Origin of the sequence: Bosea vaviloviae, assembly GCF_001741865.1 — a bacterium.
Lineage (GTDB): Bacteria > Pseudomonadota > Alphaproteobacteria > Rhizobiales > Beijerinckiaceae > Allobosea > Allobosea vaviloviae.
The window spans coordinates 3,744,695-4,206,067 of the sequence record NZ_CP017147.1 but is presented as its reverse complement, the minus strand read 5'-3'; the positions used below and the strand labels follow the sequence as shown (position 1 = coordinate 4,206,067).

Annotated in this window: 388 protein-coding genes, 3 tRNA genes, 9 pseudogenes and 1 riboswitch (2 of these 401 only partly in view); of the genes and pseudogenes, 208 read left to right on the top strand and 192 right to left on the bottom strand. The window is 64.5% G+C overall.

The features are described 5' to 3' along the window. Both BHK69_RS19240 and BHK69_RS19235 read right to left on the bottom strand, forming a co-directional pair. A protein-coding gene (locus tag BHK69_RS19240) for a mechanosensitive ion channel family protein (protein ID WP_069691503.1) crosses the window boundary here: on the bottom strand, window positions 1–805 show its beginning. Its footprint begins 1,502 nt before the window's first position; only the first 805 of its 2,307 coding nucleotides appear in the window; it begins with the start codon at window positions 803–805; its stop codon lies beyond the left edge, outside the window. Window positions 806–894: 89 nt separating this feature from the next. Next, window positions 895–2,085 (bottom strand): pyridoxal phosphate-dependent aminotransferase, encoded by a 1,191-nt coding sequence (locus tag BHK69_RS19235; RefSeq protein WP_244548248.1) that lies wholly within the window; start codon window positions 2,083–2,085, stop codon window positions 895–897. 112 nt (window positions 2,086–2,197) lie between these two features. Here BHK69_RS19235 and BHK69_RS19230 point away from each other — a divergent pair, with 112 nt between their 5' ends. The 7 genes from BHK69_RS19230 to aat all read left to right on the top strand — a co-directional run bounded on the left by BHK69_RS19230 (window position 2,198) and on the right by aat (window position 7,898). Further along, complete coding sequence (locus BHK69_RS19230) at window positions 2,198–3,067, top strand: DsbA family protein (protein WP_244548247.1); 870 nt, start codon at window positions 2,198–2,200, stop codon at window positions 3,065–3,067. 123 nt (window positions 3,068–3,190) lie between these two features. After that, on the top strand, window positions 3,191–3,583 hold the full coding sequence (locus BHK69_RS19225; protein ID WP_069691502.1) for a peptidoglycan-binding domain-containing protein: 393 nt from the start codon (window positions 3,191–3,193) through the stop codon (window positions 3,581–3,583). A 21-nt stretch (window positions 3,584–3,604) separates the two neighbouring features. Next, on the top strand, window positions 3,605–4,519 hold the full coding sequence (locus BHK69_RS19220) for a hypothetical protein (RefSeq protein ID WP_069691501.1): 915 nt from the start codon (window positions 3,605–3,607) through the stop codon (window positions 4,517–4,519). A 139-nt stretch (window positions 4,520–4,658) separates the two neighbouring features. Beyond that, complete coding sequence (gene aroQ, locus BHK69_RS19215) at window positions 4,659–5,117, top strand: type II 3-dehydroquinate dehydratase (protein ID WP_069691500.1); 459 nt, start codon at window positions 4,659–4,661, stop codon at window positions 5,115–5,117. Window positions 5,118–5,195: 78 nt separating this feature from the next. Then, window positions 5,196–5,654: an acetyl-CoA carboxylase biotin carboxyl carrier protein gene (gene accB / locus BHK69_RS19210; RefSeq protein ID WP_069691499.1), complete on the top strand. Its 459-nt coding sequence runs from the start codon at window positions 5,196–5,198 to the stop codon at window positions 5,652–5,654. Between the two features lie 44 nt (window positions 5,655–5,698). Then, complete coding sequence (accC, locus tag BHK69_RS19205) at window positions 5,699–7,063, top strand: acetyl-CoA carboxylase biotin carboxylase subunit (RefSeq protein WP_069691498.1); 1,365 nt, start codon at window positions 5,699–5,701, stop codon at window positions 7,061–7,063. A 154-nt stretch (window positions 7,064–7,217) separates the two neighbouring features. Beyond that, the gene (gene aat, locus BHK69_RS19200; RefSeq protein ID WP_069691497.1) at window positions 7,218–7,898 is read left to right on the top strand and encodes a leucyl/phenylalanyl-tRNA--protein transferase; all 681 of its coding nucleotides are present in this window, start codon (window positions 7,218–7,220) and stop codon (window positions 7,896–7,898) included. A gap of 63 nt (window positions 7,899–7,961) precedes the next feature. Here the strand turns inward: aat and BHK69_RS19195 are convergent, their stop codons facing one another. Next, complete coding sequence (locus BHK69_RS19195; protein WP_069691496.1) at window positions 7,962–8,582, bottom strand: DUF2155 domain-containing protein; 621 nt, start codon at window positions 8,580–8,582, stop codon at window positions 7,962–7,964. A 216-nt stretch (window positions 8,583–8,798) separates the two neighbouring features. Between BHK69_RS19195 and BHK69_RS19190 the strand changes: the two genes are divergently transcribed. Beyond that, window positions 8,799–10,142 carry an Nramp family divalent metal transporter gene (locus BHK69_RS19190; protein WP_069691495.1) on the top strand — a complete coding sequence of 448 codons (1,344 nt, stop codon included), beginning with the start codon at window positions 8,799–8,801 and terminating at the stop codon, window positions 10,140–10,142. 89 nt (window positions 10,143–10,231) lie between these two features. Then, entirely contained in the window at window positions 10,232–10,900 is a 669-nt protein-coding gene (locus tag BHK69_RS19185; protein ID WP_069691494.1) for a cysteine hydrolase family protein, read from the top strand. Window positions 10,901–10,922: 22 nt separating this feature from the next. Here the strand turns inward: BHK69_RS19185 and BHK69_RS19180 are convergent, their stop codons facing one another. Together BHK69_RS19180 and BHK69_RS19175 are read right to left on the bottom strand one after the other, a co-directional pair. Beyond that, entirely contained in the window at window positions 10,923–11,333 is a 411-nt protein-coding gene (locus BHK69_RS19180; RefSeq protein WP_069691493.1) for an NADH:ubiquinone oxidoreductase subunit NDUFA12, read from the bottom strand. A gap of 70 nt (window positions 11,334–11,403) precedes the next feature. Continuing rightward, window positions 11,404–11,907, bottom strand: a complete 504-nt coding sequence (locus BHK69_RS19175; protein WP_069691492.1) for a hypothetical protein — start codon at window positions 11,905–11,907, stop codon at window positions 11,404–11,406. 926 nt (window positions 11,908–12,833) lie between these two features. Here BHK69_RS19175 and BHK69_RS19170 point away from each other — a divergent pair. From BHK69_RS19170 to BHK69_RS19135, 9 genes are all read left to right on the top strand, one after another. After that, complete coding sequence (locus tag BHK69_RS19170) at window positions 12,834–16,553, top strand: vitamin B12-dependent ribonucleotide reductase (RefSeq protein WP_069691491.1); 3,720 nt, start codon at window positions 12,834–12,836, stop codon at window positions 16,551–16,553. 349 nt (window positions 16,554–16,902) lie between these two features. Continuing rightward, the gene (locus BHK69_RS19165; protein ID WP_083269551.1) at window positions 16,903–18,003 is read left to right on the top strand and encodes a patatin-like phospholipase family protein; all 1,101 of its coding nucleotides are present in this window, start codon (window positions 16,903–16,905) and stop codon (window positions 18,001–18,003) included. A 3-nt stretch (window positions 18,004–18,006) separates the two neighbouring features. Beyond that, window positions 18,007–19,035 carry a cyclic GMP-AMP synthase DncV-like nucleotidyltransferase gene (locus BHK69_RS19160; RefSeq protein WP_069691490.1) on the top strand — a complete coding sequence of 343 codons (1,029 nt, stop codon included), beginning with the start codon at window positions 18,007–18,009 and terminating at the stop codon, window positions 19,033–19,035. Then, window positions 19,032–20,729 carry a ThiF family adenylyltransferase gene (locus BHK69_RS19155; RefSeq protein WP_069691489.1) on the top strand — a complete coding sequence of 566 codons (1,698 nt, stop codon included), beginning with the start codon at window positions 19,032–19,034 and terminating at the stop codon, window positions 20,727–20,729. Before BHK69_RS19160 ends, BHK69_RS19155 begins: the two co-directional genes overlap by 4 nt. Further along, on the top strand, window positions 20,726–21,262 hold the full coding sequence (locus BHK69_RS19150) for a Mov34/MPN/PAD-1 family protein (RefSeq protein WP_069691488.1): 537 nt from the start codon (window positions 20,726–20,728) through the stop codon (window positions 21,260–21,262). Before BHK69_RS19155 ends, BHK69_RS19150 begins: the two co-directional genes overlap by 4 nt. A gap of 524 nt (window positions 21,263–21,786) precedes the next feature. Continuing rightward, entirely contained in the window at window positions 21,787–21,918 is a 132-nt protein-coding gene (locus BHK69_RS33510; RefSeq protein ID WP_342029733.1) for an antitoxin MazE-like protein, read from the top strand. Beyond that, on the top strand, window positions 21,896–22,012 hold the full coding sequence (locus BHK69_RS33505) for an antitoxin MazE-like protein (RefSeq protein ID WP_342029732.1): 117 nt from the start codon (window positions 21,896–21,898) through the stop codon (window positions 22,010–22,012). The genes BHK69_RS33510 and BHK69_RS33505 overlap by 23 nt, the downstream gene beginning before the upstream one ends. After that, entirely contained in the window at window positions 22,009–22,290 is a 282-nt protein-coding gene (locus BHK69_RS19140) for a type II toxin-antitoxin system PemK/MazF family toxin (RefSeq protein WP_069691487.1), read from the top strand. The genes BHK69_RS33505 and BHK69_RS19140 overlap by 4 nt, the downstream gene beginning before the upstream one ends. Before the next feature lie 398 nt (window positions 22,291–22,688). Next, window positions 22,689–23,108, top strand: coding sequence for a hypothetical protein (locus BHK69_RS19135; RefSeq protein WP_069691486.1), 420 nt, complete (start codon window positions 22,689–22,691; stop codon window positions 23,106–23,108). A 134-nt stretch (window positions 23,109–23,242) separates the two neighbouring features. Here the strand turns inward: BHK69_RS19135 and BHK69_RS19130 are convergent, their stop codons facing one another. Further along, window positions 23,243–23,599, bottom strand: coding sequence for a hypothetical protein (locus tag BHK69_RS19130; protein ID WP_069691485.1), 357 nt, complete (start codon window positions 23,597–23,599; stop codon window positions 23,243–23,245). A gap of 527 nt (window positions 23,600–24,126) precedes the next feature. On the opposite strand from BHK69_RS19130, the gene BHK69_RS19125 reads away from it, so the two are divergent. Both BHK69_RS19125 and BHK69_RS31570 read left to right on the top strand, forming a co-directional pair. Beyond that, window positions 24,127–24,477: a hypothetical protein gene (locus BHK69_RS19125; protein WP_069691484.1), complete on the top strand. Its 351-nt coding sequence runs from the start codon at window positions 24,127–24,129 to the stop codon at window positions 24,475–24,477. A gap of 1,027 nt (window positions 24,478–25,504) precedes the next feature. Next, a protein-coding gene (locus BHK69_RS31570) for an IS5 family transposase (protein ID WP_148663691.1) occupies window positions 25,505–26,262 on the top strand; the annotation gives its coding sequence in 2 pieces (ribosomal slippage) (window positions 25,505–25,838 and window positions 25,838–26,262; 759 coding nt in all). A 9-nt stretch (window positions 26,263–26,271) separates the two neighbouring features. Here the strand turns inward: BHK69_RS31570 and BHK69_RS32685 are convergent. Further along, a complete protein-coding gene (locus BHK69_RS32685) occupies window positions 26,272–26,421 on the bottom strand; it encodes a hypothetical protein (protein WP_158516243.1) in 150 nt (49 codons plus the stop codon). 111 nt (window positions 26,422–26,532) lie between these two features. Here BHK69_RS32685 and BHK69_RS19110 point away from each other — a divergent pair, with 111 nt between their 5' ends. Further along, window positions 26,533–26,721, top strand: a complete 189-nt coding sequence (locus tag BHK69_RS19110; RefSeq protein WP_069691481.1) for a DUF1289 domain-containing protein — start codon at window positions 26,533–26,535, stop codon at window positions 26,719–26,721. A gap of 100 nt (window positions 26,722–26,821) precedes the next feature. On the opposite strand, the gene BHK69_RS19105 is transcribed toward BHK69_RS19110, so the two are convergent. Together BHK69_RS19105 and BHK69_RS19100 are read right to left on the bottom strand one after the other, a co-directional pair. Beyond that, on the bottom strand, window positions 26,822–28,192 hold the full coding sequence (locus BHK69_RS19105) for an MFS transporter (protein ID WP_069691480.1): 1,371 nt from the start codon (window positions 28,190–28,192) through the stop codon (window positions 26,822–26,824). Between the two features lie 42 nt (window positions 28,193–28,234). Beyond that, window positions 28,235–28,513 (bottom strand): metal-sensing transcriptional repressor, encoded by a 279-nt coding sequence (locus BHK69_RS19100; RefSeq protein WP_069691479.1) that lies wholly within the window; start codon window positions 28,511–28,513, stop codon window positions 28,235–28,237. 106 nt (window positions 28,514–28,619) lie between these two features. Between BHK69_RS19100 and BHK69_RS19095 the strand changes: the two genes are divergently transcribed. From BHK69_RS19095 to BHK69_RS19080, 4 genes are all read left to right on the top strand, one after another. Beyond that, a complete protein-coding gene (locus tag BHK69_RS19095) occupies window positions 28,620–29,006 on the top strand; it encodes a hypothetical protein (protein ID WP_148663504.1) in 387 nt (128 codons plus the stop codon). A gap of 48 nt (window positions 29,007–29,054) precedes the next feature. After that, window positions 29,055–29,795 (top strand): HupE/UreJ family protein, encoded by a 741-nt coding sequence (locus BHK69_RS19090; RefSeq protein WP_069691477.1) that lies wholly within the window; start codon window positions 29,055–29,057, stop codon window positions 29,793–29,795. Window positions 29,796–29,808: 13 nt separating this feature from the next. Continuing rightward, complete coding sequence (locus tag BHK69_RS19085; protein ID WP_069691476.1) at window positions 29,809–30,495, top strand: transmembrane anchor protein; 687 nt, start codon at window positions 29,809–29,811, stop codon at window positions 30,493–30,495. Window positions 30,496–31,164: 669 nt separating this feature from the next. Beyond that, window positions 31,165–32,040, top strand: coding sequence for a methyltransferase, TIGR04325 family (locus tag BHK69_RS19080; RefSeq protein WP_069691475.1), 876 nt, complete (start codon window positions 31,165–31,167; stop codon window positions 32,038–32,040). A gap of 129 nt (window positions 32,041–32,169) precedes the next feature. On the opposite strand, the pseudogene BHK69_RS33205 reads toward BHK69_RS19080, so the two are convergent. Together BHK69_RS33205 and BHK69_RS19075 are read right to left on the bottom strand one after the other, a co-directional pair. Further along, window positions 32,170–32,301 (bottom strand): annotated as a pseudogene (locus BHK69_RS33205) (thiol-disulfide oxidoreductase); the annotation flags it as partial. A gap of 175 nt (window positions 32,302–32,476) precedes the next feature. Next, entirely contained in the window at window positions 32,477–32,923 is a 447-nt protein-coding gene (locus tag BHK69_RS19075) for a hypothetical protein (protein ID WP_069691474.1), read from the bottom strand. A gap of 621 nt (window positions 32,924–33,544) precedes the next feature. Here BHK69_RS19075 and BHK69_RS19065 point away from each other — a divergent pair. Next, entirely contained in the window at window positions 33,545–34,012 is a 468-nt protein-coding gene (locus BHK69_RS19065; protein WP_069691472.1) for a DUF305 domain-containing protein, read from the top strand. Window positions 34,013–34,018: 6 nt separating this feature from the next. Here the strand turns inward: BHK69_RS19065 and BHK69_RS19060 are convergent, their stop codons facing one another. From BHK69_RS19060 to BHK69_RS19040, 5 genes are all read right to left on the bottom strand, one after another. Further along, complete coding sequence (locus BHK69_RS19060; RefSeq protein WP_069691471.1) at window positions 34,019–34,801, bottom strand: amino acid ABC transporter ATP-binding protein; 783 nt, start codon at window positions 34,799–34,801, stop codon at window positions 34,019–34,021. Further along, window positions 34,801–35,907: an amino acid ABC transporter permease gene (locus BHK69_RS19055; RefSeq protein ID WP_083269548.1), complete on the bottom strand. Its 1,107-nt coding sequence runs from the start codon at window positions 35,905–35,907 to the stop codon at window positions 34,801–34,803. The genes BHK69_RS19060 and BHK69_RS19055 overlap by 1 nt, the downstream gene beginning before the upstream one ends. After that, window positions 35,904–36,995, bottom strand: coding sequence for an amino acid ABC transporter permease (locus tag BHK69_RS19050; protein WP_199578950.1), 1,092 nt, complete (start codon window positions 36,993–36,995; stop codon window positions 35,904–35,906). Before BHK69_RS19050 ends, BHK69_RS19055 begins: the two co-directional genes overlap by 4 nt. A 163-nt stretch (window positions 36,996–37,158) precedes the next feature. Further along, window positions 37,159–38,190, bottom strand: a complete 1,032-nt coding sequence (locus BHK69_RS19045) for an amino acid ABC transporter substrate-binding protein (RefSeq protein ID WP_069691470.1) — start codon at window positions 38,188–38,190, stop codon at window positions 37,159–37,161. An 86-nt stretch (window positions 38,191–38,276) separates the two neighbouring features. Further along, the gene (locus BHK69_RS19040) at window positions 38,277–38,483 is read right to left on the bottom strand and encodes a heavy-metal-associated domain-containing protein (protein ID WP_244548246.1); all 207 of its coding nucleotides are present in this window, start codon (window positions 38,481–38,483) and stop codon (window positions 38,277–38,279) included. A gap of 499 nt (window positions 38,484–38,982) precedes the next feature. Between BHK69_RS19040 and BHK69_RS31560 the strand changes: the two are divergent. Then, window positions 38,983–39,724: pseudogene (locus BHK69_RS31560) on the top strand (IS5 family transposase). A 53-nt stretch (window positions 39,725–39,777) separates the two neighbouring features. Here BHK69_RS31560 and BHK69_RS19025 read toward each other — a convergent pair. From BHK69_RS19025 to BHK69_RS19000, 6 genes are all read right to left on the bottom strand, one after another. Further along, window positions 39,778–41,280: an ABC transporter substrate-binding protein gene (locus tag BHK69_RS19025; RefSeq protein WP_069691466.1), complete on the bottom strand. Its 1,503-nt coding sequence runs from the start codon at window positions 41,278–41,280 to the stop codon at window positions 39,778–39,780. A 174-nt stretch (window positions 41,281–41,454) separates the two neighbouring features. After that, window positions 41,455–42,525: an ABC transporter ATP-binding protein gene (locus BHK69_RS19020; protein WP_069691465.1), complete on the bottom strand. Its 1,071-nt coding sequence runs from the start codon at window positions 42,523–42,525 to the stop codon at window positions 41,455–41,457. Next, window positions 42,522–43,586: an ABC transporter ATP-binding protein gene (locus BHK69_RS19015; RefSeq protein WP_069691464.1), complete on the bottom strand. Its 1,065-nt coding sequence runs from the start codon at window positions 43,584–43,586 to the stop codon at window positions 42,522–42,524. The genes BHK69_RS19020 and BHK69_RS19015 overlap by 4 nt, the downstream gene beginning before the upstream one ends. 114 nt (window positions 43,587–43,700) lie before the next feature. Then, window positions 43,701–44,591, bottom strand: coding sequence for an ABC transporter permease (locus BHK69_RS19010; RefSeq protein WP_069691463.1), 891 nt, complete (start codon window positions 44,589–44,591; stop codon window positions 43,701–43,703). Continuing rightward, window positions 44,581–45,525 carry an ABC transporter permease gene (locus tag BHK69_RS19005; protein WP_069691462.1) on the bottom strand — a complete coding sequence of 315 codons (945 nt, stop codon included), beginning with the start codon at window positions 45,523–45,525 and terminating at the stop codon, window positions 44,581–44,583. The genes BHK69_RS19010 and BHK69_RS19005 overlap by 11 nt, the downstream gene beginning before the upstream one ends. Window positions 45,526–45,700: 175 nt before the next feature. Continuing rightward, window positions 45,701–45,961, bottom strand: coding sequence for a heavy-metal-associated domain-containing protein (locus BHK69_RS19000; protein ID WP_069691461.1), 261 nt, complete (start codon window positions 45,959–45,961; stop codon window positions 45,701–45,703). Between the two features lie 319 nt (window positions 45,962–46,280). Between BHK69_RS19000 and BHK69_RS18995 the strand changes: the two genes are divergently transcribed. From BHK69_RS18995 to BHK69_RS18980, 4 genes are all read left to right on the top strand, one after another. Next, complete coding sequence (locus BHK69_RS18995; protein ID WP_069691460.1) at window positions 46,281–47,297, top strand: 2Fe-2S iron-sulfur cluster-binding protein; 1,017 nt, start codon at window positions 46,281–46,283, stop codon at window positions 47,295–47,297. A gap of 94 nt (window positions 47,298–47,391) precedes the next feature. Continuing rightward, window positions 47,392–49,917, top strand: coding sequence for a heavy metal translocating P-type ATPase (locus BHK69_RS18990; RefSeq protein WP_069691459.1), 2,526 nt, complete (start codon window positions 47,392–47,394; stop codon window positions 49,915–49,917). Window positions 49,918–49,947: 30 nt separating this feature from the next. Beyond that, the gene (gene cueR, locus BHK69_RS18985; protein WP_069691458.1) at window positions 49,948–50,442 is read left to right on the top strand and encodes a Cu(I)-responsive transcriptional regulator; all 495 of its coding nucleotides are present in this window, start codon (window positions 49,948–49,950) and stop codon (window positions 50,440–50,442) included. A 12-nt stretch (window positions 50,443–50,454) separates the two neighbouring features. Continuing rightward, window positions 50,455–51,654, top strand: a complete 1,200-nt coding sequence (locus tag BHK69_RS18980) for an aminotransferase class V-fold PLP-dependent enzyme (RefSeq protein WP_069691457.1) — start codon at window positions 50,455–50,457, stop codon at window positions 51,652–51,654. Window positions 51,655–51,762: 108 nt separating this feature from the next. Here the strand turns inward: BHK69_RS18980 and BHK69_RS18975 are convergent, their stop codons facing one another. After that, a complete protein-coding gene (locus BHK69_RS18975) occupies window positions 51,763–52,299 on the bottom strand; it encodes a hypothetical protein (protein ID WP_069691456.1) in 537 nt (178 codons plus the stop codon). A 311-nt stretch (window positions 52,300–52,610) separates the two neighbouring features. Between BHK69_RS18975 and BHK69_RS18970 the strand changes: the two genes are divergently transcribed. Continuing rightward, window positions 52,611–53,180: a TetR/AcrR family transcriptional regulator gene (locus BHK69_RS18970; RefSeq protein ID WP_069693794.1), complete on the top strand. Its 570-nt coding sequence runs from the start codon at window positions 52,611–52,613 to the stop codon at window positions 53,178–53,180. 270 nt (window positions 53,181–53,450) lie between these two features. Here the strand turns inward: BHK69_RS18970 and BHK69_RS18965 are convergent. Together BHK69_RS18965 and BHK69_RS18960 are read right to left on the bottom strand one after the other, a co-directional pair. Continuing rightward, window positions 53,451–53,806, bottom strand: a pseudogene (locus BHK69_RS18965) (thiol-disulfide oxidoreductase DCC family protein). After that, the gene (locus BHK69_RS18960; protein WP_069691455.1) at window positions 53,803–54,423 is read right to left on the bottom strand and encodes a cytochrome b; all 621 of its coding nucleotides are present in this window, start codon (window positions 54,421–54,423) and stop codon (window positions 53,803–53,805) included. The pseudogene BHK69_RS18965 and the gene BHK69_RS18960 overlap by 4 nt, the downstream one beginning before the upstream one ends. A 396-nt stretch (window positions 54,424–54,819) precedes the next feature. Here BHK69_RS18960 and BHK69_RS32220 point away from each other — a divergent pair, with 396 nt between their 5' ends. The 15 genes from BHK69_RS32220 (at window position 54,820) to BHK69_RS18890 (ending at window position 69,363) form a co-directional block, all read left to right on the top strand. Beyond that, entirely contained in the window at window positions 54,820–55,170 is a 351-nt protein-coding gene (locus tag BHK69_RS32220; protein ID WP_148663500.1) for a hypothetical protein, read from the top strand. Between the two features lie 581 nt (window positions 55,171–55,751). Continuing rightward, window positions 55,752–56,516, top strand: a complete 765-nt coding sequence (locus BHK69_RS18955) for a type IV toxin-antitoxin system AbiEi family antitoxin domain-containing protein (protein ID WP_069691454.1) — start codon at window positions 55,752–55,754, stop codon at window positions 56,514–56,516. Beyond that, window positions 56,513–57,481, top strand: a complete 969-nt coding sequence (locus BHK69_RS18950; protein WP_069691453.1) for a nucleotidyl transferase AbiEii/AbiGii toxin family protein — start codon at window positions 56,513–56,515, stop codon at window positions 57,479–57,481. The genes BHK69_RS18955 and BHK69_RS18950 overlap by 4 nt, the downstream gene beginning before the upstream one ends. A 262-nt stretch (window positions 57,482–57,743) precedes the next feature. After that, window positions 57,744–58,502, top strand: a complete 759-nt coding sequence (locus BHK69_RS18945) for a response regulator (RefSeq protein ID WP_425285578.1) — start codon at window positions 57,744–57,746, stop codon at window positions 58,500–58,502. Then, entirely contained in the window at window positions 58,499–59,839 is a 1,341-nt protein-coding gene (locus BHK69_RS18940) for an ATP-binding protein (protein WP_069691452.1), read from the top strand. Before BHK69_RS18945 ends, BHK69_RS18940 begins: the two co-directional genes overlap by 4 nt. Before the next feature lie 99 nt (window positions 59,840–59,938). After that, window positions 59,939–60,241, top strand: coding sequence for a hypothetical protein (locus tag BHK69_RS18935; RefSeq protein WP_069693792.1), 303 nt, complete (start codon window positions 59,939–59,941; stop codon window positions 60,239–60,241). Between the two features lie 380 nt (window positions 60,242–60,621). Continuing rightward, window positions 60,622–62,100 carry a TolC family protein gene (locus BHK69_RS18930; RefSeq protein WP_069691451.1) on the top strand — a complete coding sequence of 493 codons (1,479 nt, stop codon included), beginning with the start codon at window positions 60,622–60,624 and terminating at the stop codon, window positions 62,098–62,100. Between the two features lie 20 nt (window positions 62,101–62,120). Next, window positions 62,121–63,554 (top strand): multicopper oxidase family protein, encoded by a 1,434-nt coding sequence (locus BHK69_RS18925; RefSeq protein WP_069691450.1) that lies wholly within the window; start codon window positions 62,121–62,123, stop codon window positions 63,552–63,554. Window positions 63,555–63,586: 32 nt separating this feature from the next. After that, window positions 63,587–64,078 (top strand): cupredoxin domain-containing protein, encoded by a 492-nt coding sequence (locus BHK69_RS18920; protein ID WP_199579271.1) that lies wholly within the window; start codon window positions 63,587–63,589, stop codon window positions 64,076–64,078. Window positions 64,079–64,113: 35 nt separating this feature from the next. After that, entirely contained in the window at window positions 64,114–64,398 is a 285-nt protein-coding gene (locus BHK69_RS18915; protein ID WP_069691448.1) for a copper-binding protein, read from the top strand. After that, window positions 64,395–64,703: a hypothetical protein gene (locus BHK69_RS18910; protein ID WP_069691447.1), complete on the top strand. Its 309-nt coding sequence runs from the start codon at window positions 64,395–64,397 to the stop codon at window positions 64,701–64,703. The genes BHK69_RS18915 and BHK69_RS18910 overlap by 4 nt, the downstream gene beginning before the upstream one ends. 34 nt (window positions 64,704–64,737) lie before the next feature. After that, window positions 64,738–65,190 carry a DUF411 domain-containing protein gene (locus tag BHK69_RS18905; RefSeq protein WP_199578948.1) on the top strand — a complete coding sequence of 151 codons (453 nt, stop codon included), beginning with the start codon at window positions 64,738–64,740 and terminating at the stop codon, window positions 65,188–65,190. A 309-nt stretch (window positions 65,191–65,499) separates the two neighbouring features. Continuing rightward, the gene (locus BHK69_RS18900) at window positions 65,500–65,832 is read left to right on the top strand and encodes a four-helix bundle copper-binding protein (protein WP_069691446.1); all 333 of its coding nucleotides are present in this window, start codon (window positions 65,500–65,502) and stop codon (window positions 65,830–65,832) included. A gap of 150 nt (window positions 65,833–65,982) precedes the next feature. Beyond that, window positions 65,983–66,285, top strand: coding sequence for a CopM family metallochaperone (gene copM, locus BHK69_RS18895; RefSeq protein ID WP_199578945.1), 303 nt, complete (start codon window positions 65,983–65,985; stop codon window positions 66,283–66,285). 741 nt (window positions 66,286–67,026) lie between these two features. Continuing rightward, window positions 67,027–69,363 (top strand): heavy metal translocating P-type ATPase, encoded by a 2,337-nt coding sequence (locus tag BHK69_RS18890; protein WP_069691444.1) that lies wholly within the window; start codon window positions 67,027–67,029, stop codon window positions 69,361–69,363. Window positions 69,364–69,696: 333 nt separating this feature from the next. Here BHK69_RS18890 and BHK69_RS33200 read toward each other — a convergent pair whose 3' ends face one another. Further along, window positions 69,697–69,954 (bottom strand): GDCCVxC domain-containing (seleno)protein, encoded by a 258-nt coding sequence (locus BHK69_RS33200; RefSeq protein ID WP_148663689.1) that lies wholly within the window; start codon window positions 69,952–69,954, stop codon window positions 69,697–69,699. A 351-nt stretch (window positions 69,955–70,305) separates the two neighbouring features. Here BHK69_RS33200 and BHK69_RS18885 point away from each other — a divergent pair, with 351 nt between their 5' ends. The 6 genes from BHK69_RS18885 to BHK69_RS18865 all read left to right on the top strand — a co-directional run bounded on the left by BHK69_RS18885 (window position 70,306) and on the right by BHK69_RS18865 (window position 76,647). Next, window positions 70,306–70,644 carry a hypothetical protein gene (locus tag BHK69_RS18885; protein ID WP_069691443.1) on the top strand — a complete coding sequence of 113 codons (339 nt, stop codon included), beginning with the start codon at window positions 70,306–70,308 and terminating at the stop codon, window positions 70,642–70,644. Between the two features lie 123 nt (window positions 70,645–70,767). After that, window positions 70,768–71,172 (top strand): FixH family protein, encoded by a 405-nt coding sequence (locus BHK69_RS18880; protein ID WP_069691442.1) that lies wholly within the window; start codon window positions 70,768–70,770, stop codon window positions 71,170–71,172. A 118-nt stretch (window positions 71,173–71,290) separates the two neighbouring features. After that, the gene (locus BHK69_RS18875) at window positions 71,291–72,721 is read left to right on the top strand and encodes an efflux RND transporter periplasmic adaptor subunit (protein WP_083269541.1); all 1,431 of its coding nucleotides are present in this window, start codon (window positions 71,291–71,293) and stop codon (window positions 72,719–72,721) included. Then, window positions 72,718–75,897: an efflux RND transporter permease subunit gene (locus BHK69_RS18870; RefSeq protein ID WP_069691440.1), complete on the top strand. Its 3,180-nt coding sequence runs from the start codon at window positions 72,718–72,720 to the stop codon at window positions 75,895–75,897. Before BHK69_RS18875 ends, BHK69_RS18870 begins: the two co-directional genes overlap by 4 nt. 114 nt (window positions 75,898–76,011) lie before the next feature. Next, window positions 76,012–76,344: a hypothetical protein gene (locus BHK69_RS32210; protein ID WP_148663498.1), complete on the top strand. Its 333-nt coding sequence runs from the start codon at window positions 76,012–76,014 to the stop codon at window positions 76,342–76,344. 78 nt (window positions 76,345–76,422) lie between these two features. Further along, window positions 76,423–76,647: a hypothetical protein gene (locus tag BHK69_RS18865; RefSeq protein ID WP_148663497.1), complete on the top strand. Its 225-nt coding sequence runs from the start codon at window positions 76,423–76,425 to the stop codon at window positions 76,645–76,647. A 136-nt stretch (window positions 76,648–76,783) separates the two neighbouring features. On the opposite strand, the gene BHK69_RS18860 is transcribed toward BHK69_RS18865, so the two are convergent. From BHK69_RS18860 to BHK69_RS18845, 4 genes are all read right to left on the bottom strand, one after another. Beyond that, the gene (locus BHK69_RS18860; RefSeq protein WP_069691438.1) at window positions 76,784–76,984 is read right to left on the bottom strand and encodes a hypothetical protein; all 201 of its coding nucleotides are present in this window, start codon (window positions 76,982–76,984) and stop codon (window positions 76,784–76,786) included. Between the two features lie 403 nt (window positions 76,985–77,387). Then, on the bottom strand, window positions 77,388–77,651 hold the full coding sequence (locus tag BHK69_RS33630) for an HVO_A0114 family putative DNA-binding protein (RefSeq protein WP_069691437.1): 264 nt from the start codon (window positions 77,649–77,651) through the stop codon (window positions 77,388–77,390). Between the two features lie 85 nt (window positions 77,652–77,736). Next, window positions 77,737–78,051, bottom strand: a complete 315-nt coding sequence (locus BHK69_RS18850; protein WP_244548244.1) for a DUF5615 family PIN-like protein — start codon at window positions 78,049–78,051, stop codon at window positions 77,737–77,739. Next, entirely contained in the window at window positions 78,048–78,260 is a 213-nt protein-coding gene (locus BHK69_RS18845; protein WP_069691436.1) for a DUF433 domain-containing protein, read from the bottom strand. The genes BHK69_RS18850 and BHK69_RS18845 overlap by 4 nt, the downstream gene beginning before the upstream one ends. Window positions 78,261–79,117: 857 nt before the next feature. Here BHK69_RS18845 and BHK69_RS32205 point away from each other — a divergent pair. The 10 genes from BHK69_RS32205 (at window position 79,118) to BHK69_RS18790 (ending at window position 90,607) form a co-directional block, all read left to right on the top strand. Next, complete coding sequence (locus BHK69_RS32205; protein WP_158516242.1) at window positions 79,118–79,411, top strand: hypothetical protein; 294 nt, start codon at window positions 79,118–79,120, stop codon at window positions 79,409–79,411. Window positions 79,412–80,069: 658 nt separating this feature from the next. Further along, window positions 80,070–82,211, top strand: coding sequence for an AAA family ATPase (locus tag BHK69_RS18830; RefSeq protein ID WP_083269539.1), 2,142 nt, complete (start codon window positions 80,070–80,072; stop codon window positions 82,209–82,211). Further along, entirely contained in the window at window positions 82,211–82,423 is a 213-nt protein-coding gene (locus BHK69_RS18825; RefSeq protein WP_069691432.1) for a hypothetical protein, read from the top strand. The genes BHK69_RS18830 and BHK69_RS18825 overlap by 1 nt, the downstream gene beginning before the upstream one ends. Window positions 82,424–82,514: 91 nt before the next feature. Continuing rightward, window positions 82,515–83,300 (top strand): metallophosphoesterase, encoded by a 786-nt coding sequence (locus BHK69_RS18820; protein WP_069691431.1) that lies wholly within the window; start codon window positions 82,515–82,517, stop codon window positions 83,298–83,300. A gap of 157 nt (window positions 83,301–83,457) precedes the next feature. Then, a complete protein-coding gene (locus BHK69_RS18815; protein ID WP_069691430.1) occupies window positions 83,458–83,784 on the top strand; it encodes a DUF6634 family protein in 327 nt (108 codons plus the stop codon). A gap of 594 nt (window positions 83,785–84,378) precedes the next feature. After that, a complete protein-coding gene (locus BHK69_RS18810; RefSeq protein WP_148663494.1) occupies window positions 84,379–85,116 on the top strand; it encodes a hypothetical protein in 738 nt (245 codons plus the stop codon). Then, window positions 85,116–87,260 (top strand): TnsB C-terminal domain-containing protein, encoded by a 2,145-nt coding sequence (locus BHK69_RS18805; RefSeq protein ID WP_069691428.1) that lies wholly within the window; start codon window positions 85,116–85,118, stop codon window positions 87,258–87,260. Before BHK69_RS18810 ends, BHK69_RS18805 begins: the two co-directional genes overlap by 1 nt. Further along, complete coding sequence (locus tag BHK69_RS18800; protein WP_069691427.1) at window positions 87,260–88,306, top strand: ATP-binding protein; 1,047 nt, start codon at window positions 87,260–87,262, stop codon at window positions 88,304–88,306. The genes BHK69_RS18805 and BHK69_RS18800 overlap by 1 nt, the downstream gene beginning before the upstream one ends. Further along, the gene (locus BHK69_RS18795) at window positions 88,303–90,174 is read left to right on the top strand and encodes a TniQ family protein (protein WP_069691426.1); all 1,872 of its coding nucleotides are present in this window, start codon (window positions 88,303–88,305) and stop codon (window positions 90,172–90,174) included. The genes BHK69_RS18800 and BHK69_RS18795 overlap by 4 nt, the downstream gene beginning before the upstream one ends. Before the next feature lie 28 nt (window positions 90,175–90,202). Next, on the top strand, window positions 90,203–90,607 hold the full coding sequence (locus BHK69_RS18790) for an antitoxin Xre/MbcA/ParS toxin-binding domain-containing protein (protein ID WP_158516241.1): 405 nt from the start codon (window positions 90,203–90,205) through the stop codon (window positions 90,605–90,607). 158 nt (window positions 90,608–90,765) lie between these two features. Here BHK69_RS18790 and BHK69_RS18785 read toward each other — a convergent pair whose 3' ends face one another. Beyond that, the gene (locus BHK69_RS18785) at window positions 90,766–90,999 is read right to left on the bottom strand and encodes a type II toxin-antitoxin system Phd/YefM family antitoxin (RefSeq protein WP_069691424.1); all 234 of its coding nucleotides are present in this window, start codon (window positions 90,997–90,999) and stop codon (window positions 90,766–90,768) included. Between the two features lie 372 nt (window positions 91,000–91,371). On the opposite strand from BHK69_RS18785, the gene BHK69_RS18780 reads away from it, so the two are divergent. After that, window positions 91,372–92,445 (top strand): DUF3800 domain-containing protein, encoded by a 1,074-nt coding sequence (locus BHK69_RS18780; RefSeq protein ID WP_069691423.1) that lies wholly within the window; start codon window positions 91,372–91,374, stop codon window positions 92,443–92,445. Between the two features lie 229 nt (window positions 92,446–92,674). Here the strand turns inward: BHK69_RS18780 and BHK69_RS31535 are convergent. Then, a pseudogene (locus BHK69_RS31535) lies at window positions 92,675–92,818 on the bottom strand (IS3 family transposase); the annotation flags it as partial. 338 nt (window positions 92,819–93,156) lie between these two features. Here BHK69_RS31535 and pehA point away from each other — a divergent pair. From pehA to BHK69_RS18745, 6 genes are all read left to right on the top strand, one after another. Continuing rightward, on the top strand, window positions 93,157–94,761 hold the full coding sequence (pehA, locus tag BHK69_RS18775) for a phosphoric/sulfuric ester hydrolase PehA (protein ID WP_069691422.1): 1,605 nt from the start codon (window positions 93,157–93,159) through the stop codon (window positions 94,759–94,761). Further along, window positions 94,728–96,368 (top strand): ABC transporter substrate-binding protein, encoded by a 1,641-nt coding sequence (locus BHK69_RS18770; RefSeq protein ID WP_069691421.1) that lies wholly within the window; start codon window positions 94,728–94,730, stop codon window positions 96,366–96,368. The genes pehA and BHK69_RS18770 overlap by 34 nt, the downstream gene beginning before the upstream one ends. 250 nt (window positions 96,369–96,618) lie before the next feature. Continuing rightward, window positions 96,619–97,635, top strand: a complete 1,017-nt coding sequence (locus BHK69_RS18760) for an ABC transporter ATP-binding protein (protein WP_069691419.1) — start codon at window positions 96,619–96,621, stop codon at window positions 97,633–97,635. Beyond that, complete coding sequence (locus BHK69_RS18755; RefSeq protein WP_069691418.1) at window positions 97,632–98,627, top strand: ABC transporter ATP-binding protein; 996 nt, start codon at window positions 97,632–97,634, stop codon at window positions 98,625–98,627. The genes BHK69_RS18760 and BHK69_RS18755 overlap by 4 nt, the downstream gene beginning before the upstream one ends. Next, entirely contained in the window at window positions 98,627–99,562 is a 936-nt protein-coding gene (locus BHK69_RS18750) for an ABC transporter permease (RefSeq protein ID WP_069691417.1), read from the top strand. The genes BHK69_RS18755 and BHK69_RS18750 overlap by 1 nt, the downstream gene beginning before the upstream one ends. A gap of 1 nt (window position 99,563) precedes the next feature. Further along, window positions 99,564–100,442, top strand: a complete 879-nt coding sequence (locus BHK69_RS18745) for an ABC transporter permease (RefSeq protein WP_069691416.1) — start codon at window positions 99,564–99,566, stop codon at window positions 100,440–100,442. A gap of 101 nt (window positions 100,443–100,543) precedes the next feature. Here the strand turns inward: BHK69_RS18745 and BHK69_RS32195 are convergent, their stop codons facing one another. The 5 genes and pseudogenes from BHK69_RS32195 to BHK69_RS18725 all read right to left on the bottom strand — a co-directional run. Continuing rightward, complete coding sequence (locus BHK69_RS32195) at window positions 100,544–100,867, bottom strand: hypothetical protein (RefSeq protein WP_148663492.1); 324 nt, start codon at window positions 100,865–100,867, stop codon at window positions 100,544–100,546. A gap of 15 nt (window positions 100,868–100,882) precedes the next feature. Beyond that, the gene (locus BHK69_RS18740) at window positions 100,883–101,797 is read right to left on the bottom strand and encodes a hypothetical protein (RefSeq protein ID WP_069691415.1); all 915 of its coding nucleotides are present in this window, start codon (window positions 101,795–101,797) and stop codon (window positions 100,883–100,885) included. Between the two features lie 82 nt (window positions 101,798–101,879). Then, window positions 101,880–102,833, bottom strand: coding sequence for a L,D-transpeptidase family protein (locus BHK69_RS18735; protein ID WP_148663491.1), 954 nt, complete (start codon window positions 102,831–102,833; stop codon window positions 101,880–101,882). Between the two features lie 116 nt (window positions 102,834–102,949). Then, window positions 102,950–103,363: a DUF1236 domain-containing protein gene (locus BHK69_RS18730; protein ID WP_069691413.1), complete on the bottom strand. Its 414-nt coding sequence runs from the start codon at window positions 103,361–103,363 to the stop codon at window positions 102,950–102,952. 425 nt (window positions 103,364–103,788) lie between these two features. After that, window positions 103,789–104,180 (bottom strand): annotated as a pseudogene (locus BHK69_RS18725) (transposase); the annotation flags it as partial. A 72-nt stretch (window positions 104,181–104,252) separates the two neighbouring features. Here BHK69_RS18725 and BHK69_RS18720 point away from each other — a divergent pair. Continuing rightward, window positions 104,253–104,780, top strand: coding sequence for a hypothetical protein (locus BHK69_RS18720; RefSeq protein ID WP_069691412.1), 528 nt, complete (start codon window positions 104,253–104,255; stop codon window positions 104,778–104,780). A gap of 189 nt (window positions 104,781–104,969) precedes the next feature. Here BHK69_RS18720 and BHK69_RS18715 read toward each other — a convergent pair whose 3' ends face one another. After that, window positions 104,970–107,042 carry an ATP-dependent helicase gene (locus BHK69_RS18715; RefSeq protein ID WP_069691411.1) on the bottom strand — a complete coding sequence of 691 codons (2,073 nt, stop codon included), beginning with the start codon at window positions 107,040–107,042 and terminating at the stop codon, window positions 104,970–104,972. On the opposite strand from BHK69_RS18715, the gene BHK69_RS32680 reads away from it, so the two are divergent. Continuing rightward, window positions 107,032–107,301 carry a hypothetical protein gene (locus BHK69_RS32680; protein ID WP_158516240.1) on the top strand — a complete coding sequence of 90 codons (270 nt, stop codon included), beginning with the start codon at window positions 107,032–107,034 and terminating at the stop codon, window positions 107,299–107,301. The genes BHK69_RS18715 and BHK69_RS32680 overlap by 11 nt on opposite strands. 762 nt (window positions 107,302–108,063) lie before the next feature. Continuing rightward, entirely contained in the window at window positions 108,064–109,008 is a 945-nt protein-coding gene (locus BHK69_RS18695) for a LysR family transcriptional regulator (protein WP_158516239.1), read from the top strand. Window positions 109,009–109,408: 400 nt separating this feature from the next. On the opposite strand, the gene BHK69_RS32190 is transcribed toward BHK69_RS18695, so the two are convergent. Both BHK69_RS32190 and BHK69_RS32185 read right to left on the bottom strand, forming a co-directional pair. After that, on the bottom strand, window positions 109,409–109,750 hold the full coding sequence (locus BHK69_RS32190) for a hypothetical protein (RefSeq protein WP_148663489.1): 342 nt from the start codon (window positions 109,748–109,750) through the stop codon (window positions 109,409–109,411). A 178-nt stretch (window positions 109,751–109,928) separates the two neighbouring features. After that, entirely contained in the window at window positions 109,929–110,270 is a 342-nt protein-coding gene (locus BHK69_RS32185; RefSeq protein ID WP_069691406.1) for a hypothetical protein, read from the bottom strand. A 38-nt stretch (window positions 110,271–110,308) separates the two neighbouring features. Here BHK69_RS32185 and BHK69_RS18685 point away from each other — a divergent pair, with 38 nt between their 5' ends. The 4 genes from BHK69_RS18685 to BHK69_RS18670 are packed head-to-tail and all read left to right on the top strand — an operon-like array spanning window position 110,309 to window position 116,893. Next, on the top strand, window positions 110,309–115,018 hold the full coding sequence (locus BHK69_RS18685; RefSeq protein WP_069691405.1) for a beta strand repeat-containing protein: 4,710 nt from the start codon (window positions 110,309–110,311) through the stop codon (window positions 115,016–115,018). 58 nt (window positions 115,019–115,076) lie between these two features. Further along, window positions 115,077–115,634, top strand: coding sequence for an invasion associated locus B family protein (locus tag BHK69_RS18680; protein ID WP_069693789.1), 558 nt, complete (start codon window positions 115,077–115,079; stop codon window positions 115,632–115,634). A 13-nt stretch (window positions 115,635–115,647) separates the two neighbouring features. Continuing rightward, complete coding sequence (locus tag BHK69_RS18675; RefSeq protein ID WP_069691404.1) at window positions 115,648–116,316, top strand: hypothetical protein; 669 nt, start codon at window positions 115,648–115,650, stop codon at window positions 116,314–116,316. Between the two features lie 10 nt (window positions 116,317–116,326). After that, window positions 116,327–116,893 carry a DUF4189 domain-containing protein gene (locus tag BHK69_RS18670; RefSeq protein ID WP_069691403.1) on the top strand — a complete coding sequence of 189 codons (567 nt, stop codon included), beginning with the start codon at window positions 116,327–116,329 and terminating at the stop codon, window positions 116,891–116,893. A gap of 195 nt (window positions 116,894–117,088) precedes the next feature. Here BHK69_RS18670 and BHK69_RS32180 read toward each other — a convergent pair. Together BHK69_RS32180 and BHK69_RS18660 are read right to left on the bottom strand one after the other, a co-directional pair. Beyond that, window positions 117,089–117,442 (bottom strand): annotated as a pseudogene (locus tag BHK69_RS32180) (peptide ABC transporter ATP-binding protein); the annotation flags it as partial. A gap of 306 nt (window positions 117,443–117,748) precedes the next feature. Continuing rightward, a complete protein-coding gene (locus tag BHK69_RS18660; protein WP_069693788.1) occupies window positions 117,749–119,095 on the bottom strand; it encodes an Nramp family divalent metal transporter in 1,347 nt (448 codons plus the stop codon). 235 nt (window positions 119,096–119,330) lie between these two features. Here BHK69_RS18660 and BHK69_RS18655 point away from each other — a divergent pair, with 235 nt between their 5' ends. Next, complete coding sequence (locus tag BHK69_RS18655) at window positions 119,331–120,017, top strand: response regulator (protein ID WP_069691401.1); 687 nt, start codon at window positions 119,331–119,333, stop codon at window positions 120,015–120,017. 7 nt (window positions 120,018–120,024) lie between these two features. Here BHK69_RS18655 and BHK69_RS18650 read toward each other — a convergent pair whose 3' ends face one another. Continuing rightward, complete coding sequence (locus BHK69_RS18650) at window positions 120,025–121,515, bottom strand: sensor histidine kinase (protein ID WP_148663488.1); 1,491 nt, start codon at window positions 121,513–121,515, stop codon at window positions 120,025–120,027. 476 nt (window positions 121,516–121,991) lie between these two features. On the opposite strand from BHK69_RS18650, the gene BHK69_RS33435 reads away from it, so the two are divergent. From BHK69_RS33435 to BHK69_RS18625, 6 genes are all read left to right on the top strand, one after another. Next, window positions 121,992–130,736, top strand: coding sequence for a peroxidase family protein (locus BHK69_RS33435; RefSeq protein ID WP_069691399.1), 8,745 nt, complete (start codon window positions 121,992–121,994; stop codon window positions 130,734–130,736). An 85-nt stretch (window positions 130,737–130,821) separates the two neighbouring features. Then, window positions 130,822–132,618, top strand: a complete 1,797-nt coding sequence (locus BHK69_RS18640; protein WP_083269531.1) for a type I secretion system permease/ATPase — start codon at window positions 130,822–130,824, stop codon at window positions 132,616–132,618. Further along, entirely contained in the window at window positions 132,615–135,305 is a 2,691-nt protein-coding gene (locus BHK69_RS18635; protein ID WP_069691398.1) for a calcium-binding protein, read from the top strand. The genes BHK69_RS18640 and BHK69_RS18635 overlap by 4 nt, the downstream gene beginning before the upstream one ends. A 50-nt stretch (window positions 135,306–135,355) precedes the next feature. Further along, complete coding sequence (locus tag BHK69_RS18630) at window positions 135,356–136,705, top strand: HlyD family type I secretion periplasmic adaptor subunit (RefSeq protein ID WP_069691397.1); 1,350 nt, start codon at window positions 135,356–135,358, stop codon at window positions 136,703–136,705. Window positions 136,706–136,889: 184 nt separating this feature from the next. Then, window positions 136,890–137,006 (top strand): SDR family oxidoreductase, encoded by a 117-nt coding sequence (locus tag BHK69_RS33625; protein ID WP_425285522.1) that lies wholly within the window; start codon window positions 136,890–136,892, stop codon window positions 137,004–137,006. Window positions 137,007–137,014: 8 nt separating this feature from the next. Next, window positions 137,015–137,446: a PPC domain-containing DNA-binding protein gene (locus tag BHK69_RS18625; RefSeq protein WP_244548243.1), complete on the top strand. Its 432-nt coding sequence runs from the start codon at window positions 137,015–137,017 to the stop codon at window positions 137,444–137,446. Window positions 137,447–137,464: 18 nt separating this feature from the next. Here the strand turns inward: BHK69_RS18625 and BHK69_RS18620 are convergent, their stop codons facing one another. The 4 genes from BHK69_RS18620 to BHK69_RS18605 form a co-directional block, all read right to left on the bottom strand. Then, the gene (locus BHK69_RS18620) at window positions 137,465–138,748 is read right to left on the bottom strand and encodes an NAD(P)/FAD-dependent oxidoreductase (RefSeq protein ID WP_069691395.1); all 1,284 of its coding nucleotides are present in this window, start codon (window positions 138,746–138,748) and stop codon (window positions 137,465–137,467) included. A 191-nt stretch (window positions 138,749–138,939) separates the two neighbouring features. Further along, the gene (locus BHK69_RS18615; protein WP_069691394.1) at window positions 138,940–139,755 is read right to left on the bottom strand and encodes an NAD-dependent epimerase/dehydratase family protein; all 816 of its coding nucleotides are present in this window, start codon (window positions 139,753–139,755) and stop codon (window positions 138,940–138,942) included. A gap of 215 nt (window positions 139,756–139,970) precedes the next feature. After that, a complete protein-coding gene (locus BHK69_RS18610; protein WP_083269530.1) occupies window positions 139,971–141,740 on the bottom strand; it encodes a hydantoinase B/oxoprolinase family protein in 1,770 nt (589 codons plus the stop codon). Window positions 141,741–141,773: 33 nt separating this feature from the next. Then, window positions 141,774–143,924 carry a hydantoinase/oxoprolinase family protein gene (locus BHK69_RS18605; protein WP_069691393.1) on the bottom strand — a complete coding sequence of 717 codons (2,151 nt, stop codon included), beginning with the start codon at window positions 143,922–143,924 and terminating at the stop codon, window positions 141,774–141,776. A 173-nt stretch (window positions 143,925–144,097) separates the two neighbouring features. Here BHK69_RS18605 and BHK69_RS18600 point away from each other — a divergent pair, with 173 nt between their 5' ends. The 3 genes from BHK69_RS18600 to ppk2 all read left to right on the top strand — a co-directional run bounded on the left by BHK69_RS18600 (window position 144,098) and on the right by ppk2 (window position 146,644). Then, window positions 144,098–144,997 carry a LysR family transcriptional regulator gene (locus tag BHK69_RS18600; protein ID WP_083269529.1) on the top strand — a complete coding sequence of 300 codons (900 nt, stop codon included), beginning with the start codon at window positions 144,098–144,100 and terminating at the stop codon, window positions 144,995–144,997. Window positions 144,998–145,134: 137 nt separating this feature from the next. Continuing rightward, window positions 145,135–145,326, top strand: coding sequence for a hypothetical protein (locus tag BHK69_RS31515; RefSeq protein ID WP_083269528.1), 192 nt, complete (start codon window positions 145,135–145,137; stop codon window positions 145,324–145,326). 418 nt (window positions 145,327–145,744) lie between these two features. After that, the gene (gene ppk2 / locus BHK69_RS18590; RefSeq protein WP_069691391.1) at window positions 145,745–146,644 is read left to right on the top strand and encodes a polyphosphate kinase 2; all 900 of its coding nucleotides are present in this window, start codon (window positions 145,745–145,747) and stop codon (window positions 146,642–146,644) included. Window positions 146,645–146,854: 210 nt separating this feature from the next. On the opposite strand, the gene BHK69_RS18585 is transcribed toward ppk2, so the two are convergent. The 3 genes from BHK69_RS18585 to BHK69_RS18575 form a co-directional block, all read right to left on the bottom strand. Continuing rightward, window positions 146,855–147,175 carry a hypothetical protein gene (locus BHK69_RS18585; RefSeq protein WP_425285521.1) on the bottom strand — a complete coding sequence of 107 codons (321 nt, stop codon included), beginning with the start codon at window positions 147,173–147,175 and terminating at the stop codon, window positions 146,855–146,857. Window positions 147,176–147,264: 89 nt separating this feature from the next. Beyond that, window positions 147,265–147,597 (bottom strand): PepSY domain-containing protein, encoded by a 333-nt coding sequence (locus BHK69_RS18580; protein WP_148663487.1) that lies wholly within the window; start codon window positions 147,595–147,597, stop codon window positions 147,265–147,267. A gap of 107 nt (window positions 147,598–147,704) precedes the next feature. Then, on the bottom strand, window positions 147,705–148,247 hold the full coding sequence (locus BHK69_RS18575; RefSeq protein WP_069693785.1) for a hypothetical protein: 543 nt from the start codon (window positions 148,245–148,247) through the stop codon (window positions 147,705–147,707). Between the two features lie 522 nt (window positions 148,248–148,769). Between BHK69_RS18575 and BHK69_RS18570 the strand changes: the two genes are divergently transcribed. Continuing rightward, entirely contained in the window at window positions 148,770–149,288 is a 519-nt protein-coding gene (locus BHK69_RS18570) for a YciE/YciF ferroxidase family protein (protein ID WP_069691389.1), read from the top strand. Window positions 149,289–149,381: 93 nt separating this feature from the next. Then, the gene (locus tag BHK69_RS18565) at window positions 149,382–149,756 is read left to right on the top strand and encodes a low affinity iron permease family protein (RefSeq protein WP_199578939.1); all 375 of its coding nucleotides are present in this window, start codon (window positions 149,382–149,384) and stop codon (window positions 149,754–149,756) included. A 408-nt stretch (window positions 149,757–150,164) separates the two neighbouring features. Here BHK69_RS18565 and BHK69_RS18560 read toward each other — a convergent pair whose 3' ends face one another. Both BHK69_RS18560 and BHK69_RS18555 read right to left on the bottom strand, forming a co-directional pair. Further along, entirely contained in the window at window positions 150,165–150,380 is a 216-nt protein-coding gene (locus BHK69_RS18560) for a hypothetical protein (protein WP_069691388.1), read from the bottom strand. Between the two features lie 11 nt (window positions 150,381–150,391). Beyond that, on the bottom strand, window positions 150,392–150,574 hold the full coding sequence (locus BHK69_RS18555; protein ID WP_069691387.1) for a hypothetical protein: 183 nt from the start codon (window positions 150,572–150,574) through the stop codon (window positions 150,392–150,394). On the opposite strand from BHK69_RS18555, the gene BHK69_RS18550 reads away from it, so the two are divergent. Beyond that, a complete protein-coding gene (locus BHK69_RS18550) occupies window positions 150,567–150,770 on the top strand; it encodes a hypothetical protein (protein WP_069691386.1) in 204 nt (67 codons plus the stop codon). The genes BHK69_RS18555 and BHK69_RS18550 overlap by 8 nt on opposite strands. A 116-nt stretch (window positions 150,771–150,886) precedes the next feature. On the opposite strand, the gene BHK69_RS33180 is transcribed toward BHK69_RS18550, so the two are convergent. Further along, a complete protein-coding gene (locus tag BHK69_RS33180) occupies window positions 150,887–151,024 on the bottom strand; it encodes a con-10 family general stress protein (protein ID WP_425285577.1) in 138 nt (45 codons plus the stop codon). On the opposite strand from BHK69_RS33180, the pseudogene BHK69_RS31510 reads away from it, so the two are divergent. Beyond that, window positions 150,977–151,411 (top strand): annotated as a pseudogene (locus BHK69_RS31510) (FAD-dependent oxidoreductase); the annotation flags it as partial. The gene BHK69_RS33180 and the pseudogene BHK69_RS31510 sit on opposite strands and share 48 nt — an antisense overlap. A 186-nt stretch (window positions 151,412–151,597) precedes the next feature. On the opposite strand, the gene BHK69_RS18545 reads toward BHK69_RS31510, so the two are convergent. Further along, window positions 151,598–152,161 (bottom strand): GNAT family N-acetyltransferase, encoded by a 564-nt coding sequence (locus tag BHK69_RS18545; RefSeq protein WP_069691385.1) that lies wholly within the window; start codon window positions 152,159–152,161, stop codon window positions 151,598–151,600. A gap of 21 nt (window positions 152,162–152,182) precedes the next feature. Next, window positions 152,183–154,546, bottom strand: coding sequence for an Orn/Lys/Arg family decarboxylase (locus BHK69_RS18540; protein WP_069691384.1), 2,364 nt, complete (start codon window positions 154,544–154,546; stop codon window positions 152,183–152,185). Window positions 154,547–154,878: 332 nt separating this feature from the next. On the opposite strand from BHK69_RS18540, the gene BHK69_RS18535 reads away from it, so the two are divergent. Beyond that, the gene (locus BHK69_RS18535; protein ID WP_069691383.1) at window positions 154,879–155,103 is read left to right on the top strand and encodes a hypothetical protein; all 225 of its coding nucleotides are present in this window, start codon (window positions 154,879–154,881) and stop codon (window positions 155,101–155,103) included. Between the two features lie 124 nt (window positions 155,104–155,227). On the opposite strand, the gene BHK69_RS18530 is transcribed toward BHK69_RS18535, so the two are convergent. From BHK69_RS18530 to BHK69_RS18490, 9 genes are all read right to left on the bottom strand, one after another. Further along, a complete protein-coding gene (locus BHK69_RS18530) occupies window positions 155,228–156,637 on the bottom strand; it encodes a mannose-1-phosphate guanylyltransferase/mannose-6-phosphate isomerase (RefSeq protein WP_069691382.1) in 1,410 nt (469 codons plus the stop codon). A gap of 195 nt (window positions 156,638–156,832) precedes the next feature. Next, a complete protein-coding gene (locus BHK69_RS18525; RefSeq protein WP_083269527.1) occupies window positions 156,833–158,254 on the bottom strand; it encodes an HlyD family type I secretion periplasmic adaptor subunit in 1,422 nt (473 codons plus the stop codon). Next, complete coding sequence (locus BHK69_RS18520) at window positions 158,251–159,990, bottom strand: type I secretion system permease/ATPase (RefSeq protein WP_069691381.1); 1,740 nt, start codon at window positions 159,988–159,990, stop codon at window positions 158,251–158,253. The genes BHK69_RS18525 and BHK69_RS18520 overlap by 4 nt, the downstream gene beginning before the upstream one ends. A 183-nt stretch (window positions 159,991–160,173) precedes the next feature. After that, window positions 160,174–162,390, bottom strand: a complete 2,217-nt coding sequence (locus BHK69_RS18515) for a right-handed parallel beta-helix repeat-containing protein (protein ID WP_083269526.1) — start codon at window positions 162,388–162,390, stop codon at window positions 160,174–160,176. 442 nt (window positions 162,391–162,832) lie between these two features. Beyond that, a complete protein-coding gene (locus BHK69_RS18510; RefSeq protein ID WP_069691379.1) occupies window positions 162,833–165,022 on the bottom strand; it encodes a GumC family protein in 2,190 nt (729 codons plus the stop codon). Between the two features lie 95 nt (window positions 165,023–165,117). Continuing rightward, complete coding sequence (locus BHK69_RS18505; protein WP_069691378.1) at window positions 165,118–166,593, bottom strand: exopolysaccharide biosynthesis polyprenyl glycosylphosphotransferase; 1,476 nt, start codon at window positions 166,591–166,593, stop codon at window positions 165,118–165,120. Between the two features lie 39 nt (window positions 166,594–166,632). Continuing rightward, window positions 166,633–167,646: an NAD-dependent epimerase/dehydratase family protein gene (locus BHK69_RS18500; protein ID WP_069691377.1), complete on the bottom strand. Its 1,014-nt coding sequence runs from the start codon at window positions 167,644–167,646 to the stop codon at window positions 166,633–166,635. A gap of 197 nt (window positions 167,647–167,843) precedes the next feature. Further along, window positions 167,844–168,656 (bottom strand): WecB/TagA/CpsF family glycosyltransferase, encoded by an 813-nt coding sequence (locus tag BHK69_RS18495; RefSeq protein ID WP_069691376.1) that lies wholly within the window; start codon window positions 168,654–168,656, stop codon window positions 167,844–167,846. Beyond that, window positions 168,656–169,639, bottom strand: coding sequence for a UDP-glucuronic acid decarboxylase family protein (locus tag BHK69_RS18490; protein ID WP_069691375.1), 984 nt, complete (start codon window positions 169,637–169,639; stop codon window positions 168,656–168,658). Before BHK69_RS18490 ends, BHK69_RS18495 begins: the two co-directional genes overlap by 1 nt. Window positions 169,640–170,085: 446 nt before the next feature. Here BHK69_RS18490 and BHK69_RS18485 point away from each other — a divergent pair, with 446 nt between their 5' ends. The 7 genes from BHK69_RS18485 (at window position 170,086) to BHK69_RS18455 (ending at window position 186,667) form a co-directional block, all read left to right on the top strand. After that, window positions 170,086–171,291, top strand: coding sequence for a polysaccharide biosynthesis/export family protein (locus tag BHK69_RS18485; protein ID WP_069691374.1), 1,206 nt, complete (start codon window positions 170,086–170,088; stop codon window positions 171,289–171,291). Between the two features lie 31 nt (window positions 171,292–171,322). After that, on the top strand, window positions 171,323–172,732 hold the full coding sequence (locus BHK69_RS18480; RefSeq protein ID WP_069691373.1) for a mannose-1-phosphate guanylyltransferase/mannose-6-phosphate isomerase: 1,410 nt from the start codon (window positions 171,323–171,325) through the stop codon (window positions 172,730–172,732). A gap of 10 nt (window positions 172,733–172,742) precedes the next feature. Then, on the top strand, window positions 172,743–173,402 hold the full coding sequence (locus BHK69_RS32670) for a hypothetical protein (RefSeq protein ID WP_069691372.1): 660 nt from the start codon (window positions 172,743–172,745) through the stop codon (window positions 173,400–173,402). A 3-nt stretch (window positions 173,403–173,405) separates the two neighbouring features. Next, window positions 173,406–174,254 (top strand): methyltransferase, TIGR04325 family, encoded by an 849-nt coding sequence (locus BHK69_RS18470; RefSeq protein ID WP_069691371.1) that lies wholly within the window; start codon window positions 173,406–173,408, stop codon window positions 174,252–174,254. A gap of 166 nt (window positions 174,255–174,420) precedes the next feature. Next, entirely contained in the window at window positions 174,421–176,472 is a 2,052-nt protein-coding gene (locus BHK69_RS18465; RefSeq protein WP_069691370.1) for an amino acid adenylation domain-containing protein, read from the top strand. Then, complete coding sequence (locus tag BHK69_RS18460; RefSeq protein WP_069691369.1) at window positions 176,465–184,405, top strand: hybrid non-ribosomal peptide synthetase/type I polyketide synthase; 7,941 nt, start codon at window positions 176,465–176,467, stop codon at window positions 184,403–184,405. Before BHK69_RS18465 ends, BHK69_RS18460 begins: the two co-directional genes overlap by 8 nt. Before the next feature lie 6 nt (window positions 184,406–184,411). After that, window positions 184,412–186,667, top strand: coding sequence for a condensation domain-containing protein (locus tag BHK69_RS18455; protein WP_069691368.1), 2,256 nt, complete (start codon window positions 184,412–184,414; stop codon window positions 186,665–186,667). A gap of 122 nt (window positions 186,668–186,789) precedes the next feature. On the opposite strand, the gene BHK69_RS18450 is transcribed toward BHK69_RS18455, so the two are convergent. Together BHK69_RS18450 and BHK69_RS18445 are read right to left on the bottom strand one after the other, a co-directional pair. After that, the gene (locus BHK69_RS18450; protein WP_069691367.1) at window positions 186,790–187,512 is read right to left on the bottom strand and encodes a 4'-phosphopantetheinyl transferase family protein; all 723 of its coding nucleotides are present in this window, start codon (window positions 187,510–187,512) and stop codon (window positions 186,790–186,792) included. Next, window positions 187,509–188,921 (bottom strand): lipopolysaccharide biosynthesis protein, encoded by a 1,413-nt coding sequence (locus BHK69_RS18445; protein ID WP_083269870.1) that lies wholly within the window; start codon window positions 188,919–188,921, stop codon window positions 187,509–187,511. The genes BHK69_RS18450 and BHK69_RS18445 overlap by 4 nt, the downstream gene beginning before the upstream one ends. Window positions 188,922–189,144: 223 nt before the next feature. Here BHK69_RS18445 and BHK69_RS18440 point away from each other — a divergent pair, with 223 nt between their 5' ends. The 9 genes from BHK69_RS18440 (at window position 189,145) to BHK69_RS18395 (ending at window position 199,997) form a co-directional block, all read left to right on the top strand. Further along, entirely contained in the window at window positions 189,145–192,009 is a 2,865-nt protein-coding gene (locus BHK69_RS18440) for a right-handed parallel beta-helix repeat-containing protein (protein ID WP_069691365.1), read from the top strand. Between the two features lie 238 nt (window positions 192,010–192,247). Then, a complete protein-coding gene (locus BHK69_RS18435) occupies window positions 192,248–192,904 on the top strand; it encodes a methyltransferase domain-containing protein (RefSeq protein ID WP_069691364.1) in 657 nt (218 codons plus the stop codon). Between the two features lie 203 nt (window positions 192,905–193,107). Then, window positions 193,108–193,794, top strand: a complete 687-nt coding sequence (locus BHK69_RS18430) for a glycosyltransferase family 2 protein (RefSeq protein ID WP_244548242.1) — start codon at window positions 193,108–193,110, stop codon at window positions 193,792–193,794. 871 nt (window positions 193,795–194,665) lie between these two features. Further along, the gene (locus BHK69_RS32665; protein ID WP_158516238.1) at window positions 194,666–195,223 is read left to right on the top strand and encodes a methanogen output domain 1-containing protein; all 558 of its coding nucleotides are present in this window, start codon (window positions 194,666–194,668) and stop codon (window positions 195,221–195,223) included. After that, window positions 195,198–196,379, top strand: a complete 1,182-nt coding sequence (locus BHK69_RS31500) for a sensor histidine kinase (RefSeq protein WP_158516237.1) — start codon at window positions 195,198–195,200, stop codon at window positions 196,377–196,379. The genes BHK69_RS32665 and BHK69_RS31500 overlap by 26 nt, the downstream gene beginning before the upstream one ends. After that, a complete protein-coding gene (locus BHK69_RS18410; protein ID WP_069691360.1) occupies window positions 196,376–197,038 on the top strand; it encodes a response regulator in 663 nt (220 codons plus the stop codon). The genes BHK69_RS31500 and BHK69_RS18410 overlap by 4 nt, the downstream gene beginning before the upstream one ends. A 381-nt stretch (window positions 197,039–197,419) precedes the next feature. Beyond that, window positions 197,420–198,139, top strand: a complete 720-nt coding sequence (locus BHK69_RS18405; protein WP_069691359.1) for a LuxR C-terminal-related transcriptional regulator — start codon at window positions 197,420–197,422, stop codon at window positions 198,137–198,139. Window positions 198,140–198,390: 251 nt separating this feature from the next. Then, the gene (locus tag BHK69_RS18400; protein ID WP_069691358.1) at window positions 198,391–199,155 is read left to right on the top strand and encodes a response regulator transcription factor; all 765 of its coding nucleotides are present in this window, start codon (window positions 198,391–198,393) and stop codon (window positions 199,153–199,155) included. Window positions 199,156–199,184: 29 nt separating this feature from the next. Next, window positions 199,185–199,997 carry a glycosyltransferase family 2 protein gene (locus tag BHK69_RS18395; protein WP_069691357.1) on the top strand — a complete coding sequence of 271 codons (813 nt, stop codon included), beginning with the start codon at window positions 199,185–199,187 and terminating at the stop codon, window positions 199,995–199,997. Between the two features lie 148 nt (window positions 199,998–200,145). Here BHK69_RS18395 and BHK69_RS18390 read toward each other — a convergent pair whose 3' ends face one another. Further along, complete coding sequence (locus BHK69_RS18390) at window positions 200,146–201,042, bottom strand: LysR family transcriptional regulator (RefSeq protein ID WP_069691356.1); 897 nt, start codon at window positions 201,040–201,042, stop codon at window positions 200,146–200,148. 277 nt (window positions 201,043–201,319) lie between these two features. Here BHK69_RS18390 and BHK69_RS18385 point away from each other — a divergent pair, with 277 nt between their 5' ends. Together BHK69_RS18385 and BHK69_RS18380 are read left to right on the top strand one after the other, a co-directional pair. Next, complete coding sequence (locus BHK69_RS18385) at window positions 201,320–202,054, top strand: SDR family NAD(P)-dependent oxidoreductase (RefSeq protein WP_069691355.1); 735 nt, start codon at window positions 201,320–201,322, stop codon at window positions 202,052–202,054. A 204-nt stretch (window positions 202,055–202,258) separates the two neighbouring features. Then, window positions 202,259–202,858, top strand: coding sequence for an NADPH-dependent F420 reductase (locus BHK69_RS18380; RefSeq protein WP_069691354.1), 600 nt, complete (start codon window positions 202,259–202,261; stop codon window positions 202,856–202,858). Between the two features lie 263 nt (window positions 202,859–203,121). Here the strand turns inward: BHK69_RS18380 and guaA are convergent, their stop codons facing one another. Then, window positions 203,122–204,687: a glutamine-hydrolyzing GMP synthase gene (gene guaA, locus BHK69_RS18375; protein ID WP_069691353.1), complete on the bottom strand. Its 1,566-nt coding sequence runs from the start codon at window positions 204,685–204,687 to the stop codon at window positions 203,122–203,124. Window positions 204,688–204,736: 49 nt separating this feature from the next. Further along, window positions 204,737–206,035, bottom strand: coding sequence for an RsmB/NOP family class I SAM-dependent RNA methyltransferase (locus tag BHK69_RS18370; protein ID WP_069691352.1), 1,299 nt, complete (start codon window positions 206,033–206,035; stop codon window positions 204,737–204,739). A gap of 491 nt (window positions 206,036–206,526) precedes the next feature. Here BHK69_RS18370 and BHK69_RS32910 point away from each other — a divergent pair, with 491 nt between their 5' ends. Then, window positions 206,527–206,667 (top strand): hypothetical protein, encoded by a 141-nt coding sequence (locus BHK69_RS32910; RefSeq protein WP_175525400.1) that lies wholly within the window; start codon window positions 206,527–206,529, stop codon window positions 206,665–206,667. Between the two features lie 22 nt (window positions 206,668–206,689). On the opposite strand, the gene BHK69_RS18360 is transcribed toward BHK69_RS32910, so the two are convergent. Next, window positions 206,690–207,169: an Lrp/AsnC family transcriptional regulator gene (locus tag BHK69_RS18360; RefSeq protein WP_069691350.1), complete on the bottom strand. Its 480-nt coding sequence runs from the start codon at window positions 207,167–207,169 to the stop codon at window positions 206,690–206,692. A 116-nt stretch (window positions 207,170–207,285) separates the two neighbouring features. On the opposite strand from BHK69_RS18360, the gene BHK69_RS18355 reads away from it, so the two are divergent. Both BHK69_RS18355 and BHK69_RS18350 read left to right on the top strand, forming a co-directional pair. Further along, entirely contained in the window at window positions 207,286–207,540 is a 255-nt protein-coding gene (locus BHK69_RS18355) for a DUF6356 family protein (RefSeq protein WP_069691349.1), read from the top strand. A gap of 81 nt (window positions 207,541–207,621) precedes the next feature. After that, window positions 207,622–208,794 carry a glycerophosphodiester phosphodiesterase gene (locus tag BHK69_RS18350; RefSeq protein ID WP_199578937.1) on the top strand — a complete coding sequence of 391 codons (1,173 nt, stop codon included), beginning with the start codon at window positions 207,622–207,624 and terminating at the stop codon, window positions 208,792–208,794. A gap of 84 nt (window positions 208,795–208,878) precedes the next feature. Here BHK69_RS18350 and BHK69_RS18345 read toward each other — a convergent pair whose 3' ends face one another. From BHK69_RS18345 to BHK69_RS18310, 8 genes are all read right to left on the bottom strand, one after another. Further along, window positions 208,879–209,181, bottom strand: a complete 303-nt coding sequence (locus BHK69_RS18345) for a hypothetical protein (RefSeq protein WP_069691348.1) — start codon at window positions 209,179–209,181, stop codon at window positions 208,879–208,881. A 170-nt stretch (window positions 209,182–209,351) separates the two neighbouring features. Further along, window positions 209,352–210,143, bottom strand: a complete 792-nt coding sequence (locus tag BHK69_RS18340; RefSeq protein WP_069693781.1) for an amino acid ABC transporter ATP-binding protein — start codon at window positions 210,141–210,143, stop codon at window positions 209,352–209,354. A 20-nt stretch (window positions 210,144–210,163) separates the two neighbouring features. After that, on the bottom strand, window positions 210,164–211,543 hold the full coding sequence (locus tag BHK69_RS18335; protein ID WP_069691347.1) for an amino acid ABC transporter permease: 1,380 nt from the start codon (window positions 211,541–211,543) through the stop codon (window positions 210,164–210,166). A gap of 10 nt (window positions 211,544–211,553) precedes the next feature. Continuing rightward, the gene (locus BHK69_RS18330; RefSeq protein ID WP_425285576.1) at window positions 211,554–212,942 is read right to left on the bottom strand and encodes an amino acid ABC transporter permease; all 1,389 of its coding nucleotides are present in this window, start codon (window positions 212,940–212,942) and stop codon (window positions 211,554–211,556) included. 252 nt (window positions 212,943–213,194) lie between these two features. Next, entirely contained in the window at window positions 213,195–214,217 is a 1,023-nt protein-coding gene (locus BHK69_RS18325) for an amino acid ABC transporter substrate-binding protein (protein ID WP_069691345.1), read from the bottom strand. A 150-nt stretch (window positions 214,218–214,367) separates the two neighbouring features. Further along, complete coding sequence (locus BHK69_RS18320) at window positions 214,368–215,390, bottom strand: amino acid ABC transporter substrate-binding protein (RefSeq protein WP_069691344.1); 1,023 nt, start codon at window positions 215,388–215,390, stop codon at window positions 214,368–214,370. 169 nt (window positions 215,391–215,559) lie between these two features. Beyond that, entirely contained in the window at window positions 215,560–216,582 is a 1,023-nt protein-coding gene (locus BHK69_RS18315) for an amino acid ABC transporter substrate-binding protein (protein WP_069691343.1), read from the bottom strand. A 147-nt stretch (window positions 216,583–216,729) separates the two neighbouring features. Continuing rightward, window positions 216,730–217,755 (bottom strand): amino acid ABC transporter substrate-binding protein, encoded by a 1,026-nt coding sequence (locus BHK69_RS18310; RefSeq protein WP_069691342.1) that lies wholly within the window; start codon window positions 217,753–217,755, stop codon window positions 216,730–216,732. A gap of 257 nt (window positions 217,756–218,012) precedes the next feature. Here BHK69_RS18310 and metC point away from each other — a divergent pair, with 257 nt between their 5' ends. Both metC and BHK69_RS18300 read left to right on the top strand, forming a co-directional pair. Next, window positions 218,013–219,203 carry a cystathionine beta-lyase gene (gene metC / locus BHK69_RS18305; RefSeq protein WP_069691341.1) on the top strand — a complete coding sequence of 397 codons (1,191 nt, stop codon included), beginning with the start codon at window positions 218,013–218,015 and terminating at the stop codon, window positions 219,201–219,203. A gap of 4 nt (window positions 219,204–219,207) precedes the next feature. Continuing rightward, a complete protein-coding gene (locus BHK69_RS18300; RefSeq protein ID WP_244548241.1) occupies window positions 219,208–219,948 on the top strand; it encodes a transporter substrate-binding domain-containing protein in 741 nt (246 codons plus the stop codon). An 83-nt stretch (window positions 219,949–220,031) separates the two neighbouring features. Here the strand turns inward: BHK69_RS18300 and BHK69_RS18295 are convergent, their stop codons facing one another. From BHK69_RS18295 to BHK69_RS18285, 3 genes are all read right to left on the bottom strand, one after another. Further along, entirely contained in the window at window positions 220,032–220,361 is a 330-nt protein-coding gene (locus tag BHK69_RS18295) for a lipid-A-disaccharide synthase N-terminal domain-containing protein (RefSeq protein WP_069691340.1), read from the bottom strand. After that, window positions 220,358–221,110 carry a glycosyltransferase family 2 protein gene (locus BHK69_RS18290; RefSeq protein WP_069691339.1) on the bottom strand — a complete coding sequence of 251 codons (753 nt, stop codon included), beginning with the start codon at window positions 221,108–221,110 and terminating at the stop codon, window positions 220,358–220,360. Before BHK69_RS18290 ends, BHK69_RS18295 begins: the two co-directional genes overlap by 4 nt. A gap of 73 nt (window positions 221,111–221,183) precedes the next feature. Further along, window positions 221,184–222,872, bottom strand: a complete 1,689-nt coding sequence (locus tag BHK69_RS18285; protein WP_069691338.1) for an ArnT family glycosyltransferase — start codon at window positions 222,870–222,872, stop codon at window positions 221,184–221,186. A 352-nt stretch (window positions 222,873–223,224) separates the two neighbouring features. Between BHK69_RS18285 and BHK69_RS18280 the strand changes: the two genes are divergently transcribed. After that, a complete protein-coding gene (locus BHK69_RS18280; protein WP_069691337.1) occupies window positions 223,225–223,512 on the top strand; it encodes a hypothetical protein in 288 nt (95 codons plus the stop codon). Window positions 223,513–223,521: 9 nt separating this feature from the next. On the opposite strand, the gene BHK69_RS18275 is transcribed toward BHK69_RS18280, so the two are convergent. From BHK69_RS18275 to BHK69_RS18255, 5 genes are all read right to left on the bottom strand, one after another. After that, the gene (locus BHK69_RS18275) at window positions 223,522–223,737 is read right to left on the bottom strand and encodes an alkylphosphonate utilization protein (RefSeq protein WP_069691336.1); all 216 of its coding nucleotides are present in this window, start codon (window positions 223,735–223,737) and stop codon (window positions 223,522–223,524) included. A 67-nt stretch (window positions 223,738–223,804) separates the two neighbouring features. Continuing rightward, window positions 223,805–223,881: transfer RNA gene (locus BHK69_RS18270), tRNA-Arg, on the bottom strand. Window positions 223,882–223,948: 67 nt separating this feature from the next. Beyond that, complete coding sequence (locus BHK69_RS18265; protein WP_069691335.1) at window positions 223,949–224,254, bottom strand: ETC complex I subunit; 306 nt, start codon at window positions 224,252–224,254, stop codon at window positions 223,949–223,951. 68 nt (window positions 224,255–224,322) lie between these two features. Then, a tRNA-Pro gene (locus tag BHK69_RS18260) sits at window positions 224,323–224,399 on the bottom strand. Between the two features lie 118 nt (window positions 224,400–224,517). Beyond that, window positions 224,518–224,994 (bottom strand): DUF192 domain-containing protein, encoded by a 477-nt coding sequence (locus tag BHK69_RS18255; protein ID WP_069691334.1) that lies wholly within the window; start codon window positions 224,992–224,994, stop codon window positions 224,518–224,520. Between the two features lie 181 nt (window positions 224,995–225,175). Here BHK69_RS18255 and BHK69_RS18250 point away from each other — a divergent pair, with 181 nt between their 5' ends. Together BHK69_RS18250 and BHK69_RS18245 are read left to right on the top strand one after the other, a co-directional pair. Continuing rightward, window positions 225,176–227,101 (top strand): aq_1923 C-terminal domain, encoded by a 1,926-nt coding sequence (locus BHK69_RS18250; protein WP_069691333.1) that lies wholly within the window; start codon window positions 225,176–225,178, stop codon window positions 227,099–227,101. Between the two features lie 307 nt (window positions 227,102–227,408). Then, window positions 227,409–228,026, top strand: coding sequence for a CatB-related O-acetyltransferase (locus BHK69_RS18245; RefSeq protein WP_083269869.1), 618 nt, complete (start codon window positions 227,409–227,411; stop codon window positions 228,024–228,026). Here BHK69_RS18245 and BHK69_RS18240 read toward each other — a convergent pair. The 5 genes from BHK69_RS18240 to aspS are packed head-to-tail and all read right to left on the bottom strand — an operon-like array spanning window position 228,001 to window position 232,453. Beyond that, window positions 228,001–229,017, bottom strand: a complete 1,017-nt coding sequence (locus BHK69_RS18240; RefSeq protein WP_069691332.1) for an acyltransferase family protein — start codon at window positions 229,015–229,017, stop codon at window positions 228,001–228,003. The genes BHK69_RS18245 and BHK69_RS18240 overlap by 26 nt on opposite strands. A gap of 32 nt (window positions 229,018–229,049) precedes the next feature. Next, window positions 229,050–229,940 carry a glycosyltransferase family 2 protein gene (locus BHK69_RS18235; RefSeq protein WP_069691331.1) on the bottom strand — a complete coding sequence of 297 codons (891 nt, stop codon included), beginning with the start codon at window positions 229,938–229,940 and terminating at the stop codon, window positions 229,050–229,052. 43 nt (window positions 229,941–229,983) lie between these two features. Further along, entirely contained in the window at window positions 229,984–230,286 is a 303-nt protein-coding gene (locus tag BHK69_RS18230) for a hypothetical protein (protein WP_069691330.1), read from the bottom strand. A gap of 13 nt (window positions 230,287–230,299) precedes the next feature. After that, window positions 230,300–230,671 carry a hypothetical protein gene (locus BHK69_RS18225; RefSeq protein WP_069691329.1) on the bottom strand — a complete coding sequence of 124 codons (372 nt, stop codon included), beginning with the start codon at window positions 230,669–230,671 and terminating at the stop codon, window positions 230,300–230,302. 6 nt (window positions 230,672–230,677) lie between these two features. Further along, window positions 230,678–232,453: an aspartate--tRNA ligase gene (gene aspS, locus BHK69_RS18220; RefSeq protein WP_069693778.1), complete on the bottom strand. Its 1,776-nt coding sequence runs from the start codon at window positions 232,451–232,453 to the stop codon at window positions 230,678–230,680. A gap of 141 nt (window positions 232,454–232,594) precedes the next feature. Between aspS and rnd the strand changes: the two genes are divergently transcribed. After that, a complete protein-coding gene (gene rnd / locus BHK69_RS18215) occupies window positions 232,595–233,734 on the top strand; it encodes a ribonuclease D (RefSeq protein ID WP_069691328.1) in 1,140 nt (379 codons plus the stop codon). Window positions 233,735–233,901: 167 nt separating this feature from the next. Here the strand turns inward: rnd and ppx are convergent, their stop codons facing one another. The 3 genes from ppx to BHK69_RS18200 form a co-directional block, all read right to left on the bottom strand. Continuing rightward, window positions 233,902–235,419, bottom strand: coding sequence for an exopolyphosphatase (gene ppx / locus BHK69_RS18210; RefSeq protein ID WP_069691327.1), 1,518 nt, complete (start codon window positions 235,417–235,419; stop codon window positions 233,902–233,904). A 1-nt stretch (window position 235,420) separates the two neighbouring features. Next, window positions 235,421–237,601, bottom strand: coding sequence for an RNA degradosome polyphosphate kinase (locus BHK69_RS18205; RefSeq protein ID WP_425285575.1), 2,181 nt, complete (start codon window positions 237,599–237,601; stop codon window positions 235,421–235,423). Window positions 237,602–237,774: 173 nt separating this feature from the next. Further along, entirely contained in the window at window positions 237,775–238,377 is a 603-nt protein-coding gene (locus BHK69_RS18200; RefSeq protein ID WP_244548239.1) for a TetR/AcrR family transcriptional regulator, read from the bottom strand. A gap of 292 nt (window positions 238,378–238,669) precedes the next feature. On the opposite strand from BHK69_RS18200, the gene BHK69_RS18195 reads away from it, so the two are divergent. Together BHK69_RS18195 and BHK69_RS18190 are read left to right on the top strand one after the other, a co-directional pair. Further along, complete coding sequence (locus tag BHK69_RS18195) at window positions 238,670–239,332, top strand: hypothetical protein (RefSeq protein ID WP_244548238.1); 663 nt, start codon at window positions 238,670–238,672, stop codon at window positions 239,330–239,332. A 117-nt stretch (window positions 239,333–239,449) separates the two neighbouring features. Beyond that, window positions 239,450–240,685 (top strand): acyl-CoA desaturase, encoded by a 1,236-nt coding sequence (locus BHK69_RS18190; RefSeq protein WP_069691324.1) that lies wholly within the window; start codon window positions 239,450–239,452, stop codon window positions 240,683–240,685. Between the two features lie 127 nt (window positions 240,686–240,812). Here the strand turns inward: BHK69_RS18190 and BHK69_RS18185 are convergent, their stop codons facing one another. The 3 genes from BHK69_RS18185 to BHK69_RS18175 all read right to left on the bottom strand — a co-directional run bounded on the left by BHK69_RS18185 (window position 240,813) and on the right by BHK69_RS18175 (window position 243,421). Continuing rightward, window positions 240,813–241,502, bottom strand: coding sequence for a P-loop NTPase family protein (locus tag BHK69_RS18185; RefSeq protein WP_199578935.1), 690 nt, complete (start codon window positions 241,500–241,502; stop codon window positions 240,813–240,815). 5 nt (window positions 241,503–241,507) lie between these two features. Further along, window positions 241,508–242,617 (bottom strand): AI-2E family transporter, encoded by a 1,110-nt coding sequence (locus tag BHK69_RS18180; protein ID WP_069691323.1) that lies wholly within the window; start codon window positions 242,615–242,617, stop codon window positions 241,508–241,510. Window positions 242,618–242,890: 273 nt separating this feature from the next. Further along, window positions 242,891–243,421 (bottom strand): CDP-alcohol phosphatidyltransferase family protein, encoded by a 531-nt coding sequence (locus tag BHK69_RS18175; RefSeq protein ID WP_069691322.1) that lies wholly within the window; start codon window positions 243,419–243,421, stop codon window positions 242,891–242,893. A gap of 138 nt (window positions 243,422–243,559) precedes the next feature. Here BHK69_RS18175 and purM point away from each other — a divergent pair, with 138 nt between their 5' ends. Beyond that, window positions 243,560–244,633 (top strand): phosphoribosylformylglycinamidine cyclo-ligase, encoded by a 1,074-nt coding sequence (purM, locus tag BHK69_RS18170; RefSeq protein WP_069693775.1) that lies wholly within the window; start codon window positions 243,560–243,562, stop codon window positions 244,631–244,633. Window positions 244,634–244,704: 71 nt separating this feature from the next. Beyond that, window positions 244,705–245,268 (top strand): phosphoribosylglycinamide formyltransferase, encoded by a 564-nt coding sequence (purN, locus tag BHK69_RS18165; RefSeq protein WP_069693774.1) that lies wholly within the window; start codon window positions 244,705–244,707, stop codon window positions 245,266–245,268. Here purN and BHK69_RS18160 read toward each other — a convergent pair. Further along, window positions 245,196–245,984 carry a helix-turn-helix transcriptional regulator gene (locus BHK69_RS18160; protein ID WP_069691321.1) on the bottom strand — a complete coding sequence of 263 codons (789 nt, stop codon included), beginning with the start codon at window positions 245,982–245,984 and terminating at the stop codon, window positions 245,196–245,198. The two genes, purN and BHK69_RS18160, sit on opposite strands and share 73 nt — an antisense overlap. 119 nt (window positions 245,985–246,103) lie before the next feature. Here BHK69_RS18160 and BHK69_RS18155 point away from each other — a divergent pair, with 119 nt between their 5' ends. After that, window positions 246,104–246,826: a glutathione S-transferase family protein gene (locus BHK69_RS18155; RefSeq protein ID WP_069691320.1), complete on the top strand. Its 723-nt coding sequence runs from the start codon at window positions 246,104–246,106 to the stop codon at window positions 246,824–246,826. Here BHK69_RS18155 and BHK69_RS18150 read toward each other — a convergent pair. Next, window positions 246,810–247,157, bottom strand: coding sequence for a hypothetical protein (locus BHK69_RS18150; protein ID WP_148663482.1), 348 nt, complete (start codon window positions 247,155–247,157; stop codon window positions 246,810–246,812). The genes BHK69_RS18155 and BHK69_RS18150 overlap by 17 nt on opposite strands. 121 nt (window positions 247,158–247,278) lie before the next feature. Next, complete coding sequence (locus tag BHK69_RS18145) at window positions 247,279–249,366, bottom strand: molybdopterin-containing oxidoreductase family protein (protein ID WP_069691318.1); 2,088 nt, start codon at window positions 249,364–249,366, stop codon at window positions 247,279–247,281. Between the two features lie 176 nt (window positions 249,367–249,542). On the opposite strand from BHK69_RS18145, the gene BHK69_RS18140 reads away from it, so the two are divergent. Both BHK69_RS18140 and BHK69_RS18135 read left to right on the top strand, forming a co-directional pair. Next, window positions 249,543–250,364 (top strand): MipA/OmpV family protein, encoded by an 822-nt coding sequence (locus BHK69_RS18140; RefSeq protein ID WP_148663481.1) that lies wholly within the window; start codon window positions 249,543–249,545, stop codon window positions 250,362–250,364. Between the two features lie 104 nt (window positions 250,365–250,468). Further along, window positions 250,469–250,897, top strand: a complete 429-nt coding sequence (locus tag BHK69_RS18135; protein ID WP_069691316.1) for a MerR family transcriptional regulator — start codon at window positions 250,469–250,471, stop codon at window positions 250,895–250,897. A 108-nt stretch (window positions 250,898–251,005) separates the two neighbouring features. On the opposite strand, the gene ndk is transcribed toward BHK69_RS18135, so the two are convergent. Then, window positions 251,006–251,428, bottom strand: coding sequence for a nucleoside-diphosphate kinase (ndk, locus tag BHK69_RS18130; RefSeq protein WP_069691315.1), 423 nt, complete (start codon window positions 251,426–251,428; stop codon window positions 251,006–251,008). A gap of 92 nt (window positions 251,429–251,520) precedes the next feature. Next, window positions 251,521–251,790, bottom strand: a complete 270-nt coding sequence (locus tag BHK69_RS18125; RefSeq protein WP_069691314.1) for an SEL1-like repeat protein — start codon at window positions 251,788–251,790, stop codon at window positions 251,521–251,523. A 355-nt stretch (window positions 251,791–252,145) separates the two neighbouring features. Between BHK69_RS18125 and BHK69_RS18120 the strand changes: the two genes are divergently transcribed. Next, a complete protein-coding gene (locus tag BHK69_RS18120) occupies window positions 252,146–252,568 on the top strand; it encodes a DUF2147 domain-containing protein (protein WP_083269520.1) in 423 nt (140 codons plus the stop codon). A 154-nt stretch (window positions 252,569–252,722) separates the two neighbouring features. Here the strand turns inward: BHK69_RS18120 and BHK69_RS18115 are convergent, their stop codons facing one another. Next, the gene (locus BHK69_RS18115; RefSeq protein ID WP_069691313.1) at window positions 252,723–253,430 is read right to left on the bottom strand and encodes a glutathione S-transferase N-terminal domain-containing protein; all 708 of its coding nucleotides are present in this window, start codon (window positions 253,428–253,430) and stop codon (window positions 252,723–252,725) included. Between the two features lie 353 nt (window positions 253,431–253,783). Between BHK69_RS18115 and BHK69_RS18110 the strand changes: the two genes are divergently transcribed. Beyond that, window positions 253,784–254,359, top strand: coding sequence for a hypothetical protein (locus BHK69_RS18110; protein WP_069691312.1), 576 nt, complete (start codon window positions 253,784–253,786; stop codon window positions 254,357–254,359). Window positions 254,360–254,395: 36 nt separating this feature from the next. Here BHK69_RS18110 and BHK69_RS18105 read toward each other — a convergent pair whose 3' ends face one another. The 3 genes from BHK69_RS18105 to gatB are packed head-to-tail and all read right to left on the bottom strand — an operon-like array spanning window position 254,396 to window position 256,935. Continuing rightward, complete coding sequence (locus BHK69_RS18105; RefSeq protein ID WP_069693772.1) at window positions 254,396–254,890, bottom strand: GNAT family N-acetyltransferase; 495 nt, start codon at window positions 254,888–254,890, stop codon at window positions 254,396–254,398. A gap of 60 nt (window positions 254,891–254,950) precedes the next feature. Next, a complete protein-coding gene (locus BHK69_RS18100; RefSeq protein ID WP_158516236.1) occupies window positions 254,951–255,457 on the bottom strand; it encodes a GNAT family N-acetyltransferase in 507 nt (168 codons plus the stop codon). Beyond that, window positions 255,454–256,935 (bottom strand): Asp-tRNA(Asn)/Glu-tRNA(Gln) amidotransferase subunit GatB, encoded by a 1,482-nt coding sequence (gene gatB, locus BHK69_RS18095; RefSeq protein WP_069691311.1) that lies wholly within the window; start codon window positions 256,933–256,935, stop codon window positions 255,454–255,456. Before gatB ends, BHK69_RS18100 begins: the two co-directional genes overlap by 4 nt. A gap of 229 nt (window positions 256,936–257,164) precedes the next feature. On the opposite strand from gatB, the gene BHK69_RS18090 reads away from it, so the two are divergent. Then, on the top strand, window positions 257,165–258,322 hold the full coding sequence (locus BHK69_RS18090) for an efflux RND transporter periplasmic adaptor subunit (protein ID WP_069691310.1): 1,158 nt from the start codon (window positions 257,165–257,167) through the stop codon (window positions 258,320–258,322). A gap of 71 nt (window positions 258,323–258,393) precedes the next feature. Then, window positions 258,394–261,582, top strand: coding sequence for an efflux RND transporter permease subunit (locus tag BHK69_RS18085; protein WP_069691309.1), 3,189 nt, complete (start codon window positions 258,394–258,396; stop codon window positions 261,580–261,582). 197 nt (window positions 261,583–261,779) lie between these two features. Here the strand turns inward: BHK69_RS18085 and BHK69_RS18080 are convergent, their stop codons facing one another. The 4 genes from BHK69_RS18080 to BHK69_RS18065 form a co-directional block, all read right to left on the bottom strand. Continuing rightward, on the bottom strand, window positions 261,780–262,082 hold the full coding sequence (locus BHK69_RS18080) for a chorismate mutase (protein ID WP_069691308.1): 303 nt from the start codon (window positions 262,080–262,082) through the stop codon (window positions 261,780–261,782). Beyond that, window positions 262,082–263,596: an Asp-tRNA(Asn)/Glu-tRNA(Gln) amidotransferase subunit GatA gene (gene gatA, locus BHK69_RS18075; RefSeq protein WP_069691307.1), complete on the bottom strand. Its 1,515-nt coding sequence runs from the start codon at window positions 263,594–263,596 to the stop codon at window positions 262,082–262,084. Before gatA ends, BHK69_RS18080 begins: the two co-directional genes overlap by 1 nt. Before the next feature lie 85 nt (window positions 263,597–263,681). Then, entirely contained in the window at window positions 263,682–263,969 is a 288-nt protein-coding gene (gatC, locus tag BHK69_RS18070; protein ID WP_069691306.1) for an Asp-tRNA(Asn)/Glu-tRNA(Gln) amidotransferase subunit GatC, read from the bottom strand. Window positions 263,970–264,046: 77 nt separating this feature from the next. Further along, window positions 264,047–264,745, bottom strand: a complete 699-nt coding sequence (locus BHK69_RS18065) for a metal-dependent hydrolase (RefSeq protein ID WP_069691305.1) — start codon at window positions 264,743–264,745, stop codon at window positions 264,047–264,049. Window positions 264,746–264,867: 122 nt separating this feature from the next. Here BHK69_RS18065 and ade point away from each other — a divergent pair, with 122 nt between their 5' ends. The 3 genes from ade (at window position 264,868) to BHK69_RS18050 (ending at window position 267,203) form a co-directional block, all read left to right on the top strand. Then, complete coding sequence (gene ade / locus BHK69_RS18060; RefSeq protein WP_069691304.1) at window positions 264,868–266,568, top strand: adenine deaminase; 1,701 nt, start codon at window positions 264,868–264,870, stop codon at window positions 266,566–266,568. Window positions 266,569–266,644: 76 nt separating this feature from the next. Beyond that, window positions 266,645–266,902, top strand: a complete 258-nt coding sequence (locus BHK69_RS18055) for a type II toxin-antitoxin system ParD family antitoxin (protein ID WP_244548237.1) — start codon at window positions 266,645–266,647, stop codon at window positions 266,900–266,902. Continuing rightward, window positions 266,889–267,203, top strand: coding sequence for a type II toxin-antitoxin system RelE/ParE family toxin (locus BHK69_RS18050; RefSeq protein WP_069691302.1), 315 nt, complete (start codon window positions 266,889–266,891; stop codon window positions 267,201–267,203). The genes BHK69_RS18055 and BHK69_RS18050 overlap by 14 nt, the downstream gene beginning before the upstream one ends. A gap of 11 nt (window positions 267,204–267,214) precedes the next feature. Here BHK69_RS18050 and BHK69_RS18045 read toward each other — a convergent pair whose 3' ends face one another. The 5 genes from BHK69_RS18045 to BHK69_RS18025 form a co-directional block, all read right to left on the bottom strand. Next, the gene (locus BHK69_RS18045; protein ID WP_069691301.1) at window positions 267,215–268,192 is read right to left on the bottom strand and encodes an Ldh family oxidoreductase; all 978 of its coding nucleotides are present in this window, start codon (window positions 268,190–268,192) and stop codon (window positions 267,215–267,217) included. Next, complete coding sequence (locus BHK69_RS18040) at window positions 268,189–269,118, bottom strand: hydroxyacid dehydrogenase (protein WP_069691300.1); 930 nt, start codon at window positions 269,116–269,118, stop codon at window positions 268,189–268,191. Before BHK69_RS18040 ends, BHK69_RS18045 begins: the two co-directional genes overlap by 4 nt. 79 nt (window positions 269,119–269,197) lie before the next feature. Further along, window positions 269,198–270,247 carry a YeiH family protein gene (locus tag BHK69_RS18035; RefSeq protein ID WP_244548236.1) on the bottom strand — a complete coding sequence of 350 codons (1,050 nt, stop codon included), beginning with the start codon at window positions 270,245–270,247 and terminating at the stop codon, window positions 269,198–269,200. A 120-nt stretch (window positions 270,248–270,367) separates the two neighbouring features. Next, window positions 270,368–271,558, bottom strand: a complete 1,191-nt coding sequence (locus BHK69_RS18030; protein ID WP_069693769.1) for a UxaA family hydrolase — start codon at window positions 271,556–271,558, stop codon at window positions 270,368–270,370. A gap of 221 nt (window positions 271,559–271,779) precedes the next feature. Further along, a complete protein-coding gene (locus BHK69_RS18025; protein WP_069691299.1) occupies window positions 271,780–272,067 on the bottom strand; it encodes a UxaA family hydrolase in 288 nt (95 codons plus the stop codon). Window positions 272,068–272,155: 88 nt separating this feature from the next. On the opposite strand from BHK69_RS18025, the gene BHK69_RS18020 reads away from it, so the two are divergent. The 3 genes from BHK69_RS18020 (at window position 272,156) to ruvX (ending at window position 274,715) form a co-directional block, all read left to right on the top strand. Then, window positions 272,156–272,911: a GntR family transcriptional regulator gene (locus tag BHK69_RS18020; protein ID WP_244548235.1), complete on the top strand. Its 756-nt coding sequence runs from the start codon at window positions 272,156–272,158 to the stop codon at window positions 272,909–272,911. 85 nt (window positions 272,912–272,996) lie between these two features. After that, complete coding sequence (locus BHK69_RS18015; protein ID WP_069691297.1) at window positions 272,997–273,971, top strand: tripartite tricarboxylate transporter substrate-binding protein; 975 nt, start codon at window positions 272,997–272,999, stop codon at window positions 273,969–273,971. Between the two features lie 219 nt (window positions 273,972–274,190). Further along, on the top strand, window positions 274,191–274,715 hold the full coding sequence (ruvX, locus tag BHK69_RS18010; RefSeq protein ID WP_069691296.1) for a Holliday junction resolvase RuvX: 525 nt from the start codon (window positions 274,191–274,193) through the stop codon (window positions 274,713–274,715). A 19-nt stretch (window positions 274,716–274,734) separates the two neighbouring features. Here ruvX and BHK69_RS32135 read toward each other — a convergent pair whose 3' ends face one another. Continuing rightward, entirely contained in the window at window positions 274,735–275,037 is a 303-nt protein-coding gene (locus BHK69_RS32135; RefSeq protein ID WP_148663480.1) for a hypothetical protein, read from the bottom strand. 60 nt (window positions 275,038–275,097) lie between these two features. Then, window positions 275,098–275,544, bottom strand: a complete 447-nt coding sequence (locus BHK69_RS32905; RefSeq protein ID WP_199578933.1) for a hypothetical protein — start codon at window positions 275,542–275,544, stop codon at window positions 275,098–275,100. 268 nt (window positions 275,545–275,812) lie between these two features. Here BHK69_RS32905 and BHK69_RS17995 point away from each other — a divergent pair, with 268 nt between their 5' ends. From BHK69_RS17995 to BHK69_RS17985, 3 genes are all read left to right on the top strand, one after another. Next, window positions 275,813–276,736 carry an AEC family transporter gene (locus BHK69_RS17995; RefSeq protein WP_069691293.1) on the top strand — a complete coding sequence of 308 codons (924 nt, stop codon included), beginning with the start codon at window positions 275,813–275,815 and terminating at the stop codon, window positions 276,734–276,736. A 91-nt stretch (window positions 276,737–276,827) separates the two neighbouring features. Continuing rightward, complete coding sequence (locus BHK69_RS17990) at window positions 276,828–277,145, top strand: hypothetical protein (protein WP_148663479.1); 318 nt, start codon at window positions 276,828–276,830, stop codon at window positions 277,143–277,145. A 163-nt stretch (window positions 277,146–277,308) separates the two neighbouring features. Further along, on the top strand, window positions 277,309–277,515 hold the full coding sequence (locus BHK69_RS17985; protein ID WP_069691291.1) for a hypothetical protein: 207 nt from the start codon (window positions 277,309–277,311) through the stop codon (window positions 277,513–277,515). A 149-nt stretch (window positions 277,516–277,664) separates the two neighbouring features. Here BHK69_RS17985 and dprA read toward each other — a convergent pair whose 3' ends face one another. From dprA to BHK69_RS17960, 5 genes are all read right to left on the bottom strand, one after another. After that, window positions 277,665–278,936 (bottom strand): DNA-processing protein DprA, encoded by a 1,272-nt coding sequence (gene dprA, locus BHK69_RS17980; protein ID WP_069691290.1) that lies wholly within the window; start codon window positions 278,934–278,936, stop codon window positions 277,665–277,667. 6 nt (window positions 278,937–278,942) lie between these two features. Continuing rightward, complete coding sequence (gene plsY / locus BHK69_RS17975; protein ID WP_069691289.1) at window positions 278,943–279,566, bottom strand: glycerol-3-phosphate 1-O-acyltransferase PlsY; 624 nt, start codon at window positions 279,564–279,566, stop codon at window positions 278,943–278,945. A gap of 106 nt (window positions 279,567–279,672) precedes the next feature. Beyond that, window positions 279,673–280,977, bottom strand: a complete 1,305-nt coding sequence (gene pyrC / locus BHK69_RS17970) for a dihydroorotase (RefSeq protein WP_069691288.1) — start codon at window positions 280,975–280,977, stop codon at window positions 279,673–279,675. Continuing rightward, window positions 280,970–281,212 (bottom strand): hypothetical protein, encoded by a 243-nt coding sequence (locus BHK69_RS17965; RefSeq protein ID WP_069691287.1) that lies wholly within the window; start codon window positions 281,210–281,212, stop codon window positions 280,970–280,972. Before BHK69_RS17965 ends, pyrC begins: the two co-directional genes overlap by 8 nt. Window positions 281,213–281,217: 5 nt before the next feature. After that, the gene (locus tag BHK69_RS17960; protein ID WP_069691286.1) at window positions 281,218–282,162 is read right to left on the bottom strand and encodes an aspartate carbamoyltransferase catalytic subunit; all 945 of its coding nucleotides are present in this window, start codon (window positions 282,160–282,162) and stop codon (window positions 281,218–281,220) included. A gap of 112 nt (window positions 282,163–282,274) precedes the next feature. Here BHK69_RS17960 and BHK69_RS17955 point away from each other — a divergent pair, with 112 nt between their 5' ends. Next, a complete protein-coding gene (locus BHK69_RS17955) occupies window positions 282,275–283,399 on the top strand; it encodes a hypothetical protein (RefSeq protein WP_069691285.1) in 1,125 nt (374 codons plus the stop codon). Between the two features lie 106 nt (window positions 283,400–283,505). Here BHK69_RS17955 and panB read toward each other — a convergent pair whose 3' ends face one another. Beyond that, window positions 283,506–284,327, bottom strand: a complete 822-nt coding sequence (gene panB / locus BHK69_RS17950; protein ID WP_069691284.1) for a 3-methyl-2-oxobutanoate hydroxymethyltransferase — start codon at window positions 284,325–284,327, stop codon at window positions 283,506–283,508. Window positions 284,328–284,556: 229 nt separating this feature from the next. Here panB and topA point away from each other — a divergent pair, with 229 nt between their 5' ends. Next, window positions 284,557–287,238, top strand: a complete 2,682-nt coding sequence (gene topA, locus BHK69_RS17945) for a type I DNA topoisomerase (RefSeq protein ID WP_069691283.1) — start codon at window positions 284,557–284,559, stop codon at window positions 287,236–287,238. Window positions 287,239–287,442: 204 nt separating this feature from the next. Here topA and BHK69_RS33620 read toward each other — a convergent pair. Next, a pseudogene (locus tag BHK69_RS33620) lies at window positions 287,443–287,814 on the bottom strand (DUF2778 domain-containing protein); the annotation flags it as partial. Between the two features lie 316 nt (window positions 287,815–288,130). Between BHK69_RS33620 and BHK69_RS33170 the strand changes: the two are divergent. Continuing rightward, the gene (locus BHK69_RS33170; protein ID WP_244548234.1) at window positions 288,131–288,370 is read left to right on the top strand and encodes a hypothetical protein; all 240 of its coding nucleotides are present in this window, start codon (window positions 288,131–288,133) and stop codon (window positions 288,368–288,370) included. Between the two features lie 489 nt (window positions 288,371–288,859). Here BHK69_RS33170 and BHK69_RS17935 read toward each other — a convergent pair whose 3' ends face one another. From BHK69_RS17935 to BHK69_RS17925, 3 genes are all read right to left on the bottom strand, one after another. After that, a complete protein-coding gene (locus BHK69_RS17935; RefSeq protein ID WP_069691281.1) occupies window positions 288,860–289,807 on the bottom strand; it encodes a ring-cleaving dioxygenase in 948 nt (315 codons plus the stop codon). A 169-nt stretch (window positions 289,808–289,976) separates the two neighbouring features. Then, on the bottom strand, window positions 289,977–290,312 hold the full coding sequence (locus tag BHK69_RS17930; RefSeq protein ID WP_069691280.1) for a hypothetical protein: 336 nt from the start codon (window positions 290,310–290,312) through the stop codon (window positions 289,977–289,979). A 182-nt stretch (window positions 290,313–290,494) separates the two neighbouring features. Beyond that, complete coding sequence (locus BHK69_RS17925; protein WP_069693768.1) at window positions 290,495–292,819, bottom strand: bifunctional salicylyl-CoA 5-hydroxylase/oxidoreductase; 2,325 nt, start codon at window positions 292,817–292,819, stop codon at window positions 290,495–290,497. A gap of 229 nt (window positions 292,820–293,048) precedes the next feature. On the opposite strand from BHK69_RS17925, the gene BHK69_RS17920 reads away from it, so the two are divergent. The 7 genes from BHK69_RS17920 (at window position 293,049) to BHK69_RS17890 (ending at window position 299,556) form a co-directional block, all read left to right on the top strand. Continuing rightward, window positions 293,049–293,804, top strand: a complete 756-nt coding sequence (locus BHK69_RS17920; RefSeq protein ID WP_069691279.1) for an SDR family NAD(P)-dependent oxidoreductase — start codon at window positions 293,049–293,051, stop codon at window positions 293,802–293,804. Window positions 293,805–293,807: 3 nt separating this feature from the next. Then, window positions 293,808–294,353 carry a MarR family winged helix-turn-helix transcriptional regulator gene (locus tag BHK69_RS17915; RefSeq protein WP_069691278.1) on the top strand — a complete coding sequence of 182 codons (546 nt, stop codon included), beginning with the start codon at window positions 293,808–293,810 and terminating at the stop codon, window positions 294,351–294,353. Beyond that, window positions 294,350–295,183, top strand: a complete 834-nt coding sequence (locus BHK69_RS17910) for an enoyl-CoA hydratase family protein (RefSeq protein ID WP_069691277.1) — start codon at window positions 294,350–294,352, stop codon at window positions 295,181–295,183. Before BHK69_RS17915 ends, BHK69_RS17910 begins: the two co-directional genes overlap by 4 nt. 1 nt (window position 295,184) lies before the next feature. Then, window positions 295,185–296,396 carry an acyl-CoA dehydrogenase family protein gene (locus tag BHK69_RS17905; RefSeq protein ID WP_244548233.1) on the top strand — a complete coding sequence of 404 codons (1,212 nt, stop codon included), beginning with the start codon at window positions 295,185–295,187 and terminating at the stop codon, window positions 296,394–296,396. Beyond that, a complete protein-coding gene (locus tag BHK69_RS17900; protein WP_069691276.1) occupies window positions 296,393–298,036 on the top strand; it encodes a benzoate-CoA ligase family protein in 1,644 nt (547 codons plus the stop codon). Before BHK69_RS17905 ends, BHK69_RS17900 begins: the two co-directional genes overlap by 4 nt. A gap of 46 nt (window positions 298,037–298,082) precedes the next feature. Beyond that, window positions 298,083–298,490 carry a RidA family protein gene (locus tag BHK69_RS17895; RefSeq protein ID WP_069691275.1) on the top strand — a complete coding sequence of 136 codons (408 nt, stop codon included), beginning with the start codon at window positions 298,083–298,085 and terminating at the stop codon, window positions 298,488–298,490. 187 nt (window positions 298,491–298,677) lie between these two features. Continuing rightward, a complete protein-coding gene (locus BHK69_RS17890) occupies window positions 298,678–299,556 on the top strand; it encodes an EF-hand domain-containing protein (RefSeq protein ID WP_069691274.1) in 879 nt (292 codons plus the stop codon). Window positions 299,557–299,639: 83 nt separating this feature from the next. Here BHK69_RS17890 and cysN read toward each other — a convergent pair whose 3' ends face one another. From cysN to BHK69_RS17870, 4 genes are all read right to left on the bottom strand, one after another. Continuing rightward, a complete protein-coding gene (gene cysN, locus BHK69_RS17885; protein ID WP_069691273.1) occupies window positions 299,640–301,274 on the bottom strand; it encodes a sulfate adenylyltransferase subunit CysN in 1,635 nt (544 codons plus the stop codon). Continuing rightward, a complete protein-coding gene (cysD, locus tag BHK69_RS17880; RefSeq protein WP_069691272.1) occupies window positions 301,274–302,176 on the bottom strand; it encodes a sulfate adenylyltransferase subunit CysD in 903 nt (300 codons plus the stop codon). The genes cysN and cysD overlap by 1 nt, the downstream gene beginning before the upstream one ends. After that, complete coding sequence (locus BHK69_RS17875) at window positions 302,173–303,003, bottom strand: phosphoadenylyl-sulfate reductase (protein WP_083269518.1); 831 nt, start codon at window positions 303,001–303,003, stop codon at window positions 302,173–302,175. The genes cysD and BHK69_RS17875 overlap by 4 nt, the downstream gene beginning before the upstream one ends. Window positions 303,004–303,191: 188 nt before the next feature. After that, entirely contained in the window at window positions 303,192–303,977 is a 786-nt protein-coding gene (locus BHK69_RS17870; protein WP_069691271.1) for an SDR family oxidoreductase, read from the bottom strand. A gap of 330 nt (window positions 303,978–304,307) precedes the next feature. On the opposite strand from BHK69_RS17870, the gene BHK69_RS17865 reads away from it, so the two are divergent. From BHK69_RS17865 to BHK69_RS17825, 9 genes are all read left to right on the top strand, one after another. Then, entirely contained in the window at window positions 304,308–305,441 is a 1,134-nt protein-coding gene (locus BHK69_RS17865; protein WP_148663680.1) for an ABC transporter substrate-binding protein, read from the top strand. A gap of 185 nt (window positions 305,442–305,626) precedes the next feature. After that, window positions 305,627–306,481 carry a branched-chain amino acid ABC transporter permease gene (locus BHK69_RS17860; RefSeq protein ID WP_069691269.1) on the top strand — a complete coding sequence of 285 codons (855 nt, stop codon included), beginning with the start codon at window positions 305,627–305,629 and terminating at the stop codon, window positions 306,479–306,481. Window position 306,482: 1 nt separating this feature from the next. Beyond that, on the top strand, window positions 306,483–307,514 hold the full coding sequence (locus BHK69_RS17855) for a branched-chain amino acid ABC transporter permease (protein ID WP_083269867.1): 1,032 nt from the start codon (window positions 306,483–306,485) through the stop codon (window positions 307,512–307,514). Further along, complete coding sequence (locus tag BHK69_RS17850) at window positions 307,511–308,293, top strand: ABC transporter ATP-binding protein (protein ID WP_069691268.1); 783 nt, start codon at window positions 307,511–307,513, stop codon at window positions 308,291–308,293. The genes BHK69_RS17855 and BHK69_RS17850 overlap by 4 nt, the downstream gene beginning before the upstream one ends. Window positions 308,294–308,324: 31 nt before the next feature. Then, window positions 308,325–309,068 (top strand): ABC transporter ATP-binding protein, encoded by a 744-nt coding sequence (locus BHK69_RS17845; RefSeq protein ID WP_069693764.1) that lies wholly within the window; start codon window positions 308,325–308,327, stop codon window positions 309,066–309,068. 54 nt (window positions 309,069–309,122) lie between these two features. Further along, window positions 309,123–310,232, top strand: a complete 1,110-nt coding sequence (locus BHK69_RS17840; protein WP_069691267.1) for a 5-methyltetrahydropteroyltriglutamate--homocysteine S-methyltransferase — start codon at window positions 309,123–309,125, stop codon at window positions 310,230–310,232. 373 nt (window positions 310,233–310,605) lie between these two features. Next, window positions 310,606–329,520: a leukotoxin LktA family filamentous adhesin gene (locus tag BHK69_RS17835; protein ID WP_158516235.1), complete on the top strand. Its 18,915-nt coding sequence runs from the start codon at window positions 310,606–310,608 to the stop codon at window positions 329,518–329,520. Beyond that, on the top strand, window positions 329,517–331,178 hold the full coding sequence (locus BHK69_RS17830) for a ShlB/FhaC/HecB family hemolysin secretion/activation protein (RefSeq protein ID WP_069691265.1): 1,662 nt from the start codon (window positions 329,517–329,519) through the stop codon (window positions 331,176–331,178). Before BHK69_RS17835 ends, BHK69_RS17830 begins: the two co-directional genes overlap by 4 nt. Before the next feature lie 127 nt (window positions 331,179–331,305). Beyond that, window positions 331,306–332,055: a SapC family protein gene (locus tag BHK69_RS17825; protein WP_069691264.1), complete on the top strand. Its 750-nt coding sequence runs from the start codon at window positions 331,306–331,308 to the stop codon at window positions 332,053–332,055. A 12-nt stretch (window positions 332,056–332,067) separates the two neighbouring features. Here the strand turns inward: BHK69_RS17825 and BHK69_RS17820 are convergent, their stop codons facing one another. The 16 genes from BHK69_RS17820 to BHK69_RS17745 form a co-directional block, all read right to left on the bottom strand. After that, entirely contained in the window at window positions 332,068–333,048 is a 981-nt protein-coding gene (locus BHK69_RS17820) for an ABC transporter ATP-binding protein (RefSeq protein ID WP_069691263.1), read from the bottom strand. Continuing rightward, the gene (locus BHK69_RS17815) at window positions 333,045–334,082 is read right to left on the bottom strand and encodes an ABC transporter ATP-binding protein (protein ID WP_069691262.1); all 1,038 of its coding nucleotides are present in this window, start codon (window positions 334,080–334,082) and stop codon (window positions 333,045–333,047) included. The genes BHK69_RS17820 and BHK69_RS17815 overlap by 4 nt, the downstream gene beginning before the upstream one ends. A gap of 2 nt (window positions 334,083–334,084) precedes the next feature. Continuing rightward, window positions 334,085–334,975, bottom strand: a complete 891-nt coding sequence (locus BHK69_RS17810; protein WP_069691261.1) for an ABC transporter permease — start codon at window positions 334,973–334,975, stop codon at window positions 334,085–334,087. Between the two features lies 1 nt (window position 334,976). Next, window positions 334,977–335,930, bottom strand: coding sequence for an ABC transporter permease (locus BHK69_RS17805; protein ID WP_069691260.1), 954 nt, complete (start codon window positions 335,928–335,930; stop codon window positions 334,977–334,979). A 229-nt stretch (window positions 335,931–336,159) separates the two neighbouring features. Then, window positions 336,160–337,758, bottom strand: coding sequence for an ABC transporter substrate-binding protein (locus BHK69_RS17800; RefSeq protein ID WP_069691259.1), 1,599 nt, complete (start codon window positions 337,756–337,758; stop codon window positions 336,160–336,162). Window positions 337,759–337,931: 173 nt separating this feature from the next. Next, the gene (locus BHK69_RS17795) at window positions 337,932–341,375 is read right to left on the bottom strand and encodes an error-prone DNA polymerase (RefSeq protein WP_083269515.1); all 3,444 of its coding nucleotides are present in this window, start codon (window positions 341,373–341,375) and stop codon (window positions 337,932–337,934) included. 10 nt (window positions 341,376–341,385) lie between these two features. Further along, complete coding sequence (locus BHK69_RS17790; protein ID WP_148663476.1) at window positions 341,386–342,930, bottom strand: Y-family DNA polymerase; 1,545 nt, start codon at window positions 342,928–342,930, stop codon at window positions 341,386–341,388. Further along, window positions 342,836–343,705, bottom strand: a complete 870-nt coding sequence (locus tag BHK69_RS32125) for an ImuA family protein (protein ID WP_199578931.1) — start codon at window positions 343,703–343,705, stop codon at window positions 342,836–342,838. Before BHK69_RS32125 ends, BHK69_RS17790 begins: the two co-directional genes overlap by 95 nt. 435 nt (window positions 343,706–344,140) lie before the next feature. Next, entirely contained in the window at window positions 344,141–345,367 is a 1,227-nt protein-coding gene (locus BHK69_RS17780) for an ABC transporter permease (protein WP_083269512.1), read from the bottom strand. Further along, entirely contained in the window at window positions 345,364–346,284 is a 921-nt protein-coding gene (locus BHK69_RS17775) for an ABC transporter permease (protein ID WP_069691258.1), read from the bottom strand. Before BHK69_RS17775 ends, BHK69_RS17780 begins: the two co-directional genes overlap by 4 nt. 4 nt (window positions 346,285–346,288) lie before the next feature. Further along, a complete protein-coding gene (locus BHK69_RS17770; RefSeq protein ID WP_069691257.1) occupies window positions 346,289–347,386 on the bottom strand; it encodes an ABC transporter ATP-binding protein in 1,098 nt (365 codons plus the stop codon). A gap of 150 nt (window positions 347,387–347,536) precedes the next feature. Further along, window positions 347,537–348,667, bottom strand: a complete 1,131-nt coding sequence (locus BHK69_RS17765; protein WP_069691256.1) for an extracellular solute-binding protein — start codon at window positions 348,665–348,667, stop codon at window positions 347,537–347,539. Window positions 348,668–348,870: 203 nt separating this feature from the next. Beyond that, window positions 348,871–350,391 carry an alkaline phosphatase family protein gene (locus BHK69_RS17760; protein WP_069691255.1) on the bottom strand — a complete coding sequence of 507 codons (1,521 nt, stop codon included), beginning with the start codon at window positions 350,389–350,391 and terminating at the stop codon, window positions 348,871–348,873. A 14-nt stretch (window positions 350,392–350,405) separates the two neighbouring features. Further along, window positions 350,406–351,191, bottom strand: a complete 786-nt coding sequence (phnX, locus tag BHK69_RS17755; protein WP_069693759.1) for a phosphonoacetaldehyde hydrolase — start codon at window positions 351,189–351,191, stop codon at window positions 350,406–350,408. Window positions 351,192–351,198: 7 nt separating this feature from the next. After that, on the bottom strand, window positions 351,199–352,350 hold the full coding sequence (locus BHK69_RS17750; protein WP_069691254.1) for a TIGR03364 family FAD-dependent oxidoreductase: 1,152 nt from the start codon (window positions 352,348–352,350) through the stop codon (window positions 351,199–351,201). Then, complete coding sequence (locus BHK69_RS17745; protein ID WP_069691253.1) at window positions 352,350–353,099, bottom strand: SDR family NAD(P)-dependent oxidoreductase; 750 nt, start codon at window positions 353,097–353,099, stop codon at window positions 352,350–352,352. The genes BHK69_RS17750 and BHK69_RS17745 overlap by 1 nt, the downstream gene beginning before the upstream one ends. Before the next feature lie 183 nt (window positions 353,100–353,282). On the opposite strand from BHK69_RS17745, the gene aptA reads away from it, so the two are divergent. Beyond that, a complete protein-coding gene (gene aptA / locus BHK69_RS17740) occupies window positions 353,283–354,608 on the top strand; it encodes an omega-aminotransferase AptA (protein WP_069691252.1) in 1,326 nt (441 codons plus the stop codon). Window positions 354,609–354,623: 15 nt separating this feature from the next. Here the strand turns inward: aptA and BHK69_RS17735 are convergent, their stop codons facing one another. Then, on the bottom strand, window positions 354,624–356,126 hold the full coding sequence (locus tag BHK69_RS17735) for an aminotransferase-like domain-containing protein (RefSeq protein WP_069691251.1): 1,503 nt from the start codon (window positions 356,124–356,126) through the stop codon (window positions 354,624–354,626). A gap of 138 nt (window positions 356,127–356,264) precedes the next feature. Here BHK69_RS17735 and BHK69_RS17730 point away from each other — a divergent pair, with 138 nt between their 5' ends. Beyond that, a complete protein-coding gene (locus tag BHK69_RS17730; RefSeq protein WP_069691250.1) occupies window positions 356,265–357,872 on the top strand; it encodes a gamma-glutamyltransferase in 1,608 nt (535 codons plus the stop codon). Between the two features lie 90 nt (window positions 357,873–357,962). On the opposite strand, the gene BHK69_RS17725 is transcribed toward BHK69_RS17730, so the two are convergent. The 3 genes from BHK69_RS17725 to BHK69_RS17715 all read right to left on the bottom strand — a co-directional run bounded on the left by BHK69_RS17725 (window position 357,963) and on the right by BHK69_RS17715 (window position 363,251). After that, window positions 357,963–359,549, bottom strand: coding sequence for an ABC transporter substrate-binding protein (locus tag BHK69_RS17725; RefSeq protein WP_069691249.1), 1,587 nt, complete (start codon window positions 359,547–359,549; stop codon window positions 357,963–357,965). A gap of 526 nt (window positions 359,550–360,075) precedes the next feature. Continuing rightward, entirely contained in the window at window positions 360,076–361,656 is a 1,581-nt protein-coding gene (locus BHK69_RS17720) for an ABC transporter substrate-binding protein (RefSeq protein ID WP_069691248.1), read from the bottom strand. Between the two features lie 101 nt (window positions 361,657–361,757). Next, a complete protein-coding gene (locus tag BHK69_RS17715) occupies window positions 361,758–363,251 on the bottom strand; it encodes an amidase (RefSeq protein ID WP_148663474.1) in 1,494 nt (497 codons plus the stop codon). A gap of 217 nt (window positions 363,252–363,468) precedes the next feature. Here BHK69_RS17715 and BHK69_RS17710 point away from each other — a divergent pair, with 217 nt between their 5' ends. From BHK69_RS17710 to BHK69_RS17690, 5 genes are all read left to right on the top strand, one after another. Then, on the top strand, window positions 363,469–365,583 hold the full coding sequence (locus BHK69_RS17710; protein WP_069691246.1) for a hydantoinase/oxoprolinase family protein: 2,115 nt from the start codon (window positions 363,469–363,471) through the stop codon (window positions 365,581–365,583). 11 nt (window positions 365,584–365,594) lie between these two features. Continuing rightward, a complete protein-coding gene (locus tag BHK69_RS17705) occupies window positions 365,595–367,223 on the top strand; it encodes a hydantoinase B/oxoprolinase family protein (RefSeq protein ID WP_069691245.1) in 1,629 nt (542 codons plus the stop codon). Window positions 367,224–367,305: 82 nt separating this feature from the next. Then, window positions 367,306–368,310, top strand: a complete 1,005-nt coding sequence (locus BHK69_RS17700; protein WP_083269511.1) for a TRAP transporter substrate-binding protein — start codon at window positions 367,306–367,308, stop codon at window positions 368,308–368,310. Further along, on the top strand, window positions 368,307–368,915 hold the full coding sequence (locus tag BHK69_RS17695; RefSeq protein ID WP_069691244.1) for a TRAP transporter small permease subunit: 609 nt from the start codon (window positions 368,307–368,309) through the stop codon (window positions 368,913–368,915). Before BHK69_RS17700 ends, BHK69_RS17695 begins: the two co-directional genes overlap by 4 nt. Window positions 368,916–368,979: 64 nt before the next feature. Then, window positions 368,980–370,284: a TRAP transporter large permease gene (locus tag BHK69_RS17690; RefSeq protein WP_069691243.1), complete on the top strand. Its 1,305-nt coding sequence runs from the start codon at window positions 368,980–368,982 to the stop codon at window positions 370,282–370,284. 31 nt (window positions 370,285–370,315) lie between these two features. Here BHK69_RS17690 and BHK69_RS17685 read toward each other — a convergent pair whose 3' ends face one another. Next, on the bottom strand, window positions 370,316–370,522 hold the full coding sequence (locus BHK69_RS17685) for a TOBE domain-containing protein (protein WP_069691242.1): 207 nt from the start codon (window positions 370,520–370,522) through the stop codon (window positions 370,316–370,318). A 145-nt stretch (window positions 370,523–370,667) separates the two neighbouring features. Here BHK69_RS17685 and modA point away from each other — a divergent pair, with 145 nt between their 5' ends. From modA to BHK69_RS17660, 5 genes are all read left to right on the top strand, one after another. After that, complete coding sequence (gene modA / locus BHK69_RS17680; RefSeq protein ID WP_069691241.1) at window positions 370,668–371,474, top strand: molybdate ABC transporter substrate-binding protein; 807 nt, start codon at window positions 370,668–370,670, stop codon at window positions 371,472–371,474. Further along, the gene (modB, locus tag BHK69_RS17675; RefSeq protein ID WP_069691240.1) at window positions 371,471–372,169 is read left to right on the top strand and encodes a molybdate ABC transporter permease subunit; all 699 of its coding nucleotides are present in this window, start codon (window positions 371,471–371,473) and stop codon (window positions 372,167–372,169) included. Before modA ends, modB begins: the two co-directional genes overlap by 4 nt. Further along, window positions 372,166–373,254, top strand: a complete 1,089-nt coding sequence (gene modC / locus BHK69_RS17670; protein ID WP_069691239.1) for a molybdenum ABC transporter ATP-binding protein — start codon at window positions 372,166–372,168, stop codon at window positions 373,252–373,254. The genes modB and modC overlap by 4 nt, the downstream gene beginning before the upstream one ends. A 166-nt stretch (window positions 373,255–373,420) precedes the next feature. Then, complete coding sequence (locus BHK69_RS17665; protein ID WP_069691238.1) at window positions 373,421–373,795, top strand: winged helix-turn-helix domain-containing protein; 375 nt, start codon at window positions 373,421–373,423, stop codon at window positions 373,793–373,795. A 104-nt stretch (window positions 373,796–373,899) separates the two neighbouring features. Then, window positions 373,900–376,251 (top strand): xanthine dehydrogenase family protein molybdopterin-binding subunit, encoded by a 2,352-nt coding sequence (locus BHK69_RS17660; RefSeq protein ID WP_244548232.1) that lies wholly within the window; start codon window positions 373,900–373,902, stop codon window positions 376,249–376,251. Here BHK69_RS17660 and BHK69_RS17655 read toward each other — a convergent pair. From BHK69_RS17655 to BHK69_RS17615, 9 genes are all read right to left on the bottom strand, one after another. After that, a complete protein-coding gene (locus BHK69_RS17655; protein ID WP_069691237.1) occupies window positions 376,248–377,015 on the bottom strand; it encodes an SDR family oxidoreductase in 768 nt (255 codons plus the stop codon). The two genes, BHK69_RS17660 and BHK69_RS17655, sit on opposite strands and share 4 nt — an antisense overlap. 166 nt (window positions 377,016–377,181) lie before the next feature. Beyond that, entirely contained in the window at window positions 377,182–378,165 is a 984-nt protein-coding gene (locus BHK69_RS17650) for an ABC transporter substrate-binding protein (protein ID WP_069691236.1), read from the bottom strand. 3 nt (window positions 378,166–378,168) lie between these two features. Continuing rightward, window positions 378,169–378,918, bottom strand: coding sequence for an ABC transporter permease (locus tag BHK69_RS17645; RefSeq protein WP_069691235.1), 750 nt, complete (start codon window positions 378,916–378,918; stop codon window positions 378,169–378,171). Beyond that, window positions 378,915–379,679 carry an ABC transporter ATP-binding protein gene (locus tag BHK69_RS17640; protein ID WP_069693756.1) on the bottom strand — a complete coding sequence of 255 codons (765 nt, stop codon included), beginning with the start codon at window positions 379,677–379,679 and terminating at the stop codon, window positions 378,915–378,917. Before BHK69_RS17640 ends, BHK69_RS17645 begins: the two co-directional genes overlap by 4 nt. Then, a complete protein-coding gene (locus tag BHK69_RS17635) occupies window positions 379,669–381,117 on the bottom strand; it encodes an acyl-CoA reductase (protein ID WP_069693755.1) in 1,449 nt (482 codons plus the stop codon). Before BHK69_RS17635 ends, BHK69_RS17640 begins: the two co-directional genes overlap by 11 nt. Before the next feature lie 4 nt (window positions 381,118–381,121). Further along, window positions 381,122–382,207: a LuxE/PaaK family acyltransferase gene (locus BHK69_RS17630; RefSeq protein WP_069691234.1), complete on the bottom strand. Its 1,086-nt coding sequence runs from the start codon at window positions 382,205–382,207 to the stop codon at window positions 381,122–381,124. Window positions 382,208–382,300: 93 nt separating this feature from the next. After that, window positions 382,301–382,430: riboswitch (TPP riboswitch) on the bottom strand. An 83-nt stretch (window positions 382,431–382,513) separates the two neighbouring features. Then, on the bottom strand, window positions 382,514–383,527 hold the full coding sequence (locus tag BHK69_RS17625) for a DMT family transporter (RefSeq protein ID WP_148663473.1): 1,014 nt from the start codon (window positions 383,525–383,527) through the stop codon (window positions 382,514–382,516). Further along, on the bottom strand, window positions 383,419–384,426 hold the full coding sequence (locus BHK69_RS17620) for an aspartate/ornithine carbamoyltransferase family protein (protein WP_069691232.1): 1,008 nt from the start codon (window positions 384,424–384,426) through the stop codon (window positions 383,419–383,421). Before BHK69_RS17620 ends, BHK69_RS17625 begins: the two co-directional genes overlap by 109 nt. Before the next feature lie 43 nt (window positions 384,427–384,469). Then, window positions 384,470–386,386: a putative bifunctional diguanylate cyclase/phosphodiesterase gene (locus tag BHK69_RS17615; protein ID WP_069691231.1), complete on the bottom strand. Its 1,917-nt coding sequence runs from the start codon at window positions 386,384–386,386 to the stop codon at window positions 384,470–384,472. A 487-nt stretch (window positions 386,387–386,873) separates the two neighbouring features. Here BHK69_RS17615 and BHK69_RS17610 point away from each other — a divergent pair, with 487 nt between their 5' ends. Then, a complete protein-coding gene (locus tag BHK69_RS17610) occupies window positions 386,874–387,638 on the top strand; it encodes a LamB/YcsF family protein (protein ID WP_069691230.1) in 765 nt (254 codons plus the stop codon). A gap of 3 nt (window positions 387,639–387,641) precedes the next feature. Here BHK69_RS17610 and BHK69_RS17605 read toward each other — a convergent pair whose 3' ends face one another. After that, window positions 387,642–388,652: a 5-oxoprolinase subunit C family protein gene (locus BHK69_RS17605; RefSeq protein WP_069691229.1), complete on the bottom strand. Its 1,011-nt coding sequence runs from the start codon at window positions 388,650–388,652 to the stop codon at window positions 387,642–387,644. Further along, window positions 388,649–389,383, bottom strand: coding sequence for a 5-oxoprolinase subunit PxpB (pxpB, locus tag BHK69_RS17600; protein WP_069691228.1), 735 nt, complete (start codon window positions 389,381–389,383; stop codon window positions 388,649–388,651). The genes BHK69_RS17605 and pxpB overlap by 4 nt, the downstream gene beginning before the upstream one ends. Window positions 389,384–389,568: 185 nt before the next feature. Here pxpB and BHK69_RS33615 point away from each other — a divergent pair, with 185 nt between their 5' ends. The 4 genes from BHK69_RS33615 (at window position 389,569) to BHK69_RS32660 (ending at window position 392,756) form a co-directional block, all read left to right on the top strand. After that, on the top strand, window positions 389,569–389,673 hold the full coding sequence (locus tag BHK69_RS33615; protein ID WP_425285574.1) for a hypothetical protein: 105 nt from the start codon (window positions 389,569–389,571) through the stop codon (window positions 389,671–389,673). 95 nt (window positions 389,674–389,768) lie between these two features. Beyond that, window positions 389,769–390,485, top strand: coding sequence for a glycine-rich domain-containing protein (locus BHK69_RS17595; protein WP_148663472.1), 717 nt, complete (start codon window positions 389,769–389,771; stop codon window positions 390,483–390,485). Window positions 390,486–390,687: 202 nt separating this feature from the next. After that, entirely contained in the window at window positions 390,688–392,187 is a 1,500-nt protein-coding gene (locus tag BHK69_RS17590; protein WP_069691227.1) for a Do family serine endopeptidase, read from the top strand. Between the two features lie 401 nt (window positions 392,188–392,588). Beyond that, window positions 392,589–392,756 carry a hypothetical protein gene (locus tag BHK69_RS32660; RefSeq protein ID WP_158516234.1) on the top strand — a complete coding sequence of 56 codons (168 nt, stop codon included), beginning with the start codon at window positions 392,589–392,591 and terminating at the stop codon, window positions 392,754–392,756. Between the two features lie 122 nt (window positions 392,757–392,878). On the opposite strand, the gene BHK69_RS32115 is transcribed toward BHK69_RS32660, so the two are convergent. From BHK69_RS32115 to BHK69_RS17560, 5 genes are all read right to left on the bottom strand, one after another. Continuing rightward, window positions 392,879–393,325 carry a hypothetical protein gene (locus BHK69_RS32115; protein ID WP_148663471.1) on the bottom strand — a complete coding sequence of 149 codons (447 nt, stop codon included), beginning with the start codon at window positions 393,323–393,325 and terminating at the stop codon, window positions 392,879–392,881. A 69-nt stretch (window positions 393,326–393,394) separates the two neighbouring features. After that, a complete protein-coding gene (locus tag BHK69_RS17575; protein ID WP_069693753.1) occupies window positions 393,395–394,825 on the bottom strand; it encodes an efflux transporter outer membrane subunit in 1,431 nt (476 codons plus the stop codon). Window positions 394,826–395,053: 228 nt separating this feature from the next. Beyond that, window positions 395,054–398,332, bottom strand: a complete 3,279-nt coding sequence (locus BHK69_RS17570) for an efflux RND transporter permease subunit (protein ID WP_069691224.1) — start codon at window positions 398,330–398,332, stop codon at window positions 395,054–395,056. Between the two features lie 3 nt (window positions 398,333–398,335). Beyond that, window positions 398,336–401,443: an MdtB/MuxB family multidrug efflux RND transporter permease subunit gene (locus BHK69_RS17565; protein ID WP_069691223.1), complete on the bottom strand. Its 3,108-nt coding sequence runs from the start codon at window positions 401,441–401,443 to the stop codon at window positions 398,336–398,338. Continuing rightward, window positions 401,440–402,708, bottom strand: coding sequence for an MdtA/MuxA family multidrug efflux RND transporter periplasmic adaptor subunit (locus BHK69_RS17560; RefSeq protein WP_069691222.1), 1,269 nt, complete (start codon window positions 402,706–402,708; stop codon window positions 401,440–401,442). Before BHK69_RS17560 ends, BHK69_RS17565 begins: the two co-directional genes overlap by 4 nt. Window positions 402,709–402,979: 271 nt before the next feature. On the opposite strand from BHK69_RS17560, the gene BHK69_RS17555 reads away from it, so the two are divergent. Both BHK69_RS17555 and BHK69_RS17550 read left to right on the top strand, forming a co-directional pair. Continuing rightward, on the top strand, window positions 402,980–403,597 hold the full coding sequence (locus tag BHK69_RS17555; RefSeq protein WP_069693752.1) for a ParB-like protein: 618 nt from the start codon (window positions 402,980–402,982) through the stop codon (window positions 403,595–403,597). Window positions 403,598–403,764: 167 nt separating this feature from the next. Next, window positions 403,765–404,541 (top strand): C40 family peptidase, encoded by a 777-nt coding sequence (locus BHK69_RS17550; protein WP_069693751.1) that lies wholly within the window; start codon window positions 403,765–403,767, stop codon window positions 404,539–404,541. A gap of 189 nt (window positions 404,542–404,730) precedes the next feature. Here BHK69_RS17550 and BHK69_RS17545 read toward each other — a convergent pair whose 3' ends face one another. After that, a complete protein-coding gene (locus tag BHK69_RS17545) occupies window positions 404,731–405,138 on the bottom strand; it encodes an ester cyclase (protein WP_069691221.1) in 408 nt (135 codons plus the stop codon). Between the two features lie 365 nt (window positions 405,139–405,503). Beyond that, window positions 405,504–406,913 (bottom strand): GGDEF domain-containing protein, encoded by a 1,410-nt coding sequence (locus BHK69_RS33430; protein ID WP_280142013.1) that lies wholly within the window; start codon window positions 406,911–406,913, stop codon window positions 405,504–405,506. A gap of 517 nt (window positions 406,914–407,430) precedes the next feature. Between BHK69_RS33430 and BHK69_RS17535 the strand changes: the two genes are divergently transcribed. Beyond that, on the top strand, window positions 407,431–409,023 hold the full coding sequence (locus BHK69_RS17535) for a putative bifunctional diguanylate cyclase/phosphodiesterase (protein WP_244548231.1): 1,593 nt from the start codon (window positions 407,431–407,433) through the stop codon (window positions 409,021–409,023). Between the two features lie 645 nt (window positions 409,024–409,668). Then, the gene (locus BHK69_RS33610) at window positions 409,669–409,893 is read left to right on the top strand and encodes a helix-turn-helix domain-containing protein (RefSeq protein WP_083269507.1); all 225 of its coding nucleotides are present in this window, start codon (window positions 409,669–409,671) and stop codon (window positions 409,891–409,893) included. A gap of 860 nt (window positions 409,894–410,753) precedes the next feature. Here the strand turns inward: BHK69_RS33610 and BHK69_RS17525 are convergent. The 3 genes from BHK69_RS17525 to msrC form a co-directional block, all read right to left on the bottom strand. Continuing rightward, complete coding sequence (locus tag BHK69_RS17525) at window positions 410,754–411,179, bottom strand: hypothetical protein (RefSeq protein WP_069691219.1); 426 nt, start codon at window positions 411,177–411,179, stop codon at window positions 410,754–410,756. A 197-nt stretch (window positions 411,180–411,376) separates the two neighbouring features. Further along, window positions 411,377–412,807: an aldehyde dehydrogenase family protein gene (locus BHK69_RS17520; protein WP_069691218.1), complete on the bottom strand. Its 1,431-nt coding sequence runs from the start codon at window positions 412,805–412,807 to the stop codon at window positions 411,377–411,379. A 352-nt stretch (window positions 412,808–413,159) separates the two neighbouring features. Continuing rightward, window positions 413,160–413,657 (bottom strand): free L-methionine (R)-S-oxide reductase MsrC, encoded by a 498-nt coding sequence (msrC, locus tag BHK69_RS17515; RefSeq protein WP_069691217.1) that lies wholly within the window; start codon window positions 413,655–413,657, stop codon window positions 413,160–413,162. A 187-nt stretch (window positions 413,658–413,844) separates the two neighbouring features. Here msrC and BHK69_RS17510 point away from each other — a divergent pair, with 187 nt between their 5' ends. The 9 genes and pseudogenes from BHK69_RS17510 to BHK69_RS17480 all read left to right on the top strand — a co-directional run bounded on the left by BHK69_RS17510 (window position 413,845) and on the right by BHK69_RS17480 (window position 421,678). After that, window positions 413,845–414,402 carry a methylated-DNA--[protein]-cysteine S-methyltransferase gene (locus BHK69_RS17510; RefSeq protein ID WP_069691216.1) on the top strand — a complete coding sequence of 186 codons (558 nt, stop codon included), beginning with the start codon at window positions 413,845–413,847 and terminating at the stop codon, window positions 414,400–414,402. Window positions 414,403–414,640: 238 nt separating this feature from the next. Then, complete coding sequence (locus tag BHK69_RS17505) at window positions 414,641–416,236, top strand: ABC transporter substrate-binding protein (RefSeq protein ID WP_158516233.1); 1,596 nt, start codon at window positions 414,641–414,643, stop codon at window positions 416,234–416,236. A 22-nt stretch (window positions 416,237–416,258) separates the two neighbouring features. Beyond that, entirely contained in the window at window positions 416,259–417,239 is a 981-nt protein-coding gene (locus BHK69_RS17500; protein WP_069691214.1) for an ABC transporter permease, read from the top strand. Next, complete coding sequence (locus BHK69_RS17495) at window positions 417,236–418,072, top strand: ABC transporter permease (RefSeq protein WP_069691213.1); 837 nt, start codon at window positions 417,236–417,238, stop codon at window positions 418,070–418,072. The genes BHK69_RS17500 and BHK69_RS17495 overlap by 4 nt, the downstream gene beginning before the upstream one ends. Window positions 418,073–418,129: 57 nt before the next feature. After that, window positions 418,130–418,312: a hypothetical protein gene (locus tag BHK69_RS32900; protein ID WP_199578929.1), complete on the top strand. Its 183-nt coding sequence runs from the start codon at window positions 418,130–418,132 to the stop codon at window positions 418,310–418,312. Then, window positions 418,309–418,746: pseudogene (locus BHK69_RS33605) on the top strand (acyl-CoA dehydrogenase family protein); the annotation flags it as partial. The gene BHK69_RS32900 and the pseudogene BHK69_RS33605, both read left to right, overlap by 4 nt. Window positions 418,747–418,770: 24 nt before the next feature. Beyond that, on the top strand, window positions 418,771–419,409 hold the full coding sequence (locus tag BHK69_RS32890; RefSeq protein WP_199578924.1) for an acyl-CoA dehydrogenase family protein: 639 nt from the start codon (window positions 418,771–418,773) through the stop codon (window positions 419,407–419,409). Then, window positions 419,406–420,794 carry an LLM class flavin-dependent oxidoreductase gene (locus tag BHK69_RS17485; RefSeq protein WP_069691212.1) on the top strand — a complete coding sequence of 463 codons (1,389 nt, stop codon included), beginning with the start codon at window positions 419,406–419,408 and terminating at the stop codon, window positions 420,792–420,794. Before BHK69_RS32890 ends, BHK69_RS17485 begins: the two co-directional genes overlap by 4 nt. A 296-nt stretch (window positions 420,795–421,090) precedes the next feature. Then, window positions 421,091–421,678 (top strand): RBBP9/YdeN family alpha/beta hydrolase, encoded by a 588-nt coding sequence (locus tag BHK69_RS17480; protein WP_069691211.1) that lies wholly within the window; start codon window positions 421,091–421,093, stop codon window positions 421,676–421,678. A gap of 223 nt (window positions 421,679–421,901) precedes the next feature. Here BHK69_RS17480 and BHK69_RS17475 read toward each other — a convergent pair whose 3' ends face one another. The 9 genes from BHK69_RS17475 to dapA all read right to left on the bottom strand — a co-directional run bounded on the left by BHK69_RS17475 (window position 421,902) and on the right by dapA (window position 431,227). Then, window positions 421,902–422,828 (bottom strand): 2-hydroxyacid dehydrogenase, encoded by a 927-nt coding sequence (locus tag BHK69_RS17475; RefSeq protein WP_069691210.1) that lies wholly within the window; start codon window positions 422,826–422,828, stop codon window positions 421,902–421,904. 105 nt (window positions 422,829–422,933) lie between these two features. Then, window positions 422,934–424,082, bottom strand: coding sequence for an alpha-hydroxy acid oxidase (locus BHK69_RS17470; RefSeq protein ID WP_069691209.1), 1,149 nt, complete (start codon window positions 424,080–424,082; stop codon window positions 422,934–422,936). Beyond that, a complete protein-coding gene (locus BHK69_RS17465; RefSeq protein ID WP_069691208.1) occupies window positions 424,079–425,062 on the bottom strand; it encodes a hypothetical protein in 984 nt (327 codons plus the stop codon). Before BHK69_RS17465 ends, BHK69_RS17470 begins: the two co-directional genes overlap by 4 nt. After that, window positions 425,062–426,336, bottom strand: a complete 1,275-nt coding sequence (locus BHK69_RS17460; RefSeq protein WP_069691207.1) for an NAD(P)/FAD-dependent oxidoreductase — start codon at window positions 426,334–426,336, stop codon at window positions 425,062–425,064. The genes BHK69_RS17465 and BHK69_RS17460 overlap by 1 nt, the downstream gene beginning before the upstream one ends. 13 nt (window positions 426,337–426,349) lie before the next feature. Then, complete coding sequence (locus tag BHK69_RS17455; RefSeq protein ID WP_069691206.1) at window positions 426,350–427,111, bottom strand: amino acid ABC transporter ATP-binding protein; 762 nt, start codon at window positions 427,109–427,111, stop codon at window positions 426,350–426,352. A gap of 10 nt (window positions 427,112–427,121) precedes the next feature. Continuing rightward, window positions 427,122–427,787, bottom strand: a complete 666-nt coding sequence (locus tag BHK69_RS17450; protein ID WP_069691205.1) for an amino acid ABC transporter permease — start codon at window positions 427,785–427,787, stop codon at window positions 427,122–427,124. A 120-nt stretch (window positions 427,788–427,907) separates the two neighbouring features. Then, window positions 427,908–428,756: a transporter substrate-binding domain-containing protein gene (locus BHK69_RS17445; RefSeq protein ID WP_069691204.1), complete on the bottom strand. Its 849-nt coding sequence runs from the start codon at window positions 428,754–428,756 to the stop codon at window positions 427,908–427,910. A 125-nt stretch (window positions 428,757–428,881) separates the two neighbouring features. After that, complete coding sequence (locus tag BHK69_RS17440) at window positions 428,882–430,309, bottom strand: FAD-binding oxidoreductase (RefSeq protein ID WP_069691203.1); 1,428 nt, start codon at window positions 430,307–430,309, stop codon at window positions 428,882–428,884. A gap of 18 nt (window positions 430,310–430,327) precedes the next feature. Then, a complete protein-coding gene (gene dapA / locus BHK69_RS17435; RefSeq protein ID WP_069691202.1) occupies window positions 430,328–431,227 on the bottom strand; it encodes a 4-hydroxy-tetrahydrodipicolinate synthase in 900 nt (299 codons plus the stop codon). 257 nt (window positions 431,228–431,484) lie between these two features. On the opposite strand from dapA, the gene BHK69_RS17430 reads away from it, so the two are divergent. From BHK69_RS17430 to BHK69_RS17420, 3 genes are all read left to right on the top strand, one after another. Then, window positions 431,485–432,144, top strand: coding sequence for a helix-turn-helix domain-containing protein (locus tag BHK69_RS17430; RefSeq protein ID WP_069691201.1), 660 nt, complete (start codon window positions 431,485–431,487; stop codon window positions 432,142–432,144). A gap of 174 nt (window positions 432,145–432,318) precedes the next feature. Beyond that, window positions 432,319–434,367: a hydantoinase/oxoprolinase family protein gene (locus BHK69_RS17425; RefSeq protein WP_069691200.1), complete on the top strand. Its 2,049-nt coding sequence runs from the start codon at window positions 432,319–432,321 to the stop codon at window positions 434,365–434,367. Beyond that, window positions 434,364–436,373: a hydantoinase B/oxoprolinase family protein gene (locus tag BHK69_RS17420; RefSeq protein WP_069691199.1), complete on the top strand. Its 2,010-nt coding sequence runs from the start codon at window positions 434,364–434,366 to the stop codon at window positions 436,371–436,373. Before BHK69_RS17425 ends, BHK69_RS17420 begins: the two co-directional genes overlap by 4 nt. 179 nt (window positions 436,374–436,552) lie before the next feature. Here the strand turns inward: BHK69_RS17420 and BHK69_RS32110 are convergent, their stop codons facing one another. Both BHK69_RS32110 and BHK69_RS17415 read right to left on the bottom strand, forming a co-directional pair. Further along, a complete protein-coding gene (locus BHK69_RS32110; protein WP_148663470.1) occupies window positions 436,553–437,248 on the bottom strand; it encodes a hypothetical protein in 696 nt (231 codons plus the stop codon). A gap of 420 nt (window positions 437,249–437,668) precedes the next feature. Continuing rightward, window positions 437,669–438,595: a LysR family transcriptional regulator gene (locus BHK69_RS17415; RefSeq protein ID WP_069693748.1), complete on the bottom strand. Its 927-nt coding sequence runs from the start codon at window positions 438,593–438,595 to the stop codon at window positions 437,669–437,671. 144 nt (window positions 438,596–438,739) lie between these two features. Here BHK69_RS17415 and BHK69_RS17410 point away from each other — a divergent pair, with 144 nt between their 5' ends. The 9 genes from BHK69_RS17410 to BHK69_RS17370 all read left to right on the top strand — a co-directional run bounded on the left by BHK69_RS17410 (window position 438,740) and on the right by BHK69_RS17370 (window position 445,608). Next, a complete protein-coding gene (locus BHK69_RS17410; RefSeq protein WP_069691198.1) occupies window positions 438,740–439,402 on the top strand; it encodes an RraA family protein in 663 nt (220 codons plus the stop codon). Continuing rightward, window positions 439,399–440,619 (top strand): aspartate transaminase, encoded by a 1,221-nt coding sequence (locus tag BHK69_RS17405; protein ID WP_199578922.1) that lies wholly within the window; start codon window positions 439,399–439,401, stop codon window positions 440,617–440,619. The genes BHK69_RS17410 and BHK69_RS17405 overlap by 4 nt, the downstream gene beginning before the upstream one ends. Before the next feature lie 17 nt (window positions 440,620–440,636). Next, on the top strand, window positions 440,637–441,464 hold the full coding sequence (locus BHK69_RS17400; protein WP_069691197.1) for an ABC transporter substrate-binding protein: 828 nt from the start codon (window positions 440,637–440,639) through the stop codon (window positions 441,462–441,464). 199 nt (window positions 441,465–441,663) lie between these two features. After that, a complete protein-coding gene (locus BHK69_RS17395; protein WP_069691196.1) occupies window positions 441,664–442,362 on the top strand; it encodes an amino acid ABC transporter permease in 699 nt (232 codons plus the stop codon). After that, window positions 442,362–443,072 (top strand): amino acid ABC transporter permease, encoded by a 711-nt coding sequence (locus tag BHK69_RS17390; protein WP_069691195.1) that lies wholly within the window; start codon window positions 442,362–442,364, stop codon window positions 443,070–443,072. The genes BHK69_RS17395 and BHK69_RS17390 overlap by 1 nt, the downstream gene beginning before the upstream one ends. 8 nt (window positions 443,073–443,080) lie before the next feature. Next, on the top strand, window positions 443,081–443,821 hold the full coding sequence (locus BHK69_RS17385; protein ID WP_069691194.1) for an amino acid ABC transporter ATP-binding protein: 741 nt from the start codon (window positions 443,081–443,083) through the stop codon (window positions 443,819–443,821). Between the two features lie 125 nt (window positions 443,822–443,946). Then, complete coding sequence (gene yghX / locus BHK69_RS17380; RefSeq protein ID WP_069691193.1) at window positions 443,947–444,834, top strand: YghX family hydrolase; 888 nt, start codon at window positions 443,947–443,949, stop codon at window positions 444,832–444,834. 23 nt (window positions 444,835–444,857) lie between these two features. Further along, window positions 444,858–445,046, top strand: coding sequence for a hypothetical protein (locus BHK69_RS17375; protein WP_069691192.1), 189 nt, complete (start codon window positions 444,858–444,860; stop codon window positions 445,044–445,046). A 160-nt stretch (window positions 445,047–445,206) separates the two neighbouring features. Further along, the gene (locus BHK69_RS17370) at window positions 445,207–445,608 is read left to right on the top strand and encodes a Rid family hydrolase (RefSeq protein ID WP_069691191.1); all 402 of its coding nucleotides are present in this window, start codon (window positions 445,207–445,209) and stop codon (window positions 445,606–445,608) included. 38 nt (window positions 445,609–445,646) lie between these two features. Here the strand turns inward: BHK69_RS17370 and BHK69_RS17365 are convergent, their stop codons facing one another. Both BHK69_RS17365 and BHK69_RS17360 read right to left on the bottom strand, forming a co-directional pair. Next, window positions 445,647–445,862 (bottom strand): DUF1059 domain-containing protein, encoded by a 216-nt coding sequence (locus BHK69_RS17365; protein ID WP_069691190.1) that lies wholly within the window; start codon window positions 445,860–445,862, stop codon window positions 445,647–445,649. 398 nt (window positions 445,863–446,260) lie between these two features. After that, complete coding sequence (locus tag BHK69_RS17360; RefSeq protein ID WP_069691189.1) at window positions 446,261–446,461, bottom strand: hypothetical protein; 201 nt, start codon at window positions 446,459–446,461, stop codon at window positions 446,261–446,263. A gap of 119 nt (window positions 446,462–446,580) precedes the next feature. Here BHK69_RS17360 and BHK69_RS17355 point away from each other — a divergent pair, with 119 nt between their 5' ends. From BHK69_RS17355 to BHK69_RS17325, 7 genes are all read left to right on the top strand, one after another. Beyond that, on the top strand, window positions 446,581–447,264 hold the full coding sequence (locus BHK69_RS17355) for a hypothetical protein (RefSeq protein WP_069691188.1): 684 nt from the start codon (window positions 446,581–446,583) through the stop codon (window positions 447,262–447,264). A 500-nt stretch (window positions 447,265–447,764) separates the two neighbouring features. Further along, window positions 447,765–448,508 (top strand): IclR family transcriptional regulator, encoded by a 744-nt coding sequence (locus BHK69_RS17350; RefSeq protein WP_244548230.1) that lies wholly within the window; start codon window positions 447,765–447,767, stop codon window positions 448,506–448,508. A gap of 2 nt (window positions 448,509–448,510) precedes the next feature. Then, entirely contained in the window at window positions 448,511–449,809 is a 1,299-nt protein-coding gene (locus tag BHK69_RS17345; protein ID WP_069691187.1) for an NAD(P)/FAD-dependent oxidoreductase, read from the top strand. A gap of 13 nt (window positions 449,810–449,822) precedes the next feature. Next, window positions 449,823–450,899: an ABC transporter ATP-binding protein gene (locus BHK69_RS17340; protein ID WP_069691186.1), complete on the top strand. Its 1,077-nt coding sequence runs from the start codon at window positions 449,823–449,825 to the stop codon at window positions 450,897–450,899. Then, entirely contained in the window at window positions 450,896–451,780 is an 885-nt protein-coding gene (locus BHK69_RS17335) for an ABC transporter permease (protein WP_069691185.1), read from the top strand. Before BHK69_RS17340 ends, BHK69_RS17335 begins: the two co-directional genes overlap by 4 nt. Beyond that, window positions 451,777–452,592 (top strand): ABC transporter permease, encoded by an 816-nt coding sequence (locus BHK69_RS17330; protein ID WP_069691184.1) that lies wholly within the window; start codon window positions 451,777–451,779, stop codon window positions 452,590–452,592. Before BHK69_RS17335 ends, BHK69_RS17330 begins: the two co-directional genes overlap by 4 nt. Continuing rightward, entirely contained in the window at window positions 452,592–453,641 is a 1,050-nt protein-coding gene (locus BHK69_RS17325) for an extracellular solute-binding protein (protein ID WP_069693745.1), read from the top strand. Before BHK69_RS17330 ends, BHK69_RS17325 begins: the two co-directional genes overlap by 1 nt. A 424-nt stretch (window positions 453,642–454,065) precedes the next feature. On the opposite strand, the gene BHK69_RS31485 is transcribed toward BHK69_RS17325, so the two are convergent. The 3 genes from BHK69_RS31485 to recJ form a co-directional block, all read right to left on the bottom strand. Then, on the bottom strand, window positions 454,066–454,584 hold the full coding sequence (locus BHK69_RS31485) for a hypothetical protein (protein WP_244548229.1): 519 nt from the start codon (window positions 454,582–454,584) through the stop codon (window positions 454,066–454,068). 370 nt (window positions 454,585–454,954) lie between these two features. Continuing rightward, window positions 454,955–455,029, bottom strand: a tRNA-Glu gene (locus BHK69_RS17320). Window positions 455,030–455,259: 230 nt separating this feature from the next. Then, window positions 455,260–457,065: a single-stranded-DNA-specific exonuclease RecJ gene (gene recJ, locus BHK69_RS17315; protein WP_069691183.1), complete on the bottom strand. Its 1,806-nt coding sequence runs from the start codon at window positions 457,063–457,065 to the stop codon at window positions 455,260–455,262. Window positions 457,066–457,200: 135 nt separating this feature from the next. Between recJ and BHK69_RS17310 the strand changes: the two genes are divergently transcribed. Further along, the gene (locus BHK69_RS17310) at window positions 457,201–458,856 is read left to right on the top strand and encodes an FAD-binding dehydrogenase (RefSeq protein ID WP_069691182.1); all 1,656 of its coding nucleotides are present in this window, start codon (window positions 457,201–457,203) and stop codon (window positions 458,854–458,856) included. Window positions 458,857–459,081: 225 nt separating this feature from the next. On the opposite strand, the gene BHK69_RS17305 is transcribed toward BHK69_RS17310, so the two are convergent. The 3 genes from BHK69_RS17305 to glpX form a co-directional block, all read right to left on the bottom strand. Next, the gene (locus BHK69_RS17305) at window positions 459,082–459,861 is read right to left on the bottom strand and encodes an enoyl-CoA hydratase/isomerase family protein (protein WP_069691181.1); all 780 of its coding nucleotides are present in this window, start codon (window positions 459,859–459,861) and stop codon (window positions 459,082–459,084) included. Between the two features lie 16 nt (window positions 459,862–459,877). Next, window positions 459,878–461,071 (bottom strand): CaiB/BaiF CoA transferase family protein, encoded by a 1,194-nt coding sequence (locus BHK69_RS17300; protein ID WP_069691180.1) that lies wholly within the window; start codon window positions 461,069–461,071, stop codon window positions 459,878–459,880. Window positions 461,072–461,316: 245 nt separating this feature from the next. After that, window positions 461,317–461,373 carry the 3' end of a class II fructose-bisphosphatase gene (glpX, locus tag BHK69_RS17295; RefSeq protein WP_069691179.1) on the bottom strand. 942 nt of this gene lie beyond the right edge of the window, so the window shows 57 of its 999 coding nt (coding positions 943–999); its start codon lies off the right edge, out of view — the gene reads right to left on this strand; the stop codon is at window positions 461,317–461,319.

Below are 461,373 nucleotides of genomic sequence, written 5' to 3'. Positions count from 1 at the left end.
GCACGCCGGGAGCGAGCAGGAAACGTCCAAGGATCAGATGTCCGGCTCCGATGACGACGCCGTTGGCGATGACACGCAAGGTCGTCGCGGCAAGATCGGGTTCCGGCAACCAGAGCATGCGCGCGGCATGCAACGCCGCCAGGCCGACAGTGAGCGTCATCAGATCCTGGAACAGTCCCCAGGACGACGCGATCAGGCGCGGCGTGAATTCAGGCCCTTTGGGCCGCAGCCGACGCGCAAACCAGCCTGCGGTCGCGAAACGGAACAGCCCTGCCGCGGTCAAAGCGAGCGCCAGGCCAGCGATGATTCCCCAGCCGGCCGGAAACCCGCTGGCGCCGTTGCGGTTCTGGGCCCAGGCACTCCGCCAGGCGTCCGGCAGCTTGGCCAGGCGCGGGACCGCGCTCACCCCTTGGGTCAGCCCGTCGACGAAATGATCCCAGAACGCCTCGACCGGTGTTTCGCCCTGATCCGGGCTGGTGTTTGCCGGCGGCGTGGCAGCGTTGTTCGCGACCGCCACTGGTGCGGCCTGGACGGGCTGGTCCTTGCTGGGCTGGTTCTCGCCAGCGATCCTGATCTCGACCTTGCGGCCGCCGGTCGACAAGGTGTCGACCAGCTTGCGCACCGTCTCCGGTGTCTCGTCGCCGCGCAGGATCAGCGTGACATTCGCGTTGCCTTGAGCCTGCGCGTCGCCTCGAGCCTGGGCAAAACCCGCGGGCGCAAAGCCCAGCGTGGCGAACAGGAACACGAGCAGCGCCAGGGCGCAGGGCGCGACCGACGCGCGCGAAGACGCAAGGCGATGTCGCATCGAACCCGCTCCCAACACCAAGGACAGCGCGAGTTGGACGGGAATCGCTGCTCTTGGCAAGCGCCGGGCTCGCCCTGCCCGCTTTGCGCTCAGCCGCGCTTCAGCCAGGCCCCGATCCGTTCGACGGCCTGCTCGCATTCCGTCAGCGAGCCGGCGAAGGAGAGCCGCATTGTACGGGCTCCACGGCTTTCGTCGAAATCGAGCCCAGGCGTGATCGCGACGCCGGCATGGTTCAGAACATCGCGGCAGAACGCCATGGAATCATTCGAATATCGGCCGATGTCGAGATAGATGTAGAAGGCCCCGTCGACAGGCAGGAAGTCCCCCAGCCCGATCTCCGGCAGGGCCTTCAGCAGAAAAGCGCGGTTTGCCGCGTAGCCGGCCTTGATCGCCTCGCATTCCGCGGTCGCCTCGAAAGCCGCCTCGCCCGCAACCTGGCTGAGATAAGGTACCGAGATCGACAAATTTTGCTGCAGCCGCTCGATCGTGCGCACCAGCCGCTCGGGCACCACGAGCCAGCCGACGCGCCAGCCGGTCATGCAGTAATATTTCGAGAAGGAGTTGACGATGATGGCGTCTGGATCGGCCGCGAGCGCCGTCGTCGCAGGCGCCTCATAGGTCAGGCCGTGATAGATCTCGTCGGAGATGTACCAGAGGCCGAGCTTGCGGCACTCCGCCGCCACGGCGGCGATGGCGTCGGGCGCCATCACCACGCCGGTCGGGTTGGCGGGGCTCATCGTCAGCACGCCGGCGAGCGGAGCCTGCGCATGCGCCCTGGCGATCAGCTCCGGCGTCAGCGCGAAGCGGGTCTCAGGCCCGACCTCGATCGCAACCGGCTCCAGCCCCAGCGCGATCAGGATGTTGCGATAGGCCGGATAGCCCGGCGCAGTGATGGCGACACGCGCACCGGGCTGGAAACAGGCCAGGAACGCCAGGATGAAGCCGCCGGAGGAGCCGGTCGTCACCACAACGCGCTGTGCCGCCACGCCGGCGCCATAAGCATCCCGATAATGCCGCGCGATGCGTTCCCTCAGCGAATCCGTGCCGAGCGCCTGGGTATATCCGATGCGGCCATGCTCCAGCGCGCGGCCGGCCGCCGCGCGAATGCTGGCCGGCGTCGGCGCGGAAGGCTGCCCGACCTCCATATGCACCACCGAACCGCCATTCCGCTCGATGGCGGCGGCCTGGTTCATCACATCCATGACGATGAAGGGCGAAACACGCTCGGCCCGCGCGGCGAGCGCTGGCATGAGGAGGCCGGAAGGAGCTGGCTGGGTCATGCCCGTTGCCGTAACCGAGCCGCCCTTATCCCGCAACCGCTGTCACAGCTGTGATTTGACGCAGTCCCGGTGAGAGCCCAGAAGCAATTCTGAAGGTTTTTTCGAAACCATGATGGGGCGAGATGCCCTGCCGGCCAGCGCCGGCCTGCCCGAAAGGACGATGATGATCGCGCTTCCCTTCCTGCTGCAGCTTGACTTTGCAGTGCTGCGCCGCGCCGGCCTCGCGCTCTCCGCGCTCCTGGTTGCGGGCAGCCTGACGATGGCGCCGGCCCGCGCGCAAAGCTCCGCCCTCACCCCCGAGCAGCGCAAGGCCGTGGTCGATCTGATCCGCGAGACGCTGCAGCAGAACCCCGAACTGGTCCAGGAAGCGCTGATCGAGATCGAACGCCGCAACACGGTCGCCCAGGCCGAGGCGCAGCGCAGCGCGGTCACGGCCGAGAAGGCCCGCCTCGTCGATCCCGCGACTTCGGTGATCGTCGGCAACCCACAGGGCGACGTCACCATCGTCGAGTTCATGGATTACAATTGCGGCTTCTGCAAAAGGGCGCTGGAGGATGTCCGCGCGCTTGTCAAGGAAGACCCGAAGCTCAAGGTCGTGATCAAGGATTTCCCGATCCTCGGACCGGATTCGGTCGAGGCCAGCCGCGTCGCGGTTGCAGCGATGAATCAGCTCCAGGGCGCGAAATACTTCGAGTTCCACAACAAATTGATGGCGACCAAGGGGCGCGTCAACGGTGCCAAGGCACTCGAGGTCGCCAAGGACGCCGGCGCGGATATCGAGCGCCTGAAGAAGGACATGGACGCCTCGGCGACCAAGGCCGTGATCGAGGACACCGTCGCCCTGGGCGATCGCCTGGGCCTCACCGGCACGCCCGCCTTCATCCTAGGCGACGAGGTCGTCTTCGGCGCAGTCGGCCAGGCGGCGCTGAAGGTCAAGATCGACGCCGTCCGCAAATGCGGCAAGGCGACCTGTAGCGGCTGAGGCTTGCAGCGGCCAAGGTTGCAGCGGGTCAAGCCCGCTTCAGGCTGCCATCGAACTGCCTGTTTTGCCGCGCGCGTTGCGGTTCGCTCTCTTGACCCGACCATAGGTCACCCTTAGCGTGCGATGGTCGGGTTCGGCGAGACAGGGCGGTACGGCATGGCTCTCACATCCTCGCGCTTTACCAGCGAGCCGCGTCTCCGCAAAGCTTCCGAGAACACGCCAGCGCTGAAGCAAGGCGACACCGGCGAAGGCGTTGCGATCTTGCAGACGGCACTGATCGATCTCGGCTTCGCCATGCCGAACTCCACCCATAAGGGCAAGACGCTGCCGGACGGCATTTTCGGCGCGGAAACCGCGATAAAAATACGCGAATTCCAGGCAGCGGCCGGCCTTGTCGCCGATGGCGTCGTCGGCCGCATGACGCTCTCCGCACTGGAAACCGCCGTCATTGCACAGACGACGCTTCAAGCCCGGCAATTTGCAGCCGCGGCACGGGTTCGCCGCTTTAATTCGTGATTTTGCCCCGGAGATCGCCCCATGGCTCTCGCCTTCGACCCGGCTAGCGCCTCGATCACCGCCAAGGCGGTTGGCGCAAAGGCCGATATCCATATCGGAACGCAACTCGCGCTACTGCACTGCACGGTCAACGCAAATCTGAACGTCGCCAATGTCGACACCGGCGGCCGGGGCGACAAGGGGCCGATGATCAACTTCACGGCACGCGTCTTCTTTCCCACCGACCCCAATAGCGGCGCCAACAAGATCGAGATCTCGAAATGGGATTTCGGCATCATCCAGGTGTCGGACGTGCAGGTGTTCGAGGCGCGCTATGCCGGGCGCCGGGAGAGCGAAGGCGAAGTCACGCTCAATCTCAAGGCCGGCTTCCGGGCAAATCCGTCGTTGGATGCCGACGAGGATCTTCCCGACATGATCTTCGAGCCGCGGCTGCTTACCGTCACGCCGGTCTTCGCGCCGAAGGCCGGCTTTCAGGTCGAGTTCAAGCCGGGCGACAACCCCAACAACCTGTTTCCGCTGAAGATCATCAACAAAGCGACCGATTCGCCTAACTTCCTGTTCTCGGCGCGACGCGACGAAGGCTTCATCACCTATTTCGTCGCCAGGGATCCCGCCGGGAAGACGCACCACCTCGCGCGCATCGGCTGGCATCTCGTCTGGCATGGGACCTGCCGCTGGACGAGCCCCAGTGCAAAGCCGACGGCGATGATGCTGGCTTCGCGGATCGACATAGGCCAATCCGTCAATGATGATCCCGCGAACACCGCCTTCCCGGCGATGTTCGCCGTAGCGAAGAACCCTCAGCGGCCGACGACGAATGAATGCCACAACGAGGCGGCCGACAAGGCGCTCGCCGAAAACCCGGTGCCGCCGGTCCATGTCGCGCTTAAAGCGCGCAGAAGCGACGTGCCGGTGAATTTCTTCCCGCCGCCATAGAGCCTGCCCGCGAGCGCGCCGCGACGCGATTTCGAAACCGGGCCGGCCTGCCATGCCGCACAGGCTTCCTTTGCCCGCATGTTCCGGTTAAGAGGGCGGCGTCTGCCGCTTTCATGCGGCGCTGGAATCACCGCGCACCATGGTCGCCGTCCACGTCCTCAACGGTCCCAATCTCAATCTGCTCGGCACCCGCGAACCCGCCACCTATGGCGCGGTGACGCTGGCCGGCGTCGAGGAGAGGCTCAAGGCCAAGGCGCTCGCGGCCGGCGTCGAACTGACCTTCCGCCAGACCAATTACGAGGGCGAGCTCGTCAGCTTCATCCAGCAGGCGGGCCTGGCCGGCGCGGGCATCGTCATCAATGCCGGCGCCTATACCCACACCTCGGTCGCATTGCGCGACGCGATCAAGGGCACCGAGGCGCTCGCCATCGAGGTGCATGTCTCCAATGTCCATGCCCGCGAGGAGTTCCGGCACCATTCCTACATGGCGCCAGTCTGCGTCGGCGTGATCTGCGGCTTCGGCGTCGCCAGCTATGATCTTGCTTTCGACGCGATCGTGCCGCTTCTGCAGAAGCGGCTCGCGAAACCGGCGGCCTGAACCGCCAGTATCTTCCACAGGATGGCGTGAGCGCGCTGAGCGCTCCGCTGCCAAGACGACAAAGACGGTGACACCGCCATGGCGACCAAGAGCCCGATCGACCCCGAACTGGTACGCGAACTCGCGCAGCTCCTTAACGAGACCGATCTGACCGAGATCGAAGTCGAGAAGGGCGATCTGCGCGTCCGCGTGGCCCGCACGATCACGGCAACCGTGCAGGTTCCCGCTTCCGCTGCGCCGCTGCCCGTCGCCGCTGCGCCCATCGCCGCTGCCCCGGTCGAGGGCAAGCCGTCCGCCGCCCATCCCGGCGCCGTTGCTTCGCCGATGGTCGGCACGGCCTATCGCCGCGCTTCGCCGGAGGCCAAACCCTTCGTCGAGGTCGGCAGCGTCGTGAAGGCGGGCGAGCGCGTCCTCCTGGTCGAGGCGATGAAGACCTTCAACGACATCGTCGCCCCCCGCGCCGGCAAGGTCGTCGCGATCCTGGTCGAGGACGGACAGCCGGTCGAATATGGCGAGCCGCTGCTGGTGATCGAGTGAGCCGGGCCCCGAGCGAGGATGGCCGATCCGATTTAGGCTTCAAGATGTTCGACAAGATCCTGATCGCCAACCGGGGTGAGATCGCGCTGCGCGTGCTGCGCGCCGCCAAGGAGCTCGGCATCGCCACGGTGGCGGTGCACTCCACCGCCGACGCCAACGCCATGCATGTGCGCCTCGCCGACGAGAGCGTCTGTATCGGCCCGCCCTCGGCGCGCGAGAGCTATCTCAACATCCCCGCCTTGATCGCGGCTTGCGAGATCACCGGCGCGGATGCCGTCCATCCCGGTTACGGCTTCCTCTCCGAGAATGCCCGCTTCGCCGAGATCCTGGACCGGCACAACATCACCTTCATCGGTCCCAAGGCGGAGCATATCCGCAGCATGGGCGACAAGATCGAGGCCAAGCGCACAGCCAAGGCGCTCGGCATCCCCTGCGTGCCGGGCTCGGAGGGCGGCGTCACCGACGATGACGAAGCCTTGCGGATCGCAGCCGAGATCGGCTTCCCCGTCATCATCAAGGCGGCGTCCGGCGGCGGCGGCAAGGGCATGAAGGTCGTGCGCAATGCGGACGACATGTCGGTTTCGCTCTCGACCGCCCGCACCGAGGCAAAGGCCAATTTCGGCGACGATGCCGTCTATATCGAGAAATACCTGGAGAAGCCGCGCCATATCGAGATCCAGGTGCTCGGCGACGGCAAGGGCCACGCCATCCATCTCGGCGAGCGCGACTGCTCACTGCAGCGCCGCCACCAGAAGGTCTGGGAGGAAGGCCCCTCGCCTGCTCTCAACGCCGGCGAACGCGACAAGATCGGCATGGTCTGCGCCAATGCGATGGCCAAGCTCGGCTATCTCGGCGCCGGCACGATCGAGTTCCTCTACGAGGATGGCGAGTTCTATTTCATCGAGATGAACACGCGCATCCAGGTCGAGCATCCCGTCACCGAGATGATCACCGGCATCGACCTCGTCAACGAGCAGATCCGGATCGCGGCCGGCGCCCCGCTCTCGATCATGCAGAAGGATGTGGTGATCGAGGGCCACGCCATCGAATGCCGGGTCAATGCCGAGCATCCCGCGACCTTCCGGCCTTCGCCGGGCAAGATCGCGTCGTTCCATACGCCCGGCGGCCTCGGTGTGCGGGTCGATTCGGCCGCTTATCAGGGCTACACGATCCCGCCGCATTACGATTCGCTGGTCGGCAAGCTGATCGTCCATGGCCGCAACCGGGCCGAATGCCTGATGCGCCTGCGCCGCTCACTCGACGAATTCGTCGTCGACGGCGTCGACACCACGCTGCCGCTGTTCCGCACGCTGGTGCGCAACCCCGACATCCTGAACGGCGACTACAACATCCACTGGCTGGAGAAATTCCTCGCGGCCGGCGGGATGGGCGAGACCGCCCCGAGCTGAGCGCTCTTCGCGGGGGTACACACGTCATGGTCGGGCTTGACCCGACCATCTCCCGCGGAAGAGGCATTATGTCCTGCCCGAGATTCTCGGGACTGCGCCCGAGAATGACGTGGCCGCGTTTGACTCCCCGCGCGGCCCGCGCTCCCATCACGCCATGAAGGCCCGCTCCGTGCCCGTCCGCTCGCCGCTGATCACGCCTGAGATCATGCTGCGCGCCTATACTGCCGGCATCTTCCCGATGGCGGAGAGCGCCGACGACCCTAATCTGTTCTGGGTCGAGCCCGAGATCCGTGGCGTCATCCCGCTCGCCGCCTTCCACCTGTCGTCGCGCCTGGCCCGCACCGTCCGCTCCGACCGTTTCGAGATCAGGGTCGACAACGCCTTCGACCATGTCATCGCGGCCTGCGCCGAGCCCAAGCTCGACCGGCCCGAGACCTGGATCAATGGCCGAATCCGCGAGATCTTCGGTGAATTGTTCCGCCTCGGCCATGTCCACACGGTCGAATGCTGGCGCGAGAACAGGCTCGTCGGCGGGCTCTACGGGCTCTCGCTTGGCGGCGCCTTCTTCGGCGAAAGCATGTTCCACCGTGAGACCGACGCCTCGAAGGTCGCCCTCGTGCATCTCGTCGCGCGGCTCAGGCGCGGTGGTTACAGCCTGCTCGACGCCCAGTTCCAGACCTCGCATCTCGCCCAGTTCGGCACCCAAGAGGTCCCGCGCTCGGCTTATCAGGGGCTGCTGGAGCGAGCCGTCGCCAAACCCGGCAATTGGTGGTCCTGGCCCAGGGGCACGAACACCGATGGGCGGCAGGCGCTGGCCGATCTCACTCCAGGCTGAGGCCTCGCCTCTCGGGAATGCGGGCTCGATCTCAACCCTTGAGCCAGAGCAGGCCGAACGGTCTCAGCGATTGCCGCCAGTAGCCGGATCTCTGGGACCGACGGGGTTGGTGGGGAAGAAGCGCTGGCTCGGCGCCTGGCGCGGCGCGACCGGCACACCCTGGGGCGGCTGCACATCGATGCGTCCGCCCGGCGCCGGCGCGTTCGGCGCCTGATTGACGTCGCGGGCCGGCGCGGTGCGCGGCCGGCGCGGGTCTTCGGGGACCGGGGCCTCCGGCTCCTTGGGATCGACGACGAGTTCGGTTCCGCCTTTGCAGTCGGTCAGCCAAACATCGTAGATCGCATGCTCGACGCCGTGCAGGCCGGGGCTCGCCGCATACATCCAGCCGGTGAAGATGCGCCGGTATTCGTTGTTGAAAGTCACCTCGTCGACCTCGGTGAAGGAGGTCGTCTGCGGCGCTTCTGTCGGCGGGCGCGTCCAGCAGACGCGCGGCGTGATCTGCAAAGCGCCAAACTGCACCGTCTCGTCGACCGCCACCTCGAAGGAGATGATCCGCCCTGTGATCTTGTCCAGCCCGGCGAAGACCGCAGTCGGATTGCGGATGCGATCGGCTGCAGCGGGCCCGCCCAGCGCAAACGAAACAAGCGTAGCAAGGGCCAGAACAGAAAGGCTGCGGGACGGCATGCTCAAAACGATTCTCTATCGCGCGAGGTCTCCGCGCGCTGGCGGCTTACCATGGCAAAGCGAGCGGAAAAAGGGCGATTGCGGTCTCCGCGCCAGCTATGCGTCATAGTCATGGGCGCCCGGGCGTTGCCATCACATGACAGCGTGATTTTCCTTATTGCGAATAATTTGCAGGAATGTATCTTGCAAATAATTCGCAAGAGCAGGTGATATCCAATGGACGTCTTCGTCAGGAAGCCCCCCGCCGGTTGGCGCCAGGATCGCGGTGAGGCCTCGCTCACCGACGTGCATCGCTCGGTCGACGTTCAAGGCTCCAAGCCGGGCTGGCGTCGCGCGGTCGCCTTCGTCGGCCCGGGCTATCTCGTTGCCGTCGGCTACATGGATCCGGGTAACTGGGCGACTTCGATCGCCGGTGGCTCGAAATTTGGCTACACCCTGCTCGTCGTCGCGTTGATGTCGAACATCATGGCGGTCGTGCTGCAGGCGCTCTGCGCGCGGCTTGCGATCGGCTCGGGTCGCGATCTCGCCCAGGCCTGCCGCGACTCCTTCCCGAAGCCGGTGGCGCTCACGCTCTGGGCGATGGCCGAGATCGCTATCATCGCCACCGATATCGCGGAGGTGATCGGTACCGCGATCGGGCTCAACCTGATCTTCGGCATCCCGCTCGAGATCGGCGTCCTGATCACCGCGCTCGACGTCTTCCTGATCCTGTACCTGCAGCGGCTCGGCTTCCGCTGGGTCGAGGCCTTGATCATCACCCTGCTCGGCGTCATCGCAATCTGCTTTACGATCCAGATCGCGCTGGCCGATCCCGATTGGGGGGCGGTGATCAGGGGCTTCGCGCCGACGACGCAGATCGTCACCAATCCCGAGATGCTCTACCTCGCGCTCGGCATCCTGGGGGCGACGGTGATGCCGCATAATCTCTATCTGCATTCGGGCATCGTACAGACCCGCGCCTATGGCGAGAGCCTGCCGGAGAAGCGCCAGGCGCTGAAATACGCCACGATCGACTCGACGGTGGCGCTGACCTTCGCGCTCCTGATCAACGCCGCGATCCTGATCCTGGCGGCGGCGACCTTCAACAAGACCGGCCAGACCGATGTCGCCGAGCTCGGCGAGGCGCATAAGCTGATCGGCCCGCTGTTGGGGCTGGCGATCGCACCAACCCTGTTCGGCATCGCCCTGCTCTGCTGCGGCATCAATTCGACGGTGACCGCGACGCTGGCCGGCCAGATCGTCATGGAGGGTTTTCTCAAGATCAAGCTGGCGCCCTGGCTGCGCCGGCTGATCACGCGCGCCATCGCCATCGTGCCTGCCGCCGCCGTGACCATCTGGTATGGCGACAGCGGCACGGCGCGGCTCCTGATCCTGACCCAGGTCGTACTCAGCCTGCAGCTCTCCTTCGCCGTCTTCCCGCTGGTGATGTTCACCGCAGACAAGGCGAAGATGGGCGCGCTCGTCGCTCCCCGCTGGCTCGCCATCTTCGCTTGGCTGATCGCGATCGTGATCGCGGCGCTCAACATCAAGCTGCTGTTCGATTTCGTAATCGGCGGCTGACGCGACGATTGCACTGGCGACCGCGAATCGGCTCTCTTCGGCTAGAGGCTGTTAGGGACTCTAGGCTTGGGCCGATCGCTGGACGACAGATGACATTGCGCCATCCAAGCGGCATCGACGAGGCCGTCGTCGCCAAGGTCGTGTCCCGGCGCGGGCGCCTCCATGCCTTCGAGAGCCTGAACCCGGCGCTAACCGCGCTCGTCGTCATCGACCTGATGCGCGCCTCGGTCGAGAATGACGAGGCCTGCCGCAAGATCGTCAGCCCGATCAACCGGATGGCGGCAGCGTTGCGCGGCCGCGGCGGCACGGTGGCCTGGGTCACCGCAGCGCCGATGCCGCTGGAGAGCCCTGTCCTGGCGGCGATCCATGGTCCGGAGCGGCTGCGGCATTTCCAGGACGGCGCCCGGCCCGATGACCCGCGCTCGCGGCTCTGGCACGAACTCACGCCGCAGCCCGGCGACATCCACGCCATGAAACAGGGTTACAGCGCCTTTTTCCCTGGGCGCTGCGACCTGCACGCGCAATTGCAGCGGCGCGGGCTCGACACGCTGCTGATTGCCGGGACGGTCACGAATATCTGCTGCGAATCCTCGGCTCGCGACGCCGTCGAACTGGGCTATCGCGTCGTTATGGTCTCGGATGCGAATACCGGCCACGCCCACGGCCTGCACGAGGCCTCGCTGACGACGATCTATCGCTGCTTCGGCGATGTCAGGCCGACAGCGGAGGTTTTGGAACTGATAGCTGCCACGGCATGAAGCGCCCTGCCCGGCCGGCGCCTCAGCGCCCTGGCGTCCAGGCCTCGTAGTCGCCGGTTGCCGGCGGGCGGTGGCCCCCGGCCAGCGTCGAGCCCTGCGGACGATAGGCCAGCGCCGTGCCGGTCCAGTTCTGCTGATGCGGTTCTTGCCACTCGCGCGGCTCGTAGCGCTCCTCGGAGGGCGCGACATCGACGGTGTGATGCAGCCAGCCATTCCAGCCCGGCGGGATCTTGGAGGCTTCCGCTTCGCCGTTATAGACGACCCAGCGACGCTGGATGCCCAGCGCCTTGTCCTTCACCCCGCCCTTGGTGCGGTAATAGACATTGCCGAACTCGTCGGCGCCGACCCGCTCGCCGAAGCGCCAGGTGTGGAAGCGCGTGCCGATGGTCTGGCCGTTCCACCAGGTGAAGATCTGCAGCAGCAAAGGCTTCATGAAAGTGCGCCCGTCGCGGTCGGTTTGCCTGGGCGACTTATGGAGAGATGGAACGGCGCTGTCCAGACCTCTACGCGCGTGGGCCGCCCGACCATCTGTCATTGGCCGACCGCTCCTTGCAGCGGATCAGCGTCATGACGGCCAGCACATCCTCATGCGCGGCCTGAAGCTGCCGCGTGCCCTTGTGGCGGAAAATCACGTTGGTGGGATGAACCCGGGTGCTTGAGGCGATGAGCGTCGCAACGACCTCCAGATTCGCCGGGTTCAGGTCATTGGGCCTGCTTGTGGGTTTTGGCGCCTGGCCCATGAATCGGGCTGCCGAACTCACCTCCATGACGACATGGGCGGTCGAACCCGAGACGCTGGAACTCGTGAAGGTCATCCCGTTGATCGGCATGCCGCTCGCGGAGATGCCGGTTTTATTGATGACGATGCGAGGGCCGCCGCAGCCCATCTTGGCCGACGACCACTCGCCAGCGAAAGCCGGCGACAGCGGTTCCTGATCTGTACATCCAGGCAGCGCCAGGAAACCAGGCAACGCCAGGACCGACAGAACAAAGGCGAGGCGTCGCATCGGCTTCTCCCGAACCACTCTCGAGCAGGATGCGAAAAAGTGGGCACCGGTTTTTCGCATCCTGCTCTCACTCTTAGATGCGAGACGGATTCAGATTTCACATGGGATCACTGTGTGATCCCATGTGAAATCATCCGGCTCTGGCGGTGAGACGCATAGCCTTTTCGCCTTAACTTGCCGCTAAACGGACCGCCGAAAATCCGGGGTGACCAACCGATGGGCTTGAGGCTTGGCCGCTCGCTCGGAGAAACCGCCGCCCTCGATGATTCATGCGACCGCGAAGATTTATGCGACCGCGAATATCGGCGCCACGATTCGGCCTTGATTCGAGATCGCTCCCATAGCGCCCGGCTTTCGCGAAGCCCGCATGGATTCAAGCACTTGATCGCGCCGCTGCAGATACCGCTTTCGTCCGTGGCCGAAAGACCGCCCCACTAACCCTAGGTTAACTATGATAGCGCGCATTTGATGCGTTTCTTCGGCGCGCGACTGTGGCAAGCTGTCGCCGCGGAGAGGATTCGTCCCGCGATTCCCAAGGCTTAGAGTGGGCCTTGAAACTTATCCCCATAACTCACACCTACCTACCAGATGTCGTGTCCACAGGGTTTGATGCGCACTAATCCTTGACGTGGCGACCCATTCGGGACTAAATTTTGACAGTCGCGTGACGGCCGGCGGAAACGCCATCGACACCCGCAAAAGAGTTTCCGGAAGGGTCGAGACGATCATCACGTGGCATGCCGGCAACGGCAGCGGCGAGCGATTGTTTGCGGACTGTTCTGGCCGCAACCGGACGAGTGAAGGCGGAACATAGCCGCCGCGGCGTCCACGGGGCACAAACCGAGTTGGGCTGACATCAGGAGCCGGTGATCAACCGGTCGCGCGAGGCTCGTGAAGCCCGCGGCATTGCATGGGGATACGAGATCATGCGCATCGAGCGCCGCTACACCTCCGCCGGCCAATCGCCTTACGCGGCGATTCCGTTCCGCTCTGCCGTCAGCGAGATCCGCAATCCCGATGGCTCGATCGTGTTCCGGCTGGAGGGCATCGAGGTGCCCGAAGCCTGGTCGCAGGTCGCCAGCGACGTGCTCGCCCAGAAATACTTCCGCAAGGCCGGCGTTCCGGCGGCCCTGAAGAAGGTCGAGGAAAACGACGTCCCCTCCTTCCTCTGGCGCTCCGTGCCCGATGAAACCGCGCTCGCCAAGCTCCCGGAAGCCGAGCGCTTCGTTTCCGAGATCTCATCCAAGCAGGTCTTCGACCGGCTCGCCGGCTGCTGGACCTATTGGGGCTGGAAGGGCGGTTATTTCTCCTCCGAGGAGGACGCGCAGGCTTTCCATGACGAACTGCGCTTCATGCTCGCGACCCAGCGCGTCGCGCCGAACTCGCCGCAATGGTTCAACACCGGCCTGCATTGGTCCTATGGCATCGACGGCCCGAGCCAGGGCCATTTCTACGTCGACTTCAAGACCGGCAAGCTGGTGAAGTCGAAGTCGAGCTACGAGCACCCGCAGCCCCATGCCTGCTTCATCCAGGGCGTGCAGGACGATCTCGTCAACGAGGGCGGCATCATGGACCTCTGGGTCCGCGAGGCGCGCCTGTTCAAATACGGCTCCGGCACCGGCTCGAACTTCTCGCTGCTGCGCGGCGAAGGCGAGAAGCTCGCCGGCGGCGGCCGCTCCTCGGGCCTGATGTCCTTCCTCAAGATCGGCGACCGGGCTGCGGGCGCGATCAAGTCGGGCGGCACGACGCGACGCGCCGCCAAGATGGTCGTGGTCGATGTCGACCACCCCGATATCGAGACCTATATCGACTGGAAGGTGCGCGAGGAGCAGAAGGTCGCGGCCCTCGTCACCGGCTCCAAGGTCGTCCAGAAGCACATGAAGGCCGTGATGAAGGCCTGCGTGAACTGCGAAGGCGATGGCGATTCCTGCTTCGACCCCGAGAAGAACCCGGCGCTGAAGCGCGAGATCAAGCTCGCCCGCAAGGCGATGGTGCCTGACAACTACATCAAGCGGGTGATGCAGTTCGCCAAGCAGGGCTACACCGACATCCAGTTCGACATCTACGACACCGACTGGGATTCGGAGGCCTATCTCACGGTCTCCGGCCAGAACTCGAACAATTCGGTCTCGCTGACCGACGACTTCCTGCGCGCCGTGGAAACCGATGGCGACTGGAACCTCACCGGCCGCACCACCGGCAAGATCACCAAGACGCTGAAGGCCCGCGACCTCTGGGAGAAGATCGGCTACGCCGCCTGGGCCTCGGCCGATCCCGGCCTGCACTTCAACACCACAATGAACGACTGGCACACCTGCGCGGCCTCCGGCCGGATCCGGGCGTCCAACCCGTGCTCGGAATACATGTTCCTCGACGATACGGCCTGCAACCTGGCTTCGGCCAACCTGCTGCAGTTCTATGATCGCGAGGCCAAGGCCTTCGATGTCGCAGCCTACGAGCATCTCTGCCGGCTCTGGACGATCGTCCTCGAGATCTCGGTGACGATGGCGCAGTTCCCCTCCAAGGAAATCGCCGAACTCTCCTACGAATACCGCACGCTCGGCCTCGGCTACGCCAATATCGGCGGCCTCTTGATGACCATGGGTCTTGGCTATGATTCCGACGAGGGCCGTGCGCTCGCCGGCGCGCTGACCGCGGTCATGACCGGCGTCTCCTATGCGACCTCGGCCGAGATGGCGGCCGAGCTCGGCCCCTTCCCCGGCTACAAGAAGAACGCCGCGCATATGCTGCGCGTCATCCGCAACCATCGCGTCGCGGCCCATGGCCAGGCTTCGGGCTATGAAGGCCTCCAGGTCACGCCAGTCCCGCTCGACCATGGCACGCTGGCGCGCCTGGGCGGCTCCAGCGCGCTGCTCTCGGAACGCGCCCGCATCGCCTGGGACAATGCGCTCGCGCTCGGCGAGAAGCATGGCTACCGCAATGCGCAGGCAACCGTGATCGCGCCGACCGGCACGATCGGCCTCGTGATGGATTGCGACACCACCGGCATCGAGCCCGATTTCGCGCTGGTGAAGTTCAAGAAGCTCGCCGGCGGCGGCTACTGGAAGATCATCAACGGCGCGGTGCCCGACGCCCTGCGCGCACTCGGCTACCGCGAGAGCGAGATCGCCGAGATCGAGGCCTATGCGGTCGGCCATGGCACGCTGGCGCAGTCGCCCGGCATCAACCACGGCTCGCTCAAGGCCAAGGGCTTCACCCAGGACAAGATCGACGCGATCGAGAAGGACCTGAAAGCCGCCTTCGACATCAAGTTCGTCTTCAACAAATGGACGCTGGGCGAGGATTTCCTCGTCAAGACACTTAAGGTGCCGGCTGAAAAGCTTGCCGAGATGTCCTTCGAATTGCTGCCTTTCCTCGGCTTCTCCAAAGCCGAGATCGAGGCCGCCAACGTGCATGTCTGCGGGGCGATGACGCTGGAAGGCGCACCGCATCTCAAGCTCGATCATTACAACGTCTTCGACTGCGCCAACCCCTGCGGGCGCATCGGCAAGCGCTATCTCTCGGTCGAGAGCCATATCCGCATGATGGCTGCGGCCCAGCCCTTCATCTCGGGGGCGATCTCCAAGACCATCAACATGCCCAACGACGCCACCGTCGAGGACTGCAAGAGCGCCTATATGCTCTCCTGGAAGCTGGCGCTGAAGGCCAACGCGCTCTACCGCGACGGCTCCAAGCTTTCGCAGCCGCTGAACTCGGCCCTGATCTCCGACGAGGACGATGAGGACGATGCCGTCGAGGCGCTGCACCAGCAGCCGATGGCGGCTCGCGCCGCCCATGTCGCCGAGAAGATCGTCGAGCGTATCGTCGAGCGCGTCGAGCGCAACCGCGAGCAGGAGAAGCTGCCGACACGGCGCAAGGGCTACACCCAGAAGGCCAAGATCGGCGGGCATACGCTCTTCCTGCGCACCGGCGAATATGATGACGGCCGCCTCGGCGAGATCTTCCTCGACATGAACAAGGAAGGCTCGGCGCTGCGCGCCTTGATCAACAACTTCGCCATCTCGGTGTCGCTGGGTCTGCAATATGGCGTGCCGCTGGAGGAGTATGTCGACGCCTTCACCTTCACCCGCTTCGAGCCCGCCGGCTTCGTCCAGGGCAACGACTCGATCAAGAACGCGACCTCGATCCTCGACTACGTCTTCCGCGAACTGGCGATCAGCTATCTCGGCCGTTATGAGCTCGCCCATATCGACCCGAGCGAGGTCGGCAATATCGGGCTCGGCAGCGGCGGCCAGAACCAGCAGGCAATGGCTGGCGCCACCCCGCAGACCTCGGTCTCGAAGGGCCTCGTCCGCTCGCGCGCCGACAAGTTGATGCTGATCCCGGGCGGCGCGGTGCCCGAAGCCCCGCGCCAGGCCAGCCAGGCCCATGGCTATGCCACGGCCGGTGCGACCGCGCTGAAGCAGGAGCCGGCCGAGCAGCCTTATGGCGAGGCGGAGATGGCCAAGCTCGGCTTCGCGGCCCCCGCCCCCGCCGGCCAGCCCAAAGCCTCCGAGCGTCGCGCCGAGGCGATCATGAAAGGCTATGTCGGAGACAGCTGCGGCGAATGCGGCAACTTCACCCTGGTCCGCAATGGCACCTGCCTGAAATGCAACACCTGCGGGTCCACGACTGGGTGCAGCTAGTCTTCAGTGGTGATGGTGAGATGCGGAACCCCAAATAGTTTGGCACATTCCCGCCGGCGAAAATGATATTAACGCAGTAAATACAGAGATTTAGGAGAAATCTCTGAGCTGCAATCAACCAGTTCGATCTGTCACGTTGGGTTCCTGGCGAATATTGGACGGAGCCTGACGGACAAGACAATTTCGCGTCGAAAGTTACGTCTCCCAATCTCGGGAGATCTCTTCTGCGGCGAGACTGCGAACTCGAAATGCTGGGCGGCTGAGATTCGGCCGCTCAGCTTTAAAAAGACGAACAAAACATGAATTAAAACCGGAGCGTGCGCTCCGCCCGAATGCGGAGCTAAAGGACATGCCGGAGAATAAGCCTTTCCGAGTTCTGAGTTTGGATGGGGGTGGGATGCGAGGAGTCTACACCGCAGCCTTCCTCGATCGCTTGGTTAAATACTTCGCTCTAAGTCGAAACGAACCGACCCTTGATCTCGGGAAGGGGTTCGACCTGATAACGGGCACCAGCACCGGCGCGATCGTCGCGTGCGCCCTGGCGGTAGGTAGGCCCCTGAGCGAAGTGGTGAGGCTCTACGAAAAGAGCGGTCCGGAAATTTTCCCTCACCGGATCAAGGGAACCATGAGCGCAATCTACCGCGCGCTTCGTGGGGACGCCTTCGTCAGACCAGGCGACAAGGCGCTTCGAGATGCTCTCACCACCGTACTCACCGATACCACCATGCGTCAGGTCTACGACCTGAGAGGGATCTCGCTCTCCGTTCCTGCCGTGGCGATGAAAAACCACAGGGCATGGGTTTTCAAGAAGACGGCGAAGAGCGGCCCGCGTGATGACAATTATCCCCTCGTCGACGTGTGCATGGCAACCAGCGCCGCGCCGATCTACCGCTCACTCGCCGCCATCGAGGATCCGATGGGGGGCCACGGTCGCAAGCAGGTTTTCGCAGATGGAGGGCTGTGGGCCAACAACCCGATCCTGGTCGGCATGATCGACGCGCTTGCCGCCGCAGCCCCAGGTCAGCCGATCGAGATCTTCTCGCTCGGGACCTGTTCGAGGCCTGAGGGCGAGACCATCAGCGACGACGAGGCTCATCGCTCGATGTTGGACTGGAAGTTGGGCGCGGATGTCGCGCCGTTGGCCATCAGTGCGCAGGAGTTCGCCTACGACAGCATGGCGCGCTTTCTTTCCGGCGCCTTCACCGACCTCGGACGGAGCGTCCGAACGCTGCGGTTTCCGAAGAAGGACGTGCCAGCGGAGATGCTCGATTACCTGGGCCTCGACGACTCTCGGGGGAGCGCGATGACGCGCCTCATCCAGCAAGCCTGCGCGGACGCGGACCTCATCAAGAGCGCCTGCGACGACACGAAGAACTACGACGGCGCGATGGTGAAGGCGCTGATGATGGACTTGCCCTCGATGCCGGTCACCGGCGCAGTTTGGAGGTAGGCGATGAAGGACTGCAACGAACAGGTCCGTGGTTATCACCAGGCCGAAGTGAAGATGAACGACTTCGGTCGTGAGGACATATTCAAGAAGGCGAAGGCCAACCGCACTCGGCTTCGCAACGGCTTGGCGCGAGACGACCGTCCCACCCCGGTCGGGTCGCGAACGCAAGGGTCCTACGCCATGCGGACCATGATCCACGACCCAGCCGGCGATTATGACATCGACGACGGCGTCTATTTCAAGAAGGAGGACCTAGTCGGCGAGCGGGACGGCGAGATGTCCGCGCTTGCCGTGCGCCAGATGGTCTGCGCCGCCCTTCAGGACGACAGGTTCACCGAGGTGCCGGAGGTGCTGAAAAACTGCGTCCGCGTCTATTATCAGCAGGGCTACCACGTCGATGTGCCAGCCTATAGGCGCGTTCGAACGACAGATCCACTGACGGGCATCACTAGCGACAAGTACGAACTCGCGGGAGCATATTGGAAGGCATCGGACGCGCTAAGCGTGACGAAGTGGTTCCGCGATCAGAACAAGGCGCTTTGCAGCGATGCGACTGGCAACGGCAACAACGGCCAGTTCGTTCGGGTCGTGAGGTTGGTAAAGGCATTTGCGCGCAGCCGCCCTCATTGGAATGGCAAGATGGCGAGCGGCTTCGCGCTGACGAAGCTTGTCGCCGAGCATTACCGCGAGGATACGGGGCGAGACGATCAGGCGCTACGGGAGGTCCTTCGCGCCATTCGTGACCGCCTAGAATACAATGATGGGGTCCGGCATCCGACCTTGGACGAAAACATTGCCGATCCAGGCAGCGCCAGGACAGCGTTTCTCCGCAGTAAGCTGGTCGACAAGCTGCCCTGTCTCGATGTGCTCGACGACCCGGACTGCACGCACGACCAAGCGATGCGAGCGTGGGACAAGTTCTTCAAGTCTGAGTGGTTCCGCATACAGCCGGACCCAGCCGACGAGGAGGACTTGGAAAACAAGACGAAAGCCCCCGCGGTGATCAAGTCCGGCGGGCAAGGCTACGCATGACGGTTAATGTCCCTCTCCCGGTCACCGATGCCATTGCCGCCGTCGATGCTTGGTTCGAGGGGCTCGGCCGCCCTTTTCTGGGCAAACTCCCGGCCGATGACCCGCTGCTTGCCGGCAGGGGCAAGGTGGGGTGGCGAATATCGACCAGGGGACACGAGCTGCTCGTTCTGGTCGACGCCGCCTTCCCGTTTTCGCGACCCAACTGCTATTTGCCAATCGCCACGCGCGCGATGCCACACGTTGAGCGCGACGGTAAGCTCTGCCTGAGGAATCCGGAACTGCCTGGCGATCCTGTCAGCGCAATTTCCGCAGCAATCGGGCTTGCGCGCAAGCTTCTGGCCGACATAGCGGCAGGAGCCGAGGATGACGACTTCCAGGAGGATTTCGGCCTCTACTGGGCCCAGGGCTGCTACGGGCATCCCGCACGCCTGCTTGGATTAGCCGGGGCACCGAGCGCCTTTAGCGCTTGGATGGCCTCGGACACAGCGCTGTACGGCTTCAGAAACCGAACCGATGCAGAGCGATGGTGGAAGCACCGATTTGGACAATCCGCAGCGAAGGTCCATCGGATGGCAACCATTGCATTGGATGTCCTGCCGCATCCGGACAGCTATCCGAAAACGGCAATTGAGCTGTGGGAGCTAGTCGAGCGGCGTTCGAAGGACGGCACGGCAATTCTCCGCGAGTGCCTGGACCAGTGTCCAAAGTCGCTCCTGGTCACGTTGACCGGTTTCGCGCCCTCAGGTCGCGCTCACGCTGCATCGCTATATCTGTCTCGCAAGGTCGATGACAGGAAGGTACCCCTCAAGCGTCGTGTCATCGTCGGCGCGTCTCGCACCGGTCCACTGTCAATCGAACGCCTGTGCGAAGACTTCAACGTAAGGCGCTTGACGACCCAGGCGCTGGACGCCGCCAGCAGTCGCTTGCCATATGCCGAACGCGACCAGCTCGCTCGATCCCGGGTGGCGGTGATCGGCTGTGGCGCGCTTGGTTCGGGCGTGGCCCGACTCCTCGCCAAGTCAGGTATCGGTCAGCTCTTCCTCGTCGATCCAGACACGATGGGTTGGGAGAACATCCGCAGACATCAGCTCGGGGCTGGTTTTGTCGGTCTCAACAAGGCGAAGGCCCTAGCGCATGCGATAGCGCAGGAGAATCCGGATATTGTCTCCATCACGCCCCATGGCGTGAACATACAAACAGTCCTGGCCGAAGAACCCGCCTTGCTTAGGAAAATGGACTTGGTTGTGGCCTGCACGGCGAACTGGGCAGCCAACGCCGCCATCGACAACTATATGGTCGTCCATGGCGGTCCGGTGTGCATCTACGCCTGGATGGAAGCGCATGCGCTGGCTTCGCACGCGGTCCTGGTCACGCCGGACAAGATGTTCGCGTTGGGATACGACGCTGCCGGCAACCCACCGATGACCACTTCGATCAGTGAAAGACCGGCACCTGTGGAGTGCGGCGGGTTGACCACGCCGTTCGGAGCGATTGAGCTTGCCCATGCGGAAGGTCTAGCGGCGCGTCTCGCAATGGACTTCCTCCGCGGCAGGTCGACCAAGGCCGAATGGCGAACCTGGTTGACCGACGCAGCATCGCTTGCCGACGCTGAGGGGGCATGGACGCCGGAGTGGCTGGCCTCGCGCGGTGAGCCCAATCCCCTCGGGGAAATCGTCAGCGCGGAATGGCAATGACCGACGACAAACTCACTCTACGCAGCGCGAACCTAGCCGTCTCGCTCAGCCAGTCGGCCATTCAGACATTTCATGCCCACCGGCAGATGCACTTCTGGCATCGGGAGGCCGGAGGCCAGCTGTTCGGGATCTCCAAGCCGGGGCATTGGGTCATCTTGGATGCCACCGGGCCGCGGACGGAGGACCGCAGGAGCCGATTTGCGTTCTGGCCGAGCCGGGCGGCCGAGCAACGGGAGATCGAAGCCTACCACGAGCGTGGCCTAGAGTATTTGGGCGATTGGCATACCCACCCTGAGAACGAGCCAACACCTTCGTCAAAGGATATCGACACCATTCGGGACATCGTGCGGGAGTCGCAACATCACCTTCCCGGCTTCTTGCTTTGCATTATTGGAAGGGCTGAATTAAGCGCCGGAATGTGGCTGTCGTTCCATGACAGAGGCGGTGCAACGACGCGATTGACTTCACGTCGAAATATTGAAGAGGCGACCGGATCGACTGCCCGATCACCGTCGAAGGTAAGAATAATATAAAATTTGCAGTCGCGACCTAGGCCGCTAACGACCGCTCAATAGCGAGCGGATCTCGGCAGCAGTCATCCAAGCGTGCCGTCCGTCGTAAGTCTGCGGCGAACCATTCCCCAGACTTCCTTTGGTCACCAGCATGATCTTCCGGCCTCTTGATGATAATTTGCCGATCTCGGCGCCCTGCCCGCTTGCAACAGAACAGAGAGAGAGATCACGATGCGGCTCGCCGGCCGGACGTCTGCAGACATCGCTAGCCAAGCGCAGGCTTTGTGCGATGCAAGTTAACTAGAGCAAAAATAGAACAAACATAAATCCGCTTCCAGGGCTGTCTCGATCGGATGTGTAGGTGGCCTGATCGAGGGCGCCAAATAACCAGCTCGGCGCCTCCAAGCACGCTCGGCAAAGGCGTCACGCATAGCCGATACAATCGCGCGATGTAGCCTGGTTGATGGCGTGGTTCGTGCGCCCTAGCGGGTGTGGTCACGCTCCGTAGTCCATGGCAGGTTACATGTAACCAGAGGAGCATAACAATGGCATCGGCTTCGAAGCCAAAGCCCTCAAGAGTGAAGGTGCGTGACTATCGCGAACGGCTGCGATCGCAAGGATTGCGGCCCATTCAAATTTGGGTTCCCGACGTTCGTGCAGCTTCCTTTCCAGACTGAGGCCCACCGCCAGTCGCTCGCCGTTGCGTCGAGCAAGCGCGCCCAAGAAGATCAGTCGTTTATCGACGCGATCTCGGATTGGGGCGACGAATGAGGCGTGGCGAGATCTGGACCGTCGCGGGCGGCAAGGAATACGCAATCAAGCCGCGCCCGGTCGCCATCGTCCGGGATGACAGCTTTGACGCTACGAATTCTGTCACCATTTGCGCGTTCACGACGGACGATAACGAAGCACCGTTGTTTCGCCTGCCGGTGCAGCCCAACGAGCGCAACGGGCTGCGTGCCGCATGCCAGCTGATGGTGGACAAGATTACCGAGCGAGGCAACTTCCATCTTCCGCATCAGTTGCCCCAGTGCGACAAACGGATTTAAACGGAGAGACAACTCCGGGTTGCCATATACGGTCATCGCCGGCCCGCGCGCCGGGTCCCGCGAGAGCCGTCCATCAACGACTTGATTGGCGTAGAAATTCGCCTCTAAACGCTACGTCATGCGCAGGGGGGGGGCGCTGTGGTTACCAAAGGGGGGGCAATGGGCACGTCATTTCGAGCTACCGGCACTAGGGCTCGGACCCATAAAGTGGTTGGCCTCGCCGGCTTGGTGTAATTCATGGCTTCCGGGAGGAAGCGATGAATTGGGCTCGTTTCTGGTCTTTGGAACTTATCTGTGGCCTGCCCGTTCGCTATGGGTTCAGCCCAAATCACTAAAGCTAATTTAGTCATCATGGCTGCAGCAACCTTCATCGTTGATTTCCAAAGGGAGCAAGTTCGATGATCAATCGGCGTCTCGCACTCGGACTGATCGCGACGGCCACCACGATCGGCGCATCTCGCATCGCCTTCGCGAAGGAGAAACAACATCTCAACGGAAAAAGCCTTCTCGGCGAAAAATTCAAAAAGAATGGCAAGCACAAGATTCATACGACTGGAAAGAAAGTTGATGTCTTTGCCGAAGTGAGCAACGGTAAGGTAACTTCCGTCAATGCCGCTGGAATGCAGGTTAAGAAGGTAAGGTCACGGCAGAAGCTAGCCGAAACTGGCCCGAGCATAATACTCGCCAGTACGCAACTCGCACAAGCCGACAGCTACTACTACGGCTATTGGGTCTATGACGATCTGACCGACTACTACTTTTGGTTCCCAGCTGAGTACGTGATAATCGATTCATCCTGGATCGACTACGTGGGTTAGAGAGCGGCAGCGATCGGCCGAAGTTCAAGCTTCGGCCTGATCTGCGCCATATGTTTCTCAACCGTGGGCATATGGGTGATTGATAACGTCCGCTACCCGGCGAGCGTTGTGACGACAGGTTTGGCAATGCCGATTTAGAACCGCAAACCAAACTCGCCTGCGACCAGCGGGTTGGACAAGGATCGAGGATCCGACTTTGCGTCCAGCAGAACCCACGGCTCCACCTGCAGGATCGCTGATGAGCAGAGATCGGGGACACGGTCGATCTCTTTCACTTCAAGCCCGTGGTGGGACTTGAACCAAATCCTGTCGTGATCGACGATACTGATTATGGCAATGGGGACTTGGAAGAGCCGGGCAGCAATCGCTTTCACCCGATCGAATGCGCCATCAGGTGGTGTGTCGAGAATATCATAGCGCCGAATGGCTGCTAGCCTAGCGGCTTCAGCCTCCGCCGACAGAAAGCCCGGCGAATTCTCGATAAGTGTCATTCTGAGATTTCCTATCCCCCGAGTTCACCACCATTAAATGTGTCGTTCGTATATGTCTTTTGACATGCCGGCCGACGAATCCGCTGTGCCATCGTTGACTCTACGTGCCGCCCTGCGGGTATGTTCCTCTTCATGTGCGGACGCTTCTCTCAGCACTACACTTGGCAGCAGATCCATGCCTTCAGTGAGCCGCTGACGCTGGCGCCCTGAGGTTGTCGTCTTGACAGTGTAGAGCGATTGGGGTGCTCCGCCTGGCTAGACGTTTCGGCCGTCGCCGCGACATACGATGCAACGGCAATGTCTGCCGTTGCATCCCAACGAGAACCCGCACCTGCTACGCCGCGCACCGTTACGGTGGGAGCAGAACGACGTTGCAGAAGCCTCGCTCGTGTCGCTCCCGTCGATAACCTGACTACACTCGAAATGTCTCCGACAGCGGCGACCTGCGCCGCCCGGCGGTGCTCATGCGACGCCAAGAATTCTGCCACAATCGCGTTGCTCTTCCGGTTGAAACCCGGAGGAAGCAAATGTCTCGAATCAGCGTTGTTGCGATTTTGTCCGCACTGTCGATCATCACAGCACCATGGCCCGCTACAACCGCAACAGCCCAGACGATCGAGCTGGGCCCGAACGGTCTACGCGTCAATCCTCCTGAGCCGTTCATTGAAGTCCCCGATAGGCCCCGCCCACGCTACGAGCGGGAAGGCATCTCTGAGGGCGAGGCAGTGCGGATCGCGAGGCGCGAAGGCCTGGAACGTGTCGAGCGTGTGCGCCAGGGCCGGAGGGGCTGGGTGGTCGCTGGCATCGATGTGGACGGCGACGACATCCGCGTCATAATCAGCAACAGCGGCGACGTCATCGACGTCCAGCGCGAGTGAGAAGGTGAGTCGCCAGCGCCCTCTACACAGCGGTCGTGTCCATGATCGATCTCCGATTGAAAATCAGTCGCAGCTGCGCCAATTGAGCGATGCCTACCCCTGCCCCCGGTCCGGTGGGCTGGTCGGCAGCAGGTCGATGTCGCGTCTTCTTGCTGCCGGCCTTTACCTCCCGCAGTCGCGATCCGGTCTGGTTCGCCTACATCCGAAGGACATGAGGCCGCTATGTTCGTTCGTATGGCGACAAGCCGCTGGGTGCTTCTGAAGCAGCCTGACGAGGCTCGGACCTTGGCGCTGACAATCATCCTCGGACTGGTCATCGGGGCCATCAATGGGGCATCGTGCGGCTCGCCTGCTGAGGCTGCCGGAGAAACGGCATAACTTCCGCTCGGGACATCCAGAACTATTCAGAATACGAGAGAGCGCGAGATTGAGGGCATCATGGCTTCAGGTCAGGACCAGTACCGTGCCAAGTGATCCGAGGAACAATATCAAAAGGCCCTTGCCGCATCGCGAGCAACAGGCAAGTAGTCCGGGAACGCGTGTCCGGGCAACGCGTTGAATGGGCCGGAGCAGTGATTGATGACCATCACCACCTTCGCTCGGCTACTTGCCGTGGTCGTGATCGTGGTTATCGCCGCCGCATCAATCGCTGACCTCATTTTCTACAAGCCCAAGCCTAAGCCAGACGTACCGGCGACCGCACCGGTAGCGTCGGTGGTCCCCGCCCCGTCAATCCCGCTACCTCAACCGCCGCCACCTCCGGTAAAGATTGAACAAGTCGCGCCAGCTCGTGAGCCAGTGCCTGAGATGATGATGGCACCGTTGCCACCGCGCCGACCGGCGAACCTGAAATTAGCTCCCAGTCGGCCAATGCCCCGCTGAAGCGGGATGGACGGGGAATGGCCCGTATGAGGATAATCCTCTGAACAAAGAATGGAACCGACTTACCGTCCTTTAGGGCTCGGACCCATAAAATGGTTGGCACCGGCGGCTCGGTGTGATTCACGGCCTCCGGGAGGAAGCACGGATGAATCGGGATCATTTCTGGCTCACGGACGCGCAATTCGCGCGGGTCGAGCCGCATTTGCCAACGGATACGCGCGGCAAGCCTCGTGTTGACGACCGCCGGGTGATCAGCGGCATCGTCCATGTTTTGAAGTCCGGCGGGCGCTGGATCGATGCGCCGCCCGATTACGGGCCACGCAAGACGCTCTACAACCGCTATGTCCGCTGGGCCGCCAAGGGCGTCTGGGTTGATCTCTTCCATGCTTTGGCGAGCGCCGGCGGTCCCCCGGCCCAGGTGCTCATCGATAGCTCCGCCGTGAAGGCGCACCGCTCGGCCTCGGGCGGAAAAGGGGGGAGCGCAACCAGGCCATAGGTCGTTCTCGCGGAGGTCGCACGACCAAGATCCACGCGCTGACCGATCGCGACTGCCGACCTATCGCCTTCCTGCTCACCGGCGGACACGTCGCTGATTGCACAGCCGGATCGGTCCTGCTGCAGCAGATGCCGGCCGCTCGCATCCTCCATGGTGACAAGGGCTACGACAGCAACGCCATCCGCCGGCAGGTCGAGGAGAATGGCACGATGCCCAACATCCCGCCCAAGGCCAACCGGCGCTGGAAGAACTGCTTCTCGCCCGTCCTCTACCGCGATCGAAACGCCATCGAGCGCATGTTCTGCCGCCTCAATGATTTCCGCCGCGTCGCCACACGATACGATCGTAACGCCGTCAACTTCCTCGCCGCCGTCTGCATCGCAGCGACCGTCAGCTACTGGTTATGAGTCCGGGCCCTAGAGCGCTTCGTCGAGACGCTCAAGGTCGCCAGGCAAACGCGCGGCATCATCTGGCAGAACTTTGCCGGCACCATCGGCGTCGATACGCTCGGCATCGCGCTTGCTGCCTTCGGCTTCCTCAATCCGCTGCTTGCGGCCGGCATCCATGTCGTCTCGGAGCTGGTGTTCATCCTCAACTCAGCCCGTCTCCTGCCGACGCCTGAGAAAACGATCATGGCGGCGCCTGAACTCAAGCCCGAACCCGCGAAAGTGTAAGCTGTGGCCCTGGCGTCGCCTTGTCTCGATATCTGCAAATTCGACCGCAAGGCGGACCTGTGTGTCGGTTGCTTCCGTACCACGGCTGAGATCCGCCAGTGGGGGAAGTTCACCGATCACAAGCGCCGCCAGATACTGGCGGAACGCCGCCGGCGCGAGGCCAAACTGGCCGCGCGCAAGACGTCCCTTTGATGGTGCGTTCAACCATGGCGATCGCGAGAGCAATACCCTACCCGCCATGCGGCGATAAGCCGAACTCCCACGATGGTCGTTATTTCGGGCGCTTGTCCACTCAGCCCACCCGGCTGGGCCATTCGGGATGAAGATCGTCGACCACGAAGGCATGGGCATGGCAATCGTCGCTCTCACCTCCGAGATGAGGGTGGTCCGCAGCCAAGTTGTCGTGCGCATGAGAGAGTGTCTCGGCCTCGTCCGAGGGCCAAACGCGCGCGGCCAACGCGACCGCAACCAGCGTCAGCCCGGCGAAGATGCAGAAGACTGCCGATGGCGGCAGCGTTGCTCCGAGCCAGCCAGCCAGCGGGTAAGTGATCAACCAGCAGGCGTGAGAGAGCGCGAACTGAGCTGCGAATACCGCCGGGCGATCTGGAGCATGGGCGGAGCGACGCAGCAGCCTGCCCGATGGCGTCTGGACGGCCGAATAGCCCAGGCCGAGCAGCAACCATGTCGCCAACAGCCCCGGCCAGAGGCCGGCGCTCGCAACTGTCGCCGCGGTAGAGACAGCGCTGCCGTCGACCGCGAACAGGAATGCGGCCGCGATCAGCAGCACGCAGCCGAGATAGATCGCGGCCGTGAACATGACCCGTCGATCGGCAAGCTTCTCCAGCAGGCGTGGCAGGGCCAGCGCGGCGATCATCGAACCGCCGCCGAAGCAGGCCAGCGCGAGCGCGACCTGGCCGTCGCCGAGCCCGAGGCGGCCCTTCACGAACACGACCGTGTTGACGATCACCATCGCGCCGCCGGTGGCCGCCGCCATGTTGAGCGCGAGCAGGCCACGCAGGCGCGGCGTGGCCAGATAGATCCGCATGCCCCGCGTGGTCTTGTCGTAGATGCCGCCCGTCCGTGCCGTCGCCGGGGAGATCGGCAGCGTCACCGAGAGCACGAGCGCAGCCGAGGCGAGGAACCCCGCGACCGTGCCGGAGAACAGCCAATGATAGTTGATCAGCGTCAGCAGCGCGGCTGCCAGCATCGGACTGGTCAGGCTCTCCAGATCGTAGGCCAGCCGGGAGAGGGAGAGCGCCTTGGTGTAGTCGTTCTCCTCCGGCAGCACGTCGGGGATGGTCGCCTGGAAGGTCGGCGTGAAGGCGGCCGAAGCCGACTGCAGCAGGAAGATCAGGACGTAGATCTGCCAGATCTCGGTGATGAAGGGCAGCAGCAGGGCGATGGCCGCTCGGACCAGGTCCATCGCGATCAGGAAGGCCTTGCGCGGTAGCTGAGCCGCGAAAGCTCCCACAACCGGCGCGACGGTGACGTAGGCGATCATCTTGATCGCCAAGGCGGTGCCCAGAACCGTGCCCGCCTTGTCGCCGGCGAGGTTGAAGGCGAGCAGCCCAAGCGCGACCGTCAGCAGGCCCGTGCCGAGCAGCGCGATGATCTGCGCCAGGAACAGGCGGCCATAGGTGCGGTTGGCGAGAACGGCGAGCATGAGATCAATCTTGCCTGATATCGGGTCGGGAATGCTGCGGGGTCAGAGGTACTTGGTGATGGCCTTGAAGGCGTCGATCGACTGGCGCTGCTCGCGGGACATCGTGCCGGCTGCATGCTCAAGGCAGTGGTCGAGATGGTCCTGGAGCAGCCTCTTCTTGGCGCCGACGATGGCGCTCTCGACCGCTTGCAACTGCTGGGCAATATCGAGGCAGTCGCGCCTGGTCTCGATCATCTCGATGACCTTGCGCAAATGACCCTCCGCGCGCTTGAGGCGCTTGGCGATCTCGGGATGGCTGGCGTGGACATGAGGTTCTGACATGGCTGGATCGTATCCTCCTGGATAGGATACTGTCAAAGAGTTGATTCCGTCAGGCAGTCGACGTTCGTCAAACTTTCGTTAAGAAATCCGCTACTAGTTGTTCATCATGCCGCGCCGCAGCATCAGAGCCCTGTCCTGCCTCGTCATCGCCTTCGCGATGGCGCTCGGCATGATTCTGTCGGCTGCGCATGTCTCCGCCGGGCACAATGCCTATGCCATGGCCCAAGCCGAGGCCGTCCGGCATGCGCAGCTCGCTGCGGCGACTGCCGAGCATGGCCACGCCCATGACGAGGGCGAGCCCGACGAGCGGGTGCCCGGCCACATCCACGGTCACAACACCGCCGACCATGTCCACGAGACCGCCAACGTCGTCGGCGTGACTCAGCTCGGCACGCCACGGTTCGTGCGGACCGCGATCCGGCACGAGCATCAGCAAGCGTCTTCGAGGACGCCCGCCGGACTGGACCGCCCTCCCCGATCCGTCGTCGCCTGAACCGCGCCGCGTCAGCGGCACCTTCAACGACAAACCATCGGATCATCCATGCAACGACCTTCCAGCGAAGGGCGGCGCACGCTGCAATATGCAGCCTTGCGCCTGCTCCTTCCCCTCGCGCTCGCACTCGTCCTGGTCCTGCCAGGCGTCGACGCTGCGCTCGCCCATGCCGTCGCCGCCGGCGACAAGGGTTACATCCAGGAGATCACGGGGGTGAACCTGCTCCCGTTCACCTATCTCGGCGCCAAGCACATGGTGACGGGCTACGATCACATCCTCTTCCTGTTCGGGGTGATCTTCTTCCTGTACCGACTTAAGCATATCGGCATCTATGTCAGCCTGTTCGCGCTCGGCCACTCCACGACCATGCTGCTCGGCGTCTATTTCAACGTCGGGATCAACAGCTACATCATCGACGCGATCATCGGCCTGTCTGTCGTCTACAAGGCGCTCGACAATATGGGCGCCTTCCAGCGCTGGCTCGGCGTCCAGCCGAACACCAAGCTGGCGACGCTGATCTTCGGCCTGTTCCATGGCTTCGGTCTGTCGACCAAGATCATCGAATACAACATCTCACCCGACGGCCTCGTACCGAACCTCCTCGCCTTCAATATCGGCGTCGAGATCGGCCAGCTCGTCGCGCTCTCGATCATCCTGATCGCCATGGGCTTCTGGCGCCGCACGCCCAGCTTCCTGCGCCACGCCTACACCGCCAACACGGTCATGATGACCGCCGGCTTCGTGCTGGTCGGCTACCAGCTGACCGGCCTCATCGTCTCCCCGACCTGAAGGAACCAACCCAATGTACAACACCGACATCCCGACCCGCGCCGAACTGCCGACCTCGGCCCAGCTTCTGCGCTCGACCGCCATCGCCATCGTCGCGGCGGCGGGCATCCTCGTGACGATCGTGCTTCCCGCCGAATACGCCATCGACCCGACCGGCATCGGCCGGGCGCTCAAGCTGACATCTATGGGCGAGATCAAGACCCAGCTCGCCAACGAGGCCGAGCGCGATCGCCTCAAGGATCAGCAGACCCCGCCCTCGTCGGCGCCTGCCACGCCAGCGCCCGACCAGCGTTCCAGCCTGTTCGGCTCGGTGCTGGCCGGCCTGTTCGTCTCGCATGCCCAAGCGGGCGAGCGGATCGTCATCGCCCAGGCGCCAGCCTCACGTACGGACGAGACGATCATCACCCTCAAGCCAACCGAAGGCGTCGAGTACAAGCTCATGATGAAGCAGGGCGCGAAGGTCGATTTCACCTGGGCCGCCAAAGGCGGCGCCGTGAATTACGACATGCACGGCACCCCGGCCGGAGGCGGCAAGGAGAAAAGCTACAAGAACGGCCGCGGCTCGGCTGGTGAACAGGGCGTGCTCACGGCCGAAAGCGATGGCGCCCATGGCTGGTTCTGGCGCAATCGTGGTTCGACGGACGTGACGATAACGCTCAAGACCACAGGCGCCTACGTCGAGATCAAGCGGATTATCTAATCAAACACGCGCGGCCGAGCTCTTTCCGGGCTCGGCCGCGACATGCTGATGATCCTTTTTCAGTTTAGCCCAATTAAATGTTGTGGAGCGTACGTTCGTAGCGAACCGTGCCGCCGCGAGCCCAGCGCGACGGGGCATGACGAGCGCTGCGGACGACCAGTTTAAACGGGGACGAAGTCACTCGCGCTTTCCATATTCCCCCTCGATCCGCTTGATCCTGCCGTTGTGGAACAGTGCCTTCTCGCGATCCCGCGCGAGTTGCTCCGGCGTCGAGACGAATACCGAGAGGCCATCTATTGACCGCGTGGGCCTAAACGGCGCCCGCCGTCACGAGCCGAACGTGCTTTGATCGGTGTCCGGAGCTAGCGGCGTCAGTTGAAACAATTCGTAACAGTGCGGCTATCCCAGCTTCGCTAGATTGGGAACGACTGCAGGTGGTCACCTTCGTGCAGGAAAGCCTGACAGTCGCCGTCAAGACCGGTGCGGCCATTCCATCCGGTCAATGTAATGGATCGGAGTGCCGGGACAGTGGGCAGGGCCATTTCGGCCAAAGAGGTACCGCCAGCGGCTTTTCCTCTGACCGTATGTGCTCTTGCTCAGAAAACTGGGCACTTCAAAATGAGTGCTCGGCGACGAAAGCACGGGAGTCCGATCGGAGGGGATGCCTGCATGGGGGAGCTTAGGCGCAGGCATACTCCGCTCAGTGTTGCTCGATGGGCGAGCCGCAGGGCTATTCGCGCCCTGAGCACTTGGCCTGGCATCAGGCAGGTTCACTACGCCTTACATCGCTGGGAATTTCTCGCGGGCCGGAATGACAGCGGCTATAGCGGCGTATTTTCAAGCGTCGAAGAGGCCGCGCGCTCAGCACCAACCGTGGTTACGGGCTACGACCAAGCAGGCATGGCCGACTTGGACGTTTACAGGCATGCCAACGGCGAGTTCAAACCCATGCCGCCGACCGAGTATCCGGCATTGTTCTGGCTTCGCCCAGCTATTCAAGAGGGCGCGCGCCGCTTGTTCGATTTGGGCGGATATGTCGGGCATGTCTACTATCAATACTGCGGGTATCTTGATCTTCCCGACGAATTCTCATGGACGATCTATGACGTGCCGCATGTCACAGAGGCGGGAGAAAGGATCGCCCAGGAGAGAGGGGCGAAGCACCTCAGATTTACAAACAATGTTGCCGCGATCGGCGAGGCCGATATCGTCTTTGCCGCTGGTTCTCTCCAATATCTCGAAGAGGGATTTCTGCATCAGGCGCTGCGCGAAGCGAATAAGCGTCCGCCCCATTTGATCATTCACCGGACTGCCCTGCACCCAACCCGCTCATTCGTGACATTACAATCGATCAACCAGAGGTCGGGGCGGATTGCATTCTGTCCTTATACGGTCGCTCATCGTGAGCGCTTCATAGAAGGGTTGCAGGCACTCGGCTACGAGCAGATTGACGCCTGGACCAAACAGCGGCCGATCGAGGTCCCTCTCAGGCCAGAATGTTATGTCGACACCTACTCCGGTCTGTATTTCCGGCTGCGGACTTGAGAGACGCGGCGACCGTCAGTTACTTCGATTTTGCCCCCGAACTCAGGGCAGGCGCCGTTTTCGCGCAACGATGCCTGCGCTTCTTGAAGCACGGGTCACATAGAGGCGCCACTGACAGCTTGATCAAGATTACCAGTGTCCCATTCGACGGTTCCAAGCATAAAGGGCGTCCGCGAACCGGTCGTAGGTGAACCGCATTACTGGCCGAGTAGCCCCGGGTCCGGCTAGTGTTGCAAGCCAGGCCCTTCCAGGCGTGAGACGAAGCGCACCAGTTCGTCGTCAGTGATCAGCGTCAACGGCAGATCGAAGACCTCGCGCAGGCGCATGACAAGCGATTGTGCCCAGACCGCATTCCACACCAGGCCGGCGTGGTCATCAGCCAGTACGGCGTTGTTCGGCTCATCTCCGATGGTGTTGGTGACACGAAGCTTCCTGCCTACGACAACTGCCCTATATTTTGGAGTGCCGTCGGGCTCGCGAAATTATAAAGGTAGTCCTCCTTCCTTGGTGTCCTGCCGGCGTGCAGCCCGATTGCACCGCGCAACCACGCCACGCGGCCGGGCTGTCCCCACCGCACCCAAGGCCCCGGATTCAGCTCATTGCCGCGCAGGCGCGCCAACACCTCGGTCCACTGGAAGGTGCGGGCGCGAAAAGCACCGCCACGGTCGGCGGAACCCGGCGGAAAGCTCAGGTTGTCTTGATACGAGTGGCTGCTGGAATCACCCAGAACCGCGAGTGCAATCGTGGTCGGCGGCGAGTTGTCGGCGGGAACGTCGCGGCCCCACAGGAAAAGGACGGACATGCCAAAAGCAGCAAGCGAAGCGATCACGCCAAGCGCTCGCCTCGACCTTCGGACCGTGAAGGTAGCCAGATCGTTTTTCATCTCATGAAGGCCTGAACTTCTTCCGTCTTGAAATGGGAGCGTTCTCCGACTGTCTTTGCACTCAAATATAACGTAGCTCTGATCGGAAACTCCGAGTGCGATACGATGCTTTGGAGGGATAGAGTGCTCTTTTCGTCGCTGAATGACCCGGTCGACGTAGCTCGTGCGCAGGCAGCAATGGATGCCGCTTGGGGTAAAGTTCGGGATTCCCTGAAAGACAACGCCAATGTGGTTCAGGAGCGGTCGAGGCTCGCCTGTATTGTGCTCGGTCTCGTTGGCATTGCGGAGGACGAAGTTGATTTAGCTCGGCGCGCAGTCGACCGCTTTTTTAAGATGCCGCCCGAGTCAGATCCCTAGCTCTTTCACTATTATGTGTTGCTGACCTCGGCCAAGTCTGCATGACGAATTCGTACAGCTCGCTTTGTTACAGATTGTTTCAGCCGGGAACAGCCAAACGCCACCTGCGTCTTACTCAACGAGCGACAACTCGTCGCCCGATGGACAGGAGGCCGATCATGCACCATCTCGATCAGTGGCTTAAAACGAAGGTCAAATAGCGCCGCTTCCCGATTTTTTTTACAAATTTCGAGACCCAACCGGGCTTTTTTACAGGAGGCCGCCATGGAGCATGGCAGTGATCATAAAGATCAGAACCATTACGGTCGGCTGGCGATCGAACTGACGCTGGATTTCATCGTGATGTACCTCGTCATGTACACGATGATCGCGACGCTTCGGCATTTCCATTTCAATCTCAACAACGTCTACATGACGCTGATGATGGTCGCCCCGATGACCATCATCATGCTCGTCTCGATGCGCTCGATGTTCCCTTCGCAGCGCCTCAACATGATTATCGGAGCCAGTGCTCTCGTGATCTTCCTCGCCAGTTTTGTCGCGATGCGCACGCAAGCTGGCGTCGGTAATGCCGACTTCCTGCGCTCGATGATCCCCCACCATTCGGGTGCGATTTTGATGTGCAACCAAGCGTCCATAACGGATCCGGAGATCACCGCGCTTTGCCGTGGAATTGTGACGTCGCAAGAGAAGGAAATCGCCCAGATGAAGGCCATTCTCGCGCGCTACTGAAGGCGATCAGAGTTCGCCAGGTTGAGGGGCGAGGCGCTGATCGCTCGTTATATGCGAAATGAACTGCCTGGCGCGCGCGCCGCAGTCGCCGCAGAAGAAGGCCTGGGGAACCGCCGTTTCCTGGATCGCGCCGTCAGCCATGAACACAATGCGGTCGGCCACCGCTCGCGCAAAACCCATCTCATGGGTCACGCAGATCATGGTCATGCCCTCGTGCGCTAAAGACATCATCACGTCGAGCACCTCCTTGACCATCTCGGGGTCGAGGGCCGAGGTCGGTTCGTCGAAGAGCATTAGCTTAGGGTTCATCGCCAGGGCGCGTGCGATCGCAACCCGCTGCTGCTGGCCGCCTGAGAGCTGTGATGGGACCTTTCGGGCCTGATCGGCGAGCTTGACGCGAGCCAAGAGGTCCATCGCGCGATGCTCGGCCTCCTCGCGGCCAATTCGGAGAAGCTTGCGCGGACCAAGCGCCACATTGTCGATGACGGACAGATGCGGGAACAGGTTGAACGACTGGAACACCATCCCGACCTCGCGTCTGACAGAAAGCAGGCTGTCGCAATCGGCATTCACCAGGCGACCCTGCAACCGGACCTCGCCCGTCTGGTAGCGCTCCAGCGCATTGATGCATCGAACCATCGTCGACTTGCCGGATCCCGACGGGCCGCAAACGACGATTTTTTCGCCGGCCGCGATGCTGAGATCGATGTCGCGTAGCGCATGCATGGCGCCGAACCACTTGTTCAAGCCCGCGATCTCGAGGATCGGCCGTTGCGCTGCCAACACCATCACGAGCGCTCCGCCGATCGCATGTCGCGTTCGAGCCTCTGGCTGTAACGCGACATGCCAAAGCAGAGCGACCAGAAGACCAGCCCCACGAAGATATAGCCCTCCGCATGCAGACCGAGCCAGTCCGGGTCGGCCGCGCCAGCCGCCACGATGTTCAGAACTTCGAAAAGGCCCAGGATCACCACCAGGGTCGTGTTCTTGAGCAGAGCAATCGCGTTGTTGACGACGCCGGGAACAACCATGCGCAGCATCTGAGGGAGCGTGATGTAGATCGCGGTCCGCCAGTATCCGAATCCGATGGCCGAAGCGGCTTCGACCTGGCCTTTCGGGATGGCCTGGAGCCCGCCGCGGAAGACTTCGGCGAGATAGGCGCTCTCGAACAGGATGATGCCGACCACGGCGAGTGCCAGCGGGTCGAACTCCGTGCCCGAAGGGAATGCATATGGAAGCAGGATACGCGCCATGAACAGCACGGCGATCAGAGGCAGACCGCGGCAGATCTCGATATAGCCGACGCTCGCCCACCGCAGCACTGGCATCTCGCTTTGACGCCCGAGCGCCAGGACGATGGCGATCGGGAACGAGACGACGATGCCGGCGACGCCGAGAAGAATGGTCAGTGAAAGCCCGCCCCATTTCTCCGTTGTCACGCGCGCCAGGCCGCCGATGCCGCCATGCAGAAGCATGTAGGACAGGATCGGGAAGACAAGGATGAGGAAGACAGCCGCAGCCTGCTTGCCCGGTAGCCGCCGGTTCAAGAGCACCAGGAGCGCCATCGCGAAGGCAAGAAAGACAAGATCGACGCGCCAGCGCTCGGCCGCCGGGTAGAAGCCATATATGAATTGGCCCGAGCGATTGATGATGAAAGCCCAGCAGGCCGCGTCCGGCCGGCAATCGGCGCGGGTGGATCCTTGCCAGGTTGCATCGAGAATCGCCCAGGGCAAGACGGCCCAGATCAGGACGATGGCTGCGAGGGCAATTCCGGTCGTGAGCATGACGTCGATCGGCCGGGCGAACAGGTTGGCGCGCGCCCATGTGACGAGCGAACGGGCGTGATAGCGGCTCGCCCGATTGGCGGCCGGATTCGGACTCGCGATCGCGCTCATCGCTCGACGATCCTGATGCGATGGCCGTAGAGGTTGCTAAGGCCGGTGATGAGCAGGCTGAGGCTGAGATAGACCAGCATGGTCATGGTCATGATCTCGATTGCCCGGCCCGTCTGGTTGAGGCTCGTGCCGACGAAGACGTTGACGAGATCGGGGTATCCAATGACGGTCGCGAGCGACGATGCCTTGACCAGATGGAGGTATTGGTTCGTCAGCGGCGGCACGAGCACACGCATGGCCTGCGGAATAATCACGAGCTTCAGAATCTTGGCGCGGTCGAGCCCGAGTGAGGCGGCCGCTTCGCGCTGGCCCTTGCCGATGGCTTCGATCGACCCGCGCACGAGCTCGGCGATGAAGGAGGCGTTGTAAATCGCAAGCGCGATCACCAGGGCCGCAAGCTCGGGCGAGAGTGCCATGCCGCCGGAAAAGCTGAAGCCTTGCAGTGCCGGCCAACTGATCCCGACGCCACCCCATGCCGCGAGCACGAAGCTGGTCGCGGCCAGGGTCAGGGCGATAGGAAGCGCAACGGCCGCACCCTGCCCGGTCTCGTCGCGACGGCGACGCGCATGGCGAAGGATGGCAACCACCGAGAGGGTCGAGACGCCCGCGACGATGGCGAGCGGCCCCCAACCCAGGCCAATTTGAAGCGACGGAACGAAGATCCCGCGATTGCTGAGGAAAATGCTGTCGAAAAGGCCGAGCGCCTGCCGGGCCGGCGGCAAGGATCGGATCGCAACGTTGTACCAGATCAACACGTGCAGCAGGAGTGGCAGATTCCTGACCGTCTCAACATAGATCAAGGCCGCCTTCGCGACGGCCCAGTTGGGCGAAAGGCGCGCGATGCCGATTACGAAACCCAGGATCGTCGCCAGGATGATGCCGAGGATCGAGGCCAGGATCGTGTTGGTGAGGCCGACAAGGAAGACCCTGAGATAGGTGTCGGTCTCGCCATAGGGGATGATGGTGAAGGGGATGCCGAAGCCCGCCTCCTGCCTAAGGAAATCAAACCCCAATGCGAGCTTACGCACGGCCAGATTGGTTTCGACATTCTGCCATGCGGTCCAGAGCAGCAGCCCGATCGCAAGCAAAAATGCCGCCTGATAGGCGAGGTGGCGACGCTGCCGTCCTGTCAGGGTCCGCGACGGAGCTGCCAGACGCTCAGTTGCCTTTAAAAAAAACAGGCCTGTCAATGTCATGGCCGAAGGTCCCGACTGGGCATTCGGCGAGGCCGGAGCCTCGCCGCTTCGCCGTTCAGCGGAAAGGAGGGCTGTAAAGAAGCCCACCATTGCTCCAGAGCGAATTCAGGCCACGCTCCAGCTTGATCGGGCTGCCGTTGCCGAGATTTCGGTCATAGAGCTCACCGTAATTGCCCGTCATCCCGATCACTTTGACCGCCCAATCCTGTTCGAGACCGAGCATCTTCCCGAACTCCCCGGACTTGCCGAGCATGCGTTGCACTTCCGGATTCGTCGATGTCTTCGCGAGCTCGGCAACGTTGGCCTTGGTGATGCCGAACTCTTCCGCCGCCACGATGATGTTCAAGGTCCAGGCGACGATGTCGCGGAAACGCGCATCATCCTGGCGAACCGTCGGCCCCAAGGGCTCCTTCGAGAAGACATCCGGCAGGATGACCCAGTCGTCGGGATTCTTCATGGCGGTGCGGCTTGCCGCAAGACCGCCGCGCTCGTTGGAATAGGCATCGCAACGGCCGACTTCGAGGTTCTGCTGGTTCTGTTCTCGCGTCGAGCCGGTGATGGCGGTGAACTTCAGGTTGTTCGCGCGAAAATAGTCGGCGAGGTTCAGCTCCGAGGTGGTGCCAGCCGAGACGCAGATCGAGGCGCCGTTCAGATCCTTGCCGCTCTTGGCGCCGAGCTTCTTGGCGACCATGAAGCCCTGGCCGTCATACATGTAGATGCCGGCCCAATCGAGGTTCAGCGACGTATCGCGCGAATAGCTCCAGGTTGCGGTTCGCGCCAGGATATCGGCCGCTCCAGACTGGAGCGTAGAGAAAGCCACCCTGAATTCGAGCGGGACGAACTTGACCTTGCTGGCATCGCCGAGCACCGCCGCAGCCAATCCGCGGCAGAATTCGACCTCCATGCCCTTCCAGTTGCCCTGATTGTCGAGGGTCGACATGCCCGTCGAGCCCCCTGTCGAGACGCCGCAGAGCAGTTCGCCACGCGTCTTGATGGCCTTGACCGTATCGCCATCGGCCGCGCCGGCAGTGTTAGTGGCCGCACCAGCCAAAGCCAGCGCAGTCAGAACGATCGTCAGCTTCTTCATGATTGAACCCCTCTGTTGTCCGGACAGACGGTCTTTCGGGATCAGGACGTGCCTGTCCCGCGCCGCCTTTCCCCGCATGAAGTCGATTAGGCTGATGCTGGCGCCGCGCTCGGGGTGTAGCCGGCGCCGATCACGATCGACTTGATCGCCGCGTAATCGCCGAAGCCCTCGACGGTCACAAGCTTGGACTCCGGATCGGCGTTCACCGCCGTCCCCGGCAAGGTCGTCTCGATAGCCTTCTTGATCGTACCGGCGCAGTGGCCGCAGGTCATGTCATCGACACGGAAACTCACGCCGTTATCCAGCGGCTTCGCCGCAGTCTCGGTCGTGGACTTGGAATGTTCTTGGCACGAGCACATGCTGCGGCCCTCCGGTTCAGTTGGCAGTGAATCGAGGTTGCAGCTTTCCACAGTGGTAAGGTCAAGGGCCTTTTTTTGCGGAAGAGCCAATAGCCAAAGCCGCTTTCGAGATTTCTGCCCTGGTTGCGCCCCACACGCTGACTCGTTCTGATGCCGCTAGCTCGAGCCTGAAGCGCTCCTCCTTCACTCCGTGGGTTGTCTGGACTGCCGCCGGCGGCGTCGTGGGCGTGAGTCTTGTTCCTCGAGGTTCCAGATCTCCGCGAGCGCCTTCTTCGTCCCGTGGGCGCGCCGATTTCGGCAGCGCACCGAGCATGTCGGCGATCTTGCGGAATAAGCGGCGCGTTCCTTGACCTGCGGAAGTTCCCCGCAACTAGGCTCAGGACCTATTAACTTGGCTTGAGATGTGATTCACGGTGTCCGGGAGGATGCCGTTATGGATGATTTGTTCCTGCTAAGCGCGCGTCAGATGGCGCGGATTTCGGCGCATTTTCCATTGTCGCAAAGGGTGCCGCGGGTTGATGACCGACACGTAGTGAGCGGGATCGTCTATGTTATCCGGACTTGCCTGCAGTGGAAGGACGCGCCCAAGGGCTATGGCCCGCACAAGACGCTCTACAACGCTTCATCCGCTGGAGCCAGCTTGGCGTGTTCGACCGCATCTTCGCCGGCCTTGCCGGCGAAGGTCCGAAGCCGGAGCGGATCATGATCGACGCGACGCATCTGAAGGCGCACCGCACGGCGGCAAGCCTGCTCAAAAAGGGGCTCTTCCCCGTCGAATCGGGCGCACCAAGGGCGGACTGAACTCCAAGCTCCACACCGTCTGCGACGAGATCGGCCGCCCCATCATCATGCTGCTCTCGGAAGGCCAGATGAGCGACCACAGGGGCGCAAGGCTTGTCCTCGACGCCCTGCCGCCCGCCAATACCCTGATCGCCGACAAAGGCTACGACAGCGCCGCGTTCCGCCAGGCGCTCGTCGCCAGGGGCATCGAGCCTTGCATTCCATCGAGCAGAAGCCGGAAAGTCCCTTATCCCTATGACAAGGCGCTCTATCGTCAGCGCCACAAGATCGAGAACCTCTTCGCCAAGCTCAAGGACTGGCGTCGCATCGCCACACGCTACGACCGATGCGCCCACACATTCTGTATCGCAGCAGCCGTCACCTTCTGGCTCTGATCAACGAGTCCTGAGCCTAGATCTTTGAAGAGAGACGGCTGCTGTCCGGTCGATCAGTTGATCGAAAGGGTCGGGGTCAGCGTGTAGTAGTTCAGCGGATGGGTCTTATAGTTGTTGACCTTGGCGTTATAGGCATCATACGCCGTCTCGTTGATAAGGAAGACAGTCAATGCCTGGGACTGAATACTCTGGGCGATGTCGCGATAAGCGGCGGCGCGCGCCGCCGGCTCCTTGATATTGAAGAGCCCCTTGAGCTTCTCATCCATCTCCGGCGTGCAGTAGTGAGAGATGTTGTAGCTGCCGCCACAAGCGTAGTCCGCGTTCAGGTAGCTCGCGGGTTCCGCCGCGTCCGTGAGATAGCCGCGGGACATGAGGGCCATATCGTAATTGCCCGAGAGCATGTCGGGCTCGACGGCGTTATATTCCGCCGACCTGACATTGACCTCGATGCCGATCGCCTTGAGTTGGTCTTGGATGACGGCCGCGACGTCCTTGAACTCCGCCCGGTTCGTATAGGCGATGAGGTTCAGCTTGAGCGTTCCAGGCTTGATGCCGGCTTCAGCCAGCAGGGCCTGGGCCTTCTTCAGGTCGTAGGGCGGCTTGGCACCCTTCAGCGCCCAGGGGTCCGTGGAGACGAAGGGGCCGACGGCAGGCTGCACGGCGCCCTCATAGACGGCACCGGCCAGACCGGCCGTATCGATGGCCGCCTGGATCGCTTGACGGACCTTCACATTGTCGAGCGGCGCCTTCTTGTTGTTCAACAGCAACATGGTCGTCCGTGGCCCGTTCAGCTGTTCGATCTTGACGCCGGATGTCGACTTCACCCGGCCGACCACCAACGGCGGAATGAGGCGAACGAGGTCGGCCTCGCCCGTCCGGATCTGCATGGCGCGGCTGTTGGGATCGAGGATGAACCTGATCTCGGCGCCCGCCAGCACCGGCTTGCCGCCCCAATAACCATCGTTGCGCTTGACGATGATCCGCTGGGCCGGATCCACTTCCGTCATGATGAAGGGGCCGGTGCAGGTGTTGACCGGGTTGACTTTGCCGTCCTTATAAGCTGCGGGAGACAGGATCGAGGTGGCCGGGCTGGCCATCTGCAGCGGCAGGAGCATCGACGGCTCCACGGTCGTGATCTTCACCACTTGGTCGCCGACCGCCTCGACGGATTTGATCATCTTGGGCGAGAACGCCTTGGCCGGGACCGCGGCCTTCAGCAGATTGTTGAGCGCGTTGCTGGCGGCCGCAGCATTGAGCGGCTGGCCATCCTGAAACTTCACGTTGTCCCGCAGGGTAAATTCCCAGGTGGTCGGGGACGTTTGCGTCCAGGACGTCGCGAGCGAGGGTTGCAGCTTGTTGTCGTAGTCGACGCGCGCCAAGCCTTCGTAGCAGCCGGCGCGGGAGGCGAGATAGGAATCGTCCGAACCCATTTCCCAGCCGGTTCGAACGCTCCAATAGTCGATCACGCGGATCGTCTTGGAGCCGGCAGTCTGAGCGAACGCCGCCGTCGACAGCGTCGCCGCGTATAATGTGATGGCTAGAGCATTTTTGCGCATGTTCCCCGTTCCTTTGTTATTGGTGGATGCCGTCGGCATCGACCGCCCAAGTGAATTCGTTCTGCTTAGGCTTGCAATTTCAGATGATCTTCCCTTCTCCGAGAATTTCGTACCGATTTCGGTAGGCTTGACCGCAGAGCACTTCATCCTCTCGACGCCCAGCCGGATAAGATGTCACTCCGCCGCCACGTGGCTCAGCGCGGCTGCGGCGGGTCCAGCCTCGCGATAGACTGCCGATGACAAGTCGAGCTCGGCCCAGCGATGGCAGCGGACGAGATGCCCCGGCTCTGTCTGCCCAAGCTGCGGCATCTCCTTGACGCAGCGCTCGGTGGCGAAGCGGCAGCGCGTCTGCAGCCTGCAGCCGGGCGGCGGCGCGAGCGGGCTCGGCAGATCGCCCTTCAGATAGCCGGCGGCGGCGTCGAGACCGGTCTCGTCGACCATGGCGGCGGAGATGAGGGCACGCGTATAGGGATGACGTGGACGCGTAAACAGCTCGTCGCGTTCGGCGACCTCGACGATCTGGCCGAGATACATCACCGCGATGCGGTCGCACATATAGTTCACGACGCGCAGATCATGGGAGATCATCAGGAGCGTCAGGCCGAAGCGCCGCTTCAGATCCATCAGCAGATTGAGGATCTGCGTCCGCATCGAAGCATCGAGCGCCGAGGTCGGTTCGTCGCAGACCAGGAACCTGGGCTTCAGCAGCAAGGCGCGGCCGATGACGATGCGCTGCAACTGGCCTCCAGAGCATTCGCGCGGGTAACGTTCGGCGAAGGACGGGTCGAGCCCGACCTCTGCCAGCATCTTCACCACCTCGACGCGCAGCGCCTCGCGCGTGCCGAGGCCGTTCTGAAGCATCGGCAGCATCATGCTGTTGCCGAGCGTCATACGCGGATCGAGCGCTGCATAGGGGTCCTGGAAGATGAGCTGCATCGTCCGCCGCATGCGGCGCAGCTCCTGGCCATGCAGGCTGAGCACGTTGCGCCTGTCGATCCTGGCCTCGCCGCCGGTCGCATCCGTCAGCCGCATCAGGAGGCGGGCGATGGTGCTCTTGCCGCAGCCGGACTCGCCCACGAGGCCCATCACCTCGCCCTCCCGGATGGAGAAGGAGACCCCGTCGAGCGCCTTCAGTGCGAGCCCGCCGCGCATCAAATAGTATTTCTTGAGATCGGTGACCTCGACGAAGGGCTGTTCCGCCGGAGCCGGCCGCGGCTGCGCCGTGTCGGTGTGAGGTGCGATCATGCGCAGTCTCCGCTGGCCATCGCCGGATGATCCTTGCAGGGCACGGCCCAGCAGCGGGCCGTGCAACCGCTGTGATAGGAGCTGAGCTCAGGCTCCTGTTCGCGGCAATGCGCCTGAATGCCGTTGGTGGCGGCGGTCGGGCAGCGCGGCAGGAAGCGGCAGCCTTGCCCGGCGTCGAACACGCTCTGTGCGGCCGGCAGGGAGTAGAGCCGGCCGTCGGCATCAGGCTTCAGCAGCGAGCACTGCACCAGCGCGCGCGTATAAGGATGGCGCGGCTGCTTGAGGATGTCGCGGGCCGGCCCCTCCTCGACGATGCGTCCGGCGTACATCACGGCGACGCGGTCGGCGATCGCCGAGACGATCGAGAGGTCATGGGTGATCAGCAGGACAGCGAGGTTGCGCTTGCGGCGCTGCTCGTCGAGCAGCTTGAGGATCTGCACCTGCACGGTGACGTCGAGCGCGGTGGTCGGTTCGTCGGCGATCAGGATCTGCGGCTCTCCGCTCATCGCAGCGGCCATCATCACGCGCTGCGCCATGCCGCCGGAGAGCTCATGCGCATAGCAGTCGATGCGGGTGGCTGGGGCGGGGATGCCGACATCGGCGAGCAGTTTTATCACGCGCTCCTTGACCGAGGCCCGGTCGGGACGCTGATGCTTCCAGAGCGCTTCCGCCACCTGCACGCCGACCCGCGAGGTCGGATCGAGCATCGCCTGGGGCTGCTGGAAGATCATCGCGATATGGCCGCCGCGCAGATGGTTGAGCTCGGCCTGGCTCATGCCCAGCACATCGTGGCCGCGGAACAAGATCTGCCCGCCGGTGATGCCGACCTCCTGCGGCATCAGGCGCATCAGCGAGAGCGCCGTCATGCTCTTGCCGGAGCCGGATTCGCCGACTAGCGCGACGATCTCGCCGCTCCGCAGCTGCAGGCTCAAATCCTCGATAATAGTTTTCGACGTGCCCTTGCCCTGCGCCTGGACGCACAGGTTGCGAACGTCGAGAAGCACGTCCCTGGGCGGCTCGGCGGCTGTTGCACCGACGGCATGGGAAAGGCACTGATCCATCGATGACCCCTCTGTTTTTGGCTTTGTTGTTGTTTTCGTTCCGCTTTATGCGGATTCCGGTTTTTGAGCTCCGTCGTGTTGCATCCGTGAAGTACCCGGGTCGTCTGGCGACCTTTACGCCTTCTCCTTCAGTTCGAGGCCCTGGCCGATCCAGGTGACCGAGAGCGCCGTCAGGAAGATCGCCAGGCCCGGCGCGATCACGAGCATCGGCACCCGTTCGACGAAAGGCTGTGCCTCGGCCAGCATCAGGGCCCAGTCGGCGCGCGGCGGCTGCACGCCGAGGCCGATGAAGGAGAGGCCACCCACCGTGATCAGCTTGTGTCCGAAGCGCAGGAAGGTGATCGCCGCGATCGGCCGCAAGGTATTAGGAATGATGTGGCGGACGATGATGAAGGTGCGCGAGCAGCCCAGCACCTCGGCTGCGTTGATGTATTCTTTGGTGCTGATCACCAGGGCCAGCCCGCGGGACAGCCGGGCAAACGGCGTCCAGCCGATGATCGTCAGGGAGATGATCAGCGTGGTATAGCCTGGCCCGAGGATGGCGATGGCGAAGATCGCCACGACCACATCCGGAAAGGCGATCAGCAGATCGACCGCGCGCATCATGATCTCGTCGGCCCAGCCGCCCGAGCGCGCCGAGATGATGCCGATCGCGGTGCCGATGGTGACGCAGAGGAATAGCGTGACCAGGGCGATCAGCACGGAAAACTGGCCGCCGACCAGGATCCGGCTCAAGAGATCACGGCCGAGATGGTCGGTGCCGAGCCAATGCGCGGCGCTCGGCGCCGACAGCCGGCGCAGCAGGCTCTGAGCTGCCGGGTTATAGGGCGCGATCCAGGGGCCGAGGATCAAGATGAGGGCGATCAGCGCAAACAGCACGATGCCCGCCTTGAAGGTCCAGTGCCGGCTGCGCGCGAACCGCAGGAAGCGGCGAAGAGTCGAGAGCCGCACCGTGGCGGAACGGGGCTCGAGAGGGACCGGAGAGAGGGCGACGTCAGTGGACATGGCCCATCCGCACAGCCGGGTTCATCAGGATATAGAGGATGTCGGCGATCGTGTTGATCACGATCGATAGCACGACGATGCACATGAAGCTCGCCTGCAGCACCGGCACGTCGTTGTTGATCACGCCCTCATAGATCAGCCGACCCATGCCGGGGATGGCGAAGATCACCTCGACCACGACCGAGCCGCCGAGCAGCCCGGCCAGCCACAGCGCGAACAGGGTGACGACCGGCATTGAGCCGTTGCGCAAGCCATGGCGCATCACCGTCTCGCGCATGCTCAAGCCCCGGCTGAGCGCGGCGGTGATATAGGGCGCCTGCAGCACGTCGATCATTGCGGCGCGGGTGACGCGGGTGAAATAAGCCATCGGCCGCAGCGACAGCACCAGGGCAGGCAGCACCGCATAGGATGGACCCTGCCAGCCGGCAGAGGGCAGCAGGCCGAGATAGAGCGAGAAAACCAGTACCGCGATCGGCGCGAGCCAGTATTCTGGGATCGCGACAAGGGACTGCGTGACGAAGGTGACGAGGTTGTCCAACCGCCCGCCCGGCTTCAGCGCCGCAAGCGTCCCGGCCGGCAGGGCGACGAGCAGGGCAAGCCCCAGCGCCGCCATTGCCAGGGTGAAGGAAACGCCGAGCGAGCGCAGCACCTGCTGTCCCACCGGCGTATGGCTGACGAAAGAGTAGCCGAAATTGCCGTGCAAGGCCGCATTCAGCCAGGACAGATACTGGAGATAGAGCGGCTGGTCGAGCCCGAGGCTGATACGCAGCGCCTCGACGGCCTCAGCATCGAGCGCGACATCGGCGACCCGCGATTGCAGGATCGTCCGCACCGGGTCGCCGCCTTGCATATAGGGCACGGTGAAGGCGAGCAGGGAAATGAGGAGACAGGTCGCGACGAGCAGCGCAAACCGTTTCAGAGCGATCGTCCACATTTCTCTTCCCCTCTATTCAGGTAGGGCTTGTCGGGATCAGCCGTCTTCTGCAGCTTGGATGCCGATGCGAGCCGTTACCGCGCGGATCCGGGCCGCGCTCGCCGGAAGCGGACCCGCTCTCCCACCGCGGGCGCCATTGGCACCCTGGGGCGGGAGACGGGCGCACTTTTAGGCCTCAGCCATGCACAGGAGCTGCCTCCGGCGTGTAGCCAGCCAGCGAGATGATCTCCCGAACCTTCGCCAGATCCGCGCCCTCGACCGAGACCAGGCGAGCCTCGGGATTGGCGTTGACCTTGGCGCCGGGGATCGAGCTCTCGATGGCGCTCTTGATAGTACCCGCACAATGGCCGCAAGTCATGTCCTCGACGCGAACGGACACGCCCGAAACGGCGGTAGAAGCGGCTTCATGATCGTGGTTCTGATGGGCCTGGCACATGGGACGTTTCTCCTCATAAGGTGAATGCAAATCAGTTTCGGTCCTTGCCACTTGGCAAGGTCAAGCGGTTTTTTTCGCCGCCTCAACGTTGCGGCCGTGACCGGAAGTTGGGCTGGGCTGGACAGGGGGGCGTCTCCGCCTGACGGCATTGCGGACACAGCTGTACAAGCTGGAGTGAAGAGAGGGTCAGGAGGCAAATTCAAGGCCGAGGTCGAAACGTGCGTGTATCATGCCGACGCAATCGGTCTCTAACCCCCTTGACCTTCCCAGGATGGAAGGCCCCATCGACTCTGCCGTTCTTCATAAGCCGAGGTGGCAGATGACCGAGAGCTACAGCGTCCACATCGCGAATCTTGCGACCGACCTCACGGTCGCGGCGGATACGACCGTCCTCAAGGCGGCCCAGGCCGCCGGGCACCCCTATCCCTATGGCTGCCAGGTCGGGCGCTGCGGCGCCTGCAAATCGCGGCTGCTGGCGGGCGAGGTCGAGCTGCTGCCGCATACGCCCTTCGCCCTGACCGCGGCCGATCGCGAGCGCGGTTTCGTGCTCGCCTGCCGCGCGCAGCCGCGCAGCGATTGCAGCATAGCCTGGCTTGGCAGCGATACGGCCGGCCATCCCTTGCGCGAGGTTTCCGGCCGGGTCGTCTCCCTGCAGCGCCCTACGCCGGATGTCTCGTTACTGCAGATCACGCTGGAGGGCGAGCCGCTCGCCTTCTCCGCCGGCCAATTTGCCGAACTCAGCTTCGCCGGCTGCCCGCCGCGCAACTACTCGATGGCGAACGAGCCGGGCGAGCCGCTGCTCGAATTCCACATCAGGCATGTCGAGGGCGGGGCGACCAGCAGCCATGTTGCGGCCCGGCTGCGCGAAGGCGACGGCGTATTGCTGCGCGGGCCGATGGGCGACGCGCATCTGCGGGCGCGGCGGACCGGGCTAATCGTGGCGGTAGCCGGCGGCACCGGGCTCGCACCGATCCTGTCGATCCTCCACCGCGCCGCGCGCTTGCAATTGCAGCAGCCGATCCGGCTCTACAATGCGGCGCGCAGCGCCGAGAGTCTGTACCGGGAGAACGCGATCGCGGAACTCGCCAGCCGGCTGACCGATTTCGTCTACCAGCCCGTGCTGGGCGACGGGCTCGGCGCGCATCTCGAAGCGCTCGACGGGCTGCAGAATGCGACGGCCTATGTCGCCGGATCCCCGGGCCTGGTCGATTTCGCTGTCGCCGCGATGACGAGCCGAGGCCTCGATCCGGCGCATGCCTATGCCGATGCCTTCTTCACGGCTTCGGACCAGGCGGACGCGGATTTGTCCGGCGTTTCGGTGCCAGCGTCGTCGTGACACGGAAATCAAAAAAGCCCTTGACCTTACCATTACGGGAAGGATCATATCCGTTGCCATCACGGTTTGGAGAGACGTCATGTCAACTGCAACGATGGCAAAAAGCGCGGACATCCCCGCGGCCCATCTCGATATTCCTGTGGCCGGAATGACCTGTGCCTCCTGCGTTGGCCGTGTCGAGCGCGCGGTGGCTTCGGTAGAGGGCGTTAAATCGGTTGCAATTAACCTTGCGACCGAGCGGGCCCACGTCACCTTGTCTAACGCAAAGGTCGAGGTTGGCCCGATCGCCGAGGCGATCCGCAATGCGGGCTACGAACCGACCGAGAGCACGATCGAACTAAAAATTGCGGGCATGACCTGCGCGTCTTGTGTCGGGCGGGTCGAGAAGGCGCTGAGGGCTGTGCCGGGCGTCGTCGAGGCCAGCGTCAATCTGGCGACCGAGCGCGCATCGGTGCGCGTACTGGGCAGCGGTGATCTGAAGTCGTCCCTCATAGCAGCCGTCGTGGCAGTCGCGTACGGAGCGGAGTTGATTCAATTGGGGGCCGACACGAGCGATCGCGAGCAAAAGGCACGCGAAGAAGAGCAGGCGAAACTGAAGCGCGCGGTTGCGGTTGCCGCGATCGCCACTGTCCCGCTCCTTGTCTTCGAAATGGGCATGCATTTGTCCGAGCCGCTGCACCATTTCCTGGCCGGGCGGATCGGTGAGTTCAACATCAAGGTCATGTCCTTCTTGCTCGCCAGCTTCGTGCAATTCGGGCCGGGCCTGCGCTTTCTCCAGAAGGGCTGGCCGGCGCTGCTGCGCGGCGCGCCCGACATGAATTCACTGGTGATGCTCGGGACGAGCGCCGCTTACCTCTATTCGACGGTCGCGACCTTCGCGCCTGGATTGCTGCCGGACGGCACGGACTACACCTATTTCGAGGCTGGTGCGGTCATCGTCACGCTGATCCTGACCGGGCGCTGGTTCGAGGCGCGCGCCAAGGGCCAGACCAGCGAGGCCATTCGCCGCTTGATGTCGCTGCAGGCGAAATCCGCCCGCGTGCTGCGCGACGGCGCCGAGATCGATGTCGCGATCGAGACCGTGGTGCCCGGCGACATCATCATCGTGCGGCCCGGCGAGCGTATCCCGGTTGATGGCGAGGTCCTCGAAGGCCTCTCCTATGTCGATGAGGCGATGATCACCGGCGAGCCGATCCCGGCCCGCAAGGAGCCGGGCGCGACTGTCACCGGCGGTACCGTGAACGGCACTGGCGCGTTCCGCTTCACCGCGCGCAAGGTCGGTGCCGACACGCTGCTCGCCCAGATCGTGCGCACGGTCGAGGCCGCGCAGGGCTCGAAGCTGCCGATCCAGGCGCTCGTCGACAAGGTGACGATGTGGTTCGTGCCCGCCGTCATCGCATTGGCGCTGCTGACCTTCGCCGCCTGGCTGGTTTTCGGTCCAAGCCCGGCTTTCGCCTTCGCGCTGGTCAACGCGGTCGCGGTCCTGATCATCGCCTGCCCCTGCGCGATGGGGCTGGCGACGCCGACCTCGATCATGGTGGGCACCGGCAAGGGCGCCGAGCTCGGCATCCTGTTCCGCCAGGGTGAGGCGCTGCAATCGCTGAAGGACGCCAGGATCGTGGCGCTGGACAAGACCGGCACGCTGACGAAGGGGCGGCCCGAATTGACCGACCTTTCGGTCGCGCCGGGCTTCGCGGAGGACGAGGTGCTGCGTCTGGTCGCCTCGGTCGAGTCGCGCTCCGAGCATCCGGTCGCCGAGGCGATCGTCGCAGCGGCCCGTTTGCGCGGGTTTGCGCTGGCGGAGCCGGCGGAATTCGCCGCCGAGCCCGGCTTCGGCGTCAAGGCCAAGGTCGAGGGCCGGGCGATCGAGGTCGGTGCCGACCGCCTGATGCGCCGCCTGGGCCTGGATCTCGCAGCCTTCGCCGATCAGGCCGGGCAATTGGCCGCGGCCGGCAAGACGCCGCTCTATGCCGCCATCGACGGCAAGCTCGCGGCGATCATCGCCGTTGCCGATCCGATCAAGGAGACCACGCCCGCGGCCATCGCCGCGCTGCACGCGCTTGGCCTACGCGTCGTGATGATCACCGGTGACAACAAGGGCACGGCCAACGCCATCGCCGCGCAGCTCGGCATCGACGAGGTCGTGGCGGAGGTCTTGCCGACGGGCAAGTCCGAGGTTGTCAAGAACCTCCAGGCCGGCGGCGTCAAGGTCGCCTTCGTCGGCGACGGCATCAATGACGCGCCTGCCTTGGCCCAGGCCGATGTCGGCCTTGCCATCGGCACGGGCACCGACATCGCCATCGAGAGCGCCGATGTCGTTTTGATGTCGGGGGATCTCAACGGCGTCGCCAAGGCGATCGCGCTGTCGCAGGCAACCATCGCCAATATCCGCCAGAATCTGGCCTGGGCCTTCGGCTACAACATCGTGCTGATCCCGGTCGCCGCCGGCGCACTCTATCCGGCCTTCGGCATCCTGATGTCGCCGATGTTTGCAGGCCTCGCCATGGCTCTGTCGAGCGTCAGCGTGTTGACCAACGCGCTGCGGCTCAGGCGCTTCGGCGGGTCAGTCCCGAAGACTCAGGAACCGCCCTCGCAGCCGCGACTCGCCGCGGCCGAATGAACCGAAGCTCCGACTGCAAGGAGAAATTCCATGAACATCGGACAAGCCGCCACCACCTCGGGCGTGACCGCCAAGATGATCCGCTACTATGAGAGCATCGGGCTGATCCAGACGCCCGTCCGCACCGAGGCAGGTTATCGCGTCTACAGCGGCGACGACATTCACGCGCTGCGCTTCGTCAAGCGGGCGCGAAATCTGGGCTTCTCGATCGAGGAGGCGCGCGAGTTGCTGGCGCTCTGGCGCGACAAGAGCCGGGCCAGCGCCGACGTGAAGGCCTTCGCCATGAAGCATGTCCGCGATCTCGAGATGAAGATCGCCGAGCTTCAAGCGATGTCGCAGACGCTCCGGCATTTGGCCCAGACCTGTCATGGCGACCAGCGCCCGGATTGCCCGATTCTGGCCGACTTGGCCGACCCCGCCGTAGCGCTCGATCCGGCGGTCAAAAAAAGGGCCACTCGCAAGGAGCGGCATGATGCGGAATGCACCTGCGACGACGTGGAAGCATCAGCCGGTGCGCAGCACTGAAGCGACTGGCCGATGCCCGATACGCCAGTGAACCAGCCTCTCGACATCGACGCCTTGCGTGCCGATACGCCGGGCGCCGCCCACCGTGCTCACTTCAATAATGCAGGGGCTGCGCTGATGCCTTTGCCGGTCATTGCCGCAATGAAGCAGCATCTCGACCGCGAAGCGATGCTAGGCGGCTACGAGGCCGCGGAAGCCGAGGCCGACGCTATCTCGGCGGTTTACGGCTCTGTCGCTCGGCTGATCAATGCCGATACCAGCGAGATCGCCTTGACCGAGAACGCTACCGTCGCCTGGCAGATGGCATTCTATGCGCAGAGCTTCAGACCCGGTGACCGCATCCTGACGGCGCGGGCGGAATATGCGGCCAACTACGTAGCCTTCCTGCAAGTCGCGAGGCGTACCGGCGCGACGATCGAGGTCGTTCCGGATGACGAGACCGGAGCCTTGAATCCGGCGGCCCTCAACGCGATGATCGATGAGCGTGTCAAACTGATCGCCGTCACCTGGATCCCGACCAATGGCGGACTGATCAACCCCGCGGCCGCCATCGGCAAGATTGCTCGCCGGCACGGCATCACCTATCTCCTCGATGCTTGCCAGGCAGTGGGCCAGATCTCGATCGATGTCGCGGAGATTGGTTGCGATATGCTCACGGCGACCGGCCGCAAGTTCCTGCGCGGACCTCGCGGCACTGGCTTTCTTTATGTCCGGCACGGGCTCCTCGATCAGCTCGAACCGGCGATGATCGATCATTTCGGCGCGCCTTGGGTCGAACCCGATCGCTATGCGCTGCGGCCCGATGCGCGCCGCTTCGAGACCTGGGAGAAGAACTACGCTTCGAGGCTCGGGCTTGGAGCAGCTATCGATTATGCGCTCGCGCTCGGACTGGAGCGGGTCGAGGCTCGCTGCCGGCTGCTCGCCAACCGCATTCGAACCGAACTCGGCGCCATCCCACACTTGACGCTTCACGATCTCGGCCGGGATCGGGCGGCAATCGTGAGCTTTTCCATCGACGGCTACGCGGCCGAGGCCGTTCGAGCCGCGCTGGCGGCCAAAGGGATTAGCGTCAGCGTCTCCAAACCCAGCAGCACGCTCCTCGATGCAAGCTTTCGCGATCTTCCGGTCATCATCCGCGCCTCGCCGCACTACTATAACTCAGATGACGAGCTAGACCGGTTTTTTGACGCCATTCGCGAACTGGAACGATAGTCAGGATTTATAGCTGAAGACCGTGGGGCGGCTTCAGGATGGGGTTCCTCGAAGCGCTCGACGAGAACTCCCCCCATAAACGTGGGGCTAATCAGGGCCGCGCAGGCGTTACTGCGTCTCCGGCTGCGACACCGGACGCTGCTCGTACTGCTTTCGCCACCCGTGCCGGGTCATGCCCCGCGGCTTGTACAGCGACAGCGCCACGGGCACGAGCAACACCAGCAGGCCGCCAGCGGCGTGGATCACGAGAGATTTTCTCGCCCCGCTGAGATCGGCACTGGACAATATCGTCACTGCCGCAACGCCTGCTACGTAGCTGATTTGCTCCATCTGCAGCAGCAAGACGATAGTGACGATGACCGTGACTAGGAGTTTCACCAGAACCCAATAGTGCCGCAACAAGCCCCATGTGGTGCCCAGCGACTGGACAAGACCGGTGAGCAGCGAGGCGAAGATCAACGGGACAATGACAAATCTGGCAGTCAACTCCATCGCGAGATAGGCGGCACGCACCATCTGCGCATCTTCGCTGTTCAGGCCGGCGACGGCGAGAGCTAGGAAGCCTGCGACCGCGCCGAGCAAGCCGACCGAAAAAACGACGTGCGCCGTGAGTGCGAACTTGCGGAGGCCAGTTGCCATGATCATGGCCGTTGTACGCCGGGTTCAGCGACGCCGTGGGGTGATGATATGTGGCGACCAGGGCCGTGGCGACTGGGGCCGCCGCTGGCGAATATCAGGATGGCGACAAGCAGCAGCAGGACACCGCCGATAGTCCCGGACACCTTCACCCAGCGTGGTGCGCCGGGGTAACGAGGCGGGTCGGCCATGTGCATCTCCTCGATCGCGTGTGTTGCGAGGGTCCTGATGATGGCAATAATTTATCGAGACATAATGTCTATATCAAGTCACTCTGTCTCGCATCTCGACATCAACGTCAAGTGACGTATATTGGGGTGATGCCGAAGCTGTGGAACGAGACGATTGAGACGCACCGTCGCGCGGTGCGCGACGCGACCCTGGACATCACTGCAGCGCTGGTGACCGAGCGCGGACTGCGGTCTGTGACGATGTCGCAGATCGCAGAGAAGACCGGCATCGGACGTGCGACGCTGTACAAATACTTCTCAGATGTCGAAGCGATTCTAATCGCCTGGCACGAACGTCAGGTCACCGGCCATCTCAAACAGCTTGCCGCAATCCGCGACCAAGCTGGCGACGCTGTCGAGCGACTCGAAGCTGTGCTAATGGCCTACGCGCTCATTTCCCACGAGCACCACGGTACCGAACTCGCGGCAAGCCTGCATCGAGGCGAGCACGTCGCCCGCGCACAACAGCATCTCAGCGACTTTATCCGAGATCTGGTGTCAGAGGGCGCCGAGAAGGGCGATCTCCGGGATGATGTCGCGCCCGCCGAACTCGCAAGCTATTGCCTCCACGCCCTCACAGCAGCCAGCAGCCTGCCGTCCAAGGCCGCGATTCGCCGATTAGTCACAGTCACTCTGGCCGGGTTGCGCCCCACGCGCTGACTCGTTCTGATGCCGCTAGCTAGAGCCTGAAGCGCTCCTCCTTCACTCCGTGGGTCGTCTGGACCGCCGCGGGCGGCGTCGAGGGCGCGAGGCTTGTTCCTCGACGTCCCAGATCTCCGCGAGCGTCTTCTTCGTCCCACGGGCGCGCCGATTTCGACAGAGCGCCGAGCATGTCGGCGATCTTGCTGAATAAGCAGTGCTACTCCTTGGCCTGCGGAAGTTCCCCGCGACTGGTCAAATGCGACTCTACTGACTCTACGCTTTGCTGCATCACCAACGGCCGCGGCGCCGTTTCCAAACGTAGAGAAGATCGGCGAAGCGGTCATAAATGAAGCGTGTTACAGGTCGGACGGCCGGGTTGCCCGCCCATGCTGCAAGCCAGCCTTCACCCGGTGTTCGGCGCCAGACTTCAACGACGACATCAGCGCCGACGAGCAGTCGACCGTTATCGGTCGCATGAAGGCGCCGACCGTCGCGCCGCATTTCGCGTGTGTTTCCGGCTCCAGATTGATGTCATGAAATTCGATGACTCCGGCTTTCACTGTGTCGAGTAGCTTGTTCCGCTGACGGACAATTCCGACGTCGCAGACGGGACAGCGCGTGTTGTACCAAACCACGAGACTCATGGTCCGCCCTCCCCTACCCCGGGAGCGTCAGATCGCGGCTTCCTCTGTTCGAGGATATTTCGCTGCGCAATCTCTCGGCCAAACAGCATTCCCTGTAAGACTCCGTCCCGGAACACGAGGGCGTGCACGAGAACCGCGCCCACATGGACGACGACAAGACCAAGGAAGATCCATACGAGGCTGTAGTGAACCAAGGCGAAGCTGCGCGGCGAAATCGGCGGGTACCTAGGAGCGATCGGCATCGGAATTGAGCCAAAAAGAAGCACCGGACGCATCAAAGGGCTCGGCCTGTAAGCAAGCCAGCCCGTAACGGCCACGGTTAGAATAAGCAAATAAAGACAGGCGTGGACGACCGATCCGATCATCCTCACGGTGGGCGCCAACGGTCGGACAGGCGCGTTCTCGAAGGCACGCCATGAAATCCGAATGAGAACGATCGCTAGAATCGCCGATCCCAACGACATATGAACCGGGAGCCATCGCACCGTGGTCATTCCCGGCCCGCTAAGCACCGTGAAGGCGAGCGCGACCTGGATGACGGCGAGGCTCGCGGTCAGCCAATGAAGCAGTCGGACGACAAGGCTCCAACGGTATTTCACATCCAGGTTGTCATTCATAGGTATGGTTTGCCCTTCGGGGACGAGCCGGCCGCAAGGGCTAATGGCACTGGCGAGCTAACGGCTCTTCCCTACGGTGGCTGCCGCCAAATTCCAAAGGGGCGGGTTCGGTCTACAGAAACAGCGCCCTGTCCAATATGGCCTGTCGCCGCTCTTCGAGACCGATGGTAGTCGGGCCCCACCGATCGATGGATGTCTCCTCGCGTGTCTTTCCTGACACCTTGTATCTCTCGGGAGCGCTATTAGTTTTAAGGAGTTGCTCAGCGTGCCATCAAGCTCGTTGCTTTTCGACCGACCCTGAAGTCGCGATCCGCCTCCAGAATGGGCCATTGTTCCGAGCTGGTCATCCTTTCGCCAAGCCCACGACAGATGGGACGCCGATTATGGGAGGCAGCCATGAACTCTGCCCGATTTGCCGCCATACTAGTCGGTTGCTCACTCACTATCGCCACTTCGGTTGGACGAACTCAAGCACACCCGGCCGGCACTGCGCTAAGTGCCGGCGAGGTCGCGCTTGCGATCAAGGGCAAGATATGCACGACGAAGACTGGAGCAAAATTCTCATTCAGCATAGATGGGAAATATATTTATGATGGCTTGTGGCAGAGCAGCGGAAGCTACGCCATAGATAGGGATTCTATAACCGTAACATTTGCCAGCGGACTTAGGCGCGCCTTCACGATCTCGGTCAGAGAAGGCATTCTCTATATGGAGCAAACCGCAATATCGTGTGCGGAAGAAACCTGACCACAGCCGCTTCAGGTGCGCCGAAAGGCCTTTTGGACGATTATCGACCGATTATCATGACCTTCCGGCAGGATGGACCGGCGCTCCAAGATCTCCCGCCTTGGCAGTGGGACTGGACACCGCAACCAGCGATTCAGCACGGGGCGCTCGGAAACGTGGCGTTGGACGTCGGCGGGACTGATGCATCGAGCCCGCGCCGGATGACATCGCCGTTGATCTGAGGGCTGACCAAACGCTTTGGTCAGCCCTCGGTAGTGCGGTCCCGCCCGTGAACCTCAGGCGCGACGAAGTCCACAGCGATCGGCAGGTTGATGCCCTTTCCGCTTGCTGACGCGGGGGACGGGATCCCCAGCTCCCCGCCTAACCTCTAGCTGGTCGATTAATGTGTATCGCAATTCGGGCTTCCTAGGGCATTTTTCAAATACGTTTTAATCTCTGGCTTGCAACCAGGGAGATTAACTTGTATAAGATTTTGCATGCCATACGCCCCGAATGTAGATCGTTCTAATCTAAGGTCGCTGGGTCCGGACGAAGCTCGCCTCGTTCTGGAGCTTGCGTCGACACACGCGACGACCGCGACAATGCGCCTGGCTCAGCGCATCCTGGGCAGTGAAGCTCAGGCTCGCAACGTCGTTCGCCGCCTCTTGGCAAAGGGTTGGCTTCAACGTGCTTCGAGCGGTCACTATGTCTTTCTTCCTCCCGACTGGGGCGCCGAAAAGGTCGAGGACTTCGATATCTTCGTCTTGGCATCCGCTTCGGTCGACAACGGCTACGTCGGTTGGTGGGCTGCTGCGAGCCGGCACGGATTCACAACCCAGGTGCCCAACGCCATCCATGTTGCTACCGATCGCCAAGTCCCGAGCCGCGAGATCCAGGGCAACCCCGTTCGCTACGTGAAGCTGTCTCCGCGCAAGTTCTTCGGATGGCAGGACATGGCGGCATCGGCCCGCACCTTTCGAGTGTCCACACCGGAGAAAACGGTGGTCGACTGCGTCGACCGACCGGATCTATGCGGCGGTCCGACCGAGCTCGCCCGTATCGTGGCGAGAGCGTCTGAAAGCCTGTCGGACGAAACCCTTGTCGAGCTAGCACTCCGTCTCGGCTCGGTCTCCGCTTGCCAGCGCCTGGGTTATCTTCTGGACCTGACGGCTCCGAACTACCTTTCGAATTCGCAGCGAGCAAAGCTACGCGAGCTCATTCCTTCCTCGGCGCGATCGATATTCGGGCGCGCCCAGCGGGACGCGGGGGACGTTGGCTATGTCTCGGATTGGGGCCTTCTGGTCAACGCTGCGGAATCCGACCTCCTGTCCGAAGTCGGGGCCTATGGCAGGGGGCCCGGTCGATGAGCTTCTTCGCCGCCACGACGCCTGTCCTTCTCAACAAGACAGCCGGACTATTCGGCTCGAAGCGTATCGACTATGTCGAAATCGACATCCTGCTGACCCATCTCCTCCAACGAATGCATGAGACGGGACTCATGGACCACCTCGTCTTCAAGGGTGGCACCATGTTGCGCAAGATGGTGTTCGGCGCAGGCGGCCGCTTATCGACAGACCTCGACTTCGTGGTCCGATCCATCGATGGCATGCCGCCTGACGACCTTGCTCTTGCGATCGCGACCGTCTTCCAAGAGCCCTATCGCGACATCCGGTTCAACTTCAACCTCGACAAGGATTTGGGCACGAGCGAGGGATCCTGCCGCGCCAATCCACGCTGCATGACCAACTTCACGCCCAACGGCCAAGTCATAAAGATCGAGGTCAGCTACCGAGCCGATCCGGTGCTGGCCCCTGTGATGCTGTCCCAGCTGCACCAGCCCTACTTCCCGAACATTGACTTCGAGCCTGCAGTTGTTCCTTGCCTCCAGCTGGAAGAGGCGATCGGTGAAAAGGTGCGCGCGGCGTTTCAACGGCCAAAGATCCGCGATCTGCATGATCTTCAGCAGCTGAGACGCAATGGGTTCGATCCCGATCTGGTGCGGCGTCTGGCTATCCTGAAGATATGGGAGTCACCGGAAGGCGCCAGCTTCGAGCCGTTCTCATTTGAGGCCTTCGTGCGCCGAATGGCAACCCGCGTGCAGAATCGTGCCTATGAAGAAGGTGACCTTCAAGGGCTTCTCAGGCAAAATCAGCGGGTCGATCTATCGACTATGGTCCGCGAGGTAGCGGAAAGTTACGGCTTCCTTGCCAATCTGACTGGCGACGAAAAGAAGCTAACGGCGGACAAATACAGCCAGGAGCGGGCGCTTGCGGAGGCATATCGCGAGGCCATCCGTGCCGATGCCGATCCGTCCTCTAATCCAAAGCCCTGACTGAAAGTGTTCCTCGGAAGCGCTTTGCCGGTAGCTTTTGTCTTGGCACTGATGCCGGTGCCAGGACTCGATAGGCCATCTATCGACCGCGTGGGCCTGAACGGCGCGCCCCGTGACGAGCCGAACGTGCTTTGATCGGTGTCCGGAGCTAGCGGCGTCAGTTGAAACAATTCGTAACAGTGCGGCGATCCCGGTTTCGCTAGATTGGAAACGGCTGGAGGTGGTCCAGCACCGCACGATCTCGAAAGCAGCTCCGACCTTGATCGAACGCATCATCGCTAATCCAAGCGAGCAGCCCGCCGAGCCCCGGGAGTCGCATGTCCTCGTCGTAGACGACGACCCCCAGATCAGGATGCTGGTTGCCCGCCTCCTGCGGGCGAGCGGCTATCGCGTTACCGGCGCCGGAAACGGCGATCAGATGAGGCAGGTGCTAGCCTCGACCTCGATCGACTTGATCGTGCTCGATGTCATGCTGCCTGGGGCGTCCGGCTTCGATTTATGTCGCGAGCTTCGGAAGGATTCTCTCGTCCCTATCATCATGCTCACTGCCCGCGGTGAGGAAGGCGACCGCATCGCAGGCCTCGATATCGGTGCCGACGACTATCTCTCCAAGCCGTTCAGTCCGCGCGAGCTCGTCGCGAGAATTAACGCCATCATGCGGCGCATGCGCGTGAACGGCGCCACGAACAGTCTGACGCCGGCGCGGGGGTACCTGTTTGCGGGCTGGACGCTCGACGTCGTCAGGCGCGAGCTGATCGATCCCCGCGGCGCCGTCGTCGATCTCAGCACGGGTGAGTTCGACATGCTGAGGGCTCTGGTGGAGGCGCCAGGGAAGATACTCAGCCGCGACCACCTGCTCGACCTCGCCAAGAACCGCGTCGCGACGGGGTTCGATCGGGTCGTCGACGTGCAGATCAGCCGCCTGCGACGCAAGATCGAGGTCGATCCCGAGGGTGCGCCGATGATCAAGACTATCCGCGGGACGGGCTACATGTTCATGCCGGGCGTCGAGCGGCAATGAAGCACTTCTGGCCCGACACGATCCAGTCCCGCACCATCATCGTGCTGCTGATCGGGCTCGGCGTCTTTCATGTTCTCAGCCTGTGGACCTATCAGGTCGGGCTGCGTTCGGAGATCGACCTGACCAACGAGAACCGGCTCGCGGAGCGGCTCGTTTCGATCAAGCGCGCCATTCTTGCCCTTCCCGTCGATGAGCGCGATGGGATCGCACATTCTCTATCTGGCGGCCCCATCGAGGTTCACTGGAGCGTGGTGGGTCTAACGGCCACCAACGCAGCCGACGATCCGGAGCTTGCTGCCCTGCGCAGTCGTCTGGTGGAGATGGCGCCCGAACTCGTCGGTCAGAGGCTCATCGTCGCGGCACCTCGCGCCGTAGGCGGCCATGGCGTCGATCCACACCAGATCCAGGTGTCGATCAGGGCGACAGATGGCGGCTGGGTCAACTTTAGCGTCACACGGCTCAGCGGCCCGCACGGCACGAGCCACGGCGTCTTCTTTTCAACGACACTGATGGCGCTTGGCGTGGTCCTTGTCTCCGTCCTGATGGTGCGCTGGCTCACGCGCCCCTTGCGCATCTTCGGCGACGCCGCCCGGCAGACCTTCGTTGGCAACCAAGCCGCCGAGGTTCGCGTCGAGGGCCCCAAGGAGGTGCGCGACCTGGCGGAGGCGTTCAACGACATGCAGCGCCGCATCAAGCGTCTGATCGACGACAGAACGCAGACGCTTGCCGCCGTCTCGCACGACCTCAAGACGCCGCTGACTCGTTTACGGCTGCGCGCTGCGGAGCTTGACGGCCACGCGTCGGTCCCTGAGATCGAAGCCGACCTCGACGAGATGGAGGCGATGCTCGATGCGAGCCTGATGTTCTTGCGCGGCGAGCAGGTCAGCGAACCCGTTCGGGATTTCGACCTTTCCGCCCTTCTGGAGACGATCAAGGACGACTTCGTCGACGCCGGTCGCGCCGTGGCGCTCGTTGCACCCCCGCGCCTGCGCGTCAGCGGCCGACACCTGTCCCTGAAACGGGCTTTCACCAACTTGATCTGGAACGCGGTGCGGTACGGCAAGCAAGCTCATATCACGCTCGACCTCAAGGATCGTGACGTCTTGGTGGTGATCGACGACGACGGCCCCGGAATTCCGCAGGATCAACTTGAGGCGGTCTTCGCCCCATTCACGCGCATCGAGACCTCCCGCAGCCGCGAAACAGGCGGGGTTGGCCTAGGCCTGACGATCGCCAGAACGGTTCTGCGTGGCCACGGCGGCGATGTTGAGCTTCACAATCGACGTCCTCGTGGCCTGAGGGCCGCCGTCCGACTACCGGTTGGCATCGACTCCTGACCGATGGCGCGGTCAGGCCCCATCAACGCCCGAGCGGCGCGGCGCGGCAATCTCTCGGTCGCCTTGGCGCTCGCGACTTGGGTCTCTGCCTCCGGCGCGATGTCACAAACCGTCGCCATCGTCGGTACGGGCACGGCGTCATGCTCGCAGTTCAAGATGAGCATAGCCGACAGGCCCCTTGAAGAGCGCGAATATTTCGCGTGGGGGCAAGGCTACATGAGCGGCATCCTGCTGACCGCGCCTGCCGGTGTCGACGATGGCCTCTCACTCACGCCCGAGAGCTTTCCGATTTCCGCGCAGATCGCGTTCGTCCGGGCATTCTGCGATAAGTTTCCAGCCGCTACCTACAGCGACGGCATCGAGACGCTCTATCGCGCGCTCGGCGGCAAGGCAGTCAAATAGCCTCTGCCCCGCGCTCTGCGAGTCGTTGAAACACGATGTAACACACAGTTCCGGCCGCATCGGGTAGCTTCATGTCAGCCCGATTCACGAGCGGAAACGACCGTCGCCGATGCCATTCTTGCCTGCCGTTCCCCAATCCCGAGGTCGATGCTTCATCGTGCGCGTTCGGCCGCTGGCCGCGCTTGTCGCTGCCGGAACCCTGCTGGGCGCCTGCGCCGCGCTTCCGGTGATCGCGACGGGTCCAAGCCCGGCCGACGCCTCGGTACGCGTTCCTGCTCTCACCTACCGGCCTGTGACGGGAGGTGTGAAAACCTTCCGCCCGGTCGAGCCCAAAGGCTGGGAAGAGCTGAACCGTCAAGTCACGCCGAAGGGGAACTGACGTGACCGCTTCCATCAGACTCCAGCGTATCCGACACGCCCTCTCGCTCATCGCCCTGACCGCTGCCCTTGGCGGCTGCGCGTCCTTCTCGCCCGATGGCGGCGTCGGCACGGCACAGTTCCTGGCCCTGTCGGAGCTCGACAAGGATGCCGTCAAGATCAGCAACGAGGCCGACGCCATCTCCGCGCAGGCCCGTGTCGAAAAGCTTCTGAAGGGCGCGGTCTCGGCCGATGCGGCCGTGCAGATCGCCCTGCTGAACAATCGCGGCCTGCAGGCATCGTATAACGACCTCGGCCTCGCCGAGGCCCAGATGGTGGCGGCGAGCCTGCCGCCCAATCCGCGCTTCGCGGTCTCGCGTCTGACCGGGCGGCTGGAGACGGAGATCGAGCGCACTGTTGTGGCCAGCCTGTTCGCGCTCGCGACCCTGCCGGCGCGACGCGAGATCGCCGCCGATACCTTCCGAAATGCGCAGCTCAAGGCGGCCGACGCCACATTCAAGCTCGCAGCCGACACGCGCCGCCAGTTCTATCGCGCCGTGGCCGCCAACCAGCAGGTCGGCTATCTACAGCAGGCAGTTGCGACCTCGGAGGCAACCTCGGAACTGATCAAGCGGCTGGGGGAATCCGGCGGCATGAACAAGCTCGAACAGGCGCGCGAGCACGCTCTCTATGCCGAGACCACAGCGCAGCTTGCCAAGGCCAAGCTGCAGCAGAAGGTCGAGCGTGAGCGGTTGATCCGTCTGCTCGGGCTCTGGGGCAGAGACACGGCGCTGCGACTTCCTGCGAGCCTGCCGCCCCTGCCCGCTCGCCTGCAGTCTGCAAAGGAGGTCGAGGCGCAGGCTCTGAAGAAGCGGCTCGACCTCCAGATCGCGCGCGGCGATCTCGACATCCTCGCTAAGAGGCTGGGCCTCACCCAGGCGACGCGCTTCGTCAACGATGTCGACTTGCTCGGACGTCGTACGGCGGACCGCAAAAATACCTTCACCGTCGATGGCGATGGCGCCGTCCAGGTCGATCGCGAGAAGCGTAACCTGAAGACACTCGAACTCGAATTCGAGATCCCACTGTTCGATTTCGGCCAATCCAAGGTCGCAGCAGCCGAACAAACCTATCTCGCCAGCGCCAATCGCCTAGCTGAAAAGGCCGTGAACATCCGCTCCGAGGCGCGCGAGGCCTATACCGGTTATCGCGGCACCTGGGACATCGCCAGACACTATCAGAACCAGGTGCTGCCGCTGCGCAAGGTGATCCAGGACGAGTCCCTGCTGCAGTACAGCGGCATGCTGATCGACGTGACGACGCTGATCGTCGATGCGCGGGCGCGGATTCTCAGCAACGCCCAGGCGGTCGAAGCGCGGCGCGATTTCTGGATCGCGTCCGTCGACTTGAAACATGTCGTCATCGGCGGCGGCGGCAGCGGTGGAGGCTCCCCCGGAAGCGCGGTTGCCGCCGCCTCCGATGGCGGCGCCCCGGCCCATTAATGATCTGACAGGAGAGAGCCATGACGCTATCACGCAGAGGCTTCGTCGGAGCATCGGGCTTCGTCGTCGCGGCCGGCGGCCTCGTCAGCGGCCGCGCACAGGCGGCCAGCATCCCGGAAGCGGCCTCGACCAAAAGCCCGGAAACGCAAGCGCCGAAGGCGCCGACGACAGGCCCGGACTACCAACCCGTCGTGACATTGAACGGCTGGTCCCTGCCCTGGCGGATGAACGGCAACTGGAAGGAGTTCCATCTCGTCGCCGAGCCGGTGATCCGCGAGATCGCGCCGGGCATGAAGGCGCATCTCTGGGGCTATAACGGCCAGTCGCCGGGGCCGACCATCGAGGCGGTCGAGGGCGACAACGTCCGCATTTTCGTCACGAACAAGCTGCCCGAGAACACCGCCGTGCATTGGCACGGCCAGCGCCTTCCCAACGGCATGGACGGCGTCGGCGGTCTGACCCAGCCGCACATCCCGCCCGGGAAGACCTTCGTCTACGAGTTCCAGATGCGCCGCTCCGGCACCTTCATGTACCACCCCCACTCCGACGAGATGGTGCAGATGGCGATGGGCATGATGGGCTTCCTCGTCGTCCATCCGAAGGATCCCGCCTTCCGTCGCGTGGATCGCGACTTCGTCTTCCTGCTCAACGCCTTCGACATCGAGGCCGGCTCTTACGTGCCCAAGGTCAATACGATGCTCGATTTCAACCTCTGGACCTGGAACAGCCGCGCCTTCCCCGGAATCGACCCCTTCGTCGTCGCCAAGAACGACAAGGTCAGGATCCGCTTCGGCAACCTGACCATGACCAACCATCCGATCCACATGCACGGCTACGAATTCAAGGTCTCGGGCACCGATGGCGGCTGGGTCGATCCGGCGGCGGCGTGGCCCGAGGTCTCGATCGACTGCGCGGTCGGGCAGATGCGAGCCTTCGACTTCGTCGCCGACGAGCCGGGCGACTGGGCGATCCACTGCCACAAATCGCACCACACGATGAACGCCATGGGCCATTCGGTGAAGACCTATATCGGCGTGAACAAGAAGGACCTGGCCAAGCGCATCGCGAAGATCGCTCCCGGCTACATGCCGATGGGTTCCAACGGCATGGGCGAGATGGGGTCGATGGAGATGCAGGGGCCCGCAAACACGCTTCCGATGATGACCGGCTATGCCCAGTTCGGTCCCGTCGAGATGGGAGGCATGTTCTCGGTGGTGAAGGTCCGCGAGGGGCTGGCTGCCAACGACTACAAGGACCCCGGCTGGTTCAAGAACCCGGAAGGCACTGTCGCCTTCGAATACAAGGGCCAGAAACTGGCGGAGGCGCCGCGCACGAGCGGTCCCGACAGCGGCCTCGATTCTGTCGATTGGCAGGTCAAGGATCCGCGCAAGCCTGCGCTTGCCGCCGACGGCACACCCATACCCGCCAAGGCGGGGGGCCATTCCAATCACTGAACTCTCTCTTTCAAAATGAGGAACCTAAGATGATGCGGATAAGACTGATTAGCCTAAGCGCGATCGCTGCTCTGGCGCTCTCGACGGGCATTGGCCTGGCTGGGCCCGGCGGTGCTGGGCACAGCCATGGAGCAGCCGAGGAAACCGCTTACGGCAAGCCAGGCGACGCCAAGAAGCCGGCGCGGCTTGTGCAGGTGACGATGAGCGAGAGGGACGGCAAGATGGCCTTCATCCCGGACCGGATTGAGGTCCGCCGTGGGGAGCAGATCAAGCTGGTCATGCGCAACAATGGCGAGCTCGATCACGAACTCGTGCTGGCGACGCTTGAGGAAAACCTCAAGCACGCGATCGAGATGCAGAAGAACCCCGACATGGAGCATGACGACCCGAACGCCAAGCGCCTTATGCCGAAGAAGACCGGCGAGATCGTCTGGCAGTTCACCAAGGTCGGGGAATTCGACTTCTCCTGCCTCATCCCGGGCCATCGCGAAGCCGGCATGACCGGCAAGATCATCGTCAAGTGACGCTGCTCGCCTTCAGATCATCAAGGAGATCCACCATGCGTACCATTTTCTCCGCATTCGCCCTGACCGCGCTACTCGCCAGTCCGGTTCTGGCCCAGGACGCCCCTCTGGTCAGCGCCACCGTCAAGAAGATCGATGTCGAGCAGGGCAAGATCACGCTCGACCATGGCCCGATCAAGAACCTCGACATGGACGGCATGACGATGGTGTTCAAGGCGGCCGACCCGGCCATGCTCAAGACCATCAAGGCTGGCGACAAGGTCAAGTTCACGGCAGAGCGCGTCAACGGCCAGATCACGGTGACGAAGATCCAGAAGTGATAGATACCCGCCTGCTTGGCGGCCGGGATCGCAGGAGGCCTGCCGTCAAGCTCGCCGCCTGCATCCTGGCTGGTGCGGCATCGTTCGCCTTTGCCGCTCAGGCGAAGGCGAACGACGGAAACTTTCAGTCGGTGCTGGTCGAAGCAGGCTGCCCAACGGCCACGATAGACAAACTTTCGGATCGCGACGGCACGGCCACATACCGCGCGAATTGCTTCTCGACCTCTCATAAAGTGATCATCGTGACATGCGTCAGAGGCGTCTGCGCCGCTCGGAACAAGTTCGACCATGGGGATCGCGGTTGAGCCCCCGAAGCATAAGCAATTCGAGGAGAGACACATGCTGACGCGCCGCCATGTCGGCATCGGCCTGCTTGCTCTTGCATCTCCTATCGGCGACGTGATCGCCCGACAGCCAGACGCCGTCGTGACCACCTACCGGAGTCCGACTTGCGGCTGCTGCAAGGCTTGGGTCAGTCATCTCGAAAAGGCGGGCTTCGCAACGAAGATCATCGAGTTGGATGATCTCGCGCAGGCGAAGCGTCGGGCTGGCGTACCGACAGCATACGAAGCCTGCCATACGGCGCTCGTCGACGGGTATTTCATCGAAGGTCATGTGCCGGCTGCCGACATAACACGGTTGCTAGCCGAGAAGCCGAGAGCCCGCGGCCTTGCCGTGCCAGGCATGCCAGTCGGCTCACCGGGGATGGAGGTCGGCGGCGCTACGGCGGAGGCGTTCCAGACCATGCTCATCGCGGTGGACGGTTCGGCAAGCGTCTTCGCCAGCCACTGAAGTCACGCCTTGTCGCCGTCGACGAGGATCGTCCAGCAATGGTCAATCGTTTTTATGGCCGCCCGCTAGGACCGCAGTCGATCTGCTTGTCGATTCAGCAGATTTCCTCGAGGCTGACGTCGTGATCAACCCGACCTCGAAAAAGTGCGCAATCGCAGGTCTTTGAGCTCGCCCGCCCGCCAGAGTGCGACCGCCTTCCTGCTGCAACGGACACGAGTGTTACAAACTGTAACAGACCGGAACACGACGCCTTCGCGATGCGTCTCTTCTGGACGGAACAACGCCGTCCAGAAGACCGGAGTCCGAACCATGCACCACACCGATCCGCACATGCAGGCCTGCATCGACACCTGCCTGAGTTGCTACCAGACGTGCCTCGGCATGAGCACCGGGCACTGCCTCGAAGTCGGCGGCGAGCATGCCACGCCCGATCACATCAAGCTCATGCTTGCCTGTTCCGAAACATGCCGCGCCACCGCGCATGTCATGATCATCGGCTCGCGTCATCACAAGCACCTTTGCGCCGAGTGCGCCGACATCTGCGCCGACTGCGCGAGCGAATGTGAGCGCATCGGAGACATGGACGCATGCGTCCAGGCCTGTCGCGCCTGCGCCGAAAGGTGCCGGCAGATGGCGGCGTAGTCGACGCGTCCGCCCCAGAGAACGCGCCGTCCCACTGAACCCTCAGTCAAATCAAGGAATAGCACCATGCTCCGAATGACACTGATCTCACTCTCCTCGGCTCTCGCCGTCACCGCCGCGATCGCGCAGCAGCCTGCTACCAAGCCGGTCATGGACCCCGCCATGCATATGAAAATGATGCAGCCGGCGGCATCTGATTCCGCCTCCACCAAGGGCTACAAGGAATCGATGATGGGGATGATGCAGGCGATGCCGATGACGTTCACCGGCGACGCCGACATCGACTTCATGATGCAGATGAAGGGGCACCATCAAGGCGCGATTGCTATGGCGAAGGTCGAATTGGCCAACGGCAAGGATCCTCAAGCCAAGAAGCTGGCAACCGAGATCGTCGCGGCTCAGGAGAAGGAAATCGCGGTGATCGACACATGGTTGAAGTCGAAGGGGAAGTGACCCCGCGACCGAGGTCACCGTCAACGCGATAGATCCGCCGTTTAGACCGGCAGGATGTCTCACTTGAGGCTTCCTGCCGGTCGTGCGCTTGAATGGGCGTTTATCGGTTGCGTCCTTCGCCGACCTGCCGGTCAGAAAGGACACAAGGCCATGACCAAACTGGCTCTCCTGGCTGCAGCGCTACTGCCATCTTGTCTGGGAGATAGCGCAACTGCCACTTTATACAATCTGGTCCACCGGAACCCTGCGTGAGCAAGGGATGCGATCGCCCACTGCACCGCCGGGCTACGGAGTTATCACCACACTGACCATCGTCTTCGCGCACGTTCTGGTCGCCGGCAAACCGCTTCTTGCCGACTGCCGCGATGACCGTGATTGTGGGCCATACCTATGCCGGCTTCAGCGGACAGCTCAACACCGTCGTCCGAACGTCTTGCCTATTCCGAATGGATGCCTGTCCTTGACTTGTTCGGATTTCGACTGGGCTTCTGCTGCAATGGATCGTCGTGTCTGCGTTGGCCATGTGGCTGGCGATGCGCGTCGAAATGAGCGGGGATTCCGCATCGCAGAACCCAAATGACGCGCGGCCGCCGACCGAAGCATAGTCAGACCATCGTCGGATCGCGTCTGACCTTTCGGCTCATCAGCCGGACAACCGACTAGAGGCTCGCCATGAATGACGACCACGTCGCTTCCCCGGAACCGAAAACGGTGTCCTCATCGGGGCATACGCCAAGCGCTATGCCGAAAAGCCACGGCCGAGGCCTCGCAAGCCCAAATCTATCGCCCGACGTGAAGGACCCGGTCTGTGGCATGTCCGTCGATCCCACGACGACGCCTCATCATGCGGAGTTCGAGGGCAAGCCTTATCACTTCTGCTCTTCAGGATGTCAGACGAAATTCGTCGCGGAACCTCTAAAATACCTTTCGACAGCACAGCCAAGGGCGACCGAGCCAGCCTCGGAAGGCGAGATCTATACGTGCCCGATGCATCCCCAAATTCGGCAGGTCGGTCCAGGCGCATGCCCCATCTGCGGCATGGCGCTGGAGCCGGTCGTCGTCAGCGCCGAGGCTAAGCCCAACGCCGAGCTCATCGACATGACGCGCCGGTTCTGGATCGGGCTGGTTCTGACGGCGCCAGTATTCGCAATCGAGATGGGAGGGCACCTGACCGGGCTCGATCACCTGATCCCCCGCAACCTGTCCAACTGGATCCAGCTCGCTCTGGCGACGCCCGTCGTGCTCTGGGCGGGTTGGCCGTTCTTCGAGCGCGGCTGGCAGTCGCTCCTGACCCGCAACCTCAACATGTTCACGTTGATTGCTATGGGAACGGGAGTAGCCTGGATCTACAGCGTCGTCGCCACGCTCGCCCCGGCGATCTTCCCACCAGCGTTCAGAAGCATGGACGGCTCGGTCGCGGTCTATTTCGAAGCCGCTGCCGTGATCACCGTGCTCGTCCTGCTCGGACAGGTCCTGGAACTGCGTGCCCGCGAGAGCACCAGCGGAGCCATCCGGGCTCTGCTCGACCTTGCCCCAAAGACAGCTCGCCGCATCCTCGACGATGGCGGTGAGGAGGAGGTCACGCTCGATGCCGTCGCGGTCGGGTATCGACTGCGCGTCCGGCCCGGCGAGAAAGTCCCGGTCGATGGCGACGTCGTGGAAGGGCGAAGCTCCATCGATGAATCGATGGTCACCGGTGAGTCGATGCCGACCACGAAAACCGTCGGCGATCGGGTCATCGGCGGCACGATGAACCAGTCGGGCAGCCTGGTTATCGAGGCGAAGCGCGTCGGTCATGACAGCATGCTGGCGCAGATCGTTCAGCTCGTCGCCAAGGCGCAGCGCAGCCGCGCCCCGATCCAGCGCCTCGCCGATCAGGTCGCGGGCTATTTCGTCCCCGTTGTGATCGCAATGGCGCTCCTCGCGTTCGGCGCCTGGGCGATCTGGGGGCCGGATCCGCGACTGGCGTTCGGCCTTGTGGCGGCTGTCTCCGTGCTGATCATCGCCTGCCCGTGCGCGCTGGGTCTGGCGACGCCGATGTCGATCATGGTCGGCGTGGGACGCGGCGCCGAAGTCGGCGTTCTGATCAAAAACGCCGAAGCGCTGGAACGCATGGAGAAGGTCGACACGCTTGTCGTCGACAAGACCGGCACGCTCACCGAGGGCAAGCCGGCTGTCACCGCAATCGTTGCCGCCGAGGGCTTCGACGAAACGGAGATCCTCAGGCTCGCGGCCAGTGTCGAGAAGGCCAGCGAGCACCCGCTGGCTGTCGCCATCGTGGCGGCTGCCGTCACCCGAAACATCGAGACGTCGGGTGTCGCCGAGTTCGACTCACCGACTGGCAAGGGCGCGCTTGGGACGGTCGACGGCCGCAAAGTGGTACTCGGCAACGCCGCATTCATGGCCGAGTACAGTGTCGACGTCGGCCCTCTCACGAAGACTGCCGACGACCTACGGCGCGAGGGCGCGACCGCGATCTTCATCGGCATCGACGGGCGCGCCGCAGGCACGATCGCCATCGCCGACCCGGTCAAGGACTCGACGCCGTCAGCCCTGGCCGCGCTGAAGGAAGAAGGCATCCGGGTCGTCATGCTGACCGGCGACAACAGGACGACGGCGGAAGCCGTGGCGCGTCGGCTCGGTATCACCGAGATCGAAGCCGACGTCCTGCCGGAGCAGAAGAGCGTCGTCGTCGAGAAGCTCAAGCGCGAGGGGCGGGTCGTCGCCATGGCCGGCGATGGCGTCAACGACGCGCCGGCGCTGGCGGCGGCCGACGTCGGGATCGCCATGGGCTCGGGTACCGACGTCGCCATCGAGAGCGCGGGTTTGACGCTGCTGAAGGGCGACCTGAACGGGATTGTGCGGGCCAGGCGCCTGTCGCAGGCGACGATGAGCAATATCCGCCAGAACCTGTTCTTCGCTTTCGTCTACAACGCCGCCGGCATTCCGATCGCAGCCGGGGTGCTCTATCCGGTCTTCGGTATCCTGCTGTCGCCGATCATCGCCGCCGCTGCCATGGCACTATCGTCTGTCAGCGTTATCTCAAACGCGATTAGGCTTCGGACCGTTCGCCTCTAGACGGCTGTCGCCTCAATCCATTGATAGCTTGTTACATGGGCGCGATGCTTCCCGACGTGGTTTATCGCTATAGCGGCGATGAAGCCACATATTCGGCAATGAGTCCGGATCGGCGCCTCTCATGCGCGCGCTGGCCATGATCAGTTAGCGCATAGGCGGCAACGGCCGCAGCAATGATCTTCGCCAGCATAGGGGTCCGCGGATCACGTGCGGCGATCCAAAGCGCGATGACGTCACGCTTGATCCTGCGTGCCCAGCCTTTCGCGCTCTCAATCCACGTCATTGCCACCATTTGACACGCCAGAGCTGGTGAGGGGGCACAGCAGTAGGGAATCAAGGTCCGGAATCGGCAGGGGCAAGACCTCCAACGCCACAGCAAACCGCCCCCATTTCGGAGCCATCAGCGGCTGCTTGAATTGGCGGGCAGGGATTCGTGCCATAGGAACAAAACACGCAGCAGTCGCCTTCCAATGGCCTCAGCAGCACGCCGCACCCCTTGCACTCGTAGAAGAACTGGCAGGCGTCGGTTGGCATCGACTCGGTCACCTGGTGGGCGCAGTGAGGACAGGTCAGCCTCGATTCAAGTTGCATGAGCATCACCGCGCCAGCTTCTGGAGGGGAGGCTCAGCATATGGCTGCTGATCCTGAAAGATCCACTGCATAGCTCGTGCGCAGAGGTGAAGGACATAACGATCCGGCACCTGATACAGCTGCGCCGCAAGATAGCCGACCCGACGAGGTTGGAGAACATCCTCTCCGCCTTGATGGCCCGGCGCACCAGCGAGCCGCTCGCACCGTGTCCTGTGCTCGACATGCGCGAACGTGAGCGCATTTCCGATATTCAGTCGGCCTACGTCAGCGGCCGCCCGATCCTGCTCACATTCATGTCAAACGGGCGGCGTTTCTCTTGTCCCCGACGATATAATCAGCCATCACTCCAAAATGATCGTCCATGTGGCCCTGCGGATCGCTATGCGCGCCGCTATCATCGTGGGACTGATCGTTTCCGGCTGGACCCCGGCAGCGATGGCGATGCCGCGCGTGTCGGACTGCGCCATGATGATGCAGTCCGGTTCGACTGCGGACAATAGCAGCGCCCCAGATATGCGAGCGCCCTGCCCGTTCGCCGCCTACTGCGCGGTCGCCAGCGTCTTCGTCGCTCCTGCCGCGGTGTCCACGGAGTTCGTCGTCTACGAGACCCCGCAGGTTCATATCGGGTTCGATGATCTCGGTCGGCCAGAGTTCCAGCCGAGCCCGCCAGCACGACCTCCCCGCTCCTGATTCCATGACCGGCTGACACGGTGCGGACGCCCGGCTTGCTCCGGGCGCTGCGCCGCTATCGGCCCGTATCGCAATCCGCCTGCCACTCGCATGGCGCGGAATCATCGAATCTGGAGACATATCATGCTGTTCAACACGTTTTCGCGTGCCCGCAGGGCCGCGCTGTTGGCGCTCGCCCTGAGTCTGGGAAGCACAGTCGCTCACGCAGACATCAAGGACTACGAATTTCAGCTCGTCGCGAAGGAAATGAAGAAGGGCGACGGGATCGTCGCCGTGCGCTTGCTCCGCAAGTCTGATGGCAAGCCCGTGCCCGAGGCGATCATCTTCGCGACGCGGCTCGACATGCAGCCCGACGGCATGGAGGCGATGAAGACCTCGATCGAGCCGATGCCGAGCACCGAGCCGGGCGTCTATCGCTTCAAGGTCAATCTCACGATGGAAGGCGGCTGGCGCCTGTCGCTAGGCGCCAAGATCCAGGGCGAGGCCGATACGCTCGAAAGCCGCCTGATCCTCAAGGCGCTGCCATGAACTACGCGAGCTGGATTATCCGGCTCGTGATGCCTGGAGCAGCCACGGTCCTGCCGTGGCTGCCTCCGGCTGCAGCCGCCGAGCACACCCATTTCGAGCCGATCGCTGGAGAAGCGCCATGAGAAAGCTGTTCGCGCTCATCGCGATCGTTCTTGCCATCGCCGCCGCCGGAATCGCCGGCATCATGGCCGGCCGTTCTGACATGCCGCTGCCAGGCTGGCTGCCAGGCGCCAAGGTCCCGATTGCAAGGGCCGGTGCCGAACCGACGGGAACCGGGCCGGTCATCTACTATCGCCATCCCGACGGGCTTGCAGCTTTCTCCGCCGTTCCCACCAAGACCGGAGCCGGCAAGGCTTACCTGCCGGTGCGCGCAAGCCAGGACGTCCAGTTCGAAAAACCACCCGCAAGCGCCGACCAGCCGGCGACGACGGATGCCAAGCGTATCAAATTCTACCGCAATCCGATGGGACTGCCCGACACCTCGCCGACGCCGAAGAAGGATTCGATGGGGATGGATTATCTCCCCGTCTACGATGGCGAGGAGGAAGACGGCAGCACCGTCAAGGTCAGCGCCGGCAAGCTGCAGAAGGCCGGGGTGCGTTCCGAGCTGGTCGCGCTGGCCCCGCTCGGCATGCCGGTGCGAGCGCTGGGCACGATCCAACTCGACGAGCGCCGTGTCTCGGTCGTCGCCCTGCGTTTCGAGGGCTTTGTCGAAGCGGTCGAGAACGTCACCACGGGCTCGACCGTGCGCAAGGGCCAACCGCTGATGCGGGTCTACGGCCCAGCATTGTCGAGCGCAGCCGCCGAATACGTCTCGGTTCTCAACGGGCGCGCCGACGGACCGATCCCGGCGCAGGGACTGAAGGGGGCACGACGGCGGCTGGAGAACCTCGCCGTTCCCGATGCTGCCCTCAGCGCGATTGAGCGGATGCGCGAGGTGCCTGTGGCTATCGCATGGCCCGCGCCGCAGGACGGCGTCATCCTGGAGCGAACAGCCGTGAACGGCATGCGGGCGGCACCAGGCGACGTTCTGTTCCGGATCGCCGACACCTTGCTGATCTGGGCGCAGATAGATCTGGCCGAGCGCGACCTCGATATGGTCGCGGTTGGCCAGGAGGTGACGGTTGCCCCGCGCGGCATGCGCGGCAAGAGCTTCGTCGGCAAGATCGCGCTCGTCTACCCGCAGATCAACAAGGAGACCCGCACCGGCCGCATTCGCGTCGAACTCGACAACCCGGAGGGTGTGCTGAAGCCAGACATGTATGTCGAGGCGCAGATCGCAACGGGCACCAACAAGCCGGTTCTTTCTGTTGCGGACAGCGCCGTCATCGACAGCGGCCAGCGCCAGATCGTCCTGATCGATAAGGGCGAGGGCCGTTTCGAGCCACGCCAGGTCAAACTCGGGCGCCACGGCGCCGGCCGTGTCGAAATCATGGAGGGCCTTGCCGCCGACGACAGGGTCGTGGTCTCCGCCAACTTCCTGATCGATGCCGAAAGCAATCTGAAGGCTGCGCTCCAGGGCCTCGATAGCGGGGAGAAGCAGCCATGATTGCCAAGCTTATCGCGTGGTCGTCACGCAACCTGATGCTGGTCTTCATCGGCACGGTCTTCGCCATCGCTTCGGGCGGTTACGCCCTGAAGACGCTGCCGCTCGACGCCATCCCCGATCTCTCGGACACGCAGGTCATTGTCTACACCGAATACAAGGGCCAGGCGCCGCAGGTGATCGAGGACCAGGTCACCTACCCGCTAACAACGGCCATGCTGACGGTGCCGAAATCGAAGGTGGTGCGTGGCTTCTCGTTCTTCGGCGTCTCCTTCGTCTACATCATCTTCGAGGACGGCACCGACATCTACTGGGCCCGCTCGCGCGTGCTCGAATTCCTCAACGCCGCCGCTCGCAAGCTCCCTGCCGGCGTAACGCCGACGCTGGGCCCCGACGCAACCGGGGTCGGCTGGGTCTATCAGTATGCGCTGCAGGCCAAGGACAGGTCGCTTGCGGATCTGCGCTCGCTGCAGGACTGGAACATCCGCTTCGGCATCGCCAAGGCTGAGGGCGTCGCCGAGGTCGCCAGCGTTGGCGGCTTCGTCAAGCAGTACAATATCGTGGTCGATCCCATTCGGCTGCGCTCGCTCGACATCCCGTTGTCGAAGGTCCGCGATGCCATTCGCGGCAGCAATGCGGATGTGGGTGGCCGCACGGTCGAGCTCTCCGAGTTCGAGTTCATCATTCGTGGCCGTGGCTACCTGAAAAGCGTCGCCGATCTCTCCAACGTCGTCCTCAAGGTCAACAACGGCACGCCGGTCTTGCTCCGGGACGTGGCGCGTGTCGAACTCGGTCCCGACGAGCGCCGCGGCATCACCGAGCTCAACGGCGAGGGCGAGGTCGCCAGCGGCATCGCCTTGCAGCGTTTTGGCCAGAACGCGCTCAGCGTGATCGAGAACGTCAAGGCGCGGCTCGCCGACATGGCCGCCAGCCTACCCAAGGACCTTGAGATCATCCCGGTCTATGACCGCTCGAACCTGATCCATGACGCGATCAAGACGCTGACATCGACGCTGATCGAGGAAAGCCTCATCGTCGCGCTGGTCTGCTTCGTTTTCCTGCTGCATGTCCGCAGCGCGCTCGTGGCAATCCTGATGCTGCCGGTCGGCATCCTGATGGCCTTCGGCATGATGAAGCTGCTTGGCCTCGGCTCCAATATCATGAGCCTGGGCGGCATCGCGATCGCGATCGGCGCGATGATCGACGCTGCCATCGTGATGATCGAGAACGCCCACAAGCACCTCGAACGTGCCCCGCCCGGCAAGCCCCGGATCGATGTGCTGATCGAGGCGGCAAGCGAGGTCGGTCCGGCGCTGTTCTTCAGCCTGCTGATCATCACCGTGTCCTTCCTACCGATCTTCACCATGGAGGCGCAGGAAGGGCGGCTGTTCAGCCCCCTCGCCTTCACCAAGACCTTCGCCATGGCGGCGGCCGCTATCCTCTCGGTGACGCTGGTGCCGGCACTGATGGTTCTGTTCGTGCGCGGCAAGATCGTTCCCGAGCACCGGAATCCGGTGAACCGCGTGTTGATCTGGCTCTACCGGCCGCTGATCGGGCTCGTGCTCAGGGCCAAGACTGTGACGATCCTGCTGGCCTTCGCGACGCTCGCTGGGTCGATCTGGCCCGCGCGCCAGCTCGGCAGCGAGTTCATGCCGAACCTCGATGAGGGCACACTGATGTACATGCCGACGACCTTGCCGGGGCTGTCGGTGACCAAGGCAGCAGAACTCCTCCAGATCCAGAACCGGATCATCAAGACCTTTCCGGAGGTGATCTCGGTCTATGGTAAGGCCGGCCGCGCCGAGACGGCGACCGACCCGGCTCCGACCGAGATGTTCGAGACCGTGATCAACCTCAAGCCCAAGGCCGAATGGCGGGCGGGGCTCACGGTCGACGGCCTGATCGCGGAACTCGACAAGGCGCTGCAATTCCCAGGCGTCTCGAATGCCTGGACCATGCCGATCAAGGCGCGCACCGACATGCTGGCGACTGGCATCCGCACCCCGATCGGCATCAAAGTGCTGGGCACCGACCTGGTCGAGATGGAGAAACTCGCCCGCCAGATCGAGACCGTGGTCAAGGCTGTGCCGGGCACGGCGAGTGCCTATGCCGAGCGCGTCATCGGCGGCTACTATCTCGACATCTCGCCTGATCGCGATGCGCTCGCCCGATACGGCCTGATGGTCAGCGACGTCCAGGACACGATCTCGACCGCGCTCGGCGGCGAGACCGTGACGACGACGGTCGAGGGCCGCGAGCGCTACGGCGTCAACATCCGCTATCCCCGCGACTATCGCAGCGATCCCCAGGCGATCGCGCGTGAAGTTCTGGTCGGCCTGCCTGGCGGCGGCACGGTGCCGCTCGGCGAGGTCGCCTCGATCAAGCTGGCGCGCGGGCCGACCACGATCCGCACCGAGAACGGCCAGCTAGCGATCTACATCTTCGTCGACATCCGCGACCGGGATCTCGGCGGCTATGTCGCCGACGCCAAGGCGGCGGTCGCAGCCAGCATCCAGTTCCCGCCCGGCTCCTATGTGACCTGGAGCGGTCAATTCGAATATCTCGAACGCGCCAAGGCCAAGCTCGCGGTTGTGGTGCCGGTGACGCTGCTGATCATCTTCCTGCTGCTCTACCTAAACTTCCGGCGCCTGACCGAGACGCTGATCGTGATGCTGTCGCTGCCCTTCGCGCTCGTCGGCGGCCTCTGGCTGATGTGGTGGCTCGGCTTCAACCTCTCCGTCGCGGTGGTGGTCGGGTTCATCGCGCTTGCCGGCGTCGCGGCCGAGACCGGCGTGATCATGCTGATCTATCTCGACCATGCCCTGGTGGAGGTGAAGGCAAGGCAGGCGCGCGAAGGCCTCCCGTTCACCCGTGCCAACCTGCAGGAAGCCATCATGCTCGGTGCAGTCGAGCGCGTCCGCCCCAAGATGATGACGGTCGTCGCCATCATGGGGGGCCTAATCCCGATCCTGTGGAGTACGGGCGCCGGTTCCGAGGTGATGCAGCGCATCGCGGTTCCGATGATCGGCGGAATGGTCTCCTCGACCATCCTGACGCTGGTGGTGATCCCGGCGATCTATGCCCTGATCAAGGGGTATGGGTTGTCTGATGCGGCAGCGGAGCCAATCAACAGCAGCGAAGCTGAGATGTGGGAGCCCAGCAGAACAGGGATTACCTAAGTCTTCGGTACATCACTGTACGAGGCGGGCTGCCGTACGAGCGGCAGCCCGAGCGTCGCGACGAACCACGCAGCCAGCATCACGCCGGAACCGATCAAATAGGTGTAATGGAAGATGGCCGGCGATGGCATTGCTCTCGGTTCCGGCCGCCAGGTTGTCGGCCGCGTTCCTGCTGGCAGTAGCGGCGGGCAGACCACCACGGGCCGGGGCATCTGGCTTTCACTGGAGGCTCCGCTGCCCGAGGGGGCCGACGCAGTGGTCAACCGTGTTTGGCATGAGCATGCTGATCTCTGCCTGCTTTTTCGAACGACATGGCGACGCTCGCGATCTACCCGCTCGCAGCCATCGTCAAACGCCGAGATTGGAGACGATGGCAAAACCCACTTCACGGTGAACTATCTCAATATCGGCATCTTGCCCCCGGGGGTGGACCCGACGAAGCGTTGAAAGTATCCACAAAAAAGGAGGCCATTCGGCCCCCTGATTTTTAAGCGCCGGGCGATCGACTCACCCGAAGAGGCAATGATGAAGTGGCTGACTAGACCGTGGAGCCGGGTTGAAGCCCTCCGCGTGATATTTTTCGGTCTAGGAGCCGCCGCCGTGGTCTTCGCGCTCGGTACGAGTCTCAGCGACCTGTTCTTTGATTTGTTCAGGCCGCTGCATGCCTTCTTTGCCGATGGATGGGCGGTTGCATTTGGGATCGCAGCGGCATTCCTCGGCGGGTATAAATTCGCGACCGCGCAAGGCTGATAGTGGAAGCCAGTGGCGAAACAGATCGGGTTGGTCCACTTCGTAGGGAAATAAGATCTTCATGGGTGCCTCGCTTTCTGAGGCACGCAGATATCCGCACGAAGGGTTGAGTTTGGAACTTCGCCGATCGCGGACTTCAGAGCGTCTTGCGGGCTTCTTCCTTCGACGTCGACTGGAAAGGCGTCGTCACCTCTGCGTCGGCAGCCTTCATCATCTTCCGATCGGCCATGGCCTTATCGTAACCATCGAAGGGACCGCAGGCGACCCACGCGCCCGGCTGCTGAGCCGAGGTTCCCGCGAGGCGATATCCAAAGAACCATTTTGTGGCGGTGCTCATATTGTCGTTCCTTCGGCGACAGGAGCGCGCTCCCATAAAAAAGGGGGCTCTCCGGCCCCCTTCCTTTTAGTAAATCTAAACACCCGATGGACTGTCAACAGAACCGCTTCCAAAATTGGAGTTCAGTGAAGCACACGCCCGCATAGCTCAGGAGGACGACCAGTCCACAGACGCCCGCGAACATCGCCGGCCCGGTATAATTCCGGACGCGATCTTCTCAATGACGAACAAGGCCGGCACCGCCACGAGGGCGAGAGCGAAGCCCCAAAACAGTAGCTTCCCGATCCCGGTGACCAGCACGCCGAGCCCGATGAAGAACATGGGCAGAAGGATCGGCAGGGCGCAGATGCCCGAGATGATCGGACAGCGGCCGTCATATTTCTTCCTCTATTTACGCGAAGCGTCAGCGCTCCTCGTCGAGCAGATCGATTACGATAAATCGCGCAGCGAGCTCTGGTCGTTTCGGCCGCGCCCCAACCATCCTGACAAGGCCTGCTTCTTCCAAAGCTGCAAGAGCTCGCGAGACATTAGGCTGGGCCCTGCTGGCCAACTTGCACAACGCACCCACGCTTGACGGCTTCTCGGAGTAAATCAGGTTGAGCAGCCGGCGATTCTCCGGGGTCAGTACGCGGAGTAGAGCCGTCTGCTCCGCTCCGGCGACAGTCATCAAGTCCCCGGCGGCTTGGGGATGTTCGGATCCGGCCAATCCCTCACCTCCACACTACCGTCGGAAAACACCTCGACCACCTTGTTCACGATTCCGGCAGCGGCTCGATCTTGTCGAGCGCCCGCCCGAACAACTCGACCTGTTTCTCTCTCCCGATGCTTCCGGGAATGATGATGACAAGACCGGGGTGAACGTCCTCTTTGGCGTAGAGCGCGAGAAAATCTCGCGCATTGTTGGTGACGAATGCGAACCCGCCGCTCTGAATGACCGGGATCAGGTCTGGGTCGAGCGTTCCCTGCAGACCGCGGTAAACCACATGTGTCGCGTAGTGGTGCCGTGTCTTAGCGAGAGCGACCAGGTCGAGGGACAGGCACTCGTCGATCAGAAAGGGATCGTTCACAGAGGCCGCCCGGCCTTCTCCCAGTCCAAGCAAACCTTGATCGCGTCATGAGGAAGCGAAGGGTACGAGCGGAAAATCTCAAAATCCTCTGCCCCGCCGCGAATTTCGGCCAGCACGGTATCAGCCGGCACGCGAGTTCCCTTAACGACGGGCGTTCCGCCAAGAATGTGCTCGTTGGACACCACCTTCGTGGCAGTGATCGTTTCCATGACAGCCTCCAAAAATCGACCTGCTATATATCATTTCAGGATATAATTTTCAATGCGGCCGAGTTGAGCGCCGCCCGCTGCCTGCGTGAGTTTGGAGTGACGGCGAAGATGGTAAGTTGGCAGGAATGACAGGGGGATAAATGCAATCGTCGTCGGGCAGATTGATCAGCGAGTTCAAGAAGCCGATTGCCTCGCGTGTGCCTGCATCAGGAGGCCGAGATGGCGAAGAAACTGGTGATGGATTTCGACGGGGAGCGGTGAGCTCACGCACGCAGTTTCAGCGCCCTGACGGCCAATGGCAGAAGCGCGACGAGACCTATGTTGCGTCTGTGAAGCCAGGCATCGGTTGTTGCTGCTCTGGAAACGGCGGTTCGAAACGGGCTGTCGTCAAAGCCTCCTTTCGATCGAGGGACAACGAACGTGCAGCTATTGCTTCGCCTTATGTTCGGGCTTGCCCTTGCGCTTGGTCGAGGCCATTTTTTTCGAGGCGGGCATCGAGAATTTGCAACGGGCAACGACTTGCCTGGCGCCCAGCCTGGAACGCCTTCTACGCATCCTAAAACTTCGACACCTCCTTCCCCAAGACGGCGCGCGGCGCGGAAAACTCCCGAAGCAGATCAACGTGTTGAAGCTGCTCGAATATTTCAACTGGTTGGGCAACAATCAATCCTTTCCTCCTAGCCCCAAGAGAACGGATTAAACCTACCGTCCTTGGTGCCCGTGGAAAGAATCGGCATACTCAGCATAGTGATCGTGCTGATGCAGCCAGTCGCGGCACAACCTGAGGGGCGCTCGCTCTGCCCAATCAATCTGTCATAACTGCCGACGCTTTTCGCGCAATCCGACGTCAGCTTGGCTTGACGGAGGTCGAACTCGCGCAGGCGTTCGGCATATCCAGACGGACGGTACAAAACTGGAGCGCGAAGGGCCCTCCAGCCTACATCGCAGAACTGCTGCAGCTTGCTCTGAGCAGCAAGGTGCGCGCGCCAACCAGAACAGTCAGCATCAACGACGTCGATGACGCCGCAGTTGAAGAAGCCGCAGCCGCGTTGTCTCCTGCCCTCAACAGCCTGATAAAATCGGCCTGCTCAGCCGGATGGTCGGACGGGATAGTTGCCGCCGCGATGAGGCGTTGGCTCGAAGAGCGTTGATCGCTCGTAGGGAATCCCTGCGCATTCACTCGGCCGCAGCTCGCAATCGCGTTAACCATAATAATAAGTAAATGCGTTACCTAAAATTTTATGATTGAAAGCGCACATTATGCGCTTATATAATGTAGCCACCCTGAGATTGGGGCTCGCATCGATGGCGAGCCGCCCTAGTCCGGTCGCTACATCGCTTTCGCCGACGAAGATTGGCGAAGCTATAATCTGCCGACGCAGCTCCCATCACGTTTTGCGCTGCCGTTTTTGCGCAATGAAGCTCACATCAAACGCGTAACGGAGGTTCGCATGCCAGCAGAACGCCGCATGAATCACGCACGTCGTGTATCCCCTTCTCCACCTCCCCGATCAAATCCGCGCTACCATCTACGCTGTTCTGGCCGAGATAAGGCTTCACTGAAAGAAGGGAACAGAACCAGGATAAGCAATAGCGAGTTTGTTGCTGAATTCATCGACGATGAATTCGACGAACTCGTAATTGACCCGGATCTTTTGCTGAAGCTAACGAACCAAGCCTGAGCCAAATATTGGCCAGAGCGCACATTCCGTCCGCGCGCCCTGCCAAGGCAGCATTTTTAACGGACGAATAGGCCCCACCGAAATCCTCCCATTTGTGAGCACAGGCCGAGTGCCTGCAGGAGATCTCATGCCTCGCAAGCCCAAACCTACTCCGACCTCCGGCTCGCTGGAAGGTTCCCGCGATCTATTGGCGCGAGCTTACCTCGACATCCTGGCGCGCGAGGAAGGCGCCATGATCAAACCCATGCTGCGTAGCACTCAGGGTGACGCGATCGAGCATCTCCTGGACGATCTCGATGGCGGACGCACAGATAATAGCCGGATCGTACTGCGTCCCGATCTTGCAGCCATTGCTGTCCTCGTCGCGAGAGCAATCGAGGCGGAGCCAGGGCTGGCCCGGCGGCTGCGCCGCGAGGCCCCGGTCGTAACTCTGGCAACGCACTCACCGGACACGGTTCAGATGGCCGAGGACATCGTCACCCGCTGTGCGCTGCCGACAAATGCGCGGGTCTTCGGACCCCAGAGCAACCTGCAATCGCCACATCGAGACGGAGCGGCCCTGCTTGTGGTCCGTGACGGGACGAGCAAGGACGACCGGCCCGAGAAAGGCAATCAAAGCGTCTCGTCCGGTCTTCATCTTCGCCTGCCGATCATCGGCATTGCGCCAGATCCGGCTCGGCATCTCCCGCAGGCGCTCCTTCGCACTGTCGAACACAAACTCACTTTGCCCGCATTCGATGAAAGTGCGCTGACGCTCGTCATCGAGGCCGTCGCGGGGACGACACCGACAACGCACATCGATCCCGACCTGGTTCGCCTTATCGAGTTGGACGATCTGCCGCTGGCGATCCGCTCCTATCGAACGGCGGATCAATGTATCGAAGCGCTCGACGAGATCGTGCGGAGGAAGGGTGAACACCTCGGAAGCGGCCCTTCGCTCGAAGAGCTTGAAGGGTACGGGAAGGCAAAGGACTGGGGCCTAGAACTGGCCAGGGACCTGGCCGACTTGAAGGCCGGGCGCCTCGTGTGGGAGGAAGTCGACCACAAAGGGCTCTTGCTCTCAGGACCGACTGGTGTCGGCAAGACCCAATTTGCGCGCGCACTCGCCAAATCGGCACGCGTCCCACTGGTCGCAACGTCCGTCGCACAGTGGAACGCCGCGAGCTATCTGTCGGGAACCCTTCAGGCGATCCGCAACGCCTTTGCTCAGGCACGGCGCCAAGCCCCATGCATCCTTTTTATCGACGAGATAGACGGAATCTCGGATCGAGCACAACTACGTGGCGAATACGTCGAGTACTGGAGCCAGATCGTCAATCTGCTCCTCGAATTGCTCGCCGGTGTCGATGAGCGATCCGGTGTCGTGGTGATCGCTGCGACGAACCATCCGGATCGGATCGACCCCGCAATCAAACGGGCCGGTCGCCTCGATCGGGAGATCGTCATCGAGAAGCCGGGTGTTCAAGCGCTGGCTCGGATCTTTCGATATCATCTCGGAGCCGAGCTGTTGGCCGACACCGATCTGACGCAGTTGGCCATCGCCAGCCAAGGTGCCACCGGCGCCGACATCGAGGCTATCGTCCGCCGGGCGAAGGGAGCGGCGCGCCGGGAAAGGCGTCCGCTGGCAATCTCGGACCTGCTTGGCGAGATCAGGAGTGGGCAGCCATCCATTCCGGCCGAGCACCGTTGGCGCATCGCCGTTCATGAAGTCGGGCATGCCGTCGTGGCCCGGGAGCTTCAGACTGGAGCTATCCTTGGCCTCTCGATTCACGATCTCGGCGGCACGCTGCATATCGAAAACAACATCGCTGGCACCGCGACGTTGGCGCGCCTCAAAGCGGAGATGGCAGTGCTGCTCGCTGGCCGAGCCGCCGAACGACTCGTGCTCGGAGAGGCCAGCATCGGCTCAGGCATGCTCCCAACGTCCGACCTCGGACGCGCCACCGGCCTCGCCTGCGCGATCGAGGCACGCTGCGGTATGGGCCAATTTGGTAGCGTCTACATCGAGATCGCGAATGATTTCGCCAACATCCCCGGGTTGCTGACCGCCGTTCGGAAGCAGCTCCACGAAGCCGAAGAGAGAGCAGCTGATATCCTGATCGATCGCATGGCAACGTTGCGAACGGTCGCGGCCGAACTCGAACGGCGTGGATATCTTTCGGGCGATGAAATCGAGCGGATCATTGCCGTCGATGATGCGCGAGCACAGGCAGCCGCGCATATGGAGACGGCCATCCCGGCGCGGCAGCGTTCCGGAAAGATGTCGTAATGCGCCTCGACCGCGAACCGCCCAACGACGAGCAAGCGGACGCCGAGACGGAAATTCAATGTTTCCTCCAAGCCGCCGATGAACTCGCAGCACTCTGGAAAATGGAGCGCGAGGTAATCGTCGGGGCACTTACGATCATCGTTCAGAAGCAAGCGGAGCTCGAACGACTGAAACGCCTGGTCACGGCGCCGGCGAGATCCCGAGCCCGCTAACCGCCGTCTCCAGCCTCCCGACTGCGCTAGCCAGCTCCCAAGAACGGGCAGCGGGACCATCACCTTTCCCACAACCGAGAGGAACACAACGATGCGCCTGTTGGTGCTTTCGGACATTCACCTGGAGTTCGGGCCGTTCGCTCTCCCTGAAGATTTGGGAGAGTTCGACGCCGCCGTGTTCGCTGGTGACATCGGGCGGCCGATCACAGCGGCAATCCGATGGATTGAGCAGCAGCTGCACGGTCCGCTCAAGGGCCGTCCAGCGATCTTCGTGCCCGGCAATCATGAGTTCTATCACGACGAAATCCATTCCGCCCTGCGGGCTGGTCGCACGCTCGCCGAGCAATGTGGAATCCATATGCTGGCGCCTGGCTGCCTCGCGGTTGGCGGTGTGCGCTTCATCGGAGCCACGTTGTGGACCGACTTCAATCTCTTTGGGAGGTCACGTGCCGCTCGCTTGGCGGCCCGTCATGGCATGAACGATCATCGGCTGATCCATATCGTCGATAACGGCAAGAGGAAGGCCTTCACGCCGGAACAAGCCGCCGCTACTCACCGCAGCGAATTGGCGTTCATCACGAAGCACCTCGGCGAGCACTTTGATGGCGCAACGGTCGTCGTCAGCCATCATGCTCCACACCCCGGATCGATCCAGCCGAAATTCCGTGGTGACCAGTTGGCTCCCGCGTTTTGCTCCGACCTGTCCGGCATCATCGAGCAGTTTCAGCCTGAATTGTGGATCCATGGGCACGACCACGGTTCGCACGACTACTGCGTCGGCCGGACACACATCCTCTCCAACCAAGCCGGCTATCCCAAGCGTGGCGGAGCCAGGGAAAATCCGAGCTTCAATCCCCGGCTCATCGTCGAGGTCTGAGTTCAGCCTGAGCCCGGACCCGGAGCGTCACTGGGCTCATCGTAAGGGGCCTTGCATTCTCCTCGCTTGGCCGGACGCCAACCTCCCATCGGATCTTGACGCTGCCCCTCGCCCCATTGCGCGAGCTCGGGCTCTCCTCAGAACAGGAGCGGGACGAATGTCCACACTTATCGAAAAGTTTCGGTCTGCTCAGATCGACCTGCGCCGTCTTGGCGATGGATGGCGCCCGAGCGAGGCAGATCTCGAAGACGCCGTCGGGCTTGAGGACTGGCTGCCGGGCGTCGATCCGCTAAACGACCTTCCGATCCTGATGGGCGAGTCCATCGGTCATCCCATTCTCGGTGACCAGTTCATAACGACCAGCCCGGTCTTGTGGCTAAGCGAAGATAGGAAGATCGCGCGCACATTGAGCCGCTGGTATCGCCTCGGGCGATGCGCATTGCCGGTCCCCGACGAGCATTCGCCGACAGAACCGAGCTTGTGACGGACAAGGAAATGTCGCCATAGCTTTCTGGCGACGCGTGGCTGCTTCAACGCGCTCGATTTGAAGTGGCTCTCATCATCGAAACCACATGGTTCGAGACGCCGACGACCTTGGTGGTGAGAGGCGATCCGCGCGCATGCGGAACCTTGGCGGCATTCCCAGGCTAGTCGAGCGCGGTAGCATGCGAATCGATCTGGAGCATCCTCAGAAAAATTCTCCCTTGCCTGAAAAAAGTTTGCGCCCGGATCGAGCAATACAGCGCGATCCTTGAACGCAGCCGGGCAGAGCCGCAAACTCGCGACGCGCTAAGCATCTGACGAGTCGGCCAGAATCCCGAATTGCCCCTAAACGATTCGAATGACTCAGCTTTCGCAACTGAGCCGACTCGTCACTTTCAAGGCCATCTGGAATCCTTGTCTCGGAAATTGGAGACCAGACCATGACCTAGAGAGCCCGAAGAGAGTGAAGCGCCCAGCTCTGGAAAGCCGGGCGCCTCGATATCGCCATCCCACACCATTGGTCAGGCAGGCCCAGCGTGCGTCCGACACTTGCAAGTGTCAATCGCACGTCCGGCTGCATGACGACGGAAGAGTCATGCCCACCTTCACCTTACAATCGCTTTCCAGCTCGCCGCTAGAAACGGCCTATCGCAGGCCCACAAGCTTGCCGGTTATTGGCCTTGCTCCGCACTCGCGGAAGCCCGCGCTCGGCCGGAAGGGCAGCTCGACCTCCATCATCCGAGATCCGGGGGACGAGCAAGTCAGGATCGTCGAAAGCAACATCGAGAAGAACTTGACGCTCGTCCTGATGGCAGACCCGGATGTGGTGCGCGTCACAACACAGCCGGAGCCGCTGTACTTCGTTGACGAAGCGGGCAAGCGCTTCAAGCACACCTTCGATGTAGAGGCCGAGCTGCGATCCGGCGAGAGGAAGCTCGTGGAGGTCAAGCCATCGAACCGCGTGGCGAAGTATGGCTGGAAGGATTGGATCGACCAAATCAGCCCGCAGGTTCCTCGGTCCAGAGCCGACTCGGTTCTCCTCGTCACGGAGCTGGATCTCCCAATGTGGCTCGTCAAGAACGCCAGCCTGATCCTTTCCGCCAGGACTGACGCCCCAAGGTCCGTGGAACGGGACATTGAGGATTACGCCCTGAGCGTGGGCGGCGCGCTCACGATCCGCCAGCTGACCACGCCGTGGGGAGGGCCAGGTGCCGTCATGCGTGCTGCTGTGCGCCTGATCTATCAACGCAGGCTGAGGCTCATCCGTCCCGCTCTGATCGATGCGTCAGCATTGGTCCTGCACAATAGCTCAGTCGCTTCTGGCGTCGTCTGATGGCGACAAATCCGCTGCGGCACACCGAGATCGGTCCTTGCGACCGTGTCGAGATGGATGGTCGGTCGTACCGTGCGACGGCGCAAGATAAGGCGGGCTGGTACCTTCAGCCTACCCACGGAGAAGATTGGGAACGTCGCTACCTGTCCCGGGGCGAGCTGGCAAAAGGCCTTCCGGCCGGCCTGATCGTTGTGATCAAGCCTCCGCAGCTCGCCACCAGCCCCGCGAACTCGAATTTTGAGACGATCGCAGACTACCCCCTTGTCGCTCGAATGCAGATGATGCGCGACGTTTTGTGGGTGGAAGAGCTCCAGGTCGCCTTGAATGCCAAGACTGTCAGCGGGCGCAGCCAAAAAGCCGTCACCGCTTTCATCGCGGAAAAGAAAAATGACATTGCCAAACAGCTAAAGGCTCTTTTCCCGTCGAAGATTGTACTGGAGGAAGACGTCCGTTACGGACAAGACCTTCCCGTGGGGAAGCAATTTCCACGCCCGCCAAAAGCTCGGACTTTGCTCCGAAAGCTGCAGAAGTTTGAAGCTAATGACCTTGCTTCTACCGACAACGATCGGATGCTGTCCTTGCGATATCGGCTCGATCGCTGCACGCAAGGCGGTCGTCGATTGCAGGAAGAGGTTGTCAAGATCATCGACGAATGGGCGACGAAGTACGCCGGCGAGCCGAACCCTACTTTTGCCGGCTTGAAGCGGCTCGTCAGGACCGCGATCCTCAATCACAACACGCCGCTTCCCGTGGAACTCCACCTGAGCGAGCCGGACATCAAGACGCTCGCCCGGCGCGTCCGAGATTTGCCAGTCGGGCAGATCATCGGCGCGAGACGAACCAAATCGTTGGTAAGAACTTTCGGATCGGGAGGAAAAGGACCCAAGTACACCCGTGTCGGCGAGCGGGTGGAGACCGATTGCTGGAATATCCCGCTCCACCTGATCATTCCCGAAAAGGCTTTCTCGGAGATTCCGGAGGAGTTGAGAACTGAGATTTCTAAATCCCGGATCTGCGTCGCGGTGACGATGGACTGCGCCTCCGGCTACATCCTTGGTTTGGCGTTTGGCTTGGTCGAGGATGCAGCTCTCACGACATCCGCATTCCGGATGTGCTTCGAGGACAGAAGCGCGATCGCCGCTGCAGCAGGCTGCACCGATGCATGGAATCTTCGGTGCGGCTTCGAGAATTCGTGCAGCGATGGTGGCTCAGCCTATAAGGCGGAAGCGTTTAAGACAGCGGCGATCGCGCTGGAAATCTCGCACACGTGGACTGACGGCGGCTTTCCTAATCTTCGCGGACACATTGAGAGCGTCTTCTCAAAGATCCACAAGGAATTCATCACTAATTTTTGTGGCCGCGCGTTCGAGAACACCACGAAAATGGGGGAATACGAAGGTTCGAAGCACGCAACAATGGAAATGGCCGACTTCTTCGACCTTCTAACCAGATACATTGTTGACGTCTACCACCATCTGCCGCGCGAAGGCGGCCGCAGACCTTCGCCGCGTCGGGAGTTCGAAAAGCTTGCACAGGAGGCCGAGCCGGCCCCCCTTCCGACACCCGAAAAACTCCTGCGCGCATTTGGGATCGCCGTTCCCCGGAAGTTGGATCGCCACGGGGTACGTTTTATGAACGTCGAGTACAATAACGACTGGCTCGTGAATTATCTGGCTCGGCGCGGCAAGACGGATGTCACCATCAAGATCGATCCAAGGAATATCGGGCTGGTCGGCGTCCTCATCGAGAAGGACTGGCTGATAATCGAAGGTCCGCTCGGGCTGCAAGGTATGCCCCTGAAATATTGGATCGACTTCAACAACGACTTGCGACGCCGGATCGGTGACCAGGCAAAGGTTGATTTCGAGCGCTATGTTGCGCCGGCCTTGGGCGAGATTTGGGATTTCGCCCGGAAGGCCGAGGCAAAGTTAGGCCTGCGGGACGTCTTTTGGACGGAAAAGGACCTTCTGCAAGCAGAAGGCCAACTTAAGATTTTCATTGCTTACGACCGGGACCCGCAGCGCTACGAGTCGATGCCGTCCATTCTGTCTGGAACTCTTGGCTACGGGCAGGACACCATGAATTCACCAGAGCAGCCGCAGCCGGAGACAAGGCGAACCCGACACAGGGCGGAGGACGTCTGATGGCCGAGACGCAAAGCAGGGCCACAACGCACCAGAACAGGATCGATTACGTCCGCGATCGAATGCACAACAGGTTGATCTCAACGGCCGAGGCGAGTGCGGTGAGTGAAGCTGTCGTTGAACGCTTTCGCTCGACCACATCATTGCGTGATCCAAGCCGCCCCTTTGCGGTCGGCAACCGTAACGCCTGCCGAGCGGTATTGGTGATAGGCGCCTATCGATCCGGAAAGACGTTCCTTGTCGAACGTGCGTTCCGTGGTTTGGAAAAGCTCACCGTTGGCAATCAGGTCATCTCGCCCAAGACCGTGGATGTCCGTGCTCCTTCGCACTTCGACATGGCCGGGCTCGGCCGCAGTTTGCTCCAGGCGATGGAATTGGCACCAGCCAGGCCGCTCCCGCCCGCGCAGACCATGGAGCGGGTGCAACGCCGGCTGCAATTGTTCCAGCCATCTCTTATCCGCATCGACGAGTTCCAGCGGACCCTCTATCCGACCAGCGTGGGGCTGAAACGGCGCGATGACGAGCGACGTCACTGCTGGGGCCATATCCAGGGGATCCTGGAGGACAGTGCGTGGCCAACGCCTGTAATTCTGACTGGCACCCCAGAGATCCTGCCCGTGCTGGAGACCCGCGAAATGGGCTTTCTGCGCGACCGTATCGCTACGACCATCCATTTGCGTCCAATGGTCACCGGCGCGACTGAAGACATCCACTTTCTAGAAGATGCCGTCGAACTGTTCGCGGAGGTCGCGGAAATCGGTTGCAGTTTCTCGGCTGACGAGCAGCTTCACCCGCGTCTTATGCTCGCTTCAAATTTCGCGAAAGGGCTCGCCTGCGAAATCATTCACGAGGCTATCCTGATCGCACTGAGAAGCGGAGATCGTGTTTTGGAGCGCGAGCACTTCGCCCGCTTCTACGCCAAGAAGACCGGGGCCGCCGCTGCGGCCAACCCGTTCGTGGCTCACGAATGGCACCGCGTCGATCCGACGCGCCTTTTGGCGGAGGATGTGGCACCCGGTTTCGGTATCTCGGAGAAGCATCGATGAGCTTTGCAGTCGATCCTCTTCGAAACCCGCTGGCGCTGATTGAGGGCGAGACGCCCGCGAGTTTCATTTCGCGCCTCGCCGCGCAACATCTTGCGGCCAGCGCCGCGGAGTTTTGCTCCGACTTTCTCATGGATTTTGACAAGATCGCGCGCGGCAATCCCGATCAGCTGGCAAAACTCGCTTGGTTCACATCTTGCGATCTCGATAGTCTGCGCCGGCATGCGCCGCAGATCCACAACCAGAATTTGCTACTGGGCAGGGCTCGCTTTCCGAAACACTTGACCACTGCAGGTCGCCTCCGGGTCTGCCCCGAGTGCCTCGCCTTAGATATCGCAGCAGCGCCCGAGCTCAGGCGGGATGTCGCAGCCGCACAGAGAGCACTTTGGCTCATCGGGCCAGTTCGCAGTTGCATGCTGCATGAGAGAGCCTTGGTCGAGGTGGCGCCGCGCGGCAAGCGAAGGCATGACTTTGCGATGCGTATAGATGATTGCCTTGACGATCTTGACGCGTGGTTCGACCGGTCACCAGTACGAGTCGCCTCGCCTTTCGAGAGATATATCGTCCAACGCATTCAGACCGATGATTGCGGCCTCGAACTCCTGGATCCGCTCTCGATCGGCGAGACTTGTTCGGTTTGCTTGTGGTTCGGGACGTTTGCGCTGAAGGGGCCAGCAGGAAAGATTGTCGGCGCATCAGAGGAGGAGCTTAACGACGCTGCGATCGCCGGGTTCGAGATCCTGAAGCTTGGTCCAGAAGGCCTCGGTGATTTCGTCTCGGACACTGCTGCCACGGCACTGAGGATGCGAAACGCTCGAACGACGCCTCACCATGTACTTGGCTTGCTCTATCTCAACCTGCGCGAAGATCGAGACTCGACCCCACAGTACGCGACCATTCGTACCATCGTCGCGAAGAGCCTGAGCAAGCACATTCCGCCGAACGCCGACCAGACACCATTTCTGGGTATAGACGTCGGCAATTCCGCTCCTGTTACCCTTCACTCCCTGAGGAAGAGCACCGGGTTAGCAATCAACACCCTGAAACGCCTACTTTCAGCCATAGCGAAGGATAAACCGGATCAAGCCGTTCAAGAATGGCGCTGGCGAGCAGTCCCGCAGTCGGAAGCGACCGCCCTATTTGGAACTCTGAGATCGCTGATCGACTCAACCGAGCTCGGGATCCGATTTGGCCTGGCGCGGCATACACTCGTTGACCTTGCCGACGCTGGGACCCTGGTACCCATTGAAGGCAAGTTCACTCCGAAGCTGCTCGCGTATTATCGCTCCGACGATGTTTCAAAGTTCGAAGCACGGCTCCTGTCGAAGCTGAAATCCGCACCTACGTCGGAAAAATTGGTGTCGTTGGGGCACGCGGCCGGCGCAACATCTGTCCACCCCGCGGACCTTATCGCGCTGATCCTCGAGGGTGTGATCGACGGCTTTACGTCCGACGCTAGCGTCACCTCTGCGGATCAGAACATTCGCGTGCGCGTTGAACAGATCCGCTCGCATCTTGGCGGTACCGAGACCGGCGTAACCACCCGCGAAGCGGCGCGAACGCTCGGTACCAATGAAAAGGTCGTCGGGGCCCTGGTTCAGGAAAAACTGATCGAGGGGCGAAATATCCGTTGCGTTCAATCTGGCCGGTGGAGGACGTCGATTTCAACGACTTCGCTCGAAGCGTTCGGGGAGGCATTCATTACTCACACACAGGTTGGGCGGCATCTCAAGCTCAATCCCGCTCAAACGTCCCAGCTTCTGGAACGATCGGGCATCAACGTGGAAATCGATCCAGGCAAAGTCTTCTGCCGCATTTACCGCAGGTCGGCAGTGCGTAGCCTTCTGCACGCGAACCCGCATTCCCCGTGACTGATTTCGCCCGCATTGGATGGTCGATATGGCACGCGATCCGCATTGCGACGGCCTACCAGAAGCAACCTCCTTTACGGCATCAGAGCGGTTGGCTTTGGTCCGAACAGCCATGGCCGTGCTTCAGCGTTGGAACGTTGGCGATGAAACAGCTCGCGCCATCCTGGGCGATCTACCTGCGGCGATTTATCGGCGCTGGCAGAAAAACAACGTCGGCGCGATCGCTCCCGACGTCGCCTACCGCCTCTTGTTGGTGCTAAAAATTCACGCTGCATTGCGCACCAGATACTCCGACCCCGACCGCTCTGTCGCTTGGATCAATCGTCCCAACGCTTTGTTTGCGCACCAGTCCCCGCTCGCGATCATGACCCGCGATGTCGCGTCTATCGAGCGCGTTCTGCGGTATCTCGTCGCTGACCAGTCAGCTTGGTAAATTGGCTATTCGGATTGCTGTGCCGGATCGGAGTCTCCTACCAAGACGTTTGGCGGAGATGCTGTTGATCTCGTCCTCGATAGCCTCGCGGGCGCCGTGGCTCGGCTCCTCGTCACCCGCAAGCCACCAGATCGGGGCATCGATATCAAGCGGTAGCGTCAAGTGAGGTTCCAGCCCCCGAGTTCATTCTCGGGGAGCGGCTCGTCAAAACGCGCATCGACGGCGATCTTTCCCTTGAGCGTCCCAAAGCGCCGCTGGCCGCCTGGCGCGACTGGCACCAGGCGCACCACCGGCACGCTGCCACGGGTAATGACCACATCTCCGCCCTGAAGGGCGTCTGCTATCAGCTTGGACAGGTGGATCTTAGCATCGCGAACCGAGAATTGGGCCATGAGCGTCTCCTTAGCATCGCTCGCCCTTCTCCAGAAGGTTCGTCCTCGTTCCCTGAGATCGCTTGGCTCGTCGCGGCCGCGCTATATGTCACGGCGAATTGGCGGAGTGTCATGCGATTGCGGACAATCGCATAATTTTCTTCAATGATTTCAATGGCCACTGTGCCGTCCTAATGCGGCTTCCGCATGAGAATCGCAAAGCTTTGTCTTTTGGAGCCAAATAAGTGTTTTCGTGAGGGGCAGCCTAGGCTCGATTAAGCTTCTAGACCGCCCCTCACGAACCAGAACCATGCAGGGCGGCGGCGAGCTTCATCTCGCCGCCGAAGCGCAGGCTGAACAAAACGGGATCAGAGTGGGGCACGGCGAAGAAAAATGCCTACCATCTACTTTGACGAGAGCGGACAAACTGGAACGAACCTGCTTGACCGGGACCAACCGTTTTTCGCTATCGGCAGCACGGACCTCGCCGAGGAGGAGGCGACCGGGATGCTGGCAAGGCATTTCGGAAGTCGGCAAGGGAAGGAGCTGAAAGCGAACCGATTGCTCGGCCAAGCAAGGGGAAGGCGCGAGTGCCTTCCTTTCCTCGACGAGCTAGGCGGCCACGCTGAGCGCGTATGCGGTGCTAGGATCCACAAGCGCTTCACGGTTGTCGCCAAGATGGTCGACCATCTCGTTGAGCCCGTCATACGAGACCGTGGCTACGATTTCTATGCCGGCGACTACGCCGCCAAGTTCGCTAATACGACCTATCTCGCGTTCGACAGTCTGTTGCCGAGTCCCGATGCCGACAGGCTGATGGGACTTTACCATGAGTTCGCTCGCGAACCCGACCAAGCCGGCCTGTCGAGACTCCACCACGCGCTGCGTTCGGTCCACGAGACCGCCCAAGGGATTTGTCGCGTGCCATTGGCTCTCATGATTGAGGGCAGTGCTGATTTCGAGCCCTTCGCCGACCCGGAGGGCTTCTCCGACACCAACGACGTCCACGTCACCGCCGTGGTCCAATGCATGGGCCATTGGCAGTCTCGGCACGCCGGTCCGTTCGACGTCGTGCACGACGAGAGCGTCCATTTCTTCCGACGTTCGCACCAGTGGAGGCGGATCACCGATCCAGCGCTCGCGCCGGAGATCATCCAGGTCGGCGATCGGTCGATGAAGCTGCCAATCGCTGTGATTTCGACCGAGAGCGCGCGCAGCCACGAGAGCGCGTCGCTACAGGTCTGTGATCTCGTGGCAGGCATCATCGGCCGCTTCCGGCAAGACGAGCCCCCTGGGCCGATCCGGGAGTTCTACGAGGCAGCCATCGCTTCCGGCCTGGGTCGCATCTCGGTCTTCCCGGTGGAGCCCGGAACGGAGTTCGTCTCCGGAATGCCTGCCATCGCGCAGGGGCCCGATGCCATCGATCGGATCGTGATGGCCGTGAACCGGCCTCGCCGAGGCAAGTGAAGAAGCTGCCCCTCGCGGTTCGTGGATCCACCCGGTCCGCTTGTCGAGCTTGGAGTGCTTGTATTGCGCGGAGCGCTGCTCGGATGGACGTCGCCAAGGACAGGCAGATTCTGCACCCAAAGGCCTCCGAAGGCGAGCAAGCCACAAACGGAGCGAGCGCTCAGGTCGGATAGACCAGTGCCGCTTTAAGTAATGAAATACCTGCGTGAACACATCTTTGCGCGCGGCACCACCGGTAATACGTGAACGCCGTCGCGCCGATCGTTCGGATCGCTTCGGCCACGGGACGGCCTTGGGACAACAACACATCGACCTGTTGCAGCTTCACGACGATCTCTTCAGGCTTTTGCTTCTTCTTCGGTGTGCCTGACATCCGCCAAGGCTCAAATACCTACTTCAGGGGGACCATTTTTCAGGGTCAGATCACGAAGCCTTACTTGGGTTTTCTGTTCCGTTGCTACTCACCCCTCAAATTGGTCTTGGTCGAACATAGCCTTCGAGCAGGCCGATCCTGGTGCGAGCCGTGAATTCGGCCTTGACCTGCCCGGGTCCGCCGGGTGCGGGCGCGATCCGCAGCTTTTGCAGGCGCTCGGCCTCGGAGGGCGGCCGAATGAGACTGGCACAGTCTGTCGCGTGACACGGCACCCGGCCCGATGGTTCATCCAACCGTCATCCGCAGCCCATAGCCAGATCGGATTGGAGGAGCCTTGAATGAAACGTCGCAACGTTCTGCTCATCGTCGTCGATCAATGGCGCGCCGATTTCGTGCCGCATCTGCTGCGGGCGCGTGGGCAGGAGCCATTTCTCCGGACGCCCAATCTCGACCGGCTTTGCGCCGAGGGCGTCACCTTCGCCAACCACGTCACGGCCTGCGTGCCCTGCGGCCCGGCGCGCGCGAGCCTGCTGACCGGCCTCTATCTGATGAATCATCGCGCTGTGCAGAACACGGTGCCGCTCGACCAGCGCCATTTCAACCTGGGCAAGGCCCTGCGCGAGATCGGTTACGATCCAGCCTTGATCGGCTACACCACGACGACGCCCGATCCGCGTTCGACCGCCAAGCAGGATCCGCGCTTCCTCGTGCTCGGCGACCTGATGGATGGCTTCCGTTCCGTGGGCGCTTTCGAGCCGAACATGGACGGCTATTTCGGCTGGGTAGCCCAGAACGGTTTCGAGCTGCCGCCCAATCGCGAGGATATCTGGCTGCCCGAAGGCGAAGACGCGGTTCCGGGAGCAACCGAACGACCCGCGCGCATTCCCAAGGAACTCTCCGACTCGTCCTTCTTCACCGAGCGCGCACTGACCTATCTCAAGGGCCGCGCGGGCAAACCGTTCTTCCTGCATCTCGGCTATTACCGGCCACACCCACCCTTCGTTGCACCGGCGCCCTATCACGACATGTACCGGGCGCAGGACATGCCCGCGCCGATCCGCGCCGAGTCGCCCGAGGCCGAGGGCGCCCAGCACCCGCTGGTCAAATATTATGTCGATGCGATCGGGCGCGGCTCGTTCTTCCATGGCGCGGAAGGCTCGGGCGCAACGCTCGACGAGGCCGAGATTCGGCAGATGCGCGCAACCTATTGCGGCCTGATAAGCGAGATCGACGACTGCCTCGGTCAGGTCTTCGCCTATCTCGACGAGACCGGACAGTGGGACGACACGCTGGTCGTCTTCACCTCGGATCATGGCGAGCAGCTCGGCGACCATCACCTGCTTGGCAAAATAGGCTTCCATGACGAGAGCTTCCGCATTCCGCTCGTCGTCAAGGATCCAGCCGCAGCCGAAGGCCGTCGCGGCACGGTCGAGGAGGCATTCACAGAGAGCGTCGATGTGATGCCGACGATCCTTGATTGGCTCGGCGGCGAGGCGCCCCGCGCCTGCGATGGTCGCTCGGTGATGCCCTTCACCCAGGGTGTCCGCCCACCCGACTGGCGCACCGAACTGCATTACGAATACGATTTCCGCGACGTGCATTACTCGCAGCCTGAGAAAGTACTCGGACTCGGCATGGACGAGTCCAGCCTCTGCGTCGTGCAGGACGAGAACTATAAATACGTCCACTTCGCCGCGCTGCCGCCGCTGTTCTTCGACTTGGCGCGCGACCCCAACCAGTTCGTCAATCTGGCGGAAGACGCAGGCTATGCGGCGCTCGTGCGCGATTACGCCCAGAAGGCGCTGTCCTGGCGGCTGACCCATGCCGACCGGACCCTGACCCATTTCCGCTCCAGCCCGCGCGGGCTCGAGGAGCGCGAACCCAACGCAACCGAAACAGGAGACCAGTCATGGTCGGTTCCCTCACGCGCCGCAGCGCAATAGCGCTCGGCGGTTCAGCCCTCATCCTGCCGTCGCGCTTCGCGATCGCGCAGGCCGACAGCCGTCCCGCGATCACCGTCGCGGTTCAGAAGATCGCCAATTCCAACCTCCTCGACGTGCTGCGCGAGCAGTCCAATGTCGGCGAGCGCATCTTCTTCTCCTCGTTATGGGAAGGCCTGATCGGCCGCAACTGGACCGGCAATCTGGAAAGCGTTGCGGGCCTTGCGACCGAATGGAAGCGCATCGACGACAGGACCGTCGAACTCAAATTGCGCCAGGGTGTGAAGTTCCACAATGGCGACGAGCTGACCGCCGAGGACGTCGCCTTCACCTTCGGCAAAGAGCGCATGTTCGGCGACACGCAGCCCTCCAGCGGCAAGACGATCTCGGTCGATTTCGTGGTCGGCGGCGGCCGCGCCGGCAAGGAATTGCCCGCCGAGGTCCCAGCCGTCGCGCGCCGCTCCTGGCCGGCTTTGCTCGGCATCCAGATCATCGACAAATACACGGTGCGCTTCGTCAACGGCACGCCGGACGTCACCATGGAAGGCCGCATCTCGCGCTATGGCAGCGAGATCATGAACCGCCGCGCCTTCGAGGAAGCCAAGACCTATAGCGACTGGGCGATGAAGCCGGTCACCACCGGCCCCTACCGCGTCGCCGAATATCGCCCCGACGTGTCGCTGCTGCTGGAAGCCCATGACGAGTATTGGGGCGGCCGGCCGCCGCTGAAATCGATCCGCTTCATCGAGGTGCCGGAGACGGCCTCGCGCATCAACGGCCTGCTGTCGGGCCAGTATCAGTTCGCCTGCGACATCCCGCCGGACCAAATCTCGCAGATCGAAAAGAACTCCGCCTTCGAAGTGCAGGGCGGTACGATCCTGAATCATCGCCTGACCGTGTTCGACAAGAACCATGCGCAGTTGCAAAACCCGCTGGTTCGCCGCGCCATGACCCATTCAATCGATCGGCAGGCCATCGTCGACTCGCTCTGGGCCGGACGCACGGCGGTGCCGAAGGGCCTGCAATGGCCCTATTACGGCGACATGTTCGTCTCCGACTGGTCGGTGCCGGCCTTCGACCTCAAGGTCGCGCGCGATCTGGTGAAGCAATCCGGCTACAAGGGTGAGGCGATCCCCTATCGCCTGCTCAACAACTACTACACCAACCAGACCGCCACCGCGCAGATCCTGGCTGAGATGTGGAAAGAAGCCGGGCTGAACGTAGAGATCCAGGTCAAGGAAAACTGGCAGCAGATCCTGGAGCGGACCCCGACACGCGCGGTGCGCGACTGGTCGAACTCGGCGCCCTTCAACGACCCGGTCTCGTCAATGGTCAGCCAGCATGGTCCCAACGGCCAGCAGCAGCAGGCAGGCGAATGGACCAATGACGAGCTGAACAAGCTCTCTGTCGAGCTGGAAACCTCGACCGACCGGGCCCGCCGCAAGGCCGCCTTCCGCCGCATGCTGGAAATCGCCGAGCGCGAGGACCCCGCCTATACGGTGCTGCACCAGAACGCGACCTTTACGGCGAAGCCGAAAGCACTCGCCTGGAAGGCCTCACCGGCCTTCGCCATGGACTTCCGCGCCGAGAATTGGGGCGGACGAAGCTGAGCCGCGAGACCACGCACGGCGCGACCTGATCGGTCGCGTCGTTTTCTTTTTGGACGCTTCGAAGAGGTCTGCCGATGACCGCTCTCCCTCGCCGCCATGCCCTGGCCCTCGCCGTGGGCTCTCCCGCCGCCTTGGCGCTGCCGCTTTTTGCCATCGGACAGACCGAAACATGCCCCTCGATCATCCCATGGAGGGCGGCGCAGTCCATCGTGATGGACTTCCAATCGGGCAACCGGGGCGGAATCCGCTCATGAGCGCGCAAGCCGGCAGGGGCAAACAGAGCCCGCTCGTTGCGATCCGCGATCTCGCGGTCGCCTTCGACGGGGTCAAGGTCCTGCATGGCATCGACCTCACCGTGGAACGTGGCGAGGCCGTCGGGCTCGTCGGCGAATCCGGCTGCGGCAAGTCGGTGACCTGGCTCGCCGCGCTCGGCCTTCTGCCGAAGAAGGCTGATGTCACCGGCAGCGCCACGCTGGAGGGCTGCGAACTGATCAATGCGGAGCCGGCCTTACTCGACGCCACCCGCGGCGGCCGCATCGCCATGATTTTCCAGGATCCGGCGAGCGCGCTGAACCCCGTCATCAAACTCGGCAAACAGGTCGGCGAAGCTTTGGCGCTGCATCGCGGGCTCTCGGGCGGCGCGATCCGGGCGGAAGCCAAGCGCCTCTTCGATCTCGTCGGCATTCCCGACGCGGCGCGCCGGCTCGACGCCTTTCCCCATGAGCTTTCGGGCGGCCAGAACCAGCGCGTCATGATCGCCATGGCGCTCGCCGGCGAACCGGACCTTCTGGTGGCGGACGAACCAACCACCGCGCTCGATGCGACGATTCAAGCGCAGATCCTCGAACTGCTGACGCTGGTCCGGCGCGAGACCAACATGGCTCTGGTCCTGATCAGCCATGATCTCGGCGTGATCTCGCAGACCTGCGACCGCGTCGGCGTGATGTATGCCGGCCGGATCATCGAGACCGCGCAGTCCGACGCGCTCTTCGCGCAGCCGCTGCATCCCTATACGCAGGGCCTGCTGGCGGCGCTGCCGCCGCTGGAGGGCGTGCGCCGCCGGCTCGACCCCATCGAAGGCAATGTGCCCGAGCCTTGGAACCTGCCACCTGGCTGTTCGTTCGCGCCGCGTTGCCCATGTCGGGTCGATGCCTGCGAGATGCGCCTGCCACCGCTCGACCTGAAGGCGCCCGGCCGTCTCGCCGCCTGCATTCGCACGCCGCCGCTCGTCCAGCCGCAGCGCCAGACGGAGCCCGTCTTCGCATGAACGCCCCGCCGCTTCTCCAGGCGCGGAGTGTCGCGCGGCGCTATGCGATGCGCCAGGGCCTGCTCGGTCGCTCGGTCGATGTCCGAGCCGTGGACGGCGTCTCCCTCACCGTCGAGCGCGGCAGAACGCTGGGGCTGGTCGGCGAGTCCGGCTCGGGTAAATCCACCACCGGGCGTCTGGCGCTTGGCCTCGAGCCGCCCGATGACGGCGATGTGCTGTTCAACGGCACGGCAATCCCACCCAGTGGAAGCCCGGCCTGGCGCGCGATGCGTGCTCGCATGCAGATGATCTACCAGGATCCGCTCGGCGCGCTCGACCGGCGGCTGTCGATCCTGGAGCAGGTCCGAGAGCCTTACGACATTCACGGCATTGGCGACCCAAGCGGCCGCGACGCCATGGCGCTGGCCCTCCTGCAATCGGTCGGCCTGCGCTCGGACCAGGGTACGCGCTATCCTCATGAACTCTCTGGCGGCCAGCGCCAGCGCGCGGTGATTGCGCGCGCGCTCGCCACCAAGCCCGACCTCCTGGTCTGCGACGAGCCGGTCTCGGCGCTCGATGTCTCGATCCAGGCGCAAGTCGTCAACTTGCTGGTCGATATCCAGCAGGAACTGGGTCTCGGCATGCTGTTCATCAGCCATGATCTCAAGGTTGTGCGCCAGGTCAGCCACCGCGTCGCGGTGATGTATCTCGGCCGCATCGTCGAAGAGGGCGAGGCCGATCTTCTGCTGTCGAATCCGGCGCATCCCTATACCGAGGCGCTCGTCTCGGCCTCCCCGGAGCCAGGCAGGCGCGCCCGGCCGCGCATCGTCCTGCAGGGCGACCCGCCGAACCCTGCGGCGCGCCCTTCTGGATGCGCCTTCCACCCGCGCTGCCACGCCGTGCGCGAGCGCTGCAAGGCCGAAAGCCCGAAGCTCATGCCGCTGCCGGACGGGCGGTTGGCCGCTTGCCATGTCGCGCATGATCAGGCCAATTTCCTGAAGGCTGCAAGCTGATGCTGCGCTTCTTCCTGATCCGACTCGCCCGCGCCGCGCTGACGGTGGCGCTGGTCGTCACCTTCGCCTTCGTCGTGCTGCGGATGTCGGGCGATCCCGCCCTGATCATCATGAGCGTCGATGCTCCGCCCGAGGCCATCGCCGCCTTCCGCAAGGCATGGGGCCTCGACGATCCGATCTGGCAGCAATATCTGCGCTACTTCTCCGCCATCGGCCGGGGCGAACTCGGCCAGTCGATGCGCGATGGCAGGCCGGCGATCCAGCTCGTGCTGGAGCGCATCCCGGCAACCCTGGCACTCACCTTGCCGGCGCTGGCGCTCAAGCTCTGCATCGGCATCCCCGCCGGCATCCAAGCCGCGCTTCACCGCGACAGCCTGATGGACCGTATCGTCATGGTGACGGCGGTGGCGGGCTTCACGGTGCCGAGCTTCGTGCTTGGCCTCGTGCTGGTGTTGATTTTCTCGGTTCATCTCGGTTGGCTGCCCTCGGGTGGGCAGGACAGCTGGCGCCACGGCATTCTGCCTGTTCTGACGCTCGGCATCGGCGGCGCAGCCGTGCTTGCACGCTTCACCCGCAGCGCCATGCTGGAGGTGCTCGGCCAGTCCTATATCCGCACCGCCAGCGCCAAGGGCGTACCCTGGGCAGCCGTGGTGCGCGGCCATGCTTTGCCCAATGCGGCGGTGCCAACCGTCACAGTCGTCGGCTTCATGGTCGGCAGCCTGATCGCTGGCGCCGTCGTGGTAGAGAGCGTGTTCTCGTGGCCTGGCGTTGGACGGCTCCTGGTGGTGGCGGTCTCGAACCGCGACCTGGCTGTGGTGCAATGCATCCTCTTGCTGGTCGCGATGACCATGGTCAGTGCCAATCTGATCGTCGACCTCCTCTATGGCGTGCTCGACCCACGCCTGCGCAATGGTGCCAAGGCGGGAGCGCATTGAGATGGCCGACATCACGGCTGCCAACTCCGTTCCTGCCACCTCGGCCGAAAAGGCAGCGCCAAGGCGCAGGCAACGCATCCCCTTGCTCGTCTGGTTCGGCCTGGTCTGGATCGCCATCATCATCGTCGTCGCGCTCGCCGCCGACTGGATCACGCCCTATCGCTTCACGGCCTATGACTTGCGCAACCGGCTGGCTGGTCCCTTCCATCCGCTGCACTGGCTCGGCACCGACGAACTCGGCCGCGACGTGCTCTCGCGGTTGATCGTCTCGATCCGCATCTCGCTGCTCGTCGCCTTCGGAGCCACCATCATCTCGGCGGTTCTGGGCACGCTGATGGGCTTCCTCGCCGCGCATTTCCGTGGACTGGTCGAGCAGTTCGTCTTGATGCTGGCGGATTTCCAGGCTGCGATGCCGTTCCTGATCCTGGCGCTCTCGGTGCTGGCCTTCTTCGGCAATGCGCTGCCGCTCCTCATCGGCCTGATGGGGCTCTATGGCTGGGAGCGCTATGCTCGCATCGCGCGCGGCCTCGCCATCTCGGCGGGCGCACAGGGCTATGCTGGAGCGGTGCGCCAGATCGGAGCGTCACCGACGCGGATCTATCTCAAGCATATCCTGCCCAACATCGCCTCGACGCTGATCGTCTCGATGACGTTGACCTTTCCCGAGGTCATCCTGCTCGAAAGCGGCCTCTCTTTCCTGGGGCTCGGCGTGCAGCCACCGATGACGTCTCTCGGCAACATGGTCGGCTATGGCCGCGAGTATCTCACCCGCGCGCCCTGGATCATGCTGGCGCCGGCCTCGACCATCGTGCTGACTACTCTCGCCGTCAGCCTCGTCGGCGACTGGCTGCGCGACCGCCTCGACCCGACCCTGCGCTGAACAACCCGACAATGCCTGCCCCCGCTGAATTCACAGTCCTACGTGATCAGATTGGAGCTAGTCAGCGCTCAACCCCGGAACCGACCCGCCAATTGCAGCGGTCAGGTTCTCGGATACCGATTTGACGAGGCGGATCGCCAATTCCAGTTGCCCGGCGTTCTTCCTGCTCGCCGGGGCTCCGACGTTGATGGCGCCTGCCTGAAATGCAACACCTGCGGCAGCACGACTGGGTGCAGCTGATTGTTCCGACTGTTTCGACTGACAAGCGCGACATTGCGTTGCCGCGATTGTAGGAAAAGTTCCGCAATCCGACCTGCGCCGCCCGGCAACCAAGCCGGGCGGCGCTTCGTTTCCAGCACATCAAGAGGCAGGAGCACCGCAAGGCGTCCGTTGATCCCATTGACGTCGAAAATCGCGATCTTCATCGACCGACAATGCTTTCAGCCTGCGCGATCCCGCGATGAGGCGCGACGCTTTCGCGTCTCTCGAGCGCGCTCCAGGGAGCGCGCTGCGCGTCTGGCCGCCCGCAATTCCTCGAGAGTGGGTTGCCACCAGCCCCGGCTGAGATCGCCTGCCGCGGGAGGGTGGCGCGCCGGCCAAGTCCTGATCAGCTCGTCATGGGTCGGACGCCGCCACGTCGTCCAAACCAGATCGCCAGGCTGAACCGTGCTCCACACATAGTGCTGGTGCGCCGTCTGCTCAGGCACGATCTCTCCGGTCACCTCCAGGATGACGAGCGGCCCTGCATGGGACATCACCACCGTGTCCAGCGGCGGCAATACGCCTGCGAGGACGGGATAGCGGCGGCGTCGCCGCTCGCTCGCCCTGGCTTTGGTCTCCTCGTGGCCGGGCCCGGACTTCGCGGCCTCTTGCCTTTGCCTTCTCGCCTCCGGTTCATTGCGCTTCGCGGCCGCCTCGATTGTCGGCCATCTCTTGCGAAGTTCATCGATCGACCGAAATGGAACGTGCCAGGCCTTTTCCTCGCCGTTCCACCAGGCCCACGGTACGGCGCGTAGCTCCTCGACGACCGTTCGCGAATAAGGCGTTCGCACCACGAGATCCTCGGCATCCGACAAATAGCGGCTGACGATGGGCTCGAACGAGAACGAGTCGTGCCCGCGTTCATCGGCGTGGGCGAATGCGGTGGGAAGGTTACGTTCAAGCCACCGCGTTGCACGCCGGACCGCGGTCGTGCCCGGGAGACGCCATGCTCGCAGCCGCTCGTTCCAGCGCGCTCTCGGGAAGGTCAGCCGAAACCGCGCAACACATTCAGCGTCGAACGGAAATGAGACGATAGCGCCCGGGCTGTCATCATCCTCGACGATTTCGACACCACTCTGCGCGTCGCGCCCCATTTGTCATGCCCCTGGGCCGGCGCGAACAGCAAGGCCCGATCGGTCGAGAATTCCAGAAGGCTGCGGCAGCCGAGCCGCGCTGCTATTCGACGAAACGGACAGTCGTGCCGGGCTTGACGAGTTGCGCCAGTTCCTCGGCATCCCAATTCGTGAGCCGGACGCAGCCATGCGACGATGTCTTGCCGATCCGCGATGGTTCCGGCGTTCCATGGATGCCGAAGGTCGGTTTCGACAGCTCGATCCAGACCGTTCCGACCGGATTGTTCGGCCCCCTGGCGATCACCAGCCGGCGCTTGTTGCGGCCTTGCTGGAAGTTCTTGACCGGGTCGTAGTGATAGGTGGGATTTCTCACGACGCGCACGACCTGATATTCGCCTTCCGGCGAAGGCGTGGCCGCGCTGCCGATCGTGGCGGGATAGATCGCAAACGGCCGGCCCGCCGCATCGAGAGCTCGAACCACGCCGTTCGTCCTGTCCGCCTCGACCAGCCTCGCTTCGGCTGCAGGAGGCGTCCGTCCCGCCGCGACGACATGAAGTGTTTCATCACGCTTGCGGTAACGCGCGCCGGGATTGAGCGTCCGCAGCAGGCCCTCGCTCATTCGAAAGCGTTCGGCGAACATTTCATGAGGAGTTCTGTAGCCAAGCTGCTTCAGGCGCGCCTGGCGGGCGTAGTCGTGAGGAATATGTCTCGAGAACCGGGATTTCACGTCCTCTTTGAGCACACGATAATCGGAAACGATGTCCGCGCTGGCGTCGCCCAGCAGGGCTCGCCAGGTAGCCGCGTCAATGCCATCGCCGTCGCCGAGATTTTCCCGGCGGCGGAACTGGGCAACGGCCTTGCGGTAGCGATCGCCGTCCAGGCCGTCGATCTCGCCGGGGGAGACGCCCTGACGCGCCAGCAAGGTCTGGGCCTTGACGATCGACGCACTGGGCCGCGTCATCTTGCCTTTCGTGGAAACGGGGCGCCCCGCCCGGTTGACCTCATCCGCCGTCAGGGCTCGCGCATCTCCCAGGGCCAGAACCAGCAAGCTGGCCACTAACGCCGCTCTGAGCAAGTCGATCGGGCGAGACAAGGGCCGAGTCACAGAGATCGATCTCCACTGGGATTAAGCCCGCCGCCTCGCGGCGGCGGGCATTCCGGAATGGAAGGAATTTATTCGATGATCTGGATGACGCGGCGGGTCCGCGGCTCGACGATCACCGTGCGGTCATTCACAACCGTGTACTGATAGCCTTTCGTTCCGAATTCAGCGGGAACTTTCCGATAGGTCACCCCAGACCGGGGCAGCACGGCGCCCACCTGGAGATCCTCACGATAGGTGTAGGACGGCACTTCATGCTCCGACACATATGTCTTGAAGCGTGGGGTATTGTCGCCGACGATCGCACCGGCGACGGCGCCGCCTACTCCGCCGACCACTGCTCCGACAGGGCCGCCCACAACCGCCCCGCCAACCGCGCCGGCCGCCGCCCCACCGGTCGCTCCGCCTCGGGCGCCTTGCGGGTTCTGTGCAAATGCCATCACCGGAATCACCGCGACGGCTGCGACAAGCATAATCTTCCTCATCACATAGCCTCCTGTTGATCCCCCAGGCACAATTCAAACCATGGAGGCGGCGGTGAGTTCCTCGGGAAAGTTGGTGCCTCCGTTGCGCGGCTTTCGGGGAGCGGGGAGCTTTCCAACGGAATCCGTCCCTCGATGCTTAAGCTTGCCGGGCGTCGTTTCCTTTCCGGGCAAGCTGCGACGCTCGGTTTTTCCGACAGCCGGCAATCCGGTCCGCCCTCTGCAAGGGCGCCACTTCAGCAAGACATCCGCGTCGAAATGCGGGTGGTCCCTTGTCGGACCGCTAGCGTGTTGACCGGTGCCCCCTCCCCGCGCCGCGTCCATCGGATTCGCGAGCGGCACTCCGAGAGCTGCGTTGACCTATGCGCTGCTCTTCACGGTCGCGGGGGGGCGCGATGAGCATGTTGATCTTTGGCACTCCGCTCCGCTGGCACCTTGCTTTGCGTCGAACGATGCTGCCGCAGGACTCGGCACGCCAGCCGCTCCGACACGTCAAATTTCTTGATGACGTGGTTGATGCAGCGCCCGCGGCGGGCGGGGCTCAGTCGTTTCCTGAGACAGCTTCCTTGAGGATCAACTTCTCAAGCGTCAGATCAGAGGCGGCCTTCCGCAGCCGCTCGTTCTCCTTCGCAAGGTCCTTCAGCCGTTTCAACTGGTCAGACCTCTTGCCGCCGAACTCCTTGCGCCACCGGTAATACGTGAACGCCGTCGCGGCGATCGTTCGGATCGCTTCGGCCACGGGACGGCCTTGGGACAACAACACATCGACCTGTTGCAGCTTCACGACGATCTTTTCAGGCTTGTGCGGCCCCTGCCCCAGCGGTCGGTTAAGTGAGTTACGTAAAAAGCATTGCACTTGGACGAAGTGAACGCGATGAGGGGAACGCCGTAGATGCAGCCCGCATCTCGCGATGTGGAACGCATCAAGATGAAATTTCGTCGCACTGCCGCAATTGCGCTAGCTTTGTCGCTCCTGGCCTCCCCCGTGCTCGCAAAGAATTTTGCCGTGCCCGACAAGGATCCGGCCATAATTGTTTCGATCCCCAACGACTGGGATACCAAAGAAGTCAAATACGGGTACGAAGGCTGGTCGCCCAACAAGGATGTCTATATTTCTGTTGAATTCGCCGCGATCAAGAATGTTAAGGCGATGATGGAAGCCAACCAGAAGTGGATGAAAGATACCGGTATTAAAGTAAATAAGCCAATCGAGGCCGAAACGAACCTGAACGGCATCACGGCAACGATTTACAAATTCGAGACGACCTACAAAGATGAGCCGACCACTGTAGATTTCATTATGTTGCCCGGTGGTAAGGACCGCGTTGTCCTGCTTACGCTCTGGGGCAACGATGAGGAACGCACGAAGCACGGCAAGGCGATCGATTCGATCCTTTCCAGCGTCAAAGCGATCAACTGACCTGGCAGCGAAAGCTCGAGTTGCAGCCGCCAGGGCCATCATCAGGCTTCTGCTGACCGCAACCCACTCTGGTTATTGTACGTCACTCGGCGGCCCCGCGCGTTGGGGCGCCGAGTGACCGAACGCATCGCCGATGAACCTGCCCCGATGCTGGACCGGCCTGCTGGCCGCTTCCAGGGGGGGGATCCGTCACCGCCACATGCCTCGCATCCGCGCACGAACATCAATCCTCGGCCCATTGCTGGGAGTGCGGCCGGCGTCTGCCGTCGCAATGCGCGGCCAGGCGCAGCGCTCGAAATGCCCGAGCAGTCCGTTGGGAATGAAGCGGGTTCGGTTCGCGTAGACGTGGCGGTCCCCGGTCGAGGACTGGCCATGCGTGAAGAAGCGCTGCGGCACGACGAGATGCAGATCGTCCTTGGCGCGTGTCATCGCGACGTAGAGCAGCCGCCGTTCTTCCTCGATCTCATCGGTTGAACCGGCGCCGAGATCGATTGGGATGCAGCCATCGACGACGTTCATGACGAAGACCGATTTCCACTCCTGGCCCTTGGCCGAGTGAATCGTGGAGAGGATCAGGTAGTCCTCGTCCAGTAGCGGCACGCCGGCCTGATCGCTGGTCGCGTCAGGTGGATCGAGCGTGAGTTCGGTCAGGAAGCGCTCACGCGACGGGTAGCCTCCGGCGATCTGCTCGAGTTGGACAAGGTCGGCTTGTCGCGTCGAGGCGTCCTCATGGATGCGCTCCAGATGCGGTTCGTACCAGAGCCGTGCGCGCTCGATCTCAGCGGGCCAGCCGCAGCCGCCCGAACGCAGATCGGCAACGGCAGTCTGGAAGCCTTGCCAATCATCACCGGCGCGTGGCGGCGCAGGAGCGTCATGCAAGGCCCCAATCGCATCCGAAGCCTGGGCTATGTGGTCGAGCACGCGCTGCGCCGAGGTCGGTCCGACGCCGGGCAGAAGCTGCAGGATGCGGAAGCCGGCGACACGGTCGCGCGGGTTCTCGACGAAACGCAGAAGCGCCAGGACATCCTTGATATGGGCCGCGTCGAGAAATTTGAGGCCGCCAAACTTGACGAAGGGGATGTTGCGCCGAGTCAGTTCGACTTCGAGCGGGCCGCTGTGGTGTGACGCCCGGAAGAGCACGGCCTGCTGCTTCAGCGTGGATCCCGCCTCGCGGTTCTCCAGCACCCGTTCGGCGATGAAGCGAGCCTGATCGGCCTCATCACGCACATGGACGAGTTGCGGCGCCGCGCCGGCTGCCCGATCGGTCCATAGGTTCTTGGTGAAGCGCTCGGCTGCCAGGTCGATGACGCCATTGGCTGCCGCCAGGATGGCACTGGTCGAGCGGTAGTTCTGATCGAGCGTGATGACCTCGGCCGGTGGTGAGAAGGCCGCGGGGAAGTCGAGGATGTTGCGGATCGTCGCGGCCCTGAAGGAATAGATCGACTGGGCATCGTCCCCGACGACGGTGAGCCCGTGGCCCCCTGGCTTCATCGCAAGCAGGATCGAGGACTGGAGCCGATTGGTGTCCTGATACTCGTCGACCATGACATGATCGAAGCGCCCGCCGATATCGGCGGCAAGGTCAGGGTCAGCCATGACCTGGGCCCAGTAGAGCAGCAGGTCGTCGTAATCGAGTACGTTCTGGCTCTGCTTGGCCTCGACATAGGCCGCAAACAGATCCCGCAGCTCCGCCACCCAGGCCACGCACCAGGGAAAGGATCGGCCAAGGACATCCTCGATCGGCATCTCCGCATTCACGCAGCGCGAATAGATCGACAGACATGTCCCCTTCGTTGGAAAGCGCGCTTCAGTCTTGGAGAACCCAAGCTCATGCCGGACGAGGTTCATCTGATCAGCGGCATCCTCGCGGTCATGGATCGTGAAGGCAGGATCGAGCCCGATCTGATCGGCATAGTCACGCAGCAGGCGCGCGCCGATCCCGTGGAAGGTGCCTGCCCATGTCAGCGCATCCGCCAGGACGCCGGCGCCATCGCCAAGCACCTTTCGGGCGATGCGCTCGACGCGCCTTGCCATCTCCGTGGCCGCGCGACGGGAGAAGGTCATCAGCAGAATGCGGCGTGGATCGACGCCGCTGACCATCAGATGCGCCACGCGATGGGCGAGCGTGTTGGTCTTGCCGGAGCCGGCACCCGCGATAACGAGAAGCGGGGAAGCGAAATTGGAAGCGACGCCGTGAATGACGGCGCGACGTTGCGCGGGGTTCAGCGTGTCCAGATAGGAGATCGGGGTTATGGCGTTCATCTATTCCAGCCCGCCCTCGCCGGCACGCCGTTCGAAGCGAACGCCGGCGACATGCTGCGCTTGGTTGTCTGGACCATCAGACCTCGTCCTCAACGTCCAGGCGTCGAGCGCCAGCCGAGAACGCGCCGCGGATAAAGCCGCGGGATACCGCCTGCTGCGCATCCCGGATCAACTCAGCCTGATCATGCAGCAGGGCTCGAATCGCTGCCCGGGCATCCCCGTCGAATTCGGCCAGGACGTCGTCGATTTCCTGCTCTGAAACCTCCAGATCGGTCTTTTCAAGTGGCTCTGACGACATCGATTGCGTTCCCGGAGAGGCGAACGTAGTGAGAACATAGCTGCCTGGGAAGTCAAGCCATGGGCACTGTCGAGACGTTCTTCCTCCACCCCTTCAAAACGCATCGCAAGCGTCTCGCGCCGGCGCAGCGGGTCCTGGCGAGGACGAAACATCACGCGGTCAGCGACGGAGAGCGCATGAACGATCCGGGAAACCGAAGCCAACTCACAACGACAGCCTTGCGGCCAATACCAACGCCCAGCGGATGTTCCTGAAACCCATCATGGGCATGTCGGCTTTCGGCAGCAGGTGGGAGAAGCAGCTCCTGACCTTCGAGGGGCAGCGGAGTGTTATCGGGATGTCCCGATGCGGGATCTCCAAGGGATTGAGCGGCCCGCCATTCCATTGCATGACACCATCCTTCGTCTCAGCCGACACACATCAAGCTGGAAACCATGCTGGCGGACCTTGCCCTCGATGACCCGGCCCTCGATGACCCGGCCCTCGATGACCCGGCCCTCAATGATCTGGCCCTCAATGATCTGGCCCTGGCGTCAAACGTCAGCGAAAGCTTCGAAATTCGGAGCATTAACCATCTGAGCCGGTCCGCCGAAGTCGCCGATTGCAGTCGCCTTACGTCATCAGCCTCTATGGGCCGTGACGCGGGTGGCCGCCGTCACATATCGCAATGCTTGTGAAATTCCGATGGAAATCCAAGTGGTTGCATCACGATCGGAGCACCCGGTGATTCCCAGATTGGTGGGTTCGACCCCGCTGCGCTACTTCTCCGAGGTGGCCGAGCGCGGCTCCTTTCGCGCCGCGGCGGAATCGCTTCGCATTGCGGCCTCGGCGATCAACCGGCAGGTCAGCAATCTCGAGAGCGATCTCGGCGTGAAGCTGTTCGAACGGGCGCGCGGGCGGGCCGGGCTGCAATTGACCGATGCCGGCCGCATCCTGCAGTTCCGCCTGCGTTCGGCGATCAATGAACTGCGCATCGCCAACGATGAAATCGTCGCGCTGCAGGGACTGCAGCGTGGGCATGTCACCATCGGCTTCAACGATGTCGTGGTGAACTCCATCTTGCCGGGGGCGATCAAGGCATTCAATCAGACACATCCGGGCATCAGGTTCGGCGTCAGGGTCGACAGCACGCGCGGGCTCGTCTCCCGCATGAAGGACGGCGATATCGAGTTCGCCGTCGCCTATAATTTTGCCTCTGATGTCGAGCTGTCCTGCCTGGAGAGCGTCTCTCTCAGGATGTATCTGGTCGCCTCGCCCGATCATCCGCTTGCCGGCCGGTCATCGGTCACGCTTGCCGACCTCGCCGGCTTCAACCTCATCCTGCCCGATGGCTCGGGGTTTCTGCGCCAGATCTTCGAGGTCGCGTTTCGTGGCTCCAATGCGCAGATCCAGCCGCTCGTCGAGACGAATTCCTTCGAGCTGATCCATTCGCTGGTCGAATGTGGCGTCGGCATCAGCATCGTGACGGGGCGGGCGCAAAGGAATGACGGTGGGCCGCGGCTCGTCCATGTCGAGATCAAGGATCCGCTGTTGTCGCAGAATGTGCTGGCCTGCTGCAAATTGCCCGACCGCAGCCTGTCGCCAGCCGCCGCGGCCTTCGCCGGGGTCGTCTGCGAGGCGTTGAGAGCCTTTGGGGCACGCGAAGCCCGCTTCGGGGACGGTGGCTGAGGATAGGCAGGGCTCCATCGTAGAGCGTCATTCTCGGGCTTGCCCCGAGAAACTCATGACCAGAGCGTTCTGGTTTACGAGATGGTCGGGTCAAGCCCACTGCTGTCCGGTTGGTGTTTTGGCCCCTGCGCGGATCATGCACGGCTCTCGCCTCGCGGGCGAAATGAAGCGAAGTGCCGGATGCAGGGCGCGGGGAACCCTTCTCCCGTGTGGGAGAAGGGCAGGGATGAGGGCAGGCCAGACAACCAGATCGCGCAAGCGGCGCCGCATCGTCTCCTGCGCTTCTCCTGCGCTTTCAAGATGAAGCCGCCGCTGCGGCACAGTAGCGCCCCCAACAATCAGCGGCAGGCCCTCATCCCTGCCCTTCTCCCATCCGGGAGAAGGGTTCCCCGCGCCTGTCTTATTCGCCCCCGCCCGCTGGAAAGCCTGCGATGAACGGAGCTTTTCGATCGGGCGCTCGCGGCGAACCGGACAGTCGTGGCACAAACCCGAGAATGACACGTCCCTGGATTCGGTTTGCCTGGATTCGGCTCGGCGCATTTTCAAGGCTCTGATCTGGCACCGGTTTGTTCCAGAAAACCGCCGCCCAGGGCTCCATTTGCGCGCGGGCCGCCGCGATCAGATATGCGCCCAACACATGCCGCCCGCCTGATCCGTGCATGACGGGCTGCGCGCGCTGCGATGTTTCCGGATTTTTTCCGGATTTTTCTGAACTCTGGCCGGCTTTGCTCAGGTCATGCATTCAATGCGCTAATTTCGTGTCCTTAAAGCGGCCGAATTGGCGCTTTACGTGGGAACGTAGTCATGAGTACCCAACGGAAGCTCCGATAAGCATCCGGACGGCGGCTGGCTAAAATATGGGCACAATAACTTCGGAATTTGAAATAATTTGTTCGAAGTCCGATGCGGCCTGGACTGCTTTACAGAATCAATACTCTGAACGCCTGAGCGTGGCGGAGATCGATTTCCTGTTCTCCCGTCTCGTCCTCGGTCTGAGCGCGCCGTTCTATGCCGAGCGCGAGCCAGCGCTTCATTTCGATGTCTGTGGCGAACTCGTCGGGCGCAAGCTGCCGCCCGAGCGCGTCCACGCGGCTTTGCATGCCGTTCCGCAACCCAGCCAGCCATGGGTCGAAAGGGCTTTTGACCTGGCGGAAGAGCACGGAACCAAGATCGGAATGGCGCTGGCCGAGCAGCGCGACCGAGCCGATCACCAAGCCGACCAACAAGCGGATCACACAGACGCCAAAGCCGATGCGGCACATCGAGAGCTTTCGAGCGGGGCAAAGGAGCAACTGGGCTGATGACCGCAACCGGGCTGACGAATTGCACTGACAAGCGCGCACGGGGCGGGTTCCGCGGCGGTTTCGCCGGCAATTGGGTTTCAGGTGGCGGCGACAGCCGCTCGCTGCGGCGCCGGCTGATGGCGGTGCTGCGCATGGCCCATCGCGTGCTCGGGGTCAGCCGCAAGGGCATGGGTCTCGGGACCTTGGGCATCGGGGACAGCCTGCGTTCGGCCAGCGCGATCGGCGGCCTGGCCGCGCTGGCCGCGCTCGGCCTCTCCGCGCCGGCCCAGGCGCAATATCAGGCGGGCGGCGGCACGGCGTCAGCCGGCAACGCCGTCGCCATCGGTAACGGTGCCCAAGCGAATGGCGTGAACAGCGTGGCGTTGGGCATCTCTAACAGTGCAACGGGCAACGCTTCGATCGCCATCGGCTATTCGATGGGGGTCAATGGCCTCAATGCCATAGGCATAGGTGTCTTCGCGGGCGCGACCGGCGTCAACGCACTCGCCTTGGGCGGGAATGCCCAAGCCCTTGGGGACGCAGCAAGCTCGATTGGCGTCAACTCGGTTGCAGCCGCAGGCGCGGCCGCCTTTGGCCTCAACGCGCGCGCCGACGGAACGAACTCGACGGCGATCGGCTTTGTTACCCGGGCGACCGGGCTGCGCGCCACCGCGCTCGGGTTTCAAGCAACTGCGTCGGGTGTGGATGCCATTGCCCAGGGCAATTCCGCTAACGCAAGCCAACAGAATGCCGTCGCCGTCGGCTTCGGGACAGTCGCATCGGGGATCAACTCCGTCTCTCTCGGCTCGCGTACTGCCGTGGGAGCGGGTGCTCTTGGGCAGAGCGCCATCGCCATCGGCACGGATGTGACGGCGTCCGCGAACGACGCACTCGCCGTCGGACGCCAAAGCCAGGCGACCGCCGTTTTCGCCACCGCGATCGGGACAAGTTCCCGTGCGACAGGGTTAAGCTCGGCAGCGTTCGGCCCCACCGCCAATGCCGGGGCCGACTTCGCGCTGGCTCTCGGCAATGCGGCCACATCGAGCGGAACCGCCTCGGTCGCGATCGGGTCAGGAGCGCAGAGCACGAACACCGGCACCATAGCGGTGGGCAACAATGCTGCCGCGACCGTCGCGCGCGCAACCGCGCTGGGAGTGAGCGCCTCGGCCGGCGCGCAGAGCGCTGTGGCCATCGGCGATACCGCCAATGCGAGCGGATTCGACAGCACCGCTCTCGGCATCGGCACCGTAGCCAGCGCCGACAATTCCACTGCCGTCGGACGTGAAGCCCGCGCCACCGGACTCAACAGTACCGCGCTCGGCCGCGGCGCCCAATCCAGCGCCCAGAACTCCATCTCTCTCGGCGTTGGGACGAGAGCGACCGGGGTAAACTCGGTCTATCTCGGCTCGAGCAGTTTTGCGACAAGCGCGAGTGGGGAGAGCGCTATCGGCATCGGCACGGACGTGACGGCATCCGCGACCAACGCCATTGCGATGGGACGCGACAGCACTGCGGACTCCGCCGACGCCGTCGCCATCGGCACCGGCGCGTACGCGAGCGGCGGCAAGGCGGTGGCGATCGGCGCCGGCAATGTCGCCTTCGGCGACGGCGCGGTGGCGATCGGCGATCCGAGCTTCGCCAGCGGCACCGGCGCCTTCACCGGCGGCGCCAACAACATCGCCAATGCCGACGGTACGGCGAGCGCCACCGCCGCCAACCAGGCCAATGGCGCGGTCGCGATCGGCAACAACAATGTCGCGATCGGCCAGGGTTCGGTGGCGATCGGCAATTTCAGTCGCGCGGGCGCTGCGGGCGCGGTCGCCTTCGGCGACGCGGCTACCGCGACCAACGCCCGCGACGTCGCCCTGGGCTCGGGCTCGGTGACGGGCACGGCGGTGGGCACGGCGAGCACCGTCGTCAACGGCACGACCTATAACTTCGCTGGCACCACGCCGGGCTCGACCGTGAGCGTCGGCGCGGCCGGCGCCGAGCGCACCATCACCAATGTCGCGGCAGGTCGGATCAGCGGCTCCTCGACCGATGCGATCAACGGCTCGCAGCTTTTCGCCACCAACCAGGCCGTCGACAGCATCGGCGCCACCGTCACCAACATCACCACCGGTGGCGGCATCAAGTATTTCCATGCCAATTCCGCCTTGCCGGATTCGCAGGCGCTGGGGACGAACTCCGTCGCCATCGGCCCCAACGCGGTCGCCAACAATGCCGGCGACATCGCGCTTGGCCTGGGCTCGGTCACAGGCGCAGCGGTGGGCACGTCGAGCATCGCGATCAACGGCACGACCTACAACTTCACCGGCACGACGCCGAGCTCGACCGTAAGCGTGGGCGCGGTGGGCGCCGAGCGCACCATCACCAATGTCGCGGCGGGCCGGATCAACGGTTCCTCGACAGACGCGGTCAACGGCTCGCAGCTCTATGCGACCAACCAGGCCGTCGACAGCATCGGCGCTGCCGTCACCAACATCAGCACCGGCGGCGGCATCAAATACTTCCACGCCAACTCGACCTTGCCGGATTCGCAGGCGCTGGGGACGAACTCCGTCGCGATCGGTCCCAACGCGGTCGCCACCAATGCCGGCGACATCGCTTTGGGCTCGGGCTCGGTCTCGGGCACGGCGGTGGGCACGGCGAGCACCGTGATCAACGGCACGACCTATAATTTCGCCGGCACGACGCCGGGCTCGACCGTGAGCGTCGGCGCGGTGGGGGCCGAGCGCACGATCACCAATGTCGCGGCGGGCCGGATCAATGGCTCCTCGACCGACGCGATCAACGGCTCGCAGCTTTTTGCGACCAACCAGTCGATCGACAGTCTCGCCAGCTCGGTCACCAACATCAACACCGGCGGCGGCATCAAATACTTCCACGCCAACTCGACCTTGCCGGATTCGCAGGCGCTGGGAACGAATTCCGTCGCCATCGGCCCCAATGCGGTGGCGACCAACACCGGCGACGTCGCGATCGGCCTGAATTCCGTCTCGGGCACGACGACGGCGGTGGCGGGCGCGACGATCGGCGGCACGGCCTATAGCTTCGCCGGCGCAGCCCCGGCCGGCGCCTTCTCGGTCGGCTCGGCCGGCTCTGAGCGCCAGATCCAGAACGTCGCGGCCGGGCGGCTCACCGCCGCCTCGACCGATGCGGTCAACGGCTCGCAGCTCTTCGCGACCAACCAGCAGGTCACGGTCAACTCGACCGACATCGCCACGCTCGGCACGACGGTCAACAATATCGCCGGCAATGTCTCGACCGTCTACACCGACGCCAATGGCGACGGCATCCGCTATGTCCGCACCAATGACCGGACGCTTGCGATCACCGATTCCTTCGCCCAGGGGATCGCGGCGACCGCCGTCGGCTACCAGGCGACCGCCGTCGCCGATAATTCGCTGGCGCTCGGCCGCGACAGCCAGGCCACCATCCTGGGCGGCGTCGCGCTCGGGTCCGGTTCGATCGCCAATCGCGCGCTGGCGCCCCTCACCGGCACGCTGCCGGCGGGTGCGGCGATCATCCAGTACAACACCACGGACAAGACGCTGCTCGGCGCCGTCTCGGTCGGCACCACGACCTCCTACCGGCAGATCACCAATGTCGCCGACGGCACCCAGGCCCAGGACGCCGTGACGATCCGCCAGCTCCAGGGCGCCATCGCCTCGGTCGCGACGACTCCCAGCATGTATTTCCACGCCAATTCGACCGGCCTGGACTCGCTTTCCGTCGGGGCGGAGTCGATCGCGGTCGGCCCCAGGACCGTGGTCAACGGCGATAACGGCATCGGCATGGGCAATGGCGCGATCGTCGACCTGACCGCGCCGGGCGGAACCGCCATCGGCCAGAACGCGCATGTCATGCTGGCCGACGGCGTCGCGCTCGGCACCAATGCGACGGCGGGCGGCATTCAATCCATGGCGCTCGGCGCGGGCGCGACCAGCAATTTCGCCAACAGCGTTGCGCTCGGCGGGAACTCGGCGACGCAAGCGACGGTCGCGACCGCGAGCACCACGATCCGCGGCACGACCTATAATTTCGCCGGAGCCGCCCCGGTCGGCACCGTCAGCATCGGCAATGTCGGCGCGGAGCGGACGCTGACGAACCTCGCCGCCGGGCGCATCTCCGCGAGCAGCACCGATGCGATCAACGGCTCGCAGCTCTATGCGACCAATCAGGCCCTGGAGAGCGTGCAGGGCGGCATCGGCACGATCAACAACAGCGCCGTGTTCTATGACCTCAATATCGACGGCAGCAAGAAGAACAGCCTCACATTGCAGGGCGGCGACCCCAATGCTCCGGTCGTCATCTCCAATGTCGCCGAGGGCGTGAAAGGCACCGACGCCGTCAACGTCAACCAGCTCAACCGGGGCGTTGCCGAGGCCAAGTCCTATACCGACAGCCAGATGGGGGCCGTGGCCGATGCGGCCAGGAACTATACCGACCAGAAGTTCGGCCAGCTGAACCAGCAGGTTCGCGCCGCCCGCCAGGAGGCGCGGCAGGCGGCCGCGGTCGGCCTCGCCGCGGCGTCGCTGCGCTTCGACGATCGTCCCGGCAAGTTCAGCGCGGCGGCCGGCGGCGGCGTCTGGCGGGGCGAAGGCGCCCTCGCCTTCGGCGCCGGCTACACCAGCGAGAACGGCCGCGTCCGCGCCAACCTGACCGGCGCGACCACCGGCGGCGAATGGGGCGTCGGCGCCGGCGTCAGCGTCACGCTGAACTGAGGGCGGCATGGCTGGCAGGCGCGCCCTATCCGTTTCCGCCATGGTCATGAGCTTGGCCATGACTTGCGGGTTGGCCATGATTTGCCTGCTCTTGTCCGGCCAGCACTCGGCCGGGCAGCAGCCGACCGGTTCCGATTACCGGATCAAACCCTCCGACGTGACTTTGCCGCCCAATGTGAAGCTGGGCAGCTACCGCCGGATCACTCAGCCCTTCGAAAACTGGACCTTGATCTGCGACGAAAACCTGCAGACGCGGCAGAAGATCTGCAACGTGACCCAGACCATCGAGGATTCGGCCGGTCGCCTGGCGTTCAGCTGGTCGCTCGCCGCCACCAAGGACGGCAACCCCTACATGATCCTGCGTACCACCTCGGATGCGAAGTACCCCGGACTGGTCGCGTTGCGGTTTCAGGGCCAGGCCAATCCGGTCAAGGTTGAGCTCGACGGCTGCAATGCCGCGGTCTGCGTCGGAATGCTGCCTGTTGGGCCGGCGGTGCGCGAGCAGATCGCGAAGAGCGCGATCCCGGAGGTCTCTTATGAGACGACCAGCGGAGCGACGGTGACGCTTGCCGCCACCCTCAAAGGGCTCTCGAAAGCGGTCGAGGCGATCAGATGAACAGGCGATCCCGATGAATCAGCAATCCATTCATGATCGGATCATGTCGCGGCAGCAGGGCTATCGCTCCAGCGACGCCGTGATCGAGCCCAGGCGAAGCTGGGTCAAGGTCGCACTCTATGCGGTCATCGGCATCACAGCCCTGGGCGGAGTTGCCTATGGCTCGATGAACTTTGCCTCGATCCGTGGCCTGATCTCGCAGCCGGCGATCGCGGAAACGAACAAGACCGACCGGTCCCGCCCCGAAACGCCCTTCCTGCAGCACGCCAGGCAGGCGGGCTTGAAGAGCTGCTCCACGGTGTTCCCCGTTCTCGGCGAGTTGCTGACGAATGGCGCCAAATACGACGTTCAGTCGTCGTGGAACAATCAATCCGCCGACAGCCATGCGGTGCAGGCCCTGGTCGGCATGAGCTACACGACCCAGGCCTATAGCGGGCCGGCCGCCGGCGTGGTTTTCGCCGCGCCGACGCAATCGACCTGCGAAGGCACGATGGTCCGGGTGGCGCCCTTCTCCGCCTCATGCGCCGAGATTCCGGCGGTTCTCCCGCAAGGCAGCAAGCTCGCCAGCAATCTCGGGCAGATCGCCGTCTATGCCCTCGCCAATAATGGCGGAAACGCCTTGCTGCTCCCGACCGGGACTGGCTGCGTCGTCGTCTCCGTGGCCTCGGCCGCGCGACAGTAAGGAGCTCGCGATGACACTCCGCTCTGCCATTGCCGCGATCGGCGTGCTTTTCGTCTGTTCGGGGCAACTCGGCGCGGCCGATCTGCCGGCCAGACCGATCAAGGGGCCTGTTCCGCCTCCGACCAAGGAGAGCGGAATCTGGGCGGCGATCGCCTATGCGAGCGCCAACGAGAAGCACGGCTTCTTCTGGGGCGCCGACAAGCGGCAAGAGGCGGCGGATCTGGCCCTCGAGCATTGCCGGCGGGCTGGAGGCGATGATTGCGTCGTCGTGAGCGTCTTCCGCAATCATCGCCATTGGGACGATGATGACCGCACCGGGTTTCCCTATCATCACTGTGGCGCGCTCGCCGTGGCCCAAGAGCCTGCCGTGGCCCAAGAATCTGCCGTGGCCCAAAAATCTGCCGTGGCCCAGGAATTCGCCATGGCCAAAGGCAAGGGCGACCGCATCACGAGCGACCGGGTCAGGCCCTGGAGCGCAAAGGCGGCGCCGACGCGCCGGGAGGCCGAAGATCAGGCCGTGCAGGCCTGCGAGCGGACAGGCACGCAATGTGCCGTGCGCGAATGGGTCTGCACCTGACGTAAACAGCAGACTCTCGTCATGGTCGGGCTTGTCCCACGGCTGTCCGGCTCGCCGCGAGCGCCCGATCGAAAAGCTCCGTTCATCGCAGGCTTTCCAGCTGGCGGTGACGAATGAGACAGGCGCGGGGAACCAGCGCGAGGCGAAGGAACAGCCCTTTTCGCCGGGGGCAGCCATGGCGTTCTCGGCCAGCCTGATGCGGTTGCCAGCCTGCGACCTTGCCGTGCCCACGACAGGAACGGCAGACAGCAGCGACGCCGTATAGGGGTGGTGCGGGCCGCGCAGGAGCTGAGCCGCCTCGCCCTGCTGCGCGATGGCGCCACGATACATCACCGCGATCCGGTCGGAGATATGCGCGATCACCCCGATATCGTGCGAGATGAACAGATAGGACAGGCCGAACTGCGCCCGCAGATCGGAGAGCAGGTTCAGCACGGCGGCCTGAACGGACACATCGAGCGCCGAGACCGCCTCGTCGCAGACGGTGAATCGCGGCCGCCCCGCAAGGCCACGTGCAATGCCGATGCGCTGCTTCTCCCCGCCCGACATCTGGTGCGGATAGCGCGTGCGATAGCTGCGCGGCAGCCGGACCAGATCCAGCAGCCGGTCGATCACCGCGCCCGCTGCGACCCCCTTGGCGATCCCGAACAGTTCGAGCGGACGCTTCGACCAGCCCTCGGCAGGCTGCGCGTATGGCAGAGTTCTTCCGCTGATCGATTGCAAAGTTCAGAGCGCCGGGCCGTCGCTTCCCAACCTGGTTGATGTCTGAAACACGACCCGGTTCAAAAGCTCGACCTGATTGATATCGGTCCACTCCCGCCGGATGAGCCGGTTTTTCCGGGAGGGCAGTGCGTATCACCGCAACACCATGCCCGTGACAAGCGTCAGATTGAGCGCGATCAGCATAACCGCTATCGCGCTGGCCAGCCCTGTCTGCCAGAGCGGCGGTGCGAGAGCCCCCATCTTCTTGCGTGAAGCTGTTAGCAACACCAGCGGCGTCACTGCGAACGGCAATTGCAGGGCCAATACGACCTGGCTCAAGATCAGGAGGTCCGTGGTGCGGGTATTGCCGTAAAATTGCAGCACTATCACTGCGGGCAGAATGGCGACGAGGCGGGTTACCAGGCGCCGCAGCCATGTTGGCAAGCGGATCTCGATGAAGCCCTCCATCACGATCTGCCCGGCCATGGTCGCCGTCACGCTGGCGTTAATGCCGCAGCACAGGAGCGCGATCGCAAAGAGTGTCGGCGCAGTTGCGCTGTTCAGAAGCGGCGTAAGGATCTTATAGGCCTGCTCCAACTCGGTCACTTGGGTCTGGCCGGCGGAGTGGAATGTCGCCGCAGCGACGATGAGCAGCGAGGCGTTGACGAGAAAGGCGAAGAGCAAGGCGGCGCTGGAATCGATCGTCGCGAAGCGAAGTGCCTCGCGGAGGTCGCGCTCCTCGCGGCCGTAGGCGCGAGTCTGGACAATGCCCGAATGGAGATAAAGGTTATGCGGCATGACGGTTGCGCCGATGATGCCGAGCGCCAGATAAAGCATATCGGGGTCGGTCAGGATCACGCGGCTTGGGGCAAAGCCGCCTAGCACTCCGCGCCAGTCCGGATTCGCCATGGCCAGTTGGATGGCGAAGGAAATGGCAACCACGCCAAGCAGTGTGATGATGAAAGCCTCGATCCAGCGAATGCCCTTGTTCTGTAGCCAAAGCACGACGAAAACGTCGAGCGCGGTCAGTACCACGCCGATCTCGATCGGCAGGCCGAAGAGCAGATTGAGCGCGATCGCTGTTCCAAGCACCTCGGCGAGGTCGGTCGCGCAAATCGCCAGTTCCGCCAGCACCCAAAGAGGTACGCTGATCCAGGGCGGATAGGCGTCCCGGCAGGCCTGCGCAAGATCGCGGCCGGTCGCAATCGCGAGCCTGGCGCAAAGCGCTTGCAGGACGATCGCCATGACATTCGAAAGCAAAGCAACGAAGAGAAGCGCATAGCCGAAGCGGGATCCTCCGGCGACCGCCGTCGCCCAGTTTCCAGGGTCCATATAGCCCACGGCGACAAGGTATCCGGGGCCCAGAAAGGCGAGAAACCTACGCCACGATGTCGCTCCGGGGGCCAACGGCACCGAGGCGAAGGCTTCGACAAGCGAAGGTTCGCGCGGGGCGCGTTGCCAACCGATTTTTCTCGGCCGATGGTCAATATTCGCCGTCATGAATCCGCTGGTCTCGGCGTTGCGGCATGGAAACATAGCGCAACAACAACAGCCTATGCCAGGCTTCAAGATTAACAAGTTTAATTCTTGTTACTCTGAGGTAGCCAATGGCAATAAAGAGGTACTTCGTGGCGCATTCCCACCGAGCTGGACAATTAAGCCGCCGTTCAACACCATATTTACAGTTGCTCATAAATACGGCACCATCAATGAAAGCTAAAACGCCGAGGGGGCGATGAGAAAAATATCGATCGCGGTTGTCGACGACCATCCACTCTTAATGGAAGGTCTTGTGGCACTTATGCAGCGCAAAGTCGGGTTTTCGTTGACCGCAGCCGGATCAGATGCGAGCGATATCTATTCGATTACAGAAAAACACCGACCGGACGCGATGATAGTCGATCTGAATATGCCGGGAGATGCATTTCGGGCGATTAAGGATGCGGCACAAACAGCGCCGGATATGAAAATTGTCGTATTCACGGCCTCGACGAACACGGACCATGCCATTCAGGCTCTCGAGGCTGGCGCCAAGGCCTATGTCTTGAAAGGCAGCAGCGCCGATGACCTCATCAAGGCTATCGAGGCGACGTGTCGAGGCGAGATTTACATTACTCCCTGCTTTGCCGCCAAAGTGATCAGCGCCTTGCAGGGCAAGGCGCTGGACAGACAGGCAGCGCAGAGCGCAAAGCTTAGCGTTCGGGAGGATCAGATCGTCAGGCTGCTTCTGTGCGGCAAGCAGAACCGAGAAATTGCCAGCGCATTGTCGCTTAGCGAGAAGACCGTGAAGGGCTATATGACGCTGCTCATGCAGAAGCTGAAGGCACGCAATAGATTGGAAGTGGTGATCGCAGCGCAGAGGCTCAATCCCACAGCTTTTGAGGGCATGCGCGTTTCGCCGCGGCCGCAGAAGTCGATATAAGCCGGTCTTAGGAACGCACCGGCAGAGTTGCTCGAACTTCGGTCCCGCCGTTGTCCAGCCGTGCGATGATCAGGCTGCCGCGGAGCGCCCTGACGCGACTGTCCATGCCTTGCAAACCGAGCTTCGTGCTGCGCGCGGGATAGTGGCGTTGCAACGTCGGACCGATGCCAGTATCGGTCACCACGATCTCCAGCATCTTGCCGGTGAGACGCGCCGACACCCGCTGCCCTTGGCCTCCTGCATGTTTGTAGGAATTGTTGAGGGCCTCTTGAACAACGCGATAAGCGCAGACCCGGATGGCGCGCGAGACGCGCTCGGGTAAATCCTCGAGATCGCGCAGGACCATGGTTCCCGTCTGGTGTTCGTGCCGGGTGATCGCCAGATCTATCGTCTCCGTCGGGGATAGATTCTCGACCTCGGGAAGCACCAGCCCAGCGGAGAGATTACGCAGATCTGCAAGCGTTTGCTGGATCAGGGGCTCCAGATCCCTCCGCACCATGCCCAGCTCGTCAAGTCGAGTTGCGTTCGGGGTGGCATCAGGCAGTTTGAGCATCATCAAGCTAAGAATCTGAATGGGCCCGTCATGGATATCCGCGCCAACGCTGGCGAGATATGTTTCGTTCAAGACCGTCGCATTCAGCCGAGCGCGGTCTGCTGCGCGCCGCAAGGCGTTGTTTCGCTTTGCCAATTCGGCCGCGCGAGCAAAATTGGATTCCAACAATTCTCGTTGGTCTCCGATAGTCTTGCCAGTTTTACTTACGATTATATGTAAAAGCACAATAATTATAACTGAAACATTAAATATCAAGAACCATGTTCCATATTTTACACTTTTTATCTCGCTTTTTAAAAATTTATCATACTCATAGAATTCTCCGATAGCTATTATATTATTGGAATTTCTTTTGTAAATCGGAGCGTAAATTTCAATCAGCCTCGGAGTAATATTAATAGATCTTAATTCTGAAATATGATCATCAGTATTCTCATCGACAACAACTTCCCCGCCTTTAATACGCTCGATGTAGCCGCTATGAAGTTTCTCGTGCGAATCTGAATTGTTCGTACTGTATATAAGATTTCCATCGAGGTCCCAAAGCTTTATAATCGCGACCCGATTGCCAAGGCGGGTATCGGACAGCAAATTTTGGATCTCGGTTCGGCTCGCTGCGGGCAAGATCCGGGAATTTTCGAGCGTCTGGACATGATGCGCCAGAAAGCCCTCGAGATAGAGAGCGCCAGTCTCCGCCATGCCCTGAATCCAACCCACGCGGATTCGTTTTTCGACCCAGTAACCTAACGTCATCATCGATAAAACGATTGCTAGCGTAGCAGTGAGTAAGAATTTGCGCTCCAAGCTGAGGGCGCGCCAGGGCGTCGCAATTGAGCTCAGCATCGCCAGCCAGCGCGCAAGCTTTCGAACACTTGAAGCCGCTTGCCCGCGTTCGCCTACGGTCACCGGGGTTTTTTCGAGCTTTCCGTCAGTAGGCTTGCCCATCTCTGATCCATTTTGTGGCCGCAGACCTAACAATCATTCACTCAGCGAATCTGGGACGAAACCTACAACAAAGCGGAATGAAATGGCGGCATGCGGACGATAGCATTGATACGCTTTGCCCGGCAGCGTGCTGACATAGCGCCGCGATCATGTCTTGGGACGCGGTTTATTGCGATTGCGATTTCGCAGCGCAACATGACGTGTTGTCGAGCCTGCCGAACTTCGCATCGAGCCGAAAAAGGTCGCCTGCGAGTACGGACCAAAGTCTCGCGCTTTGGCTGGACCTTCCGATCTATGAACAAACACACCCCAGTACAATGATCCTCGCTGAGATCATAAGCGTCGCATTGCGGTCTATTCGTCCTGTCCTGAGTCGTTCGGAGCTCAGTTCGAGAAAATGCAGCGTTGAGATGCTCCGCTAAAAACTCATTTTGCGCGAAGTTGCGCTTGGTGTTCATAACATTGGGGAAAGTACGATGGTAACCTACATCAGGAGCGATCTGGACTTCATCCTCGCGCAGATCAAGATCGCAGAAGCGCATGCTGCCGGTCAGCCGCTGTTTGGGCCCGGGGGCCTAGTCCCGGCCTATACCCTCAGCTATGGATTGCGCACGGTCGATGGCCGCGACAACAACCTGCTCCCCAATCAGGAGGCGTGGGGCGCAGCCGATATTCAGTTCCCCGCGCTGGCGCCGCCGGAATACAGGTCGGCCGAGCCGTCGCCGTTCGGCCCTCCCGGCCCAGCGACAAACTACAATCCCTCGAACGCTCCCGGCTCAATGGTGTTCGATTCGAGCCTTCGCACGATCTCCAACCTTCTCGTGGACCAGACGCTGGCCAACCCGGCGGCGGTCCTGACCGCGCTGGAACGCGCCGGCTCCGCCGACCCGATGGCTGATCTCGCCCTGGTGACGCCGATCTATACCGCCTTCAAGCCGGCCTTCGACGCCGAGTACCAGGCGCGCGTGGTGATGCAGGGGGCGGTAGCTGCCTTCAACGACGATCCACTGAACCCCACCTTGATCGCCGCTCGCGACGCCGCCGTGGCTGCCCATGATGTTACCGTGGCCAACCTTCTGGCGGCACGTGACGTACGCGACCTCGCGCTTGAGCCGTTCGGCATCGCGATGGACGGGGACAACGTCCACTTGCCCAATATCGCCCCGGACGAGGGCCTGTCGGCACCCTTCAACTCATGGTTCACCCTCTTCGGGCAGTTCTTCGACCACGGGCTCGATCTCGTCAACAAGGGCGGCAGCGGCACGGTGTTCATTCCGCTTCAGCCCGACGATCCGCTCTACGTCGTCGGCAGCCCCACCAATTTCATGGTGCTGACGCGAGCCACGGTTTCGGCCGGAACGGACGGCATAATGGGGACCCCCGACGATGTCGGGCCGGTCAACACGACGACATCCTTCGTGGATCAGAATCAGACCTATACCTCGCACTCCTCGCACCAGGTCTTCTTACGCCAGTACGTGCTCAATGCAGCCGGCGATCCGGTCGCGACGGGCAAGCTGATCGAGGGGGGCGGCCTGGCTCCCGGTGGCATGGCCACTTGGGGCGAGGTCAAGGCTCAGTCGGCCGCCATGCTCGGCATTAAGCTGACCGACTTCGACGTCGGCAACGTGCCCCTGCTAAGGACCGACCAGTACGGCAACTTCATTCCCGACGCCAACGGCATGCCGCAGCTCATCACCGGCATCGGCGCCGACGGCATCCCCAACACCGCTGACGATATCGTCGTTTCGGGGAACCTTGCCACACCGGTCGATCCCACTGTGGTCGGCGCCCTGCGCATCGGCCATGCCTTCCTCGCCGACATCGCGCATGAGGCGGTTCCGGTCGGCAAGATCGCCGATGGCGACATCACGATCGGTCTGGCCAACCCGGGCAACGGTGACACCGAATACGACAACGAGCTGCTCGATGCGCACTTCATCGCCGGCGACGGCCGCGTCAACGAGAATATCGGGCTGACCGCCGTTCACCACATCTTCCACTCCGAGCACAACCGGCTCGTCGACCACACCAAGGAGAAAATCCTGGCGTCGAACGACCTGGCCTTCATCAATGAGTGGCTCGCAGTCGACGTCGCGGCGGTACCGACCACACCGGCGGAGCTTGCCGCCCTGAACTGGGACGGCGAACGCATCTTCCAGGCGGCCAAGTTCGGCACCGAGATGCAGTACCAGCACCTGGTGTTCGAGGACTTCGCCCGCAAGATCCAGCCCGCGATCGACTTCTTCGTTGTGCCCGATGGGTACCACGCGGACATCAATCCCAGCATCGTCGCCGAGTTCGCGCACGTGGTCTACCGCTTCGGTCACTCGATGCTGACCGAGACCGTCGATCGGCTCGACTCGGGCTTCAACAGCGATCCGATCGGTCTGATCGAGGCTTTCCTCAATCCGATCGAGTTCGATGCGAACCACACGATTGCGGACGGCGTCGCCGCGGGCGACATCATCCGCGGCATGACCCGTCAGGTCGGCAACGAGATCGACGAGTTCGTGACCACCGCGCTGCGCAACAACCTGCTGGGACTGCCGCTCGACCTTGCGACCATCAACCTGGCGCGCGGCCGCGACACCGGAGTTCCATCGTTGAACTCCGCTCGCGAAACGTTCTACGAGGCGAGCTCGCACGCCCCCGAACTCAAGCCCTATGCCAGTTGGGTCGATTTTGCCGGTAACCTGAAGCACGAAGCTTCGATCATCAACTTCATCGCGGCCTACGGCACGCATACGCTGATCACCAGCCAGACCACTCTGGAAGGCCGGCGCGACGCCGCGCTGACCATCATCACCGGCGTATCGGCTGACGGGGTCATGGCGGTCCCGGCCGACCGGGTCGCCTTCCTCAACGGCTACGACGCCTACGCCGGCGGCGCGCTGGGGGGTCTCAATAACGTCGATCTCTGGATCGGTGGCCTGGCCGAGAAGATCATGCCGTTCGGCGGCATGCTGGGCTCGACCTTCAATTTCGTCTTCGAAGTGCAGATGGAGAAGCTTCAGGACGGCGACCGGTTCTACTACCTGCAGCGCCTCGACGGGCTGCACCTCCTCGCCGAAATGGAGAACAACACCTTCGCCAAACTGATCCTCAAGAACGCCGATGCCGGCCACCTGCCGTCCGACGTGTTCTCGACGCCCGGTCTCATCCTCGAGGTCGATCGGACCAAGCAGTTCAATCCGGGCCTTGGCGAGACCGCCGGCGCGGACGGAATCCTGGTCGACGATCCACTTACCGCGGCGGACGAAAGCGCCGACAACTTGGGCAACGACCCCGTTGGTATGGGCCTCCTGAGCCAGCTGGTCATCCGCGACAACCCGGCGACGCCGGTAGTTGACACCAACTACCTCAAATACACTGGCGACGAGCACGTTCTGCTCGGCGGAACCGACGGCAATGACATCCTCACGGCGAGCATCGGCGACGACACACTCTATGGCGACGCCGGCAATGACCGGATGGAAGGCGGCTACGGCAACGACCAGTACATCGGAGGCGAGGGCGACGACATCATCACCGATATCGGTGGCGACGACATCATCCGCTCGGGTCCGGGCAATGACGCGATCAACGCCGGCCTCGGCACCGATCTGGTTGTTGCCGAAGAAGGCCAGGACTTCGTCGTCCTCGGCGCCGACATGCTGGACGAGGTGTTCGGCGGCGTCGGCGACGACTTCATCCTCGGCAGCAAGACGACCGAGCAGTCGATGGGCGGTGAAGGCAACGACTGGATCGAGGTCGGTGCCTGGACCGGGGCCATCGGCGACAACTTCGATGATCAGTTCGCGGCCGACATGGTGATCGGTCACGACGTCTTCCACGGCGACGGCGGCTTCGACGAATTCATCGGCGAAGGCGGCGACGACATCTGGGTCGGCAGCATCGGCCGGGGCAAGTTCGACGGCATGTCCGGTTTCGACTGGGCAACCTACTCGGACATGTTGCTTGGCGTGAATGCCGACTTGTTCCGGCAGCACTTCGACGCCCTGCCGCTGCCTCCTCCCGACGCGGCTCTCGATGAATATTCCTTCGTTGAGGGCGTATCAGGCTCGAAGTTCAACGATCAGATCCTAGGCAGCGACGTAACCGCGGCGGACATGCCGACGGAGGGTGCCCGCGGCAGCGTGCTCAACGCTGAGGGCATCGCCCTCATCAACGGGCTGCAGGCGATTGTCGGCGCTGGCGTCACCTCCTTCGCCGGCGGCAACATCCTGCTCGGCGGCGACGGCAGCGACACCATCACGGGCCGGGGCGGCGACGACATCATCGACGGCGACAAGTGGCTGGACGTCGAAATCGGGGTGTTCGCCCTGGCCGACGTCAACCATACCGGCACTCCGCTAGCGCTGCACCGCACCATGAAGACCCTGACGGCAGACGTCTTTGCCGGGCTGATCAATCCCGGTCAGCTTTCCATCGTCCGCACGATCAAGACGGATGCGACCCCGGGCGATATCGACGTCGCCAAGTACCAGGGGCTGCGCTCCGACTATTCGTACGGCGCCACCGCCGATGGCCAGGTGACGATCACCGACACGACCGATCTCAACCTCGACGGCTCGGACAGGCTCCGCAGCATCGAACGGGTGCAGTTCAGCGACAACAGCTCGCTGGGGATCATCGTCGGCACGCCCGGCAACGACACCCTCAATGGTACGGCGACGGATGACCTGATCCTGGGTCTTGCCGGCGCCGACACGCTGAATGGCTTGGCCGGCAACGACATCCTCGTCGGCGGCCCGGGCGGCAACACCGCTACCTACCTCGACAACTTCAACAACCCGGGCCTTGGCAATTCGAACGGCACCGCAAGCTGGGATCCTGACTGGGTCGAGAGCGGCGACAGTGGTGGTACGACTAGCGGCCAGATCCGCATCGATAACGGCAACGACGTGCTGCAGTTCATCGGCGGCATCCCTGCGGGGAGCTTCGACGGTGCACAGATCCAGCGCACCGTTGACCTTGCCGGAGCGACCGCAGCCACGCTGACCTACTCGATTGCCGAGACCGGACTGGATGCGAGCGATGACTCGATCACCGTGTTCTTCTCACGCGATGGGACGACCTTCGTTCAGGTCGACCTGATCAATGATGCGACGAACACTGTCGCCCTCCGCACGATCGACCTGACCCTGTTCGGGACCGGCCCGTTCACCGCGAACGCCGCCATTCGCTTCGTGGCTTCCAGCCTTGAAGCCGGTGATAGCGTCAATATCGACAACCTGACGTTCAACTTCACCAACCCGGCCCTCAACACCGGAGTCGATACCCTCAACGGCGGCCTGGGCGACGACACCTACGTCTTCAACCCCGGCGACGGCACCGACATCATCAACGAGGCCGTGAATGCTACCAGCGGCGGCACCGCGGATCGCATTTCGATCGTCTCGGTGACCACCGATCCACTGATCGGGCCGGTCCTGACCGGACTCAATGCCCACGACGACAACACCGGCACGAACAACGGCAGCCTGGTCATCACTGCCAACGGCGGTACGATCACGGTGGCTGGTCACTTCACCGGCACCACTGCCGGGACGGGCGTCGAGCGGATCGGCTTCAACAATGCCACCTTCGCCGGCTATCTGCTCGGCGCGGACGACTACCTCGTCAGCCGGCTCGATCCGAACAACCGCGATGCCGGCGGCGTCAATCTCTCCACCTCCCTCGTCAACAATTTCGTGGTCGGCGAGCAGGGCGTCAACGACATCATCGCCGGCGGTGCCGGCAACGACCTGATCTTCGGCGGCACCGGTGACAACGACCTCATCGGCGGCGACGGCGATGACCTGCTGGTTGGCGGCTCCGGCACCGGCGACGACGACCTGCTCGATGGCGGCCTTGGGGCCGACACGATGATCGGCCTCGCCGGCAATGACGATTACGTCGTCGACGACCTGCTCGATGTCGTCGTCGAAGCAGCCGCTGCCGGAACCGATGAAGTCCTGACCGAAATGGCCGCGCTCTCGATCGAGCTCATGGCCAACGTCGAGAACCTGACTTACACCGGCGTCGACGCGGATCCCTTCGTGGGCACCGGCAACAGCCTCAACAACGTCATTTCCGGCGGCGATCTCAACGACACGCTGAGCGGCCTTGGCGGCAACGACACGCTGAACGGCGGGCTCGGTGCGGACACCATGATCGGCGGTGACGGCAACGACGTTTACGAGGTCGACGAGGCCGGCGACGTGGTGACGGAGACGAATGCCGATCTCCTCATCGGCGGCACCGACCGCGTCGAGTCCGACATCGACTATGCGCTGGGCGCCAACGTCGAAAATCTGGACCTCAACGGTACGGCAATCACCGGAACCGGCAATGCGCTCAATAACGTCATCAACGGCAACGACGAGAACAACCAGCTGTTCGGCGCCGGTGGCAACGACACTCTGAACGGCGGTGACGGCAGCGACGTGATCGACGGTGGCCTCGGCAACGACGCCATTGCTGGCGGCAACGACAACGACACGATCATCGGCAACGCGGGCGACGACACCATCGACGTCGGCGGCGGGTTCAACCGGCTAGTCTACAATGCCGTGGGTTTCGGTGCTGATACGATCAACAGCTTCGATGCCGACGGTGGCCTCGCAACAAACCAGGACAAGATCGACCTGAGTGCTCTCGGCGTCACCGCCGCGAACTTTGCAGCGCGGGTGGTCGAAACCGCAGTAGCCGGCCCGGCTGGCAGGTTGCTGACCATCAACGATGGCGCTGCGAACGTGTTGGGGACGATCCGCATCAACAACGTCACCGATGCGCAAATCGACATCAACGACTTCACGCTGGCGGTGGCCGCTCCGCCGGCCTTCGGTACCCCGACCGCCGGAGCCGACACCATCACCGGCAACGCTGCGGCCAACTCGATCAACGGCCTCGGCGGCAACGACACCCTGAGTGGTGCCGGCGGGGATGACGTCATCACCGGCGGCGAGGGTGCAGACACCCTTAACGCCGGCGACGGTAACGACACGCTGTCCGGCGGCGCCGGCAGCAACACCGGCACCTACGCCGACAACTTCAACGTGCAGTCGTATTCCAACAGCACCGGCACGGTCACCCTTGCAGGCAGCTGGTCTGAAACCGGTGTCGGCGAGACCCCGACCAGCCCGACCGCAGGCGACATCGAGATCAACGGCAATCGTCTCCGCTTCGATGAGAACACCGACGGCGGCGAGACCATCCAGCGCTCGATCAACCTGGCGGGCGCAACCTCGGCGACCCTGTCGTTCGCCTACGAGGACGACAACCTTGGAGCCGGGCAGAATGTAGTTGTCGAAGCCTGGAACGTCGTGGCCAGCACGTGGAACATACTGGGCACCCTGGGCAGCACGACGGGCAACGGAAACGGCACATTCACCGCGACCCTGACCGTCAATCAGATCGGGGCGGCCTCAGCGATCCGCTTCCGCGCCGAGGGTGACGGCAACAACTGGGATGGTGGCGACAATTTCTACATCGACAACTTCGCCGTCAGCTTCACGGTGCCCGGCCTCAATGCCGGCGTGGACACCGTGAACGGCGACGCCGGCGACGACACGATCATCTGGAACGCCAATGGGGTGGCTCCGACCGATGGCCGCGACATCGTCAACGGCGGCACTGAAGGCGCCGCCGGCGACACCTTCGTGATCAACGGCAATGCCGCGGTCGAGACCTACCGCATCTATGCGATGACGGGAGGTCAGAACGCGACGCTGGCTACCACGCTCGGCACCACCTTCGCCGCAGCCACCGAGATCGTCGTCACGCGGACTGTCGGAGCGACGACCACCGTTGTGGCCGAGCTCTCTGAGATCGAGGAGATCCGTATCAACGGCGCCGATCCATCCGGCATCGGGACCTCCGGTGGCGATACGTTCGAAGTCATCGGTGACTTCTCCGGCACCAGCTTGCGCCCCAACACCATCACCATCGACGGCGATGCGGGCGACGATACGATCGACATCTCGGCGCTGAGTTCGGCGCATCGGATTGTGTTTCGGTCGAATGGCGGCAACGACACGATTGTCGGGACGTTGCGTCCCCAGGATGTGATCGAACTGCCGGACGGGGCCGTGCCGGAGGACTATACGAGCACGACCGACGAGAACGGCGTGACGACGATGACCAACGGCACGCACAGCATCAGCTTCACCGCCCCCGACGGTCCGCCGCAGGTTGGCGATGGTGACGATGAAGATGAACATCAAGATGACGACGACACCACCGGTAACGGTGATGACGCTGATGATGATTACGGCTGCGGCGATGACGATGACGACGAGACGGGTACGCCCGCTCCGTCGCCTTCGGGCAGCGGCAGCACCAGGGTCGGCACGGCATCGGGCGACACGCTGCTCGGCACAGGTGGTGCGGACAATATCATCGGGCTTGCCGGCGATGACGTTCTCATCGGCGATGCCGGGGACGATGCGATCTCGGCGGGCGATGGCGCGGACTTCGTCGATGCCGGCGCGGGTCGCGACACGGTGCATGGCGGCTCGGGCGACGACCATGTCTTCGCCGGAGCGGACACTGATCTGGTCAATGGCGAGGCCGGAGCTGACAGGCTCTTCGGCCAGGGCGGCAACGACGTCATCAATGCCGGAGCGGGCGATGATGCTGCCTTCGGCGGGGCCGGCAACGACTTGTTCGTCGGCGAGGTGGGTGACGGCAACGACACTTATTACGGCGACGAGATCGACGGCGGCAACGGTGTCGACACGCTCGACCTGTCGGCGATCAGCGCCAATCTGACGGTGGATCTCGGCAATGGCATGCTGGGGCGCGGCAGTGCCGTCAGCAGCCAAAGCGGCAGCGACACGCTGTGGCACATCGAGAATGTCGCGACCGGCTCTGGGAACGACACGATCACCGCAGGTCGCGCGGTGAACGTGATGGAGGGCGGCGCCGGCGATGACGTCTTCCGCTTCTCCGATACCGAGAGCGCGGATGGCGACACCATCCTCGACTTCCAGCCCGGAGACCGCCTCGATCTGTCGAGCATGGATGCCGATGGTGCAGTGGCGGGCAACCAGAACTTCACGCTCGTCAATGGCCCCGCCTTCAGTGCGGCGGCACAATTGATGGTCTCCAATGAGGAGCGGGACGGCGTCGCCTACACGATCGTGAGCGGCAATGTCAGCGGCGACGCGGCGGAGGAGTTCCGCATCGAGCTGAAGGGCAGCCACAACCTGACCGCAAACAACTTCGTCTTGTGAATGTGAACAAAGGCCGGCGGGCGGGCCGCGTGGTCCGCCCGCCTTCACCACTGTCCTTCACCGCTATGATCAAGGGCGCGCCGCCATGGCCTCCTCTGCCCGTCTCATCGAAGCCCGCAAACGCGACGGAGCCGTGCTGACCCGGGATTTCCGCCAGGTCGCATTGTTCCTGTTCCTGATCTCCGGCTTGATCAACATCCTCGCGCTGACCGGCTCGTTCTATATGCTGCAGGTCTATGACCGTGCGCTGACCAGCGGCAGTGTTCAGACGCTCGCCGCCCTCTCCGTCCTCGCAATCGGCCTGTATCTGTTCCAGGGCGCTTTCGACATTGTCCGGTCGCAGGTCCTGATCCGGATCGGCGCGCGCTTCGATAAGGATATCGCGCCGCTCGCCCATCGCGTCGCGCTCGATATGCCGCGTTTTGGCTTCTCCAGCACGGAGGCACTCGAGCGCGGCCGCGACGTCGACACGGTGCGCGGCTTTCTCGGCAGCCAAGGGCCGGCGACCCTGTTCGACCTGCCCTGGATCCCGCTCTATCTGGCCTTCGTCTATTTTCTGCACCCTTGGCTGGGCGCGTTGACATTGGCCGGCGCCGCGGTGCTGACCCTGCTGACGCTTTTGAGCGAGATTCTGGCGCGGAGGCTGAGCAACAGCTCGCGCCAGGCCGCAATCGCCCGCAATGCGATGGCCGAGACCCATGCCCGCAATGCCGAGGTCGTGCGGGCCATGGGCTTCTCCGGCCGCGCGGTGGCACGCTTCGACCGTTTGAATCGCGAGCATTTGGCGCTGCAGACCAGTTCCAGCGATCTCGGCGGGACCTTCGGAGCAGTCGCGCGCGTCCTGCGCATGATCCTGCAATCGGCGACTCTCGGCCTCGGCGCCTTCCTCACCATCAAGGGGGAGCTTTCCGCGGGCGCGATCATCGCCGCGTCGGTCGCCTCTGCGCGGGCGCTCGCGCCAGTGGATCAGGCGATCGGCAACTGGAAATCCTTCGTCGCCGCGCGCCTTGCCTTTGGGCGGCTGCGCGAGACCGTAGTGGCGTTGAGCAAGGCGGTCGAGCCAATGGAGCTGCCCGCACCGCACCGATCCGTCGGGGTCGATCGCATCACGGTCGCCGCGCCGGGATCGGGCCAGGTACTGCTGAGCGAGGTCAGTTTCGAGCTGACCGCGGGCAAGGCACTTGGCATCATCGGCCTCAGCGGCGGCGGCAAGACCACCCTGGTTCGCGCGCTCACCGGCATCTGGCCGTGCCTGCGCGGCTCGGTTCGGCTCGACGGCGCGAATCTGGAGCAATGGCCCGAGGATGCGATTGGCCGCCATCTCGGCTATCTGCCGCAGGAGGTGAGCCTGCTCGACGCCAGCATCGGCGATAACATCTCGCGGCTTGCGCCCGATCTCGACCCGGCGGCGATCGTGGCGGCAGCGACCGCAGCCGGCATCCACGACATGATCGTGAAGCTGCCGGAAGGGTATCAGACGCAGCTCGGCCCGCAGGGCACCGCGCTTTCGGCCGGCCAGCGCCAGCGCATTGGCCTGGCCCGCGCCCTCTACGGCAATCCCTTCCTGGTCGTGTTGGACGAGCCGAACTCCAATCTCGACAGTGAGGGCGAGGCAGCCCTGACGAGGGCGATAGAAGGCATCAAGGCGCGCGGCGGCATCGCGATCATCGTCGCCCACCGGCCGAGCGCACTTGTCGCGGTCGATTTCCTCGGCGTCGTCCAGGGCGGCAAGCTTACCGGCTTCGGACCCAGGGACACCATCCTCAACCCGCTGCAGAAGCAGCCCGCACCCGGCGGGACCGATGTTCCGGTCGAACCACGCCTGCCCGCCGCCAGCGAGATCGATGCGGGCGCCGGCTCGCTCAGGAGGGTGACAGCATGATCGAGGTCAAGGCGCTCAAGCCCGCTCAGAACTCCGCCCCCTCGGCCGAGGAGATCTACCGGAAGGCGCAGGAAGAGCCCGCGCCGTCACGCTGGCCAGCCGCTCTCGCGGTGATCGTTCTGGCGGTCGCCGCCTATCTGCGCTCGCTGACCTCGACACAGGCCGAACCGGAGCCAGGCCCAGTTGACGGTGCGGCCGCGCCCCAGCCAGTCGGCGAGGTCGCGCCTCAGGGCGACCCGGACGAAACCGGTTCGATTCCCGAGGAGAAGAACGATCACGAACGCGGCTCGGCCGCGGCGAGCGATCCGGTGCCGGGGCTGGCGGATTTCCTTGGCATCGACTCGCCGCCGATCGACTATGAGCAGCTGCCCCTGCAGCCCTTCATGCGCGAAACCATCGAATTCGGCATGGACCGGGTCAGCAACGACAACCGTTTTGCCATGGAAGGCTCGCAGACGATTGGCGGCGCGCGCGTGTCGAGCAGCCCCCATCTTGTCCCGATCGAGGGGGGCGGTGCGCGGCTGCCGGTCGTCGTGGCGCCTTTCAACCCGGTGATCGTCGTTCCCAAACCGTATGATCCTCCCGACGGGCCCGATCCCGATCCGGTTGGACCGCAGGATCCGACGGCCCGTAACCGATCCCCGCGCCTGGCGAGATCGGTGCAGCTTGGCGAGATCGGTGCCTGTCAGACGTTGCTGCTGACAGCGGCGGGGTTGCTGGTGGGCGCGTCGGATGCCGACGCCGATCCGCTGACGGTCCGCGACCTGCAGGTGTCGTCGGGCACGATCGAGCTGACCGAAGGCGGTTGGCAATACCGGCCGGCCGCTGGATATTACGGCCCCGTCTTCGTGAGCTACGGCGTGACCGATGGCATCGCGACCGTCTCGCAGGTCGCGATGCTCCGGGTGGTCGAAATTCTGGAGATGGACGGCACCGCCGGTGACGACGTGCTCACCGGCACGGACTGCGCCGACCTGATCAGGGCCGGCGATGGGAATGACACCGTCGATGCGCGGGCCGGCAACGATATCGTATACGGCGGCGTGGGCGACGACCACATCATAGCCGGTGCCGGCAACGATATCGTCTATGCCGGCGCCGGTAACGACGTCGTCTATGGCGGCACCGGCATGGACGTCCTTTTCGGTGGCGCCGGCAATGACCGTCTTTACGGTGAGGACGGCGACGACCGTCTGTTCGGCGAAGCAGGCGACGATCTTCTCGTCGGCGGCCTGGGGAACGACGAACTCTCGGGCGGCGACGGCAACGACACGATCCTCGGCGAGGCCGGCGACGATGCAATCGACGGCGGCGGCGGCGACAACGAGCTGCATGGCGGTCCGGGCAACGACCATATCCGCAGCGGCCCTGGCGACAACGTTATCTCGGGCGGTTCCGGCGACGACATCATCGCGACCGGCGATGGTGACAGCGAGATCGATGGCGGATCGGGCGATAACGTCATCTCGGTCGGGAACGGCCTGAACCGCGTCAGTGCCGCCGATGGCAACAATACGGTGCTTGGCGGCGCCGGCGTCGAACTGGTTCAGCTCGGCGCCGGACGCGATGTGATGCGGCTCGGCGGGGGCGACGATGTCGCGAAGGCAGGTGCCGGAGCCGACCTTCTGTTCGGCGAGGACGGCGACGACACCCTCTTCGGCGAGGCGGGAGACGATCGTCTGGACGGGGGCGACGGTGACGACACGCTTTCGGGCGGGTCCGGCAACGACGTTCTCGTCGGTCGCCGGGGCGGCGACCTCGTCGATGCCGGGGATGGCGACGACTTGGCCGATGGCGGCGAAGGCAACGACACCTTGCTCGCCGGTGCCGGCGACGACGAGGTCGAGGGTGGCGAGGGCGATGATGTCATCGATGCCGGCACAGGCGACGACGAGATCGATGCAGGGGACGGGGACGATGTCGTCAAAGCCGGGGAAGGCGACGACGTGGTCGACGCTGGCGAAGGGGATGACATCGTGTTCGCCGGATCCGGCGACGATAAGGTCGAGGGCGGCGATGGCGACGACGTTGTCCACGCTGCGGAAGGCGATGACATCGTCAAGGGCGGGATGGGAAACGATACCCTCGCTGGAGGGGTGGGCCGTGATACGGTCAGAGCGGGATCGGGCGACGATGTCGTGATTGCCTCACCGGACAAGCAAGACGATTGCCTCGATGGCGAAGAGGGGCACGACGCCCTCGATCTATCCCAGACGTGCGATGGCGTAACCGTCGACCTGACGGAGAACAGGGCCGTGGGCATTGAGATCGGGGAGGACACGGTTCTCGATTTCGAAGCCCTGATCGGCGGCAAAGGAAACGATCACTTCATCGTGGGCTCGAAGGGCGCGACGGTAACGGGGGGCGAGGGCGAAGACCGGTTCGAATTCGACGTACCCACCTCCGCCGACAGCGACCTGATCCACCAGATCCTCGACCTCGAGGAGGGCGACCGCATCATCGTCAAGCAATATCAGGTCCATTCCGACGCCGAGGCCGGCGGCACCGAGATCGACCCGTTCAACGAAACCTATAACGGCACCGACGAGGACCGACGTCCGTTCCGCTTTCGTATCGAAAAGGTCGGGGAGGACGACAGGACTTATGTCGATGTCTTCGTCGCGGCGCAGGACGAGAAGGATTTCTCTATCGAAATCTATGGCTCTCATAAATTGTACTATTACTGATCCAGCGTGGTGTGGCCGCCGCTCGCTATGGCGCCGGGAGGGTTCGTGTCATGAATGCCCAAAATTTCGACGCCAAGCTCTTCGCCAAGGCGCAGAAAGGCGTTCGCGCGGCCGACCGGCGAGCCGATTTCAGCCTCGGTCCGCACGTTGCCTCCGGTATGGCGCTGGCGTTGCTGCTCGTGGTCGGATTCGGTGGCTGGGCCGTATCGGCCAATCTCAATGGCGCAGTTCTCGGCCAGGGCACGGTCAAGGTCGATCAGAACCTCAAGGAGGTGCAGCATCGCGACGGCGGCATCATCCGGTCGATCGCCGTCAGGCAGGGCGACAGCGTCAGCGAGGGCCAGGTTCTGTTCCAGCTCGAGGACGTCCAGACCCGCGCGGAGCTGTCGATCGTCCGCTCTCAGCTGGCGGAGCATCTTGCCCGCGGCGCCAGGCTGGTCGCCGAGCGTGACGGTTTCGACAAGGTCGATTTTCCTTCCCCCCTCGCCGCCCTTTCCGAGGAGGCCGCCGAAATCATAAAGGGCGAGACGCGTCTGTTCGAGGGGAACCGAACCAATCGGGAAAGCCGCAAGGAGCAGCTCGAGATCGGCATCGTCCAGTCAGGAGAGGAGATCAAGGGGCTGCAAGCGCGCCATGTCGCCAAATCCGAGGAGCTCCGGCTCGTCGAGATGGAGCGTACGAAGTTTCTCGGGCTCTTCCAGAAGGGCTATATCGATGGCTCCAAGGTCTTCAACATCAACCGGGAGTGGGCGCGGCTGCTCGGCGAGCGCGGCGAGATCGAGGCCACGCTCGCGCGGGCCAAGCTCCGCATCAGCGAAACCCGGCTGCAGATCATCTCCATCAACGACACCGCGCGGACGGAGGCGCAGCGCGAACTGCGTCTGGTCGAAGCCAAGCTGTCGGAGTTGCAGGACCGCCGCGTCGCCAGCGAAGACCGGCTGTCGCGCACCGAGATCCGCTCCCCGATCGCCGGGACGGTCAACGAGATGACGATCTTTACCATCGGCGGCGTCATCACGCCGGCGGCGCGGCTCGCCACCATCGTTCCCGCCGGGGCAAAACTGACGATCGAGGTGCGTATCACACCGGCTGATATCGACCAGGTCAAACCCGGTCAGGCCGCGCGTCTGCGCTTCTCAGCCTTTAATCGCAACATGACGCCCGAAATCCCCGGCAGGATCAGCCATGTCTCGCCCGCCACGACCAAAGATGCGGCGACCGGCCAAAGCTACTATACCTGCGAGGTCCAGATCGAAGGGGATATCGCGGTGCTCGGCGACCGCAAGCTCCTGCCGGGAATGCCGGTTGAGGTGATGATCACCACCGAAGAGCGCAAGGCGCTCTCGTTCCTGACCAAGCCGTTCACCGACCATGCGAGCCGGATGTTCCTGGAGCGCTGAGTTCCACTCACCTGCGAGCGAACTGGTTACGGCATGACCAAGACGGCGCAGCTCGTGATCTCGCGGGGGCTGACGGCGACGACCAAGGGCACGACGCGTTCTGCGGGTATCGAGGATTTCGTGCGCCGGCGAGAAGGAGCAGGAGTATTTCGCCAAGGAGCGCCCAAGCGCGCTGATCCAACGCATGATCGAGCCCGAGGGGGTCGCCAGCCTTGTCGCCTATCTGGCAAGCCCGCTCTCGGCGGCGACCAACGGCGCCGCGTTGCGGGTCGATGGCGGCATCACGCCGACGATCATATGAGGCCCACCATGATCGAGCCCAGACGCTCTATCGCGATACCGACCGGTTTCCTGATGGTCCTGCGTCAGGGCGACGATGTCTTCGCCCGGCTTGAAGCCTTGATGCGGGAGGAGGCGATCCCATCCGCCTTCATCAGTGGCCTCGGCTTCGCCGGCCATGTGACGTTCGGCTTCTTCGATTACGAGAAGAAGGAATACGCGCCGAAGACGATGCGCGACCTGGAGCTGACGAACCTGTCCGGGACGCTGGCATGGAAGGACGGCAAGCCATCCGTCCATGCCCATGGCACCGCCGGAGACGACAGCTTTCGCACCTTCGGCGGCCATCTGCTGGGGCTGGAAGTGGGGCGCGGTTCGCTGGAGATCATCGTGACCGTGATCCCGACCCGCCTGGAGCGCGCGGTCGATCCCGGCATCGGCGCAAACGTGCTGCAGCTCTGAGCGATTGACCCAAGCGCTTCACGCTGGCGCGATCGGAAGATGCGCCACCTGGGCACCGATCTCGTAATAGGCTTCCTTCATGCTCCGGAAGGCTGGCATGGCGACCTCGGATACCGGCAGCGGCATGCCTTCGAGATCGATTTCGCCGAGTATGAGGCGGGCGAGCTCGCGGCCGAAGACCGTGCCTGGCGCGATGCCGCGTCCGTTGTAGCCGTTGAAGCCGATCGCGTTCGGGCCGAAGCTGTGCAGCCTGGGCAGGTGATCCGGCGTCATGCCGATCTTGCCGTACCATTCCGTTTCGAGCTCGAATTCGCCGAGCTGCGGGAACAGCTTGCGAATATGCCGCTTGATCCAGGCGCGATGAACTCTGAGTCCTGTCCCGCGCAGCGCGCCGACGCTGCCGACGATCAGCCGCCCCTCCGCGTCGAGCCTGAAGCCGCTCAGGATGGTCTTGGTGTCCCAGCCCGCGCCGCCATTCGGCAGGATGGTCTTGCGGAGATTATGGCTCAGCGGCGCGGTCGAGACATGGAAATAGGGCAGATGGACCTGCTCCTCGCGGATGGCCGAGGTCGTCCCGGTCGAATACGCGTCCGTCGCCAGGATGAGCCAACCGGCGCTGACGCTGCCGCCGGCAGTCTTGACCAGCCAGGTGTCGCCAATGCGGTCGAAGGCCGTCACCGCGCTGCCGGTGTGGATGGTGGCGCCCTCCGTCATCGCGGCGCTCGCCAGGCCGCGTGCATAGGCGAGCGGCTGGATCGTGCCGGCTCGCGGGTCGAACAGCGAGCCGGTATAGCCGGCAGCCCCGGTCCTGGACTGCGTGTCGCTGGCGCTCAGCAGCTCGACCTTGGCGCCGAGACGGCTCCACTGCGCCTGGCGCTCCCGAAGCTGCTTCAGGCCGCTGGCGCCGACAGCGCAGTGATAGGTCCCGCGATGATCGGCCTGACACTGCATGCCGTAGCGTTCCGTCAGAGCGAAGACCTCACGCGGGGCCTCGCCGAGCAGCCCGATCAGGCGGTTGCCATAGACCGGGCCGAGCGTCGCGATCAGGTCGTCGGGCATGACCCAGAGGCCGGCATTGACGAAACCGGAATTGCGGCCGGATGCGCCAAAGCCGATCTCGACGGCTTCGAGCACGACGACCGACCTGCCGGCCTTGGCGAGATGCAGGGCCGCCGACAGCCCGGTATAGCCGGCGCCGACGACGACCACATCGGCCGAGACAGCGCCGGTCAGAGCGGCAGTCGGCGGCGGAGGCGGCGCGGACAGCTCCCACAGCCCATGCGACCGCTTGTCATCCAGCATATGTCTGCTCCGTTCCAGCTGTTCTGTTCAGGCTGCATCGTCATTGCGAGCACCCGGGTCTTGCCTTCGGCAAGCCCGAGTACAGGCTCCGCGAAGCAATCCAGGAGCGGCCGTGTTCCACGCCCCCCTGGATTGCTTCGTTGCTGCGCTCCTCGCAATGACGAAGCAGTTAGGGCGCGCGCCTGCGAGGATCATGCCGTCGCTTCGTCGTCGGGATGGCCCATCTCGCAGAATTTGCCGCCGAGGTAGCGGCCTGCGGGAGATTTCGGGTCGAGAGCCGGCGCGTCGGCTTCGACCTTGGCGCGGAACGGTTCCGAACTGTCCTGCGGGTGGTAGCCGAGATGGCCGGCGCCGCTGTTGTCGACCGCCTTGACCTTGTTGTCCGAGGTGCCAAACGAGATCGTGTGGCCGACGAAGGGCGCCGTCAGCGCGGCTTCGACGAGGCGCACGCAATCGGCGAAGGACAGATAGGACCAGAGCATCCGGCGGTCGACGGGTTCGGGAAAGGACGAGAAGATGCGCAGGCACGCCGTCTCGATGCCGAACTTGTCCCAGTAGAGCCGGCTCAGGCTTTCGACGAAGGTCTTGCCGACGCCGTAGAGGCAGTCGGGGCGAACCGGCGCATCGACCGAGATCTGGGCCCCGACCTCGTGATAGCCGATCGCGTGGACCGATGACGCGTAGACGACGCGTTTGACGCCGTGTTTCCGGGCGCCTTCGTAAATATGGTAGGAGCCGCGAATACCGGCGTCGAGAATGGTCTGCCACTCGCGCTCGGTCGGCGCGCCGCCGAAATGGACGATGGCATCGCACCCTTCCGTCGCCGCGATCGTCGCCTCCATATCCGCCAGGTCGAAGGTCGCCTGCTCCTCATTGGCGGCAAGCGGGCCGAGCGGCTCGCGATCGGCGACGCGGATCGTCCTGGCCAGCGGCGCAAGGCCGGTGCGAAGCTGCGAGCCGAGACGGCCGGCCGCGCCGGTGATCAGGATTCGGTCGTAATGTGGCATTCGGTCCTCGCGTCGTCACAGGCTGACCGCCACACCATGCCAGCGCGGCAGCGATAGAGATCATCGGCGTCCTTGGATCACGTCGCATTCGGACGGTTCCGTCAGAATGCAGGAAACGTGATCGATTCTAAAAGCTTAGAGCATTGCTCTCATGCCGTGGTGCATCGTCATCTGGAGCAATTTCCGATCCAGCTGGATCGTTCAATTGCTCCAGGTCATTGTTTTAACGCGTTTTCTTCACGCGAACCGGCGACCACTTCGCTCGAAAACGCTCTAGCCGCCGGCAGTTCGCCGCGCTTGAGCCCGGCTTCAACCGCTGCGATCTCGGCGTCGCCAAGCCCGTAATCGATTCTGGCGGTCTTGGCCGAGATATAGCCGAGCGCGAGGTCGCGCAGCACCTCGGCGCGGCCGCGCTCGGCGGCCGGACCGTAGCCGGCGCCGCCAGGCAGCGACAGCATGACCTTGCGGCCCTCGGGAACGACTTGGCGCCCCTTGCCGGCCATGGCCGTGCCATCGTCGAGCCGGATCTCGGTCGCGGCGCCGTCAGCGCCGCCCAGGCGTCCGCGCGGCGGATGCTTCACGCGGTCGAACATCGCGGACATGTCGAAGACATGCCCTTCGACGGCCCCAACCTCCATGAATTGACCGAGGCCGCCACGAAAGCGGCCGGCGCCCCCGGAATCAGGCCGCAGCTCCTTGCGCCAGATGATGATCGGGCCGGCATGCTCCGTCGCCTCGATCGGCATGGTCATGACGCCGGATGGAAAGGCGGTCGTGTTCATGCCGTCGAGCGTCGGGCGCGCGCCTGATCCGCCGCAGTTGAACATCAACACCTCGGCGCGCCTTGCCCCGGCCAAGCGCGAGGCCTCCGAGGCCGGCCGCAGCGAAACCTGGAAGTTGCAGAGCGGCCCTGCCCCCTCGGCCGGAACCGTCTTTGGCAGAAGCTTGTCGAGCGCATTGTAGACCGTGTCCGGGATCAGATGGCCGATGACATGGCGCAACGCGACCGGCGCCGGGTGCAGGGCGTTGACGATCGTGTTCTCCGGCGCGGTGATGCGGAAGGGTTCCAGCGAGGCCGCATTATTGGGGATCTCGGGCGCAATCGCACATTTCAGCGCATAGCAGGCATAGGCCTTGGAATAGACCATCGGGCAGTTGATGCCCTTGGGGTCGACGCCGGAAGAGCCGGCGAAATCGACGCAGACCTCGTCTGCGCCGATCGCGACCTTGACCCTGAGCTCGATCGGTGTGGCAAAGCCGTCGCTGAGCATCGAGCCCTCGGCCTCGCCGGGTGTCAGCGCGGCGATCCTCTCCAGCGTCGCCCGGCGCGAATTCTCGAGGATGAAATCCCCGACCTGCTCCAGCCCGTCGAGAGCGAATTCGTCGAGCATGCCGATCAGCCGGCGATGGCCGACATCATTGCAGGTCGCAAGCGCGAAGATATCGCCGACGACCTGGTCGGGCTCGCGGATATTGCCGCGCACCAGCCTGACGAAGGGCTGGTCGACCTTGCCTTGGTCGGCGAACTTCATGATCGGAATGTAGAGGCCTTCCTCATAGACGGAGTTGGCGTCCGCCCCGAAGCCGCGCCCGCCGATGTCGACGACATGAGCCGTGCAGGCGAAGAAGCCGACATGCCGGCCCTTGTAGAAGGACGGCGTCACGACCGTGATGTCGTGAAGATGCCCGGTTCCCATCCAGGGATCGTTGGTGATGTAGATGTCGCCTTCGAGGATATTCGCAGGCCCGATCTCACGGATGAAATGCGCGACAGCATCGGCCATGGCGTTGACATGGCCCGGCGTGCCGGTCACGGCCTGCGCCAGCATCAGCCCAGCCCGGTTGTAGACACCGGCCGAGAGGTCGCCGGCCTCGCGCACCGAGGTCGAGAAGGCCGTGCGGATCAGGGCCTGGGCCTGCTCCTCGACGATCGAGATCAGGCGATTCCACATCACCTGCAGCGAAACGGTGGATAGCTGTGTCATGGATAGCTGTGTCATGGATAGCTGTGTCATGGCTCAGGCCTCGACCATCTCGGCCAAGCGCGCTTTCGCAGGCTCGGACCCGTGTTTGAAGATCTCGATGCAGCCATCGCTGCGGCACGTCGCCGAGCAGCCCGTCGGCACGATGATGGTGGTTTCGTCCTCGACGATGACGCAGGGCCCCTCCGCCACCCGGCCGACCGCGATCTGCGACCGCTGGAACAGGCCCGCCATCAGCCGAGCCCCGAGGGCGGGGTCGAAGACCTCGCGTTGCGAGATCGCCGCCAGCGGCACCAGAACTCCCAGAGCCTCGGCCCTCACCGGCACCGCTTTCGCCGTGCTCGCATTGACCGCCCAGACAGTGATCTCGATGTCCAGCCCCTGGACGGTCCGGGAGAACAGCTTGGCGTATTCGGCCTCGAACAGATCCCGATAGGCGTCGATCGTCGGCACGGCGTGGCTGACGTCGATCGGTATTTCCCAGCCCTGGCCGACATAGCGCATATAGACCTTGGTCTCGACGCTGAGCGGCGCCTGCGCGTCGCAGGAGCGCACGAAGGTCGTGGCTTCGTTTTCGAGTTCCGACAGGAGATCGCGGACGGTATCCGCGTCGAACGCAGCCAGACGCATATAGAGGCTGCGGGTCGCCTCAAAACTGAAGGGCGCCCGCAGGAAGCCGATCGCCGAGCCAACGCCGGCGCCTTGCGGCACGAGCAGACGCTGGATGCCAAGCTTTTCGCAGAGCCGCCCGGCATGCAGCGGCGCCGCACCGCCGAAGGCGATCATCGTGTAGCCGGCGAGGTCCTCGCCATTCTCGACCGCATGGACGCGGGCGGCATTGGCCATGTTCTCGTCGACCACCTCGACGATGCCGAAGGCGGCTGTCTCGTCGCTCATCCCCAGCGGGTCGGCAACATGCGCCAGCACGGCCCGGCGCGACGCGGCGATGTCCAGCACCATGCTGCCGCCGGCGAAGCTGGCGGGATCGATCTTGCCGAGCATCACGTCCGCATCCGTCACCGCAGGCCTTGCTCCGCCGCGGCCATAGCAGGCAGGCCCGGGCTCCGAACCGGCGCTCTCCGGGCCGACCCGGATCTGGCGCATCGAGTCGACCTGGGCGAGCGAGCCGCCACCGGCGCCGATCTCGACCATGTCGATGACCGGGATCGAGATCGGCATGCCGGAACCCTTCTTGAAGCGATAACTCCGCGCGACCTCGAAGACCCGGCTCGTCTTCGGCGTCTGGTTCTTGATCAGGCAGATCTTGGCCGTGGTCCCGCCCATGTCGAAGGACAGCACGCGATCAAGGCCGAAGCGCGCTGCGACATCGGCTGCATAGATCGCCCCGCCCGCAGGCCCGGATTCGACGAGGCGAACAGGAAACTCCGCCGCCCCTTCCAGCGACATGATCCCGCCGCCCGAATGCATCAGGAAGATCGGGCAGTCAGCGCCCTCATCGGCCAGCTTCGCTGCGAGGCTGGCAAGATAGCGCTTCATCATCGGCTTGACATAGGCGTTCGCCACCACGGTGTTGAAGCGTTCATATTCGCGCATCTGGGGCGAAACCTCGGACGAGATCGAGACAGCAAGGCCCGGGATACGCTCCAGCAGAACCTCGCGGACCAGCCGTTCATGCGTCGGGTCGAGATAGGAATGGATCAGCCCGACGGCGACGCTCTCATAGCTCGCTTCCGCGATCTCTCCCGCGAGGCGCTCGACATCTTCGCGCAGCAGCGGGATGAGCGTCGCGCCATTGGCACTGAGGCGCTCGCGTAGCGTATAGCGCCGGTTGCGCGGCAGCAGGGGCTGGGGCAGCGTCAGGTTGAGGTCGTATTGCTCGAACCGGCTCTCGGTGCGCATCTCGATCACGTCCCGGAAGCCTTCCGTCGTGATCAGCGCCGTCTTCGCGCCGCGGCGCTCGATCAGTGCGTTGGTCGCCAGCGTCGTACCGTGGATGATCCGGCCGATCGCGGCGGGCGTCACGCCTGCCTTCGCGCAGACGCGGTGCATGCCCTCGATGATGGCGCGCTCGGGTGCATCATAGGTCGTCAGCACCTTGGCCGAGAAGGTCTCGCCACGGATCTCCAGCACGACGTCGGTGAAGGTGCCGCCGATATCGGCGCCGAGATTGCCTTGAGGCGATGTACCTCGGGACGATGTAGTTTGGGACGATGCGACGCCGCTCACGGAAAGCCACCTTTCACTGCCTATCAGGGAGCCAGCGCCGCCGCCGGCCCATCCCAACCGGCGAAAAGATGGCTGCGATCGACAATCACGTCTAATTATTTGATTATCTTGAGACGATAGAAAATATCTATCCTGTGGCGCCTCATCGAGGCGATGCAGGCCGGGTGGGGCCCATGCAGATCACGCTCAAACAGATCGAAACCTTCGTCCGGCTGGCCTCGCTTCGGAATTTCCGCCGTGTCGCCGAGCAGATGAACACGACCCAGCCCAATATCTCGGCGCGCATTTCGGCGCTTGAAAGAGTCCTGAACCAACGCCTGTTCGAACGCGACGCGGGTTCCGTCGTACTTACCGATCAGGGCCAGGCCTTGCTTCCCTTGGCAGCGAAGGCGCTTGAGGCGACCGAGGCGCTGCTCCAGGCGGGCGACACGACAAGCCGGCAATCCGTCATGCGGCTCGGGGTCGCGGAAACCGTGGCCCAGACCTGGCTCCATCGCTTCCTGCGCGAGATGGCTGTGCGCTTCCCCGACGTCGTCGTCGAACTGAGCGTGGACCTCACCTTCAACCTCCAGCGCAACCTTATCGATGGCTCGCTCGATATCGCCTTCCTCAACGGACCGGTCTCGGACCTCTCGGTCGCCAATCTCCCGCTGGGAACGGTTGCGCTGCCATGGGTCGCCGCGCCCCGGTTCGCCGCAGCCTTGCCCGATCCTGCCGGAGCCGATGACCTCGCCCGGTTTCCCATTCTCACACATGCCAGGAATACGCGGCCCTATGCGGAGGTCGTCGACTATTTCAAGCGCAACAGCAGCCGGCTCAGCCGCCCGGTCTCGTCCAGCAATCTGGCGGCCTGTCTGAACATGACCTTGGACGGCCTGGGCATCGCGACCTTGCCGTCGCCGCTGGTGGAGCGCTTCCTCGAATCCGGCGAACTCGTCGCCCTCAATTGCGATTGGGTGCCCACGCCGATGAATTTCACCGCGTCCTATGTCACGATGCCGGCGCGACCGGTCATCGAGGCGGCGGCAAGTCTCGCGGTCGAAGTCGTCGACTGGAAGCCGAACGCAGCCTGACGAGGCTCAGATCGAAGTTGGCGATCCTGCGTCCATCACGGTATCCATTTAAGCCATGAGGCTGCCTGATGAGGTCGATCAATATCGCTCGCAAGATCGCTCTGCAGACAACCTGATCAACCCGAAAGGACCAGCCCATGCCTGACGCCGCCGCCCTCGCCGAACTTGACGAACGCATTGCCATCGCCCGCGCCAACCTCGCAGAACTGATGGAACAAGCTTCCGCCGTTTCAGGTGCCGCCGACGAAGACCGCAATGCGGACCGCATCAACGAGCAGCAGGACATTCTCGACGCCCTCCTCAAGCAACGTGCGGCACTCGCGCAATAGGCGCTTGGACACCATGCGGGCCGAGAGCGCTGAGATCGCGATCGATGGATAAGCATCGGCCGACCGCTCGCGTCCCAGCCTCTCGCATCGAGCCGTTCTGATCGAAGCCGGCATGTCGGCACAGCCGCGCCTCGGTCATTCCGCACAAGCCACTCGGCAGGATCGATCGCCCTGCTACCGGAACATCAGGGTCGTGCAGCCCCTCGCGGGGCGCGCATCCTCGCCACCTTCATCGTTACGTCATTCGTGCCGACGACATTGCAGCTATGGGAGATGGGAGCACGTCAGTCCGTAGCGCGAGATTCAACCTCCGGGCCTGTGTCTCACCGAGGTCTTTGCGATCACGGCGCAGCAGCCTGCCCAGCCAGCTCCGAAATCACCGATCATCTTCTAAAAGTCGTTTTAAGGGTCCGCATTCATGACGAACGATCTGGAGCGCATCAAAGCCGAAATCGTAGACAGCTTCGACGAAGAGCTCGAGATGCAGCTCGAGGAGGACCGGCTCGACGAACTTGTCGCGGAGGGCATCGGTCCGGCCGGGTCGACTCTCGACCGGAAGATCTACTTCCGCGAACTGTTCCGGCTCCAGCATGAGCTCGTGCGGCTCCAGGACTGGATCCAGTACAAGAAACTGAAGGTCGTCGTGCTCTTTGAGGGTCGCGACTCGGCCGGCAAGGGCGGCGCGATCAAGCGCGTGACGCAGCGGCTCAATCCGCGGATCTGCCGTGTCGTGGCGCTGCCGGCGCCGACGGAGCGCGAGAAGCATCAATGGTATTTCCAGCGCTACGTGCCGCATCTGCCGACGGCGGGTGAAATGGTCCTGTTCGACCGCAGTTGGTACAATCGCTCAGGCGTCGAGCGCGTCATGGGCTTCTGCAGCCCCGACGAACTCGAGGAGTTTTTCCGCTCTGTTCCCGACTTCGAGCACATGCTCGTGCGCTCCGGCATCATCCTGATCAAGTACTGGTTCTCGATCACCGACGAGGAGCAGGAGTTCCGTTTTCAGATGCGGATCGCCGACCCGCTCAAACAGTGGAAGCTCTCGCCCATGGACATGGAGAGCCGCGTCCACTGGGAAGACTACACCCGCGCCAAGGAAGAGATGTTCGACCGCACCCATACGCAGCACGCGCCATGGTGGGTCGTCCAGGCCGTCGACAAGAAGAAGGCGCGCCTCAACTGCATCGCCCATCTCCTCGCCCAGATTCCTTATGAGAGCGTGCCGAAGCAGGAGATCACCTTGCCCGACCGCGTGCGCCATCCCGACTATGCCCGGCAGGCTGTGCCGCCGGAACTGCACGTCCCGGACCTCTACTGAACTCAAGGCCGACCTTAGCAATCGATCCGGCCGCGTCGAAGCCGGGCGTTGAAGCTCGTCTCGAACATCTTGAGATAGTCGATCATGGGCTGGGACCGCTCAGCCGCTCGCCGGGCGCATCGGGCCGATCAGCCCCGGGCGTTGCGGATCGTCGGGAGGCGGGATCCGCATCGCTCGCCATCTCCCTTTCCGGCTCGGAACGCCGCTCGGTCATTTCCCGCGCCACCGCGCACGCAGACGGGACCAGAGATTGACGCTGGCAATCGCGAAACGTGCCATCGGTTTGCGCAGAAATGGAATGTCAGCCGCAATCAGCATCAGACCGAGTGGAAGCATCCAGAGTCCGAGAAGGGGCAAAATCGAGAAGATTCCACCGATGACGAGGAATATGCCTGCCGGAATCCTGACCCAGCGCGAAGACGGGTGGCGCAGCCAGCGCATCGCCGAGGCCACCCGCTGCGGGACCTCCTGCTCAATTCGTTTAAAGGCCAATCGGAGCGCTCGCTTTCCGTCTGCCATTGTTTCGGCCATGCCTTCATTATTTCGGCCGTGCCTTCACGCGTCTGGACGAGCAACGCGTTCCGTTCTCGGGGCGCGCGCCGCGCGGTCCATCGTTGCGCTTACTGGCTGCGGCTTATCGTGCCGGCATGATCGATGCTGACGGTCACCCGTTGGCCATGATGCATCGCCTTACCTGTCCACACGCCCTTCCCATCATCCTTGAGCTCGTCGACGGACGTGTAGCCGTCGGCCTGCAAACGTGTTCTGGCCTCACCCTCTGTCAGGGTGCCGACGCCGGGCAAAGGGGCGTTCTGATCGGAGTCCGGGCCAGGTCTGGGCGTAGCCGTGGAACTTTGCGCCACGGCACCTCCGGCAATCATCGCAGAACAAAACAAGGCGAGACATAGCGTCTTCATTGCCAGACCTCCGGACGCGCGCAGCAGCGCGATCACATGCTCGGGCCATCACCTCATACCTGCCCCGCCGGCCCAATCGCTAACACTGCATGATCAGATTAGTTCCGCCGAAACAGCCGCCCGGCGGATGCTCTCGCCTTTGGTCAAGTCAAATCCGACCATGATGCCGGTCGATATGGCCCTGCCCGCTCGTCGAATGCGGTCCAGCCCTCGCGTTCGTAGGCCGCTCGCCGGCTTTCCGCGTCGATCGGCCGCCCCGCGTTCATAATCTTCTCGACCGGGGACGCCGACTTGTCCGCAACGCGAACGGAAACAATCGCCCCGCCACGTCGGACGGTTTCGGTATAGTAGTGGGCGTCCCGTATCTCAACGCCGGCATCGGACAAGGCCCCGATCAGACCACCGGCTAGCGCGCCAGCGGCCGCGCCAGTCAGCGTGCTCACAAGCCAGCCCGCTGCGACCACGGGTCCGATGCCAGGCAGTGCGATGATTCCCAGCCCTGCCAGGAAACCCGCGCCACCGCCGATAGCGCCGCCGAGCCCCGCGCCTTCCGCAGCGTTGTCATCGCCGGTCGCCTGCCGGCCAATGAGGCTGACATCGACAGCGGCGACCCCTGCCTGCTCCAACCGGACAACGACATTTCTTGCGTCCTCATAGTGCTCATAGGAGCGGATGATCGTCCGAATCATTGGGCTCTCCGCCTTCCGATCGGTCAAAATGGTGCGTGATGATGTTGGCGGGGCGCCATTGCTCCAGTTCTTCGGCAACCTCGCCACAAGCCTATGCGGCCCTGCGACGCATCGCGGCCTCGGTCGATATTACCCTCAACGCACGAAAGGGGGTTTTGGGTTCAGATGCCCCGCGGAAATGGAGGTTGGCCGCACCAGACACCTAGCCGCCGTTCATGACGGGAGATGGCATCGGGCAACAAGGCGGGCACCTCATTGTCGCGACCGGGCTGGTCGGGACGCCTGGGCGTGTGAGCCCCCGGCACACTGGCTTGCCGGGATTTTGCGCCTTCTTCGCCTCCTTGGCTGATGCCTGAGGCTGTTCCGGCGAAAAATCATACGCGCTGAATGAACAACCCACTGCCGTTCGCGTTCTCCGGTCGGTACCGGTGCCTGTTTTGCGATCAGTTCGAATTCGGTCGACGGCGGCCGCTCGGGAGCGGCTGTCGAGGGACCATCAACCTGTCAACGGAGAGTACCATGGCCGAGTCCAAGACCCTCAACGACAAGACCCTCAACGACATGTTCATCGACGCCCTCAAGGACGTCTATTATGCCGAGAAACAGATTCTCCGGGCGCTTCCCAAGATGGCCAAAGCCGCGAACTCCAAGGAATTGAAAGCGGCGTTCGAGAAACACCGCGACGAGACCGAGACTCATGTCGAACGCCTGGCGCAGGTCTTCGAGATCGCGGGCAAGGCGGCGCGCGGCAAGACCTGCGAGGCGATCCTGGGAATCGTCGAGGAAGGCAAGGCGGTGATGGAGGATTATGAAGGCAGCCCCGCTCTCGACGCCGGGTTGCTGGCCTCTGCCCAGTCCGTCGAGCACTATGAGATCGCGCGATACGGCACGCTCAAGGCCTGGGCTCAACAGCTCGGTATGAAGGACGCGGTCTCGCTTCTCGATCAGACCCTCGCCGAGGAGACCAGGACTGACGAGCTTCTGACCAAGCTCGGCGTCGGCTCTGTCAACAAGGCGGCTCTCGCCAAAGCCGCCTAGGCGGCAATGGATTGCAACAGCCCTGACCGATTGTCGTCAGGGCTGTTCATCGGGCAGCGCGCCCTAGCCAATGCACTCATACCGGGGGCACTCATGTCCAGCTCCCATGATCGGGTAATCCGGCAGAGCGCCAAAGGAGCGGCGCTCTTTACGCGGCTGGCGCATGCGATCGCGCTCCGGAGCGGCAAGCCGGCGACCTTCTTCATCGCACTCGCCATCATCGTTGTCTGGGCTTTGTCAGGGCCGATCTTCGGCTTCAACGATACCTGGCAGCTCGTGATCAACACCTCGACGACGATAGTCACCTTCCTGATGGTCTTTGTCATTCAAAGCAGCCAGAACGGCGATTCCGCCGCGATGCAAATCAAGCTGGACGAGCTGATCTCCAAGCTGGAGGGCGCGCGAAGAACTGCTCGATCTCGAGGAGATGGATCAGGAGAAGCTCGAGAAGCTGCGGCGCAGTTTTGAAAAACGTGCCCGGTCGGCTCGGAAGAAGATCGGCGGCACCGTCGCTTAGCGGGAAAGAGAGCGCCGGCGCGTCCGGCACCGCCGATGATCAGCCAATCCCTGGGCTTGGCAACACCGTCGAGAGCTCGAAACGTTCGAAACGAAGAGCGTTTTTTACGCCGGAACACGGCGAGGTTCGCGGAGGATTTGGCGAGCAGCGACGCGGGGCTCACCACCTTGCCGACGCCGCCCTGGGCGTTGGCGTCACTTGCGCCCTCGCCTTCCATCGTTGCGATTGTCGAATTCGGCGAGATCGTCGAGTCCGACCTGCGGACGCACCCTTGCTGCCGCCGATCATCGGATTGCCTTTGTTATCGCATCGGTCGGCTTGAGCGTCTTGTCATGCTTCGTCCCGGTCGGATTGGCTCCCTATCCGCGCGCCGGGTGCGAACCCCCGCCTTTCCGCTCGGGTTCATGGCTGTGATGGCGATCGCTTTCGCCGCCGCCGCCAGAGACCTTGCTGTGGCGGGGGCCGTCGGCACGGGGCGCCGGTTTCTTGGGATCGAGGGGTTGCTTGGCGTTCTCGTGCGAGGCGCCCGGACCGCCTTGCCTGATGCTGGCGGGCGTCTTGGTCGATGTCGACATGATCGGCCTCCTCAACGGTCCTGTTGGTAGCCCTGATGGGTGGTGTTCTGCTTGATGTTGGCGTTGTGCGCGTCCTGCTCGGATTTCCGGGCCTGGCGCTCCTCCATCTGCCCGGTGACCGGCGCGGCCTTGTCGCCGCCGGGCCCCTTGTCGCTGCGGTTTGCCGGGGGGACCGGCAATGTCTTCTTGCTCATTTTCTCCTCCCTGTTCAGGGTTGCGGGGCGGCCTCAGCTCGCGGCAGCGTCGATCATCGTGCGTGCGGGTTCCGCCGCCCAGGCGATCTGGTTCCGCGAGTTGTTCGCCTTCTCCTTGCTCGCGAAGGCCCTATCGCTGAAGAACCGACCAGACCGGAAGACGTTCCCTTTTTTTGAGCGCGGCAACTCCATGTGAGATGATTTTGCGCCGTCAGGAGGAAGTTCGACGACGAAGCCACGACAGATCCGTTCAGCAGAGGCGGCCGCCGCTGGAGAGCGGCGACCGCCGGTTGTCAGAACCGATGTCGCATCTCAATGCTGACCGCCCTTGCGGCCGGCCTCCGAGGCGCGCTCGCGGTCATTGGCGAAATTTCCCGAACCTCCGCACCGGCCGTCGAAGAGATCGTCGAAACTGATGACGGCGTTCGTCTGATTGTCGCCGGCGGCCATGAGGTCTCGGCAAGCCATGTCGTGGTCGCCACGAATTCGCCCATCCACGCGCGGTTCGCCTATCACACGAAACAGGCGCCCTATCGCACCTACGCGATGGCGTTTGAGATCGAACGCGGCCTTCTTGCGGACGCCCTGTATTGGGACACGCTCGATCCCTATCACTACGTGCGCTTGACCGCTGGCTCGAAGGGCAAGGACGTCCTGATCGTGGGCGGCGAAGATCACAAGACCGGCGAAGAGGACAACGCGACGGAGCGCTTCGCAGCGCGGGAAGCCTGGATCAAGGCGCTCGTTCCGGAGACTGGGCCTGAGACCCATCGTTGGTCCGGCCAGGTGATGGATACGCTCGACTACGGCGCTTATATCGGGCTCGACCCCGGCAGCAAGCGCAGCTACGTCGCGACGGGAGATTCAGGACAGGGCATCACACATGGCGTCGTCACGAGCCTGATCATTCCCGCCATGAACTGCGGGGCCGACCTGAGTGATCGATCCGGCCGCGCCGGCCGGATCGATAGGCGTCTTCAGGCCCGCCCCCTTTTTGGAGCCGCCGGACGTGTTTCCCGACGTTTAGACAGCTTGATGACCACGGTTCGGTGCAATCGGCGACGTCGCGCCAGCCCCCAGCGATCTCTGAACCATGACGCTGTCGGACCATTTGCCATAACGATAGGCAACGCCGGGCAGCAGCCCTACCCTCACGAAGCCGAAGCGTTCGTGCAGAGCCAGCGAGGCCGTGTTCTCGGCATCGATATAGCCGATCATCTGGCGAAAACTCGCCGCGGCGCAGGCGTCTATCAAGGCCTGCATCAGCAATCGCCCGACGCCGCGTCCGAGATGGTCGTCGTGGACATAGATCGAGTGCTTGACCGTGTAGCGATAAGCCGGCCGCTTGCGGAACAGTACGACATAGGCATAGCCGACGATCTCGCCGCCACGCGTCGCCACCAGATGCGGCAGCCGGCGGTTGCGCAGGTTCTTGCGCCGATCCTTCAGATCATCGGGCTGGGGCGTGCCGGTATCCTCGACGCCGGCCTCGATGCCGCGCTTGATATGGCGGCGATAGATCGCCAGCATAGGCTCGACATCGGTATCGCGCGACGGCCGAATGATGATTGGGACTTGGCTCTCCATGGCGCGTTGCTACCCTTAGACTTAAGCCTGTTCGCTGACGACATAGGTGTGGAGCCGCACGCGTCCGTCCGCATCGACCTCGCGATAGACGCCCTGGATCTCCACGTCGAAGCCGGGGAAGGCGTTGAAGCTCGCCTCGAACATCTTGAGATAGTCGATCATCGGCTGGGCTCGTTCGGTCAGCCGCTCGCCGGGGACGATCGTCGCGATCCCGGGCGGATAGACCACGAAGGGCGTCGTGGCGATGCGCCCGGCGATGGCATCGATGGGCAGGTAGTCGACATCGTTGCGTACGAGGCAGCGCGCAGCATCATGGGGCGACATGGCGATCTCCGGCAGATGTTCGGCCGCGAATTGCCTCGCCTGCAAAGCGCTGACATCGGCCTCGCGGAAGAAGCGGTGCATCTGGCCACAGAGATCGCGCAGGCGCACGCCGGCATAGCGTGAAGGCCGGCGCCGGTAGAATTCCGGAATAGCGTCTTCCAGCAGGGCATTGTCGTCGTGCAGCTTCTTGAAGGCGACGAGCCCGCTGATCAGCGTGCCGGCCTTGCTGGCTTCGACGCCCGGCGTCAGCAGGAAGAGCAGCGAGTTGAGGTCGTTTTTCTCAGCGACGATCCGGTTCTCGCGCAGGAACTGGGCGACGACCGGTGCCGGGATGCCATGTTCGGCATAGCCGCCCGTGGCGCGGTCGAAGCCCGGCGTGAGCAGCGTCAGCTTGTTGGGGTCGGTCATGGCAAAGCCCGGCTCCAGGCCGGAGAAACCATGCCAGACGGCGCCTGGAGCGAGTTGCCAATAGGAGGGGTCGCTGGCGAGCTGGTCGGTGCCGACCGCTTCCCAGGCGACGTCATGGACCGCCCCCTCGCGCGACGCATCGGGGATCGTCACGCGGTCGGGCACGAAGGGCTCGAAGAACCAGCGCCGCTCCGGCAGGATTTCCTTCTCCTCGAATTCGCGCCGCACGGCGCGGATCTTCTTGCGCAGCTCGATGCCGAGCCGGATCGTGTCATCCCACAGCACTTCGCCGGAACGCCCTTTCATCATCTGCGCGCCGACGTCGAGCGAGGCGAATAGCGGGTAGAAGGGCGAGGTCGAGGCATATTGCATGAAGCTCTCATTGAAGCGCCGGTGCTCGACTCGGCGCTTCTGGCCGCGGATATGCCGGTCCTTCATGTGGATCTGCGAAGCCTGGGAGAAGCTCGCCAGCTGCTTATGCGTCGACTGCGTCGCGATGATGCCGGGTGAGTCTGGCCCCAGATCAGCAAGCCCCATGGCGAAGCGCCCGGCATAGAGCGGGTGGAACTTCATGAAGCCGGCCCAGGCCTCGTCGAACAGGATGTAGTCGCAGAGATGGCCGATGCGCTTCAGGATCATCTGGGCGCTGTGGATCGTGCCGTCATAGGTGCATTGCTCGACCACCGCGACGCGGAAGGGGCGCGGCTTTTGCCAGGCGTCGGGGTCCTTGACCAGCGGATGCGTCCGGATGCGCTCGCGCAGCGCCTCCTCGTCAAAGGCGTCCCAGCGCATCGGGCCGATCAGCCCCCAGGCGTTGCGGATCGTCGGCAGATAGACCGGGATGCCGCCGCCGATCATCAGCGCGCCATGATGGGCCGCCTTGTGGTTGTTGCGGTCGAACAAGACAAGGTCGCCATCGGTCACGAGCGCAGCCAGCGCCACCTTGTTCGAGGTCGAGGTGCCGTTGAGGACGAAATAGGTCTTCTCCGCCCCGAAAATCTGGGCGGCCTCCTTCTGCGCCTTCAGGGCCGGGCCCTCATGGGTCAGGAGGTCGCCGAGATCGAGCACCGAATTGTCGAGGTCGTCGCGGAAGACGGCCTCGCCGAGATGCTCCATGAAGACCCGGCCGATAGGGCTGCGGCTGTAGAACACGCCGCCATTGTGTCCCGGGCAGGTCCAAAGATGATTGCCCTCCTCGGCATAGTCGACCAGTGCGCCGAAGAAGGGCGTCTTCAGCGTCTCGGCATATTGCTTCAAGCGGCTGATCAGGCTCTTGGCGATGAAGGGCGGTGTCTCCTCGGACAGGAAGATATAGCCGTCGATGAAGTCGAGCACCTCGACGGGCAGATCCTCGAAGCGCTTGCGGCGGATCAGCAGGATGATCGGGAAGTCCAGCCCGCGGCGGCGCATCAGATTGATCAGGGCCGCCGTCTTGCCTTCAAGGCCCTTCTTGCCCCAGTCGACGACCATGCAGCCGATGGCGGCATCGGTCTGCACGGCGATCTCGGCATCTTCGAGCTTGCGGGCTTTCACGACCTCGAAGCCGGACCGCTCGATTTCATCGACGATCTGGTTGAACCTTATGCCTTCGAGATCCTCCGCGTCGAAACTCGGCGTCGCGAACAAAAAGGTGAAGCGCCTGAAATAGTCCATGTCTGCTCCGCTGGCTCGATCCCGAAGATGTCGGTGAGTTCCATGACAGTCCGGCGACTATCGTTGTCACTATGTGACGATGTCGATCGAGCAGGTTGGCGCCGCCTTGACGATCGACGACATCGAAGGCTAGCTCCCGAAACGAGCGTTCGAACTGAGTTGTCACGCGGCGAAAGGCACGGTCTTCCTCAACCGCCGCGCGCCGAGCCAGAGCGTTTTCAAGCGAAGTGGATACCAGTTCGCATGAAGAAAACGCGCTAAAACAATGAACTAGAGCAATTGAACGATCCAATCGGATCGGAAGTTGCTCTAGTAGCACGAAGGGCTCCGACATGCCGTCCAAGAGCAAGAGCTTGAATGCGACGCTGCTTCGGCTCACCCATCATTATTCAGATGCGAAGGACCTGTTCAACGCAGTTCGCGCCGAACACCCCGACGCCTCGAAAAAGGACATCGTCCTGGCCGCGCTCGCGATGATGATCGATCAGTGCGAAACCGACGCATCCTCGGCGCGCAAACTCCACCAGCTTGCACTGCAACGGCGTGGTGAAGAGTAGTTTTGGGCAGGCCCTTTTGTCTTGCCGGTCATCTCGCGGAAGGCAAGCAATGTCCAAAAGAGCTGGCAGGGCCGGATAATCTCATCACGAGCCCGCACGAGAGAGAAGCCCCGCCCCCCTCACCTCAGCATCGCTTGTAAATATCCTCGATGCGGATGATGTCGTCTTCGCCAAGATAGGAACCGACCTGGACTTCGATGATATCGAGCGGGATCTTGCCGGGATTTGCCATGCGGTGGACGCAGCCGATCGGCAGGTAGATCGACTCGTTTTCGTGCACAATGATGGTTTCGTCATCGCGCGTGACTTCGGCCGTTCCGCGCACCACGACCCAGTGCTCGGCTCGGTGGTAGTGCTTCTGGAGGGATAGGACTCCGCCGGGCTTGACCGTGATGCGCTTGACCTGGTGACGCGTGTCGAGATCGATCGAAAGGTATTTGCCCCAGGGCCGGTGGATTTCGCGATGGCTGCCGGCTTCCGGCTCGCCATTTGCCGTGAGCAGAGCCACGACGTCGGTCACCTTGCCGGCCATCGCCTTCGGCACCACCAATATGGAATCGCGCGTCGCGATGACGGCGATGTCGTCGACGCCCACGACAGTGAGGAGAGCGTCCTCGGAGCGCAGCAGGTTGTTGGCGCCATCGAACACATAGCCACGCCCTTCGACGACATTGCCGTTCACCCCCTTCTTGGAAAGCTCCCAGACCGCGGACCAGCACCCGACATCCGACCAGCCGAACTGCCCGGCGATCACGGATGCCTTCTGCGTTTGCTCCATGACGGCGGTGATCGAAACCTTCGGCGTCTTGGCGAAAGCACGCGGCTCGAGCGTCAGGAATCCGAGCTCGTGACCGCCTTTCGCAACAGCCTCGCCGACTGACACCATGACATCGGACGCGAATGCCTCGAGTTCGGCGCGCATCGTCGCGGCGTCGAAAATGAGGTTGCCAGAATCCCACAGATAGCCGTCCGCCAGATAGCGCGCCGCCTGCACCGCATCGGACGCCTCGACGAACGCCTCGACCTGATGCGCGCCACCCGTGATCTCCGAGCCGGGGCGGATATAGCCGTAGCTCGTTGCAGGATAGGCCGGCGGTATTCCAATCGTCACGATGCCGCCTTGCACTGCGACGGCGGCGGCCCTGGTGCAGGTCTCGACGAAAAGCCTGCCGTCCTGCACGACATGGTCGGCGGCGAAGACGCCGACGAGCGCAGCGTCATCGCGGGCAAGACCGAGCTCGGCCGCGATCGCCACAGCGGAAGCGGAGCCGCGACAGACGGGCTCGACCACGATCTCGGCCTTCACGCCGATCTCCTGCAACTGATCGGCGACGGTGAAACGGTGTTCCGTGCTGGCGACGACAATGAGCCTGTCAAAGACAGGCGCGTCGGACAGGAGTTTTGCCGTGCGCTGAAAAGCGGAATCCCGGCCAAAAAGCGGAATGAACTGCTTCGGCATCGTGTTGCGAGAGACAGGCCACAGACCAATGCCGGCCCCTTCGCACATGACGACAGGAATGATCTTTGGACGCATGCGGATCAGCTCCTCGGAGACGCTGATCTAGCACGGCACATTTCCGGCAATAGCCCCGATTCGGTCGTACTCTGTTTTGGATCGCGCTACCCTGTTTGCGTCGTGTCCGCCGCGCTCGCGGCCGGCCGTCTGGCGGCCCGGATCGCGCCGAACCAACCGATGCCCCACGAGCGCGCTCGGCCCTGCGGCATGGGCTCATTCCTCCCTGAAGGCCGAACGCATGGAATCCCGCAGGGGCTGCATCAGATAGGCTAGAGCCGTTCGTTCACCGGTCGGGACGAAGACGTCGGCCGGCATGCCCGGCTTGAGCTTGGCACGGATCTTCGGAGGGAAGCCCGATGCTGAGATGCTGACGCGCAGCTCATAGGCCATCTGCTGCGAGACCTCGTCGCGCTGCGTATCGGCTGCGACGGATTTCACCTCGCCGACCGTGAAGGGCGTCGCCCGGCCCTTGAACGAGGGCAGGCGCACCTCCGCAGCCATGCCCGGGCGAAGGTTGTTCACGTCCAGGGGCGAAATCTTGGCGGTGACGACGAGCTCGTCGTCCTGCGGCACGATTTCCATCATGGTCTCGCCGGGCTTGACCACCGCTCCCACCGTATGGACCTTCGAGCCAACGATCCGGCCTGCGCGCGGCGCGCGAACCTCCGAACGCGCCAGCACATCCTCGGCCATCCGCAGCTTTTCGCGCGCATCGGCGAGCTTCACCCGGCATTCCGCGACCTTCGTCGATGCCTCTTCGGCAGCGCGCAAGCCGATTTGGCTCGTCTGCAGCCGGATTTCGTCGTTGGCGACGGAGAAACGCATCAGATCGGCCTCCAGCGACCCGATACGGCCCTGAAGCTCCGTCAATGACCGGCGCAACGGGTTGATGCGCGTTGCCGCGATGTAACCCTGATCGGCCAGAGGCTGCAGCTTGGCGAGCTCGTCTTTGATGCTGGCTGCCTGGCTGACTGCGGAATCGCGCTGTGCCTCGGTCGAGTCGCGCTGCTTCTGGGACTGCGACAGCCGCTCTCCCAGAATGGAGACTTCCAGCTTCTGGGCCGAAGCGCGCTCCTTGAAGAGCCGTTCCTGGTCGAGAATGATGCGGCGCGCCTCCCCGGTCTCTGCAGCATCTGTCAGCTCCTTTGGAAAATCGAGGCGATCAGACCGGTCGATCTGGGCCGCAAACCGCGCCTCCTCGCCCAATGCCTGCAATACACCAAGCCGCGCCACGCTTTTCTGCGCAGCTGCATGCGTCGTATCGAGCCTGAGCAGGACCTCTCCGGCTCGAACCTCCGAGCCGTCCCGCACGACGATGGCCTCGACCAGACCGCCCTCGAGATGCTGAACCGCCTTGCGGTCGCTTTCCACGACAACGCTGCCATGAGCGACTACGGCGCTGTCGAGGCGAGCGGTCGCAGACCAGAACCCACCCACGCCCAGCACGACGGCAACGACGATGTAGCCCTTCCGAACCGGAGCGCGCCAATCGCCGCCCCCCTCGACAGGGGCCCCGGCCGGCGGGAGCCAGCGCTTCAGAATGGCAAGCGCTGGCTCGAGGCGCTGGCGCCCGATCGCAAGATTACGCCCTATCGCAGGATTGCGACCTTTAGCAAAATTGAATGTGAGTTTCATCGCCGCCCCCACCTTGCCACCGAAATCGGCTCACCGCTCCGCACCTGAACGCGCTGTGGCGGCCGAACGCTCGCCCCCGCGCCGGGCTGCAGCAGCACTGGCAGGATTTCATCACGCAGACCGACCCTGACGGCCTGGCCCTTCTGCATGAGAATGATCTTGTCGACCTGCGACAGAAGCTGCGGGCGGTGCGTGATCACGACGACGATCGCGCCCGCGGCGCGCAGGCCCGACAATGCGCGACCAAGCGCAACATCGCCATCCATATCCAGATTAGCGTTCGGCTCGTCGAGCACGACCAGCGCAGGCTGGCCGTAGAGCGCACGCGCCAGGCCGATCCGCTGCCGCTGCCCCCCGGAGAGGGTCGCTCCGTCGTCACCGATCTGTGTCGCATATCCATCCGGAAAACTCTGGATAAGCTCGTGCGCGGACCCGGCCGAGGCGGCGGCGATGGCCGCATCGTCAGTGGCTGAGGGATCGAAGCGGGTCACGTTGTCGCGCACGCTTCCAGCAAACAGCTCGACATCTTGCGGCAGGTAGCCAAGGACACGGCCGCGTTGGTCATCGGAAAAATGGCTGATGTCGGTACCGTCGAGGCGGACGACGCCCTGAACAGGCTGCCAGACGCCGACCAGAGCCCGGGCGAGCGAGGATTTCCCCGAGCCGGTCAGCCCGATGACCGCTGCAATCTCGCCGGGCTCCACCTCGAACGAGACATTGTGCAAGAGCAATGCTTGCCCGTTGGGAGCGCGCACGCTCAAGCCCTCGACGCGCAGCGTTCCGGCCGGATGCGGCAGCGTCATGCTCCGGCTGTCGGATGGTGTCTTCAAGGTCGTCCCGAGCCGCTGGAAGGCGCTGCGGGCAGACACGAAACTCTTCCACTGGCCAACAGCGCCCTCGATCGGGGCCAGAGCCCGCCCCATGATCAGGGAGGCGGCGAAGATCACGCCTGCCGCGATGTTCTGATGGATGGCGAGATAGGCGCCCACGCCAAGCACCGCGCATTGGAGCGCAAGCCGCAACAGCTTGGTTATCGCCAGCAGCGTCCCGCCCCGGTTGGCCGCCAAGGTGTGATATTGGAGAGCGCTGTCGTGACGGTCCTGCCACTCGCCGCGGATCGCCCGGCCCATCCCCAACGCCTTGATGACTTCGGCATTCCGGAGGGACGCGGCGAGGCGCTCGCTCGCGCTGTGACCGAGTTCAGACGCGCGAACCAAGGAATTCTTGGTCATGCGCTCGTTCAGCAGGGCCACGCCGAGAATTGCGGCCGCTCCAACCGTAGCGACGACGCCGATCGCGGGATGAAGGACGAAGCAGAGAGCAAGATAGATCGGGACCCAAGGCGCATCCATAAGAGCGGGTACGAGGCTACCCGACAATGTGGCGCGCAAGGTCTCCACGTCACGAATGGGCACGACCTGCTGCGAGCCCTTTGCTTCCAATGCGCCGCGAAAAGCAGCTTCGAAAGCCGGTTCGGACAGCGCCCGATCCACGCATAGACCGAGCTGAACAAGCGCGCGGCTGCGGAAATGCTCGAGCGCAGCATAAGCTGCAAACAGAACAAGCACGATCAGCGACAGCATGACCAACGTCGTGCCATTCCGGCTTGTCAGCACCCGATCATAGATCTGCATCGTATAAATGGGGGAAACGAAGACGAACAGGTTGAGCACGAAAGACAGCCCGAAAAGCGAAGCGAATGCAGGCGTCAGATTGCGAACCGTTTGCGAAAGCATAGTCGTTGGGTTCCTGAGAGTGATCGCGAAGCTCGGCTGAACGGAGCAAGGCGGATACCCGCCCGACAGGCGATGAATGATCGCCGGCCGAGATCATCGTGGATGCGGGATCTTCGAGGATAAATGACGACCCGGCTCCAATGCTGGAACCGGGTCGTCGCCATGGGTTAGGCCCGCGACCTACTAGTGCCAGTGCCAGTGCGAGGACTGGTGGTGGCGGTCGTTGTCGTCGTCGTGGCGCGCCTGGATATCCTGGAAGCAGTTGCGGCCACCGCCATGGTCGGCCCATGAGGCGTGATGACCACTCGAACCGGACGGCGCTGTCGGGGCCGACGGTGCAACCGGTGCGGTGACCTCCGCGGGCGGTACGACCACAGGGATCGAAATGACGTCCGGATCGTCAATCGGGCTGGAGACCGGCGTTTGCGAAGCCGGCGGCTCTGGCAGCGCGGGCTCCGCCGTGACCGGCGGCGTTTCCGTAACCGGCGTCGTCGGTTCGGCCGTTACCGGCGTCGTCGGCTCGACCGTCACAGGCGTGCTGGTGACCGGCTCCGAATCCGCAATCGTGGCGCCGGAAGACCCGAAGGCAGCCGTCTCGATGCCATGCGACTGCGCGACCGATCCAGTCGTGAAGCTGTAGTCGCCAGTTGCGGCATCGGTGAAGCCGGCTTGGGTCGTCACGACGCTGCCGACATCGCCACCGCGCTGCTGAAAGCTCGACAGCGAGACATCGGCCACCGTCAACGCCGCGCCATCGGGATTGTAGTAGACGTTGTTGTGGATCAAGCTTGGATTGGTCTGATCGGTATCGATCGTGTTGCTGCCATCCTTCGAGACCTGGATAAAGTTCTCGTAGGTCTCGTTACCGGTGATCGTGTAGCCGTCCACACCGATGGTCGAAATGCCATATTTGCCGTTGTCCAGCAGCGTGTTGTCGTGGATTTCGTTGCCCGATCCGCCATGGATGAGAATGCCGCTGAAGGCCGTTCCCTGAACGAAATTGCCGTATATCTGCGCGTTGCTGGCGAGGTTATCGAGATAGATGCCGGAGCTCATGTCGTTGCCGGCGACGAACCCGCCGTCATGCGTATTGAGGCCGCCGGTATCGACGATGTGATTGTATCGGATCGTATCCCCCAGCGCGCCGGGATCCTCGTGCGAGAACAGGTAGATGGCGCCGACATCGGGCGTCTGCTGACCGGAATGGCTAATGTTGTTGTATTCGATGACATTTCCGCCCGAAACTTGGTTCGGGTCGTAATTGATTTCCGAAATCGCGAAGCGCGGCACATTGGTGATCGTGTTGTGATCGATCTGGTTGTGCGCCGATTCCTGCATGTCGATCGAGCCAAATTGAACGAAGGCCTCGTTCGAATGGTCGATCACGTTATTCGAAATCTGGTTGCCGCTGGTCCCAGGGCTCAACGCGATTGCGCTAGACCAGATATGCTCGAAAGTATTGCTCGAGATCAGGTTTCCGCTGCTGTCGCCATGCAGCACCACACCGACGCCGACATTGACGAAATGGTTCGATTCCACCGTCAGCCCGGTCGCGTCATGCACCTCGATCGCCGCAGTAGCGGGGTCGCCTGCAACCGCAGCCGTATCGGTGAAGGTCAGGCCCTTGATGCTGACATCGTTGGCGCCATCGACGACGAACAAGCTGTGATCCGAGGATGCCACCGCGCCTTCGCCGGTGAAGCCCGCGGGCGCCTTGAACAGGACGGTGCCCGTCTGGCTGTCGAAGGACCACTCACCCACGCTATCGGGCACCGGCTCGGAGACGAAGAAGCGGCTCGCGGCACCGAGATCGTAATTGGCCGCGGAGGTGAAGGTCATCACGTTGCCGTTGACCGACGCGATGGTCAGGTGATCGTTGGCGTAGCCGTTCTCAGAGAACACCGTCACCGTCTCTCCGACCTGCGGCGCATGACCAGCGGGGAAGTCCGACGGGTTGAAGGCGAGCGACTTGGAGGGATCGGCGCCACTGGGCAGGTCCTGCCCCCAGAGCCAGCCGCCCCGGATCGGATCGGACGGATCCACGTTGGGAAAGCGACTTTCGACCTGCTGCACACCGTTGACGGTCAGCTGCAAGACCTGGGCATCGTCGACATGGGCCGACCAGATGCCGTTCGCACCCTGGGTCCAGCCGGTCACCGGCGTGCCGCCGCTGACCACGGCATTCTGCCCGGCCATGCCCACGAAGGACGAACCGGAATCGGCGGATGTCAGGTGGAGGGGGCTGTCAAGATGATAGGTACCTCCAGCGAGGTAGGCCGTATCGGCACCGCCGCTCTGCCGCATGGCCTCCTGGGCACGTTCCAAGGTCGCGAAAGCCGATGATGAATCAAGTCCGGTGTTGCTGTCATTTCCTGTTGAGGAAACGTAAAAATTAGCCATAAAGGGGCTCCTTTCAAGGCGAGAACACTTGAGGTGTGGTCGCGCCTCTAGATACCCCAGGGCAGCAAGGCTATTCTACCCAGCAAGTCGGATTTATATCATAGGGGATTAGTTCGTTAGTACTAATTGTACAAAATTGGCACACTATATCAACGCACTGTAGCCTCCGGAATTGCCCATCACGCTGTGGATGAAGAAGGTTCCGCAGCGTCAGAATGACAACCCGTCAGATGGTGGTCGCAGAATTCGGGGCCCGCCGCCAGGCGATCGACATAGCCCCGGAAGGCGGCGAGAGTCGCAACGGGACGCCCGCAGCGATCGCAGACCACGAGCCCCTGGGCCGAGAGGTCGCGCGGCAGCGAAACGGCAGGCGAACCGCAACCCCGACAGCTGAAGTCCGTGCCTGCCCGCAAGCGCAGACCTGGTTGGCCCGAGCGCCGGCTCATGCCGAAGCCTGATAGAAGGATTTGTAATCCCGGTAGATCTGGCCACGGTCGGAGGCGTTGTAACGTCCCTGCTCCTCGAGATCGACGCAGTTGAGCACGATGCCCCCGACATCCAGCCCCAACCGGGCGAGATGGTCGAGCGTCGTCGCGACAGTCGTCTTGCGCGTATCATTCCATTTGACGACATGCAGCACCGTGTCGGCGTGCTCGCGCAGCAATGCGCTGTCGGCCGAAAGCAGTACGGGCGCGACCTCGAACAGGATGATGTCGTATCTCGCCCGCGCCTCGCGCAGCATCGCCTCGAACGCCGGATTCGAGTAGACGTTCTGGCCGTCCCGCAGGCCGGATGCTCGCCGGACCGTCGCGACAGGTGTCGAACCCGCGGCACTGATGTCGCCGGCCTGAGGCAGGCACTGGTCGAGCAGCGCTTCATGCGGGAAGTTTTCGCCGAGCAGCAGGCGCCGGGGCGAGCCATCCACCACCAGAACCCGCTGCCCCATCTTCGCGAGCACGCGGGCCATGGCCGAGGCGACGAAGGACTTGCCCTCGCCGGGCGCCGAAGACGTGATCAGCACGACCTTCGGCGGGTTGGTGGGAGGGAACATCCCGGCCACCGTCGATCGCACCGCTTCGGCGAAGACGAGACTTTCCAGCCCGCTCGGATAGTGCTCGAGATTGGGCAGAAGGCCGACGCAGTTGACGCGGGTCTCTGCAGCGAACTCGTTCTCGCTGCGGAAACCGCGGTCCCGCTTCTCCAGCGCATAGGAGAGCGATGCTCCGGCGGCGAGCCCGCCCATCAAAGCGAGGCCAAGCACGAGCGCCTGGCTGGGGGAAGCCGGCAACGAGGGAACTTCGGCGGGAGCCAGGATTTGCGCCACGACAGGCCGCAGTTCGCTCACGGCGCTGGACTGCTGCTGTGCGTCCGAGAGCTGCTTCAGCCGATCGCGCGCGGCCGTCGCCTCGGCTTGCAGGGTTTTCAGCTGACCTTCCAGCCCTCTGGACTCAATGGATTTCGTCTGGAGTGCCGCGACGCGCTGTGACAGCGCAGCCTCGGCGGCATGGGCTGCCTGCACATCGGTTTCGATATTGGCGACCGACTGCGCCAGCTGCTTTTTCAGGCGCTCCTGCACCGATGCGAGCGTCAGCTTGAGCCGAGCGACCGCGGGGTGGCGATCTCCCGTCGAGCTGACCATCTCGTCCAGAGCCCTGCGCGCCTTTCCTTCCTCATCCAGAAGCGCCTGAACGACTGGAGATCCGCCGAGATCCGTCGCCTGCGGCACATTACCTGCAGCAAGCGATACCTGCGCACGATGCAGGCGCGTCTCCTCCGCCAGCCGCGTGACCGAGGCGGCATTGAGCTGGGCCAGCATGTCGCGAAGCTGCTGCTGCTGCATGTCGGCCCCGTCCTGGCCAAGCTCGACGAAGCCGGTCCGGACACGGAAGTCCTCGATCTCCTTGTCGATCCTGACGAGGTTGGCGCGCGCCTCCAGCGCCTGCAGGCCATACCACTGGCTGGAGCGCTGCGAGGCGCTCGCAGAGGCCTCCATTTTCCGCCTGAGATACTCAATCCCGAAGGCATTGACGATGCGCGCGGCGCGATCGGGATCGGTATCCTGATATTTGAGGGTGATCAGATAGGCCTTTGCATCGTTGCTGACCGTCAGCGACGACAGCAGTTTCTGCGCGACGATGTCGCGCCTCGCCGGCACGGTCATGGGGCCTGCGCCACCAAGCCCCAGAAACTCCCGGATTCGATTGCGAGCCGCCGAGGAAAAGATCATCTCGGCTGCGCCCGCCATCAGACCTGACAGGGAGGAGGCCGGCTTCTCGGGCTCACTATCGAGCCCCATGCGCGAAGCGACGGCGCGCGCCGTCGCAAGCGAGCGGATGATCCGCGCCTCGCTTTCGACGAGCGTCGAGGCTTCGAGCGCGACGCTGCTCGATTTGCCGCCGCCATTCGGGGCGTCCTCACGCGCGAAGTCGAACTGCAGCACCAGATCGGCCACGTAGCGCGGTGGCATAATCATCGTGGCCAAAGCGGCAAGCAGCATGCTGCCGCAGGCCATCGACAGGATCAGCCCGCGCCGCTGCCAAAGCATCGCAAGAAAATCGAAGCTCACGGCATCATAGTGGCTGGACAACGTCGCCGTCTGGCGAGGGCCTCGCATCTCGCTGAAGAAATCCATGATGGCTTGCCCCGGCTGATCTCGATTGATCTGAGTGAGGGGCGCGATCGGCTGCGCCCCCGGCGTTCCGCAAACGCGAAACCGCTTGCGGTGCGTTACTTCGCACCTCGCGCCAGCAGCACTGCCGGAACGGTTTGGAGCAGGACGTAGAAGTCCAGCCAGAACGACCAGTTATGGATGTAGAAGCTATCCTGCTGCTTCTGGACCGCGAGGTCGCCATCGCTGCGGTCGGTCACCTGCCACAAGCCCGTCAGGCCAGGTGGTACGCTCGTCCGCAAGACCTGGAACGCGGTGTCGAAGCATTGGCTGTGATAGGCCGGGAACGGCCGCGGTCCGACGATGCTCATCTCGCCGCGCAGGACGTTCCAGAGCTGCGGCAGCTCATCGACGCTGGACCGGCGGATGAACTGCCCGATCCCGGGCAGGATCCGAGGGTCGTTCGACAGCTTGAAGAACCGCTCCCATTCCTGCCGCGCCGTGCTGTCGGCGCCAAGATGCGCGGCCAGCCGCGCTTCGGCGTCCGCATACATGCTGCGAAGCTTGTAGACATTGAAGATGCGGCCGTTCCGGCCGATCCGTGGCTGCGCATAGAAGGCGGAACCACCATCGACCGCCTTCACGGCAAGCGCGAACAGGACGATCACGGGCAGCGCCAGAACAGCGAGTGGTATCGCCACCAGGAGATCCGCAAGGCGCTTGAGGCGGAGGTTGCGTGGCATGTGAATGGCGCTGCGCAGCTCGAGCCCGAGCAGCCCTCCCATCGCCCGCAATTGTGGATTCAGGACCTGAAGCGCCGAGGCATCGTGAACGACGAAGATCTGGCGCAGGGGCAGGCGCGCAAGCCAGTCAGCCTTTTCCCCACGCAGATCGCCCGATGCGCAAAGAGCGACCTCGATCCGCGAAGAGATGACATTGGCCTGCCCGGAGGTGATGATCGGAATATCCGCCATCTGTCCGACATCGGACAGAACATAGCCGTCATCATCGGTCAGTATGGCGACCGGTCTCAGCCCCAGCTCCGGCCGCAAAACCAGATTGCGTGCGAGAGCCGCGCAGGCCGACATCGTTCCGTAGAGGATGGTGGGGGCGGTCCACAGCGAGTGACGTAGCAATACGCCCCTGACGAGCGCCTCGACATAGAAGCCGAGCATAACGGTCAAGGCCGCCCCGATGACGACGAAGCCCCAGAAATGGGAGGGCGGCGCTGCGATCATCAGCCAGATCATCACCACCGCTGCCGCCGTGACATTGCCGAGCGTGCGCCGGCGCAGCCTGTCGACGGGTTCGGCGCGCTCCGATCCGTACAGCCCAAAGCAGGCCTGTGCCGCGCACAGCGCCGGAATCCAGACCAACATCAGGCTCGCCATGGCGATTCTGGTATCGGCCGCCACTATGGCCGCGCCGAGCTGCAGGATGCCGGCGACGATCGTCAGCGCGACGAGATCTCCCGCCAGCAGCGCAGCGGCAACCAGTTGCCGCCGCATTGCAGGAGCCACATTGGCACCAAGCTGATAGCCCGGCTTTGCGATGGCGATCGCGGAAGGGACGACGGTGGTGACAACGTCCGGCATGGCGAACTCCCCTGCCACGTGATGGCGGAACCTGCCGCGCTACTGGGCTGCAACCCTCGGAATCGGCTCGATCAAAGCCTGACGATCGGCTCCGCCCGCCTTCACCTGCCCCTCGATCCAGGCATAGGTCGGAATCAGCCCCTGCCTGAGATGGATGAGCGGCTCCCATCCCAGCACATCGAGCAGACGGGTGTTGTCGCTGTTGCGGCCGCGGACGCCCTGCGGGCGATTGGTGTTGAAGCGCTTGAGGATCGTCTTCCCGGCGATCTCGGCGATGATGTCGACGAGCCCGCTGACGTCGACCAGCTCATCCGTGCCGAGATTCAGCGGCCCGGAATAATCCGACCGCATGATGCGATAGATCCCTTCGACGCAATCGTCGATGTACATGAAGGAGCGCGTCTGCTTGCCGTCTCCCCAGACCTCGATCGTATCGCCGGAGTTCGCCTGCGCGATCTTGCGGCAGATGGCGGCGGGTGCCTTTTCCTTGCCGCCGTCATAGGTGCCGAGCGGTCCGTAGACATTGTGGAAGCGGACCAGCCGGGTCTGGAAGCCGTAGTCTTCCGTGAAGTACTGGCACAGCTTCTCGGTATAGAGTTTCTCCAGCCCGTATCCGGGTTCCGGATCGGCCGGGAACGCATCTTCTTCCTTCAGCGGCACCACCGAGGGCACATCCTGGAGATGCTGCGGGTAGACGCAGGCCGAGGACGAAAACAGGAAGCGCTCGACCTTGGCGTCGTGCGCGGCCTTGAGCATCTGAGCGCTGATCATCGTGTTGTTGTAGGTAATCGAGGCGTGCGCGCCGGAGATATAGCCGATGCCGCCCATATCCGCGGCGAGGTTGTAGACCTCGGACACGCCGTGAACGGCCTCGCGGCAGTCCTCGATCTCGCGGAGATCCAGGATCCGGAATTCGTCCGCCGAGCTGACCTGGTACTCCGGGTCCTTGATGTCGACGGCCCGGACCTTGTAACCACGATCTTTCAAATAATTGACCAGATGGAAGCCGATAAAGCCGCCTGCACCAGTGACCAAGACAGATTTCTGAGACATTATACTGCTCCACTGAGAATTCAGCTTCAGGGATAGCGATTTTTATTTTTTCCAGAGCAGGATGCGAAAAAGCGGAAATCGGTCTTTCGTATTATAACCTGCTCTAACTCTTTGATGAGAGACGGATTCAGATTTCAGGTGGGATCATTTCGTGATTTCATCTGAAATCATCCGGCTCCAGCAGTCGCCAAATCGAATTATACCTCTCTTGAGACGGTCTCTCTTTTGTGGGTAGCCGTTGGCGCAGTCTTCTCCCTGAGAAGCTGCAAGCCGGCTCCCAGCATGAACTGCGGCACGATCTTGCCGTAGCGGCGCCAGAGTCGCCGCGGCTCCGACACCAGGCGGAACAGCCATTCGAGCCCGTTTCGCTGCATCCAGAGCGGCGCCTGGCGCTTCGTGCCGGCGAGGAAGTCGAAAGCCGCCCCGACACCGATCATGACGGGCGCATCGATCCGGCCGACATGTCGGGCCATCCAGTATTCCTGCTTGGGGGTACTGAGCCCGACCCAGACGATATCGGGCCTGGCGTCGTTGATCATGCGCACCATCTCCTCGTCCTCATCGGCCGGGATCGGCCGAAATGGCGGCGAGAAGGTGCCCGCGACAGCAAGCCCTGGAAAACGCGCCGTGAGACGGTCGCGCAGGCGATCGGCAAGCCCCGGAGCGCCGCCGAAATAATACTGGCGATAGCCCTTTTGCGCCGACAACGCGGAGAGCTGCAGCATCAGGTCCGGGCCGTAGACTCTCTCCGTATGCCGGTGCCCGAGCTTGCGGGCCATCCAGACCAGGGGCATCCCGTCGGGCGTAACCAGCCCGGCATGTTCATGGATTGCCATGAGCGCCGGATCCGACTGGCTTTCGATCACGCCATGGACGCCGGTAATGCAGACGAAGTGGTGAGCCTTCCGGCCGATCCAGTCTTCGATCGCGTGCAGCGCGTCCGCCATCGTGATGGCGCTGACATTCACGCCCATGATGCGGGCGTGAGGAAGAGGGGTTTGCGATGTCATCAGCTGGCCCTCGCAACCTCGACCCGCCGCACCGGGTCGTGCATCTTCGACAGCACGTCGTCGAAATATGCGATCGTGCGCTCGAGACCCTCACGCAGCGGGACCCTGGGGCTCCAGTGCAGCAGCTCCTGCGCTCTGCTGATGTCGGGGCAGCGCTGACGCGGATCGTCCTGGGGCAGCGGCCTGAAGACGATCTGAGAGCGCGAACCCGTCATCGAAACGATCAGGTTCGCGATTTCGGCCATGGATGTCTCGACCGGGTTGCCGAGATTGACCGCGCCGTCCAGTGGCTCGGTAACGTTCATCAGGCGCATCAGCCCCTCGACCAGATCGTCGACGAAGCAGAAGGCGCGTGTTTGCCGACCGTCTCCATAGAGCGTGATCGGTTCGTTGCGCAGCGCCTGGACAATGAAATTCGAGACGACGCGGCCGTCTTCGAGGTTCATGCGAGGGCCATAGGTATTGAAGATGCGAGCAACGCGGATCGCGACGCCGTGGCGTCTGTTGTAATCGTAGAACAGTGTCTCAGCGCAGCGTTTGCCCTCGTCGTAGCAGGCGCGCGGTCCGCTGATGCTGACGAGCCCACGGTAATTCTCGACCTGGGGATGGACGTCGGGATCGCCATAGATCTCGCTGGTCGAGGCCTGCAGAATCGGAATGCCAAGCCGCTTGGCCATGCCGAGCATGTTGATCGCCCCGAGCACGCTTGTCTTCGTGGTCTGCACGGGATCGCGCTGATAGTGCACCGGCGAAGCGGGACAGGCGAGATTGTAGATCTCGTCGACCTCAAGATAGAGCGGAAAGGTCACGTCGTGCCTCATCACCTCGAACTGAGGCTGACCGAGAAGCGAGCTCAGATTTTCGCGGCGACCTGTATAGTAATTGTCGACCGCCAGGACTTGATGACCTTGAGCGACCAGGCGCTCGCAAAGATGGCAGCCGAGAAAACCAGCGCCGCCTGTGACGAGAATACGCTTCTGCATGTCGGAACTCCGCCGGGTCGTGCACGGGAACGAGCCCGCAGCTTTGCCGTAAGCATTCCGTTCTCAAAGGACGCTTTGGGAGGGTCATCCTCTTGGTGGGACTTCCACGACCCAGCATGATGCCCTGGCGCCAAGGCGACGGCCGGACAGCACGTTGGGATTAATCCTGTGGCGACGCGCCTTGGCCTGAATGGCAACGCGGAAAGCGGGCCTAGTCCTGACATCCTGACGCCGCCCAGCATCCCATCCTGAGATCTGCCTGGGCAGGACGGTCGGAGCTGACCTTGCACGCCTCAACTGATCAACGGGAACCTCGTCCCGCGTCCGGAACACCCGCCCATCCCGGCAGGTCGGGACGACGCGGCCTGCGGTATTCCCTTCTGGCGCTGCTCGCCTACCTGTTCTTCGCGGCGCCAAGCTTCCTCACGGGGCCAAGCTTCCTCACGATGCCAAGCGCGTCGGCGGCGGAACGCGAAGCGGCCGAAACGCTCTCGATCGGCGACAAGGTCACGATCTCCGTCTTCGGCCAGTCGGATCTCTCCGGCGACTTCGTGCTCGATGGCGCAGGCGCGGTGAACATGCCCCTGGCTGGGCGCATCCGGATCGGTGGACTGACCGCGCCCGAAGCGGAGGGACGCATCCGCAGTGCGCTCATGGATGGCTATCTTCGCGACGCCGTCGTCAGCCTGCGGATCGCCGAACTGAAGCCCGTCTACGTCATGGGCGAGGTTCGCTCGCCGGGGACCTATCCTTTCCGGCACGGCCTCAGCGTCCTGGGAGCCATAGCGCTGGCCGGCGGCTATCGCGTCGGCGACGAGTCGCTCGCCGTTCTCAGGTCCGAGCTCCTGCTTGCAGACGAGCGCGAGCAGCTGCTCGGCACATCGCTCCAGACGCTGACGGCGAGACGGCTCCGGCTGGAGGCCGAGCGCGACGGCGTGAAGCAGCTCGCGCCGCTGGCTTCGCGGACGTCGGGCAGCGCCCAGATCATGGCTGGAGAGCAGGAAATCCTCGATTTCCAACACCGTGCGCGCGAGGGCGAGCGCGAATTGCTGAGCCAGCAGGTCGCACGGCTCGCATCCGAAAAGACCGCTTTGACGGAGCAGGCCGAATTGGCCAGGCGCCAGGTCGATCTGACACAAGAGCAGTCGTCCGAGTACAACAAGCTCGCCGCGACCGGCAATGCGCTGCGAACCGTTCAGGTCGAGCGCGAGCGTGAACATGCCCGCACGCGCAGCGACGCCGCCCGCATCAAGGCCGAGCTCGCCAAGAACGAAACGGCACTGGGCGAGCTGACGCTCCGGCTGAGGGAGCTCGACACGACCTATATGCGCCGCGTCGTCCTCGAGCTCCAGGAAACACGGCAGAAGATGCTGGAGGTCGAGCGCAGCATTCCGACCGCGCGCGAAATCGCCGAGAGCCGACGCCGCAGGCTGGCCGCCAGCGAGGGCTCCGGCGCCGCGACCGACTGGGACCTCCGGATCACGCGCCAAACCGGCCTCGCACCGGCGACGATCCAGGCGAGTTTCGAAACCTCCCTGCAGCCGGGTGACATCATCCAGATCACTCCAAAGCGGGAGCCGATCGAAAGCAAGCAATCCGGCGAGACTCAGACGAGCATTCGCTCGCTCACGGGCTTTGCCAGCCGGCAATGACCACGTCGCCACCCCGCCGAGAGGATCCCACATGCCTTCGAAGATACGTCCGATCATCATGTGCGGCGGCGCCGGGACAATGCTATGGCCGACATCCCGCAACTCTCTCCCGAAGCAGTTCGCCATGCTCCTCGGTGAGCGCTCGACCTTCCAGGACACCGTCCTGCGGCTGCGCCACAAGCTGTTCGACCGGCCGATCATCCTGACCAACCATACTCATCGCGTCCTGGCAGAGAAGCAGCTCGCTGAAATAAGCGCCTCGGCTGATATCGTGCTCGAGCCCGAGCGGCGCGACTCCGGGCCTGCCATCCTTGCCGGTTGCATGGTCGCGGCAAGCCAGGACGCGGACACCACCGTCCTCGTGGTCGCCTCCGACCATGTCGTTACCGATCCAGCCGCTTTCCGGAGCGCCGTCGCGAACGGCCTGTCCGCCGCCCGCGCCAGGCGCCTCGTCACGTTCGGGATTACGGCGCGCCATGCCTGCACGGAGTATGGCTGGATCGAGCCCGGGGTCGTTCTCGAGGGCGAAGCCCGACGTGTCGAACGCTTCGCTGAGAAACCCGATGGACACCGTGCCGCGGAATACCTCCTCAAAGGCTGGCTCTGGAACTCGGGCAACTTCCTGTTCGGCGCCAAAACCCTGATCGAGGAATATCGCTCCTTCGAACCGGCGACAGTGAAGGCGGTCGAAGCCGCCCTCGCGAACGGACGAGACGAGGATGGCGCGTTCGCGCTGGCCCTGGCCGATTTCGTGAAGGCTGAGAAACGTTCGATCGATTTCGCCGTCATGGAGCGCACGGAACGAGCCGCTGTCGTCGCGACCTCATGCGGCTGGTCCGATGTCGGGAACTGGGACGCCCTATGGGCCTTGAGCGACCATGATGGCAGCGGGAATGCCCGCCGCGGCAATGTCGAGCTGTTCGATGCGCATAATTGTCTGGTCTCGACCGACGGGCCGATGACGTCCGTCCTCGGCGTGGAAGATCTCATCGTCGTCGCGAGCCGGGATGCCGTTCTTGTCGCCGACCGCAACCGCGCAGCGGAGGTCAAGCAGGTCGTCGAGCTGCTTCGCAGCAAGGGCTGCAGCCAGGCCGAGACACATGCGAGCGTTCAGTATGCCTGGGGCTCCTACCAGATCGTCGATTCCGGCGAGGGTTTCCAGGTCAAGCGGCTCGTCGTCGCTCCCCGAGGGCGCCTGTCGCTGCAGAAGCATCGCTTCCGATCCGAGCACTGGGTGGTGGTCCGTGGCACAGCCACCGTGACCATCGACGAGACGATCGGTCGCTTCGGCAGGAGCGAGCACATCTTCATCCCGCTGGGAGCCGCCCATCAGCTGGAGAACAGCGGTATCGAGCCGCTTGAACTCATCAGCGTCCAGAACGGAAGCTATCTCGGCGAAGACGACGTCATTCGCGTCGACGCCGCCCAACATTGGGTCTGAAGATGAGGCGATGAACCGAAGCTATAATCCTGCAGCGGATCTCGAAGCCAACGCCGCAGCCGGCGGTGATTCCGCCGCAGGCGATTGGGAGCGCATCTTCGCACACATGGAGGCCGCTTTGGCAATGTCGGAGAACCCTGCTCGGCAAGACCGCGACGGCGAGCGCTCCCGCGTGGGCTTGCCAGCGGTCCAGCACTCGGCCTTCGCAAAGCATTGGCTGGCAGTCGACGAAGGCGGCGTCGAACTGATGACGGCGGCGTTCGGCGCGCCTGCCAGACAGGCGCAACGACGGATTGCACCCCTTTCCATCTCGCATGATCGGCCGGCGCTCCAACCTGCGCCGCGAACGCGTCACATCGCTCCGCAGCCGACCCGTCTGCGGGCGACGGTGATCCTGTTCCTCCTCGCGTTGACGATTCTTTTCGTTCAACCCGCAATGCGTCTGTTCGCTCGCGCCATCACGATGCGAGCGGACGCAGGCGGCCAGGGCGCGGTCTTCGTCCGAGAGCAGTTTCCGATCCGATTGGATTGTTCAATTGCTCTAGCTCTTTGTTTTGACGCGTTTTCTTCACGCGAACCGGCATCCACTTCGCTCGAAAACGCTCTGGGCGAAGCGGAGCCCATCATCTCCGACATCCGCCGGGTGCCGGTCTCCGGGATGGGAGCGTGACGGATGACGGCGATGGCGGCCTGGAACCAAAGGCTGCTCCCGGCGGTTCGCTGGCTTCCAGCCGGTACGGCGATGCGCCGCTGGCTCTACCAGACCCGCTTTCGAGCCGGCAAATATCACTGCGGCTATAGCGGCGTGTACGGGGGGTTCGAGGCAGCCCGCCTTGCACTTCCGCCGGGCCTGGCCGGCTTCGACCACGACGCGATGGCAGACATCGACCACTACACCACGACGGCTGGCGGCTTCGAGCCGATGCCGGCGACCGAATACCCGGTCCTGTTCTGGTTGCGCGAAGCCCTGGACGAAGGCGCCCGGACGCTCCTCGACCTCGGTGGTTATGTCGGCCACGCCTTCCGGCAATACGACCGCTATCTCGCCTTCCCGGAGGATTTTCGCTGGACCGTCTTCGATGTCCCCCGGATCACGGAGGCAGGTCGGGCGCTCGCAGGCAAGGAAGCCGCCCAGCGCCTGCGCTTCACCAACGCCGTCGACGAAGGTTGCGGGATGGATATCCTGCTCGCGGCAGGCTCGCTGCAATATCTGTCCGAGAACTATCTTCAAGACAGGTTGAGCGCATGGGCGGATCGCCCGCGGCACGTGATCGTGCAACGCACGCCGCTTCACGCGCGACGCTCCTTCGTGACGATCCAGGCCGTGATCACGCGAGCACGGCAAGTGGCGTTTTGCCCCTATAGCGTGGCGGAACGCGCCGGGTTCATCAACGGCATGCTCGCGCTCGGCTATCAGCTCGTGGATTCATGGGAGAAGCCGCGCAGCCTGGATGTACCGTTTCATCCGGAATGCCATGTCGAGACCTATTCGGGGCTCTATTTCCGGTTGAAGGCCTCGTGAAACGGTAGAGCCGGCCACTTTCGAGCATCGCTCTTCTGCGGAGACCTGCGCGATAGGGATCGTCGGGCGCTGTCCAGTTGCGCGGAACGCGCTGACTTATGGGAAGATGGTGTTACTCCAACTGCTCCCATTTTGTCGCGCGGTCCTGGCGCATAGCCTTCCCTCCATGACCAAGATCCTCGACAGAACCGCCCCCTGCCGCACGCAGGATCGCGGCCAGGCGCAAGCACCGGCCGAGGCCGCTCTCATTGAGGCGGCCATCCCGGCGCAAGCGCCGTTATCCGACAGGCCCGCAAGCGCTGCGGCCCCAGTCGAAGCCGAGACCCTCGTCACCCTGTTCTCCGCTCGGGCCGCCGCACAGCCGCACCATGTCGCGCTGTCGCTCGGCTCGGCCAACCTCTCCTATGCCGAACTCGGCGGCCGCGCCGACGAACTGGCGGATCGGCTGGTCGCGATGGGGGCCAAGCCTGGCGCCATCGTCGGGCTCTGCCTTCCGCGCTCGCTCGAGCTGATCGTGGCGATGCTCGCCATCCTGAAGAGCGGCGCCGCCTATCTGCCGCTCGACCCCGCCTATCCCGGCGAACGCCTTGCTTTCATGGTCGAGGACGCCGATGCCTCGATCATCGTCGCGACATCCGATTGTGCCGGCTGGCTGCCGCCCGGCCGGCGCTGGCTCGATCCGCATGATCGCGCAGACGCCGATGCGGCGAGGCATCCGCTGCCCAAGAATCTACTGACCCGCCATCTGCCGGCAGCCAGCGACCTCGCCTATGTGATCTACACCTCCGGCTCGACCGGGCGCCCGAAAGGCGTCGCCATCGAACACGCCGCCGTCACGCGGCTGTTCAGCGCGACGCAAGCCTGGTTCGCCTTCCACCCTGGCGATGTCTGGACCTTGTTCCATTCCGTATCGTTCGACTTCTCCGTCTGGGAGATCTGGGGAGCACTCCTCTATGGCGGGCGCCTCGTGATCGTGCCGGAAGGCACGACGCGCGACCCCACTGCCTTCCTATGCCTTCTCGCCGATGAAGGCGTCACGGTCCTCAACCAGACGCCGTCCGCGTTCGCAGCCCTCGACCAGGCCGATCGCGATCGTTCGGGGCGCGACCGGCTCGCGCTGAGACTCGTCATCTTCGGCGGCGAGGCTTTGGACCCCAGGCGCCTGGCCGGTTGGTACGAACGGCGCGGCGAGCACGCGCGTCTCGTCAATATGTACGGGATCACCGAGACCACGGTTCACGTCACCTATCGTCCCCTGTCGCCGGCCGAAACCACGCGGCGCTCGAGCCCGATCGGCCGAGCGATTCCAGACCTCGACATTCTGCTGCTCGACGGCGACACCATGCGGCCGGTTCCCACGGGCGAGATCGGCGAGATCTTCGTCGCAGGAGCGGGGCTGGCACGCGGCTATCTGAACCGGCCCGACCTCACCTCCGCGCGCTTCGTGCCGCACCCCCACAGGCCGGGCGCCCGGCTCTACCGCTCGGGCGACCTGGCCCGCCAGACCGGCGAGAGCGAGTACGAGTATCTCGGCCGGGCCGACCAGCAGATCAAGATTCGCGGCTTCCGTGTCGAGCTCGGCGAGATCGAGACGGCGCTCCTGTCGCATCCCGCGGTCAGGCAGGCTGCGGTGCTGCTGCGCGCCAATAGCGGCGGGCATGATCGCCTCATCGGCTACCTCGTAACGGAGGGCGGCGAACGTCCCTCGCCCGTCGCGCTGAAAGCCCATCTCGTCTCGATCCTGCCGGATCACATGGTGCCGACGGCCTTCATCTTCGTGTCCCATCTTCCGCTGACGGTGAACGGCAAGCTCGATCGGGCAGCGCTGCCCGAGCCGGACCGGTCGCGGCCGGACACTGCCGCGCCCTATTGCGCGCCGCGCAGCGCGCTGGAGCGGCAGCTCGCAGAGGTCGTCGCCGATGTCCTCCAGATCGACCAGGTCGGCATTGACGACAATTTCTTCGATCTCGGCGGCAATTCGCTGCTGATGGCCGAACTCCACCGACGCCTTGTCCGTGACATGGCCCATGACATGACGGGGCTCGGCTTGATCGATCTGTACCGCCGCCCGAACCTGCGCGCCCTGGCCGGTCACCTGACACCGGCCGGCCACGGCACGCTCGGCGCCCTCGCCGCAGCGCGTGAACGTGGTCTCCGCTCACGCGGGCTGACGCTATCGTCGCTCGGTACCGCGCCGGCCGGCGGTTCCCATGAGTGAGCCCCTCCCCCGCGGCGCCATCGCGATCATCGGCATGGCCGGTCGCTTTCCTGGCGCGGCCGATATCGGTGCGTTCTGGCAGAATCTTCTGAACGGGGTGGAATCCATCACCCGGATCGACCCCGCCGCGCTCGAGGACAGTTTCGATGCGGCGACGCGCGCGCTGCCGAACTATGTCCCGGCCCGATCCCTCCTCGAAGGCGTCGAACTGTTCGACGCTCCCTTCTTCGGCATGCTGCCACGCGAGGCCGCAGTCACCGATCCGCAACAGCGCCTGCTGCTGGAATGTGCCTGGGAAGCGCTCGAGGATGCGGGCTACGATCCCGCCAGACCCGGCCAGTGCATCGGCGTCTTCGCCGGCGCGACATCCAGCACCTATCTGCTGCACAATCTGTTTCAGGATCGCGCCGCCGTCGCCGACTACACGTCGAGCTTTCAGGTCGGTAACCTTTCGATGCTGGTCGGTTCCGCCTCGGATTTCACCGCGACGCGCATCGGCTACAAGCTCGGTCTCACCGGCCCTTGCGTCGCGGTCCAATCGGCCTGCTCGACCTCGCTTCTGGCCGTCGCCCAGGCCGTCCAGAGCCTGCTTAACCACGGTTGCGACATGGCCTTGGCGGGCGGCGTCTCGATCACCTTCCCGCAGCGGCGAGGCTATCTCGCCCAGGATGGCGGCATGGTCTCGACGGACGGCCATTGCCGCGCTTTCGACAGTAGCGCCAATGGCACGGTCTTCGGCAGCGGCGCCGGCATTGTGGCGTTGAAACGGCTGGAGGATGCCGTCGCCGACCGCGATCACGTCTACGCCGTCATCCGCGGCGTCGGCCTCAATAATGACGGCGCCGGCAAGGTCGGCTTCACGGCTCCGAGCGTCGACGGTCAGGCGGGGGCGATCGTCATGGCCCATGCTGCCGCCGATATCGACGCGCGCTCCATAGGCTATGTCGAATGCCACGGCACCGGCACACCGATGGGAGATCCGATCGAGGTCGCCGGGCTGACCTCCGCCTTCCGCTTGACGACAGAGGATCGCGGCTTCTGTGCGCTGGGCTCCGTCAAATCCAATATCGGCCATCTCGATGCGGCAGCCGGTGTCGCGGGCCTGATCAAGGCCACGCTCGCGGTCGCGAACGGAACGCTGCCGGCGAGCCTGCATGTCACGCAACCCAACCCTGCGCTCGATCTGCCGAACAGCCCGTTCTTCATCGCCGATCGCCAGCAGGACTGGCCGGCCGGGGAAGGACCGCGCCGTGCGGGCGTCAGCGCCTTCGGTGTCGGCGGGACCAATGTCCATCTCGTGCTGGAGCAGGCGCCCGCGACCGAAGCGGAAGCCCCGGCACGCAGCAGCCAGATCCTGACGATTTCGGCCCGGAGTGCAGCGGCGCTCGGCCAGGCGCGGGACCGGCTCGCGCAGCATCTCGACGCACACCCCGAACAGAGCCTCGCCGACATCGCTTTCACCTTGCAGACGGGACGGCGCCATTTCGCCCATCGCACCGCCGTGGCCGGCAGCAGCCATGGCGAGGCCGCCGAAGCGCTGCGCAAGCAGAATACCGCACGCATTGCAGCGGTAACCGGCTCAGGCGACCTCGTCTTCATGTTCCCGGGACAGGGCTCGCAATACCCGCAGATGGCGCGAGAACTCTATGCCGGAGAGCGGGTCTATCGCCGGACGGTCGATCTTTGCTGTGAGATCTTGAAGCCCCGGCTCGATTTCGATCTGCGCAGCCAGCTCTATCCGAGCAATGGCGGCGCCGATCCGGAGCGCCTCTCGGCGACCGTGCTCGCCCAGCCCGCGATCTTCACTGTCGAATATGCTCTCGCACAGCTTCTGGCGAGTTGGGGCCTGCGTCCTGCCGCGATGATCGGCCACAGCGTCGGCGAGTTCGCGGCGGCCTGCCTCGCCGGCGTCTTCTCGCTCGAGGATGCCCTGTCGGTCGTCGCGACGCGCGGCCGCATGATGCAGGATCTGCCGGGTGGGGCGATGCTGGCCGTGCGCCTGCCCGATGCCGAGATTGCGGCGCTGGCTCGTCACGGCATCTCGGTTGCGGCGGTCAACGCCCCCGGCATGAGCGTGCTCGCCGGTCCGTTCGAGGCGATCGAGGCACTGGAAGCGGAGCTTGCGCAGCGCGAGGTGACGCATCGCCGGCTGCTGACCTCGCATGCGTTCCACTCCGGCATGATCGACCCGTTGATCGAGCCGTTCACCGAAGCGGTCGCGGCCATCCGCCTCAATCCGCCCGAGCTGCCCTATGTCTCGGGTGTCAGCGGCGATTGGATCACCGCCGAACAGGCGACCGATCCGTCCTATTGGGCCAGGCATGCCCGCGAGCCTGTCCGCTTCGCCGACGGTATCGCCACCCTGATGCGCGAGTTGTCTCCCGTACTGCTCGAGGTCGGCCCCGGTGCCGCGCTGGCGAGCTTCGCGCTGCAAGGGGCTGGCGCCGGCCGCGCCGCCATCTCCTGCCTGCCGGCAGTGCAGGGCGACGCCGGAGAGATGCTCGCGGCCGCTCTCGGGCGCCTCTGGAGCGCCGGCATCGCGCCGGATTGGACTGCCTATCACGGCGAAGGCAGCCGCAGACGCGTCTCCCTGCCGAGCTATCCTTTCGAGCGCAGCCCTCACTGGGTCGAGGCTCCCGCAGCCTCCACCGGAGGCGTGCCGGCCATACCCGTCTCCCCCCTCGACAATCTTCATCAAGGTCAACCTGATCAGGAACCGGCCATGGACAGCCAAGCTGATGTCGACCTCCTCCTGGGTCGTTCGGGCCTCGGCACCCGCGTCGCCGCCATCTTCGAGAACCTGTCGGGCCGGGCCTTCGGCGAAGCCGAGACCGGCGCGAGCTTCCTCGAGCTCGGCTTCGACTCGCTGCTGTTGACACAGGCTGCCCAGAGCCTGCAGACGACGTTCGGCGTACAAATCCGCTTCCGGCAGCTTCTCGACGATCTTCCAAGCGTCGACGATGTAGCACGCCACATCGCCGCGCTTCACCCGCAGGACATCGCGCAGCCTGCCATCATCGTGCAAGCTGCGGCGAAGGCTACGCCATCCCCTGCCCCATCCCTTGCTTCGCCCGCTGCCCCGCCCGCTGCCGCCATCGACGTCAGCCGGCCAGACGGCTCGGCTATCGACGCGCTGATGCGCGAGCAACTCGACGCGATGTCGCGTTTGATGGAGCGTCAGTTGCAGGTCTTGAGCGGCCAGGCGGCAGTGCCTGCCAGCGCAAAGACGGCACCGCCCCTGCAGGCCTCATCAGCGATTGCTCCCGCTCCCGCTGCGCCGAACGCGGCGGCCGCTGCCGGCCCGGCGACACGGCTCCGGCCGCTGATCCGCGCGGGCAATGAGGCGCTCACCGAGGCGCAGCGCGCGCATATTGCCCAGCTGACAGCGCTCTATGTCGGCAAGACCCCGAATTCGAAGCGGCTCGCGGACGAGCATCGCCCGATGCTCGCCGACCCGCGCACCGTCTCGGGTTTCGCCGCGGACTGGAAGGAGATGGTCTATCCGATCGTCGCCGCACGGGCGAAGGGCGCCCAGATCTGGGATGTCGACGGCAACGTCTATATCGACTTGGTCAATGGCTACGGCCAGACCGCCTTTGGCCACGCCCCAGATTTCGTCGTCGAGGCCGTTCAGGCCCAGCTTGCCGAAGGCTTTGCCATTGGGCCGCAATCACCGCTCGCGCACGAGGCGTCCAGGCTGTTTTGCGATCTCACCGGCCATGCCCGCGTCGCCTTCTGCAATACGGGCTCCGAAGCCGTGATGGCCGCGATACGCGTTGCCCGCACCGTGACCGGCCGCGATCGCATCGTCGCTTTTGCGGGCGCCTATCACGGCCAGTTCGACGAGGTCTTGGTCCGGGGTGTCGGCGCGGGCGAGCAGCGCCGCTCCGTGCCCGCCGCGCCGGGCATCCCGGCGGAGGCCGTCGGCCGCATGACCGTGCTGGACTATGGCACGGATGAAAGCCTCGCCTGGCTCCGCGAACACACTCACGAGCTTGCCGCCGTTCTCGTCGAACCCGTGCAGAGTCGGCGGCCCGGATACCTGCCCGCCGACTTCCTCAAGGCGCTGCGCGCGATCACCGAACAGGCCGGCACGGCGCTGGTTTTCGATGAGGTCGTGACCGGATTCAGGGTCCATCCAGCCGGGGTGCAGGCGCTGCTCGGGATCCGTCCCGATCTATCCACCTATGGAAAGGTCGTCGGTGGCGGCCTGCCCGTCGGACTGCTGGCGGGGACGCCACGCTTCATGGACGCGCTCGACGGCGGCGCCTGGCGTTTCGGCGACGACAGCGCGCCCGAGATCGGCGTCACCTTCTTCGCGGGAACCTTCGTCAGGCACCCGCTCGCCCTGGCGGCGACCGTCGCCGTGCTGAAGCATGTCAAGGACAAGGGGCCGGCGCTCACGGAGGCGCTGACCAACCGCATGCAACATCTGGCTGAGGATCTGAAGCGCGCCTTCGCGGAGGTCGGCTGGGACGTACCGATCGAAAGTTATGGCAGCGTTCTCTATTTCGAACCGGGCCGCGACCACCGGCTGGGCAGCCTGCTGCATTATCACCTGCGGGCCCGTGGCATTTTCATCCAGGAGCACTATCCGTGCTTCCTGACGACGCAGCACGGCGATGCCGAAATCGCCGCGATCGTCCAGGCTTTCCGCGAAAGCCTCCAGCTCATGCGGCGGGACGGGATGCTGCCTGGCGGCGCTGTCGAAAGCCACGCGGCGGAGTTTCCCATCGCGCCTTCCGAGAGCGAGTTTCCTCTCACGGAGGCCCAGACAGAAATCTGGCTTTCGGCTCAGACCGGAGCCGAGGCCAGCGCCGCCTTCAACGAATCCATCAGCCTGACGCTCGAAGGCGACATCGACGCGCCCCGCCTCGCCGAGGCGGTCAGGCAGGTCGCTGCCCGGCACCCTGTCCTCCATGCCAGGTTCTCCGGGGATGGCGAGACGATGCAGATCGCGCCATCGGGCAGCTTTCCGGTCACCATGAGCGATCTGCGCGGCGAACCCGATCCGCAAGAGGCCCTTCGCGCCACGATCGAGGCCTATGCCGGCCGACCCTATGATCTCGTGCAGGGCCCGGTGGCGGAAGCAGAGATCATCCGGCTCGGCGATGACCGGCATGTGCTGATCCTGTCGGCGCATCACATCGTCTGCGATGGCTGGTCGACGAATGTCCTGCTCGACGAGATCGCCACGGCCTATCGCTCCGGCGCCGGCGGCCTCAAGCCCCCGATGCCCTTCGCCGAATATGCGAAGCTGACGCGCCAGGACCCGCGCGTCAATGAGGCCGGAACCTACTGGGCCGGGACGTTCTCGGACCTTCCCGCCCCGCTCGAATTGCCGACCGATCGGCCGCGGCAGGCGCCGCGCAGCTTCCGCGGCGGCACGCGCACGAGCTTCATCGACGCGGAGCTCTATCGTCAGGTGAAGGCGGCCGGCGCGCAGCGCCGGAGAACCCTGTTCGCCACGCTCTTCGCCGCTTTCCAGGTCCTGCTGCTGCGGCTCTCGGGCGGGCGCGACCTCGTCGTGGGCGTTCCCGCCGCCGGGCAATCGCTGCTGGAGGGTCCCACGCCGGTCGGTCATTGCGTCAACTTCCTGCCGATCCGAGGCGCCATCGATCCGGCAGAGCCGTTCTCGGCCCATCTCGACAAGGTCGGACACCTGATTCTCGACGCCTACGACCATCAAAGCTTCACGCTCGGCGCGCTTCTGAAGCGGCTGCGCGTCCCGCCCGTCTCGGGCCGGCTGCCACTCGTCGAGGTGCAGTTCAATCTCGAGCGCCTGGCAGGCAATCTCGACTTCGGGCCCGGTGTCAGCGCCAGCGCGGAGCCGAACCCCAAATCGTTCTCCACCTTCGACATCTACTTCAACATTGGGGAATCCGACGACGGGCTGCGGATCGACTGCTGCTACGGCGCCGATCTCTTCGATGCTGCGACCATCGACCGTTGGCTGGGGCACTACCGCACGCTGCTCGCAGCTTTCGCTGCCAATCCCGACATGACCATAGCGACGATGCCGCTGATCGAGGGCGGAGAACGCCAGCGTCTCGTCTCGGATCTGAACGACACGCAAGTCGCCTTCCAGATCGAGGAGGGCACTGTTGCGGCCTTCGAGCAGCGGGCACAGCAACAGCCTGACGCCATCGCTGTGTCATTCGGCGATGAGCAACTGTCCTACTCCGAGCTGAACGCGTGGGCGAACCGCATCGCGGCCGAGCTCATGGCAAGGATCGACACGCCAGAGAGCCGCGTCGGGCTCCTGATCGCGCGTTCCCCGGCGCTTGTCGCCGCTATGCTGGGTGCGCTCAAGGCCGGCTTCCCCTATGTGCCGCTCGACCCGATGATGCCCAGCGCCCGGCTCCTGACGATCCTGAGGGACTCGGAAGCCGTTGCGCTTCTGACCGCCGGTCCGCCGGATACGACCGTCCTCGACCCTGACGAAGGCATTATGTCGATCGATGTGGACCAGACCGATCGCAAGCTCGCCGGCATCAGGACGGCGCCGGTTTCGGCCGGTCACCTCGCCTATGTGATCTATACCTCTGGCTCCACCGGAGCGCCAAAGGGCGTCGAGGTCACTCATGGCGGCTTGTCGAACCTTCTGTTTGCGATGGCAAACGAGCCGGGCTTTGCCAGCACAGACACCATGCTCGCCGTCACCACGGTGACGTTCGATATCGCGGCGCTGGAGCTGCTGCTGCCGCTGATCCGGGGCGGCCGGGTTGCCATCGCGACCGCCGAGGAGGCGAAGGACGGAACGGAACTTCTGGCGCGGCTGGAACAGAGCGGCGCCACCGTTCTGCAGGCGACGCCGATGACGTGGCGGCTCCTGCTGGGAGCAGGCTTCCGCTCGCATCCGGGCTTCCGCATGCTCTGCGGCGGCGAAGCCCTGCCGCTCGAACTCGCCCGCAAGCTGCTCGAAGGCGGCGGCGAGCTGTGGAACATGTATGGACCGACCGAGACCACCATCTGGTCTTCGGTCGCTCGCATAGCACCCGATGACGACGTCATCACCATCGGCCTGCCGATCGCCAACACGCAGTTCTACATTGTCGATGACAATGACGAGCCCGTCGGCGTCGGCATTCCCGGCGAGCTGCTGATCGCGGGCGCGGGCCTGGCACGCGGCTATGCCAACAACCCGAGGCTCACGGCCAAGAGCTTCATCGCCAACCCGGTCGATCCGGACAGCAGCGCCAGGGCCTACCGCACCGGCGACCGCGCCAAATACCTCGCCGATGGCCGCATCCAGCATCTGGGGCGCCTCGACCATCAGGTGAAGCTGCGTGGCTACCGGATCGAGCCTGGGGAAATCGAGGCTGTCCTTGCGCGCAAGACCGGCCTCGTCTCGGCCGTGATCCTGCGCGAAGACGTCCCAAACGAGCCGCGGCTGGTCTGCTATCACGTCACTGGCGCTGAAAGTCCGCCATCAACCGAGTTGCGGGCTGTGCTGGCACAGGAGCTGCCGGATTACATGGTGCCGACGGCCTGGGTCGGCCTGCCGGCACTGCCTCTCAACTCCAGCGGAAAGCTCGATCGCGCCGCGCTTCCCGCTCCCGACGCCGACATCGCGGCGCCAAAGACCGGCAAGGTCATGCCCCGCACCCGCGTCGAGGAAACCCTGGCCCGCATCTGGTGCGACGTGCTGAGACGCGAGGATATCGGCGTTGACGAGGATCTGTTCGATCTCGGTGCCGATTCCCTCAGCATCTTCCAGATAACGGGGCGGGCGCGACGCGATGGCCTGAAGCTCGCGGCCCGGGATTTTTTCCGTAACCGGACGATCGCCAGCGTCGCGGCATCGCTTCCCGCTGAAGACGTCGTCGAACCGGCCGCCGCTCCCGCGTTCTGGAAGCGGCCATGGCGGCAAGCGCGCGACGCCGCGCAGCCAGGCGAACCGGGCGCCGTGTCACAGCGCGAGCGTGGGTGAACAACCATGGCAAACCAGTTCTCGCGTGATCCCGAAATCCATATTCGCGAACCCGACCGTATCGTGATGACGGCACGGTGCTCGTCGGCACAGGAGCGCTACTGGCAGCTCGACAGCAGGGACCCGGGTACGCCCGCGCTCAACATCGTCGTCAAATGGCGCATACGCGGCCATCTCGACGCCGCCCTCGCACAGGATGCGTTCCAGGCGATCCTGGACCGGCACGAAAGCCTCCGGACGGCTATCCAGGTCATGGATGGCCGCCCCGTTCAGGCCATAGCGGAGCATGTGTCCTTCAAACTGGTCGAGATCGACCTGTCCGGCCTGCCGGAGGCCGATCGCACCACGGAGGCCGATCGCATTGCCCAGGTCGAGGCGCGCACGGGCTTCGATCTGAGCGAGGCCCCGCTCCTGCGAGCGACGCTGCTGCGCAAGAGCCGTGCCGAGGCCGTGATCCTGGTCATCGCCCACCACATCGTCAGCGACGGCTGGTCGATGGGCATCATCGCCAAGGATTTCGTGTCCGCCTATCAGGCGCTCGGCCGCGGCCGTAAACCCGCCCTCCCCGATCTCACGCTCCAGTATTCCGACTTCGCCGAGGGAAGCCATGAGGGAATTGCCGGCGGCGGGCTCGCACGCGAGGAAGCCTATTGGGCGCACAAGCTCGTCAACGCGCTCGTCGTCGAGGTGCCGCCCGATCATCCGCGCCCTGCGACGCGCAGCACGAACGGCGCCTCGCTCTCCAGGCTACTGCCCCGCCCCTTGACCGCGAAGCTCGCCGAGCTGGCGCGCAACGAAGGCGCGACGTTCTTCGCTGCCGCCTATGCCGTGCTCCTGGCGCTGCTGCACCAGCGCACGGGCGCCTCCGACATCGTTCTGAGCACGCAGATGGCGGCCCGCGACGAGGTCGAGCTGGAAGCGATCGTCGGTCCGTTCGTCAACACGCTCGTGCTGCGCACGCAGCTCTCGGACGAGCAGGGCTTTCTCGACCTTTGCCGGGCCGCTCGCGACACATTTGAGGAAGCGGTCGATCACCACCAATGGCCATTCGACAAGATCGTCCCGATGCTGCCGACCAACGGGGACGCCAGCAGGTCGCCAATCTCGGTCAACTTCATCGTACAACGCGCTTTCATCGGCGTGCTCGCGAATGACAGCTTTCAGCTGTCGGGGATTCCCTCACCGCTGCCGGGAGCGCTCTACGACCTCAATTTCATCCTGGTCGAGCGCGAAGAAGGCTGGCGCCTGACCTGCGAATATCATCGCGATCTCTATGACGAGGCGACTGCAAGCGAGCTGGTGGCGCGGTACGAAAGCCTTGCCGAAGCCTTGGTCGCCAGCCCGACCGAGCGATTGCCCCGCCCGATCCCAACCTCCTTGCCGATCGCGTCCCCGCTTTGGCTTTCGGCGGGGCCGGCTCCGCCGCCTGTGGTCGACGCGACAGCGCTGCACCGGACCTGGCTGCAGCAGACCGGCACGCAGCCGACCCTCTTCGCGCTGAATCATACGGCCCATAATCTGCGCCTGTATCGGCCATTGTCGCATGAGCTCGGCCCCGATCAGCCCTTTGTCGCCCTGCAACTGCTCGACCCGCTCGTGGACGGCGCAGCACCGGCCTCAATCGAACAGCTGGCGGCCGCCTATTGCGACGCGATCATCGCGACCAGAGCCGAGGGACGATACCGGATCGCCGGCTTCTGCCGATCAGGCGTGATCGCGTGTGAAGTGGCCAGACAACTCGCGGCGACCGGACGCGAAGTCGACCTGCTCGTTCTGATCGACTGTTGGGCTCCAGGTTATTTCCTGCGGCAACCCTACCATGCGCGCCAGCTCTTCAAGCTGCGGCGCGCGGGTCGCTTCGCCCGGCGGTTCTGGCATGCGGGGGCGCGCAGCTTTGTGACGCGCATGTCGTTCTGGCTGCAATCGACTGCCGCCGCGCGGCGGGCGAAACGGCTGCTCTTCTGGAGAGCCGCCGACGAAGTGGCCGATGAAACTCAGTTCTGGCGCACGACGGACGAACTCGAGACATTGGTCCAACGCTACGCGCCACCCAGCTATCACGGCCGCATTCTGCTCTTCCGGAGCGAAGCGATCCCCGACGGCTGGCCACCCGACCCGGCGCTTGGCTGGACGGGCCGTTTCGCCGCCGGCACGCCCTGCTTCGCCATTCCGGGAGAAGGCCATGAGGGTGCGTTCTCGCAAGCCGGCTCGCGGATCATGGCCGAACGCATCATTGAAACGACGCGCCATAGAGCCGGATGATTTCAGATGGGCTCACGAAGTGATCCCATCTGAAATCTGAATCCGTCTCTCACCAAAGAGTTAGAGCAGGATCGATTGCGAAAAACCGGCTCCCACTTTTTCGCATCCTGCTCTGGTTGACCTCAGCGCGGGGCACGACTTGCCAGCGCCGGGCGAGCCATCCAGATCACGGACCAATCGCGGTGCCGCGCCGCCAGTGCGCCGCAATAGCCCGGCGCCGGCCGCAGGTCGGCGAGTTGCCAGCGGTCGGCCTCGGTCGGATCGGAATGGACCGCCACAAGCCGCGCCACGAACGGATCGAGTGAGACTTCGAAGCTCGACGGCGTCGCGTTCAGGCCGATCCCGATCGCCTTCAGACAGGCTTCCTTCCGCGTCCAGCAGCGGAAGAAGCATTCGTTGCGGAGCGCGGGCGCGAGCGCCGCGAGCCCCGCGATCTCGCCGGGCGCCAGGCACCCTGCCGCGACCTCGGCCGAGACCGGCCGAATGCGCTCGATATCGACGCCTACCGGCATTCCGGCTGTCACCGCGACGATGGCCAACTCGCCGGAATGGCTGAGATTGAAGGCTATGGGCTGCCTCTCGTGCCTGTTCGCAAGCATCGGCTTGCCGAACATCGTCTCGACGAAGCGGAGCTGCGACGCCGAAGCAAGCGTATAGAGGGCCAGAACATGCCGCAGCCAGCTATGCGCCGCGGCGAATGCGAGCCGCGCCTTCGCATCATGGAAGCGGTCGGCACGGGCGCGTTCGTCATCGGACAGGACCCAGCGCCGTTCCTGCGTCTCTGTCTTGCCGAGATCGATATGGCAGCACCAGAGATGCACCTGCGATGACGGGATCGGCATCATGGCAGCGGCACCGCAACCGCCCTGCCGCCGGCAGAGCGAGTGCGCTCATGGGGCTTGCCAGCCAGCAGATCCGGCACCCGTACCACCTGGATCGCCAGGACGATCACGACGGTCAGCTCCGACAAGAGCGTGACCGCGATCAGCCCCGCCACTCCGAAGGCGACGGCAGCCGGATAGACTGCAAGCAGATTGAAACAGCCCCCCACGAACGTTGCGAGGAAGATCGGTCGTGTGCGCTCCAGCGCCCGGAAGGCGCAGCCCAGAGCCTGAGTCATGAGCGCCATCGGGAAGGCGAACGCATACCAGACGATCACCCAGTCGAACTCTAGTATCTCGCCGCCATAGAGCCGGTGCAACAGCCAGGGGCCAAATAGGCCAAGGCCTATCACGGCCGAGGCGCCGGTCAGTACCGCAAACAGCATCGCGCGACCGAGCGTCTGCCTGAGACCAGGCAGCCCGCCCTCCGCGAAGGCCTTTCCGGCCAGCGGTGGAACAATATTATCCAGTGCCTCGCGCACGACATTCAACACCGCGAGCAGGCTCTGGGCCGCCCTTAGCGCGCCAAGGATCTTGGGGCCGAAGAGTCCGGCCGTCACAAGCAGGCCGCTATAGTTGAGCACCCATTGCACGGATCCGGTGAGAACGAGCCACCGCGCCGATCGCCATTGCCGGCCCGTGATTTCAGTGAAGACCTCCGGCTTCCAGCGAAACGGCCCCGACATGCACAGGCCACAGATTGCCGAGACCGCGGCAGCGCCAGCGACGGCCCATAGCGCATTCGCGACGCTGATCAGCCCGGCGTGCCAGAGAGCGGCGAGCGCACCGAGCTTTAGCGCCTGATTGACCGTGTCGATCACCAGGATGCCCGCCGGCCGACGGCGCGCGAACAGATAACGCCGCAGGAAATCCTGTGTCAGATAGGCAGCCGCGGCTATCGCACCCGGCAATGCGAGGCCAGCGAGCGGCGGCACCGCGCCCGCGGCGAAGGTTAAGACTGCAAAGATCGCAAGGGTGGCGACAGCGACGTAGCCGGCCTGATGCAGGAAGACCACGGTGTAGTAGGCTTGCGCCTCAGCCCCCTCCTCTTTCGCCCCGATGCTCATCATGGGACTGACGATCAGGCCGAGCTGAAGGCTCATGGCGAAATACAGCGCGAGCCAGACCATTGTGTACACCCCGAAGGCCTCGAGGCCCAATGCCCGGGCGAGCAGGATGGTCGTCAGAAAATTGCAGGCGCTGGAGAGCGCCTGATCGCCAAAGGACAGCACGGGACCGAGTATCGGGCGAAAGCGCGCCTTGACACCGCTCAGCACCTGGCCGCCCGGCATGTCCTGTTCGAGCGCCAACTCGATCCGAAGCTGGCCAGAGTGTGAATCTCCCGCCGATCTTGTCCGCGTGCTGCGTTTCATCCCGCCTCCGCTGACGCCCACGGACGACAGTCCGGCCGCTTCTCGCCAATGCGAGTTTACCGTCGTTGCCGCGGCAACAGCGCTGCGCAAAGGGACTGCCCAGAAGGCGCTGAAGCGCCGTCCTCGCCTGGATGGCTACCTCCAAATCCCATCCTGCTTCGAAGCGGCCGCGCGATACCCTCGCCGCTCGCCGGCTGGTCGCCGCGCAGAGCGAGGACGGATCATGAAAGGGAGGTCGGCAGCACTGGCAGACGGCTCAGCCGACCGGCGGGCGACCGATCGCTATTTGCCCGCGCTGGCGCTTGGCTTTGCCGGATATGTCGTTTTCGGAAAGAGCTTCGCCTATCTCGGCCTGCCTCCGCTTTTCATCGGCGAGATCCTGTTTGCTCTCGGCCTGCTCGCGTTCCTTGCCTCGGGCTGCTCGATGGTGCTTGTGGCGACAGTGCCGGCCATCGGCGCGACCCTGCTCATGGCCTGGGTCCTGCTGCGCACTCTGCAGGGCTTGGGGGCCTATGGCATCGACGCAGCGCGAGACGGTGCGGTCGCGCTTTATGCCGGGTTTGCCTTCATCGTCGCTGCGCTGCTGGTGGAGCGCCCGGCCAGGCTCACCCAGATCGTCGGCTATTTCAGGCTGCACGCCCGCGTTCTCATCCCGATAGCCATCGTCTTCTATCTCGTAGCGAGGTTTTTCGGCAGCTCGATTCCGAAGCTGCCCGGCCAGGACGTAGAGGTCATTTCGGTTCGTTCGGGAGAGCTTGCAGCGCATCTCTGCGGCGCGCTCGTGCTTGTCCTCGTCGGTCTCTGCAAGGTCAGGCGCTTCTGGCTCGTTTCCGCGCTCGGTGCGGCACTGCTGATCGCCAGTCAGAGCCGTGGCGGCATGCTGGCCTTGCTGGTGCCATTGGTCCTGGCCATGGTGCTGAGCGGCCAGCTGCGCCGCCTGATCACCATTGGCAGCGGCATCGTACTGATCATGGGCCTGGCCTATATGGCCGATCTTGAGATCGACCTCCCGCGGGGCGAGCGGCCGATCAGCGCCCGCGCCCTGGTCGAGAATGTCGTGAGCATTGCCGCGCCAAGCGAGGCCAACAATCTCGACGGCACCAAGCAGTGGCGGCTGAACTGGTGGGAAGCCATCCGGAACTATACATTCCATGGCCCTTACTTCTGGACCGGCAAGGGTTTCGGCGTGAACCTGGCGGAAGCAGACGGGTTCGTGGTCGGCCTCGAGCGCGGCGGCCCGACGCTGCGCAGCCCTCACAGCGTCCATATGACCTATCTCGCCAGAGGCGGGGTGCCCGGCCTGGCGCTCTGGCTATTCACCTGCGCCAGCTGGATGACAGCCCTGCTGCGCGCCGCGCACCTGGCACGCTTGCGCGGCGATGTCGACTGGTCGCGCTTTTTCATCTTCCTTAGCTGCTATCTTGCCTCGATCATCATCGACGCATCCTTCGACGTCGCGCTCGAAGGACCGATGCTGGGCATTCCGTTCTGGATCCTGTTCGGGGTCGGCCTCGGCTCGCTGATGATCTATCGCGGCTTGCATATCGTCGCCGCGCCCGCTCAACCCCGACGGGCAGCGGGCGCGGGAGCGCGCATCGTCGGCGCGGCTGCGCTGCTGGCGGCGACATGTTTGGGCGGCCCCCCATCCGAGGCCACTGAGCGCGCCATATGCCCGATCGGAGCGATTCAGGTTCCTGTCGGTGCAACCATTCAGGCGCTCGTCGCCAAAGCGGCACCGGGGGCGGCATTCTGCATCGCGCCCGGCCTGCATCGGGCTCAGCTCATCGCGCCGAAGGACAGACAGGTCTTCATCGGCCAGCCAGGTGCGATCCTGAACGGAGCCGAGCTGGTCACGGATATGCGCCCGTCGGGAGCCTTCTGGGTCACCGCAACAGCACGGCCGCGTCGTCCCGCCTTCGGCACCTGCCTGGCCTCGCGTCCGCGCTGCAACGATCCGGTGCGCTTCTTTCTCGACGGTCAGCCACTCGAACCGGTTGCCGACCTCGCTGGCCTGCGGCCGGGAACCGTCTTCGACGATGCTGCGACGGGGCGATCCTACCTCGCTGATGATCCGCGCGGCCGCACTCTGGAGAGAACGTTGCAGCCCTACGCCTTCCGCAATGACGGCGCACGCGGCGTCACCGTCAAAGGCTTGATCGTGGAGAAGTATGCGACGCCGGCTCAGCATGGCGCGATTTTCGGCGACGAGAATCCCCGCGCTACAGGCTGGCTCATCGAAGACAACGAGGTTCGCTTCAACAGCGGAGCGGGAATCGCGACCGGCGAAGGAAGCGTCGTGCGCGGCAACAAGGTTCATCACAACGGCCAGCTCGGGATCTCGCCCAACGGCGCGGATGTCCTGATCGAGGGCAACGAGATCTACGAGAACAATGTCTATGGTTTCGACGCCGCCTGGGAGGCTGGCGGCGTCAAAGCGGGCAAGGTCGAGCGCCTGACGCTGCGCGGCAATCAGGTGCATGACAACTACGGCTCAGGGCTCTGGTGCGATGTCGATTGCCGCAGCGTGCTGATCGAAGGCAATGTCGTCGAGCGGAATTCCGACGCCGGAATCTTCTACGAGATCAGCTTCGACGCCATCATCCGCAACAATACCGTTCGCCTCAACGGGACCGGGCGTGGCGGCCAGCAGGGCAGCCTCTGGGTCTGGGGCGCCGGCATCCAGATCGCGGCATCCGAGCGAGTGCGTGTCTATGGCAACACGGTCACCGTAAGCAAAGGCAGCGCCGGGATCGTACTCGTCGATCAGGGCCGCGAGCGGCTCGATCAGCCGCCTGCAAAAGCCGGTCGTGCCAAGGCGCTCTACAGAACCGTCGGCAATGCTGTGCACGACAATGAAGTGATCTATGAGGGGCCGAGTGGCCTATCGGGCGGCGTGAGCGATGTCGCGGCGTCGAACCCGAATTTCGGGATCATCGAAACGGGCGGCAATCACTTCGACCGCAACACCTATGTGCTGCATCAGGCGACCAAGGCCCCGCTCTTCATCTGGGGGCAAAAACCGATTTCGTATGACGCGTTCCGCACTCTCGGCCAAGAGGCTAACGGACGGATCATCCGGCCGAATTAGAGCCGTTTCCGATCAGATTGGATCGTTCAACAGTTCTATCTCTTTGTTTTGACGCGTTTTCTCCATGCGAACCGGCATCCACTTCGCTCGAAACGCTCTAGCCGTGCCCTGCCGACCTCACCAGAACGGCGTAGTCCGCAAGCCCAATGCGCCTAGTCCTCGAAGACGGCCGCCTGGGGATGGATTGCCGCTAGAATCAAGCCCCGGACCGGCATGGCCATCGCGAGGCTAAGACCCCATGAACATGATCCCGCAATCGTTCCGGCGCGCGCATTTCCGCGAGGAAAGGTTCAAGACCTATATCCGTCCGCTCATCGAGACCGTGATCAGGACGCGAGGGTCGTGCCGGATTCTCGACATGGGAGGCGACGCCGACTACTGGCAGTTCGACATGCCGGCTTCTGGCGTCGAGATCTGGCTCCTGAACATCGAAGCCAAGGAGCAATCGCCCAATCCGCGCTTTCATGTGCTCCAGGGAGATGCCCGCAACGTCGCGCAATTCGAGGATCTCAGCTTCGACTTCGTCCATTCCAATTCGCTGATCGAACATGTCGGCCGCTGGGACGACATGAAGCGCGTTGCCGCCGAGATCAGGCGGCTGGCTCCGAGCTATTACGTGCAGACCCCGAACTTCTGGTTCCCGCTGGACCCTCACAGCAACGCGCCGATCCTGCATTGGCTGCCGCAGCCCGTGCAGCGACGGATGGTGTCGAGCAAGGCGCGCGGCTTCTACGCGAAGGCCACCTCGCTCGACCACGCCATGCAGATCGTGGAAGGCACCTCGATGCTCGACCGGGCGCAGATGGCAGAACTCTTTCCGGATGCGCGGGTTCTGACTGAAAACGTTCTGTTCCTCGCGAAATCGCTGATCGCCCTCAAAGCCCCGGATAGCTGAACGGGAAAGCCATGATGAGACCCGTTTTCGTCTTTCTGTCTCTGGCCAGGGATTGTGCCGCGACGATCCCGTCCTTTCTGGACCTGCTCGCAGCGCTTCGCTCGGAAGGGCTGAGCGTCGTCGCATTCATCGGCGAGAATGGCTCGCGCGACGGAACCCGGGAACTGCTTCAGCGCGAAGAGGCCAGCGGGCGGATCGTTTTGGTGCCGACCCCCTTCATGGCGGGGGAGCGGGACCGGCTCAAGCGGATGGCTCTTGGTCGCGAGCGGCTCAAGAGCGAGTTCGAAGCTGCCAAGCTCGAGCCCCGCTTCGTCTGCGTCCTCGACATCGACAACGTCATCGCCAGGCCCCCCTCGATCGCCGCCCTGCTCGCGGCCGCAGCCAAACTCGAGCGGCAAGGCATCTTCGGCGTTTCAGCGACGTCGCGGCCCCACTACTACGATCTCCTGGCGTTTCAGGACGATCACAGATCCTTCGACACGCTGCTCGAAGACCTGGCGGGAAGCCGGAGCAACATCTTCGCCTATTATCGTTTTTTTCGCTCGCGGATCTATCCGCACCAGCGAGCGCTCACAGACGATCGCGAGATCGAATGCGCGTCGACCTTCAACGGCTTGTGCCTTTACCGCGCGGATGCCTATCGCCTTGGAAGCTATCTCCAGCCCGGCCCCAGCATCTGCGAGCACCTGGTCTTCAACCGCCGCCTTGCGGCTATCACGGGCGCGAGGATGCTCATCGATCCCGGTCTGATCCTGCACACGCCCGTCGACCATTCCCAACAGAGCTTCTTGCCATTCGCCTGGCGGCGGCTTCGGAAGCTCGTCGCTTCACCGCGGCTTCAGGCAGGTCTTTCGATCAAGGCGCCCGGCTCCTCGACCGTCGGGTCGTGATGCAAGCGCTGTCGGTCATAACGTTGAAACGCCTGGTCTGCCGTGCGCCGGCACCGTGCCGCACGCGATTTCGTTTCCCGTACTCGGTGAACGCTGGCGGTCGATTACCTAGGAAGGTATGGCGAAATCAGAGAAAATACTTGATATTATCACGCTATTTTCTGACAATTAAAGGGCTTATTGTACCACAGTCCATCGGCATCTAAAATAAAGATCCAATTAACCGCGAATAAGCTCGATAATTTAGCCAATAATTCTGCGTTTAATTGCAGATATATTTACAATTACCGATAATTATTCTGACTTAATTGGCTTATTAAAATACATTTCTATTTTCAAATTAATTTTCAACAATCTTTATTCCGAAATTTATATCTGAATTCGGGCACGCAAATTTCGTTCAATATGGTACTATATGATAAAGTGAATGTATTCCTGAAACGGGAGGGAGCCTTTGTCTCGGGTCAGAACGCACCTGTCACAGATTTAAATTAATCAGTTCTTCCGTTTCAGGCGCCGTCTGGCGCAGCTTCGAAACAGCCGGTCGCCAATTTCCTAACGCATCGCGCACATGTGATAACAACCCTTGATACATTGACTGGTTAAATGCTATTGAATTCTCAGAGCATGAATTTCGATTTCAACCTATAATTGTATATGTCCAATTTTGTCGCTTTTCTCTGCCCGCCTTCTGTCGCCGTCGAGGAACACGAGGACTGCGTCAACCCGATACAGGTTGATCAACGGAAGTATAATTATCCGAGAAAGGAAACATTCACGGCTCATACATGCCGTATGATCGATCTTGCATGAACTCCGTCGCTCGAACGCCTCTATCCGACCAGCAATCTGCTCAGGAGGGCCAGTCATCGTGCCCCCAATCATTGCCAATGCGACATCGCCCAGCATTGATTCGCCGGCCATCGATTTCGACCGGCATCGTTTTTTCGACACTCTGATCGCCGGCATGGCGGATTTGCTCGAAACCATCGTCGGGGCCGAAGATGCCTGTGCCTATGTCAGCAGTATCGCTGCGCGGCTGGGATCGGACATCGAGAAACAGTATAAGACAGCGCTTGGCGTTCAGAACCTCAACCGAGATCAGCTTCTTGCAGCTCTGATCGACCTGAACAAACGCGCTGACGGCGCATTCTTCATCATCGAACAAGACGAAGACCATATCGTCTTGGGCAATTGCAAGTGCCCTCTGGGAAATGCAGTCGTCAACCACCCATCTCTCTGCATGATGACGTCGAACATCTTCGGCGTGATGACCGCTAATGCGGTCGGCTATGCAGCCGTCGATCTCGAACAGACGATCGCCAGGGGAGCCCCCGCATGCCGCGTCGTGCTTCACCTCAAGCGAACGGAACTGCATCCAGATACGAGGGAATACTTCCGCGATGATGCATCTGCAGCTTCGAACTGAGTTAGACCTGGAAACCTATCTCGAACCGTCTCTTGTTGTCTGCAGCGACGGAAGCATCCATGCGCGGAATCGTGCAGCGCACCTGGCTCTCTCTCCCCAAACGTCGATATCGTCGCTCTTCGACATCTGCTCCAGCCGAGCCGAAACCCTGCGAACCTATCTCATTCGCTGCTCGGGCTCCCGTCAGCCCTTGATCGAAAAGGTCAGCTTCGACGGACAGGGCGGTGCCCGCGACTATCGCTGCTTTGGCAACGTTCTGGTTCCGCGACGCAAAAGCCGCCCGGCCAGCCTTCTGCTGCGCCTCCTCCCTGTACGTGATGCACGGCTTGTAGCGCGCGCAGAGCAGATGAGGAGATCAAGGGCCGAACGGCACGGGCGTTTTGCCATGGAGCAAGCCGACGAACTGCGCAGCGATCGCCTGCGGCTGGTCGAGCAATATTGTTTCGTCGCCGAGGCGCTGCGCATCGCGGAAGCGCAGAAGCAGGAACTGCAGGACGAGATCAAACATGTCCGCGCTGATGAGCGTGAGCGGATTGCCCAGGATCTTCATGACCACGCAGGCCAGGAGATGGCCCTCGTTCTCGTGGAACTGAGACGTATGCGGGACGCCGCCCGCGGCCCGGCGCGAAGCCGCCTCGACGACCTCGCCGTGCATGTCTCCGAGGTTGGACGTAAAATCCATCACGCCGTCGTCGGTGGTCGCCCGCGGATCGTCGAGGAGCTCGGTCTCAGCCGAGCCATCGAGATCACTGCCGTTTGGTTCACGACAGACGGCAGGCTCGACCTTTCCTTCAAGAAGAAGGGAACGGAGCCCGACTCGCTTCCCGCCGCCCTCGAAAGCAACCTGTACCGGGTCGCCCAGGAGGCGCTGACGAACGCGCTCAAGCATGCGCTCGGCGCACGGAAAATCGATATCGTCCTGGAATTCAACTGCAGATCGGTCTCGCTCACGATAGCCGATGATGGCGTCGGTCTGTCGACGGAACCACAGCCGCAGGGAGAATTCGGCAGTTTGGGCATCGGGCTTCGCGGGATGCAGCAACGCATGAACAGCATTGGTGGAACGCTGCAGATCGGTCCGCGTTTCGGTAAGGGCACAATCGTGACGGCAGTCGCACCATTGAAGCCCGAACCGCAGCAGGGTGCCCCGCCATGACGGCGCGTATCATACTGGTTGACGATCACCCGATCATCCTGACCGGCCTGCGGGCTCTCGTACTCGGCTTGCCAGATCTCGAATTCGTGGGACAAGCCACCTCCGCCTCCCAGGCGCTCACGCTCGTCCGGGACCAAAGCCCCGATATCGTCATCCTCGATATGGGCCTGCCCGGCATGAGCGGCCTCACACTGGCCGAGCGCATTCTTGAAGGAGCCCCCGCGACCCTGATCGTGATGCTGACCCATTATGAAGAGTCGAGCTACGTACAGAAGGCGATGAAGATCGGCATTCGCGGCTACGTCCTCAAGGCTTCGTCGAGCGACAAGGTCACCCAAGCCATCAGAACGGTGCTGAGCGGCGGCATCTATATCGATTCCGAGCTGGAAGAATTCCGCTCCGAATGGATTCGCAAGCTTTCCCATGCCTACAGCCCAGCTCCCGCAGCCGTTCCGAACGGCACATTGACCAACCGCGAACTGCAGGTCCTGCGCCTCGCGGCCGTCGGTCATTCCAACAAGGAGATCGCCCGGCGCGTTGGCCTTGGCATCAAATCGGTCGAAACCTACCGGTACAGGGCCTGCAAGAAGCTGATGCTGCACTCGCGCCTCGACATCATCAGATACGGCGCCAGCCACGGCTGGATTCTCGATATCTGATGGCACTGATCAGAGCCGGATCAATGCAAGAACCGGTTCCCACTTTTCGCATCCGGCTCTCATCCAAAAGTGAGAGCAGGGATCTATACGAAAAACCGGTGCCCACTTTTTCGCATCCTGCTCTAAGCCATCGGCGCTCCGAGCCGTCGCATTTCAGACCTGTGCGGAGTACTCAGCTTGGCATCGTCGAGAAATCATGGCCACGCACAATGCGGCCCCCTCTCCTGAAGGGCGTAGCGACTTGAAGGGCCGCTCCCGCTACCACAGTGCATGGGGAACTGGGGGGCTGGCGCCTCGATAGCCGCCTGTAATCAAGCGGAAGCTGCGTCAACAACTGCCGCGCCTCCCGACTGCAAAGGGCGACCGGATCGGCGGCGAACCATGGTCAGGATTCTCGTTGCCGACCAACATGCACTCTACCGCACAGGTTTGCGCGTCGTCCTGCAGGCCGCGCTGCCAGATGCCGAATTTCTCGAGGCCACCGATCTCGACAGCCTGATGCGCGGCCTGCAAGGAGAACAACACATCCATCTTGCGCTCGTCAGCCTGAACCTGATGGGGTCGGCTAGTCCCAACGTCATCTGGGACTTCAAGCGCGCCTCTGGGCTGACCCGCTATGTCGTCATCTCGACCGAGGGCACCTTCGACCAGGTTCTCCACTATATCGCAGAAGGCTTCCACGGTTTCCTCTCAACTCTGCAGCGGGATGACGAGATCGTTGAATCAGTCAGGGATGTCCTTGCCGGGCGCCTCTCGATCCCGCGCGCCCTGACTCCGTTCGGCTCGGCCGCGGAAAGCCATCGTCCCCGCGAGGCACCACCACGGCGTTCCAGCGTGCAGCAGAGTACGTTCGGATTAACGCCGCGACAGAAAGATGTCCTGACGCTCCTGGCGGACGGGCTTTCGAACCGTGAAATCGCCCAGGCGCTCCACATCGCAGAGCCAACCACGAAGATCCATGTCTCAGGGGTGATGCGTGTCCTCAATGTTCGGAATCGGACGGAAGCTGCGGTACTTGCCAGAGATCTAATCCAAACATCTGCGATCGATCCAGAGCCGCGAAGCAAGCCGCGCCAGGGCAAAACCAAGCCTCGACACTAACAACCATGCCTTGTGTTGTAAGGATTGTCCTTACGAGGACCGTACTTTCCTGACAGGACGAACACATCCGAATGAACTAATTATTAACGATGGTATTCTGACGCATGCGCCATTTTGCGCCAGTTTGGTGCTCCAATTGGTTATCAGGAGCGAATGTTGTCTCAGGATGCCTCGAACAGATTAATGGATACGCCGTAGTTTCAGTCGGCCCTTATCGTATCAGTTTTTGTGTCGGGTAATGGGGAAATACGATGTCTGAACTCATCGAGACCGCCGTATTAAGCGACAACGCACTGCTCCGGGAAGGAATTACACAGTTACTGAACGGCGCGCGTTTCCGAGTGAGCCAAAGAACCGCCAGCCTCGATCCTCATAGGCACGAGAACGGTCAAAAATCACCCGATCTCTTCATCGTCGTGATCGACGACATGTCCTGCTCCATCGTCGGCGACATCAAGAGGCAGTTCAAGAGCGCCAAGATCGTGGCCCTTGCCCTGCGCGGCAGCCGCGAATTGATGCACCGCGCCGTGCAACTGGGAGCGGTGGGGTACCTCGTCGAGTCCATCTCCGCGCAGGATCTCATCATGTCCCTGGAGGTCGTCATCGCGAATGGCGCCGTCTTCCCACCCGAGCTTCTGTTACAGCTCTCGGAAGTCGCGATCGCGCCACAGCGCCTCCTCCAAGGCGCGCAACGCAGGGCCGACGGGTCTCCGTTCTCGGGCCTTTCCGGCCGGGAGGTCAGCATTCTGGAAGGGCTCATGCTGGGCGAATCCAACAAGGTCATCGCGCGCAAGCTCGAGATCGCCGAGGCGACCGTGAAGGTTCACGTCAAGGCGATCTTGCGCAAGTTGCGTGTCAGGAACCGCACCCAGGCGGCCATGTGGGCCATGCAGAACGCGGCAACCCGGATTCCTGTCGTGGCGGAGGACGACATGGCGAGCGACATGGCGGAGGAGGAGACCTTGCCGATGATCGCCGCAAGACCGGAAGCGGTCCCCTCGCCCCAGCTCTCGTAACCGACCGGCTACAACGGCAGGGCGGTTCCATGATCGTGACAATCGTCACCCCGACGCTGAACGCCGTCGAGTATCTGAAGGAATGCATCGAATCCGCGCGCACGAATGCGACGCGCGACATCGAGATCGAGCATGTGATCGTCGACGGCGGCAGTACCGACGGAACCGTCGAGCTCGCGCTCAGCTGTGGGCTGCGCGTGCTCCAGGGCAAGGACAGCGGCATCTTCGACGCCATCAACAAGGGGTCCTTCAACTCGTCCGGCGAGTTGTTGGGCTTTCTTGGCGCCGATGACGTGATGCTCGAGGGCGCAGCCGTCGCAGTGGTGAAGGCTTACCGCGAAAGCCGCCGGCGCTGGGTCGTCGGCGCCATCAGATGGACCGATGCAAAAGGGCATAGCCTCGGTGGGCTCGCGGCCCCTCCGAACTGGGTGACGCCCGCAATGCTCGTTTGTCTGGGCTGGAACCCCATCATGCACATGGCGACCTATTTCTCGCGTGGCTTCTTCGAGGAACTGGGCGGTTTCGACATCGCTTACAAGGACGCCGGCGATTACGAGATGTTCTGCCGCGCCCTGACGAAGGAGCCCTACGGCCGGATCGATCGGCCGATTGCTTGCTTCCGGCGAACCGGAGTGAACAACAGCGCGGTCCACGGCAGCCGAACCACGGCCGAGTGCGCCAGAATACTGGCGCAGCATGGGCCTTCCTCAAACGCACAGCGTCTGTTCTGGCGCTTTCTGCTGAAGACCTATTTCAACCTCGGCAATCCCGGCTGGCTGCTATCGAAGATGGCGGATTCGACGCGAACGACGCTGAAGCTACAGCCAAAAGCCCATTTCTGACGCTGCAAGGACCTGGGTTATCGCCCTCGTATCAGAGCGGAGTACCGTTCAGCCGCGCGTATGATGTGCTCAGCACAGCGACGGCGCCGACTAGGTAGGGCTCGGAAGTTTCCCCAGGGCAGCCTCCGCGAGGGTCAGTTTTCCGGCGTCAGTCGCGCGATATGGATAGCCCCGCGAGAAGCGGAGCGTAGGCGGCGAGCCTGCGGGATACGAACTCGGTGAAGAGCCGCACGCGCTTCGTCTTGCGTGTCTCCCCCTGCGTGAGAAGCCAGAGCGTCCCATGCATGGGCAGGTCGATGCCCGGCGCCCTCACCAATAGAGCGTCGGCATCTCCGACGAAGCACGGCAGTTTCGTCATCCCGATCCCTTGCCGCACTGCAACGATCTGCGTCTCGGCGTCCGGGGTCCTGAAGGGAACTCCCGTGGTGTGAACCTCTCCTTCACGTGCCCAGACCGGGAGTGCATGATTGTCTATGGCGATCCAGCGGATGGGATCAGACGCGCCCGCACGCCACGCGGCTAGTCGATCGCGAGACATGTAGACGCTGCTGAACAGCTCCGGTCCCTTCAGGCCGTGAAGATTGAGCGGCAGGGTCTTGCGGTCGGCGACAATGCGGATCGCGACATCGGCCTCTCGGTTGGTCAGATTCGCCACCTCGCCGGACGACAAGATTTCCATCTCGATGTCCGGATGCAGACGCGCGAAATCGGCGAGATCCGGCATGAGCAGATGTGTCGCGACGAACGGTGGCAGCGTCACCCGCAGAAGCCCGCGCGCGCTCTGGTCGCGACCGAAGACGCGCGTCTCCAGCTGGTGCGACGAGGCTTCCATCTGATTCGCGAGCTCGACGACCTCCTCGCCCGCAGCCGTCAGGCGGTAGCCCGAAGGCAGCTTTTCGAACATCTGCGCCCCGAGGCGGTCCTCGAGCTGGGCGATGCGTCGCAGCACGGTCGAGTGGTTCACACCGAGGCGCTCAGCGGCAGCCCGCACCGAGCCTCCGCGCGCGACCGCAAGAAAATAGCGAACGTCATCCCAGTCGATCATGGTGCAATCCCGCACCGCGCGGCGCGCCTTCCAAAACCCGTATCTAACACATCGAATAGCAGTACGGGCGGTCATCACAGCCTATTTCGATGAGTGTGGCCCAACTCCGAAACGGCGGATACCGATCGTCGCGGCTGGTGTCAGTCCTCCGTCCGGATGGATTTCGCACCACCGATCTGCGCGCTTCCGCACTCAACTCCCGACGCCGGCGGACCCATTTCCACGGTCTCGGGGGTCTTCCCCGAACGACCAAAGACGGAGTCTGAAAGGAAAAGTCATGGGAAAGCTTGAGGGTAAGGTTGCAGTCATCACGGGTGGATCGAGCGGCATGGCGCTGGCGAGCGCCAAGCGGTTCGTTGAAGAAGGCGCCTATGTCTTCATCACGGGCCGGAGACAGGAGGCGCTCGACGAGGCCGTCAAGCTGATCGGCCGGAACGTGACCGGCGTGCGCGGCGACGCGGCCAATCTCGACGACCTCGACCGTCTGTTCGACACGGTCAAACGGGAAAAAGGCAGGATCGACGTCCTGTACGCGAGCGCTGGCACGGGCGAAGCCATCCCACTGGGCGAGATTACCGAGCAGCATTTCGATGCGACCTTCGGCCTGAATACGCGCGGCACGCTGTTCACGGTCCAGAAGGCGTTGCCGCTGTTCAACGATGGCGGATCGATCTTCATGACCGGGTCGGTTGCCTCGGTGAAAGGTTTTCCTGGTTACAGCGTGTATGCGGCGAGCAAGGCGGCGTTGCACGCATTCGCACGCGGGTGGCTCAACGAGCTGAAGGGCAGGAATATCCGGGTGAACGTGCTGCACCCAGGGCCGATCGCCACACCGATGCAGGACCAAGTCCTCACCGAGGATGCGAAGCAGATGTTCGAATCCCTGATCCCGCGGGGAAAGATGGGTCGTCCTGAGGAAATTGCGGCGGTCGCGCTGTTTCTTGCTTCAGACGATTCGAGCTTCGTGAATGGGGTGGAGCTGTCTGTCGACGGCGGCTTCTCGGCCATCTGAATTCGCGTCGGATCGCCGGAACTGGCTGATCCGCGGGAACTAGCATGTCCATGGTGGAACGACTTCCGCGCTGAACGCTCAGTCCGGCCGCGCGGAAGTCGTTCACGGCGGGACGTCTACCCAAAGATCTCCACACAGCAGAACGGATAACCCCGCGCCGTTGAAGGCCGGGGAATCAATATCAACACGGATAGGAGAAGTATCATGAGCTACGCGATTATAGGATTCGGTAGCATAGGCCAGGCCCTCGCCCACGCCTTCGCCCGTAAGAACATCGCGGTGACCGTCGCGAGCCGCCGGCCGCCCGAGGCGTTGGCGCCGCAGGCTCGGGCGATTGGACCCAGGGTCGTCGCCAAACCGCTGCGGGAGGCTCTCGAGGCCGACACGATCATCCTGGCGGTCCCGTTCGGGGCGCATCGCGAGGTTGCGAAGGCCCTGCCGAGCTGGGAAGGCAAGACGATCATCGACGCGACGAACGCGTTTCCAGAGCCTGAAGAGCTGGGCGGTCTCCCGTCCTCCGCCTTCGTCGCGAAGGCGTTCACCGGCGCCAAGCTCGTGAAAGGGTTCAATCACCTGATTGCGGCCACCCTGGCTACCGACCCAATCGTCGAGGGCGGCCACCGGGTCGTCTTTCTGTCTGGTGACGACGAGGACGCGATCGCTCCCGTGGCGGCTTTGGCCAAACAACTCGGCTTTGCACCCATCAAGCTGGGCAAGCTCAACGAGGGTGGCGCGCTGGTGCACGCACGTGGCCGCGCTTGGGGCCAGCTCATCTTCCAGGATGTGTTCAAGAAGGAGCAGTAATCGATCCATGACCGTGTGATCGACGCCGAGAACTGGTCGCGCGCGCTAACGTCTTCGAGCAGCGCGCGACCGAATATGTGAAGGCTACAAAGTCGCGAAGGTTGGGGTGGGCCTGACGACGTATGGGCGCCATTCAAAGAGCCGGAAGATGCCCAACAGAGCGGCAGATCTGCCGGTCGCCTGGAATCTAGTCGACTGCTATCGATGGCCTAGGATTCGCTCACGTGTCCTCTGCTATCCGATACGACCCACGGTACTCCCCGTCACTCCCACTCGATCGTGCCGGGCGGCTTGCTGGTCACGTCGTAGACGACGCGGTTGATGCCCTTGACCTCGTTGATGATGCGGGTCGCGGTGCGGCCGAGGAAGGCCATGTCGTAGGGATAGAAATCGGCCGTCATGCCGTCGACCGAGGTCACGGCGCGCAGCGCCAGCACGTGGTCATAGGTGCGGTAGTCGCCCATCACGCCGACAGTGCGCACCGGCAGCAGCACGGCGAAAGCCTGCCAGATCACGTCATAGAGGCCCGCCTTGCGGATCTCGTCGAGATAGATCGCATCGGCCTTGCGCAGGATGTCGAGCTTCTCCCTGGTGATCTCGCCGGGGCAGCGGATGGCGAGGCCCGGCCCCGGGAAGGGATGGCGGCCGACGAAGGCTTCCGGCAGGCCAAGCTCACGGCCAAGCACGCGGACCTCGTCCTTGAAGAGCTCGCGCAACGGCTCGACGAGCTTCATCTTCATGCGCTCGGGCAGGCCGCCGACATTGTGGTGCGACTTGATCGTCACGGACGGGCCGCCGGAGAACGAGACGCTCTCGATCACGTCGGGATAAAGCGTGCCCTGGGCCAGGAAATCGGCGCCGCCGAGCTTCTTCGCTTCCGCGTCGAAGACCTCGATGAAGAGCCGGCCGATGGTCTTGCGCTTGGCTTCCGGATCGGCGCCGCATTTGGCGAGCTCGGAGAGGAAAAGCGCTTCGGCTTCAACATGAACGAGCGGGATGTTGTAGCTGTCGCGGAACAGGCGCACGACCTCTTCGGCCTCGTTCATCCGCATCAGGCCGTGATCGACGAAGACGCAGGTGAGCTGATCGCCGATCGCCTCATGGATCAGCACCGCTGCAACCGCCGAGTCGACGCCGCCGGAGAGGCCGCAGATGACGCGGCCCTTGCCGACCTGTGCCTTGATCTTGGCGATGGTTTCGGCGCGATAGGCCGCCATGCTCCAGTCCGGCACGCAGCCGCAGATGGTGACGACGAAGTTGCGCAGCAGCTTGGCGCCGTCCGGCGTATGCACCACCTCGGGGTGGAACATGGTCGAATAGAAGCGCCGCTCCTCGTCGCTCGCCACCGCATAGGGCGCGTTCTCCGAGGTCGCCTTGACCGAGAAGCCCGCAGGCAGCTGCGTGACGCGATCGCCATGGCTCATCCAGACGGGATAGCGACCGCCCTCCTCCCAGATGCCCTCGAACAGCGCCGAGGGTGTGATGATCTCGACATCGGCGCGGCCGAATTCAGCTGCGTGGCCGCTCTCGACCTTGCCGCCGAGCTGATGCGCCATGGTCTGCTGGCCGTAGCAAATGCCGAGCACCGGCAGTCCGGTCGAGAACACCTCCTGCGGCGCGCGGGGCGAGCCCTCATCCGGCACGGAGGCCGGGCCGCCCGAGAAGATCACGCCCTTGGGCTTGAGGCGCTGGAAGGCCTCCGATGCCGACTGGAACGGGGCGATCTCGCAATAGACGCCGATCTCGCGCACGCGACGCGCGATCAGCTGCGTCACCTGGCTGCCGAAGTCGATGATGAGAATGGAGTCGTGGATTTTTTCGCTCGTCATCGCGTTCGGTTAATGGATCGCGCGCGAGCGTGCAACGTTCTGTTGGCCTTCAGGCAATGCGTTGCGTGCAAGCCAGGTAGAATCCGTCCGTCCCGGTGCGGTGCGGTGAGAGCTGCAGACCGAATTCCGTGGCGAAACGGGCGAGCAAACCAAAGTCACCCTCGGTCGAGGCCAGCACTTGCGTAAGCGGCACCGCCGCGAAACCGGCATGCCGCGCGAGGAAAGCCCGGATGGCCTCGTCGTTCTCGTCCGGCAGCATCGAGCAGGTGATATAGGCGATGCGTCCGCCCGGCTTCAGCAGCCGTGCTGCGCGCGCCAGAACCTCGGCCTGGTCCTTGACCCGCTCGGCCAGAGCACCCGGCCGTACACGCCATTTCGCATCGGGATTGCGCCGCCAGGTGCCCGAGCCCGTGCAGGGTGCATCGACCAAGGCGAGATCGACCTGTCCCGCGAGATCGATCAGGGGCTCGTGACCGCGGCTGCGCGGAATGCGGATCTCGACATTGGTCGCACCCGAGCGCGCCAGCCGCTCATGCAGCGGTGCAAGCCTGCGGCTGTCCAGGTCGGTCGCGAACAGACGCCCCTGATTGCCCATCAGCGCCGCCAGCGCCAAGGTCTTGCCGCCAGCCCCGGCGCAGAGATCGATCACGGTCTGGCCCGGCTGCGCGCCGGCCAGCAAGGTGACGAGTTGCGAGCCCTCATCCTGGATCTCGAAGCCGCCGGCGAAGAAGGACGGTTCTGCCTGCAATGACGGTCCGCGCCCATCATGGCCGGGTTGGAAGCGCAGCGCATCGGGCGACCAGGCGCCGGGTTCGGGCGAGGCATGCGACAGATCCGCCATCAGCGCGTCGCGGCTCGATTTCAGGCGATTGGCGCGGATGTCGATCGGCGCGCGGCCGGCCAGCGCCTGGCCCTCGCCCACCGCATCCCTACCGAAGCCCGCAGCGAAAGCCGGCCAGAGCCATTCCGGAACGTCGGCGCCGATCCAGTCGGGCGCGCCATCGAGCGAGAAGGCGGCGAGCCTTCCCCACTCCTCGGCATCGAGCGGCATGGGCGCGTGATTCTCGCCCGAGCAGAGCAGCGCGATCTCCTCGGCGCTGAGGCCGCGCAAGCCAGCGAGCATGCCGAGCACCAGCGCGCGCGGCGTCTCCGCCGCCATGGCGAAGGCCGAGGAGGCCCTGCGGCGCAGCGCGTCATAGACGAGCGAGGCGATCGCGGCACGGTCCTTGGAGCCGGCGAAACGCCGTGAAAGGCCCCAATCCTTCAGCGCGTCGGAGGCTGGGCGGCGGCGCTGGATGAGGTCGTCCAGCACCTCGATGGCGGCGCTGATGCGGGCGGCGGGCGTCATATTTCGGATCCGTGTCGTGCCGGCATGCGCGACACAATATTGACGCGGTGATGGCACAATTAGGCGGCGGGGGCGAGACCGGCAATGCCGGTATTTCGTGAGGTACGATCATGGTCCGCATAATTCCTATCACAATCCTGGCTACTTTGGCCCTGTCCCTGGCAGGGTGCATCGAGAACGACATTGCCCACGCCAGCATGGGCTCGAATCCGTCATTTACGAGCACGTCGAACACTCAAGGCCAGCCGCAGGCGACGCCGATGAAGCCTTCGGCCAGCTCGCCGGATGCGACCATCCGGATGGAAAACCGGACCTTCTAGCCATCCCAGCCCGCGCGTCCCGAGGAGCGCCCTGCCGCCGATGCGGAATCGACGGCAGGCCCCCTTCCCGCGCGTATTTGTGATTGGTCCAAGGGTAAAACAGCTTGCTTGACGAGGCGTCAGCATCGGCGGAAAGAAGAAGCGATCCGCTCCCACCGAATGGAACCGCCGATGATCCGCCTCAGCCGCCTCACCCTTGCTGCGCTCATGACGCTGGCGCTCGCCGCCTGCGCCACCACGCCGCCGCCGGATTTGACGCCGCCGGCCAAGAAGCGCCTCGACGCCAAGACGACGCTCGAGAACCGCTACTGACGAATGCCGGCCGAAGTGTCGCTCAGGCGTAGCCGAGCGGCACTTCGGTCGTGTCCTTGATCTCCTCCATGACGAAGCTCGCCGCGACATCGACCATGTCGACGCGGGCGATGAGACGCTGATAGAGCCTGTCATAGGCCGCGACGTCCGGCACGCGAGCCCGCAGGATGTAGTCGACCTCGCCCGAGGTGCGATAGGCGCCGACGATTTCCGGCAGGGCCCTGACCGTATCCCGGAATGCTTCCGCCCATTTCGCGCTGTGCTGGCTCGTCCTGATCCGGATCAGCACCGTCAGCCCGGCATTGACCTTCGACGCCTCGACCAGCGCGACGCGGGCGCGGATGACGCCGGCCTCCTCCAGCAGCTTGATCCTGCGCCAGCAGGCGTTGCGCGAGAGGTTCACCAGCGCGGCGAGATCCTCGATGCTGCGGGTCGAATCGCGCTGCAGCTCACGCAGGATGGCGAGATCGAATGGGTCGAGGCCCTGACTTTGGGACGCCATCCTGAGTTTTCCCTCATAATGGGGACATGATCCCGATATCCTGGATTTCTTTCTGATAATTGGGAAGCGCTCTTCCTCCCCTATGGGCACTCTTTCCGTAAATGAGGGAGAACGCGATGCCACAACCCAGCCTGGTCAAACTCTTCACGCAGCATCCCGAGACGGTTGGCGAGACCTATGGCGAGCATTTCGGCGTCGCCATGCGCTATTCCGGGCGCATGTTCGCGGCGTCGTTCTGCGCCTTCGTCCATGCCTTCCTGCCCTTCTGCTTCGAGAAGACTGCGAGCACGATGGCGCGCCGGATGGTCGCCGACATGGATCGCCGCAGCGCCCATCCGGCCGCCCCAGTGCAGGTCGCCCCGGCCGAATAGACCCGGCCCTTCGACTTCACCGGCCTGTCACATCGCCTGATCATGGTCGCGCCAACGATAACGCGACCAAGGACCGAACCGATGATGAAAGCGACCCTGCTCTGTGCCACGATGCTGGCCGGCCTCAGCTGCAGCGTGCTGGGCGCAGCCGAAGCCATGGCTCAGACAGTCACTCCGACCTTGTCGGGCCAGAAACCGCTGATCGTCGGCCATCGCGGCGCCAGCGGCTACCGGCCCGAGCATACGCTCGAATCCTACAAGCTCGCGATCGAACAGGGCGCCGATTTCATCGAGCCCGATCTCGTGGCGACGAAGGACGGCGTGCTGGTCGCCCGGCACGAGCCGATCATGAGCGGCACGACCGACGTCGCGACCAGGCCGGAATTCGCCAGCCGCAAGACCACGCGCAAGATCGACGGCGTCGACACCACCGACTGGTTCGCCGGCGACTTCACGCTCGCCGAGATCAAGACCCTGCGGGCCAAGCAGGCCTTCGCCGATCGCGACCAGTCCCATAACGGCAAATACGAGATTCCGACGCTGCAGGAGATCATCGACCTCGCCAAGACCGAGAGCACTCGGCTTGGGCGCGTCATCGGCATCTATCCCGAGACCAAGCATTCGATCTTCCACGCCGCGATCGGCCTGCCGCTCGAGGACCGCCTGCTCGATGCACTCAAGGCTGCGGGCTGGACCGAGAAATCCTCGCCCGTGATCATCCAGAGCTTCGAGACCGCGAATTTGAAATATCTCCGCGGCAAGACGCAGCTGCGCCTGATCCAGCTCGTCGATGCCGACGATGTCGACAAGGATGGCGGCATCGTTCTGGCCGCTCCCTTCGACAAGCCCTATGATTTCGTCGTCACCGGCGACAAGCGCAGCTTCAAGGATCTCGTCACGGCTGAAGGGCTGAAGGAGATCAAGACCTATGCCGACGGCGTCGCCCCGTGGAAGCCCTACATCCTGCCGGCCAAGCAGGTCCTGGGCGATGACGGCAAGCCTCAGGATCTGAACAAGGACGGTGTGATCGACGAGCGCGACCGCGTGCTGCTGCCAGCGACCGATGTCGTTAGGAATGCTCACGCTGCCGGGCTCTTCGTCCATAGCTGGACCTTCCGCAGCGAGCCCAAGCGCCTGGCCTCGAACTACAAGGGTGATCCGGGCGCCGAGTACAAGGCGTTCTTCGACCTCGGCATCGACGGGCTGTTCTCGGATTTCCCGGACGCCGCAGTCAAGGCGCGCGACGGCAAATAGGCTGCCGAACGGCGCGTAAAAAGGGCCGCCCCGCGCGAGCGGGACGGCCTTTCAATTCGGGTTGCGCCGAACCTGGACCGTCGATCAGCTGCAGACGCGCTGCCTCGTCTTGATCACGCCACGCCGCGTCTCCTCGCGCGTGATGACCGTGCGGCAGCGCTCGCGGTCGCGGAACTCGACTCGGCGACGATCGTCGCGTCGATAACCACGGTCCGAGCGACGATCGTAACCGTCGCGGTCATCACGGCGAACTTCGCGCTCGATGACGCGCTCGCGCGGGCCGCGCGTATCGACACCGACGCCGCCGGGACCGACACTGATGGACTGGGCATAGGCGCTGCCGGTCATCAGCGTGGCGGCTATGAGAGCGGGGATGAAGCGTTTCATCTTGTTTCCTCCATTTCGAGAGGAAAACAGAGTGCGGAGGTATTTTGTTCCGCAGCGGCTGCTGTTTGTCCGAACTGACTCAGAGTCGGCGGCGCGATGACCGGATGCTATCACCAATAACATGGCGCGCCGGACAGTCCGGCGCGCCATGTTATCTTATCCAACGCAGATCAGTGCAGAATCTGGCTCAGGAAGAGCTTGGTGCGCTCATGCTGCGGGTTCTTGAAGAAGGCGTTGGGCTCGTTCATTTCGACGATCTGCCCGGCATCCATGAAGATGACCCGGTCGGCGACCTGGCGGGCGAAGCCCATTTCGTGGGTGACGCAGAGCATGGTCATGCCCTCATCGGCGAGCGAGACCATGGTGTCGAGCACCTCCTTGACCATCTCGGGATCGAGCGCCGAGGTCGGCTCGTCGAACAGCATGATCTTGGGGCTCATGCAGAGCGAGCGCGCGATGGCGACGCGCTGCTGCTGGCCACCGGAGAGCTGGCCGGGATATTTTGCGGCCTGCTCGGGAATCTTGACGCGCTTGAGATAGTGCATCCCGATCTCCTCGGCGTCCTTCTTGGGCATCTTGCGGACCCAGATCGGCGCCAGCGTCAGGTTCTCGAGGATCGTCAGATGCGGGAACAGGTTGAAGTGCTGGAACACCATGCCGACATCGCGGCGGATCTCGTCGATCTTCTTCAGATCGTTGGTGAGTTCGGTGCCGTCGACGATGATCGTGCCCTTCTGGTGCTCTTCCAGGCGGTTGATGCAGCGGATCATCGTCGACTTGCCGGAGCCCGACGGTCCGCAGATCACCAGCTTCTCGCCGCGCTCGACCTTCAGGTTGATGTCGCGCAGCACGTGAAACTCGCCATACCACTTGTTGACGCCGACCATCTCGACCGCGGTCGGTGTGTTCAGCGAGGTCTGCTTCAGCGCGGCGGGGCGGCTCGCGGTATTCGTTTCTGCCATGGTCATGTTGGTTTGTCCCTTCAGCGCTTTTGACCGGCGGCCATCCGCTTCTCGACCGAGATCGAGTAGCGCGACATGCCCCAGCAACACAGGAAATAGAACATCGCGGCGAAGGCATAGCCTGTCGCGCGTGTGGTCGGCGTCGCCCAGGTCGGATCGACCAGGGTCGCTTCGATGGTGCGCAGGAAGTCGAAGATGCCGACGATGGTGACCAGCGTCGTATCCTTGAACAGCCCGATGAACGTATTGACGATGCCCGGAATGACGATGCGCAGCGCCTGGGGCAGGATGATCAGCCGCATCATCTGCCAATAGCCCAGGCCGAGCGACATCGCTCCTTCATACTGGCCCTTCGGCATGGCCTGCAGGCCACCGCGAATAACCTCCGCCATATAGGCGGCGGCGAAGAGTGCGACGCCGACCAGCGGCCGCAGCAGCCTGTCCGGCGAATATTCCTGCGGCACGAACAACGGCAGCATGGTGTTGGCCATGAACAGCACCGTGATCAGCGGCACGCCACGAACGAACTCGATGAAGATCACCGAGAGCAGCTGGATGATCGGCAGCCTTGAGCGCCGTCCCAGCGCCAGGATGACACCGAGCGGAAGCGAGAAGACGATGCCGACAGCCGCGATCAGGAAGGTCACCGTCATGCCGCCCCAAAGCCCGGTGTCGACACGCGGCAGGCCGATCGTATCGGCCAGGATCGCGATCAGGCCGAAGACGACCAGCGACAGCAGGATCAGGCGCTTGGGTCGATAGAAGCGCTTCCAGGGCGGCTGCGCCTCCTCGACGGCCAGGAAGGCAGGGCCGATCCAGAAACGCGCCAGGGCCGGCACGAAGGACAGCACCAGATAGACCACCATCAGCACCAGCGTCAGGATGATCAGCCAGCGCAGGAAGCCTTCGGCATTGGGGCCGCCGAGCAGCAGCACATAGGCGCCGATCGGCAGCATGACGAAGAAGAAGAACAGGCCGACCTTCTTCAGCGGCGCCCTTTCCCAGAGCAGCCAGACGACGCCGAGCGCGAACATCGCGAAAACGATGTTGACGCGCCAGCGTTGCGGCACCGGATAGGAGCCGTAGATGAAGTACTGGAAGCGGTCGGCGATATAGGCCCAGCACGCGCCGACCGGCCGGCCGATCTTGTCGGCCAGGCATGCGTCGCGGTTGGTGCCGCTCCAGACGGCGTCGATGAAGTAGAACCGCACCATCTCCGGCACGGTGGTCACGACGATGTAGACGCAGAGCAGCGTCAGGATCGAATTGACCGGGCCGGAGAACAGGTTGGCGCGGACCCAGGCGAGAGGCCCCGCGACCGAAAGCGGCGCGGTTTCCTGAGGCAGCGTCTCCTTGCGGACGAAGGCGTAAGGTGAGTTTTCGAGCGTTGCGTCGGTCATCGTGGCGCCCTCACCGTTCCACCAGCGCCATGCGCTTGTTGTAGATATTCATGAAAAACGAGGTGACGAGCGAGATCGTGAGATAGACCGCCATGGTGATCGCGACCACCTCGACCGCCTGCCCGGTCTGGTTCAGCACCGTGCCGGTGAAGACCTGGACGAGATCGGGATAACCGATCGCGACCGCCAGCGAGGAGTTCTTGGTCAGGTTGAGGTAGTTCGATGTCAGGGGCGGGATGATCACCCGCATGGCCTGCGGGATGACGACGAGCTTCAAGGTCGGCCCGGCGCGCAGCCCCAGCGCATTGGCAGCCTCGGTCTGCCCTTTCGAGACAGCGAGAATGCCGGCGCGCACAACCTCGGCGATGAAGCCGGCGGTGTAGGTCGTAAGGCCCAGCAACAGCGCGACGAATTCCGGGAAGATCTGGATGCCGCCGCGCAGGTTGAAGCCGGCGATCTCCGGATAGATGAACGAGACCGGGCGGCCCGTGACGAGATAGACGAAGAACGGCAGCACCACGATCAAGCCGAGCGCGATCCAGCCCACCGGATACTGCTTGCCTGTCGCCTCCTGCTGCTTGCGGGCCCAGACGCGGAAGATGATCGAGGCGACGATGCCGATCAGGAACGTCCAGACGATGAGAGAGCCGCCGGGGCCGAGCTGAGGATCAGGAAGGTAGAGGCCGCGATTGTTGAGCAGGAAGCCGCTCGAAACGACGTGCAGAATGCCGCTATAGACGAGCCAAATGACCGTGGCGACCGTCAGAACGACGCCGCTGACGAGCTTGACCAAACCACGGTCGCGGTCTGAATTCGCCAGCCTGTCACTGCTTTTGTAGAGCAGCCATGCGAGGCCGGCTGCGATGGCCATGAGTCCGGTCAAAAGCGGAGACGGCCATCCCAGACCAAAGAAGTGCAGATCGATCGACTGGCGCGGATTGGGCAGCGGCTTCAGCACCGCATTGTACCAGAAGAACAATTGCAGCAGCAGCGGCAGGTTGCGGATGACCTCGACATAGATCATCGCGAGCTTCGACAGCACCCAATTGCTGGAGAGCCGCGCCACGCCGACGAAGAAACCGAGGAAGGTCGACAGCACGATGCCGATCGAGGCGACCAGCAGCGTGTTCAGAAGGCCGACATAGAAAGCCTCGCCATAGGTCGAGCCGGAGGCGCTGAACGGGATCAGCTTCTGGTTGACGTCGAAGCCCGCGGCATTGTGCCAGAAGCCGAAGCCGGACGCGATCTTCTGCGCACGCAGATTGGTGATGGCGTTCGACGCGGCCGAATAGAGCAGGAAACCGACAACGGCGAGCAAGGCCGCCTGATAGACATAGCCCCTTATCTTCGGATCGTAGAGCAGCGAGGCCTTGCCCGGCTGAACCGTCTCGGTCGGAATGGTCGACACGTGTTACGCCCTTTTTTGTTTTGATTGCGGCAGGTGAACCGGCGGCGACTAGGACCGCCGCCGGATGTTTCCTTCTGATCTCAGATCGTCGCGCTACAGATCTTCGCTCTAGAGCCGGATGATTTCAGATGGAATCACGCAGTGATCCCATCTGAAATCTGAATCCGTCTCTCACCAAAGAGTGAGAGCAGGATCGATGCGAAAAACCGGTTCCCACTTTTTCGCTTCCTGCTCTAGAGCGCCTCAACGGATCGGCGGCGCGTATTGCAACCCCCCTTTGGTCCACAGCGCGTTCTGACCGCGCGCGATCTTCAGCGGCGAGCTCGCGCCGACATTCTTCTCGAAAACCTCGCCATAGTTCCCGACAAGTTTGACGATGCGATAAGCCCAATCATTGCTCAAGCCCATCGGCTCGCCGAACTTGCCCTCGGTGCCGACGAAGCGCTTGATCTCGGGGTTCTCCGATTTCAGCATCTCATCGACATTGGCCTTGGTGATGCCAAGCTCCTCGGCGTTCACCATCGCGTTATGCGTCCATTTGACGATATCGAGCCAATTGTCGTCGCCATGGCGGACAACCGGGCCGAGCGGCTCCTTCGAGATGATCTCGGGCAGCACGATATGGTCCGTCGGAATCTGAAGCTTCAGGCGCTCGGCGTAAAGACCCGATGAGTCCGTGGTGAAGGCGTCGCAGCGGCCGGATTCATAGGCCTTGATCGTCTCGTCGCCGCTGCCGAAGGCCACGACCTCGTACTTCATCTTGTTGGCGCGGAAGAAGTCGGCGAGGTTCAACTCGGTGGTCGTGCCTTGCGCGACGCAGACCGAGGCGCCGGCGAGCTTGAGCGCGGAATCGACGCCGAGCTTCTTGCGGACCATGAAGCCTTGGCCGTCGAAATAATTGATCCCAGCGAAGTTGAGGCCGAGCGAGGTGTCGCGCGACAAGGTCCAGGTCGTGGTGCGCGAGAGCAGATCGACCTCGCCGGCCTGAAGCGCCGTGAAGCGGTCCTTTGACGAAAGCGGTACGAACTTGACCTTCTGCGGGTCGTTGAAGATCGCGGCCGCCAAGGCGCGGCAAAGATCGACGTCGATGCCTGTATAATTGCCCTGCGCATCGGGCATCGCGAAACCGGCGAGGCCCGGGCTCGTGCCGCATGTGACGACGCCCCTCGCCTTGACCTGCGGAAGCAACCCTGTCTGGGCCTGGGCAACCCCCGCACCGAGAGCGAGCGATGCGAGCACCAGTGCTGACGTGACGGCCTTTTTCATTGCGTTCCCCTGTTTTAGGTGCGGGCTTACGCCCGTACCTAAAACGCTTAGCAAGTCCCGGACCATGCGCTTTCGATGCGTAGCGGACGGCGCGGGGCCGGGATCGATACGGCGCCGGCACGAGGCCGGCGCCGTATCGCTCGCGATGCTTCAGCGGATCGGCGGAGCGTATTGCAGCCCCCCCTTGGTCCAGAGCGCGTTCTGGCCGCGCGCGATCTTCAGGAGCGAGCCCTGGCCGACATTCTTCTCGAAGACCTCGCCGTAATTGCCGACATGCTTGATGATCCGGTAGGCCCAGTCATTGGTCAGGCCCATCGGTTCGCCGAACTTGCCCTCGGTGCCGACGAAGCGCTTGATCTCGGGATTGTCCGATTTCAGCATCTCGTCGACATTTGCCTTGGTGATGCCGAGTTCCTCGGCGTTCAGCATGGCAAAGTGAGTCCATTTGACGATGTCGAGCCAGTTGTCGTCACCATGGCGAACGACGGGGCCGAGCGGCTCCTTCGAGATGATCTCAGGCAGGACGATGTGGTCGGCAGGCGTCGTCAGGTTCAGGCGCTCGGCATAAAGACCCGAAGCGTCCGTGGTGAAGGCGTCGCAGCGGCCTGCCTCATAGGCCTTGACGGTCTCGGTGTTGCTCGCGAAGGCAACGACTTCGTACTTCATCTTGTTGGACCGGAAATAGTCCGCAAGGTTGAGTTCCGTGGTCGTGCCCTGCTGCGTGCAGATGGATCCCCCGGCAAGCTTCAACGCGGAGTCGACGCCGAGTTTCTTGCGGACCAGGAAGCCTTGGCCGTCATAATAGTTCACGCCCGCGAAATTGAGCCCGAGCGAGGTGTCGCGCGACAGCGTCCAGGTCGTGGTGCGCGAGAGCAGATCGACCTCACCCGATTGCAGCGAGGTGAACCGGTCCTTGGCCGAGAGCGGGATGAACTTGACCTTCAGCGGATCGTTGAAGACCGCCGCCGCGACCGCGCGGCAGAGATCGACGTCCAGGCCTGTCCAGTTACCCTGGGCATCGGGAATACCGAAGCCGGCAAGGCCCGTCCCCGAACCGCAATGGAGAATCCCTCGGCTCTTGACCTGGGCAAGCGTGCCGGTCTGCGCTTGCGCTCCGCCGACGCAAGCGATGGTTGCTGCCGCGGCGATCGCGGCGGCGTAAAATTTATTCATGGTTGTTTCCCCTGTTGGCGGAACGGGTTCTTCCCGTTCTCGAAATGGTAGCAAGTCCCGGACCAAACGATCCTCGCCCGGTATCCTCCCCTCCTTCCCTCACAAAATAAAGCCGTCGCGACCAAACCGCGAACGGAGCGCCGGTAGAACCGACGCTCCGCTGACTCGATCAACGGATCGGAGGAGCGTACTGCAATCCCCCGTTGGTCCACAGCGCATTCTTTCCACGGGCAATTTTGAGCACGGAACCGGCGCCGACATTGCGCTCGAACGCCTCGCCGTAATTGCCGACGAGCTTGATGGCCCGGTAGGCCCAATCGTTGCTCAGGCCGACCGCTTCGCCGAACTTGCCTTCGACGCCGAGCAGGCGCCGGATCTCGGGGTTGGCCGATTTCAGCATCTCGTCGACATTCGCCTTGGTGATGCCGAACTCTTCCGCGTTCAGCATCGCGAAATGCGTCCATTTCACCAGGTTGATCCACTGCATGTCGCTGCTGCGGACGACCGGGCCGAGCGGCTCCTTGGAGATGATCTCGGGGAGGACGACGGCATCCTCCGGCGCGGTCAGCTTCAAGCGCAGCGCGTAGAGCGCAGAGGAGTCGTCGGTCAGCGCATCGCAGCGCCCGGATTCGAAGGCCTTGATCGCCTCGTCACCCTTGTCGAAGGCGACGACCTCGTACTTGATCTTGTTGGCGCGGAAGAAATCCGCGACGTTCAACTCGGTCGTCGTGCCCTGCTGCAGGCAGATCGATGCGCCATCGAGCTTCAGGGCGGATTGGACGCCGAGCTTCTTCTGAACCAGGAAGGCCTGGCCGTCATAATAGTTCACGGTCGAGAAGCTCAAGCCGAGCGCCGTGTCGCGCGCCATCGTCCAGGTGCTCGTTCGCGACAGCAGATCGACCTCGCCCGATTGAAGCGCGGTGAAGCGGTCCTTCGACGACAGCGGAACGAACTTGACCTTGCCGGCATCGTTGAAGATCTCGGCTGCGATGGCGCGGCACAGATCGACATCGAGGCCGACCCAGTTTCCTTGCGCATCCGGGATGCCGAAGCCGGCCAAGCCCGGGCTGACGCCGCAAATGAGTTCGCCGCGGTTCTTGACCGTTGCGAGCGATGAGGTCTGGGCCTGGGCGTGTTCCACGCCAGGAAGGAATGTGGCAAGCGCGAGCGCCGCGACGAGCAATCGTTTCATGGTAGTCCCCTATCCGGAGCGGTTCATCCGCTCTCGCGTATTTTGAGCGCCCAGAGCCGCATATTCTGCGGTTTATGAGGACCTATTCGGCATGGGCGTGAGCAGCCCGGGCGCCGAACGATGTCGGCGCCCGGATTTGGTTTGATGTCAGCGAACCGGCGGGGCGTATTGCAGGCCGCCCTTGGTCCAGAGACCATTCTGGCCACGCGCGATCTTCAGCAGCGAGCCCTGGCCGACGTTCTTCTCGAAGGATTCGCCGTAATTGCCGACCAGCTTGACGATGCGGTAGGCCCAATCAGCGGTGAGGCCGACGCCTTCGCCGAACTTGCCCTCGACGCCGAGCAGACGCTTGATCTCGGGATTGGGCGACTTCAGCATCTCGTCGACATTGGCCTTGGTCACGCCGAGCTCCTCGGCGTTCAGCATGGCGTAGTGCACCCACTTCACCAGGTTGAACCACTGCGCGTCGGTGTTGCGGACGGACGGGCCGAGCGGCTCCTTCGAGATGATCTCGGGCAGGACCATGTGATCGTCCGGCGCCGTCAGCTTCAGGCGCTCGGCATAGAGGCCCGAGGCGTCGGTGGTGAAGGCGTCGCAGCGGCCGGCGTCATAGGCCTTGACCGTCTCGTCTGACGAGGCGAAGGCGACGACTTCGTATTTCAGGTTGTTGGCGCGAAAGAAGTCGGCCAGGTTCAGCTCGGTCGTGGTGCCCTGCTGGGTGCAGACCGAGGCGCCCGAAAGCTGCAGCGCCGAGGTGACGCCAAGCTTCTTGCGGACGAGGAAGCCCTGGCCGTCATAGTAGTTCACGCCGGTGAAGAGCAGGCCGAGCGAGGTGTCGCGCGACATCGTCCAGGTCGAGTTGCGGACGAGCAGATCGACCTCGCCCGACTGCAGCGCGGTGAAGCGATCCTTCGCCGAAAGCGGGATGAACTTGACCTTGCTGGCATCGTTGAAGATCGCCGCGGCGATAGCGCGGCAGTAATCGACATCGAGGCCGACCCAGTTGCCCTGGGCGTCCGGCACGCCGAAGCCGGCGAGACCGGTGTTGGAACCGCAGTTGAGGATGTTGCGCGACTTGACCTGGGCCAAGGTCGCAGGCGCCTGCGCCGAAACCGCTGTGGCGGTGACCGCGAGCCCAAGCCCTGCGATCGCGGCTGCCAAAAATTTCTTCATTGCTCTCTCTCCCATTGAGGTCTCCTGTCCGGCCGGGCCGGCAGGCCGTCATCGGCTTCGCCGCGTGCAGGCATTTTGCCCGCTCTGATTGCACAGGAATTAAGCGGCGTCCCCAAGGTCGATTGCCAGAGACGCTCATGAGCGTCAAGCAACGGCCCCTATCCGGCACGCCTCTTTCCCGCCTTCGCATCACATGCAAGTTTCGAAGGGTGGTCAAGCCTGACCGGAAACCAAAGAACGGCCTTGCGATTCCATCCATGAAAAAGCTGTCCCCGCCTGACTTCGCGCGCCTGCGCGAGAAAACCCGCCTCGTCCTTGCAGGCCGCGATCCGGCCGATAGCTATGGTTTCGTCAATCCCGCGATCGTACGCGGCTCGACGGTGATCTATCCCAATATGGAGGATTTCCTCGCCCGGAAGTCGCGCTACACCTATGGCACGCAGGGCAACCCGACGATCGATGCACTGATCGCGGCGCTGAACACCATGGAAGGCGGCGCGGGCGTCGTCGTCTGCCCCTCAGGCCTGCTCGCCTGCACCTTGCCGATGCTGGCGGTGCTCTCGGCCGGCGATCACCTTCTGGTGACCGACAGTGTCTACCGGCCGACGCGCAATTTCTGCGACAGGATGCTGCCGCGCCTGGGCATCGAGGTCAGCTATTACGATCCGGCCGTCGGCGGCGATATCGCAAAGCTGTTCAAGCCGAACACCAAGGCTGTCTGGACCGAGGCGCCGGGCTCGCAGACCTTCGAGATGCAGGACATTCCGGCCATCGTGGACGCCGCGCATGCCCGCGACGTGCTGGTGCTGATGGACAACACCTGGGCGACGCCGCTGTTCTTCGACAGCCACAAATTCGGCGTCGACATCTCGGTACAGGCCGGCACGAAATACTATGCCGGCCACTCCGACGTGCTGATCGGCACCGTCTCGGCGCGCACGCCCGAGCAATACAAGCTGGTCCGGGACTGCTGGGAGACGCTCGGCGTCATCATCGCGCCCGAGGACGCCTTCCTGACGTTGCGCGGCATCCGCACCATGCATATTCGCCTGAAGGAGCAGATGCCGGCCGGCCTGGACATGGCGCAGTGGCTAAGCGAGCGCCCGGAAGTGGCGCGGGTGCTGCATCCGGCGCTGCCGAGCGACCCCGGCCACGCGCTCTGGAAGCGCGATTTCACCGGCGCGTCATCGCTGTTTGCGATCGAGTTGAAGCCCGTGGCGATGAAGGCCGTCGGCGCCATGCTGGACGGCCTGACCCTGTTCGGCATGGGCGCGTCCTGGGGCGGCTATGAGAGCCTCGCTTTGCCCTTCGACTGCAAGCCCTACCGCACGGCGACGACGCCAAACTTCGCGGGGCCGACGGTCCGCCTGCATATCGGGCTCGAGGACATCGAGGATCTGAAGGCCGATCTCGACGCCGGTTTCGCCCGGCTGCGTGCGGCGAGCTGACGGCGTGCCGGGCAACCCATCGAGCCCGATCGTCTTCGCCTATCTCGACGAACCGCCCTTCTGCTTTCCGACGGAAGGCGGGACGGCGGGAGGCAGTGATGTCGAACTGGTGACGGCTGTGCTCAAGGCGCTCGGCATCGCTTCGTTCGAGACGCGGCTGACGAGCTTCGCCGAGCTGTTGCCCGGCCTCGTCGACGGGCGCTGGACGATCACCACCCCGCTCTTCATCTCGCAGGAGCGGCTGGAACTCGTTGATTTCAGCCATCCGGTCTGGGCTCTGGCCGACGGCCTGATGACCAGGCAGGCGGATAGCGCGCGTCTGACATGTTATGAAGCCCTGGCGCGCGACGGGCGCTCACGGCTCGCGGTCGTGTCCGATCAGGTCCAGGAACAGACCGGATTGAAAGCAGGCATCCCCGATGGTCGCATCCTGCGGGTCGCCACGCAGGAGGATGCCGTGGATTTGGTGCGATCGGGACGCGCCGACGCCTATGCCAGCGTCGCCATGGCGCATCGCGGCTACCTCGCGCTCCACCCCGACCCCAGGCTTGCCGTCGTCACGGTACGAGCCGCTATGCCGGCTCGTGGCGCTTTTGCCTTCGCCAAATCGGCTGCTGGTTTCAGGCGGCGTTTCGATGAGGCCTTGCGCAGCCAGCTCGGCAGCGCCGGGCACCGCAGCATGATGGCACGCTACGGGTTTTCGCCCGACGACCTGACGCTCGATCACCTCGCATTCGGACGGTAGCGTCCGGATGCGAGGTGATCGTTTCCTGGAGTTTAGAGCATTGCTTCTGCGAAAAACCGGTACCCACTTTCTCGCGCAATGCTCTATGAGGCCGAGCGGTTTTTGCGGTTGCTGAAGATCAGCATGAGATTGCGCACATAGATCACCACCGCCAGCGCCTGGCCCATGATGATGATCGGCTCGCGCCGGACGATGCCGTAGATCAGCGTCATGGCGCCGCCGGCCATCGAGAAATACCAGAAGGAGAGCGGCATCACGGAATTGCCCTCGCGCTCGCTGGCGAGCCACTGCACCAGGAAACGCGCCGTGAACAGCAACTGCGCGATGATGCCGAAGGCGAGCCAGAAGTCGAACTTCAGCACGAAGACGTCGTAGATATAGTCGGATACGGCGTGGCCGATCGAGATGATCATGATTGCGTGTCCGGCACGATCTGAGGAATGCGCTTGCGCCGGCGGATCAACCACCAGACGCCGGCAAGGTCTAGAATACCGACCCAAAGCCGGTCGAAGAAGCCGTAATTCGAGACGCCGGTGAGCCGGGGCCGGTCGCGGACCTCGACATGCACGATGCCATAGCCCTCGCGCGCCATCAGCGCCGGCATGAAGCGATGCAGCGCATCAAAATAAGGCAAGGCGAGATAGGCCTCGCGGCGGAAGCATTTCAGACCGCAGCCGGTGTCGCGCGTGCCATCCTTGAGGATGCGCCCGCGCACGCCGTTGGCGATGCGCGATTGCAGCTTCTTGAAGCCGGTGTCCTTGCGCCCGACGCGCTGCCCCTGCACGAGCCCGGCCTGCAGACCCGCCTGCTGCAGCGCCTCCAGCATGCGCGGCAGGAAAGCCGGGTCGTTCTGGCCATCGCCGTCGAGCGTCGCGACGATCGCCGAGCGGGCATGGCGTACGCCGCTGCGCACGGCCGCGCTCTGACCGCAGGACTGTGCGTGAGTGACGACGCGCAGCCAGGGCCGGCTCACTATCAGCCCCATCAGCGCCTGCGCGGTGCCATCGCTCGAGCCGTCATTGACGAAGATCACCTCGAAACCACCGATCGTGGCGCAGGCGGTCTCGATGTCGGCCAGCAAGGGGCCGACATTGCCGACCTCGTTGCGGACGGGGACGACGACGCTGAGGATCGGCGGTGGAACTGCGGGGCTGTCGGTCAACGGGACATCATCCGGGAAAACGGCGCGCAACCTGCGTCAAGCGCGGCTGCGGGGCAAGGAACATTCATCTGGCTCACGGGCGCACGAACACCGCGATCTCGAGCCGGCGGCCGCCATTGAGATTGAAACCGTTCAGCGTGGTCAGCAAACGCGGCGTCAGGCCGGCCTGGGAGATCGCCGTCTGGAACTCGGCCGCGAAGCGCTTCTCGACGAAGGCGATGCGGCAGCCGGGTTGATTCAGGAAGGATGCCACTGCTGCGCCATCCGCCGCCATGGCGAGATCGGTGCCGGTCAGGAAGACCAGGCTCGGCTCGCGATAACCCGCCGTGATGACCTTGGGATCGGTGCAACCGGCCGTGGCGACGGTCTCGGCCAGGCGCGGCGAGAGCTTCAACGAATGCAGGCTTTCGACCGCGAAACCATAGACGCCGGCACCAAGCAGCAGGCTTGCCAGCACGCAGCGCCAGAGCGCGCCTTCGAGATCGCCACGACGGAAGGCCGCAACCACGCGCCAGGCGACGAGCAGCATCAAGGCAAGCAGCGGCAGCGCCAGATAAGGCAAGGCCTGGTCGAGCGTCCAGTTGCCGTAGAGGATTACCCCGACAAGCGCGAGCGGGACCAGGAACACCAGCGCGGCGGTCGCCACGGCTCCACGCCGGAAGCGGTCAATGCCGCCATTGACCAGCGCCAGCAGCAGCAGGGCGGTGATGGCCGGATAGAGCGGCAGGACATAATGCGGCAGCTTGGTCGGCACTGCCTCGAAGACGATCCAGGACGGGATGATCCAGGCCAGCAGGAACAGGATCTGCGGTTCGCGCCGGCGCACCCAGGCGAAGGGGATCGCCATCGCCGCGAATGCCGCCGCCGGCCAATAGGTGCCAAAGAAGACCAGCAGATAGAGCCCAGGCGGCCCCCAATGCTTCTCCTGGCCCTCGGAGACCTTGCCGAGCATGTCCTGGCCGACGCTCTCAGCGAAGAAGGAGCCGCCGGTCTTCATCATAATGGCGACGAACCAGGGCAGCACGACGATGAGGCAGAGCAGCAGGCCCGGCCCGAAGCGCAGCGGCTTCAGCCAGCGGACGCCACGCTCGCTCACGCAGAGCACGATCATGGCGAGGCCCCAGACCATCGGCACGATCGGCCCCTTGATCAGCAAACCGATCGCAGTGGCGCCCCAGAAGACGAGCCAGTTCCAGCGGCTCGGCACGAAGGCGAGCGAGCGCGTCCAGTCGAGCCAGGTCCGCGCGAGCGCGCCCATGGTCGCGACCGCGCAGGCGGCCAGCACCGCATCGGTCTTGGCGATGCGCGCCTCGACGCCGAGCAGCACGCAGGCCGCCATCAACGCCCCGCCAAGCAGGGCCAATGGCGGGCTGACGAAAGCGAGCAGCGCCCAATAGGTCAGGAGCACCGCCGCCACGGCACCGACCAGCGAGGGCAGGCGGTAAAGCCAGATCTGGGTCCGCGCCTGCGGCACACCGAGCGCCTCGCCGGCCGAGACCGCCGCGCTCTGCAGCCAGTAGATGCCGACCGGCTTCTTGTGACGCGCCTCGGCCTGGAAGCGAATATCGACGAAATCGCCGCTCTCCAGCATCTGCTTGGAGGCTTGCGCGAAGCGCGGTTCGTCGCGGTCGAGCGGCTGGAGTGTGCTGAAGCCGGGCAGGAAGGCGGCGAGCGCCAGCAGGAACAACAGGGCACAGGCGCGCAGATGGCTCGTTGAAGCAAAGCTCGTGATGCGCTCGATCGCAGGGGTCAGCGAAACCATGGTGATCCTTGCGACCGAGGTCGCGCTCGTGACGTGCCGGTGGGCAGCCCCTCATCGCGAGCGAAAGCCCGTAGCGGAGCCGTGCCCGGATGACGAGCCTTTCGGGCGCGATCAAGGCGGAGCCATGCCCCGAAAGCCATGACCGGCGCGGTTTACGCCGCCTGTCGCGGCGCTGCAAGCCAAACGCCATGACAGGCCCATGCTGTAGAGCTTTGACTATGCATCGGCTTGTCCCGAAAACCGGTTCCCACTTTTCGGGCCGATGCTCCTTGATCCTGCATCGGCTTGTCCCGAAAACCGGTTCCCACTTTTCGGGCCGATGCTCTAGCTTGGGTTCCAATTGGAGACGGCGATGGGCAGGCTTCTTCTCGGGGCGATACGCAGCGGCCTCTGGGGCTTGCTGCTGGGGCCATTGATCGCCCTGCTGCTCGTGATCGCCGCGATGATCTTCGACCCGAAATGCGGCGTAGGCGATTCCGGCGGCTGCGCCATGGGGCTGGTGACGGCGCCGCTGGCCATCGCATTGCCGAGTTTCGGGCTGTTTTTCGCGATCGGGCTGGCGCGCGGCTTGTGGCGCCAGCGGCCGTGCGATCTTCGGGCGGCGATCAAGCGCCTGCGTAATTGGGGCCGGGACGAGTGAGAGCCAAGCTCAGGCACGCTTGAGGAACTCGGTCTTCAGGACGAGGCCCTTCACTTTCTCGGCATTGCACTCGATCTCGCCCGGATCGTCCGTCAGGCGGATGTTCTTGACCAGTGTGCCGCGCTTCAGCGTGACAGAGGTTCCCTTGACCTTGAGGTCCTTGATCAAAGTGACGGAATCGCCATCCTTCAGCACCGTGCCGTTGCTGTCCTTGACGTCGCTCATGGCAATTCCCGAGATCTGAAGCCTTGGCGCACCAAAGGCGCGGCGCTTTCGCGCAAGGCGAATGAAATGGCGAGCCCGGCTGGATTCGAACCAGCGACCAGCAGCTTAGAAGGCTGCTGCTCTATCCATCTGAGCTACGGGCCCGTGGGCTCCGGCGCAAGCGCCCTCGCCTATCTCGCTCGCGCGCCACGCAGGACGCGGCGCGTATTGATCAGTGCGTCCACTGTCCGACGCGGCTGAACTTGAAATTATCGGCATAGGCCATTGAACGGCGCTTGGCCTCATGGGGCTGCTCGACCCGGTAGGCGATGCCGTTGCGCGTGGCGTAGGCGACGGCTTCCGCCTCGCTGTCGAACCAGAGCTTGAGCTGGCTCTTCATGTCGCCCGACGAGGTCCAGCCCATCAGCGGCTCGATCTCGCGCGGACGCTCCGGCTCATATTCCAGCAACCAGCGATCGGTCTTGGCGGTGCCGGACTGCATCGCAGTGCGGGCGGGGCGGTAAATGCGTGCGGTCATGGTCTCGCTCGGCCGTCACCAGAATTGCCCAGGCCCGCCTGCGGCGAACCGTTTCGAAACGAGAAGGCTGGTCGGGGCACCAGGATTCGAACCTGGGACCCTCTGCTCCCAAAGCAGATGCGCTACCGGGCTGCGCTATACCCCGACTGAGCCATTCCTCGCGTCGCGGTTGGCTATCACGACGCGGGCTTGCGCCGCAAGCGAAAGCCAAGATTCAAACGATGACAAGAATCAAGCGCTGAACCCATCAGCGCGCAAACCGCTCAGCGCTTGAACAAGACATGCTCGACCTTGTCGCCGGGCTTGATGCCGAGTTTCTCGGCGACGCCGCCATTGATCTCCAGCACCGAGAGCACCGGCTCGCCCGAGGGAATCGTGCGGGTCGACATCGGCTCGGTGCGCTCCGCGATGCGCGAGATCGTGCCGTTGGCGCGGATGAAAAGCATGTCGAGCGGAATATAGGTGTTCTGCATCCACATCGCGACCGGCTCGGTGCGGGCGAAATCGAAAAGCATGCCGCGATCCTCGGGCATGTAGTTGCGGTACATCAGCCCCTTGGCGCGCTGGTCGGGCGTGCGCATGACCTCGACCTGGAAAACGTGGCGCGTGCCGCCGCTGACGATGACGAGCTGCTCGAGTCCGGCTGCGGGAGCCGCGGCTTGCGCCAAGGCGGGAGACGGCCCTGTCGCCAGGGCGACCCAGGCAAGGCAGGCAGTAATGAAAGACAAGGCGGCCCGCATGGCTTAGTGCTCCCCGGCTGCGGCAAACGACGCCCTCTCTCGACCCGGGAGATGGCGAATTTCCGACAGATACCGGCGACAGCTCGGAATTGGTCAAGTATTTCCTCTCACACAGCCTGTCGCCCCGCTTCCCTTCCTGGCGGCGTTGCGGCAGGGTCGCGCACCCAAACGGGAGAGTTTCATGATCGCTTTGCCCCTCCAACGGCTGACGAGCTACCGCAGCGCGGCTCTTGCCACCATCCTCATCGCGCTCGCGCAGCAACCGGCCCGGGCCGCCGATTTCCAGATCGACGGGCTGAAGCTCGATTTCGGCGCCGTGGTGATCGCGGTGCCCAAGATCGACGTGAAGGGCTCGGCGCTGGAGCGCGAGGCCTTCGTCTCCCTGTTCAACGGCAGCACAGGCGAAAGCGCCGTCTCCCGGATGAGCAAGCTCAACGCTGCCGAGATCAGTGCCCCGGAGCTGACCATCGAGCAGGCGGTCGGCGCTCAAAAGCAGGTCACGCGCTATCGCGATGTCCGCTTTTCCGATGTGAAGGACGGCAAGATCGGTCGCGGCACCGCAGCGAGCGGCACGATTACGGCAACGCTTCCCGCCAGCGGAAGCCCCGCGAAGCCGCCGTCCGCGGGCGGCGCGCTCGGCGACGCGGCCAAGGCCATCGCTGGTGGCGCAAGCGCCGGCCCGACCTCCATCAGCGGCCAGTTGCTCCGCACCAGCTTCGAGGCGCTCGACCTGAAGCACATGGCGCGCGTGCTGACCGAGAAGGCGCAACCGGGCGTCACTGAAGCGATGCTGCCGGTATTCGGCCGCTTCGAGCAGGATGGCTACACGCTCGACATGGGCGCTGCCGGCAAGATGTCGCTCGGCAAGACGACGGGGCGCGGTTTTGCCGCCAGGGTCGGCGACGAGCCGCTCGGCGAAGTGTTCACGCGGCTCATGGCCATGTCGGAGGCTCAGGCAAAAGCCGCCAAGGAACCCGGCGCCAAGCCGCCATCGCTGAAGAGCGAGGAAGACCGGCGCATGGGCCTGTCCCTGCTCTCGCTCTACGACAATTTCTCCTATGGCAGCGGCGAGGCGCGCGACATGGCGATGACCGTCGTCACGCCGGCGACGCCCAGTGCCAAATCCGAGACCGTCGACATGAAGATCGCGCGGATCGCCTTCGGCGAGGACGCGCCGGCGAAATCGGGCTTTGCCGTCGAGGGCCTGCAGTTCGCCGCCGGCGGCGCCAAGGGCCAGATCGATTCGCTGAGCCATTCCGGCTTCGCGATGGGCTCCGTCCTCAGCGAATTGAAGGCGCTGCTCGCCAAACCCGATGCCGAGATCGACACGATCGATTTCCGCAAATTCATCCCGACCATCGGGACGTTCCGCCTGGACGGGCTTTCGGTCGATGTGCCGCAACCGGGCAAGCCCGGGCAGCCCGCTTTGGCGCCATTGAAGGTCGGATTGAAGACCTTCGAGCTGAAGGCCGGCGAACAGCTCAACGGCGTTCCCACCAGCCTGGGCCTGACGATCGACAACCTGCTGGCCCCCGTCACGGAAACGAGCGGCAATCCCGCCGCGCGCGACCTGATCGCCATGGGCTACCGCATGCTCGACTTCTCGGCGAAGATCGATCTCGCCTGGGAGGCCGCGCGCAACGAGCTCGCCATCCGCGCGATCTCGCTCGGCGGAGCCGGCATGGGCAAGCTCGAGGCCAAGGGCACGCTGGGCAACGTCACCAAGGATCTGTTCTCGAGCGATCTCGCCTTGGCTCAGGTCGCGGCGCTGGGCGCAACCGCGCGCCTGGTCGAGGCGAAGCTGCAGAATCAGGGGCTGTTCGAGAAGCTGCTCGACAATGAGGCGCGCAAGGCCAAGCGCAAGCCCGAGGATCTGCGCCGCGAATACGCCATGATGGCGAGCCTCGGGCTTGCCGCCATCCTGGGCCCGTCCGACGCCGCCAAGACGCTGACGGCGGCGGTCTCGCGCTTCGTCGCCAAGCCCGGCACGCTCACCGTCCAGGCCAGCGCGAAATCCGGCAGCGGGCTCGGCCTCGCCGATGTGATCACGCTCACGGATCCGACCGAGATCTTCGACAAGATCGATCTCAAAGCCAATGCCGAGTGAGCCAGAGCCGGATGATTTCAGACGGCGTCACAAAGTGACTCCGTCTGAAATCAGAATCCGTCTCTCATCAAATAGTTAGAGCAGGATCAATGCGAAAAACCGGTGCCCACTTTTTCGCATCCTGCTCTAGGCGTTTCCAGCGAAGCGGACACCGGTTCGCGTGAAGAAAACGCGTCCCAACAAGAGCCTGGAGCAATTGAACGATCCCACCGGATCGGAAACTGCTCTGGGCGGCATTCTGCCGCCGGAAGACGAGGACTGGCGGCCAGGCCGGCTCGCGGCCTGGTGGTCGGGCCTGGCCCCGGCGCTGCGCGGCGCCCTGCGTCGCCACGTCAACCCCGACAACCAGACGCGGCTGCATCTGGCGCGGCTGATCGCGCGGCGGCCCAGCCAGATCGCGGTCGGAGCCTATACCTATGGCCGGCCGAAGCTGCGCTTTCCCGAGAGCGGCGTTCGCCTGCGCATCGGCCGCTACGGCTCGATTGCCGATGGCGTCGAAATCATGCTCGGCGGCAATCACCGGCTCGATTGGGTAACGACCTATCCCTTTCCAGCCCTGCCCCGGCTCTGGCCGGAAGCAACCGGTATCACCGGCAGCGACACCTCGCGCGGCGACGTCATCATCGGGCACGATGTCTGGCTCGGCTCGCAATGCATGGTGATGTCGGGCGTCACGATCGGCCATGGCGCGGTGGTGGCGGCGCGCGCCGTGGTGACGCGCGACGTGCCCGCCTATGCCATCGTCGCCGGCAATCCGGCGCGGGTGGTCAGGATGCGCTTTGAGGATACGCAGGTCGCAGCGCTCTTGGCGACGCGCTGGTGGGACCTACCCCGCGACCAGGTCGCCGACCTGCTGCCGCTCCTGATGTCCGGGCAGGTCGAAGACCTCGTGGCCGAGATCAACCGTAGATCAGGCGACGCTTGAGCCCGAGCGCCGGTCTCTCGACGACGTACCAGCTCGCCGCAGCCAGGAGCAGGGTCAGCAACAAAGAAGGCGCGAGCAGGGTCAGCGCGCCGGCCGCGGGAAACAGCGCATAGAAGACCTGCTGTACGGGCCAGCCATAGAGATAGACGCCATAGGAGACATCGGCCGCGGGGGTGCTGCGCCAGGCTGTCAGGGCCGGCGCGAGAGCCAGCACGATCACGCCCCAGGCCGTGACCGAGAAGAGAGCGGCCTTGTAGAGCGGCGTCCTCGCCAGCAGCGCGACAAGGACGGCAAGCCCGCAAAGCCCCCATACGGACAGCGGCACGCGCTCGCGCCAGAGATAGATCACGCCCCCGGTCACGAAGATCAGCGGCAAGCGCAACCCGGTCTCGACACCCTTGGCGCCATTGGGAGCGATGACCTCGCGCAGGATGACGGCGGCCAGCAGCACGACCCATAGGCAAAGCACCCATCTGCGCCGACACAACCACCCGGCCAGACCCGCGACAAGGACGCCGAGATAGCAGAGGCATTCATATTTCAGGGTCCAGACCGTCCCCATCGGGAAGGACAGCGGATTCTGGTCGAAGACGCCTGGTAGCGCTGCCGCGCTCTTGAAGGTGGTCAGTGTGCCCCAGATGAAACGCCAGAGCTGCCCATCCGCGAAATAGGACGCCCAATCGAGGCGTGTCATCACGGTTCCGATGACCAGTGAAACGAACAGGGTGGCCGCGATCAGGCCAGGCACGATCCTGAGCAGGCGGGCCAGCCCATAATCGCGCCAGCCGCGCTGTTCATAGCTCATCGTCACCAGGAAGCCGGAAATGGCGAAGAAGCCGTTGACCGCATGCTCGCCTAGCGTGAAGCCGGTGGCGTGCATGAGCGGCTCCTCATCGAGATGGCCCGTCGCTACGCTGAAAGCGTGCGAGACGACCACGGCGAGCGCCAGGACGAGGCGCAGGATTCCAAAATTATTCGAGCCGCAGACCATCCCGTCGCCAACGCAACGGAAGCGCGCGGACGTCACGACCTCGCCTCCAGCCCTTGCCGCGCGAGCGCGCTCGCGCCTCGCAGCCAGGCCAGCGCGCCAGCGACGGAGCCGGCATGGGCAAACATCTTGTCTCGATTCAAGATCAGTCCGTAACCGATTGTTTTAAAGGAATTTTCTATAATCTTGAGCCACCTTGGAGCCGGCAGGCCGTACTTGCTGGCGACATAGCGTTCCGACCAGGCGAGGTGCCAGCGTGCCGTGAGGCGGCGCTGCGGCGAGGGTGTGCTGGAGCGGCCCCGGCCATGCCGGGCTTCCGCCGAATCGACATGGACGAGGCTGCGGCCGGCGTCGCGCATGCGGCGGCAGAGATCGTCATCCTCATAGAACAGGAAGATCGCCGGATCGAAGCCGCCCAGCGCCAGGAAGGCGTCGCGGCGAATCAGGAGGCAAGCGCCCGAGAGGAAAGGCAGGCAGGCATCCCCTTCCGGGATAACGGCGTCACCGGGCTGATTGAGATAGGGCGGCGACAGCAAAGAGCGCGGCTGCAGGAAGACGCGGCCGGAGGGTTCGACGATGCGCGGCGCGAGCATGCCGGCATCGGGGTAGCGCTCCGCGGCCGCCAGCAGCGCCGCCACCGCGCCGTGCTGCAGCTCGAGATCGGGATTGACGATCAGCACGTAGGGCGTCTCGGCTGCGTTGACACCGCGATTATTGGCGCGGCCATAGCCTTCGTTCAAGGCGTTGGCGAGCGTCCGGGCGCCTTGCGCCTGCGCGATGGCGCGGGTCTCGTCCTGGCTGGCATTGTCGACCACGATCGCCGGTACGCCCTCGCTCGCCAGCGCCGCCAGGCAGGCAGGCAGGACCTGGGCGCTGTCATAGGCGACCACGATAGCTGTGACGGAGTCTGCGAAAGCCTGCGACATGATGGCTGTTTGGCCGCAAGGCGCGGCCGCAGGCAAGCGAAATTCAGCGCCGGGTCAGGAGCGCCAGCTCGCGCTGCACAACAAGACGCTCCACCGCCTCGCAGCGGCGCGGCGCCTTGTAGGATTTCACCGCAAGGCTCGCCGAGGTCGAAAGGAAGCGCTGACGGTCTTCGCGTGCGACCCGCGCCAGCACGCCCTGCCGGTCCACTCTGAGCCCGCAATCATAGCCGCGCGACACCTGGGCCGCCGCATATTCGGGCGTTCCGGGCAAGGCTGTGATGGTGCTGGTACAGGCGGCGAGAGCAAGCAGGGACAGCCCCGCAAGGCACGGTTTGGCGAAGGACATCGGGCAGCTCCGCTCAGAGCGCGTCGAAGCGCCCTGCCCGGACCCGCACCATCCGCTCCTTGAGCGCGGCGCGTTCCTCGGGCGTGCAGGCCTGCGGACGGATGTCCTGGTTGATCGTCTCCGCCTCGGAGACGGTGACATAGGCCGAGCGCGCGCTGGCAATCTGATCGGGCGTTGCGCCGCGCTCGCGCTCGGAGGCGATGAAGCGCTCCAGCGTGCTGGCGCGCGGGTAGCCCGCCTGGCAGGCGATCGAGCGCGAGACCAGGCTGGCCAGCTCCGCCCCCCTCCCCGCGCCCGGATTGGCCGAACTCTGGACGCAAGCCCCCAGCGGCAGCGCAAGCAGACAGGCGAGCGCCAGCGGGCGCACGACGACAGAGGCGGGCATCGAGGGTCAGCCGTTCTTTTCGGTGAGGTTCACACGCAGATGCGCCTCGCGCAGCTGCTTGGGCGAGGCTTCGGACGGCGCGCCCATCAGCAGATCGACGGCCTGCTGGTTCATCGGGAACAGCGCGACCTCGCGCAGATTCGTCGCGCCGGCCAAGAGCATGATGATGCGGTCGATGCCCGCCGCCATGCCGCCATGGGGCGGTGCGCCGTATTGGAAGGCGCGATACATGCCGCCAAAACGCTCGATCACCGTCTCCTCGCCATAACCGGCGATCTCGAAGGCCTTCACCATCGCCTCGGGGCGATGGTTGCGGATGCCGCCAGAGGCCAGCTCATAGCCGTTGCAGGCGATATCGTACTGGAAGGCCTTGATCGCCAGCGGATCGTCGTTCTCCAGCGATTCGAGGCCGCCCTGGGGCATCGAGAACGGGTTGTGCGAGAAATCGACCTTCTTGTCGTCCTCGTTGTACTCGTACATCGGGAAATCGACGATCCAGGCGAAGGCAAACGCGTTCTCGTCGATCAAGCCGAGTTCCTGGCCGACCTTGTTGCGGGCGTTTCCGGCGAATTTGTAGAACTTGTCGGGGTTGCCGGCGGCGAAGAAGGCCGCGTCGCCATCCTTCAAGCCGAGCGCGACCCGGATCGCCTCGACCCGCTCGGGGCCGATATTGTTGGCGATCGGGCCCGCGCCCGCGCCTTCGCGCCACATGATGTAGCCGAGACCCGGCTGCCCTTCCCCCTGCGCCCAGGAGTTCATCCGGTCGCAGAAGGCCCTGGAGCCTCCGGCGGGCGCGGGAATCGCCCAGACCTGGTTCTTCTCATCCTCGAGGATGCGCGCGAAGACCTTGAAGGCCGAGCCGCGGAAATGCGCGGAGACGTCCTGCATCACCAGCGGGTTGCGCAGATCCGGCTTGTCGGAGCCATATTTGCTGATCGCTTCCGCATAGGGGATGCGCGGCCAGTTCTTCGTCACCGACTTGCCGCCGCCGAACTCCTCGAAGACGCCGGCGATCACCGGCTCCATCGTGGCGAAGACGTCGTCCTGCTCGACGAAGCTCATCTCGACGTCGAGCTGGTAGAACTCGCCCGGCAGGCGGTCGGCGCGCGGGTCCTCGTCGCGGAAGCAGGGCGCGATCTGGAAATAGCGGTCGAAGCCCGCCATCATCAGGAGCTGCTTGTACTGCTGCGGCGCCTGCGGCAGCGCGTAGAATTTGCCGGGATGCAATCGGCTCGGCACCAGGAAGTCGCGCGCGCCCTCGGGCGAGGACGCCGTCAGGATCGGCGTCTGGAATTCGGAGAAGCCGGAGGTCTTCATCCGGTTGCGCAGCGAGTCGATCACCTTCGTCCGCAACATGATGTTGTTGTGGAGCTTTTCGCGGCGCAGATCGAGGAAGCGGTACTTCAGTCGGGTATCCTCGGGATATTCGAGATCGCCGAAGACCGGCAACGGCAATTCGCCGGAAGCGCCGAGCACCTCGATACCGGTCGCGAAGACCTCGACCGCGCCGGTCGCGAGATTGGCGTTCTCAGTGCCCGTGAAGCGCGCCTTGACCTTGCCGTCTATGCGGACGACCCATTCCGAGCGCACCGCAGCGGCATCGGCGAAGGCCGGCGAATCCGGATCGATGACCACCTGGGTCATGCCGTAATGATCACGCAGATCGATGAACAGCACGCCGCCATGGTCGCGGATGCGGTGGCACCAGCCGGAGAGGCGGACCTGAGTCCCGATGTCGCTCTCGCGAAGGGCGCCGCAGGTGTGGGAACGGTAACGATGCAAGGTCACGGTACTGGTCTCTTCGGAGGTCAAGGCCGTCCGCCACAGGCGCGCGCACGGTTTCGGGGGTAAGCACACGCCGCGGCGCGGATTGTCAAGAACGCCCGCGACATGGCGATACTCTGTCTGCTATGAGCCGACCTCATGAGCCTCATCACAACCACCCAGGATCTGGCCGACGCCTGCGCGCGCCTGGCCACGCATCCCTTCGTCACGGTCGACACCGAGTTCCTGCGGGAGACGACCTATTATCCCAAGCTCTGCCTGATCCAGCTCGCCTCGCCGGACGAGGCCGTGTTGGTCGATCCTCTCGCGCCCGGCCTCGATCTCGCGCCCTTCCTGGCGCTGATGACTGACGAGGCCGTGGTCAAGGTCTTCCATGCGGCGCGGCAGGATCTCGAGATCGTCTGGATCATCGGCAAGCTGATCCCCAAGCCGCTCTTCGACACGCAGGTCGCCGCCATGGTCTGCGGCTATGGCGACTCGGTGGGCTACGAACAGCTCGCCAACGACCTTGCCAAAGCGCGGATCGACAAATCCTCGCGCTTCACCGACTGGTCGCGCCGTCCGCTCAGCGACGCCCAATTGGTCTATGCGGAATCCGACGTCACCCATCTGCGCGACATCTATCTCGCGCTCGACGCCGACATCAAAACCAGCGGCCGCGAGAATTGGGTCGCCGAGGAAATGGCGGTCCTGAACTCGCCCGGCACTTACGAGGTCAAGCCGGAGAACGCCTGGCAGCGCCTGAAGGGCCGGATCCGCAAGCCCAAGGAGCTGGCGCTGCTGATGGAGCTCGCCGCCTGGCGCGAGCGCGAGGCGCAGAGCCGCGACGTGCCGCGCCAGCGCGTGCTCAAGGACGATGCGCTGATGGACATCGTGCAGCGCGGGCCCGTCTCGGTCGAGGCGCTGGCGGAGCTGCGCTCGGTGCCCAACGGCTTCGAACGCTCGCGCGCCGGCGGCGAGGTGCTGGCGGCGGTCACGCGCGGGCTCGCGCTCGATCCCAAGACCTTGCCCCGGCTGGAGCGGGAGCGCGGCCGCGCCACGAACGGCGCCGTGCTCGATCTGCTCAAGGTGCTGCTCAAGGCGGTCGCGGATGCCGAGCGCGTGGCGCCGAAAATCATCGCATCCTCCGACGACCTCGAGGCCATCTCCTTCGACGATGAAGCCGACGTGCCGGCGCTGAAGGGCTGGCGGCGCGAGGTCTTCGGTGAGAAGGCGATCGCGCTCAAGAACGGCAATCTGGGCCTCCGGATCGTGCGCGGCCGGGTTTCCGTCGCTTAGAGCGTTTCAATCCGGCCCGAACCGTCATTGCGAGCGAAGCGAAGCAATCCAGGAGGTCTCGCTCTATGTCCTCCTGGATTGCTTCGTCGCTCACGCTCATCGCAATGACGGATCAGATAGCTCGGACAGCGCACGCGATCCCGGCGCCTTGAACCTGGAAGGCGGTGTCAGCCGAGGCTGATCTCATGATCGCGGCCGAGCAGCTTGGCGAGTTGCTTCAATCGGCCGGTCACGCGCTCGCTCGACAAGGCATGGAGTTCGCCGGAGAGGCGCAGGACGAGCCGGCTGTCGACGCAGGCCAGCGTCGCGCGCGGCAGGATGCCGGGCATCCCGGCCGAGAGCAGATAGGCGACGCGGAAGGCGCTGGCGAGAAGCTGCGAGCGCTCCAGCAGGCGCGGCGTCAGCAACTGCCTCAAGCCGGCGGCAGCGGGAGAATCGCTCTTTGCACCGGCATAGCGATGGAACACCGTCAGCGCCAGGAAGGCGCGGCCGGCGTGATCGACGCCGCTGAAGGCGGCATGCGCGATCACGTTGAGGCTCTGCTCGCCGCGATAATCGGGGTGGGCGCGCCAGCCGATATCGGAGAGCAGACAGGCAGCGTCCTGCAGGCGGCGACCAGCGGGATCGTCCGGAAAGCCGGCACTCGCGACCAGGCGCTGCACCCACTCGATCAAATCGGCGGCATGGCGCGGTTCGCGGGCACGCAACTGGTTGTAGTCCTGGGCGCCGCGCAGCAGCGGATCGACCCGGCGCTCATCCTCCGGGAGCATGTCGTATAGCAGGCCCTCGCGCACACCGCTCGCCGAGATCACCACCGCGCGCGGGCGGCCTCGCTTGATCAGCAGATCGAGCACGAGCGCGCCATAGGCCAGGAGCGGCCGGCGCGCGGAGGAGACGGCGTCGATCGCTTCCAGGACGGAGGCGTCGGCGCGCTCGACCAATCGGGCGAAATCGGCAACGTCACGGGCCGGCACGGTATAACCATGCATGACGCTGAGCGGGTAGCCGGACTGGCGCTGATGCAGGGTCGCAAGCGCCCGCCAGGTGCCGCCGACAGCAAAAAAATCCTTGCCGCGCATCGCCGCCAATTGCGGGTGGTGGTCGAGCTGTTCGCGAACGATCTTCTCGGCCAGCTTGATCTGGCCCTTCGCCTGGTCCATCAGCGCGAGGCCTCCAATCGGCAGGCTGATGCCGGGTCCGACGCGGTCGCCATCGACCCCGACAAGTTCCAGCGAGCCGCCACCGAGATCGCCGGCGACACCATGCGGCTCGGCGAATCCGGAAATCACGCCAAGCCCGGAGAGATAAGCCTCACGACTGCCGGAGATCAGTTCGATCCGCTGGCCGATCGCCTGCTCCGCCCTGGCGAGGAAGGCCGGCCCGTTGGCGGCCTCACGCGCGGCGGCGGTGGCGATGACGCGGATCTCGCCGACCTGCATCGCCTCGCAGAGAACGCGGAAGCGCAGCAGCGCCTCGAGCGCGCGATCCATCGCGTCCGTGGCGAGCCGGCCGGTGGTGGCGACCTGCCGGCCGAGCCCCGCCATCTCCTTCTCGTTGAAGACCTGGGCGGGCGAGCGCGCCAGCATCTCATAGACGACGAGGCGAACCGAGTTCGAACCGATGTCGATGATGGCGATCGTCTCGCCAAGGCTCAGCCGCCCCGCAACGGGGCCCATACCGGTCATCTCAGCTCTTCTTGGCCGCCCGCTTGGGGAGGCTCCTGGGGCTGGAGTTGGAGAGGGATTTTCCACGTCCGGACAAGCTCGGATTGGTCATGAAATATTTATGGGCGTTGAACGACTCGTCGCCCGGGGCCGGGACAATGCGTTGCGAACCGCCATCGGGCAAGATCGTCCAGCTCTGTTCATTGTCGAGGAAATTGGCCTGCATGATCTGTTCGAGCAATTGCTGGTGGACCGTGGCGTTCAGAATCGGGGTCAGCGCCTCGACGCGACGGTCGAGATTGCGCGGCATCAGATCGGCCGAGGAGATGTAGAGCTTGGCCTTGGCCGAAGGCAGGCCGTGGCCTGCCCCGAAGGCGTAGACCCGGGTGTGCTCCAGGAAGCGGCCGACGATCGACTTGACGCGGATGTTCTCGGACAGCCCGGGAACGCCGGGCCTCAGGCAGCAGATGCCGCGCACGACGAAGTCGATCTCGACTCCGGCCTGGCTCGCATCATAGAGCGCGTCGATGATCTCGGGATCGACCAGCGAATTGCACTTGCCCCAGATCGCGCCCTTGCGGCCGGCCTTCACATGGGCGATCTCCTCGGCGATGTCGGAGAGCAGGCGCTGCTTCAGCCCCACTGGCGACACCGACATCTTCTCCAGCTCGGCCGGCTCGGCATAGCCGGTGATGAAGTTGAAGACGCGCGCGACATCCTGCGACATCACCGGGTCGGCGGTGAAGAAGGAGACGTCGGTGTAGATGCGCGCCGTGATCGGGTGGTAGTTGCCGGTCGCGATATGGCAATAGGTCACGAGCTGGCCGGCCTCGCGGCGCACCACCATCGAGAGTTTGGCGTGGGTCTTGAGCTCGATGAAGCCGTAGACGACCTGGACGCCGGCGCGCTCCAGGTCCTTGGCCCAGCGGATATTGGCCTCCTCGTCGAAGCGCGCCTTGAGCTCGACCAGAGCGGTCACCGACTTGCCGGCCTCCGCCGCTTCGGCCAGGGCATGCACGATCGGGGAGTTCGACGAGGTGCGATAGAGCGTCTGCTTGATCGCGACCACGCTGGGATCGCGCGCCGCCTGCTGCAGGAACTGCACGACGACGTCGAAGCTCTCATAGGGATGGTGGACGATCAGGTCCTTCTGGCGGATCGCGGCAAAGCAGTCGCCGGCATGTTCGCGAATGCGCTCGGGGAAGCGGGCATTGTAGGGCTTGAACTTGAGGTCGGGGCGGTCGACGCCCACAAGCTGCGAGAGCTCGTTGAGGCCGATCATGCCGGCGACATCGACGATCTCGTCGTGGTCGACCTTGAGCTCGCGCACGATCAGCTTGCGCAGATGCGCCGGCATGCCGGTCGAGACCTCGAGCCGGATGACGACGCCGCGCCGACGCAGCTTCAGCATCGTCTCGAAGACGCGCACCAGATCCTCGGCCTCCTCCTCGATGTCGAGATCGGTGTCGCGGATGACGCGGAACGAGCCGGTGCCCTTGACGTCATAGCCCGGGAACAGCTTGCCGATGAACAGCGAGACCGCATCCTCCAGCGTGATGAAGCGGTGCAGCCCCTCGCGGCCGAGATCCGGCAATTCGATGAAGCGGTCCATCTTGATCGGCACGCGGATCAGCGCGTCGAGCTGGCGCCCGTCGCTGATTCTCTCCAGTGCCAGCGCCAGCGTGAAGCCGAGATTGGGGATGAAGGGGAACGGGTGCGCCGGGTCGATCGCCAGCGGCGTCAGCACCGGAAAGATGTAGTGGAGAAAATAATCCTCCAGCCAGACCCGCTCCTGCCTGCCGACCTCGTTGGGACCGAGCAGGTGAATCTTGTTCTCGTGCAGATCGCGCTTCAGCTCGACCCAGCGCGCCTGCTGGTCGTCTGTCAGCGCCGAGACCGCCTTGCCCAGTTCTGCGAGCTGCTCGGCCGGCGTCAGGCCGTCCTGGCTCTTCGTGACCACGCCGGCCTTGAGCTGTTCACGCAGGCCCGAGACGCGGACCATGAAAAATTCATCGAGGTTGGCGGCCGAGATCGAGAGGAAGCGCAGCTGCTCCAGCAGGGGGTGATGGCGGTTCGAGGCCTCTTCCATGACGCGGCGGTTGAACTGCAGCCAGGACAGTTCGCGGTTTATGAAGCGGGTGGGCAATTGCCGCAGCGGGGTATCAGCGCCGTGGGCGTCAATGGCGGGGATGTCGAGATCCATGATTTCTGCCGTTCGCGCGTTCATCTGCTTCGCTTTTGCCCCTGCCGCCGCGTGCCGCGTCAATTTCGCCGCGTCAGTTCCGCCGCTTCGATCCCGGCCGCTCTTGAAGCCACCCTAGCGTGACGGTTCAATGACAATCGATCCCGGCCTTCATGTCCATCGCGCCTTGCAGATCACGGCTCAGGACCCGGCCGCGGCTTGATCAGCCCGTCCACGAACAGATCGAGCACCTTGGCCATGGTCTCTTCGATGTCCGCATCGGCGACCTGCCAACTCGGGAAATGGCCATCGACCAGCATGCGCGCCAGACCATACACCAACGCACGCGCCGCGATCTGGATCAGGTGCCGGTCGTTGCAACGCAGAAGCCCGCGTTGCGCCGCCTCCAGCAACAGGGCTTCGATCTGAGCCTGGATTTCGGCGTTCTCCCGGCCCAGCGACGGCGAGCCCTCGAAATCGATCGAGCGCCGTGACGAGATGATTTCGAAATGGGTCGGATTGCGTCTGGCCCAATCGAGATAAGCCCGCCCGATGGCGCGTATGCGCAGCATCGGATCATCATCCACCTCCTGTGCCAGCGCCAGCGCGATTTCGGCCCTGAAGCGCCGCATCGCTTCCTCGGCCACCGCCGTCATCAGCGTCATCTTGTCCGGGAAGTGGCGGAACGGAGCGGCCGGCGAGACCCCGGCCAATCGCGCTGCCGCCCGGACACTGACCGCAGAGAGCCCCCCCTCTTCGGCCAGCTTGAGCGCCTGCTCGACGAGCTCCTCGCGCAAATTGCCGTGATGATAGGCCGGACTGCCCTCACCCGCCTCGCGGTCTCCGGTCCGAGTCGGTTTCACGGTGCTCATGGATCGAAGCTAGTGCACGTTCCAGAGAAGGAGGAAACCCGCCGGCACAGGAGGAAACCCGCTCCGAAAGTGCTGAGCGCGGGCTTCTTCGCATTGCAAATCAGGCCAAGCGCCATCGCATCACAATTATGTAATCATCGATTACATTCGTTGCCTACAGCGACCGCCGGTGCAATCGTCGCTCATAGCGACGCACGCCTCTCACCAAACGGCACCAATGACCATTGCACGCAACGAGACGATCGCACGCAACGAGCCGAAGCCATCATGTCCGGCTGGCCTGCTGGAAGGCTGGCCCCTGCTGGGACTGCTCGCATCCGGGCTCGTTTTGGGCTTGCTTGCCGCGCTTGCCACCTCTTCCGGCGGAAGCGACGGCATCCGGCTGGTCATCCGCATCACGGCGCGGACATCTCTGGTGTTGTTCTGCCTGGCTTTCACGGCCTCGGCCCTGTTCCAGGCCTGCCCCAATATCTGGACACGCTGGCAAAGGCGGAACCGGCGCTATCTCGGACTTTCCTTCGCCTTGTCCCATGGCCTGCACGGGTTTGCCATCATCGCCTTGGCCAGCACGGCCCCGACCTTGTTCAAGCAGCTCAGCAGCACGGGAACACTCATCTCGGGCGGGCTCGCCTATCTTTTCATCCTCGCCATGGCCGCAACATCGTTCGACAGAACCGCCGCCATGATCGGTCCGAAAGCCTGGCGCTGGCTCCATCTGTGCGGGGCTTATTACATCTGGCTCAGCTTCATGGTAACCTTCGGCAAGCGCGCGGTCATGGACCCGCTCTACTGGCCTTTCATCACGGTGCTGATCGCGGCCTTCGCTGTCCGGCTTTGCTTGCGCAGGAAGCCGCTGAATGCGGCGATGGCTGGATCATGATGCCGCACTTGCGCGAGACGCCGCACTTGCGCGAGCCTTGCCGGTCCTGTTCTTGTCGCGCAGCGCCACCCTTGCAGCGCCACCCTTGCAGCCTGCCATTCAGATCAGAGAAACGACTTGTCCCAGATCGAAACCCCTCACGACGATGGCGACATCGTCTATCCCGCCGCCATCCCCTTCGTGCTGGCGCATCTCGCCTGCCTGGGCGCGATCTGGAGCGGCGTAACCTGGACCTCGGTCGGGCTGGCGATCGGCCTGTACTGGCTGCGGATGTTTGCGGTGACGGGCGGCTATCATCGCTATTTCTCGCACCGGACCTACAAGACCAGCCGCTTCGGACAGTTCCTGCTGGCGCTGCTGGCGCAGTCGACGGCGCAGAAGAGCGTGCTCTGGTGGGCCTCCAAGCACAGGCACCATCACCGCTACGCCGACACCGAGCATGACGTGCATTCGCCGGTGCTGACATCCTTCGTTTATTCGCATCTCGGCTGGATCTTCGCCCGCGGCCATAACCGCTTCGATCCGTCGACGATCACGGACCTGACGAAGTTCCCGGAACTGCGCCTGCTGCACCGTTTCGAGATCGCGCCCGCGATCCTGCTCGCTTTGATCTGCTTTGCGATCGATGGCTGGGCCGGCCTGTTCGTCGGCTTCTTCTGGTCGACGGTCTGCGTCTTCCACGCCACCTTCTGCATCAACTCCCTGGCGCATGTGCATGGCGACAAGGACTATGTCACCGGCGACGAGAGCCGCAACAATTGGTGGCTGGCGGTCATCACCATGGGCGAAGGCTGGCACAACAACCATCACGCCTATCAGTACAGCGTGCGCCAGGGCTTTCGCTGGTGGCAGTGGGATCCGACCTATTACATCATCCTCGGGCTCTCGAAGCTCGGCGTGGTCTGGGAACTGAAGGAGCCGCCGCAAGCGGTCATCGAGCGCTCGCAGGCGCTGCCGCCGCGCGTGATCGAGCGCTCGGCCGAGCGACTGGCTGCCTCCGTGCCGTTGGAACGCGCCATCGCAGCCTTCTGGGAGGCCTATGCCGCGACGCCGAGCCTTTCGGATCTGCATCTGCCGACCATGACGCTGGCCGATCTGCGCACAGCGCTGGCCGATCTGCAGCATCGCGCCGGAGATCGCCTGGTCGAAATGCAGCAGCAGGCGCATGAGGCACTGGCGCAACTGCATCTGCCGGTCCTGCCGACGCGCGAGGAACTGACGGAGAAAGCGGCCGCCATGTTCGTCAAGACGCCCTCGCTCGATGCCATCGCGGCGCGCGCCCATGATCTGCTGACCGAGGCGATGTATGCCCGGCTGGTCTCGCAGCCATCGCTGGCCCCGCCGCGCGGCTGATTACCAGAGCGGATGATTTCAGCTGGGATCACTTCGTGATCCCAGCTGAAATCTGAATCCGTCTCTCATCAAGAGTGAGAGCAGGATCAATGCGAAAAACCGGTTCCCACTTTTTCGCATCCTGCTCTTAGGCCGGGAACAGCGCAGCCAGCGCCTCGGTCGCGAGCGCGCGGGTGACGCGCCGGCCGCGTTCGAGCGAGAGCCGGTCGAGCGTGTCGACCAATGCGCGCGCCGCCGCGAAGGAGCGCTCCATCCTGAGCGCCAGCATCTCGATGATGCCGGCATCGATGATGAGCTGCCGGTCGATGAAGAGCTTGACCAGGACCGCCCGCAGCAGCGCGTCGTCGGGCGGCGCGATCGTCGCCTGCGGCGCCAGCCTCAGGCGCGACAGCAGATCGGGCACGCGCAGGCCCCAGAAATCGGGGGCACTGCGCGCCGTCAGCAGCAGGAAGCCGCCCTTCGCCTTCATCGCATTCATCAGGTGGAACAGCGCCGGCTCGTCGCGGAGGCCCTGGTCGCAATCCTCGACCACGAGCGCACCGCCGGAGATCAGATGCGGGACGCTGTCCTGCGTGACCTCGGCGACCGAAACCGTCCAGGCATGGGCGATCTTCGCCCAGATCGCGGCGAGATGGGTCTTGCCGGCGCCCTCGGGCCCGACGAGCCGCAGCCAGGATTCAGGCCAGTTAGGCCAAGCCTCGACCAGGCCATAGGCGGCCTCGTTCGAGGGGCCGATCAGGAAATCCTCGATCCCGTGGCGGCTGTCGACCGGCAAGTCGAGCGCAAGCTGGCGGGGGCGGCTCGGCAGATCGGACATGGTGATCAGAGATCCGCCCCGGCGCGCATGCGGACTTCCGCAGCCTTGGTCGCGTCGCCGCCGTGATAGATGTTGCTGGCGAGATATTGCCTGAGCGCAAAGCGGCAGAGCACGCCGATGACGGCCGCCAGCGGCACTGCCAGCAGCAGGCCGACGAAGCCGAACAGCGTGCCGAAGGCGAGCAGCGCGAACATCAGCCAGACCGGATGCACACCGATCGAGCCGCCGACGAATTTCGGCTGGAAGATATTGCCTTCGAGGAACTGGCCTGCCGCGAAGACAGCGAGCGTCGCCAGCGGCAGGGTCCAGTCGGGCCAAAACTGCACGATCGCGACGCCGACCGAGAGCACGAGCCCGGTCAGCGAGCCGACGAAGGGGATGAAGGAGAGAAAACCGCTGATGATGCCGATCAACGCACCGAAATTGACGCCGAGCAGGCTCAGCCCCACGGCGTAAAAGATGCCCAGCAGCAGGCAGACCAGCGCCTGCCCGCGCAGGAATCCGGCAATGGCAGTGTCCATCTCGTGAAGCAGGCCGCGAATCGTCTCGCGATGGTCGAGCGGCAGCCAGCCATCGACAGTGGCGCACATCCGATCCCAATCGACGAGCAGATAGAAGGCGATCACCGGCGTCAGCACCAAGAGCGAAAACACCCCGATGATGGCGGTGCCGCCGGTCCAGAGCGACTGCAGCACGCTGCCGGCCCATTTGGTGCCCTCGCCGACGAGATTGCCGAGCGAGCTCTGGGCCTCGGTGGCGAGCTTGGCACCGCCAAGCCGCTCGAGCCAGGGCGCGCCGCGCTCCAGCACGAGCGCCTGGAGCTTCGCCGCATCGGCGGGCAGGCGCTGGACCAGCCCGGCCAGTTGCTGGCCGAGCAGCGGAGCGAGCAGCACCAGCGCCAGCACGAAGACCAGCAGGAAGACAACGAGGATGACGATCGTCGCCGCGAGCCGGCCCATCCCCATCCTCTCCAGCCTGTCGGCCAGGGGATCGAGCAGATAGGCGAGCGCCAGCGCCGCGACGAAGGGCAGCAGCACGTCGCGCAGCAACACGAGCAGCAGCACGAACACGACGAGCGAGGCCAGCCAGAAGCCGATTTGACGTTGCAGGCTCATCGATCCAGGCCCCTCATGCAGGATGCGAAGAAGTGGGAGCCGATCTTTCGCATGAGTCCTGCTCTCACGAATCCTGCTCTCACTTGTCGATCAGAAGCGGACTCAAGGCTTTGTGGGTCGGCGATCATGCGCTGCACAAATGGGCGAAGCAGATGAAAGTTCCAAGAGCCGGATCGATGCGAAAAACCGGTTCCCACTTTTTCGCATCCTGCTCTAGGGGCTGAGATCGTCGTTCCCCTTCGCCGCGGCCGGCAGCCTCACGCCGCCAGAACCTTACGCTGCCATGTGCCGCAACCAGAAGGTGAGATAGGCTGTCATCGAGCCGAGCGTCAACAGCGCCACCAGGAGCTGGCCGAGCTGCATGGCTTGTCCCGGATCGACACCGAAGGCGCGCGAGCCCAGCACCAGCGCCGCGAAAGCAATCTGCGCAGCGGTATTGAGCTTGCTGACGACGAAGGGCGCGATTGCGACCGGCCGCTCCATCACCCAGGACAGGATCACGGCCGAGACGATCATCACGTCGCGGGACACCACCAGGATCACGAGCCAGGAGGGTATGGCCCCGACCATGGCCAGGGTGATGTAGATCGAGACGATCAGCGCCTTGTCGGCCACGGGGTCGAGATAGGCGCCGAGTTCACTGGCCATGTCGAAGCGCTTGGCGATGAAGCCGTCGACGGCGTCCGAGACGCCCGCCGCCACGAAGATGATGAAGGCGAGCTGCCAGCGCGCATCGATGATCATGACGATCACGAGCGGCACCAGGATGAGGCGGCCAATGGTGATCAGGTTGGGAAGCGTCATGCGATGCGGTTCGCGGAGGCGGGACTGCAACGCTAGAGCCCGAATCGGTGGATCGGCAAGGGCGAAAGCGCTGTCCCGGCTTGCAAGCGACGCCGCGCTTGCCTATCGCTCGCCTCGAACAGGATGAGGCCGCAGATCATGACAAAGCCCGGCGCGAACGGACTGACCTATGCGCAGGCAGGCGTCGACATCGACGCCGGCAACGCCATGGTCGACGCCATCAAGCCTCTCGTGCGCTCGACGCGCCGCCCCGGCGCCGACGCCGAGATCGGCGGCTTCGGCGGCTTGTTCGATCTCAAGGCCGCCGGCTTCACGGATCCGATCCTGGTCGCGGCCAATGACGGCGTCGGCACCAAGGTCAAGATCGCGATCGAGAGCGGGCTGCATGCGACGATCGGCATCGACCTCGTCGCGATGTGCGTCAACGACCTTGTCGTGCAAGGCGCCGAGCCGCTGCTCTTCCTCGACTACTACGCCACCGGCAAGCTCGACCCCAAGATCGGCGTCGAGATCGTGCGCGGCATCGCCGATGGCTGCCGGCAGGCGGGCTGTGCGCTGATCGGTGGCGAGACCGCCGAGATGCCCGGCATGTATGCCGACAAGGATTACGACCTTGCGGGCTTCGCGGTCGGTGCGGCCGAGCGCGGAACGCTGCTGCCGCGCGCCGATCTCACGGCGGGCGACGTCGTCTTCGGCCTGCCCTCCTCCGGCGTGCATTCCAACGGCTATTCGCTGGTCCGCCGCATCGTCGCGCTTGCGGGATTGGGCTGGGACGCGCCCGCCCCCTTCGCTCCTGGCCAGAGCCTGGCCGAGGCGCTGCTGACCCCGACGCGGATCTATGTGAAGACCCTGCTCGCGGCGTTGAAGGCGACGGACGGCATCAAGGCCCTCGCCCATATCACCGGCGGCGGCTTTCCCGACAATATTCCGCGCGTCCTGCCCGAAGGGCTCGGCGTCTCGCTCGATCTGTCGGCCATCTCCGTCCCACCCGTCTTCGCCTGGCTTGCGGCGACCGGCGGCGTCGTCGAGCGCGAGATGCTGCGTACCTTCAATTGCGGTATCGGCATGATCGTCGCCGCCGACGCCGCCAAGGCCGATGAGGTCGAGGCTGCCCTGAAGGCCGCCGGCGAACCCGCTATCCGGCTGGGCGAGGTCGTCTCGCTCGCCGCCGGCGACGAGCCCGTCAGCTATCGCGGCAAGCTCGCCCTGTGAGCACGCCGATCGTCCGCAAGTCTGTCGCCCGCAAGCGCACCGCGGTCCTGATCTCCGGGCGCGGCTCCAACATGCTGTCGCTGGCCGAGGCCGCGCAGGCGGATGATTTCCCCGCCGAGATCGCGCTCGTGCTCTCGAACATCCCCGGCGCCGGCGGGCTCGAACGCGCCAGCGCCCTGGGCATCGCGACCGCGACTGTCGATCACCGCGCCTTCAACAGGGATCGCGAGGCCTTCGAGCGCGCCATGGACGAGGTCCTGCGCATCAACCAGATCGAATTGATCGCATTGGCCGGCTTCATGCGGATCATGACGCCCTGGTTCGTCCGGCGCTGGGAAGGGCGGTTGATCAACATCCACCCTTCGCTGCTGCCCCTGTTCAAGGGCATCCAAACACACCGGCAGGCGCTCGAGGCGGGCGTCACGGAGCATGGCTGCAGCGTGCATTTCGTCGTGCCCGAGCTCGATGCCGGGCCGGTGATCGCCCAGGCCAAGGTGCCCGTGCTGCCGGGCGACGACGAGGACAGCCTGAGCCAGCGCGTGCTGGCGCAGGAGCACACGCTTTATCCGCGCGCGCTGGCCGAGGTCGCCTCGGGCCGTGTCTCACTGATCGCAGGCGCGATCGCGCGGGCCTGAGCCGCCTCGCGCTGCTCGCAAGCGGCCCTGTCGCGCTCATCCTCCTGCTGCTGCCAGCGCCGCAACAGGTCAGCGCGCCGCGCCGGGTAGCGTTCCTCGCGCAAGGTGAGGTCGGTGATGCGGTCGGTGCGGAAATGGCGGAACGCCTCGCGCAATTCGCACCAGGCGATGACGATGCGCACGCGCTCGTAGAAAGTCATGCCGATCGGCCAGATCATGCGCTGCGATTCCCGGCCGGCCTCGTCGCGATAGCGGATCGAGAGCTTGCGGCCTTGCCGGATCGCGGCGCGGACGCCGGCGACATCGACCTGGTCGACCGGCTTCTCCGAGCCATAGGCGGGGGCGAACAAGGCGCCGTCGAGCAGGATTGGCTTGAGATGCGTCGGCAGCACGGCTGCGACCTTGCTGACCACATCCTCGGCCGCGCGCGCCAGAACAGGGTCGGCCCGTTCGCTGAGCCAGCGCATGCCGACGAGAACCGCCTCGATCTCGTCGGGCGACAGCATCAGCGGCGGCAGGTCGAAGCCGGCATCGAGGACGTAGCCGATGCCGGCCTCGCCCCGGACCGGCACGCCCTGGCGCATCAGCGCGGCGATGTCGCGATAAACCGTGCGAACCGAGACATCGAGCTCGGCGGCGAGCGTATCGGCCGTCACGGGCCGGCGCCGGCGGCGCAGGCTCTGGATCAGATCGAGCAATCGTTCGGCGCGCTGCATGTTCTTCAGTTTCCACCCGAGCTTCGTCAGGTTCAGATTGGCCCAGCCTGCTGACGAATCCTGTCAGGAGCGTGGCAGTAGCGTCCAGGCCGGCAAGAATGCCAAGAGGAAACCACGACATGATCACCCTGCACAGCTTCGGCCCGGGCTTCGGACTGCCCGATCCGAGCCCGTTCTGCATCAAGGCCGAGATCCTGCTGCAGATGTCCGGGCTACCGTTCCAGCGCGTGACCGGGAACATGCGCAGCGCACCCAAAGGCAAGCTGCCGATGATCGTCGACGACGGCGCCACCATTCCCGATTCGAGCTTCATCCGCTTCCACCTGGAAAGCGCGCACGGCATCGATTTCGACACCGGCCTGACGCCGGAGCAGCGCGGCATCGCCTGGGCCGTCGAGAAGATGCTGGAAGAGCAGCTCTACTGGATGGTCGTGCATGAGCGCTGGATCGACAGCGGGAATTTCGACCGCGGTCCGCGTCATTTCTTCAAGGCGATACCAGCCCCGCTGCGTCCGTTGATCATCGCCATGGTGAAACGCAAGGTGCGGAACAATCTCGACGGCCAGGGCACCGGGCGGCACAGCGCCGAGGAGCGGCTGGCCCTGACCAGACGCGCCTATGCCGCGATCGCCGCTATTCTGGGCGAGCGGCAGTACCTGCTCGGCGACACGCCTTGCGGGGCCGACGCAGTGCTGGGCGCCTTCACGATGTCGGCGCTCAGCCCGGTCTTCGACTCCGCCATTCGTGGCGTCGTCGAAAGCCACCCCAATCTCGTCGCTTACGAAGCGCGGATCAGGGCGCGTTTCTTTCCGGAAGCCGCAGCCGTCAAAGCGGCCGCTTGAGCTTGCACTTGTCGAGGAACTCCAGACCCTTCTCACGCGCCGTGTCGTTGAAATAGCCGGTGTCGCGAAAAGCCTGGATCTCGTCCTTGGACATGGCGTTGACCGTGCCCTTGGCGTAGCAGCTGCACGGCGTATGCACCGCCTCGCGGGTCGTCTGCAGCAATTGCGACTGGGTGTGCAGGCAAGCGTCGAAGGCGCGCAGCTGGATCATATAGGGGGTGAGGTTCTTCGCCGTCGGATCCGGCGGCGGGAGCGGCGCGGAGCTGCTCGCGGCCAGTACGACCGTGCCCAGCAGCACAGACAATCCACCGGCCAAAACGACCGCACCCATCCGCCGCATCATCATGATTTCACAAGCCCTAAGAAAACGGGCTCCTGATTGCATGATTCATGCCTCGCCCGCGCGTCGGCGATGGTTCACAGCGCCTCGCAAAGGTCAAGAGCGCGGAAGGTCACGCCCGCTTGATCCACACCTTCACGTCATGAAAAGCAGCGCCGCCGAAGGGCGCGACGGCGTCTGCCCCCGTGATTGTGTTGATGCCACGGCCATGCCTGTGCGCCGCATTGGGCCAGATCGACTCGGCGATGACGACACCCCGCACCAAGCCCTCGAACAGCACGGCATGGAGATACACGCTGCCGCGGCTGTTGCCGACCATGACTTCGTCATCGGCCGCGATGCCGAGCTTTTCCGCATCGTCGGGATGCAGCATCAAGGTTGGACGCCCCTCCTTCTTCTGGGAGCCCGGGGTCTCGGTGAAGGTCGAGTTCAGGAAGCTGCGCGCCGGGCTCGTCGCCAGGCGGAAGGGATGCTCGGCATCAGCATTCTCGATGACGGCCCAGTAGTCGGGCAATGTCGGCATCTGCAAGTATGGGCCAACCGTACCGGCATTGGCGTTGGGCACCTTCGGCCAATCGGGCTTGAAGCGGAATTTCTTGTCGCGGTAGCCGAAGCCGTCGAGATAATGCGCCGTGCGATAATCCGGCTGTACGTCGTGGAAATCATTGGCAATCAATTCGTCGAGCGTGCCGCGCCCGCTCTCGCGCAATGTCCAGTCGACGATCTCGCGCGGCGACATCTGGAAGCCGCGATGCTGCACACCGAGCCGCTCGGCGAGCGCGCAGATGACCTCGTGGTTCGAGCGGCATTCGCCCGGCGGGTCGACCAGCTTGCCGCCCCACATGATGTGCTGGTGGCCGCCGCCCTGATAGATGTCGTCATGCTCCATGAACTGGGTCGCCGGCAGCACGATATCGGCCATCCCGGCCGTCTCGGTCATGAACTGCTCATGGACGACGGTGAAGAGGTCGTCGCGCCCAAAGCCCTGCTTGACCAGCTCCTGCTCGGGCGCGACCGAAACCGGGTTGGTGTTCTGGATGAAGAGCGCCTTGACCGGCCCGCCCTGCCGCAGCGCCTGCGCATCGCCGGTGAGCACCCGGCCGATCTGCGACTGATCGAGCTGGCGGATTTTCGGATCGATGAGGTCGAGCCCTTCGATCAGGCTCTTGCGCCATTTGTAGATGCCGCTGTTGCTGTGGAAGGCGCCGCCGCCCTCATATTGCCAGGCTCCTGTAACGGTTGGCACAGACAGCGCCGCATGCATCGAGACCGCACCATTGCGCTGGCGCGCGAAGCCATAGCCCAGCCGGAAGAAGCTCTTCTTGCGCGTGCCGACGAGGGCCGCGAACTCCTCGATCTGCGCGACCTCGAGCCCGGTGATGGCAGCCGCCCATTCCGGAGTGCGGTCGGTGAGATGCGCTTCCAGCTCGTCTGGAGCGTCGGTGTGCTGCGCCAGATAGTCGCGGTCGGCATGGCCATCGCGGAAGAGGACATGCATCACCGCGCAGGCCAGCGCCGCATCCGTGCCCGGCCGCAGCACCAAAGCGAGGTCTGCCTGGGCGAGCGTGGCATTGTGATAGATGTCGATGGCGACGATCTTGGCGCCGCGCGTCTTCCGCGCCTTGACGGCGTGGTGCATCACATTGACCTGGGTATGCACGGCGTTGGTGCCCCAGATCACCACGCAGTCCGACTTGGCCATCTCGCGCGGATCGGGTCCCGCGAGGCGGCCCGTGCCGGCGATGAAGCCGGTCCAGGCCATGGTGGTGCAGATCGTCGAATACTGGCCGGAATAGCCCTTGGCGTGGCGCAGGCGGTTGATGCCGTCGCGCATGACGAGGCCCATCGTGCCTGCATAGTAATAGGGCCAGATGGCCTGCGCGCCGTGCTCATGCTCGATCGCCAGGAAACGGCGAGCGATCTCGTCGAGTGCCTCGTCCCAGGAAATCCGCTCGAATTGGCCCGATCCCTTCGGCCCGGTCCTGCGCAGCGGATGCAGCAGCCGGTCGGGATGGTGGATGCGCTCGGAATAGCGCGCGACCTTGGCGCAGATCACCCCGTCCGTGTAGCTCTGGCGCTTGCTGCCGCGCACCCGCCCGATGCTGCGCCCATCGATGACCTCGACCTCGAGAGAGCAGGCGGAAGGGCAGTCATGCGGGCAAACGGATGGCAGATGGGCGATGCGGGGAAGCTCGGTCATAATTGCTTATTAGACGAAGTTCAGAGCAGGAGAAATGGCGGACGCGGGCAGCCATGCCTTTCTCGGCACCTCTCGACGCAGCCGGCGCGCGAGCGTCAACCGGCGGTTAACACTAACGAGTCAAGTTGAGTGAGGTTGTGTTCGGTAAAGGCGCCTCGGCGCCGGAGTTCTCATCGATGCGTTGCGTTGCGTTCCTGGCGGGCCTGCTGGCCTGTCTCGTCCTTTCGTCCGGCCAGCGCGCTTTGGCGCAGTCGAGCGACTACAGCACCCTCACCTCGCCTGAATCCGCGCAGCATTGGAATCTGACGCTGGGAGCCGGCTTGCGCTACCAGCCCGATTATTCAGGCTCCAACAATTACGTCTTCCGGCCGCGCCCGATCATCTCGCTCGGCAAGGGCGTGAAGAGCACCTGGTGGGTGGCCGAGGATGACGCGCTCTCGATCGGCTTCTTCTCCGGCAAGGGCTGGCGCATCGGCTTCTCCGGCAATCTGCTCTGGGAGCGCAAGGCCAGCACCAACCCCGCTCTGGTCGCGGTTCCCGATACGAAATTCGGCTTCGAGGCCGGCGGCTTCGCCGAGTTCTACCCGGCCTCCTGGCTGCGCGCCCGCGTCGATCTGCGGCGCGGCTTCATCGCCCATGACGCGCTGGTCGCTGAACTCAAGCTCGACGCCATCGCCAGGGTCGGCCAATGGTCGTTCGGTGCCGGCCCGCGCATGAGCATCGTCGGCGCCGACTATCTGCGGACCTATTTCGGCTCCTATCCCGGTGTCGCCGGCACCGGCGGGCTGCTGCAGCGCTACAATGCCGGGGTCCATTCCTACGGCGCGATCGCGCAGGCGACCTATAACTGGTCCGAGCGTCTCTCAACCACGACCTATATCGAGTACAAGCGCCTGGTCGGCGATGCCGCCAAGTCGCCGATCGTGAGAACCTATGGCTCGCGCGACTCGATCACGCTCGGCATCTCGGCGAGCTACGCCTTCGATCTCGGCTTCTGAGCGCGAACTCCGAACCCCGTGAGCCAGGATCAGGCCACGGGGTTTCATCGGCAAGGCCTATACGCTATATCCTCTAGTCTCTAGAGGATTAGGAGGCCGCCGCGATGGAACAGATGCCGATCGGCGCGCTGTCGGAGGCGACAGGCGTCAAGGTTCCGACCATCCGCTTCTACGAGGAGATCGGGCTCCTGCCCGCCGCCGTTCGTACGCAGAGCAACCGCCGCAGCTATGGCGACGCTCATCTGCAGCGCCTGCGCTTCATCCGGCATGCGCGCGATCTCGGCTTTGCCGTCGACGATATCCGCGAATTGCTGGCTATGGCGGCCGAGCCGCAGGCGTCATGCGACCGGGCCGACAGCATCGCGCAACGCCATCTCGCCGATGTCGAGCGGCGCATCGCCCAGCTCCAATCACTGCGCGGCGAGCTCCAGCGCATGGTCGGCGAATGCCAGCACGGCCGCGTAGCCGAATGCCGGGTGATCGAATCGCTCGCCGATCACGGCCATTGCCTGCACGACCACCGCGTGGCGTGAAAAAAAGGCGGGCTCGAGAGCCCGCCTGCACATCACGCACCCCACCGTCATCCCAAAAACGGCGCCGCTACGCGGCTTGCCCAGGACGACGGCGTGGATTTTGAGAGATCAGCCGACGATCTCGTTGCCGGCGAAGAACTGCGCGATCTCGATCGCGGCCGTCTCGGGCGCGTCGGAGCCGTGCACGGTGTTCTCGCCGACCGACTGGGCGAAGAGCTTGCGGATCGTGCCCTCGGCGGCATTGGCCGGGTTGGTGGCGCCCATCACGTCGCGATAGGTCGCGATCGCGTTCTCGCCTTCGAGAACCTGCACCACGACCGGGGCGGAGATCATGAACTCGACCAGCTCGCCGAAGAACGGACGTGCCGAGTGAACCGCATAGAAGGTCTCGGCCTGGGCCTTGCTCATCTGGATGCGCTTCTGCGCAACGATGCGCAGGCCGGCCTTCTCGATGACCGCGTTGACCGCGCCGGTGAGATTGCGCCGCGTCGCATCGGGCTTGAGAATGGAGAAGGTACGCTGGACAGCCATCGATATATCCTTGGGGAATTTCTGGAGAATGCGGCGCGCTTATAGCGGCCGCCTCTCCGCCCCACAAGGCTCCCGGGCGTTTCAGCGGGACGCTAGTGGCGCGTCAGGAAGCTGCGGGCCTCGCGCAGCGCCTCGGCGATCTCGTCGCGGGTCAATTCGAGCGCCAGTTCCTGGCGATGGGCAGCCGCCCGGCCACAACCGCGCGCCAGGGCGACGTTGAACCATTTCTGCGCCGCGACGAGGTCGACCGGCTGATTGCGGCCTGCGGCATACATCAGCCCAAGTTCGTAATAGGCCTCGGCGGAGGCTTCCGTCGGGATCACCAGCGAAGCGGGAATCGCGCTCATTTCCATGCGTGCCATGACAACCACCCTCTTGTCCTGTTGCGCCGAGCACCCGTCCAAGGCCGCGGCTTGTGACGGTGAGATTTGGCCGCAGCCCTTAAAGAGGCCGCTAAAAATCGCGATGAATCGAAGCTCAACGAGATGTAATCGCCGGGTTAAATCAACGATCGATTCATGCTGGCCGCGCGAAAAGCCACGTGATTTCAAGATCCTCCCGTTGGGTCAGCCTTCGCCGCGTTGACGCGACGTTCACCTTGGCGCGCGGTTACCCGCTTCATCCTCCCGTTAAAGCAGGCTTGGAGACGGGTCGCGCCTCCGATATGGTTCATATCTGAACCATGCAGCATAGCTGGTCGGACAAGGGAGGATCGACATGAACACGCATGCAATCGCAGGCCGCCCCAAGCTTCTGGGTCTTGGGGTTCTGGGTCTTGCGCTTCTGGGTCTTGGGCTTCTGATCGGAATGGGCGCGACACCTGCCATGGCCCAGGATGTCACCGGCACATGGCTGCGCGACACCGGCGCCTCGCGCGTCCGCTTCGCCAAATGCGGTGAAGCGGTTTGCGGCACCATCGCTTGGCTCAAGGATCCCAACGGTCCTGCCAAGGTCGGCCAGCGCATCTTCTACGATATGAAGCCGGCCGGCGCCGGCAAGTGGAGCGGCAGCGCCTTCAACCCCGAGGACGGCAAGACCTATTCGGGCACGATGACGTTGGCAGGCGAGGCGCTGACGACATCAGGCTGCGTGCTCGGCGGGCTGATCTGCCGCTCGGTGAAGTGGTCACGGGCGAACTGACGCGCGAAGGAGGTCGTCTTCGGGCCATAGACCGGCGTCGCACCGCTTTCGTCATGGTCGGGCTCGTCCCGACCATCCACGTCTTCATCTGTGGAGCGCGACGTTCAAGACGTGGATGCTCGCCACAAGGGCGAGCATGACGGCGGGGCTGCGTTCAGCGCGCCTTCTGGTTGAATAGCATCGCGTGCTCCTCGGGCGTGCGCTGCTCCGGCGGCTTGCGCAGCTCCGAAGCGACGGCAAGACCACGTTCGACGGCCGGGCGTGCCAGCATCGTCGCGATCCAGCGCTCGACATGCGGAAACTGTTTGATGTCCTGGCCCTGGCGCTCCCAACCGCGTGCCCAACCGATGCAAGCCATGTCGGCGATCGAATAATCGCCGGTGATGTAGTCGCGACCGGCGAGGCGCTTGTTCAGGACGCCGTAGAGGCGGTTCGCCTCATTGGTATAGCGCTCGATGGCATAGGGCAGCTGCTCGGGCGCATAGAGTCGGAAATGATGGGTCTGGCCGAGCATCGGGCCAAAGCCGCCCATCTGCCAGAACAGCCATTCATCGACGGCGACGCGGCCACGCTCGTCCGCGGGATAGAACTTTCCGGTCTTGCGACCGAGATATTGCAGGATCGCTCCGGATTCGAAGACCGAGATCGGCTTCCCATCCGGCCCCTCGGGATCGACGATCGCGGGCATGCGGTTGTTGGGCGAGATCGCCAGGAATTCCGGCTTGAACTGGTCGCCCTTGCCGATGTTCACGGGAATGACGGTGTAGGGCAGCCCGCACTCCTCGAGCATGATGGTGATCTTCCAGCCATTCGGCGTCGGCCAGTAGTGGAGATCGATCGGATTGGTCTGAACTTGTGCCATACTGCGCTTCCCGTCGGTTGCTGGATGCGACAGATCTAGTCTCGCCCGCACCGTCCTGGAAGCACCGGACCCCGCGCCCTGAGCGGCCTCGCCATGTCGTGAGGGCGGGCGAAAGGCGAGACCGCGGAGGAAGGCGGCACTCGCGCTCGAACGGCCGCAGCGCTTTGCCTTTGCAGCCTCCTCCCCAAGACCAGCATCCGTTTCCTTTGCCGAGGAAAGAGCGCAATTTCCGATCCAGTTGGTCGAAATTCGCTCTATGTCATTGTTCTAACGCGCTTTCTTCATACGACCCGGTATCCACTTCGCTCGAAAACACTCTAGGCTCGCCGCGCCAAGCAGGTTATGGACGCCCCATGGAGAATGTTCCGTCGCAAGAACTCTTCGCCCATGTCCGGATTGTCATGGGCATGGTCACCGGGCTCGGCGTGACCCGGCTGCTGACCGGTACGGCCGGCTTCATCCAGCATCCCGCCCGCCACCGCCTGTCGCTGATCCACCTGCTCTGGGCCGGCTCGATCCTGCTCGAACTGATCCTGTTCTGGTGGTGGGAATTCGCACTCTCGCGGATTCCCGTCTGGAATTTCGGCGTCTTCACCTTCCTCATCGGCTATGCCGTCGTCCTCTACATGCTGGCGGCGCTGCTCTTTCCCGACAACATCTCGGAATATGTGGGCTATGAGGACTTCTTCATCAAAAGGCGCCGCTGGTTCTTCAGCCTGCTGGCGGCGACCTTTGCCCTCGACGTGACGGATACGCTGATCAAGGGCACGGAGCGCTGGAACCAGTTGAGCAGCGCTTATCTGCTGCAGGTTCCCATCGGCCTCGCCCTGTGCCTCGTAGGCTTCCTCGTCGCACGGCGATCCGTGCAGATCGCCGTGGCCGCGCTCCATCTCTCGATGCAGCTTCTCTGGATTCTGCAAGCCTTTTGAGACCTCGAGGCCTTTTGAAGCGGCACGGACCGGCCGCTACGGCGCGATCACGAATTTGAAGCCTTCATGGCTCTGGACGAAGCCGAGATTGACGTAGAAGCGATGCGCATCGGTCCGAGCCTTGTCGGAGGTCAGCTCGACGAGGCCCGCACCCTTCTCCCCAGCGAAGGCGAGCGCGTGGCGCATCATCACGGCGCCGATGCCGAGGCTGCGGCTCTCGGGCGCGACATGGACGCTTTCAATCTTGGCCCGCTTGCGGCCGCGCGCGACGAGCCCGGGGATCAGCGTGACCTGGAAGGTGCCGACGACCCGCCCCAGCCGCTCCGCCACGAATAATGTGTTGTGAGGGCTGGCCGCGATCTCGTCGAAAGCATCGAGGTAAGCTGGATGAGCGACCTCGACGGCGATCTCCTCCGGGCTCTTGGCCTGCCGCGCCGCGCCCAGCATGATCAGGGTGGCGATGCGGGGCGCATCGGCCCGCACAGCCTCGCGGATCGTGATCTCCGCGGGATCGATGGGGCTGCGGCTCATGCTCTGATCCTTCATCTCGTCATCACTAGAAATTCGCCAGCAGCCGGACCGCGAGCGCTATCACTCGGCGAAGAGCCGCTTCGCCATCAGCAGTGTGTTCGGGGTGTCCTCGCGCCCGTCGAAGCGGGCCTGGCGCTGCAGGAAAAAACCCATGCGCTCGTAGAAAGCGATGGCCGGCTCGTTCTGGCTCTCGACCTCCAAGCGCGCGACCGGGGCCTGCGGAAAACAGGCCAGCGTCACCTGCAGCAGCGTGCGACCAACACCGATGCCCTGATAGCTCGGGAGGACATAGAGCCTCGTCAGCAGCGCTGCGCGGTCGCGCTCCAGCCGCGCCGAGGAGGTTGCGATGATCTCCTCGCCGACCAGGGCGACGAGAAAGGCCCCGCTCTCGCGCCCGAGCTGGGCCGAGAGGTTCTCCAGCGAATGCCAGGCATTGGTGATCTCGGCGACGCGCTGCCAGCCATAGATGCCGTCATAGGTCGCATGCCAGGTCTCGACCAGCAGACCGCGCACCGCCGGGAGATCGGCGGGCAGCGCGTCGCGGATGATGAGACCGTCTGGCGTCACTCGATGCCCAGCTTGGCTTTCAGGATCTCGTTCAGGGCCTGCGGGTTGGCCTTTCCGCCCGAAGCTTTCATCGCCTGGCCGACGAACCAGCCCAGCATGGTCGGCTTCGCCTTGACCTGCTCGACCTTGTCGGGATTGGCGGCGATCAGCTCGTCCACCGCCTTCTCGATCGCGCCGGTATCGGTGACCTGCTTCATGCCGCGCGCCTCGACGATGGTGCGCGGGTCGCCACCTTCGGACCAGAGGATCTCGAACAGGTCCTTAGCGATCCGGCCCGAGATGACGCCTTCGCCGATCAACTCGACCAGCCCGCCGAGCTGGGAAGCCGAGACTGGCGAGGAGCCGACATCCTGGCCCTCCTTGTTCAAGCGGCCGAACAGTTCGTTGATCACCCAGTTGGCGGCGGCCTTGCCGTCGCGGCCTTTGGCCACGGCCTCGAAATAGTCCGCCTGCTCGCGCTCGGCGACCAGTACCGCGGCGTCATAGGGCGAGAGGCCGTATTCCGCGATGAAGCGCGCCTTCTTGGCATCCGGCAATTCCGGAAGGACGCTCTTCAGCTCCGCCACGAAGGCGTCGTCGAATTCGAGCGGCAGCAGGTCCGGATCCGGGAAATAGCGGTAGTCATGCGCCTCTTCCTTGGAGCGCATCGAGCGCGTCTCACCCTTGCCGGGATCATAGAGCCGCGTCTCCTGGTCGATCTTGCCGCCATCCTCGATGATGCCGATCTGGCGGCGCGCCTCGACCTCGACGGCCTGGCCGATGAAGCGGATCGAGTTGACGTTCTTGATCTCGCAGCGCGTACCCAGCTCCGCGCCGGGCTTGCGGACCGAGACGTTCACGTCGGCGCGCAGATTGCCCTTCTCCATGTCGCCGTCGCAGGTGCCGAGATAACGCATGATGGTGCGCAGCTTGGTGACATAGGCGCGCGCCTCTTCGGCCGAGCGCAGATCCGGCTTCGAGACGATCTCCATCAGTGCCACGCCCGAGCGATTGAGATCGACGAAGCTCATCGTCGGATGCTGGTCATGGATCGACTTGCCGGCGTCCTGCTCCAAATGGAGGCGCTCGATGCCGACCGTGATCTGCTCGGTCGGCGACAGATCAACGACGATCTCGCCCTCACCCACAATCGGACTTTTGTACTGGCTGATCTGGTAACCCTGCGGCAGATCGGGATAGAAGTAGTTCTTGCGGTCGAAGACCGAACGGTTGTTGATCTGGGCGTTGAGGCCCAAGCCGGTGCGCACGGCCTGGCGGATGCACTCGGCATTGATGACCGGCAGCATGCCCGGCATGGCGGCATCGACGAGGCTGACATGCTCGTTCGGCTCGGCGCCGAACGCCGTGGAGGCGCCGGAGAAGAGTTTCGCATTGGAGGTTACCTGTGCATGGATCTCCATGCCGATCACCACTTCCCAATCGCCGGTCGCTCCCTTGATCAGCTTCTTGGGGTCGGCGGGGCGAACATGCGCGTTCATCTTGGCTCTTTCGACTTGAAAATCTCGGCTACGGGTTACGATTTCGGCGCGCGGCCGGCAAGCGGCTGTTGCCCTCCTGTCACCACTTGGCCGTATTGTGGCGTATTTGGCCCCTGTTTGCCTTAGTGTCGAGTGAACGATCTTGACAATCGTCAGCCCGATCCCCTTCTTGCAGCAAAATCCGGAAACCCTCGCTGGTTGCGCCGGTCCTGCTATCCGGAGTCCGTCCATGACATATCGCCGCGCCACAGGTTTCGGACTCGTCATCACTTCCGCCGCGCTGACTTTCGTCGCCGCCGCGGCCCTCGCCCAGGGCGCGCCGCCGGCGCCGCCCGTGCAGGTCTCGGCTCCGCTCGCCAAGCGCGTCACCAACTGGGACGAGTATACCGGCCGTTTCGAGGCAAGCGAGCAGGTCGAAATTCGCGCCCGGGTCTCGGGCTTCCTGGATTCCTTGCATTTCCGTGACGGCGATCTCGTCAAGAAGGGCGACCTGCTCTTCACCATCGATCCGCGTCCCTACCGGCTCTCGGTCGATGTCTCGCGCGCCGATGTGGCGCGCGCCAAGGCGCAGGTCGAGCTGGCACAGAACGAGGTCGAGCGCGCCGAGGGCCTGACCCAGAACCGGACCATCACGGCCCGCGACATCGACCAGCGCCGCGCCAACCTCAACAGTGCGATCGGCACCCTGCAGGGAGCCGAGGCCAACCTCAAGACGGCCGAGCTCAATCTCGAATGGACCCAGGTGCGCGCTCCCCTCGCCGGACGCATCTCCAACCGGCGCGTCGACCCGGGCAACCTCGTCGCCGGCGGACAGTCGGGCGCGACGCTTTTGACCACGATCGTCGCCGTCGACCCGATCAACTTCGTCTTCGATGCCTCGGAGGCCGATTACCTGCGCTATTCGCGGCTGACCAAGGACCTGCGCAAGGTCACCAGCCGCGAAGAAGGCAGCCCGGCCGAAGTGCGCCTGGCGGATGAGCGCGAGTGGAAGCGCAGGGGCAAGATCGACTTCGTCGACAACGCTCTGAACGCCCGCTCCGGCACCATCCGCGGCCGCGCCGTGTTCGAGAACAAGGACCAGTTCCTGACGCCGGGCACGTTCGGGCGGCTGCGCCTCTTCGCCGGCGAGGCCGATGCCTTGCTCGTGCCCGACACCGTCATCGTCTCCGACCAGGCCAGCAAGATCGTCCTGACCATCGGCCCCGAGAACAAGGTCGTGCCCAAGCCCGTCGTGCTCGGCCAGATCAGCGGTGGTCTACGCGTGATCCGCGAAGGCCTCGCTCCCACCGACCAGGTCATCATCGGCGGCCTCGCCAACCCGATGGTGCGCCCGGGCGGGACGGTGACGCCGCAACCCGGCGAGATCAAGCCGACCGGCACGAACTGACCGTTCGCTACCCGATCTGAGCCACGGACGGCGCCTCGCCGTCCGCCCTGCCTTCCGGCCAGGAAACGCCCATGTTCCGTTTCGCGCATTTCTTCATCGACCGGCCGATCTTCGCGACCGTGCTGTCGATCCTTCTGACCATCGCGGGCGCAATCGCCCAGCGCGGCCTGCCGATCGCCGAATATCCCGAGATCGCCCCGCCGACCGTCACGATCACCGCGACCTATCCCGGCGCCTCGGCCGAAGTCGTCGCCTCGACGGTCGCGGCCCCGATCGAGCAGGAGGTCAACGGCGTCGACGACATGCTCTATATTTCGTCGCAATCGACCGGCGACGGGCGCGTCACGATCAGCGTCGTGTTCAAGGCCGGCACCGATGTCGACCAGGCCCAGGTGCTGGTGCAGAACCGCGTCTCCGCGGCCGAGCCGCGCCTGCCTCAGGATGTGCGCACGCTCGGCCTGCAGGTCCGCAAGGCCTCTCCCGACTTCCTGATGGTCATCCACATGCTGTCGCCCGACGGCTCGCGCGACCAGCAATACGTCTCGAACTACACCACGCTGAACGTCAAGGACGTGCTGACCCGCGTCGACGGCGTCGGCGACGTCCAGGTCTTCGGCGCGCGCGATTATTCGATGCGGGTCTGGCTCGATCCGGCCAAGGTCGCGTCGCGCAACTTGACCGCCGGCGATGTCGTCGCCTCGATCCGCGCCGCCAACATCCAGGTCGCGGCGGGCGCGATCAACCAGCCCCCGGCCAAGTCGGACGGCGCCTTCCAGCTCTCGGTCAACACGCTCGGACGTCTCACCAGCATCGAAGAGTTCTACGACATCGTCGTGCGCTCCGACGCCGATGCCGGCACGATCCGCATCCGCGACATCGCCCGCGTCGAACTCGGTGCGCAGGACTACCTGTCGAACTCCTATCTCGACAACAAGGAAGCGGTCGCGATCGGTGTCTTCCAGCGTCCGGGCTCGAACGCGCTGGCGGCCTCCGAATCCCTCATCAAGACGATGCAGACGCTGTCGAAGGACTTCCCGGGCGGCCTCGAATACAAGATCGTCTACAACCCAACGGAGTTCATCGGGGAATCCGTCTCCGCGGTCGTGCAGACGCTGCTCGAGGCGATTGTGCTCGTCGTCATCGTCGTGATCCTGTTCCTGCAGACCTGGCGCGCCGCGATCATCCCGATCATCGCGATCCCGGTTTCGCTGGTCGGCACCTTCCTGGTCATGAGCGCGGTCGGAATCTCGTTCAACACGATCTCGCTGCTCGCGCTCGTGCTGGCGATCGGCATCGTCGTCGACGATGCGATCGTCGTCGTCGAGAATGTCGAGCGTTATCTCGCGCAAGGGATGAGCGCCAAGGACGCTGCACACAAGACCATGGACGAGGTCGGCGGCGCCCTGCTCGCGATCGCGCTGGTGCTCTGCGCCGTGTTCATCCCGACCGCCTTCATCACCGGCCTGCAAGGCACGTTCTACCAGCAGTTCGCGGTGACCATCGCGGCCTCGACGATGATCTCGTGCTTCGTCTCGCTGACGCTGTCGCCGGCCTTGTCGGCGATCCTGCTGAAGCCGCACAGCCATGAGGAGCCGAAGGGATTCTTCGCAGCGCTCGGCGCGCCGATCCGCTGGTTCTTCAAATATTTCAACAAGGGTTTCGACTGGCTCTCGCGCGGCTATGGCGCGGTGACCTCGCGTCTCATTCGCGTCAGCGTGCTGATGCTTATCGTTTATGCAGCCCTGATCGCACTCGCCGGGTGGCGCCTCAATACGATCCCGACCGGCCTGGTGCCGCAGCTCGACCGCGGCTACTTCATTGCCGTCTTCCAGCTTCCTGCCGGCTCCTCCCTGCCGCGAACGGACGAGGTCATCCGCAAGGCGACCGACAAGCTGCTGTCGCGACCCGGCGTCGCCCATGCCGTTGCGTTTGCCGGTCTTGATGGCGCGACCTTCACCTTGGCGCCCAATGCCGGCGTCGCCTTCGTCACCCTTACGGATTTCAGGGAACGGGCCAAGGCCGGCCTGACGACCCAGGGCATCCTCAACGACCTGCGCACCCAGCTGTTCCAGATCAACGAGGCCTTCTCCCTGGTGATCGAGCCTCCGGCCGTTCCCGGCATCGGCAATGGCGGCGGTCTCAAGGGCTACGTCCAGGACAAGGGCGGGCGCGGCCTCGCCGCGCTGGAAGGCGCGACCTGGGCCGTGGCAGGAACTGCGGGGCAGTCTCCGGGCATCCAGCAGCCCTTTACCCTGTTCTCGACCAAGACGCCGCAGATCTTTGCCGATATCGACCGGACCAAGGCGGAAATGCTCGGTGTGCCCGTGACCCGTGTGTTCGAGACCCTCTCGATCTATATGGGCTCGGCTTACGTCAACGACTTCAACATCCTCGGCCGCACCTTCCGGGTGACGGCGCAGGCCGACAACCCCTATCGGCTCGACGTCCGCGACGTCGCCGCCTTGAAGACGCGCAATGCCGATGGCGAGATGGTGCCGATCGGCTCGGTCGCGACCTTCTCGAACACGACCGGCGCCTATCGCGTGCCGCGCTACAACCTCTACCCGGCAGCCGAGGTGCAGCTGTCGATGGCGCGCGGCTTCTCGACGGGCCAGGGCATCGCAGCCGTGGAGAAGATCGCGAGCCAAGTGCTGCCGGCCGGCTTCGGCTTCGAATGGACCGAGATCGCGCTGCAGGAGAAACTCGCCGGCAATACCGCGATCATCGCCTTCGGCCTCGCTGTCGTCTTCGTCTTCCTGCTGCTGGCAGCGCTGTACGAGAGCTGGACCTTGCCGCTCGCGGTCATCCTGATCGTGCCGATGTGTATTCTCGCGGCGATGGTCGGCGTCGGCTACAAGGGCTTCGACCGCAACGTTCTGGTCGATATCGGTCTCGTCGTGCTTGTCGGCCTCGCCGCGAAGAACGCGATCCTGATCGTCGAATTCGCCAAGCAGGCCGAGGACGAGGGCATGAGCCGGCGCGAGGCCGCGGTCGCCGCGGCCAGGACCCGGTTGCGGCCGATCCTGATGACCTCGCTCGCCTTCATCCTCGGCGTGCTGCCCTTGACGATCTCGATCGGCGCTGGCGCGGAGATGCGCCAGGTGCTCGGCGTGGCGGTGTTCTCGGGAATGATCGGCGTGACCTTCTTCGGCCTGATCTTCACCCCGGCCTTCTACGTCATCGTGCGTTGGATGGCGGAGCTGCGCGGCAAGAAGAAGGCAATCGACCCGACGCCTCACACGGCACAGCCCACGCATTAGAGCCGTATGATTTCAGCTGGGCTCACGAAGTGATCCCAGCTGAAATCTGAATCCGTCTCTCATCTAAAAGTGAGAGCAGGATCAATGCGAAAAACCGGTGCCCACTTTTTCGCATCCTGCTCTGACAGAAAAAGGGCCTTCCGCGTAACGCGGAAGGCCCTTTCAATTTCCGGCCCTGGCTGTGCCGAATTTTTAGATCAGTTCCGCGCCAGGCGACCTTCCTCATAGGCGATGGTCCAGCCGATCAGCGGCCGCCACAGGGTCTCGGCCAATTCCGGCGGAAGGCCCGCCTCCTGCGCCCTTTCCCTGACGGTCTCGACCACCTGCTCGACCCGCGCGGGAATATTCGCCGGCAGGCCGTCGCCCCGCTTGACCACCAGCACGCGCTCGACGACGTCGAGCCGCCGGCGCAGCAGCGTGACGAACTCGGCATCGATGGCGTCGATCTCCCGCCTCAGCCCCGCCAGAGCGGGAAGGTCGAGACAATCGCGCTCGCCCATCAGCCCCACCAACGCTCGCTCACGGGGAAACGCCCGGCCGCGTCCTCGATCACCTGCCCGAGCGAGAACAGCGTCTCCTCGTCGAAGGGCCGGCCGATGAGCTGAAGGCCAAGCGGCAAACCCTGGCTGTCCAGCCCGGCCGGCACGGCGATGCCGGGCAGGCCGGCCATGTTCACCGTCACCGTGAAGATGTCGTTGAGATACATCTCGACCGGGTCGGCCGAGCCCTTCTCGCCGATGCCGAAAGCCGCCGACGGCGTCGCCGGCGTCAGCACGGCGTCGATGCCGGCCGCATAGGCCTGGTCGAAATCGCGCTTGATCAGGGTGCGGACCTTCTGGGCACGCAGGTAATAGGCGTCGTAATAGCCGGCCGAGAGCACATAGGTGCCGATCATGATGCGGCGCTTGACCTCGGCGCCGAAGCCTTCGGCGCGGGTCTTCTCATACATCTCGACGATGTCGCGGCCCTGCTGGCGCAGGCCGTAGCGCACGCCGTCATAGCGCGCGAGATTGGACGAGGCCTCGGCCGGGGCAACGATGTAATAGGCCGGCAAGGCGTATTTCGTATGCGGCAGCGAGATCTCGACGATCTCGGCGCCGGCCGCCCTCAGCCAGTCAATGCCCTTCTGCCAGAGCGCGTCGATCTCGGAATTGAGCCCTTCGAGCCGATACTCCCGGGGAATGCCGATCTTCATGCCTTTCACGGAGCGGCCGACTGCCTTCTCGTAATCCGGCACGGCCATATCGACCGAGGTGGTGTCCTTGGGATCATGGCCCGCCATGGAGCGTAGCATCACGGCGCAGTCGCGCACCGTCTTGCCGATCGGCCCGGCCTGATCGAGCGAGGAGGCGAAGGCGACGATGCCCCAGCGCGAGCAGCGGCCATAGGTCGGCTTGATGCCGACCGTGCCGGTGAAGGCGGCGGGCTGGCGGATCGAACCGCCGGTGTCGGTCGCGGTCGCGGCCAGGCAGAGATCGGCCGCAACGGCCGAAGCCGAGCCACCGGACGAGCCGCCGGGAACGAGATGGGCGCCTTCGATCGCACCCGTCGCTCCTGCCCCGACATTAGAGCCCTTGCGCCGCCAGGGATTGACCACGGGGCCGAAGGCCGAGGTCTCGTTCGACGAACCCATGGCGAATTCGTCGTTGTTCAGCTTGCCGAGCATGACCGCGCCGTCGCGCCAAAGCTGGCTCGACACGGTCGATTCATAGGCCGGCACGAAGTTACCGAGAATCTTCGAGCCGGCCGTGGTCCGCACACCATTGGTGGCGAACAGATCCTTGATGCCGAGCGGCAGGCCTTCCAGCGGGCCGCCCTCGCCTTTCGCGAGCTTGGCGTCCGAGGCCGCCGCCTGCTTCAGGGCATGCTCGGGCGTCTCGAGCACATAGGCGTTGAGCGCGCGCGCCTTCTCGACCGAGGCGATATGGGCCTTGGTGATTTCGGTTGCGGAAAAGGTCTTCGCCTTCAGCCCATCGCGGGCCTCGGTCAGGGTCAGGCGGGTGAGATCGGTCACGTGGGATATCCGTTCAGCAAACGTCAGGAGATCCCCGGGTTGCGCTTCGCGCCCCCGAGGATGATCGAATAGGCGCTTCTCGCGCCTATTCGATCACCTTCGGCACCATGAAATAATTATCTTCGGACGCTGGCGCGTTGGCGACGATCGTGTCGGCGATCTCGCCGTCATTCACGATGTCGGCCCGCAGCTTCATCGCCATCGGCGTCACCGAGGTCATCGGCTCGACGCCCGCGACATCGACCTCGTTCAACTGCTCGACGAAGCCGAGGATCGCGTTGAGCTCGCCTTGCAGCTTGGGCAAATCGGCTTCCGGAACGGCAATGCGTGCGAGATGCGCGACGCGCTTGACGGTGGCGAGGTCGACCGACATGGCGGGCTCCTGAAAAATGATTTGCCCGCGCTATAGCGCGCGGGCGTCAAACACGTAAGTCAGTAATGACTGACTGATCAAAGCGAAACCGCTTCGCCCTTCTTCGGCACCAGCGCCTGCACGTCGCTGCCCTTCAATGCGGCGACGAAGGCGTCGGCGTTAGGATCAATGATCGGGAAGGAGCCGTAATGGCAAGGGATTGCGACCTTGGGCCGAACGAAGCGCGTCATGGCGAGCGCCGCAGTCTTTCCGCCCATGGTGAAACGGTCGCCGATCGGGCAGATGCAGATCTCGACGCCATGGATCTCGCTGATCAGGTCCATGCCTGGGAAGATGTCAGTATCCCCCATATGCCAGAGCGTCTTCTCGCCTTTGGCCTTGATGACCGCGCCATTGGCGCTGCCGAGCGGACAGATCACGCCGGCCTCGACCAAGCCTGCGGAATGGTCGGCGCGCACCAAGCTGACGCTGAAGGCGCCAAGATCGACCGTCCCGCCGGTGTTCATCGGCTCGAATTTCTTGAGTCCCTTGGAGGCGAGGTACATGCACAGATCGTAATTGGTGATCACAGTCGCGCCATTCGCTTCGGCGATCGCACGCGCATCGCCGATATGGTCACCGTGGCCATGGGTGATGACGATGTGGCTGACCCCCTTGGAGGCCGCGGCGACATCGCCTTCGAAGGCCGGATTGCCGGTGAAGAACGGGTCGATCAGCAGCGAGGCCCCGTCGAGATCGAGGCGAAAGGCGGAATGGCCGAACCAGGTGAGTTTCATCGCGGTCTCCGGGCAAAGGGAATGGCGTTCGACTATCTAGGCCGGGAGGCTCTCGCCTCCAAGTCGACAATCCGCCGGGCTGCGTGCAGGCTTCCGCATCCCTGCCATACGGAATCAGCGCCATGACCGACGCCGCAACCCTCGCCCGCCGGATTGCCCAGGGACGCGGCGACGAGCCGGCCGACCTCGTCATCCGCGGTGCGCGGCTCCTCGACCTCGTCACGGGCGGGCTGGTCGAGACCGATATCGCGCTCTGCGGCGACACCATCGTCGGCACCTACGGCTCCTATCAGGGCAAGGTCGAGTTCGATGCGACCGGCCTCATCGCCGTGCCGGGCTTCATCGACACGCATCTGCATGTCGAATCCTCGCTGGTGACGCCGCTCGAATTCGAGCGCTGCGTGCTGCCCCATGGCGTGACGACCGCGATCTGCGACCCCCATGAGATCGCCAATGTGTTGGGCGTCGAGGGCATCAGCTATTTCCTGGCCTGCGCCGAGGCGATGCGCATGGATCTGCGCGTCCAGCTTTCGAGCTGTGTGCCGGCGACCCATCTGGAGACCGCCGGCGCGAGGCTGGAGGCGGCCGATCTCGTTGCCCTGATGGACCATCCCAAGGTGATCGGGCTGGCCGAGTTCATGAATTTTCCCGGCCTGCTGCATCGCGATCCCGGCTGCCTGGCCAAGCTGGAGGCCTTTTCGCACCGGCATATCGACGGCCACGCGCCGCTTGTGCGGGGCATGGACCTCAACGGCTATCTCTCGGCCGGCATTCGCACCGATCACGAAACCACGACCGCCGACGAGGCCCGCGAAAAGCTCGCCAAGGGCATGGCCATCCTGATCCGCGAAGGCTCGGTCTCGAAGGACCTGCATGCGCTGATACCGCTGATCAGCCGCGACGCCTCGCCCTTCCTCGCCTTCTGCACCGATGACCGCAATCCGCTCGACATCGCCGAGGAAGGCCATCTCGACTACATGATCCGCACGGCCATCGCCCATGGCGCGGATATGCTGGCGACGTACCGCGTCGCGACGCTCTCGGCCGCGCGGAATTTCGGACTGTTCGATCGCGGCTTCATCGGGCCGGGCAAACGCGCCGACATCGTGCTGCTCGATGATCTCGCAACCTGCCGCCCGAAGATCGTCTTTGCCGGCGGCCGGCGGGTCGAGGACGCATTGTTTGCAGATCGCATCCCGGTCGCGCCTGTCGGGCTCGGCAGTGTCAAAAATCGGCAGCTCACACCGGCGGATTTCAAGGCGATCGCTCGCAAGGGCGAAACACCGGTGATCGGCGTCGTGCCCGGCCGCATCATCACCGAGCGACTGAGCATGGCCCTGCTCTCACGCGACGGCGAAGCGCTGCCCGATCTGGCGCAGGACGCGGTCAAGGTCACGGTGATCGAACGCCATGGCAAATCCGGCGGCATCGCCACCGGCTTCGTCCATGGCTTCGGCATGAAGCATGGCGCCATCGCCTCATCGGTCGGCCATGACAGCCATAATCTCTGCGTCGTCGGCGTGGACGAGGCCTCCATGGCCGCGGCTGCCAATCGATTGATCGAAACCGGTGGCGGTTTCGCCGTGGCCGACAGAGGTGTCGTGACGGCCGAGCTGGCGTTGCCTGTCGCCGGCCTGATGAGCGACCAGCCTTTCGAGGTCGTCAGGCACGGGCTTGAGGATCTGCGCGCCGCTGCCAAGGCGCTCGGCGTCGTGCTAGCCGAGCCCTTCCTGCAAGTAGCCTTCCTGACGCTGCCGGTGATCCCGCATCTCAAGATCACCGATAAAGGGCTGGTCGATGTGGACCGGTTCGATTTCGTGTGACCCCGCTTGTCGCTAGCATGACGGTGTCATACATTTCGCGGGCAAGGAGTAATCTATGGCCAGAACCAGTCGCCCCATGACAGTGACGCTGGGCGAGATGCAGGCAAAGGTGGAGGCGCGTGTCGAGTCTGGGGCCTATGCTTCGGCAAGCGAGGTCCTACGCGCCGGCTTGCGAGCCTTGGAGCGCGAGGAACGCGAATTCGACGCGATCCTGAAGGCCAAGGTCGAAGAGGCCCTGGCCGATCCACGGCCCTCAATCCCAGCCGCGCAGGTATTTGAGGAACTTGAGGAATATCACCGCCAGCGCGTATCACCGCCTCGTGGGCAAGTTTGACATCGTCGTCCGGCCGGCCGCTAGGCAGGACCTCAAAGCGATCTACAATTGGATATCGGAGCGCGCGAGCCCGGCGATTGCGATTACCTATGTCCGGCGCATTCAATCGAGCTATGACGCGTTATCCGACTTCCCAGAGCGCGGAACACGTCGCGACCATCTGATGACAGGTCTGCGGACATTTGGAATCGACCGCAGAGTTACGATCGCCTTTCGGATCGATGGTTCGTCGGTCGTCATCCTTCGGATCCTCTATGGTGGCCGCGATCTTGAGGGCGCCATCGCCGAGGAAAAAGACTGAAACGGCCACGACTAGCGAAGCAATTCCTCAGCGACCTCAATCCCTTCCGCCCTCGCCTTCGCACGCAGATTCAAGCGCCTGACGCCTGGCAGCCTTGTGCCGTCCTGGTCCTCGATCGCATGCGCCAGCATCCGCATGCGTTCGCCGAACCAATGACCGCCCATGGCGGAGGGGTCGATCGCGAGGATAAGCTGGCCGGTGTCGGGCGGACCGCCCTTGTCGTCGAGGAAGGACGAGGCCTCGAAGGCGAAATGGGCGCCGACCAGCGAGGCGGCGAGGATCTCGACCATCAGCGCCAGCGTCGCGCCCTTGGCGTCGCCGAGCGGAACCATGGTGCCGGCGAGCGCAGCCGCAGCATCGGTCGTCGGCTTCCCCGCCGGGTCGAGCGCCCAGCCTTCGGGAATGGCTTCGCCCTTCTGCCTGGCCGCCACGATCGGTCCGCGCGCGACCTTCGACAGAGCCATGTCGATGACCAGAGGATCGCGGCCGGCGAGCGGCGCGGCAAAGGCGATCGGATTGGTGCCGAAGACGGGTTTCGCCCCGCCCCAAGGCGCGATCGCCGCCGGCGTGTTGGCGAAAAGCAGTGCAACGAGCCCCTGCTCGGCCAATCGCTCGACATGGAGGCCTGCTGCGCCGCAATGGTTCGAACGCCGGATCGGGGCGATCGCCACGCCCTGCTCGCGGGCGAGTACCGGCAATTCGATGACGGCGAGGTCGATCGCCGGATAGGCGAAGCCATGGCCGGCGTCGATCGCCAGCACGCCGGGCTTGGGCCGGCGTGCGACCGGCACTGCTTGCCCGTCGATCTTGCCGGATCTGAGCATGGCGAGATAGGTCGGCACGCGCGACAGGCCATGGCCTTTGAGCCCATCAGCCTCGGCCATGACGAGCGCCCAGGCGACGGAGGCCGCATTGGCGGGAGATGCACCGGCCGCCGCGAACAGGTCCGCGAGCCTGGTTTCGACCGCCTCGAACGACAGCTTTGTCATATCCGGCCCTCCAGCGCGGCCATGACGCGCTCGGCGACGAGACCGGAGACGCGGCCATTCGACTCGACCGTGTTGCCCGCGATATGCGGCGTCAGGATCAGATTGGGCGTCCCGGCGAAGCGCTTCCCGCCCTCGCGCAAAGGCTCCTCCTCGAAGACATCGAGCGCCGCGCCGCCGAGCTTGCCACCCTTCAGCGCCGCGATCAGCGCCTCTTCATCCATGACGCCGCCGCGCGCTGCATTGACTAGCACAGCGTCCGGCTTCATCCGGGCGAAGGCCTCCTTGCCGATCAATCCGCGCGTTTCCGGCGTCAGCGGCAAATGGATACTGATGACATCCGCGCTGGAGAGGACCGCATCGAGGTCGAGACGCTGGGTCGCCTGCCAGTCCGGATCGTCCTCTGGCACGTAGGGATCGTAGGCGACGACGTTCATGCCGAGCAGGCGGGCGTGGTTGGCGGCATCGCGCGCGATCGCGCCGAAGCCGACCAGGCCGAGCCGTTTGCCGGCGATCTCGCGGCCGATCAGCTTGGTCTTGGGAAATTCTCCGGCGACCATCGCGGCATTGGCGAAATAGGCGCCACGCAGCAGCACCATCGCGCTGCCGATGACGTATTCGACCACGGACAGGCTGTTGGCGCCGGTCGCTGGGAAAACCTTGATGCCACGCGCCGTGCAGGCTTCCATGTCGATATTGTCGAGCCCGACGCCGAGCCGCCCGACGACCTTGAGCGCCTTGGCTGCGGTGAGCACGCCCCCCCTCACCTGCGTCTGATTGCGTACGATCAAGGCGGGAGATTGCGCAACCAGCTCCGCCAATTCGTCCGGCTTGCCGAAAAGCTCGGGGTCATGATGGACCTCGTAGCGCGCGCGTAGCATCGCAACGGCGGCCTCATCCATGAATTCGGTGATGATGATGTCTGCCATGGGGTCCCGGCCGGCTCTTATTCAAGAGTTGAAAGGTATGGTCGCCTTAAAGCCACCATCCGCATTTCGAATTCCCCGATCAGCCCAGCGCCAGCAGGCCGCCGGTGACGATAACCAGGATGACGAGACTCGTGCCCGTGACAAGCACGAGGTGCCGCCAGCCGAGGCGGGCCATCGCCGCCATGGAGGTGCCTAGCCCAAGTGCCGCGATGGCGATGAGCAAGCCCCAGCGCGAAACCTCGAGCAAGGCGTCGCGCAGCGGCAGATAGACGCTCGCCAGCGCCGGTTGCGTCGTCAGCAGGCTGTTGAGCAGGCACAGGCCGAGGAAGACGATCGCGAAGACCGGGACCGGTACCTTCGCATGCTCGGCATGCCCGCCCTCGCGCACCATCCACCAGCCCACGGCCAGCACCGCGGGCAGCAGCATGAACACCCGGAACAGCTTGACGATGATCGCCGCATTGGCCGCCTCGTCCGAGACCGCCTGGCCGGCGCCAACGACCTGGGCGACGTCATGGATGGTCGCGCCCAGCATGATGCCGGTCTGCATCGGCGAGAGATCGAGCCAGGCGCAGATCAAGGGATAAGCCAGCATCGCCAGCGTCGCGAAGGCGTTCATGGCGATGACGGTGAAGGCGACATCGGCCGCCTTGCCGCGATAATCGGGCACCACGGTCGCGGTCGCGAGCGCAGCCGACGCCCCGCAGACCGCCGTTGCAACGCCGGCAAGCGCGCCGACCCCGGCTTCGCGGCCGAGCCAGCGCGCCAGCAGGAAGCCGCAGATCACAGTCACGATCATCGAGGCGATGATGAGCAGCGCGGTCGAGAGCCCCAGCGCAATGATGTCGCCAAGCGCGACGCGCAGGCCCAGCAGCCCGATCGCCCACCGCAGCAGCTTCTTGACGCAGAAGGTCATGCCCGGCTCGAAGCGGACGGTGTTGGCCAAGGGATGCAGCAGCATGCCGATCACCAGCGCAATCACGACGGCGGGGACGCCGACACGGCCACCGGCCGCAGCCTTGAGCAGCGGCTCGACCAGCACGGAGGCAACCGCGACGACGACCGAGAGCGCGATGCCGTCGAGAAGGGGGCGCCAGGCGCTCAGCGGTGAAGTTGTCGCAACGGGCAAGAACGCGGCTCCGACTCGTCTGGTCGAGATGGCTTCGGCAAATGGGCTTCAGCAGATGGCTTCAGCAAAAACAGGGCCGAAGCGACGGCTCGCGTCGCCGCTCCGGCTGATAGCAGTCGCTCAGGCCGAGCGGTAGAGCTTGGTCATCGAGAATTCGCGATGCCCCAATGCTTCAGACGCGGTCAAGCGGCCATTGGCGGTGCGCACGATGTTCTGGATCAGCGCATCGCCGGCCTGGGGAATGGTGAGGTCGCGGCGCAGGATGCCGGAGACGTCGACATCGATATGCTCGGGCATGGTGCGCATCGTCTTCGGGTTGCCGGTGATCTTGATGACCGGCACGATCGGATTGCCGATGACGTTGCCCTGCCCGGTCGGGAAGGTGTGCACGACATAGCCGCCCGCAGCCATCAGCGTCACGCATTCGGCCGCGGCCGATGAGGTGTCCATATAGTAGAGCCCCGGCCCCTTGGACGGGGCCTCGGCCGGCTGCAGGATGTCGATGTAGTTGCACTCGCGGCCGATCTTCTCGAGATTACCGAGCGCCTTCTCCTCGATCGTGGTCAGGCCGCCGGCGATGTTGCCCTTGGTCGGCTGCGAGTCCGAGAGGTCGTCGGTCTTGTGCGCCTCGATGACGTCGTCCTGGTAGGCCTTCCACATCTTGTACCAGCGCTCGCCGACCTCGGGCGTCGCAGCCCTCGCCTTGCAGAGATGCTCGGCGCCGGTGATCTCCGAGGTTTCGCCGAAGACGCCGTGGATGCCGCGCGGGATCCATTTATCGTACATGTTGCCGACCGTCGGGCAGGAGGAGAGCCCCGTCGTCGTGTCGGACTCGCCGCATTTGGTGGAGACCCAGAGCTCCTCGATGCCGCATTTCTCGCGCTGCAATTCGCTCGCCCATTGCACGAACTCCTTGGCGACATAGGAGGCCTTGGCGATGGTGGCGATGTCGCCATGGCCCTCGATACCGAAGCCGACGACCGGCTTGCCGGTGGCGGCGATGCCGTCGACGACACGCTTGGTCCAACCATCCTCGATGCCGATCACGACCACCGCGGCGACATTGGGATTCGCACCGGTGCCGATCAGGGTGCGGAAATGGATGTCGAGGTCCTCGCCGAACTGGAGGCGGCCATAGGCATGCGGGATCGCCAGCGTGCCCTTGATGTTGTTGGCGACGGCCTCGCAGGCGGCGTTGGAGAGATCGTCCAGCGGCAGCAGCAGCACATGGTTGCGCACGCCGACGCGGCCGTTCTCGCGACGCCAGCCATGGAAGGCATCGAGGCTGCGACCGGTCGGACGCCGAACCATCGGAGCCTTGAATTCGGGCGCCTCGATCTTGCGGCCCTTGATCCGACCGAGCTTGCCCTTCACGAGATCGAAATTGGCGACGATCGACATGGCGTTTCCTCCATTCGTTGTGGGCTCGACCTTGCCGGGAGCCCTTTTTCAGATTCTTTTCAGGCGCCTGCGCCGGTTTCCTTCAGCGACGCAAGAACCCCATCAGCGCTTGGTCTCACCAGCGTTTGGTCTCACCAACGCTTGGTCTTGGCGTTGTGGACGTGCAGGTGCTCGCCCCGCTTCACATCGGCGACGGCCTTGCCGATGTCCTGGCCGTATTTCCAGATCGTATCGCCTGCCTTGATGTCCTTGAGCGCGACCTTGTGGCCGATCGGGATGTCCATCTTGGCGGTCAGGCGAAAATCGGAATTGTCGTGAGTGACGACGCCGAGCATGTCCGTGCCGGCCTTGAGGCCTTCGACGACGACGACGCCGACAGTGTCCTTCTTTTCATGGACCAGGAGATGGGGCTTGCTCATTCGGGGCTCCTCCGGGAGTGACGCAGATCGGCCGGGCAAATCGGCGCTCGACCTGAATGACGCCAAGTCTTATATAAGACATATGAGTGTGCACAAGCTGGAAAATCCCAGGCGCAATGTCGCCGACACAGCCGAGCCGCTCGGCTTCCGGCCGCTCTATCGGCAGGTCAAGGCGATCTTCGTCAGGCGGCTCGTGGATGGCGTCTGGGCGCCGGGCGAAAGCCTGCCCAGCGAAGGGCAGCTCGCCACCGAGATCGGCGTCAGCCAGGGCACGGTCCGCAAGGCGCTCGACGAGCTCGCTGCCGAGAACCTGCTGGTGCGCCGCCAGGGCCGCGGCACCTTCGTCGCCGAGCATGACGAGCGGCGCATCCTGTTCCAGTTCTTCAAGCTGGTTCACGACGATGGCGAGCGCCGCTTTCCCGACAGCACCGTGCTGGGGGTGGAGACCGGCAAGGCCGATGAATCCGAATACGTGGCGCTCGATCTCGACGGAGAAGCCGACGTCATCCGTATTCGTCGACTGCGGTCGCTCGATGCCGTCCCCATCATCCTGGAGACGCTGACCTTGCCGCAGCGTGTCTTTCCGGGGCTGGAAGCGGGACCGATCCCCAATAATCTCTACAGCCTGTTCGCCGCACGCTACGGCGTGACGATCGCCAATGCGCGGGAGCGCCTGAAGGCCGTGGCGCTCGACGCCGACGAGGCCAGCCAGCTCGCTGCACCCGTCGGCACAGCTGCCCTGCGGATCGACCGCATTGCCTTTTCGCTTGATGGCTCGCCGGTCGAGCGACGCCTGAGCATCTGCCTGACCAAGGAGGCCCACTACCTGTCCGACCTGCGCTGACGCGCCAGGTCCGATCCGCTCGCTTTCCCACCAAGCCGCCGCAGAGCGGTTTCAAAACCGGAGGAAATGGATGCCAGCGAACACAATGAAACGCCTCACATTCGGGGCGCTATTGGCCCTGGGGCTTGCCATGCCGGCATGGGCGCAAAGCTTCCCCAGCAAGCCGATCGCCCTGATCGTACCCTTCGCCGCCGGGGGGCCCAGTGACGTCATCGCCCGCCTCGTCGGCGACCATATGGGGCGCACGCTCGGTCAGCAGATCCTCGTCGAGAACGTCGCCGGCGCCGGCGGCACGGCAGGAGCGCGACGCCTCGCATCGGCGGAGCCCGATGGGCATACGCTCTTGATCCACCATCTCGCGCTCGCCGCGGCGCCCGCGCTCTACGGCAATCTGACCTATGACACGCGCACGGCCTTTGCGCCGGTCGGCCTGATCAATACCGGGCCGATGGTGCTCGCAGGCAAGCTCGCCCTGCCGCCGGTCGATGCCAAGGCGTTCTTTCCCTATGCCAAGCTCCAGGCCGAGAAGCTGACGATCGCTCATGCCGGCATCGGCTCGAACGCGCATCTCTGCGCCGTGCTGCTGGGCCAGGCGCTTGGCGTGAAGTTCGCGCAGGTCGCCTATCGTGGCACCGGACCGGCGATGAACGACCTTGTCTCCGGACAGGTCGATCTGCTTTGCGATCAGTCGACCACGGCCGTGCCGCAGGTCCAGGGTGACAAGATCCGCGCCTATGCCGTGACCTCGACCGAACGCCTCGATGTCCTGCCCAATACTCCGACGGCGCGCGAGAGCGGCACCGACCTCGAAATGACGATCTGGCACGGACTCTATGCCCCGAAGGGCACGCCCGCCCCTGTGCTCGACAAGCTCAATGGCGCGCTCAGGGCAGCGCTCAAGGATCCCACGGTGCTCGAGCGCTTCAAATCTGCCGGCACCCGGACCTTCCCAGAGAGCGACTGGACCCGCGAGGCGCATGCGAAGCGCTTCAATGCGGAGATCGCGAAATGGGCGGCCTCACTGCAAGCGGCCGGCGTCACGCCGCAGAATGTGAACTGAGCGATTTCCGATCCGATTGGCTCGGAAATGGCTCTAGCTCTTTGTTGGAACGCGCTTTCTTCACGCAATCCGGCGTCCGCTTCGTTCAAAAACGCTTTCGAGCAGGATGCGAAAAGTGGGCACCGGTTTTTCGCATTGATCCTGCTCTCACTCTTGGATGAGAGCCGCGCGAACACGCGCCGCTCGCCTCGATGGGCGGCGCGTGCTACCGGCCTTGGCATGTCAAGCAATGTCGTGCCGCTCGAAACCTTCCTTGACCTGCCCGACCATGCCCGGCTGCTCGGGCTCGATCTCGGTACCAAGACGATCGGGCTCGCCTTGTCCGACGTCGAACGGCAGATCGCGACGCCTCTGGAGACGATCCGCCGGGTCAAGTTCGGGCTCGATGCGGCGGCCCTCATCAAGATCGCGCAGAACCATGCCGTGGCGGGGCTGATCATCGGCCTGCCGCTCAACATGGACGGTTCGGAAGGGCCGCGCGTTCAGTCGACGCGTGCTTTCGTGCGCAATCTGGCGCCGCTCACGCCGCTGCCGGTCGCCTATTGGGACGAGCGCATGTCGACCATGGCCGTCACCCGCACCTTGCTGTTCGCCGACGCCTCGCGCGCCAAGCGGGCCGAAGTCGTCGACAAGATGGCTGCCGCCTACATCCTGCAGGGTGCGCTCGACCGGTTGATGCGCATGGAGCCGGGCGATCCCGAACATGACGACGCCGCGCCGGATGGAGCCGACGCGGCGCGTTAGACGGACGGGAAAGCCTGATTTACTGCCCGAGGAGCCCGCGCCTGATCAGATCCTGCTGGGTCCCGCGCGGGTTGTTGTTGCCCCTGCCCGGTCCAGCTCCCTGATCATAACCGCGCGCCCGACGATCGTAGCCTCCGCGATCATCGCGGCGGTAACCATCACGCCGATCATAGCGGTCCCGGCGCTCGTAGCGCTCACGCCGATCATAATCGGGATCGCGGTCATAGCCGCGATTATACTGGGCCGAGGCCGAGCCGGCTCCGCCAATGGCGGACACGACCAAGCCAAGGCAAAGCCATATCGCCTTGCGATCGTAAGACATCAAATTTCCCCCAGTGATGTCGGCAGGCCCGGCCTTTCCGGCCGAGCCTGCCTATGTGCGTCAACGACCGCCGCGAGACGGATCGACCGTTCCGTTACGTGAGCGATAGCCCGAGTCGTAACCGCCTTGATAGTAGCGATAGCGTGGGGCGTAGACCGGCGGAGCCTCGTAGACCGGGGCCGGCTCGTAATAGACCGGGGCGGGCGGGGCATAATCGTAGCCATTGTCATAGCCGTAATAGGGATCGGCATAGGCCGGACGGCTCGCGGCGACCGCCGCGGCACCGAGGAGGCCGAGGCCAACCGCACCAGCGACAGCCGCACCGCGCCCGCCATGCCAACCGCGACGATGGCCGCGATAATAGCTGTACTCCGCCGGGGCCGCGTCGAGCCTCTGCGCATCGCCCCGCAGCCGCGTCTCGCTTGCGAAGGCAGGCGTCGCGAGCCCTGCCCCGGCAATGGCCGCGGCCGTCAGGCCCGCAATGAAAACAGTCCTCTTGGAAGCCATGATGGTATCTCCTGAGGTGGTCAGCAGCAGCATCCACAAGATGCCTGCGCCGGCTTGAACACGACCTGAACCAATCGCGGCAGTATTGCGGCGATAGCAGGCCACCTATCCCTCTGCGCCCTTGTCCGGGCCTCATCGCCATGACAGGAGAAGGGCCCGCCTTGACGATGCTCTCGGTCTAAACAACGAGCGTCTCGGCCGCTTGTTCCGATTCCGGGTGCCGCCAGCCCGCCGCGACGGGCAGCCGCCATCTGGATCCGCCCGCGACATGAGCCCGATGATCAACAGCCTCGTCGCCGTCTTCCTGGTGATCGCAACAGGATGGGGCCTCAAGACCGCGGGCTTCGTCACGGCGACGCATTGGAGCGGCGTCGAGCGGCTGACCTATCAGGTGCTGTTCCCCGCAGTCGTGATCCATACCTTGGCGGTCGCCGATCTGAGCCGCCTGCCCGTCCTGGCAATGGGCCTGAGCCTGATCCTGACCATACTCTGCGTCGCCGCGGCGCTTCTGTTGAGCCGCCCCCTGCTGCGGCGTCTCGGGATCGAGGGACCGGCCTTCACCTCGATCTTCCAGGGCTCGGTGCGCTGGAATACTTTTGTGGGCCTGGCGCTCGCCTCGGGGCTCCTAGGCCGCGACGGCGCCACGATGATGGCGATCGCGGTCGCGGCGATGATCCCGCTGCTGAACGTGATGTGCGTGATCGTGCTGGCGCGCTACGCCAATGGACAGCCGATGAGCCCAGGCGCAACGGTGCGCTCGGTTGCGCTCAACCCATTCATCTGGTCCTCAGCGCTCGGGCTGATCCTCAATCAGTTGCAGTGGATGCTCCCGGTCGCGGTCGCGACCTATGTCGACATTTTGGGCCGCGCGGCGCTCGGCATCGGGCTGCTGGTGGTCGGAGCCGGGCTCGATCTGGGCCGCCTCGCCAAGCCCCGGCTCGCTCATGGCCTGGCCATCGCGCTCAAGCTCGTCGTCATGCCGGTGCTGGCCTGGACGCTCGCCCGGCAGCTCGGCGTCTCGGGACCGGCCCTGACGATGACGGTGGTCGCCGCCGCCGTCCCGACCGCCACGGCCGCCTATTTCCTGGCGCGTGACCTCGGCGGCGACGCGCCGCTGATGGCCGAGATCACGACAATGCAGACCTTGCTCGCGCTCGGTACCCTGCCGCTGGCGGTGCTCATCCTCACCTGAGTGGTCACCGCTACGTTTAGGACAGTCAAATCGAATTTTACACGCATTGATTGCGTCTTCATAAGACGACGCGAATATGGATGAGGCCCAGATGTCGCGCGACATCGCGCGCATGATCACGGGAGTTCAGCCCATGATACCGCGACGAGTTACCTTCCCACGCTCCGGCAGCGCCGTGCGCGACGGAGCTCGCTCCAGCTCTTCCGTCTCGCCTACAGTGATGCTCGCCGAAGAGCCACAGCTCTCCGAATTGCAGCAGGCGACCGTGCTTTACATCGAGCGCATGAGCGCCGAGCTGCTCCGGATGGCTAAATCCGCCGATATGGAGAGCCTCGCTTATTTCCTGGACATGACGCGGCTCGAAGCGTCCATCCAGCTCAAGCGCGAGGCGGGCGCGAACCTGATGTGACCCCGCAAGGGGCTGGGATAGCTCAAGTCAATCTTTTTTAAACTCCAGGTTGCATTATCGCGATATTGCACCCAATGGAGGCATTGACGTGACTGCAGCTGCCGAACCCGGCCAAGCCCTCCCCGGAAACCAGCCGCGCAAGGGCGGCGAAGCTTCGCCCCCCATGGCCGCAGCGCCAGCCGGCGCGATCGACGGCCGCGCCGCCCAGCGCCGCCAGCTCCAGTTCGAGGTCTCACACTATATCGAATTGCTGCTCATCGAACTCGGCACGATGGCGCGCGCCGCCGATCTGCGGCATCTGGTCTATTTCCTCGAACTGACGCGCCAGGAGGCGAGCGACCAGACCGAGCGTTGCCGCCCCAATCCCTAGAGCCGGATGACTTCAGACGGAAACACGGCGTGATTCCGTCTGAAGTCTGAAACCGTCTCTCATCTAAAAATGAGAGCAGGATCGATGCGAAAAACCGGTTCCCACTTTTCGCATCCTGCTCTGACGGTTCCGCGCCAGGCGATCCCACCTCAGGGCATCAGGCGCGTCAGCAAGCCGCCTGGCTGCCGCAAGACCGTGCCTGAAAGCTCCAGCTCCAGAAGCTCCCGGCTGACGTCGCGGGCGGAACGGCCGCTGGCGCGAACGAGATCGTCGATCGAGATCGGCGCCGCGCCAAGCAGATCGAGCAGGTTGATGCCCTGATCGCTCGTCTCCGACGGCAAGACCTTGTCCTGCCAAGCCTTGTCCTGCCAAGCCTTGTCCTGCCAAGCCGTGTCCGCCGGGAGTTCCGTCTTCGGCGCGGGCGTAATCCCAGGCAGATCGAGCTCGTCCCACAGCGCCTGAGGCGGAGCCTCTCCCGCGCCATCCCGCATCACGGCTCCGGCGCCGCCAAATCCCTGGCCGCCAAATCCCTGGCCGCCAAGCCCCTGTTCGAACTCGACCAGCGGCAGCAGTGCCTCGATGACGTGAGCGGCTTCCGCGCAAAGCGTCGCGCCCTCGCGAATCAGGTGGTTACCGCCTTCCGCGCGCGGGTCGAGCGGCGAGCCGGGAACCGCGAAAACCTGCCGGCCTTGCTCATTGGCGAAGCGCGCCGTGATCAGCGAGCCCGATTTGCGTGCCGCTTCGACCACCACGGTTCCCAGCGACAGCCCGGAGACGAGCCGGTTGCGGCGCGGAAAGTCGCGCCCGCGTGGAGCCCAGCCCATCGGCATCTCGCTGATCCCGGCGCCGCTCTCCAGAAGCCGCCGGAACAAGGACTGATTCTGCGGCGGATAGACCTCGTCGAGACCGCCAGCCAGCACGGCGATTGTTCCAGTCCCAAGGCTCGCTTCATGGGCTGCGGTGTCGATGCCGCGCGCCAGCCCCGAGACCACGACGAAACCCGCCTCTCCAAGATCGCGCGCCAGCCTGGCTGTGAATTTCTGCCCGGCGGCAGACGCGTTGCGCGAGCCGACGAGCGCAACGCAAGGCCGCAGCAGGGCATCAGCCGCCCCGATCACCGCCAGCAAGGGCGGTGCCGAATCGATCGCCTGCAAGGGCTTCGGATAGGCCGCCTCGCCCAGGGCGATCAAACGGCCGCCCTGATGCTGTAGAGCGGCGAACTCACGCTCCGCCTCGGCCAGCGTGCAGAGCCGCAGTGTGCGGCCGGACTGCCGTGCGAGATCCGGCAGGGCTTCAAGCGCTGCGGCCGCCCCGCCGAAGCGGTTCATCAAGGCGCGGAAGGTACGCGGGCCGACGCTTTCGCTGCGGATCAGTCGCAGCCAATCCAGGCGCTGGCGATCGGTGAGGGCGACGCCAGCCATGCCCGTTCAGCCCTTCTGACCGATCTTGCCTTCGCGGCCGCCGAGCAGCCGCGCGATGTTCTCCCGATGCATGTACCAGAGCAGCACGGTGAGCAGCGCCATCCCCGCCGCCATCTGATACTCATGCGCCCAGAACCAGAGCAGGAGCGGCGCCAGCACGCTCGCCAGCAGCGCCGAGACCGAGGAATACCGGCTGAGATAGGCAACGCTGAGCCAGATCGCGGCAAAAGTGACAGCAATCGGCCATTTCAGCCCGATCAGGATACCGAGATAGGTGGCGACGCCCTTGCCGCCACGAAAGCGCAGCCAGACCGGGAAGAGATGGCCGAGAAAGGCTCCGAACCCTGCCAGCAGGGCGGCGCTCTTGCCACCGACCAGATAGGCGCTGAGCAGCACCGCCGTCGTGCCCTTGAGCATGTCGCCGGCCAGCGTCAGGGCCGCGAGCTTCTTGTTGCCGGTGCGCAGCACATTGGTCGCGCCGATATTGCCCGAGCCAATGCTTCGCAGATCCGGCCCGCCCGACAGGCGCGTCAGGATGATCCCGAAGGGAATCGAGCCGAGCAGATAGCCGATGGCGAGGGCCGCACAAACAGAGGGCCATGACAGGCCCAAATTCATCCAGTCCGGCATGCCACCCCTCTCGTCTCAGCCCGCACGCGGGAGCTTAGAGCATTGCGCGAAAAAGTGGGTACCGGTTTTTCGCTGGAGCAATGCTCTCAACCCCGGGAAACGTGATCTAGACCGCGTCGTCGTGATAGACCACCCTGCCCGCGACCAGCGTCGTGCGCACCAGCCCTTCGAGCTTGGCCTCGTCGAAAGGCGAGTTCTTGGCGCGCGATTTGAGCTTGCGCTTATCGACGACATGCGGGGCGTCGGGATCGAACAAAGCAAGGTCTGCGGGCGCGCCCACCGCAAGCCGGCCGCCGGGCAGGCCGAGCAAGCCGGCCGGCCGCGCCGAGAGCGAAGCCAGCAGCGTGGCGAGGCCGATCTGCCCGGCATGGACCATGCGCAGGGCGGCCGGCAGCAAGGTCTCGATGCCGAGCGCGCCATCAGCGGCTTCCGCAAAGGGCTGGCGCTTGGTCTCGACGTCCTGGGGATCATGATCGGAGACCACGACGTCGATGACGCCCTCGGCCAGCGCCGCGACCATGGCGAGGCGCTCCTGCTCATGGCGCAGCGGCGGGGAGACCTTGCAGAAGGTGCGATAGTCCCCGACATCGTTCTCGTTCAGCGTCAGGTTGTTGATCGAGACGCCGCAGGTGACGCGCAGTCCCGACGCCTTGGCCCGGCGCACCAGCTCGACCGATTCCGCGCAGGAAATCATCGCCGCGTGGTAGCGCGAGCCGGTCGCCCGCGCGAGCCGGATGTCGCGCTCCAGCATCACGGTCTCGGCCTCGTGGGGGATGCCCGGCAGCCCCTTGCGGCTGGCGAATTCGCCCTCATTCATGACGCCCGAACCACGCAGATCGGGATCCTCGACATGGTTCATCAACAGCGCGTCGAAATCGCGGGCGTAAATCATCGCCCGACGCAGCAATTGCGGATTGCGGACCGCCTTGGCGCCATCGCCGAACGCCACGGCACCGGCCTCCAGCAACAGGCCGAACTCGGTGATCTCCTTGCCCAGCATACCCTTGGTCAGGGCGGCCGACGGCAGGACGTTGACGATCGCCTTGTCGCGGGCGCGGCGCTTAATGAAGTCGATGATCGCGGGGTCGTCGATCGGCGGATCGGTATCGGGCCGGCAGACCACCGTTGTGACGCCGCCCGCAGCGGCGGCTTGCGAGCCGGTGCCGAGCGTTTCGCGGAATTCGGCCCCCGGCTCGCCGAGAAAGGCGCGCAGATCGACCAGCCCCGGCGCCAAAACCAGGCCGCCGGCATCGATCAGATGCGTGCCTTCCGCGACGGTCGGGGGCGCACCGCCCCAGACGACATCCACGATCAGTCCCGACCGGATGAGGAGCGAACCGCGCTCGTCGCGTCCCGTCGCCGGATCGACAAGCCGGGCGTTGACGATCGCGATGTCCTGAAGTTCAGCCATGGTCGGTTCCATTCCTGCCGTCACGGCTCTGCCTGCGCGCGAAGGCATAAGTCCAGAAGCCCACCAGACCCCAGAACGCCAGACATAAAACGGCGCCCGCCACGACGATGAACCAGGTCCAGCCCGAGCGCGGCTCGGCGTAGAGGAACCCGGCCGAGACGACGAGATAGAGCGCCACGAAGACGTATCGGACCCGGCGCATCAGCTTCAGCAGCAGGGCAAGGGCGAAGTCCACTGCGCTCAGCCATTCGGCAGGTGCTGGGCGAGCGCATCGAGTACGGCCATGCGGACGGCGACGCCCATCTCGACCTGTTCGCGGATCAATGACTGTGCGCCGTCGGCGACCTCGGAGGAGATCTCGACACCGCGGTTCATCGGGCCTGGATGCATCACGAGCGCGTCCGGCTGAGCCGCATCGAGCTTGTCGCGATCGAGGCCGAAATAGCGGAAATACTCCTTTGGAGACGGCACGAACGCGCCATGCATGCGTTCGAGCTGCAGGCGCAGCATCATCACGATGTCAGCGCCTTCCAACCCCTTCTTCATGTCGGTGAAGGCCGTAACGCCCATGCGCTCGATGCCGGCCGGTAGCAGGGTCGAAGGTGCGATCAAACGGACTTTCGCGCCAAGCGCGTTCAACAGGATGATGTTGGAGCGGGCGACGCGCGAATGCAGGATGTCGCCGCAGATCGCCACCGTCAGCCCGGCGATGCGGCCCTTGTTGCGGCGGATGGTGAGCGCGTCGAGAAGCGCCTGCGTCGGGTGCTCATGGGCGCCGTCGCCGGCATTGACCACGGAGCAATCGACCTTGCGGGCCAAGAGATTGACCGCACCGGCCGCATGATGACGCACCACCAGGATATCGGGCCGCATCGCGTTCAAGGTCGCTGCGGTGTCGATCAGCGTCTCGCCCTTCTTCACCGAAGAGGAGGCGACCGACATGTTCATGACGTCGGCGCCGAGCCGCTTGCCGGCGAGCTCGAAGGAGGCCTGCGTCCGGGTCGAGGGCTCGAAGAACAGGTTGATCTGGGTGCGGCCGCGCAGGGTCGCCGTCTTCTTTTCGACCTGCCGGGAGAGCGCGACATAGGTGTCGGCCCTGTCCAACAGCGCCTCGATGTCCAGATGGGACAACCCCTCGATGCCGAGGAGGTGGCGGTGCGGGTAGAGCGGTGCTGGCGATGTCATTTGAAGACGGGTGTTTAGGCGCGAGTCGTGGCGCGCGCAAGGCGGTGCTGCATATTGTCGTCTACCGTTAGGTCATGTCAGATGGGCCCAGCGTTGAGACAGGGGAGTTTTCATGAAACGGCCGGCGCTTGCGCTGCTGAGCGCGATCCTTGTGACGGCAGGTAGCGAGGCAAAGGCCGCCGCCTGCACCTGCGAAGGGCTGAAATCCTTGCAGAATGAATTGAAGCTTGCCCTGATCCTGCGCGACAAGCACGCCGCCAAGGCCCACGATCTGCGCGAGAAATACGGCGCCCCGCCGAAGGATTTCGCCGTCAACGCTGCACGGCGGGATTACGAGGCCTTCGAAGCTCCGCCCAGAAAGGGCGAGAAACCAGCGCCGGGCAGCGCACGGGATGGCCTCCCCCCGCCGACGCCGGGGGCCCCGCAGGAGATCAAATTCGTACCGCGCGGAGCACAGCTGCGCGACAACGCTGCCAACAACCGGGAGAAGGAAGGCATTCCGGAAGCAACAAAATGGGTGAACGACTACACTCAGCCCGACCTTCCGCTGCGCCGCGAGATCGAGGAAAAACACCGCAAGGCCGGCAAGGATCTGTGTGCGCCCGAGAACGAAGCCGCGATGAAGCAGGCCACGACACAAGGAAGCGTCTGCGACGGGATTGCGAAGGCGCTTCAGGTCCATGAGGCCGCACATCGCGATACATGCCAGCGACTGGGCTTCTACGCATTCAACGAGCGCCATGCCTATGAACAGGCCGAGGACGAGGTGAAGGCCTATCGAGCCCAGGTCGACGTGCTGGCCGGCGAGATCCGGCGCGTGCTGAAGCAGAAGAAAACCAAGATCACCTCCGGCAGCCCGGGCCCGACGCCTGAGAGCCTACTCGGAATCGAGGTTCGCTGCGCCCTGGCCTTCAGCGTCGCCGGTCAGGTCGACGACCTGAAATTCTCCGACAAGGTCTGCGATTCGGCAGAGGCATTCACAGTCAAAACCTCGCCGAATGCCAATTTCCAATTCACGCCGAACGGCGAGAAGACGGGAACCTACGCCTATAACGGACGGGTGGTCGGGGCCCAGTTCTATGGCAGCGGCAGCTATGCGCTGGAATTGCAAGACGGCAAAGGCACATTGAAGCTCGACGGCTCCGGCCGCTGGAACGTCAAGCATCCAATGGGCAACTCCTCCAAAAGCGGCCCCGAAAGCCTGCGGGCGACGGAGCTTCCCGAGGGCTGCAACTAGAGCATTTCCGCGTTTCTCCGAAGCGCGGAAATGCTCTACCGCCTTGCCTTATCGCATTGTCTTCACGCGAACCGGTGTCCACTTCGCTCGAAAATGCTCTGGAGCCTCATTCCGCCTTCACGCTGTAGACGTGATCGGCCCCAGGGAATCGGCGGGCCCGGACGTCGTCGGCATAGCCGGTGACCGCCTGCCTCACCTCAGCGGCGAGATTGCCATAGGTTTTCACGAATTTCGGCACGCGCCCGGTCAGGCCGAGCATGTCGTCGAGGACGAGGATCTGGCCGTCGCAAGCCGCGGACGCGCCGATGCCGATGGTCGGGATGCCGACCCCCTCAGTGATCTGCGCGGCCAGCGGTTCGGCGACAGCCTCGACCACCATCGCGAAGGCGCCCGCCTGCGCGACCGCCTCGGCATCTGCGAGAATGGCCGGCCACTGCGCCTTGCTGCGGCCCTGTGCCTTGAAGCCGCCGAGCGTGTTGACGGCCTGCGGCGTCAGCCCGATATGGCCCATCACGGGTACACCGCGCTCGACCAGGAAGCGGATCGTCTGCGCCATGCGCGCGCCGCCTTCGAGTTTGACCGCACCGCAACCGGTCTCCTTGAGGATGCGGGCGGCGTTGCGCAGGGCCTGCTCGCGGCTTTCCTCATAGCTGCCGAAGGGCATGTCGACCACGATGAGGGCGTGGCGCGTCGCGCGCATCACGGCCTGGCCATGCAGGATCATCATCTCCAGCGTCACCGGAACGGTGCTGTCGAGCCCGTAGACCACCATGCCCAACGAATCGCCGACCAGGATGAAATCGGCGACCTCGTCGACGATGCCCGCCATCGCAGCGGTATAGGCGGTCAGGGAGACGATCGGCTCGCCGGATTTGCGTATCTGGATGTCCTGCGCGGTCCGGCGCTTGATCAAGCTGTGTACAGACACGATATCCTCCGCTCATCATCGTCGAACGTCAGCGCCCGGGTAAGGCCTCCACCCGTCCGGGCAAAGCATAATCGGCGTTTGACAGAGAGAACGGCGTGAACCACTTTCGCGCGCCCTTCCGAACCGCTATCAACGCGCCCTGCGCCAAGCTTCGCCAGGCAGGCACATAACGTGCTTTCCCTGTGCTTTGCCCGGCCCCGTCCTTCGCCCATTGAGACTGAAACGCACCATGAAGCTCCTCGTCGTCGAGTCGCCGGCCAAGGCCAAGACGATCAACAAGTATCTCGGCTCGGATTACGAGGTCATCGCCTCGTTCGGGCATATCCGCGACCTGCCCGCCAAGGACGGCTCCGTCGAGCCCGAGCAGGACTTCGCGATGAAGTGGGAAATCGAGGGGCGCGGCGCCAAGCAGGTCGCCGAGATCGTCAAGGCGCTGAAGGGCGCCGACAAGCTGATCCTCGCAACCGACCCGGACCGCGAGGGCGAGGCCATCTCCTGGCACGTGCTGGAAGCGCTGAACGCCAAGCGGGCGCTCAAGGGCATTCCCGTCGAGCGCGTCACCTTCAACGCCGTGACCAAGGACGCCGTGGAAAAGGCGCTCGCCAATCCGCGCCAGGTCGACCAGGCGCTGGTCGACGCCTATCTGGCGCGCCGAGCGCTCGACTATCTCGTCGGATTCACCCTGTCCCCCGTGCTTTGGCGCAAATTGCCCGGCGCGCGCTCGGCCGGCCGTGTCCAGTCGGTCGCGCTGCGCATCGTCTGCGACCGCGAGCGCGAGATCGAGGCCTTCCGGGCACGCGAATACTGGTCGCTGGTGGCCACACTCGCCACCAGCGCAGGCGGCGTCTTCGACGCGCGGCTCGTCGGTGCCGACGGCAAGAAGATCACCCGGCTCGACATCGGCACGGGCGACGAGGCGCGCGCCTTCAAGGCGGCGCTGGAGACCGCCGCCTTCAGCGTGGCGAATGTCGAGGCCAAGCCGGTCAAGCGCCACCCCTATCCGCCCTTCCAGACCTCGACCTTGCAGCAGGAGGCCTCGCGCAAGCTGGGCCTCGCCCCGGCGCGAACGATGCAACTGGCGCAGCGGCTCTATGAGGGCGTCGACATCGGCGGCGAGACCGTGGGTCTCATCACCTATATGCGAACCGACGGCGTCGACATGGACGGCTCGGCCATCACCGCCGCCCGGCGCGTCATCGGCAAGGAGTTCGGCGACGCCTATGTTCCCGGCGTGCCGCGCAAATACACGGTCAAGGCCAAGAACGCGCAGGAGGCCCATGAGGCGATCCGGCCGACTGATCTCGGCCGTCTGCCGGCCATGGTGGCGCGCCATCTCGAACCCGAGCAGGCGCGGCTCTACGAACTGATCTGGAAGCGTACCATCGCCAGCCAGATGGAATCGGCCTCGCTCGAACGCACCACGGTCGACATTGCGGCCAAGGTCGGCGCGCGCAATCTGGAGCTGCGCGCCACCGGCCAGGTCGTACTCTTCGACGGCTTCCTGACGCTCTATCAGGAGAGCCGCGACGACGAGGAGGACGAGGACTCCAAGAAGCTGCCGGCGATGAAGAATGGCGAGCCGCTCGAGAAGCGCGCCATCGCGGCCGACCAGCACTTCACCGAGCCGCCGCCGCGCTATTCGGAAGCCAGCCTCGTCAAGCGCATGGAAGAGCTCGGCATCGGCCGCCCCTCGACCTATGCCGCGACGCTGTCGACCCTGCGCGACCGCGAATATGTCCGCATCGACAAGAAACGCCTCGTCCCCGAGGACAAGGGCATGCTGGTGACGGCGTTCCTGGAGAGCTTCTTCAAGCGCTATGTCGAGTTCGATTTCACGGCGAATCTCGAGGAGCAACTCGACCGGGTCTCCAACGCCGAGATCGACTGGAAGGTGCTGCTGCGCGAATTCTGGGAAGAGTTCACCAAATCGATCGGCGAGACCAAGGATCTGCGCGTCACCGAGGTGCTGGAGGCGCTGAACGGCGTGCTCGGCGCCCATGTCTTCCCGGCGCGCGAGGATGGCGGCGATCCGCGCTCCTGCCAGGTCTGCGGCACCGGTACGCTCTCGCTCAAGCTCGGCAAGTTCGGCGCCTTCGTCGGCTGTTCGAACTATCCGGAGTGCCGCTACACCCGGCCGCTGACCGTCTCCGCGGCTGATGGCGAAGCCACCACTGAGGGCGGTCAAGGTGCGCCGGGCGTGCGCATCCTCGGCAAGGATCCGGTCACGGAGGTCGACGTCACGCTGCGTGATGGCCGCTTCGGGCCCTATATCCAGCTTGGCGAGGGTGAGAAGCCCAAGCGCTCCAGCCTGCCCAAGGGCATGAGCGCGGCCAGCGTGACGCTGGAGAAGGCGCTGGCGTTGCTGGCGCTGCCAAGGGAGGTCGCGAAGCATCCCGAGAGCGGCGAGCCGATCCTCGTCGGAATCGGCCGCTACGGGCCTTACGTCCAGCACGGCAAGACCTACGCCAATATCGACAAGGACGACGATATCCTCGAACTCGGCGGCAACCGCGCCATTGACCTGATCGTCGCCAAGGAGAGTGGCGGCGGCGGCAGCCGTTTCGGGCGTGGCGCAGCCGTGCCGGGGCGCGATCTCGGTGAGCACCCGGGCGGCGGCAAGCTCGTCGTCCGCGCCGGCAAATACGGCCCTTACGTCAACTGGGGCAAGGTCAATGCGACCCTGCCCAAGGCGATGACGCAGGAGGCGATCACGCTCGAACAGGCGGTCGAACTCGTCAACACCAAGGCTGAGGCCAGCGGCGTCAAGGGTGGCGGGAAGCCAAAGGCTGCGGCGAAGGCGAAGACTCCGGCCAAGGCTGCCGCGAAATCCTCGGCCAAGCCCAAGGCCGCTGCAAAGGCAAAGGCGCCAGCCAAGGCAGCGGCGAAACCGAAGGCGGCCGCCAAGGCCTGACGGACCACACCGTCATTCCGGGGCAGGCCGCAGGCCTGAGCCCGGAACCGATGATAGTGACCAGAAAGATGCTGGAACGACAGCGCTTCAGCTGTGAGGGCATCGGTTCTGGGTTCCGGGCACTTCGCGGAGTTTATCCTTGGGCCGACCAAAGGTCGGACCCGAGGGCGAAGCTGACGGCCTGGCTTCCTCGCAGAACGTCAGCTACCGGCTCGCCACGACGACCAGGCGCTTCACCTCGCCGCGCAGATAGGCCTGCAGGAACTTGTCGTAGTCCTTGAACGACACGCAGCCATTCGAATCGCCGTTGGGGCCGAGCAGATAGGTGTGGGTCAGGAGGCCGGCGCGGCCATGGATCGCGCCGCTGCCGCCGACGGGGTTGAGACGCAGCGCCCGCACGCCATGGAACAGCGCCTCGCGCTCGGTCAGATCATAGGTATGCGGCGGCGTGGCGCCGTGCATCCGGACATGGACGAAACGAGGGTCGTCCATCTTGTCGCCGAGACCTGAATGCGCCTCCAGGCGATCGCCATTGGGCATGTAGACCGTGCGCGCGCTGATGTCGTAGATCGCCGTCGCCTGCGCCGAACCGAACGACGGCGCCGTGCCGGGGCTGAGCCGGCGTCCGCGTGAACGGTCGACGACATCATCTTCGGGCGCTGCGTAGGCAAGAGCGGGCCCGGCTGGCTGAGGCGGGACGCCAAAGAATTTTTCGAAGAACGAACGGTTGTCCGGTGCTTGCGCAGGCGCGGCCGCGACCTTGGGCCGGCGCGCCGGCTGGCGCAGCACGATGGCCGGCGGCTCGCGGGTCTCGGGAAGCTTGAGCTCAGACGGCCGTGCGATCGGCAGCGGCGCGCCGGGCGCGAGCCTGAGCGCTGAAGGGGTCTTGAGAATGTCCGACACCGACCCGGTCGAAGGAGAGGCCGTAGGCGCGATGCTTCCGGTCGTGTCCACGTCACGCGGGACGATCGCAGCCGAAGCCGAAACAATGGGTTGCGACAGGACGGCCGGCGCGAGCGAAGCCGTCTGCAGCGGCGTGTTAACCTGGAAACCCGCATCCAGCGGCGCGCTGCGCCCCAAAGTGGTGGGTGCAGGGCCGAGCTTGAATTCGGAGTTCAGGAGATTGCTGTAAACTCTTGCTGCCTCAGTCTTTTGCAGCGATGCAGCCGCTGTCTGCACGGGCCTCGTATCATGGGTCGCTGGCCTATCCTGCGACCCATCCATCACCAGGAAACCCAGTGCGGTGGTGGCCGCGACGAAGGCAAGCTGGAGCAACACTTTGCGGCGCAGCCGGGCGCGAGAGCGCAACCTGACTGCACGCGGCCTGTAGCCTTGGTCCGACATGGGGGCGGCGCTCTCAACTCAACAACGCAACACGCCGCTTGCCCCAGTGAACGAAACCCAACGCGGCCGGCTCTCCGCCGCGCTCGAACAAGAGCACGAGCCGAGAAAGGCGCTGATCGTCCATGCAGGGAAGCCAGCAACTCAACTGAGTTCAGTTAAAGTCCTGCGTGGTTAATTGCCGGTGAATCCAACGCGGCAATTTGCGACAAAAAAACGCGGCGGACCGATCCGGTCCGCCGCGCCTGATAGGTCGGCGTGTTAAATCTCGCCCCGCCGTTCAGAGCGGCTTCAGCCCGGCCTCGATCTGCGCCCGCTTCGGCTCCAGGAAGGGCGGCAGAGCGAGCTTCTCACCCATCGTCTCGGCCGGCTCGTCGGCGGAGAAGCCGGGCTCGTCGGTCGCGATCTCGATCAGGATGCCGTTCGGCTCGCGCAGATAGAGCGAGCGGAAGTAGAAGCGGTCGACCTTGCCGCTATTGGGATAGCCCGCCTCCTTGAGGCGCTCCGCCCAGGCGTCGTAGTCGGCGAAGGTCGGCGTGCGCAGCGCGAGGTGATGCACGCCGCCCGCCCCTTCGCGCGCCTGCGGCGCATCGGGCTCGACTGCAACATGCAGCTCGGCAGCCGGACCACCCTCCCCGATCTTGAAGACATGGATCTCGCCGCTGGCATGGGCAGCGTCGCGATAGGACGCGACCCGCTCCAGGCCGAGAAGCTGGGTCAGCACGACCTCGGTGCGCTCGAGCTTCGGCACCGAGATGGTGACGGGCCCGAGCCCGCGAATCTGATGCTCGGCGGGAACCGGGCTCTTCTCCCAGACGATGAAGGGAATCTCGCCGCCATCTGCGAGCAGCGTCAGGCGCTGGCCCTCCGGATCCTCGAAATCGACGGCTGGGCGGCCATTGATCGCGCGGATGTCTGAAACCTTGACCCCGGCCTTGGTCAGACGCTCGCGCCACCATTCCAGCGACGCCTCATTGGCGACGCGCAGCGAGGTGCGATTGATCGAATGCGTGCCACGCCGGGCCGGTGAGGCAGGCCAGTCGAAAAAGGTCAGGTCCGATCCAGGCGAGCCGGCGCCATCGGCATAGAACAGGTGATAGGCCGAGGTGTCGTCCTGGTTCACCGTCTTCTTGACCAGCCGCATGCCCAGCGTCTCGGCATAGAAGCGACGGTTGCCCGGCGCATCGGCCGAGATAGCGGTGACGTGGTGAATGCCGGTGAGCTTCATCGGGAACCTCATGATTGGGCGCAAGGCCGGATCGGCCCGCTGTCTGCGCCTGAGATAGCGGCCCCCGCCGCCAGAGGAAGCCCCCATCGCCCAATGTCGACTTTGCATTCACGCAATCAACCGGGAAAAATACTCCCGCCGCCACGCACCCGCGCAAGCGGAACCTGCGCTACGGGGGCGTCGTTGCAGGCGGAGCGGAGATTTGCGGAGCCGTAGCCTTGTCGGCAGGCGTCGCGGGCGTCGTGCAGTCCTGCGGCTTGGCCTTGCAATCATAGATCATGGTCGGCGCGGCTGACGGTCCAGAACTCCCCGCCGATGGCAGGATCATGTTCTGGCCCTTGTCGACCTGCGAGGGATGCGTCGTCACCGGACCGAGTCCGCTGTTGGATTGCGGTGCGACGGCCGAGGGCGCTTGCGGCGGCGTGACCGTCCCCTGGGCGAGCGCGGCGAAAGAGCCGGTCGCGACGGCTATCGCGGCGGCGAGCAAACGGGTGATGGCGAGCATGTCGGTCCTTCTGGCTGGGACTGTGATGCTCAAGAAACAGGCGGGCACACCGGATGTTCCCCCCGCGCCCGACTTCAGGCCGAGACTGCGTGGCGGCTCGGCTCTCTTGATTAGACCGAGACCGCGTGGCGGCTCGGCTCGCTTGATTAGACCGAGACCGCGTGGCGGCTCGGCTCGCTTGATTAGACCGAGACCGCGTGGCGGCTCGGTTTGGCCTTGAGCTTCAGCGCCTCGCTTTCTTCACGCTCGCGCGGGGTGTTGCGCATGAGCTGGTCCTGGCCGGGCTGGTATTGCACCGGCTGGGCGACATCGACGCCATACCAGGCGGCGGCGCGCAGCACGAAGGAGGGATCGGCCAGATGCGGCCGGCCGAGCGCGACAAGGTCGGCGCGGCCCGAGGCGATGATGGTGTTGACCTGGTCGGCCGAGGTGATGTTGCCGACGCACATGGTCGCGACCCGGGCCTCGTTGCGGATCTGGTCGGAGAACGGCGTCTGGAACATACGGCCATAGATCGGGCGGCTGTCGTTGACGGTCTGCCCGGTCGAGACGTCGACGAGGTCGCAGCCCTCCTCCGCGAAGGCCGTGGAGATCGCGATCATGTCCTGCGGGGTCACGCCGCCCGCCTTCCAGTCGGTCGCGGAGATGCGCACCGACATCGGCTTTTCCGGTGGCCAGGCTTCGCGCAGGGCGCGGAAGACCTCGAGCGGATAGCGCAGGCGGTTCTCGACCGAGCCGCCATAGTCATCCGTCCGGTGATTGGTCAGCGGCGAGAGGAAGCTCGCCAGCAGATAGCCATGGGCGCAGTGCAGCTCCAGCATGTCGAAGCCGGCGCGCTCGCCACGCTGCGCTGCCGCGACGAACTCGGCCTTCACCCGGTCCATGTCGGAGCGGCTCATCTCGCGCGGGGTCTGGCTCTCGGGGTAATAGGGCAAGGGCGAGGCCGAGATGATCGGCCAGGCGCCCTCCTCCAGCGGCTTGTCCATGCCGTCCCACATCAATCTGGTCGCGCCCTTGCGCCCGGCATGGCCGAGCTGGAGGCAGATCTTCGCCACCGAATTGACATGGACGAAGTCGACGATCCGGGCCCAAGCAGCTTCCTGCGCATCGGTATAGAGCCCGGCGCAGCCCGGGGTGATGCGGGCATCGGCCGCCACGCAGGTCATCTCGGTGAAGATCAGCCCAGGGCCGCCAATGGCGCGCGAGCCGTAATGCATCAGGTGCCAGTCGTTGGGTAGGCCATCCCGAGCCGAATACTGGCACATCGGCGAGAGCACCATGCGGTTCTCGACCTGCATCTCGCGCAGCTTGAGCGGCTGGAAGGCCGGCGGCACGGGCGCTCCGTCCTTGCGGGTGCGGGCGAGCGGGCCGAGCTCCTGCGCGACCAGCCTGTCGATCGCCGCGACGAAGCCCGGCGCGCGCAGGGCCAGATTGTCATAGGTGATCGCCTTGGAGCGCGTCATCAGGCCGAAGGCGAAACGCAGCGGGTCGAAATCCCAGAAGCGGCGCAACTGCTCGAACCAGACCAGAGAAACATCGGCCGCGTGCTGGGTCTTCTCGACCTCCTCGCGGCGCGTGCGCTCGAACAGGCTCAGCGCCTCAGTGACGTTCAATTGCGCCTTGCCGAAGGCCTTGTGCAGGGCGATCGCGTCTTCCATCGCGAGTTTGGTGCCCGAGCCAATCGAGAAATGCGCCGTCGCCTTGGCGTCGCCGATCAGGACGACGTTCTCCGAAACCCAGTTGCGGCAACGGATCATCGGGAAATTTCGCCAGAGCGAGCGGTTGGTGACCAGTTTGTGGCCCTGCAGTTCCTCGGCGAAGACGCCTTCGAGAAAGGCGGCCGATTCCGCTTCGCTCAGCTTGTCGAGCCCCGCCTTGGCGAAGGTCTCGGGGTCGGTCTCCAGCACCCAGGTCGAGCGGCCGACCTCATATTGGTAGCAATGGGCGATGAAGAGCCCGAACTCGGTTTCCTTGAAGAAGAAATTGAAGGCGTCGAAGGGGCGGGTCGATCCCATCCAGGTGAAGATGTTGGGCCGCAGGTCGGTCTCGGGCTGGAAGCGCTCGCGCCAACCCTCGCGGATAAGGCTGTTGATGCCGTCGGCGGCGACGACGAGATCGAAGTCGCGCTTCAGCACCTCGATATCGGCAGCCTCCTCGCCGAAACGAAGGGAGACACCGAGTTCGCGGGCGCGAGCCTGCACCAGCATGAGCAGGGACCGGCGCGAGCAGCCGCAGAAGCCGTTGCCGGAGACGCGGTGGACGTTGTCCTTGAAATGGATCTCGACATCGTCCCAGTATGCGAAATTGTCGCGGATCGCGGCATAGCTCGTCGCATCGGCAGCCTTGAAGGTGTCGAGCGTCTGGTCGGAGAAGACGACTCCGAAGCCGAAGGTGTCGTCGGGCTGGTTGCGCTCGAAGACCGTGACCTCGAGCTGCGGCCAGTCGCGCTTCATCAGGAGCGCGAAATAGAGCCCGGCGGGTCCGCCACCAACAACCGCGATGCGCATCATGACCTCCGAAAAATGGGCTATGAAATTATTTTAGGTCTGAAATAATTTTATCTCAAGAGGCTCATTTCGCTCGCCTTAAAATCGAACGACGGGTGTCATATTTGATCGCACGCGGCCGACCCATGGCAGTTTCCACGCGATTTCATCGCCAGTCTCCAACCCGATCAGGACGCTTGCAAATTCCTTTAGACCTAAAATATATTGATTCATCAGGAGGTCGCTCAGGATGGGTCTGGCAGGACAGCATGCACTGGTGACAGGCGGTGGGCGCGGCATCGGGCGCGCCGTCGCGGCCGCGCTGAAGCGCGAGGGCGCCCGCGTCAGCATCATCGGGCGCGACGCAAAGGTTCTGCAAGAGGCGGTCGAAGCCGGCGACGCGGACGCGTTCATGTCCTGCGATATCCGCGACGAGGCAGCGACTGCCGCCGCCGCTGCCGCCCTGGCGCAAATCCAGCCTTTCGACATCGTCATCGCCAATGCCGGCGCAGTCGAGACCGGGCCGTTCACACGCAGCGATGCCGAGCGCTTCCGCCGCATGAACGAGATCAACCTGATCGGAACGGTCAATGCCTTCCACGCGGTGCTGCCCGGCATGCTGGAGCGCCGCAACGGCCGCTTGATCGCGATCGCCTCGACCGCCGGGCATCGCGGCTACGCTTATGTCTCCGCCTATGCCGCCGCCAAACATGCCGTGATCGGCCTGGTGCGCTCGCTTGCGCTGGAAACGGCGCGCGCCGGCGTCACGGTCAACGCGATCTGCCCGGGCTACACCGACACCGACATGGTCGCAGGCAGCATCAACGCGATCACCACCAAGACCGGCCTCACAGACGAGCAGGCGCTGGCGCAATTGGTGAAGGACAATCCGCAAGGGCGCTTGATCGCGCCGCAGGAGGTCGCGGCCGCCGTGCTCTATCTCTGTGGGCCGGCCAGCCAATCCATCACCGGACAATCGATCCTGATCAATGGCGGGGAGTTCTAGGCCATGGAAACGCCCTCCCCCAGCCTCGTGCTCGACCGCGAGACCAAGGCCAGCGAACGCCCCGGCGATCACAAGGACGAATTACGGCTCTGGCTCAGGCTGCTGACCTGCTCGACCCTGATCGAGACCGAGATCCGCAACCGCCTGCGCGAGGAGTTCAAGACGACACTGCCGCGCTTCGACCTGATGGCGCAGCTCGAGAAATCGACCACCGGCATGACCGTCGGCGAGGTCTCGCAGCGATTGATGGTCTCGAACGGCAATGTCACCGCCGTCGTCGCCGGGCTCCTGGCCGACGGGCTCGTCGACAAGCGCGCCGCCGCGCAGGACCGGCGCGTGCAGGTGCTGACGCTGACGGCGCAGGGGCGCAAAGCCTTCAAGGCGATGGCCGAGCGGCATGAGGGCTGGATCGCGGAGCTTTTTGCCGGGCTCGACCATGCCGAGACCACGCAACTGTTCCGGCTGCTCGGCCGCACAAAAACCTCCCTGCATGCGGCCATCGCGCAGCGCGCCAACGGAGACAAGGCAGCCAACGGAGACAAGGCATGAGCCTCGCCAACGCCACGACCTTGCCGCTGGCGAATTTCACACCGGCGCATTTCCAACTGAACGTCGCCGGCAAGGTCGCGACGGTGATGCTGAATCGACCTGAGAAGAAGAATCCGCTGACCTTCGCAAGCTACCGCGAACTCACCGATTTCTTCCTGGCCGCGCAGAAGGAAGAAGACGTCAAGGCGATCGTCGTCACCGGCGCCGGCGGCAACTTCTCCTCCGGCGGCGACGTCTTCGAGATCATCGGGCCGCTGGTCGCGATGGAGACCAAGGAGTTGCTGAAATTTACCCGCATGACCGGGGAACTGGTCAAGGCGATGCGCGCCTGCCCGCAGCCGGTCATCGCCGCGATCGACGGCATCTGCGCCGGCGCGGGTGCGATCATGGCGATGGCGTCCGATCTGCGGCTGGGCACGGCCGAGAGCAAGATCGCCTTCCTGTTCAACCGTGTCGGCCTGGCCGGCTGCGACATGGGCGCCTGCGCGATGCTGCCGCGCATCGTCGGCCAGGGACGCGCAGCCGAATTGCTCTACACCGGCCGCGTGCTGAAGGGCGAGGAAGCCGAACGCTGGGGCTTCCTCAACCGGCTCGTGACCAAGGAGAACCTGCTCGCTGAGGCCCAGGCCCTGGCAGCCGAGCTCGCGGACGGGCCGACCTTCGCCAACGCCATGACCAAGCGCATGCTCGAAATGGAATGGGCGATGTCGGTCGAGAGCGCGATCGAGGCAGAAGCCGTGGCGCAGGCCTTGTGCATGCAGACCGAGGATTTCACCCGCGCCTACCACGCCTTCGCCAACAAGCAGAAGCCGGTCTTCGAGGGGAATTGAGATGGCGGGCAGCGGCATTCTCGGCATGGCGATCCTGGCCGACACGCTCGACTGGCCCTTCTTCGAGGATCGCCATCGTCGCTTCGCCGAAGCGCTTTCGGCCTGGGCCGACACCACCCTGCCCGGCTTGCCGCATGACGATGTCGACGTAGCCTGCGGAGCCCGCGTCAAGGCACTTGGCGAGGCGGGCTTCCTCAAGGCCGTGGTGCCGGCAGCCTATGGCGGCCTGAGCGAGACGCTCGACGTCCGCACACTCTGCCTCGCCCGCGAGATCCTGGCGGCGCGTGACGGGCTCGCCGATTTCGCCTTCGCCATGCAGGGGCTTGGCACGGGGTCGATCACGCTCGCGGGCTCAGAGGCGATGAAGCAGCGCATCCTGCCCGGCATCCGCGACGGCAAGCGCATCGCCGCCTTCGCATTATCGGAAAAGGAGGCCGGTTCCGACGTCGCCGCAATGGCGACGACCGCGACGCCGGACGGCAACACGCATATCCGGATCGACGGCGAAAAAACCTGGATCTCGAATGGCGGCATTGCCGACCACTATGTCGTCTTCGCCCGCTCCGGCGAGGCGCCCGGCGCGCGCGGCCTCTCGGCCTATCTGGTCGAGGCGGACACGCCCGGCCTGAGCATTGCCGAGCGCATCGATGTGATCGCGCCGCACCCGCTCGCCACCTTGAGCTTCGATGCCTGCCGCATCCCGCTCGAGAACCGCATCGGCGGCCCCGGCGACGGTTTCAAGGTCGCGATGGCGACGCTCGACATCTTCCGCTCGACAGTCGGCGCAGCCGCACTCGGTTTCGCACGGCGGGCGCTGCACGAGACGGTCTCGCACGCCAATGGCCGCAAGCTGTTCGGCGGCACGCTCGGCGACCTGCAATTGTCGCAGGCCGCGATCGCCGACAGTGCGGCCGAGGTCGATGCCGCAGCGCTGCTGGTCTATCGCGCCGCCTGGACCAAGGATCGCGGCGCACCCCGCGTCACCCGCGAGGCGGCGCTCGCCAAACTCGTCGCAACAGAGAACGCCCAGCGCGTCATCGACCGTGCCGTCCAGATCCATGGCGGGCTCGGTGTGACCAAGGGCGTCAAGGTGGAGGAGTTGTACCGGGAAATCAGGGCCTTGCGTATCTATGAGGGCGCCAGCGAGGTCCAGAAGGTCGTGATCGCACGCGACCTGCTGAAGACACATGCCGCTAGGCGGGGGGCGAGATGACAGCAACCGGATTCACGAGATCGGGACATGAGGACGGTTTCGCGCGGGACAACCTGCCGCCGCGCGAGAGCTGGCCCGATCTCAGGCTGGCAGAAGCGGGGCTGACCTATCCGGAACGGCTCAACGTCGTCACGGAGCTGCTCGACCGCCATGTCTTCGAAGGGCGCGGCGGCCGGACCGCGATCATCGCGGGCGATCTGCACTGGAGCTATGCCGATCTCGCCGAACAGGTGAACCGCATCGCCAATGTGCTGATACGAGACCTCGGCATGGTCGCGGGCAACCGCGTGCTGCTGCGCGCCGCCAACACGCCGATGATGGTGGCAAGCTATCTCGCCGTGCTGAAGGCCGGCGGCGTCGTGGTCGCGACCATGCCGATGCTGCGCGCGGGTGAGCTGGTCTATCCGATCCGCAAAGCGAAGATTTCGCTGGCGCTGTGCGACCATCGCTTGCTCGCCGATCTGGAGGCAGCCCAGGCCCAGGCGCCGGAGCTGACACGGATCGTGAGCTGGGGCGACGACGCGACTGGTGGCCTCGACACGCTGATGCGCCAGCCCGGTTATGAGGATTTCACCGCCGCCGACACGGCAAACGACGATGTCTGCCTGATCGGCTTCACCTCCGGCACCACCGGCGAGCCCAAGGGCACGATGCATTTCCAGCGCGACATCCTGGCAATCTGCGACTGCTATGGCGCCCGCGTGCTCAAGGCCGATCCGGACGATCGCTTCATCGGCTCGCCGCCGCTCGCCTTCACCTTCGGGCTCGGCGGGCTCGTGCTCTTCCCGATGCGGATCGGCGCGGCGATGATCCTGCCGGAGAAGGCCGGTCCACCCGATCTGATCGACGCGATCGAGCGTCACAAGGCCTCCGTCGTCTTCACGGCGCCGACGGCCTATCGCGCCATGCTCGACCGGCTCGAAGGGCGCGATATCTCCAGCCTGCGCATCTGCGTCTCGGCTGGCGAGGCCCTGCCCAAGCCAACTTTCGAGGCTTGGGCTGCCAAGACCGGCCTGCCGCTGATGGATGGCATCGGCGCGACCGAGATGCTGCACATCTTCATCGGCGCACCGCGCGAGACAATCAGACCGGGCGCGACCGGTCTCCCCGTCCCCGGCTATGAGGCCAAGATCATCGACGAGGCCGGCGTCGAGTGCCCCGACGGCACACCCGGCCGGCTGGCGGTGCGCGGCCCGACAGGCTGCCGCTACCTCGCCGATGCGCGCCAGGCCAGATATGTGCTGGATGGCTGGAACATCACCGGCGACACCTATCTGCGCGATGCGGACGGCTATTTCTGGTATCAGGCCCGCTCCGACGACATGATCATCTCGGCCGGCTACAACATCGCCGGCCCCGAGGTCGAAATCTGCCTCCTGACGCACCCTGCGGTCGCCGAATGCGGTGTCGTCGGCGCGCCCTGCCCGGACCGGGGGCAGATCGTCAAAGCCTATGTCGTGCTGCGCGACGGCTTCGAGGGCAACGCAAACCTCGTCAAGGCGTTGCAGGAGCACGTGAAAGCGCATATCGCGCCCTATAAATACCCGCGTGCCGTCGCCTTCGTGACGGCCCTGCCCAAAACGCCGACCGGCAAGCTGCAGCGCTTCGCATTGCGCGAAATCGCGCGTAGCGAGGCCTGACCCTTCTTCGAAACACGAGCCGGAACGGCCCAACCGAGGCGACACCATGTCGAGTGCTGCAACACAACGCGCCATCCTGCCGGAGGGCTGGCCCACGCCACGCGGCTATGCCAACGGCATGGTCGCGGAGGGGCGCGTCCTGGTCACCGGCGGGCTCGTCGGCTGGGACGCGGCCGGCATCTTCGCGCAGGGCTTCCTGCCGCAGCTTCGGCAGACGCTGATCAACATCAAGGCCGTGGTCGAGGCCGGTGGCGGGCAGGTCGAGGATATCGTCCGGCTGACCTGGTACGTCACCGACATCGCGACCTATCGCTCCAGCCTGAAGGAGATGGGTCCGGTCTATCGCGAGGTGCTCGGCCGGCATTTCCCCGCCATGGCCGTGGTGCAGGTGGTGGCGCTGGTCGAGCCGCAGGCCCTGATCGAGATCGAGGCGACCGCGGTCATCGGCCGCTGAAGGCCTGACCCGTGAAGGCCTGGCCCGGCGCGGCGATTATGTTTCCATATGTTTCGAAGCCTGCATTTCGAAAACAATCGAAACCAAGATCTTTTCCGCAATGGCACAGGCTTAGCGATCCGGCATGAGTTGCTCCTTGACTCTGTTTGCGCCGTCGACCGGCGGCAATCAGTGATGGAGACATTTCATGTCCAGCATCGGCAGCGTTGGCGGCTTTCGTCCGCCTCCGCCGAAACCACCCAGCTTCGATACGTTAGACGGCGACAGCAGCGGCTCGCTCAGCCTCGACGAGTTCCAGAGCGGAGCTCCCAAGGGGGCTGACAGTGCCAAGAACGAAGCGCTTTTCAAGGCGATCGACAGCGATAGCGACGGCTCGGTTACAAAGGCGGAGTCGGATGCGTTCAAGGCCAAGGCCGAAAAGGCAGGCCAGCAGTTGCAGTCGTTCCTGTTCGGACTTCAATCCGGCCAGACCAGCAGCGCCAGCGACAGCACGACAAGCGACGATCAGGATATCTTCTCGCAGATCGATGCGAACTCCGACGGCGGCATCGCCAAGGACGAGTTTACCCACGCCTTCTCCATGGGCACGAGCGACTCGACCAGCGCCTTGGGCGACCTCTTCGACGCGATCGACTCCAACTCCGACGGTTCGATCTCGAAGGACGAGACCAAGGCCTTCCAGGACACGCTCAAGGTCGCCGGACCGCCGCCGCCGCCACCTCCTCCGCAGGACGCCTCCAGCGAGGATTCCGACGATCAGGACATCTTCTCGCAGCTCGATGCGAATTCCGATGGCAGCGTCGCCAAGGACGAATTCCTGAGTGCGCTGTCTTCCGACACGACGGCTTCGAGCGATCTTCTGAGCAAGCTGTTCGATGCAATCGATTCCGACAAGAACGGATCGATTTCCAAGGACGAGCAGACCGCCTTCCAGCAAGCGTCGGACAAGCGCGGGCCTCCGCCCCAGCCCCCCGCCGCGTTCCTCAACGCCTCGCAGAGCTATGGCAACATCTACCAGTGGGGAGCCTCGAGCTCCGCAACCAGCAGCTATTCGCAGGCGGCGTGATCCCCATCGCCTGATCAACTCCGGCCGGCAGAATGCCGGTCGGCGTCTCCTAGATACTTGCGTCTCCAAGATACTTGCGTCTCTCAGATACCTGCGCCGTCCTGCAACGCCGAGCCTGCGCGCTCGCGCCACAGCAGCGCATGGAGCTTGCGCAGCAAGGGCCGCAAGGCGAGATCTCCGAGCGCCAGCGCGCCAGATATGCCGACCTGCTCGGTTACCGCCCAGGCCGCCAGGAACAGCCCGGCGGTGCTCAATAGCCGCCAGCTCACCGCAGCCAGCCACAACCGGCGATCGGGCGTGCCGGAACGGCCGACGGTCTTGATGAGCGCCTGCCGCAGGCGCGCCAGCGGGCCGGTCGCTGCACCGCCGGCCGAGCCTGCGCCCGCAGCCGCCTCGACGAAACCGAAAGCGACCGTCTCGTTGCTGATCCGGTCGATCAGGATGAAGCCGCCAAGCTCACGGTTCTCCTGGTAAGGCAGGGCGATAATGGGCTTGTCGAGCTTCAAGCTAACGAAGCCGATACCGTTCATGCGCAGGCTCTGGGCCGGCACCGGACGGAAACCTTCGATATCGATGCTGTGATGCAGCGCGTCCAGCGTCGCATTGGCGCTTTGCGTCGCGAGCTTGAGCAGGAACTGGCCGCCCTGCAGCAAAGCCCGCTCGCCGGTCCAGAGCAGGCGCGCCTTCACTTCGCGGCTGACCGGCACGGGTGAAGACGCAGCGACGATGACATCGCCGCGCGAGACATCGACATCGTCTTCCAGCGTCACGGTCACCGCCAGGCCTACGGCGGCGTTGCTGGCCTCGCCTGCCGCGCCGATCAAACGGGCGATGCGACTCGCGCGACCCGAGGGCAGGACAGTCACGGCATCGCCGACGCGCGCGCGACCGCGCACGGCCAGACCGGCATAGCCGCGGAAATCGAGATTGGGCCGGTTGACCCATTGCACCGGCAGCACGAAGCCCTCTTCGCCGTGCTGCTCCGGCGCGACCGCGATGGTTTCGAGCAGGGGCAGCAGCGCCGGGCCGTCATGCCAGGGCATCGCGGGCGAGCGACGCATCACATTCTCGCCGTCGCGCGCCGAGACCGGGATGAAGCGGACCGAGGCGAAGCCCAGCGACTTCGTCGCCTCGCGATAATCCTCGACGATGCGGCGGAAGACGGTCTCGTCATAGCCGACGAGGTCCATCTTGTTGACCGCGACCACGACATGGCGGACGCCGACCAGCGAGACGATGAAGGAATGCCGCCGCGTCTGCGGCAGCAGGCCCTTGCGCGCATCGATCAGGATGATGGCGAGATCGGCGGTCGAGGCGCCTGTCGCCATGTTGCGGGTGTATTGCTCGTGGCCGGGCGTGTCGGCGACGATGAAGCTGCGCTTCTCCGTGGCGAAATAGCGATAGGCGACATCGATGGTGATGCCCTGCTCGCGTTCGGCCGACAGGCCGTCGACGAGCAAGGCGAAATCGGGCTGCGTCCCTTGCGTGCCGAATTTGCGGGAATCGGCGTCGAGCGTGTCGAGCTGATCGTCGAGCACCGCGCCGGCCTCGTAGAGCATCCGGCCAATCAGCGTCGACTTGCCGTCATCGACCGACCCGCAGGTGATGAAGCGCAGCAAGGAATGCTGGCCCGAGGCCTCGAGCCCGGTCGAGTCATTGGCAGGAACCTGCCCGGCAGCAGGCCCCGAGGACCGCTTCTCCTTGGCCAGCGCGGTCATCAGAAATAGCCTTCCTGCTTCTTCTGCTCCATCGAGCCTGCGCCGTCATGGTCGATGACGCGGCCCTGCCGCTCCGACGAACGCGAGGAGCGCATCTCGGCGATGATCTCGGTCAGGCTCGCGGCTTCGCTCTCGACCGCTCCCGTCAGGGGATAGCAGCCGAGCGTGCGGAAGCGGACCATGCGGCTCTCGACGACCTCGCCTGGCAGGAGCTCCATGCGCTCGTCGTCGCGCATGATCCAGGCGCCGTCGCGCTTCACCACCGGGCGCGGAGCGGCGAAATAAAGCGGCACGACCGGAATATTCTCGAGCGCGATGTAGTCCCAGACGTCGCGCTCGGTCCAGTTGGAGAGCGGGAACACGCGAAAACTCTCGCCCTTGTGCTTGCGGGTGTTGAACAATTGCCAGGGCTCGGGCCGCTGGTTCTTTGGGTCCCAGCGATGCTCGGGCGAGCGCAGGGAGAAGACACGCTCCTTGGCGCGGCTCTTCTCCTCGTCGCGCCGGGCGCCGCCGAAGGCCGCGTCGAATTTGTGCAGGTCGAGCGCCTGTTTCAGGCCTTGCGTCTTCATCACATCGGTATGGATGCGCGAGCCCGAGGCGAAGGGGCCGATGCCGGCCTTCACGCCCTCCTGGTTGACATGCACGATGAGATCGAGCCCGAGCCGGTCGGCGGTCTCGTCGCGGAAAGCGACCATCTCGCGGAACTTCCAGGTCGTATCGACATGGAGCAGCGGGAAAGGCGGCTTGGCCGGATAGAACGCCTTCATGGCGAGATGCAGCAGGACGGCTGAATCCTTGCCGATCGAATAAAGCAGCACCGGCTTGTCGCAGGTCGCCACGACTTCGCGGATGATGAAGATCGCCTCGGCTTCGAGCTTCTGGAGATGGCTGAGCTGGATCATGCGCTGGCCCCCAGCGAAGCGGGCTTCGCCCGCGTCAGCTTCCCGTCCGGCCCGACATGGAGCCCGCATTCCTTGGCCGCATCATCCTCCCACCACCAGCGCCCGGCCCGCTCATGCTCGCCGGGGCGGATGGCGCGCGTGCAGGGTTGGCAACCGATCGAGACGAACCCCTTCTCGTGCAGCGGATTGAGCGGAACGCCATTCGCCTTGGCGAAGGCGAGCGTTCTGTCGCGCGACCAGTCGAGCAATGGGCTGAGCTTGATCAGGCCCCTCGCCGCCTCGGCCTCGGCGAAGCGGACGCCGCCGCGCGCGGCCGACTGGTCGGCGCGCAGGCCGGTGATCCAGATGTCGGCGCCGGCCAGCGCCCGTCCGAGCGGCTCCACCTTGCGAATGTCGCAGCAGGCCTTGCGCGCCTCGCGCGAGGTGTAGAAGCCGTTGAGGCCATGCGCGCTGACAAACCCTTCGACCGCGTCATGACGCGGGTAGAACGGCAGTATCCTGGCGCCGAAATGCGCTTCGGTCTCTTTCCAGAGCGCATGGACCTCCGGAAACAGCCTGTCGGTGTCGAGCGTCACGATCTCGACCGGAAGTCCGGCAGCGATGATGAAATGGGTGAGGACCTGGTCCTCCAGACCGAAGCTGGTGGTGAAGACGAGGCGACCATGCGCGGTGGCCGCGGCGCCAGTGAGCCGGGCGACGACATCCGCCGCGCCGAACGCCTCGTTCAAGGCAAGGGCCCGCTGCTCCAGCGACGTGCCGGCAGTCTGGGCATCCGAAGCGGTGATCTGACCGGGTAGGCCCGGCGCATTCAAAGGATCGGCGGACATCGGTTTTCGCTAGGTGAAGCGTTCGGTAAATCGAACGCTTCACCTAGTCCCGAAAGCCGGAATGATCAATTCACAGGCAGTAGCGTGGTTTTTCTTATTTCACTTCAAAAGGAGAAAAACCTTCCGCAGCGAGGCAAACGGCCCGTTTTCACCGCGGAATAACGGGCCGCTCGCGCCCGTGCGGGACTTCAAATCCCGCGCGTCGCCCCGCCGTCGATGCGGATCTTGGCGCCGGTGACATAGCTCGCCCGCGTGCTGACCAGGAAGGCGACGACATCAGCGAATTCCTGCGCCGTGCCGTAGCGCCCGACGGGAATCGTCGCGCGCGAGACCTTGGCCGCCTCGTCGGGCGTGATGCCGGTGCGGTCGGCGGCGGCCTTGTCGAGCTGGTCGACGCGCTCGGTATGGATGCGCCCCGGCAGGACGACATTCACCGTGACGCCTTGCGCGGCGACTTCGGCTGAGAGTGTCTTCGACCAGCCGATCACCGCTGAGCGGATGCCGTTCGACAGCGCCAAACGCGGGATCGGCTGCTCCACGCCGGACGAGGCGATGGTGACGATGCGGCCGAAACCACGGCCGGTCATGCCGGGCAAAAGGCCCTGCGCGAGGTGGAAGAGGTTGGCCGCCATCCCCTCGAAATGCTTCAGCCAATCCTCGCGCTTGGCCTCGCGCGCCTCGGCCGGCGGCGGGCCGCCCGAATTGCCGATCAGGATGTCGACGCCCCCAGTGCCATTGAGCTCACCGAGAAAGGCGTCGACGGCGGCGATATCCGCCAGATCGAGGCTCGCGGCGGAGATGCGCCCGCGCACCTCTGCGGGACAGTCGGCGATCCAGGCATTGGTCGCGGCGACATTGCGCGCGGCCGCGATCACCGTCGCCCCCTCCGTCGCGAGCGTCCGGGCGATGGCTGCGCCGAGGCCGCGGCTCGCGCCCAGCACCAGCGCGCGCTTGTCGTGAAGGCCGAGATCCATGATGTGCTCCGTCCGGTTTCCAGGGCGCACGCATTCGCGCGCGGTCGGCTCGCTGATAGCGGCTCGGCCTCGCCAAGGGAATGGCTGCCTTCGCCGGGGCAGACACGACGGGGACGCGTTTCGCTGGTGCGTGCCAGGTTGCGCGGGAGCGTGCTAGGCTGCAGCCGGCATCGCCTTTCGACCAGATTGACAGACGGCATCGGGCAGCAGAAAATTGTGCGAAATCAAAATAATAGTGCGGTAATCGCACGTTTTGGGAGGGGTATCATGCCGAAATCGACAACCGCACTATCACGCCGCGCCTTGCTGACCCTGGGCGGCACGGCTCTGATGCTCGCCTCCGCGCCGGTACAGGCGCAGGCACAGCAGACCGTCAAGATCGGCCTGATCCTGCCGATGACCGGCCCCTTCGCCGGGGCGATCGGCCGCCAGATCGAGGCTGCCGCGAAGCTCTACATGGCCCAGAACGGCGCAAGCGTCGCGGGCAAGACGATCGAACTGATCATCAAGGACGATACCGGCACGCCCGACGTTACTCGCCGCATCGCGCAGGAGCTGCTGGTCAACGACAAGGTCTCCTTCCTGGCCGGTTTCGGGCTGACCCCGCTCGCCTTCGCGGTCGCGCCGCTGGCGACGCAGTCGAAGACGCCGCAGATCGTCATGGCGGCAGGCACCTCCTCGATCACCGAACAATCCCCCTTCATCGTGCGAACCTCCTTCACCTTGCCGCAGGTGACAATCGGCATCGCCGACTGGGCCTCAAAGAACGGCATCAAGAAGGCGATGACGCTGGTCGCCGATTACGGCCCGGGCCTCGACGCTGAGAAGGCCTTCAAGGAGCGCCTGACAGCCGCCGGCGGCGAGATCACCGGCGAGATCCGAATCCCGCTGCGCAATCCCGATTTCTCGCCCTTCCTGCAGCGCGTCACGGACGCCAAACCCGATGCGCTCTTCGTCTTCGTGCCATCGGGCCTCGGCGTGCAGTTCATGAAGCAATTCGTCGAGCGCGGCCTGGACAAGTCCGGCATTCGGCTGATCGCGACCGGCGACGTCACCGATGACGAGTCGCTCGACAGCATGGGCGACGTCACGCTCGGCCTCGTCACCACGCACCACTATTCGGCGGCCCATCCCTCGCCCGAGAACAAGGCCTTCGTCGAGGCCTTCCGCAAGGCTGCCAATGTGCGGCCCAATTTCATGGCGATGGGCGGCTGGGACGGCATGCACCTGATTTACCAGGCGCTGAAGAAGACCAATGGCGACACCGACGGCACCAAGCTGGTCGAGGCGATGAAGGGCATGAGCTGGGTCAGCCCGCGAGGGCCGATCTCGATCGACCCCAAGACGCGCGACATCATCCAGAACGTCTATGTCCGCAAGGTCGAGAAGGTGAATGGCGAACTCTACAATGTCGAGTTCGCGACCTTCGAGGCCGTGCCGGACCCGGTGAAGGCCGCGAAGTGAGGCACTGATCATCAAGACCGCAAGCGTCATTGCGAGCACCCGGGTCTTGCCTTCGGCAAGCCCGAGTACAGGCTCCGCGAAGCAATCCAGAGCGGCCGTGCTCGACCTCCCCCTGGATTGCTTCGTCGCTGCGCTCCTCGCAATGACGATCTAGCGCTGGCAACAACCCAAGAGCGGAGCCCTCCTTGCTGACCATCCTGTTCGACGGGATCGCCTATGGCATGCTGCTCTTCGTGCTGGCGGCGGGGCTGGCCGTGACGCTCGGCTTGATGAACTTCGTCAACCTGGCGCATGGCGCCTTCGCCATGGCCGGCGGCTACGCCACCGTGATCCTGATGAACCGGCTCAGTGTGCCGTTCCTGCTCTGCCTGCCGCTCGCCTTCCTGTTCAGCGCAGCGTTGGGACTGGTCTTCGAGCGCGCGCTCTATCGGCACATGTATGAGCGCAGCCATCTCGACCAGGTGCTGTTCTCGATCGGCCTGGTTTTCATGTCGATCGCCGCGACCGACTATCTGATGGGCTCGCAGCAGCAGAGCATCCATCTGCCGGCCTATCTGCAGGGCCGCGTCTTCATCGGCGGGGTCGGCATCGGCATCTACCGGCTCTTCATCGTGATCCTCTGCGGCCTGATGGCGCTTGGCCTGCAATGGATGCTGGCGAAGACGCGCTTCGGCAGCCAGTTGCGGGCCGCCGTCGATGACCGGCGCGCGGCGCGCGGGCTTGGCATCCCGGTGGTCAAGGTCTTCGCCATCACGTTTGCCTTCGGATCCGGGCTGGCGGGGCTGGGAGGCGCGCTGGGCGCCGAGATCGTCGGGCTCGATCCGACCTTCCCGCTCAAATTCATGCTCTACTTCCTGATCGTGGTTACGGTTGGCGGCACCTCGAGCCTGACCGGGCCGCTGCTGGCGGCGCTCATGCTCGGCGTCGCCGACGTGATGGGCAAATATCTCGTGCCGCAGCTTGGAGCCTTCATCATCTATGCGATCATGCTCGCGGTCCTGATGCTCAGGCCGCAGGGCCTGTTCGCGCGTGGGCGCTGAGATGCTCAGCAAACCTCCCAGCACCCGGCCACCGGAGGCGCAAGCCCCCTCGCCCGCTACCTTCCTGAAAGCGAAGGCAGCCTGGCGCTGGCCGGAAATCCTGTTTTGGATCAGCGCCTTCGGATTGATTCTTCTGTTTCCGAATCGCCATCTCCTGCTCAACGAAATCGCGATCCTGGGGCTGTTTGCGCTCTCGCTCGACCTGATCCTGGGCTATGCCGGAATCGTCTCGCTCGGCCATGCCGCCTTCTTCGGCGTCGGGGCCTATGCGGCGGGACTGCTGGCCAAGCACGGCGTTTCCGAGCCGGTGACGGGGCTGCTTCTGTCCGGAGCGGCGGCCGGTTTCGTCGGCTTCCTCGCCAGTTTCATGATCCTGCGCGGCACCGATCTGACCCGGCTGATGGTGACGCTCGGCGTCGCCTTGATCTTCCACGAACTCGCCAACCGGCTCGACTGGATCACCGGCGGTGCGGACGGCTTGCTCGGCGTCTCGGTCGGCCCGATCCTGGGGCGCTTCGATTTCGATTTCGCCGGCACCACGGCCTATACCTACAGCCTGACCTCGACATTCCTGCTCTTCCTGCTGGCAAGGCGGATCGTGCATTCGCCTTTCGGCCTGTCGCTGAAGGCGCTCAAGGACAACCGCCTGCGCGCGGCGACGATCGGCATCGCGCCGAACCGACGCATCGTCGCGATCTACACATTGGCCGCCATCTATGCCGGCATGGCGGGCGCGCTCCTCACCCAGACGACGCAGTTCGTCTCGCTGGAGGTGCTCGATTTCGCGCGCTCGGCCGACGCGTTGCTGGTGCTCGTCATCGGCGGCTCCGGCTATCTCTATGGCGGGCTGATCGGCGCGATCGCCTTCAAGCTGATGAAGGACACGCTCTCGGCGATGACGCCGGCCTATTGGATCTTCTGGATGGGCTTCATCCTGGTGATCCTCGTGCTGATCGGCCGCGACCGCTTGATGGCCACGCTGGCCAGGCCTTTTGCCCCGCTGCTCAGGCTGCTGGGAGCGCGCCGGCCATGACGCTTCCCACTCAGACGCTTGCCCTCCAAACGCTTGCCCTCCAAACCCTCGGCCTGAGCAAATCCTTCGGCGGCTTCAAGGCCAATTCCGAGATCTCGCTTTGCGTCGCCAAGGGCGCGCGCCATGCGCTGATCGGCCCCAACGGCGCCGGCAAGACCACCTTCATCAACCTGCTCACGGGCGTGTTGCCGGCGACCTCCGGCACGGTCCGGCTGCTGGACGAGGACGTGACGCGCCTCAGCCAGCAAGGTCGCGTCAAGCGCGGCATGGCGCGGACCTACCAGATCAACCAGCTTTTTGCCGACCTCACGCCGATCGAGACCGTCGGCCTCGCCATCGCCGAGCGCGAGGGCGCCGGTGCGCGCTGGTGGAGCCGCGTCGGCCAGAACAGCGCGGTCGTCGACGAGGCCGAGGCGCTGCTCACGCGCATGAAGCTCGGCGGGATGATGACCTGGCGCACCGCGACGCTGCCCTATGGCAAGCAGCGGCTGCTCGAGATCGCGCTTGCCATGGCCTGCAAGCCGAAACTGCTCCTGCTCGACGAGCCGGCGGCCGGCGTGCCCGAAGATGAACGCCACGACGTGCTCGACAGTGTCGAGGCGCTGCCGCAGGACGTCACCGTCCTGCTGATCGAGCACGACATGGAGCTGGTCTTCTCCTTCGCCGACCGGATCTCGGTCCTGGTCCAGGGTCAGCTCTTCGCGGAAGGCGGCGTCGAGGAGATTTCGACCGACCCTCGCGTGAAAGCCGTCTATCTCGGGGAGGACGCGCATGTCTGAGCCCCAAACTCTCTTATCTAAGTCCCAAAACATCTCCGGCCTGCTCGAAATCGACGACCTCGTCGCCGGCTATCGCGAGGCGGTCGTCATCAACGGGCTGTCGCTGCGGCTCGCGGACGGCAAGGCGCTGGCGCTGCTGGGGCGCAACGGCACCGGCAAGACCACGCTGATCGACACGATCATGGGGCTGACCCGCCATGTCTCCGGCCGCATCCGCTTCAAAGGCGAGGACATCACCCATTTGCCGCCCGAAAAGCGTGCGGCGATCGGCATCGGCTGGGTTCCGCAGGAGCGCAACATCTTCCGCTCGCTCACGGTCGAGGAGAACCTGACCGTGGTTCAGCGCGGCACAGCCTGGACGGTCGCTCGCGCCTATGCATTGTTCCCACGTCTCGGCGAGCGCCGCCGCAATCTCGGCAACCAGCTCTCCGGCGGCGAACAGCAGATGCTGGCGGTCGCGCGCGCCCTGATGCTCGACCCCGACCTGCTGCTGCTCGACGAGCCGCTGGAGGGCCTCGCCCCGATCATCGTCGATGAATTGCTGGCTGCGATCGCCCAGCTCAACCGCGAGGACGGCCTGACCACGATCCTGGTCGAGCAGAAGGCGCGCAAGATCCTGCCTTTCACCGACGAGGCGATCATCCTCGACCGGGGCGCCATCGTCCACGCCGCGCGCTCCGAGGCGCTCCTGGCTGACGAGACGGCCATGTCCGCCCATCTCGCCGTCGCCGAACGGCCGGCCCGCTCGCGACGGTCACCAGCATCCCGCAACTAGACCTGCCCACAACTAGACCTGCCCACAACCAAGCCTGATCCGAGGACCAAGACCATGACGACCAGGACCAAGCCACCCTTCCGCGCCGACATGGTCGGCAGCCTGCTGCGCACCGCCCCTCTCAAGCAGGCCCGCGAGGCGCACGCCACTGGTGCGCTCGATGACGCCGCCTTCAAGGCGATCGAGGATGCCGAGATCCGCAAGCTGATCGGCAAGCAAGAGGCGATCGGCCTGAAAGGCGTCACCGATGGCGAGTTCCGCCGCGCCTATTGGCATTTCGACTTCATGGAGGAGCTCGACGGCATCGAGGCGATCACCGCCGATTCAGGCATGAATTTCAAAGGCGGCGTCGGCATCGCCAAATCGCTGCGCATCGTTGGGAAAGTCGGCTTCAGCGGCCACCCGATGATCGAGCATTTCAAGTTCCTGCGGGACAATGTCTCCCCGGGCTCGACGCCGAAGATGACCATTCCCGGCCCGAGCATGCTGCACTACCGGGGAGGCCGGAAGATGATCAATATGGGCATCTACCCGCAGATGGAGGCGTTCTACGGCGATGTCGGCGCGGCCTATAACAAGGCCGTCCACGCTTTCTACGATGCCGGCTGCCGCTATCTGCAGCTCGACGACATCTCGTTTGCCTATCTCTGCGACCCCGACCAGCGCGAGATGCTGCGGGCCCGCGGCGACGACCCCGAGCATCAGCCCGAGATTTATGCCGCCATGGTGCGGGCCGCGCTCAAGGACAAGCCGGCAGACCTCGCCATCACCATGCATCTGTGCCGTGGCAATTTCCGTTCGACCTTCATCGCGTCCGGCGGCTACGAGCCGATCGCCGAACTCCTGTTCAACACCATGCCGGTCGACGGCTATTTCATGGAGTGGGACAATGACCGCTCCGGCGGCTTCGAACCCCTACGCTTCCTGCCCAAGGGCAAGCATGTCGTGCTCGGGCTGGTGACCTCGAAAACCGGCGTGCTGGAGAGCAAGGACGATCTCAAGCGCCGCATCGACGAGGCCTCGAAATTCGTCGCGCTCGACCAGCTATGCCTGTCCCCGCAATGCGGCTTCGCCTCGACCGAGGAAGGCAATACGCTGGCCGAGGACGAGCAGTGGCGGAAGCTCGAACTGATCGTGGAAACGGCACGTGAAGTTTGGGGCTGAGGCCCGTCCAACCCGTCTTGCGCTAACCACGATGGCGGTTTTCCGCCATTAGGCGCCTGCTGAACGCGTGATGTGAACTGTGGTTCGCAATGCATTCATCCTCCACTGACGCAAGGACAAGCGGCCTCTGGTAGTGAGTCGTTAAGCCTGATCCAGGGGGAAACGGGCATTCGGAGACCGGCGCGACCCGCGCCGGCATTCGGGCGCCAGCATCTCGACTCGGAATCCGGCGAAACAACACCGTCTTGCCGGACGGGCCGAGGCTTCCGCGTTGCGCTCACTACGCTCCAAGACCACACGCCGTCGCACCGCTTCGCCGCGGCTGCCGCACGTCATGCTCCCAACGCCGTCGCCCGCGGTCCGGCCCAGGCCCGTGCCTACTAAGTCCGTGCTGGCGAATTTGCGCCAACGTTGCCTGGTCGGCCAGGCCATGGCGCTGGTGCTGTGGAACGCTCCGGCCTTCGCGCGGAACGTGATCACGCCCGACGGGCGGACACAGACCAATGTCTCCGTCAGCGGCGCGACCACGACGATCACCACCCAGACGGTGTCCGGCAATGCCGGCTACAACTCGTTCTCGCGCTTCGAGCAGGCGGGCGGCACGACCGTCAACATGCACCTGCCGCAGAATACCGGTGCGCTGGTCAATATCGTCCGCAACGGCCCCGTCGTCGTCAACGGCATCCTGAATTCCTACAAGAACGGCCAGATCGGCGGGCACGTCTACTTCTCGGACTCCGCCGGCTTCACGGTCGGGCCGTCCGGAGTGATCAACACCGGACAGCTCACAGTCAACACGCCGACGCGCGACTTCCTCGAGCAGGTGATCGGCCCCAACGGCGTCGTCAACGAGACGATGGCCGCGAGGCTGAGAGCCAACGACATTCCGATCTCGCCCGACGGCGCGATCTCGATCGAGGGCCGTATCAACGCCAAACGCGGCGTGACGCTGTACGGCAGCTCCGTCAGCGTCGCCGGGCAGATCACGGCCAATGCCGCCCCCATCGATATCGGTGAACGCAGGCGGCGTCACCAGAACGCCTTCGCGGCCAGCGTCAACACCTCCGGCATCCGCCATGGCGGCGCGATGGTGGCGCGGCGCGGGGGCGGCATCGAGATCGTCGCGGCAGGCACGGCGAGCATTTCGGGCTCCCTGAGCGCCAATGCGACGGCGCGGCGCTCCGCCGGTTCGATCGTGGTGCGTTCCGGCCGGGGCACCACGATCACCCAGACGGCGCGGTTGAGCGCACAGGGGGCAGCGCCCTCGGCCAGGCTTGCGCAGGGCAGCGCCACCTCGGGCCAGGCCGCCGTCAACACCGGCGACGGCGGCAAGATCTCGATCACTTCCGACGCTGCGATCTCGATCGCCCGCGGAGCGCGCTTTGAGGCAAGCGCGGCGCAAGGCGTCGCCGGCAAGGGCGGCGAGATCAAGGTCTTCGCCGGCACCAATCTCGATGTCGAGAGTGGCGCGATCTTCAGGGGCAAGGGCGGCCTGACCGGCGATGGCGGCTTCACCGAACTCAGCGCGACGAAGACGGTCACGCTGGGCGCGGTCGATGTCGATCTTTCCTCCCGCTCGGGCAAGGCCGGCCTGCTCTATATCGACCCGACAGACCTGATCATCGGGACCGGCGGCAGCGCCAGCATGATCACCAACGGCACGGATGTGTCGCTGCAGGCCACCAACAGCATCACGATCGCCGCCGACGGCGTCATCGACACGCGCCAGTTCAACCGTTCCGCCAATGGCGGCGTGCTCTCAGCCGCGAACCCCTCGACCGGCAATTCCGGCTCGATCCTGCTGACGTCCCCCAATATCAGCGTGTTCGGCTCGCTGCTCGCCGGCGTCAGCACCGGCAGCGCCTATACCGCCGGCGATGTCACGCTCGACGCGACGACATCGGACATCCGGATCGCCGGCATGGCCAGCGCGACCTCGACCATCGACATTCACGGCACGATCACGGGACGAGACATTTCGCTGAAGGCGGATGCGACGGCCGTCGCCTCCTATGTCGATCCCTCCGCCGGGCCGCTGCTGGCGCTGGCGGCGCAGAGCGTGGGCGGCATCCTCTTTGGCCTGAACGGCGGCTATGTCGGCAGCCAGGTGCTGAGCCGCATCCGGGTCGTCGACGACGCGACGATCGAGGCGACGCGCGACGTCAGCATCACCGCCAAGGCCCGGCAGGAGGCCTCGCTGCCCGCGATCACGCTAAGCGGCGGAAACCCGTTCGCGGCGGCGGTATCGATCGGCGAGATCATGGGAACGGTCACCGCCGACGTCGCGTCGGGCGCGACGATCAAGGTCGGCCGCAACCTCACCGTCAACGCCGAGAACGACGTCAAGCTCGCTGTCTCGGCCATCTCGATCTCGGTCGGCACCGGCCTGGTCGCCGCGACCGTCGCCTATGGCTATGTCGATGTCACCACCGCCGCGAAGGTCCACTCCGGCGCGACGGTCACCGCGGGGGCGACCAGCGGCTTCGGAACCGTCAGCGTCACGGCCAAGAACACCAATTCCTTCTCGACCTCCTCGACGGCCGTGGCGGCCTCGGGTGGCGTCGCCGGCATCGCCGTCGCCTATTCCGAGTACAAGGCGGAAGCCGATGCGCTGCTCGGCGCCTCGCTGGGCACGAGCGCCGACAAGGTCCAGAACGTCACGGTCCAGGCCCTTTCGGACACGACGAAGAATGCGACGAGTTCCTCGACCACAGTCGGCGACAACACCCTCTTCAATGCCGGCCCGGCGGGCTCGACGGTCTCGACGCTGCTCAGCCAGCTCCTCGGCAAGCTATCGACTGCCGGATCGACGGTTCCGGTCAGGGTCGGCAGCGCCCTCACCATCGCCGACAGCAATCTGAGCGCCAAGGCCGCGATCGCGGCCGATCCCGGCGGCACCGCGCCGACGATCCATGCCTCGGGCAATGTCGTGGTGGCAGCCCGCCAGCGCGATTTTGGCCTGCGCCTGCTCGCCGACAGTTCGACGAACTCGAACTCCACGGATCCGTCCTCGACCAACCCGGAGGCCGAGATCTCGCTGTCTTTCGGCATCGCGGTCGGCAGCTTCAAGCACGACGCGACCGCCACGGTCGGCTCAGGCGTGACGATCAACGCCAGCCGGATCGGCGTCGCGGCGCTCAACGAGATCCCGATCTCGAACACCTGGACGAACTGGTCCGGGCTCGGCGAGGTCTTCTCGCATCTCAACGGCAATCTCGGCATCGTCAACAACATCCTGACGAGCTACGCCAACGCCTCCTCGTCATCGACCGATCTCGGCCTGGCCGGCGCGATCGACTATTTCCGCGTCAGCAACAACACATCCGCCTATGTCGCCAGCGGCGCGACGCTGAACCAGACCACGGGGATAGGCGCGTGGTCGACCGACCTTGCCAGCAACTATGTCCAGAACTGGAGCCAGGGCGTCAGCATCGTTGCCGACACCGACCAGCATTCGATCGATGTCGGCGGCAATTTCGGCTTCTCCGGCGGTGTCAATGGCGGCACCGGCTCGGCGGCGGGCGGCGGCCTGCTCGACATCGGCCGCAGCAGCAAGACGGTGGCGGCCGTCGCCGCCGGCGCGACGATCACCGCCACCGATCTCTCGGTCACCGCCAACACCTCGGACAAGATGTTCGTGATCGCGACGACGTCCGGACGCTCGTCCGGGTCGATCGTGCTCAGCGGCATGGTTTCGCTGTCGGGCATCCAGAACCAGACGCTGGCTTCGATCAGCAACGCGGCGAGCGTCACCGCCAACACCGTCTCCGTCAAAGCCGACCAGTTCGTCTCGGTCTTCGCGCTCAGCGGCGCGCTGGTGCTCGGTGGCGGCAACGGCGTCGGCATCTCGGTGGCGGTGCTCGACGCGGGAAGCGTCACGCGCGCCTATGTCGGCGATAACTCCGACGACCTCTCGGACGACAGGCTCGCTGGGATCGCGCCGCAAGGGCTGATCACGACGGGCTCGATCGCCGTCGAAGCCGCGACGACCGGCCGCATCACGGCGGCATCCGTCGCCGCGGCGGTCGCCGACGGAACGGTCGCGATCACCCTGCCACCCGGTACGAGCAAGGTGGTCCGCGACGCGATGGCGAGCTTCGCGAAGACGAGCAGCAGCGGCCCCAGCCTCTCGGCCTCCGGCACGGCCGCCGTGGCGCTGACCACGATGGGCACCTCGGCCTGGATCGACGGCGCGCGGTTGCAGAAGAAGGACAACGCCGGACTGAAAACCTCGGTCAGGGCGCTGAACTCGACGATCATCGAGGTCGGCTCGGGCGCGGCGGCGGCGAACCTTGCCGGCACGTCGGGCGCCAGCGGAGCGATCGCCGGCGCGGTCGCGATCGGCGTCCTCGACAACAGCACCGATGCGCGGATCGGCGGTTCAACCTTGACCGGCGTCCGCGACACCGACGTCCAGGCGATCGCGGGCGGCCGGGCGACGATCGTCGGCGTCGGCCTCGCGGTCTCGGCCGGCGGCAATGGCGCGGCCGCGATCTCCGCGGCGGTCGGGCTGGTCACCAACCGCGTCTCGGCCTTGATCGCCAACTCCGCCATCACCGGCGATTCCACGACGTCGGTCTCGAAGATCGCGAGCGTCAACGCCTATCAGACCACCGATATCGGCATCGGCGGCGGCTCCGCCTATCTCGGCGCGCAGTCGGGCGTCGGCCTGTCGCTGAGCTATGCCAGCATCGGCGATCCGAGCGGGGAGGACGCGGTCAGCGCGACCATCCGAAACTCCAGCCTGGTCAATCTCAACGGCCTGAACGTCGTCGCCTCGAATTCGAGCCGGATCGCATCGGGCGCGATTACCGTCGGCCTCGGCGGCAACGGCCTGTCGGGCGCCTTCGTCTTCAACAACGTCAAGACGAGCACGAAGGCGCAGATCAGCGGCACGGCCGGTGCGCCGCCGACGATCACGATCGGCGGCGACGTCGTCGTCACGGCAGACAGCAGCCGCGACGTGACCTTCAACGCCATCATCGCCGGCCGCCAGACCTTCGCGCAGGCCGATCAGGCGCAGGTCGATTTCAGCGGCTCCGCCGCCAATGGCGGCGACCCCAACCCGAACGGGGCGGCGATCGTCGCCGTGACCGGCTCTGCGCAAGTGGGCCGCAACAATGTCGGCATCTCCTTGCTCAGCAACGAGGTGGCGCAGTCCCACATCGCCACGATCGACGACGTCATCCTGACGGCGACCGGCGACGTCTCGGTGCGGGCCCAGGACGGCGCGAGCATCACCGGCGTCGCGATCGGGCTCGGCGGGGCCAGCGGCCAGTTCGCCGGCGTCGCCTCGGTGGCGCTGCAGTCGGTCGATAATGTCGTGCGTGCCGGGATCACCGGCACGGGCACGATCATCACGGCCCGCGACATCCTGCTGAACGGCAGCACGACCGCCACCATCCGCGGCACGGCCGGCTCGCTCGGCCTCGGCTTCGGCTCGGCCGCGGTCGGCCTCTCCGTCGTCGAGAACAGCATTGAAAACAGCGTCAGTTCGACGATCGAGGATGCGCGCCTGCGCGCCTCGCGCGATCTGCTGGTCCAGAGCCAGTCGGCCGGCACGATCTCGACCTTGTCGATCGGCATCGCGATCTCGCGCCAGGTCGGCCTTGCCGGCTCGGTCGCCACCAGCAGCGTCGCGACCGACGTCGCCGCGACCGTGAAGCGCGCCGACATCATCGCCGAGAACAATGTCGGCGTGATCGCGACCAATCGTGACGGCATCGCGGTCTCGGCGGGCGCGCTTGGCGCGGCCGGCGGCTCGCCCAGCGTCGCCGGCGGCCTTTCGATCGTGAGCAACACGATCGGCGGCAGCACCATTGCCTCGATCAGCGAGAGCAGCTCGGTCGATGCGCGCGTCAACGGCACCGGGTCGCTGAGCTTCGCCAGTGGCGCGGTCGTCAGCCCACCGAGCCTGTCCAGCCCGACCGGCCCCTCGACCAGCCTGCCCGACCTGGCGATGGCCCAGCGCAGCCTGCGCGGTCTGGCCGTGATCGCGACCTCGCAGCAGGCTGTGATGGCCAATGCCGTCACCGCCGGCATCGCGGTCTACCCGATCAGCGGCGCGGTCGGCTACGTCACCATCCGCAACTCGCTCGGTGGAACGACCTCGGCCACGATCGACGGCAGCACGATCGACACGCGGCTGAACGGCGGCCAGAACCCAACCGCGATCGTGGTCGACGCCGCCAGCCATTCCTATGCCGGCAGCTACATCGTCGTCGGCGCGATCGGCGGTGCGGCCGGTGCCGGCGCCGACGCGCAGACCACGCTGAAGCGCCAGACGAGCGCCGCGCTGACCAACTCGACCACGGGCACGATCGCGACCAGCCAGGCCGGGCTCGGCGGCGTCGGCGCGGTCGAGGTCGCGGCGGTGTCCTCGCAAGCCTCGACCGGCAAGACGATCGGCTTTTCGGCCGGCGTCGCCGGCGCGGCGGCGACCGGCCTCGTCAACAGTTTCGAGGCGGTCACGACCGCGAACATCGACCAGGGCATCCTCAACGCAGCCTCGCTGCGCGTCACCGCCGACAGCGTGAACGGCTTCTACGGTGTCGCCGGCGTCGGCTCCGGCGGCGGCGTCGCGCTCGGCAGCGCCTTCGTCGTGGCCCGCAGCCAGAGCACCACGCTGGCGACGATCGGCGGCGGCGCCAATGTCACGACGCTCAACCTGAACGGCCGGCTCGACGTGCTGGCGACCAGCACCAACAGCTTCACCGCGCTTGCGGCCGGCGGCTCGGCCGCGGGCCTGGTCGGCATCGCCGGCATGGTCAACCTGATCGACGTCGCCAACACGACGCGCGCCGGGCTCTACGGTGTCGTATCGAGGCAGGCGCCGACGCCGATCCAGAGCCTGGCCGGCCAGAGCATCGACGGCTCGCTCAACGTGATCGCACGCGAGACCACGACGATCACGCCGGAGACGGGCGTGGCCGCCATCGGCGGCGCCGGCGTCGGCCTCGGTTCCGCGACCAATGTCGCGAGCCTCGACTCGAGCGTGCTTGCAGACCTCTCCGGCAGCACGGTCTCGACGACCGGCGCGGTCGTGGTCCAGGCCGTGAGCGACCGCAGCGTCGATGCCAACGCCTTCACCATCGGCCAGGGCGGCTCGATCGGGCTCGGTGCGGCCGTCAACGTCATCTCGGTCGGCACGGGCGCGCCGGCCGGCGCGGATCTCAATATCAACGGCGACGGCACGCTCTCGCGCGTCAACCAGCTCACCGCCGTCGATCCCGGCTTCACGCTGAGCACCAGCGGGCTTGCGACCTATCGCACGCTGCGCGGCGCCTACGCCTCGGGCGCGACCGACGACCAGCTGCGCACCACGGCCAATGCCGAATATCTGGCGCTGATCCAGAACGGCACCGTCGTCAACGGCGTGCTGACCCTGACCGCCAGCGGCGTGCAGGCGCTGCGCTCCAACGCCGCCATCGCGCTCTTCGTGCCGACAGCGACCGACCAGCAGGTGCGCGACTATGCAGCGGCGCGCTACACCGCGCTGCAGGCGGCCAAGCTGCAATATGTCATCGGCGACGCCGGTCTGAACTCCTATCGGCAGGTTCTCGAGGTGGCGACGCCGAACCTCACCGACGCGCAGGTCAAGATCGCCGCCGACGCAGCCTATGCCACGCTGCTCGCCAATGGTGTCCCGGTGAACGGGCTCTACTCGCTGCGCGGGTCGAGCGCAGCCGTCTATCAGGCCGCCGCCGACGCCGAGCTCGGCCGCACGGCGACCTTCAGCGAAGTGAGTGCATACGCCGCCTCGCAATATGCCTGGTTCACCAGCAACCGCGCCCGCACAGCGACACCGAGCGCGATCAGCGCCACGGCCCTGCTCGATTCGAGCGGTGCGCAGACCGGCGCGACCGCGCTCGGCGGGTCGATCACCGCCAGCTCGGTCTCGGTCACCTCGACCTCGAAGACCTCGACCGAGAACACCGCGCTCGGCATCGGCGTCGGCGGCATCGGCGTTGGCGCGGCGCTCGGCTACACCACGGTCGCCGACAATGTCGGCGCCCGGCTCGACCAGGCGACGGTGACGACGGGTTCGATCACGGTCAACGCCTCGGCCATCGATGGCGCCGGCGGCGTGGCGTCCAGGATCGACGTCAAGGCCGGCGCGGGCTCGGGCACGGCTTCCGCCGGCGCGGCGGTGGCGCAGGGCGCGGTTTCGAACACCATCACGGCCAGGCTCGGCGGCACGCTCACGGTCACCGGCGCGACGACGGTCGGCACGTCGGCGACGCAAGGCTCGCGCGCCGACGCGCTCGGCGCGGCGGCGGCGGGCGGCGGCGCGCTCGGCATCTCGATCGCCAAAAGCAGCCTCGACGGCACGGCGACGTCGAATGTCGCGGCCAACACCACGCTCTCGGGCGGAACATCGCTCACGGTCGATGCCAGCAGCGCCGGCATCTCCTATGCCTCGGCGACCGCCGGCGCAGGCGGCTTGCTGGTCGCCGGCACGGGCGCCGACGCCCGCGCCAGCGATTCCTCGCGCGTCGAGGCTCATCTCGGCGACAATGCCAGCGTCAATGTCGGGACCGGGGCGATCCGCGTGACCGCGACCGCGACGCCCGACGCCAAGGCCGCCGCCTATGGCGTCTCGGTGACGGGCGGGCTCGCCGTAGGCGCGGCGATCTCGCGCGCCACCACCAACCAGACCGTGATCGCGGCGATGGATGGCGGAGCCGCCGCCCAGCGCGCGCTCACCGCCGGCAGCCTCTCGATCCTGGCGACCAGCACGATCTTCGGCACGCCCGTGACCTCGATCGGCGGCTCGCCCGGCGCGACCAGCACGTTCAGCCGCGGCGGCACCGGAGCCGCCGCCTGGTCCTTCTCCGGCTCTGGATCCTACTATGCCAGCGCCGTCGGCTCGGACGCGCAGGCCGTCAACACCTCCACGGTCACCGCCTCGGCGGGCAACAATGTCCGGCTGCCGGCCGGCACCGTCGCGATCAACGCGACCAATACGACGCGCCAGATCGCCTCGGCGACCGGCTTCTCGATCGCCGGCAAATACTCGATCGGCGCCGTACTGGCCAAGGCGAGCTCGACGGCGACGACGAGCGCGACGCTCGGCGACGACGCCCGCCTGCTGGGCAACAGCGCGACGAGCTTCAGCCTGATTGCAGCGGGCAGCGACACGCAGATCGCCAGCGCCACATCGGGCAGCGGCGGACTGATCTCCGGTGCCGGCGCCTCGGCCGATACCGCCAACACCGCCACGGTCACGGCTAGCATCGGCGCGCGTACGCAGATCGGGGCCAACACCATCCTGGTCAATGCGAGCCACACCGACCAATACGCCAACCGGGTCGATGCGACACAAGCGGCCGCGCTGGGCGCCAGCGCCTCGCTGGCCAGTCACGACGCGACCTCCCATGTGAAGGTCGACATCGGCGCGTCCGCCATCTTCGTTGCGCTCGGCAACGGTACCAACGGCTGCTACGTCACCACCTGCGTCCAGGGCATCGAGCTCGAGAGTCGCAACATCTTCACCCAGCTCGCGCTCGGCGACACGATCAGCGCCGGCGCGGGCGGCGGCATCAACGGCGTCGGCGCGAAATCGACGACCGACGTGGACGGCTGGTCGAAGGTCGTGATCGGCGACAACGCCAACTTCACCAGCGGCGGCAGCGCCGTCTCCTCGCCCGGCCCGATCGCGATCCAGGCGATCACCGAACTGAACGCCAACGACACGGTGACGCTGACCACCGGCGGTGCGCTGCAAGGCGCCGGCGTCACCTCGCAATACCGCGCCCGCGATGTCGACAACGAGGTCACGCTCGGAACAGGCGTCACGCTGACCTCCTCCGGCACGATCAATATCGGCACCTACACCACCGCGACGGTCAAGACGAACGCGCTCGTCACGACCTATGGCCTCGCCGCCGTCGGCGTCGCCGAGGCCGATACCGACATCATCACCAACCAGACCGTCACGATCGGCGCCAACAGCACGCTGACCGGCCTCGACAACGTCAACATCACCGCCGGGCGCGACGCCTCGGGCCTGTTCATGACCTCGATCCTGGGCGACGCCACGGCGATCGGCTATGTGCGCGGCGTGATCGCGGTGCCCGACGCCGACGCCTCGACCGACCTGCAGAACCGGGCGCAACTGAACGTCAACACCGGGGCGGCGCTGCTCAGCGCCCAGAATGTCACGCTCGGCGCCTATAACGGCATAGTGACGCCCAATGCCGACGGCGCCGGCCACGGCTTCCAGCTCTATTTCATTCCGGTGACGCAGCGCGACGAGAGCCCGGGCGCCTCGGCGACCTCGACGGTGGTGATGAACGGCCGCGCCGTCGGCGGCGTGTTCCACGAGCAGGAGATCATCATCGGCTGCGGCACCGGCGGCCTGTCGATCTGCGATCTCGGCGCGACGCCGACCGTCTATGTGAAGGCCGGCGGCGCGCCGGTCGTGGTCAGCCGCGACGACGCGTTCGACGCGGTGGCCTATGTCCGCGCCAACTACACCACGACCAACGGAACGATCGACGACACCGCAGTCGCCGACACACTGGTCGGAGGCATCTCCTCGGGGCTGGTTCGGGCCTACCGGATCAGCCAGCTCTATGCGGCCGGCGGCAACGTCTTCGTCAATGGCGACACCATCCAGGGCAATGGCTCGCTGACCGCCAATGGCGGGCCGACGATCAAGGTCGTCAACAACAGCGCCGCCTATCTGATCCTCGACGCCGGCGCCTATATCCCCGACCTCTCGACCGGGCAGATCCTGTTCACCGGCGCAGCCCAGGGCCAGGCCGGGCTTACCCAGACCAGGTTCAATGCCAACGGCACGGCCAGCGTCATCATCAACAACGCCTATACCCGCGACGATATCGGCGGCTACGGGCCGGCGCTGATGATCGCCGGCGACATCAGCAATCTCGGTGGCCTGGTCTCGATCAACAATACGCAGGGCTCATTCGGCTTCTCGGGCCAGCGCATCGACTCGCTGCAGTTCAACGTCACGGTGCCCAATGGCGCCGTCGCGATCTCCTCGAACGGCCCCAACGGCATGTACAATGCCGGCGCCTCGCCGCAGGCCGAGTGGAACCACGCGATCACCTATCCCGGCGCCACGCCCGGTGCGGCGTCGCAGAGCTACGTCATCAACGACACGATCAACGCGATCGGCAACACGCTCTATTTCGGCTCCGGCGGCAGCCTGAACTACAATCTCTATCACCGGATCGAGGATGGCGGGGATCCGGGGATGCGCTACAGCACCATCCTCTACGGCAACTGCATCGGCTATGGTGCGACCGGCTACAACTGCCAGGGCGGCTACGATTTCGGCAACGGCATCTACTTCGCCCAGATCCCGGTCGTGCCGAAATATTACCAGCCGAACGTCCAGGCGCAGGGCGGCGGCACGCAGATCTACGGCGCGCAGGTCGCGATCAAGGCCACGATCATCAACGTCAACGCCTCGATCGAGGCCGGGCGCGTCACCAACCAGTCGGTCGTTCTGGGCGATAACCTGATCCAGGCGCTCGGCTTCGCGATCTTCAACTACAACACCTATGGCTACGGCGCGCCTGTGGTCGATCTCACCAACGATACGCGCCTGATCAACTACGGCAGCGCGGCCGGCTCCTACAGCGTCCTCAACAGCGGCGACAAGCTGATCCCGGTCAGCTACGACATCCGCACCGGCCAGCTCAACATCAGCGACGTCAACGCCTCCTCGGGCGGCGGCTCGGTCCTGCTCGACGGCCAGATCATCAGCACGAACGCGCTCGGCCGCATCAAGATCAATGGCGGCTTCGGCCATGTCGACATCGTCAACAACAGCGGCCTGGAACTCGTCACCAACCGCATCAACACCGGCACGGCCAGCGGCGCCAACGCCAGCACGAGCAAGATCACGATCGTCGACCGGCTGATCCAGAACGGGCCGAACACAACCGTCTACGCCTATACGCCGGGCTCCGGCATCGCGATTTACAAGACCGTGAACGGCGCGCAGCCGATCCTGAGCGGCGTCGGCGCCACGACGCCTTTCTCCTTCATCGCCGGCGACAGCACGAGCTACAACCCCGTCGCGGGCACGCGCTACGAGTGGACGCAGCAGCTATGGGTCCACAAGGACGGCCTCACCATCAACGATCCGAATGCGCAGGGCGTCTGGCGCTATTCTTCGGGGTCGTCCAATAATCCGTGGCAGTTTGTTGCGGCTCCGGCCACCGGCATCTGGGGCGACGGCACCTCATCGGGCCCCGACTATTGGAACGTGACGAGCACGGCACAGGGCCGCCTCACCAATAACCAGTACTACTACATCAGCGACCCTGTCTTCTTCGAGACCCTGCAAGGCGGCGTCACGACGCTCGCCAACGCAATGCAGGGCTACGAACACTGCAACGGCGGCAATCCGAGCCTCTGCAGCCGCGATTTCCGCCAGGTGCCGGGCTCGACCGCCAACACCTACTGGAACTACAACTACGTCATCGACGCCTGGCTTCAGGTGACGGCTTCGGTGAAGGCCGACAACCCGTTCGCCGTCAGCTTCGCCGGCAATGCGAGCGGCCTCGTCACCATCACCTCGAACACGTCGATCCGTCAGCAGGGCAATATCATCAACCCGAGCGGCGCAACGACGATCACGGCCTCGGTCGGCAGCTTCACCCAGGCGCCCAACGTCTCGATCCTCAGCAACCACCTGACCCTGACCGGGCGCGATTCCGTCGGCACGGTCGCCGCGCCGATCCAGGCGACGCTGACGGCGGGCGCGGCCGTAGCGGCCTATTCCGGGGCCGGCGGCATCAATCTCAACATCGATTCCGACGCCAAGATCTGGCGCCTCAACGCCGATCTCGACGCCGCCTCCGGCCGCTATGGCGACATCAATCTCCGCGCCACCGGCGGGCTCGAGGTCGCAAGCTGGGCCGATCCGAACTACACCCATCTGCTCGGCAACAACATCACGATCAGCAGCCGGAACGGCGCCGTCGGCGGCATCAATACCCCGCTGCGCATGCAGGCGATGGCGACGACGCTGGCCAATGGCAGCCAGACCGGCGGCGTGGTCAACATCTCGGCGCAGGGCGATATCGGCATCAAGCAGCTCTCGGGCAATCTGCGCGTCGGGCTGATCGCCAGCACCGGCGGCAATGTCCGCGTCGACGTGGCCGCCGGCACGCTCAAGGCGGCCAATGCCCAGACGGCAGCGCAGTCGCTCTCGACCGAGCAGCTCTCGACGATCAAGAGCAAGCTCAAGCTGACCCAGGCCGACGGCGCCGACGCCGCGGCGCTCGCCAGCGTCGCCGTGTTCGAGCGCAACGTCACCCAGACCTACACGCTCTATTCCAGCCTGATCCGCAACGGCAGCGTCACCAACGGCGTCTTCACGCTCGACGCCGCCGCCACCGCGCTCTACCAGCCGCTCGCCGACGCCGCCGGGATGAGCGTCCCCGCCTATGTCGCGGACCGTTATGCGAGCTATGCCAGCGTATTCGAGAAGGCCTATGGCGCGAACTGGAACACGCTGGCGCGCTTCCAGGAGAACACGCTCGAAAGCAATTTCAGCTTCACCACCGCCTCGCCGGGCGCCGTGAGCGGGCTCGCCTCCTCCATCACCGCCAACGCCGTCTGGCAAACCGGCCAGCTCGTCGCCGCGATCGACCAGGCGGCGCTGCAGCCGGCATCGGGTGTCGTCGGCAACGGCACGGCAATCATCGTCGGCCGCGACGTGAGCCTGAACATCGGCGGCAGCATCGGCTCGCTGGCGCCCGACGTCAGCGTCGGCCTCGACACCATCCGCAACGGCACGCTGACCACGAGCCAGCTCCAGGCGCTTGCGGTCGCCACCACGCCGGGGTCGGTCAAGCTCTTCGGCACGAACGGAAGCGGCCAGCGCGTCGCGGTCTCCGACATCCACGCCGTGCCGATCGGCGTGACGCTGACCTCGGTCGACATCAGCCAGACCGCTCCGCTCTTCATCAGCGCGACCGGTACATTCTCCGGCACGGCCCAGGGCGACATCTATGTCCAGGCGACGACCGGCGCGCAGTCGGGCGGCGGCTCGCTCAATCTCGGACGCGTCACCGCCACCGGCGCGATCAACCTGCAAGCCCCGCAAGGGATCACCGTCGCGACCGCGCCGAACAGCACGACGCCGCTCAACGCGGTCCAGATCCAGGCCGGAACCGACCTGATCCTGACCGGAGCCGGCGGCGGCATCGGCTCGGCCGCAATGCCGCTGACCTACCAGATCGGCGGACGGCTGGTCTCGGCCTCGGCCGGCGCGGGCGACGCCTATCTCGTCGCCGCAGCCGGCAACGCCCAGATCGGCCGCATCTTCGCCTCCGGTACGGCCTCGCTCACGGCCGTCAGCGGCTCGATCCAGAGCTACCTGCCGGGCGTCGCGATCTCGGCTTCCACCATCGTGCTCAACGCGTCCGCCAATGTCGGCAGCGCCGTCACGCCATTCGCGGTCCAGGCCGCCGGCGATGGCGAGGTCTCCGGCCAGATCGGCGGCTCGGCCACGCTCTCGACGCCGACGCTCGCCAGCCAATCCGCCGTCGCGCTGCGGATCGGCGCTCTGACGGCCAATGCTGGGCTCTCGCTCGCAGCCGACGCCGAGGTGCGAATCCTGCGCAGCCTGTCGGCGACCACCGGGCCGCTCTCCATCACCGCCGGCGCGATCAGCATGGCCACTGGCGCGACCGTGCAATCCGGCGGGCGGATCACGCTCACCTCGCTCAGCGATGTGACGCTCGGGCGGGTCACGAGCACGCTCATCGCCCCCGCCGGCACCGCCTCCATCGCCGTTTCGGCTGCGGGAACTATCGCCGGCAATGGCGACAGCGTCGTAAATCTCGGCGCTGGCCAGGCCGGCGGCGTGATCGCGCTCAATGCCGGCAGCGGCATCGGCAGCAGCCTGGCGCCGGTGAGCTTCGACGCACCGAGCCTGTCGGCCAGCAGCCTGCAGGGCGGCGTCTACCTCAAGACCGCCACGACGGCGCGCGTCACGGCGCTGACGGCCGACACCGGCCCCGCCGGCCTGCTCGCGGCGGGCAACCTCACTGTCGATGCGCTGACCAGCGGCGGGGCGGCCAGCGTGACCTCGACAGCCGGGATGCTGACGATCGGCACCCTCAGCTCGGGCGGAGCCACAACCCTGAGCGCGGCGAATGCGCTCGGCGTGACATCGGCAACGACGACTGCAGGCGATCTCGCCCTCGTGTCGACATCCGGCGGCATCAACGCCACCACCCTGCATTCCGCCGGCGCGGCCACGCTCACCGCTCCCGGCGCGATCACCGTGGCGACGCTGACCAGCGGCGGCGGCACGAATGCGACCTCGTCGAGCAGCACGCTCGCTGTCACCACGCTGACCGCTGGCGGATCGAGCACGCTCGCCGCCTCCGGCACAGTCACGCTCGGCTCGGCGCAGACGACGACCGGAGATATCCTGGCCTCCTCGACGAATGCCGCGATCACGGCCGCCACGCTCAATGCTGCCCGAAACGCGATCCTGACCGCGACCGGGGGGATCTCGGTCACGACATCGCTGACCACTGGCGGCACGGCCTCCGTCACCTCGTCGGCCGGTTCGCTCGATCTCGCGGCCGTGACATCCGGCGGATCCGCCACGCTCAACGGTGCGACTGCCGTCACGCTTGGGTCGGCGCGGACCACCGCTGGCGATCTGTCCGTCTCCTCGATCAATGCCGGCATCACCGCGACCACCCTGGAGACGGCCGGAGCAGCCAGCCTCACCGCTCCAGGTGCAATCACCGTCACGACGCTGACCAGCAGTGGCAGCACGAGCGCGGCCTCGTCGGGCGGAACGCTCGACATCACGACCTTGACGGCGGATGCGACGACCGCCCTGTCGGCCTCGGGCGCCGTCACCATCGGCTCTGCTCAGATCACCAGCGGCGATCTCTTCGTCACTTCGACGACCGCCGGGATTACGGCCGCCACGCTCGATGTCGCCCGCAACGCAACGCTGATCGCTGCCGGGACTATCTCGATCACGACGTCGCTGACCACCGGCGGCACGGCCTCCGTCACCTCGTCTGCCGGAGCCCTCGATCTCGCGGCTATGACATCTGCCGGGTCCGCCACGCTCAGCGGAGCAACTGTCGTCACGCTGGGGACCGTGCGGACGACTGCCGGCGATCTGGCTGTGTCCTCGGCGACGGCCGGGATCATCGCAACCACACTCGATGCGGCCGACGCAGCCACGCTCACCGCTCCCGGCGCGATCACTGTCGCGACATTGACGAGCGGCAGTGGCACCAGCGCAACCTCCTCGGGCGGGACACTCGGCATCACCACGCTCACGGCCGGCGGAACCGCGACGCTGGCGGCCTTCGGCGCCGTCACGCTCGGCTCGGCTCAGACGACAGCCGGAGATCTCTTCATCTCCTCGACGAACGCCGGGATCGCCGCCGCCACGCTCGCTGTGGCCCGCAATGCGACGCTGACCGCCACTGGGGCGATCTCGGTCACGACATCCTTCACCACCGGAGGCACGGCGTCCGTCACCTCGTCCGGCGGGGCGCTCGATCTCGCGGCGCTGACATCGGGTGGCACAGCCACACTCAGCGGCGCGACAACCGTCACCTTGGGAACCGCCCGGACGACAGCCGGCGATCTGTCCGTCTCCTCGACCACCGGCACGATCGCCGCGACCACGCTGGATGCGGCTGGTGCGGCGACACTCACCGCTCCAGGCGCGATCCGCGTCACGACGTTGACCAGCGGCAATGGCACGAGCGCGAACTCTTCGGGCGGGACGCTCGGCATCACCACGCTCACAGCTGGCGGAACGACAGCGCTCGCTGCCTCCGGCGCCGTCACCCTGGGAACGGCGCGGACGACAGCCGGCGATCTTGCCGTGTCCTCGGCCAATGCCGGGATCACCGCGACCACGCTGGCGGCAGCTGGAGCAGCCACCCTCACCGCCCCAGGCGCGATCACGGTGGCGACGCTGACCAGTGGCGATGCCACGAACGCCACCTCCTCGGGCAGCACGATCGACATCACCACGCTCACCGCGGCAGGCGAAACGGCTCTCGCGGCGCATGATGCGGTCACGCTGGGCAGGGTCGAGACGAGCAGCGGCGCCATCCGCGTCACATCGAGCCATGCCGGCATCTCGGCTGCGACCCTGGTTTCGGCAGCCGGGCAGGATCTGGCCGCCTTCGGCGACATTTCCGGAACGACGCTGACAAGCGACGGCCAGGCCAGCATCCACTCGACAACGGGCAGGCTGACGATCGCGACGCTGAACGCGGGCGCGACCGCAACCCTGCAGGCCGCCGGCGCCATTGCGCTGGGCACGGCAACCACGACGGCAGGAGACCTCCTCGCGACATCGACGGGCGGCCGCCTGACCGCCACGACCATCCAGGCCTTCGGCTCGACGACCCTGAGCGCCGCCACGCTGCGCATCGACACGGTTGCGAGCGGCGGCGACGCCACGGCCACCACCCAACTCGGCGCCCTGGAAATCGGCTCGCTGACCAGCGGCGGCGTCACGCATCTGGATGCAGCTGGCGCGCTCATCGTTTCCAACTTGAGCGCCGGCGGTGCAGCCACGCTCTCTTCGCGGAATGCGACGATAGACCTCGCGACCGCGACGACAGGCGACACCGCCAGGCTCTCGGCCGCTGGCGCGATCAACCTGGGCACGCTCACAACGCGGGCCGGTGATATCGTCGCGACATCGCTCACTGCCGGCATCACGGCTACCTCGCTGGAAGCGGCAGGTGCGATCGCACTCGACGCAGCAGGTGCGATCGTCGTCCAGACGGCCAGCAGCGGGAGCGGAACGAGCGTTTCGACGCGCGCCGGGTTGACGATCGGCACGCTTGCGACCGGCGGCGACGCCACGCTCAGCGCTGCGAACATGCTGACCCTCACCAGCGTGACGAGTTCGGGCAACCTGTCGCTGCGCTCGACGGCAGACGGCATCACCGCCGCAACCCTGCGCGCCGACGGTCGCGCCGATCTTGTGGCGGCAGGGACCGTGACGATCAATGACCTGCGCAGCGGCGGCGCAACGGCCGTCTCCGGCAATATCATCGCCCTCACCGCACTCACCGCAGGCGAAAGCGCGAACGTGAATGGTCGCGGCGGGGTCACGCTCGGCAGCGTGCTGACGCAATCGGGCGATCTCTCCGTCGCATCCGAATTCGGCACGATCCGCGCCGGAACGCTCAATGCCTCCGCCGCGCTCCTGCTGCAGGCGCCCGGCGCCATCACCGTCGGCATCGCACGCAGCGCCGGCTCCGTCACTGCCACCTCCTCGGGCGCGGGCATCGATATCCAGACGCTCGTCGCTCACGACGACGTCACGCTCACGGCCGCAGAGGCCTTGCGCTTTGAAAGCCTGACGGCAGGTGGCTCGCTCCTGCTGAATTCGACCCGCGCCGGCGTCACCATCACCACCGCGCAGGCGGGTGAGGATATCGCCATCTCCGGGCAGGCGATCAGGTTCGGCGCACTCGACGCCGGCCGTTCCGCCAGCCTCGACAGCGCCGGCGATATCGACGGCGACAGCATCGTCGCCACCGATGCGCTCCTCGCGCGGGCCGGTCTCGGCGGCAGCGGCTCGATCCGGCTCGGCGTCGGCGCGGCGCGCAACGCGGAATTCTCCGCGCCCGACGATGTTCGCCTCGGTCGCTTCGGCGCGGGCGACAGCATCACCATCCTGGGGACGGACATCGCCTCCAGCATCGTGCAATTGCCCGGCGGCTCGGGCGCTCCGCTCGTGCTCGATATCGCGGGTCTGCGGGAGCGGACGGCGAGGTCCGCCGCCCTTACGATCGACGCATTGCGCTTCCGCGCCAACCGGATAGAAGTTACAGATGCAGCCATAACGACGAGCGCCAGCCGCTTCGACCTCGCTGCCAATTTCGTTCCGGGAGCTCTACGCTTGACCACACCCGGAATGACCGTCCTAGCCAATAATCGCAGCATCGCGCCAGTTCGCGGTTTCGATGTGCAGCTCTACCAGAAGGACCGGACCTTCTTCATCTCCGTCAACGGCAACCAATTGTCGTCGAACGCCTATATCGTGCGCTTCGACAGCACTATCGCGAATGTCGATACAGCGGATGGCGTCTCGCTGGTGCGTGACATGGCCCGGCTCGGCGTCATCGCGCCGGCGGGACCGAGCTTCGGCGACATCGCGCGCGGCTTCGTCTTGGGCGCTGACGGCCGCTGGCGCAGCACCGATCCCGAGACGACCGCCAGCCTCAGCGAAGGCAGTGGCCCGCGGGTGAATCTCGGCCAGTTCGGAAGCGACGGGGCCCAGCCTTGACGAGATATCCTCGCGAACAGCGCCGGCGCGAAGCCGCCCGCGCTGTCGCTCCGCTCCTGGCCGCCCTGCTTGGACTAGGACTTCCGAGCCTTGCACTGGCGCAGATCGCGCCTCGCACGATCGAGACGGAAGCCGAGCGCCAGCGCCTGGAAATCGAACGCCAGACCACCCCGCCGCGCCAAAGCGGCCCCGGCGTCGTGGCGCCGCCGCCCCTGCCGAAGCTGAGCTTTCCCGCGGGCGGGACGACGATCGTCCTGAAGCGCATCGACTTCGACACATCCGCCTTCCTGAGCGGAGCCGAGCTCGATGCGCTGCGTGCCCGCTATCTCGGCCGCAAGGTCGACCTGGCCGAGATCGGGAAGCTCGTCCAGGAGGTCAACGATCTCTACGCCGAGAAGGGGCAGGTCACCGCCAGCGCCATCCTGCCGCCGCAGAAGCTCGATGGCGGCGTGCTCAAGGTCGGGCTCATCGAGGGTCGCGTCGGCAAGATCAACGTCACTGGTGCAGTTCAGACCAGGCCATGGTATCTCGAATCGCAGATGCCGATCGCGCCGCAGAGCGTGGTGGATACGCCGACGCTGAACCGCCAGGTCTCGATCTTCAACCGCATCAACGAGGTGCAGTTGCGGGCTCAGCTGCGGGCGGGTGGCGAGTTCGGCCTGACCGATATCGAATTGGCGGCGACCGAACCGCCTCGCAACCTCGCCCAGATCTCCTATGACAATCAGGCGGTGAAATCGACCGGCCGCTATCAGGGCGTGCTGTTCCTGAAGAATCACGGCCTGCTCGGCCTCGACGACAGGCTGGTCTTTTACGGTTCGCGTTCGCGCGGCAGCATCCTCGGAAGCGGCAGCTACAGCATCCCGATCTCGCCCTTCGGCACGCGGCTGGGCATCAGCTATACGCGCTCGGCCTTCCATATCGTGACCGGAGCGATCAAGGAGCTACGGCCCGAGGGCATCTCGGAAAGCCGCGCGCTCAACCTCTCTCAGCCCATTTTCGCAACCGACGCAGTGCTGCTGCAGGCTGTCGCGAGCATCGGCAGCGGGATCAGCAGCAGCAAGCAGATCGACATCACGACGGCGCATAGCAGCAACACCAAGGCGTCCGGCGGACTTTCGCTCACCGTGTCGCTGCCGGGCTTCATGCATACGACCTCTCCGACGCTCTCCCGGGTCGCTTTCGAAGACAAGATCGGTCAGGCCAAGCGCAATCTGACGCTCTGGACCGGAAATACCTCGACGATCGCGCGCCTGAACGACGATATCTACGCTTCGCTCATCGGCGCCTGGCAATATACGAATGACAAGCAGCTTCCCGGCGACCAGATCTTCCAGATCGGCGGCCCGACCACGGTGCGCGGCTATCCGATTGGCGCCGCCTTCGGCGATTCAGGGTTTTACGGCCAGGCCGAGCTGCATTATGTGCTGCCCGAGCCGCTGAAGACCTTGGACGCCTTCGTCTTCCTCGATCACGGCATCACTTATGGGACAGTGCCTACGAGCATGCGCGCGACCTCCGTCGGCGCCGGCCTCGCCTGGCGGCCGACCGATTGGGCGACGCTGGAAGGCGGTATCGCGCGCCCGCTGGAGCGGGTCTCGGTCGTGCAGCGCGAGCACGAACTCTATTTCCGACTGACCTTGCGAAAGACCATCTAGATCAGTAACTTAGATCGTGACAACGGAAACGCCTCCCGCTGGTCGCCGCTGCGAAGCTTCGGGCCGGCATCACGCTCCAAGGCCGTCACGAGAACCCGTCCCGTCTCTCCAGGATAAGAGCCGCACCATGGCGCCATTGCCCCTCTTCTATACAAGCATCGTCGTACTCGATCGCAATATCCACCGCGATGCGCGGATCGCTCCGGCAGAGCGCGGTTACGCCTTCGCGGCCGGCAGCCATGTCGTGCCGGCTCTGATGGCGGAATTCGTGCTCGGCTGCCGCGACATGCCGATCCTGTTCCTGGAAGAAGCCGGCAGCGTCTCGCCCTTGTTCATGGTCGGGATGCGCAGCGGCGAGAACGATTTCGTCGAAGCGAGCGGACGCTGGAACGGTGCGCACGCGCCGGCCTATCTGCGCCGCTATCCGTTCATCGGCGGCGAGGTTTCGCAGGAGCAGCAGGTGATCTGCCTTGATGGCGGCTATACCGGCCTGCAGGACCAGGCCGGCGAGCGCCTTTTCAACGAAGCCGGCGAGCCAAGCGAGATGCTGCAGCGCGCCGTCACCTTCGTCGGCGAATATGCCGATGCGGCCAAGGCGACAGGCGTCTTCACCGCCGAACTGAAAGCCCTCGACCTGTTCCAGACGGTCAATATCGATATCCGCTCACCCACGGGTGTGAGTTCGAGCTTCAGCGGCTTCCTCGCCGTCAGCGAAGAGCGCTTCAACGCCTTGCCCGACGACGTTCTGGCCGATCTGCGCCGCAAGGGCTATCTCGCGCCGATCTATGCCCATCTGATCAGCCTGGGGAATTTCGGCGCACTCGGCGATCGCGCAGGAGCCCGTGCCACAGCCGCGGCGGCCGCGGAAGCCGCCTGAAAGCCGCGCGCGTCAGGCCGGAGCCAGCGCGTCCTCGGCCAGGACGCAGCGCACCACGCGCCCCTCGCCCAGCGTCACGACCGGCGGCAGGGTAGCGTGGCAGCGCTCCTGGACATGCTTGCAGCGCGGCGCGAAGGAGCAGGAGGATGGCGGCTCGTTCAGCGCCGGCGGCGCGCCGGGGATCGCCTCCAGCCGCTCGCCCTTCCGGGCGCCGTGCAAATTCGCCGCGAGAAGACCCTTGGTATAGGGGTGCTGCGGATCGCGGATCAGTTCGCGCACCGTGCCGGTCTCGACGATCTGACCGGCATACATCACCGCGAGCCGATCCGAGACCTCGACCGCGACGCCGATATCGTGGGTGACGAAGAGCATGCCCATGTTGAGGTCGCGCTGGAGCTGGCGCAACAGCAGCAGGATCTGGATCTGCACGGTGGCGTCGAGCGCCGTCGTCGGCTCGTCGGCCAGCAGCAGCTTGGGACGGGCGGCGAGCGCGAGCGCGATCATGGCGCGCTGGCGCATGCCGCCGGACATCTCGTGCGGATAGGCCTTGAGCCGTCGCGCCGGCGAGGGAATGCGGACGAGCTCGAGCAATTCGAGCGCGCGCGCCATCGCCGCCTTCTTGCCGATCTTCTCATGCCGGACGATCGCCTCGGCGATCTGTTCGCCGACCGTATAGACCGGATCGAGCGCCAGCGCCGGGTCCTGGAAGATCATCGAGGTGACGGCGCCGCGATAATCCGACAGATCCTGCGGGTTCAGCGCCAACACATCACGGCCATCGACCCGGACGGTGCCGCCGATATCGGTACGGCTCTCGGGCAGGAGCCGCAGCAGGGTCTTCAGCGTCACACTCTTGCCCGAACCCGACTCGCCTAGAATGCCAAGCACCTTGCCGTGCTCCAGCGTCAGCGAAACGCCGTTGACCGCGTGGACGGTCTGGGCGCCGCGAAAGCGCACCGTGACATTCTGCATTTCGACGAGAGGCTGGCTCATGCCGCCGCCTCCAGGCTGGGCGCGCGGCTGTGGCCTGAGCCCGCGACCTCCATGTGGCAGGCCGCCTGTCGCGCTCCCTCCCCAGTGCGCGCCAGAACTGGCTTGACCTTGGCGCAGACGGTCTGGGCTTGCGGGCAGCGCGGATGGAAGCGGCAGCCTTCGGGCGGATTGATCGGGTTGGGCGGATCGCCGGCAAGCGGCGCTTCCATCGTCCGGTTGTCCGGGTCCATCGAGGGCATCGCCGAGAGCAGCGCGCGGGTATAGGGGTGGCGCGGATCGTCATAGAGCTCGTCGACCGGGCCGATCTCGACCACCTCGCCGAGATACATCACCATGACGCGGTCGCTGATGAAGCGGACGACATTGAGGTCGTGCGAGATGAAGATGTAGGTCAGGCCGAACTCCTCGCGCAGATCGGCGAGCAGGTTCAGCACCTGCGCCTCGACCGATTTGTCGAGCGCCGAGACCGCCTCGTCGAGGATGACGAGGCGCGGGCCCAGTGCGAGCGCGCGCGCGATGTTGACGCGCTGGCGCTGCCCGCCGGACAGCTCATGAGGGTAGCGCGCGGCAAAGCGCGCGGGATCGAGCCCGACGCGAACCAGGAGATCGCGGGCGCGCAGGATTGCGGCTTGCTTCGAGACGCCATGCACCGTCGGCCCGAAGGCGATCGAATCCTCGATGGTCAGGCGCGGGTTGAGCGAGGCGTAGCTGTCCTGGAAGACCATCTGGGCCTGACGACGATATTCCTTCAGGCTGAGCGAGAGCCCGCCGACGATCTCGCCGTCGAACAGCATCTCGCCCTTGTCCTGGGCGATGAGCTGCATCACCACGCGCGCCGTCGTCGATTTGCCGCAGCCGGATTCGCCGACGACGCCGAGCGTCTCGCCCTTGAGCACAGCGAAATCGACGCCATCGACCGCGCGCACCACCGCACCGCGGCCGAGCGGGAAATGCTTGGTCAGGGTCCGCGCCTCGAGCAGCGGGGTTCCGGCGCCGCCGCGGTCGCGTTCGTCCAGGGTCGGGTTCTCAGCCATGATCAGCCCTTCACATCCATCGCCGAGCGCAAGCCGTCCGAGAGCAGGTTGAACGAGATCGAGGTGATGAAGATCGCCGCGCCCGGCAGGGCCGCGACCCAGGGCTGGACATAGATCGCGGTGCGCAGCGTGTTCAGCATCAGCCCCCATTCCGGCGTCGGCGGCTTGGTGCCGAGCCCCAGGAACGACAGGCCCGAGGCCAGGATCATCGAGACCGAGATCAGGCTGGTGGCATAGACGAAGATCGGCCCCAGCACATTGCCGAGCACATGCACGCGGATGATCGTGAAGGCCCCGGCTCCGCTGGCGCGCGCGGCCTCGACGTAATCCATGCCGCGCACCTGCGTCGTCACGCTCTCGGCGATGCGCGCGATCGGCGGGATGAAGACGATGGTCAGCGACAGCAGCGAATTGGTGATGCCGGCCCCCATCGCGCCCGAGAGCGCAATCGCCAGCAGCACAGAGGGAAAGGCGTAGAACACGTCGACCGTGCGCATGGTGATGGTGTTGAACTTGCCGCCGAAGAAGCCGGCCGCGACGCCGATCAGCGAGCCGAAGACAAAGGCGATGAAGACCGGCACCACGCCCATGAAGAGCGAGAGCCTGGCGCCGAAGATCAATCGCGAGAGCATGTCGCGGCCAAGCTCGTCGGCGCCGAGCGGATAGCCCGGCGTGCCGATCGGGCGCAGCCGCCGCAGCATCGAGGAGCGCGTCGGATCGGCGGGCGCGATATAGTCGGCGAAAACCGCCATCAGGATGATTAGCAGGACGACGATGCCGGCGCCGACCGCGACCTTGTCGGTCTTGAAGCGCCTGAAGACGCCGGCCCAATAGCCCGGCGATTTGGCCAGCGGGGCTACGGCGGGGGTAGCGGCCTCGGTGAGCGTGGTCATCTCAGCGCCTCCGCACGCGCGGATCGAGCAGCCCTTGCAGGATGTCGACGAGCAGATTCAGGCCCACGAAGAACATCGCGAGCACCAGGATCGTGCCCTGCAGCAGCGGCAGATCGCGCTGGAAGATCGCGTTGCCGAGCAGGAAGCCGGTGCCGGGCCAGGAGAACACGGTCTCGATCAGGATCGAGCCGCCGAGCAGATAGCCGAGCTGGAGCCCCATCACGGCGAGCGCAGTGGGGGCCGCATTCTTCACGACATGCTTGAACACGCCGAAATCCATCAGCCCCTTGGCGCGAAGGGCCGGGACGAATTCCTGGTTCAGGATGTCAGCGACGAGCGCGCGCACGGTGCGGGCGATGATGCCCATCGGGATCACCGACATCGTGATGGCGGGCAGGATCATGTAGCTGACATGCTCCCAATCCCAGATCCAGGCGGCCGAACCGCCCGGCCCCGCCCCACCCGGCGGCAGCCAGCCGAGCTGCACCGAGAACACGATCACCATCACCATGCCGAGCCAGTAATGCGGCACGGAGACGCCGAGCACCGCCAGCATCGAAGCGAATTTGTCGAGGAAGGAGCCGCGGAAATAGCCCGCAACGAAGCCAAAGAACGAGCCGAGCAGGAAGCCGATCACCGTCGCCAGCACCGCGATCAGCAGCGTGTTGCCGACCGCGCGCCAGACCTCGGCCGCCACCGGCCTGCCCGTGGCGATCGAGGTGCCGAGATCGCCCTGCAGCGCCTTCAGCAACCAGAGGCCGAACTGGATCGGCAGCGGCCGGTCGAAACCGTAGATCTTGCGCAACTCGTCCTGCATCGCCTGCGAGGCGTCCGGCGGCAGCACCGCAGTCAGCGGATCGCCGGGCGCGATATGAACCAGCAGGAAGCAGAACACGCTGACGCCGAACGCGACCGGAAGCACATAGAGGATACGCTTGGCGAGATAGCTCAGCATGGGGTTGCCACAGCCCAACCTGATAGCAATCCGACTCCGCGGCCGTCATGCTCGCCCTTGTGGCGAGCATCCACGTCTTGAACGCGATCCTCGACCAGCGAAGACGTGGATGGTCGGGACAAGCCCGACCATGACGGATGACCGACATATGTCGGTCTCCGTCGAAACTTGCCCGACCATGACGGCTTCTGTCGTGCTGTCTCCGCGGCGATGCGAGCCATTCTCCGCCTCACTTCGCCATCGAGATCGGCGAGAAGTCCTGGAACCAGTTCTGGGCCTGAATGAAGCCCTTCACCTTGGGGCTCAGGGCGCGCGGGTTGACGTCATGCGTCACCATCAGGAACAGCGCTTCATCGACATATTTCTCATGGATCTTCTGCAGCACCTTGGTTTGCTCGGCCGGGTCGAAGGTGTTGCGGACCTGCTCGAAGAGCTTGTCCATCGCGGGGTCGCAGTAATAGCCCCAATTGGTGCCCGCCGGCGGCTGCAGATTGCACTGCAGATGCCGAATCAGGCCGGTGAATGGATCCTGGATGAAATATGTGTAGTTCATGCCCGTCGCCTGGCGCGAGGATTCATGCTTGGCGCCGGCGCGCCAGATGTTGATCAGCGTGTTCCATTCGACGACTTCGAAATCGATCTTGATGCCGACCTCGGCGAGGTTCTGCTGGACGAACTCGTTCATCGGCAAGGGCTGCATCTGGCCGGAGCCAGAGGGCGCGATCAGGATCTTGGTCTGCACGGGCTTGGCAGGCGAATAGCCGGCCTCGGCGAGCAGCTTCTTGGCCGCCTCGGGATCGTATTTCAGCTTGAAGCTGGGATTGCCGAACCATTGATGGCCGGGCGGATAGAAGCCCTCGGCCGGGATCATCATGCCGCCGAGCAATTCCTTCAGCCCCTCGCGGTCGACCGCCAGATTGGCCGCCTTGCGGATGCGGATGTCGTTCCAGGGCGAGCCTTCGGCGCGGGAGAGATGCCAGGTCCAGTTATGCGGATAGGCATTGGTGACGATCTGGAAGCCGGCGCTCTTGAGCGAGGGCACGAGATCGGGCGACGGCGCCTCGATCCAGTCGACCTGCCCCGCCCTCAGGGCGGCGGCGCGGGCATTGGGCTCCGGCAGCGGCAGCAGCACGAGCTTGTCGAGCTTGGGCACACGCGCCTTGTCCCAATAGCCGGGGAACGGCGAAAGCTCGGCGCGCTCGCGCGGCTGGAAGGCGGTGAGCTGCCAGGGGCCGGTGCCCGAAGGCGTCTTGGCGAAGGCGTCCCAGCTCTTGCCGAGCTTCTCCCATTGCGCCGGCGAGGACATCATGATCCAGGCGATCTGATAGGGCAGCGTCGCATCGGGCGTCTTGGTGACGATCTCGACTTTGTATTTGTCGATCACCTTGTAGGTGCCGACAGCCGGGATGCGCGAACGGCCCTGCGCAGCCTGGCGCTGGTCGAATTGCGGAGCGTCGTTCTTCAGGAGCTTGTCGAGGTTCCAGACAACGGCGTCGGCGGTGAATTCCGAGCCGTCATGGAACTTCGCGCCCTCGCGCAGCACGAAGGTCCATTTGGTCTTGTCGGCGGCATCGACGGCCCAGCTCGTGGCGAGGCCGGGCACGAGATCGGAGGCCTTGTCGGCTTTGCTCAGGTCCCAGTTGATCAGCCCGTCATAGACCGTATAGCCCATGAAGCGCATGCCCTCGCCGCCCTGGTCGGTCTGGCCGGTGGTCAGCGGGATGTCGGAGGCCGTCATGCCGATCCGCAGCGTGCCCTGGGCGGAAGCCGATTGCGCCGCGAGCAGGAGCCCTGCGGCAAAAGACAAGGCGAGAGCGGAACGGATCATCGGCTAACTCCGAAATGGATGATTTCGAAGAAGCCTGAGCAAAGGCTGTGCCAGTGCGGCGCGGCAGAGCAACGCCATGCACCGCCGCGATCTTTACTGAGGCAACCGTCGTGCAAAGATTTGCCTAAAAGGCACGCAGTCGCTCTTGCCGCTAAAATAGGCAGAATCCGGATTTAATGGAAATCCCGCGATTTCGGCAGGATGCGGACATTGCGCGGATGGCGGCCGCGCGGAATTTGCGGGGGCAGAAGTTCGTCGGTCAGTGTTGCGGCGCTCTCAGTGCGATGCGTATCCGAGAGGCTCAGTAGGTCGGCGGTGCGGTCGATCACGCGCTGCGCCATCAGATGCGTCACGCCTTCCGGGCTCTTCTGCACCCGGCCCTCGACCAGCAGCAGCCGCGCGCCCATGACCTCGCGGCGAAAGCGCTCGAACAGCCGCGCCCAAAGCACGACATTGGTGATGCCGGTCTCATCCTCCAGCGTGATGAAGACGGCGTTGCCCTTGCCCGGGCGCTGGCGCACCAGCACGACGCCGGCGGTGCGCGCCCAGGCGGCGTCCGGCTTCGCCTCGGTCTGCGCGCAGCTCAGCACGCCCTCCCGCCTGAAGAGCGGCCGCAGCATGCCCATCGGATGGCCCTTCAGCGAGAGGCGCGCCGTCTGGTAGTCGGCGACGATGTGCTCGGGCAACGGCATGACGGGCAGCGCCATGGCGGGCTCTTCGCCCAGCTCATGCGCCTGCACTGCGGCGAACAGGGGAAGCGTCTCGTCATCGGGCAGGCGGCGCACGGCCCAGAGCGCCTCGCGTCGGTCGAGCCCGAGCGAGCGGAAGGCGTCGGCATCGGCGAGCAGGCGCATGGCGCGGGCCGGCAACCTGGCGCGGCGGGCGAGGTTTTCGACGTCGGCATAGCCTTCGCCGCGGGCCTTGGTGATGCGCAATCCCCATTCCTCCTGGAAGCCGTCGATCTGGCGGAAGCCGAGGCGGAGCGCGAAGGTGTAAGGGGCAGTCGGCAGTAGGCAGTCGGCAGTAGTTGGGAACGACATCGGGTTCGTTTCTTTCGACTGCCCACTGCCGACTGCCGATTGCCGCTCCAACCCGTTGTCCCAGCCACTGAAGTTCACGTCGATGGCGCGCGCCTCCACGCCGCCATTCTCCTGCGCCTCGCGGACGATCTGCGCCGGCGCGTAAAACCCCATCGGCTGCGAATTCAGCAGCGCGCAGGCGAAGATCGCGGGGTGGTGGCATTTCAGCCAGGAGGAAATGTAGACCAGCTTGGCGAAGGAGGCGGCGTGGCTCTCGGGAAAGCCGTAACTGCCGAAGCCCTTGATCTGGTCGAAGCAGCGCTGGGCGAAATCGCGCTCATAGCCGCGCGCGACCATGCGCCCGACCATCATCTCCTCGAACTGACCGATCGTGCCGAGATTGCGGAAGGTCGCCATGGCGCGGCGCAGGCGGTTGGCCTCGGGATCGCTGAATTTCGCCGCCACCATGGCGAGCTTCATCGCCTGCTCTTGAAAGAGCGGCACGCCGCAGGTCTTCTTGAGCACTTCGACGAGTTCGTCGGGCAGGCCATGCTCGGGCGACGGTGAAGGATAGACCACCTCTTCCAGCCCAGCCCGTCGCTTGAGATAGGGGTGGACCATGTTGCCCTGGATCGGGCCCGGCCGGACGATCGCGACCTGGATGACGAGATCGTAGAAGACGCGCGGCTTCAGACGCGGCAGCATATTCATCTGCGCCCGGCTCTCGACCTGGAAGACGCCGAGCGACTTGCCCTCGCAGAGCATGTCGTAGGTCGCTTCGTCGTCATTGGGGACATCGGCCAGCCCCAAATCCTTGCCCTCATGCTCGCGCAGCAGGTCGAAGGCTTTTCGGATGCAGGTCAGCATACCGAGCGCCAGCACATCGACCTTCATCAGGCGCAGCGCGTCGATGTCGTCCTTGTTCCATTCGATGAAGGTGCGGTCGTCCATCGCGGCATTGCCGATCGGCACCATCTCGTCGAGGCGGCCGCGCGCCAGCACGAAGCCGCCGACATGCTGCGAGAGATGGCGCGGGAAGCCGAGCAGCCTGAGCGCGAAGCCGACCGCGCGCAGGATCGTCGGGTTCGTCGGATCGAGCCCGGCCTGGCGGACATGATTGTCGCCGATCTCGGTGCCCCAGCTACCCCATTGCGTGTCGGCGAGCCGGGCGGTGACATCCTCGGTCAGGCCCAGCGCCTTGCCGACATCGCGGATGGCGCTGCGCGGCCGGTAACGGATCACGGTCGCGGCGATGCCGGCGCGGTGGCGGCCGTATTTCCCGTAGATCCACTGGATCACCTCCTCGCGCCGCTCATGCTCGAAATCGACATCGATATCGGGGGGCTCGCGGCGCTCCTCGGAGATAAAACGGGCGAAGAGCACGTCGTTCTCGGCCGGATCGACCGCCGTGATGCCGAGCACATAGCAGACGGCGGAATTGGCGGCCGAGCCCCTGCCCTGGCAGAGGATGCCCCGGCTGTCGGCGAATTCGACGATCTGGCGGATTGTCAGGAAATAGCGGGCATATTCGAGCTTCCCGATCAGGACGAGTTCCTGGTCGAGCAGCGCCTGCACCTTCGCGGGCACGCCATCGGGATAGCGCATCTGCGAGCGCTTGCGGACCAGCTCCGTAAGCCAGCCCTGCGCCGTCCAGCCCGGCTGCACCGGCTCGTCGGGATATTCATAGGTGAGCTCGCCCAGGTCGAACTCGATGCGGCCGAGCAGATGGCGCGTCTCCGCGATCGCATCGGGCGCATCGCGGAAAAGCCGCGCCATCTCCTGCCCGGCCTTGAGATGACGCTCGGCATTGGCCTCGAGCAAGCGGCCCGCCTGGTCGATAGCGACGCCCTCGCGGATGCAGGTCAGCAGGTCCTGCAGATCGCGCTGCTCGGGGGCATCGTAGAGCACGTCATTGGTGGCCAGCAGCGGCGTGCGGGTCGCAGCCGCAATCGACTTCAACCGGGCGAGACGGCGGCGATCGTCGCCCTTGCGATGCATGCTGGCCGCCAGCCAGACCGCGCCGGGCGCGGCCTCGTCCAGGCGGGCGAGCAGCGCGGGCAGAGCGTCATGGCGCTTGCCCGGAATGACGATGAGCAGCAGGTCGCGCGCATCCGAGAGCAGATCGTCGAGATGCAGGATGCAGTCGCCCTTCCGTGCCTTCAGATTGCCCTGGCTGAGCAGGCGGCAGAGCCTTCCCCAGCCGGCGCGATTGGCGGGGTAGACGACGATGTCGGGCGTGCCGTCGGCGAAGACGAGCCGGCTGCCGACCGCGAGCTTGAAGGCCCTGGCCATGCTCTGGAGCCGCGGTCCGGTGAAGGGCAGATCGGCGAAGGTCGGGTTCTCGACCCAGATAAATTCGCCCGGGCTGCCGCCTTCGCGGATCTTCTCGGGCTCCGGCAAACCATGCTCGCGCAGATAGGCAAGGGCACTGAAGGCGCGCACCACGCCCGCGACCGTGTTGCGGTCGGCGATGCCGATGCCGGCATGGCCGAGCAGCAGGGCGCTCAGCACCAGATTGGGACCGGGCGAGGCGCCGCGCAGGAAGGAAAAGTTCGTTGCAGCAACGAGTTCCGCGTAAGCGTTCAGAGGTTGATTCATGCCAAGTTTCTCACGCGAAAAGCCCGTGCAGGAACCAGCGCGGCATCTCGTTCTCGCGCTCATAGAGCCCGGCGCGGAAGAGCCAGAAGCGGCGCCCTTGCGCGTCCTCGACACGGTAATAGTCGCGCGCCGGCTCGGCTGGCCCGTCGCGCCACCATTCCGGCGCGATGCGCTCTGGCCCCTCGGCGCGGGCGATCTCGTGCAGCACGCGCCGCCAGCGGAAACGCAAGGGCGGCCCGTCCGGCACCTCGGCCAAGGTCTCGATCGGCTGCGGCGGCTCGAAGAGCTGGAGCGGACGCGTCGGCGGCTCGTTGGGTTCGGGCATGGGCCAGGCGATCGCTGACGCGGACGCGGCGACCGGAACCGCCCTCGCCTCACGACGCGGGTCATGCGTGTCCCGCGCGGCAAACCGCAGCACACGGTCGCGGCCGAAACGGGTGACCAGGCGGTCGAGGAGCTCGGCCACCGCCTCGTCCTCGACGGCGCGCCCGTCCAGGCTGGGCTGATGCGTGTTCAGCGGCTCGCAGGCCGGGATGGCGAGGCGGATCGCGTCGAAGCCGAAGCCCGGGTCAAGCGGGTCCGCCAGCGTGTCGATGCGTTCGCGGTAGAGCCTGAGGATCGCGTCGGCGTCGCGCGAGGGCCGGCCGGTCTCGATGCCCAACCGCCTGACCGCGCCGTCCGTACGGAAGAGGCTGACCTCGAAGGCGCGCCCACCCTCGCCACGCTGCTCCAACAGGCGGGTAGCCTCCGCGATCAATCGCGTCACCACCGCCTCCAGCCCCTGCATGTCCAGCAGGGGCTCGGCGAAATGCCGCTCGACCATGCAAGTGGGTGCCGGGCGCAGCGGCGTGATCCGGACATCCTCCCGGCCCAGCGTACGCCTGAGCCGGATCGCCAGATCCTCGCCGAAACGGGCGGACAGGACCATGGAGGGCCGCTCGGCCAGGTCACCCACCGATTTCAGCCCGGCCCGGGACAAGGCGATGACGGTCTCGGCGCCGATCTCCAATGCCGCGACCGGCAACGGGCGGATCATGGCCTCGTCTTCGCCTGGCGGCACGATGCCGCCCGCGCCGAAACGGGAGAGCGCATGCGCCGCCTCCGGCGTTCCGGCGATCGCGCTGCGCTGATGGAGCCCGCCTGCCCGCAACCGTTCGGCGATCATGGCCCGAAGCGCCGCCTCGCCGCCGAAGAGATGGGTGCAGCCGGTGATGTCGAGCAGCAGGCCATGAGGCGGGTCGAGTGCTACTAGCGGCGTGAAGCGGTCGCAGAAGGCGGCCAGCCGCTCGATCAGGCGCTGATCGGCCTGCGGCTCGGCCTCGATCACGATGAGGTCCGGAATCCGGGCGCGCGCATCGGCGAGCGTCAGCCCTCGCGTGAGCCCGAGCCTGACGGCGTTCTGGTCGCAATCGACCAGCCGGAGCGCGTTGCGCACCGTCTCGACCACGACCAGCGGCGATTCACCCCGCCCGCCGGAAGCCGGGACCCCGCGCTCCCTCCGCAGCCGGTCCGTCGGCAGGAAGGGGAACCAGAGGGCGAGATAGCGGCGCGGCATCCTGTGCTCTTCCCTGGCTGCCGGCTCTCTCATGGAAGGCGGGTCTCTCTTGGAAGGCGGCTCTCTCATGGAAAGATTGTCGGTCACGGTTCCACTCCACACGCCACTCACGCTCGCCCAGGCCGCCGCGATCGCGCAGCAGCCTGAGACTGAAAGCCGGATCGCCCGGCGCATTGGCCTCCAGGGCCCGCGACGGCAGGGCGCGCACCAACCAGCGGGTCCGGGCGGCGCTGGCATCCTGCCGGGCGCTCGCACGCAGCAGCACCGTCGTGACGCCGGCCCCCTCCGCCGCCAGCGCCAATCGTCGGCTCGCAGTCAGATCGAACAGGCGCGGCTCACCCCAGGGCTCGATCAGCACCGCCCCCAGCGCCGAACAGCGCGCGGCCTCCGCGCCGGCCCGCAGCACGTCCTGCGCATCGCGCGCCCGCACCAGAAGGATGCGCGCCGGGTCGAGACCGAGCTCGGCCAGCCCCGGCGGGTGCAAACGCCCGGTCTCGGCATCGAGAACATCCTGCCTGACCCAGAGGACCGGGCGCATCTGCGCCGCCCGGATCGTCAGCCCCACGGCAAAACCCGTCGCCGCAGCGAGGTCCGCCGTTCCCGGCGCGTAAACCTCATGCAGCGCCGCGCGCGCGATGCCTCCACCCAGCGGCTCATCAAGAGCAGGCGCTCCGAAGCTCACACGCCCGACCGCAGCCGGCGCGGTGCGCAGCGCCGCTTCGGCAAGGCTGCGCCGCAGATCGGCTAGGGCGAGAGGGGCGGGGTTCGGGTTCATCGGGATGCATGTTCTCTCTTTGTTCTTATATAGAACGTGCTCCGCGCGAAGGCGAGTCGCTTGAATCGGGGAACGCGTTGGAAGGCGCTCGTCCCGGCCATATTTTCACCGGGAGCCTGGCCTGAAGCCAATGATTTCAATGGCTCTGTCTTGATCACCTACGCGCTGTCATCCTGGGCGAAGCGAAGCTTCGGCCCGGGATCCATCGGAGGGCTCCGGAGCTCTCCGATGGATCCCGGAGCTGCGCGGCTGCGCCACTTGTCCAGGATGACGGCGCGGGGGATGGCAAGCGATCGGAAGCTACTGATATCACTTGGTTTATTTCAAGACAGGCTCTGAGGAGCCATTCCCAAGGGATAGCGTGGCTCCTCAGGATGAGGGCTCAGACCTCAAACCGCCGCTTAAGTCTTGCTGTCTGTCCTCTGAAACCCACCGTCATTGCTTGGGGGCAAGCGAGTTCGGGTTGAAGGCTCCACCGAAGGGCGAGGGATTGTTCGACGGCGGCGGCGCGGCGGGAGGCGCAGGCTGGGCCGGCGGCGCCAGCGAATTCGGATTGAACGCGCCGCCGAAGGGTGACGGGTTGTTGGAGGGCGACGGCATTGCCGGCTGCGCCGGGGCCTGCTGCTGGATGCGGTTGCGCTGCTCCTGCATCAGCCTTTCCTGCACTTGCTGCTTCTCCTGCAGGATCGCGGCGCGGCAGAAATCCGCGTCGACGCGGCTTGCCGACCAGGCGATGAAGCCCGTCACGCCGACGAGCAGAACGAGGATCGCGCCCGGATGCGTCAGCAGGCGCGAGAGCGGGTTGGCGTAGAGCCGGGACTGGCCGGCCTTGCCGCTGCGCAGAAGCTCCTGGCGACGGGTATGGGCCTCGCTGACCATAGCCCCGATCAGCGTCACCGCGATGATGATGACGGCGAGCGCCGAGAGCGAAGGGTCGGTGCCGAGCCTGACCTTCGAGGCCAGCGCCGTGGTGAAGGTGTTGCCCGACAGGATGGTGAAGACGGTGGTGTTGTAGTTCTCGAACGAGGCCAGGAAGGTGATGAAGGCGGCCGAGCCGAGCGCCGGCTTCATGAAGGGCAGCAGGATCTTGCGGAAGGCCTGGCCCGGCGTCGCGCCGAGATCGAGCGCGGCTTCGGTCAGCGTCGGATCGAAGCGCTGAAGCCGGGCGTTGAGGACCAGCATGGCATAGGAGGCGATGAAGGCGACCTGCCCGAGCAGCGTCAGGAAGAAGCCGTTGTAGAAGACCGTATCGTAGCTGGCGCCGACCCCGCGCCCGACAAAACTCCAGAAGACGATGGTCGAGATGCCGAGCACGACGCCGGGGATCAGGATCGGCGTGATCAGCACGGCATAGAGCCCGGCCCGCAGACGCGGGCCGATATCGGCGAGAGCAAGCGCGCCCGCCAGCCCGAACGGCACCGCGATCGCGACCACCGCGATGCCGATCGCGAGGCTGGTCCACAGCCCGCTCATCAATCGCTCATTGCGCACCAGCACACCGAACCAGTCGGTGGTGAAGCACTCCCACGGCACCACCCTGGGGAAGGCCGAGGAGTTGAAGGCCGTGATCACCATGATGATCAGCGGGCCGAACAGGAACAGGAAGAACAACAGCGCGTAGCTGAATGCGAAGAGGCCGCCGCCCATGCCACGCGTCGTCATCGCCCGATCGCTCCGATCGAGACCTTGAAGACGCGCATCATCAGGAAGACGAAGGCGAGGCAGACGCCGAGCAGGATGGTGGCGTAGGCGGAACCGCGCTGCCAGTCGCCGGCATCGTTGAACCATTGATAGATGATCTGGGTGAACCAGAGGTTCGACGGCCCGCCGAGGATCTGCGGGGCCGCCAGCGCGCCCGCCGTCAGCATGAAGACCATGGTCGCGCCGGATGCGATGCCGGGCTTGGCGACCGGCAGCACCACGCGCCAATGCACCCGCCACCAGCTTGCGCCCATGTCGCGCGCCGCCTCGATCTGGTTACGGTCGAGCGTCTCGACCGCGTTGTAGATCGAGAACACCATCAGCAAGGTGTAGGTGTAGGCAAGCCCGGCATAGAGCGCGACATCGGCCCGGATGAAGTCGATCGGGCTCGACCACAGGCCCAGCGCCTGGCCGATGCCGTTGATGACGCCTGTCGCTCCGAACAGGATGCGGAAGGCGAAGGCGCGCAGGATGTCGTTGATCCAGAAGGGCACGATCAGGCCGATGACCATCATCCGCGCCGCGACGCCGGTGGCGGAATGGGCGAGGATGAAGGCGATCGGGTAGCAGATGACGATGTCGAGCAGGGTGACGATGACGGCGGCGATCAAGGTCTTGACCAGCACGCCGATGTCGAGCGTGTTCAGCGCGCCATTGCCGAACAGGAAATAACTGTAGTTCTTCAAGGTGTAGACATCGGCCGGCCCGCCAATCTCGGGTCGCGGCAGGTTGTGGCGCAGCGAGACGTCGAACATCGCCAGCTGCGGCAGCACGATCAGGACCAGCACCCAGAACAGCACCGCGACGCCGATGAAGACCGCGACGCCCAGCCCGTGCCGGTCAGTGATGGTGCTCCAGAGTTGACGAAGCGCTGCCATGACCTCAGCCGCTCCGCGACGGATCGACGGGAAGAACCGTCGCATGCTCGGGGCGGAACCAGACGCTGGCCGCGCCGTCAGTTGCGAGCTCCGGCCCGGAGGTATCGGCATTCATGCGGTAAAGCCTGAGATCGAGCCCGTTGGCGCTGAGGTAGAGCGTGCGGATAGAACCCTCGAACTCCTCGTTGACGCGCTTGGCGGCGATCGCATTCGTCGCGGGGGTCGCATCGGCAAGGGCGAGCTGCTCGGGCCTGACGAACAAGGTGCAACGCTCGCCGGCCTGATAGTCGCGTCCGCCCGCCGACTGCCCGGTCAGCGGGCCGAGCGCAGTGTCGAGCGTCACCAATGCGCCCTGCTGGCTCATGACGGCGCCGGGAATCGCATTGGTCTCGCCGACGAATGACGCAACGAAAGGGGTTTTGGGCCGGTTGTAGATCGTCTGCGGATCGCCGACCTGCTCGACCACACCGGCATTCATCACCGCCACCTGGTCCGACATGGTCAGGGCCTCGCCCTGGTCATGAGTGATGTAGATGAAGGTCAGGCCGACGCGCTGCTGGATGGCGCGCAATTCGGTGCGCATATGCTGGCGCAGCTTGAGGTCGAGCGCCGAGAGCGGTTCGTCGAGCAACAGGATGTCGGGCTCGGCTGCAAGCGCGCGGGCGATCGCGACACGCTGGCGCTGGCCGCCCGAGAGCTCATGCACCTTCTTGTCGCCGGTGCCGGGCAGCGCGATCATCTCGAGCAATTCATCGGCGCGCTTGCGGCGGTCTTTCCGCCCGACGCCACGCACCTCGAGCGGAAAGGCGATGTTCTCGGCGACCGAGAGCAGGGGAAAAAGCGCGAGATTCTGGAAGATCAACGCGGTCGGCCGCTTGTTGGGGCCGACATTCCTCATATCCTTGCCGCCGATCAGCACGCGACCCTCGCTCGGCTGGACGAAGCCCGAGATGCAGCGCAGCAAGGTGGTCTTGCCGCAGCCCGACGGCCCGAGGAACGAGAAAAATTCGCCGCCCTTGATCGCGAGATGGGCGTTCTCGACGGCCCTGTAGTTTCCGAAGCGGATCGATACGTGTTCGAGGACGACGTCCCTGGTGTTCATGCTGGTCCTGGATGAGAAATCGTCGAAGGTTGGCGTCCATTTACCTGGACACACCCCTTCCGTTTCGCCGCACCGTCATCCCGGACGCAGCGAAGCGAAGATCCGGGATGACGGTGCGGCAGTTGCAAAGGCAATCGTGTCGGCGACGGTTCAGGCGCTCATGAACTTGTTGGTGAATTCCGAGCGCTTGGAGGCATACCAGGGCGCCTCGGCCGGCCAGGGGTTCAACTTGGCCAGCGAGTCACCGGGATAGGCGTCGGCGAAATTCTTGGCGTAGACCTCGCCACCGAACTTGTCGGCACCAACGACCGGCGAGTTGTAGCCATGGGTCTTGATCGCCTCGCCAGCGAGCTTGGCATCGTAGCAAGCGTCGATGAAGGCGTAGATCTGATCGATGTTCTTGGCGCCGATCGGCAAGGAGAGGCCGTCGACCCAGGCCATCGCACCCTCGACCGGCGCGCGATACATCACCGGCTCGCCTGCGGTCTTGAGCGCGATCGGCGGGCCGTCCCAGGTCTGGCCGACGATGACGCCCTCATTGAGCAGGCCGTTCTTCTGGGCGTCGGCATCGTTCCAGACCAGCTTGATGTTCTTCTTCTTCTTGATCGCAACCTCGGTCAGCTTGGTCCAGACCTCCGTCATCTTCTCGGGCGTCTTGTAGGCCTCCCAGACCGAGCCCGGCGCCAATTCGCCACGACGCTCCATGCCCAGACCGAGGCCGAGGATCATCGAATGGCCGCGCCCCATCGTCTTGCCGGCATTGGCGTCGTCCCAGACGTCGTAATAGCTCGGCGCGGTGCCAGCGGGCGTGAACTTGTCGGTGCGCCAGGAGACGCCCTCGGTGCCCCAGATATGCGGCAGCCAATGGCTGCCCTTGCCGGCGAAGTTCCAATGCGTCTCGCCCAGCGCCATGGCCGGGTTCACCTTGGCGATCGCGACCTTCTTCATGTCGAAGGGCATCAGCAGGCCGAGATCCTTCCAGAGCGGGCTGCGGTTCACCGTCGGGGTGACGATGTCGAAACCCTGCCCGTTCGACGCCTTCATCTTGTTGAGGATGTCGTCATTCGAGCCGATGCCGGTGAAGTTGACCTTGATGCCGGTCTTCTCGGTAAAGCCCTTGACGAAACTCTCCGGCAGATAATCCGACCACATCATGATGTTGATCTCGCCCGAGGAGGCGAGAGCGCCACGGCTGATGAGGGCCGGCATGGCGACGCCGGCCATGGCAGCAAGCTTGAGGACGTCACGGCGGGCGAAGGCGGTTCCAGGCTTATTGGACATCGTGATCCCCTGTGATTGCGTTGCGCTGCTTCTGATCGGAAGCCGGCTTCAAACCGGCGCGCCCCTGGATTGTTATGGGGGAGTGCCAAGCAAGATTAGAGCCACAGGTCGAATTCTATGGGTCCAGCTTCTCCGGCCATGGGATTCCTCGGCCATGGACTTGCCGCGCGATTGCAACAACTCGGCGACACTGCGCCGGAGCCTCAGGCGTCGAAGGGTTTCGTGAGCGGACCGCGACTGGAGAGATGCGTATAAGCCAGCGTCTGGTCGAGATGCCGCGCCTTAAGCGCGAGCAGCTTCTCCGCATAATGCAGCCTGACCGCGAGATGGGCCGGGTCGGATGCGAGATCGCGCGTTTCGGCCGGGTCGCTCTTCAGGTCGAAGAGCAGCGGCGGCAACCCGGCGAAATGGACGTATTTATAGGCCTCGTCGCGAATGACGGAGAGGTTGCAGGCGTTGGAGCCGAGGCTGAAATGGCGCTCCGCCACACCGTTTTCGATGTCGCGGAAATCGAACTCCCAGAAGGCCGCCTCACGCCAGGAAGCAGGCGCCCGCCCCGCCAGGAACGGCAGCAGCGAGCGCCCGTCCTGATGGTTCAAGGGCGCTTGATCGAGCCGCTCGGCCAAAGTCGGCATGATGTCGGCAGCCGAGGTGAACTGCTCGATCCTACGGCCGGCATGCGCAGCTTGGGCCGGATCGCGGATCACCAGCGGGATATGGTAGCTGCCTTCAAAGAAGCCGCCCTTGCCGAGCAGCCAGTGGTCGCCGGCCATCTCGCCATGGTCGGAGCAGAAGATGATGATGGTGTTCTGCCATTCGCCATTGCCGCGAAGCGCGGTGAAGATCCGGCCGAGCTGGGCGTCGACCTCGGCGATCATGCCGAAATAGGTGGCGCGCAGCGTCGCGAGTTCCTCGGCGCTCCAGTCCTGGACGCGTCCGCTCGCGCCTTGAACGAAGCCGGATTGCGTGTTCTGCGCGATCTGGAAGGCAAGATAAGGGTGGAGTGCCGCCTCGGTTGCGCGGTCGGCCGCACGGACGAAATCCGGCCCGTCCTGCGCGGCGAACATCGTGTTGTAGGGCGCCGGCACGACGAAGGGCGGATGCGGCCTCAGGAAGGAGAGATGCGCAAACCAGGGCGCATCCTGCTCGGAACGCCAGCGCAGGAAGGCATCCGTGAGATAAGCGGTCTGGGTTTCGTCCCGGCCATAGGCCGGAGGCGCGTTGCCGATCTCGGCTCCCTGCCCTGCCGGCGCATGCACGCCGCGATCGGTCGCCGTCTCATGCCCACGCGAGCGGAGCCAGGACAGCCAGGGCTTTTCGTGCTCGGGCAGCAATTCACGCACGGAAAAGCCCGGCAGCACGCCTTCATAGGTCGTCAGATGCGGATCGCCCGGCGGCAGGGTCCGGGGATCGAGCGAGACGTCGGTATAACCGAACAGCGTCGGGTCATAGCCCGCCCTGCGCCCCAGCCGGGCGAGGTTGTCGAAGCGGTCGTCCAAGGGCGAGCCATTGCGGCAGACGCGATGGTTCATCTGGTAAAGACCGGTATAGAGCGCCGCACGCGCCGGTGAGCAGGGCGCGGCTCCTGCATAATGCCGCGCGAACAGCACGCCCTCGGCGGCCAGAGCATCGATATTCGGCGTCCGCACGCAGGGGTGGCCGACGGCCGAGAGGCAGTCGCCGCGCCATTGGTCGGCGGTGATCAGGAGGAGGTTGGGCTTCATGCCGTCGCCATCTCTCAGCGGTCATCCTCCAGCCGGTCGATCAGGGCCGGCAATTCGGCGACGGTGCCGATGACATAGTCCGCACCGGCCGCGATCAGCTTGGCGGCGACGCGTTCATGCAGCGCCTGCCGCTCCGCAGCCGAGAGCGCCGCGAGTTCGTCCGGCGTCAGGCCAGCCTCATTGCCCGACAGGGTCAACCCGACCGTGACGCAACCGGCCTCGACGCCCTCGGCAATGCCGGGCTCGGTATCGTCGACCTTGATCACGGCCGAGGCGGGATGGACCATCAGATCGAGGAAGCATTTATACATCCCGATTGCGGTCGGCCGTCCCAGCGGCAGATCGTCGGCGCAGACGAGATTGTCGGGCGCGTAGCCCTGCGCGGCGGCCAGCGGCAGCACGCGCTGCATGATCGAGCGGGTATAGCCCGTGGTCGAGCCGATCTTCATGCCCTTGGCGCGGATATGATTGGCGGTTTCGAGCGCGCCGGGAATGAGCGTGCAGTAATTGCTCACCACCTCCTCATTGAGGGGGACGAAGAGCTTGTAGACGGCGTCGATCGTGGCCTCATCGGGCAGCCCGCCCTGCGCGATCCGCCAGCCTTCGGCGATATGCGGCTCCGCCAGCATCGCGGCGATATGTAAGCGCTTGGGCAGGCCCATCGGCTTGCGGGCATCGGGGATCGTCACCGCAACGCCGAATTTGGCGAAGGTGTCGACAAAGGCCCCCATCGGCGCAAAGGAGCCGAAATCGATCATGGTGCCGGCCCAGTCGAACACCACCGCCTTGAACTTGCTCATGCCGAGATCACCCGTGCTGCCCGTAGAGTTCTTGCCGCCCATAGAGTTCACCGATGGTTTCCTCGCCGATCCCGAAGGCCGTCGAGGCACCGCAGCCGCTGGTGACGACGACGATACGGACGGAATCGGACGGCTTGTCAGTAAAGCGCCAGCGGCCGGAAGCCGAGGCATAGGTGCCGATCCAGCGCTCGGTCACGGTTCGACCCGGCAGATCGAGCACCGCGTCGAACTCGTCGAGGATGAGCTGGTCGACCTCGTCGGAGCCGAAGGGGTCGGGCGTCGCGGCATAATGATGGCTGTCGCCGACGACCAGCGAGCCATCGGCCGACTGGGTCACGATCAGGTGGATGCCGTTTTCGCGATGGGCCACCATCTCGGCGTCCAGGCGCCGCTTCAACGGCTCGGCCTCAGGCAATTCGGCATAGCCGAGATAACGACCGAGCCCGAGATCGGACATGACCGCAGTCCCCAGGCTAACTGGCGTCGCCGGCCGCACCCGCATCATCTGCAGCTTGCAGCGGGTCACGCCATAGGCCGCGATCCGCTCCGGGAACAGGGCCGTGAACTCGTCGCCGGGGCAGATGATCACGGCTTCGGCCTCGATGACGCCGCCATCGGCGGTGATCAGGCGCGGGGCCTCGACCGCGACGACGCTCGTGCCCCAGCGGAATTCGACGCCATGGCGCTCCGTGAGGAAGCGCGCGACCAGCGGCACCGCCTGGCGTGACTCCACGCGCACCTCATGGGGGCTGTACAAGGCGAAGCGCGCCGCCTCGGGCCTCAGGCAGGGCACATGCGAAAGCGCCTGCCCGGCGCCGAGGCGTTCGCAGCCCTCCCCCATCTCGCTCGCCAGGAAGGCCTCGATCACGGCCTCCGATTCCGGCAGGCGTCCGGCCAGGACAAGCCCGCGCTGGAGGATGTCGATGCCGGCGGCATCCGCGATCTCGACCCAGACGTCGCGGGCACGCCGGGCAAGGCTCCAGCAATCGCCGGCGCCCTGCCCCGTCACCGTGACGAAGCCGAAATTGCGCACCGAGGCGCCATTGGCCTGCGCATCGCGATCGATCACGACGACCCGCTTGCCGCGCCTGGCGGCTGCCAAGGCATGGCCGAGCCCGACGATGCCGGCGCCGACGATGGCGAGATCGAAGGTCGCCATCACGCCTCCCGATGAACCTGGAAGCCGGCGAAGGACTGGCTCACCGGCATGATCTCGAGGCTATTGACGTTGACATGGGCCGGCTGCGTCGCGACCCAGAAGATCGTCTCGGCGATATCGTGCGGCTGCAATGCATTGGCTCCGCCATAGAGCGCGTCATAGGCTTTCTGGTCACCGCCATTGCGCACCAGTGTGAACTCGCTCTCGCACAGGCCGGGCTCGATCGAGGTCACGCGCACGCCCTTGCCGTGCAGGTCGGAGCGCAGCCCGAGCGAGAACTGCTGCACGAAGGCTTTCGTGGCGCCATAGACGTTGCCGCCGGAATAGGGCCAGTTCGCCGCGACCGAGGCGATGTTGACGATCGCGCCCTTGCGCTCGACCAGCCCCGGCAGCAGGTGATGCGTCAGCGTCACGAGACCGGTGACATTGGTGCCGATCATCGTCGTCCAGTCGGAGAGCGCGGATTGCGGCGCCGGCTTGGTGCCGAGCGCAAGGCCGGCATTGTTGACCAGCACGTCGATGCCCTTGAAACCTTCGGGCAGGGCCGCGAGCGCCACCAGCATCGCCGCCTCGTCGGTGATGTCGAAGGCGGCGCCATGGAAGGCCTCACCGAGTTCGGCTTTCAGCGCGTCTAGCCGTTCAGCGCGCCGGCCCGTGCCGATGACGTGCCAGCCGGCCTGAACGAAGCGGCGCGCGGTTGCTGCGCCGAAGCCTGCCGTCGCACCCGAAATCAGAATCGTCTTGGCCATCGCCGTCCTCGTGCGCCTTTCAGAACTCACGCAGCTTTGCAGGAGGAACGCCCCCCGTGACAAGGCGATGACCTCGCGCCTTCGGCGCTGGACCTAACGAATGTCACGCGTGGCTCTACGATCAGCCCGGCCCGCGCGACTAAAGCAGCACGACCCAGAGGCGAAGGCATTCAGGAGACGGCCATGGACCAGCAGCCCCTCAACATGGACCATCACTGGCTCCCTTTCACCAACAACAAGCTGTTCCATGCCGAGCCGCAGCTCTTCGCCAAGGCCTCGGGCGTGCGCTACTGGACGCCGGAGGGCCGCGAGATCCTCGACGGCGCGTCGGGGCTGTTCTGCTGTGCCGCCGGCCATGGCCGGCGCGAAATCGCCGAGGCGGTGCACGCGCAATTGCTGGAGCTCGACTATTCCCCGCATTTCCAGCGCGCCGCGCCGATCTCCTTCGAGTTGGCGGAGCGGCTCTCCGGTATCCTGCCGAAGGGCCTCGACCGGGTCTTCTTCGGCTCCTCGGGCTCGGAAGCCGTCGACACCGCGATGAAGATCTGCCTTGCCTATCACCGTGCCAAGGGCGAGGCCCAGCGCACGCGCTTCGTCTCGCGCGCCTGGGGCTATCACGGCGTCAATCTCGGCGGCACCTCGCTTGCCGGCATGGTCGGCAACCGCCGCGAATTCTCCAGCGTGACCTGCGATGTCGTCCATATGCGCCACACCTGGAGCGACGAGCAGCGTTTTACCCGCGGCCAGCCCGATGACGGCGCCTGGCTCGCCGACGATCTCGAAGAGCTCTGCAAGACCTATGGCGGCGAGACGATCGCGGCCGTCTTCGTCGAGCCGATCGCCGGCTCGATCGGCACCATCGTACCGCCCAAAGGCTATCTCCAGCGCCTGCGCGCTATCGCCGACAAGCATGGCATCCTGCTGGTCTTCGACGAGGTCATCACCGGCTTCGGCCGGACCGGCGCCGCCTTCGCCTCGCAGGAGTTCGGCGTGACGCCCGACGTGCTGACCATGGCCAAGGCGCTGACCAATGGCGCGATCCCGATGAGCGCGGTCGCGGTCAAGACCGAGATCCAGCAGGCCGTGATCGATTCGATCAAGGCCGACCGGCCCGAACTGATGCATGGCTACACCTATTCCGCCCATCCCGTGGCCTGCGCGGCCGCGCTCGCCTCGCTGAACATCTACCGCGATGACGGCCTGTTCGCGCGTGGCCAGGCGATGTCCGATGCCTTCCTCGACGCCGTCTTCAGCTTGCGTAACCTGGCCCAGGTCCACGACCTGCGCGGCTACGGCATGATCTCGGGCATCCAGCTCACGCCCGGCAAGACGCCCGGCGAAAAGGGCTCGCTCGTGCAGCGCCTGCTCTTCAAGGAGGGGCTGCATGTCAAGGCGACCGGCGACGCGCTGATCTTCGCGCCGGCGCTGGTCACGACCGAGGACGAGATCGGCGCGATGACCGACATCCTGCGCAAGGTGCTGGGGCGCGGCGAACTGATGGCGGCTTGAGGGGCAGCGGCAAGCTCAGGCTTGCTTCCCGACATCATCCACCAACCTGCCCAGCGCTTTTGCCAGCAGCGCAATCCCCGGCGCGATCCTGTCCTGCGCGATTGCGCCATAACCCATGCGGATGCGGTTTCCCGGCCGGTTCTCGCTCAGATAATGCACGTCGCCGGCCTCGATCAGCACGCCAAGCTGCGCAGCGCGCTGCTGGAGATCCTGCGCCCTGACGCCGCGCGGCAGCGTCAGCCAGAGGCCCGAGCCGCCTGTCGTCATGGTGACGTCGCAGCCGGGCAATTGCCGGTCGATCTCGCGCAGCATCAGCCCCCATCTGGCGGCGAGCTCCTTGCGCTGGCGGCGGATATGCGCGTCGTAATGGCCCTCGGCCAGGAACAGCGCCATGGCGCGCTGGTCGAGCGCCGAGGGGTGGCGATACATCAAGCGCCGCAGCGCCCGCAATTCGCGGATCAAAGCCGGCGCGGCGACGATGAAGCCGAGCCGCAGGCCGGGGAAAAGCGGCTTCGACAGGCTGCCGACATGCAGCACCCGGCCTGACCGATCGAAGCTCTTCAGCGAGGCGCGTTGCGCGCCGACGAAGTTGAGCTCGTGCTCGTAATCATCCTCGACGATCAGGAAGTCGTGCCGCTCGGCCGCCGCGACCAGCGACAGACGGCGCTCCACGCTCATCGTCACATTGGTCGGCGACTGATGGCCAGGCGTGACATAGACGAGATCGGCGCCGGCCAGCGCCTCGCTGATGCGCATGCCGTTGGCATCGACCGGATGCGGCTCGAGCGTTGCGCCCAGCGCCAGGAACATGTTGCGGGCATCGACATAGCCCGGCTCCTCGATCGCGACGCGCGTTCCCGGCCCGCAGAGCAGCATGGCGATGAGGAACAGCGCGTTCTGCGCCCCGACCGTGACGAGGATGCTGCCGGGATCGGCCCTGAAGCCGCGCTGCGGCAGCATGCGGCGCGTGATCTGCTCGATCAGGATCGGATCGTCATTGTCGATCAGGTCGCCCATCCAGTCATGGCTGTGGCGGACTGTGCCTGCGAGCCTGACACAGTCACGCCAGCGGCTGAGCGAGATCTTGTCCGGGCTGAGCTGGCCGTAGACGAAAGGGTAGGGAAATTCGCGCCAGTTCGCCGGCTTGACGATATTGGCCTGTTCGACGAGCGGGCGGCGTAGGCGGCGGGCGAAATCCACCGGCTCGTCAGAGCGGAGCAGCGCCCTGCCCGCATGCTCGTCGACGGGCACATTGAGCTGCTCGCGCAGATAACGGTCGTTGACGAAATAGCCGCGCCGATTGACCGCCTTGAGGTAACCGTCCTCGGCCAGCCGCTCATAGACCAGTGTGATCGTGTTGCGCGAGACGTCGAGTGTCCGGGCGAGAATACGGGAGGCCGGCAAGGGCTCGTGCAACGGCAGGCCGCCCGCCAGGATCGCAGCGACGAGCCGCTCCTGGATCTGGCTCTGCAGCCCCTTCTGCGGATCAAGCGGGCTCGTCAGGACAAATTGCAGCATGGCTCACTGGCTAAATCGGTCCCGTCGCTAAGACCCTGCCGCCAAGCACGAAACATGCCGCCCATCTGCGCAGGACGCATTCGACGCTGGCTTTGCCGGCGTGCCACTATGCCGGCACGCCAAACCAGAGAGACGCCGATGTCCACGCCTGTATCGACCCGCACGCAGCCTTACCGCACCCAGAACTGGACCCTGACCAAGCCGACGGCGAAAGGCGGCCACGGCATCGTCGTGTCGCAGAACCGCGAGGCGGCCAAGGCCGGCGTCGCGATCCTGGAGGCTGGCGGCAATGCGGCCGATGCGGCGGTAGCGGCCTGCTTTGCACTCGCAGCGGTGGAGCCCTGGAACAGCGGGCTCGGCGGCATCGGCTTCGCGCTGGTACTGAAGGCCAACGAGACGCGGGCGCAGGTCGTCGATTTCGGCCCCGTCGCACCGCGCCGCGCCGACCCGGCCGACTACCCCCTGACCGGCGCGATGAAGAAGGACCTCTTCACCTGGCCGGAGGTGGTGGGCGACGTGAACATTCACGGGCCGCTCTCCTTCTGCATCCCCTCCTCGGTCGCGGGCTACGCCAAGCTGAAGGAGGCTTTCGGTACTGCCCTGCCGGTCGCGGATCTGCTGGCGCCGGCGATCGCGCTGGCCAAGCGCGGCCTCGCGCAGGACTGGTACACCACGCTCAAGGTCTCCTCCTCGGCCTCGGTGCTGCGGCTCTATGAGGAGAGCGCGCGCATCTATCTGCCCGGCGGCCTGCCGCCGGTGCCGCCCTATCAGGGCATGCCGGGCTTCTTCCGGCTCGGCAATCTCGCATCGACGCTGGAGCGCCTGGCCGAGGCGGGGTTGGATGATTTCTACCATGGCGAACTGGCGACCCGGCTCGCCGCCGATATCAAGGCGCTGGGCGGCGTGGTCGATGCGGAGGACCTCGCCAATTGCAAGGCGGTCCTGCGCGAGGCCCCGGTGATCGCCTGGCGCGGCACGCATCTCCTGCACACCGCCGGCGGGCTGACCGCCGCGCCGACGCTCGCAGCCGTGGTCGAGGGCATGGCGGACAGCGCGCCCTCTTCCGAGGGCCCCGATGCCAACTGGTTCGCGACGTTGTCACGAGTGATGCGCCAGGCCTATGCGAGCCGGCTCGAAGGGCTGGGGGCGGCGAAGGCCGCGACCGAACCCGGCGACACCTGCACGACGCATCTCACCGTCGTCGACGGCGAGGGCAATCTCGTTTCGGTGACGACGACGCTGCTCTCCTCGATGGGCAGCCGCGTCGTGCTGCCCGGCACCGGCGTGCTGATGAACAACGGCATGATGTGGTTCGACCCGCGCCCCGGCAGCGCCAATGCGATCGCGCCTGGGGCCAGGCCGCTCTGCAACATGTGCCCGGTCATCGTGACGCCGAAGGATGGCAGCTGGCCGCGCCTGGCGGCGGGCTCCTCGGGCGGTCGGCGGATTCTCGCCAGCGTCTACCAGATGCTGGCCTGGACGCTGGATTGCGGCATGGAGATCACTGATGCCGCCCATACCCCGCGCATCGACGTCTCCGGCCCCGACTCAACCAGCGCCGATTACCGCCTGCCCGACGAGACGCTGGCGGCGCTGGAGGCCGCCGGTCCGCTCGCAGTGGTGGAGCATGGCGTGCTGCCGATCAACTTCGCCTGCCCCAACATCATCCGCGTCGACAAGGACGGCGCGGAAGGCTGCAGCGACGTGATCTCGCCCTGGTCGGCGGCCGTGGCGGCGAAACACTGAGGACAGGATCTCGGAGCCCCGAGACCCAAGACTCTGACCATCCCGGACGACAGCAAGTTGCCCGGGATGGTGCAGGCGCCTCCGCGCCGATCAGACGCGCTTCAGCCCCCAGGGGTATGGCGCCGAGCCCGGAAGCATGCCGGTCAGGTTCTTGCGATAGGCTGTCTTGATGACGAACTGGCCGAGCGGGATGGTGGCGCATTCCTCCAGCGCCAGCCGGCCGAGCGTGACCGCGATCTGCTTCTGCTTGGCTTGGTCCGGCGCGTAGAGCCATTCCTCGGCCAGTTCCTCGGCCTTGGCATTGGTCCACCAGCCGAACCAGCCCTTCTCGCCAGGACCGCGAACGAGATTTGACAGGGCCGGATTCCCCCAGCCGACCGCCGCTCCGGTGGTGTGGAAGATGCTCCAGCCGCCCTTCTCGACCGGCTCGCGGCTATTGCGGCGCTGGATCACGGTGCCCCAGTCGCTCGCCGCGAACTCGACATTCATGCCGAGCGACTTGAGCAACTCGTAGGTGACGTCGCCGAGCGGGCCGATATCGGGGAAGTCGGTCGGGTTGATGATGACAACCTTCTCGCCGTTATAGCCGGACTCCTTCAGCGCCGCCTTGGCCTTTTCCAGGCTCTGCGGCATCAGGTCCTCAAGCTCGCCGGTGTAATAGGGCGTGCCGCGCCACCACAGGTTCCGGCAGACCTGCCAGACAGTGGTGTCGTCGCCCTGGCTGGCGCGCATATAGTCTTCCTGGTTCACCGCCATGCGCACGGCGGCGCGCACCTTGGGATTGTTGAAGGGCGGCTGGAGATGGTTCAGCCGCATGATCGAGCCGCGGCCGTTCTTGTCGATGACCTCACGGGTGATGTCGGGGCTTTTCGCGAGCAGGGGCTGAAGATCGGCGAGCGGACGCTCCCACCAGTCGATCTCGCCCTTGGTCAGCGCTGAGGCAGCGGTCGCCGGATCGGGCAGGATCGGCCATTCGATCCGCTTGAAATGCGCGATCTTGCCACCGGCATTGCGGCTTGGCGGCTCAGTTCGCGGCTTGTAGGCCTCGTTCTTCTCATAGACGACGCGGCTGCCGGAGACATACTCGCTGGCGACGAACTTGTAGGGGCCCGACCCGACCATCTCGGTGACCTGCTTGGTCGCGTCGGTCTTGGCCAGGCGTTCCGGCATGATGAAGGGTGCATTGTCGGCCTTGGCCAGGCAATCGAGCATCATCGGGAAGGGCCGGGTCAGCTTGATCTCCAGGGTGCGCTCATCCGGCGCGCCCCAGGCCTCGACCGCCTTGAGCAGCAACTGGCCGTAAGGATCGCGCTGGCCCCAGCGCTTCAGGCTCTCGATGCAGTCTGCGGGCCGGACCGGCTGGCCGTCATGGAAGGCAAGGCCCTCGCGCAGCTTGATCTTCCAGACCTTGCCGTCGGCCGAGATCTCGTGCCCCTCGGCCATTTGCGGCTGCGGCTTCAGGTCGAGATCGCCGCCATAAAGCGTGTCGTAGACGTAGTAGGCGTGATTATTGGTGACGGTTGCGGTCGTCCAGATCGGATCGAGCGAGGTGAGGTTCGCCTGCGGCGCCATCTTGAGCACGGTCGGGCTCGACGATTGAGCCAGGGCCTCGCGGGCCAGCGTTGGAGTGAACAGGGCGGCGGCTGCCGTGCCCTGCAGGAACTGACGGCGCTTCATATGGTCTCTCCCCTTTTATGGTTGGCCTTCGATGAAAACACTACGTCATTCCGGAGCTGGCCGTAGGCCTGAGTTCGGAATCCAGAACCTGGAGCGATTTCGAGCGAACCGGTGTCCACTTCGCTCGAAATCGCTCCAGTCGAAGCCGAGGACGTTCGGGCTGTCCTTGAGCTTCGGCGCCGCCTTCAATCTGGCGATGTCAGGTGTGAGGAGCACGGCCCATGGATCGCCGGCCGAGAGTGACTCGAGTGCCGCAACGACAGCAAGCATTTTGGCGCGCCGCCGCGCGGGCCGACGATCTCCAGGCCAAAAGGCGGGACGTTGCGGTCGCACCCGACCAGCCGCGACATCATCCGCGTCGACAAGGACGGAGCGGAGGGCTGCAGCGACGGGATCTCGCCCTGGCCGGCGGCGATGGCGTCCAAACAGTGAAGGCTCGGGGCTTGGAGCCCCGAGCCCAAAATCTCGATCGTCTCGGACGGCTAGCTAGCGACCGCCCGGGACGACGCTAGCTCTTCCGCACAGATCAGGCGCGCTTCAGGCCCCAGGGGTAAGGCGCCGAGCCTTTCAGCATGCCGGTCAGGTTCTTGCGATAGGCCGTCCGGATCATGAACCTGCCGAGCGGGACCGTCGCGGTCTCCTCGAGCGCGAGGCGGCCGAGCTGGGCGGCGGCCTTCTTCTGCGCGGCTTCGTCGGGGGCGTAGAGCCACTCTTCCGCCAGCGCCTCGGCCTTGGCGCTGTCATACCAGCCGAACCAGCCCTTCGCCCCCTGCCCGCGCACCAGGAAGGATTGCGCCGGGCTGGCCCAGGCCATGGTCGAGCCCGTGGTGTGGAAGATGCTCCAGCCGCCCTTCTCGACCGGCTCGCGGCTGTTGCGGCGCTGGATCACCGTGCCCCAATCGCTTGCCACGAACTCGACATTCATGCCGAGCTGCTTGAGCAGTTCGGCGGTGACGTCGCCGAGCGGCCCGATATCGGGGAAATCGGTCGGGTTGATGATGACGACCTTCTCGCCGTTATAGCCGGACTCCTTCAGCGCCGCCTTGGCCTTGTCGAGGCTCTGCGGCATCAGGTCCTCATGCTCGCCGTCGTAATAGGGCGTGCCGCGCCACCAGAGATTGCGCGAGGTCTGCCAGAGCGAGCTGTCGTCGCCCTGGGCGGCGCGCATATAGTCTTCCTGGTTCACCGCCATGCGCACGGCAGCGCGCACCTTGGGATTGTTGAAGGGCGGCTGAAGGTGGTTCATGCGCATGATCGCACCGCGCCCGGCCTCGTCCGTCACCTCGCGGATGACCTCCGGGACCTTCGCCAGCATCGGCTGGAGATCGGAGAGCGGGCGCTCCCACCAGTCGATCTCGCCCTTGATCAGCGCGTTCGCCGCTGTCGCAGGGTCGGGCAGGATCTGCCATTCGATCCGCTTGAAATTCGCGATCTTGCCGCCGGCGCCGCGGCTCGGCGGCTCGCTACGGGGCTTATAGGCCTCGAACTTCTCGTAGACGACCTTGCTGCCCGAGACGAATTCGCCCGGCACGAAGCGATAAGGACCGGAGCCGACCATTTCGGTGACCTGCTTGTTCGCATCGGTCACGGCCAGGCGCTCGGGCATGATGAAGAGGGGCGAGTCCGCCTTGGCGAGCAGGTCGAGCATCATCGGGAAAGGCCGCGTCAGCTTGATCTCGAAGCTGCGCTCGTCCAGCGCCGTCATGCTCTCGACCACCTTGGCCAGGAGCTGGGCGTAAGAGTCGCGCTGTGCCCAGCGCTTCAGGCTCTGGATGCAGTCGGCCGGTTTCACCGGCGCGCCGTCATGGAAGACGAGGCCTTCGCGCAGCTTGATCTTCCAGACCTTGCCGTCGGCCGAAATCTCATGCCCCTCAGCCATTTGCGGCTGCGGCTTCGTGTCGAGGTCGTGGCTATAGAGCGTGTCGTAAACGTAGTAGCCGTGATTATTGGTCACGGTCGCCGTCGTCCAGATCGGATCGAGAGCGGTCAGATTGGCCTGCGGCGCGAACTTCAAAGTTGTCCCGGCCTGCGCGAAGGCGCGCCCTGTCATGGCCGGCCCGGCCAGTGCCAGGGCGGTCGCGCCTTTCAGGAATGTACGACGCTTCATTACTGTACCCCTCATTATGATTTTGCAGCTTTGTGGATTTGCGCCGGCATATACCGGCTTTGCTTAATCGAAGCCCAATAACCTCAATCGAAGCCCGAAGCTTAATCGAAGCCCAGGAAGCCCGGGCTGTCGCTCAGCTTCGGCGCGGCCGTCAGTTTGGCGATGTCGGGCACCGGGCGCGCCGTCAGCGTATCGCCCGCCAGGGCCGCCTCGAGCGCGGCCGCCACGGCCAGCACCTTGGCGTCGCCGCCGCGCGGGCCGACGATCTGCAGGCCGAACGGCATGCCGTTGCGGTCGAGCCCGACCGGCAGCGAAATCGCGGGATGGCCGACATTGGTGACGGCATAGGCCATGGCGAGCCAGTGGAAATAGGTCCGGGTCGGTGTGCCGTCGATCTCGGCCGGGTAGAGCTCCGACCAGGGCCGCGGGCTCAAGGTGACGGCCGGCGAGAGGATGACGTCGTAATCCTCGAAGAAGCCCTGCCAGTTCTTGTAGAGCACGGTCTGCTGCTTCAGGGCACGGGTGACGTCGAGCGCGCTGTAGCGCAGCCCCTCCTCGACATTGGCGCGGACATTGGGGCCGACGAGTTCGGGCGTGTCGCGGACGCGCTCATACATGCCGGCAAGGAACGCGACCGAGCGCAGCACCTCGAAGGTCTCGTCGGCGCCGGTGCAATCGGGCGTCGCCGCCTCGACCTGTGCGAAGAGATGGCTGAAAGCGCCGGTCTTCTCGGCGAAGACCTCGCGGATATGGCGCTCGGTCGGTGCGAAGCCGAAATCCGGCGTCAGCGCCACCTTGAGCGAGGCGAGATCGATCGTTCCCGGCCTGGCGAAATCCTCAGGACGGCGCACTGTCCTGCCATGGATCGTCGTGGCCAGCGGATCCGCGGCGTCATCCGAGACCATGGTCGAGAGCAGCAGGCACAGATCGGGCACGGTGCGCGCCATCGGCCCAAGCACGCTCAACGGATTCCAGCCCAGCGGCCGCTTCTCGCTCGGCACCAGCCCCGGCGAGGGCCTGAAGCCGACGATGCCGTTATAGGCGGCCGGGTTGCGCAGCGAGCCGCCAGTGTCGGAGCCGGTCGCGATCGGCACCATGTTCGTCGCCAGCGCGACGCCCGAGCCACCCGAGGAGCCGGCGGCGCATTTGGAGGGGTCGAAGGGGTTGCCGGTCGCGCCATAGACAGCGTTGCGGGTGTTGGCGCCGGCGCCCCATTCCGGCGTGTTGGTCTTGCCCAGAACGATCGCACCGGCCTTGCGGGTGTTGGCGACGATCAACTGGTCTTCGGTCGGCACATGATCCGCAAAGAGCGGACTGCCATAGGTGGTGCGCAGGCCGGCGACGTTCTCGAGATCCTTCACGCCGAGCGGCAGCCCGTGCAGCGCGCCGAGCCGGTCGCCGCGCATCGTCGCCTCATCGGCGAGCTTTGCCGCCTTGCGCGCCCGCTCGTCGTCACGCGCCACCATCGCGTTGACGGCCGGGTCGACCGCATCGATGCGGGCGATACAGCTTTCGAGCAATTCGCTCGCCGACAGCTTCTTGGTTCCGATCAAGGCGCGAGCCTCTACGGCGCTGAGTTCACAGGGTTCAGTCAAGGGAAGGACCTCTCGTCGACGACGGGCCACGCAGGCAAGAGCCATGCCTCGGATAGCGATGCCTCGGGTCTGCAACTATGACCTGCGAATCTCCAGCATGTCGCCCCTGACGTTAGATGCCCCATGCATACCGCGCATGCTCTTGCCCCCGCTTCTTGCATAGTGCCTGCTGCGGATCAGACGCTGACCGCTGGCGATCCGACGGAGACACATCGATATGGCACCGAACCAGCACGTCAGACTCGCGGTCGATATCGGCGGCACCTTCACGGATGTGGTGCTGGAGACCGAAGCCGGGCGGATGACGCGCAAGGTCCTGACGACGCCGTCGCGGCCGGAGGAAGGCGTGCTCGACGGCATGCGGTTGATTCTCTCGGATGCGCGGATGCACATGTCCGACATCGATGTCTTCGTCCATGGCACCACCCTGGCGACCAACGCCATCATCGAGCGCCGCGGCGCGAAAACCGCCCTGATCGCGACCGAGGGCTTTCGCGACATCATCGAGATCGGCACGGAAAGCCGCTACGACCAGTATGATCTCTCGATCGAGAAGCCGCGCCCACTGGTGCAGCGCGCCCTGCGCTTCACGCTACCCGAGCGCGTCGATGTGCACGGCAAGGTCCGCCTGCCGCTGGATGAGGCGGCGATCGCCGCGCTCGTGCCGAAACTCAAGGCGGCCGGTGTCGAGAGCGTCGCCATCGCCTTCCTGCATTCCTATGCCAATGCCGAGCATGAGCGCCGCACCGGCGCGCTGCTGAAAGCTGCGATGCCGGAGCTCGGCATCACGCTCTCCAGCGAGGTCTGCCCGGAGGTGCGTGAATATGAACGCACCTCGACGGCCATCGCCAACGCCTATGTCCAGCCGCTGATGGCGGGCTACCTCGCCCGCATGGCCGAGGGGCTGGCGCAGGAGCAGTTCCGTGGCGCGATCTACCTGGTGACCTCGGGCGGCGGCCTGACCTCGATCGAGACTGCGCAGCGCTTCCCGGTGCGCCTCGTCGAATCCGGGCCCGCCGGCGGGGCGATATTCGCCGCGCTGACCGCAGCCCAGCTCGGCGAGAGCAAGGTGCTCTCCTTCGACATGGGCGGCACCACGGCAAAGATCTGCCTGATCGAGAAATTCGAGCCGCAATCCTCGCGCATCTTCGAGGTCGACCGCGCTGCCCGCTTCCTCAAGGGCTCGGGGCTTCCCGTGCGCATTCCGGTGATCGAGATGGTCGAGATCGGCGCCGGTGGCGGCTCGATCGCGCGGATCGATGCGTTGAAGCGCGTCACGGTCGGGCCCGAAAGCGCCTCCTCCGAGCCCGGTCCCGCCTGCTATGGACGCGGCGGCACGCATCCTGCCGTCACCGACGCCGATGTCGTGCTCGGTATGATCGACCCAGCCTCCTTCGCCGGCGGCACCATCCCGCTCGACCCGGACTTGTCGCGCAAGGCGCTCCTGGCCGATATCGGCGAGCCGCTCGGGCTCGATGCCGAAACTGCCGCCTATGCCGTGCATGAAATGGTCTGCGAGAACATGGCGAGCGCGGCCCGCGTGCATGCGGTCGAGCGCGGCGCGGTCGTCGGCGATCACACGCTGATCGCCTTCGGCGGGGCGGCCCCGCTGCATGCCGCGCGCGTGGCCGAGAAGATCGGCGTCAAGCGCGTCATCGTGCCGCCCAATGCCGGTGTCGGCTCGGCTGTCGGCTTCCTCGCCGCGCCGGTCTCCTATGAACTGGTCAGGAGCCGCCATGTCAGGCTCGACGCCTTTGACGGGGCGCTGGTCTCGGATCTTCTCTCGGAGATGGAGCTGGAAGCACGCGCCTTGGTCGAGCCCGGTGCGCGCGGCGAACCCGTGATCGCGCGCCGCGTCGCCTTCATGCGCTATGTCGGCCAGGGCCATGAGATCACCGTGACCTTGCCCTCCGGCGTGCTGGGCGAGCAGGATATTCCCCCGCTGCGGAGCGCTTTCGAGGCCGATTACGCCGCCCTGTTCGCGCGGCCCATTCCCGGAGCCGCGATCGAGATCCTGAGCTGGTCGGTTCTGGTCACGACGCAGCCTCCGAAGCCCGAAGTGGCGCCGCGTGTCGCGAGTTCGGCAGCGCCGGAGGCTTCCGGCAGCCGCTCCTTCCATGACGGCAAGGCCGGCGCCAGCATCATGATCCCGCTCTACCGGCGCGAGGCGATGATGCCGGGCGCTTCGATCGCCGGCCCCGCCATCATCGCCGAGGACGAGACCTCGACCTTCGTGTCGATGAGCTTCGACGCGCATATCGACGCCATCGGCTGCATCGTGATGGACCGCAAAATTCTCGACCGCCAGATTCTGGACCGCGAAGCCGCGTGAGGAGAGATCAGATGAGTCAGACCGACAAGATCAGCCTGATCGATCTCCAGATCATGTGGAACCGCCTGATCGCGGTGGTGGAGGAACAGGGCCAGATCCTGATGCGCACCGCGTTTTCGCCGATCGTGCGCGAATGCGGCGACATCTCCGCCGGCGTCTTCGACCTGCAGGGCCGGATGCTGGCCCAGGGCGTCACCGGCACGCCGGGCCACGTCAACTCCATGGCGGAATCGGTGAAGCACTTCATCCGCCATTTCCCGATCGAGACGATGAAGGAAGGCGACGCCTACATCACCAACGATCCCTGGATGGGTACCGGCCATCTCAACGACTTCGTCGTGACGACGCCCGCCTTCAGAAACGGCAAGCCGGTCGCGCTGTTTTCCTGCACCAGCCATCTGATGGATATCGGCGGCATCGGCTTCGGGCCCGACGCCACCGACGTCTTCATGGAGGGGCTCTATCTGCCGATGCTGAAACTGATCGATGCCGGCAAGGTCGACCAGAACGTCATGGCGATCATCCGCGCCAATACGCGCCAGCCCGTCGATACCGAAGGCGACACCTATTCGCTCGCCGCCTGCAACGACATGGGCGCGAAACGCCTGGTCGAAATGATGGACGAGTTCGGCATCGAGACGCTCGACGAACTCGCCGACCATATCTGCGCGCGCTCACGCGAAGCCGTGCTGGCCGAGATCGTCAAGCTGCCGAAAGGCACCTGGCGCAACGAGATGGTCGTCGACGGCTATGACGTACCGGTCACGCTCGCCGCCAAGCTGACCATCTCGGATGACGGCATCCATGTCGATTTCACTGGCACCTCGCCGCAGGCGCAGCGCGGCATCAACGTGCCGCATTCCTATACCACCGCTTATACCGTCTTCGGGTTGGGCTGCGTCGTCGCCGCCCAAATCCCCAACAATGCCGGCTCACTGGGCCCGCTGACCGTTTCCGCGCCATCGGGCTCGATCCTGAACGCACCCAAACCGGCAGCCGTGTCCTCGCGCCATGTCATCGGCCAGATGCTGCCCGACGTCGTCTTCGGCTGCCTGCGCCAGGTCATCCCGGAGCGCGTGCCGGCCGAGGGCACCTCCTGCCTGTGGAATCTGAACGTGCGCGGCCGGACGCATGCCGGCGCGCAAGGCAATTACGGTTTCGCCATGGCTGTCACTAGCAATGGCGGCACCGGCGCGCGCTTCGACAAGGACGGGCTCTCGGCCACCGCCTATCCCAGCGGCGTGCGCGGCACGCCGGTCGAGATCGCCGAGACGCAGACGCCCCTGATCTTCTGGAAGAAGGAGCTGCGCCCCGACAGCGGCGGCAATGGCCGCACGCGCGGCGGCCACGGCCAGATCATCGAGATCGAGAGCGGGGTCGACGCCTCCTTCGAGATCCTGGCGGCCTTCGACCGGATCGACCATCCGCCGCGCGGACGCGATGGCGGCGGAAACGGAGCCGCCGGCTATGTCGGGCTCAAATCCGGCAAGAAGCTCAGGGGCAAGGGCTTTCAGGAAATTCCGGCCGGCGACCGGCTGGTCGTCCTGACGCCGGGCGGCGCCGGCATCGGCGACCCGGCCGAACGCGACCCGGCCCTGCTGCGCCGCGACATCGAGGAAGAGTTGGTCAGCGCAAGCTGACCAGCCGTCACCCCGGCCCCTCTTGGCCGGGGATTTGCTTTCAATCATCGACAAACGACTTCATCGGAAGGGCTTACGGATCATGGCGGACCATCGCATCGCGCGGCGCGCGTTTCTGCTGGGAATGGGATTGCTCGGCATGCTGGCCCAGCCTGCTGCCGCGCAAACCAAGCTCGACCTCTCGACCGTCTGGCCCGAAAGCAATTTCCACACGCAAAACGCCATGCGCTACGCCGAGGAGGTGAAGAAGGCGACGAATGGCAGCGTCGATATTCTGGTCAAGGCCGGTGGCCAGCTCGGTTTCAAGGGGCCTGAGCATCTGCGCGCCGTGCGCGACGGCATCGTGCCGATGGCCGATATCCTCAACATCCAGCAGGTCGGCGACGAACCGTTCATGGGCGTGGAAAGCGTGCCCTTCCTCGTCGGCACGCCCGAGGAGCTCAAGATCCTGCACAAATATGTGCGGCCCGAATATGACAAGATCGCCGAGCGCAACAACCAGAAGATCCTCTTCATCGTGCCCTGGCCGACGCAGTATCTGCAGCTCAAGGCCAAGGCGACCACGGTCGAGATGCTGAAGAGCATCAAGATCCGCGTGCCCGACAAGAACGCCGTCGACATGCTCAACGCGGTGGGCATGTCGCCGGTCCTGATCCCCTGGGGCGAGACTGTGCCGGCGCTGGCCTCGGGCGTGGTCGCGGGCGTCTCGACCTCGGCGGTGTCGGGCGTCGACGGCAAGTTCTGGGAGTTCCTGAAATACCTGCTGCCGACCAACCATGTCTGGTCGTCCGAGATGGTCACGATCAATCTCGACAGCTGGAAGAAGCTGAAGCCCGAAGAACGCAAGGCGATGGAAGAGATCGCCGCCAAGCTCGAGCCCGATTTCTGGGCGGCCTCGGTCAAGGCCGATACCGACAGCCTGAAGCGACTGACCGAGGGCGGCATGGAGATCGTGCCGGTGCCGGCGCCGATGATGGCCGATCTGCGCGCCAAGACCGCGCCGCTGCTCGACGCCTTCCTCAAGCGCGTTCCCGCCGCCGACAAGCCGGTGAAGGCCTATCTCACCGAGATGAAGCGCGGCTCGTGACCAACGCCTCCCCCTCCGAACCGCCAAGGTTTGCCGAACCGCAAGCGGTCGCCGTTCCGGCGGCCCTGCGCGCCGTGCTCGACGGAATCGACCGGCTCAGCCGCCTCGACGGCTGGATCGGCGGCGGCTGCCTGCTGGCGCTGACATTGCTCATGCTGTGCGAGATCGGCACCCGCTTCCTGTCGAACTTCCTGCCCTTCTTCCCCGCCTCCATCCCGGTCGCGTGGGAGTATTCCTCCTATCTGATGGCGGCCTCTTTCACCTTCGGGGCCGCCATGACGCTGCGCGCGGGAGGCCATGTCCGCGTCACCCTGCTGATCGGCAAGGCGCCACCGGCCCTGCGGCGACCGCTGGAGGTCCTGGCGGCGCTGCTCGGCTTCGCCTTCATGAGCTTCCTGACCTACGCGATGGTGCGCTTCTCCTGGGGCTCGTTCAGCCGAGGCCAGACCTCGGTCTCGAGCGACACGCCGGTCTGGTTTCCCCAGGCCGTGGTGACCTTCGGCATGCTGCTTTTGACCCTGCAATATCTCGCGCGCGTCATCCAGGCAGCCCTTGGCCTGCCGCTGGAAGACCACTCGATGAAGGCCGCGTCCCCCGCGGACTGAGCATCGCCTCTCCACAGCGCCCTTCCCCTACTCGCAGACCGGTGCGCCGGTCGGGATTACGCCCATGTCCATCGAAGTCATCGTCATGTTCGCGATCCTGTTCAGCCTGCTGGCCTGCGGGTTGTGGATCGGTCTGACGCTCGCGCTGACCGGAACGGTGCTGCTCTTCCTGTTCCGCTCGATGCCGCTCGACCGGCTCCTGCCGCAATATGCCTGGAACATCCTGACCACGCAGGAATTGCTGGCGCTGCCGCTCTTCATCCTGATGGGCGAATTGCTGTTCCGCACCCATCTGTCGCGCTCGCTGTTCAAGGGGCTGGCGCCCTGGGCCGGCTTGCTGCCCGGGCGCCTGCTGCATGTGAACATTTTCGGCTGCACCATCTTCGCTGCAATCTCGGGCTCCTCGGCTGCGACCACCCAGGTCGTCGGGCGTATCGCGCTCACCGAATTGCTCAAGCGCGGCTACTCGAAGGACATCGCCATCGGCTCGCTGGCGGGAGCCGGCACGCTCGGCTTCCTGATCCCGCCCTCCAACATCATGATCATCTATGGCGTGCTCGGCGACGTTTCGATCCTGAAGCTGTTCACCGCCGGCTTCATCCCGGGCTTCCTGCTCGCCGGCACCTTTATGGCCTGGGTGATGATCCACACCACGCTGCGTGGCGACCTCGTGCCCCAGGCCGAGAACGATCTGCGCAATCTGAGCTGGCGCGAGCGCTTTTCCGCCCTGCGCGATCTGGCCCCGGCGCTGTTCCTGATCCTGTGCGTGCTCGGCTCGATGTATGGCGGCATCGCGACACCGTCCGAGGCCGCCGCCGTCGGTGTGCTCGGTGCGGCGCTCGTCACCGCCTTCCAGGGCTCGCTGAATTTCGAGGCGATCAAGGGCATCCTGATCGGCTCGGTGATCACCTGCTCGATGATCGCGCTGATCGTGCTGGGCGCCTCGATCCTGGGCAATGCCGCCGCCTTCCTCGGCATTCCCCAGGCGGTCGCCGCCTTCGTCAAGGGGCTGAATCTCACGCCCTTCATGCTGATCGTCGCGCTGATCGCCTTCTATATCGTGCTCGGCTGCTTCCTCGACGGCTTCTCGATGATCGTGATGACGCTGCCGATCGTGCTGCCGATCGTGAAGCAGGCGGGGTTCGATCCGATCTGGTTCGGCGTCTTCATGGTGCTGGTGGTGGAGATGGCGCAGATCACGCCGCCGGTCGGGTTCAACCTGTTTGTGATCCAGGGCCTGACCGGGGACGGCCTCGGCTACATCGCCAAGGTAACCTTCCCCTATCTGGTCATCCTGATCCTGTTCACCCTGCTCTTGACGATCTATCCCGAGATCGTGCTGTGGCTGCCGAAAGTTCTGGCCGGGTAAAAACTCCCGCCCGGCCGAGCGGTTACTGGCTTCAGTCGATCGCGATCATCACGTCGGACGCCTTGACCACGGCATAGGCCTGCTGCCCGACAGCAAGCTTGAGCTCCTCCACCGCTGCGTTGGTGATGGCCGATGTCACGATCGTGCCGCCGACATCGAGCCGGACATGGGCGGTCGTCGCGCCCTTGGTGATCTCGACGATGGTGCCTTTGAGCTGGTTGCGGGCGCTGATCTTCACGGGTTTTCTCCTGAAACGAACGGGCCGCATGGCCTTGGAATAGGGTGGCATGCCGAGCTCACGGCAATGTTGGGCTCGACCTGTTGCGGCAGCCGTTATATTCAATCAAACAGAACGAAAGCAAACGCGACGAGGGTGAACGCTCATGACGACGAACCGCCGATTTGTGATGGGCGTCGCTGCCGCGCTCCTGTTCGGTTTCTCCGCAAACGTCGCGACCGCGCAGGCCCAGACCAAGGAACTCGTCATCTTCGCGGCGGCGAGCCTGAAGAACGCACTCGACGAGGCCGCCGCCGCCTGGGTGAAGGAAACCGGCAAACCGGCTCCAAAAATTTCCTATGCGGCCAGCAATTCGCTCGCCAAGCAGCTCGAACAGGGCGCCCCGGCCGATCTCTTCCTCTCGGCCGATCTCGACTGGATGGACTATGCCGCGAGCAAGAACCTGATCACGCCGGAGACGCGGGTCAGCCTGCTGGCCAACCGGATCGTGCTGGTCGCGCCCTCGGATTCGACGGCGCAGGTCGCCCTGACACCCGGTGTCGACCTGAGCGCCGCACTCGGCTCCGGCCGCCTCGCCATGGGCAATGTCGAGTCGGTGCCGGCCGGCAAATACGGCAAGGCGGCGCTGGAGAAGCTCGGCGGCTGGGACAAGGTCAAGGACAAGATCGCGCAGGCGGACAATGTCCGCGCCGCCCTGCTCCTGGTGTCGCGGGGCGAGGCGCCGCTCGGCATCGTCTACGCCACCGATGCCGCCGCCGAACCCAAGGTCAAGGTCGCGGCGGTCTTTCCGGAGGATTCGCACCCGCCGATCATCTATCCCGTCGCGGTGACGAAGGACGCGACCAATCCTGACGCGCAGGGCTTTCTGACCTATCTGCGCGGAGCCGGGCCGAAGGCTGCCTTCGAGAAGCAGGGCTTCACCGTGCTGAACAGGCCCGCCAACGCCTCGTGAGCGACTGGCTTTCTCCCGAGGAATGGACGGCGGTCCGCCTGAGCCTGACCGTCGCGACGACCGCGATGCTCGCGAGCCTGCCGCTCGGGCTCGGCGTCGCCTTCCTGCTCGCGCGCGGCCGCTTCTGGGGCAAGTCTCTGCTCGATGCGGCCGTCCATCTGCCGTTGATCATGCCACCGGTCGTGACCGGCTATCTCCTGCTGATCGGCTTTGGCCGGCGCGGGCCGATCGGGCAGTTTCTCTATGATTATTTCGGCATCGTGCTCTCCTTCCGCTGGACGGGCGCGGTGCTGGCCGCCGCGGTCATGGGCTTTCCCCTGATGGTGCGCGCCATCCGCCTCTCGATCGAGGCGGTCGACCGCAAGCTGGAGGACGCAGCCGGCACGCTCGGCGCCAGCCCCATCTGGGTCTTCCTCGTCGTCACGCTGCCGCTTTGCCTGCCCGGCATCGTCGTCGGCATGATCTTGTGCTTCGCCAAGGCGATGGGCGAATTCGGCGCGACCATCACCTTCGTCTCCAACATCCCCGGCGAGACGCAGACCTTGCCCTCGGCGATCTACACCTTCACCCAGGTACCCGGCGGCGAGGCCGGTGCGACGCGCCTGACGCTGATCTCGATCGCGATCTCGGTCGCGGCGCTGGTCGTCTCGGAATGGATGGCGCGCTTCGTCGGGCGCAGGATCGCGGTCGAATGAGCCCGCTCATCGAGATCGCGGTCGAGCACCATCTGGGCGAGTTCAAGCTCGACGCCAACTTCACCTCCAACGGGCGCTTGACGGCGCTGTTTGGCCGCTCGGGCTCCGGCAAGACCTCGCTCGTCAACGTCATCGGCGGCCTGATCCGCCCGGCGCGCGGGCGCGTCCTCGTCGATGGCGAGGTGCTGGTCGATACCAAGCACGGCGTTTTCGTGCCCAAGCATCGTCGGCGGATCGGCTATGTCTTCCAGGAGGCACGGCTCTTCCCCCATCTGACGGTGCGCCAGAACCTGCTGTTCGGGCGCTGGTTCGCGCCGCGCGAAGGGCGCGACAGCATCGCCTTTGCGACCGTGCTGGACCTGCTCGGAATCGGCCATCTGCTCGAACGCAGGCCGGCCGGCCTGTCGGGGGGTGAGAAGCAGCGCATCGCGATCGGCCGCGCCTTGCTGGCCAATCCCCGCCTGCTCTTGATGGATGAGCCGCTGGCCTCGCTCGACGAGGCGCGCAAGGCGGAAATCCTGCCCTATATCGAGCGGCTGCGCGACGAGATCGGCATTCCCATCATCTATGTCTCGCATTCGGTCGCGGAAGTGGCGCGGCTGGCGACGACGCTGGTCGTGGTCGATCAGGGCGCCGTCAAGGCCTGCGGCCCGACGGCAGAGGTGATGTCGCGGCTGGACGTCGCCGCCTTGTCGGGTGCGGCCGAGGCCGGCTCCATCCTGGAGGCGGAGATCGTCAGCCACGATACCGAGTACCATCTCACCAGCCTGAGGACCCAGGCCGGCCTGTTGCAGGTTTCGCGCAGCGCCTTGCCGATCGGCGGACATGTCCGGGTTCGCATTCTCGCCAGCGACGTCCTGATCAGCCTGACGCCGCCGACCGGCGTGAGCGCGCTCAACATCCTGCCGGGCACGATCGCCGAGATCGGCCGGAGGCGCGAGGGTGCGGCGATCGAGCTGGTCATCGACTGCAATGGCGAGAGCCTGCTGGCGCGCCTGACCACGAAATCCGTGGCGGCCTTGGCGCTGAGGCAAGGCAGCCAGGTCTATGCGGTGATCAAGAGCGTTTCCGTCGAGACGGGTTGAGGCTCCGCCCCGCTGCGAGGCACCTTACGCAGCCTGGGCTATGTTCCTGTCGATACAGGGCTCGCCTCCCTTCCTGAAAGGCGGAGTCGGTGCGGCACGATCGGAAGCTGTCGGTGCGGTCCGGCAAAAACCTGTTTAGAACGGGTGGAAGCAACAGGATGCCGACATGTCCGAGACCGCCCGGCAAAAGCCCTCCGCCCTGATCAGCATCAGGATCGACCTCGTGCCGATCGGCCGGCTCGGGCCGGGCAAGGTCGAGCTCTTGGAGGCGATCGAGGCATCGGGTTCGATCTCGGGCGCCGGACGCGCCATGGCGATGTCCTACCGCCGGGCCTGGCTGCTGGTGGACAATCTCAACCGGATGTTCCGTCAGCCGCTCGTCGAGGCCGCGCCTGGCGGCGCCAAGGGTGGCGGCGCGCATCTGACGCCGATGGGCCGCGAGATCGTGGCGCATTATCGGGCCATCGAAAGCAAGGCCATGAAGGCGGCCGCCCTGCACATCGACGCCCTCCGGGATGCGGCAGCCGAGCCGACCTCCTAGTTTCCCGTTGGTGTCAGCCACCCGGATGGCAAAGCGGTTGCATCCGAGTGGCTGCGATGGCCGCGACCAAGCCGCGCGCGGCATTAAGGCGAGAGCGAAGCGATATGAATGACGGCCTGATCGCCCCAGACACCATGCGCAGGGTCGCCGCGCCAGATGACCCGCGCTCGTTACGGCGACGCGAGGATCAGCGCTTTCTCACCGGCGCGGGCCGTTATCTCGACGACCATCTCGTTCCGGGCGAACTCTTCGCCGCCATGGTGCGCTCGCCCCATGCCCATGCCCGCATCCTCTCGATCGATACGACCGCGGCCGCAGATATGCCCGGCGTGCGGGGCATCTACACCGCCGACGATCTCGACGGGCTTCACCCCCTGCCCTGCTACATCGTGGTCAAGACCGTCGATCCGCTGATCGTGCCGCCGCGTTTTCCATTGGCGCGCGAGCGAGTGCGCCATGTCGGCGATCTCGTCGCCTTCGTCGTCGCCGAAAGCCGCGAGGCCGCGCGCGACGCCTGCGAGCAGGTCATCGTCAACTACGACATCCTGCCCTCGGTGACGGAACTGCGCGGTGCGCTGGACCCGCAGGCCGCGCAGATCTGGCCGAAAGCCCCGGGCAACCTGGCCTTCCGCTTCGAGCGCGGCGACCGGGAGGCGGTCGCGAAAGCCTTTGCCGGCGCCGCCCATGTCGCCTCCTGCGACCTCGTCAACAACCGCATCGTCGCGGCCGCCATGGAGCCGCGCATCGCACTCGGCCGCTTCGATCCGGCGAGCGGGGTCTATAGGCTGGCGATCAGCGGCGCCTCGGTGCACGCCATCCGCCGCGAGCTGGCTGAGGGCGTCTTCGGCCTGCCCCTCGACAGGATCGAGGTCTCTTGCCCCGATGTCGGCGGCGGCTTCGGCATGAAGAACGTCACCTATCCCGAATATGCCCTGGTGTTGTGGGCGGCGCGCAAGCTCGCGCGACCGGTGCACTGGACGGCCGACCGCCTCGACGAGTTCACCAGCGGCGTGCATGGCCGCGACAACCTCACCAAGGCGCGGCTCGCACTCGACGCCAAGGGCCGTTTCCTGGCGCTGGCGGTGGAGACACTCAGCAATCTCGGCGCCTATGTCTCCTCGCTCGGCCCGGGAAGCTCGACCAATGCGCCCTCGACCGCGATGGGCGGGCTCTACGACATCCCGGCCATGACGATGGATGTGCGCGGCGCCTTCACCAACACGGTGCCGATCGACGCCTATCGCGGCGCCGGCAAGCCGGAGGCCAATTATCTGCTGGAGCGCCTGATCGATACGGCCGCGCACCAGCTCGCGATCGATCCGGCGGAATTGCGCCGGCGCAACTTCATCCGGCACTTTCCCCATCGCAGCGCCTTCGGCACCGTGATCGATTGCGGGGCGTTCGCGGCAAATCTCGACCGGGTCCTGGCGGCGGCCGACCGTGCCGGCTTCGCCAGGCGCAAACGCGAGGCGAAGAAGCGCGGCAAGCTGCGCGGCTTCGGCATCGGCTGCTTTCTGGAGACGTCGCGCGGCCAGCCCAATGAAGAGGCCTGGCTGACCGTGCGGCGCGACGGCGCGATCGACATGGCGGTCGGCACGCAATCCAACGGCCAGGGCCATGAGACAAGCTTCGCGCAGGTCGCAGCGCAGCGGCTGGGATTGCCTATCGAGACCTTCCAGCTGGTGCAGGGCGATACCGCCCTGGTGCCGCGCGGCGGTGGCCATGGCGGGGCGCGCTCCCTGCATCTGGGCGGGACGGCATTGCTGATGGCGGCAGACGATCTGATCGCCAGGGCGCTCCCGGTCGCTGCGCAACTGCTGCAGGTCGGGGCGGGCGAACTGGCCTTCGGCGACGGCCGCTTTCGCACCGTGGCAGGGGCCGACGGCCTGGCGCAGGAGGTCGATCTCTTCACCATTGCCCGGCATGCCGCGGAGAGCAACGGCGCGGCCCTGAGCAGCCATGGCGACAATATCTGCGACGTCATCACCTTTCCCAACGGCGCGCAGGTCGCCGAGGTCGAGGTCGATCCCGAAACGGGAGCCGTATCGCTGGAGCGCTATGTCGCCGTCGACGACTACGGCCGGCTGGTCAATCCGCTGCTGACGGAATCCCAAGTCCATGGCGGGCTGGCGCAAGGCATCGGGCAGGCGCTGCTCGAGGAAGCGGTCTACGATCCCGATTCCGGCCAGCTCCTCAGCGCGACCTTCATGGACTACGCCATGCCGCGCGCCGACGACATTCCGTTTTTCGATCTGGAGATGGTCGAGGTGCCGACGAAAGCCAATCCGCTGGGTGCGAAAGGCTCGGGCCAGGCCGGCTGCATCGGCGCGCCGCAGACGGTGATGAATGCCGTCCTCGACGCGCTGCGCCCGCTCGGCGTGACGCATCTCGACATGCCCGCAACCCCTGCCCGCGTCTGGCGGGCGATCAGGGATGCGCAAGCGGCGGCGCTTTAGGTCATTACCAACCCGCCATCGACATGGAGCGTCTGCCCGGTGACGAAGCCGCTCCAGTCCGAGGCGAGGAAGAGGACGGGGCCGGTGATATCCTCGGGCGTCGCGATCCGGCGCAGGGGCGTCTGGGCGATGAGAGCCTCCCTCACCTCCTCCTTGGTCGCGCGGCTGGCATCGGTCGGATAGACCAATCCGGGCGCGACGCAATTGACCCGGATCCCCAGGGGACCGAGCTCGGCGGCAAGGGTCCGGCTGAAGCCGATCAGGGCCGATTTCGCCGTGGTGTAGTCGTGATAGGGAATGCTCGGGCGCGCGACGAGATCGCTCGTCATGTTGACGATGCTGCCTCTCAATCGCTGCTTCATTAGGGGCAGCACGGCCTGGCAGAGATTATAGGTCGCCTTCAGCGCGCCATCGAATTGCGCCTGATAGGCCGACCAGGGTGTGTCCCAGAAGCGCGTCCGGTCATCGGGATCGAAGACATAGGGTGCGAAAGCGTTGTTGACGACGGCGTCGACCTTGCCGACCTCGTCGGCGATGCGCGCCATCATCGCCGCGACCTCGGCCTCCGAGGTTACATCGGCCGCGATCGCCAGGGCCTGCCCGCCCAGCGCCCGGCAAGCCTCGACGACCTGCAGCGCTGCCGCCTCATTGCTGAGATAGTTGACGACGACGAGTCCGCCCTCGGCGGCGAAGGCTTTTGCAAGCGCAGCCCCGATGCCCCGGCTCGCACCCGTGACGATGATGGTCCTGTCGCGGAAATTCATGATGTCTGTCCGCCGTTAGCTCGTAATGCTCGCATGGGAAACACTGCGTCGTCCCGGGCGACCGAAGGGAAACCCGGGACCCATTCCTGAACGGTTCCGGCATGGGTCCCGGCTCTGCGCTTCGCTCCGCCCGGGACGACGGCGTGTTTCGGGCGAACCTGCAAAATCAAGGAATCAGGTCCGATTTCACCACTGCGGCCATATCGATCGGCCTGGCGATCAGGCCGAGCTGCCTGAAGGTATCGGCCCCCTTCTGCATCGGCTCGGGGTCGAAATGGCCCAGCCCCTTGCTGTCAGTGGTCGGGGAGACGGTGGAGAGGTTGCGCAGCTTGATGATCTCCAGATTGAGCGCCTCGTCGCGGCCGTTGATGGCGCGGGTGACGGCGATCTTCGCAGCCTCCTCGGGCTTGGCGATCATCCAGGCGGCGCTCTCGCGATAGGCGGCAAGGAAGCGCTTCAGCAGCGGCTTCTTCGCCTCATAGGTCGCCTGCGTCACCACGAAGATATCGCTGGGCAGGTTGAGATGGTCCTTGACCTCGATGACGTCGACCTCGGGCAAACCCTTCATCCGGCCGACCAAGAGACCCGTATCCGTCGCGGCGGTGGCGTCGACCTGCCCCTGGATCAGCGGCGCGAAGTTCAGCAGGCCCGTGACCTCGATGGTCACGTCGTTCTCGGTCAGGCCGACCTGCTGCAGCAGCACCTGCAGGTTCTGGCGCGTGCCGCTCGACAGGCTGTAGACGCCGATGCGCTTGCCCTTCAGATCCGCGGGCCTTTTGATGCCGGCGCTCTTGGGAGCGACCACGTTGAAGACGTTCTGCGGATAGATGTTGTAGATCGCCACCAGCTTCTCGCCCTTGTCGAGGGCGAGATAGAGCGAGGCCGGATCGGTGAAGGCGATGTCGGCCTTGCCGGTCAGCATGGTCTGGATGGCGGAGCCGCCGCCCGTGCCCGGCACATAGTCCAGCGCGATCCCCTTCGCCTTGAAGAAGCCCTTGTCGGGCTCGGCGAGCAGATTGGTGATCTCGCTGATCGGCTGGCTCCAGCCGGCGACGGTGACCGTGTCCAGGGTTTGCGCCCGGCTGGCACAGCCCAGCATGGCTGTGAAAGCCAGCGCCAGGGCAGTGCTGCGACGTGATGGGCTGAACATGGACTATCCTTTCAGATGATGGCGAAGCAGCAGGCTCTCGAGCCAGATCGCGGCCTGGTAGAACAGCATGCCCATGAGCGTGATCACGATGAAGAGCGCGAACATCAGGCTTGAATCCATCACGCTCTGGGCGGCGATGATGGAGGCGCCGAGCCCAGCCCTGCCCCCGATGAACTCGCCGACGACCGCGCCGACCAGCGCCAGCACGACAGCGACGCGGACGCCCGCCATGATCACCGGCAAGGCGCTCGGCAGCTTCAGCCGCAGCAAGGTCTGGAGACGCGTCGCACCCAGCATGCGGAAGAGTTCCCGCCGCGCCGGATCGACCTGGCTCAGGCCGGTCATGGTGTTCTCCATCAGCGGGAAGAAGCAGATCAGGGCGGTGATCACGACCGTCGAGGTCATGCCGAAACCGAACCAGATGATGAAGAGCGGGCCGAGCGCGAGCTTGGGAACGACCTGGCTGGCAACGATATAGGGATGCAGCAGGCGGCGCAGGAAGCCGACCTCCGCCAGCACGACCCCGGCCACAAGCCCGACCGCGCAGCCCAAGGCGAGGCCCAGCGCCATCTCGGTCGCCGTGATCCGCAGATGCGGCAGCAGGCGCCCGCTGGCGATCTCGCTCCACAGCGTCGCCAGCACGACCGAGGGCGGCGGCACGATCAGCGCCGGCACGCCGGCAAACCGGCAATAGAGCTCCCAGCCGGCGAGCAGGGCCAGCAGCAACAAGGCAGAGGACAGGCGCGCGATCATGGCGCCAGATCCATCGCCTGCCGCAACTCGCGGCAGAGCGCATTGAAGGCCTGGCCGTAGCGCAATTCGCGATGGCGCGGCCGGGGCAATTCCACGGTGATCTGATGGTGCAAGCGCCCCGCCGCCATCACCGCGACGCGGTCGGCCAGATAGACGGCCTCGGTGATGTCATGGGTCACGAACAGTACTGTCGTTCCGTGCAGGGCGCAGAGCCTCAGGAGGTCGTCCTGCAATTCCTCGCGGGTCAGCGCGTCCAACGCGGCGAAAGGCTCGTCGAGCAGCAGCACCGCCGGCTGGGTGACCAGCGCGCGCGCAACCGCGACGCGGCTTTGCTGCCCGCCCGACAATTCGCTCGGGTAGCGCTGCGCATAGCCGTCCAGCGAAACCAGTTTCAGCAGATCGAGCGCCGCCTCCCGGTCCGTCGCGCGCGGGCGGCGCTTCAGCGAGATCGGCAAGAGCACATTGTCGATTACGCTCGCCCAGTCCAGCAGGGTCGGAGCCTGGAAAACGAAGCCGATCTGCGGCCCCGGCTCGCGCAGGGCGGCGCCATCGATCCTGACGATCCCCTCATCGGGCAGCAGCAGGCCGGCAGCGAGCTTCAGCAGGGTCGTCTTGCCGCAGCCGCTGCGCCCGACCAGGCAATGGATCGCGCCGCGCGGGATCGTCCAGTCGACCTGATCGACGATAGCGGGCCAGTCGCCATAGCCATAGCTTGCCTTGTCGATGGCGACGAAGCCTTCGCTGTGCGGCTCAATCGACATAAGGCGCGAACCCGTCGGCGGCGGCTTCCGCCGCATGCTCGATCTCGGTCATGGTGACGAGGTCGAGCAGGTTGAAGCGCCCGTCATTGTGCCAGCCGGCCTCGGGCGCGGTCATCGAGCCCAGCGCGCAGATGCGCGTCACGCCGACCTGCCCGAGCAGACCGGCGAGCCGGAACAGATCATCGGGTTCCGCCGCGATCCCGACGCTTTGGAGGAAGGACCGGAAGGGGGCGATCAGGCTGACGACATCGTCGAGCCTGTCGACGGCGACGATGGAGAGCGTCCGGTTCAGGCCGCTGGGGGCCAGCGCCTGCGCGTCCTCGACATGGACGATGCTCCAGTCGTCGGCGGGATCGCCCAGAAGGTCGCAGTCGCCGCCAAGGCTACGAAGCTCCTGCGCGCCGCGCCAGGACGCGACGCCGGCAGCCTCCTCGATCGAGAGCGCGCGGCGCGGATGCTTGCGGGCGAAACTCGCCAGTTCATGGGCAACATAGGCGGAGAACTCGCGCGGCGAGACGCGCCCGCCGCGCTCGACGAAAAGCATCTGCGGGGAATAGCAGCCCTGCTGATCGTAGCGCATCACGTCATAGGCGGCCTGACGGGCGAGCGCGCCGGCCTTGCGCGTATCCAACGCCGCGCGCGCGACCATGCCGAAGCCGAACTTGTGGCCATGCGGCAGGTAACGGGCAGTGACGGGAGCGCGGTCCCGGATTGCCTTCAGCGCATCATTGCCGCCATAGGCGACGATGGCGTCGGCCTGCGCCAGCCAGACGCGCTCGCCTGCCTCGTCGCCGCCCTTCCACCAGACCACGGCGAGGCATTCGCCCAGGCGCGGATCGATCTCGGCCAGGATGCGAGCAAACCAGCCCGCCAGCAGCGGCTCGGCGGTGGCGACCTTGCCGATGCTTCCGGCCTTGACCAGCAGGCCGGATATCAAGCTCCAGAGCGGCAGGCCCGGAACATTGCCGGCCCAGACATGCAGCAGCAGGTCCGGCCCGAACGCCTTGGCAAAGCCGCCCTTCGGCCTGGTCTGGAAATCGTCGAGGATCTGCGGATCGGCGAAATCCTCGGCCAGGAAGCGCTTGAGCTGCGGCTGCCGGAAGGTCTTCAGATAGCCGGTCAGGCCGAGCCGGACCATCTCGGGATCATAGCCAGTCACGATCGGCAGCAGTCTTTCGGCCTTTTGCCGCCAGGGATCGTTCCGATCGAGCAATCGCGCGATCGCCTGGTCGATGATCGCGGTGATCTCGGCGATGCGCAGGGTCTTGAGATAGGCGCGGGCATTGTCGCGCACGCGCCCCGCCAGCGCAGTGCCTTGCGCTTCGCTCAGCACGGGTACGCGGATCTCCGCGGCCTCGCCCCAAGCGCTGAAATGAAGCGTCTTCCACTCCACCTCGCCGGCCGACAAGCCAGGTAGATGCCCCGCGAACTCGGTCATGACCTCAGCCACGGGCCGCTTTCAGGAATTCCTCGACCGCCACGGAGCAGCCCTTGGAATCGGCGCCATCGACGCGCCCCAGCAGACGGAAACCTCCGGGGACGACGACGCCGGCATCCTCGGTCAGGATCGCCGAGACCGAGTTGAAATGGGCGAGATCGTGATGGACCAGCACGCCGGTCTCGCCTGCGGGCACATCCTGGCCCGTCAGCGGGTTCACCACCCGGCTGCGGATCCAGTGCGGGCCCGATTTCACCGGCGGACAGGTCTCATTGCCCCAATCATAGAACTGGGTGCCGAGTTCGGTCATGCCGTACATGTTGATGCAGCGATCCCGGGGCACGCCGAGCGCAGCCGACAGAGCGTCGTAGAACTCGTCCGCCGCCAGTTCGCGCGACTGCCCCTTGAAGCCGCCAGTGTCGAGGATGCGGCTACCCGGCGGCAGCGCAAAGTGCCGACCCCGCCGCTGCAATTCGTCGAGCAGGTGCACGAAGCTGAAGCTGGCACCCAGCAACGCGTAAGGCTCGTCCCTCGCCTCAGCGCGCTCCAGCGCCGCGAGCAGGCGCGCCGTGGCGAGGCCTGCCTCGTCGATGAAGCCTTCGCTGTCGGGCGTCCCGCATTCGCGCCGCGCCAAAGCGAGGTAATGCGCCAGCGACGAATTCGGCATCGCCTGCTCGTCGGGAAACAGAATACCCATGCGGATCCGCTCCAGCCCTTGCATGAAGCGCTGCCGGAAATTCAGGATCATCGAGCGGTCATAGACGGCCAGCGTCGGGTGATAGCTGCGGCCCCGCTGCCCGCCACGGGTCGTGCCGCTCGTCATGAAGACGTGCTCGATCTCCTCCGTGGGGCGGCAGCTCAGCGTCAGATCCTTGAAGGCATCGATCGGGACGGCGGGGATGTCGCGCCAGCCCCGGACGGCAAGCGGCGTCCTGCCTCGCGCCGCGGCGAAGCGGCGATAGGGCTGATTGTTCTCGAACTGGTAGGCGAAGATAAGCAGCGCCAGCCGGTCGAAATCCTCGTCCGTCGTGTCCTGCCTGTCGAAGAACTCCAGCAGGGCCGCAATGATCTGCGTTTCCGTCACGTCCATGCACACCTTCCGAGACATCAAGGCGCAAGCCGGCACGTTTCCGGTCTGCGACCCGCTGTCCGGCCAATGGCGCGAGCATGGAAAAGGAGCGGCTTGCCGCCCTATGTCCCGCATCCCTACGCCGGTATGAGCCGGATCAGGTTCGGAGGGTCACCGCGTTGCTCGAAACGGGTTCGAGCCGGCGGAATCTCAGCCTCCTAGCGAGGCCCCCCTGGGAACGAGCGCACCATGACGGCGGCGGCGCGGCCATGTCAAGAATGTGACATGGCAACAGCTCACTATCGCGAGCTTGCCGGCGGCGTGAGCTCAGCCTTGCCGGCTTCGAGCGCGCGTTTGCGGCAGGCTGGTGATGATCGCTCCCGCCACGACGAGCAATCCGGGCAGGACGATGCTCTCGCTCAGCATCTCCTTGAAGACGAAATAACCGATGAGCGTCAGGAACGGTACGCGCAGCGTGTCGGCGGCGCAGAGTTGCAGCGCGGAGCCATAACGCGATGCGTTCGCCAGCGCCGTCTGCGTGACAAAGCCGGCAAGCATCAGCACAGCAACCGCCAGCGAAACTCCGAGCACGTCCTCGAGGTGGACGTCGCGCGGCTGAGCGGTTCCCCCCACGTCGAGGCCAATCAGGAGCGCGCACAGATAAACCGGAAGCTGCACGGCATGCATGACGAACACGATCAGGACCACGCTCTTGCTCTCGGCCAGCCGGGCCAGCATCAAATTCGTGATCGTCAGCAGGGCAACTGCACCGACCGGAATCAGCAGGCGCGGATCATGCGACACGCCCTGCGAGAACAGCAGATAGGCGCTTCCAACGGCGATGAGCGACAATCCCAGGCAGGCGACGGGTCCCGGGATCAATCCTGCGACCACGAGGCCCAGCATCGCCGCGAAGAGAGGCCCCGAGAACTCGATCGTCGCGATGAAGCCCAGGGGAAGATTGGCCAGGCTCCAGATCAACGCCAACGACCCGATCAGGTGAATCAAGCTGCGCTGGACATGATAGCCGAACTGCATGCCGGCCAGTTGGTGCAAGACCGCCTTGCTTCTGAAGACGAAGAATCCGGCAAGGATGAGCGAGCCGGCGGAGCGGATCGCCGCGATCTCGACGATGCGAAAGGAATGCGACAGATAGCGAATGGCTATCGCCACCGCGATATAGGCCAGGAAATAGGCCAGCATCCAAACCGAGAATGCCAGGAAACGGCGCGTCAACCGGTCCATGGAATACCCAGAAGCATTCGCTCCAGGATGGCCATCCTCACCGGCAAGGACAATTTGACCTGTCGAAAATAACCCGCATTCGGCAGCGCGTCGCATGACACGTCGAGCTCGGCGAAACGCGGGAGAGGGTTCAGGATCAGGGTGTCGGATTTCGCATCGAGGATCTTCTTGGCGGTCAGCGTGAAGGGTTCCGTCTCGATTTCCTTGTCGATCGCCTCGCTGCCCAGGGACGCATGCGCGAAGCGGCTCATATCCTGCATCTGAATGATCAGGACGTCATGCTCCAGGGTGTCCCTGACGTCATGAACGAAGGAGACCTTGCAGCCCAGGCTCGCCAGCAGCGCGATCGCTTCGCGCATCGGCGGATTGATCGGCACGTCCGGCAGGGAGCAGAGCGTGAAGCGCCGAGGCGGGGAGAGGCGCAGCATTTTCACGAAGGACAGGGCAAAGCGCGCACGCGTATCGCTCGACAAGGCAATCGACAGGTCTTTGACGTCCCCGCGCAATTTGCGGATGGCGAAGAGATCGATCAACGCCTGGGTCGGGTGCTCGTCAGCGCCGTTGCCGGCATTGACGACCGGCAGATAGCTCAACCGCCCGATCTGATATGGCAGGCTCTCGGTATGCGAGCGCACCACGATCAGGTCGCTATAAGCCTCCACGGTGCGGATATGATCGTCGAGCGTTTCCCCTGTCGCGCTGCCCATCCGGCTGCGATCGGTATCGTAGACGTCGAGCGATTGGTGACCCAGGCGCAAGGCTGCGGCCTGAAAGCCCAGCCGCGTCCGCGTGCTGCGCTGGTCGAACAGGGTCGCGATCACCTTTGGCCGCCGCCTTATGAGATGAAGCCGGGCCGGCTGGTCGCCAGGCGAGTCCTCTTCATCCTCTTCCGCCAGGAAGCGCTCGGCACGCGCGAAGATATCATCGAGATCGTCGCGCGACACGGAATCGGCGCCAAGCAGGTCCTTGCCGCTTGGATAATTCGGCCTCTGCATGGCGCCTCGCTCCCGTTCCGGCTCTATTACCGCGGGGACGCGCTCAAGCAACTTCTGGCCGCTTCCTCACGGCAACCGCAGCGGGCGCCGTGAGGTCCCCGACAAGGCTCATCCTGTCGGAGGCCACGCGATCCTTGATGATGGCGAGCAAAGCCTCGTCGGACATCGGTTTCGCGAGGATGAATCCCTGTATCCCATGCAAGCTGAAACGGCGCATCACGGCAAGCTGCGCCGCCGTTTCGATGCCTTCGACGATGATCGACAGCCCAAGCTTATGAGCCAGGTCGGTGATCGCGGTCATCAGCGCGTTCACCTTGACCGACGAATCGATCTCATGGCTGAAGGTCTTGTCGATCTTGATGATATCGATCGGCAATTTGGCCAGATAGCTCAAGGACGAGTAGCCGGTCCCGAAATCGTCGAGCGCGATCCTGACGCCCATGGCTCGCAGCTTCTTCAGGCTCTCGATGATGTGCGGCGCATCCTCGATGAGCGTCGATTCCGTGATCTCGAGCGTCAGGCGACGCGGCGGCAGGCCCGTCTTGCGCAGGATGGCGGCGACGATCGCGACGAGGTCGTGATCGCTCTCGAACTGCCGCGCGGAGACGTTGACGCTGACGCCGACATTGCGCGGCCAGGCCAGGGCGGCGCGCACTGCGGTTTCGATCGCCCAGGTGCCCAAGACCTTGATCAACCCGGTGCGCTCGGCCACGGGAACGAAGGTCGCGGGGCTGACCACTCCGCGCTGCGGATGATCCCAGCGCAGCAGAGCCTCGACCAGCGTGACGCTGCCGGAGCGCGGGTTGTAGATCGGCTGGTAGACGAGCTGGAATTGCCCGGCGCGCATCGCATCCCGCAGATCGACCTCGAAGGCCAGGTGTTCATCGTGCTCGACGCTCAGCTCCGGCGTATAGACGACCAAATGGTTCCGGCCATCCGACTTGGCCTTGTAGAGCGCGATGTCGGCACGCTTGAGGGCCTGTTCGACAGCCAGGCCAGCCTCGGCAACGACGACGCCGACGCTGACGGTCGCGGCGATGCTGCGTCCCTTGATCCGCCTCTGGGAGCCGATCCGCGTCAGGATGCGGCGCGCGAGCTCGACCGCCTCAGCGCTCCCGCGCGACGTGGCGACCATGAACTCGTCACCGCCCATCCGCGCGGCGATATCGCCAGGGCCAAGGCAAGACGCCAGGGTCTCGCTGATCGAGAGAAGCAATGCATCCCCGACATCGTGCCCATAGGTGTCGTTGATGCTCTTGAAATCATCGACATCGACCGACAGGAGCGCCATCTCCTGTTTGCGTGCCAGCTGGTTCTCGATCTTGAGCAGAATTGAGCGCCGGTTGTCCAGATTCGTCAGCGTGTCGCGATTGGCCAGGATCTCGAGCTCCTCCATCGTGCGATGGCGGGACACGAACATCTCGTGAATGATCTGCGTGCTGGAGAAGGTCAAAATCGTCGTCAGCGCGACCGTTAGCGCGATCAGGACATAGGCCGGCTCCAAGGTCGCAGCCAATGCGCAGGTGAAGGGCGCGCCGGAGATCAGGACCTGGATCTTCGTGATCAGGGGGCGCGAGGTGTTGCGCCCCGATATCCCCGCCAGATAGCCGATCGACTGCGCGATCGCCAGAACGGCGACCGGCTGGCTCGGATAGCGCCACAGGGCGTAGCAGCTGAATCCGGCAATGAGCGCGGCCGTTCCCCAGGCCCCAATCATCGCAAGCCGCTCGAAACGGGCCGCGTCGAAGGGTGCGCCAGCTACGGCATGCGCCCGCTCATACAGTCTGTGGGAAGCGAACCGGAACAATCCGAGGCAAGCCATCAGGACGGCCAGGCCATAGAATACGGGATCATGGCCGGCGAGCAGGCCCGCTCCCAGCATGACCAATGTAACCGTGATCGAACCGATAAGAATAGGCCCGGGCGTGGCGTAGAGCGCCGCCACCAGCTGGGCATTCATCGTACCATGATCTTCGGGAAGCCGCGCTGCCTCAGCAACATGATTTGTGCTTCTGGACATAGGACACACTCGGCTCAGAGCCGGGTTCAACCCAGCTCACATAATTTTGGCTCTTGTCGAAGCCTCCCAAGGAGCATCTGCCTTCAAAGTTGAATAAATCCTAAGATTCCCGGCCTCAATTCGCGGGGCATGAGTGCCTGAGCAGGATCATGTCGAACTTGCCGCGCTCCACCGTGCGAGCGAGGTGCTGCAGCAAGGGCAGTTTTTCGGAGCCGAACTGCGCGTCCGGCATGCGCCAGCCCGCGACACTCGCAACATCGGGATCGAGTCCTCGGCGGAACGGCGCGACAGGCTGGCAGCCAGGCCCACGCTCCACTAAGACTTGCCCAGGCCAGCCGCCTTGCGGCCCACGGCCATTGGCCTTGCGGTCCCAAGAGCCGCACCGGCGCGTGCTCTAAGGGGCGTTTTCAGTGATTCAGGATCTCGGATGAACATCGATCTCAACGCGGATGTCGGCGAAAGCTTCGGTCCCTGGACCATGGGAGACGATGCGGCGATGTTCGACATCGTCACCACGGCCAATGTCGCATGCGGTTTTCATGCCGGCGACCCCGAGATCATGCGAAAGACCGCCGAGCTCGCGCGCGGCAAGCATGTCGCGATCGGCGCCCATCCTGGCTTTGCCGATCTGATCGGCTTCGGCCGGCGCCGCCTGCCGGGCCTGACCGAGCGGGAGGTCGAGAACCTCGTCGCCTATCAGGTCGGCGCGTTCAAAGCGGTCGCGGCATTGACCGGCTATCCGATGACCCATGTGAAGACGCATGGCGCGCTCGGCAACATCTGCAATGACGACGACGCGCTGGCGCTCGCCGTCGCGCGCGGCATCAAGGCGGCCGACCCCGACGCGCTCTTCCTGGTGATGCCGGGAATGGCGACGGAACGGGCGGCCGAAAAGCTCGGCCTGGCCTATTTCCGGGAGATCTATGCCGACCGGACCTATGACGACAGCTTTAATCTCACGGATCGCGCCAAGCCCGGCGCGGTGATCCACGATCCCGAGGAAGCGTGCCGACACGTCATGCGCATGCTCGATGCCGGCGCGGTGGTGTCGGTGAGCGGCAAGACGCTCAAGGTCGGCATCGACTCGATCTGCGTGCATGGCGACAATCCCCATGCCGTCGCCCTCGCCCGAACGCTGCGCAACCAGCTCGAAGCGGCAGGCGTGACGGTGGCGCGCCACACCGCATCCTGACCCTCAAACGCCGATCGCCTCCGTCGCGCTGGTGACGCCGCCGATCAGGTTGAGCCCGAGCAGCCTTTCGCTCGTCAGCGGCGCGGCCAGCGGGACGAGCGCGGAGGCAAGGCCCTCGATCATGGCCTGAAGCCGGCGCGCCGCCTCGATCGCCTGCTCGAAGGTCACGATCTCGAAACGCACCGGCTCGCCTGGCGGGATCTGCGCGAAGCGGCCGATATCGGCGCTGATGATGGTTGCGATCTTGGGGTAGCCGCCAGTGGTCTGGCGATCGCGCAGCAGCACGATCGGCCGGCCGTCGCCCGGCACCTGGATCGAGCCGTCGACGATGCCGTCCGAGACGATGTTGTAGCCGCCGCGATGCGGCAGCGTCGGCCCGTCCAGGCGCACGCCCATCCGGTCCGCCTGCCCGCTGAGGCGGTAGCCGGCGCTGGTCAGGATCGCCAAGGCCTCGGCGCCGAAATGATCGTCCTGCGGGCCGGGCAGGATGCGGATCGGCCCCGTCTCGCCGCGTGGAAGCTCCGGGAGGCAGAGCAGCACCGCCTCGCGCCCGCCCGGCGTCGCCGGAATACGCGCACCGACCGCGAGCGGTTCGCCGCCGATACCCGAGCGGCGATGCATCGAGCGGCTGCCCATGTCCGGCGCGGTCGCGATGCCGCCCTCGACACCGAGATAGGCATAGGCCGCACCTGGCGCCGGGCGCGCCACGACCGTGCCGCCATCGGCGACGCGCACCGCCGTGAAGGGAGCGACCTGGCGGCCATCCACCTCAAGCGTGCAGGCCGGGCCGGCGAGTGCGACCGTGATGTCGCCCTCGGCCGTCAGGCGAGCGCCGCCCGGGCCCAGCTCCAGCGCCGCGGCGCCGGCCTCGGCTGCCACAAACAGGTTCGCCGCGGCCAGATGGAAGCGATCCATCGCGCCCGCAGGCGAAACGCCGAAGCGCTGATAGCCGAAGCGGCCGCGATCCTGGATCGAGGTCGCGGGACCGCAGGCCTTGACGATGAGCGCGCTCATGGCGCCTCGCAGCGGGCGACGGAAGCTCCGGAGGCCGCCAGCGCATCGAGCCCGGCCCATTCGCCGGGAGCAATCCGCTCGAAGCGAATCTCGTCGCCCGGCGCGTAGGTGAAGACCGGATCGCGTCCCGGCATGAAGCCGCGCGCCGGCGTTCGGCCGATCATATGCCAGCCGCTTGGCCCCTCGACGGTGGAGATCGCGCCCTGCGCCCCGCCGATGGAGACCGACTGCGCCGGCGTCTTCATGCGCGGTTCGAGCCGGCGTGGGGTGGCGAGCGCCGGATCGAGCCCGCTGAGATAGGCAAAGCCCGGCATGAAGCCGATCATCGCGACGACATAGGTCGCGGCCGCGTGGCGTGCGACCAGCGCCTCCCCACTGATGCCATGGCGCGCCGCCAGATCGTCGAGGTCCATGCCGAAATCGCCGCCATAGACGACCGGTACGCGCCAGCGCCGCACCTTGCCACCTGCCGCGACCGGCCTCTCGCTGAGAGCGAGAATGCGCTCCGACAAGGCTCGGAAATCGGTGCTGAGCGGATCGAGATGGATCAGCAGCGAGCAATAGGTCGGCACGGTCTCAAGCAGGCCGGGCTGCGGCTCGGCGGAGAGCGCCGCATCGAGCGCCAGCACGCGCGCATTGACCGTGGGATCGATCGCATCCCCGAATTCGACCGAGATGGCGGCATCGCCGCAGCGCAGCAGGCGGGGACGGGGCAAGGTCTCGATCGTCATCCGTTTCTCGCAATGCCTAGAGCATTTCCGCGTTTCTCCGAATCGCGGGAATGCTCTACCTCCTTGTTTTATCGCATTGTCTTCACGCGAACCGGTGTCCACTTCGCTCGAAAATGCTCTAGCAGAAGCCGGTCAAGCTCACCAATACGCCGGCCTTCACGTTCGAGCGCAGCTTCCCGCAGAAGCTGACGCAGTTCGCCTCCAAGCCCGCGACCTTGCAGACCAACGACATCGATTGCTGGGACGGGCTGAAGAAGCGTTTCGACCCGACGAAGATCGCGCCGGACTGATAAGGATCGGCAGCCGCTGCCTGCCGTATGGGGATGCATCAACCCTGCACTCGTGATCTGATCTCCCGCGGCGGGTCGTGGCGGGGGGAGCGATGATGACAGCTTGGTTGAGTGGCGCGCTGAGCCTGGCGCTGGGCGGCGTTCTGGTTGTCGGGCTGGTGATCTGGCCAGCCCATCGCCGCCTGCAGCGGGCCGAGTTCATTCGCAACTACAGCTGGCCGCCAGGCCTGCTCGACAAGCTCGCAGCCCATCACCCCAGCTTTACCCGCAAGGAGACGGCCCTCGTCGCCCAAGGCCTGCGGCAATTCTTTCTCGCCTATCTCAACAGCGGGCAGCTTCATGTCGCCATGCCCTCGCAGGTGGCGGACGATCTGTGGCACGAGTTCATCCTCTACACCCGCGCCTATCAGGATTTCTGCCGTCAGGCTTTTGGCGGGTTTCTGCACCATACGCCGGCGGTCGCTCTGGCTGAGGGCCGTAAGCGGGACAATACCGGCCTGCGCCGTGTCTGGCTCCTGTGCTGCCGCGAGGATGGCATCAATCCCACGAACCCGTCGCGACTGCCGCTGCTCTTCGCGCTGGACGTGAAGCTGAACATTCCGGGCGGCTATCGCTACTATCCCGATTGCGCGCAGCTGCGCCGCAACGGCGACGCCGGTTCGCAATGCGGCGGCGACTTTTCCGACAGCTCCTACGACGGTGGGACGGACGGCCTCAGCGACAGCAGCCGTAGCAGCGGGTCGGATACCGACAGCGGCAGTGACAGCGGTGGAGGCGATGGCGGCGGCTGCGGCGGCGGTGGCGGCGACTAGCTGTTCGCCCAGGCACCGTCAGAGAGGCCTTGGCCGCCCTCATAGGCAGGGCCGTACGGAACTTCAGCTGGAGAGCGGCGGAATCCGGCCGCCGCCGCAACGTGAAAGAACCGTAATGCGCCGGTGAGATCGCCTGCACCTCGGAAGGCTTAGCCTTCGAGGGTGGGCCGCATATGGGCGGCCTGGCCAACGGAGTGTTCCGATGTCGGATCTGGCTGAGCCTTTCCCCAATCGGCGTCGCCGGCGCCTGTTCGCTTCGGTTGCCGCCCTGGCGCTGGTCGCCTCGGGCACCGTCGGCGGCGCGATGATCGCCTATACCAATCCAGCGCGCGCCGCAGCGGTCGTGACCTCGGACCTGCAGGCGCAGGCGGTGCCGTCCTTCTCCCCCGTGGTCGAGCGCGTGAAGCCCGCCGTGGTCTCGGTGCGGGTCCTGATCGAGAACATGTCCGACAGTGGAAGCGAGGTCTCCCACGAGCTCGACAAGCTGCCGCCTCAGCTCAAGGAGCTGTTCAAGCGCCTCGAAAAGAATGGCGGCGCGCAGCAACGGCAGCCGCCCCGGCAAGGCATGGCGCAGGGCTCCGGCTTCTTCGTCTCGGCGGATGGCTATGTCGTCACCAACAACCATGTCGTCGAGCACGGCAAGGTCGTCACCGTCACGACGGAAGACGGCAAGGTGCTCGAGGCCAAGGTCATCGGCACCGATCCGAAGACCGATCTCGCGCTGCTGAAGGTGCTCGCGCCGGGTGACTATCCTTATGTCTCGCTGGCGAGGGACACGCCGAAGGTCGGCGACTGGGTCGTGGCGATCGGCAACCCGTTCGGGCTCGGCGGCACCGTCACCTCCGGAATCGTCTCCGCGCGCGGCCGCGACATCGGCAACGGCCCCTATGACGATTTCCTGCAGATCGATGCCCCGATCAACAAGGGCAATTCCGGCGGACCGACCTTCAACCTCAAGGGCGAGGTCGTCGGCGTCAACACCGCGATCTATTCACCGTCCGGGGGCAGCGTCGGCCTGGCCTTCGCCATTCCCGCCGACACGGTCTCGACGGTCGTCGCAGCTCTTCAACAGGGCGGCGCCGTTCAGCGTGGCTATCTCGGCGTGCAGATCCAGCCGGTGACGCGCGACATCGCCGACAGCCTCGGCCTCGACGACGCCTCGGGAGCGCTGGTCGACGGCGCCCTGCCCGGCACGCCGGCGGCGGATGCCGGGGTCAAATCGGGCGACGTCATCACCAAGCTCAACGGCCAGCCCGTCAAGGACGATCGCGACCTGACGCGCCGTGTCGGTGCGCTGAAGCCAGGCGACAAGGCGGAGATCGCCGTTCTGCGCTCCGGCAAGGAGCTGGCCCTGAACGTGGCGCTCGCCCCGCTGAAGACCGAGAAGGTCGCTGAAACCGTCGAGGAGCCGCATGGCGGCGCCTCGGTCCTCGGCGTCCTGCTCGCTCCGGCCAAGCCATCCCATGGTGCCGCCGGGCAAGGCGTCATGATCACGCGCGTCGACCCCAACGGCCCGGCCGCGAGCAAGGGACTGAGCAAGGGCGACGTGATCCTCGAGGTCGCCGGCAGGAGCGTCACTCAGCCGGCGGAGGTCAAGGCCGGCATTGCGAGCGCCGCTCAGGACGGCAAGAAGGCCGTCCTGCTCAAGATCAAGACCGCGCAGGGCGCGCTGTTCATGGCCTTCCCGCTGCCGAAGGCTTGAAGCAACTGAAAGTCTCCAGGCGGATGCTCGACCCGGTCGGACATCCGCCTGGAAAGCTCGCGGGCGTCATGCCAGGCGCGCCGGAACGCGTGGCGAAGTTCGCCTCCGAGCTCGCCCCCTTTTGATCTCGCCATGTCCTTCATATTCTGCAAACAACGCCAAGCTTGACACGGTTTTATCCCTCGGATAACGCCCCTCTGAAAGCCACATCGCAAGATGTTTTCATGCTTTCAGATCATTCTTTGGGAGCCTATCTTGAATAAAATGCCTTTTATAGCAATGCTATCTGTCATTGTTTTCACCAGCCTGACTACGAGCAATGTACATGCCCAGGCTCTCCCGATATATATAATTATGATACATTTTGCCGAAAACTTTCCGGCGGAGACTTCGAAAAAGACATGAAATGCGGCGAGAAGGAATCCGCCGCCTATTCGAAGCTCGAGAAAATCTGGGCCTCCACCTCGGCGACGCGCAAGACCGAATGTCACAACGTCGCCTATGACGCCGACACCGGCGCGGGCTCTTACGCCCGCCATCTCCAGTGCATCGAAAATGGGAAAAAGTAAGCCGGCACAGCATCAGGCCAAAGATCGTATTCGGTCTGATGCTGCAGGACCTTGATTTTGCATCGATCTGGAAAGCCCGTGGAGCTCAACCCGGACAGGCTAATCGAGATGCACGGCAACGTTCAGCCGTGGCTGCGCCCGTGCTTGCTCGGCATAGTCAGTTCCGGCGTAAAGCCGAAGCAGCCCATCTGGGAGAGATCCGCGGCGCCTTGATTCTCCATCTTCTGGCAGAACACCAGCCGCGTGCAGTCATCGGCGATGTTGGTCCAGCCTTGTCCGGGAATGCCCGAAGGCATCTTGTAGGCGCAGGCCGCTTCCCAAGGCGCGCTGGCTTGCGCCGGCGTCATGAAGGACAGGGCGGCGAAGCCCGCGGCAATGATGAAACCACGCATGACGTTACCTCCAAAAAGGGAACGCCTGAACGAATGCGCAATCTCGGCCCCTATCGGTATCTCCGACCGAAGCCCCAGCGCCGCAGCGTTCCTCATCCCAAGAGATGGGCTGCGCCGCCGGCGTTTCAATTCGTTGAGAACGGCGAAAATGCATGCCGGAACAATCACTTCCGCCATGTGTTCACACATAGATCATAACATGCCGGCCTGGCGCGTCGCGCGCGGCCCGGTTTGAAGCCGTGACGTTCAGAACCGCCTCGGCTCCGCAGGCCTTGGGGTCCGCGTCCAGCCACCGCCCAGGGCCTGGAACAGGCTCGCCGCCGCCTGGAAGCGCGTCAGGCGGACCTGCGCCAAGTTGTCCTCGGCCGTGAAGAAGGTCTGCTGGACCTGAAGCACGCTGACCAGGTTGACGGTGCCGCCGCGCAGCTGGGTTTCCGCCACCTCGAAGGCCCGGCGCGAGCTGGCGACGACCTCGCTCTGCAAACGCTCCTGCAAGCTCGTCTGCTGAAGCGCGACGAGGGCCTTCTCGACATCGGTGAAGGCCGACAGGACCGCCTTGCGGTAGGCTTGCAGATTTTCGAGCTGGACCCCTTGCGCCTGCTCCAGCTGGCTCTTCAACAGATTGCCGTCGAGGATCGGCTGGGTCAGGCTCGCCGCGAGGGTGTAGTACCACGCGCCGGGTCCAAACAGCGACGACAAGGCCTTGCTCTGGAAGCCGGTATCGGCCGTCAGCTGGATCTGCGGGAAGAAGGCGGCGCGCGCCGACTCGACGCTGAAATTGGAGCCTGCAAGCTGCGCCTCCGCCTGCATGATGTCAGGCCGCTGCCGCAAGAGCTCCGAGGGAATGCCCGGCGTGACGCGCGGAACCGCGAGACTGGCGAGGCTTCCGCCAGTCACCGTGAACTTCGCAGGCGCCCGGGCGACCAGCAAGGCCAGCGTGGCGCTGTTCTGGCGCAAGGTGATTTCCAGCGGAGGAATCGAGGCGCGCTGGGTCGCAACCAAGGTCTCCTGCTGCGACACTTCGAGCTGCGATGCGGTTCCCGCGGTGAATTGCTGCTTGATCAGGACCAGGATGCGCTCGGCCGAGGCCGCGTTGCGGCGCGCGATGCGGAGGCGGTCCTGCGCCGTCAGGAGCTCGAAATAGGTGTTGGCGACGGTCGCGGTCGCGGTCAGCGCCACCACGTCGCGATTGTAGCGTGCCGCGGTCGCGCTCTCCTCCGCCGCATAGAGCGTCGCGCGGTTCTTGCCCCAGAAATCGATCATGTAGCTCGCCGTGAGGCCGGCGTTGAACTGCGAGGTCGAGCGCGAGCCTGCGCTGCTGCTACTGCTCGACGACGTTGCCGAGCGCAGCCGCTCGGCGGTTCCGCTCCCCGTCAGCGTGGGCAGCAGGGGAGCGCCCGCAATCCCGGCCTGCGCATCGGCCTGGAGGATCTGGGCCACGGCCACGGCGATATCGAGATTGGCGGCTTGTGCCGTTTCGATCAGGCGCGTCAGCTCCGTCGAGCGAAAGCCGCGCCACCAGTCGAGCGCCGGCACGGCGCTGCCGGGCGCGCGCGGCGCCTCGCGATAGCTTGCCGGCACTTCGAGATTGGTGGCGGGCCGCTCGCTCCCGAGGATGCAGCCGGACAGCCCCATCCCGATCAGGATGAGTGCGGCCAACGGCGCGAGGCCAGGCATGACGCCGATCTTCGGAGCGGAAGCAGCCCGCCCGAACGCAACACCATCACGCATTCCGCACCTCGCCCGCACTTGCGTCCGCCGCACCAGAATGCCGCTCTCGGCCGCAAGGTTCGGGTTCGATCATCGTCTTCGTACAGCATTCGGCCGGCCGCAAGCAGCCCTCTTGCCGATCCTGCAAGTCTTGCCGTCCCTGAAAATCTTGCCTTGCCTGGAAAGAAGCCTCGCTCATGAGGCAGCACCGGGTGAAGCCGGCGTTTTGCTGCCGCCTTTAAGGCGCTGGCACCAGGCGCGGAACCTGTCGGCGTAGAGATAGATCACCGGCGTCGTATAGAGCGTCAGGACTTGGCTCAGGATGAGACCGCCGACGATCGCGATGCCGAGCGGCTGCCTGAGCTCGCTGCCCTCCCCCAGGCCGATCGCGAGCGGCAAGGCGCCGAGCATGGCCGCCATGGTCGTCATCATGATCGGCCGGAAGCGCAGCAGGCAGGCTTCATGGATCGCATCGAACGCGGACAGGCCGCGGGTGCGCTGAGCGTCGAGCGCGAAGTCGATCATCATGATCGCGTTCTTCTTGACGATGCCGATCAGCAGGATGACGCCGATCAGCGCCATGATGCTGAACTCCGTGTTGAACGCCATCAAGGCGAGCAAGGCTCCCACGCCGGCCGACGGCAAGGTCGAGAGGATCGTCAGCGGGTGAACATAGCTCTCATAGAGCACGCCGAGCACGAGATAGATCGTGATCAGGGCGGCGAGGATGAGATAAGGCTGGTTGCTCAGCGAATCCTGGAAGGCCCGGGCCGTACCCTGGAAGCTGCCCCGGATCGTGGCGGGCACGCCGATACGGTTCATCGTCGCGTCGATCGTCTCGACCGCCGCGCTCAGCGGGACGTTCGGCGGCAGGTTGAACGAGATGGTGCTGGCGACGAACAGGCCCTGATGGTTCACGGACAAGGGGGTCGAGCCCTGCTCGAACCGCGCCAGCGTCGATAGCGGCACCATGGTTTCGCTGGAGGTGCTGACGGCCGAGCCGCTCGAGGCGGTGCCGCGCCCAGTCTGGCCGATGGAATTCGTCGCGAGGTTGCGGGCGGCATTGGCGCTGGCGGAGTTCGCCGAGGCCGATTGCCCCGGCCCTGCCACCGTTCCCGAGACCGCATTGGTCGCCAGCGAACCGCCGACCGACCCGCCGGAGGTGCTGATAAAGACGTTCTTCAGCGTCTCCGGATTCTGCCAGAAGCGCGGCGCGACCTCCATGATCACATGATACTGGTTGCGGGCGACGAAGATCGTCGAGACCTGGCGCTGGCCGAAGGCGTCATAGAGCGTGTTGTTGATCTGGCTCATCGAGATGCCCAGGCGGGCAGCCGTGTCGCGGTCGACGACCAGGTTGGATTGCAGCCCCTTGTTCTGCTGGTCGCTGTTGACGTCGGCAAGGTTGGGCTGGCCCTGCAGCGCGGCCGTGATCTTCGGGGCCCATTCATAGAGCTCTTCGAGGGTCGAGCCCTGCAGCGTGTATTGATATTGCGCGTTGCCGGCGCGGCCACCGACGCGGATATCCTGCACGGCTTGCAGGAACAGGGTCGCGCCGGGCACGGCCGAAAGCTCCCGCCGTAGGCGGGCGATCACCTGATCGGCCGAGATCTTGCGCTCGGCCATGGGCTTCAGCGACATGAAGACATTGCCGGAATTGGTCTGCCCGCCGCCGGTGAAGCCGACGGTGGTGTCAACCGCCGGATCCTGCCTGACGATGGAGACGAACTGCGCGAGCTTCTGCTGCATGAGCTGGAAGGAGATGCTCTGGTCGGCCTGGATCGCACCGACGATCCGCCCGGTGTCCTGCTGCGGAAAGAAGCCCTTCGGGATGATGTCGTAGAGATAGACGTTCAGGCCTACGACCGAGGCGAAAATCAGCATGATCGCGCGGGGATGGCGCAGCGCCAAGGAGAGGCTGCTCCGGTAGCCGTCGAGCATCCATTCGAAGACCCGCTCGCTGCCGCGATAGAGCCGCCCATGGCGCTCGCCAGTCTGCTTGCGCAGTAGCACCGCGCACATCATCGGCGTCGTTGCCAGCGAGATCGCCAGCGAGATCATGATCGCCAGCGAGGTCGTCATCGCGAATTCGCGGAACAGGCGACCGACGATGCCGCCCATCAGCAGGATGGGGATGAAGACGGCGACGAGCGACACGCTCATCGACAAAACGGTGAAGCCGACCTCCTGGGCGCCCTTGAGGGCGGCGTCGCGCGGCGCCATGCCGTCCTCGATATGGCGCGTGATGTTCTCCAGCACCACGATGCAGTCGTCGACGACGAAGCCGGTCGCGACGGTGAGCGCCATCAGCGACAGGTTGTTGAGGCTGTAGCCCATCAGCCACATGGCCGCGAATGTCGCGATCAGCGACACCGAGACGGCAACGATCGGAACCAGCGTCGCGCGCCAGTCCCGCAGGAAGAGGAAAACCACCGCGATGACGAGCAGGATCGCGATCACCAGGGTTCGCTCGACATCGTGCAGGGAGGCGCGGATCGTCGTCGATCGATCGACAGCCGGCTCAATGTCGATCGCCGGCGAGACCGAGGCACGCAAGGTCGGCAGCAGCGCCTTCACACGATCGACCACGCCGATGATGTTCGCATTCGGCTGCCTGAACAGGATGACGAGAACGCTGGGCTTGCCATTGGCGAGGCCCGAATTGCGCAGGTTCTCGACGGAATCCACCACCTCGCCGACATCAGAGAGGCGCACCGGGGCGCCGTTGCGATAGGCGATCGTCAATGATCTGTATTGCGCCGCCTTCTCCGCCTGATCGCTGGCATAGATCTGATAGCGCCGATCGCCGACATCGATCGCGCCCTTCGGGCTATGGGCATTGGCGCTGGCGATCGCGGCGCGGACATCCTCCAGGCCGATGCCGTATTTGTAGAGCGCCTGGGGAATGAGCTCGACGCGCACCGCCGGCAACGAGCCGCCGCCGACGACGGCCTCGCCGATGCCTTCGACCTGCGACAATTTCTGCGCCAGCACGGTCGATGCGGCGTCGTAGAGCGCCCCGCGCGTCAGCGTGTCCGAGGTCAAGGTGAGGATGAGGATCGGGGCGTCGGCGGGATTGACCTTGCGATAGGTCGGATTGGCCCTCAGGCTCGTCGGCAGGTCGGCGCGGGCGGCATTGATCGCGGCCTGGACGTCGCGCGCCGCGCCGTTGATGTCGCGATTGAGCCCGAATTGCAGGGTGATACGCGCCGATCCGACGCTGCTCGACGAGGTCATCTCCGAGACGTCGGCGATCTGCCCGAGATGGCGTTCGAGCGGGCTCGCGACCGTCGTCGCGACATCCTGCGGGCTGCCGCCGGGCAATGAGGCCTGCACCGAGATCGTCGGGAAGTCGACCTCCGGCAGCGGCGAGACCGGCAGCTGGAAGAACGCGACCGCGCCCGCCGCGGCGAGCCAGAAGGTCAGCAGCGTCGTGGCGACGGGGCGGCGGATGAAGACGCTGGACAGGCTCATGGCCTAGCTCGTCTCTCGTGCCGGGCTGATGCCGGGCTCGCGCCCGGCGAAACGCACCGCGAGGCGGTCGAACCAGAGATAGATCACCGGCGTCGTGAACAAGGTCAGGACCTGGCTGACGAGCAGGCCGCCGACGATGGAGATGCCAAGGGGATGCCTGAGCTCCGACCCGGCGCCGGTTCCCAGCATCAGCGGCAGCGCGCCCAGCACCGCCGCCATCGTGGTCATCAGGATCGGCCGGAAACGCAGCAGGCAGGCCTGGTAGATCGCCTCGCGCGGCGTCTTGCCCTCGTTCCGCTCGGCGTCGAGCGCGAAGTCGATCATCATGATCGCGTTCTTCTTCACGATGCCGATCAAGAGGATGATGCCGATGATCGCGACGATCGTGAGCTCCTGCCCAGCCGCCATCAGCGCCAGGAGCGCGCCAATGCCCGCCGACGGCAAGGTCGAGAGGATCGTCAGCGGATGGATGAAGCTCTCATAGAGGATGCCCAGCACGATATAGACCGTCACGATCGCCGCCAGGATCAGCCAGATCTGGTTCGAGAGCGAGGACTGGAAGGCCTGGGCCGCGCCCTGGAAGCTGCTGACCACGCTCTCGGGCAGGCCGATCTCGGCCTCCGCCTGCTTGATCGCGGTCACGGCTTCGCCGAGCGAAGCGCCCGGCGCCAGGTTGAACGAGACGGTGGCGGACGGGAACTGACCGAGATGCGAGACCTGGAGCGGCGCCGTGCCCTCGCGGATCCTTGCGACCACGTCGAGCGGCACCGGCCCTCCACCGACCGAGGACGGCAGGTGGATCGCCGAGAGCGAGCGCAGCGACTTCTGGAGCTGCGGATCGGCCTCGAGGATGACGCGGTACTGGTTGGAATTGGTGAAGATCGTCGAGACGATGCGCTGGCCGAAGGAGTCGTAGAGCGCGTTGTCGATCGTCGCCGGCGTGATGCCGAAGCGAGCCGCCTGGTCGCGGTCGATGTCGACGAAGACGGCGAGCCCGCGGGCCGAGATGTCGCTTGCGACATCAGCCAGTTGCGGAAGCTCCTTCAGCTTGTCGACCAGCTTGGGCGTCCATTCCGCGAGCTGGTCGGCGCTCGCATCCTGCAGGATGAATTGATACTGCATCCGGCTGACCGTGCCCTCGCCGGTCAGGTCCTGCACCGGCTGCATATAGAGCGTAATGCCCGGAAGGGAGGCGGTGCGCTCCTGCAGGCGCTGCATCACCGCGGCGATGTTGGATGTCCGCTCCTCATGCGGCTTGAGATTGATCAGGATGCGGCCGCTGTTGAGCGTGCTGTTGGTTCCGTCCACGCCGATGAAGGAGGACAGGCTCTCGACATCGCGATCCTTCAGGATCTCGCTCGCCAGCGCCTGCTGCCGCTTGGCCATCGCGGCATAGGACACCGATTGCGGCGCCTCCGAGATCGCCTGGATGACGCCGGTGTCCTGCAGCGGGAAGAAGCCTTTCGGGATGACCACATAGAGCAGGCCCGTCAGCCCGAAGGTCGCCAGGGCCACCAGCAGCACCAAAGTCTGGCGATCGAGCACCCAGTTCAGCATGCGGGCATAGACCGCGATGATGCCGTCGAAGGCCTCGCGGCTCCAGCGCTGGAAGCCGTTCTCATGGGTCTCGGTCGCCGCCTTCAGCAGCTTCGCGCAGGCCATCGGCACCAGGGTCAGCGAAACCACGGCAGAAATCAGGATCGTGACGGCAAGCGTGATCGCGAACTCCCGGAACAGCCGGCCGACGACATCGCCCATGAACAGCAGCGGGATCAGCACGGCGATCAGCGACACAGTCAGCGAGATGATGGTGAAGCCGATCTGTTCCGAACCGCGCAGGGAGGCGTCGAGCGGCGTGTCGCCCTCTTCGATGTAGCGCGAGATGTTCTCGATCACGACGATGGCGTCGTCGACGACGAAACCGGTCGAGATGGTCAGCGCCATCAAGGTCAGGTTGTTGAGGCTGAAGCCGCTCAAATACATCACGCCCAGCGTGCCGACGAGCGACAGTGGAACCGACAGGCTCGGGATCAAGGTCGCGCGCGTGCTGCGCAGGAAGACGAAGATCACCAGCACGACGAGGATCACCGCCAGCGTCAATTCGTATTCCACGTCCCGCACCGAGGCGCGGATGGTGATGGTGCGGTCGGTGAGCACGGCCATGTCGATCGCGGCCGGCAGCGACGCCTTGAGCTGTGGCAGGAGCGCCTTGATGCCCTCCACCACCGAGATGACATTGGCGCCGGGTTGCCGCTGGATGTTCAGGATGATGGCCGGCGACGCATTCATCCAGGCGCCGAGCTTGTCGTTTTCCGAACCGTCGGCGACCTCGCCGATGTCGCTGAGCCGAACCGCCGCGCCGTTCTTGTAGGCGACGATCAGCGATCTGTAGCCATTGGCGGTTCTGATCTGGTCGTTGGCGTTGATCGTCGAGGCGCGCAAGGGGCCGTCGAAGCTGCCCTTGGGCGTGTTGACATTGGCGTTGCCGAGCGTGCTGCGCAGGTCGTCGATGTTCAGGCCATAGGCCGCGAGCTTGCGGATATCGGCGCGGATGCGCACCGCCGGCCGCTGCCCCCCGCTGATGCTGACCAGCCCGACGCCTGGCAGCTGCGAGATCTTCTGGGCCAGCCGCGTATCGGCGAAATCCTGCACTTGTGTCAGCGGCATGGTCGCCGAGGTCAGCCCCAGGGTCAGGATCGGCGCATCGGCCGGGTTGACCTTGGCATAGATCGGCGGCGCCGGCAGGTCCGAGGGCAACAGGTTCCCGGCAGCGTTGATCGCGGCCTGGACCTCCTGCTCGGCGACGTCGAGCGTGATGTTGAGCCCGAACTGCAAAGTGATGACGGATGCGCCACCGGAGCTGACCGAGCTCATCTGGTTGAGGTTCGGCATCTGGCCGAACTGGACCTCGAGCGGCGCCGTGACCGAGGAGGTCATCACATCGGGGCTCGCGCCCGGATAGAAGGTCTGAACCTGTATGGTCGGGTAGTCGACTTCAGGCAGGGCCGCGACCGGCAGGAAGCGGAAAGCCAGGATGCCCGACAGCATGATCGCGACCATCAGCAATGTGGTCGCGACCGGCCGCAGGATGAAGGGCCGCGACGGGCTCATGGCTGGCGGCCGCCATTCTGCCGCCGCCTGCCGCCTGCCGGTTGCTCTGGCTGCGCCGGGCTTGCGCCGCTTTCCGAACGTACGCTGATCCGTGCGCCGTCGCGCAGCTTGTCGGCGCCATCGATGACGATGGCGTCGCCCGGGTTCAGCCCGGAGCGAACCTCGACATGCTCGCCATCGCTGATCCCGAGCTCGACCTTGCGGACGGAAACGGTGGAGTCGGCATTGACGAGATAGACGAAGGTTCCAGGCACGCCGCGCTGCACGCCGGCCGTCGGCATCAGCGTGACGTCCTTATGCGTGTCGACCAGCAGGCGGATATTCACGAACTGGTTCGGATAGAGCGTCCTGGCCTCGTTGCCGAACTGCGCGCGCAGCTTGATCGTTCCTGTGGTGGAATCGATCTGGCTGTCGAAGGTCTGCAGGACGCCCTCGGCGATCTTCTTGGCGCCGGCGCGGTCAAAAGCCGTGACCGGCAGCGTCGCACCGCTCCTCAAGCGCGCCGAGATCGCCTGCAGATTATCCTCCGGCATCGTGAAGAGGACGCTGATCGGCGCCAGTTGGGTGATCACCACGAGGCCGTTGGTGTCCCCGGGGGTGACGTAATTGCCCTGATCGACCTGACGCAGGCCGACGCGGCCATCCGCCGGCGCGACGATCCGGCAATATTGCAGGTTGACCTCGGCCGCGTTGACCTGGGCGCGGTCGGCAGCCACCGTTCCCTCGTACTGGGCGACCAGCGCGGTCTGGGTATCGAGCGTCTGGCGGGAAACGGCGTTCTGGGCGGACAGGCCCTGATAGCGCGCCATATCGACCTGCGCGCCCTTGAGCAGGGCTTCGTCGCGCGCCAATTGCCCCTTCATCTGCGCCAGGACCGCCTCATAGGGGCGCGTGTCGATCTCGGCGAGCAGATCGCCCTTCTTGACGTCCTGCCCTTCCTTGAAATCGATCCGGACCAGTTGCCCGCTGATCTGCGACCGGACCGAGACGGTCGCCAGCGAGGTGACGGTTCCCAGCGCGTCGAGATTGATCGCGATATCGCCCTTCCTAACGATTTCCGGGACGATCGACATCGGCACGGCCGTGCGGCCGCCGCGCGCCGGCGGCGCCTCGGCGGCTTGTCGCCGGCTCCACCAGAGTGCGCCGCCGGCAACGAGCAGGAGGAGCAGCCAGATGACGGGCGAGCGCAGGCGCGATCTCCGCACGGGAGCCGCAGGTGCCTCGCTGTCAGAGGACAGCTTCGGGAACACAGGCTTCTGGTTCATCGACGCACCGTCACCATTCGGATCTCCACTGCGACGATACACCAGTTGGGCAAACGCCGAGCGGCTATCCCCATTGCCAGCGCCGACCTCCAGCCGACTCGGCACGGGCCAACCTAGCCACAGATGTGGCTTTTTCCCGTCCTATTCATTTCCCGTCTTATCCATGCGCACCATGGAATACCCTCAAGACCGGCCGATCTCCTCCCGATCGTCCATACACACCGAAATCCGCCGCCCGATGAAGCCGCCGCCCCCATGCGAGGTGACCCCGATGACGATACGAGAGCCCATCCTTCACCCCGTGCGGATCAGCGAACTCCGGCCGACCCAGATGACGGTCGGCCTGCGCGAGGTCGAGGCCAAGCGCCGGCTTTGGCGCGAGAAGCACGGCGTGCATGCGCAGGAATTCCTGGGCAAGCACATGATCCCTGTGCTCAAGGGCCCCAAGGAGCGCTTCTACGTCCTCGACCATCATCACCTGGTGCGTGCGCTTCACGAGGAAGGTGTCGAGGAGGTGCTCGTCAATGTGGTGTCCGATCTGTCGAGCCTGACCAGGCAAAGCTTCTGGACGGTCTGCGAGCACCGTGCCTGGACCCATCCTTACGACACCGAGGGCCTGCGCCGCAGCGTCGACGACATCCCCAAACGGGTCTCCGACCTCAAGGACGACCCCTACCGGTCACTCGCCGGAGAACTCCGACGCGCCGGCGGCTTCGCCAAGGATGTGACGCCGTTCTCCGAGTTCCTCTGGGCCGACTTCCTGCGGCGGCGCATCTCGCGCAAACGCGTCGTGAGCGCATTCGAAGCGGCGGTGGTCAAGGCGCTCGACCTCGCGCGCAGCCAGGAGGCCAGCTATCTGCCGGGATGGTGTGGCCCCATAGAGAACTAGAGCAATTTCCGATCCGGCTTGATCAGAAATTGCTTTAGATCATTGTTTTAACGTGTTTTCTTCATGCGAGCCGGTATCCACTTCGCTCGAAAGCGCTCTGGTCACCGACGGGACCAGCGCTGCCGGACGAAATCTACCCGAGACGCATGGCGCAAGGCGACACTGCGATGAGGCAATCCAACACGGCTCTCGATTGGCTCGGACACAAACTGGCCGGCGTGCTGCTGCGCGAGGCGCCCGGTCAGGAAGATTTCATCCCCTCGGATCCCGATGCTTTACGGCGCACATTGCGGCCGGGCGACGTCATCCTGGTCGCCGGCTCCAGCAGGATCGCCACGGCGGTCAAATACCTGACCCGTTCGACCTGGTCGCATGCCGCGCTTTATGTCGGGGACGTGCTTGGGGCGCCCGATGACGGCAGTGAGCGCCACACATTGATCGAAGTCGTCCTCGACGCGGGCTGCAGGTCGGTTCCGCTCTCGAGCCTGGCGCGGTTCCACACCCGCATCTGCCGGCCGGTGGGGCTGACCGACGGCGATCGCGACGAACTGATCAACTTCATGATCTCGCGCCTCGGCATCCGCTACGACATGCGCAACATCGTCGACCTCGCCCGCTATCTGCTGCCGACACTGCCCGTCCCCTCGCGCTGGCGGCGGCGCATGATCGCGCTCGGATCGGGAGAGCCGACCCGGGCGATCTGCTCGACCTTGCTAGCCGAGGCGTTCGGGCACATCGGCTACCCCATCCTGCCACGCATCGAGCAGGGCGCCGCGGTGAAGCGCGGCATCAGCAGCTGGCGCCGTCAGGAACTGATGCATATCCGACATCACAGCCTCTACGCGCCCGCCGATTTCGACATCTCGCCCTATTTCGAGATCGTCAAGCCGACGCTCGAGGAGGGCTTCAACTACAAGGGCCTGACCTGGGTCGACGGGCCCTGAGACAGCTTGGATCACGTCGCATCCGGACGGCACCGTCCGAGCTGCCCTCGACCAACGTATGCCACGGAGAGGTCGCGTTATTCGAGCCGGACCAAGCAGCCAAGCGCTCCGTCTGTTCGGCCCAATGCGTTCCCCGCTGGGCTCACTCGGAAGCGACCCGGTCGGCTGGTAAGGAACTCGCGCTTTCCGCTAGCCACCGATCTGCTGCATGAGACCAAGCGCGTCCATCAGGATACGCGAGCGCTTGATTTTGCCGTGCTCCAAACTATCAATCACCATCCCCCACACCGACACTTTACGGCCCGAAGCGGGGACGCCAAAGAATTCGCCGTTATGCGTGCCTGTCCATGTAAAACGGGTCAACACACTGGTGCCTTCCGCGATCTGCTCCTCGATGGTCCAGTGCATATCCGGAAATGCAGCGAACATTCCGCGAAGCACGTCCCTCAACCCGGCAAGGCCAGGACCTTGCCCAGGAAACGGAACCAACTCGACCATGTCCTCCGCCATATAATCGCCGGCGGCATCAAGATTTCTATTATTGATGACAATATCTACGAAGTTTCGAACCAACTGCTTGTTTTCTTCGGGGGTCATCCCTTAGAAGCCTCCTGAACAGTCCAGTACATCCCTAGCTCGCATCCGATCGGCGGGAATGGCAATACCCTTTAGCATTGAAATCAAGGTTATTGAGATCAACACTCTGCATGCCGCGACCCTACATTGCGGTCTTCCTTCGATCGACCGGAAGCGCCGAGTTTCGGTCTCAAGTCAAACGTCGCCATTCGTCGCACGGAAGGAGACGGTCCCTAGGGGGACAGATTCGGGCCCTGGTGCTCATCTTTGTTCTGGAGTGACGGAAAATGGCGCGCCATTCAGGACAAAACTCCGAACTCTTATATTATTGAAATATCTATATAATTATCTATGAACAACGCGGGATCACGCCAACGAACGACGGTCTATGCGGCGATCACACAATTGCGACCTTCATGTTTTGCGCGATAAAGCCGCTTGTCAGCGACACTCAAAAATTCGTCAAGGGTGGCTCCATCGCGTCCAAACTCCGCCGCTCCAATACTGATGGTGACGCCGATCGACGGTCGATTTCCGGCATCAAACACGCTGCCCTGGATGGCCGATCGAAGACGCTCGCCAACCGCGCAAGCCGCGTCGAGCGTCGCGCCCGGCAATAACACCATGAATTCTTCACCACCCACGCGCGCGACGGAGTCGTAAGGGCGGATCGCCTCAAGACACTTTCGCACGAATTCGCACAGAACCTCATCACCGACGATGTGACCACGAGAGTCATTGATGTCCTTGAAATGGTCGAGGTCGAGCGACAGTAGAGATAATGGAGCCCCGCTTCGCTTGGCCCGCGCGATCTCGGCGCCGATGCACTCGATGAAATGGCGCCGATTTCCGGCACCGGTCAGCGGGTCGGTGGCGGCAACAAGTTCCAACTTTCGATTGCTCCGTTGCACCTCCTGGAGCGCAGTTTGAGTGTCGGCCATTGCTTCGGCCAGGCGGGCCATCAATTCTTCCTGGCTGTAGATGGTCGAGAACGATCGCGTCGTGCGAAAAGCCTGGATAACGCCAAAACTGAGCAGGAAGAACCCGCCGGCAAAGATCGCGTGGGCGAGCCACCACAGATGATTCCATGGTCCCGCCACCATGAATGCGAGCGACGATAGCGCGAACCACGTGACCGAAATCCCGAAAATCACCATGAGAGGCGAATGAATTTGGCGCGATAGCATGACCGCGACGTTCAGCGCGCAGAGGACCAGTGCGCCGCCCTCCATTGCCATGCGGACCGCAGGATGGCCCGCATAGGCGGAGTAGGCGACCAAGGCCACGGCCAGATCCACCACCAGGAACAAGCCAATCCAGATCAGCCATGCGCGCGCACTCGAACGTTTCTCGACGTCGTCTGGTGGCCGGTTGTAGGAGAGCAGCCCAACGAAGAGCAGGATCGACATGGCGAGGCGCGACGCCGGTCCATAGAGCAGAAACAGCCACATATTCTGGTGCGCCATCCCCGTGAAAGCGCCGTGCGGCGCATAGATCAGCACGAAGCCCAGAAAGCCCAGCGTCATCCAGCGTAACAGGGGTTCGCCTGAAAACAGGTAACAACGCCACGTCACATATGTGACGAACAGCCCTTCGAGAGTGGCGACGGCGATCGCGATTTCGTGGAACAGGTGATCTTCGAATTTTAGCGTGGGAGCCTGGTAGAAATACAGATAGGCGATGAACTGGGCGGGCATCAGGGCGAAGGCAATAAGGAGGAGGCTCGCATAAGCCTGCGTCACCAGCCGGAGCGCGGTGGGCGGCTCGTGCACCGCAATACTGGTGCTCATATGCATATGCTGTCTCCAACGAATGTACCTGCGGTCGTTCATGGACCGTCGGGTGACGCCCCGGCCGCGAGAACGCAGCGGAATCGGGACGAATTTCGGGGGGCGCACGGCTACAATTGGATCGGGACGGCCGGGTGCTAGAGACGGCCACAAATGCCGCGCAGAAGATCGGAAGATGTCGGCAAACGACTCACGGTATCGATTACAACACGCCAGGTCCTCTATGGTTCCAGGCATGTATCGACCTCCCGATGCTAAAGCCAATCTCACACCTGGAGCGTCAAAATGTAGAGCTGTATCTTTACGGTCTGCATCCTGGCGTTGATCGCGATAACGCGCGAGCCGATCGATCGCAAACCACTCGCCGGGAATGACTATTCGCGAGCCGGGCGGGCAAGTTCCCGTCGCGGCCTCAGCAGTGGAATACAAGTTCCGACAATCCGCGCGCGTCATCTGCCACTTAATTAACGTCTATGTTTCCAACTAAGAGCGCTGAAACAACCGGTGTCAGCGAGGGGCGACTGTGAAGAATTTGACAACCCTACGATCGCGCGTATTCCGCGCCGTTTGGTTCGCCTGGCGCAGCTCTGCCACAAGGGATTCCGTTGCTCTTTTCGGAGGCACCGTCCTCGCTTCGGTCCTGGCAAATGCCTATGAGCTTGGCCCTCGCTTGTTTCAGCTAGGAAGGGAGCACGCGGAGATCGACGACATTATTTTCGTCGCGTTCGCCCTGAGCATTGGCCTGATGATCTATACCCTTCGCCGTTATCGAGATCTCGTCTACGAAGTCAAAGCACGGACCATTGCAGAACGAGAAGCGCGCGATCTGGCGCGGCACGATCCCCTGACCGGGCTGCCCAACCGTCGCCTGTTCGATGAAAAACTTCATGCATGTCTCAGCGCCGTCAGCGACGCGCGCCAGGTGGCTGTTCTCATGCTTGGCCTTGATGGCTTTAAGCGGATCAAAGACACGCATGGCCACGTAGCAGGGGACAAGGCACTGGGCGAATTTGCCAACAGAGTCACCGGGGTCTTGCGCGCAGATGGCATGCTGGCAAGGATTGGAGAGGACGAATTCGGGATTATCATGTCGGATATACGCTCCCTCGACGGTCCCACGAATCTGGCGAGCCGTATCGTGGCGGCTGCTGCCGAGGCTTTCGCGATCGAGAAAGTGTCAGCCGAGCTTGGCGTTGGGATTGGTATCGCCATCGCTCCGAGTGACGGCGTCAATTGCAACGAATTGGTCAGGCGCGCAGTTCGTGCGCTCTGTCGCGCAAGAGGCGACGGCAGGTCGTGTGTTCGATTCTTCGAACCAGAGATGGACACGCATGTCGAGCGGCGTATCCAAATCGAGCGAGAGCTTCGAAGCGCGATCGCGGCCGACATTATCGAGCCGCACTACCAGCCGTTGGTTTCACTCAAGGGTGAGCGCATCATCGGGTTCGAGGCCCTGGCGCGTTGGAAAAACCGGACTTTGGGGTGTATTCCGCCCGACGTGTTTGTCCCGATCGCAGAAGAAACTGGCCTCATCCACGCGCTTGGAGATCAGCTTTTTCGCCGCGCATGTTTCGATGCCAACGCGTGGCCCGGGACCTTCACGCTTGCTTTCAATGTTTCGCCCATTCAATTGCGCGATCCCACGCTTGGACTGCGCATTCTAGCGATCCTTGGGGAAACGGGGTTCAGCCCGCGCCGCCTGGAGCTTGAAATCACCGAGAGCGCGTTCATGGACAATCGCGGGGTTGCGAAAGCCGTGATTGATGAACTACGGCAGGCCGGCGTCCGCATCGCGCTCGATGATTTCGGAACGGGTTATGCCACTCTTAGCCAGCTGCTTTCGTTTCGTCTCGACAAGATCAAGATCGACCGCAGCTTCGTGTCGCATCTGGACGACAGCGCCGACAGCCGGGTGATCGTTCGCGCTATCCTTGGCCTTGCGCAAGGATTTGGCTTGACGACCACGGCCGAAGGCGTCGAAGACGCAGCGCAGTTGGCCTATCTGGTAGCCAATGGCTGCACAGAGGGGCAAGGCTACCTGTTCAGTAAGGCCGTCCCCGCCGCCGATATCCCTGCGCTGCTTCATCGCGAATCCGGCCGCACGGAGGCTGCTTGAGGGTAGGACAAGAAAGCCGCCTCCCTGAACCGACGAGCTCAACCTTCGGGATGGCGCCGACCTGGCGGCGCGAGGCGCGCAAGGCGGTGGAAACGCTCCCGGCCTTCGTGTTGGCGCGGCGGTGGCGGAGATGATGCGCCATCGCGATCTCCATGTCCCAAGCGACGTGCGCAAAGGCACCGCGCTGCCGCGATCGAGATCGACGTCGTCGGCGTCAAGGTGACCATCGAAATGGCGCCATCTGTGCCACGATCGACGCGGTGACCCGAGCCTCTCAATGCCGACCAGCGACGCGACCTCGAAATCGTCGGGGACCGATACAAGGCGCTTGATCATTGTCACCAGCCAGCTGCCCGTCGCCCGTCGATCGCAGGTACGAACTCATCGCCAAACCGAGGCGGCTCTATGGCGGGGTCTCGAAAGCGACGCGCCATCCAGCATGGATTTCGGTTACGTTGGGAGGCTATGCCGCAATTAAGGGTTGTGTTATGAGGGGTTACACACTTAAAGCGATTCTTTTTGTCGTTCCAAACGATACCGGGCCCAGTGCCTCTATCTCTTAATCCAACGTAACTATTGTTTCTTCTTCATCAGTATCCACGAGGTGAACTGGGGGGTTCGCGTAGGCCCACGAAGGACAATGAGATGCACGATTTCAACCTCGATCTGCACGCTATTAATAGTCTTGTCGGGCATGCCGTTGCAGACGTTGAACGTGACCTGATATTGGCCACGTTGAGGAACAAAAACGGCAACCGAACGCGCGCAGCCCATGTACTCTGCATATCAGTGCGAACCCTGCGCAACAGACTCAGCGTCTATTCCTTTGAGGGCTATGACGTGCCTGAATCTGGGCAAGTACCGCAGTAGTCTTACTGTGTCATAAATTCGATATTAATGTATTAACTTGAGATAAACTCTCGTTGATAGAGGCTTTCTATCTTGAATACGACGTTTGATAGAGTCAATCGATAAATTTATGATGTATCAAGACTTGTATTTCGTCCGTTACATTTATATGATGGCAATATTAGAAAAGCTAATTGTATAATTTTAGACATGCCTGAATTTGTGCTCGTCATATATAAATTAAAGCTTGTTACATATCTCTGTGTTCGGTCGCAATATAGCTGGACGACTTGTCATGGCGCGCGTTTTGCGAATGGACGCCATAGTTCCGGCTCCTGAGCTTGCGCAGCGTGCCATCGCCGGCCGGCCCCACAGCCTGTCAGCACAAGGCGATGACGATCCGTCCAGGATCAAGCCAGTCCTTGTTGCACAAGCACCCGTGTAGACTGAGCCGGCAGTCGGCTGGCCATGCCGACCATGCAGCCATGTCGAACGAGTTTGATTGGCCGCTAAGAGCCGTGACGAACACCGGGCATTCAGCCGAGGTGCTGGCGGGGGGGCTTTCAAATTCCATATTGCCCTCGTGCGTCCCGGTATCCGTATTCGTGCAAGAGCGGGCCAGTTCCGTTCAGAAAGGGCTCTCTTAGGGCGGTGCTCGATCGGGTCGAAGTGGCGTAGGAATCGTCCGTCTCTTCGGAAACACGAACATCCTGGCGCAGGTCATTAAGCATGGCCGCGCCTTTGTGCAGGGAGTTCGCAAATCTGTACCGAAGTGGCGCGCCGCATAGGATTCGAACGAGACATAGAGGGATTGCTTGAACGAGCCGGGAATCCCTGCCCCGAATACCCGATCCAAAACAGACTTCTCCGGCCGCCACGCCTCAATGGTCGTTCCAGAACTGGGTCATGCACCAATAGGTGAAGGCCGATGTCCAGCCGATGAAGACGAGGCCCGAAAGCCCCTCGACGCCCGTGAACAGGCGCAGCGGCGCGTAGAGGAACGTCTCATTGCTCCCGAGCGCCGCATAGGATTCGAACGAGACATACAGGGATTGCTTGAACGAGCCGGGAATCCCGGCCCCGAATATCTGCGTCCGGGCGCTGCTGGAGAGCACCCACAGCATGAGCGCGAACAAAGTGATCTGGACGACATGGCTGCCGAGCGCGCCGGCAACGACGTAGATGATCCTCTGTCGCGGCGCGATCGAGAGCTTGGGCGCGCTGCAGGAGAGCAGCCGCAGCAACTCGTAATGCACCAACATGCAGGCCAGGGCGCAAAGCGCGGAACCGATCGGAAACACAAGCATGGGCACATCCTGGCTGTCACACGCCATCCTGGCTGTCACAGGCATGTCGTCGGCCGTCGCCCCCGGCGCGGCTTGCTTGTCTCAACCGATTGCGGCTCCGGCATGGTGCTTCGGAGGCATGGAGCTTCGGAAGCATGAACCTTCGCGTCGGCCCGATGCGGCGGGGGCGAAACGCCTCCGCCGCAGGGTGAGCGTTCTCAGGCTGCCTCGAAGCCGACAGTGCCCTTGATCTCGAGGAACTCCTCGAGGCCGAAGCCGGCATATTCGCGGCCATTGCCGGACTGCTTGTAGCCGCCGAACGGCGCGCCTGCGTCCCAGGCCGGGTAGTTGATGTAGACATTGCCGCTGCGCATCTTGGCCGCAACCTTGCGGGCGCGATCGAGCGAGCCGGACTGGACATAGGAGGCCAGGCCGTAAGGCGTGTCGTTCGCCCGCTCGATCACCTCATCCTCGCTGCCATAAGGCAGGATCGAGAGCACGGGGCCGAAGATCTCCTCGCGCGCGATCGCCATCTCGTCGGTGACGCCGCCGAAGACCGTCGGGCGGACATAGTAGCCGCGGTTCAGCCCTTCCGGACGCCCCGGTCCACCGGTGACCAACGTCGCGCCTTCCTTGATGCCGGCCTCGATCAGGCGTTGGATCTTCTCGTACTGCACCTCGCTGACGACGGGGCCGAGGAAGACGCCGTCCGCCGAGGGAGCACCCACCTTGAGCGGCTCGGCAACCTGCTTGGCGATGGCGAGCGCTTCCTCATGCAGCCTCTCCGGTACGAACATCCGGGTCGGTGCGTTGCAGGATTGGCCAGAGTTGCGCATGACGCTTTCGACGCCGAGCTTCACCGATTTCTGCAGGTCGGCATCGTCCAGGATGATGTTGGCCGACTTGCCGCCGAGCTCCTGATGCACGCGTTTGACCGTATCGGCCGCCGCCTTCGCGACGAGGATGCCGGCGCGGGTCGAACCGGTGAAGGAGACCATGTCGACGCCGGGATGGCGCGAGATCGCCTCGCCTACCGTCGGCCCGTCGCCATTGACGAGGTTGAACACGCCCTTCGGCACGCCGGCCTCATGCATGACCTCGGCGAAGATGATGGCGTTGATCGGGGCAATTTCGCTGGGCTTCAACACCATGGTGCAGCCGGCGGCGAGAGCTGGCGCGACCTTGCACATGATCTGGTTCAGCGGCCAGTTCCACGGCGTGATCATGCCGACGACGCCGATCGGCTCCTTGGCGATCAGGGTCGTGCCGCGCAGCTCCTCGAATTCGAAGCTCTCCAGCGTCTCGATCATTTTCGCCAGATGGGCGGTGCCCATGCCGGCTTGCGCGCGGTGGGCCAGCTCCTTCGGCGCGCCCATCTCGCGCGAGAGCGCGTCGGCGATATCCGCATAGCGCGCCTTATAGGCCTCGGCCAGGCGGCGCATCAGCGCCAGGCGCTCGGCGCGGGAGGTCGCGGCGAAGGCCGGAAAGGCGGCGCGGGCAGCAGCGACCGCCTTGTCGACATCGGCTTGCTCGCCGAGCGCGATCGTGGCGAAGGCCTCCTCCGTCGAAGGGTCGATCACGTCGAGCGTCTTGTTCCCCGAGGGAGCCACCCACTGACCATCGATGTAGAATTGCAAGGCGTGCGACATGATGCGTTCTCCGAAGGCTGATCTCAGCAGGTGGCTATTCCCGACCGCCTAAGAACCGCCCGGGCCGGCAATGATTGCGGGCGGGCGAAAGGCGACCGGTCGGTCAGGTCTCGACAGCTTGGCGTTCCCTACGGCCAAACGATGGCGCGCGGTTCGGTCCCGCCAGCCGAAGCGGCGAGGATCGGTCCGCGATCTGTCCGCACGCGCTTCGCGCTGTGTTCCGACGGTTACAACGTACGCAGATGCCGGATGGTTGTCACGGCCGGATCGGCCCGGATTCAGACATGGCCCCATGCCGCCATGTCAGAGCAGCCTCGGGGAACGGCATCCGTTCCACATCCCAAGAGGCTGTCTACGGCGCGATCGGAGCGCTCGCCGCGAGATAGATCGAGGCGATGGCTTCGATACCCGCCTGATCGGCCTCGTCGAACCAGGCCGGCTGCGGGCTGTCGAGGTCGATCACCCCGACCACCTTGCCGTCGCGGAGCAAGGGCACGACCAGCTCGGAGCGGGAGGCCGCATCGCAGGCGATATGGCCGGGAAAGGCATGAACATCCTCGACCAGCATCGACTGCCGACGCTCGACTGCCGCACCGCAGACGCCGCGCCCGACCGGAATGCGCACGCAGGCCGGCTTGCCCTGGAACGGCCCGAGCACGAGCTCGCCGTCGCGCATGATGTAGAAGCCGGCCCAGTTGAGGCCCGGCATCATCTGGAAAAGCAACGCCGAGGTATTGGCGGCGCTGGCGATCGCATCGCCCTCCCCCGCCAGCAGAGCTTCGAGCTGCTGCGACAATTCGCGATAGAATTCCGCCTTGTCGTCGGTCGCGATCGCGAGCGCTTCAAACATCGCCAGTCCTCATCAAGATATCCTGGATGCGGGCATCCATCCGGCCCTCCCTAGCATGTCGGGCGCCGCTGCCGCCATCGGCCGTGCGAGCCTCGACAGGCACCCTTCTTGCGCAGGAATCGGGTGGAGGACGGTGCCTACGCCTCCTATCTCAGGGATCAGCAATCGGAACTGATAGGAGGCAGCCATGCGCGACATCATCCGCTTTGCATGGGGCAAAAGCAGCCTGGGCGACGTTCTGGTCGCGGTCTCGACCAAGGGCCTGGTCGCTTTCGAATTCGCCAACCAGCGCCCGGCCATGGAGGCGGCGCTGCATGCGCGCTTCCCGGACGCCGAGATCGTCAGCGACGCAAGCGGCCTGGCCGAGCTGATCGGCGCGATGGCGCAATTGGTCGAGCATCCGAGCCTCACCCCGGACATCCCGCTCGATCTGCGGGGGACGCCCTACGAAATCAATGTCTGGCAGATGCTCCGGGATATCGCGATGGGTGAGACCACCCATTACGGAGCCTTGGCCGCGCTCCTCGGCACGCGCGACGCACGGGACGTCACCAAGGCGATCGCCAACAACCCGATCGCAATCCTGGTGCCTTGTCATCGCGTCCTTAGGAAGGACGGCTCGATCTCGGGATATCGCTGGGGTGTCTACCGCAAGAAGGCGCTGCTGCAGCGCGAGAAAGAGGCTGTCGCGAGATATGCGACGGCACGGCAGGTGGCGGAGCACAGTGTTCGGACAGCCGCCTGAATTGTGCGGATCGAGGGCGCATTGGCGCCCTCGTCTCCTGCCCTGAGCCCGGTCAGCTCGCACCTGTGTTCGTGCATGCGCAGGACGACTGCATAGTCGAATGCGAAAATCCTGGCCGTCCCGGCCTGGGGACGGCGGCAATCACCAAGGCCGCGTCGCGTTGACATAATCTATAAATTCAATAGACAATATCGATATCTAGTTTGCGGCCCGGCTGGGCCCGATGCGGGAGATCGAGATGTCGAGGTTGATCCAGGCCCTGATGGTGACGGCGGCGCTGGCGATGGCGGGCCAGGCCGGAGCGCAGCAGAAGGACACGCCCGCCTATGGCGGCACGCTGAGCGCGATCGTTCATCCCGAGCCGCCGATCCTGTCGCCGCTCCTGAACACGGCGACGCCGATCGTCCTCGTCGCCACCAAGATCAATGACGGGCTCGTCGACTACGCCAGCGACGGGACGATCGTCCCCAAGCTCGCCGAAAGCTGGGATTTCTCGAAGGACGGGCTGACGCTCGCCTTCAAGCTGCGCAAGGGCGTGACCTGGCATGACGGCGAGCCCTTCACCGCAGCGGATGTGAAGTTCTCGATCGAGGAAGGCCTGCTGAAATACTCCTCGACCGGCAAGCGCATCTTCAAGACGCTCGCCAAGGTCGAGACGCCGGACGACTACACCGTCGTGCTGACGCTCTCGCAGCCGACCCCGGTGATCTACCGCAACCTCAATTCCCAGGCGCTCTGGCTGCTGCCGAAGCATCTCTATGAGGGCACGGACATCCGCTCCAACGCTTGGAACGCCAAGCCGATCGGCACCGGGCCCTTCCGCTTCACCGAATATGTCCGCGGCAGCCATATCGCGCTCGACCGCAACCCGAACTACTGGGAGGCCGGCAAGCCCTATCTCGACCGGATCGTCTTCAAGGTGATCCCGGACGCAGCCGGGCGCGCCGCCGCCTTCGAGACCGGCGCGGTCCAGTTCGGCCAGCAGCATCCGATCACCTTCGCCGATGCGGAGCGCCTGAAGAAGACCGGCAAGTTCGTCGTCGATACGCGCGGCTACGAGTTCTCACCGACCTGGTTCTGGCTGGAGCCCAACCACAAGAACCATTATCTGCAGCATCTCAAGGTGCGCCAGGCGATCGCCCATGCGATCGATCGCGGCCTGCTGCTGAAGACGGTCTGGGGCGGCTATGGCAAGCCCGCGATCAGCCCAATCCCCTCCGCGCTCAAGCCGTTCCACCTGAGCGAAGGGCTGCAGCAATATCCGTTCGACCCCAAAAAGGCCGAGCAATTGCTCGACGAGGCCGGCTTCCCGCGCAAGGCCGACGGCTTCCGCTTCAAGCTGACCCACGACTTCATCCCCTATGGCGACGACTACCGCCGCACCGGCGAGTTCGTGCGCCAGGCGCTGCGCCGCGTCGGCATCGACGTGACGCTCGGCAGCCAGGACCTCACCACCTGGCTGAAGAGCGTCTTCACCGACTATAATTTCGATCTGATCAGCTCCTGGGGCGGCTCCGGCGCCGACCCGCAGATGGGCATCGAGACGCGCTTCTGGTCGAAGGCGCGCCAGCCCGGCACGGCCTGGACCGTCGTCTCCGAATACAAGAATGACGAGCTCGACGCGGCGCTGGAGGATGCGCAGACGCAGGTCGATCCGCAGAAGCGGGTCGAGGACTACAACACGCTCCAGCGCATCGTGCAGCGCGACCTCCCCTTGATCCCGCTTTTCGAGGTCGACTGGTTCTCCGTCTATGACAGCCGGCTCCGCGGCCTGACGGACACGCCCAACCAGCGGGCGGACAATTTCGCCGGCGTCTATTTCGCGTCCGAGTGAGCGAACCCTCAGGAACCCACGCATGTTGCCCTACCTCACACGGCGGCTGCTGCTGGCAGTGCCGCTGATCCTCGGGATCATCGCCTTCAATTTCTTCCTGCTCCAGCTTGCGCCCGGCGATCTCGCTGACGTGCTGGCGAGCGAACAGGGCGGCGCCGCGGCCGATGCCGGCTATGTCGCCGAACTGCGCAAGGCCTTCGGGCTCGACCTGCCGGTGCTGACCCAGCTCGGCGTCTATCTCAAGAACGTCCTGACGCTCGATTTCGGCTTCTCCCATCGCTACGGCGTGCCGGTCGCGACCCTGATCACCGAGCGCCTGGGCGGCACGCTGCTGCTGGCGCTGACGAGCCTTGTCCTCGCCGTCGTGATCGGCACGGCGCTTGGCCTCCTGGCTTCGCGCCGGCCTGGAGGGATCGTCGACAGCCTGGTCTCGGTCCTGTCGACGATCGCCTATTCGGCTCCGCTCTTCTGGGTCGGGCTGATGCTGGTCGTGCTCTTCGGCGTCCACCTGCAATGGCTGCCGACAGGCGGCTTCCAGGAGGTGACGCAGGTTCCGCTGCGGGGGCTCGTCCTCTGGGGCGACCGGCTGCGCCATCTCGTTTTGCCCGCGACGACCCTGGCGCTGTTCTTCGTCGCGATCTATGCCCGCATGACCCGCGCCTCGATGATCGAGGCGATGAGCCAGGACTATATCCGCACGGCCCGCGCCAAGGGCCTGAGCGAAGGGCGCATCGCGCTTCGGCACGGCTTCCGCAACGCGCTCCTGCCGCTCGTCACCATGGTCGGCCTCCAGGCCGGCTCCCTGCTCGGCGGCTCAGTTGTCGTCGAGACGGTGTTCGCCTGGCCTGGCATGGGCCGGCTCGCCTTCGAGGCGGTCAGCAATCGCGACCTCAACCTGCTGCTCTCGATCATGCTGCTCAGCTCCTTCGTCGTGGTGGCCGTCAACCTGACGGTCGACCTGCTCTATGCCTGGCTCGACCCGCGCATCGCGGTGAGCGCATGAGCCGGCCCTCGATCCTGCGCACGCTGCTCTCCTCGCCTGCCGGCATCGCGGGCAGCCTGGTCGTCATCGGCGTGCTGGCGGCCGCCGTGACGGCGCCGCTGCTCTTCCCCGGCGACCCCTTCGACATGGTCGCCGCCCCCTTCACCTGGCCGGCAACCGACCCCGACTATCCGCTCGGCACCGACCTGATGGGGCGCGATATCGCGGCCGGGCTGTTCCACGGCGCCTCCGTCTCGCTGATGGTGGGAGCGATCGCCGCCGCCATCGCGCTTGGCATCGGCGTCTCGCTTGGCGCCATCGCCGGCTATTACGGCGGCTGGATCGACGATGTCGTGATGCGGGTGACCGAGCTCTTCCAGACGATGCCGGCCTTCCTGCTGGCGATCGTGCTGGTCGCGGTGCTCAACCCATCGATCTTCACGATCATCCTGGCGCTCGGCGTCACGGCCTGGCCCGGCATCGCCCGCCTGACGCGAGCCGAGGTGATGACGCTGCGCGACCGCGATTTCGTCCAGGCGCTGGTCGCCATGGGCATGCGGGACTGGCGTATCCTGGTGGTTCACATCATCCCGAACGCGATGACGCCGGTCATCGTGGCGGCCTCGATCCTGGTCGCGACCGCGATCCTCTCGGAGGCGGGCCTGTCCTTCCTCGGCCTCGGCGACCCCAACCATGTCAGCTGGGGCACGATGATCGGCGCCGGCCGCGATGCCTTGCGCACGGCCTGGTACCAGACCGCCATTCCCGGCCTCGCGATCATGGTCACCGTGCTCGCCCTGAACCTGCTCGGCGACGCCCTGAACCAGGCTCTCAACCCGAGGCTCAGGCGGTGACGGCCTGCCGCACAGCCTGAGCCCGCCCACGTTTCGCAACACCGCGAAGGACATCCGATGACCGAACCCTTGACCCTTGTTTCCGCAAACCCGGGCAAAGCCGCGAAGCCAGACAAAAGCAGCGTTGGCGACTTCGAGACGGCGGCCGCGCTGTTTCGGCCGATCTTCGCCCGGATCGCCGAAGGCGCCGTCGCGCGCGAGCATGAGCGCCGCCTCCCTTCGAGGAGGTCGGCTGGCTGAAGCAGCAGCGTTTCGGCGCACTGCGCGTACCCGTAGAATTCGGCGGCTATGGGCTCAACCATGCCGGTTTCCTGCGCCTGCTGATCGAGCTCGCCGCCGCCGATTCCAATGTCGCGCATCTGTTCCGCGGCCATATCGCCATCGTCGAGGACAGGCTGAGCGACGCCGATCCGCAGTCGCGCGCGATCTGGCTCACACGCTTCGGCAAGGGCGACATCATCGGCAATGCCTCGACCGAGCCCGATGGCGCCATTCTGGACAAGCGCTCGACCAGCCTCCAGCAGGTCGACGGGCAGTGGCTGCTGAACGGCACGAAATTCTACACCACCGGCAGCATCTTCGCCGACTGGATCGACGTCTCGGCCCGCCGCAGCGACGAGGCCCATGTCTCGGCGCTGACCGCGCGCCACCATCCCGGCATCACGATCAGCGACGATTGGGACGGCTTCGGCCAGAAGTTGACGGGCACCGGCACCGGCGTCTTCGCCAATGTCCCGGTCGAGCCGCATGCGATCAGGACACGCGAGGAGCGCGCGCCCTATCTCACCGCGATCTACCAGGTCGTGCTGCTCGCGACGCTTGCCGGCATCGCCCGCGCGATCGTCACCGACACAGCAGCCCAGCTGCGCGCCCGGACGCGCGTCTACAGCCATGGCAATAGCGACCTCGCCAAGGATGATCCGCAATTGAAGCAGGTCATCGGCGAGCTCGGTGCCGCCGCCTATGCCGCCGAGGCGCTGGTTCTGGCGACCGCGCCGGGCTTCGCCGCCGCGCAGGTCGCAACAGCGGGGGCCGATCGCGAAGCGGCGGTCACTGCCGCGCAGGCGCTGGAGATCGAGGTCAACCAGGCGCAGATCGCGATCGGCGACATCGTGCTCCGCTCAGCCTCGCGATTGTTCGATGCGCTGGGCGCTTCGGCGGTGCGCCACGAGACCGCGCTCGACCGGCACTGGCGCAATGCCCGCACCATCCTCTCGCACAACCCGCTCGTCTACCGTGCCCGCATCGTCGGCGACTATCTCGTCAACGGAAAGCTGCCCGACCGCGTCTGGAGCGTCGGCATCGCCGAGCACCCCATCAAGGAAGCCGCCGAATGAGCCAGGCCCGCAAGCAGATCCGGCTCAACGCCTTCGACATGAACTGCGTCGGGCATATTTCGCATGGCATGTGGACGCATCCGCGCGACCGCTCGGCGGACTACACCGACATCGCCTATTGGCAGCATCTGGCGCGCACGCTGGAGCGCGGCCTGTTCGACGGGCTCTTCATCGCCGACATCATCGGCCTCTACGACGTCTATAAGGGCGGCCCGGAGACGGCGCTGATCACCGGGGCGCAGACACCGCTCAACGACCCGATCCTGCTCGCCCCGATCATGGCGGCGGTGACGGAGCATCTCGGCTTCGGCATCACCGTCAACCTGACCTATGAGCAGCCCTATCTGTTCGCGCGGCGCTTCTCGACGCTCGACCACCTGACCAAGGGCCGGATCGGCTGGAACATCGTCACCGGCTATCTCGACAGCGCCGCCCGTGGCCTCGGCCAGGACAAGCTCCAGAACCATGACGGGCGCTACGACGTCGCCGACGAGTTCATGGAGGTGGTCTACAAGCTCTGGGAAGGAAGCTGGGAGGATGACGCGGTGCTGCGTGACCGCGAGCGCCGGATCTTCACCAATCCGTCCAAGGTCCACCGCATCAGCCATCGCGGTCCGCATTATCAGGTCGACGGCATCCATCTTAGCGAGCCCTCGCCGCAGCGCACGCCCCTGCTCTATCAGGCCGGCTCCTCCGACCGCGGCCGGCGCTTTGCTGGCGAGCATGCCGAATGCGTCTTCGTCAACGGCCCGAGCCGGGCGATCACCCGCTCGGTGGTCGAGGATATCCGCCGCAAGGCCGTGGCAGCCGGGCGCAGGCCCGACGACGTCAAGGCCTTCGTCGGCGTGACCGTGATCGTCGCCCCGACCGAAGCCGAGGCACAGGATCTCTTCGCCGAATATCGCGAGCATGCCAGCGCAGAGGGCGGGCTCGCCCATTTCTCGGCCTCGGTCGGGCTGGATTTCGCGGCTTACGACCCCGACGAGCCGATCAGCTTCGTCAAGAACGACGCCAACAACTCGGCGCTGGAGGCGATCACCAAGCGCAGCCCGGACAAGGTCTGGACGGTGCGCGCGCTGCGCGAGCAGATGAAGCTCGGCAGCCGCAACCAGCCGATCGTCGGCAGCCCGTCCCAGGTCGCAGACCAGCTCGCCGCCTGGGTCGAGGAGGCCGATGTCGACGGCTTCAACCTGACCCGCACCGTCACGCCCGAAAGTGTCGAGGCCTTCGTCGACCTCGTGGTTCCGGAGTTGCAGAACCGGGGGCTCTACAAGACCGCCTATGAGGAGGGGCCGCTGCGGCAGAAGCTGTTTGGGGCGCCGCGTCTGCCCGACCGTCACCGCGCGGCCCAGTTCCGCCGGAGCTGGCCCGCCGCTGCCGAGTGAGGGCCGCCTCGATTCTAGGCAGTTTCCTCCCCTGCCGCCGCGATCGGAACAGGCTTCTCCCAAGCGCGCCTTCGGCGCGCTTGGTGTCCCACCAACCCATCGGAATTTGCCAACACGTTTCGTTGACCCGTCATGCCCCGCCCCCGATGATCGTTGGAGCAGGATGCGAAAAACCGGTTCCCGCTTTTTCGCATCCTGCTCCAACTCTTTGATGAGAGACGGATTCAGATTTCAGATCGGATCACTTGGTGATCCGATCTGAAATCATCCGGCTCTAGGCCTAGGGAACAACCGTCATGACAGTCCTCATCGTGCCCGGCCTCTACAATTCGGAGCCCGCACACTGGCAAAGCCGCTGGGAAACCGAGCTCGACCATGTCGAGCGTGTCCAGCAGCGCGACTGGGACGCGCCCGATCTCGACGAATGGATCGCGGCGCTTCGCAGCCATGTCGCGCGGCGCCCGGGTGCGATCCTCGTCGGCCACAGCCTCGGCGCGACCCTGATCGCCCATCTCGCCGCGCGCCATCCGGAACTGGCGATCGGCGGTGCGCTTCTGGTCGCCCCCGCCGATCCGGAATTGCGGATTTCGCGCATTCGCGGCATCGCCTCGTTCGGGCCGCTGCCCGACGAGCCCTTCAGCTTCCCGGCGATCGTCGTCGCCAGCCGAACCGACCCCTATATGGCGCAGGACCGCGCCCATGTGATCGCCAATATGTGGGAGGCTGCCTTCGTCGATGCCGGCGATGCGGGCCATATCAACGTCGCCAGCGGCCATGGCGGCTGGCCCGAGGGCCTGCGGCTTCTCGACCAGTTGCTGGTGCGTCGCCGCGCCTTGCAGGCGACGAGCGACCTCAACGCGACATTGGCTTCGCGAAGCCACTAGGCTGGGTGGCTGGCCACAGAACCATCATAGGCCGTCTTTCTCGGGCTTGACCCGAGAATCTCCTGACCAGAGTGCTCTGGTTTACGAGATGGTCGGGTCAAGCCCGACCATGACGCCTATGGAATCCCGGGCCTCCGCGGAGTTTATCCTTGGGCCGATCGAAGATCGGACCCAAGGGCTGCGCCCGGAATGACGGTGTGTTTCAGAGCATAACCAGCACGCCCTAATAGCCGCGCTGGCGATCGATCAGGCCGATCGGCTCCTTGCCGGCCCTCAGCAAATCGAGATTCCTGAGGATGACCTCCACGGAGGTCCCCGGCTGCGCCGAGCTCGCGATATGCGGCGTCAGCAGGATGCGCGGATGCGTCCACATCGGGTGATCGGGCGGCAGCGGCTCGGGATCGGTGACGTCGAGCACCGCGCCGGAAATCTGCCCGCTGTCCAGCGCCGCCAGCAAGGCGTCCTGATCGAGATGGCCGCCGCGCCCGACATTCACCAGCATGGCGCCGCGCGGCAGCTTGGCAAAGAGCTCGCCGTTCAGGATGCCCTGGGTCTCCGCCGTCAATGGCAGGAGGCAGACCAGGATATCGGTGCGGCCGAGGAAGGCATCGAACTCGCCCTCCCCGGAGAAGGTCTCGATGCCTTCGATCTCATGCCGCGACCGGCTCCAGCCGGCGACCTTGAAGCCGGCATAAGCCAGCTTCTTGCACGCCAGGCTGCCCAGCTGGCCAAGCCCGAGCACGCCCACCCGCCTGCTCCCCGCCATCTCGGGCAGCAAAGGATTCCAGAGCCCGCGCTGCTGCTGGTCCATATGGGTCAGGACATCGCAATGCAGGGACAGCACCGCGGTCGTGACGAACTCGGCCATGATCTGCGGCACGCTCGGGTCGAGCATCCTGACCACCTTGACGTTGGGCGGCACCAAATCGAGATTCAACTGGTCGACGCCCGCGCCGACCGAGAACAGCACCTCGAGATTGGGGTAACCGGTCGCGATGTCGTCGGGCGGCAGCCAGACCGCCATGTATTTGACCAGCGCGGGATCGCCGACATCCGGCCAGATCCGGAACGGCAGGTCGGGCTCGCGCTCCTCGAAGACGGCCTTCCAGTGATTGCCGCGCACCGCCTCGGACTTGTACAGAAAGATCATAGTTTTCCTCGCGCTATGGTGTGTTCCTAGCGCCTCGGGAAGCCCCCGTCTTGTATGCAATGATGGTCCGTGCAGGGATCGTTGCGGCACGCGTCGGCAGCAGGTTCAGCAGCGGCGCAGATCGGCCAGATTACGCGCGCCGAGCATGCCCATCGTCACATTGAGTTCATAGCTCAGGAGATCGAGGACGCGCCCTGCCCCATCCGCGCCCCCGATCGCGACGCCGTAGAGCGTCGCGCGGCCGATCAGGACGCCGCTTGCACCCAGCGCCAGGAAGCGGGCGATATCGGCGCCGCGGCGCACGCCGCTATCGGCCAGGATCTCCATGCGGCCCCCGATCGCCGCGACGATGGCGGGCAGGACCTCGGTCGGGCCGGGCGCGCAGTCGAGATTACGCGCACCATGGTTCGAGACCACGATCGCATCGACACCATGGGAGAGCGCGGTCAGCGCATCGTCGACGCGCAAGATACCCTTGAGGATGAGCTTGCCCTTCCAGCGCTGGCGCAGCAGGCGGACATCCTCCCAGGTCACATCGGTGGCGAGGCTCAGCTCGTCGGAGAGCGAGCTCCTCCCGAGCCTGGTGCGGAACTCGTCGGGATAATGCGCATAGGTCGGCACGCCCGAGGCGATCAGCGAACGCAGCATCACCGAGGCCGTCCAGCGCGGATGCAGCATCAGGTCGATGCCGGCGCGCACCGAGGCCTTGAGCGGGATGCCGAAGCCGTTGCGCAGATTATACTCGCGGTTGGGCCCGACGGCGGTGTCGACCGTCAGCACCAGCGTTTCCACCCCGGCCGCCCAGGCGCGGTCGATGAGCGCCAGCGTGCGCTGGCGGTTCTTCCAGACATAGAGCTGGAACCAGAGCTTAGCGCCCGATTCCGCCGCGATGCGCTCAACCGAGGTGATCGACTGGGTCGAGACGCAGAAAGGGATGCCGGCGCGCGCCGCCGCCTTGGCGAGCGCGATCTCGCCATCACGCCAGACCAGCCCCGCCATGGCGGTGGGCGCAATCACCAGCGGAAGCGGCTGCGAATGGCCGAGGATCTCCGCCTTGGCCGAACGCTGCGAGACGTCGACCAGCACCGAGGGAGCAAGCCGGATCGCATCGAGCTGCTGCCGGTTGCCGGAGATCGAGAGCTCGTCCTCGCTGCCGCGGTCGATATATTCGAACAGGCCATGCGGCAGGCGGCGCTTGGCTGCCCGGCGCGCATCCTCGACATTCAGGAGATCGGCAAAGGCAGGCTTGGTCATCGCGGCAGCTTGACGCCGATGCCCGCAGCGCGCGCCTTGGCGACGACCAGATGCGCAAGCGCGAGATCGGCCAGGGCAAAGCCGCGGAAGCAGAAAAACGAACGGCGCTCGGCAGCAGTCGGATGCGGCGCATCAGCGAACTCGACGAGATCATGCTGGAAGCGGACGGTCGTCACCGGCTGCCCATCGACGTCATAGGGCGCGCTCGACTGGGCGAGGCTGTCGGTCACGAGCACGTCGAAGGATGGCAGCGTTTCCGGACGCCAGCTTCGGCCGATATCGACAGCCGAGGCGAAGGAGATCGGCTTCATCCTGTTGACATCGAGGAAGGGCTGCAAACCCGGCGCGCCCGGCACCATGGAGATCACGATGTCGCTTCGCGCGAGCAGCAGATCCGCATCGTCGACCACCTCCGCTGCGAGGCCGCGGACGGAAGCGGCTTCGGCGAGGCTCTCCGCCGAGGCGCGGCTGCGGCTGAACAGCAGCGCAGAGGTGAGACCTGGATAGAGATCGAGAAAGGCGGCGAGATGGGCATGCGCCTGCAGCCCGCAGCCGACGAAACCGATCGTGCGCGGCGCCGGCGGAGCGAGCCTGGATGCCGCAGCCGCCGACAAGGCAGCGGTGCGGATCAACGTGATCTCGTCACCGTCGAGCACCGCGATCGGCGCCCCACTCGCATAATCGCTGACGCAGATCAGCGCATTGATGCCCGGTACTTGGATGCCCAGCACCGGACTTTTGGGCGGCACGGGCGCCATCGACACCCATTTCAGCGTCGCGATGGACTGCGCCGAGGAGGCCGCCGTCATCGCCTGGAAACCGTGGCCGGGGCCGAGACCCAGCGCGCTCTTCGGCAGACTCTGGTTCAGCCCGGCGGCATGGTCGCGGAAGGCCTGCAGCACGGCCTCGCGCGCCTCCGACGGCGCGATGGCAAGCGCCTGGACATCGCCGCGCGAGAGATAGAGCAACTCATTGCCCATCAGCCGAACCTCTTTGCCGAATAAGGAGACGGATCGAAGGGCGGGATGCGTCCGTCGATCAGAGCCGCGACCAGCTTCGCCGTGGCCGGAGCCTGGATCAGCCCGGTATGGGCATGGCCGAAGGCGTGGACCACATCCGGGCATGCCGATGCCGCTCCGATACAAGGCAGCCCGTCCGGCGTCGAGGGACGATGGCCCATCCAGCGGTCGATCTCGGCGCCCTCGAACCGCTCGGCGAGCGCGGGAAACATGGCGCGGGCGAAGCCGAGCAGGATATCGGCGCGGCGCCAGTCTGGCGGCGTCGAGACGGAGGCAAGCTCGACTTGCCCCGCGAGCCTCAGGCCCTGCGGCGTGGAGACCACGCCCATCTTGCCGTCGGAGGGCATCAGCCCGGCAGCGAGCTCCACGCCCGGATCGGGGATCACGACGTGATAGCCGCGCTCCGAGATCAATGGCACGGCGTCGCCGGCCTGGCGGGCGAGATCGCGCGAACCGATGCCGGCCGCGATCACGGCGCGGTCGCAGGCAACGGGACCGCGATCGGTCTCGACGGCGCGCAAGCGGCCGCTGGTGATGGTGAAGCCTGTCGCGCGGGCCGTGACGCGCGTCGCCCCGCGATGCAGCGCCAATTCGGCCAGGGCCCGGCAATAGGCGCCGGGATCGGCGACCTGGCCGCCATCGTCGAGTCTTGCGCCAAAGCGATAGGCTGCCCCGAGTTGCGGCAGCAGGCGGCGCAGTTCATCCTCTTCGATCAGCGAGAAGCGCACGCCAAGCGCCGCGCGCATCTCCCATTCGCGGGCTTCCGTCAGGAATTCGGTGCGATCGCGATAGACGAAGATCAGCCCCTCCCTGCGGATCAATTGCGGCACACCGGCCTCCCCCGCCAATGCGGCATGGTCGGTGACCGTGTCCTTGCAGAGCGGGTAGCGCGCGGCGACGCAGGCCTCGATCTGCGCCCAGCTGCGCCCGGCGAGGATGAAGCGGAGGAGCCAGCCGGCGAGCCCCGGCAGGTCGCGCCAGCGGATCACGAAGGGGCCGGTCGGGTCGAGCAGGAAACCTGGAACCTTGCGCCAGAGGCCCGGAACGGAGATCGGCATGATCGAAGCCGGGCTGAGCCAGGTGCCGTTGCCATAGGACGCCGCCTGCCGGCCGCCCGGCTCCTCGGGCTCGATCAGAACGACCCTGTGCCCGCAGCGCTGGATCTCCAGCGCCGCGCAGAGGCCAATGATACCGGCGCCGATGACGGCGACGGTCTGGGAAGCCTCGCGTGCCATCGCCCTGATCCGCTCAGCCGCGATTGTGGAAATGGCTGAGGAAAGCGCGGGTCGCGTCCTGCACCGGGTTCTCGATGACCTCGCGCGCCGGACCTTCCTCGACGATCACGCCGTCGCGCATGAAGATGACGCGGTCGGCGACCTCGCGCGCAAAACCCATCTCATGGGTGACGATGATCATGGTCATCCCCTCGGCGGCGAGATCGCGCATCACGCCCAGGACCTCGCCGACGAGCTCGGGATCAAGCGCCGAGGTCGCCTCGTCGAACAGCATCACCTCCGGCTCCATGGCGAGCGCGCGAGCAATCGCGACGCGCTGCTTCTGGCCGCCCGAGAGCTTGTTGGGGAAGACATCGACCTTGTCGCTCAGGCCGACCTTGGCGAGCAGCCGGCGCGCCAGCGCCTGGGCCTCGGCCTTCGGCATATTCTTCACCGAGAGCGGCCCCTCCATGACGTTCTGGAGGACGCTCATATGCGGGAACAGGTTGAAGTGCTGGAACACCATGCCGGTGTTGGAGCGGAAGCGGGCCTGCTCGCGCACGCCCGGCAGCTTCGAGCTGTCGCCGAAGGAGAAGCTGCTCTCGCCGATCCGGACCTTGCCGCCCTCGGGGATCACCAGCAGGTTCAGGCAGCGCAGCAGGGTCGACTTGCCCGAGCCCGACGGGCCGATCAGCGCGACCACCGCGCCGGGCTCGACGGTGAGGTTGATGTCGCGCAGCACGGTCAGGGCGCCGAAGCTCTTGCGCAGGCCGGAGACCTCGATCTTGGGGTTCATCGTCGTGGCCTCAGTTGCTCTGCGCGAGTTGCTTTTCCGCGCGCTTGACGATCGCCGTCAGCGGCAAAAGCACGACGACATAGATCGCGGCGACGACGGTGTAGACCTCGAGCGCGCGATAGGTGTCCATTGCCGCGACCTGACCTTGATAGAGCAGATCGGGCACCGCCAGCACGGAGACCAGCGAGGTGTTCTTGAACTGGATGATCGACTGGTTCATCAGCGGCGGGATCATGCGCTTGATCGCCTGAGGCAGCACGATGCGCCGCATCACCCGCGCCGGCGTCATGCCCAGCGCGAGCCCGGCCTCGCTCTGCCCGGGCTCGATCGAGACGATGCCGCCCCGGATCACCTCCGCGTAAAAGGAACCGCCATAGAGCGAGAGCGTCACGATCGCGGCGGTGAGCGCGTCGAGCTTGATGCCGGTCAGGATCGGCAGCGCGTAGTAGAACCATAGCAGCAGCACGAGCAGCGGCGTCAGCCGGAACATCTCGATATAGGCCCAGGACAGCCAGCGCAGCACCGGCGAGCGCGAGATTTGGGCGATCCCGGCGACAAGCCCGACCGCCATGCCGAGCACGACGATCGCGATCGTCAATCCAATTGTCACCGCTGTCCCGGTCAGGAAGAGCCAGCGATAGCCCCAGATGACGTCAAAATGCCAAGTGTAACCCATCATGCTCAGTAACCCATGCCCAACCTGCTACGGCGCAGCTCTCGGCCCGCTATGCGGCGCCATTCCACGAGAATGGTGGCCTGCGGCTCCCCGAACGAACCGCGGGGAGCCGGGCGACATTCAGAGCGTGATGCCCGGGGGCAGATCGTCCGGCATCACGCCGACCTGCTCGAGGCTGGAGACGACGGCTTCGCGAACCAGCCCGAGGCCGCGCGCGTAGACGATCCAGGTGTTGACGAAGTCGCGCCAGGTCTTATCTGGTTCCCGACGGAACGCGGCATTCGAGGTCGAGCCGAAGAAGGGCTGAGGCACGATCACCTTGCCGAGAGCGGCATCGGCCTTCACGGCCCGTACGCCGCCCATCCAGAAGATGCACTGCGCATCGACACGGCCGCTGCGCAGCGCCAGCATGGCCTCGCTGATGGTCTTGAAGCGTGTGATCTGCGCCTTTGGGCACAGGCGCGACGCGATCTGGTCGTGTGCCGAACCGACATCAACTGAAATCTTGATCTCGGGCTTGTTCATGTCGGCCCAGCTCTTGGGCTCGAACCCCGGCTTGGCGATGACGACCAGCGCGCTGTCGTAAACAGTACCGGAGAAATCAACCGCCATGGCCCGCTTTGGCGTGGGGTTGAGGCCGAACATGATGTCGATCTTGTCGGCCTGGAGATCGAGGACGGCGTTGCCCCAGGTCGTCTCGACGAGTTCCAGCTCGACCTCCATATCGGCCGCGAGCGCCGCGCCGATCGTGTAGAAATGGCCGGCCCATTTGCCCGTCGCTGGATCCTTCATGAACCAGGGGGCGCTGGAGGTCACAGCGCCGAGGCGCAGCTTCTTCTTGGCCATGACTCGGTCGAAAGTGTTCTGCGACGCGCTCTGGGCGCTGGCGCTGCTGGATGCCAGCGACAGTGCGGTGGCTGCCACGGCGCCGGCCCCGATCAGGCCTGCGAGATCCCTGCGTGCAATCATGTCGATTCTCCCGATTGTTGAAAACAAGCCTCGAAACCGATGAGGCAGGCACCCGCTTGCGTTGGCGGGCCTTCCGTCCTGCGCCCCCCTCATCGAAGGCGACAGCGGATCGTCCCCCGGCTTCCTCACACGGCCTTCGCCGTGAGGAGGACGCCGGGGTTCATCAGATTCTGCGGGTCGAACAACGCTTTGACCCGCCCCATCAATTCGTAGCGAAGCGGATCGGCGAGCCGCTCCAGCTCCTGCGTGAGCTTGCGGCCGACGCCATGCTCGGCGCTGAAGGTGCCCTCAAAAACCGCAGCCGCATCATGGATCGCCCGCTCGACCTCGAGCGCGAAGGCATCCTCATCCGCCAGGCTGTTCCAGAATTCGCGCTGGAACATCAGGATGTAGTGCACATTGCCGTCGCCAAGGTGGCAGACGACCTGCGTCACCGCCTGCGGAAAACGCTCGGCGGCGACCTTGTCGGCAGCCGCGATGAAGGCGGCAGCGTCCGAGGTCCGCACCGCCACGTCATGGACGATGCCGATGCCTTCCTTCTTGTTCGCCTCCGAAACGGAATGGCGGACATGCCAGAAATCGGCGGCCTGCTGTTCGGATGCAGCCATGATCGCATCAATGATGCCACCGCTCTCCAGGGCGGCGCCCAGCACCTCTTCCAGGATCCCATTCAGCGCGGTCGTCGCGTCCTCGCTGCCGAGCTCGATGAGCAGCGACCAGGCCGGGATCTCGGCGAAGGGAATGCGCACCCGCTCTTCATGCCGGCGCACCAGTTCGAACTGCGAGGCCGAGACCAATTCGAAGGCTTGGATATAGGAGCCGGCGCGGCCCTGCAGCGCCGTCAGCAGCGAAACCGCCGCCGCCGGATCGACGACCGAAACCCAGGCATGGGCGGTGTTCGGCGTCTGGGGGTGGAGCCTGAGCGCCGCCCCGGTGATGATGCCGAGCGTGCCTTCCGCGCCGATGAAGAGATGGCGCAGCATGTAGCCGGTATTGTCCTTGCGCAGGCCCGCGAGGTCACAGAGCACGCGCCCGTCGGCGAGCACGATCTCGAGCCCGGCGACGAGATCGCGCATCGGCCCGTAGCGCACGACGCCCGTCCCGCCGGCATTGGTCGAGATCAGGCCGCCGATCTGGGCGCTGCCTTCGCTGCCGAGATGCAGCGGGAACTGACGCCCTGCCCTCACGGCCGCCTCATGCAGATCCCCGAGGACGACGCCGGCGTCGACGGTGGCGATCCCCGTCGCCTGGTCGACCGCGCGGATGCGGTTGAGCCGGCGCAGCGAGAGCACGACCCCGATCTTGCCCTGCCGGTCGCTCTCCGGCACCGCGCCGAAGCACAAGCCTGTATTGCCGCCGACAGGAAAGACCGGCTGGCCCTCAGCGGCGCAGAGCGCAACCACGGCCGAAACCTCGGCCGTCGTCGCCGGGGACACCACGCAAAGCGCCTGCCCGCGCCGACGCTGGCGCCAATCGGTGATCCAGGGCTCCATCTCACCGGGATCGGTGATCAAGCCCTTGTCTCCGACGATGGCGCGCAACTGCTCGAGCACGACAGGGCCCTTCCAGGATCAGGCGAGGTTGATGGCTTTGGCGCCTTGCGCGGCGACCTTCAGCTTCGCCAGCGTCTCCGGGCTCGGGCCCAGCAGCGGCAGGCGCACACCGCCGACAGACATGCCGGCGAGCTCCATATAGGTCTTCAGCGGGCCGGGATTGGTCTCGATATAGATCGCGTCGGTGACCGGATCGATCTTGTCCTGAAGCTTGAGGGCCTCCTTGAGCTTGCCCTGCCGGGCGAGCTCGAAGATCTCGATCCAGATCTTCGGATAGATCGAGGCGGAGGCGAGGACACCGCCTTTGGCGCCGAGCGCGATATGGGTGGCGAAGAGCGGCTCCTCACCGCTCAGGATCGCGATCTTGTCGCCGGCATATTTCACCGTGCGGATGAAGTCCGGCATGTCATAGGAGGAGTACTTCATGCCGATGATCGAGCGGTCCTCGGCCATGGCCTGCACCGTGTCGGCAAAGGCCGCGACCGTGGTGCGGCGCGGGATCTGATAGAGCATCACCGGCAGATCGAGCGCGTCGCGGTAGCGGCGGAAATAGGCGCGCATGCCCTCCTGGGTGCCCGGGGCATAATAGGGCGTCACGGTCATCACCGCGGCGGCGCCGGCGGCGGCGAAGTCGCGTCCGGCTTCCAGCGCGTCCTCGAAGCCGGTCGAGAGCACGCCGGGGATGACCGGCTTGCCGTCAGCCGCCTCGACGCAAGCGGCCACGATGTCGCGGCGCTCGCTGCGGGAAAATGCGGGATATTCGCCGGTGCCGCCGATCGGCACGATGCCCTGGGCTCCGGCGGCGAGCTGGAAGCGAACGAGTGCCTGCAGCCCTTTGATATCGACCGCCCCGTCCTGCGTCAGCGGGGTGACGATCGCGGTGTAGAGGCCGCTCAAATGATCTTGGGTGAGTGTCATCCGACTTGATCCTTGCGCCTAGCTCTGCCGCCTTCGCATCCGGAACCGGCGCCATGCCGGCCCCGAAGAAGTTTTGCCGGCGCGCTGTCGGAAACGCAGCCTCATCGACGATCCTGTGGCTGTCAATATGAAAATAGAAAAATGTCTTATACGACATTTTATGTCGAAAGCGGGCAGACAGCGCGCTTCCCTTGGCCTAAGCTGCAGACTATGAGGTGCTCTCACTGGTTGCACTGGATCGCTGAGGGAGAAGCAGCATGCCGGAAATCTCGCTGGCTGAACGGGGCGATGCCGTTCGCGAAGCGACCGAGTATGGCGAGCGCGATTCCGCCCGGACCGGGGATGACCTCAGATCCGCGGTCGATATCGGCGCCCACCTGCTGAAGCTGCGCAAGAGCCGGGGGCTGACGCTCCAGGAGGTCAGCACGCTGACCGGTGTCTCGGCATCGGCGTTCTCGAAGATCGAACGCAACGAATTGTCGCCGACGATCTCGACCATGCAGAGGATCGCGCAGGGGCTCGGCGTCGAGCTCGTCACCCTGCTGACCGACCAGGACAACAGCGTCGGCGCCTTCGGCGGCCGGCGCAGCATCAGCCGCGCCGGCGCGGGCAGCCGGCATACGACCGGCACCTGCAACAATGTGCTGCTCTGCGCCGACCTGAAGAACAAGCGCGCCACCCCGATCCTGACCACGGTGACGGCGCGCTCCCCCGACGAATATCCGGCCTGGGCCAAGTCGGAGGCGGAGATCTTCGTGATGGTGCAGGAAGGCACGCTCGTCGTGCACAGCCGTCTCTACGAGCCGCTGGAACTGAACAAGGGCGACTCGGTCTATTACGACGCCACGACCGAGCACACCTGGACCTCGAAGGGCCCCACCAATGCCGTGGTGCTCTGGGTTCTCGTCGACCTCTGAGGTGAGCGTGCGGCGCGGTGTCCTCCGCGCCCGCTCCCGGCCAGCCCCGACCGCGCTGCCGCGTTTGTGCCGGCATGCGGCTGGCGCGTGCCCCCCATCCCATCGCACACGCGAAAAAACCTATTCGCATGCGCGCTGCCAGCGGAAGCTGGGGGACAGGCTCTGGAGGTTTCAATGGGTTATCGGGTCGGCGTCGATATCGGCGGATCGTTCACGGATTTCGCGCTGTTCGACGAGAATACGCAGAGCCTCAAGACGCTGAAGGTGTTCTCTCGGCCAGACGAACCGGGCGCGGAGGTGCTCGAAGGCATCAGGCTCGTCGGCGAGCGCTACGGCATCAAGCCCGGCGACATCACCTATTTCACCCATGGCACGACCGTTGGCATCAACACGGTGATCCAGCGCAAGGGGCTGAAGCTTGCCCTGTTCACCACCGAGCATTTCCGGGATGTGCTGGAGGTCGCCCGCCTCAAGATCCCGAACATGTACAACCTGCTCTCGAAGCGGCCGGAGCCATTGATCCCGCGCGACCGCGTTTTCGGCATCGTGGGCCGCATGAAGGCGGACGGGAGCGAGGAAACGGCGCTCGACGAGGCCAGCGTCGCCCGCGCCGTGGCCGGGGCCCAGGCGGCAGGCGCGGAGGGCATCGTTGTCTCGCTGCTGCATTCCTATCGCAACGCCGGCCATGAGCGCGCCGTCAAGGCGCTCGTCGAGCGCCTGGCGCCTGAGGTCCCGGTATTTCTCTCCAGCGAAACCTGGCCGATCATCCGCGAGTACGAGCGCACCATCACGGCGGCGATCGGCGCCTATGTGCAGCCGCGCGTCGCGCATTATCTCGGCTCGCTGCAAGCCGCGTTGAAGAATGCCGGCGTCACGGTCGATCCGCGCCTGACCAAATCGAATGGCGGCGTGATGACCGCCGAACAGGGCAAGAGCGAGTGCGTGCAGATGATCCTGTCCGGCACGGCCTCGGGCGTGATCGGCGCGGCTTATGTCGCGGAGGTCTGCGGCATCAAGCACTGCATGAGCCTCGACATCGGCGGCACCTCGGCGGATGTCGCGATCATCATCGACGGCCAGCCGCAATATGGCGTCGGCGAGCAGATCGGCGAGTTCCAGATCCACATTCCGTCCGTTTCGGTGAGCTCGATCGGCGAAGGCGGCGGCTCGATCGCCTGGGTCGATGCGCAAGGCGTGCTCAAGGTCGGGCCCGAGAGCGCCGGCTCGCGGCCGGGACCGGCCTGCTATGGCCGCGGCGGCATGCGCGCCACGATCACCGACGCTTTTGCCGCGCTCGGTCTCGTCGGTCTTTCGGAGATCGGCTATTCCGCCGTGACGATCGACCGCGACAAGGCCCGCGCGGTTGTCGGCAAGCTTGCCGAAAAGCTCGGCCGCAGCATCGAGGAGACGGCGGAGGCGATCATCCGCATCGCCGTCTCCGGGATGTATTCGGATGTCAGCGCGCTGGTCTCGCGTTTCGGCATCGACCCGCGCGATTTCTCCTGCCTCGCCTTCGGCGGGGCTGGCCCGATGATGGCCTCCTTCCTCGCCCGCGAACTCAACATGCGCGAGACGGTGGTGCCGCCGACGCCTGGCGTGCTCTCGGCGCTGGGCGGCCTGATCGCCGACATCAAGAGCGACTTCATCAAGACGCTCTATGCCGATCTCGCCCCGGCCACCGGCGTGGTCATCCGCGACGAGTTCGAGGGGTTGAAGGCGAAGGCGCTCTCCTGGCTGCATATCGACCAGGGCTATTCCGGCGAGCACCGGCTGACCTATTCCGCCGAGATGCGCTATCGCGGCCAGTCCTTCGAACTCGACACGCCTCTCGACGCCACAGCCGTCGCCGCGGGAGACACGAAGGCGCTCGCTGCCGCCTTCCATGCCGAACATGAGCGCGTCTATGGCCATGCCGATCCCACGGCCGCCGTCCAGGTGATCTCGCTGCGCCTCGTGATCTCAGGCAAGACCACCAAGCCCGAGTTCCGCCGCGTTGAGGCCGTCTCCGAACCGGCGACGCCGCTCGGCCATGCCGAGGCCTGGCTCGACGGCGCCTATCGCTCGATCGCGGTGTTCAACCGCAACGATCTCAAGCCCGGCCAGCGCTTCGCCGGTCCCGCCGTCATAACCCAGGACGACTGCACCACGATCGTGCCGCCCGGCCTGACTGTGCGCGTCGATGAATACGCCAACCTTCGCATCGTTTCGGAGATCGCATCGTGAAGCTCGACAACACCACGCTGCAGGTTCTCGCCAATTACTGCGCGGCTGCCGCCGAGAGCATGGGCTGGACGCTGATGCGCACCGCCTATTCGACCTTCGTGAAGGAGACGGAGGATTTTTCCTGCCAGGTCCTGACCCGGGACGGGCTGACCGTCGCCTCGCCCAAGACTTTTGGGGCGACCTGGTACACCGGCCTGGACTATGGCGGCGTGATCTCGCTCTTCGACTATGAAGAGGGCGATATCTACGTCACCAGCGACCCCTATACCGGCAATGTCGCGACGCATACGCCCGACCTCCACATGTGGAAGCCGGTCTTCCGCGACGGCGAGATCGTCGCCTTTGTCGGCAACCACATCCACAACACCGATGTCGGCGGCGCCGTACCGGCGACGCTCTCGCGCACCTTGACCGAGATCCAGCAGGAGGGTCTGCGGATTCCGCCGATGCGCCTGATGCGCGCCGGCGTGCTGAACCAAGATCTGCTCGCCATCATCGCCCACAACGTGCGCCTGCCCGAGCAGAACTGGGGCGATCTCAACGCCCAGATCGCCTGCATCAATGTCGGCGAGCGCAAGATCCACGAGATCCTCGACCGCTTCGGCAAGGAGGACTTCGTCACCGGGCTCGAGCAGTTGCTCGACTATGCCGAGAGCCAGGCGCGCGCCGTGATCGCGCAGATTCCCGATGGCGAGTATTTCTTCGCCGACTATGCCGATGAGGACCAGACGGGCGGCTATCCCGTGCGCGTCGCGGTGACGCTCAAGGTCCATGGCGATACGCTGACCGTCGATTTCACCGGCAGCGATCCCCAGCTCGCCTCCTCGCTCAACATGCCGACAGGCGGCCAGGAGCGCCATTCGCTGGTGACGGTCGGAACGGTCTATGCGCTCTACTGCCTCGACCCGACGATGATGCTGAATGCCGGGCTGATGCGCCCGACCCGGGCCGTCCTGCCCGAGGGCACGGTGGTAAACGCGGTCAAGCCGGCGGCCGTCGGCATGCGCAGCCTGCTCTGCAACCTGGCGCAGACGGTCACCATCGGCGCCTTCTGCCGCGCCGTGCCGGAGCGGCTGCCGGCCTCGCCGGGCAGCGCCGTCAGCATCATGAACGTCAAGACCAGCACCAGATCCGGCCAGCCGATCATGGCCTCGATCGGCCCGGTCGGCGGCGGCGCCGGCGGCAGCGCCTTTGGGGACGGGGCCGAAGGCAGCGGCGCCAACCTCTCCTTCCTGAAGAACACGCCCGTCGAGATCAGCGAGGCGGAAATCCCGATCAAGATCCGCCGCTACGGGCTGGTGCCGGATTCCGGCGGCCCCGGCCGGCGCCGTGGCGGCACCGGGCTGGAGATGGAGTTCCAGCTCGACGCACCGCAATCCCTGGTGACCGCGCGCAACCGCGACCGCTCGGTCTTCTCGGCCTGGGGGCTGGTCGGCGGGCGTTCAGGCGCCGTCTCGCGCTTCATCAAGAACCCCGGCACGCCGAAGGCGGTCGATCTCGGCTCGCAGGACATCGTCCCTTGCGATCCCGGCGACATCATCCTGATCCAGGGGCCGGGCGCCGGCGGCTACGGCTCGCCGCTGGAGCGCCCGGTGGCCGATGTCCTGACCGATGTGAAGCGCGGGCTGGTCTCGGTGGAGCGGGCGCGCCTCGACTACGGCGTCGTCATCGGCCCGGACTTCGCGCTCGATGACACCGCCACCGTCACGCTCCGCGCGCAAATGGCGGGAGAAGCCGACAGCGCGGAGTTCGGCTACGGGCCGGGCCGGATCGCTTTTGAGACGATCTGGACGCGGGGGCGCTATGCGGCGCTCACGCGCATCCTCGCAGAAGTGCCGGTGACCTGGCGCTATTTCGTCAAGCACCAGATCTTCCACGTCATCAAGAACCCGCCCTCGGAGAGCGGACAAGGCGCAGCCGATATCTACCGCGCCTATGAGGATGTCGTGGCGCGCTTCACGGACCTGCCGCGCGTGGCTCCTGAGGACGCGCGCGCGGTTGCCTGATGGGTTTGCCGGGGCGGGCCGGCAGGACCGCCCCGGTCAGGCTCAGGCCGCTGAGGCGCTTTCACGCTCCGGCAGGCCGGGTAGTCCGCCAGATCAAATAGCCGCTGTATTTCATCGATCTGGGCTACACTAAAAAATAAACTCTGCCACCGCTCCACCTCAGCGTTTGGTATACCGAATTAGCATCCAGCTCTTTCGTGATACCATCGAAAGTGTGCTTTGCTAGGGTAACTTACCCAAGATTTTAACTTGATCTGAAGATCAAATAACATCTTCGTTAGCTTATCTCTCGGAACAACCTCTGTTCCAATATTTAAAGAAACGGAAACATTTTCTGCGAGCGCCACCTTGAAGTAAAATTTTTCTTCCTCCACCCCAACCCGCCGAACGGATTTCCCCAACCTACGCCAAGCAGTTGCCGGGGCACCAAAAGCAAAAATCTTACCTGAACTCATGTAAACTTCGCCAGCTACGAGCTTCTCGTGAAATACGTAAAAATCGCCATCTACACGGACCAAATTCTCGGTATTTGGTGCTTCTCCGATTCGATTTCTGCTTCTACAAAAATTATCTAGAATAACTGCTTGACTATCCGCCCTTATCGAAAAGGTCACGCCGGGAATAAATTCAGGTAAAATATTCTCAAGTTTGATGAATACCGCATCGACCTGTCTTGCTTTGGGTACGTCCGTTCTCACTACGGCGTTGTAATCAAATTTCACCGTTTGTGAAGTTCTTGAAGGGGATAAGTCCACCTTAATAGGAATCTCGAAAATTAAATCACCAATTTGAATCACTGATAAATTCCCTTGGCTATAAGAAGCGCCTTGGGAAGAGAAAAGTAATACCGCCGCTGCGGTGATCGAAATACCCACGCGTCTTATGTACGGCACTCGCCAAAATCTCCGCCATGCGCGTAAAACTACTGATTCAAGGTCCGAGAAAAAACCCTCGATGAGCCCAATTATTGACAAATTACGCCTTACAGCCAACTTGTCATTGCATTTTTGGTCTTCATTATTTTCTTGAACCCTGTTTCCGATCGCGGCATGCGGTCGTAGCTCGTTGTACTCTCGCCTCGGCAAGATGGCGCGGCGTGCGTCTCGGGCGGCCTCCCGAGCTGACTATGGAACAGTTGGCGGATGTCAGACAACAGCTCAGCGTCCCGTCCGTGACCGTGAAAAGCGTGGCGATCGCCTAGAGCCGGATGCGAAAAGCTGGGAGCCGGTTTTCGCATCCGGCTCTAATGGATTTGCCGGAGCGGGCCGGTTCAGGACCGCCCGCCCCGATCAAGCTCAGGCCACTGAGGCGCTTTCTCGCTCCGGCAGGCTGCGCGCCGAGAAATCGCAGCATTGCTGCGCGATGGCGGCCACCCGGGCCGCGAGCGGCGACAGGTCCCGGGCGCGGTGCACGGCGAAATAGCGGATCGGGGGAATTGCAGGCTCCGTCCTGATCACGCGCAAAAGACCGCTCCTGATCTCGGGCGCGAAATAGCTCGCGGTCAGGAAGGTGACGCCCAGCCCCGAGGCCGCGAGTCCGGCGAGCACGTTCAGGCTGTTGCACTGGACGACACGGTTGATCTGCAGGCCGTTCGCCAGCGCCCAGTCGAGCACCAGCCGCTGCAGGCCGGAGCCCTGCGTCTGGCTCAGGATAGGATACTTCGCCATCTCGCCCAGCGGGATGCAGTCCTCGGCCGGACCGAAGCCCGGCGCCGAGACCCATTCGAGCTGAACCGCCTGCAGCGGCGCCGCGGTGAGTTCGGGCGTCTGCGGCGGATCGAGCCCGATCACGAGGTCGAGTTCGTTCGTCACCAGCTTGCCGAACAGGTCGACGCTCGCCGCCACCTCCGGCACTGGGATGAGGTTTGGATAATCGCGCTTCATCGCGACGACGAGCTTCGGCAACCAGGTCAGCGCGACGAGCTCGGTGGCGCCGAAGCGGAAGGGGCCAGAGAAGCTCGCCGGGCCGCCGGCCGCCTCGCGGAAGCGCAGCTCCAGCGCCAGCATCTCAGCCGCGATCGGCAGACTCGCCTCCCCCGCCCGGGTCAAGCGCAAGGCGTGGCTGGCGCGATCGAACAGCGGCCCGCTGGTGACGGCTTCGAGCTCCAGGATCCGTTTCGAGATCGTGGACTGAGCCAGGTTGAGGCGTTGAGCCGCTTCGGTGAAGCCGCCCAGCGTCGCAGTCCAATAGAAAGCCTCGAGCTGCTTCAGGCTGGCTGGCATGGGGACCTCGCAATCGCGCGATTGGCGGCTCCTCTTAATGAAGAAAAGCGATCGCTTCCGCGAATAATATTCGCTTTCTGTCATTATTGCGACGTCACATATTGGTTGTCGTCGAAACCATTTGTCTGACGCAGGTTCAAAACCATGCCGCTGATCGGCCACCGCACCAACCCGAGCGCCCCTGCCGTTCCGGCTGCCATTCTCGACGCCTTTCGCGGCGCCGCCGTCGCGGTCATTTCCGACAATATGAACCGGCTGCACGGCACGAAGAGCCTCAAGCCCTATCACCGCTCGGGCCATCTGGTCGGCACCGCGGTGACGGTAAAGACGCGCCCCGGCGACAACCAGACCCTGCACAAGGCCTACGAATTGCTGCGTCCCGGCGACGTTCTGGTCGTCGATGGCGGCGGCGACGAGATCCAGGCGCTGGTCGGCGAGATCATGATGAGCCGCGCCAAGGCGATGGGCGTCGCCGGCTTCGTCATCGACGGCGCGATCCGCGATGTCGCGGCTTTCGTCGAGGCCGATTTTCCCTGCTATGCGCGCAGCGTCACTCATCGCGGCCCCTACAAGACCGGGCCCGGCGAGATCAACGTGCCGGTCGCAATCGACGGCATGGTGGTGATGCCGGGCGATGTCGTGGTCGGCGACGCCGACGGCATCGTGACCTTCGACCGCACTGATGCCGAGGAATTGCTGGCGCTGGTGCGCCAGCAGGAGGCGCGCGAAGCCGGCGCGCTCACCGACATCGCCGAGGGCCGCCTCGACAAGCCCTATACCGGGATCGTCGAAAAGGCCGCGTCATGAGCGTGACCGCCATCCCGCTCTCGGCGCGCGTCCAGCGCATCAAGCCTTCGCCGAGCATGGTCGCGCGCATGCGCGCGCAAGAGTTGCGGGCGCAGGGCCGCGACATCATCGACCTCACCACCGGCGAGCCCGATTTCGACACGCCTCTCCACATCCAGCAGGCGGCGACTGCCGCGATGGCGGCCGGAGAGACCCGCTACTCCCCGGTCAACGGCACGCTGCGACTGCGCAAGGCGATCGCCGCGAAGTTCGAGCGCGAGAACGGCGTAAGCTACCCCCTCGACCAGATCGTCGTCGGCAGCGGCGCCAAGCAGATCATCTTCAACGCGCTCGCAGCGACACTGGGCGAAGGCGACGAGGTCATCGTGCCCGCGCCCTATTGGGTGTCCTATCCCGACATGGTGCTGGCCTGCGACGGCACGCCGGTGATCGTGGCCTGCGGGGAAAACTCCGGTTTCAAGCTGACGCCGGAGGCATTTGAGGCCGCGATCACGCCGAAGACGCGCTGGCTCCTGCTGAATACGCCCTCGAACCCGACAGGCGCCTTCTACTCGGCCAACGAGATGACGGCGCTGACCGAGGTGCTGCTGCGCCATCCCCATGTGGCGCTGATGACCGACGACATCTACGAGCATATCCGCTTCGATGGCGGCGAGCCGGTCTGCCCCGTGGCGATCGCGCCCGGGCTGCGCGAGCGCACGCTCCTGGTCAACGGCGTCTCCAAGACCTACGCCATGACCGGCTTCCGCATCGGCTATGGCGCTGGCCCGAAACCGCTGGTGACGGCGATGAACGTCATCCAGTCGCAGACCACCTCGGCGGCGGCCGCCCCGAGCATGGCAGCGGCTGCAGCCGCGCTCGAAGGCGACCAGAGCTTCGTCGGTGAAGCCCGCCTCGCCTATCGGGCTCGCCGCGACCGGGCGGTCGCGCTGCTCAACGCGATCGACGGCATCACCTGCCTCACGCCCGACGGCGCCTTCTATGTCTACCCGTCCTGCGCCGGGCTGATCGGCAGGAGGACGGCTGAGGGCCATGAACTGAAGAGCGATCTCGATGTCGCGCTTTATTTCCTGGAGGAGGCCGGCGTCGCCATGCTTGACGGTTCGGCCTATGGGCTTTCGCCCTATCTGCGCCTGTCGATCGCGACATCTCTCGACGCGATCGAGGAGGCCTGCGCGCGGATGAAGCGCGCCAGCGACGCATTGCAACGATCATAAAAACAGGGGACTAGACCATGAAGCTGATTTCGATCCCGGGCCTTGCCGCCCTTGCCGCCCTTGCCGCCGGCATCGCCACGACCGAGGCCAAGGCCGACCAGCTCGCCGACATCAAGGCGCGCGGAAAGCTGATCTGCGGCACGCTCGGCACGGCGGAGCCCTTCTCCTTCCAGCACCCGCAAACCCGCCAGATCGTCGGCTACGATGTCGATATCTGCCAGAAGGTCGCGGATTCGCTCGGCGTGACGCTCGAACTGAAGCCGATCGCGGTGGAGGCCCGCATTCCCGAGCTGACGCAGGGCCGCGTCGACATTCTCGCCGCCAATCTCGGCTATACGCCCGAGCGCGCCCAGCAGATCGACTTCTCCTATTCCTATTTCGTCAGCCAGCAGAAGCTGATGGTCACCAAGGAATCGGGCATCACCACGATCGAAAAACTCGCCGGCAAGAAGATCACCGCGATCAAGGGCTCTTCTTCGGAACAGGGCGTGCGCCGCCTGATCCCGACGGCGGAGACGGTGACCTTCCAGGACACCTCCTCGGCCTATCTTGCTTTGATTCAGGATAAGGTCGACGCCTTCTGCGCCTCCGAATTGATCCTGGTGAAGCTGCGCCAGCAGAGCCAGGCCAAGACGCCGATGGTGGTGATCGAGAAGTCGCTCTTCGTCGAACCCTGGGGTCTGGGCCTGCGTCGTGGCGAAACCGCCTTCAAGGACCAGGTCAACGGCGTCCTGACGAAGCTCGCCAGCTCCGGCGAGATCGACGCGGTCTTCTCGAAATGGCTGGGCGCCGGCACCGCCTTCGACATCAAGCGCGATTTCCCGATCGAAGAGATCAAGGGCTGAGGGCCTAAGGGACTGTTTGGAAGCCTCCTGAGCCCTCATCCTGAGGAGCCATTCCCTTGGGAATGGCGTCTCGAAGGATGCTCCAGGAGGCTCCCGAACCATCTGGAGCATCCTTCGAGACGCCGCTTACGCGGCTCCTCTGGATGAGGGCTCAAATTTCCAAAGGGGCTTAAGGCCCGGCTGCCGGGGGCGGCGCGCGATGGGATATGTTTTCGACCTGCGTGGCGTGCTCAGCGGCCAGTATCTCGACTGGTTCGTGATCGGCGTCGCGACCACGCTCGCCTTGACCTGCGTCGCCTGGTGCCTTGCCATGGCGATGGGGATCATCCTCACCCTGATCAGGATGATCCCGCTGCCGCCGCTCGGCTGGTTCGTTGCGCTCTATGTCGAGTATCACCGCAACGTGCCGCTGCTGGTGCAGATCCTCATCTGGTATTTCGGCGTCCCCTCACTGCTGCCGCGCCCGGCCCGGCAATGGATCAACGCCCATCACGGCGAGTTCCTGCTGGCGGCGATCGCACTCGGGCTCGCCTCGGCAGCCTATATCGCCGAGGACATCCGCAGCGGCATCCGCTCGATCCCCAAGGCGCAATACGAGGCGGCGCGCTCGATCGGCTTCGGTTATCTCGGCGCGATGGGCTATGTCGTGCTGCCGCAGGCGATGCGGATCGCGATCCCGCCCTTGATCAACCAGACCCTGCTGCTGTTCAAGAACACCAGCCTCGCCATGGCGATCGGCGTAGGCGAACTGACCTATCGCACGCGTGAGGTCGAGAGCTACACCTTCAAGACCTTCGAGGCCTTCGCGGTCGCCACCGCGATCTATCTGGCGATCTCCTTCGGCATCATGGCGCTGGGTTCCTATTCGGATCGCCGCCTCAAGCTTGAGACGCGCTGATGCTGGAGATCCTCGAGAACAACTGGCTGCTCTTCCTCGTCGGCCAGTATCCGCACGGGCCAATCGGCGGCCTGACCATGACGCTGTTCATGGCGGCAACGGCGCTCGCCCTGTGCTTTCCCTTCGCCATCGCACTGGCGCTCGCCCGGCTCAGCCCCTATCGCTGGCTGCGCCTGCCGGCCACCGCGATCGTGCACACGGTGCGCGGCCTGCCGCTGATCATGTTCATCTTCTGGACCTATTTCGTCTCGCCGCTGGTGATCGGACGCGCGGTCGGCGGGGTCGAGACGCTCGTCATCGCGCTGGTGGTCTATGAGGCGGCCTATCTCTCGGAGATCATCCGCGCCGGCATCGAGGGCCTGCCTGCGGGCCAGGTCGAGGCCGCCAAGTCGCTCGGCCTGCGCTATTGGCCGACTACCTTCAAGGTCGTGCTGCCGCAGGCGCTGCACAACATGCTGCCGAGCATGGTCAGCCAGTTCGTCTCGACCATCAAGGAAACCTCGCTCGGCTACGTCATCAGCGCCCATGAGGTGACCTTCGCGGCGAGCCAGGTGAACAATGTGCTGCTGACCCAGCCCTTCGAGGTCTATGGCATCCTGGCGCTGACCTATTTCGTGCTGTGCTTCGCCTTGACCTCGCTCGCCCGCTTCATCGAGCGGCGCACCTCGTCAGGGCGCGGCGGGGCGCCCGGCGTCATCGTCGCGGCATGAGGCAAACCATGATCCGGTTCGAGAATGTCGATAAATGGTTCGGGCCGATGCAGGCGCTCACTGGTGTCTCCGGCGAGGTCGGCCGCGGCGAGGTCAAGGTGCTGGTCGGCCCCTCCGGCTCCGGCAAATCGACCCTGATCCGCACCGTGACGCGGCTGGAGACGATCCAGGGCGGCCGCGTGCTGGTCGACGGCACCGACATCGCCTCCCGCGGTGTCGACATCAATCGCTTACGCCAGCGCGTCGGCTTCGTCTTCCAGGCCTACAACCTGTTCCCGCATCTCTCCGCGATCGGCAACATCACGCTCGGCCTGACCAAATTGCGTGGGATGGGCAAGGCGGAAGCGCGCGAACGGGGCCTGGCCGAGCTCGCCCGCGTCGGCTTGGCCGAGAAGGCCGAGGAGATGCCGGGCCGGCTGTCGGGCGGCCAGCGCCAGCGCGTCGCCATCGCCCGCTCGCTCGCCATGGATCCGCAGGTCATGCTGTTCGACGAGCCGACCTCGGCGCTCGATCCGGAAATGGTCGGCGAAGTCCTCGCCGCCATGAAGCAGCTCGCGGCCAGCGGCATGACCATGATCTGCGTCACCCATGAGATGGGTTTTGCCCGCGAGGTGGCCGACGAGATCTGGTTCATGGAAGGCGGCGCGGTGCTCGAGCGCGGCAAGCCGGCCGAGCTCACCAGCACCTTCGCGCATTCCCGCCTCCAGGCTTTTCTCGCCTCCACCAGCCATGGCGGCAGCGCCGCGTGACGGCGACCGATTGCGGCTGAATGGACTGGCGATCCTTCAGCTGCGGCAACGGAATGTTGAAGACAAGATTGGCGTGGGGTTAGGATCGATCGCTTGATGCCATAGACAAAAAAGGGGGAAGTGCCGTGCAGCGCCTGACCGCCAAGGATTTTCCGCAAGAGCTGCTTGAGCTCTACGATTTTTATGCTCACGGAAAAATTACCAAGCGCGAGTTCTTGGATCGCGCCGGCAAATTCGCCGTGGGCAGCATGACGGCCGCCTCAATTCTGGCCTCGATGAGCCCCGACTACGCGCTTGCGCAACAAATCTCGTTCACCGATCCCGATATCGTCGCCAGCTATATCACCTACCCCTCTCCGAAGGGCCATGGCGATGTGCGAGGGTACTGGGTGGCCCCGGCGAAAGCCACCAGCCGCGTCCCCGCGGTGGTGGTCGTGCACGAGAACCGTGGCTTGAACCCCTATATCGAGGATGTCGCCCGCCGGATCGCAAAGGCCGGCTTCATTGCCCTTGCTCCGGACGGGCTGAGTTCCGTCGGCGGCTATCCCGGCAATGACGACAAGGGCCGCCAGCTGCAGCAGCAGGTCAGTCCCGAGAAGCTGATGAACGACTTCTTCGCAGCCATCGAATTCCTTATGAAGAGCGATCAAAGCACCGGCAAGGTCGGCATCACGGGCTTCTGCTATGGTGGTGGCGTGGCCAATGCGGCCGCCGTCGCTTATCCGGAGCTTGGCGCCGCCGTGCCGTTCTATGGTCGCCAGCCCCGCGCCGAGGATGTGGCACGCATCAAGGCACCTCTCCTGATCCATTATGGTGAGCTCGACACCGGCATCAATGCGGGCTGGCCAGCCTATGAAACGGCACTGAAGGCGGGCGGCAAGACCTATGAAGCGTACATCTATCCTGGCGCCAATCACGGCTTCCACAACGACTCGACCCCGCGCTATGACGAGACGAACGCCAAATTGGCCTGGGACCGGACGATAGGCTGGTTCAAGCGCTACCTTAGCTGAGCGGGAGGCCGGCGCCATCTCGCATGAGCCCTTCGACAGCTGCTGCCCGGCATGGACATCATGAGCGCCTGAGGGAAGCCGGCGAGATCTGGGTCATGGAGCGCGGTGCGGTGCTCACGCGCGGCAAGCCGGCCGAGCTCACCAGCACCTTCGCGCATTCCCGCCTCCAGGCCTTCCTTGCCTCCACCAGCCATGGCGGCAGCGCGGCGTGAGCGCGTTCATGGGCGCGCCGACCGCTTGTGGCGACCGATCTTGAGGCCAGCAATCGGCTCGGACACGCCCCTGAAATCGCTGGCGTCCTGCACCCCTGCGCCGATATGCAGATACGCCCCATGATCGACCGCCCCAAGATTGACTCCCCAAGAGCGAAACATGACCGCGACCGACATCACCCGCATCCCCAACAAGACGCTTCCCACCAAATCGGCCGTGGCGATCTACCATCTGCCGGGCGGAGGCGGCTTCCTCTGGGCGGTCGCGACCTCGCCTGACCGCACGCAGGATATCCGGGCGCAAACGCTGGGCGCGCTGGGGGTCCTCGAGGTCTATCTCAGGGATGCCGGCCTCGACCGCACGCGCATCGTCAAGGCGGAGATCGTGGTGACCGATCACGACAACAAGCCCGCCTTCGACGAAGCCTGGTCGAGCTGGATGCCAGCCGGCTACGGGCCCGTGCGCTCCTTCGTGCAGTCGGTGATGCCCGATGGCGACCTGATCGAGATCATCATCACCGCAGCCCTGCTCCCGACCACCTCGGAGCAGCAGGCAGGATGAGATGAGGGCGACGGTGCTCGCCGATCAGGACTTGCCGATCAGGCGGCGCGACCCGGTGCCTCTTCGGACGGCGTGCCGTCTTTGATGGCGCCTTTGATTTGATCCCGCAGCTCGGGCGTGTCCTGATGCCCGTGCACAGCGACGGCATGCTGCACAGCCACCTCCAGGAGTTCGCCCTCGGTATCGGCGGTAATCGCGACCGAGCACTTCATCTCGCTCGGGAATTCGCGGCAGTCGATGAACTTGCGTCCCATGGCATCCTCCTCAATTGGAAGATATCGAGCACCCTTCCATCAGGTCGGATGGAAGCGGCTTGATTCACGCTACGCTTACGCAGGGGAATTGACAATTGATGACAACAACAGATGCTACTCAGTCTGCCGCAGATCAAACGCAATCGCTAGTTGGGGAAGCCTTCATTTCGTCGATGGCCTAAGTACTCTTACACTATGAAGACGCGACGCTAGAGAAATTTCCGATCAAATCGTATCGTTAAACAGCTCCATCTCTTTGTTACAATGCACTTTCTTCACGCGAACCGGTGCCCGCTTCACCCGAAAACGCTCTGGGCGTAGCGGTGTTCGTCTCACGATATCCGGACATCCGATCGGGCATCCCCCGGAAGACCCAGGATGGCGGGTGGCAGCCGCCCTCACCTGGCTCGCGACCAGCCGGCCACGTCCCACAGCTCGCTGTCCCAGGGGTTCATCGAAACCCCGTCGAGCGATTTGGCCGCGCCCGAAATATTGCCGCGATCCACGAGCGGGATCACCGTGTAGGTCTGCACCAGCATGTCGTTCATCTTGCGCGCGAGGTCGGCCCGCGCCGCGATCCAGCCGGCTGCTCCTGCCATGAAAAGGTGGCGTCGCAATGCAGATAAAACTGAGAACTACCTCAGCTCCGGAGCATCGTGATATTCGGGCCGTCTGTTGATCGCATTGCCGATAGCCCATCCGAACCGACTGGGCCGACATGGTACCTGATATGAGCGCGACCCACCGCCCAAGCACCACCGGTCTGCGCCGATTTCTGGATCTCCAGCAGCAGCGCGATTGGATGCAGGGCAAGACGACCCTGCGCGATGCCGATGGGCGCTCGGAGTCGCTGGAGCTGCGTCTCAAATACATCGCGCGGTTCGAGAAGCTGCTGCGCCGGCCCCAGGCGCAAGAGGTCCTGGACATTCTCCGGCAATATGGCCGCGACTGCATCCCGATCCCGAGCCGGACCGAGCGGCATTACTGGTCGGTTTCCTGCCTGCCATCGACACCGGGCAAGGCGCTCATTCGCGTCAATGCGAGCTGGATGGAGCTTTTCTCGCTCTATGCGGATGGCGAGGGCATCCGCGCGCTATTTCTGGTGCATCTTTCCGATTTCACCAGCGACCATTCGCTCGATCAGGGCCAGGTGGATCAAGCTTTCCTCGAGCGCTGCGTGACGACGCCGGAAGACGTCAGCTATGTCTTCCCCCGTGGCGAGGACATTTTCGGCGTCAAGGTCCGCGGCCTCTCCTCGATCAGCAAATTCCTCGCGGCGCGCCGTTCGTTGCAGGCCATCCGGGCATTCAACCTGACGCATATGAACCGGGGCCGGAACGCCTATCAGGCGAGCCACTGCTACAGCCTGGCTGACCACATGATGAGTGGTCACGCGGGTTGAGCGGAGACAGTTCGAATCTTTGCTTGTGAAATAGCGCGCCACTCAGGATAGAACCGCGAACGCCTACCCGTTTGCGGTACTGATATAATTTCTCCAGTCGGATCGAGATCGCGCCGCCCGTGCGCTTTCTGGCTCAGCCAACAGCCGGGCTCGCGACCCACAGCCGACATCGGCGGCGTCCGATTTCGGGAATGCGTAGTCGGGCGGCTGGAACAATGCACTGCGCCCGATCAGCAAGGCTCGCATCGATGAGCGCCCCCTGTGAGCATGGCACTGAATTGACGCCTCCAATCGAACGCAGGCGAGGTCAGTAGAGATCCTGCACAGCAGCATCGCCGTCAAATTGTGTCGCCAGGCGATACTTTGAATTGTATTGCAATCGACGACGCTGCGTCATAGCGTTTCCTGGGCTTAGCGCTGTGAGGGGCAAATTGGCGATCAGCAAGGATCCTTCTGTCTCCATTGGGACGGAGCCCCCAGCGCAGGCGAATTCGCTTTTCGTGACCTCGCTCGAGCGCGGCTTCGCCGTGCTTGAAGCGGTCGGCAACGAGCGGCGCGATGTCGGTGTGACGGAGATCGCGGCGAAGACAGGACTGGACAAGAGCGCCGCGCAGCGTTTCGCCTTTACGCTGCATGCTCTGGGCTATCTCGAAAAGAACCCCACGACGCGGCGATTCAGATTGTCGCGGCGCGTGCTCGGGCTGGCGCATGCATATCTGCGCACCGATCCGCTGGTCGAGCTGGCGACGCCCTATCTCGCCGACCTCAGGCAATCCTGCCAAAAGCGGGTCGATCTGAGCCTGCTGGACGGCTTCGATATCGTGTATGTCGTGCGGCTCCAGAGCCAGCGCGAGGCGTTCGGCGCCACGGTGATCGGACGTCGCATCCCGGCGTTCTGCTCCTCGGGCGGTCGGGCGATGCTGTCGCTGCTGCCGAAGGAAGAGGCGCGCGCGCTGGTCGACCGCAGCCCGCGCAAGCCGCTAACGCCACACACCATCACCGATGTCGAGGCCGTGATGGCGCAGATCGCGCGGGCCGGGCGGGACGGCTTTGCCGTCTGCATACAGGAAGCGCTGATGGGCGAGATCGTGGTCGCCGCACCGGTCGTCGACATGCAGGGCCGGCCGCGCGGCGCCGTTCACATCGCCATGGCACTCGCCGACCATGACGAAAACGAGGTCCGAGCCAAATTCGCGCCCATGGCGGTTGCCGCCGCCCGTCTGATTTCCGGCGGAGGGTACTGAACTTGCTGCCCTATCCGGAGACGCACTACGCCGCCACCCGGAGCGATGACGCCCATTGGCCGGCCCTCGACGGCGACTGCGAGGCCGAGACCTGCGTGATCGGCGGGGGATTGGCCGGCCTGGCGACGGCGTTGGGTCTTGCCGAGCGTGGACGATCGGTCGTGCTGCTTGAAGCCAACCGCATGGGCTGGGGTGCGTCGGGCCGCAATGGCGGCTTCGCCAGCGCTGGCTATCCGCTGTCGATGCGGGACCTGGTCGCGCAGCGTGGGATATCCGACGCCGCTGCACTCTGGCGCCTGAGCGCGGAGGCGCTCTCGGTCGTCGGCCGCCGCGCGGAAACGCTCGGCCCCGACACCTTGCAGGGCCACGGCGCCTTGCGCTGCCGCATGGCCTGGCAGCCCGACACGCTGGGTGAGCGTGTCGGCTGGATGAACGAGCATTTCGCAGCGGGTCTCGTCCATCTACCCCCAGGGGAGCTTCGCGGTTTGCTGGCGACGGAGGCCTATGCCGACGGTTTCCTCAATCCGGCTTCCCTGCAAATCCAGCCCCTCAATCTGGCGCGCGGGATGGCGCATGCCGCTGCCGCGGCGGGCGCACGACTTCACGAGGGGGCGGAGGTCGTCGCGATCGAGGCGGCCGGCGCTGCGCGGAAGGTCGTCGCCCGGTCCGGCTCGGTAATGGCGCGTCATGTCGTGCTGGCCGGCGGCGCGCATCAGGGAATGCTGCATACCGGCCTGGGGCTCGCCACGGTGCCGGTCGCATCCTTCGTCGTCGCCACGAAGCCCGCATCCAAGCAGCTCAGTGATGCCATCCGCACCGGCTTCGCGGTGTCCGATACGCGCGTCGCGACGGATTACTATCGCGTGCTGCCCGACGGCCGCCTGCTCTGGGGCGGCAGGGCCAGTGCCTTCGAATATGCACCGGAGACATTGCGCGGCCTTTTGAAGCGCGACATTGCGCGAATCTATCCGCAACTGGCCGATCTCGAGATCGAAAGCGCCTGGTCCGGGCTGATACCAATCGCCCGGCACAGAATGCCCGTCATCGGGCCTCTCGCGGAGGGCCTCTGGGCCGCCGCCTGCTTTGGTGGGCTCGGCCTCGTCAATACCACGCTCGCAGGCGAGTTGATCGCGTCGGCCATTGCCGAGGGCGACGACCGCCATCGCCATTTCGCGCCGTTCGGGCTGCCCTTCGCCGGCGGCACCTACGGCCGCGCCGCGTTCCAATTCATCTACTGGCGCCATCAGTTCGAGGATTGGTTCAAGCGCCCTCGCGCTCGCAAGGCGGGAGGCCAGCCGTGACCGAAAGCGCACCATGAACGACACCATCGTCGCCATCTCCGAGGTCTCGAAGCGGTATTCAGGCGCGGCCCAGCCGGCACTGGCCGGCGTCTCGCTCGACATTCGCCGCAACGAGTTCTTCACGCTGCTCGGCCCGTCCGGCTGCGGCAAAACCACGCTGCTGCGGCTGATCGCAGGGTTCGGCATGCCCGATTCCGGGCAGATCAGCCTGGACGGTAAGCTCCTGGGCCAGACCCCGCCAAATCTGCGGCCGATCAACACCGTCTTCCAGAGCTATGCGCTTTTTCCGCATATGAGCGTGGCGGAGAATATCGGTTTCGGGCTCGAAATGCTCGGGCAGCCGCGCGACACCGTCAAGTCCCGCGTCGCGGAGATGCTGCGTCTGGTCCGCCTCGACGGGATGGGCGAGCGTCGTCCGGCCCAGCTCTCCGGGGGCCAGCAGCAGCGCGTCGCGCTGGCGCGCGCTTTGGCTCCGGCGCCGAAGGTGCTGCTGCTCGACGAACCGTTGTCTGCCCTCGATCTCAAGTTGCGGCGCGAGATGCAGATCGAACTCAAGCGGCTCCAGACCGAAACGGGTATCACCTTCGTGTTCGTGACGCACGACCAGGAAGAGGCGCTCGCCATGTCCGATCGCCTGGCGGTGATGCGCGACGGCGTGGTCATGCAGGTCGGCTCGCCGGAAAGCCTCTATGACAGGCCGACCAATCTCTTCGTCGCCGAGTTCATCGGCGAGGCGAATTTCTGGAATGCGACCTGCCTCGGACGCAGCGGCGCAGGCGGGCGCTTCGCGATCGGCTCCGGCGAGGCCGTCATGCCCGTCGCCGAGGCGCAAGGGCTGACTGAGGGAGCAAAGGCCGTGCTGGTCGTCCGGCCCGAGCGCATCACGCTCGGCGCGGCCGAGCCCGGCCTGTTGCACGGTACCGTGGAGACGGCGGTTTATCGCGGCAGCGACCTCGTCGTGCATGCCGCGCTTGCGGGCGGGGGCGAATTGCGGGCGCGCCTGCCCGGCAGCATCGCGGCAGCAGGACTGATCGGCACGGCCACGGGGTTCGCCTTTCCCGCCGACGCAGTCCGGGTCTTCCCGGCATGAGTGCGATCCGGACCTCTCCTGGGCTGCTGACGGCGCCGGCTGCACTCTTCCTGATCGTGTTCATGCTCGTGCCGGTCGGCCTGATGCTTTATGTCTCGACCCTAGAGCGCGGCGCCTTCGGAGGCGTCAATTGGGGCCAGCACACGGCCATCGCTTATGAGAAGCTGCTGTTCGAGCGGGATCTGGCGGGACAGATCGCCTTCAACAGCGACTATATCGCGATCATCCTGCGCTCGTTCCGGCTTGCGGCCATCACCACGGCGGTCACGCTGGCGCTGGGAATCCCGACGGCTCTCTACATGGCGAGCCTGACGCCGCGCCGCGCGGCCCTGATGCTGTTCCTCGTAACCGTCCCGTTCTGGACGAACCTGCTGGTCCGGAATTTTGCGTGGATCCTGATCCTGCGCAATGGCGGCCCGCTCGACAGCGCACTCGCGACAACCGGGCTCGTCACGCCGCCGCTCGACATCCTTTACACGCCGCTCGCGACAGGGATCGGCCTGACCTATTCCTTCCTGCCCTTCATGATTCTGCCGATCTATGTCGCGCTCGAGCGCATCGACCGGCGTTTGATCGAGGCAGCCTTCGACCTCGGCGCGGATCGCTGGCGCGTGCTCTCGCGCGTGGTCCTGCCGCTGGCGGCGCCCGGCATTGCCGCTGGCGCCATCCTCGTCTTCGTGCCCTGCCTGGGGGCTTATGTCAGCCCGGAACTGCTGGGGGGCGGTAAGTCGCTGATGATCGGAAACCTGATCCAGGCCCAGTTCGGCGCCTCGCGCAACTGGCCGTTCGGCGCCGCGCTGGCGCTCGTTCTCGTATTGGTTCTCCTGGTTTCGCTGGCACTGCTGGCCAGCGTGAAGCGGCGGGAGCGGCTTGCATCATGAACGAGACCCGGCATCCTCTCCGCCTTCCCGGCACCGCAGTCCTCTCCGCGCTGGCGATGCTCTTCCTCTACGTGCCGATCATCGTGCTCGTGGTGCTCTCGTTCAATGCGAGCGACATGACGACGATCTGGACCGGCTTCAGCCTGCACTGGTACGCTCAGGCGCTCGGCAACGACACAATGCTCATCGCCATCGGCAATTCGCTGACGGTGGCGGCGGCCGCGACCATCCTTGCCACCGCTGCCGCGACGTCCGCCGCGCTCGGTATCGCGCGTTCAGGCGGCCGCGTCCGCACCGCTGTCGAGGGCCTGCTCGGCCTACCGCTGCTCATCCCCGAAATCGTCACCGCGGTTGCGCTGCTCATGCTCTTCGTGCTCGTGGGGGTGAGGTTGGGGCTGATGTCGGTCATTCTCGCGCATACGGTCTTCTGCATCCCGTTCGCCTATTATCCGATCCGTTCGCGCCTGGCTGCGCTAGACCCTGCACTCGGGGAGGCAGCGAGCGATCTCTACGCGCCCGCATGGCGACGCTTTATGCGCATCGAACTGCCTTTGCTCGCTCCGGGCATCTTCGCCGGAGCGCTGCTCGCCTTCATCAGCTCGCTCGGCGATTTCGTCATCACCTATTTCGTCGCCGGTCCCGGCGCCACGACGCTGCCCGTCTACATCTACGGGATGATCCGCACCGGCATCACGCCGGAGGTCAATGCGCTGTCGACACTCCTGTTGCTGGCTTCGGTCGTGGTCGTCGCCATCGTCTTCCGAAGTGGAACCACGCCTGCCAACCAAACAAGGGGAGATAAGAATTCATGATGATAGCCACCCGATTCCGCGCGGTTCTCGCAGCGCTCGCGATCGCGGCCACGCCCGCCGCCGCGCTCGCCCAGTCGAAGCAGCTCCTGCTCTACAGCTGGGCCAATTACGTGCCGCCCGATCTGATCAAGCGCTTCGAGGCGGAGACCGGCATCAAGGTCAGCCTCGACGTCTACGACAGCAACGACACGATGCTCGCCAAGCTGCAGGCCGGCGGCGGCGGTTACGACATCGTCGTTCCCAGCAATTCCATCCTGGCGACGATGATCAAGTCCGGGCTCCTGCTGAAGGTCGATGCGGCAAAAATGCCGAATTTCGGCAACGTCGCCGCGCCTCACGACCGGCCCGCCACCGACCCCGGCCGCGAATATTCGGTGCCTTATCTCTGGGGTTCGACCGGATTCACTTATGATTCCGCCAAGGTGCCGGGCGGCAAGCTGACCGAGAGCTGGAAGGAATTCTTCGAGCCGCGGCCCGAGCTCTCGGGTCAGATTGCTGTGCTCAACGATCAGGGCGAGGTCTACAGCGCGGCCGCGCTCTATCTTGGGCTCGACACCTGCAGCGAAGATCCCGCAGACGGCCAGAAAATCCTGACGCTGCTTGAAAAGCAGAAGCCGCATATCAAGATCTATTCCTCGACCGGCACGATCGACCGCGTCGCGGCCGGCGAAGTCATCATGCACCAGCAGTGGAACGGCGCGTCGCACCGTTCGCGTGCCAAGCTCCCGACCGCCGTCTTCGTCTATCCGACGGAGGGGATGAATCTTTGGGGCGACAATTTTGCTGTTCCCAAGGGTGCATCCAACCCCGAGAGCGCCAAGATCTTCCTCAACTGGATGATGGTCCCGAAGAACGCCGCCGAGGCCTCGAATTTCAGCGGCTACAACAATGCCATCAAAGGCGCCGAGGAGTTGCTCAAAGCGGACCTTCGCGACAATCCAGCGATCAACCCGCCGGAAGCCTTGAAGGCCAGGTTCAGGCCGGTCAAGGATTGCTCGCTCAAGGCACGCGAGATCCGCGATGGTGTTTGGACGCGGCTGCGCCGCTGACTTCGGAAGGCAGGCGCCCTTCGGCGCCTGCCTTCTGCAACTCGAAAATGCGCTAGCATCGGCCAGCCGTTGGGCGGGCCTCCAGTCCGCATTGAAATCCTCCTACATCCGCGTGGAACGAGCTGCCGCTGCCAATGCCCTTCTCGTGCTCCTTGTCCGCTTCGGGGGGGCTCTTCCAATGTCGGCTTATTGGCGCGATCCGGCTCCGCCCCGGAAATCCGCAGAATCTTCGGACATACCGCGGAGCGTATCCGAGTGACGTGTGCCGGGGAGCGATTGCAGCGTTCAGAGCCAGTGCAGCGAGGTGAAGCGCAGCTTGACGAGGACAGCAACCGGAAGGTGTCCAAGGCGTAGGTTGGGGGGAGCTATGGAGCGCGAGGAAGTTTGGCTAACTTGACCGCTCCCGCCCCTTCTCGGACATCGACTATTTTGGCTGAGCGCCCAAGGCCCTTAACGCCGCGCGCGCTTTGTCGCTCGTGCTTTCAAATATAAATGCGCTTGAGCAAGGCGCTTGGAGAACGGTTAGAAGACTGGGCCCTTGGCGGGGCGATATGACAGCGCTTGATCCACGGAACGGCGGCATGCTGGAATTCGGGTCACTCAACGCGATCAGAAACGGTCCCGAGGCCATCGCTTCAGGTTTTACAAAATTAGAGTTATCCCAAATTACCGATAAAATACCTGATGATTTTCCGACCAATAGTTCCTCTACTTCCACGTCGAAACGTGCATAATCACTCAAATGCCTGTCAACGTCCTCGAAGAATTTACGTAACTGCGAAGGACGGATAATTCTATAGTTAGAAATTCGACCAATCACAACCACATCCGCATGGTTGATATCGAAAAACTTAAGTTGAGCAGGAACCCGACAGGCGTGAGCTGGCTGACTCTCCAACGCAATGGCAAAGACAACGGCTGGGATTAAACAGTATCGCAGCATTCGCCCTCTCCGATCTGGAGTATCGCATACCGTCCACCACGTTGTGTATCAGACATCGTAAAGGCCGCTTCCCACTCATTGCGGAAGTTGAAGAAGCCACCTGCTCTTCCTGCTTTCACAGGCGCTTTTCCGCTACGGGTCACAGGGCTACAGACCCGTTCACCACCTCAGGCTACCATAGGTCCTCCTGAAGGTCCCGGCGGTGCCCGACAACCTGCCGGCTCACGTGACGTGCCTGATCGGGCCTTCGCGAGTCTGGTCCGAATAGAATTCACGGGGGACACAAATGGGTGACATCGTGGGGGACACCCTCGATTTTCCATATCATATTATCGTTTATTTTCAACCAGTTGCACCACCCATGAAAGGGTGGCGCGACCTACGGGAGTCGAACCCGTCTCCCCAGCGTGAAAGGCTGGTGTCCTAACCGATAGACGAAGGTCGCGGGCCTCTGAATCGACGGCTGCCCGTCGAGAAGCGGGGCGAGGTATAGTGGCAGGGCGCGCCCTCTGCAAGCTCCAGTTTGACGATATCCGGGGAAAGTCCGGACAGACTCGCCGCCACCGGTTCCTGCCGCCAAATATCGTATTTCGTCCGATGCTTTGAGGTTTTCGTCTTGCATCGACCTTTCCAAAAGCGGTTCCCAGTGGGGCCAATGCTCTCGAGCCACCGCGATCAGCCCGGACGCGCCATGTCGAGGACACGTAGCTCGGCGCTCTCGCGGCCGCCCCAGCGATTCAGCGTCAGCGTCGCGGCGAGATGGACGCTCTCGCCGCGCGCCGCCAGCAAGGCGCGTCCCAGTGGCTCCTGCGCCACACGGAAGGCGATGCCGCCCACGGTCGCGCCATCGCCGCTCTTGAGCTTGATGCGGACATGGCCGCCGCTGCCGATCTCGACCGCCTCGACCAGGCGATGCGCGGGAAAGACGAAAACCGGCTCGGGACTGCCCGCGCCAAAGGGCCCCGCCTTGTCGATCTCGGCGAGCAGGCGTGGATTGGCGCCGCCCGCGCTCAACGCCGCATCGATCAGCAGCGCCTCGGCCTCATCAGCCGCCGCGACTTGCGCGGCCAGCCGCTCGGCCAGGAAAGCCTGGAACGCAGGAGCCTGCCCGGCAGCCAGCGTTACGCCGGCTGCCATCGCATGGCCGCCGCCCTTGACCGCGAGCCCGGCCTCGACCGCCTCGCGCACGGCCCGGCCCAGATCGACGCCGGCGACCGAACGGCCCGACCCCGTCGCGCCGCCCTGCCCGTTCAAAGCGAGCGCGAAAGCGGGACGCCGGAAGCGCTCCTTCAGCCGCGCCGCGACGAGGCCGACGATGCCGGGATGCCAATCGCCGGACGCCGCCATCAGCACGGGCTGGTCGGGCAGGCTCATCAGCGCATGATCGGCCTGCGCGGTGGCTTCCAGAACCGCCTGGCGCTCGATCTCCTGACGTTCCTGGTTCAGCCGGTTGAGTTCGGTGGCGATGCTGCGCGCCTCGATCTCGTCTTCGGTCAGCAGGAGCCTCGCCCCCAGCGCCGCATCGCCGATGCGCCCGCCGGCATTGATGCGCGGGCCGAGCAGAAAGCCGAGATGCCAGGGCTGCACCGGGCCATCGAGACCCGCGACATCCATCAGCGCAGCCAGTCCCGGCCGCGTCCGCCCCCGCAATATGGCGATGCCCTGGCGCACGAAGGCGCGGTTCAGGCCCTTGAGCGGCACGACATCGGCCACCGTCGCCAGAGCCACGAGATCGAGCGCCGCCAGCAGATCGGGCTCGCCCTCCGCCCGCCCCGTCCAGAAGCCTTGCCGCCGCAGCGTCCGGCTGAGGGCGACGAGCGTCAGGAAGACGACGCCTGCCGCGCAGAGATGACCGAGCCCGGAGAGATCGTCCTGCCGGTTGGGATTGACCAGCGCGGCGACGGGCGGAAGCAGCTCGGGCGCCTGATGGTGGTCGAGGACAACGACATCCAGCCCGAGTCTTTGCGCCTCGGCCAGCGGCTCATGGCTGGTCGTGCCGCAATCGACCGTGACCAGCAGCGTCGCGCCTTCGCCTGCCAGTGTGCGGATGGCGTCGCTGTTGGGGCCATAGCCCTCGATCAAGCGATCGGGGATATGGATGCGCGGCTGCGCGCCGGCCTGTCGCAGGAAGCCCGCAAGCAGGGCCGCCGAGCAGGCGCCGTCGACATCGTAATCGCCGAAGATCGCGACCTTCTCGCGCCGCTGCGCCGCCTCGGCGAGGCGGGCGGCGGCGGCTTCCATATCGGTCAATGTCGCGGGATCGGGCAGGAGGTCGCGCAGGCGGGGCTCGAGGAAGCGCAAGGCCTCGCTGGGCTCAACACCGCGCCCGGCGAGCAGGCGCGACAAGGTATCGGGAATGCCTTCGAGCTGCGCCAGGGCCTCGGCGCGGCCGAGCCCCGCGGCGTCCAGCCTGTCGCGCCAGGGCCGGCCGAGCACGGAGTGGGACACGCCGAGGAAAAGGCGCTGGGGAATGAGACTCATGGCCTAAGGGCGTCGCGCAGGCAGGCGCGTTCGTCAACCGCTACATGAACCGCTGCCTGCCTTGCCGAGCTTTGGGGGATCGCCATACTGCGCGGCAAGCAGCCGGGAAAGGGCAGCGGGCGCGGGGCAGGACGCATGGGACAAGACGCGGACGTCATCATCATCGGAGCCGGCCTCGCCGGGCTCGTGGCCGCAACGGAGCTCGCCGACGCCGGCCGAAAGGTCATCCTGCTCGATCAGGAGCCCGAGCAATCGCTCGGCGGGCAGGCCTTCTGGTCGCTCGGCGGATTGTTCATGGTCGACACGCCCGAGCAGCGCCGCCTGCGCATCCGCGATTCGCGCGAACTCGCGGCACAAGACTGGTTCGGCTCGGCCGGGTTCGACCGCACAGAGGACGACTGGCCGCAGCGCTGGGCACAGGCCTATCTCGACTTCGCCACTGGGGAGAAGCGCGCCTGGCTGCACAAGATGGGCATGCGCTGGTTCCCGGTCGTCGGCTGGGCCGAGCGCGGCGGCTATCTCGCCAGCGGCCATGGCAATTCGGTACCGCGCTTCCATGTCACCTGGGGTACGGGGCCCGGCGTGCTGGAGCCGTTCCTGCGCCGATTGAAGGAGGCGCAGGCCCGGGGCTTGATCGAATTGCGCTTTCGCCACCGCGTCACCGCGCTGTCCCGCAGCGCCGGCGCGGTCGATGGCGTCGAGGGCGAGATTCTGGAGGCGAGCCCGGTCGAGCGCGGAGCGAAGAGTTCGCGCGACGCGGTCGGGGCTTTCGCGCTCAAGGCGCAGGCCGTGATCGTCACCTCTGGCGGTATCGGCGGCAATCACGATCTCGTCCGGGCGAGCTGGCCGCAGCGCTTGGGCGCACCGCCACAGCGCCTGCTCTCAGGCGTGCCGGACCATGTCGACGGCGCGATGCTGGCGATCGCGGAGGCGGCGGGCGGCCGGCTGATCAATGGCGACCGGATGTGGCACTATGTCGAGGGCATCGCCAATTGGGCGCCGTTCTGGCCGCGACACGGCATCCGCATCCTGCCCGGCCCCTCCTCGCTCTGGTTCGATGCGCGCGGCAACCGCCTGCCAGTACCGCTGTTTCCCGGTTTCGACACGCTCGGCACGCTCGAGCACATCATGACGACGGGCTACGACTATTCCTGGTTCGTGCTGAACCGCAGCATCATCGCCAAGGAGTTCGCGCTCTCCGGTTCCGAGCAGAATCCCGACCTCACGGCTAAGAGCTGGCTCCAGGTGCTGGGACGGGCGGGCGGCGGCGTGCCGGCCCCCGTCCAGGCCTTCATGGACAAGGGCGAGGATTTCATCGTCGAGAACGATTTCTCCCGGCTGGTCGCGCGCATGAACGCGCTTGCCGGCGAGGCGCTGATCGATGAGATCAGGCTCAGGGCCGAGATCGAGGCGCGCGACCGCACGCTCGACAACCCCTTCGGCAAGGATCTGCAGGTCACGGCGCTGCGCGGCGCCCGCGCCTATCTCGGCGACCGCCTGATCCGGACCGCAAAACCGCATCGCGTCCTCGATCCGGCGCATGGCCCGCTGATCGCCGTCAGGCTCAACATCCTGACCCGCAAATCGCTGGGTGGCCTGATGACGGATTTGTCCGCGCGCGTGCTGGATGGGACGGGCGAGCCGGTGCCCGGGCTCTACGCGGCCGGAGAAGCCGCCGGCTTCGGCGGCGGCGGCCTGCATGGCTATCGCGCCCTCGAAGGCACCTTCCTCGGCGGCTGCCTGTTCTCCGGCCGAACCGCCGGGCGCGCCGCGGCGCAGGCGGTGGGATAGAGCACGCCGTTTAGACTCGGAACCACGCCGTCATTCCGGGGCGATCCGAAGGATCGAGCCCGGAACCCAGAACCGCAGGTGGCGACGACATGAGCGCTGCCGATGACGGAGCCTGCCTCCCCGCTCCGTCGGTTCTGGGTTCCGGGCTCTACGCTTCGCGTTGCCCCGGAATGACGCCGTGGTTCCGAGCCCAAACAGGCGTCCCTGGCCGCCGTTTCGTCCGGCTCACTTGCCCTGCCAATGCGGCGCGCGCTTGCCCAGAAAGGCTTCCATGCCCTCGCGGAAATCGGCGCTCATATAGCACATCAGGACGAGGTCATCGCCTTGAGGGTGGCCATTGGCCTTGGCGATGCGGCGCAGCGCTTCCTTGGTCGCGCGCATCGTCAAGGGCGCATGGCCGGCGATCGTGGTCGCCAGTTCGCGCATCCGGAGGAGGAGCGCCGCATGATCAGTGACGAGCTCATTATAGAGCCCGATGCGCTGCCCCTCCTCGGCCTCGATCAAGCGCGCGGTGAAGACGATGTCCTTGACGCGAGCCGGGCCGAGCAGCGTCGCGAGCCTGGCGTAGTTGCTCATCGACAGGCAATTGCCGAGCGTGCGCGCCACCGGAAAGCCGAAGCGGGCCGATTGCGTCGCGATCCGGATGTCGCAGGCGCAGGCGATGCTGGCGCCGCCACCCGTGACCGCGCCCGAGATCGCAGCGATGGTCGGGATGGGGCAGCTTTCGATCGCCGTGATGATGCGGTCGATCCGGCTCTCATAGGCCAGCGCATCGTCTGGCGTATTGAAGGCGCGGAACTGCGTGATGTCGGTTCCGGCGGCAAAAGCCTTCTCGCCCGCGCCGGTGAAGACGAGCACTTTCGGGTCGCCATGGCCGGGAAGATCGCCACAGATCTCGGCAAGCCGCTCATACATCGCGAAGGTCAGCGCGTTGCGGGCCTGGGGGCGGTTGAGCGTGATCGTGCCGATGCCGTCCGCAACGGTGTAGAGAATCTCGTCGTCCATGCTCTCAAGGCTCCTTTCAGATCGCGCCGCTATCCCTCAAACGCGTGATCGCCGCCTCGTCATAGCCGAGCTCGCCCAGGATCTCGGCATTGTGCTCGCCGGCCTCTGGCGTCGCCGTCGCCACGGAAGCCGGCGTGCGCGACAAGCCGACGGGCTCGCCGATGACGCGGATATCGCCGAGCACCGGATGCGAGACCGGCTGCGCAATGGCGAGATGCTGGACCTGGGGATCGTCGAACATCGCATCGACCGCATAGATCGGCCCGGCCGGCACGGCCGCCGCCTCGAAGGCTGCCAGCCAATGGGTGCTGTCCTGCGTGGTCAGGATAGCCTCGATCAGCACGCGCAATTCGGGCCGCGCTTTGAACCGCTTCTCCATATTGTCGTAGCGCGGATCGGCAGCGAGGTCGGGGCGGTCGATCGCACCGCAGAAGGAGCGCCAATGCCCTTCAGCACCGACGCCGATATTGATGTGGCCGTCGCGCGTCGCATAGACGCCCATCGGCGTCGAATAGGGATGGTCGTTGCCGGCCTGCGGCGGCACCTGGCCCTCGACCAGGAAGCGCGCCGCCTGGAAATCCATCATCGCGATCTGGGCTTCGAGCAGCGAAGTCTGGACCCATTGGCCCTTGCCGGAGACCGCGCGCTCCTGCAGCGCCACCAGCGCGCCGATCGCGCCATAAAGCCCGGCGGCGGAATCGGCGACCGCGATGCCGGCGCGCACCGGGCCCTGGCCGGGCAGACCCGTCACCGACATCATCCCGCCCATGCCCTGGGCGATCTGGTCGAAGCCCGCGCGCGTCCGGTACGGCCCGCTCTGGCCGAAGCCCGAGATCGAGACCAGGATCAGGCGCGGATTGAGGGCGTGCAGCGCCTCGAAATCGAGGCCGAGCCGCTCCTTCACATCGGGCCGGAAGTTCTCGACCAGGAGGTCGGCGCTCTCGATCAGCTTGCGCAGGACCGCCGCGCCGCCTTCCGTCTTCAGATTGAGGGTCAGCGAGCGCTTGTTGCGATGCAGGTTCTGCATGTCATAGCCATGCCGCGGCCCGCTCATGTTCTCATTGGGGTCGAAGCCCGGCGGGCTCTCGACCTTGATCACATCGGCGCCGAAATCCGCGAAGACCCGTACGCAGGTCGGCCCCGCCCGGACGCGCGAGAGATCGAGCACGCGGAGGCGGTTGAGCGCGGAAGACGGCGTCGGGCGCGGCATGGCTCTCCACAGCAATTTGACGATCTAGTTAGATCGTCAAACTGCTCTATCCCTTTGTTTTAACGCGTTTTCTTCACGCGAACCGGTATCCACTTCGCTCGAAAACGCTCTGGAGCAATTTCCGATCCGATTGGATCGTTCAATTGCTCCAGCTCTTTGTCTTAACGCGTTTTCTTCACGCGAACCGGTATCCACTTCGCTCGAAAACGCTCTGGAGGGTCCGACGAGGCTCTCGCCCCTCAGGCTCAATCCAGCTTGAATTTCTCGAACTGACGGTGCTCGCCATAGATCCGGCGCACGGT

Bases quoted from the DNA above. Each gene is read 5' to 3' on its own strand.
- BHK69_RS19235 (WP_244548248.1), bottom strand. From the start codon at position 2,085: ATGACCCAGCCAGCTCCTTCCGGCCTCCTCATGCCAGCGCTCGCCGCG.
- BHK69_RS19230 (WP_244548247.1), top strand. From the start codon at position 2,198: ATGGGGCGAGATGCCCTGCCGGCCAGCGCCGGCCTGCCCGAAAGGACG.
- BHK69_RS19225 (WP_069691502.1), top strand. From the start codon at position 3,191: ATGGTCGGGTTCGGCGAGACAGGGCGGTACGGCATGGCTCTCACATCC.
- BHK69_RS19220 (WP_069691501.1), top strand. From the start codon at position 3,605: ATGGCTCTCGCCTTCGACCCGGCTAGCGCCTCGATCACCGCCAAGGCG.
- aroQ (WP_069691500.1), top strand. From the start codon at position 4,659: ATGGTCGCCGTCCACGTCCTCAACGGTCCCAATCTCAATCTGCTCGGC.
- accB (WP_069691499.1), top strand. From the start codon at position 5,196: ATGGCGACCAAGAGCCCGATCGACCCCGAACTGGTACGCGAACTCGCG.
- accC (WP_069691498.1), top strand. From the start codon at position 5,699: ATGTTCGACAAGATCCTGATCGCCAACCGGGGTGAGATCGCGCTGCGC.
- aat (WP_069691497.1), top strand. From the start codon at position 7,218: ATGAAGGCCCGCTCCGTGCCCGTCCGCTCGCCGCTGATCACGCCTGAG.
- BHK69_RS19195 (WP_069691496.1), bottom strand. From the start codon at position 8,582: ATGCCGTCCCGCAGCCTTTCTGTTCTGGCCCTTGCTACGCTTGTTTCG.
- BHK69_RS19190 (WP_069691495.1), top strand. From the start codon at position 8,799: ATGGACGTCTTCGTCAGGAAGCCCCCCGCCGGTTGGCGCCAGGATCGC.
- BHK69_RS19185 (WP_069691494.1), top strand. From the start codon at position 10,232: ATGACATTGCGCCATCCAAGCGGCATCGACGAGGCCGTCGTCGCCAAG.
- BHK69_RS19180 (WP_069691493.1), bottom strand. From the start codon at position 11,333: ATGAAGCCTTTGCTGCTGCAGATCTTCACCTGGTGGAACGGCCAGACC.
- BHK69_RS19175 (WP_069691492.1), bottom strand. From the start codon at position 11,907: ATGCGACGCCTCGCCTTTGTTCTGTCGGTCCTGGCGTTGCCTGGTTTC.
- BHK69_RS19170 (WP_069691491.1), top strand. From the start codon at position 12,834: ATGCGCATCGAGCGCCGCTACACCTCCGCCGGCCAATCGCCTTACGCG.
- BHK69_RS19165 (WP_083269551.1), top strand. From the start codon at position 16,903: ATGCCGGAGAATAAGCCTTTCCGAGTTCTGAGTTTGGATGGGGGTGGG.
- BHK69_RS19160 (WP_069691490.1), top strand. From the start codon at position 18,007: ATGAAGGACTGCAACGAACAGGTCCGTGGTTATCACCAGGCCGAAGTG.
- BHK69_RS19155 (WP_069691489.1), top strand. From the start codon at position 19,032: ATGACGGTTAATGTCCCTCTCCCGGTCACCGATGCCATTGCCGCCGTC.
- BHK69_RS19150 (WP_069691488.1), top strand. From the start codon at position 20,726: ATGACCGACGACAAACTCACTCTACGCAGCGCGAACCTAGCCGTCTCG.
- BHK69_RS33510 (WP_342029733.1), top strand. From the start codon at position 21,787: ATGGCATCGGCTTCGAAGCCAAAGCCCTCAAGAGTGAAGGTGCGTGAC.
- BHK69_RS19140 (WP_069691487.1), top strand. From the start codon at position 22,009: ATGAGGCGTGGCGAGATCTGGACCGTCGCGGGCGGCAAGGAATACGCA.
- BHK69_RS19135 (WP_069691486.1), top strand. From the start codon at position 22,689: ATGATCAATCGGCGTCTCGCACTCGGACTGATCGCGACGGCCACCACG.
- BHK69_RS19130 (WP_069691485.1), bottom strand. From the start codon at position 23,599: ATGACACTTATCGAGAATTCGCCGGGCTTTCTGTCGGCGGAGGCTGAA.
- BHK69_RS19125 (WP_069691484.1), top strand. From the start codon at position 24,127: ATGTCTCGAATCAGCGTTGTTGCGATTTTGTCCGCACTGTCGATCATC.
- BHK69_RS32685 (WP_158516243.1), bottom strand. From the start codon at position 26,421: ATGGATGCCGGCCGCAAGCAGCGGATTGAGGAAGCCGAAGGCAGCAAG.
- BHK69_RS19105 (WP_069691480.1), bottom strand. From the start codon at position 28,192: ATGCTCGCCGTTCTCGCCAACCGCACCTATGGCCGCCTGTTCCTGGCG.
- BHK69_RS19100 (WP_069691479.1), bottom strand. From the start codon at position 28,513: ATGTCAGAACCTCATGTCCACGCCAGCCATCCCGAGATCGCCAAGCGC.
- BHK69_RS19095 (WP_148663504.1), top strand. From the start codon at position 28,620: ATGCCGCGCCGCAGCATCAGAGCCCTGTCCTGCCTCGTCATCGCCTTC.
- BHK69_RS19090 (WP_069691477.1), top strand. From the start codon at position 29,055: ATGCAACGACCTTCCAGCGAAGGGCGGCGCACGCTGCAATATGCAGCC.
- BHK69_RS19085 (WP_069691476.1), top strand. From the start codon at position 29,809: ATGTACAACACCGACATCCCGACCCGCGCCGAACTGCCGACCTCGGCC.
- BHK69_RS19080 (WP_069691475.1), top strand. From the start codon at position 31,165: ATGGGGGAGCTTAGGCGCAGGCATACTCCGCTCAGTGTTGCTCGATGG.
- BHK69_RS19075 (WP_069691474.1), bottom strand. From the start codon at position 32,923: ATGAAAAACGATCTGGCTACCTTCACGGTCCGAAGGTCGAGGCGAGCG.
- BHK69_RS19065 (WP_069691472.1), top strand. From the start codon at position 33,545: ATGGAGCATGGCAGTGATCATAAAGATCAGAACCATTACGGTCGGCTG.
- BHK69_RS19060 (WP_069691471.1), bottom strand. From the start codon at position 34,801: ATGGTGTTGGCAGCGCAACGGCCGATCCTCGAGATCGCGGGCTTGAAC.
- BHK69_RS19055 (WP_083269548.1), bottom strand. From the start codon at position 35,907: ATGAGCGCGATCGCGAGTCCGAATCCGGCCGCCAATCGGGCGAGCCGC.
- BHK69_RS19045 (WP_069691470.1), bottom strand. From the start codon at position 38,190: ATGAAGAAGCTGACGATCGTTCTGACTGCGCTGGCTTTGGCTGGTGCG.
- BHK69_RS19025 (WP_069691466.1), bottom strand. From the start codon at position 41,280: ATGCGCAAAAATGCTCTAGCCATCACATTATACGCGGCGACGCTGTCG.
- BHK69_RS19020 (WP_069691465.1), bottom strand. From the start codon at position 42,525: ATGATCGCACCTCACACCGACACGGCGCAGCCGCGGCCGGCTCCGGCG.
- BHK69_RS19015 (WP_069691464.1), bottom strand. From the start codon at position 43,586: ATGGATCAGTGCCTTTCCCATGCCGTCGGTGCAACAGCCGCCGAGCCG.
- BHK69_RS19010 (WP_069691463.1), bottom strand. From the start codon at position 44,591: ATGTCCACTGACGTCGCCCTCTCTCCGGTCCCTCTCGAGCCCCGTTCC.
- BHK69_RS19005 (WP_069691462.1), bottom strand. From the start codon at position 45,525: ATGTGGACGATCGCTCTGAAACGGTTTGCGCTGCTCGTCGCGACCTGT.
- BHK69_RS19000 (WP_069691461.1), bottom strand. From the start codon at position 45,961: ATGTGCCAGGCCCATCAGAACCACGATCATGAAGCCGCTTCTACCGCC.
- BHK69_RS18995 (WP_069691460.1), top strand. From the start codon at position 46,281: ATGACCGAGAGCTACAGCGTCCACATCGCGAATCTTGCGACCGACCTC.
- BHK69_RS18990 (WP_069691459.1), top strand. From the start codon at position 47,392: ATGGCAAAAAGCGCGGACATCCCCGCGGCCCATCTCGATATTCCTGTG.
- cueR (WP_069691458.1), top strand. From the start codon at position 49,948: ATGAACATCGGACAAGCCGCCACCACCTCGGGCGTGACCGCCAAGATG.
- BHK69_RS18980 (WP_069691457.1), top strand. From the start codon at position 50,455: ATGCCCGATACGCCAGTGAACCAGCCTCTCGACATCGACGCCTTGCGT.
- BHK69_RS18975 (WP_069691456.1), bottom strand. From the start codon at position 52,299: ATGATCATGGCAACTGGCCTCCGCAAGTTCGCACTCACGGCGCACGTC.
- BHK69_RS18970 (WP_069693794.1), top strand. From the start codon at position 52,611: ATGCCGAAGCTGTGGAACGAGACGATTGAGACGCACCGTCGCGCGGTG.
- BHK69_RS18960 (WP_069691455.1), bottom strand. From the start codon at position 54,423: ATGAATGACAACCTGGATGTGAAATACCGTTGGAGCCTTGTCGTCCGA.
- BHK69_RS32220 (WP_148663500.1), top strand. From the start codon at position 54,820: ATGAACTCTGCCCGATTTGCCGCCATACTAGTCGGTTGCTCACTCACT.
- BHK69_RS18955 (WP_069691454.1), top strand. From the start codon at position 55,752: ATGCGCCTGGCTCAGCGCATCCTGGGCAGTGAAGCTCAGGCTCGCAAC.
- BHK69_RS18950 (WP_069691453.1), top strand. From the start codon at position 56,513: ATGAGCTTCTTCGCCGCCACGACGCCTGTCCTTCTCAACAAGACAGCC.
- BHK69_RS18940 (WP_069691452.1), top strand. From the start codon at position 58,499: ATGAAGCACTTCTGGCCCGACACGATCCAGTCCCGCACCATCATCGTG.
- BHK69_RS18935 (WP_069693792.1), top strand. From the start codon at position 59,939: ATGTCACAAACCGTCGCCATCGTCGGTACGGGCACGGCGTCATGCTCG.
- BHK69_RS18925 (WP_069691450.1), top strand. From the start codon at position 62,121: ATGACGCTATCACGCAGAGGCTTCGTCGGAGCATCGGGCTTCGTCGTC.
- BHK69_RS18920 (WP_199579271.1), top strand. From the start codon at position 63,587: ATGCGGATAAGACTGATTAGCCTAAGCGCGATCGCTGCTCTGGCGCTC.
- BHK69_RS18915 (WP_069691448.1), top strand. From the start codon at position 64,114: ATGCGTACCATTTTCTCCGCATTCGCCCTGACCGCGCTACTCGCCAGT.
- BHK69_RS18905 (WP_199578948.1), top strand. From the start codon at position 64,738: ATGCTGACGCGCCGCCATGTCGGCATCGGCCTGCTTGCTCTTGCATCT.
- BHK69_RS18900 (WP_069691446.1), top strand. From the start codon at position 65,500: ATGCACCACACCGATCCGCACATGCAGGCCTGCATCGACACCTGCCTG.
- copM (WP_199578945.1), top strand. From the start codon at position 65,983: ATGGACCCCGCCATGCATATGAAAATGATGCAGCCGGCGGCATCTGAT.
- BHK69_RS18890 (WP_069691444.1), top strand. From the start codon at position 67,027: ATGCCGAAAAGCCACGGCCGAGGCCTCGCAAGCCCAAATCTATCGCCC.
- BHK69_RS33200 (WP_148663689.1), bottom strand. From the start codon at position 69,954: ATGCAACTTGAATCGAGGCTGACCTGTCCTCACTGCGCCCACCAGGTG.
- BHK69_RS18885 (WP_069691443.1), top strand. From the start codon at position 70,306: ATGATCGTCCATGTGGCCCTGCGGATCGCTATGCGCGCCGCTATCATC.
- BHK69_RS18880 (WP_069691442.1), top strand. From the start codon at position 70,768: ATGCTGTTCAACACGTTTTCGCGTGCCCGCAGGGCCGCGCTGTTGGCG.
- BHK69_RS18875 (WP_083269541.1), top strand. From the start codon at position 71,291: ATGAGAAAGCTGTTCGCGCTCATCGCGATCGTTCTTGCCATCGCCGCC.
- BHK69_RS18870 (WP_069691440.1), top strand. From the start codon at position 72,718: ATGATTGCCAAGCTTATCGCGTGGTCGTCACGCAACCTGATGCTGGTC.
- BHK69_RS32210 (WP_148663498.1), top strand. From the start codon at position 76,012: ATGGCCGGCGATGGCATTGCTCTCGGTTCCGGCCGCCAGGTTGTCGGC.
- BHK69_RS18865 (WP_148663497.1), top strand. From the start codon at position 76,423: ATGAAGTGGCTGACTAGACCGTGGAGCCGGGTTGAAGCCCTCCGCGTG.
- BHK69_RS18860 (WP_069691438.1), bottom strand. From the start codon at position 76,984: ATGAGCACCGCCACAAAATGGTTCTTTGGATATCGCCTCGCGGGAACC.
- BHK69_RS33630 (WP_069691437.1), bottom strand. From the start codon at position 77,651: ATGACTGTCGCCGGAGCGGAGCAGACGGCTCTACTCCGCGTACTGACC.
- BHK69_RS18845 (WP_069691436.1), bottom strand. From the start codon at position 78,260: ATGGAAACGATCACTGCCACGAAGGTGGTGTCCAACGAGCACATTCTT.
- BHK69_RS18830 (WP_083269539.1), top strand. From the start codon at position 80,070: ATGCCTCGCAAGCCCAAACCTACTCCGACCTCCGGCTCGCTGGAAGGT.
- BHK69_RS18825 (WP_069691432.1), top strand. From the start codon at position 82,211: ATGCGCCTCGACCGCGAACCGCCCAACGACGAGCAAGCGGACGCCGAG.
- BHK69_RS18820 (WP_069691431.1), top strand. From the start codon at position 82,515: ATGCGCCTGTTGGTGCTTTCGGACATTCACCTGGAGTTCGGGCCGTTC.
- BHK69_RS18815 (WP_069691430.1), top strand. From the start codon at position 83,458: ATGTCCACACTTATCGAAAAGTTTCGGTCTGCTCAGATCGACCTGCGC.
- BHK69_RS18810 (WP_148663494.1), top strand. From the start codon at position 84,379: ATGCCCACCTTCACCTTACAATCGCTTTCCAGCTCGCCGCTAGAAACG.
- BHK69_RS18805 (WP_069691428.1), top strand. From the start codon at position 85,116: ATGGCGACAAATCCGCTGCGGCACACCGAGATCGGTCCTTGCGACCGT.
- BHK69_RS18800 (WP_069691427.1), top strand. From the start codon at position 87,260: ATGGCCGAGACGCAAAGCAGGGCCACAACGCACCAGAACAGGATCGAT.
- BHK69_RS18795 (WP_069691426.1), top strand. From the start codon at position 88,303: ATGAGCTTTGCAGTCGATCCTCTTCGAAACCCGCTGGCGCTGATTGAG.
- BHK69_RS18790 (WP_158516241.1), top strand. From the start codon at position 90,203: ATGGCACGCGATCCGCATTGCGACGGCCTACCAGAAGCAACCTCCTTT.
- BHK69_RS18785 (WP_069691424.1), bottom strand. From the start codon at position 90,999: ATGGCCCAATTCTCGGTTCGCGATGCTAAGATCCACCTGTCCAAGCTG.
- BHK69_RS18780 (WP_069691423.1), top strand. From the start codon at position 91,372: ATGCCTACCATCTACTTTGACGAGAGCGGACAAACTGGAACGAACCTG.
- pehA (WP_069691422.1), top strand. From the start codon at position 93,157: ATGAAACGTCGCAACGTTCTGCTCATCGTCGTCGATCAATGGCGCGCC.
- BHK69_RS18770 (WP_069691421.1), top strand. From the start codon at position 94,728: ATGGTCGGTTCCCTCACGCGCCGCAGCGCAATAGCGCTCGGCGGTTCA.
- BHK69_RS18760 (WP_069691419.1), top strand. From the start codon at position 96,619: ATGAGCGCGCAAGCCGGCAGGGGCAAACAGAGCCCGCTCGTTGCGATC.
- BHK69_RS18755 (WP_069691418.1), top strand. From the start codon at position 97,632: ATGAACGCCCCGCCGCTTCTCCAGGCGCGGAGTGTCGCGCGGCGCTAT.
- BHK69_RS18750 (WP_069691417.1), top strand. From the start codon at position 98,627: ATGCTGCGCTTCTTCCTGATCCGACTCGCCCGCGCCGCGCTGACGGTG.
- BHK69_RS18745 (WP_069691416.1), top strand. From the start codon at position 99,564: ATGGCCGACATCACGGCTGCCAACTCCGTTCCTGCCACCTCGGCCGAA.
- BHK69_RS32195 (WP_148663492.1), bottom strand. From the start codon at position 100,867: ATGAAGATCGCGATTTTCGACGTCAATGGGATCAACGGACGCCTTGCG.
- BHK69_RS18740 (WP_069691415.1), bottom strand. From the start codon at position 101,797: ATGGGGCGCGACGCGCAGAGTGGTGTCGAAATCGTCGAGGATGATGAC.
- BHK69_RS18730 (WP_069691413.1), bottom strand. From the start codon at position 103,363: ATGAGGAAGATTATGCTTGTCGCAGCCGTCGCGGTGATTCCGGTGATG.
- BHK69_RS18720 (WP_069691412.1), top strand. From the start codon at position 104,253: ATGCAGCCCGCATCTCGCGATGTGGAACGCATCAAGATGAAATTTCGT.
- BHK69_RS32680 (WP_158516240.1), top strand. From the start codon at position 107,032: ATGGCGTTCATCTATTCCAGCCCGCCCTCGCCGGCACGCCGTTCGAAG.
- BHK69_RS18715 (WP_069691411.1), bottom strand. From the start codon at position 107,042: ATGAACGCCATAACCCCGATCTCCTATCTGGACACGCTGAACCCCGCG.
- BHK69_RS32190 (WP_148663489.1), bottom strand. From the start codon at position 109,750: ATGCATGACCTGAGCAAAGCCGGCCAGAGTTCAGAAAAATCCGGAAAA.
- BHK69_RS32185 (WP_069691406.1), bottom strand. From the start codon at position 110,270: ATGTGCCGCATCGGCTTTGGCGTCTGTGTGATCCGCTTGTTGGTCGGC.
- BHK69_RS18685 (WP_069691405.1), top strand. From the start codon at position 110,309: ATGACCGCAACCGGGCTGACGAATTGCACTGACAAGCGCGCACGGGGC.
- BHK69_RS18680 (WP_069693789.1), top strand. From the start codon at position 115,077: ATGACTTGCGGGTTGGCCATGATTTGCCTGCTCTTGTCCGGCCAGCAC.
- BHK69_RS18675 (WP_069691404.1), top strand. From the start codon at position 115,648: ATGAATCAGCAATCCATTCATGATCGGATCATGTCGCGGCAGCAGGGC.
- BHK69_RS18670 (WP_069691403.1), top strand. From the start codon at position 116,327: ATGACACTCCGCTCTGCCATTGCCGCGATCGGCGTGCTTTTCGTCTGT.
- BHK69_RS18660 (WP_069693788.1), bottom strand. From the start codon at position 119,095: ATGACGGCGAATATTGACCATCGGCCGAGAAAAATCGGTTGGCAACGC.
- BHK69_RS18655 (WP_069691401.1), top strand. From the start codon at position 119,331: ATGAGAAAAATATCGATCGCGGTTGTCGACGACCATCCACTCTTAATG.
- BHK69_RS18650 (WP_148663488.1), bottom strand. From the start codon at position 121,515: ATGGGCAAGCCTACTGACGGAAAGCTCGAAAAAACCCCGGTGACCGTA.
- BHK69_RS33435 (WP_069691399.1), top strand. From the start codon at position 121,992: ATGGTAACCTACATCAGGAGCGATCTGGACTTCATCCTCGCGCAGATC.
- BHK69_RS18640 (WP_083269531.1), top strand. From the start codon at position 130,822: ATGGCCTCCTCTGCCCGTCTCATCGAAGCCCGCAAACGCGACGGAGCC.
- BHK69_RS18635 (WP_069691398.1), top strand. From the start codon at position 132,615: ATGATCGAGGTCAAGGCGCTCAAGCCCGCTCAGAACTCCGCCCCCTCG.
- BHK69_RS18630 (WP_069691397.1), top strand. From the start codon at position 135,356: ATGAATGCCCAAAATTTCGACGCCAAGCTCTTCGCCAAGGCGCAGAAA.
- BHK69_RS33625 (WP_425285522.1), top strand. From the start codon at position 136,890: ATGATCGAGCCCGAGGGGGTCGCCAGCCTTGTCGCCTATCTGGCAAGC.
- BHK69_RS18625 (WP_244548243.1), top strand. From the start codon at position 137,015: ATGATCGAGCCCAGACGCTCTATCGCGATACCGACCGGTTTCCTGATG.
- BHK69_RS18620 (WP_069691395.1), bottom strand. From the start codon at position 138,748: ATGCTGGATGACAAGCGGTCGCATGGGCTGTGGGAGCTGTCCGCGCCG.
- BHK69_RS18615 (WP_069691394.1), bottom strand. From the start codon at position 139,755: ATGCCACATTACGACCGAATCCTGATCACCGGCGCGGCCGGCCGTCTC.
- BHK69_RS18610 (WP_083269530.1), bottom strand. From the start codon at position 141,740: ATGACACAGCTATCCACCGTTTCGCTGCAGGTGATGTGGAATCGCCTG.
- BHK69_RS18600 (WP_083269529.1), top strand. From the start codon at position 144,098: ATGCAGATCACGCTCAAACAGATCGAAACCTTCGTCCGGCTGGCCTCG.
- BHK69_RS31515 (WP_083269528.1), top strand. From the start codon at position 145,135: ATGCCTGACGCCGCCGCCCTCGCCGAACTTGACGAACGCATTGCCATC.
- ppk2 (WP_069691391.1), top strand. From the start codon at position 145,745: ATGACGAACGATCTGGAGCGCATCAAAGCCGAAATCGTAGACAGCTTC.
- BHK69_RS18585 (WP_425285521.1), bottom strand. From the start codon at position 147,175: ATGGCCGAAACAATGGCAGACGGAAAGCGAGCGCTCCGATTGGCCTTT.
- BHK69_RS18570 (WP_069691389.1), top strand. From the start codon at position 148,770: ATGGCCGAGTCCAAGACCCTCAACGACAAGACCCTCAACGACATGTTC.
- BHK69_RS18565 (WP_199578939.1), top strand. From the start codon at position 149,382: ATGTCCAGCTCCCATGATCGGGTAATCCGGCAGAGCGCCAAAGGAGCG.
- BHK69_RS18560 (WP_069691388.1), bottom strand. From the start codon at position 150,380: ATGTCGACATCGACCAAGACGCCCGCCAGCATCAGGCAAGGCGGTCCG.
- BHK69_RS18555 (WP_069691387.1), bottom strand. From the start codon at position 150,574: ATGAGCAAGAAGACATTGCCGGTCCCCCCGGCAAACCGCAGCGACAAG.
- BHK69_RS33180 (WP_425285577.1), bottom strand. From the start codon at position 151,024: ATGGCCGCCGGCGACAATCAGACGAACGCCGTCATCAGTTTCGACGAT.
- BHK69_RS18545 (WP_069691385.1), bottom strand. From the start codon at position 152,161: ATGGAGAGCCAAGTCCCAATCATCATTCGGCCGTCGCGCGATACCGAT.
- BHK69_RS18540 (WP_069691384.1), bottom strand. From the start codon at position 154,546: ATGGACTATTTCAGGCGCTTCACCTTTTTGTTCGCGACGCCGAGTTTC.
- BHK69_RS18535 (WP_069691383.1), top strand. From the start codon at position 154,879: ATGCCGTCCAAGAGCAAGAGCTTGAATGCGACGCTGCTTCGGCTCACC.
- BHK69_RS18530 (WP_069691382.1), bottom strand. From the start codon at position 156,637: ATGCGTCCAAAGATCATTCCTGTCGTCATGTGCGAAGGGGCCGGCATT.
- BHK69_RS18525 (WP_083269527.1), bottom strand. From the start codon at position 158,254: ATGAAACTCACATTCAATTTTGCTAAAGGTCGCAATCCTGCGATAGGG.
- BHK69_RS18520 (WP_069691381.1), bottom strand. From the start codon at position 159,990: ATGCTTTCGCAAACGGTTCGCAATCTGACGCCTGCATTCGCTTCGCTT.
- BHK69_RS18515 (WP_083269526.1), bottom strand. From the start codon at position 162,390: ATGGCTAATTTTTACGTTTCCTCAACAGGAAATGACAGCAACACCGGA.
- BHK69_RS18510 (WP_069691379.1), bottom strand. From the start codon at position 165,022: ATGGATTTCTTCAGCGAGATGCGAGGCCCTCGCCAGACGGCGACGTTG.
- BHK69_RS18505 (WP_069691378.1), bottom strand. From the start codon at position 166,593: ATGCCGGACGTTGTCACCACCGTCGTCCCTTCCGCGATCGCCATCGCA.
- BHK69_RS18500 (WP_069691377.1), bottom strand. From the start codon at position 167,646: ATGTCTCAGAAATCTGTCTTGGTCACTGGTGCAGGCGGCTTTATCGGC.
- BHK69_RS18495 (WP_069691376.1), bottom strand. From the start codon at position 168,656: ATGACATCGCAAACCCCTCTTCCTCACGCCCGCATCATGGGCGTGAAT.
- BHK69_RS18490 (WP_069691375.1), bottom strand. From the start codon at position 169,639: ATGCAGAAGCGTATTCTCGTCACAGGCGGCGCTGGTTTTCTCGGCTGC.
- BHK69_RS18485 (WP_069691374.1), top strand. From the start codon at position 170,086: ATGCCAAGCGCGTCGGCGGCGGAACGCGAAGCGGCCGAAACGCTCTCG.
- BHK69_RS18480 (WP_069691373.1), top strand. From the start codon at position 171,323: ATGCCTTCGAAGATACGTCCGATCATCATGTGCGGCGGCGCCGGGACA.
- BHK69_RS32670 (WP_069691372.1), top strand. From the start codon at position 172,743: ATGAACCGAAGCTATAATCCTGCAGCGGATCTCGAAGCCAACGCCGCA.
- BHK69_RS18470 (WP_069691371.1), top strand. From the start codon at position 173,406: ATGACGGCGATGGCGGCCTGGAACCAAAGGCTGCTCCCGGCGGTTCGC.
- BHK69_RS18465 (WP_069691370.1), top strand. From the start codon at position 174,421: ATGACCAAGATCCTCGACAGAACCGCCCCCTGCCGCACGCAGGATCGC.
- BHK69_RS18460 (WP_069691369.1), top strand. From the start codon at position 176,465: ATGAGTGAGCCCCTCCCCCGCGGCGCCATCGCGATCATCGGCATGGCC.
- BHK69_RS18455 (WP_069691368.1), top strand. From the start codon at position 184,412: ATGGCAAACCAGTTCTCGCGTGATCCCGAAATCCATATTCGCGAACCC.
- BHK69_RS18450 (WP_069691367.1), bottom strand. From the start codon at position 187,512: ATGATGCCGATCCCGTCATCGCAGGTGCATCTCTGGTGCTGCCATATC.
- BHK69_RS18445 (WP_083269870.1), bottom strand. From the start codon at position 188,921: ATGAAACGCAGCACGCGGACAAGATCGGCGGGAGATTCACACTCTGGC.
- BHK69_RS18440 (WP_069691365.1), top strand. From the start codon at position 189,145: ATGAAAGGGAGGTCGGCAGCACTGGCAGACGGCTCAGCCGACCGGCGG.
- BHK69_RS18435 (WP_069691364.1), top strand. From the start codon at position 192,248: ATGAACATGATCCCGCAATCGTTCCGGCGCGCGCATTTCCGCGAGGAA.
- BHK69_RS31500 (WP_158516237.1), top strand. From the start codon at position 195,198: ATGATGCATCTGCAGCTTCGAACTGAGTTAGACCTGGAAACCTATCTC.
- BHK69_RS18410 (WP_069691360.1), top strand. From the start codon at position 196,376: ATGACGGCGCGTATCATACTGGTTGACGATCACCCGATCATCCTGACC.
- BHK69_RS18405 (WP_069691359.1), top strand. From the start codon at position 197,420: ATGGTCAGGATTCTCGTTGCCGACCAACATGCACTCTACCGCACAGGT.
- BHK69_RS18400 (WP_069691358.1), top strand. From the start codon at position 198,391: ATGTCTGAACTCATCGAGACCGCCGTATTAAGCGACAACGCACTGCTC.
- BHK69_RS18395 (WP_069691357.1), top strand. From the start codon at position 199,185: ATGATCGTGACAATCGTCACCCCGACGCTGAACGCCGTCGAGTATCTG.
- BHK69_RS18390 (WP_069691356.1), bottom strand. From the start codon at position 201,042: ATGATCGACTGGGATGACGTTCGCTATTTTCTTGCGGTCGCGCGCGGA.
- BHK69_RS18385 (WP_069691355.1), top strand. From the start codon at position 201,320: ATGGGAAAGCTTGAGGGTAAGGTTGCAGTCATCACGGGTGGATCGAGC.
- BHK69_RS18380 (WP_069691354.1), top strand. From the start codon at position 202,259: ATGAGCTACGCGATTATAGGATTCGGTAGCATAGGCCAGGCCCTCGCC.
- guaA (WP_069691353.1), bottom strand. From the start codon at position 204,687: ATGACGAGCGAAAAAATCCACGACTCCATTCTCATCATCGACTTCGGC.
- BHK69_RS18370 (WP_069691352.1), bottom strand. From the start codon at position 206,035: ATGACGCCCGCCGCCCGCATCAGCGCCGCCATCGAGGTGCTGGACGAC.
- BHK69_RS32910 (WP_175525400.1), top strand. From the start codon at position 206,527: ATGATCCGCCTCAGCCGCCTCACCCTTGCTGCGCTCATGACGCTGGCG.
- BHK69_RS18360 (WP_069691350.1), bottom strand. From the start codon at position 207,169: ATGGCGTCCCAAAGTCAGGGCCTCGACCCATTCGATCTCGCCATCCTG.
- BHK69_RS18355 (WP_069691349.1), top strand. From the start codon at position 207,286: ATGCCACAACCCAGCCTGGTCAAACTCTTCACGCAGCATCCCGAGACG.
- BHK69_RS18350 (WP_199578937.1), top strand. From the start codon at position 207,622: ATGATGAAAGCGACCCTGCTCTGTGCCACGATGCTGGCCGGCCTCAGC.
- BHK69_RS18345 (WP_069691348.1), bottom strand. From the start codon at position 209,181: ATGAAACGCTTCATCCCCGCTCTCATAGCCGCCACGCTGATGACCGGC.
- BHK69_RS18340 (WP_069693781.1), bottom strand. From the start codon at position 210,143: ATGGCAGAAACGAATACCGCGAGCCGCCCCGCCGCGCTGAAGCAGACC.
- BHK69_RS18335 (WP_069691347.1), bottom strand. From the start codon at position 211,543: ATGACCGACGCAACGCTCGAAAACTCACCTTACGCCTTCGTCCGCAAG.
- BHK69_RS18325 (WP_069691345.1), bottom strand. From the start codon at position 214,217: ATGAAAAAGGCCGTCACGTCAGCACTGGTGCTCGCATCGCTCGCTCTC.
- BHK69_RS18320 (WP_069691344.1), bottom strand. From the start codon at position 215,390: ATGAATAAATTTTACGCCGCCGCGATCGCCGCGGCAGCAACCATCGCT.
- BHK69_RS18315 (WP_069691343.1), bottom strand. From the start codon at position 216,582: ATGAAACGATTGCTCGTCGCGGCGCTCGCGCTTGCCACATTCCTTCCT.
- BHK69_RS18310 (WP_069691342.1), bottom strand. From the start codon at position 217,755: ATGAAGAAATTTTTGGCAGCCGCGATCGCAGGGCTTGGGCTCGCGGTC.
- metC (WP_069691341.1), top strand. From the start codon at position 218,013: ATGAAAAAGCTGTCCCCGCCTGACTTCGCGCGCCTGCGCGAGAAAACC.
- BHK69_RS18295 (WP_069691340.1), bottom strand. From the start codon at position 220,361: ATGATCATCTCGATCGGCCACGCCGTATCCGACTATATCTACGACGTC.
- BHK69_RS18285 (WP_069691338.1), bottom strand. From the start codon at position 222,872: ATGGTTTCGCTGACCCCTGCGATCGAGCGCATCACGAGCTTTGCTTCA.
- BHK69_RS18280 (WP_069691337.1), top strand. From the start codon at position 223,225: ATGGGCAGGCTTCTTCTCGGGGCGATACGCAGCGGCCTCTGGGGCTTG.
- BHK69_RS18275 (WP_069691336.1), bottom strand. From the start codon at position 223,737: ATGAGCGACGTCAAGGACAGCAACGGCACGGTGCTGAAGGATGGCGAT.
- BHK69_RS18265 (WP_069691335.1), bottom strand. From the start codon at position 224,254: ATGACCGCACGCATTTACCGCCCCGCCCGCACTGCGATGCAGTCCGGC.
- BHK69_RS18255 (WP_069691334.1), bottom strand. From the start codon at position 224,994: ATGCGGGCCGCCTTGTCTTTCATTACTGCCTGCCTTGCCTGGGTCGCC.
- BHK69_RS18250 (WP_069691333.1), top strand. From the start codon at position 225,176: ATGATCGCTTTGCCCCTCCAACGGCTGACGAGCTACCGCAGCGCGGCT.
- BHK69_RS18240 (WP_069691332.1), bottom strand. From the start codon at position 229,017: ATGGTCTGCGGCTCGAATAATTTTGGAATCCTGCGCCTCGTCCTGGCG.
- BHK69_RS18235 (WP_069691331.1), bottom strand. From the start codon at position 229,940: ATGTCGCAGGCTTTCGCAGACTCCGTCACAGCTATCGTGGTCGCCTAT.
- BHK69_RS18230 (WP_069691330.1), bottom strand. From the start codon at position 230,286: ATGTCCTTCGCCAAACCGTGCCTTGCGGGGCTGTCCCTGCTTGCTCTC.
- BHK69_RS18225 (WP_069691329.1), bottom strand. From the start codon at position 230,671: ATGCCCGCCTCTGTCGTCGTGCGCCCGCTGGCGCTCGCCTGTCTGCTT.
- rnd (WP_069691328.1), top strand. From the start codon at position 232,595: ATGAGCCTCATCACAACCACCCAGGATCTGGCCGACGCCTGCGCGCGC.
- ppx (WP_069691327.1), bottom strand. From the start codon at position 235,419: ATGACCGGTATGGGCCCCGTTGCGGGGCGGCTGAGCCTTGGCGAGACG.
- BHK69_RS18205 (WP_425285575.1), bottom strand. From the start codon at position 237,601: ATGGATCTCGACATCCCCGCCATTGACGCCCACGGCGCTGATACCCCG.
- BHK69_RS18195 (WP_244548238.1), top strand. From the start codon at position 238,670: ATGACCATTGCACGCAACGAGACGATCGCACGCAACGAGCCGAAGCCA.
- BHK69_RS18185 (WP_199578935.1), bottom strand. From the start codon at position 241,502: ATGTCCGATCTGCCGAGCCGCCCCCGCCAGCTTGCGCTCGACTTGCCG.
- BHK69_RS18180 (WP_069691323.1), bottom strand. From the start codon at position 242,617: ATGAGCCTGCAACGTCAAATCGGCTTCTGGCTGGCCTCGCTCGTCGTG.
- BHK69_RS18175 (WP_069691322.1), bottom strand. From the start codon at position 243,421: ATGACGCTTCCCAACCTGATCACCATTGGCCGCCTCATCCTGGTGCCG.
- purM (WP_069693775.1), top strand. From the start codon at position 243,560: ATGACAAAGCCCGGCGCGAACGGACTGACCTATGCGCAGGCAGGCGTC.
- purN (WP_069693774.1), top strand. From the start codon at position 244,705: ATGCTGTCGCTGGCCGAGGCCGCGCAGGCGGATGATTTCCCCGCCGAG.
- BHK69_RS18160 (WP_069691321.1), bottom strand. From the start codon at position 245,984: ATGCAGCGCGCCGAACGATTGCTCGATCTGATCCAGAGCCTGCGCCGC.
- BHK69_RS18155 (WP_069691320.1), top strand. From the start codon at position 246,104: ATGATCACCCTGCACAGCTTCGGCCCGGGCTTCGGACTGCCCGATCCG.
- BHK69_RS18150 (WP_148663482.1), bottom strand. From the start codon at position 247,157: ATGGGTGCGGTCGTTTTGGCCGGTGGATTGTCTGTGCTGCTGGGCACG.
- BHK69_RS18145 (WP_069691318.1), bottom strand. From the start codon at position 249,366: ATGACCGAGCTTCCCCGCATCGCCCATCTGCCATCCGTTTGCCCGCAT.
- BHK69_RS18140 (WP_148663481.1), top strand. From the start codon at position 249,543: ATGCGTTGCGTTGCGTTCCTGGCGGGCCTGCTGGCCTGTCTCGTCCTT.
- BHK69_RS18135 (WP_069691316.1), top strand. From the start codon at position 250,469: ATGGAACAGATGCCGATCGGCGCGCTGTCGGAGGCGACAGGCGTCAAG.
- ndk (WP_069691315.1), bottom strand. From the start codon at position 251,428: ATGGCTGTCCAGCGTACCTTCTCCATTCTCAAGCCCGATGCGACGCGG.
- BHK69_RS18125 (WP_069691314.1), bottom strand. From the start codon at position 251,790: ATGGCACGCATGGAAATGAGCGCGATTCCCGCTTCGCTGGTGATCCCG.
- BHK69_RS18120 (WP_083269520.1), top strand. From the start codon at position 252,146: ATGAACACGCATGCAATCGCAGGCCGCCCCAAGCTTCTGGGTCTTGGG.
- BHK69_RS18115 (WP_069691313.1), bottom strand. From the start codon at position 253,430: ATGGCACAAGTTCAGACCAATCCGATCGATCTCCACTACTGGCCGACG.
- BHK69_RS18110 (WP_069691312.1), top strand. From the start codon at position 253,784: ATGGAGAATGTTCCGTCGCAAGAACTCTTCGCCCATGTCCGGATTGTC.
- BHK69_RS18105 (WP_069693772.1), bottom strand. From the start codon at position 254,890: ATGAGCCGCAGCCCCATCGATCCCGCGGAGATCACGATCCGCGAGGCT.
- gatB (WP_069691311.1), bottom strand. From the start codon at position 256,935: ATGAACGCGCATGTTCGCCCCGCCGACCCCAAGAAGCTGATCAAGGGA.
- BHK69_RS18090 (WP_069691310.1), top strand. From the start codon at position 257,165: ATGACATATCGCCGCGCCACAGGTTTCGGACTCGTCATCACTTCCGCC.
- BHK69_RS18085 (WP_069691309.1), top strand. From the start codon at position 258,394: ATGTTCCGTTTCGCGCATTTCTTCATCGACCGGCCGATCTTCGCGACC.
- BHK69_RS18080 (WP_069691308.1), bottom strand. From the start codon at position 262,082: ATGGGCGAGCGCGATTGTCTCGACCTTCCCGCTCTGGCGGGGCTGAGG.
- gatC (WP_069691306.1), bottom strand. From the start codon at position 263,969: ATGTCGGTCGACCTCGCCACCGTCAAGCGCGTCGCGCATCTCGCACGC.
- BHK69_RS18065 (WP_069691305.1), bottom strand. From the start codon at position 264,745: ATGAAACTCACCTGGTTCGGCCATTCCGCCTTTCGCCTCGATCTCGAC.
- ade (WP_069691304.1), top strand. From the start codon at position 264,868: ATGACCGACGCCGCAACCCTCGCCCGCCGGATTGCCCAGGGACGCGGC.
- BHK69_RS18055 (WP_244548237.1), top strand. From the start codon at position 266,645: ATGACAGTGACGCTGGGCGAGATGCAGGCAAAGGTGGAGGCGCGTGTC.
- BHK69_RS18045 (WP_069691301.1), bottom strand. From the start codon at position 268,192: ATGACAAAGCTGTCGTTCGAGGCGGTCGAAACCAGGCTCGCGGACCTG.
- BHK69_RS18040 (WP_069691300.1), bottom strand. From the start codon at position 269,118: ATGGCAGACATCATCATCACCGAATTCATGGATGAGGCCGCCGTTGCG.
- BHK69_RS18030 (WP_069693769.1), bottom strand. From the start codon at position 271,558: ATGGTTCGGCGTCCGACCGGTCGCAGCCTCGATGCCTTCCATGGCTGG.
- BHK69_RS18025 (WP_069691299.1), bottom strand. From the start codon at position 272,067: ATGAGCAAGCCCCATCTCCTGGTCCATGAAAAGAAGGACACTGTCGGC.
- BHK69_RS18015 (WP_069691297.1), top strand. From the start codon at position 272,997: ATGAAACGCCTCACATTCGGGGCGCTATTGGCCCTGGGGCTTGCCATG.
- ruvX (WP_069691296.1), top strand. From the start codon at position 274,191: ATGTCAAGCAATGTCGTGCCGCTCGAAACCTTCCTTGACCTGCCCGAC.
- BHK69_RS32135 (WP_148663480.1), bottom strand. From the start codon at position 275,037: ATGTCTTACGATCGCAAGGCGATATGGCTTTGCCTTGGCTTGGTCGTG.
- BHK69_RS32905 (WP_199578933.1), bottom strand. From the start codon at position 275,544: ATGGCTTCCAAGAGGACTGTTTTCATTGCGGGCCTGACGGCCGCGGCC.
- BHK69_RS17995 (WP_069691293.1), top strand. From the start codon at position 275,813: ATGAGCCCGATGATCAACAGCCTCGTCGCCGTCTTCCTGGTGATCGCA.
- BHK69_RS17990 (WP_148663479.1), top strand. From the start codon at position 276,828: ATGTCGCGCGACATCGCGCGCATGATCACGGGAGTTCAGCCCATGATA.
- BHK69_RS17985 (WP_069691291.1), top strand. From the start codon at position 277,309: ATGGCCGCAGCGCCAGCCGGCGCGATCGACGGCCGCGCCGCCCAGCGC.
- dprA (WP_069691290.1), bottom strand. From the start codon at position 278,936: ATGGCTGGCGTCGCCCTCACCGATCGCCAGCGCCTGGATTGGCTGCGA.
- plsY (WP_069691289.1), bottom strand. From the start codon at position 279,566: ATGCCGGACTGGATGAATTTGGGCCTGTCATGGCCCTCTGTTTGTGCG.
- pyrC (WP_069691288.1), bottom strand. From the start codon at position 280,977: ATGGCTGAACTTCAGGACATCGCGATCGTCAACGCCCGGCTTGTCGAT.
- BHK69_RS17960 (WP_069691286.1), bottom strand. From the start codon at position 282,162: ATGACATCGCCAGCACCGCTCTACCCGCACCGCCACCTCCTCGGCATC.
- BHK69_RS17955 (WP_069691285.1), top strand. From the start codon at position 282,275: ATGAAACGGCCGGCGCTTGCGCTGCTGAGCGCGATCCTTGTGACGGCA.
- topA (WP_069691283.1), top strand. From the start codon at position 284,557: ATGAAGCTCCTCGTCGTCGAGTCGCCGGCCAAGGCCAAGACGATCAAC.
- BHK69_RS33170 (WP_244548234.1), top strand. From the start codon at position 288,131: ATGTCCGACACCGACCCGGTCGAAGGAGAGGCCGTAGGCGCGATGCTT.
- BHK69_RS17935 (WP_069691281.1), bottom strand. From the start codon at position 289,807: ATGAAGCTCACCGGCATTCACCACGTCACCGCTATCTCGGCCGATGCG.
- BHK69_RS17930 (WP_069691280.1), bottom strand. From the start codon at position 290,312: ATGCTCGCCATCACCCGTTTGCTCGCCGCCGCGATAGCCGTCGCGACC.
- BHK69_RS17925 (WP_069693768.1), bottom strand. From the start codon at position 292,819: ATGCGCATCGCGGTTGTTGGTGGCGGACCCGCCGGGCTCTATTTCGCG.
- BHK69_RS17920 (WP_069691279.1), top strand. From the start codon at position 293,049: ATGGGTCTGGCAGGACAGCATGCACTGGTGACAGGCGGTGGGCGCGGC.
- BHK69_RS17915 (WP_069691278.1), top strand. From the start codon at position 293,808: ATGGAAACGCCCTCCCCCAGCCTCGTGCTCGACCGCGAGACCAAGGCC.
- BHK69_RS17910 (WP_069691277.1), top strand. From the start codon at position 294,350: ATGAGCCTCGCCAACGCCACGACCTTGCCGCTGGCGAATTTCACACCG.
- BHK69_RS17905 (WP_244548233.1), top strand. From the start codon at position 295,185: ATGGCGGGCAGCGGCATTCTCGGCATGGCGATCCTGGCCGACACGCTC.
- BHK69_RS17900 (WP_069691276.1), top strand. From the start codon at position 296,393: ATGACAGCAACCGGATTCACGAGATCGGGACATGAGGACGGTTTCGCG.
- BHK69_RS17895 (WP_069691275.1), top strand. From the start codon at position 298,083: ATGTCGAGTGCTGCAACACAACGCGCCATCCTGCCGGAGGGCTGGCCC.
- BHK69_RS17890 (WP_069691274.1), top strand. From the start codon at position 298,678: ATGTCCAGCATCGGCAGCGTTGGCGGCTTTCGTCCGCCTCCGCCGAAA.
- cysN (WP_069691273.1), bottom strand. From the start codon at position 301,274: ATGACCGCGCTGGCCAAGGAGAAGCGGTCCTCGGGGCCTGCTGCCGGG.
- cysD (WP_069691272.1), bottom strand. From the start codon at position 302,176: ATGATCCAGCTCAGCCATCTCCAGAAGCTCGAAGCCGAGGCGATCTTC.
- BHK69_RS17875 (WP_083269518.1), bottom strand. From the start codon at position 303,003: ATGTCCGCCGATCCTTTGAATGCGCCGGGCCTACCCGGTCAGATCACC.
- BHK69_RS17870 (WP_069691271.1), bottom strand. From the start codon at position 303,977: ATGGATCTCGGCCTTCACGACAAGCGCGCGCTGGTGCTGGGCGCGAGC.
- BHK69_RS17865 (WP_148663680.1), top strand. From the start codon at position 304,308: ATGCTCGCCTCCGCGCCGGTACAGGCGCAGGCACAGCAGACCGTCAAG.
- BHK69_RS17855 (WP_083269867.1), top strand. From the start codon at position 306,483: ATGCTCAGCAAACCTCCCAGCACCCGGCCACCGGAGGCGCAAGCCCCC.
- BHK69_RS17850 (WP_069691268.1), top strand. From the start codon at position 307,511: ATGACGCTTCCCACTCAGACGCTTGCCCTCCAAACGCTTGCCCTCCAA.
- BHK69_RS17840 (WP_069691267.1), top strand. From the start codon at position 309,123: ATGACGACCAGGACCAAGCCACCCTTCCGCGCCGACATGGTCGGCAGC.
- BHK69_RS17825 (WP_069691264.1), top strand. From the start codon at position 331,306: ATGGCGCCATTGCCCCTCTTCTATACAAGCATCGTCGTACTCGATCGC.
- BHK69_RS17820 (WP_069691263.1), bottom strand. From the start codon at position 333,048: ATGAGCCAGCCTCTCGTCGAAATGCAGAATGTCACGGTGCGCTTTCGC.
- BHK69_RS17815 (WP_069691262.1), bottom strand. From the start codon at position 334,082: ATGGCTGAGAACCCGACCCTGGACGAACGCGACCGCGGCGGCGCCGGA.
- BHK69_RS17810 (WP_069691261.1), bottom strand. From the start codon at position 334,975: ATGACCACGCTCACCGAGGCCGCTACCCCCGCCGTAGCCCCGCTGGCC.
- BHK69_RS17805 (WP_069691260.1), bottom strand. From the start codon at position 335,930: ATGCTGAGCTATCTCGCCAAGCGTATCCTCTATGTGCTTCCGGTCGCG.
- BHK69_RS17800 (WP_069691259.1), bottom strand. From the start codon at position 337,758: ATGATCCGTTCCGCTCTCGCCTTGTCTTTTGCCGCAGGGCTCCTGCTC.
- BHK69_RS17795 (WP_083269515.1), bottom strand. From the start codon at position 341,375: ATGAATCAACCTCTGAACGCTTACGCGGAACTCGTTGCTGCAACGAAC.
- BHK69_RS17790 (WP_148663476.1), bottom strand. From the start codon at position 342,930: ATGCCGCGCCGCTATCTCGCCCTCTGGTTCCCCTTCCTGCCGACGGAC.
- BHK69_RS32125 (WP_199578931.1), bottom strand. From the start codon at position 343,705: ATGAACCCGAACCCCGCCCCTCTCGCCCTAGCCGATCTGCGGCGCAGC.
- BHK69_RS17780 (WP_083269512.1), bottom strand. From the start codon at position 345,367: ATGACGACGCGTGGCATGGGCGGCGGCCTCTTCGCATTCAGCTACGCG.
- BHK69_RS17775 (WP_069691258.1), bottom strand. From the start codon at position 346,284: ATGGCAGCGCTTCGTCAACTCTGGAGCACCATCACTGACCGGCACGGG.
- BHK69_RS17770 (WP_069691257.1), bottom strand. From the start codon at position 347,386: ATGAACACCAGGGACGTCGTCCTCGAACACGTATCGATCCGCTTCGGA.
- BHK69_RS17765 (WP_069691256.1), bottom strand. From the start codon at position 348,667: ATGTCCAATAAGCCTGGAACCGCCTTCGCCCGCCGTGACGTCCTCAAG.
- BHK69_RS17760 (WP_069691255.1), bottom strand. From the start codon at position 350,391: ATGAAGCCCAACCTCCTCCTGATCACCGCCGACCAATGGCGCGGCGAC.
- phnX (WP_069693759.1), bottom strand. From the start codon at position 351,191: ATGAGCAAGTTCAAGGCGGTGGTGTTCGACTGGGCCGGCACCATGATC.
- BHK69_RS17750 (WP_069691254.1), bottom strand. From the start codon at position 352,350: ATGGCGACCTTCGATCTCGCCATCGTCGGCGCCGGCATCGTCGGGCTC.
- BHK69_RS17745 (WP_069691253.1), bottom strand. From the start codon at position 353,099: ATGGCCAAGACGATTCTGATTTCGGGTGCGACGGCAGGCTTCGGCGCA.
- aptA (WP_069691252.1), top strand. From the start codon at position 353,283: ATGGACCAGCAGCCCCTCAACATGGACCATCACTGGCTCCCTTTCACC.
- BHK69_RS17735 (WP_069691251.1), bottom strand. From the start codon at position 356,126: ATGCTGCAATTTGTCCTGACGAGCCCGCTTGATCCGCAGAAGGGGCTG.
- BHK69_RS17730 (WP_069691250.1), top strand. From the start codon at position 356,265: ATGTCCACGCCTGTATCGACCCGCACGCAGCCTTACCGCACCCAGAAC.
- BHK69_RS17725 (WP_069691249.1), bottom strand. From the start codon at position 359,549: ATGAAGCGCCGTCAGTTCCTGCAGGGCACGGCAGCCGCCGCCCTGTTC.
- BHK69_RS17720 (WP_069691248.1), bottom strand. From the start codon at position 361,656: ATGAAGCGTCGTACATTCCTGAAAGGCGCGACCGCCCTGGCACTGGCC.
- BHK69_RS17710 (WP_069691246.1), top strand. From the start codon at position 363,469: ATGGCACCGAACCAGCACGTCAGACTCGCGGTCGATATCGGCGGCACC.
- BHK69_RS17705 (WP_069691245.1), top strand. From the start codon at position 365,595: ATGAGTCAGACCGACAAGATCAGCCTGATCGATCTCCAGATCATGTGG.
- BHK69_RS17700 (WP_083269511.1), top strand. From the start codon at position 367,306: ATGGCGGACCATCGCATCGCGCGGCGCGCGTTTCTGCTGGGAATGGGA.
- BHK69_RS17690 (WP_069691243.1), top strand. From the start codon at position 368,980: ATGTCCATCGAAGTCATCGTCATGTTCGCGATCCTGTTCAGCCTGCTG.
- modA (WP_069691241.1), top strand. From the start codon at position 370,668: ATGACGACGAACCGCCGATTTGTGATGGGCGTCGCTGCCGCGCTCCTG.
- modC (WP_069691239.1), top strand. From the start codon at position 372,166: ATGAGCCCGCTCATCGAGATCGCGGTCGAGCACCATCTGGGCGAGTTC.
- BHK69_RS17665 (WP_069691238.1), top strand. From the start codon at position 373,421: ATGTCCGAGACCGCCCGGCAAAAGCCCTCCGCCCTGATCAGCATCAGG.
- BHK69_RS17660 (WP_244548232.1), top strand. From the start codon at position 373,900: ATGAATGACGGCCTGATCGCCCCAGACACCATGCGCAGGGTCGCCGCG.
- BHK69_RS17655 (WP_069691237.1), bottom strand. From the start codon at position 377,015: ATGAATTTCCGCGACAGGACCATCATCGTCACGGGTGCGAGCCGGGGC.
- BHK69_RS17650 (WP_069691236.1), bottom strand. From the start codon at position 378,165: ATGTTCAGCCCATCACGTCGCAGCACTGCCCTGGCGCTGGCTTTCACA.
- BHK69_RS17645 (WP_069691235.1), bottom strand. From the start codon at position 378,918: ATGATCGCGCGCCTGTCCTCTGCCTTGTTGCTGCTGGCCCTGCTCGCC.
- BHK69_RS17640 (WP_069693756.1), bottom strand. From the start codon at position 379,679: ATGTCGATTGAGCCGCACAGCGAAGGCTTCGTCGCCATCGACAAGGCA.
- BHK69_RS17635 (WP_069693755.1), bottom strand. From the start codon at position 381,117: ATGACCGAGTTCGCGGGGCATCTACCTGGCTTGTCGGCCGGCGAGGTG.
- BHK69_RS17630 (WP_069691234.1), bottom strand. From the start codon at position 382,207: ATGGACGTGACGGAAACGCAGATCATTGCGGCCCTGCTGGAGTTCTTC.
- BHK69_RS17625 (WP_148663473.1), bottom strand. From the start codon at position 383,527: ATGCGACGCGCTGCCGAATGCGGGTTATTTTCGACAGGTCAAATTGTC.
- BHK69_RS17620 (WP_069691232.1), bottom strand. From the start codon at position 384,426: ATGCAGAGGCCGAATTATCCAAGCGGCAAGGACCTGCTTGGCGCCGAT.
- BHK69_RS17615 (WP_069691231.1), bottom strand. From the start codon at position 386,386: ATGAATGCCCAGCTGGTGGCGGCGCTCTACGCCACGCCCGGGCCTATT.
- BHK69_RS17610 (WP_069691230.1), top strand. From the start codon at position 386,874: ATGAACATCGATCTCAACGCGGATGTCGGCGAAAGCTTCGGTCCCTGG.
- BHK69_RS17605 (WP_069691229.1), bottom strand. From the start codon at position 388,652: ATGAGCGCGCTCATCGTCAAGGCCTGCGGTCCCGCGACCTCGATCCAG.
- pxpB (WP_069691228.1), bottom strand. From the start codon at position 389,383: ATGACGATCGAGACCTTGCCCCGTCCCCGCCTGCTGCGCTGCGGCGAT.
- BHK69_RS17595 (WP_148663472.1), top strand. From the start codon at position 389,769: ATGACAGCTTGGTTGAGTGGCGCGCTGAGCCTGGCGCTGGGCGGCGTT.
- BHK69_RS17590 (WP_069691227.1), top strand. From the start codon at position 390,688: ATGTCGGATCTGGCTGAGCCTTTCCCCAATCGGCGTCGCCGGCGCCTG.
- BHK69_RS32660 (WP_158516234.1), top strand. From the start codon at position 392,589: ATGAAATGCGGCGAGAAGGAATCCGCCGCCTATTCGAAGCTCGAGAAA.
- BHK69_RS32115 (WP_148663471.1), bottom strand. From the start codon at position 393,325: ATGGCGGAAGTGATTGTTCCGGCATGCATTTTCGCCGTTCTCAACGAA.
- BHK69_RS17575 (WP_069693753.1), bottom strand. From the start codon at position 394,825: ATGCCTGGCCTCGCGCCGTTGGCCGCACTCATCCTGATCGGGATGGGG.
- BHK69_RS17570 (WP_069691224.1), bottom strand. From the start codon at position 398,332: ATGAGCCTGTCCAGCGTCTTCATCCGCCGCCCCGTCGCCACGACGCTG.
- BHK69_RS17565 (WP_069691223.1), bottom strand. From the start codon at position 401,443: ATGAGCCCGTCGCGGCCCTTCATCCTGCGGCCGGTCGCGACCACATTG.
- BHK69_RS17560 (WP_069691222.1), bottom strand. From the start codon at position 402,708: ATGAACCAGAAGCCTGTGTTCCCGAAGCTGTCCTCTGACAGCGAGGCA.
- BHK69_RS17555 (WP_069693752.1), top strand. From the start codon at position 402,980: ATGACGATACGAGAGCCCATCCTTCACCCCGTGCGGATCAGCGAACTC.
- BHK69_RS17550 (WP_069693751.1), top strand. From the start codon at position 403,765: ATGAGGCAATCCAACACGGCTCTCGATTGGCTCGGACACAAACTGGCC.
- BHK69_RS17545 (WP_069691221.1), bottom strand. From the start codon at position 405,138: ATGACCCCCGAAGAAAACAAGCAGTTGGTTCGAAACTTCGTAGATATT.
- BHK69_RS33430 (WP_280142013.1), bottom strand. From the start codon at position 406,913: ATGCATATGAGCACCAGTATTGCGGTGCACGAGCCGCCCACCGCGCTC.
- BHK69_RS33610 (WP_083269507.1), top strand. From the start codon at position 409,669: ATGCACGATTTCAACCTCGATCTGCACGCTATTAATAGTCTTGTCGGG.
- BHK69_RS17525 (WP_069691219.1), bottom strand. From the start codon at position 411,179: ATGCTTGTGTTTCCGATCGGTTCCGCGCTTTGCGCCCTGGCCTGCATG.
- BHK69_RS17520 (WP_069691218.1), bottom strand. From the start codon at position 412,807: ATGTCGCACGCCTTGCAATTCTACATCGATGGTCAGTGGGTGGCTCCC.
- msrC (WP_069691217.1), bottom strand. From the start codon at position 413,657: ATGTTTGAAGCGCTCGCGATCGCGACCGACGACAAGGCGGAATTCTAT.
- BHK69_RS17510 (WP_069691216.1), top strand. From the start codon at position 413,845: ATGCGCGACATCATCCGCTTTGCATGGGGCAAAAGCAGCCTGGGCGAC.
- BHK69_RS17505 (WP_158516233.1), top strand. From the start codon at position 414,641: ATGTCGAGGTTGATCCAGGCCCTGATGGTGACGGCGGCGCTGGCGATG.
- BHK69_RS17500 (WP_069691214.1), top strand. From the start codon at position 416,259: ATGTTGCCCTACCTCACACGGCGGCTGCTGCTGGCAGTGCCGCTGATC.
- BHK69_RS17495 (WP_069691213.1), top strand. From the start codon at position 417,236: ATGAGCCGGCCCTCGATCCTGCGCACGCTGCTCTCCTCGCCTGCCGGC.
- BHK69_RS32900 (WP_199578929.1), top strand. From the start codon at position 418,130: ATGACCGAACCCTTGACCCTTGTTTCCGCAAACCCGGGCAAAGCCGCG.
- BHK69_RS17485 (WP_069691212.1), top strand. From the start codon at position 419,406: ATGAGCCAGGCCCGCAAGCAGATCCGGCTCAACGCCTTCGACATGAAC.
- BHK69_RS17480 (WP_069691211.1), top strand. From the start codon at position 421,091: ATGACAGTCCTCATCGTGCCCGGCCTCTACAATTCGGAGCCCGCACAC.
- BHK69_RS17475 (WP_069691210.1), bottom strand. From the start codon at position 422,828: ATGATCTTTCTGTACAAGTCCGAGGCGGTGCGCGGCAATCACTGGAAG.
- BHK69_RS17470 (WP_069691209.1), bottom strand. From the start codon at position 424,082: ATGACCAAGCCTGCCTTTGCCGATCTCCTGAATGTCGAGGATGCGCGC.
- BHK69_RS17465 (WP_069691208.1), bottom strand. From the start codon at position 425,062: ATGGGCAATGAGTTGCTCTATCTCTCGCGCGGCGATGTCCAGGCGCTT.
- BHK69_RS17460 (WP_069691207.1), bottom strand. From the start codon at position 426,336: ATGGCACGCGAGGCTTCCCAGACCGTCGCCGTCATCGGCGCCGGTATC.
- BHK69_RS17455 (WP_069691206.1), bottom strand. From the start codon at position 427,111: ATGAACCCCAAGATCGAGGTCTCCGGCCTGCGCAAGAGCTTCGGCGCC.
- BHK69_RS17450 (WP_069691205.1), bottom strand. From the start codon at position 427,787: ATGGGTTACACTTGGCATTTTGACGTCATCTGGGGCTATCGCTGGCTC.
- BHK69_RS17445 (WP_069691204.1), bottom strand. From the start codon at position 428,756: ATGATTGCACGCAGGGATCTCGCAGGCCTGATCGGGGCCGGCGCCGTG.
- dapA (WP_069691202.1), bottom strand. From the start codon at position 431,227: ATGACACTCACCCAAGATCATTTGAGCGGCCTCTACACCGCGATCGTC.
- BHK69_RS17430 (WP_069691201.1), top strand. From the start codon at position 431,485: ATGCCGGAAATCTCGCTGGCTGAACGGGGCGATGCCGTTCGCGAAGCG.
- BHK69_RS17425 (WP_069691200.1), top strand. From the start codon at position 432,319: ATGGGTTATCGGGTCGGCGTCGATATCGGCGGATCGTTCACGGATTTC.
- BHK69_RS17415 (WP_069693748.1), bottom strand. From the start codon at position 438,595: ATGCCAGCCAGCCTGAAGCAGCTCGAGGCTTTCTATTGGACTGCGACG.
- BHK69_RS17410 (WP_069691198.1), top strand. From the start codon at position 438,740: ATGCCGCTGATCGGCCACCGCACCAACCCGAGCGCCCCTGCCGTTCCG.
- BHK69_RS17405 (WP_199578922.1), top strand. From the start codon at position 439,399: ATGAGCGTGACCGCCATCCCGCTCTCGGCGCGCGTCCAGCGCATCAAG.
- BHK69_RS17400 (WP_069691197.1), top strand. From the start codon at position 440,637: ATGAAGCTGATTTCGATCCCGGGCCTTGCCGCCCTTGCCGCCCTTGCC.
- BHK69_RS17395 (WP_069691196.1), top strand. From the start codon at position 441,664: ATGGGATATGTTTTCGACCTGCGTGGCGTGCTCAGCGGCCAGTATCTC.
- BHK69_RS17390 (WP_069691195.1), top strand. From the start codon at position 442,362: ATGCTGGAGATCCTCGAGAACAACTGGCTGCTCTTCCTCGTCGGCCAG.
- BHK69_RS17385 (WP_069691194.1), top strand. From the start codon at position 443,081: ATGATCCGGTTCGAGAATGTCGATAAATGGTTCGGGCCGATGCAGGCG.
- BHK69_RS17375 (WP_069691192.1), top strand. From the start codon at position 444,858: ATGAGCCCTTCGACAGCTGCTGCCCGGCATGGACATCATGAGCGCCTG.
- BHK69_RS17370 (WP_069691191.1), top strand. From the start codon at position 445,207: ATGACCGCGACCGACATCACCCGCATCCCCAACAAGACGCTTCCCACC.
- BHK69_RS17365 (WP_069691190.1), bottom strand. From the start codon at position 445,862: ATGGGACGCAAGTTCATCGACTGCCGCGAATTCCCGAGCGAGATGAAG.
- BHK69_RS17360 (WP_069691189.1), bottom strand. From the start codon at position 446,461: ATGGCAGGAGCAGCCGGCTGGATCGCGGCGCGGGCCGACCTCGCGCGC.
- BHK69_RS17355 (WP_069691188.1), top strand. From the start codon at position 446,581: ATGGTACCTGATATGAGCGCGACCCACCGCCCAAGCACCACCGGTCTG.
- BHK69_RS17340 (WP_069691186.1), top strand. From the start codon at position 449,823: ATGAACGACACCATCGTCGCCATCTCCGAGGTCTCGAAGCGGTATTCA.
- BHK69_RS17335 (WP_069691185.1), top strand. From the start codon at position 450,896: ATGAGTGCGATCCGGACCTCTCCTGGGCTGCTGACGGCGCCGGCTGCA.
- BHK69_RS17330 (WP_069691184.1), top strand. From the start codon at position 451,777: ATGAACGAGACCCGGCATCCTCTCCGCCTTCCCGGCACCGCAGTCCTC.
- BHK69_RS17325 (WP_069693745.1), top strand. From the start codon at position 452,592: ATGATAGCCACCCGATTCCGCGCGGTTCTCGCAGCGCTCGCGATCGCG.
- BHK69_RS31485 (WP_244548229.1), bottom strand. From the start codon at position 454,584: ATGCTGCGATACTGTTTAATCCCAGCCGTTGTCTTTGCCATTGCGTTG.
- recJ (WP_069691183.1), bottom strand. From the start codon at position 457,065: ATGAGTCTCATTCCCCAGCGCCTTTTCCTCGGCGTGTCCCACTCCGTG.
- BHK69_RS17310 (WP_069691182.1), top strand. From the start codon at position 457,201: ATGGGACAAGACGCGGACGTCATCATCATCGGAGCCGGCCTCGCCGGG.
- BHK69_RS17305 (WP_069691181.1), bottom strand. From the start codon at position 459,861: ATGGACGACGAGATTCTCTACACCGTTGCGGACGGCATCGGCACGATC.
- BHK69_RS17300 (WP_069691180.1), bottom strand. From the start codon at position 461,071: ATGCCGCGCCCGACGCCGTCTTCCGCGCTCAACCGCCTCCGCGTGCTC.